Origin of the sequence: Paenibacillus sp. FSL R5-0810 (assembly GCF_038002285.1) — a bacterium.
GTDB lineage: Bacteria > Bacillota > Bacilli > Paenibacillales > Paenibacillaceae > Paenibacillus_AQ > Paenibacillus_AQ lactis.
Genome location: NZ_JBBOCF010000001.1, coordinates 806688 through 1268060, shown reverse-complemented (window position 1 = coordinate 1268060; position 461373 = coordinate 806688). Strand labels below are relative to the sequence as shown.

408 protein-coding genes, 1 tRNA gene, 2 pseudogenes and 3 riboswitches (2 of these 414 running past the window's edge) are annotated in these 461373 nt (G+C 51.4%); of the genes and pseudogenes, 106 read left to right on the top strand and 305 right to left on the bottom strand.

Annotated elements, in window-relative coordinates; all coding sequences use genetic code 11:
• The 3 genes from MKX76_RS05800 to MKX76_RS05790 all read right to left on the bottom strand — a co-directional run.
• A protein-coding gene (locus tag MKX76_RS05800; protein ID WP_007130180.1) for a glycoside hydrolase family 43 protein crosses the window boundary here: on the bottom strand, window positions 1-1193 show its 5' portion. It extends 331 nt beyond the left edge of the window; only the first 1193 of its 1524 coding nucleotides appear in the window; the start codon lies at window positions 1191-1193; its stop codon lies off the left edge, out of view.
• Between the two features lie 45 nt (window positions 1194-1238).
• Window positions 1239-2279 (bottom strand): endo-1,4-beta-xylanase, encoded by a 1041-nt coding sequence (locus tag MKX76_RS05795; protein ID WP_007130181.1) that lies wholly within the window; start codon window positions 2277-2279, stop codon window positions 1239-1241.
• A 99-nt stretch (window positions 2280-2378) separates the two neighbouring features.
• Window positions 2379-3683 (bottom strand): endo-1,4-beta-xylanase, encoded by a 1305-nt coding sequence (locus MKX76_RS05790; protein WP_007130182.1) that lies wholly within the window; start codon window positions 3681-3683, stop codon window positions 2379-2381.
• Window positions 3684-3991: 308 nt separating this feature from the next.
• On the opposite strand from MKX76_RS05790, the gene MKX76_RS05785 reads away from it, so the two are divergent.
• Window positions 3992-4765 (top strand): helix-turn-helix domain-containing protein, encoded by a 774-nt coding sequence (locus MKX76_RS05785; RefSeq protein ID WP_007130183.1) that lies wholly within the window; start codon window positions 3992-3994, stop codon window positions 4763-4765.
• Window positions 4766-4875: 110 nt separating this feature from the next.
• Here the strand turns inward: MKX76_RS05785 and MKX76_RS05780 are convergent, their stop codons facing one another.
• The 13 genes from MKX76_RS05780 to MKX76_RS05720 form a co-directional block, all read right to left on the bottom strand.
• Entirely contained in the window at window positions 4876-6540 is a 1665-nt protein-coding gene (locus MKX76_RS05780; protein WP_007130184.1) for a glycoside hydrolase family 43 protein, read from the bottom strand.
• Between the two features lie 171 nt (window positions 6541-6711).
• Window positions 6712-8334, bottom strand: coding sequence for a response regulator (locus tag MKX76_RS05775; protein ID WP_007130185.1), 1623 nt, complete (start codon window positions 8332-8334; stop codon window positions 6712-6714).
• The gene (locus MKX76_RS05770) at window positions 8327-10078 is read right to left on the bottom strand and encodes a sensor histidine kinase (RefSeq protein ID WP_210095194.1); all 1752 of its coding nucleotides are present in this window, start codon (window positions 10076-10078) and stop codon (window positions 8327-8329) included. The genes MKX76_RS05775 and MKX76_RS05770 overlap by 8 nt, the downstream gene beginning before the upstream one ends.
• A gap of 54 nt (window positions 10079-10132) precedes the next feature.
• The gene (locus tag MKX76_RS05765) at window positions 10133-11848 is read right to left on the bottom strand and encodes an extracellular solute-binding protein (protein WP_341033193.1); all 1716 of its coding nucleotides are present in this window, start codon (window positions 11846-11848) and stop codon (window positions 10133-10135) included.
• Window positions 11849-12012: 164 nt separating this feature from the next.
• A complete protein-coding gene (locus tag MKX76_RS05760; protein WP_210095195.1) occupies window positions 12013-12957 on the bottom strand; it encodes a carbohydrate ABC transporter permease in 945 nt (314 codons plus the stop codon).
• 15 nt (window positions 12958-12972) lie between these two features.
• The gene (locus tag MKX76_RS05755; protein WP_007130189.1) at window positions 12973-13890 is read right to left on the bottom strand and encodes a carbohydrate ABC transporter permease; all 918 of its coding nucleotides are present in this window, start codon (window positions 13888-13890) and stop codon (window positions 12973-12975) included.
• Window positions 13887-16445, bottom strand: coding sequence for a DUF5696 domain-containing protein (locus tag MKX76_RS05750; protein ID WP_007130190.1), 2559 nt, complete (start codon window positions 16443-16445; stop codon window positions 13887-13889). Before MKX76_RS05750 ends, MKX76_RS05755 begins: the two co-directional genes overlap by 4 nt.
• 12 nt (window positions 16446-16457) lie before the next feature.
• Complete coding sequence (locus MKX76_RS05745) at window positions 16458-17084, bottom strand: Yip1 family protein (protein ID WP_007130191.1); 627 nt, start codon at window positions 17082-17084, stop codon at window positions 16458-16460.
• Window positions 17081-18541, bottom strand: a complete 1461-nt coding sequence (locus MKX76_RS05740; protein ID WP_445669836.1) for a hypothetical protein — start codon at window positions 18539-18541, stop codon at window positions 17081-17083. Before MKX76_RS05740 ends, MKX76_RS05745 begins: the two co-directional genes overlap by 4 nt.
• A gap of 17 nt (window positions 18542-18558) precedes the next feature.
• A complete protein-coding gene (locus MKX76_RS05735) occupies window positions 18559-19422 on the bottom strand; it encodes a carbohydrate ABC transporter permease (RefSeq protein ID WP_181469880.1) in 864 nt (287 codons plus the stop codon).
• A 14-nt stretch (window positions 19423-19436) separates the two neighbouring features.
• Window positions 19437-20396: a carbohydrate ABC transporter permease gene (locus MKX76_RS05730; protein ID WP_007130194.1), complete on the bottom strand. Its 960-nt coding sequence runs from the start codon at window positions 20394-20396 to the stop codon at window positions 19437-19439.
• Window positions 20397-20416: 20 nt separating this feature from the next.
• A complete protein-coding gene (locus MKX76_RS05725; protein WP_007130195.1) occupies window positions 20417-23308 on the bottom strand; it encodes an extracellular solute-binding protein in 2892 nt (963 codons plus the stop codon).
• Between the two features lie 97 nt (window positions 23309-23405).
• The gene (locus MKX76_RS05720) at window positions 23406-24803 is read right to left on the bottom strand and encodes an extracellular solute-binding protein (protein ID WP_007130196.1); all 1398 of its coding nucleotides are present in this window, start codon (window positions 24801-24803) and stop codon (window positions 23406-23408) included.
• Window positions 24804-25098: 295 nt separating this feature from the next.
• Here MKX76_RS05720 and MKX76_RS05715 point away from each other — a divergent pair, with 295 nt between their 5' ends.
• A complete protein-coding gene (locus tag MKX76_RS05715) occupies window positions 25099-25794 on the top strand; it encodes a response regulator transcription factor (protein ID WP_007130197.1) in 696 nt (231 codons plus the stop codon).
• Between the two features lie 74 nt (window positions 25795-25868).
• Here the strand turns inward: MKX76_RS05715 and MKX76_RS05710 are convergent, their stop codons facing one another.
• The 16 genes from MKX76_RS05710 to MKX76_RS05635 form a co-directional block, all read right to left on the bottom strand.
• On the bottom strand, window positions 25869-27512 hold the full coding sequence (locus tag MKX76_RS05710) for a response regulator transcription factor (RefSeq protein WP_244152710.1): 1644 nt from the start codon (window positions 27510-27512) through the stop codon (window positions 25869-25871).
• Between the two features lies 1 nt (window position 27513).
• Window positions 27514-29265, bottom strand: a complete 1752-nt coding sequence (locus tag MKX76_RS05705) for a sensor histidine kinase (RefSeq protein WP_007130199.1) — start codon at window positions 29263-29265, stop codon at window positions 27514-27516.
• A 104-nt stretch (window positions 29266-29369) separates the two neighbouring features.
• The gene (locus tag MKX76_RS05700) at window positions 29370-30290 is read right to left on the bottom strand and encodes a carbohydrate ABC transporter permease (protein ID WP_341033192.1); all 921 of its coding nucleotides are present in this window, start codon (window positions 30288-30290) and stop codon (window positions 29370-29372) included.
• Window positions 30291-30302: 12 nt separating this feature from the next.
• On the bottom strand, window positions 30303-31202 hold the full coding sequence (locus MKX76_RS05695; protein WP_007130201.1) for an ABC transporter permease: 900 nt from the start codon (window positions 31200-31202) through the stop codon (window positions 30303-30305).
• A gap of 69 nt (window positions 31203-31271) precedes the next feature.
• Window positions 31272-32981, bottom strand: a complete 1710-nt coding sequence (locus MKX76_RS05690; RefSeq protein WP_007130202.1) for an extracellular solute-binding protein — start codon at window positions 32979-32981, stop codon at window positions 31272-31274.
• A 275-nt stretch (window positions 32982-33256) separates the two neighbouring features.
• Window positions 33257-34048 carry a sulfite exporter TauE/SafE family protein gene (locus MKX76_RS05685; protein ID WP_251534505.1) on the bottom strand — a complete coding sequence of 264 codons (792 nt, stop codon included), beginning with the start codon at window positions 34046-34048 and terminating at the stop codon, window positions 33257-33259.
• 17 nt (window positions 34049-34065) lie between these two features.
• Window positions 34066-34815: a spermidine synthase gene (locus tag MKX76_RS05680; RefSeq protein ID WP_213615347.1), complete on the bottom strand. Its 750-nt coding sequence runs from the start codon at window positions 34813-34815 to the stop codon at window positions 34066-34068.
• Between the two features lie 193 nt (window positions 34816-35008).
• Window positions 35009-35593, bottom strand: coding sequence for a GNAT family N-acetyltransferase (locus tag MKX76_RS05675; RefSeq protein ID WP_341033190.1), 585 nt, complete (start codon window positions 35591-35593; stop codon window positions 35009-35011).
• 220 nt (window positions 35594-35813) lie between these two features.
• Complete coding sequence (locus MKX76_RS05670) at window positions 35814-36281, bottom strand: hypothetical protein (protein WP_028404874.1); 468 nt, start codon at window positions 36279-36281, stop codon at window positions 35814-35816.
• A 16-nt stretch (window positions 36282-36297) separates the two neighbouring features.
• On the bottom strand, window positions 36298-36840 hold the full coding sequence (locus MKX76_RS05665; protein WP_244152704.1) for a TlpA disulfide reductase family protein: 543 nt from the start codon (window positions 36838-36840) through the stop codon (window positions 36298-36300).
• A gap of 8 nt (window positions 36841-36848) precedes the next feature.
• The gene (locus MKX76_RS05660) at window positions 36849-37376 is read right to left on the bottom strand and encodes a MauE/DoxX family redox-associated membrane protein (protein ID WP_007130208.1); all 528 of its coding nucleotides are present in this window, start codon (window positions 37374-37376) and stop codon (window positions 36849-36851) included.
• Between the two features lie 25 nt (window positions 37377-37401).
• Window positions 37402-38037, bottom strand: a complete 636-nt coding sequence (locus MKX76_RS05655) for a hypothetical protein (protein ID WP_341033189.1) — start codon at window positions 38035-38037, stop codon at window positions 37402-37404.
• A 356-nt stretch (window positions 38038-38393) separates the two neighbouring features.
• Entirely contained in the window at window positions 38394-39845 is a 1452-nt protein-coding gene (locus tag MKX76_RS05650) for a carbon starvation CstA family protein (RefSeq protein WP_007130210.1), read from the bottom strand.
• Window positions 39846-39992: 147 nt separating this feature from the next.
• The gene (locus tag MKX76_RS05645; protein WP_007130211.1) at window positions 39993-40730 is read right to left on the bottom strand and encodes a LytR/AlgR family response regulator transcription factor; all 738 of its coding nucleotides are present in this window, start codon (window positions 40728-40730) and stop codon (window positions 39993-39995) included.
• Window positions 40731-40750: 20 nt separating this feature from the next.
• Window positions 40751-42508: a LytS/YhcK type 5TM receptor domain-containing protein gene (locus MKX76_RS05640; protein ID WP_341033188.1), complete on the bottom strand. Its 1758-nt coding sequence runs from the start codon at window positions 42506-42508 to the stop codon at window positions 40751-40753.
• A 237-nt stretch (window positions 42509-42745) separates the two neighbouring features.
• Window positions 42746-43339, bottom strand: coding sequence for a GNAT family N-acetyltransferase (locus tag MKX76_RS05635; RefSeq protein WP_341033187.1), 594 nt, complete (start codon window positions 43337-43339; stop codon window positions 42746-42748).
• A 292-nt stretch (window positions 43340-43631) separates the two neighbouring features.
• Between MKX76_RS05635 and MKX76_RS05630 the strand changes: the two genes are divergently transcribed.
• Entirely contained in the window at window positions 43632-46031 is a 2400-nt protein-coding gene (locus tag MKX76_RS05630; RefSeq protein WP_341033186.1) for an Ig-like domain-containing protein, read from the top strand.
• Between the two features lie 223 nt (window positions 46032-46254).
• Here the strand turns inward: MKX76_RS05630 and MKX76_RS05625 are convergent, their stop codons facing one another.
• Window positions 46255-46965 carry a hypothetical protein gene (locus tag MKX76_RS05625; RefSeq protein ID WP_007130215.1) on the bottom strand — a complete coding sequence of 237 codons (711 nt, stop codon included), beginning with the start codon at window positions 46963-46965 and terminating at the stop codon, window positions 46255-46257.
• Between the two features lie 304 nt (window positions 46966-47269).
• Here MKX76_RS05625 and MKX76_RS05620 point away from each other — a divergent pair, with 304 nt between their 5' ends.
• A complete protein-coding gene (locus MKX76_RS05620; protein WP_341033185.1) occupies window positions 47270-47725 on the top strand; it encodes an AraC family transcriptional regulator in 456 nt (151 codons plus the stop codon).
• Window positions 47726-47803: 78 nt separating this feature from the next.
• On the opposite strand, the gene MKX76_RS05615 is transcribed toward MKX76_RS05620, so the two are convergent.
• From MKX76_RS05615 to MKX76_RS05585, 7 genes are all read right to left on the bottom strand, one after another.
• Window positions 47804-48457 carry an HD domain-containing protein gene (locus MKX76_RS05615; RefSeq protein ID WP_007130217.1) on the bottom strand — a complete coding sequence of 218 codons (654 nt, stop codon included), beginning with the start codon at window positions 48455-48457 and terminating at the stop codon, window positions 47804-47806.
• A gap of 427 nt (window positions 48458-48884) precedes the next feature.
• Window positions 48885-49532, bottom strand: coding sequence for a FusB/FusC family EF-G-binding protein (locus tag MKX76_RS05610; RefSeq protein WP_341033184.1), 648 nt, complete (start codon window positions 49530-49532; stop codon window positions 48885-48887).
• Between the two features lie 256 nt (window positions 49533-49788).
• Entirely contained in the window at window positions 49789-50706 is a 918-nt protein-coding gene (gene hprK, locus MKX76_RS05605; protein WP_144868740.1) for an HPr(Ser) kinase/phosphatase, read from the bottom strand.
• A 313-nt stretch (window positions 50707-51019) separates the two neighbouring features.
• Complete coding sequence (locus MKX76_RS05600) at window positions 51020-52504, bottom strand: S-layer homology domain-containing protein (protein WP_341033183.1); 1485 nt, start codon at window positions 52502-52504, stop codon at window positions 51020-51022.
• A 131-nt stretch (window positions 52505-52635) separates the two neighbouring features.
• A complete protein-coding gene (locus tag MKX76_RS05595) occupies window positions 52636-53331 on the bottom strand; it encodes a winged helix-turn-helix domain-containing protein (RefSeq protein WP_144868745.1) in 696 nt (231 codons plus the stop codon).
• Window positions 53300-54808 carry a sensor histidine kinase gene (locus MKX76_RS05590; protein ID WP_341033182.1) on the bottom strand — a complete coding sequence of 503 codons (1509 nt, stop codon included), beginning with the start codon at window positions 54806-54808 and terminating at the stop codon, window positions 53300-53302. Before MKX76_RS05590 ends, MKX76_RS05595 begins: the two co-directional genes overlap by 32 nt.
• Before the next feature lie 186 nt (window positions 54809-54994).
• Window positions 54995-55477 carry a nucleoside deaminase gene (locus MKX76_RS05585; RefSeq protein WP_341035025.1) on the bottom strand — a complete coding sequence of 161 codons (483 nt, stop codon included), beginning with the start codon at window positions 55475-55477 and terminating at the stop codon, window positions 54995-54997.
• Window positions 55478-55763: 286 nt separating this feature from the next.
• On the opposite strand from MKX76_RS05585, the gene MKX76_RS05580 reads away from it, so the two are divergent.
• From MKX76_RS05580 to MKX76_RS05565, 4 genes are all read left to right on the top strand, one after another.
• Window positions 55764-56645 carry a LysR family transcriptional regulator gene (locus MKX76_RS05580; protein WP_251537551.1) on the top strand — a complete coding sequence of 294 codons (882 nt, stop codon included), beginning with the start codon at window positions 55764-55766 and terminating at the stop codon, window positions 56643-56645.
• Window positions 56646-56884: 239 nt separating this feature from the next.
• Window positions 56885-57040: a hypothetical protein gene (locus tag MKX76_RS05575; RefSeq protein ID WP_007130226.1), complete on the top strand. Its 156-nt coding sequence runs from the start codon at window positions 56885-56887 to the stop codon at window positions 57038-57040.
• A 41-nt stretch (window positions 57041-57081) separates the two neighbouring features.
• Window positions 57082-58425, top strand: a complete 1344-nt coding sequence (locus tag MKX76_RS05570; RefSeq protein ID WP_341033181.1) for an arsenic transporter — start codon at window positions 57082-57084, stop codon at window positions 58423-58425.
• 239 nt (window positions 58426-58664) lie between these two features.
• Complete coding sequence (locus MKX76_RS05565) at window positions 58665-59957, top strand: saccharopine dehydrogenase NADP-binding domain-containing protein (RefSeq protein WP_007130228.1); 1293 nt, start codon at window positions 58665-58667, stop codon at window positions 59955-59957.
• 101 nt (window positions 59958-60058) lie between these two features.
• Here the strand turns inward: MKX76_RS05565 and MKX76_RS05560 are convergent, their stop codons facing one another.
• Window positions 60059-60724 carry a hypothetical protein gene (locus tag MKX76_RS05560; RefSeq protein WP_007130229.1) on the bottom strand — a complete coding sequence of 222 codons (666 nt, stop codon included), beginning with the start codon at window positions 60722-60724 and terminating at the stop codon, window positions 60059-60061.
• Between the two features lie 286 nt (window positions 60725-61010).
• Complete coding sequence (locus MKX76_RS05555) at window positions 61011-61880, bottom strand: hypothetical protein (protein ID WP_007130230.1); 870 nt, start codon at window positions 61878-61880, stop codon at window positions 61011-61013.
• Window positions 61881-62088: 208 nt separating this feature from the next.
• Here MKX76_RS05555 and MKX76_RS05550 point away from each other — a divergent pair, with 208 nt between their 5' ends.
• Window positions 62089-63135, top strand: coding sequence for a CotH kinase family protein (locus MKX76_RS05550; RefSeq protein WP_007130231.1), 1047 nt, complete (start codon window positions 62089-62091; stop codon window positions 63133-63135).
• A gap of 129 nt (window positions 63136-63264) precedes the next feature.
• Here MKX76_RS05550 and MKX76_RS05545 read toward each other — a convergent pair whose 3' ends face one another.
• From MKX76_RS05545 to MKX76_RS05525, 5 genes are all read right to left on the bottom strand, one after another.
• The gene (locus tag MKX76_RS05545) at window positions 63265-63561 is read right to left on the bottom strand and encodes a hypothetical protein (RefSeq protein ID WP_007130232.1); all 297 of its coding nucleotides are present in this window, start codon (window positions 63559-63561) and stop codon (window positions 63265-63267) included.
• Window positions 63562-63627: 66 nt separating this feature from the next.
• On the bottom strand, window positions 63628-63954 hold the full coding sequence (locus MKX76_RS05540; RefSeq protein WP_007130233.1) for a class I SAM-dependent methyltransferase: 327 nt from the start codon (window positions 63952-63954) through the stop codon (window positions 63628-63630).
• 49 nt (window positions 63955-64003) lie between these two features.
• A complete protein-coding gene (locus tag MKX76_RS05535) occupies window positions 64004-64615 on the bottom strand; it encodes a histidine phosphatase family protein (protein WP_341033180.1) in 612 nt (203 codons plus the stop codon).
• A gap of 93 nt (window positions 64616-64708) precedes the next feature.
• A complete protein-coding gene (locus tag MKX76_RS05530) occupies window positions 64709-65059 on the bottom strand; it encodes a hypothetical protein (protein ID WP_341033179.1) in 351 nt (116 codons plus the stop codon).
• Window positions 65060-65386: 327 nt separating this feature from the next.
• A complete protein-coding gene (locus tag MKX76_RS05525) occupies window positions 65387-66205 on the bottom strand; it encodes an SPL family radical SAM protein (protein WP_341033178.1) in 819 nt (272 codons plus the stop codon).
• Between the two features lie 311 nt (window positions 66206-66516).
• On the opposite strand from MKX76_RS05525, the gene MKX76_RS05520 reads away from it, so the two are divergent.
• The gene (locus MKX76_RS05520) at window positions 66517-67707 is read left to right on the top strand and encodes an oxalate decarboxylase family bicupin (RefSeq protein WP_341033177.1); all 1191 of its coding nucleotides are present in this window, start codon (window positions 66517-66519) and stop codon (window positions 67705-67707) included.
• A gap of 54 nt (window positions 67708-67761) precedes the next feature.
• Here the strand turns inward: MKX76_RS05520 and MKX76_RS05515 are convergent, their stop codons facing one another.
• From MKX76_RS05515 to MKX76_RS05505, 3 genes are read right to left on the bottom strand one after another with little or no spacing between them, the layout of a single operon-like run.
• Entirely contained in the window at window positions 67762-68475 is a 714-nt protein-coding gene (locus MKX76_RS05515; RefSeq protein ID WP_341033176.1) for a 2OG-Fe(II) oxygenase, read from the bottom strand.
• The gene (locus MKX76_RS05510; RefSeq protein WP_341033175.1) at window positions 68468-69022 is read right to left on the bottom strand and encodes a methylated-DNA--[protein]-cysteine S-methyltransferase; all 555 of its coding nucleotides are present in this window, start codon (window positions 69020-69022) and stop codon (window positions 68468-68470) included. Before MKX76_RS05510 ends, MKX76_RS05515 begins: the two co-directional genes overlap by 8 nt.
• Window positions 69003-69605 carry a bifunctional transcriptional activator/DNA repair enzyme AdaA gene (locus MKX76_RS05505; RefSeq protein WP_341033174.1) on the bottom strand — a complete coding sequence of 201 codons (603 nt, stop codon included), beginning with the start codon at window positions 69603-69605 and terminating at the stop codon, window positions 69003-69005. Before MKX76_RS05505 ends, MKX76_RS05510 begins: the two co-directional genes overlap by 20 nt.
• 149 nt (window positions 69606-69754) lie before the next feature.
• Between MKX76_RS05505 and MKX76_RS05500 the strand changes: the two genes are divergently transcribed.
• The gene (locus MKX76_RS05500) at window positions 69755-70828 is read left to right on the top strand and encodes a DNA-3-methyladenine glycosylase family protein (protein WP_084046633.1); all 1074 of its coding nucleotides are present in this window, start codon (window positions 69755-69757) and stop codon (window positions 70826-70828) included.
• 145 nt (window positions 70829-70973) lie between these two features.
• Here MKX76_RS05500 and MKX76_RS05495 read toward each other — a convergent pair whose 3' ends face one another.
• From MKX76_RS05495 to MKX76_RS05445, 11 genes are all read right to left on the bottom strand, one after another.
• Complete coding sequence (locus MKX76_RS05495; RefSeq protein ID WP_007130243.1) at window positions 70974-71447, bottom strand: DUF3574 domain-containing protein; 474 nt, start codon at window positions 71445-71447, stop codon at window positions 70974-70976.
• 230 nt (window positions 71448-71677) lie between these two features.
• Window positions 71678-72724: an ATP synthase beta subunit C-terminal domain-containing protein gene (locus MKX76_RS05490; protein ID WP_341033172.1), complete on the bottom strand. Its 1047-nt coding sequence runs from the start codon at window positions 72722-72724 to the stop codon at window positions 71678-71680.
• A 45-nt stretch (window positions 72725-72769) separates the two neighbouring features.
• A complete protein-coding gene (locus tag MKX76_RS05485; protein ID WP_028404848.1) occupies window positions 72770-73501 on the bottom strand; it encodes an alpha/beta fold hydrolase in 732 nt (243 codons plus the stop codon).
• Between the two features lie 114 nt (window positions 73502-73615).
• Entirely contained in the window at window positions 73616-74572 is a 957-nt protein-coding gene (locus tag MKX76_RS05480) for an acetamidase/formamidase family protein (RefSeq protein ID WP_007130246.1), read from the bottom strand.
• Window positions 74573-75447: 875 nt separating this feature from the next.
• Window positions 75448-76119, bottom strand: a complete 672-nt coding sequence (locus MKX76_RS05475) for a DUF6320 domain-containing protein (protein ID WP_341033171.1) — start codon at window positions 76117-76119, stop codon at window positions 75448-75450.
• Entirely contained in the window at window positions 76116-77393 is a 1278-nt protein-coding gene (locus tag MKX76_RS05470; protein WP_341033170.1) for an alcohol acetyltransferase, read from the bottom strand. Before MKX76_RS05470 ends, MKX76_RS05475 begins: the two co-directional genes overlap by 4 nt.
• A 122-nt stretch (window positions 77394-77515) precedes the next feature.
• On the bottom strand, window positions 77516-78169 hold the full coding sequence (locus tag MKX76_RS05465; protein ID WP_083832624.1) for a YkoP family protein: 654 nt from the start codon (window positions 78167-78169) through the stop codon (window positions 77516-77518).
• Window positions 78170-78536: 367 nt separating this feature from the next.
• Complete coding sequence (locus MKX76_RS05460; RefSeq protein WP_341033169.1) at window positions 78537-80216, bottom strand: ribulokinase; 1680 nt, start codon at window positions 80214-80216, stop codon at window positions 78537-78539.
• A gap of 24 nt (window positions 80217-80240) precedes the next feature.
• Window positions 80241-81248: a LacI family DNA-binding transcriptional regulator gene (locus MKX76_RS05455; RefSeq protein WP_341033168.1), complete on the bottom strand. Its 1008-nt coding sequence runs from the start codon at window positions 81246-81248 to the stop codon at window positions 80241-80243.
• 385 nt (window positions 81249-81633) lie between these two features.
• A complete protein-coding gene (locus MKX76_RS05450) occupies window positions 81634-82443 on the bottom strand; it encodes an aminoglycoside phosphotransferase family protein (RefSeq protein WP_341033167.1) in 810 nt (269 codons plus the stop codon).
• 298 nt (window positions 82444-82741) lie between these two features.
• On the bottom strand, window positions 82742-84622 hold the full coding sequence (locus MKX76_RS05445; protein WP_341033166.1) for a beta-L-arabinofuranosidase domain-containing protein: 1881 nt from the start codon (window positions 84620-84622) through the stop codon (window positions 82742-82744).
• 190 nt (window positions 84623-84812) lie between these two features.
• On the opposite strand from MKX76_RS05445, the gene MKX76_RS05440 reads away from it, so the two are divergent.
• Window positions 84813-85673, top strand: coding sequence for a helix-turn-helix transcriptional regulator (locus tag MKX76_RS05440; protein ID WP_007130254.1), 861 nt, complete (start codon window positions 84813-84815; stop codon window positions 85671-85673).
• A gap of 27 nt (window positions 85674-85700) precedes the next feature.
• On the opposite strand, the gene MKX76_RS05435 is transcribed toward MKX76_RS05440, so the two are convergent.
• The 3 genes from MKX76_RS05435 to MKX76_RS05425 form a co-directional block, all read right to left on the bottom strand.
• Complete coding sequence (locus MKX76_RS05435; RefSeq protein WP_028406991.1) at window positions 85701-86495, bottom strand: SDR family NAD(P)-dependent oxidoreductase; 795 nt, start codon at window positions 86493-86495, stop codon at window positions 85701-85703.
• Between the two features lie 121 nt (window positions 86496-86616).
• Window positions 86617-87462, bottom strand: coding sequence for an aldo/keto reductase (locus MKX76_RS05430; RefSeq protein WP_028406990.1), 846 nt, complete (start codon window positions 87460-87462; stop codon window positions 86617-86619).
• A 106-nt stretch (window positions 87463-87568) separates the two neighbouring features.
• Complete coding sequence (locus tag MKX76_RS05425; RefSeq protein ID WP_007130257.1) at window positions 87569-88783, bottom strand: MFS transporter; 1215 nt, start codon at window positions 88781-88783, stop codon at window positions 87569-87571.
• Window positions 88784-88972: 189 nt separating this feature from the next.
• Here MKX76_RS05425 and MKX76_RS05420 point away from each other — a divergent pair, with 189 nt between their 5' ends.
• Complete coding sequence (locus MKX76_RS05420) at window positions 88973-89383, top strand: winged helix-turn-helix transcriptional regulator (protein ID WP_007130258.1); 411 nt, start codon at window positions 88973-88975, stop codon at window positions 89381-89383.
• Between the two features lie 121 nt (window positions 89384-89504).
• Entirely contained in the window at window positions 89505-89864 is a 360-nt protein-coding gene (locus MKX76_RS05415; RefSeq protein ID WP_341033165.1) for a DUF3221 domain-containing protein, read from the top strand.
• A gap of 271 nt (window positions 89865-90135) precedes the next feature.
• Here MKX76_RS05415 and MKX76_RS05410 read toward each other — a convergent pair whose 3' ends face one another.
• The 4 genes from MKX76_RS05410 to MKX76_RS05395 form a co-directional block, all read right to left on the bottom strand.
• On the bottom strand, window positions 90136-91602 hold the full coding sequence (locus MKX76_RS05410; protein WP_341033164.1) for a chitinase: 1467 nt from the start codon (window positions 91600-91602) through the stop codon (window positions 90136-90138).
• Window positions 91603-92003: 401 nt separating this feature from the next.
• The gene (locus MKX76_RS05405; protein WP_341033163.1) at window positions 92004-93005 is read right to left on the bottom strand and encodes an ABC transporter substrate-binding protein; all 1002 of its coding nucleotides are present in this window, start codon (window positions 93003-93005) and stop codon (window positions 92004-92006) included.
• 155 nt (window positions 93006-93160) lie between these two features.
• On the bottom strand, window positions 93161-94195 hold the full coding sequence (locus tag MKX76_RS05400; protein WP_341033162.1) for a FecCD family ABC transporter permease: 1035 nt from the start codon (window positions 94193-94195) through the stop codon (window positions 93161-93163).
• The gene (locus tag MKX76_RS05395; RefSeq protein WP_341035024.1) at window positions 94196-95251 is read right to left on the bottom strand and encodes a FecCD family ABC transporter permease; all 1056 of its coding nucleotides are present in this window, start codon (window positions 95249-95251) and stop codon (window positions 94196-94198) included.
• A 227-nt stretch (window positions 95252-95478) separates the two neighbouring features.
• Window positions 95479-95540, top strand: a riboswitch (Fluoride riboswitch).
• Between the two features lie 76 nt (window positions 95541-95616).
• Here MKX76_RS05395 and MKX76_RS05390 point away from each other — a divergent pair.
• Complete coding sequence (locus MKX76_RS05390) at window positions 95617-96942, top strand: voltage-gated chloride channel family protein (RefSeq protein ID WP_007130264.1); 1326 nt, start codon at window positions 95617-95619, stop codon at window positions 96940-96942.
• A gap of 207 nt (window positions 96943-97149) precedes the next feature.
• Here the strand turns inward: MKX76_RS05390 and MKX76_RS05385 are convergent, their stop codons facing one another.
• The 3 genes from MKX76_RS05385 to MKX76_RS05375 are packed head-to-tail and all read right to left on the bottom strand — an operon-like array spanning window position 97150 to window position 99088.
• Window positions 97150-97833, bottom strand: coding sequence for a hypothetical protein (locus MKX76_RS05385; RefSeq protein ID WP_007130265.1), 684 nt, complete (start codon window positions 97831-97833; stop codon window positions 97150-97152).
• Entirely contained in the window at window positions 97833-98720 is an 888-nt protein-coding gene (locus MKX76_RS05380) for an ABC transporter ATP-binding protein (RefSeq protein WP_341033161.1), read from the bottom strand. Before MKX76_RS05380 ends, MKX76_RS05385 begins: the two co-directional genes overlap by 1 nt.
• The gene (locus tag MKX76_RS05375; protein ID WP_028407145.1) at window positions 98720-99088 is read right to left on the bottom strand and encodes a GntR family transcriptional regulator; all 369 of its coding nucleotides are present in this window, start codon (window positions 99086-99088) and stop codon (window positions 98720-98722) included. Before MKX76_RS05375 ends, MKX76_RS05380 begins: the two co-directional genes overlap by 1 nt.
• A 246-nt stretch (window positions 99089-99334) precedes the next feature.
• Here MKX76_RS05375 and MKX76_RS05370 point away from each other — a divergent pair, with 246 nt between their 5' ends.
• Both MKX76_RS05370 and MKX76_RS05365 read left to right on the top strand, forming a co-directional pair.
• A complete protein-coding gene (locus MKX76_RS05370) occupies window positions 99335-100474 on the top strand; it encodes a phosphodiester glycosidase family protein (protein ID WP_251537557.1) in 1140 nt (379 codons plus the stop codon).
• Window positions 100475-100734: 260 nt separating this feature from the next.
• Entirely contained in the window at window positions 100735-101136 is a 402-nt protein-coding gene (locus MKX76_RS05365) for an Imm7 family immunity protein (protein ID WP_007130269.1), read from the top strand.
• A gap of 197 nt (window positions 101137-101333) precedes the next feature.
• On the opposite strand, the gene MKX76_RS05360 is transcribed toward MKX76_RS05365, so the two are convergent.
• The 5 genes from MKX76_RS05360 to pxpB all read right to left on the bottom strand — a co-directional run bounded on the left by MKX76_RS05360 (window position 101334) and on the right by pxpB (window position 105021).
• The gene (locus tag MKX76_RS05360; protein WP_144868796.1) at window positions 101334-101696 is read right to left on the bottom strand and encodes an NIPSNAP family protein; all 363 of its coding nucleotides are present in this window, start codon (window positions 101694-101696) and stop codon (window positions 101334-101336) included.
• A gap of 106 nt (window positions 101697-101802) precedes the next feature.
• On the bottom strand, window positions 101803-102435 hold the full coding sequence (gene pcp, locus MKX76_RS05355) for a pyroglutamyl-peptidase I (protein ID WP_144868798.1): 633 nt from the start codon (window positions 102433-102435) through the stop codon (window positions 101803-101805).
• Window positions 102436-102542: 107 nt separating this feature from the next.
• Complete coding sequence (locus MKX76_RS05350; RefSeq protein ID WP_007130272.1) at window positions 102543-103301, bottom strand: LamB/YcsF family protein; 759 nt, start codon at window positions 103299-103301, stop codon at window positions 102543-102545.
• Window positions 103298-104302 (bottom strand): 5-oxoprolinase subunit C family protein, encoded by a 1005-nt coding sequence (locus MKX76_RS05345; RefSeq protein ID WP_251537558.1) that lies wholly within the window; start codon window positions 104300-104302, stop codon window positions 103298-103300. The genes MKX76_RS05350 and MKX76_RS05345 overlap by 4 nt, the downstream gene beginning before the upstream one ends.
• Entirely contained in the window at window positions 104293-105021 is a 729-nt protein-coding gene (gene pxpB, locus MKX76_RS05340) for a 5-oxoprolinase subunit PxpB (RefSeq protein WP_341033159.1), read from the bottom strand. Before pxpB ends, MKX76_RS05345 begins: the two co-directional genes overlap by 10 nt.
• A gap of 318 nt (window positions 105022-105339) precedes the next feature.
• Between pxpB and MKX76_RS05335 the strand changes: the two genes are divergently transcribed.
• On the top strand, window positions 105340-105519 hold the full coding sequence (locus tag MKX76_RS05335; RefSeq protein WP_007130275.1) for a hypothetical protein: 180 nt from the start codon (window positions 105340-105342) through the stop codon (window positions 105517-105519).
• Between the two features lie 89 nt (window positions 105520-105608).
• Here the strand turns inward: MKX76_RS05335 and MKX76_RS05330 are convergent, their stop codons facing one another.
• Window positions 105609-106340 carry a metallophosphoesterase family protein gene (locus MKX76_RS05330; RefSeq protein ID WP_007130276.1) on the bottom strand — a complete coding sequence of 244 codons (732 nt, stop codon included), beginning with the start codon at window positions 106338-106340 and terminating at the stop codon, window positions 105609-105611.
• Window positions 106341-106720: 380 nt separating this feature from the next.
• On the opposite strand from MKX76_RS05330, the gene MKX76_RS05325 reads away from it, so the two are divergent.
• The 3 genes from MKX76_RS05325 to MKX76_RS05315 all read left to right on the top strand — a co-directional run bounded on the left by MKX76_RS05325 (window position 106721) and on the right by MKX76_RS05315 (window position 109858).
• Window positions 106721-107977 (top strand): extracellular solute-binding protein, encoded by a 1257-nt coding sequence (locus MKX76_RS05325; RefSeq protein ID WP_028407151.1) that lies wholly within the window; start codon window positions 106721-106723, stop codon window positions 107975-107977.
• Window positions 107978-108056: 79 nt separating this feature from the next.
• Window positions 108057-109019 carry a carbohydrate ABC transporter permease gene (locus tag MKX76_RS05320; protein ID WP_341033157.1) on the top strand — a complete coding sequence of 321 codons (963 nt, stop codon included), beginning with the start codon at window positions 108057-108059 and terminating at the stop codon, window positions 109017-109019.
• Between the two features lie 17 nt (window positions 109020-109036).
• Window positions 109037-109858, top strand: a complete 822-nt coding sequence (locus MKX76_RS05315; protein WP_040738704.1) for a carbohydrate ABC transporter permease — start codon at window positions 109037-109039, stop codon at window positions 109856-109858.
• Between the two features lie 145 nt (window positions 109859-110003).
• On the opposite strand, the gene MKX76_RS05310 is transcribed toward MKX76_RS05315, so the two are convergent.
• Window positions 110004-111605 carry an MDR family MFS transporter gene (locus MKX76_RS05310; protein WP_341033156.1) on the bottom strand — a complete coding sequence of 534 codons (1602 nt, stop codon included), beginning with the start codon at window positions 111603-111605 and terminating at the stop codon, window positions 110004-110006.
• Window positions 111606-111785: 180 nt separating this feature from the next.
• On the opposite strand from MKX76_RS05310, the gene MKX76_RS05305 reads away from it, so the two are divergent.
• Window positions 111786-113015, top strand: coding sequence for an aminopeptidase (locus MKX76_RS05305; protein WP_144868812.1), 1230 nt, complete (start codon window positions 111786-111788; stop codon window positions 113013-113015).
• A gap of 191 nt (window positions 113016-113206) precedes the next feature.
• Here MKX76_RS05305 and MKX76_RS05300 read toward each other — a convergent pair whose 3' ends face one another.
• Window positions 113207-117106 (bottom strand): fibronectin type III domain-containing protein, encoded by a 3900-nt coding sequence (locus MKX76_RS05300; RefSeq protein WP_144868815.1) that lies wholly within the window; start codon window positions 117104-117106, stop codon window positions 113207-113209.
• Between the two features lie 577 nt (window positions 117107-117683).
• Between MKX76_RS05300 and MKX76_RS05295 the strand changes: the two genes are divergently transcribed.
• Window positions 117684-118850: a hypothetical protein gene (locus MKX76_RS05295; protein WP_144868818.1), complete on the top strand. Its 1167-nt coding sequence runs from the start codon at window positions 117684-117686 to the stop codon at window positions 118848-118850.
• 373 nt (window positions 118851-119223) lie between these two features.
• Here the strand turns inward: MKX76_RS05295 and MKX76_RS05290 are convergent, their stop codons facing one another.
• The 16 genes from MKX76_RS05290 to MKX76_RS05215 all read right to left on the bottom strand — a co-directional run bounded on the left by MKX76_RS05290 (window position 119224) and on the right by MKX76_RS05215 (window position 142646).
• Entirely contained in the window at window positions 119224-119796 is a 573-nt protein-coding gene (locus MKX76_RS05290) for a DUF1697 domain-containing protein (protein WP_341033155.1), read from the bottom strand.
• Window positions 119797-120140: 344 nt separating this feature from the next.
• Window positions 120141-121541, bottom strand: a complete 1401-nt coding sequence (locus tag MKX76_RS05285) for a protoporphyrinogen oxidase (protein ID WP_341033154.1) — start codon at window positions 121539-121541, stop codon at window positions 120141-120143.
• A 468-nt stretch (window positions 121542-122009) separates the two neighbouring features.
• On the bottom strand, window positions 122010-123449 hold the full coding sequence (locus tag MKX76_RS05280) for an extracellular solute-binding protein (protein WP_028407157.1): 1440 nt from the start codon (window positions 123447-123449) through the stop codon (window positions 122010-122012).
• Between the two features lie 90 nt (window positions 123450-123539).
• Complete coding sequence (locus tag MKX76_RS05275) at window positions 123540-124595, bottom strand: alpha/beta hydrolase family protein (RefSeq protein ID WP_007128381.1); 1056 nt, start codon at window positions 124593-124595, stop codon at window positions 123540-123542.
• Window positions 124596-124601: 6 nt separating this feature from the next.
• Window positions 124602-126503 carry a hypothetical protein gene (locus MKX76_RS05270; RefSeq protein WP_007128382.1) on the bottom strand — a complete coding sequence of 634 codons (1902 nt, stop codon included), beginning with the start codon at window positions 126501-126503 and terminating at the stop codon, window positions 124602-124604.
• A complete protein-coding gene (locus tag MKX76_RS05265) occupies window positions 126490-127752 on the bottom strand; it encodes a DegT/DnrJ/EryC1/StrS family aminotransferase (protein WP_007128383.1) in 1263 nt (420 codons plus the stop codon). The genes MKX76_RS05270 and MKX76_RS05265 overlap by 14 nt, the downstream gene beginning before the upstream one ends.
• A 17-nt stretch (window positions 127753-127769) precedes the next feature.
• Complete coding sequence (locus MKX76_RS05260) at window positions 127770-129488, bottom strand: hypothetical protein (protein ID WP_251537645.1); 1719 nt, start codon at window positions 129486-129488, stop codon at window positions 127770-127772.
• Between the two features lie 124 nt (window positions 129489-129612).
• The gene (locus MKX76_RS05255) at window positions 129613-131214 is read right to left on the bottom strand and encodes an extracellular solute-binding protein (protein ID WP_341033152.1); all 1602 of its coding nucleotides are present in this window, start codon (window positions 131212-131214) and stop codon (window positions 129613-129615) included.
• A gap of 94 nt (window positions 131215-131308) precedes the next feature.
• Window positions 131309-132184, bottom strand: a complete 876-nt coding sequence (locus MKX76_RS05250; protein WP_007128386.1) for a carbohydrate ABC transporter permease — start codon at window positions 132182-132184, stop codon at window positions 131309-131311.
• Between the two features lie 34 nt (window positions 132185-132218).
• Entirely contained in the window at window positions 132219-133190 is a 972-nt protein-coding gene (locus MKX76_RS05245; protein WP_445669835.1) for an ABC transporter permease, read from the bottom strand.
• Window positions 133138-135771 (bottom strand): heparinase II/III domain-containing protein, encoded by a 2634-nt coding sequence (locus MKX76_RS05240; RefSeq protein WP_341033150.1) that lies wholly within the window; start codon window positions 135769-135771, stop codon window positions 133138-133140. Before MKX76_RS05240 ends, MKX76_RS05245 begins: the two co-directional genes overlap by 53 nt.
• Window positions 135772-136166: 395 nt before the next feature.
• On the bottom strand, window positions 136167-137447 hold the full coding sequence (locus tag MKX76_RS05235) for an MFS transporter (protein WP_007128389.1): 1281 nt from the start codon (window positions 137445-137447) through the stop codon (window positions 136167-136169).
• A 123-nt stretch (window positions 137448-137570) separates the two neighbouring features.
• The gene (locus MKX76_RS05230) at window positions 137571-138704 is read right to left on the bottom strand and encodes an NAD(P)/FAD-dependent oxidoreductase (RefSeq protein ID WP_341033149.1); all 1134 of its coding nucleotides are present in this window, start codon (window positions 138702-138704) and stop codon (window positions 137571-137573) included.
• A gap of 97 nt (window positions 138705-138801) precedes the next feature.
• The gene (locus MKX76_RS05225; RefSeq protein WP_007128391.1) at window positions 138802-139551 is read right to left on the bottom strand and encodes a GTP pyrophosphokinase; all 750 of its coding nucleotides are present in this window, start codon (window positions 139549-139551) and stop codon (window positions 138802-138804) included.
• 268 nt (window positions 139552-139819) lie between these two features.
• A complete protein-coding gene (locus tag MKX76_RS05220; protein WP_341033148.1) occupies window positions 139820-140728 on the bottom strand; it encodes an EamA family transporter in 909 nt (302 codons plus the stop codon).
• Between the two features lie 172 nt (window positions 140729-140900).
• Window positions 140901-142646, bottom strand: a complete 1746-nt coding sequence (locus MKX76_RS05215; protein ID WP_341033147.1) for an RNA polymerase sigma factor — start codon at window positions 142644-142646, stop codon at window positions 140901-140903.
• 352 nt (window positions 142647-142998) lie between these two features.
• Between MKX76_RS05215 and MKX76_RS05210 the strand changes: the two genes are divergently transcribed.
• The 6 genes from MKX76_RS05210 to MKX76_RS05185 all read left to right on the top strand — a co-directional run bounded on the left by MKX76_RS05210 (window position 142999) and on the right by MKX76_RS05185 (window position 148638).
• Window positions 142999-145122 carry an MMPL family transporter gene (locus MKX76_RS05210; RefSeq protein WP_341033146.1) on the top strand — a complete coding sequence of 708 codons (2124 nt, stop codon included), beginning with the start codon at window positions 142999-143001 and terminating at the stop codon, window positions 145120-145122.
• A gap of 22 nt (window positions 145123-145144) precedes the next feature.
• Window positions 145145-145816, top strand: a complete 672-nt coding sequence (locus MKX76_RS05205) for a response regulator transcription factor (RefSeq protein ID WP_341033145.1) — start codon at window positions 145145-145147, stop codon at window positions 145814-145816.
• Window positions 145813-147201, top strand: coding sequence for a HAMP domain-containing sensor histidine kinase (locus MKX76_RS05200; protein WP_341033144.1), 1389 nt, complete (start codon window positions 145813-145815; stop codon window positions 147199-147201). Before MKX76_RS05205 ends, MKX76_RS05200 begins: the two co-directional genes overlap by 4 nt.
• 4 nt (window positions 147202-147205) lie before the next feature.
• Complete coding sequence (locus MKX76_RS05195; protein WP_341033143.1) at window positions 147206-147601, top strand: hypothetical protein; 396 nt, start codon at window positions 147206-147208, stop codon at window positions 147599-147601.
• A gap of 175 nt (window positions 147602-147776) precedes the next feature.
• Window positions 147777-148355 carry a thymidine kinase gene (locus MKX76_RS05190; protein ID WP_341033142.1) on the top strand — a complete coding sequence of 193 codons (579 nt, stop codon included), beginning with the start codon at window positions 147777-147779 and terminating at the stop codon, window positions 148353-148355.
• A gap of 70 nt (window positions 148356-148425) precedes the next feature.
• The gene (locus tag MKX76_RS05185) at window positions 148426-148638 is read left to right on the top strand and encodes a hypothetical protein (protein WP_028407171.1); all 213 of its coding nucleotides are present in this window, start codon (window positions 148426-148428) and stop codon (window positions 148636-148638) included.
• A gap of 67 nt (window positions 148639-148705) precedes the next feature.
• Here MKX76_RS05185 and MKX76_RS05180 read toward each other — a convergent pair whose 3' ends face one another.
• Window positions 148706-149572, bottom strand: coding sequence for a YitT family protein (locus MKX76_RS05180; RefSeq protein ID WP_341033141.1), 867 nt, complete (start codon window positions 149570-149572; stop codon window positions 148706-148708).
• Between the two features lie 356 nt (window positions 149573-149928).
• On the opposite strand from MKX76_RS05180, the gene MKX76_RS05175 reads away from it, so the two are divergent.
• Window positions 149929-150906, top strand: coding sequence for a CPBP family intramembrane glutamic endopeptidase (locus MKX76_RS05175; RefSeq protein WP_341033140.1), 978 nt, complete (start codon window positions 149929-149931; stop codon window positions 150904-150906).
• 335 nt (window positions 150907-151241) lie between these two features.
• The gene (locus tag MKX76_RS05170) at window positions 151242-151859 is read left to right on the top strand and encodes a TVP38/TMEM64 family protein (protein ID WP_007128402.1); all 618 of its coding nucleotides are present in this window, start codon (window positions 151242-151244) and stop codon (window positions 151857-151859) included.
• Window positions 151860-152062: 203 nt separating this feature from the next.
• Here the strand turns inward: MKX76_RS05170 and MKX76_RS05165 are convergent, their stop codons facing one another.
• The 8 genes from MKX76_RS05165 to MKX76_RS05130 form a co-directional block, all read right to left on the bottom strand.
• On the bottom strand, window positions 152063-152590 hold the full coding sequence (locus tag MKX76_RS05165; RefSeq protein ID WP_341033139.1) for a DUF402 domain-containing protein: 528 nt from the start codon (window positions 152588-152590) through the stop codon (window positions 152063-152065).
• A gap of 7 nt (window positions 152591-152597) precedes the next feature.
• Window positions 152598-153557, bottom strand: coding sequence for a GNAT family N-acetyltransferase (locus MKX76_RS05160; protein ID WP_341033138.1), 960 nt, complete (start codon window positions 153555-153557; stop codon window positions 152598-152600).
• Window positions 153558-153825: 268 nt separating this feature from the next.
• On the bottom strand, window positions 153826-154227 hold the full coding sequence (mnhG, locus tag MKX76_RS05155) for a monovalent cation/H(+) antiporter subunit G (RefSeq protein ID WP_341035023.1): 402 nt from the start codon (window positions 154225-154227) through the stop codon (window positions 153826-153828).
• Between the two features lie 4 nt (window positions 154228-154231).
• Complete coding sequence (locus MKX76_RS05150) at window positions 154232-154504, bottom strand: Na(+)/H(+) antiporter subunit F1 (protein ID WP_028407176.1); 273 nt, start codon at window positions 154502-154504, stop codon at window positions 154232-154234.
• Complete coding sequence (locus MKX76_RS05145; protein ID WP_341033137.1) at window positions 154501-154980, bottom strand: Na+/H+ antiporter subunit E; 480 nt, start codon at window positions 154978-154980, stop codon at window positions 154501-154503. The genes MKX76_RS05150 and MKX76_RS05145 overlap by 4 nt, the downstream gene beginning before the upstream one ends.
• Before the next feature lie 5 nt (window positions 154981-154985).
• Window positions 154986-156467 carry a Na+/H+ antiporter subunit D gene (locus tag MKX76_RS05140; protein WP_341033136.1) on the bottom strand — a complete coding sequence of 494 codons (1482 nt, stop codon included), beginning with the start codon at window positions 156465-156467 and terminating at the stop codon, window positions 154986-154988.
• Window positions 156460-156798 (bottom strand): Na(+)/H(+) antiporter subunit C, encoded by a 339-nt coding sequence (locus MKX76_RS05135; protein ID WP_341033135.1) that lies wholly within the window; start codon window positions 156796-156798, stop codon window positions 156460-156462. Before MKX76_RS05135 ends, MKX76_RS05140 begins: the two co-directional genes overlap by 8 nt.
• A gap of 2 nt (window positions 156799-156800) precedes the next feature.
• Window positions 156801-159662 (bottom strand): Na+/H+ antiporter subunit A, encoded by a 2862-nt coding sequence (locus tag MKX76_RS05130; protein ID WP_341033134.1) that lies wholly within the window; start codon window positions 159660-159662, stop codon window positions 156801-156803.
• Between the two features lie 245 nt (window positions 159663-159907).
• Between MKX76_RS05130 and MKX76_RS05125 the strand changes: the two genes are divergently transcribed.
• Entirely contained in the window at window positions 159908-160153 is a 246-nt protein-coding gene (locus tag MKX76_RS05125) for a hypothetical protein (RefSeq protein ID WP_007128411.1), read from the top strand.
• Window positions 160154-160184: 31 nt separating this feature from the next.
• On the opposite strand, the gene MKX76_RS05120 is transcribed toward MKX76_RS05125, so the two are convergent.
• The 3 genes from MKX76_RS05120 to MKX76_RS05110 all read right to left on the bottom strand — a co-directional run bounded on the left by MKX76_RS05120 (window position 160185) and on the right by MKX76_RS05110 (window position 161446).
• Window positions 160185-160811, bottom strand: coding sequence for a DedA family protein (locus MKX76_RS05120; RefSeq protein WP_341033133.1), 627 nt, complete (start codon window positions 160809-160811; stop codon window positions 160185-160187).
• Window positions 160812-160936: 125 nt separating this feature from the next.
• Entirely contained in the window at window positions 160937-161212 is a 276-nt protein-coding gene (locus MKX76_RS05115; RefSeq protein ID WP_007128413.1) for a hypothetical protein, read from the bottom strand.
• Between the two features lie 27 nt (window positions 161213-161239).
• Window positions 161240-161446, bottom strand: a complete 207-nt coding sequence (locus tag MKX76_RS05110; protein ID WP_007128414.1) for a hypothetical protein — start codon at window positions 161444-161446, stop codon at window positions 161240-161242.
• Between the two features lie 310 nt (window positions 161447-161756).
• Here MKX76_RS05110 and MKX76_RS05105 point away from each other — a divergent pair, with 310 nt between their 5' ends.
• The 4 genes from MKX76_RS05105 to MKX76_RS05090 all read left to right on the top strand — a co-directional run bounded on the left by MKX76_RS05105 (window position 161757) and on the right by MKX76_RS05090 (window position 165370).
• Window positions 161757-162167 (top strand): VOC family protein, encoded by a 411-nt coding sequence (locus tag MKX76_RS05105; protein WP_341033132.1) that lies wholly within the window; start codon window positions 161757-161759, stop codon window positions 162165-162167.
• Between the two features lie 284 nt (window positions 162168-162451).
• Complete coding sequence (locus MKX76_RS05100) at window positions 162452-163492, top strand: hypothetical protein (RefSeq protein WP_341033131.1); 1041 nt, start codon at window positions 162452-162454, stop codon at window positions 163490-163492.
• A 257-nt stretch (window positions 163493-163749) separates the two neighbouring features.
• Entirely contained in the window at window positions 163750-164325 is a 576-nt protein-coding gene (locus MKX76_RS05095) for a sigma-70 family RNA polymerase sigma factor (RefSeq protein WP_341033130.1), read from the top strand.
• Entirely contained in the window at window positions 164315-165370 is a 1056-nt protein-coding gene (locus MKX76_RS05090; RefSeq protein ID WP_341033129.1) for a hypothetical protein, read from the top strand. The genes MKX76_RS05095 and MKX76_RS05090 overlap by 11 nt, the downstream gene beginning before the upstream one ends.
• 120 nt (window positions 165371-165490) lie before the next feature.
• On the opposite strand, the gene MKX76_RS05085 is transcribed toward MKX76_RS05090, so the two are convergent.
• The 9 genes from MKX76_RS05085 to MKX76_RS05045 all read right to left on the bottom strand — a co-directional run bounded on the left by MKX76_RS05085 (window position 165491) and on the right by MKX76_RS05045 (window position 173474).
• A complete protein-coding gene (locus MKX76_RS05085; RefSeq protein ID WP_007128419.1) occupies window positions 165491-166147 on the bottom strand; it encodes a GAP family protein in 657 nt (218 codons plus the stop codon).
• Window positions 166144-166920 carry a MerR family transcriptional regulator gene (locus MKX76_RS05080; protein ID WP_341033128.1) on the bottom strand — a complete coding sequence of 259 codons (777 nt, stop codon included), beginning with the start codon at window positions 166918-166920 and terminating at the stop codon, window positions 166144-166146. Before MKX76_RS05080 ends, MKX76_RS05085 begins: the two co-directional genes overlap by 4 nt.
• A 374-nt stretch (window positions 166921-167294) precedes the next feature.
• Entirely contained in the window at window positions 167295-167771 is a 477-nt protein-coding gene (locus MKX76_RS05075) for a hypothetical protein (RefSeq protein WP_341033127.1), read from the bottom strand.
• A 247-nt stretch (window positions 167772-168018) separates the two neighbouring features.
• Window positions 168019-169041: a hypothetical protein gene (locus tag MKX76_RS05070; protein ID WP_341033126.1), complete on the bottom strand. Its 1023-nt coding sequence runs from the start codon at window positions 169039-169041 to the stop codon at window positions 168019-168021.
• Window positions 169038-169394 carry a PadR family transcriptional regulator gene (locus MKX76_RS05065; protein ID WP_341033125.1) on the bottom strand — a complete coding sequence of 119 codons (357 nt, stop codon included), beginning with the start codon at window positions 169392-169394 and terminating at the stop codon, window positions 169038-169040. The genes MKX76_RS05070 and MKX76_RS05065 overlap by 4 nt, the downstream gene beginning before the upstream one ends.
• Before the next feature lie 278 nt (window positions 169395-169672).
• Window positions 169673-170710: an NADH:flavin oxidoreductase/NADH oxidase gene (locus tag MKX76_RS05060; protein WP_007128425.1), complete on the bottom strand. Its 1038-nt coding sequence runs from the start codon at window positions 170708-170710 to the stop codon at window positions 169673-169675.
• A 105-nt stretch (window positions 170711-170815) separates the two neighbouring features.
• Complete coding sequence (locus MKX76_RS05055) at window positions 170816-171250, bottom strand: MarR family winged helix-turn-helix transcriptional regulator (RefSeq protein ID WP_007128426.1); 435 nt, start codon at window positions 171248-171250, stop codon at window positions 170816-170818.
• 302 nt (window positions 171251-171552) lie between these two features.
• Window positions 171553-172353: a Cof-type HAD-IIB family hydrolase gene (locus tag MKX76_RS05050; RefSeq protein ID WP_213616608.1), complete on the bottom strand. Its 801-nt coding sequence runs from the start codon at window positions 172351-172353 to the stop codon at window positions 171553-171555.
• A 272-nt stretch (window positions 172354-172625) separates the two neighbouring features.
• Window positions 172626-173474 carry a bifunctional 5,10-methylenetetrahydrofolate dehydrogenase/5,10-methenyltetrahydrofolate cyclohydrolase gene (locus tag MKX76_RS05045; protein WP_007128428.1) on the bottom strand — a complete coding sequence of 283 codons (849 nt, stop codon included), beginning with the start codon at window positions 173472-173474 and terminating at the stop codon, window positions 172626-172628.
• 71 nt (window positions 173475-173545) lie between these two features.
• A riboswitch (ZMP/ZTP riboswitch) is annotated at window positions 173546-173625 on the bottom strand.
• A gap of 149 nt (window positions 173626-173774) precedes the next feature.
• Here MKX76_RS05045 and MKX76_RS05040 point away from each other — a divergent pair.
• From MKX76_RS05040 to MKX76_RS05020, 5 genes are all read left to right on the top strand, one after another.
• Complete coding sequence (locus MKX76_RS05040) at window positions 173775-174785, top strand: permease (RefSeq protein ID WP_007128429.1); 1011 nt, start codon at window positions 173775-173777, stop codon at window positions 174783-174785.
• 31 nt (window positions 174786-174816) lie between these two features.
• The gene (locus MKX76_RS05035) at window positions 174817-175767 is read left to right on the top strand and encodes a TIGR03943 family putative permease subunit (protein WP_007128430.1); all 951 of its coding nucleotides are present in this window, start codon (window positions 174817-174819) and stop codon (window positions 175765-175767) included.
• Window positions 175768-175782: 15 nt separating this feature from the next.
• A complete protein-coding gene (locus tag MKX76_RS05030; protein WP_251537603.1) occupies window positions 175783-176976 on the top strand; it encodes a CobW family GTP-binding protein in 1194 nt (397 codons plus the stop codon).
• 397 nt (window positions 176977-177373) lie between these two features.
• The gene (locus MKX76_RS05025; RefSeq protein WP_251537604.1) at window positions 177374-177925 is read left to right on the top strand and encodes an AAA family ATPase; all 552 of its coding nucleotides are present in this window, start codon (window positions 177374-177376) and stop codon (window positions 177923-177925) included.
• A gap of 257 nt (window positions 177926-178182) precedes the next feature.
• A complete protein-coding gene (locus MKX76_RS05020; RefSeq protein ID WP_251537605.1) occupies window positions 178183-179310 on the top strand; it encodes a hypothetical protein in 1128 nt (375 codons plus the stop codon).
• A gap of 92 nt (window positions 179311-179402) precedes the next feature.
• On the opposite strand, the gene MKX76_RS05015 is transcribed toward MKX76_RS05020, so the two are convergent.
• From MKX76_RS05015 to MKX76_RS04960, 12 genes are all read right to left on the bottom strand, one after another.
• Window positions 179403-179852: a macro domain-containing protein gene (locus MKX76_RS05015; RefSeq protein WP_007128434.1), complete on the bottom strand. Its 450-nt coding sequence runs from the start codon at window positions 179850-179852 to the stop codon at window positions 179403-179405.
• Window positions 179853-180180: 328 nt separating this feature from the next.
• Window positions 180181-181197 (bottom strand): ABC transporter substrate-binding protein, encoded by a 1017-nt coding sequence (locus MKX76_RS05010; protein ID WP_007128435.1) that lies wholly within the window; start codon window positions 181195-181197, stop codon window positions 180181-180183.
• A gap of 145 nt (window positions 181198-181342) precedes the next feature.
• The gene (locus MKX76_RS05005; RefSeq protein WP_341033124.1) at window positions 181343-182311 is read right to left on the bottom strand and encodes an ABC transporter permease; all 969 of its coding nucleotides are present in this window, start codon (window positions 182309-182311) and stop codon (window positions 181343-181345) included.
• Between the two features lie 43 nt (window positions 182312-182354).
• On the bottom strand, window positions 182355-183854 hold the full coding sequence (locus MKX76_RS05000) for a sugar ABC transporter ATP-binding protein (protein WP_007128437.1): 1500 nt from the start codon (window positions 183852-183854) through the stop codon (window positions 182355-182357).
• Between the two features lie 144 nt (window positions 183855-183998).
• A complete protein-coding gene (locus MKX76_RS04995) occupies window positions 183999-184982 on the bottom strand; it encodes a substrate-binding domain-containing protein (RefSeq protein ID WP_007128438.1) in 984 nt (327 codons plus the stop codon).
• Window positions 184979-186775, bottom strand: coding sequence for a cache domain-containing sensor histidine kinase (locus MKX76_RS04990; protein ID WP_007128439.1), 1797 nt, complete (start codon window positions 186773-186775; stop codon window positions 184979-184981). The genes MKX76_RS04995 and MKX76_RS04990 overlap by 4 nt, the downstream gene beginning before the upstream one ends.
• Entirely contained in the window at window positions 186772-188391 is a 1620-nt protein-coding gene (locus MKX76_RS04985; RefSeq protein WP_251537607.1) for a response regulator, read from the bottom strand. Before MKX76_RS04985 ends, MKX76_RS04990 begins: the two co-directional genes overlap by 4 nt.
• A gap of 118 nt (window positions 188392-188509) precedes the next feature.
• On the bottom strand, window positions 188510-189052 hold the full coding sequence (locus MKX76_RS04980) for an NADPH-dependent FMN reductase (RefSeq protein ID WP_007128441.1): 543 nt from the start codon (window positions 189050-189052) through the stop codon (window positions 188510-188512).
• Window positions 189053-189155: 103 nt separating this feature from the next.
• Window positions 189156-190868 carry a VOC family protein gene (locus tag MKX76_RS04975; RefSeq protein ID WP_251537609.1) on the bottom strand — a complete coding sequence of 571 codons (1713 nt, stop codon included), beginning with the start codon at window positions 190866-190868 and terminating at the stop codon, window positions 189156-189158.
• Window positions 190865-191425, bottom strand: coding sequence for an NADPH-dependent FMN reductase (locus tag MKX76_RS04970; RefSeq protein ID WP_007128443.1), 561 nt, complete (start codon window positions 191423-191425; stop codon window positions 190865-190867). The genes MKX76_RS04975 and MKX76_RS04970 overlap by 4 nt, the downstream gene beginning before the upstream one ends.
• A 186-nt stretch (window positions 191426-191611) precedes the next feature.
• Window positions 191612-192280 carry a response regulator gene (locus tag MKX76_RS04965; RefSeq protein WP_251537611.1) on the bottom strand — a complete coding sequence of 223 codons (669 nt, stop codon included), beginning with the start codon at window positions 192278-192280 and terminating at the stop codon, window positions 191612-191614.
• On the bottom strand, window positions 192277-193974 hold the full coding sequence (locus MKX76_RS04960; protein ID WP_251537614.1) for a GAF domain-containing sensor histidine kinase: 1698 nt from the start codon (window positions 193972-193974) through the stop codon (window positions 192277-192279). Before MKX76_RS04960 ends, MKX76_RS04965 begins: the two co-directional genes overlap by 4 nt.
• 421 nt (window positions 193975-194395) lie before the next feature.
• Between MKX76_RS04960 and MKX76_RS04955 the strand changes: the two genes are divergently transcribed.
• Window positions 194396-194683: a CD3324 family protein gene (locus tag MKX76_RS04955; protein ID WP_007128446.1), complete on the top strand. Its 288-nt coding sequence runs from the start codon at window positions 194396-194398 to the stop codon at window positions 194681-194683.
• Window positions 194684-195095: 412 nt separating this feature from the next.
• On the opposite strand, the gene MKX76_RS04950 is transcribed toward MKX76_RS04955, so the two are convergent.
• The 8 genes from MKX76_RS04950 to MKX76_RS04915 form a co-directional block, all read right to left on the bottom strand.
• Window positions 195096-199328 (bottom strand): glycoside hydrolase family 2 protein, encoded by a 4233-nt coding sequence (locus tag MKX76_RS04950; protein WP_341033122.1) that lies wholly within the window; start codon window positions 199326-199328, stop codon window positions 195096-195098.
• A complete protein-coding gene (locus tag MKX76_RS04945; protein ID WP_341033121.1) occupies window positions 199321-200001 on the bottom strand; it encodes a hypothetical protein in 681 nt (226 codons plus the stop codon). Before MKX76_RS04945 ends, MKX76_RS04950 begins: the two co-directional genes overlap by 8 nt.
• A 127-nt stretch (window positions 200002-200128) precedes the next feature.
• Window positions 200129-203905, bottom strand: a complete 3777-nt coding sequence (locus MKX76_RS04940; protein ID WP_341033120.1) for an Ig-like domain-containing protein — start codon at window positions 203903-203905, stop codon at window positions 200129-200131.
• 126 nt (window positions 203906-204031) lie between these two features.
• On the bottom strand, window positions 204032-205558 hold the full coding sequence (locus MKX76_RS04935; RefSeq protein ID WP_213616622.1) for an ABC transporter substrate-binding protein: 1527 nt from the start codon (window positions 205556-205558) through the stop codon (window positions 204032-204034).
• A 36-nt stretch (window positions 205559-205594) separates the two neighbouring features.
• The gene (locus MKX76_RS04930) at window positions 205595-206479 is read right to left on the bottom strand and encodes a carbohydrate ABC transporter permease (protein ID WP_213616624.1); all 885 of its coding nucleotides are present in this window, start codon (window positions 206477-206479) and stop codon (window positions 205595-205597) included.
• Between the two features lie 18 nt (window positions 206480-206497).
• Entirely contained in the window at window positions 206498-207517 is a 1020-nt protein-coding gene (locus MKX76_RS04925; RefSeq protein ID WP_007128454.1) for an ABC transporter permease, read from the bottom strand.
• Between the two features lie 320 nt (window positions 207518-207837).
• Window positions 207838-210147 carry an AraC family transcriptional regulator gene (locus MKX76_RS04920; RefSeq protein ID WP_341033119.1) on the bottom strand — a complete coding sequence of 770 codons (2310 nt, stop codon included), beginning with the start codon at window positions 210145-210147 and terminating at the stop codon, window positions 207838-207840.
• Between the two features lie 35 nt (window positions 210148-210182).
• Window positions 210183-211115 (bottom strand): AraC family transcriptional regulator, encoded by a 933-nt coding sequence (locus MKX76_RS04915; protein ID WP_007128456.1) that lies wholly within the window; start codon window positions 211113-211115, stop codon window positions 210183-210185.
• 137 nt (window positions 211116-211252) lie between these two features.
• Here MKX76_RS04915 and MKX76_RS04910 point away from each other — a divergent pair, with 137 nt between their 5' ends.
• Window positions 211253-213238 carry an alpha-amylase family protein gene (locus MKX76_RS04910; protein ID WP_341033118.1) on the top strand — a complete coding sequence of 662 codons (1986 nt, stop codon included), beginning with the start codon at window positions 211253-211255 and terminating at the stop codon, window positions 213236-213238.
• A gap of 272 nt (window positions 213239-213510) precedes the next feature.
• Here MKX76_RS04910 and MKX76_RS04905 read toward each other — a convergent pair whose 3' ends face one another.
• The 8 genes from MKX76_RS04905 to MKX76_RS04870 form a co-directional block, all read right to left on the bottom strand.
• On the bottom strand, window positions 213511-216342 hold the full coding sequence (locus MKX76_RS04905; RefSeq protein ID WP_341033117.1) for a beta-galactosidase: 2832 nt from the start codon (window positions 216340-216342) through the stop codon (window positions 213511-213513).
• Between the two features lie 166 nt (window positions 216343-216508).
• Complete coding sequence (locus MKX76_RS04900) at window positions 216509-217405, bottom strand: carbohydrate ABC transporter permease (RefSeq protein WP_051425248.1); 897 nt, start codon at window positions 217403-217405, stop codon at window positions 216509-216511.
• Window positions 217392-218354 (bottom strand): carbohydrate ABC transporter permease, encoded by a 963-nt coding sequence (locus MKX76_RS04895; protein WP_213616633.1) that lies wholly within the window; start codon window positions 218352-218354, stop codon window positions 217392-217394. The genes MKX76_RS04900 and MKX76_RS04895 overlap by 14 nt, the downstream gene beginning before the upstream one ends.
• Before the next feature lie 25 nt (window positions 218355-218379).
• Window positions 218380-219669, bottom strand: coding sequence for an ABC transporter substrate-binding protein (locus MKX76_RS04890; RefSeq protein ID WP_341033116.1), 1290 nt, complete (start codon window positions 219667-219669; stop codon window positions 218380-218382).
• Between the two features lie 223 nt (window positions 219670-219892).
• Window positions 219893-220918, bottom strand: a complete 1026-nt coding sequence (locus tag MKX76_RS04885; RefSeq protein ID WP_007128462.1) for a LacI family DNA-binding transcriptional regulator — start codon at window positions 220916-220918, stop codon at window positions 219893-219895.
• Window positions 220919-221238: 320 nt separating this feature from the next.
• Window positions 221239-221772: a hypothetical protein gene (locus tag MKX76_RS04880; protein WP_007128463.1), complete on the bottom strand. Its 534-nt coding sequence runs from the start codon at window positions 221770-221772 to the stop codon at window positions 221239-221241.
• A 38-nt stretch (window positions 221773-221810) separates the two neighbouring features.
• Window positions 221811-223289, bottom strand: a complete 1479-nt coding sequence (locus MKX76_RS04875) for an amidase family protein (protein ID WP_341033115.1) — start codon at window positions 223287-223289, stop codon at window positions 221811-221813.
• 383 nt (window positions 223290-223672) lie between these two features.
• A complete protein-coding gene (locus MKX76_RS04870) occupies window positions 223673-224086 on the bottom strand; it encodes a DUF4183 domain-containing protein (RefSeq protein WP_007128465.1) in 414 nt (137 codons plus the stop codon).
• Window positions 224087-224732: 646 nt separating this feature from the next.
• On the opposite strand from MKX76_RS04870, the gene MKX76_RS04865 reads away from it, so the two are divergent.
• Window positions 224733-225098 carry a DUF4183 domain-containing protein gene (locus MKX76_RS04865; protein ID WP_251537636.1) on the top strand — a complete coding sequence of 122 codons (366 nt, stop codon included), beginning with the start codon at window positions 224733-224735 and terminating at the stop codon, window positions 225096-225098.
• Between the two features lie 93 nt (window positions 225099-225191).
• On the opposite strand, the gene fucU is transcribed toward MKX76_RS04865, so the two are convergent.
• The 4 genes from fucU to MKX76_RS04845 all read right to left on the bottom strand — a co-directional run bounded on the left by fucU (window position 225192) and on the right by MKX76_RS04845 (window position 229757).
• Window positions 225192-225623 (bottom strand): L-fucose mutarotase, encoded by a 432-nt coding sequence (fucU, locus tag MKX76_RS04860; protein ID WP_341033114.1) that lies wholly within the window; start codon window positions 225621-225623, stop codon window positions 225192-225194.
• A 74-nt stretch (window positions 225624-225697) separates the two neighbouring features.
• Window positions 225698-227212 (bottom strand): rhamnulokinase, encoded by a 1515-nt coding sequence (locus tag MKX76_RS04855; protein ID WP_341033113.1) that lies wholly within the window; start codon window positions 227210-227212, stop codon window positions 225698-225700.
• 62 nt (window positions 227213-227274) lie between these two features.
• Entirely contained in the window at window positions 227275-227934 is a 660-nt protein-coding gene (locus MKX76_RS04850; RefSeq protein ID WP_007128470.1) for a class II aldolase/adducin family protein, read from the bottom strand.
• A gap of 29 nt (window positions 227935-227963) precedes the next feature.
• Window positions 227964-229757 (bottom strand): L-fucose isomerase, encoded by a 1794-nt coding sequence (locus MKX76_RS04845; protein ID WP_144878402.1) that lies wholly within the window; start codon window positions 229755-229757, stop codon window positions 227964-227966.
• A gap of 201 nt (window positions 229758-229958) precedes the next feature.
• On the opposite strand from MKX76_RS04845, the gene MKX76_RS04840 reads away from it, so the two are divergent.
• Window positions 229959-230825: an AraC family transcriptional regulator gene (locus tag MKX76_RS04840; protein ID WP_007128472.1), complete on the top strand. Its 867-nt coding sequence runs from the start codon at window positions 229959-229961 to the stop codon at window positions 230823-230825.
• A 219-nt stretch (window positions 230826-231044) separates the two neighbouring features.
• Here MKX76_RS04840 and MKX76_RS04835 read toward each other — a convergent pair whose 3' ends face one another.
• Window positions 231045-231434 carry a 2Fe-2S iron-sulfur cluster-binding protein gene (locus MKX76_RS04835; RefSeq protein WP_007128473.1) on the bottom strand — a complete coding sequence of 130 codons (390 nt, stop codon included), beginning with the start codon at window positions 231432-231434 and terminating at the stop codon, window positions 231045-231047.
• Window positions 231435-231668: 234 nt separating this feature from the next.
• Between MKX76_RS04835 and MKX76_RS04830 the strand changes: the two genes are divergently transcribed.
• Window positions 231669-232928 (top strand): stalk domain-containing protein, encoded by a 1260-nt coding sequence (locus MKX76_RS04830; protein ID WP_251537639.1) that lies wholly within the window; start codon window positions 231669-231671, stop codon window positions 232926-232928.
• A gap of 342 nt (window positions 232929-233270) precedes the next feature.
• Here the strand turns inward: MKX76_RS04830 and MKX76_RS04825 are convergent, their stop codons facing one another.
• Window positions 233271-233747, bottom strand: coding sequence for a C40 family peptidase (locus MKX76_RS04825; RefSeq protein ID WP_007128475.1), 477 nt, complete (start codon window positions 233745-233747; stop codon window positions 233271-233273).
• Between the two features lie 3 nt (window positions 233748-233750).
• Window positions 233751-233884, bottom strand: a riboswitch (cyclic di-AMP (ydaO/yuaA leader).
• 289 nt (window positions 233885-234173) lie between these two features.
• On the opposite strand from MKX76_RS04825, the gene MKX76_RS04820 reads away from it, so the two are divergent.
• Together MKX76_RS04820 and MKX76_RS04815 are read left to right on the top strand one after the other, a co-directional pair.
• Window positions 234174-234518, top strand: a complete 345-nt coding sequence (locus MKX76_RS04820; RefSeq protein WP_007128026.1) for a transposase — start codon at window positions 234174-234176, stop codon at window positions 234516-234518.
• Window positions 234455-235348 carry an IS3 family transposase gene (locus tag MKX76_RS04815; protein ID WP_138919311.1) on the top strand — a complete coding sequence of 298 codons (894 nt, stop codon included), beginning with the start codon at window positions 234455-234457 and terminating at the stop codon, window positions 235346-235348. Before MKX76_RS04820 ends, MKX76_RS04815 begins: the two co-directional genes overlap by 64 nt.
• Window positions 235349-235547: 199 nt before the next feature.
• Here MKX76_RS04815 and MKX76_RS04810 read toward each other — a convergent pair whose 3' ends face one another.
• Entirely contained in the window at window positions 235548-237116 is a 1569-nt protein-coding gene (locus tag MKX76_RS04810; RefSeq protein ID WP_251537341.1) for a glycoside hydrolase family 28 protein, read from the bottom strand.
• 241 nt (window positions 237117-237357) lie between these two features.
• On the opposite strand from MKX76_RS04810, the gene MKX76_RS04805 reads away from it, so the two are divergent.
• Window positions 237358-238200, top strand: coding sequence for an AraC family transcriptional regulator (locus MKX76_RS04805; RefSeq protein ID WP_341033112.1), 843 nt, complete (start codon window positions 237358-237360; stop codon window positions 238198-238200).
• 63 nt (window positions 238201-238263) lie between these two features.
• On the opposite strand, the gene MKX76_RS04800 is transcribed toward MKX76_RS04805, so the two are convergent.
• Together MKX76_RS04800 and MKX76_RS04795 are read right to left on the bottom strand one after the other, a co-directional pair.
• Complete coding sequence (locus MKX76_RS04800) at window positions 238264-239850, bottom strand: glycoside hydrolase family 43 protein (RefSeq protein WP_251537334.1); 1587 nt, start codon at window positions 239848-239850, stop codon at window positions 238264-238266.
• Window positions 239851-239863: 13 nt separating this feature from the next.
• Window positions 239864-240976, bottom strand: a complete 1113-nt coding sequence (locus MKX76_RS04795) for a glycoside hydrolase family 88/105 protein (RefSeq protein ID WP_251537332.1) — start codon at window positions 240974-240976, stop codon at window positions 239864-239866.
• Between the two features lie 303 nt (window positions 240977-241279).
• Here MKX76_RS04795 and MKX76_RS04790 point away from each other — a divergent pair, with 303 nt between their 5' ends.
• Window positions 241280-242713: a serine hydrolase domain-containing protein gene (locus MKX76_RS04790; protein WP_341033111.1), complete on the top strand. Its 1434-nt coding sequence runs from the start codon at window positions 241280-241282 to the stop codon at window positions 242711-242713.
• Window positions 242714-242903: 190 nt separating this feature from the next.
• On the opposite strand, the gene MKX76_RS04785 is transcribed toward MKX76_RS04790, so the two are convergent.
• From MKX76_RS04785 to MKX76_RS04770, 4 genes are all read right to left on the bottom strand, one after another.
• Window positions 242904-243611 carry a hypothetical protein gene (locus MKX76_RS04785; RefSeq protein WP_244869275.1) on the bottom strand — a complete coding sequence of 236 codons (708 nt, stop codon included), beginning with the start codon at window positions 243609-243611 and terminating at the stop codon, window positions 242904-242906.
• Between the two features lie 135 nt (window positions 243612-243746).
• Window positions 243747-244763 carry a zinc-binding alcohol dehydrogenase family protein gene (locus MKX76_RS04780; RefSeq protein ID WP_251537328.1) on the bottom strand — a complete coding sequence of 339 codons (1017 nt, stop codon included), beginning with the start codon at window positions 244761-244763 and terminating at the stop codon, window positions 243747-243749.
• 14 nt (window positions 244764-244777) lie between these two features.
• A complete protein-coding gene (locus MKX76_RS04775) occupies window positions 244778-245722 on the bottom strand; it encodes an aldo/keto reductase (protein WP_210095453.1) in 945 nt (314 codons plus the stop codon).
• A gap of 111 nt (window positions 245723-245833) precedes the next feature.
• Entirely contained in the window at window positions 245834-246664 is an 831-nt protein-coding gene (locus tag MKX76_RS04770; RefSeq protein WP_007128485.1) for an amidohydrolase family protein, read from the bottom strand.
• A 139-nt stretch (window positions 246665-246803) separates the two neighbouring features.
• Between MKX76_RS04770 and MKX76_RS04765 the strand changes: the two genes are divergently transcribed.
• From MKX76_RS04765 to MKX76_RS04755, 3 genes are all read left to right on the top strand, one after another.
• A complete protein-coding gene (locus MKX76_RS04765; RefSeq protein ID WP_251537326.1) occupies window positions 246804-247679 on the top strand; it encodes an AraC family transcriptional regulator in 876 nt (291 codons plus the stop codon).
• 250 nt (window positions 247680-247929) lie between these two features.
• A complete protein-coding gene (locus MKX76_RS04760; protein WP_028407236.1) occupies window positions 247930-248457 on the top strand; it encodes a hypothetical protein in 528 nt (175 codons plus the stop codon).
• Entirely contained in the window at window positions 248435-248587 is a 153-nt protein-coding gene (locus tag MKX76_RS04755; RefSeq protein WP_167324088.1) for a hypothetical protein, read from the top strand. The genes MKX76_RS04760 and MKX76_RS04755 overlap by 23 nt, the downstream gene beginning before the upstream one ends.
• A gap of 300 nt (window positions 248588-248887) precedes the next feature.
• Here the strand turns inward: MKX76_RS04755 and MKX76_RS04750 are convergent, their stop codons facing one another.
• From MKX76_RS04750 to MKX76_RS04700, 11 genes are all read right to left on the bottom strand, one after another.
• A complete protein-coding gene (locus MKX76_RS04750) occupies window positions 248888-249841 on the bottom strand; it encodes an ROK family protein (RefSeq protein WP_213617162.1) in 954 nt (317 codons plus the stop codon).
• Window positions 249842-249877: 36 nt separating this feature from the next.
• Entirely contained in the window at window positions 249878-250564 is a 687-nt protein-coding gene (locus MKX76_RS04745) for a copper homeostasis protein CutC (protein WP_341033110.1), read from the bottom strand.
• Window positions 250565-250569: 5 nt separating this feature from the next.
• The gene (locus MKX76_RS04740; protein WP_341033109.1) at window positions 250570-252048 is read right to left on the bottom strand and encodes a M17 family metallopeptidase; all 1479 of its coding nucleotides are present in this window, start codon (window positions 252046-252048) and stop codon (window positions 250570-250572) included.
• A gap of 50 nt (window positions 252049-252098) precedes the next feature.
• Entirely contained in the window at window positions 252099-253088 is a 990-nt protein-coding gene (locus MKX76_RS04735; RefSeq protein WP_007128491.1) for an ABC transporter ATP-binding protein, read from the bottom strand.
• Window positions 253085-254089: an ABC transporter ATP-binding protein gene (locus tag MKX76_RS04730; protein WP_028407239.1), complete on the bottom strand. Its 1005-nt coding sequence runs from the start codon at window positions 254087-254089 to the stop codon at window positions 253085-253087. Before MKX76_RS04730 ends, MKX76_RS04735 begins: the two co-directional genes overlap by 4 nt.
• A gap of 12 nt (window positions 254090-254101) precedes the next feature.
• On the bottom strand, window positions 254102-255016 hold the full coding sequence (locus MKX76_RS04725) for an ABC transporter permease (protein ID WP_341033108.1): 915 nt from the start codon (window positions 255014-255016) through the stop codon (window positions 254102-254104).
• A gap of 12 nt (window positions 255017-255028) precedes the next feature.
• A complete protein-coding gene (locus MKX76_RS04720) occupies window positions 255029-255955 on the bottom strand; it encodes an ABC transporter permease subunit (protein ID WP_007128494.1) in 927 nt (308 codons plus the stop codon).
• Between the two features lie 113 nt (window positions 255956-256068).
• Window positions 256069-257661: a glutathione ABC transporter substrate-binding protein gene (locus MKX76_RS04715; RefSeq protein WP_251537319.1), complete on the bottom strand. Its 1593-nt coding sequence runs from the start codon at window positions 257659-257661 to the stop codon at window positions 256069-256071.
• Window positions 257662-257780: 119 nt separating this feature from the next.
• The gene (locus tag MKX76_RS04710; protein ID WP_341033107.1) at window positions 257781-258785 is read right to left on the bottom strand and encodes an asparaginase; all 1005 of its coding nucleotides are present in this window, start codon (window positions 258783-258785) and stop codon (window positions 257781-257783) included.
• 27 nt (window positions 258786-258812) lie between these two features.
• The gene (locus MKX76_RS04705) at window positions 258813-259970 is read right to left on the bottom strand and encodes an ROK family transcriptional regulator (protein WP_341033106.1); all 1158 of its coding nucleotides are present in this window, start codon (window positions 259968-259970) and stop codon (window positions 258813-258815) included.
• Window positions 259971-261545: 1575 nt separating this feature from the next.
• Window positions 261546-261782, bottom strand: coding sequence for an indolepyruvate ferredoxin oxidoreductase subunit alpha (locus MKX76_RS04700; RefSeq protein WP_007128499.1), 237 nt, complete (start codon window positions 261780-261782; stop codon window positions 261546-261548).
• Between the two features lie 285 nt (window positions 261783-262067).
• On the opposite strand from MKX76_RS04700, the gene MKX76_RS04695 reads away from it, so the two are divergent.
• The gene (locus MKX76_RS04695) at window positions 262068-262715 is read left to right on the top strand and encodes a helix-turn-helix transcriptional regulator (RefSeq protein ID WP_007128500.1); all 648 of its coding nucleotides are present in this window, start codon (window positions 262068-262070) and stop codon (window positions 262713-262715) included.
• 163 nt (window positions 262716-262878) lie between these two features.
• On the opposite strand, the gene MKX76_RS04690 is transcribed toward MKX76_RS04695, so the two are convergent.
• Window positions 262879-263979 carry a PQQ-dependent sugar dehydrogenase gene (locus tag MKX76_RS04690; protein ID WP_341033105.1) on the bottom strand — a complete coding sequence of 367 codons (1101 nt, stop codon included), beginning with the start codon at window positions 263977-263979 and terminating at the stop codon, window positions 262879-262881.
• Window positions 263980-263997: 18 nt separating this feature from the next.
• Window positions 263998-265509 (bottom strand): UDP-N-acetylmuramoyl-L-alanyl-D-glutamate--2,6-diaminopimelate ligase, encoded by a 1512-nt coding sequence (locus MKX76_RS04685; protein WP_213617171.1) that lies wholly within the window; start codon window positions 265507-265509, stop codon window positions 263998-264000.
• A gap of 240 nt (window positions 265510-265749) precedes the next feature.
• On the opposite strand from MKX76_RS04685, the gene MKX76_RS04680 reads away from it, so the two are divergent.
• Both MKX76_RS04680 and MKX76_RS04675 read left to right on the top strand, forming a co-directional pair.
• Window positions 265750-266604: an SDR family oxidoreductase gene (locus tag MKX76_RS04680; protein WP_213617192.1), complete on the top strand. Its 855-nt coding sequence runs from the start codon at window positions 265750-265752 to the stop codon at window positions 266602-266604.
• Between the two features lie 210 nt (window positions 266605-266814).
• The gene (locus MKX76_RS04675; RefSeq protein ID WP_213617173.1) at window positions 266815-267615 is read left to right on the top strand and encodes an N-acetylmuramoyl-L-alanine amidase; all 801 of its coding nucleotides are present in this window, start codon (window positions 266815-266817) and stop codon (window positions 267613-267615) included.
• A 168-nt stretch (window positions 267616-267783) separates the two neighbouring features.
• On the opposite strand, the gene MKX76_RS04670 is transcribed toward MKX76_RS04675, so the two are convergent.
• The 10 genes from MKX76_RS04670 to MKX76_RS04625 form a co-directional block, all read right to left on the bottom strand.
• The gene (locus MKX76_RS04670; RefSeq protein WP_341033104.1) at window positions 267784-268530 is read right to left on the bottom strand and encodes a LutC/YkgG family protein; all 747 of its coding nucleotides are present in this window, start codon (window positions 268528-268530) and stop codon (window positions 267784-267786) included.
• Entirely contained in the window at window positions 268527-270035 is a 1509-nt protein-coding gene (locus MKX76_RS04665; protein WP_213617177.1) for a LutB/LldF family L-lactate oxidation iron-sulfur protein, read from the bottom strand. The genes MKX76_RS04670 and MKX76_RS04665 overlap by 4 nt, the downstream gene beginning before the upstream one ends.
• Window positions 270022-270759 (bottom strand): (Fe-S)-binding protein, encoded by a 738-nt coding sequence (locus MKX76_RS04660; protein WP_007128507.1) that lies wholly within the window; start codon window positions 270757-270759, stop codon window positions 270022-270024. Before MKX76_RS04660 ends, MKX76_RS04665 begins: the two co-directional genes overlap by 14 nt.
• Before the next feature lie 125 nt (window positions 270760-270884).
• The gene (locus MKX76_RS04655) at window positions 270885-271661 is read right to left on the bottom strand and encodes a DeoR/GlpR family DNA-binding transcription regulator (RefSeq protein ID WP_007128508.1); all 777 of its coding nucleotides are present in this window, start codon (window positions 271659-271661) and stop codon (window positions 270885-270887) included.
• A gap of 19 nt (window positions 271662-271680) precedes the next feature.
• The gene (locus MKX76_RS04650) at window positions 271681-273162 is read right to left on the bottom strand and encodes a rhamnulokinase (protein ID WP_144878388.1); all 1482 of its coding nucleotides are present in this window, start codon (window positions 273160-273162) and stop codon (window positions 271681-271683) included.
• A gap of 113 nt (window positions 273163-273275) precedes the next feature.
• Window positions 273276-274532 carry an L-rhamnose isomerase gene (gene rhaA, locus MKX76_RS04645; protein WP_213617179.1) on the bottom strand — a complete coding sequence of 419 codons (1257 nt, stop codon included), beginning with the start codon at window positions 274530-274532 and terminating at the stop codon, window positions 273276-273278.
• Between the two features lie 125 nt (window positions 274533-274657).
• Window positions 274658-276727, bottom strand: a complete 2070-nt coding sequence (locus MKX76_RS04640; protein WP_341033103.1) for a bifunctional aldolase/short-chain dehydrogenase — start codon at window positions 276725-276727, stop codon at window positions 274658-274660.
• Window positions 276728-277075: 348 nt separating this feature from the next.
• Window positions 277076-277408, bottom strand: coding sequence for a DUF4176 domain-containing protein (locus MKX76_RS04635; RefSeq protein WP_028407249.1), 333 nt, complete (start codon window positions 277406-277408; stop codon window positions 277076-277078).
• Window positions 277409-277437: 29 nt separating this feature from the next.
• A complete protein-coding gene (locus tag MKX76_RS04630) occupies window positions 277438-277638 on the bottom strand; it encodes a hypothetical protein (RefSeq protein WP_007128513.1) in 201 nt (66 codons plus the stop codon).
• Window positions 277639-277655: 17 nt separating this feature from the next.
• Entirely contained in the window at window positions 277656-278540 is an 885-nt protein-coding gene (locus MKX76_RS04625; protein WP_341033101.1) for a WXG100 family type VII secretion target, read from the bottom strand.
• Between the two features lie 535 nt (window positions 278541-279075).
• Between MKX76_RS04625 and MKX76_RS04620 the strand changes: the two genes are divergently transcribed.
• Window positions 279076-279966, top strand: a complete 891-nt coding sequence (locus MKX76_RS04620; RefSeq protein WP_341033100.1) for a hypothetical protein — start codon at window positions 279076-279078, stop codon at window positions 279964-279966.
• 114 nt (window positions 279967-280080) lie between these two features.
• Here the strand turns inward: MKX76_RS04620 and MKX76_RS04615 are convergent, their stop codons facing one another.
• From MKX76_RS04615 to MKX76_RS04605, 3 genes are all read right to left on the bottom strand, one after another.
• Window positions 280081-280410 carry a hypothetical protein gene (locus MKX76_RS04615; RefSeq protein ID WP_007128516.1) on the bottom strand — a complete coding sequence of 110 codons (330 nt, stop codon included), beginning with the start codon at window positions 280408-280410 and terminating at the stop codon, window positions 280081-280083.
• A gap of 104 nt (window positions 280411-280514) precedes the next feature.
• Window positions 280515-281600 carry a peroxiredoxin family protein gene (locus tag MKX76_RS04610; protein ID WP_341033099.1) on the bottom strand — a complete coding sequence of 362 codons (1086 nt, stop codon included), beginning with the start codon at window positions 281598-281600 and terminating at the stop codon, window positions 280515-280517.
• Window positions 281601-282001: 401 nt separating this feature from the next.
• Window positions 282002-282520 (bottom strand): GNAT family N-acetyltransferase, encoded by a 519-nt coding sequence (locus tag MKX76_RS04605; RefSeq protein WP_028407252.1) that lies wholly within the window; start codon window positions 282518-282520, stop codon window positions 282002-282004.
• 298 nt (window positions 282521-282818) lie between these two features.
• On the opposite strand from MKX76_RS04605, the gene MKX76_RS04600 reads away from it, so the two are divergent.
• Window positions 282819-283613 carry a helix-turn-helix domain-containing protein gene (locus MKX76_RS04600; protein ID WP_341033098.1) on the top strand — a complete coding sequence of 265 codons (795 nt, stop codon included), beginning with the start codon at window positions 282819-282821 and terminating at the stop codon, window positions 283611-283613.
• A gap of 354 nt (window positions 283614-283967) precedes the next feature.
• Here the strand turns inward: MKX76_RS04600 and MKX76_RS04595 are convergent, their stop codons facing one another.
• The 3 genes from MKX76_RS04595 to MKX76_RS04585 form a co-directional block, all read right to left on the bottom strand.
• The gene (locus tag MKX76_RS04595; protein WP_341033097.1) at window positions 283968-285029 is read right to left on the bottom strand and encodes a hypothetical protein; all 1062 of its coding nucleotides are present in this window, start codon (window positions 285027-285029) and stop codon (window positions 283968-283970) included.
• A 241-nt stretch (window positions 285030-285270) separates the two neighbouring features.
• Entirely contained in the window at window positions 285271-285537 is a 267-nt protein-coding gene (locus MKX76_RS04590; protein WP_341033096.1) for a helix-turn-helix domain-containing protein, read from the bottom strand.
• Window positions 285504-285827: a sigma factor-like helix-turn-helix DNA-binding protein gene (locus MKX76_RS04585; protein ID WP_341033095.1), complete on the bottom strand. Its 324-nt coding sequence runs from the start codon at window positions 285825-285827 to the stop codon at window positions 285504-285506. The genes MKX76_RS04590 and MKX76_RS04585 overlap by 34 nt, the downstream gene beginning before the upstream one ends.
• Window positions 285828-286398: 571 nt before the next feature.
• Here MKX76_RS04585 and MKX76_RS04580 point away from each other — a divergent pair.
• Complete coding sequence (locus MKX76_RS04580) at window positions 286399-286764, top strand: hypothetical protein (protein ID WP_341033094.1); 366 nt, start codon at window positions 286399-286401, stop codon at window positions 286762-286764.
• A gap of 81 nt (window positions 286765-286845) precedes the next feature.
• Here MKX76_RS04580 and MKX76_RS04575 read toward each other — a convergent pair whose 3' ends face one another.
• The 4 genes and pseudogenes from MKX76_RS04575 to MKX76_RS04565 form a co-directional block, all read right to left on the bottom strand.
• A complete protein-coding gene (locus MKX76_RS04575; protein WP_341033092.1) occupies window positions 286846-287346 on the bottom strand; it encodes a phosphodiester glycosidase family protein in 501 nt (166 codons plus the stop codon).
• Window positions 287347-287718: 372 nt separating this feature from the next.
• On the bottom strand, window positions 287719-288330 hold the full coding sequence (locus MKX76_RS04570) for a DUF3885 domain-containing protein (protein WP_341033091.1): 612 nt from the start codon (window positions 288328-288330) through the stop codon (window positions 287719-287721).
• A gap of 276 nt (window positions 288331-288606) precedes the next feature.
• A pseudogene (locus MKX76_RS29735) lies at window positions 288607-288936 on the bottom strand (RHS repeat-associated core domain-containing protein); the annotation flags it as partial.
• Window positions 288937-288948: 12 nt separating this feature from the next.
• Entirely contained in the window at window positions 288949-289830 is an 882-nt protein-coding gene (locus tag MKX76_RS04565; RefSeq protein WP_341033090.1) for a hypothetical protein, read from the bottom strand.
• Between the two features lie 46 nt (window positions 289831-289876).
• Here MKX76_RS04565 and MKX76_RS04560 point away from each other — a divergent pair, with 46 nt between their 5' ends.
• Window positions 289877-291127 carry a hypothetical protein gene (locus MKX76_RS04560; RefSeq protein WP_341033088.1) on the top strand — a complete coding sequence of 417 codons (1251 nt, stop codon included), beginning with the start codon at window positions 289877-289879 and terminating at the stop codon, window positions 291125-291127.
• Here the strand turns inward: MKX76_RS04560 and MKX76_RS04555 are convergent.
• The 3 genes from MKX76_RS04555 to MKX76_RS04550 all read right to left on the bottom strand — a co-directional run bounded on the left by MKX76_RS04555 (window position 291082) and on the right by MKX76_RS04550 (window position 292924).
• Window positions 291082-292041, bottom strand: coding sequence for a DUF6531 domain-containing protein (locus MKX76_RS04555; RefSeq protein ID WP_341033086.1), 960 nt, complete (start codon window positions 292039-292041; stop codon window positions 291082-291084). The two genes, MKX76_RS04560 and MKX76_RS04555, sit on opposite strands and share 46 nt — an antisense overlap.
• Window positions 291954-292313 (bottom strand): DNRLRE domain-containing protein, encoded by a 360-nt coding sequence (locus tag MKX76_RS29730; protein ID WP_445669834.1) that lies wholly within the window; start codon window positions 292311-292313, stop codon window positions 291954-291956. Before MKX76_RS29730 ends, MKX76_RS04555 begins: the two co-directional genes overlap by 88 nt.
• Before the next feature lie 431 nt (window positions 292314-292744).
• A complete protein-coding gene (locus MKX76_RS04550; RefSeq protein ID WP_007128519.1) occupies window positions 292745-292924 on the bottom strand; it encodes a small acid-soluble spore protein H in 180 nt (59 codons plus the stop codon).
• 172 nt (window positions 292925-293096) lie between these two features.
• Between MKX76_RS04550 and MKX76_RS04545 the strand changes: the two genes are divergently transcribed.
• A complete protein-coding gene (locus MKX76_RS04545; protein WP_341033084.1) occupies window positions 293097-294974 on the top strand; it encodes a DUF2334 domain-containing protein in 1878 nt (625 codons plus the stop codon).
• Between the two features lie 100 nt (window positions 294975-295074).
• On the top strand, window positions 295075-295734 hold the full coding sequence (locus tag MKX76_RS04540) for a pentapeptide repeat-containing protein (RefSeq protein WP_341033083.1): 660 nt from the start codon (window positions 295075-295077) through the stop codon (window positions 295732-295734).
• A 173-nt stretch (window positions 295735-295907) separates the two neighbouring features.
• Here the strand turns inward: MKX76_RS04540 and MKX76_RS04535 are convergent, their stop codons facing one another.
• The 4 genes from MKX76_RS04535 to MKX76_RS04520 all read right to left on the bottom strand — a co-directional run bounded on the left by MKX76_RS04535 (window position 295908) and on the right by MKX76_RS04520 (window position 300196).
• Window positions 295908-297014, bottom strand: a complete 1107-nt coding sequence (locus MKX76_RS04535; RefSeq protein WP_341033082.1) for a Gfo/Idh/MocA family protein — start codon at window positions 297012-297014, stop codon at window positions 295908-295910.
• 23 nt (window positions 297015-297037) lie between these two features.
• Window positions 297038-297769: a ThuA domain-containing protein gene (locus MKX76_RS04530; protein WP_007128523.1), complete on the bottom strand. Its 732-nt coding sequence runs from the start codon at window positions 297767-297769 to the stop codon at window positions 297038-297040.
• 195 nt (window positions 297770-297964) lie between these two features.
• A complete protein-coding gene (locus MKX76_RS04525) occupies window positions 297965-299125 on the bottom strand; it encodes a Gfo/Idh/MocA family protein (RefSeq protein ID WP_007128524.1) in 1161 nt (386 codons plus the stop codon).
• Window positions 299126-299149: 24 nt separating this feature from the next.
• Entirely contained in the window at window positions 299150-300196 is a 1047-nt protein-coding gene (locus MKX76_RS04520; protein ID WP_040738151.1) for a LacI family DNA-binding transcriptional regulator, read from the bottom strand.
• Between the two features lie 315 nt (window positions 300197-300511).
• On the opposite strand from MKX76_RS04520, the gene MKX76_RS04515 reads away from it, so the two are divergent.
• The gene (locus MKX76_RS04515; RefSeq protein WP_028407261.1) at window positions 300512-301765 is read left to right on the top strand and encodes an MFS transporter; all 1254 of its coding nucleotides are present in this window, start codon (window positions 300512-300514) and stop codon (window positions 301763-301765) included.
• 139 nt (window positions 301766-301904) lie between these two features.
• On the opposite strand, the gene MKX76_RS04510 is transcribed toward MKX76_RS04515, so the two are convergent.
• Complete coding sequence (locus tag MKX76_RS04510) at window positions 301905-303668, bottom strand: glycoside hydrolase family 35 protein (protein ID WP_341033081.1); 1764 nt, start codon at window positions 303666-303668, stop codon at window positions 301905-301907.
• Between the two features lie 192 nt (window positions 303669-303860).
• Between MKX76_RS04510 and MKX76_RS04505 the strand changes: the two genes are divergently transcribed.
• Both MKX76_RS04505 and MKX76_RS04500 read left to right on the top strand, forming a co-directional pair.
• Window positions 303861-304775, top strand: coding sequence for an AraC family transcriptional regulator (locus MKX76_RS04505; RefSeq protein WP_144878758.1), 915 nt, complete (start codon window positions 303861-303863; stop codon window positions 304773-304775).
• Window positions 304776-305096: 321 nt separating this feature from the next.
• Window positions 305097-305483, top strand: coding sequence for a DoxX family protein (locus tag MKX76_RS04500; protein ID WP_341033080.1), 387 nt, complete (start codon window positions 305097-305099; stop codon window positions 305481-305483).
• Here the strand turns inward: MKX76_RS04500 and MKX76_RS04495 are convergent.
• From MKX76_RS04495 to MKX76_RS04465, 7 genes are all read right to left on the bottom strand, one after another.
• Complete coding sequence (locus tag MKX76_RS04495; RefSeq protein ID WP_341033079.1) at window positions 305480-305680, bottom strand: hypothetical protein; 201 nt, start codon at window positions 305678-305680, stop codon at window positions 305480-305482. The genes MKX76_RS04500 and MKX76_RS04495 overlap by 4 nt on opposite strands.
• A 20-nt stretch (window positions 305681-305700) precedes the next feature.
• Window positions 305701-306936, bottom strand: coding sequence for an MFS transporter (locus tag MKX76_RS04490; protein ID WP_341033078.1), 1236 nt, complete (start codon window positions 306934-306936; stop codon window positions 305701-305703).
• Window positions 306937-307103: 167 nt separating this feature from the next.
• Window positions 307104-307379 carry a DUF6171 family protein gene (locus MKX76_RS04485; RefSeq protein WP_007128531.1) on the bottom strand — a complete coding sequence of 92 codons (276 nt, stop codon included), beginning with the start codon at window positions 307377-307379 and terminating at the stop codon, window positions 307104-307106.
• Window positions 307380-307384: 5 nt separating this feature from the next.
• Entirely contained in the window at window positions 307385-308878 is a 1494-nt protein-coding gene (locus MKX76_RS04480; protein ID WP_341033077.1) for an alpha-N-arabinofuranosidase, read from the bottom strand.
• 204 nt (window positions 308879-309082) lie between these two features.
• The gene (locus MKX76_RS04475; RefSeq protein ID WP_341033076.1) at window positions 309083-309829 is read right to left on the bottom strand and encodes an amino acid ABC transporter ATP-binding protein; all 747 of its coding nucleotides are present in this window, start codon (window positions 309827-309829) and stop codon (window positions 309083-309085) included.
• A 14-nt stretch (window positions 309830-309843) separates the two neighbouring features.
• A complete protein-coding gene (locus tag MKX76_RS04470) occupies window positions 309844-310503 on the bottom strand; it encodes an ABC transporter permease subunit (RefSeq protein ID WP_028406256.1) in 660 nt (219 codons plus the stop codon).
• A gap of 143 nt (window positions 310504-310646) precedes the next feature.
• Window positions 310647-311414, bottom strand: a complete 768-nt coding sequence (locus MKX76_RS04465; RefSeq protein WP_028406257.1) for a transporter substrate-binding domain-containing protein — start codon at window positions 311412-311414, stop codon at window positions 310647-310649.
• Window positions 311415-311695: 281 nt separating this feature from the next.
• On the opposite strand from MKX76_RS04465, the gene MKX76_RS04460 reads away from it, so the two are divergent.
• A complete protein-coding gene (locus tag MKX76_RS04460; RefSeq protein WP_028406258.1) occupies window positions 311696-312445 on the top strand; it encodes a hypothetical protein in 750 nt (249 codons plus the stop codon).
• A 292-nt stretch (window positions 312446-312737) separates the two neighbouring features.
• The gene (locus MKX76_RS04455) at window positions 312738-313760 is read left to right on the top strand and encodes an LCP family protein (protein WP_341033073.1); all 1023 of its coding nucleotides are present in this window, start codon (window positions 312738-312740) and stop codon (window positions 313758-313760) included.
• A gap of 84 nt (window positions 313761-313844) precedes the next feature.
• Here the strand turns inward: MKX76_RS04455 and MKX76_RS04450 are convergent, their stop codons facing one another.
• The 10 genes and pseudogenes from MKX76_RS04450 to MKX76_RS04405 all read right to left on the bottom strand — a co-directional run bounded on the left by MKX76_RS04450 (window position 313845) and on the right by MKX76_RS04405 (window position 324028).
• The gene (locus MKX76_RS04450; protein ID WP_040738154.1) at window positions 313845-314360 is read right to left on the bottom strand and encodes a hypothetical protein; all 516 of its coding nucleotides are present in this window, start codon (window positions 314358-314360) and stop codon (window positions 313845-313847) included.
• 280 nt (window positions 314361-314640) lie between these two features.
• Entirely contained in the window at window positions 314641-315570 is a 930-nt protein-coding gene (locus MKX76_RS04445) for a manganese-dependent inorganic pyrophosphatase (RefSeq protein ID WP_028406260.1), read from the bottom strand.
• A gap of 125 nt (window positions 315571-315695) precedes the next feature.
• Window positions 315696-316718, bottom strand: a complete 1023-nt coding sequence (locus tag MKX76_RS04440; RefSeq protein ID WP_210095064.1) for a UDP-N-acetylmuramate dehydrogenase — start codon at window positions 316716-316718, stop codon at window positions 315696-315698.
• A 197-nt stretch (window positions 316719-316915) separates the two neighbouring features.
• A pseudogene (gene rpoD / locus MKX76_RS04435) lies at window positions 316916-317854 on the bottom strand (RNA polymerase sigma factor RpoD); the annotation flags it as partial.
• A 369-nt stretch (window positions 317855-318223) separates the two neighbouring features.
• Window positions 318224-319588 carry a beta-N-acetylhexosaminidase gene (gene nagZ, locus MKX76_RS04430; protein WP_341033072.1) on the bottom strand — a complete coding sequence of 455 codons (1365 nt, stop codon included), beginning with the start codon at window positions 319586-319588 and terminating at the stop codon, window positions 318224-318226.
• Between the two features lie 87 nt (window positions 319589-319675).
• Window positions 319676-319831: a hypothetical protein gene (locus MKX76_RS04425; protein WP_186311147.1), complete on the bottom strand. Its 156-nt coding sequence runs from the start codon at window positions 319829-319831 to the stop codon at window positions 319676-319678.
• A 320-nt stretch (window positions 319832-320151) separates the two neighbouring features.
• Window positions 320152-320994 (bottom strand): DegV family protein, encoded by an 843-nt coding sequence (locus MKX76_RS04420; protein ID WP_210095067.1) that lies wholly within the window; start codon window positions 320992-320994, stop codon window positions 320152-320154.
• A 182-nt stretch (window positions 320995-321176) separates the two neighbouring features.
• Window positions 321177-321539, bottom strand: a complete 363-nt coding sequence (locus MKX76_RS04415) for a GIY-YIG nuclease family protein (RefSeq protein ID WP_007128545.1) — start codon at window positions 321537-321539, stop codon at window positions 321177-321179.
• Between the two features lie 144 nt (window positions 321540-321683).
• Entirely contained in the window at window positions 321684-322439 is a 756-nt protein-coding gene (locus MKX76_RS04410) for a DUF2087 domain-containing protein (RefSeq protein ID WP_007128546.1), read from the bottom strand.
• Between the two features lie 269 nt (window positions 322440-322708).
• Window positions 322709-324028: a sulfatase-like hydrolase/transferase gene (locus tag MKX76_RS04405; RefSeq protein WP_210095069.1), complete on the bottom strand. Its 1320-nt coding sequence runs from the start codon at window positions 324026-324028 to the stop codon at window positions 322709-322711.
• 156 nt (window positions 324029-324184) lie between these two features.
• Between MKX76_RS04405 and MKX76_RS04400 the strand changes: the two genes are divergently transcribed.
• Window positions 324185-325066 (top strand): helix-turn-helix domain-containing protein, encoded by an 882-nt coding sequence (locus MKX76_RS04400; protein ID WP_144869259.1) that lies wholly within the window; start codon window positions 324185-324187, stop codon window positions 325064-325066.
• 272 nt (window positions 325067-325338) lie between these two features.
• Complete coding sequence (locus MKX76_RS04395; RefSeq protein ID WP_341033071.1) at window positions 325339-326676, top strand: MFS transporter; 1338 nt, start codon at window positions 325339-325341, stop codon at window positions 326674-326676.
• On the opposite strand, the gene MKX76_RS04390 is transcribed toward MKX76_RS04395, so the two are convergent.
• The 4 genes from MKX76_RS04390 to MKX76_RS04375 all read right to left on the bottom strand — a co-directional run bounded on the left by MKX76_RS04390 (window position 326666) and on the right by MKX76_RS04375 (window position 330504).
• Window positions 326666-327343, bottom strand: a complete 678-nt coding sequence (locus MKX76_RS04390; RefSeq protein WP_341033070.1) for a DUF4166 domain-containing protein — start codon at window positions 327341-327343, stop codon at window positions 326666-326668. The two genes, MKX76_RS04395 and MKX76_RS04390, sit on opposite strands and share 11 nt — an antisense overlap.
• The gene (locus tag MKX76_RS04385; protein WP_341033069.1) at window positions 327327-328289 is read right to left on the bottom strand and encodes a DoxX-like family protein; all 963 of its coding nucleotides are present in this window, start codon (window positions 328287-328289) and stop codon (window positions 327327-327329) included. Before MKX76_RS04385 ends, MKX76_RS04390 begins: the two co-directional genes overlap by 17 nt.
• Window positions 328290-328504: 215 nt before the next feature.
• Window positions 328505-329137, bottom strand: coding sequence for a response regulator transcription factor (locus MKX76_RS04380; RefSeq protein ID WP_007128552.1), 633 nt, complete (start codon window positions 329135-329137; stop codon window positions 328505-328507).
• On the bottom strand, window positions 329134-330504 hold the full coding sequence (locus MKX76_RS04375; RefSeq protein ID WP_340900228.1) for a sensor histidine kinase: 1371 nt from the start codon (window positions 330502-330504) through the stop codon (window positions 329134-329136). Before MKX76_RS04375 ends, MKX76_RS04380 begins: the two co-directional genes overlap by 4 nt.
• Before the next feature lie 161 nt (window positions 330505-330665).
• Between MKX76_RS04375 and MKX76_RS04370 the strand changes: the two genes are divergently transcribed.
• Genes MKX76_RS04370 through MKX76_RS04360 form a run of 3 tightly spaced genes read left to right on the top strand, consistent with a single transcriptional unit; the run spans window position 330666 to window position 334169 of the window.
• Window positions 330666-331379, top strand: a complete 714-nt coding sequence (locus MKX76_RS04370; RefSeq protein WP_007128554.1) for a polyphosphate polymerase domain-containing protein — start codon at window positions 330666-330668, stop codon at window positions 331377-331379.
• A gap of 3 nt (window positions 331380-331382) precedes the next feature.
• On the top strand, window positions 331383-332081 hold the full coding sequence (locus MKX76_RS04365; protein ID WP_007128555.1) for a DUF4956 domain-containing protein: 699 nt from the start codon (window positions 331383-331385) through the stop codon (window positions 332079-332081).
• An 18-nt stretch (window positions 332082-332099) separates the two neighbouring features.
• The gene (locus tag MKX76_RS04360; protein WP_341033067.1) at window positions 332100-334169 is read left to right on the top strand and encodes a CotH kinase family protein; all 2070 of its coding nucleotides are present in this window, start codon (window positions 332100-332102) and stop codon (window positions 334167-334169) included.
• Between the two features lie 81 nt (window positions 334170-334250).
• On the opposite strand, the gene MKX76_RS04355 is transcribed toward MKX76_RS04360, so the two are convergent.
• From MKX76_RS04355 to MKX76_RS04320, 8 genes are all read right to left on the bottom strand, one after another.
• Complete coding sequence (locus MKX76_RS04355) at window positions 334251-334574, bottom strand: hypothetical protein (protein ID WP_251537280.1); 324 nt, start codon at window positions 334572-334574, stop codon at window positions 334251-334253.
• A 175-nt stretch (window positions 334575-334749) separates the two neighbouring features.
• A complete protein-coding gene (locus tag MKX76_RS04350) occupies window positions 334750-335403 on the bottom strand; it encodes a TVP38/TMEM64 family protein (protein WP_007128558.1) in 654 nt (217 codons plus the stop codon).
• Window positions 335404-335522: 119 nt separating this feature from the next.
• The gene (locus MKX76_RS04345) at window positions 335523-335984 is read right to left on the bottom strand and encodes a DinB family protein (protein ID WP_210095077.1); all 462 of its coding nucleotides are present in this window, start codon (window positions 335982-335984) and stop codon (window positions 335523-335525) included.
• Window positions 335977-336573: a DUF4269 domain-containing protein gene (locus tag MKX76_RS04340; RefSeq protein ID WP_341033066.1), complete on the bottom strand. Its 597-nt coding sequence runs from the start codon at window positions 336571-336573 to the stop codon at window positions 335977-335979. Before MKX76_RS04340 ends, MKX76_RS04345 begins: the two co-directional genes overlap by 8 nt.
• Window positions 336574-336704: 131 nt before the next feature.
• Window positions 336705-337511: a GNAT family N-acetyltransferase gene (locus tag MKX76_RS04335; RefSeq protein WP_341033065.1), complete on the bottom strand. Its 807-nt coding sequence runs from the start codon at window positions 337509-337511 to the stop codon at window positions 336705-336707.
• 95 nt (window positions 337512-337606) lie between these two features.
• Window positions 337607-338320: a DsbA family protein gene (locus MKX76_RS04330; RefSeq protein WP_144869298.1), complete on the bottom strand. Its 714-nt coding sequence runs from the start codon at window positions 338318-338320 to the stop codon at window positions 337607-337609.
• 143 nt (window positions 338321-338463) lie between these two features.
• The gene (locus MKX76_RS04325) at window positions 338464-338724 is read right to left on the bottom strand and encodes a YqkE family protein (RefSeq protein WP_007128563.1); all 261 of its coding nucleotides are present in this window, start codon (window positions 338722-338724) and stop codon (window positions 338464-338466) included.
• 118 nt (window positions 338725-338842) lie between these two features.
• Window positions 338843-338915 (bottom strand) — tRNA-His (locus MKX76_RS04320).
• A gap of 291 nt (window positions 338916-339206) precedes the next feature.
• Here MKX76_RS04320 and MKX76_RS04315 point away from each other — a divergent pair.
• Window positions 339207-340055 carry an alpha/beta hydrolase family protein gene (locus MKX76_RS04315; RefSeq protein WP_341033063.1) on the top strand — a complete coding sequence of 283 codons (849 nt, stop codon included), beginning with the start codon at window positions 339207-339209 and terminating at the stop codon, window positions 340053-340055.
• A 52-nt stretch (window positions 340056-340107) separates the two neighbouring features.
• On the opposite strand, the gene MKX76_RS04310 is transcribed toward MKX76_RS04315, so the two are convergent.
• Window positions 340108-340563 (bottom strand): RidA family protein, encoded by a 456-nt coding sequence (locus MKX76_RS04310; RefSeq protein WP_028406282.1) that lies wholly within the window; start codon window positions 340561-340563, stop codon window positions 340108-340110.
• 247 nt (window positions 340564-340810) lie between these two features.
• Here MKX76_RS04310 and MKX76_RS04305 point away from each other — a divergent pair, with 247 nt between their 5' ends.
• Window positions 340811-341794, top strand: a complete 984-nt coding sequence (locus tag MKX76_RS04305; RefSeq protein WP_341033061.1) for an iron-hydroxamate ABC transporter substrate-binding protein — start codon at window positions 340811-340813, stop codon at window positions 341792-341794.
• Between the two features lie 225 nt (window positions 341795-342019).
• Window positions 342020-342256, top strand: coding sequence for a WGxxGxxG family protein (locus tag MKX76_RS04300; RefSeq protein ID WP_341033060.1), 237 nt, complete (start codon window positions 342020-342022; stop codon window positions 342254-342256).
• A gap of 237 nt (window positions 342257-342493) precedes the next feature.
• Here the strand turns inward: MKX76_RS04300 and MKX76_RS04295 are convergent, their stop codons facing one another.
• From MKX76_RS04295 to MKX76_RS04270, 6 genes are all read right to left on the bottom strand, one after another.
• A complete protein-coding gene (locus MKX76_RS04295; protein ID WP_341033059.1) occupies window positions 342494-344101 on the bottom strand; it encodes an S-layer homology domain-containing protein in 1608 nt (535 codons plus the stop codon).
• Between the two features lie 105 nt (window positions 344102-344206).
• Window positions 344207-346159, bottom strand: coding sequence for a type I pullulanase (pulA, locus tag MKX76_RS04290; protein ID WP_341033058.1), 1953 nt, complete (start codon window positions 346157-346159; stop codon window positions 344207-344209).
• Between the two features lie 12 nt (window positions 346160-346171).
• A complete protein-coding gene (locus tag MKX76_RS04285; RefSeq protein WP_341033057.1) occupies window positions 346172-347473 on the bottom strand; it encodes a DUF4129 domain-containing protein in 1302 nt (433 codons plus the stop codon).
• Window positions 347470-348579 (bottom strand): DUF58 domain-containing protein, encoded by a 1110-nt coding sequence (locus MKX76_RS04280; RefSeq protein WP_341033056.1) that lies wholly within the window; start codon window positions 348577-348579, stop codon window positions 347470-347472. The genes MKX76_RS04285 and MKX76_RS04280 overlap by 4 nt, the downstream gene beginning before the upstream one ends.
• Before the next feature lie 12 nt (window positions 348580-348591).
• Window positions 348592-349572, bottom strand: a complete 981-nt coding sequence (locus tag MKX76_RS04275) for an AAA family ATPase (RefSeq protein WP_341033055.1) — start codon at window positions 349570-349572, stop codon at window positions 348592-348594.
• A 113-nt stretch (window positions 349573-349685) separates the two neighbouring features.
• Window positions 349686-350054, bottom strand: coding sequence for an antibiotic biosynthesis monooxygenase family protein (locus tag MKX76_RS04270; RefSeq protein WP_007128573.1), 369 nt, complete (start codon window positions 350052-350054; stop codon window positions 349686-349688).
• A 150-nt stretch (window positions 350055-350204) separates the two neighbouring features.
• Between MKX76_RS04270 and MKX76_RS04265 the strand changes: the two genes are divergently transcribed.
• The gene (locus MKX76_RS04265) at window positions 350205-350507 is read left to right on the top strand and encodes a hypothetical protein (protein WP_028406288.1); all 303 of its coding nucleotides are present in this window, start codon (window positions 350205-350207) and stop codon (window positions 350505-350507) included.
• A gap of 100 nt (window positions 350508-350607) precedes the next feature.
• On the opposite strand, the gene MKX76_RS04260 is transcribed toward MKX76_RS04265, so the two are convergent.
• The 12 genes from MKX76_RS04260 to MKX76_RS04205 all read right to left on the bottom strand — a co-directional run bounded on the left by MKX76_RS04260 (window position 350608) and on the right by MKX76_RS04205 (window position 365384).
• Window positions 350608-351546: an NAD(P)/FAD-dependent oxidoreductase gene (locus tag MKX76_RS04260; RefSeq protein WP_210095080.1), complete on the bottom strand. Its 939-nt coding sequence runs from the start codon at window positions 351544-351546 to the stop codon at window positions 350608-350610.
• Window positions 351547-351821: 275 nt separating this feature from the next.
• Window positions 351822-353051 (bottom strand): chromate transporter, encoded by a 1230-nt coding sequence (locus MKX76_RS04255; protein WP_341033054.1) that lies wholly within the window; start codon window positions 353049-353051, stop codon window positions 351822-351824.
• A gap of 378 nt (window positions 353052-353429) precedes the next feature.
• Window positions 353430-354650: a CynX/NimT family MFS transporter gene (locus tag MKX76_RS04250; RefSeq protein WP_341033053.1), complete on the bottom strand. Its 1221-nt coding sequence runs from the start codon at window positions 354648-354650 to the stop codon at window positions 353430-353432.
• Window positions 354651-354814: 164 nt separating this feature from the next.
• Window positions 354815-356194 carry a helix-turn-helix transcriptional regulator gene (locus MKX76_RS04245; RefSeq protein WP_341033052.1) on the bottom strand — a complete coding sequence of 460 codons (1380 nt, stop codon included), beginning with the start codon at window positions 356192-356194 and terminating at the stop codon, window positions 354815-354817.
• A gap of 121 nt (window positions 356195-356315) precedes the next feature.
• A complete protein-coding gene (locus MKX76_RS04240; protein ID WP_341033051.1) occupies window positions 356316-356699 on the bottom strand; it encodes a hypothetical protein in 384 nt (127 codons plus the stop codon).
• A gap of 96 nt (window positions 356700-356795) precedes the next feature.
• Complete coding sequence (locus tag MKX76_RS04235; protein ID WP_341033050.1) at window positions 356796-358175, bottom strand: helix-turn-helix domain-containing protein; 1380 nt, start codon at window positions 358173-358175, stop codon at window positions 356796-356798.
• Between the two features lie 147 nt (window positions 358176-358322).
• Window positions 358323-359702, bottom strand: a complete 1380-nt coding sequence (locus tag MKX76_RS04230; protein ID WP_341033049.1) for a helix-turn-helix domain-containing protein — start codon at window positions 359700-359702, stop codon at window positions 358323-358325.
• Window positions 359703-359972: 270 nt separating this feature from the next.
• Window positions 359973-361364 carry a helix-turn-helix domain-containing protein gene (locus MKX76_RS04225; protein WP_341033048.1) on the bottom strand — a complete coding sequence of 464 codons (1392 nt, stop codon included), beginning with the start codon at window positions 361362-361364 and terminating at the stop codon, window positions 359973-359975.
• 272 nt (window positions 361365-361636) lie between these two features.
• Window positions 361637-362431, bottom strand: a complete 795-nt coding sequence (locus tag MKX76_RS04220) for an ABC transporter ATP-binding protein (RefSeq protein ID WP_007128585.1) — start codon at window positions 362429-362431, stop codon at window positions 361637-361639.
• Window positions 362431-363351: an ABC transporter permease gene (locus MKX76_RS04215; protein ID WP_007128586.1), complete on the bottom strand. Its 921-nt coding sequence runs from the start codon at window positions 363349-363351 to the stop codon at window positions 362431-362433. The genes MKX76_RS04220 and MKX76_RS04215 overlap by 1 nt, the downstream gene beginning before the upstream one ends.
• Before the next feature lie 57 nt (window positions 363352-363408).
• The gene (locus MKX76_RS04210) at window positions 363409-364446 is read right to left on the bottom strand and encodes an ABC transporter substrate-binding protein (RefSeq protein WP_007128587.1); all 1038 of its coding nucleotides are present in this window, start codon (window positions 364444-364446) and stop codon (window positions 363409-363411) included.
• A 299-nt stretch (window positions 364447-364745) separates the two neighbouring features.
• Window positions 364746-365384, bottom strand: coding sequence for an SGNH/GDSL hydrolase family protein (locus MKX76_RS04205; protein ID WP_007128588.1), 639 nt, complete (start codon window positions 365382-365384; stop codon window positions 364746-364748).
• A 200-nt stretch (window positions 365385-365584) separates the two neighbouring features.
• On the opposite strand from MKX76_RS04205, the gene trhO reads away from it, so the two are divergent.
• Entirely contained in the window at window positions 365585-366490 is a 906-nt protein-coding gene (gene trhO / locus MKX76_RS04200) for an oxygen-dependent tRNA uridine(34) hydroxylase TrhO (protein ID WP_007128589.1), read from the top strand.
• A gap of 94 nt (window positions 366491-366584) precedes the next feature.
• On the opposite strand, the gene MKX76_RS04195 is transcribed toward trhO, so the two are convergent.
• The 3 genes from MKX76_RS04195 to MKX76_RS04185 all read right to left on the bottom strand — a co-directional run bounded on the left by MKX76_RS04195 (window position 366585) and on the right by MKX76_RS04185 (window position 369175).
• Window positions 366585-366833 carry a DUF1450 domain-containing protein gene (locus MKX76_RS04195; protein WP_028406770.1) on the bottom strand — a complete coding sequence of 83 codons (249 nt, stop codon included), beginning with the start codon at window positions 366831-366833 and terminating at the stop codon, window positions 366585-366587.
• Window positions 366834-367057: 224 nt separating this feature from the next.
• Window positions 367058-367849, bottom strand: a complete 792-nt coding sequence (locus MKX76_RS04190) for an SDR family oxidoreductase (RefSeq protein WP_007128591.1) — start codon at window positions 367847-367849, stop codon at window positions 367058-367060.
• A 243-nt stretch (window positions 367850-368092) separates the two neighbouring features.
• Window positions 368093-369175: a lactonase family protein gene (locus tag MKX76_RS04185; protein WP_007128592.1), complete on the bottom strand. Its 1083-nt coding sequence runs from the start codon at window positions 369173-369175 to the stop codon at window positions 368093-368095.
• A 163-nt stretch (window positions 369176-369338) separates the two neighbouring features.
• Here MKX76_RS04185 and MKX76_RS04180 point away from each other — a divergent pair, with 163 nt between their 5' ends.
• On the top strand, window positions 369339-369515 hold the full coding sequence (locus MKX76_RS04180) for a hypothetical protein (protein ID WP_341033047.1): 177 nt from the start codon (window positions 369339-369341) through the stop codon (window positions 369513-369515).
• Window positions 369516-369719: 204 nt separating this feature from the next.
• On the opposite strand, the gene odhB is transcribed toward MKX76_RS04180, so the two are convergent.
• The 4 genes from odhB to MKX76_RS04160 form a co-directional block, all read right to left on the bottom strand.
• Complete coding sequence (odhB, locus tag MKX76_RS04175; protein ID WP_007128594.1) at window positions 369720-370988, bottom strand: 2-oxoglutarate dehydrogenase complex dihydrolipoyllysine-residue succinyltransferase; 1269 nt, start codon at window positions 370986-370988, stop codon at window positions 369720-369722.
• Between the two features lie 5 nt (window positions 370989-370993).
• Window positions 370994-373870: a 2-oxoglutarate dehydrogenase E1 component gene (locus MKX76_RS04170; RefSeq protein WP_007128595.1), complete on the bottom strand. Its 2877-nt coding sequence runs from the start codon at window positions 373868-373870 to the stop codon at window positions 370994-370996.
• Between the two features lie 221 nt (window positions 373871-374091).
• Window positions 374092-374994, bottom strand: coding sequence for a DUF72 domain-containing protein (locus MKX76_RS04165; RefSeq protein WP_341033046.1), 903 nt, complete (start codon window positions 374992-374994; stop codon window positions 374092-374094).
• Between the two features lie 120 nt (window positions 374995-375114).
• Complete coding sequence (locus tag MKX76_RS04160; RefSeq protein ID WP_007128598.1) at window positions 375115-375624, bottom strand: metallophosphoesterase family protein; 510 nt, start codon at window positions 375622-375624, stop codon at window positions 375115-375117.
• A gap of 264 nt (window positions 375625-375888) precedes the next feature.
• On the opposite strand from MKX76_RS04160, the gene MKX76_RS04155 reads away from it, so the two are divergent.
• A complete protein-coding gene (locus MKX76_RS04155) occupies window positions 375889-376524 on the top strand; it encodes a LysE family transporter (protein ID WP_341033045.1) in 636 nt (211 codons plus the stop codon).
• On the opposite strand, the gene MKX76_RS04150 is transcribed toward MKX76_RS04155, so the two are convergent.
• On the bottom strand, window positions 376521-377777 hold the full coding sequence (locus MKX76_RS04150) for an amino acid permease (RefSeq protein WP_341033044.1): 1257 nt from the start codon (window positions 377775-377777) through the stop codon (window positions 376521-376523). The genes MKX76_RS04155 and MKX76_RS04150 overlap by 4 nt on opposite strands.
• Window positions 377778-377986: 209 nt before the next feature.
• On the opposite strand from MKX76_RS04150, the gene MKX76_RS04145 reads away from it, so the two are divergent.
• The 6 genes from MKX76_RS04145 to MKX76_RS04120 all read left to right on the top strand — a co-directional run bounded on the left by MKX76_RS04145 (window position 377987) and on the right by MKX76_RS04120 (window position 385425).
• Window positions 377987-379084: a GerAB/ArcD/ProY family transporter gene (locus MKX76_RS04145; RefSeq protein WP_341033043.1), complete on the top strand. Its 1098-nt coding sequence runs from the start codon at window positions 377987-377989 to the stop codon at window positions 379082-379084.
• Window positions 379081-380487 carry a spore germination protein gene (locus MKX76_RS04140; protein ID WP_341033042.1) on the top strand — a complete coding sequence of 469 codons (1407 nt, stop codon included), beginning with the start codon at window positions 379081-379083 and terminating at the stop codon, window positions 380485-380487. Before MKX76_RS04145 ends, MKX76_RS04140 begins: the two co-directional genes overlap by 4 nt.
• A complete protein-coding gene (locus MKX76_RS04135) occupies window positions 380484-381623 on the top strand; it encodes a Ger(x)C family spore germination protein (RefSeq protein WP_007128603.1) in 1140 nt (379 codons plus the stop codon). Before MKX76_RS04140 ends, MKX76_RS04135 begins: the two co-directional genes overlap by 4 nt.
• Before the next feature lie 266 nt (window positions 381624-381889).
• Entirely contained in the window at window positions 381890-383224 is a 1335-nt protein-coding gene (locus MKX76_RS04130; protein ID WP_341033040.1) for a spore germination protein, read from the top strand.
• Entirely contained in the window at window positions 383217-384311 is a 1095-nt protein-coding gene (locus tag MKX76_RS04125; protein WP_007128605.1) for a GerAB/ArcD/ProY family transporter, read from the top strand. Before MKX76_RS04130 ends, MKX76_RS04125 begins: the two co-directional genes overlap by 8 nt.
• 1 nt (window position 384312) lies before the next feature.
• Complete coding sequence (locus MKX76_RS04120) at window positions 384313-385425, top strand: Ger(x)C family spore germination protein (protein ID WP_007128606.1); 1113 nt, start codon at window positions 384313-384315, stop codon at window positions 385423-385425.
• Between the two features lie 222 nt (window positions 385426-385647).
• Here the strand turns inward: MKX76_RS04120 and MKX76_RS04115 are convergent, their stop codons facing one another.
• The 4 genes from MKX76_RS04115 to MKX76_RS04100 all read right to left on the bottom strand — a co-directional run bounded on the left by MKX76_RS04115 (window position 385648) and on the right by MKX76_RS04100 (window position 391760).
• Window positions 385648-387105 (bottom strand): PTS transporter subunit EIIC, encoded by a 1458-nt coding sequence (locus MKX76_RS04115; protein ID WP_007128607.1) that lies wholly within the window; start codon window positions 387103-387105, stop codon window positions 385648-385650.
• A 330-nt stretch (window positions 387106-387435) separates the two neighbouring features.
• Window positions 387436-387933, bottom strand: coding sequence for a PTS sugar transporter subunit IIA (locus tag MKX76_RS04110; RefSeq protein ID WP_007128608.1), 498 nt, complete (start codon window positions 387931-387933; stop codon window positions 387436-387438).
• The gene (locus tag MKX76_RS04105) at window positions 387933-388820 is read right to left on the bottom strand and encodes a BglG family transcription antiterminator (RefSeq protein WP_007128609.1); all 888 of its coding nucleotides are present in this window, start codon (window positions 388818-388820) and stop codon (window positions 387933-387935) included. Before MKX76_RS04105 ends, MKX76_RS04110 begins: the two co-directional genes overlap by 1 nt.
• A gap of 246 nt (window positions 388821-389066) precedes the next feature.
• On the bottom strand, window positions 389067-391760 hold the full coding sequence (locus MKX76_RS04100) for a CHASE3 domain-containing protein (protein ID WP_341033039.1): 2694 nt from the start codon (window positions 391758-391760) through the stop codon (window positions 389067-389069).
• A 214-nt stretch (window positions 391761-391974) separates the two neighbouring features.
• Between MKX76_RS04100 and MKX76_RS04095 the strand changes: the two genes are divergently transcribed.
• Window positions 391975-392562 (top strand): cupin domain-containing protein, encoded by a 588-nt coding sequence (locus tag MKX76_RS04095; RefSeq protein ID WP_007128611.1) that lies wholly within the window; start codon window positions 391975-391977, stop codon window positions 392560-392562.
• Between the two features lie 116 nt (window positions 392563-392678).
• On the opposite strand, the gene MKX76_RS04090 is transcribed toward MKX76_RS04095, so the two are convergent.
• Window positions 392679-393056, bottom strand: a complete 378-nt coding sequence (locus tag MKX76_RS04090; RefSeq protein ID WP_007128612.1) for a DivIVA domain-containing protein — start codon at window positions 393054-393056, stop codon at window positions 392679-392681.
• A gap of 224 nt (window positions 393057-393280) precedes the next feature.
• On the opposite strand from MKX76_RS04090, the gene MKX76_RS04085 reads away from it, so the two are divergent.
• Window positions 393281-393835 carry a TraR/DksA C4-type zinc finger protein gene (locus MKX76_RS04085; RefSeq protein ID WP_007128613.1) on the top strand — a complete coding sequence of 185 codons (555 nt, stop codon included), beginning with the start codon at window positions 393281-393283 and terminating at the stop codon, window positions 393833-393835.
• An 81-nt stretch (window positions 393836-393916) separates the two neighbouring features.
• On the opposite strand, the gene MKX76_RS04080 is transcribed toward MKX76_RS04085, so the two are convergent.
• The 7 genes from MKX76_RS04080 to hrpB all read right to left on the bottom strand — a co-directional run bounded on the left by MKX76_RS04080 (window position 393917) and on the right by hrpB (window position 403334).
• Entirely contained in the window at window positions 393917-394456 is a 540-nt protein-coding gene (locus MKX76_RS04080) for a winged helix-turn-helix domain-containing protein (RefSeq protein WP_244152653.1), read from the bottom strand.
• Between the two features lie 106 nt (window positions 394457-394562).
• A complete protein-coding gene (locus MKX76_RS04075) occupies window positions 394563-395840 on the bottom strand; it encodes an MFS transporter (RefSeq protein ID WP_341033038.1) in 1278 nt (425 codons plus the stop codon).
• Window positions 395841-396148: 308 nt separating this feature from the next.
• A complete protein-coding gene (locus tag MKX76_RS04070) occupies window positions 396149-397180 on the bottom strand; it encodes a Gfo/Idh/MocA family protein (protein WP_213616994.1) in 1032 nt (343 codons plus the stop codon).
• Window positions 397181-397226: 46 nt separating this feature from the next.
• Window positions 397227-397589, bottom strand: a complete 363-nt coding sequence (locus MKX76_RS04065; protein ID WP_007128617.1) for a helix-turn-helix transcriptional regulator — start codon at window positions 397587-397589, stop codon at window positions 397227-397229.
• Window positions 397590-398701: 1112 nt separating this feature from the next.
• On the bottom strand, window positions 398702-399910 hold the full coding sequence (locus MKX76_RS04060; RefSeq protein ID WP_341033037.1) for an acyltransferase: 1209 nt from the start codon (window positions 399908-399910) through the stop codon (window positions 398702-398704).
• A gap of 267 nt (window positions 399911-400177) precedes the next feature.
• A complete protein-coding gene (locus tag MKX76_RS04055) occupies window positions 400178-400726 on the bottom strand; it encodes a general stress protein (RefSeq protein ID WP_341033036.1) in 549 nt (182 codons plus the stop codon).
• Window positions 400727-400820: 94 nt separating this feature from the next.
• Window positions 400821-403334 carry an ATP-dependent helicase HrpB gene (gene hrpB / locus MKX76_RS04050; protein WP_341033035.1) on the bottom strand — a complete coding sequence of 838 codons (2514 nt, stop codon included), beginning with the start codon at window positions 403332-403334 and terminating at the stop codon, window positions 400821-400823.
• Between the two features lie 200 nt (window positions 403335-403534).
• On the opposite strand from hrpB, the gene gluQRS reads away from it, so the two are divergent.
• On the top strand, window positions 403535-404527 hold the full coding sequence (gene gluQRS, locus MKX76_RS04045; protein ID WP_341033034.1) for a tRNA glutamyl-Q(34) synthetase GluQRS: 993 nt from the start codon (window positions 403535-403537) through the stop codon (window positions 404525-404527).
• A gap of 126 nt (window positions 404528-404653) precedes the next feature.
• Here gluQRS and MKX76_RS04040 read toward each other — a convergent pair whose 3' ends face one another.
• The 10 genes from MKX76_RS04040 to MKX76_RS03995 all read right to left on the bottom strand — a co-directional run bounded on the left by MKX76_RS04040 (window position 404654) and on the right by MKX76_RS03995 (window position 416429).
• The gene (locus MKX76_RS04040; RefSeq protein WP_341033033.1) at window positions 404654-405031 is read right to left on the bottom strand and encodes a DnaJ family domain-containing protein; all 378 of its coding nucleotides are present in this window, start codon (window positions 405029-405031) and stop codon (window positions 404654-404656) included.
• Between the two features lie 144 nt (window positions 405032-405175).
• On the bottom strand, window positions 405176-405979 hold the full coding sequence (locus MKX76_RS04035) for an SDR family oxidoreductase (RefSeq protein ID WP_210095105.1): 804 nt from the start codon (window positions 405977-405979) through the stop codon (window positions 405176-405178).
• A 377-nt stretch (window positions 405980-406356) separates the two neighbouring features.
• A complete protein-coding gene (locus MKX76_RS04030; protein ID WP_341035022.1) occupies window positions 406357-407085 on the bottom strand; it encodes a hypothetical protein in 729 nt (242 codons plus the stop codon).
• Between the two features lie 116 nt (window positions 407086-407201).
• A complete protein-coding gene (locus MKX76_RS04025; RefSeq protein ID WP_341033032.1) occupies window positions 407202-407954 on the bottom strand; it encodes a vWA domain-containing protein in 753 nt (250 codons plus the stop codon).
• A 41-nt stretch (window positions 407955-407995) separates the two neighbouring features.
• A complete protein-coding gene (locus tag MKX76_RS04020; protein ID WP_341033031.1) occupies window positions 407996-410089 on the bottom strand; it encodes a hypothetical protein in 2094 nt (697 codons plus the stop codon).
• A gap of 150 nt (window positions 410090-410239) precedes the next feature.
• Window positions 410240-410515 (bottom strand): WXG100 family type VII secretion target, encoded by a 276-nt coding sequence (locus MKX76_RS04015; RefSeq protein ID WP_007128627.1) that lies wholly within the window; start codon window positions 410513-410515, stop codon window positions 410240-410242.
• A 155-nt stretch (window positions 410516-410670) separates the two neighbouring features.
• A complete protein-coding gene (locus MKX76_RS04010) occupies window positions 410671-411177 on the bottom strand; it encodes a WXG100 family type VII secretion target (RefSeq protein WP_007128628.1) in 507 nt (168 codons plus the stop codon).
• Window positions 411178-411204: 27 nt separating this feature from the next.
• Window positions 411205-412011: a hypothetical protein gene (locus MKX76_RS04005; protein ID WP_007128629.1), complete on the bottom strand. Its 807-nt coding sequence runs from the start codon at window positions 412009-412011 to the stop codon at window positions 411205-411207.
• 16 nt (window positions 412012-412027) lie between these two features.
• Window positions 412028-416014 (bottom strand): type VII secretion protein EssC, encoded by a 3987-nt coding sequence (gene essC / locus MKX76_RS04000; RefSeq protein ID WP_341033030.1) that lies wholly within the window; start codon window positions 416012-416014, stop codon window positions 412028-412030.
• A 103-nt stretch (window positions 416015-416117) separates the two neighbouring features.
• The gene (locus MKX76_RS03995; RefSeq protein ID WP_007128631.1) at window positions 416118-416429 is read right to left on the bottom strand and encodes a hypothetical protein; all 312 of its coding nucleotides are present in this window, start codon (window positions 416427-416429) and stop codon (window positions 416118-416120) included.
• Between the two features lie 366 nt (window positions 416430-416795).
• On the opposite strand from MKX76_RS03995, the gene MKX76_RS03990 reads away from it, so the two are divergent.
• Entirely contained in the window at window positions 416796-417035 is a 240-nt protein-coding gene (locus MKX76_RS03990; protein ID WP_007128632.1) for a hypothetical protein, read from the top strand.
• Between the two features lie 26 nt (window positions 417036-417061).
• Here the strand turns inward: MKX76_RS03990 and MKX76_RS03985 are convergent, their stop codons facing one another.
• Window positions 417062-417196, bottom strand: coding sequence for a hypothetical protein (locus tag MKX76_RS03985; RefSeq protein WP_007128633.1), 135 nt, complete (start codon window positions 417194-417196; stop codon window positions 417062-417064).
• Between the two features lie 285 nt (window positions 417197-417481).
• Between MKX76_RS03985 and MKX76_RS03980 the strand changes: the two genes are divergently transcribed.
• The 4 genes from MKX76_RS03980 to MKX76_RS03965 all read left to right on the top strand — a co-directional run bounded on the left by MKX76_RS03980 (window position 417482) and on the right by MKX76_RS03965 (window position 419912).
• Complete coding sequence (locus MKX76_RS03980) at window positions 417482-417802, top strand: PadR family transcriptional regulator (RefSeq protein WP_007128634.1); 321 nt, start codon at window positions 417482-417484, stop codon at window positions 417800-417802.
• Between the two features lies 1 nt (window position 417803).
• Entirely contained in the window at window positions 417804-418364 is a 561-nt protein-coding gene (locus tag MKX76_RS03975) for an HAAS signaling domain-containing protein (RefSeq protein ID WP_210095107.1), read from the top strand.
• Window positions 418361-419209: a DUF4097 family beta strand repeat-containing protein gene (locus MKX76_RS03970; RefSeq protein WP_007128636.1), complete on the top strand. Its 849-nt coding sequence runs from the start codon at window positions 418361-418363 to the stop codon at window positions 419207-419209. The genes MKX76_RS03975 and MKX76_RS03970 overlap by 4 nt, the downstream gene beginning before the upstream one ends.
• A gap of 76 nt (window positions 419210-419285) precedes the next feature.
• Complete coding sequence (locus MKX76_RS03965; RefSeq protein WP_341033029.1) at window positions 419286-419912, top strand: FMN-dependent NADH-azoreductase; 627 nt, start codon at window positions 419286-419288, stop codon at window positions 419910-419912.
• Between the two features lie 178 nt (window positions 419913-420090).
• On the opposite strand, the gene MKX76_RS03960 is transcribed toward MKX76_RS03965, so the two are convergent.
• Window positions 420091-420396 (bottom strand): DUF2087 domain-containing protein, encoded by a 306-nt coding sequence (locus MKX76_RS03960; RefSeq protein WP_007128638.1) that lies wholly within the window; start codon window positions 420394-420396, stop codon window positions 420091-420093.
• Window positions 420397-420656: 260 nt separating this feature from the next.
• Here MKX76_RS03960 and MKX76_RS03955 point away from each other — a divergent pair, with 260 nt between their 5' ends.
• From MKX76_RS03955 to MKX76_RS03925, 7 genes are all read left to right on the top strand, one after another.
• Window positions 420657-421640 carry a YpdA family putative bacillithiol disulfide reductase gene (locus MKX76_RS03955; RefSeq protein WP_007128639.1) on the top strand — a complete coding sequence of 328 codons (984 nt, stop codon included), beginning with the start codon at window positions 420657-420659 and terminating at the stop codon, window positions 421638-421640.
• 21 nt (window positions 421641-421661) lie between these two features.
• Entirely contained in the window at window positions 421662-422105 is a 444-nt protein-coding gene (locus MKX76_RS03950; protein ID WP_007128640.1) for a DUF441 domain-containing protein, read from the top strand.
• Window positions 422106-422317: 212 nt separating this feature from the next.
• The gene (locus MKX76_RS03945; RefSeq protein WP_007128641.1) at window positions 422318-423223 is read left to right on the top strand and encodes a decaprenyl-phosphate phosphoribosyltransferase; all 906 of its coding nucleotides are present in this window, start codon (window positions 422318-422320) and stop codon (window positions 423221-423223) included.
• A gap of 33 nt (window positions 423224-423256) precedes the next feature.
• Complete coding sequence (locus MKX76_RS03940) at window positions 423257-423889, top strand: HAD family hydrolase (RefSeq protein ID WP_341033028.1); 633 nt, start codon at window positions 423257-423259, stop codon at window positions 423887-423889.
• Window positions 423877-424218 (top strand): EamA family transporter, encoded by a 342-nt coding sequence (locus MKX76_RS03935; RefSeq protein WP_144866416.1) that lies wholly within the window; start codon window positions 423877-423879, stop codon window positions 424216-424218. Before MKX76_RS03940 ends, MKX76_RS03935 begins: the two co-directional genes overlap by 13 nt.
• On the top strand, window positions 424208-424528 hold the full coding sequence (locus MKX76_RS03930) for an EamA family transporter (protein WP_341033027.1): 321 nt from the start codon (window positions 424208-424210) through the stop codon (window positions 424526-424528). Before MKX76_RS03935 ends, MKX76_RS03930 begins: the two co-directional genes overlap by 11 nt.
• Window positions 424529-424586: 58 nt before the next feature.
• Window positions 424587-425879, top strand: coding sequence for a DUF6080 domain-containing protein (locus tag MKX76_RS03925; protein ID WP_341033026.1), 1293 nt, complete (start codon window positions 424587-424589; stop codon window positions 425877-425879).
• A 115-nt stretch (window positions 425880-425994) separates the two neighbouring features.
• On the opposite strand, the gene MKX76_RS03920 is transcribed toward MKX76_RS03925, so the two are convergent.
• Window positions 425995-427740: an ABC transporter ATP-binding protein gene (locus MKX76_RS03920; RefSeq protein ID WP_341033025.1), complete on the bottom strand. Its 1746-nt coding sequence runs from the start codon at window positions 427738-427740 to the stop codon at window positions 425995-425997.
• A 132-nt stretch (window positions 427741-427872) separates the two neighbouring features.
• Here MKX76_RS03920 and MKX76_RS03915 point away from each other — a divergent pair, with 132 nt between their 5' ends.
• Complete coding sequence (locus MKX76_RS03915; protein WP_007128647.1) at window positions 427873-428376, top strand: hypothetical protein; 504 nt, start codon at window positions 427873-427875, stop codon at window positions 428374-428376.
• 333 nt (window positions 428377-428709) lie between these two features.
• Here MKX76_RS03915 and MKX76_RS03910 read toward each other — a convergent pair whose 3' ends face one another.
• Window positions 428710-429609 (bottom strand): LysR family transcriptional regulator, encoded by a 900-nt coding sequence (locus tag MKX76_RS03910; RefSeq protein WP_210095110.1) that lies wholly within the window; start codon window positions 429607-429609, stop codon window positions 428710-428712.
• Between the two features lie 147 nt (window positions 429610-429756).
• Here MKX76_RS03910 and MKX76_RS03905 point away from each other — a divergent pair, with 147 nt between their 5' ends.
• Together MKX76_RS03905 and MKX76_RS03900 are read left to right on the top strand one after the other, a co-directional pair.
• Window positions 429757-431226 (top strand): UbiD family decarboxylase, encoded by a 1470-nt coding sequence (locus MKX76_RS03905; RefSeq protein WP_341033024.1) that lies wholly within the window; start codon window positions 429757-429759, stop codon window positions 431224-431226.
• A 75-nt stretch (window positions 431227-431301) separates the two neighbouring features.
• Window positions 431302-431874: a UbiX family flavin prenyltransferase gene (locus tag MKX76_RS03900; protein ID WP_007128650.1), complete on the top strand. Its 573-nt coding sequence runs from the start codon at window positions 431302-431304 to the stop codon at window positions 431872-431874.
• A 241-nt stretch (window positions 431875-432115) separates the two neighbouring features.
• Here MKX76_RS03900 and MKX76_RS03895 read toward each other — a convergent pair whose 3' ends face one another.
• Both MKX76_RS03895 and MKX76_RS03890 read right to left on the bottom strand, forming a co-directional pair.
• Complete coding sequence (locus tag MKX76_RS03895) at window positions 432116-432574, bottom strand: NUDIX domain-containing protein (protein ID WP_007128651.1); 459 nt, start codon at window positions 432572-432574, stop codon at window positions 432116-432118.
• A 49-nt stretch (window positions 432575-432623) separates the two neighbouring features.
• Window positions 432624-432929, bottom strand: a complete 306-nt coding sequence (locus MKX76_RS03890; protein WP_341033023.1) for a HesB/YadR/YfhF family protein — start codon at window positions 432927-432929, stop codon at window positions 432624-432626.
• A gap of 587 nt (window positions 432930-433516) precedes the next feature.
• On the opposite strand from MKX76_RS03890, the gene MKX76_RS03885 reads away from it, so the two are divergent.
• Together MKX76_RS03885 and MKX76_RS03880 are read left to right on the top strand one after the other, a co-directional pair.
• Complete coding sequence (locus MKX76_RS03885) at window positions 433517-435274, top strand: ABC transporter ATP-binding protein (RefSeq protein ID WP_210095113.1); 1758 nt, start codon at window positions 433517-433519, stop codon at window positions 435272-435274.
• Window positions 435275-437380 (top strand): ABC transporter ATP-binding protein, encoded by a 2106-nt coding sequence (locus tag MKX76_RS03880; protein WP_341033022.1) that lies wholly within the window; start codon window positions 435275-435277, stop codon window positions 437378-437380.
• Between the two features lie 200 nt (window positions 437381-437580).
• Here MKX76_RS03880 and MKX76_RS03875 read toward each other — a convergent pair whose 3' ends face one another.
• The 9 genes from MKX76_RS03875 to MKX76_RS03835 form a co-directional block, all read right to left on the bottom strand.
• On the bottom strand, window positions 437581-438507 hold the full coding sequence (locus MKX76_RS03875) for an S-layer homology domain-containing protein (protein WP_007128655.1): 927 nt from the start codon (window positions 438505-438507) through the stop codon (window positions 437581-437583).
• 64 nt (window positions 438508-438571) lie between these two features.
• Entirely contained in the window at window positions 438572-439036 is a 465-nt protein-coding gene (locus MKX76_RS03870; RefSeq protein WP_028405569.1) for a hypothetical protein, read from the bottom strand.
• A gap of 80 nt (window positions 439037-439116) precedes the next feature.
• Window positions 439117-439851 carry a hypothetical protein gene (locus MKX76_RS03865; RefSeq protein WP_210095116.1) on the bottom strand — a complete coding sequence of 245 codons (735 nt, stop codon included), beginning with the start codon at window positions 439849-439851 and terminating at the stop codon, window positions 439117-439119.
• A gap of 1 nt (window position 439852) precedes the next feature.
• Window positions 439853-440740: an ABC transporter ATP-binding protein gene (locus MKX76_RS03860; RefSeq protein ID WP_341033021.1), complete on the bottom strand. Its 888-nt coding sequence runs from the start codon at window positions 440738-440740 to the stop codon at window positions 439853-439855.
• Between the two features lie 260 nt (window positions 440741-441000).
• Window positions 441001-441369, bottom strand: a complete 369-nt coding sequence (locus MKX76_RS03855; protein WP_007128659.1) for a PqqD family protein — start codon at window positions 441367-441369, stop codon at window positions 441001-441003.
• A 7-nt stretch (window positions 441370-441376) separates the two neighbouring features.
• Window positions 441377-443299 (bottom strand): OPT family oligopeptide transporter, encoded by a 1923-nt coding sequence (locus MKX76_RS03850; RefSeq protein WP_341033020.1) that lies wholly within the window; start codon window positions 443297-443299, stop codon window positions 441377-441379.
• A gap of 186 nt (window positions 443300-443485) precedes the next feature.
• Window positions 443486-444607 (bottom strand): hypothetical protein, encoded by a 1122-nt coding sequence (locus MKX76_RS03845; RefSeq protein WP_341033019.1) that lies wholly within the window; start codon window positions 444605-444607, stop codon window positions 443486-443488.
• Between the two features lie 225 nt (window positions 444608-444832).
• Entirely contained in the window at window positions 444833-445171 is a 339-nt protein-coding gene (locus MKX76_RS03840) for a four-helix bundle copper-binding protein (RefSeq protein WP_341033018.1), read from the bottom strand.
• Window positions 445172-445288: 117 nt separating this feature from the next.
• On the bottom strand, window positions 445289-446329 hold the full coding sequence (locus tag MKX76_RS03835) for a CobW family GTP-binding protein (protein ID WP_341033017.1): 1041 nt from the start codon (window positions 446327-446329) through the stop codon (window positions 445289-445291).
• A gap of 113 nt (window positions 446330-446442) precedes the next feature.
• On the opposite strand from MKX76_RS03835, the gene MKX76_RS03830 reads away from it, so the two are divergent.
• On the top strand, window positions 446443-446967 hold the full coding sequence (locus MKX76_RS03830; protein ID WP_007128664.1) for a MogA/MoaB family molybdenum cofactor biosynthesis protein: 525 nt from the start codon (window positions 446443-446445) through the stop codon (window positions 446965-446967).
• 163 nt (window positions 446968-447130) lie between these two features.
• On the opposite strand, the gene MKX76_RS03825 is transcribed toward MKX76_RS03830, so the two are convergent.
• From MKX76_RS03825 to recA, 14 genes are all read right to left on the bottom strand, one after another.
• Window positions 447131-447658, bottom strand: coding sequence for a hypothetical protein (locus MKX76_RS03825; protein ID WP_028405577.1), 528 nt, complete (start codon window positions 447656-447658; stop codon window positions 447131-447133).
• Window positions 447659-447740: 82 nt separating this feature from the next.
• Window positions 447741-448742 (bottom strand): acrylyl-CoA reductase family protein, encoded by a 1002-nt coding sequence (locus tag MKX76_RS03820; protein WP_341033016.1) that lies wholly within the window; start codon window positions 448740-448742, stop codon window positions 447741-447743.
• Window positions 448743-449181: 439 nt separating this feature from the next.
• Window positions 449182-450633, bottom strand: coding sequence for a nicotinate phosphoribosyltransferase (locus MKX76_RS03815; protein ID WP_213616437.1), 1452 nt, complete (start codon window positions 450631-450633; stop codon window positions 449182-449184).
• Window positions 450634-450691: 58 nt separating this feature from the next.
• Window positions 450692-451240, bottom strand: a complete 549-nt coding sequence (locus MKX76_RS03810) for a cysteine hydrolase family protein (RefSeq protein ID WP_007128668.1) — start codon at window positions 451238-451240, stop codon at window positions 450692-450694.
• Between the two features lie 64 nt (window positions 451241-451304).
• The gene (locus MKX76_RS03805) at window positions 451305-452090 is read right to left on the bottom strand and encodes an NUDIX domain-containing protein (RefSeq protein ID WP_007128669.1); all 786 of its coding nucleotides are present in this window, start codon (window positions 452088-452090) and stop codon (window positions 451305-451307) included.
• A 157-nt stretch (window positions 452091-452247) separates the two neighbouring features.
• Entirely contained in the window at window positions 452248-452697 is a 450-nt protein-coding gene (locus MKX76_RS03800) for a YlbF family regulator (RefSeq protein WP_144866406.1), read from the bottom strand.
• An 89-nt stretch (window positions 452698-452786) separates the two neighbouring features.
• Window positions 452787-454346: a tRNA (N6-isopentenyl adenosine(37)-C2)-methylthiotransferase MiaB gene (gene miaB, locus MKX76_RS03795; RefSeq protein WP_341033014.1), complete on the bottom strand. Its 1560-nt coding sequence runs from the start codon at window positions 454344-454346 to the stop codon at window positions 452787-452789.
• A gap of 279 nt (window positions 454347-454625) precedes the next feature.
• Window positions 454626-455198, bottom strand: coding sequence for a phosphate propanoyltransferase (gene pduL, locus MKX76_RS03790; RefSeq protein ID WP_007128672.1), 573 nt, complete (start codon window positions 455196-455198; stop codon window positions 454626-454628).
• Window positions 455199-455376: 178 nt separating this feature from the next.
• The gene (locus tag MKX76_RS03785; protein WP_341033013.1) at window positions 455377-456339 is read right to left on the bottom strand and encodes a dipeptidase; all 963 of its coding nucleotides are present in this window, start codon (window positions 456337-456339) and stop codon (window positions 455377-455379) included.
• Between the two features lie 92 nt (window positions 456340-456431).
• Window positions 456432-456692: a stage V sporulation protein S gene (locus MKX76_RS03780; protein WP_006211249.1), complete on the bottom strand. Its 261-nt coding sequence runs from the start codon at window positions 456690-456692 to the stop codon at window positions 456432-456434.
• A gap of 130 nt (window positions 456693-456822) precedes the next feature.
• On the bottom strand, window positions 456823-457677 hold the full coding sequence (locus tag MKX76_RS03775) for a TIGR00282 family metallophosphoesterase (protein WP_341033012.1): 855 nt from the start codon (window positions 457675-457677) through the stop codon (window positions 456823-456825).
• A gap of 66 nt (window positions 457678-457743) precedes the next feature.
• On the bottom strand, window positions 457744-459285 hold the full coding sequence (gene rny / locus MKX76_RS03770) for a ribonuclease Y (RefSeq protein WP_028405587.1): 1542 nt from the start codon (window positions 459283-459285) through the stop codon (window positions 457744-457746).
• A gap of 353 nt (window positions 459286-459638) precedes the next feature.
• Window positions 459639-460370 (bottom strand): regulatory protein RecX, encoded by a 732-nt coding sequence (locus MKX76_RS03765; protein WP_007128676.1) that lies wholly within the window; start codon window positions 460368-460370, stop codon window positions 459639-459641.
• 145 nt (window positions 460371-460515) lie between these two features.
• A protein-coding gene (gene recA / locus MKX76_RS03760; protein WP_341033011.1) for a recombinase RecA crosses the window boundary here: on the bottom strand, window positions 460516-461373 show its 3' portion. It continues 204 nt past the right edge of the window; only the last 858 of its 1062 coding nucleotides appear in the window; the start codon falls outside the window, past its right edge — the gene reads right to left on this strand; its stop codon occupies window positions 460516-460518.

The following is a 461373-nucleotide window of genomic DNA, read 5'->3' as shown; positions in this document are numbered from 1 at the left end:
ACGGTGCCGAAATGGCTTTGCAGGGCAACAAGCCCTGCATGATCGCCGGGCTTCATATGCTCCGTGTCCAATAAGACAGTCCCCGTGCATGCCGGCCCTTCCGTGCGCTGCGTCAGCGTATTCCGGGCCTGCAGCACGCCAGCCGGTGCCAGGCTTCCTGTTGTCAGCCTTAGGAAACCGGGACGTTCGGTCACGGACCATAACCGATGATCCGGGTTATGGTTCCATTGCCAATTCAGAGCCAGCTTATTCGATTCGTATTCGAATTCATCGCTGATCACGAGCGGCTTCACAACGGCTTGCGGCAAGTCGACCTCAAACCGTTCCGGCACCTTGCCTTCGATGCCGAACACGGGCCAATCCTCCTCCCAGGCTACCGGGACCAGGCAAGGGATTCTCCCGACGGCATCATGATCCTGGAACAGCATCGCGTACCACTTGCCATCCGGCGTATCGAACATCCCGCCTTGGGCGATTCCCTTGTTATGGTAGCCGAGATCATCATCCAATACGATTCTTCGTTCATAAGGGCCGAGTAGTTCCCGTGACCGGTAACAGATTTGTCTGCGCCGGCCGTTGCCGAAACCTGCCTTCGGCCATTCGATGAACAGCAAATAATAGTAACCGTTGATGCGGTAGGCATGGCAGCCTTCGCAGCGCAATCCGATGCCCTCCGCTTCCGTTTCAAAGAGCCGCTGATGAATTCCGTCCGACTTAAGGGCCGCTGCATCGGCAGTCAGCTCGGTAATGTAAATATCCCCGTTGCCGTAGATCACGAACACCCGGTCATCATCAAAAAGCAGGCCCGGATCATGCCGTAGTCCATCGATGACGGAACGCTGCCACGGCCCCTGAACGATATTATCTGTGCGGTACACGTAAAATTTCCTGGTATCGTTGCTGGAGAAGCAAACATAGAATGTCCCCCGGTGATGGCGCAGGCTTGCCGCCCAAGAGCCTTGCCCGTAGATATTCTTGCCGCCTTCCAAACGATGGGCCTCGTTGTCTTCGAACGTATCGTATACGTAACTAACGACTTCCCAATGCATCAGATCCTCGGACCTCATGATCGGGCAGCCCGGCATCGAATGCATGCTCGTACTGACCATATAATAGGCGTTCCCTACACGGATGGCATCCACATCCGGCACGTCCGCCCAAATGATCGGATTCGTGACCTGCGTCTTGTTCATCTGATGGATTCCCCTTTCAACCTATGGCGACAGCCGAAATACGACTTACGAACGTATCTCTTGGAATGTTCTTTCGGGATTGGCTTCCTTCAACAGGTTCCAATAGGATTCCTTCGGAAGATGGTTCTCGTCGAAGACGAACGGCCAATTTTTGCGGCCCCTTACCGGAAAATGATCCAGCCAGGTATAATCGTCCGCCGCTCCCCAGAAGGTCACGGAAGTGACGCTGCCGCTGTACTCTTTAAGCAGACGGAACAATTGACCGTAACGCTCCGCCTGGCGCTGAAGCATTTCTTCGGTCGGCGCCGCCAGATCGGTCCGCTTATCCTCATGCGCGAATACGGATACGTCAAGCTCCGTGATATGCAGCATCATCCCAAGGCTTGCATATCTTTCGATTGCCCTGCGGATATCGTCAAGCGCTGGAAACTCCAAATTCCAGTGGGCCTGAAGCCCGACGCCGTGAATCGGCACATCCTGCTCCTTTAACGATTTAAGGAGCGTGTAAATCTTCTCCCGCTTCTCGGGCACGGATTCGTTGTAATCGTTATAAAATAGCAGCGCTTGCGGATCAGCCTCGTGCGCGTATTCGAATGCCTTGGCGATAAAATCCTCCCCGATCGACGCAAGCCACGGGGAGGAACGAAGCAGATTGCTTCCACTGTCGGCAATGGCTTCGTTTACGACATCCCAAGCATAGATATCTCCGCGATAACGGCCAACGACCTCATCGATGTGCGATTTCATCCGAGCGAGCAGCAGCTCGCGGCCGGCTGTCCCACCGGAACTGTCTTGAAACACCCATTCCGGCGTCTGATTATGCCATACGAGGGTATGTCCTCTCACCGACATTCCGTTCGATTTGGCAAACGATACGATCTGGTCGGCTTGCTCGAATGTATACACCTCTTCCGATGGGTGCAATCGCTCGAATTTCATTTCATTTTCTGCCGTAACGCTGTTGAAGTGGTGTGACAACAATTCCTTTTGGGTCACCATCGTAATTGGATTCACGGCAGCGCCGATCTTGAAACTATTGCCGTAAGCTTCATGGAGCTTGGGCAGCCTTTCCATGCTTCTTCTCATCACTCGGTCTCTCCTTATCAACGTTATTTCGTAAGCGACATAAAGCTATGGGCATTAAATCCATAAATGTTAGCCCGGCTATACGGAGACGTCCGTTTATCACTCCGTCCTAGCCGCCTTAACAACGGCCCAAAACGCCGGTTTGGGCTGATGCTGTCGGTCGAACAGCAAAGGCGCATTGGTACGTGCGACCGGAAAACCATGAAGCCAGGTATGGTCGTCGGCGATGCCCCAAAAAACGACGCCGCTGAGGATGTCCTTGTTTTGACGGAATGCTTTGAATAGCTCGCCATACCGATCGGCTTGCAGGTTCAGGATTTCTTGCGGGAGATCTTGGCCGTAATCACTGCGGTCATTCCACGCATAAATGCTCATATCGAGCTCGGTGACGAGATTGTCGAGGCCCAGCTCCGCGAATTTTCGCATCGAGGCGATGATGGAATCCACCGATGGACCATAAATGTCAATATGCGTCTGATGTCCAACCCCGTCGATCGGAACACCTTGCTCCAGCAAATCTTTCACCAGCTGAAACAAAAGGTCCCTTTTCACAGGGTTATCCGTGCCGTAATCGTTAATATATAGCTTTGCTTCGGGTCCTCCGGCTTCCCGAGCAGCTCGAAATGCCGTTGCGATGTAATCGGTACCTGCTATTTTATACCATTCGCTCGCGCGCATTCCGTCCGGATCCCCCGGTTCAATGACTTCATTCACTACGTCCCAAGACGTAATGTCGTCCTTATATCGGCCGACGATCGTCCTTACGTGGGTATCCAGGCGTTCAAGCAGCAATTTTTTGTTCGCTTCCTGTCGCTTGGGATCTGTCTCATCCACCATCGGCTTGCCTTCCGCATCTTGGAAAAACCATGGCCCGACTTGGGTATGCCAGACCAGCGTATGGAAACGGACCTGCATGTTGTTCTCCTTGGCAAATTCCACGATCCGGTCGGCATTTGTCCATATAAATTGGCCTTCCGACGGCTGGATCGCATCCGGCTTCATGACGTTCTCCGCCACCAGCCAGCGGACATGCTTCTTCAGCAATTCCGATGAAGGACCGCTCGTCTGGTTCGGTTCGATCGCGGCGCCGATCGGAAAATCCTCCTCAAAGAGTTCATGCAGCGAGGGAATATCTTGCGCTAAGGACTGTTGTGTCTTCGACTCAGTTGACGCAGTTTGATTAGTGCCGGCAGGGGGTTCGGCATTCGGTTTTCCGTTCGACGCATCGGAATCCCCTGTTAGCTCCGCTGCTCCTTCCCCCGGTTTTCCTGGGGCCTGACTTTCGGCGGGGGGCTTGTCACGGCTGCCCATTTGGGGCAGGATTAACAGGACAACGACGGACGCTGCTACCGCAGCTGCCACTGCCGTGGCCGCCCATCGGCCGCGTTTAGGCATTCGAAGCAAAGCATGACCTCCTTTCCACTTCGAGCAAGTGATAGGGCCCCCGCTATGGGACCCGGCCCGAATAAATCATAACTCCATATTAGCGCTTACATTTTATTGAAACAACCTGCCAAATTTGGGATCGTTCACCCGTCCAATCTCGGGTTGCCAATGTTTCTTCCGCGTACACAGGCCCCTTATATTTCTGTAAGAAGTAAATATCGGTTAGAAATATAAAAATCGGCACATTGCGATTCGGGTTTCCGTTCCCCATAATGTTATCAAACCGTATGAAAGCGTTATTACAACGAAGTTGGGGGGAAGCTTTTGTGCACGATGTTCTGTTTGTTGATCTGGAATCCCATGATGAAGCAACACCGGGAATCCGGCCTGATTGGAATGAGTTGAGATGCTCGCGGTTCCGCTGCGTCAGGTCCTCCTCGTCCGCCATGCAATTCATTGCTTTGGAGCCTTACACCTTGGTGATTATCCATGCGCTCGGTTCAGATTCCGAAGGTATGGAGTTATGCGCAAACATCCGGTCCGTAAGCCAGGTTCCCATCATTGTTACCGGAGGCAGCACGGATTTTTATTGGACCCGGAAAGCCTTGCAGCTGCAAGTTCATGATTATCTGCCTGCACCGTTCACGGTCGAAGAGCTCAACACTTGCTTGCGGATGATCTCGCCGGCAACCCATTCCGGTGACGGGCATCCGGATAATAGATTGTCCCATGTCCATGCGGAAAAGGAGGATCAGGTCATTCAAGAGGTCAAGGAATACTTGAAGGATTCGATGTACCAAAACATCACCTTAAAAGAAATTGCCGAGCGGATGCATTTCAACTATTCCTACTTGGTGCAGAAGTTCAAGTTCCACGAGAAAATGACGTTTAACGAATATCTGCTGCAGCAGCGAATGGAGAAAGCGAAATTCTTGCTGACGCATACCGACATGAAGATATACGAAATCGCTGACGCGGTGGGTTACAACGATATGGACTGGTTCTATAAAAAATTCAAGACTTATGCTGGCGTAAGCGCTAACATGTATAGAAAATTGCATGGATCCCGTACGGTTCCCGTTGCCTCTGGCCAGCACTAACTTGTACGTACATTTTTACCTGATGCACCTAAAAAGGCGCTGCTTGATACGCGAGCGCCTTTTTAGCTTGCCATCGTCACATTATGAATGGACGGGCTGTATATATGCCGTCACAACTCGAATTGCCATGCTTCAAAATCAAATAACTTCTGATCCTGCTTTCCGGTAAATACGAAGTAAAGATGATGGATGCCGGATGCGCCTGAAACTTCAATGGATATTTCCTGACGCTGCTTCACACCGGATGCTGGCGGTACGTTCACTGTGCCGATCCGTTCTCCTTCCGGATGATCCAGCCGAAGCTCCAGGCTTCCTCCTCCTTCCACTCCCGAGACCCAAGCCGTGAACGCGGATGCTCCTTTTCCGAAATCAACATTGGCCACTGCGATCCAATCCCGGTCGTGGATGTCCGTGACCGTCAATATCGGGCTGTCCTGCGAGTCTTCAGCAGCAGTAGACGGATTGACTTGAATTCCGGCATTCCATGCCATCGTTACTGCCTCCGTTCGCTGGAAGGGATTGTGCGGCTGGACCCCCTTCACGCCTTCCATGTCAGCGTCTATCTCCCGGATGCTACCGTCCGTCTCGAAATAAACGCGGTTCAGATGGGTTGAGCGATAGCCTTTCGGAACTCCCATGGATTTTGACAACGTTTGGGCGTGATAGGCAATATACCAGTTCTGTTGGAACTGAAAGATGGCGTGATGATTATTCCCTCCGACCCCGAAGAAATGCCCGGGATTTTTCAAAATGGTCCCTTGATACGTCCATGGGCCCATCGGATGCTCACTGACCATATAGGCGATTTCGCCGGGAGGCGGACTGTTCTCCGGCCGCGTTCCTTCCGAGAAATTGGAGCAGTACGTATAGTAATACTTTCCGTCAAATTTGTTAATCCCTGAATCCTCGAACATATAAGGAGCCGGAATCGTGACGGCTTCGCCAAGCACGCTGATCATATCGTCGCCAAGCTGCATGACGCGAGCCGTATTCGGCATTTCGGCTTCGCCTTCCGGAATGCCGCCGCCAAAGTAGATATAAGCTTTCCCGTCGTCGTCAACGAGCACGGCGGGATCAAACAGCCACGTGACACCTTCCACGCCCGGCGTGTTTCTTGTGATCAGCGGCTTTCCGATCGGATCCGTCCACGGGCCAACAGGGCTGTCGCTCGTCAGCACTCCGATGCCGCTGGCATTGTTGGCAAAATACAAGAAGAAGCGGTCCTCGCCGTCAATCACCTTGTGCGCGGCTGCTGGCGCCCACGACTGCGTTGCCCATGTGGCAGCGCCGGTAGGTCCTGCGACCTGGATTGCTCCGTGATCGGTCCAGTTGACCAGGTCCGAGGAAGAGATGACGGACAGCTTGTTGATCGTGCTGTAGCTGTTGTCCTTGACATCCCCGTCACCGTCATACTCCAATGCGTCGTACGTGTTATATAAATAAACACGTCCGTCAACTGCCAGCGCATAGGGATCCGCGCCGAATTTATGGGAGACGACCGGATTCCCGTTCGGCGGAATCTTACCGATTGCGGCCGCAGCCTCCCCGCGGGTACTGTCCGCATCCCGGCTCGCAACATTGCCGCTGCTTACCTGGTCCCTCATTTCAATTCCTGTTTTGCCGGCTTTCATTTCATCACTCATCTTGTCACTCAGCTCCTGGTTAAACATTTTTGGATCGTCTTGGCCACGACTCGCTAGGTTTGCAAAAACAACGATTATGCAAACGAAAGCAAATACGGTAGATATGACCAGTAACGGCTTTCCGGGCTTCATCCCTGAACACGCCCTCCTTCATCGTTACTTGGTGACCTGTCATTCCGATCTGGTCAGTCCCAATGCGGGTCGACATGAACGGAATTGTTCGTAAAAAGTGTACCTTTGGGTAAGCAAGACAACAACCGGACATTCCATCTGAAAACACCGGGCAAATGATAGGTCGCCTGCTTATTTTACAAGATGGTCCCTGTACTCCTGCGGCGTTAAACCCGTCGCCTTTTTGAAGAAGCGGGTGAAGGAATGGGCGGCATCGTATCCGACTAGAGGCGCCACGTCCCTTACCTTCAAATCCCCTTCCTTAAGCAGCTCCTTTGCTCTCCGTATTCGGCACTTTTCGATATATTCCGAGAGATTGATTCCCCGTTCCTGCTTGAACAAACGCGAGAGATAGGAGGGATTAAAAAAATAGCGTTCGGCTAGATGCACAAGGGTGATGTCCTTATCCAGATGCTCCTCGATATACTGGCATACCCGATCAATGACATGCGCCGTTTTGCCTCGTTCATCCATGCGCTTGAAATCGAATATATCTTCGGCCGTTCGCCTCAAATAACGAAAAGCTTCCTTCATGGAATCATGACCTTCCAAGTCCAGCAGCTTCCCCCGTTCACCGGTGGGGTCTTGAAGCCCAAGCCGGGTCAGCTTCGCATACAGCACGAGAGCGATAGAATAATAGGCTTGTGCAGCATGCTGATGATGATCGTCTCCGTTCAGCACGAATTCCGACAATTGCTCCAATTCACTCATGAATTCGCTCTCCCTTCCGGCCTCCAAATGGGCTTCCAAGACGCCTGCCTTATGGCTCGTCTCCACTCCTTCCTTGCAGTGAGACGCCTGGGAAGAGTCGACTTGATCCTTCAGGATCATCGGAATGCCATCGCCCATCTTTAACTGCTGGAGTCTCCGCAGCCTTTCATATTGAGGGGTTACATCCTCCCACCGGCAGGGGAAGCCGCTTATGGTGAACGATACGGCAAGTCCCAGAGAATCCAGGCAGGCTTCCTGGATCAGTTCAAGCGTCCCTTCCAAATAAAGAACAAGACGATCACCGGATGGATTCTCGGACCGCGGCTGAAGCATCCATAATAAATCCCCATGTTTGTCCAGGACTCCGATGCTTCGGACATGCTCATCCATAAAAGAATTCCAAATCAGCCTTACCGAGCGATGGCTGTTTTTCTTTTCTGCATACGCTTTGCCTGCTGAATATGCTACGCGGCCAAGAGCCAGCAGCACAGGGAGTTTCGGATCCAATCCGATGTTCAAGGTCCGGAAATCGCTCAGCATGGCTTCCTTGTCCTGTCCAAGCAGGCTGCTGTCCGCGACGAATTGCCGGAAGTATTCTCCCTGCTCCATCCATTCCAGCGCTTCGATCTGCACGCGGGACTGCATGAGCCATTCATTCATGCGATTGCCGCTCTCGATTTCATGAATGACTTCCTTCACGACCTCCATGACCTTATCGAAGCCTTCCGTCTTCAACAAATAGCGGACATTGGGCATCTGAATCGCTTGATAGGCGTAATCGAAATCGCTGTAACCGGTCAGAAAGATAATTCTGCACCTTGGCCAGAGAGCCCGGATGCTCTCCGTCAATTCCAATCCGCTCATGCCCGGCATGCGTATGTCCGTCAGGACGATGTCGATTCTTGTTCGCGACATCCAATTCAGTGCTTCCTTGCCGGAGTATGCCCGGCAAACGTCAAGCTTCTCGGGCATCCACTGATGAAATACTTCGTACAAACTGTTCGTAATAATCTCTTCATCGTCGACGACCAGCAGTCTATACATGTTCATTCCCCTCCGTCAGCCTGATTCGAATTTGGACCCGCAGTCCATTCAATGGACTCCTTGAAAGGACCAATCCGCTGCTTTCCCCGTACGTCAGGGCAATTCGCCGATGGATGTTGATAAGCCCCGTCACTTCAGGGGATTCGGCGGATTCGGCTGTGCGTTCAAGCCGCTTATTTAGCATTTCAATATCGTTATCCGTCAGCCCGTTCCCGTTCTCTTCAATCACGATGGAAGCTTCTTGGTCATCCAGATGAAACGACACACGCAGCAAGCCCTCATCCTGCATCTTTTCGAGGCTGTGCTCATAGGCATTTTCGATAATGGGCTGAATGATCAATCGCGGCACCTTGATGGCCTCCATTTCCTTCGGCAGCTCGCCGAATTCTACGCGAATGCGCCTTGAAAATCTGAGCTTTTGAATCTCGGTATAAATGCGGGAATGCCTCGTTTCTTCCAGCAATGGAACGTTGTCCGCATCATTGCGGGTAATGAATCGAAAGTATTCTCCCAGCATGTTCGTGAACAACTCGATTTGCGTGACATCCCCCGTTTTGGCCAGGGAGCTCAGGATGAAGAAGCTATTATATAAAAAGTGGGGATTGATCTGGGATTGGAGCTGTTTCAGCTCTGCCCTTTGCATCATGAGCTTGTGCCTGAAATCCTGGTCAATCAGATGCTGCAGCTTGATGAGCATCTGATTAAATCGATCGTACAAATAGCCGAACTCGTCCCTTTGTCCGTGCTTGATCCGGATATTAAACATGCCATCCTCCATTTTTCTGAAGCTCTGGACAAGCAGAAGCAGCGGTTTATGAACCAATTTGTACGTCGAAACTGCGTAGATGGCAATCGCCAAGAGGGTCGTGCCTGCAAACAGCCATGCCCAGACATAAAATTTACTTAACGGCCGTTTCACCGCCTCAGTGGGCAAGTACGTGAACACGGATAGGTCCAGCTTGTCGGAATACGCCTTGTCGATCAAATACCTGCCTGTGCCGATGTTCAGAATTTGACGATTCGCATGTTGGATGGCCTGCACGGCCTCTTTCATGAATCGATCCGCCTCCTCATGGCTGGCCAGGGCAAAGCCGGACGGCTCGGAGACGATAAAAGCCCCGCTTTCCGGATATACGCTGATTTGCATCAGGGATTCCCTGAGTTTGCTCGCATCCAGTTCGATCTGAACGATCAGAAGCGGCTCTTCCCCTTTTCGAGCTCCGTATTTGGCCGCCACAAGATGGAAAGTATCGTCGATCTGCAAGAGTCTTTGATTGCCGTTCGCCTCTCCTGCAAACACATGGTTATACCGTCTCGAGTCGAATGCATTCATCGCGGTCATGGCCGAAATCGTTTTATCGATGCTGCGGATATGAATGAATACGTCTTTTATGTAGACACTGCTGTTTTTGATGGAGACCAGCCGCGGCAGCAAATAATGCAGGCTTGCTTTTCTTTCGACCGTGCTCATCATATCCCATGTCAGCACCATTTTGTTCAGTTCCTCATCCTGCAAAATATCGTATTGCTGGATTTCCAGCCATTCGATTTCCCGGTTCAACCCGTCCAGGTAAGCCGAAAGCTGCGCCTGCGAATTTTTGGATACTTCCTGGCTAGCGTATTGGTAACTCCAGTTATACAGATAAACACCGAGAATGATAAGCGGAAGAATGACGAAGAGATAGGTAGCGACCAGTCGAATAAAAATGGTATTACGAATGGAATTCACGGGTAACTTAAGCAATTAAACTCCTCCGATGTGTGTGAAAATGCGTGTAAATCGGCCGCCTGCCGGCCTTTAAAGCCAACCGTGCGGGTGCGGCACATTTTTATGGACGGCTTTTTTTCCCTCATGCCACTGATTCACTTCAGCCGTAATGTCAGCACCGCCAAGCCGATACCATTCCTCCACGAACCGGTCGAATTGTTCTATGGATTCGCCGAGTATGATGTTGGCAAAATAATCATGCTGAAGATTGTCCAGAATCGTTTGTTTTTCAATCATCGTTTCAGTCGGCGCGCCGGCAAAAGCATCGAACAACAACTGATGGTTATCCTCGTATTGGTCGAGAATACTCATCGCACCGGAAGGCCCGTAGATCTTCTCCCAACCCCAGCCGGATTCGCCGTCTTCTTTCTTATCCAAATATCGATCGATTCGCCCTTGTATGAATCCGGGCTCGCCCTGTAACTGAGACGTCGTGCCCTGACGACGCGCTTCGGTGATTTGCCGGTACGCCTTGAGGTTTTTATCCGCCGGGAAAGGAGTCACGGGAGACAGTCCCCACACGGGCATGACATTGTTGTAGTAAGTCTCGTACTCTGCCGTTTTGCCCCAGTTTTTTTCAAGATGCAGATTGAACATTTTGAGAATCGCTTCCGGGTAAGCAAAATCCTTTCTTACGGCGTAAAAAGAACTTGTGGTAAATTTAAGCGGAACCTTTGGCGCTATGCCCGAGTCAGTAACAATGGGAAAAGCTTGCCACTCAGCATCCGGATCGCCGCCTCGGCTGGACTGAAGCAAGAATGCTCCCCATTGCTCGCCATAGACCATGCCGATCTTCCCATCGGCAACAAGCTGTTTGGCTTTGCTTCCGTTTTTAAAAATGAATTCACTGTCGATTTCATGATGGCGATACATATCCTGAAGCACCTTGAGCGCCTGTTTCACTTCAGGCTGAATGCCTCCATATACGAGCTTGCCGCTCTCATCTTCAAGCCATATGTTCGGGTAAGCTCCATAACCGGCCATGAATCCGGTTAAGCCCATGACGGGGTCCCACAAATATTGGGTAGCCGCTATTCCATAGGTGTCTTGTAGGCCATTTCCGTCGGGGTCCCCTTCTGTAAACGCTTTCGAAATTGCCAGGACGTCATCCATCGTTTTCGGTGGCAACAGCTCCAATCGGTCCAGCCAATCCGTTCGAATCCACAGAAACATCGCCTTTTCAATGGAGGAATCGGTCTCCGGGATGCCCATCAGCTTGCCGTCGATCATGCCGGATTCCAAGGTACCGCTCCCTTCTTGGCGGTGAACTTGCTGTGTCAACGGTGAAGCATATTCCTTGTAAACCTGCGTCAGATCCTGAATCAGTCCGGCGTGGCTCAGCTGCCTGAGCTGCTGGGCATTGACCTTGACGATATCCGGAATGTCCCCTGAAGCCAGCATAATATCCAGCTTTTTGTGGTATTGTTCGCTTCTCACAGCCCATTTGTATTTGATTTGAATGCCCAGAACTTGTTCGTACAACTGACTCCAGCGATTGTCCTCCAGCGTTTCATCAGGCAATGCCTTCAGAATATCTTCCAAGCCGTCGCCGATTTCTCTCACAAAAGTGACTTCGATCGGCGGATGATAAGCGCGTAATGACTTATCGCTGTATACGCCCTCCCCGCGTGTTTCCGGCCCTCGATTGTGGTCGATACCGCTGCTTTGGTGACATGACGCCAGTGTTGAACCAAACAGTAAAGCGCTTAGCATGACTTTGGAGAAGTTCTTTACGATGATCAGCAACAGAAAACACCCTTTCCTATCGATTAATTGTATTATTATACTTTAAAGGCCCCGGCCCACAATAAACATTTTTTTACTTCCTATCCCGTTATTTACGTGTTGCTCGTATGCAAACAAAAACCGCCAACCCCTAGATTCGGGGTGGCGGTCTTCAACTTGAAATGTTAACCTACGATACCCGTACGCTCGATACTTTCCACGAAATATCGCTGAACGAACAAATAGATGACGATCAAGGGAAGGATCGCCAGCAAAATGCCGGTATCCTGCACCATGCTCAAATAAAATGGGTCCGCCTTCGACGGATCGCTGCCCAGCATAATGGACAGGTTGTACGGCAGCGATGACAGCTGGGTGGACATGACTTTGCTTGAAGTCAGATACGTCGTCGTGTAGAAGCTGTCGTTCCACTGCCAGACGAAGGAGAACAACGTCGTGGTAATGATGGCAGGAATCGCGTTCGGCATCATGATGCGGGTAAAGGTGGTTCCGACGCCCGCGCCGTCAATATAAGCCGCCTCCTCCACTTCCTTCGGAATGCCGCGGAAGAATTGCCGGAAAATAAAAATGTACAAACCGGCTTTAAGCGAATTGGCGGTCAGCGAAGTCAAAATGAACGGCCAATAACTGTTCAACAGATTGACGGACTTGCCGGTGAGGAGCGGAATCAGGCCCATCAGCGTAAAATCCTTCAGATTCAAATAAATCGGGATGAGAATCGTGGTAGGAGGCACGAGAATCGTCAGGACGACACAGGCGAACAAAAGCTGGCTGCCTTTGAACTTCAAACGGGCAAAGCCGTAACCCGCCAGCGCGCAAGAAGCGGCCGTCAAGACCGTCGTCGTCGCCGACAGCGCAAACGTGTTGAACAGCGTTTCCCAGTAATCCATGATGCGGATCGCATCAAGGAAATTGCTCATTGTGAAATTTTCCGGAATCCATACGACGACCGGTGAATAAAGATCGGCCTTGTCTTTGATGGCCGTCGAGATTTTTTGCAGAATCGGATACAGAATGACAAAGGACAGGCCAGCGATCAATGTTAAACGTATGAAAGACCAGAGCCATCGTTTCCAGCTTTCGAGCGATAGCCACCGAGAAACCGACATTGCATTCACCTTCTTCTATTCATGGTAAAAGACCTTCCTGGATACAAAGTACGTGCTGATCAACAGGATGATGGAGATAGCCAGGAAGTAAATCCAGGCCATTGCTGAGCTAAGGCCGAAATCGAATTGGACGAAGCCCGTGGTCTTGATTAAGTCTGTCAGCTCATTTCGGGAGAACGAGTCGATAATCGTATATATCATGTTGACCAGAATCAGCGGGCTGACCATCGGAAACGTGATTTTCCAGAAGGCTTCATAACCCGTAGCTCCTTCCATCTTGGACGCTTCGTACAGCTGGGGGGATATCGTCTGTATGCCTGCCAGGAAAATAAGGATCTGTACGCCGGATTGGCTTACGATCTCATAAATACGATCCACGGCTCCCGTTAAATAGTTTACGATCGTCTCGCTTACGCCGGCCTGAAGCATTAATCGCTCGAGTTCAAAACTTCCCAATGCGTTAATCAGCCCCCCGGAACCGGCATTCTGATCATTGATCGCCTGAACGAGACTGCTGCTTTCCAGGGTCAGAATGACCCCGGAAGCAAGAATGACGGGCAGGAAGAATATCGATCGGGCAAAGGAACGGCCAAGGAACTTCTGATTCAGGACGACGGCCAGAAACAGACTGAAGATAACGATCAGGGGCACGTTCACCGCCATGTTCACGATCGCCTCGGTCAGCATTCGGTTAAAGCTGGTGTTGACCGTAAAGGCAGTCACGTAATTTTTCATCCCCATAAACGTTATGCCGATTCCTTCGGAATTTGCCGTTACGGTGCTAAAACTGTAAATCAGGGAAGTCAGCAAAGGGATCAGGAAGAAAAAGATAAAACCGAGCAGCCAAGGCATCACATAAGCAATGCCCCATAATGCCTTCTGTTTCCCATAGCTTCGCTGCTTTCGCCCAAATCGCTGGGTTATGGATTTCATGGCGCTTCACCACCCGTCACATAGCTTTCGGCTTCAATGGTTACGCCGTCTATCGTCACCGGTGCACGATTGTAATTCACGATGACGTAAACGCCGCTCTCGTATGTCGTCTTGAACACGCCGTCAGCCAATTCGTCATGCCCGACGATCCGCTCATGGCGAACCTTTTTCAGAAATGCATTGACTTCCTCATAGATGCGGGCGGCCTCGTCGATCCATAACGCGTAATTGGCGGAGAACAGTTCGTTATGCTCTGTGTCCTTTATTTTGTGATTAGGTTCATAGAACCATTGAAAATACACGCCAGCACCGTACTCCAAACACTTCAAAATATAAGGTTTGGCGTCGGTATACGCGGACAGGTTGTAAGGCGCGCCCGTGTAATCGATATGCCCGCGGATAACCATTTGATAGAACGGAATTTCCGCGTCTTCGATTTTAAAGCTGCTGCTAGACATGGGCGCATGGGTGATATCGGTCAAGAAAGGCAGAGCATAAGCGTTTCCTCCGTCAGCCATGACCTGAAGATTGGCATCTGAAACCTTGTTCAGCGCATCCAGAGACAACTGCTCGGACTCCGTACGGTCAATTTGACGATGCTTGCGAAAATCGCTGTCCAGCTCGGCGGCAAGATCACTCAGCGAAACGCCAATTGCGCCGTATTTTCCATAATCCTTTAAGAAAGCTTCCGTGTAGCTACCTATCAACCGCGGCGATATGACATAGGCAGGCGAACCGGTCCGATCCCGCCGGTTCAGCGCCGGATTGAAGGAATAGATCTCTGCGGGGATGCCTCGCAGCGTTCTGGACGCCTCCTTCGCCTCGTTGAACCCGGAACCGGACAACGCGGTAAGGATAGCGACATCCGGATACAGCTTTACCCCATTCTCGTTCGCATAGGAGAGCAGACGCCGAAGTCCCTTCTCTCCCCCTACCTGTTGATCAACGGAGACGCTGCCTGGAACCTCATGATCCAGCCCTTTGTTGAACCAGCCGCTATATTTCAATTTGATGTCATGGATGCCTCGCTTGCCCATCTCTGTCAGAATACTTTGCGCTTGTTCGAACGTTGTGAGCGGCTCCAGCGCCCGATACGGAATTCCTGCAAAATGCTTTTTCTTATAAATGCTTCCTACGAGCTGAAGGTAGAACGGCATATTCTCCTCATTCCTCTCGGCAATTGCCGGGAGGCCTCCCTGTTGCTCCAAGTAATTCCTGTAATAGGCGGCGAGTCCCGGATAGGAAGCCGACTGCTTGCCCACGAACGCATACCGGACCGAAAAATCGCTTCGCATCGGATTCTCCTGGAACTTCGGGAGCGAGCGCTGCTGGCCGTTCGCATCCAGGCTTAAGTCGCCTTTGTTGATTACCGTGAACGTCGGGTAGACGTAATTATAGCTGTTAAGCCTGCCGCTGACGTCGGCATTGATCGTCGCGGCCGGAGCCCCTTCCTCGATGATGCCGATAAATGCCCCGCCTTCACGGATGATGCCGAACACCGGCAGCCTGACGTCCTGGCTGCTGTCCGCCGTTTCGATTCCGCTCATCGTTCGGTCCATTCCGTACACGCTCTGCTGGTAGGAAGGGTACCGCGTCTTGCCGTTATTAAAATGAATCAGCGCTCCAGATCCGTCCGGAACGAGGATTGAGCCTTTATCCTCCGCCCCCCCTGCACCGAAGAAGCTCAGGAACGAGATCGTGTTCACCGGATATTCAGCGGGGAAATCGATGCTGGAAACCGGAAGCTTGGCGATCAGACTGTCGCCGTCCAGCGTATATTCGATCGAGGCGTGAAATACCCGCGGTTCAGGCTTGGTCTGATCCAAATGGTTCTCCTCGATGTCCACCAGCAAATCGTCCTCGGTATATCCGGCATCCTCAAAGGCTTTAAGCGCACGCTCCAGCTGCAGACCTTTGAGAGCGCCGTCGGACCGGACATACACCCCTTGCTCGGCATCTTCCGTGTACGCGATTTTCAGCGTTCGCTGGCCGGCGCTGTCCAGCTTGCTTAACAGGTTCTGTTCAAAGCGGGACTTGCTGATCTTTTTGGGCATGTCGTCAATCGTTTTTTTGTCCGTGCCGAACCGGTAGTTAACGCGAACGCCGTTTGGGATTTCCTCCATGCCGATTTGCTTGTAAGCCGCGCTGTCGGCGTGCGAATTGACCGAATTTATCTGTCCGAAGCTGTTATAAAAGTCAAGCTTCAACTGAGAGGACAACAAGCTTTTGTTCACGCCCGCGGCCAGCGGATCCGACTGATGGCCGGGGGGATTGCTGTGCCAAATTTCGCCGCTTGCCTTATGCACGACGGCGATCGCCCCCGTCTGATCGTCCGCTAGCAGCTGGAGCTGATCGTTCTCGGCAATGCCTTTCATGCCTTTGACGCTCGGATTGACGAACGATGACTTAAGGGCTGCTCCCGGCGTGAAGCTGTTGGCGGGCCCGTTGCCTTCATCGCCAGCTGCCTTTTCCGGTCCTTTATCCGTACAACCGGCCATAATCAGAGCTGTCAGCACACTGGCAGCAAGCAGCATGTATTTAGCGAAATTGCCCATCCTTCCTCCTCCTTAAGTTCTCATGACCAATTCTTGATAGATGACGGAAATAAAGGCCACGATCTGTTGGACCAAGCTGAAAAACAGCAAACTGATAAAAGCCATAAACCCCATGGCGACCAGGGTGAGCATCATAATTCCGATTGTTTTGGACGGGGAAAACTGATGCACCGTCATATTGCCGACAAACAGCAGATAAACGAACCAGAGAACCGCAACGGAGTTGGAAAAATAATAGAAGGCGGTCTCTTGCAGCGACACGAGATTGCTGAGCCAGATCCATGGAAACTGTATGATCACGAGCGGCAGGAGCGCGAAGCAGGTCGACGTAAAAATTTCGACGAATTTGCCCTCGCCGTCCATCAAGGTCGTAAGCGACCAGTTAGCCACGCACCAGAACAAGATCGGCACGATCACATATACGATTTCCATGACGCTGTTCATGCTCTCGGGATTGTACACATGGACTAGAAAACCGCTGTACTGGCTCCCCAAAATGTTCGTAACGGCAACCAGAAACAATACGCAAAACGAGATGATCAACGTGAATTTTCGATTGCGATCGTATTTCAGGTCCCAATAGCCCTCAAAGGGATGAACCATGAGATTTAGGGGAAACCGAATCCATTCCCTGCTCATGCGGAAGCCCCCTTTCTTCGTTCCTTCACTTTCCGAAGCCTGGATGCGGCAAATATCCCGATTCCGGCCAAGAACAGCATGGTCATGATCAACGGAAAATGTTCCCTCATGACCGCTTTGCGGTATAGCAGGAATGCTTTCGAATAGTTTTTCTGATCCAAGCTGCGTTTGAAATGCATCATGGCACCCTTATAATCGCCTTGACGAAGCAAGGCTTTGCCGATCCCCGCATAGGCGAATTCCAGATTGGCATTCATGGCGATCGTTCGATTAAACAACGCAAAAGCGGTCTCTTCCTCGCCACGATAGTAGCTTTTGACGGCTTCATTCAGCGTTCGACCGTATTCGGTCGTTCGGAAGACGGTAATTTCGCCAAGCGCTTTATCCAATACAAGAAAATCCTCGCCGATTCGGTCGATGGCGGCCGGCGTATGAAATTGGCCCATTTGGTTCCCCAGCCCGCCGAATACGTACATCAGATGTCCGTCCCCGTTGTAAGTGAACACCCGTCCCCGCTTGCCATCGAGAATGGAGTATATCTCGCTGTCGGTAACATCGATGTCGATCAGCTTAGAAGGACCTTCGCTGCTGAGGTAAAGAATGTCGCCCTGCGGGTCGGAATACCCCGTTCTTCTTAAAATATCGCTGCCTTGCGCATTAAGCTTCTTAATGTTATTTCCCCACTGGTCCCCGTTCGTGGCATAGATGAACCCTTCCGAGTCAATATCCAGATTCGTAAACTCCGTAGGCGTAAACATGACCATCTGACTGCGCTGCGCCTTGGTCGAGATTTGCTTCCAGAAATATTCGATCGGATCGATATAAACGCGATTCGCGCCGATGAAGGTAGTAAACGCCCCTTCGGCATCGAATTCCATGAAACCGTCAAACACGCCGGCAGCCATGATGTAAGTTCGCTGCGCATGGTCCATGACGACCCGGACGGGTTCGAATTTAAACGAATCCTGCAGTAGCTCCGACTCCGGCGAATCGATGATCTTGATCAGTTGAAAATCCGAATCCAAGTGAACCACCCGTTTGTTTCCAGTGTCCGCTACGAGCACCTCGCCGTCATCAGTCACGAAGATTCCTTGCGGTTGTAGAAATGTATCCGGCTCGCCCTCTCTTGTGAAGGAATCCACGGTGGTTACCAGCTTTAGATCATGGTCCAGCACAACGATCCGATTGTTGCCGGAATCCAGCACGTATACGCGATTGTCGGCGGTGACGTGAAGATCGCTCGGCTCTTGGAAAGCACCCGTCCCCAGATCCGAGCCGCTTATCAATTCAGCCGCCACATAAGCGGCCGGCGCTGCTGCAGCATCGCCCCAATAAGAATAAATATAGGAGTCCGAGGCGCTCTCGGCGCTTACGTTCCCCGCTCCTGCCCCAACCCCCAATAAGCAGCAGATCATGATGAGGAGAGGCGTTTTCAGTTTGCGCAAGCTGTTCATCAATCTGACATGCCTCCTTTCTAGTCCTTCATCCCTGAAGTGGCCATCGTCTGCATGACACTGCTCTGGGAGATGATAAAGAGCGTAATGGGAACGATCATCAGGAGCAGTGCAACAGCCGCGCCGACGCCGGCTCTTGCGATTCCGCCTTCCGTGATCTGTCCGAGCGCGAAATGTAACGTCTTCAGATGCTCGCTGTAAATGAAGCTGCCCCCATCGCTGCCCCAAAGTGCCGGAAATTGTAAAATCATTAGCGTCAGCCAGGCAGGCTTCACGTTCGGCATCACAATGGACCAGTAAATCCGATATTCGCTGGCCCCGTCGATTTTGGCTGCCTCAAGCAGGGCATCGGGAATCTGCTCCATGAATTGCTTCATCAGAAACAGCCCAAGCGGAAATGCCAAGGAAGGCACGATGATGGAGGCATGCGTATTGATCCAACCCAGCCAAGACATGACCATATAGTTGGGGATCGCCGTAACATGGGGCGAAAACATCAAGGCGAGCACCACAATCGAAAACAGCGCCCTTGAGCCGGGAAACCGGTATTTGGCCAGCGGATAGGCTGCTGCAGACGCCAGCAGGATATGTCCAGCCGTGCCAATGATGGTGATCAACAGCGTGTTTGCGAAATAACGCGATAAGGGTACCCACGAATTCCCCATTAACACCATCAAATCCAGGAAATTATCCATCGTCGGATTGTTCACGAAGAACCGCGGAGGGAATATGAACAATTCGTCCAGCGGTTTGAATGCGTTGTTCACCGCGTAAATCAAGGGCAATGCCATGAAGGCTCCGAACAAGGCGAGCAGCGCAAACAGCAAAATGCTAACGGGCAAAGAACGGTTCAGCGTTCTCGGCAGCCGGAAATATCGAATCATTTTCGCAGCCAACGTTACTCACCTATCCTTCTCAACATTTTTTGCGTTAATTTGTTGGTTCCGACCATCAGCAAGAACAGGAACGTCGCAATGGCCGATGCGTAGCCGAGTTCGAAGCGGATCGTGCCGAAGTCCATCAGATGGGTGACAATGGTGTGCGCCGCATAGTTAACGCTCGGAAACCCGGCGAGCGCGATGGAGATATCCGCGACCGCGAATGCGGTTGTGATCTGCATCACGGCCCCGAACATCAGCTGCGGCCTCATGGACGGCAGCGTAATATACCAGAGCTCCTGCCAGCGATTCTTGATGCCGTCCATCGCCCCCGCTTCGATCAGCGACTTGTCGATCGTTTGCAGGCCGGCGATAAACGCCAAAAAGCTGGTGCCCAGGCTCAGCCAAAGCTGTACGATAATCACGATCCATAGAATATAGTTTTCATTCAGGAGCCATTGAATCGGTTCCAGGATAAAGCCGGCCTTCATCAGAAACCCGTTTAAATACCCATAGCTGTCACCTGAGAAGATGATGAGCCAAATGAAGTAAACGTTGCCCGATATCGATGGCGCATAAAAGACCAACGTCATGAACGCCCGCACTTTGGGCGACAATTCATTAATGATCCATGCGAATACAAAACAGGCGATATAACTGACGGGACCGGTAATGACGGCGAACATCAGCGTATTCTTCAAGGCGATCATAAAGATATCATCATTCAGAAACAGCCTCGAATAATTTTGCCAACCGACGAATCTCGGAAATTCCAGCATGTTGAAATAGAAGAAACTTAGGGCAAAGGAAAAGACCACCGGAATGACCGTAAACAGAAAGAAAATAATCATATACGGACTCATCAGCAAATAATAGTGCTTGCTTCGCTTCAACTCTTTTATGAAAGAGACCCAACGGCTGTTCTTCTGCACATTCGCTTTGGGGCTCTTTACGGTTTGAATTACTGGTTCTCCTTGCATTGACTACCGCACCTCCCCTGTTAATATGGCAAATTGAACTCCTTCCGCTTGATCTCGATTTCATCGTTAATGTACAAAATATAATCGGATAAGGCTTCGCGCGGATTTTCGCTGGCATTTACCACTTTCCTGAAAGCATTGTCCAAATGCCGGCCTGTGAAATATCCTCCGGGCACCTGCGGAATGCCTCGTACCCACCGCCATTGGTTATCCAAATTCCGATAATCCTTCACCGGCCATGGCAGCTCCTCCAGCGCTTCGATGTTGGCCGTCGGATAGCGGGCAGCCTCTCCCATCAAGCCTTCCATCTCTCGACCATACGCAATTTGCGTCTCCTTGTCGGTCCACCACTTCAGAAATTCCCAAGCGGCCGCTTTGCTCTTCGAATTTTGAAGCAGCATGACGGCTGTCGTATGGCTGGCAACCTCGTGGTTCACGGTACCGTCCTCGCGTTCAGTCCCCGGCACAATCGTGAAATCCCACAGCCCCTTAATCTCGGGGGCCATGACCGTCAGCATGTTGTACGTCGTGTAATCCGCAATCCCGATCGGCATTTCCCCGGTCCGGAAACGGTTCGGGAAATCCGCTTGCAGCGGGAACTTGTAGCTGGTATAGAACTGCGTCCACTTCTTGAATGCCTCCATGGAGATATCCGAGTCGAGTGCACTCTTCGTATCGTTATCGCGGTAAAACTGCCCGCCGTTCTGGTACAGCAGCATCGCGAACGTCGCATTCGGGACCAGGCTTGCGTTGGTGGCTTCCAGCGGCAAATAAAATTGCATGTTGTGCTTCTGAAGCACGGAAATCAAGTCATAGATTTCTTGCCAGGTCGCGGGCGGCTTCAAGCCAAGTTCCTCCAAAATATCCTTGCGATAAAACAACATCGGGAAGGTCTGCTGCTCAGGCAAGGCGTAAACCCCGCCGTTATATTTGTACGGCTCCAGCCCGCTGTCGCGGAATCGGGTGACCACCTCTTCGAAATCATCGAATTTCGTTAAATCGGCTGCAGCGCCCCTCATCGCGTAGTTGACCGGCACGTCCTCGCCGATTTGCATGGCGACATCCGGACCTTCACCGGCAAGCGTGGCTGGCAGAAGGATATTTCCCGGAACAAGCCGGAGATGCACCGGAATACCCGACTCAGGCGTAAACGTGTCGTCGATCAATGCTTTCAGTACTTGCGCCTGATCGCGTCCGGTCGTTATCCACACGGTAATGGCATCTTCTTCATCGCCGGCGTTCCCGATGGTGTCATAATCTTCCGTATACGAAGCTGCGTAAGCGCCTAACTCATGGCCCGCGACCTCGAAAAACGACGCGTCCGGTTTGGGCAGCTTGCGATCCGGCGAATGAACGATTAGATAATCAAGCGAGATAGGCTGCTCTTTAATCTGCAGCATCCAGGTTCCGAGACCGCCCACGTTCACCTTATACGTGTCCAAGCGCTTGGCGACGGTTTCGGGATTTTCGGCGAGCTCGTTCAGCTGGTGCACCATTGAGTGCAGAACGGCCACCTTGTCGCTTCGCTCGCCTGTCGCTTCTTCCAGGTAATCGGCCACGCTTTGAATGATTTCGGCCTGCTCGGTGAACACCTCCACCATATCCGGAATCCGCTTCTCCAATTGATAATCCCGGAACGGATCCGGCGTATTGGAGGTGATCATTAGTATTTTGCGGTACATTTCGTTCAGTTCCAGCACGCTGGATTCTATCGTCTGCAAGAGCGGCGCGATCTCGCCAAGAGACACCATCATTCGGATCTGATGCGTCCCTTTGGTGAAATGGAATAAATAAGGTTCTTCCTCGCCCAGCACGTTCATTTGCCAATCGCGGTCATAATGAAAGCGGATTCGTTTCATTTCCTCAAAGGGAAACTCCCCGTCGATCATAAGGCTTCGTGTGGCAAATACGCCCCGGAGCTGGTCCTGCTTTTGCTTCAAGGCGATTTGGTACAAACCGTCTTCTTCCACCTCGAACTCCCATTCGATCCATTGCCCCGGCAGCTTCCAGTTAACGCCTCCGATGGTGTTGATTCTGATTTTGGAAACGTCGTACGGCTCAACGGTCGGGCTGGATCTGTCGGATGTAGGATACAAGGTCGGCGACGATTTCCGCTTGGCATCCTCCGCCTGGATCAGAATGTACTGATCCCGGGTCGGCTCCAAGCCCTCGGACTCATATTCATTCGCCAGCTCCTCGTATGTTCTCAAGGCATGATCCTGGTACAGCTCGATATAATCAATGGCCATCGGCTCCCGCAAGGACGTTAGCGTAAGCTTCTGCTTGCCCTTGTCAAAATAAAAGGAATACGGCTCATCATAGTAGCCGTACCGATCGGAGAGCGGCGCAAGCTGCCAGGAAGGCTGCTCGATCTGCCTTGGCCGCAGATCGTTTCCGCGGTTATCCTGCCTGATTTCCTCGTCCCGGTTTCCCCATACTCTGTCGAATAGCACGATATCCGCTCCCTTGAAAGGCACCTTGTCATTGATAGAGAATTGCCTTTCGATCGCCGAGCTCTTCCCTTCAATCGGATAATATCGGATCCGGACATGGTATAAGCCCGGTTCTTCCACGTTCAAGTCCCATGAGATAGAGCCTGCCTCTGGCGTGATCACGGATTTCCCTTCGGAGCCGTGTAATTTCTCCGCGATCTCGAATCCCTCCCCGGAGGTTGATACAAAGGACTCGCCTTCGATGCGGACGATGCGGTCCGGGCGGCTCGCCGATGCATGGGCGTCTAAATACTGGCTGTACCCGTCCTGCCCTTCCGTTTCTATGACCGCTTCAAAGTCGGAGATCGCTTGAACGAAGCCTTGGTTTGTCGATTTCGAAGGGTAGAAGGCCCATAGAGACAAAAAAAATAGGACGATGACAAGTATGGCGCTACCGAAACGCTTCTTCCTGGTGTTCAATTTCTCTCCCTCCCATACGGTTAATCCATCCAATGACAGTCCCTGCCGCAGCAATGCGCTGCGCAGGGACGATCGGTTCTTCGGCTAATGTTCAAGGTTACTTGCCATATACTTCGTCGATAGCCGCTTGGAACGTTGACTTGTATTTCTCAACAACGGTGGAAACGGATATTCCTTCATTCAGCTCGCCGACGAACTCCCAATATGGAAGTTTCGGAAAGGAGCCATGTTCCAGCACGATCAGGTTAGGGGCAGCCAGTCGCGCGTTGTTAAGGTCGTCCTCTGTCGAAAACACGGTCTCATAATCGGCTTGGTCCGGGTACTCATAGATGGAATCGATGTCATTGATCTTCTCCCAAATATATAAGAGCTGCTCCGGATTCTCGACTGATTTCGGAATCGCCAACGCCTGATATGCACCTTCCAAGGTATGGTAGGTTGTCGCGTTCGGTCCTTTCGGGAATGGTACGAAGCCGATATCGAAATCCGGCATATCCGTCTTGATTCCGCCAAGCTCATATAGTGCCCCTGCATACATTAACGTGTTGCCTTGGCGGAAAAACTGGCTCGGCTCCCTCCAATCGCCGCCTTCCGTCGGTCTGGCGATCTTCTCCGTAGCCAACCGGGAAACAAAGTTCAGGGCTTCCAATGTCGCGGGATCTTCAAGTGTCTGTTTGTTCTCTTTTGTAAGCCCGGTGTTGTTGGAATAAAGTGCATGCTCGATCAGGGATGAATTCGCGAGGCCCCAGGTATCCAACTTTCCGTCATTGTTTGTATCCTTATTCGAATCCTTGGCCACTTGAATAAACGTGTCCCAGTTCCATTGATCCTCATTCACATAATCCTGAAGCGGCTTTAAGCCCAGTTGATTCATAAGCGTACGGTTATAGAAAATGCCTTGGACAGTGTTTCCACGGGTCTCGCTAAACCCATAGCCTCTGCCTTCGTAAGTGAAGATTTGATTCGATGCCAATTGATCGAAAGCCCGAACGTTTTTCGTATACTCATCGATCGGCCAAAGTAAGTCCTGTTTGACAAGCGCCGGAATCGTATAGTTTTTGCCCAATCGTACGATATCGCCGATCGGCTCGCCGGCTAACAGGGAAGCCGTAACTTTCTCTTGGTATTCGCCGAAGTCGATGGCGATATATTCGATTTTGAAATTATGCTTCTCCATGAGCGCATCCAAATTCTTCTTTTTTGCAATCTCGTCCGGATTCCTTTCCTGATTCGTCATATCCCACCAAGAGACGACTTTAATCGTCTTACCGCCTAAATCGAAATCCATTTCCGGCGTTCTGTAAACTTCCTCCTCCTCCCCTCCGCTGTTTTCCGTCTCGCCAGGTTCCTTCGACGTCTCGTTTTCAGTGCCGCTATTCGTCTCCGATTCCACGGTTTCTTGGGTGCCGCTGCTTGGGTTACCCGAGCCTCCGCTGCAGGCTGCAAGCAGCAGAACCAATCCTAATAACAGAACCAATAATTTGCGAACACGCATCTTTAATCCCCCTCAACGTTTGATGTTTGGTCCAGATTCATCCAAAGTTTAGCGCTTACATTTCCATGCAACAACCTGGGGAAATCGAGATATTCTACCCCTGAAACGCTAGAAGGCCGTCTCCTGCAACGGCTTGTCCGCCGAGCTTTTTCAACCCAAGCTTTGCAAGAAGTAAAGAACGGTTAGCAATGCAAAGAAAAGCACATTGTGGAAATGGGGCGCCGGACAACATAATGTAAGCGTAACCAATTTAATGGATATTCCGCTTATCGCAATATATGGGGAGGGAGTCATCATGTCTAAGTTACTGTATATCAATCTGGGCTGCTGCTCCGATGATGCGCTTCGCCTGCAGGATTGGGGCAAATGCGGGATGAACATGGAAATTTGCGATGATGATTCTGAGTCATCGCTGCATCGGATTGAGGAGAACGGCTATTCACTGGCGGTTATCAACATGAACGGCAGCCCCAAGAAAGGGCTGGAGCTGTGCGGCCGGATCCGGAGGGTAAGCCGTTTGCCCATCATTGTTGTCGAGGATACCATGGAATTTGCCTTCATCCGCAAAGCGCTGCAGCTGCAGGTAAGCGATTACGTACCCAGCACGTTGCCGGCTGAAGAACTGGTGAAAAGCGTAGCTGCTGTTAACGCGAACCAACGCCGCACTGAGGATGACGTCATTCACAGGGTCAAGGAATATGTGGGGAAAAAGCTGCACGAAAATATTACGCTCAAAGACATTTCAAGCAAATTCCATTTCAACCGCTCCTATCTTGGCCAAAAGTTCAAAAACCATGAAAATATGAGCTTTAACGAATATTTGTTCATTCAGCGCATGGAAAGAGCGAAAATGCTGCTGGAGCAAACGGATCTGAAGATTTACGAAATTGCGAATGAGGTGGGCTATACCGAAATCGACTGGTTTTATAAGCGATTTAAATCCTATACCGGCGTAAGCGCGAACGAATATCGGAAGATGGTCGCCTCCTAATCTGCCAGCCCAATGCAAATAAGTCCTTGGGTTATCCAAGGACTGCTGCCTGGCCATACGCCTGGTCGCTGCACTTATTGCGCTCCATCGCGGCTTAGCCTGACGGTTCGGTATTCCTGCGGCGTCAGGCCGGTCCATTTTTTAAAAAAACGGGTAAACGATTGCGGCATTTCGTATCCGATCAAACCACCGACCTCGGCTATCTTCAGTTCTTCCCTCTTCAGAAGCTCCTTCGCTTTGCGAATCCTGAGTTCGTCCATATAATCCGATAAATTGACGCCCCTTTCCTGCTTAAACAGCCTTGATAAGTAAGATGGATTGAAATGAAATTCATCCGCCAGCCTGACAAGGGACAGATCCTCGCTGAGGTTTTGTTCAATGAATGAACAAATTTTTTCAATGACGCCGGCAGCCCTCTTCTGTTCTCCGCTTTTCCGGAGTGAAAACAAAACGTCAGCAACGCCTTTCAAATAACCGAAGGCTTCCCTCCACGAACGATAGTCTTCCAGCTTCATCAGGCCGAACGAACCGATCTCACGGATTTCCCACCGATTGATGTAAGACAGAAGCACAAGCGCAACCGTATAGCAAAGCTCCGTCATATTGGGATCCCCCCGCTCGAGTTCGTAAGCTGCCGGTTCGGTCAAGTCATCGAACAGCCCCATGAACTCCTCTCTTCTGCCGGCTTCCAAATGGACGGCCAGCGTCTCGAACTTATCGCGCAAGGATCTGTTAAGAATCGTAGCGGACGGCGCGGCTTCCTCGCTCGGAAACACCTTCTGGACCATCCGCGTTCCGTCACCGGTCCGATCATGCTGGTACCGTCTCATTTTATCGTATATGGCAGGCAGTCCTTCCCAGGCGAATGCCTCACCGCATAGTGTCACGGCTACCGACGCCTCAAGCGATTCCAGGCAGGATTGCTGAATCAGCTCAAACGTTCCCTCCAGAAACATGACCGTCTGTGCGAAAGCGTCCGTCCATTCCGATCCGCTCCACCGCTTGGGCTGGATGAGCCAGATCAGATCCCCGTATCGATCGATGAAACCGATGCTGCTCGTCCGCTCTGCCAGGAAAGCCTCTGCCAGAAACTTAACCGCAAGCGCCGTCTCCCGACGGTCGACATACGTGGGGGATCTTCCCGCGGACCCGCCAGACGTTACGCTGCCCAGCCCGATCAGAATCGGCATGGACGCATCCAGCGGAATTTGCAGGCGCCTGAAGTCTTCCTCCAATTCCCGTTCGAAGAGCACGTCGTGGAATAACAAATTTCGAAAATAGTCCCCGTGGGCAAGCGTCTCCAGCGTATCCAGCTGCTCTTTCGACCGCCGGATCAGATCATTCGCCCGCAGCGTCTCTTCCAGTTCCTTGAGCGCTCGCTCGACGGCCGCGATCAATTTCGGGTAGCCTTCGTTTTTGAGCACGTATTGCACGTCCGGCGCTTGAATCGCTTGATAGACATAATTGAAGTCGTTATGCCCTGTCAGGAACACGATTTTGCACTGCGGCCAATTGAGACGTATCGTTTCCATCAGCTCCAGGCCGTCCATGCCTGGCATGCAGATATCGGATAGTACGACATCGACCCGCGTCCGGTTCAACAGTTCCAGCGCCTCTTGCCCCGAATAGGCTTTGTAGATGTCCAGGTCAAGGTTCAATTTTCCGAAAATATCCGCCAGCCCATCGGTGATAATTTCTTCGTCGTCAACGATCAACATTCTATACACTTGACGGTTCACCTCCATCGCCAAGAAGTATTGTTACGGCAAGCCCCCCAAGCTCGCTACGTTCTGTCCGTAATCCGGCATCCTCCCCGAATGTGATGCGGATCCGGCGATGAATGTTCACCATCCCTGTCGTTTCGGCCTGGTCCTGTTCCTCATACAAGGACTTCCGGATCTGCTCCAGCGCCTCGTCCGTCAACCGGTCTCCGTTATCCTCCACGATGACGCGAGCCTGGCCGTCCGCCCCTTCGAATCGCACCACAATCAAACCATTCTTCGTCTTTTTTTCTAGGCTGTGCTTGAATGCGTTTTCAATGATCGGTTGAACGATCAACCGCGGCACGGGAAGCGGCCGCAGCTCATCCGGCAGCGGATCAAAGCGTACCTGAATCCTTCTCGAAAACCGTAGCTCCTGAATTTCTGCATACATTCTCGCATGATGAACTTCCTGCTCCAATGCAACCAAATCCGATGCATTCCTCGTCACGAATTCGAAATACTCCCCGAGCAGCGTCGTAAATTGTTCGATCCGTTCCGTATCTCCCGTCTTGGCCATCGTATTCAGGATAAAAAAGCTGTTATATAAAAAGTGCGGGTTGATTTGCGATTGCAGCTGCTTCAGCTCCGCCCGCTGCGTCATGATTTTCTGCTTGTAGACTTGATCGATCAAAGAGCGCAAATTGTCCACCATCTGGTTAAACCTGCCGTATAAGTACCTGAACTCGTCCTTGGATTCATGGGCGATATGGATGCTCAGATCCCCGTGCTCGATCCTTCTGAAGCCTTTAACTAAAGCCAGCATAGGTTTGTGGATGAACTTATAGGTAGACAGCGCAAAAACGCCAAATATCCCCAGCGCCGCTGCGGCAAATCCCCATGCCCATTTGTAGAACTTGCTCAGCGGCTTCTGTACGACCTTCTCGGGAATGAAACGATAGATCGACAGCGCTAGCTCCGGCGAGTGGGCCTGCACGGCATAGTATCGGTTCCCGTTTACGGTCAGCCGCGAAGGAGTGTCCTCCAGGAGCGCCGGGATTTCCCGCAGGAAAAGGGGGAGGCTAACGTTAGCCAGCTCCCCTGTCCCGTTCGCGACGGCAACCTTGGCGCTGTCCGACAGGAGCAGCGTTCCGCTGCCGGGGTACGTATTGAATTGGGCGAGCGCTTCCTGCAGCCGCTGCTCGTCCAGCTCGATCTCGACCGTGAACAGCGGCTCTGCCCTTTTGATACCCCGCTGTTTCATGGCGCCAAGGAACAAGCCTCCGTTCCATTCAATGAGCTGAGAGCCGCTGCCAAAGACGGAACGGATTTCCCGGAAGCGTTCGGGCCTAAATTCACGCACCCCATCTCCGGCTGAAATCGTGCGGCCGATAGCCGCGATATGAACACTGACATCCTTGATATACATGCTGCTGTTCTGAACAGTATACAGCCGCTTGATCAACGAATTCATGTTCTCGGTACGGGCGATCGTCGCCATCGTCTCCCAGGTCAGGACCAGTTCATTCAGGTTTTCATCCTCCAGCAGGCTGTACTGCAGCATTTTCATGCGTTCGATTTCGTTTTCCAGATCGGTCAGGTAGAATTCGGATTGCGCCGCTGCCGTCTTGGTAATGTCGGAGCTGGCCGTTTGCACGTTCCAATGGTAAAGATACACGGCAAATAACAGAATCGGCACCATAATGAGCAGAAACGTCACGATCAACCGGAGAAATATCGTATTGCGCAGTGAAAAGTCCCGTCGGAACATCAATGGCATTGCCCCCAGCATTTTTTATTCGATTATAGCCTACATCTCGTCAGGGCAGCCAGACTTATGGCGGGCAACATCGACTTGCGCTGTGTCCTTAGCCCTTAGCCCTTCACGCTTCCGAGAACGATGCCCTTTACGAAATATTTCTGCAAGAACGGGTATGCCAAAATAATCGGAAGCGAGCCGAGAAAGATCTGCGACGATTTCAGCGTCCGATCGGAGATCAGCGCCAGGTTCAGCATATCGTCCCTCGACATATTCGACAGGTTTTGCTGGATTACGATCGTTTGAATATAGCTTTGCAGCGGATAATTGGACGGGTCTCCCATCAGCAGCAGTCCGTCGAACCAGCTGTTCCAGTGCTCAACCATGGAAAACAAAGCAAGCGTGGCAAGCGCAGGCTTGGATATCGGGACAAAAATCGACCACATGGTCCGCCAGTGGCTCGCTCCGTCGATGAGCGCCGCCTCTTCAAGCTCCTTCGGAATTTCCCTGAAAAAATTAAGCAGCAGAACGACGCTGAACACGGGAACCGCGCTCGGCAAAATCAATGCCCATATCGTATCCAGCATGCCGTATTCTTTTATCGTTGAATACCAAGGAATCAGGCCGCCATTAAACAGCATCGTGATGAAAAAGATCCACGCGTACGCGCTCCGAAGCCGAAAAGAACGTGTCTCTTTCGATAACGGGTAGGCAATCAACACGGTCAGCAGCAAATTAAGCGGAGTGCCCAAGCCGATCCTCGTGAGCGACACCAGCATCGAATCCCAAAACTCGTGGCGGCTTGCCGTATACATGTAGGAAGCCAGCGTCACGTCGACAGGCCACAGCTTCACATATCCCGCCGAAGCCGCCGCGCTGGAACTAAAGGAAACCGCAATGATGTGAATCAAAGGAAGAACGCAAATCAGCGAGATCAAAATCAAGAAAATGGCATTGATCAGGAAAAACCATTCAAACCGCCTTTTTTGCCGGATACGGCCCCCTTCAGCCGAAGATGGCACCAATCGTTGCTGCATCGTTTCCCCCCCTTAAAATATCCGGTATTTCGCAAACCGATAAGCCAAAAAGTAGGAGCCCGATATCAGCGTGAGCGATATGACCGATTTAAAAAATCCGACCGCCGTCGCCACCCCGTACTGGGCATCAAGCAAACCGATCCGATAAACGAACGTATCCAGAATGTCCCCGCTTTCGTACACTTGCGGGCTGTATAAATTAAACACCTGATCGAAGCCGGCATTCAGCAGCTGTCCCAGGCTTAACACCGACAACAGGACGATTACCATGCGCATGCCCGGAATCGTGATATGCCATATTTTCCGCCAGCGGTTCGCCCCGTCGATCGTTGCCGCTTCGTATAACCCCGGATCAATTCCGGTAATCGCAGCCAAGTACACGATCGTGCCGTACCCGAAGTTTTTCCACACGTCGGAAGCAATGAGCGTGAACGGAAACCATTCGTTATCGCCCAGGAAAAAGATCTTGGGGATGCCCAGCAGGCCGAGAAATCCGTTGACGATGCCTCCCGACGGGGAGAGGATATCGATCAGGATACCGCCAAGCACGACCCAGGACAGGAAATAAGGCAAGTAAATGGCCGTTTGGACCGATCGCTTGATCACATTGTTTTTGAGTTCGTTCAACAGGACGGCGAACACGATTGGAACAATGAGCCCCAAAATGAGCTTGAAGCTCGAAATAAACAGCGTATTCCACAAAACCTGCGTAAAATTCGGCAGGCTCATCACATACTCGAAATTGTTCCATCCGACCCATTGCTGATCGCCGAAGAGGCCTTTGGCAGGGATAAACCTCTGAAACGCGATCGTGATGCCGGCCATCGGAATGTACGAAAATAAAACGATTAGAATCAATCCCGGCAATATCATCACATGGAGCGGCAGCTCTCTTCGCCATTTCGCTTTCATTCGTGAACCTCCAATTCGTAGGTAACAGGTTCGGAGGGAGTAACGACAAGGTTCTCCCTCCGGCCCGGATTATCGCTTCGCCTGTTCGTACCACTCGTTGACTTCTTGCGTGATTTGATCCCCGCCGAGCTTTTTCCAATCCTCTACGAACTGGTCGAAGGTGTCGATGGATTCGCCTAAAATAATCTTGACGAAAACCTCGTTTTGCATTTTTTCGAGCGTCGTCTTGCGCTCGACCATCGTCGGCGTCGGAGCGCCGACGAATTTTTCCTGCAGGAATTGGTCGTTTTTATCGTATTGGTCGGCGATTCCCATGGAGCCCTGTTCCCCGTATATCCGTTCCCAGCCCCATAGCGCAAAGCCGTCGGATGAGCCCGATTCATAAGCTTCCAGTTTTTCCTGGATCGTCTTGGCCTCTCCGGTTAACTTCGAGAAATCGCCGGCCTTGCGCGCAGCATCGATTTCCCGGAATGCATCCACGTTCTTCATGACCGGATACGGCGTGACCGGAGACAGCTGCCACACGCTTTCGGCTTCCGGCGGCGCAAAGTATTTATCGAATTCGGCGGTTTTCCCCCAGTTTTTCTCGAGATGCAGATTGAACATTTTGATGACGGCTTCCGGATAGGCCGCATCCTTCTTGACGGCGAAGAATCGGGTGGTGCTGAATTTGAGCGGCACCTTCGGTGCTTCCCCCGATTCGGATACGATCGGGAACGCTTGCCACTGCGCATTCGGATCGTTATCGCGATTCAGCTGAAGCGGCCAAATGGAATTCCACTGCTCGCCGTACTCCATACCGATCTTGCCGGCCGAGATTTGCTCCGAAACCTTGCCTCCGTCTTTGATACCGAACTCTTGGTCGATCTGTCCGTTTTTGGACATCTCTTGCAAAACCTGAAGCGCCTTTTTCACTTCCGGCTGGATGCTCCCAAAGACGAGCTTGCCGGAGTCATCCTCGATCCAAATGTTAGGGTAGGCATTATATCCGGCCATAAACCCCTCAAGCCCCATCGCGCCCCCCCATAAATCCTTGGTAACGCCAAGTCCGTACGTATCCTGCACACCATTCCCGTCCGGATCGTTCTCCGTAAACGCTTTCGATATGGCGAGTACGTCAGCCATCGTTTTCGGCGGCGCAAGTCCCAGCTTCTCCAGCCAGTCCGTCCGGATCCAGATGTACATGGAACGCTCGATCGAGGATTCCAGTTGAGGAATCGCCATCAGCTTTCCGTCGAACGTAGCGGCGTCAAAAGCACTCGTCCCTTCTTGAAGCAGCACTTCCTTCGTCATTGGGGAAGCGTACGTTTCGTAAAGTTCCGTCATATCCATGATTTGGTCCGAATCCGCCAATTGCTTGAGCTGGGTGGCGTTGACCGGAATCACGTCCGGAAGGTCGCCCGAAGCCAGCGTCACGTTAATTTTCTGCAGGTATTGGTCGGAGGTTGGACTGCCTTTGACCACCCATTTGTACTTGACTTTGATGCCAAGCTCCTGCTCATACAATTGCGTCCATCGATTGTTGTCGATCGTTTCGTCTTTAAGCACGCCCAGCACGTTATTTTCCACGACGTCGCTAAGATCCCTTACGAACGATACCTCGACTGGCGGATCATATTTGCCGAAAGGGCCGTCATTCGCTATGGTGCTTGGATCGGTCTTGGACGTTTCGTTTGAACTGCCGCTGCCGGACCCGCTGACTCCGCAGGCCGAGAGCAGGAGTGACGCCATGAATAATACGGATATCGCTCTCCGCCATACTGAATTCCTTTTTTGCATTTGCATCCCCCGTTCCAATGGATTCAAGATCTGTACTTGGTTACGCTTTCATTATGGAATGGCGTGCATTCCGTTACAACGTTCATCTTTTTACTTTGCTTCTCCTTCATTTACCAACTCCACTCGGTACCTTGATAATGTCTAGACGTATAAAGGTTTTCGTGAAGATCCAGCTGACCCCTGATATGTACTTCGCTAAGCATAGAAAAAACCAACCAGATCACCCGGTTGGCTTAAACAAACGTAAATGGGCTCAACGCAAGAACCCGGACGCTCTATCCTTTAAACATCAGCCGGATCGCCACGATGAACAAGCATACCGACAATATCCGCACGATGACGAGCCCCGGTATTTTGGAGGCAAGCTTGGCACCGATTTGGCCCCCGGCCAGTGCTCCGATCGCAAGCCAAATGAACGTCCCCCATAACAAATGGTCAAGCACGACATGAGAGATGGTTCCCACCAGCGAGGAGAGCAGAATCGAAAACATGGACGTTGCGGTGGCGATATGCGGCGGAAAGGCCAGGAACAGGATCATCGTAGGCACCATTACCGAGCCGCCGCCGATGCCGAACAAGCTGGAGATGAACCCGACAAAAAGCGCAACCCCGGAGCCGAACCACAAATTGAACGCATAGCGATGCTCAGCGCCGGAGGCATCGATGAAGTTTCTTGTCACCGTCGGCCGGAGGAAGCCGCCCCGGCTCTGGGTCGGCTTGAAGTTGATCACAACCGCCATCAGCATCAGGAAGAGTCCAAGCGCTATAAAAAAGACGCGGCTGCCCACAATGCTGGTTGTCCAGGCACCCAGCACAGAGCCCGGTATCATGGCTACCGAGAACGCCAGGCCGCTCCGGTAATCAATTCGTTTTTGCCTCGCGTAGGCCCATGTGCTGGAGATCGCACTGACGAACAGAACGGCCATTGATGTGCCCGATATCTGGGACACCGGCATTGTATACATGAGGGCCAGTACCGGCACAATGATAAATCCGCCTCCAAGGCCGGCAATCGCCCCGCTCACCGCGGCCAGCATTCCGACAAGCACCAGCAAAACATATTCCATATGTATTCCATCCCTTCCTACGGACGATCCGTTATCACATAGCCCTGCTCAAGAGTTGCCTCCCGGAAGCCGGCCATATGACGCTCCTGATACAGAATAGGGCGCGCGGCTCCGATGAGAATGATATTTTGAATATCTGTGCGGCGATCGGACAGACGAAATGCCTTCGTATAGGAAAACACCGTATAGAGCGTCGTGTGGATCGCACGGATATAAGGGTCCCTTGTTCCTCGTCCAATCAGGTTCATAATCATAATACCCTGATCACGCAGCCTATCTGCCGCCATCATGAAAAATTCCGCAGAAGCCAGATGCCGCGGCGTTCCTTCCTTCGTAAAGGCATCCACAATAATAACGTCCAAAGTATCCTGAGCTTCCCTCTCCAGCAGCTCGCGCCCATCGCCAATTCTCACGGATTCAACTTCGCTGCCGAAAAAGGTGCGGGCCAGCTCCGCCACCCGCTTGTCCACCTCGGCTGCCGTTATCCGCCTATTCGCATAATGGCGGGCGATCGTCCCGATGCCGTGCCCGATCAGGAACATGTCCTCGAAATCCGAATGATTGGCATCGATCAGGTGAATGATCGCTCTTGGGTACTCAAAGACGATCCGCTCCGGATCGTTCAGATCCAGCACTCCCTGCACCGCATCATCGGAGAACTCCAGCACGCGGAAACGCCCCTTCACGCCGTATAGCTCCTCTGTATCGTACACCTTCAATTCATGAACTTCACTCGTATCATGGAGCAATAAGCGCACCTTCACCATCCCCTTCGCGCCATTGATTCTGACAGGATGATCCTGCTGCAGCTATCTTATTGTACACCCGATCGGGGACCCTCACACACAGGATTATGAAAAATATCGCTTTACGAGAAGAAGGCCCCCCAATCTCTGGGGCGGCCGCTATCATATCCACCTGTCCATGGCTGACCATTTGGGTCGTAACTGTGACACGCGCTTATGACTCAACTTTTTCGGAATCGACACTATTTCGAAATGTGATGGAAACGTCGCCGAGCGATTTTCTCCAGATCATATGATGAAGGCCTTCGCCCCAATAATCCTGCAGGAGAACATCGGGTTCTCCAAACTTTTTCTTCCAGATGCTTTGGGCCGCAGAGTATCCGCTGTCCAGGCAAAATTCCCGGTATCCCCGCTCCATCATCGACAACCAAATGACGTTTAAGAGCAAGCTTCCGATTCCCCTGCCTTGATAATCCGGATGCACGAAAACGGTCCCCACCTCCATGATGTCCTGTTTGTTCCATGGAGCGTGCTGCCGGATCATGGCGTTTGGCGGCCCATATTCAATCGTGCCTACGACATGGCCATCGATCAGGGCAATTAGAAAGTACCGCTGTTCGCCTCCTGATTCCAAATCACGATTCAAGTATTGAATTTTCGATTCGATTTCCTGTTCGATATCCTCATCCAATTCCGACAGGCCTTCCTTGGCGAACGTATCGGTTACAACGAGTCGAAAAAAATGCGCAAGCGCTTCGACATCAGCGTATGCGGGTCTCCGAGTCTCAATGTCCTGCATCAGTCCCTCTCCTTATTCCCTTCATCAGCTCACAACGAATCGTTGCGTTCATTAACCTCGCTGTTTCTCCAATTATATCCTTAAAACGAGGACAAAGCAGCCAAATATAAGGATTGACGCTCTTGTTGATTTGAGCGTCCCGCATCCCTTCACGACGCCATGCATTTCGACGAACCGGGTTTTTTATTCATGATTGGGAAATGGCAGCTGGCTGATGGCACTAATACGTAAATGTCGATCTGCACGCGCAAATGATATATCTGCCATAAATATGTGCCCCTTGGTAGCAGCCTTTCATCCCGAATTCGGGATGAACATATTGCGAGATGCAATCCTGGCATTTGGCCCGTTGTCCGGGCGGATCGCTTGTATACCACCAGCCGGACGGATAAGGACACAGCCCTTTGCAGTCCGTAATAACGGATTTCGGCGTGCAGATGATATAATCGGGCGGACAGGAAGCATCTGCTCCGCATCCGCTGCAATATTGACCGTGAGGCGGGCGGCATGGCCCGGCGGCAAAGGAAATACGAACCAGCTGCTCTTCGGGTCTCAGGAGGACTCTCGCCAGCAGCTCCGCTGTTTTTTGTGCGAAACGGTTCAAAATCGAGACTCGACTCGCTTTCCGGGTCAAGCGGCTGATCACCGTCTGGGCTTCTTCATCTTTATTTGCAGGCATGCGCCACATGCTTATCACCTCTTATTCAGGAAGCTATGGTTGCCTTCACGTAGGCTTCCAGCTGTTCGCGGCTGTTGACCAGTCCCTTGTGCCTGATTACGCCGCTGCCGTCAACCGCATAGGCATAAGGCGTGACTTGGACATCCAGCTGACGGGCAAGCTCGGAGGTAACCAGGACGGCTTCATCCTCGTAGCCAATCGTCGAGATGTACGATGCTGCATGCTCTGCGGATGAGAATAACAGAAGGACCGGCTTGACGTGGTGCTTCTTCGCGATGCGGGTAAAGTCCGGAATAATTTGTGCGCACTCTTTGCAGGTCGGCGATCCGAACAACAGGATGGCGGCGGTTCCGGCTAAGCCGCTCGTCGACCACGAGCTCCCTTGCAGATCGGTGGTGACGGCATCGGGAAGCTTGCGGCCGACCGGAATGCCGGATTGGTTGACGCCCCGGGCGGTCCCCATCACCATAATTCCCAGCTGTCTGAACAAGACGAGGTTAAGTAGAACCAACGGTACAACGAGGAGCCATAGAACAATATAGGAGATCCAAAAAAACGTGTTCATCATGCCCTCCTTTACCTCTGTTTGATGTACGGAGCATGCGGGGCGGCGAGCTCGCGGTATATCCGGATGGCATGAACGGCATCCGGTATGCCCACGATGACAAGCAGCGATACCAGGAGCAGCATGCCTTCCAGCAGAAATCCGTTCAGGGCGACTGCTTCTCGATAGTCAAACCATGCCGGATTGCTCCAGGCCATGCTGAGCAGTCCCATAAACCCGTTAATAGCAATGAGCGGCCACCCCAGCCGGGAATGAAATTGCGGACCGAGACAGCCGCAGTCTACCCTTCCTTTCTTCCGTATGTAATAGACAACTCCGATTCCCTGAACAAAGTATAGGACCGAAAGCAAGACAAAACTCATGGATGAGGGATATCCGTAAATCATGGTGACGGCAAGGAACTGCAGCAATACAAGCAGCGCGTGCAGACGGGGACTGCCAGGGAAACGGTCCGGGTCGCCGAAGAAGGCGCTCCAGATGTAGCTGGTAACCGATAACAGCATGGGGAAGGTGGCGGAAATGGCAGCAATTTCATACATCGGAACGGCAGCCTCCCTTCTTAAATTAGGACAGGAGAATCCATAAGATGGATCCTGTCAGCAGCACGTAAGATGCGACTAGCCGCACGGCGCTAAGCAAGGTGCGCTTCAGCCATCTTTTTTCCAGCAGCATGTGGACGACGGACCGGATCAGGGGGAGACTAAATACAGTGCCCCGTATGAATCCGAAGCATATTCCCGCCAGGAGACTCAACCACCAAACCGGCGCAAATATCGATAATAGCATGTATGCATGAAACAGGACGCCGGCTTGAAGCGTAATAAACCCCATGCCCAGAATATGGCCCCAGAGCGCTGCGGAACGGTATCCCGCCTGCCGAATCCATTCCGACGGCACAATGAAATTACCCGAGGGCAGAAGTCCGGATTTATTAAACAGGATGAACACGGCAAACAATATGACGATGATTGCGTTATACAATGGCCCCAACGGGGTTAGAGACAGCAAATAATTGACGCCGCCGATCGCAAGCCCGGTCACCGCTCCTCCCAGCGTGCAGGAGAGCACATAGACGAGTGCATAAGCGGCTTTGTTCACCTTCGTGTTATCCAGGCTTCCAAGCACGTTCAACCCGCAGGTGGTATCGACGCTGGCAACCGCAGCGCTTGCGGCAAACAGGAACAGCAGCATGGTTAGCATCTTGCACACGCCCCCTTCACCATTTACACGTTTCTTTCATCATTTTATGAGCCGGTCGGATTGATTATATGTATAATTTCGTCAGGATGTTTGCGGGAAGCTTCTTGCAAGAAGTCTAAGCTCCTTATCCAATGGAGCGGGCAGCGATGAAGGACGGTTCTGCGTTAAGCCGGATGACATCTCGGTCGAATGGAGCAGCCATGCGATCGGTATAATGGCACCAGGTAAGGGAATGAATGAGGGTTTGACCGATCACGGCAAAAAGGCACCGCAAACGCAGGCTGTAACTAACCTGCCGCGGTACCTTCAAACCATGGACTATAGATTAACTTGTGGATCCGTTTAAAATGTAGCTATCATGCAGCCTTGTTGAAGCCGGAGACATCCACATCCAGCGGAAGCTTGGCGGCTCGGGCTTTTTGTGCGGCTTTAAAGAAGATAATCACCAGAACCGCACTGATGACTGCGCCGACGATGTAGGAAGCGTTCATGGACAAACGGAAGCCGATTTGCGCGTTCAAAATATACACCGTCGTTGTGTACAGCATCATGGCGCCGGGAATCAGGGCCACCCAGAAGTTTTTGCGTGCGATGTATAAATACATCGCTCCGACAAACAGGGCAATCACGCCAGTCGCCTGGTTAGCCCAAGAGAAATAGCGCCATAGAATGTTGAAATCGATCTGCGTAAGCGCTATCGAAATGAAAAAGAGCGGAACGGCAATGAGAAGCCGGCTCTTCATGCTAAGCTGCGGCAGCTTGATATAATCGGCAATGATCATCCGCGCGCTGCGGAATGCCGTATCGCCGGACGTAATCGGCAGAACGATAACCCCAAGCACAGCGAATGTACCAACAACCGCCCCAAGCGTGACCTTCGCGACTTCGCTTACGACAAGCCCCGTGCCGCCTGTTGCGAGCAGCTCATTCAGACCGGTCGAGCCGTGGAACAAGCTCATTGCCGCAGCTGCCCAGACCATGGCGATAATCCCTTCGGCGATCATCATGCCGTAGAAGATTTTGCGGCCCTGCCCCTCGCGCTGGGTCGTGCGCGAGATGATCGGCGTCTGAGTCGCGTGGAACCCCGACAAAGCTCCGCACGTAATCGTCAGGAACAGCAGCGGGAAGATCGGCAGATTGTCAGGATGCATATTGGTAAATGTCAGCTCTGGAATCGGCGCCTTCTGGATGATCAGCATCGCACCGACGCCGACAGAGGCTATCAGCAGCAGCGCACCGAAGATCGGGTAGAAGCGGCCGATGATTTTATCGATGGGCAGCAGCGTTGCCAGGATATAATAGCCGAAGATGGCAACCGTAATCATCCACAAGCTGATAGAGCCATTCATCAGGTTGTGAAGCAGGCTAGCCGGCGAGGTGACGAATACCGTTCCTACCAGAATCAGCAGCAGAATGGCGAAAGCGTTGACTACATGCTTCATGACTTTGCCCAAGAATTTCCCGGCAAGCTCAGGCAGATGGGCACCGCGGTTGCGGATCGAAATCATTCCGGTCAGATAGTCATGCACGGCTCCGGCGAATATGCAGCCAAATACAATCCACAGAAAGGCAACCGGACCGTATAAGGCTCCCATGATCGGCCCGAAGATCGGTCCGACCCCCGCGATGTTAAGCAGCTGGATCAGCGAGTTTTTGCCCGTACTCATCGGCAAGTAATCAACGCCATCCTGATTGACGTAAGCCGGCGTGGACCGCTCCTCTTTGACGCCGAATAACTTCTCAATATATTTTCCATACGTAAAATAACCGAGTATTAACAGCAGAATCGATACGATGAAGGTAATCATATCTATCGCCTCCTCCTTTGGAATCGCTTACATCGATTATAAGGAAATTCCTGCGGGCAGGAGGCAATTTGCGATTAACATGTCGTTTATACGGATTAAGATGCACAAAGTGCATGCTAACATGCAAGGGAGTTTACGCAGGTCGTCCTATAGCTCCAATGCCTCACGAAAGGCCTTGGCGTAATTGCGGCTCACGGCCAGCAGCTCGCTGCTCCCCTTCAGCTCCAGCTGGTAGGCGCCATTAAACCATGGGACGAGCCTTTTAGCATATTTAAGATGAACGATGTAGCTTTTATGGATCCGAAAGAACGGGTACAACCGAAGCTTCGCCTCCAGCTCCTTGAGCGGCGTTTTCACATGAAACTCCCGATGGACGGTAACAATCTTGGAAAACGGATCTTCCCGCGATATATAAATAATGTCATCCGGATCGATAAAATGAATCTGCCCCTCCTCCTCCAACGACAGCTTGCCGCAGGATTTCAATGGCGCTGGCGATTGCTGCCTTGGCGATAGGATCGCTCTCTCCAGTCTTCGAACCGTCTCAGCCAGACGATCCTCATCGATGGGTTTCAGCAGATAGTCTATCGCCTCATACTGGAAGGCATCAGCGCCAAACTGCGGATACGCGGTGGCGAATACGATTTTCGGCGGCTTCTTCATTTCCTGCATGGCTTCGGCGGCCGCAAGTCCGTTCATGAGCGGCATTTCAACATCGAGAAATACCGCGTCGGGCTGCAGCTGCAGCGTCTTCAGCACCGCTTCTTCCCCTGATCCCGCTTCGCCCGTCACTTCAATGGAAGGGTACTGCATTAATAGAAATCCGAGCTCCTCCCGGCTGTATCGTTCATCATCCACAATGATGGTTCTGATTCGGTCTGTCATGATGCGCGTGATCCCTGCCTTTATCTAAACTTATCGTCAGCTGCCGAAGGCGCCGGCGGTATATGGAATACAACCTCGGTACCCTCTGACTCCTTGCTCTTAATCTTTAATGAAGCGGATCCCCCGTACATTAACGTCAAACGCCGGTTAACGTTGAACACGGCCATTCCGGTGCCGGATGTGGATTGCATCATCTGAAGACCGAGCTGCCGCAGACGTTCAGCAGGAATTCCTTCTCCGTTATCCTTGATCGTAACGGTCACGCCGGACGACGGCTTGCCGGTGATCCTGATGCGAATGATGCAATCATCCGTTTTGTTCCTGAAGCCGTGCCGAATGCAGTTTTCCACGAGCGGCTGCATCGTCAGCGGCGGAACAATAGCGTTCAGAGCCGACTCTTCAACCTCATATGAGATCGCAAGCTTATCCTCGAACCTGGTTTCTTCGATGCTCATATAGGAACGGATATGCTGCAGCTCCTCTTGAAGCGTCGCTTTCTCGGCAGCAGCTGCCGATAAGTTCTGACGGATATAATCCGACAAGCTCCGAAGCAGCTTGCGCGCTTTCACTGCATCAATCCTCGTTAGCGACAAAATCGTATTGAGCGCGTTAAACAGAAAATGCGGATGGATCTGTGCCTGAAGCGTCTTGATCTCGGCCTCCCTGGCCAGCTCCTTCGCTTCGGCAAGCTGAGCTGCTTCCAGCTGATAGCTTAGCAGCATACTGAGCCCGGACATCAGCTCCGTGGTAACATGCGTAATATCCTTCTTGCTGGGGAAATAAAATTTAAGCGTCCCGACCGTCTCCCCTCCCTGCTTCAGCGGACCGACGATCGCCGCGCCAAGCGGACAATCCCGCATCTGGCATTGGATCTGATGCCGGTCGACAATCAGCAGCTCCCCCTTCTCGATAACGTGCCGGGTTACCTCTGTCTGCAGCGGGCGTTCAGGCGCATGGTGATCGTCTCCTATGCCGATATGGGCCAGGATGACACGGTCATCGGTCATCGCGATTGCGCTTGCCTTCACTTCCTCGAACAGAATCCGGCAGACCGCTTCGGCCGATTCGGGCTTCATGCCCTGCCGCATGTAACCGAGCGTCTTCCGGGCAATCCGAAGCGAGGTTTGGGCCTGTTGGGCTGCAGCCTTCTGTTCTTCATTGACTACGGATCGGATGATCAGCAGGAACAAGGCGCAGCCGATCCCATTGGCCACGATCATGGGAACCCCGATAAAAGCGACCAGGTTCAACGCCTGGTCGAAAGGCCTCGAAAGCAGCAGAATAATCAGCATCTGCAGCGACTCTGCCAGCGCTCCGAGGACTAAAGCTGCGGAGACGCTGATCTGCTCGTTCTTTTTCCGAAACAGACTTGCCAGGATGCCTGCCAGCATCGTCGCCAATCCGCAGGCAAGGCTTGTAAAGCCGCCTAACGTGAAGCGGTGCAGGCCTGCAACAAGCCCTGCCCCCAGACCGATCTTCCATCCGCCGAACAGCCCCGCCATTGCAATACCAACCACCCGTGAGTTAGCTATGGCTTCTTCCTCGGACACCTGGAGCATCCATTTATTCACGGCAAGCGACTCTGTGCTGACTGTAATGCCGGTATACGTTCCGACAATGCCCAGCACCCCGAAGACCAGAACGGCCTGGAGCCGCTGAACGGAGGACAGCTTGTCCTGGCTCAGCATCGTACGGAAAAATCGCAGCCGGGTCACGATAAAAGCGATCGTAACAATAATGCCGATCCTTTCCGTCATCGTGATCAGCAATTCGAACATGGCGTCACCTCAGTTCATATCCCGTTAGTCATAACCATCGCCTATATGCAGTATACCGTCAAGACTGCGCTCCATACCAGCCTCAGCGGACTAAAGAATACGCGAAGCACACAAAAAGCCCCCTTTCGCATAGGTCCCTATGCGTCCGAGGGCAACTTGCAGAAGTGCTCGATTAACACGGTTTCTTAATTATCGATCAATTTCAATCAAAATTTATTTCGTGCAGAAGCTCGGCGTTTAATCCTCCGGTGTCCACTCCATATAAATGCGGTATTTAAACCCTACAACTTCGGCATTGCTTTCCGCTTTCCGCTCAATCTCTCGGAACCCTAATTTCGAGTAAATCCGATGTGCGGCTTCGTTGGCATCGGTAACCTCAAGAACATAGCGGCGATAGGGCAGCTTCTCCACTACAAAGTTCAACAAACCAGTGGAGATGCCCTTTCCGCGATTACGGGTCAATGTCGCCACACATTCGATATACCCCGTCTTGTCATCGTAAGGCAAAGCGGTATTAAACTCATTTTTCATGACATGGTAAGCCAGTTCCCCCGTTTGCACGCCGAAAGCGTTCCGAAGCGGCTCCAGTTCGACCGGCATTGCCCGCTGCCGATTGTTGGAGCAAGCCAGTATACCGGCAACCCTGCCGTTGAGTTCGGCCACATAGAAGACCTCGGAGCTAAACAGATCTTTGAAGGCGGAAATGAGGGTCGAGCGGTCCTTCGTGAAATAAGATAATTCCTCATAATACCCATCCACGAATACCTCAGCCACCTCATACCGTACGTCACGACCCGCTTCGGCCATATTATAAATCGCGATTGAATCCATCCATCATTCCTCCTGTCCAAGAAAATCCTTTCAACCAGCTGCACATCCTATTCATCCAACGTTCGTTTAAGAACAGAATACATAACATTCCGCCGGGTTTACACCGTCTTCAGAATAAAATGATGATCCGTCTAAAGACGGATAGGCGGCGGCAGTTCTAAACCTCTAATTTCGAAATAATTAAAAGTAAGCGCTTTAATGATGTTCATATCTGATTTCTTGCATCTAGCGTTTAAGGCTGCCGGGTTGGTCAAGTACGTTTATACATCTCAATGACAAGGGTGTGAAAAGAATGTTGAAAAGCTCAAGGTTTCGCAAATGTGGACTCTTGTTCCTGACGGCAATTCTGCTCGCTGTCTGTATTCCCCTCCCTTCTGCCAAAGCGGCAGCGCTTATCACAATTGATTCTCATCAGGATGGACAAACCATTCAGCCGGGTAAAGCCGAGTTGTCCGGCACCTACTCCGGCGTCTATGATCTCGAACTGATCGTGAATGGTAATATGGTGGAAGACGTCCACATGGATGATCCGGACGGTGATGACAGCGGGACTTGGTCTTATTCGCTTGATACGACTCAGCTGGACGGGGCCATAGAAATTGTCCTCAAATCCAAAGATGTTGTAACCCGGTACGGAGTTTGGTCTCCATGGATTTACTTGAACGTAGATAATCCCCCGGCGAACATACCTCAAGTTCAAATCGTAAGTCCTGCCGAAAACACACGGCTTCGAAATAAAGTCGACGTCCAGATTTCAGCCGTAGGCAAAAATCCGATTTCGCGCGTCGAGCTCCGAATCGACGGGGGCGGGTGGATCCCGGTTCTGCCGGCCAAGAAAGGATATTTATATACCTGGGATACCCGTCAATCAACGCAGCCGGTCCACAGCCTGGAAGCCAGAGCAACCGATACGCACGGCAATACAGGCTACAGCTTATCCGTCTATGCGCAAACCGGAATTACTGCATCCGGCAGTATTTCGGCTGCCAGTGCTGCCGTCACTAGCGACGTTTACGGGGATGAACCGAACTTTGGCCAGGATCGTGCTACGGTAATGGACAGCGTCTATTTGGAGTCCGTTCCCCCAGAAACCGTTACGGAACATGTATACGGTCCGGATCAACCCCTTCCCGATCAGGACCGAGCAATCTGGATATGGGAAAATGCCTCCTATCCTTTGGTGCTGAACCCGAATGCGCGTTATTCACTCGCTGCCATGGCGAAGGATACCGCTACCTTTGATCAGCGCCCCATCAAGACGCTGTATCTGGCAGTCGGACAGTTTCAAGGAGCCATGATGCTGGAGGATTATCGAAATGAAGTGCAGCGGTTTATTACGTGGGCGCATGAAGAAGGCTTTGATGTGCAGGCATTGATTGCCGGCGGTACCAAGCCTCCCTACTTCGGGGCTTACAGCCGTTATCATGCACAGGCGGTTAAGGAATTCGAGCAGGTATTGAATTATAATCTCGCCTCCGAAGCATCCGCCCGGTTTGACGGAATCAATCTGGACACGGAACCGTATATCCTGCCTGATTTCAAAACGGCAAAGCCCTCCGTACAAATTCAGTATCTGGATATGCTGAAGCTGCTCATGTCACGCAAAGACGCGTCCGGACTTTCGCTCTCGGTCGGGGCTGCGATTCCAAGATGGTATGATTCTTCGGCGGATGCCAGCAATATCACCTGGAATGGGGAGACGAAGTGGTTGTCCGAGCACATTCAGGACACGGCTGATTACATCTCCATCATGAATTATCGCGATCAGGCCGAAGGTTCTGCAGGCATTATTGCCCATGCCGTAAACGAGCTGGCTTATGCCTCCAAGATCGGGAAACCCAAATCCGTTGTGATCGGAGTAGAAACGAAAGACATCGCCGATGGCGGAGATCCGGAGACCATCAGCTTCCACGAGGAAGGTCGGCTCTATATGGAGCAGGAGTTAAATAAGGTTTACGCCGCTTTCGAAAGCGATCCTGCATTTGGCGGCATTGCTATCCACCACTACACTTCGCTGGTCGACTTCCCGAGTGAGTGGGGGCCTAACGGATTCAAATGGCAGCCTCCAGCAGACAATGAGCCTCCCGGCCAAGTCGGCCGGGTATCTACGGCCGCATTCGATTACCAGCGGATCGACATTCATTATGATATGGCCATGGACAACAGCGCCGTGAACGAATACCGGATCTATCGCGGCACCGATGCAGCATTCGAGATTGGACCGGATACGTATGCAGGTTCATCGAAGACCCTATCTTTCGAGGATACCGGGCTGCTGCCTGGCACGACGTACCACTACAAAATAACGGCCGTTGACATCAGCGGCAATGAAGGATCACCCAGCGCTGCGGCAGTGGCAACGACCGCTCCATCCGCAATGAAGCCCATGATCATTGACCATATGGCCATTCTCTATAATGAAGGCGTCGCTACGGTTACCATCCAGGTCGTTGACATGGAGACGAAGCAGCCGATACCCGCTGCTAAGATCAGCGGACGGTTCACCCATATGGCTGGAAAGTATGTGCTAGGAGTGACAAATACGGATGGCATGTTCACCTCCCGTTCTGAACTCATCTCTCTGCCGAGCGGCGAGATCGGTTTTCTCCCGCGGCGCATCATCGCAGACTCCTATTATTGGGCAAGCGCATATGATCAGCACCCCTACCCGACCGTCATTTGGGAGCCTTAAGAGCTTCTGGCAAAACAAATCGTTCTTCTGTACGAGTTAACGGCTTGATTGGCGCTTAATCGATCGGGATTTTAATCGAAGCAGTAAAAGGGACCGTTCCCTTCTCAGCAGAAGGGGGAACGGTCCCTTTTCATATAGGAGTTATTTCAACTCTTGGTTCATGAACACCAATCTGTCGATTCTTGATCTATCGTTCATATGTAAACCCTGTCCATTACAGGTTTTACGAAGATATATCCTCCAGCAATTCTTGAAGACGCTGCTTTTCTTCAATTAATCGCTCAAATGCGCTTCGATTCAAATTTATCGCATTGATTTCAGCAAGCGTTTCATTCAATTCCGCGGCTCGCTCTAAATTGAATTCGATCTCAAGCTTTAATATAAGTAACTTCGCATATAAAATCTGAGACATTTCTTCTTTTTTACCTGTAAGTCCTTCAATGATTTTATATGCGGTTCGATAGTCGTTTTTAGAATGCGCTAATGTATATGCGCTATAGAATCGTTTTTCAATGGTAGAGGTACCCGTTGAATGTGGATTTCCTCGACCTTCCCTTTCTTTTTTTTGCCCTATAATCAGATAATTCCCTGCAGGATCTACAAGATTAAAGCGAATATCTTCTTTATTGGTGCTTATTTTTGTAATTCTAGGCTCTCCGCTTCGGAACACTTTTCCGTATACCTTTTTTAAATTCGCTATAAATTCAGAGTATACACTTTCAACATCCTCAACAAGAATATAAGCGCCATTTATGGATTTTTCTTTTTCATAATTTTTCTGCCTCGTGAAACTCACCTCACCTATTCGATGCTTCACGGCTGCATATCCATAAGGAACGGATTGCATATAGGTTACGTCAAATCCAAGGGCTTCGTAAAACACAACAACCTCTTCTAGTGATTTGCAAGGAAAAATAGGAATCGTTTTATTCATTATCCCCCCACCTTTCTTACTGCATTTTTTAATGTACACTTCTATCGTACAACATTCGTGCAAATGATAATGTTTGGCTAAAAGTCATCAATTATATAAAGGGATCAACGTTGGAAAGCAGTCATCTGCTTTAACGATTCGTGGCAATGATTACGAACATGATGCGTTAGAAATCGGAGCAGCAAGGGGACCGATCGTTACCTCTGATAAATTATGAATGCATCGATAATTTCCTTTAGATATTTTTTATAACATGTTAGCATCAAATTGCAGCACCCAATTTACCAAAGAAAGGAAATTAAAAATGACGAATATGACCGTCGAGCATCTTCCAACCTACCGTATTGCCTATGTACGACAAGTTGGCCCGTACGGCCCTGCCAATGCCGAGGCGATGGAAAAGTTAAAAGAGTGGGCTATGGAGCGAGAGCTTCTCACAACTTCGGCCATCCTGTTTGGAATTCCGCAAGACAATCCCGCAACAACACCTCCCGAAAATTGCAGGTACGATGCCTGCATTGTCATCTCGGAGGATTACGAAATCGCCGGATCCATCAACGAAAGCGAGCTCGTCGGCGGAACCTATGCCATTTATAAAATCAAACACACCGCTGAAGAAGTACAAAGGGCATGGAGTGAAGTTCTCCCCTTTATTCAAAGCAAAGGCTATCAAATGGATAACAGACCGGTCATCGAAAGATATACGGGTGAAATGATAACCAATCATTCATGTGAAATTTGTATCCCCATCATAGCCTGACAGATTATCATGCCGCACCTAAATAAAAGAAGAACAAGGGGTTATCGGCAAGCGATCCCTTCTTGTTCTTCTTTCGATTTACGATTTAGCCAATATCCCTTGTTCAACGGAGCTTTCGATGATGGACTGCGCCACTTCCCATAATGTCCTTGATCCATTCTTGATCTCTTGATTCCGGTTTATGACCTGCTCACTTGTAATCTGATATTTCTGCCAGGTATCTCCCTGGTTTAAATGATTATGGATAAGCGGTTGTAATCGATCAAGTGAGGAAGCGAACTTGGCTTCGTCCGTCTCCTTCCTCTCAAATTCTAACCATAGATTCATAAATTCCTCTTCCTGCTCTGGCGGAAGCATGCCAAACAACCTCTGGGCTGCTTGCATTTCCCGTTCAAACTTATCACTGTGCCCGGCCGTATCATAAGCGAATGTGTCGCCGGCATCGATTTCGACCAAATCATGGATAAGCAGCATCTTGAGCACTTTGAGGAGGTCGATTGAACGGTTCGAATGCTGATGCAGCACAAGAGCCATCATTGCAAGATGCCACGTGTGTTCCGCATCGTTCTCAAGCCTTGGCCCGTGAATAATCTTAGTTCTTCGTTCAATGGTTTTAAGCTTGTCGATTTCAACAATGAAATTGATTTGTTCTTTAAGCAGGTTCTCCACCAGAATTTCCCCTTTATCAGTTCGTGTAGTATTGTTAGCGTGTTCGTAAAAATAAACTACCATGTGCCGTTCTTTATGTACTTTGATTTTGTGCCGTCAATATCATTCTTCAATTCTATGGATGATATGAAGGGGGTGAGCCTAATCTTAAAAGATAAGGCTCACCCGTTTTTACTTATGCGCGATGCTTTTTGTGTTTCTCACACTTTACAATCACTTTTTGTCCAGGCTTGAGGACAATCACTAGAACCTTATCATGGTGTTTTTTCATGAAAAATCCTCCCTTCGAGAAAGATAATATAATATATGTAAATTTAAGAGAATGACTTAGACGCTATGGCAATTAAATCTTCGATTAGACTCTTGCAACGTTGTATGACTCCATCTTCGCGGCTGATGACAAAAATGAAGTCAATCGGAGCTTTGTATCGCACCTGGCCAGATCTATAGTAAAAGGCTGCCTTTGGGGCAGCCCTAACCTTATTAACGTTTATTTGCTAACTGAAAGAATAAACTTCTCCAATGATCCCGTAGCCGTAATGCACTGATTACATGCTTGATTGTCCATACAGACGTAATGACCAACCGAAGAGAAATTATCCGGTGAAGCGAAAGCAGATTTGGTTCTGACCGAGAAGTATGCAAGCTCTTGATGTCGATTGCAGAACAGGCAGTACCCCTTCTTGTGTGTCGGCGTTATTCTGCCCTCGATCCCGATGAACTTCCCTTCGAACGGATAGACAATGAACAAACGGCTTGTTGCAATATCCACCCAGCTCAAATACGTCGTATACCGAAAATCGATGGATCCTAGATCAGGCACTTTCAGTTTTTTATTTTTAGGGAACAGCTTCTGAATCTGTTTGACCGTAATCGGCGGATAAGGCTCCATATACGGCTCCAATGCGTTAAGATATCTTTGGAAATCATTGGCCGTCTCGAGAGTCGTGATCTCCTCAAACAGCTTCTTCTGATCCTGTGTCAGATCAGGGAATGCTTCCGTGATGTTCACGACGGAACGATATCTAACGGTTTCCAAGACGCTCCGATCCGCGGCGGTTCGCAGGGTCTTCTGAATGAAATCGGCTTGCTTTTTAATGACGTTGAATTGATGGTTTCTAATAAATGGTGTACTCACAGCTCTTCAGCCCCTTATTTTTTATGAAAAATGAATAAGGTGCAAAGCCTATTATTAGAAACGATAACATCCAAGGCTGGGCGATGGAATTCCTTCGATCGCACCCATGCAAAGTATCGCCCTAGTTAGGCTTTGCATGAGCACTTCCTAGTAAATAAGCAATCTCGCATTGCCATCGGTACTACCCCCAATCTCATAACATGCGAAAAGTATATCAGGAAATACCATTGGGCGCAATTTAGAATGGCGACTGCGGTCAAGACTTCATCTCATTCTCAATCCGGCTCATAAAGTCTTCAGCCGCGCTGTAGCCGAGTTGTTTAAGATACCAATTGTTAGCCGCCGCTTCGATCAGGCCGGCAACATCACGTCCTGGTTGAAGCTGAACCTCGATATGCGGAATTTGGATGCCTAAGTACTCCGTGAACTGTGGGACCGCCTCCAATTCATTGTTTAGCGAGTCTCCTTGCCATGGCGACAGCTCGATATCAAGCACAATTCGCGTCTCGTCCTGAAACGCCGTGCGCCCGTATTGGCGTACCACATTGATCAGTCCGATGCTTCGCAGCGCCAGGAACTCGCGGCTGATCTCATTATGAGTACCAAGAAGTGTCGTCGGCCCCAGCTTCTTAAGCACCACGATATCATCTGCGACGAACCGGTGTCCTTTTCGGATTAGAGTGTGTGCTGTCTCGCTTTTGCCAATCCCGGATTTGCCCCTGAGCAGGATGCCTATGCCCGATACATTCACACAGACCCCATGGATGGACATCTCTGGTGCCAGCGTCTTCACTAAATAGCTGTTGAGCTTCGCGATAAATTCCGTTGTGGTCTCGGTCGTCCGCAGTAAAGGAATGCCTTCTTGATTGCAGAAAAGGGTCAGATAAGGGATCTCCTGCTGTCCCGACGTTACAATAAAGCACGGCGGATGATATTTAACGATGTTGCCGATATGTAACTTGCGTTCCTCTATACTAAGCGTAAGCAAGTAGTTAATTTCCTTGCGTCCAAGCACCTGCACTCGCTCCATAGGAAAAAAGTTAAAATACCCGACAAACTCAAGCCCCGGCCTGTGCGTCTGGGCACGGGTGATCAAACGATCCATACGGTCGGCTCCTGCAAGCACTTCTAATTGAAATTTTTCCGTAAGACTTTGAACGGTGATCGACTTCATGTTGTTCTCCTCCTGCGGCTAAAGGTGCCTGTAGTACACCTGAGATTTATTGTGGTCCTCCGATATATTCAACGGCCATCAGGGGCTTTCCTGCATATTTGTGGGATAAGGGCTGGCACAAGTGAAATCTGTTTCGTTCTCTTTACCTTCAGAAATGAAACGTTTGAAGATGATGCATGCAATTCATGATTGGGCAAAGCATAGCGAATCCTACAAAAAAAATGACCCTGCCGCCTCAAGCATGCAGGGTCAATTTATTTATTTCTCCACGTTCATGGCAGGGAATCGTTCATCTTGCGGCTTCATCCGAACATTACGGTGCAAAGGTCAGCTCAGCCTTGGATTCGCCGGCCCAATCACCGACTGGAGTCACGACATACGTTGCGCCTGCTGTCAGTTTGCTGCCCTGCGCAAGTTCGAATACGCCTGCTTCCCCTTTGCGGCTGGAATATTTATAGGCGGCTGTCCGTTTATTCCCCTCTGCATCCGTCAATTCCACGCTGCGGCCGGAGAACAATTCATCGCCCGGATCCTCCGCGAGCGTTACGACGATGGAGGTTTCACTAGCAGCCTCGGCTTTAACGATATGGAGCGGGTCCATCTCCTTGGCTACGAAGGTTGGGTTAGCAATTTGCGCCCAATCCGAAGTAACCGTGTACGTAACGCCAGGCTTCAGGACTTGACCCTCCGGCAAGCGAAATTTCGGTTCTTGTTTGCCGTCTGTGGACTGCGTGAACGGAACGTATTTGGCTGTGATCGGCTGTCCGCCTTCCGGCGTGATCGTCACCTCTCTGGCTTGGCCGGAGGAAATGATCTGGTACTCCACCCCATCCGCCCGGTTGTTCTCATCCAAGATGAACGCATTTTCCCCGCGACCGGCACTATAGGCGGAAATGACGTAGCCGTAATCGACAACCCCGTTCGCCTTGAGTGCCTCCAGCTCAAACGTATCGTTGGCCACCTGTCTAACCTCTGTCATGTCAAGCTTATCAGAGTTGCCCGCAAAGCTGCCCGCATCCTTGCCCTTATAAGCCAGCGTGTAGGTTGCCCCTGGCTGCTGTACGGAAGTAGGGACGATATACGTTGCAATCGAGCCGGTTTTTAGACGCGGCATATTCGTCAGGGTAAGTCCGTTCGTAAAGACAAAATCCTCTTTAGCTTGAGCAAATGCTTCATTTTCGGCCGTAAGCGGGGCGTCGAAGGTAACGATCAACGTTATAGCGTTTAAGGCACGGACGTTTGTAATTTTGGCATTTGCCGAAGGGATCGCCTGACGGGCTTTATCCAGCAAGAACGCTGCTTCGCCACGGGTGGTGCTGTCATTCTCTGAGAAGAACGGCTCCGCCCAGTAATGCACGGATTTTACATCCCGTTTCAACGCTTTGGCCACGATCTGCACCAGCTCGGCGTTTGTTACGGATCCGCTTGGGTCAAATCGTCCGTCTTCCGCCTGCATAATATCGAGCGATGCCAGCGCTGCTGCGTACGGGAAGGACCAATGACTCGGAAGTGTATCCGTTATGTGAGCTGGCAAAGCTGGCGGACCTTCGAGGCCAAACGTAAGAGCGACCAGCTTCGCCAATTCGGCGCGGGTAATGTCGTTCTGCATTCTCATCGAACCATCCTGGTAACCATGGATGATGCCAAGCCGGCTCAGTTCATTGATCGCTCCTTGAAGGTCCTGCGAGGTAATGGGTGCCAGAGCGGCGTTTGCCGGCTGTGCGGCCAATGGCAAGGATGCGGTGCCAAGGGCTGCTGCCAGCATAAGGACAGCCAGTTTAGTCGAATATTTATTCATCGTTAAGTCCTCCTTAAGCTTCATAGGTGCGATTCTGCTCGCCCTACCTATAGATTAAAGGAGAAGCCTAAACGCCTAAGAAACCGGGTATTAACCGTTTCGAAAATGTTTATTAACAATTTCTAAACTCGTTATACGGAAAAGCGGTAGCCCGCCCCCCACACGGTCTCGATATATTGCGGATTCGAAGGATCCACCTCTATCTTCTCACGCAATCTGCGGACGTGAACCGTCACGGTTGCGATATCCCCGTTCGAATCCATGCCCCATATCCGTTCAAACAGTTCATTCTTACTAAAGACGCGATTCGGATGACTTGCCAAAAACTCCAGCAGGCTAAACTCGCGGGTCGTAAATATCACTTCCTGGTTGCGGACGTGGACCCGGCGGGCTGCTTTGTCAATAACAAGACCACGGAGACGGATTTCCGACCGGGGATCAGTCCCCGTTTTACCTGTTAACCGCTCATATCTTGCCAGGTGCGCCTTGGCTCGCGCAACCAGCTCCCCGGGGCTGAACGGCTTGGTAATGTAATCGTCGGCACCGAGATGAAAGGCACGGATCTTATCAATTTCTTCTTTTTTGGCGGAAACGATTAAGATCGGCACCTCCTTCGCTTGCCTGATTTGTCTGCATACATCATATCCGCCGATCCCCGGAAGCTGCAGGTCGACGATGATGAGATTGTAATCGTTGTCCAGAGCAAGCCGAAGTCCTTCATTGCCGGTATGGCATAAATCGACGAGATACCCGTTCAACTCAAAATAGTCCCGCTCCAGCTGTGCGATCGTAATTTCATCCTCGATGATCAGAATCCGGGTTGTCATCTGTATGTGTCCCTCCTAGGTCCTTCGTTCTTCTTAGCTTGAAGTAAAAGCTCGTGCCGACGCCAAGCTCGCTGCTCACCCATATCGAGCCTCCGTGGCCCTCGATGATCTGACGAGCGATCGCTAGTCCGAGTCCGCTGCCGCCTGTTGAGGAATTGCGCGATCGTTCGGCGCGGTAGAAGCGCTCGAAAATATGCGGGAGGTCTTCGGATGAGATTCCCATCCCGTTATCCTGTATTTCAACAGTGACCCATTCCGGCGATGCTTGCACCGAAATGAGAATGAACTTGTCTTCTTTGTTCATGAAATTTTGGGCGTTTCCAATGATATTAAGCATGGCGCGCTTTAATTTTTCCAGATCGGCTACAACCTCAATATCCCTGCTCGGGCGCTCGCCCCACTTCAGCAAGATTCCCTTCTCTTCCATTTCGTAATGCAGCTCATCCATGCAGTCGTCCAGAAAGCTGACGATGCTCACATTCTCGAACAAGAACGGAATTTGCTTTAAGTCCAGCTTGGAGTACAGAAACAGCTCGTCCACCAGCTTATCCAGGTCGATCGTTTTGGAATAGATGATATTGACGTACTTGTCCATCTTCTCCGGGGTATCAGCGACCCCATCACGAATGCCTTCAATGTATCCTTTGATGTTCGTAATCGGGGTACGCAAATCGTGCGAAATATTGGATATCAGTTCCTTCCGATTCTCTTCGTCCTGCAAACGGAGCTGCACCGATTCATACAACCGCTTGCGCATATTCTCGAATGCCTCGTTCAGCAGACCGATCTCGTCTTTGGAACGCAAATCGAGTGCAAACAGCAAATTCCCTTCCATGATGTGCTCAGTCGAGCTTCGAAGCAGATTCAGCGGTTTGACCACACTGCGGGTAATCCAGCGATATAGCATCGCGTTCGCGATGACGATGATGCCGATAAGCAGCACCAGGATCATAGGGAGCAGCTTACGGGTCACTTCGCCGAAAGGGCTGCGTTCATGAATAACATAAACACTCCCTTTCGCCCCATCCGAGTACCGAAAGTCGAATTTGGCATAAGCGTAAAACCGTTCGCCGATGTTGAATGTATCGCGAATATGGTGGTTGTCCAGCTCATAGGGAGGCAGATGCTCCTCCAATTCGGGCTGGTTGAACGTATGCGATTCGAAGACTTGATTGCTCTCCCGGCGAACGTAAAGACCGGCCCGCACCGTTTTCAGCTTGAAATCGTAATCCTGCAGCAGCTCCTGGTTCATCAGCTCATCCGGTTCATTTTTGGCAAGGTACTTCAATTCAAGGAAGATGGATTCCTCCTCCTCCGTCAGCGGGTTGAGCTGATAATGCACTTTATAGAAATCCCGGAAGCTGTGAATATCCCCCGTCGCCGCGATGGTGAACAAACTGGCCGTCAGGGCGAATACGAGCAGGCTGACAAGAAGCATGCCTGTGTAGGACAGCAATAATTTGATTCGAATGGACATACGCTCACCTCGCTGCGAATTGCAATGCACGGTTAGTGCATAAGAGTCAATGCCATACCGCTTGATGCTATATAGAAACGAGAAGCCTCCTGATCCACCTTCAAAGTGGCTGAGGAGGCTTCGATTCATTGGATATTGGATATCCGTTATCCCCGATTCGAGCATGGTGAACAACGCATGGCGGACTTATTTTCGCTTGGAATGGAATTGACGATGGAGCTCCCGAACCTCTTGGGCCAGCTCGGGTACCGGACCGTCTATGGCCGTATCACGGATAACCTCTTGAATCGGAAGATTTCGTACACGGGGTGCCGCAACTCCCATTTCCTCAAGCCATTCTGCCAGCTGTTTCGAGGAGCATGCGTATACAATCCGACCTAGTCCAACCCAGCCGTGGGCCGCTGCGCACATTGGGCAATGTTCGCCCGAGGTATACACGGTCGCCTTCGCTCTCTCCTCAGGCGTCATGTGATTAGCCGCCCACCGCGCTAATGCAAATTCCGGATGCTGCGTATGGTCCCCGCCGGCAACATGGTTATGGTCTTCGGCAAGCACGTCTCCGTCTGCGGATACAAGCACGGAGCCGAATGGCTCGTCGCCTGCCTCAAGCGCCTCCTTCGCGAGCTCAACGCATCGCTTTAGATGCTTCAGATCGATATCGTTTATCATCAATGGAATCCTCCTCATCGAAACATTTAAATTAAGCAGCCCTTTGGCTGCGCATAATCTGAATAAAACGTTTTGTTCAGCGTCCTTTTCCTTATACACCGTAATGCTAACATGTATCAATCCAAACGAAAAATATATAAAAAATATGATGAGCTTAGGTTTTACATATGCATTGTCTTACGAGAATCCGCACCAATATGCTAACATGGGAATAACCAGATCAAAAACATAGCCAAAGTTCGTATTTGCTTAGGTTTTTCATATATGAGAAGGAGTGCTTTCAAAGATGGATATCCGACAGCTGCGATATTTTATCGCGATTGTAGAGGAAGGGAAAATCTCTGCTGCCGCCAAGAGGCTTCATCTTTCCCAACCCCCTTTAAGTCAACAATTGAAAGCCATGGAGGAGGAGCTTGGCTCCAAATTAATAGAGCGCAGCGGGAAACATTTAGAGGTAACCGAGGCCGGAAAAGCTTTATATAAATATGCTTTGCAGATGAATCAGTTGATGGAAGAGGCGAAAATGGAGGTTCAGGAAGTAGGAAAGGGAGTGAACGGGAGTTTATCCATCGGCGTAAATACGTTCTCTGTAGACGAGCTGCCCCATATTCTTCATCAGTTCCAACGCCACTTCCCTAAGGTAACCTATAAAATTCAGCAAAACGAGTCAGCGCATCTGTGCAAATTAGTGAGGGATCGGGAAGTCGATCTTGCGTTCATTCGCCTGCCGCTGGAATTGGACGATTTCGAGGTGCTTCACCTTTATACCGAGCCTTTTTACTTCATTTCGTCGGATAAACAGAAGCTGTTCGAAGATGAAGTGTCGCTGCAGGACATTCATAATCAACCGCTCATTCTGCCAAGCACCCAGGGATTAGGCGTGCACTATTTGATACTGGAGGCATTTTCCCGCTTCCATCTGCATCCCCATATTACAGGTGAATGCTCTGATATTTCGCTGTTGATGGATTTAGTTTCATCCGGCTTTTGCGGGTCGATCGTTCCGGAAACGGTGCTCAAACGGCATAAAGGGTACTCGATCCATGCTCATAAAATCTCCGGGTCAGCCGAGATGTCAGCTCCGGTCGGACTCATCTGGCTGAAGAGTCACTCCTTATCCAAAATTGCACAGAACTTCGTCGATGTATTGATAGGAAAAAACAATTAAGAGGATGAACAAGCCCGATTGCTCACACACGAGCAATCGGGCTTGTTTCGTATGTAATCTATTTTACCTATCGATGTGTAACTCCTTATACGAACACCAATCGCGGAATATCGCAATAACAAGGCATTTCCATTAGAGCAGTGCCAGTCCTTGATACATATAAATAGAGTATATCTATCTACTAATTATGATTGGTAGGTAACTTCGCAAAAAATAAAAACCGAAGAGGAGTGACCTTTATGATCGTACTCATCTTTATCGTACTGGCGGGTTGGGGGCTGTACGCTCTGCTAACGCCTCCTAAAGAGGTTCCCGTAGAGTCAACAAAGAGTGAGGCCGCCAAAGAACAAGTTGCTTTTATTAGCGTCGTGATTCCCGAAAAAGAGGATTCGTAAGCAACTCTTGCTATTAATGAAAGAAGGGAGTGAGATTTCCCATGCTCAGTCCAGCAGTAGTCACACTAACGATTGCAGCTTTTATTGTCGCAATGGTCCTTATCATATGGCGTCCAAATGGATTAAATGAAGCCATCCCAGCATCTGTAGGGGCCGCAATCGTGGTGCTTAGCGGGAGCGTATCATTGCCGGACCTCCTTACCATCGGCTCTACCATAAGCAGTGCTGCTATAACGATCATTGCAACCATCGTAATGGCCATTATATTAGAGAGTTTCGGTTTTTTTAACTGGGCTGCTGAATCTTTGGCAGCCAGAGCTCGTGGATCTGGAACCCGGTTGTTCTGGTACGTCAACTTATTATGTTTTCTGATGACCTTATTCTTTAACAACGATGGAAGCATTCTCATTACGACTCCCATTCTACTGATTCTGTTAAAGCAATATGGATTAAAAAACCATGAGAAAATCCCTTACCTCCTCTCAGGTGCGCTAATAGCAACTGCATCAAGCGCACCTATCGGTGTCAGCAATATCGTGAATTTGATAGCACTGGAAATCGTGGATATGGATCTGTACATGCATTCCATCATGATGTTTGTTCCCGCAACCCTCGGGCTTTTGCTGTTTGTATTTCTGTTATTCCTCTGTTTCAGAAAACAGCTGCCGCGTAAGCTTCATGTAAAAAGGCACGCGGGCGGCGGCATGCACCCTCTAAGCAGGACGCTGTTTTCACCTGCGGATATCCACAAACGCAATAAGGTCATGCGGAATGTTCTCTTGTTTGTATTTACGGTTCGAGTAGCGCTATTTGTCGCCTCCTATTTAGGGATTCCAATCGAAATTGTAGCGCTCCTCGGCTCAGTCATTCTGTTGTCCTGGCGATGGGCCGTATTGAAAATAAAACCGACTGATTTATTGAAGAAGACGCCCTGGCACATTCTCATATTTGCATTCGCGATGTACGTGCTCATCTATGGGCTGCATAATATCGGTTTAACGGAATTTCTCATCCAATTCTTTGAGCCGATCGTTTCCACAGACCTCTTAAATGCAAGCTTATTAATGGGCGGCCTGCTATCTTTACTCTCGATTCTATTCAATAATCATCCCGCGCTGATGGTTGGAACCATCACACTAACCAATATGAACCTGGATCCTTTAACGCTCAAGATTTCATACCTGGCCAGTGTAATCGGAAGTGATATTGGAGCATTGCTTTTGCCGATGGGTACGCTTGCTTCGTTAATATGGCTTCACATTCTTAAACAACATCATGTCAAGATCAAATGGAAGGAATACATCAAGATCACGATATTGACCATCCCGCCTACCCTCTTATTTACGCTGGTGATCCTTGCCTTCTGGGTTCAATGGGTATACTGACGATACTGAATATAGGAACAACATTTCATAGAGAGCATGAAATTCTTGTGGAGCATGGGTTCATTATTCGATTAATGAATCATCACCACGGCATTCATGACTCTCTTTTTTGTTCGGCATGCTTCGGGAGCGTACGTACATACATCATGATTTCGAATAAAAGCATGTTGTAGTTGTTTTAGCACAGACCTTTTCCCGACTCTATGAATAATCATATTACTAGAAAGGAGTTGGTAGATTTGAAACAATCACCGATCGTCATCAGCATTCTTGGCAGCTCCGGCGGCGTCGCTAAAGCAATCCTCTCGATATTAAATAAAAGCGCTGAAGATATCCATGACCCCATTCATTCCATTATGAAGCACAGCACCCTTCATTTGATCGACCAGAAACAGAAACATCCGGATTACTATCGCGCTTTCATGCCAAGCTTGCTTAAGAATGCTGCATTGCACCAATTCGATTTGAACCAGCTGGAATCGTTTCGCCAGCATCTGCGACAGACCGGCACCACGCATGTCATTGATGTCTCGTGGGCTGATACGGTTGAGATGCTCCAATGCTGCCAAGAATGCGGTGTGCATTATATCAATACCGCGCTTGAGAATCCCAAGGTGGATGAGAATGAAAGCCTTGCCCCATACTCGCTGTTGGAACGTTACCGAATCTTCCAGGAAGCCCGGCAATCATCGCCGCAGACCACTGCAATTATCGGTTCGGGTATGAATCCAGGAGTCGTCCAGTGGATGGCTATCAAGTTAATGAAGGAACTGCCAGACAAGCAACCGATCGCCTGTTACATTGTAGAACATGACAGCTCGCTATATAAAGACCCCGCCCTAGTAAAAGAACACACGATTTACTCCACCTGGTCTCCCGAATGCTTTTTGGACGAAGCGATTCTCAATTATCCCATGTTTATGAAGCATCAGTTCCCATTTACGATGCATCTTCCGGTGTATGAGCTGGAGTTCAAGGTGACCTTGGGGAGCAAGCAATTCAATGGTTCATTAATGCCTCATGAAGAAGTATTGTCCCTTGGAGAAAAATTCAATATGGAGACTGGTTTTATCTACCGCGTCAGCGATTATACGATCGATTTAATCCGTTCCCAGCTTGAAGATCTCGACGTTATTTGGGAATGGGATCATCAAATTTTGGATCCATCGATTGGCGAAGTCGGAGGAGAAGATTTGGTCGGAGTCTTGCTCGTATATCCAGACAAAGAGAGGTATATGTATAATGTTCTGAGTACCGATAATATCTACCCTGTCTTCCAAATCAATGCCACCTATTTTCAGGTTGCATGCGGCATATATGGCGCATTAAGCACACTTCTGAAAGACGATATTCCAAACGGTGTTTATTTTGTTGACGAATTGCTCCTTCAAACCGAAAGTCAATACGGTGCTTATTTATCCTACTATATGAAGGATTTTGTGGTTGGTGAGAACAAGGGTACGGATGGGTTATTGCTCGACCGAATGATAAAATACCCAGCCTCTTCTCATGAAGACAATTCCGCTGAATAAATACCCGACATCATTTCATCCTGCTTATGGATAAATAGCAGCCCCACTGCCAGACAAACTGTCAGTGGGAAGTCTGCGACGCTCATATGCTTTTAACTGATCTAAGGCAGCTGGATCGATTTAATATGATCCATGTGCAGGTAATTATCATTTCCGCCAGCAAGTACCAACTGAACGATATTCTCATCGACAGATTTCAGTAACCCTTTTTTGTTAGGATGCTCGCCAAGATCAAACACCACGAGCTGACCTTCAAGTTTTTTTAACAGCTGATCCATCGTTCTTGACAAAGCAACAACAGAAGGCTGAACCGGGAAATGTTTTTGATCAAGACTATAAGGCGTTGTGTTTGGAGGATAAGGTATCAAATATTTGACGTGGTTGACTGGAATATAAACCGTTTGATGCATCGGTGAGTGATATACAAAATAGTCATTCATAATACTTGTCACATACCCATGCAATGATTGAGAACCTCCCAGGTAGATCTCAGTAAAGACGCCCCTGGAATTCATCAATATTTTGCGATAGGAGATATTGGCGAGGTCTAATTTCGAATCGGGACTGCTGTCCATCGGGGGATTATCCAGCTCTTCATATAGCCTTAAATGCTGTAGATGATGAATCGGCGTATATATATATTTTGACTTTGAATATAGAACCAGGACATCGCTTCCCATATCAATAAATTCGCCATGAAGCAGTGTCTTACAGCCCGAGAGCTCCAGTTCAACACGTTTGCCGATCATTGAACGTAGTGACTCCATCCCTTCCCTCCTCCTATTATCTTAGTCTTACCGCTTTATGACTTCCATTCATGCTCAGGCTTGAATTCACCAACACCATTCGCCTGCATATATTGTTGGTATCGAACTTTAACGTGCAGATTGCACAACTTTTTAAGCAAAATATTTAAAAACCCCCTGAAGGGAGCATTGGATGACTGTGCAGCCAATGCCCATTCAGAAGTGCTTTATAGGGGGGAATGCTTAATTGTTTCACTTATGGGTGAGCAGAAGATGGCTGGCTAGGCGCTCCTATCCTATAGGATTATTACTCGCCTCCGCTTCTTTGTTTACCGCTACGATTGCGCTTACCGGAGCGATTGTACGATCGATTACCACTGCGGTTACGTTTGCCTGAACGATGCTTGGATTGATTGCCGCCTGTCCAATTCATCCAGTCTCCGGCCGTTTGGTTGCCGCCAGTACGGTTCCCTCTGGATTGATTGCCACCTGTGCGGTTGCCTGCGGTTTGGTTACCGCCTGTGCGATTGCCACGTGTTTGGTTGCCGCCTGTGCGATTGCCACGTGTTTGGTTGCCGCCTGTGCGATTGCCTCGTGTTTGGTTGCCGCCAGAACGGTTGCCTCCCGACTGGTTACCTTGCGCTTGGTTACCGCCTGAACGGTTGCCTCCCGATTGGTTACCTTGCGCTTGATTGCCTTGAGATTGATTACCTTTGGAGCTGCTGTTTTGATTCTGGTTACCGCCGGATTGGTTACTATTCCCGCCGCGGATTACGGTAATCGATTTAATATGACTTACCGGAACGTGAACGACCTCTTGTCCTTTCACCGTTAAGATCAAATAATTCTGGTTCACGTCGACGATGATACCCTCGATTTTTTCCGGTCCGCCGCGGTTTACTTTCACATAGCGATAACGAAGGGCTTGCATAACACCAACGAAGTCGTAGGCCCTGATCGGATTGACAATGCTCTCTCTTTCTCCACCAGATTTACCCGTATCCGTGATGCTTTTGACATGCTCGTCTTTAACATAAACGAAACCGCCGTCAGCAACTGCAACCAAGTAGTCGGATTGGGCATCCAGCAGAAGACCTTCGATGGAATCCGGTCCACCGCGATTGATCTTTACGTTTCTTCCTACCAAGTTCCCGAAGCCAAACCTGTTGTAAGCCATGTCCATGCTCCTTTCAAGGATTTATTTTCGACAGATCAAGAATGGTAAGATCTCGGGCATGATCACGAAAGCTGTAGATACCCCTCAACTGTCCATCAGGTCTGTCGGTAATATACTTATATGTTTCATGTAATAGAAAGGAACTGGTTTAATATAATCAAGCAGACAAATTCAAACGATAGTCTATCAGTTTGAAGGAGGTAGCTTCATGCCTTTGCCTGTGTATCGAGTAATGATCAAAGACAAGGATTATGAACAGTTAAACAGCAATATCTGGTCCAATCGTTTTGTGCCGGGACAGCTCGTTATCGGCGGAAAAAGAATACCGATACGTATTCGCTACCGGGGAGGGCATACCCGAGAATATCCGAAAAAATCCTATGAAATTAGAACCTCCAAATATACCTACCACTTTAATGCTGAATATGATGACCCTTCCTTGATTCGAAATGCGCTTTCCTTTCAATTTTTCAATTCGATTCATGTGCCAAGCCCTTCGACCCGGCACTGCGTGCTTACGCTGAACAATGAAAAGCTTGGGGTATATCTAAATATAGAGGCTGTAAAGACTCCCTTTTTTCGAAAAAGAGGGATTCCAGTTCGAAGCATCATTTATGCGGTTAACGACAACGCCGACTTTACAGATAAACGATCGTCGGGCAAATCTTTCTTCTCTGGCTATAATCTTATAAAAGGCTCAGAGCGGGATCGCTTAAAACTATCTAACTTTATTCAGGGGATTCACCAGAAAGAAGGTGCCGAGCTGCAGCAATATCTTCGCAGGCACCTGGACATCGAAAATTACTTGCGGTGGTTATGCGGCGCGGTATTAACGGGGAATTATGATGGCTTTAACCAAAACTATACCTTGTTTGAGCACGGAAAAAGCAGAACATATCGCATGATCCCATGGGACTACGAGGGGACTTGGGGAAGGAATTGTTATGGGAAAATAGTAGATTCAAACCTTGTGAAAATTCAAGGTTACAATAAACTAACGGAGAAGGTATTGTCCTTTCGTTCACACAGGCAAAGGTATAAGGCTCTCTTGTCAGGATTTCTTGAATCGGTATTTACGGTGAGACGTCAACTGCCCCTCGTATACAAGATGCATGATGCCATTGCTGCTGACGTTTATAAGGACCCCAATCATAAATGGAGCACGAAGGTGTTCGACGCAGAGCCGGATACCATAAGGAAATATATTGACCAAAGAAGGCAGGATATTTTAAGCCAGCTAGGCTCATTGGATTAAACGCAACAACAAGCCCAGTTGTAGGCTAATTTACCTTGTCAATGAAACAGACCAAAATCAAAAAAATCCTTGAAAATCGGCCTACACCCTGAGGTTTATCGGGTAAAGGCCTTTTCACATTGAATTTAACTATATATGCTTCCACCAAATTCCTGCACATTCCGGAACCGTTGACCACTGATTGTCGAGGATCTTCCGCCCAAGCTCTTCGCCAAAGAAAAACTCGGTGCATTGTCTGGCTTCTTCGACATGGCTAAAGGTATAGTCCATTCGGATCCACTTGTGCTGGAAGCCGTATTCCTCTTCAAGTGCTGTATAATACTTCGTCAGAAATCCGGGAGGATTCGGGGTTTCCGTCCCCGTGCCCATCGTCTCGAATATGATGATGGTGGCATGTGGCTTCAGCACACGGTGAAGTTCAGACATGACCCGTTCTAAATTTTCCGCCCAATCGTCATTGTCCGTATTGGCTAAATAACCGATACTCCAGCCCTAAACCGCCAAATCTATCGATTTATCGGCCAGGGGCAGCTCCCTATGGTCTGCAACAACCGCACTCCAATTACGCTCAAGCCCTTGCCCAATTAATTTTTGATCTAAGAGCTCCAGCATGGGAGCAGAAATGTCCGTACAGATTAATGAACCCGCATCCTTCGCAACAGCACTTGATAACCGGCCGGTTCCCGCTCCTAGATCCAGGACCGCTAAATCCTGAAAATTCCGGATCCCCCGGATCACTTCAGATAATTCAGGCTGCTTGCTAATCATCAACTCATAGATATCCGATTGATTTTGATAAATCTGTTCATGTGTAGCCATACGCGATCACTCTTTTCTGAATTATTTGATAGACCTAGCTAAAAGCCCCTTACAAATGCTTCATCGTATTCTTTTCGGTAATCTTCCATTGATTCAAGATCCTCTCAACCGTATGCACACTTGTGTTATCAATTGGAAAGAACGGACTTTTGTTGGTCCAATCCTGACCGTTTAAATGATAATACAAGACATTAATGACACCGCCATGGGTAACTAGCAGAACATTCGACTTCACTTCTTGACATTCAAGCTTCCTGCGTAAGCTCTCAAATGCTTTGGTAATTCGGTTATAAAAATGCTTCGGTGTTTCCCCTCCCGGAAAAGGAGCATCCATGTCCAGCGTATTGAAGTAAACACCCGGGTACCGTTTCTCGGCTTCTTGATTTGGCATACCTGCTAAGTACCCGTTATTCATTTCCCTCCAATCTTCGGAGTAAATGGTTTCTTTGTTAATAATTCGTTCAATCTCCCTAGCCGTTTCAACTGCGCGTGGTAGATCACTGCTCATTATTGTGCGAATCCCATATTCGTCTTGGTAACGATGCAGAAACTCCCCTAGCCTCCTCGATTGGAACACGCCTTGCTCGATTAACCCCCTGCTGCTCCATCCCCCTCGAAAGCCCTCTTCATCTGCGCCGTGTCTTACAAGAAATATCTTCATATGTAGTTTCTCCATCAAAGTAGTTTGTTTCGTGCTATTATGTCATTTACGCTTCACCCGTTACGGAACGACCCGATTCGGAATTGCTCTTACTTATAACTTTCTCTCGTAATAATATCCCTTCAATATGATCTGTTTGGTATCTTGGGTCACTTCGTCGTCAGCATCGAGATTAGCTATTTCACTCCTCGGAAATGGGTTTGGAGAAGAGGCGTAATAAAAATCCCCGTATTTCGTGACCACCCTTTCTGCAGGTTCGCTTCGAACTCTTCGATCGTAATCTTTTTGCCAATCCTGCAAGGCTTTTGGAGATGGGGCAGCATTATGAATAGTTGTGTTTAAACTTTGATAATAATCTATAAATCCTCTGACCATATAAACCAAACCCAGTAATACTAGACAACCTGATGCAATGACAATAGTTCTTATATGCTTCTTATTCATGCCCCTCCCTCCTTTGCAGTGGATAGCTCCATATCGTCATTCAGCGCAATCACCTCGCTTAAATTCAAATCCATGTGGGCTATAACAGTCACAGGCATTCAGTTTTTAAATATATACTCTATTGGGTAATTATAACATCCAATAACATCACTGGAATACAAAATACGAGCCTGAGCATGCTCAACGAGTTTGAAATGCTCTAACCGCTTAAGACAACAACTGCCTCGGTCGCCGCATCGCTATCCGATCTGCCTATAATAAAAGCCTTCCAAGGAACCATCCCTTAGAAGGCTTAACTTATATATGATGAATGTTGCTGCGATTCACTCATGGTTCGAATCCCTTTTGACTCACATACAACTGATCTTCCGGAAATACCGTGCGAAACCGATCATATACGACCCGATAGGCGGAAGGGTGGTACCATTCCTCAAGTCCGAGCACTCTATACAGCTCGTTCAAAGCGAGCTTCTTCGTGCGTTTCCCGCCGCTCCCGTCACCCATGAAATAATCGTCGATACATACGCGATGGACAAGCGGGCGCAGGATCTCAGGGAATTTCTCCGTGCTTGGCAGCACGGGAGAGATCGCGGCTTGCGTCCGGATTCCGGCATCTCTCAGCTGTTCAAGGGCCTTCAATCTGGCCTGGATCGGCGGAGCCGAAGGCGTAAATTGCTTTCGGATGTCCTCCCGGTCCGTCTCCACCGTCATGCTGACCCGGACCCGATCTCCTAATTGCTGCAGCAGATCAATATCCCGCCGAACCAACGGGCTGCGGGTCTGCACCAATAGAAAATCCGGCGGATCCGCGGCCATGACCTCCAGTATCATGCGAGTCACTTCCTCCTTCGCTTCTGCCGGTTGGTACGGGTCGGTGCTCGAGGACATGAAGATGGTAACCGGCCCCTTCTGCTTGGCTCGACTCAGCTCCTTGCGAAGAGATTCGGCCGCTCCTTGCTTCACATCGACCCAGGAGCCCCACTCCTGCTTGCGAAATAAAGAGACCGGCATTTGCCTCACATAACAATACGAACAGGCAAAGCTGCAGCCCGTATACGGATTCAAGGTATGGCTGTATCCGTTCAAAAACCCGGTTCCTTTATTAAGCAATGTCTTCGGCGTTTTATACTGAACCTCCGTTTTCATAAGGTCCCCCCTTGTCTGCTCAGGCCAATATTCCCTTTATCTTCATGAAGACAACGAGAAGCGAGTTCCTTCTATAGTATACTGAAACCTTCAGCTTCGCCAGCCAGAAGCCGAATCACAAGCTTGCCGCTCTCCCCTCCGACCTTGCCGTCTTCCGTGCGATGGGTATTCCCGCCAGGCTTGCGCTCCAAACATGCCGTGGATTGTGGCGATCGCGGGAGATGTTGCATTTCTAAATCCGAAATGCTGTTCATAACGTTTATTAAGTAACTTCGTTCATATTTTGATGAGGATGAGAGGTGTGAATACTATTGAGTAATGACAACAGGGATGGATATATACCCCAACCTGTACGGAATGATGGCGCCGGGTGGTGGGATTTGGGACCACGTGACATCATGCGTGACCTGGAGAACCCGGATATGCTGGTTCCGCCTGTGACGGATGCGGGTACGCTTCCCAACCTGAAATTTTCCTTTTCCGATACCTATATGCAGTTGAATCATGGCGGCTGGTCCCGGGAGGTTACCGTTCGACAGCTCCCGATTGCAACTACGCTTTCCGGGGTGAATATGGCGCTGACTCCGGGCGGTGTGCGGGAACTGCATTGGCATCAGTCGGCGGAATGGGCGATCGTCCTCGTTGGCAGCGCACGCATTACGGCAGTCGATCAGGATGGAAGGAACTTCATAGCCGATGTGGGCGTAGGTGATCTGTGGTATTTTCCACCGGGAATTCCCCACTCCATTCAAGGGCTGGAATGTGGCTGCGAGTTTCTGCTGGTCTTCGATGACGGCAGCTTCTCCGACCTCAATACATTATCGATCTCTGACTGGTTCGCACATACGCCGAAAGACGTGCTGTCGGCTAATTTTGGTGTGCCCGCCAGCTCTTTTACCCATATTCCCAAACAACAGCGATATATCTTTCAAGGAAACATTCCGGGTCCTCTTGAAAGTCAATACGTAGCGGACCCCTATGGTACGGTGCCAAAAAGCTTCACGCATCGTCTGCTCGCACAGGAGCCGATCGTTACTCCGGGCGGGACGGTGCGGATCGTGGACTCCACCAATTTTCCAATTTCGACGACCATTGCCGCCTCATTGCTGGAGATCAAACCGGGAGCAATGCGAGAAATGCACTGGCATCCAAACAATGATGAATGGCAGTATTATATATCGGGCACTGGCCGCATGACCGTTTTTGTACCCAATGGCACGGCTCGCACTTTCGATTATCGTGCCGGCGATGTCGGATATGTGCCGTTCGCATATGGGCATTATATTCAGAATACCGGCGACCGAAGTCTGTGGGTTTTGGAAATGTTTAAGAGCAGCCGCTTTGAAGATGTTTCCCTGAATCAATGGATGGCGCTCACCCCTCATCAGCTAATTCAGGAGAACCTTCATGTAGGGTCGGAATTTATACACGCCCTGCGAAAGGAAAAAGGGTATATTGTCAAATATCCCGGTTACTCCGATTATCCAAGAACGGGAAGATAGCAGCTGCTCGCTCTTTTTCAAAAATGTTAAAAGGATGAACAAGAAGAAACGGGCTCACTTGGCATCATGGAAAATGATCCCGAGGCTGTACCTGGTCCCCGAGGTGATTGTGCTCACACCATGCCGCAGCATCGTCCGGTAATACCCCCGGGTTCCCATGACTGGCCGGTGATGGGTCGGAAAGATCAAGCCAGAGCCCTGCTCCAAGGTGATGACATGCCCCCGGCTCTGCGCGCGGGGCCGCTGTTCCACCAGAAGAAATTCTCCGCCTGTATAATCGGCTTCTCTTTCGTTTAATACGAACACGACCTGTAATGGAAAAAACACATCCCCATACAAATCCTGATGCAGACAGTTATATCCGCCTTCTTCGTATTTTAGAATCAACGGCGTTGAGCGCCGCTGTTCCTGAGCATGGCATACCGCCAGAAAATCGTCCAGCCTTGCCGGGTACCTCTCCTCGCTTCCGAGCCATGCCAGCCAGCGGTTGGCCGTTAGCGCCAGCTCGGGATAGAAGCCCTCCCGTAGCTGCTGAAGCAGTTCCGGGAGGGGAGCCTGATAGTATTTGTACTCACCGATCCCGAACCGGTGCCTTGCCATGTTGATCGTACTGCGAAACCGCGATTCCTCCTGGTAAGTGCCTATGATTGCCGCGCACTCTTCCGGCAGCAGCAGCCTGGGTATCACGACATAGCCGCGTTCATCCAGCTCCGTTTGAATCCCTTCCCAGTACAGCCCTTCAATGCGTTCGGGCAGCGTACTAGACATACTCCGCGGTCTCCTTCTGAATGGCCTGCTCATGTTTACGCTCAAGCTCCAGCAGCTGGCTCTTCATCGCAAGGCCTCCGCGATAGCCCGTCAAGGCCCCATTTTTGCCGATAACCCGGTGACATGGTACGGTGACCAAGAGCGGATTCGCCCCGATGGCGGCCCCTACCGCTCGAACGGCAGCCGGCTTTCCGATGCTATGGGCGATGTCCGTATACGTCATGGTCTTCCCGTAGGGGATTTGGCACAGTGCACGCCACACTTCCCTTTGAAAAGGAGTCCCCTTATAATCCATGGCCATCTCGAACCGGTCACGCTTTCCCTGCAAATATTCCTCCAGCTCTCTTACATAGGGCTTCATAATGCGGTCATCCTGCACAAGCCCAGCACCGGGATATTTAGCAGCGACCCATTCCGCCATCTCGTCAAACGTCTTATCCTGTGAACCGACATAGCATAATCCTTGCTCCGTTGCCGCGATGTACATGCTCCAGCGAGCATGAGTCAGCCGCGTCCAGCGGATCACATCAGGATTGGATTCGATCATGATTCATTACCTCCATACTTGAATAATTTAAAGCTTGCCGGCGATAGCTTAAAGGAGTCGTCCCGGTCTTCTTCTTAAACAAAGTTACGAAGTAAGCCGCATTCTCTATCCCGACCAATTGACCGATATCAGCGATAGGTTTAGCCGTATCCGTCAGGAGCTGCTTGGCTTTATCGACACGCAGCTTCTGGATATATTCCGTCGGGGTCATTCCGGTGACCCGCTTGAATATGCGGTGAAGGTGATACGGACTGCCGTGACTCACATCGGCCAACAGATCCAGCGTTAGCTGCTCGTTGTAGTTTTTATCGATGTACTCCTTGACAAGCTCGATCCATTCGTGGTCCGGCAGGCGCTCTCCCGTTGGCTTACACCGTTTGCATGGACGGAATTGCTCGGATCTTGCTTCATCCGCCGATTGAAATACGCGCACATTTTCTTTTTTCGGGGGCCTGGACTTGCAGGAAGGTCTGCAGAAAATCCCGGTCGTTTCGACCGCATAAAAAAACTTGCCGTCACTCGCTTTATCATTTTCGATGATCGCCTTCCACTGTGCTTCGGTTGGCTCGATCCGGTTGGCCACGTTTCATTCACCTCCGCTAACATTATAACCACAGGTTCGGCTCGTTGTACGGTTTTTGGAATATAAGAGCAAGATTACAAAATGATTTGCTTCCGTAGTATGGTACAAATAGTATAAGAGATAATTAGAGTGAAAGGAAACGATGAATCATGTCCCAATCCAAGCCGACACCAAACGGCCGAACGCCCGCAAATTCCATAGAACCAAGCACTGAGCATGCATGGGGCCGTCTCGCTGATACGAATCACCTAGCTGCTTCGGTTTCCTCTCGGCACTCCCATCCGAATCCGGTCCCCCATAGCAGCTGGGAGGACCATCAGCATGAACTCAAGCTGTTCGTGCCGAAGGAATTCAGCTTCAAGGAGAACCTGAGTTACCTGCAGCGCTCGCCGAATGAATGTCTGTTTCACATCCGCAACGACCGGATTTATCGAGCTCTCCCCTTGGGCCTAGGACAGGATATCGTCGTTATTGAAGTTCGCGAAGCGCCTCACGAACAGGCCGTCATCGTTCGTTTCCTTGGGGATTTCATCCCTGTTGAGCCCAGTATGCGGGCTGAAGCAGCTGCGTACGTCCGCGATTGGTTCGACATGAACACCGATCTGGTTCCATTCTATGAGATGGCGGCTGTTGATCCCCTCCTCCGCGAAGCTGTCCAATCCTTCTACGGGCTTCGCAACATGGGAATCCCCGATCTGTTCGAAGCGCTGTGCTGGGGCATTCTAGGTCAACAGATCAATTTAACCTATGCCTATACGTTAAAGAGGCGTTTCGTGGAAGCCTTTGGCCGACGCCTCGAATGCGAGGGAGAGACATATTGGATATTCCCGCGGCCGGAGGAAATCGCGGGATTAAACGTCCGGGACCTCAGCGGTCTTCGGATGACGGTGAAGAAATGCGAGTACCTTCTGGACGTTGCCAAACTCATGGCAGATGGAGCATTGACCAAGGAGAAGCTGCTTGAGGCCGGGGGCCTGAAGCAAGCGGAGAACATGCTTATCGCGATCCGCGGCATTGGCCCCTGGACGGCGAATTATGTACTGATGCGCTGCCTTCGGATCCCCAGCGCCTTTCCGATTGATGACGTTGGACTGCACAATGCGATCAAGCATGTGCTGGGCATGGAGAAGAAGCCGACGAAGGAAGAGATTCGGAAGCTGTCGGCTTCCTGGGTCAATTGGGAATCCTACGCTACCTTCTATCTGTGGAGATTTCTGTACTAGGAGTGGCAAAAAAAGAGGCTTGCCCTCTCATCCCCTGCTGCAGGATGAGAAGCGTCAGCCCCTTCACTATAGATCATTATTGTTAAGTATGATGATGCATGAGTTAAGTAATAATACCTGTGGGTTCACGTCATGACGTTTCTTTTTATTCGATAAAGTACATTTTTCCATCCACTTCTAGGGAAATCGTATATTGAGCGAGATCCTCTTTCAGCTGCTTGGCATACGCCACCACATGATCCAATGATTTCTTATCCAGTTTCTCGGCATAGGCGTACACAATCGTAACATTCTCCTTGATCAGCTTCTGATCTTTGTCCACCCAAGCACCCTCACCGTCAATAGCTGTAGCGCCGCCGAACCATTGCGAAAACTTCGTTAATGCCTGATCTACGAACTTTTGCTGGGCTTCTTCGGTGATTTCAATGTTTCCCTTCACCGTGGATGGGATATAAATTTTTACGACATGACTGAGGTGAAACTGCCCCTCAAGAGCGCTTCCTGACACTTCAGCTGCCGAAGACCCCTCCGCACTGTAAGATTGCTGGACCGGGACGAACACGAGCAGCAATAACACTGCAATCGCTGCCGTAATCATCCAATTCTTTTTGTTCTTCATTACCCCATGTCTCCTTCTTTTGTTAAATAATCGAACGGCCGGTTCCCAAAACGGTAATCCTCTGACCCCGTCCAAGATGCCGGCCAGTCGATCAAGCTTGGATAATTATATTAAAGGAACATATGATATTCAATGGGAAATCCGAATTAATCCGGATTTAATAGAGAGCATGCGAAAAGCCGAATTCTGCTTTGCGAAGCAGAACCGGCTTGTTTGCACTTGTTGCGGCACTAATTTATTTTTCCGATCCAGGTTAAGCTCTCAACGTCCCGATGATCCATACTTCCATTCAGAATCGCCTGAACGTCATGCAGGGTGTCTTGGAGCGGAACCCGTTCCCCTTCTCTTCCGGAATAGGCCTTTGCAATGTAAAAAGGCTGTGTAAGGTAAGCCTCCAGTCTCTCCCCTCTCTGATACACTTCCGTTTCCGATGCAGGAATCGCCTGCAGACCCCTCACCTGTACTAATGAGCGAAGCTCGCGGTAACGGCGCAGCAGCTTCTGAGCCCGCTGCTGAACCGAGGCGTGATTCTGATCCAGATGGGCACCTTCCAGCACCGACGAGGTAGAGTAGATCGGATTGACGGCAGGAAACATATGTCTTGCCGCCAGATCCGCGTCGAAATACCAGAGCGTTTCGAGCGGACCGTAAGGAATATCCTCATCAACCACAGCTCCTTTCAGGTCGACGAGAAATGTGGTAACATGCTGATGGCCTTCCTGCTGCAGACGCTCCTGCAGCTCGTATATTTTTCCGGTCAGCACATGCTCCCGGTCCGCGGCGAACATCATCTCCTTACCCGGCGGCGTGCTTATCGCGACATCATAAACTTCTTCAATGGAATACGCCACCTGCTCCACATCATCCAGCATATCCTGCAGCTCGGGGTATTCCCCTTCTGGCTTCAGCAGAATCGTCATATAACCATCCCGTTTAAAATGATGGAACAATTCGCCGAGCAGCACCAGCTGCCCCATTCCCGGACGAGCCACTAAACCTACCGTCCCGCCTTTAGCGATCGGGGCAAATAAATCGAGCGGCTTAATACCCGTTTCGATCATATCGATCCGATCTCCGCGCAAAATCAGCTCATCCAAACTGCATTTCGCCAGCGCTGCCAATGCGGCAATCGTGCGGACTTCCGCGCGGCCGACCGGGATCTTCCCCGTACATAAATTGGAGACGGTGGCCGGCCGCAATCCAACCGACTTGGCAGCGCTCGTCAGGTTCGGAACTCTTTGTCGCAGCAGCGATACATTAAGCTTCAGATTGTCCAAATGCGTACACCCTTTTTAATAGTAGATTCATGTTTCTTCAGGATCTTACCTGATCGCGTTCATAAAGGAATCTGCGGTGCGGACAAACGCTTCCGCGTCCGGTTCGAAAATATTATGGTCATGCTGATCGAACTCCACAAGCTTGGCCTGTGGCAGCTTCAGCTTGTACTGCTCCGCTGCTTCTAATGATAACCCGGGATGCGGTTTTACGCCACGGATAATCAAGGCTGGACATGTCAAAGTGGTCAAGTCATCCCATAACTCCACCTTGCTTGATTCCCGCTGCAGTGCATGCAAGGCCCCGGCCTGCATCCGGTCATACAGCTTCTTCCCCCGCCACGGCGGTAAGGATGCGAAGAACTCCACCCATCCCGGCGGAAGCTGAGTATGAATGGCAGGATAGTCGCCGATGATCAACCCCCGAATGCGTTCAGGATGCTGAACGGCATAGCCTAGCTGATACGACACGCCCCTTGAATATCCCATGAGAATGAATGACTCAATTTCTAAATGACGAACAACCGCGTCGATATCACTGATATGATCCTCGAGCGTGAATCCCGATGCAGGGGAGTCGCTTTTGCCCCGGCCGCGGAGCGTGATCATAATGATATGTCGGGGAGTCAGCTTCTCTACAATGCTAATGTAATCTTCTGCTGATTCTGACAACCCGGGAATGATAACGAGCGGAACATCTCCCTTATTCAGTTCCCGATGGGCCTCCGTCACGTGAATATGCACCCCATTGTTATTCACCATCGTTTCACATAATTGCATTTACAGTTCCTCCTAGGTATAAGCAGCTATTATTAATAAAGTGCAAACCTTCATCCAACAGGTTTCAAAGCGTACGCTTCTAATGCCTGAAGTCGGTATTTCCCCCTCTCCTTCCTATCTCAACGCGTCGAATGGCAGAAAAGCATGCACGCCCTTAGCCGTATTCACGATTTGAGTGATTCTTAGATCCACTGTCAATGTGGCATAAGCATATGCTTCAGTCCTTGAAATCGCATAGAGCTCGGTCATAAGATCAAGCATCCCGTTCACAGCGATCCACATCGCTTCGTCAAGATCCTCGTGGAAGCCCATCGTCAGCCAGCCCGTGCCCGTCTTTGCCCGGGGCATTGTAATGGCCATGTCATCACGGACACGGAAGGTCAGACTCACCTTTTCCATGGGACATTCCAAGGCGGGCCCGCTAACTTCGCCGTCTCCTTGCGCAGCATGGCCATCCCCTGTCGAGAATAAGCCGCCGCTTACCGGGATCGGCAGATACAACGTACTGCCGGCGGTTAACTCTTTGCAGTCCAGGTTGCCTCCATATGGCCTGGGGACGAACGTGGTATGTCTGCCTTTTTCTTGTGGCGGCATGCCCATAATTCCCATAAACGGCTTCAGGCCGACGCCGTATTTGAAATTACCGAACTGGCTTCGTCCGATCATCGTCCGGGCATCCAGTTCGAAATCCAGCGCCACTTCCTCGGTATCCGACATGCCCAGCTTCTCGTTCCAATAGCTAGGAAAGCCACCGGCAGAGGTCCAGCCCCAGGAGCCGGGCACAATCTCATTGATTCGGATCTCCAATGTGCCCCCAGGCTCCGCCCCTTCGATATGTACGGGACCCAGCAGAGCATGCCCAAACTGCTTCTCCTGCCGCTCCGGCAGGCGCTCGGTAAACTTCAATCTCGGCTCTCCTGGCGAAGAACGCTTCGCAAGTCCCCAACCCGCATCCAGCGTTTGATACTCGACCGTATCCCCGGACTGAATATAGAGAGCCGGCTCAAGTTCCCTGCTGAAAAATCCATGAAGCGAATGAATATCCGGTTTCAACACATGCACCTTGGACATACAGCCTCTCCTCCCTAAATGACCAGGCAGTCACTGAATACCAGTTTAGCGAACTGCCATGATATTTACTTCAAAGAGTAATTCATGTTACTCTGTAAGTCAACAAATATTTACGTCTAAAAGTAATTTTTATTACTCTAAAACTTATTCGCACTCACCAAAAATTTAAATGCTTTGTATTCCTCCCCAATACAAAAACAGGCTCCCAGCCTCATCACCTAAGCGTGACGGCTGAAGCCTATCCTTGACATGTCAACCTGGGCTGCCGTCGGTGAGCTCTCTCACCATATCATCAAGTAGACGATTCACGTTCTCCCATGTGACGGCCGGGGTATGATCGCCGACAGATAACGCAAGGGTGTTGCGATATGTGCTGGCTCCCAAATTGAAGAATGGGGATAACATGATAGGTGCAGTCATATAACCCGCATCGGCCTCCCCGAAAACTGCCGGCTGGGAAAATGCAACACCATGCCAATTTACTGAACTGCCGAGTACAGTCCCAGCAAATAATTCATTCGATCCTGCGGTGTAACTGGATAAGTCCTCACTTCAGATATACCGGTCATGCGGTTCAACCTCCGAATATTCGTTATTGTTAAAGCATCGTTACTCCCACCTCTAAAAAATAAAACCAACTTTAAGTCATTTTTAACTAATGTCCTATCACAATAATAGATATTCTTTTACGTCTATATATTTTGACCGACAAAAAAAGACACACACCATGTGTATCTTCTTAGTACAGGACCCGTGCTCCGCATCATACATCGTGGTCCGTATTCTCTTTTCCACCCCTATCTTGTCCGTACGCTGATTCACATTCGGCTTTTTGGTGAATGATCCATTTGGTATCATTCCCCTCATGACTTTCGTCAATAGTGCAGCCTGCGCTTCACTTCTTTGCGGAAGCCCTTGTCCGCAAGCAGCCACATCCCGCCGAACGTCAACAGGGCATACATCGCTGCCGAAACCGACGGCCATAATACGTGCGAAAGACCGAGCAGAAAGAACAGTAAGGGGGTAAATCCCAGAAACACCATAAGCAGCAAATATCCTCCGAACTCGCGCCAGCCAAGCGGCTTTGCAATGCAGAGCAACGTCATCAGCAGGGTTGCAGCCATAACCAGGAACGGGATGACGTACCCGGTTGACCAGGCGGTCCCACCCGAAAGCGCGTTGATCCATAGCAGCATACCGGACAGACCGAGCCATTGAACGACGATTTTGGCCCCTAGATGTGAATTGGACATCCACGTGTGACGGATGAGCAGCCACGCGTACAGCACACAGGGTGCAACAAACAGACTCCACCAAACATCACGGCTTCCCAAAACGTTAATGACGAGGGTAATGCTGATAACCGCCATAATCATAAAAATCAGCGATCTGGCAAACGTGCCGCTCTCGCGCGGTTCCGGCATTGCGGAATAGGAAGGATACCAGCGATTGCCCGCCGTTTTGCTGCCTCCGGCCGTATTTCGCCGACAAAGCGGACAAACCGCATGGGCCGGATCCGCCGTAACGCCGCAGCTATCGCATCTCATGCTCCCATCCCCCAATCATTGCTGACAATCCTGACCTCAAGCCCGGTTAATCCGGACAGTTCGCGGAAGAAGTGCATGATAATGTCGCTCTCAACGATATTTCTTGCGAAGGTCACGGTCAGCTGATCGTTGATGGAGCATACCGCGCAGTTCATCGGGCTTTTGGCCGTAGGGTACATCGTTGTTTCCATCGCTTCAATATGCGCCGCCATCCCCTCCGGCACCTCGACCCTTCCCAGATTGGTTAACGTAAGGGTCTTGGCTTCTTCCCCATAATGGTCAAATCCGTAGCGGATTGCCAAATCCTTCAGCTTTAGCGGAGCGATTCGCGATAGGAAGGTGTTCTCGTATTTCATGCTCCCGGACATCGTGCGAGACAAATAAGACTTCGTTGTTTTCTCCTTCATTTGTTGTTGGACTTGCACGAGCACCTGCTCGAAATCCATGTTCTCTGCCGCAGCAATGCCTATATTGATGACCGCGAAAAAGTTGCGGAGGCTGCTGGATGGAAAGATATTTCGCAGATTCACCGGCATGCTGATTACGATCGGTCGACGCTCCGTATTTAGTGGCTCACCCGCATGATGGACCGCTATCACCAGAATGGCCGTCAAATACGCCGTCAACGTTACGCCCTTCTCTTTCGCACATGCATTCAGGCCGGAGGCCCGAAGCATGCCGTGAATGACGTTGTGGCCGTAGGGAACAAAGCGTGTCCCTCGTATTTGGAACGCCTCGGGAGCCTTGTCCAGATCAAGCGGCGGCTCTGATGTATAGTGTGCCTTGAAGCTGTCCTGGGCTTCCGCATATCTGGCAAACGACGCAGGCGGCAGAATCATCCCCTGCTTGTCATCCACATTTTCGCCAAGCAGACATAAATACTGGAACACTAGCGTTTTAAGAAACTCAAGGGCACCCCCGCCGTCGGTCAACGCATGAAAAATTTCGACGCTGATCTTGCTGCCGTGATACAGAATGCGAACCAGGCTAGCGTTCGAATCCGAGAGCGACACCGGCGCGCAAGGGTATGTGCCCTCCGGCTCCACCCGCAGCGGCGACTCCTTTTCCCGTAAAAATTTCCAGAACAACCCGTTTCCCATTTCCACATGAAGCAGTGGAAACCGCGTAATTACGCTATCCAGCGCCTTCTGCAAAATCGGTGGCTTTACGGGATGTTTCAGTAAGAACGACAACCGGTAGGTTGATGAGTTTTGTTGGCCCGCCACGGCTGGAAACAGCTTCCCGGCGTGATCCAGCTTGTACCAATCCTCCATATTACTCTGCTACCTCCAAACCATAGTACGTAATGCTGTCAGCATTCCTCTTTCTAACAGCCGAACGCTTTTTATAGCGGCGGCTTTGCGCGCCCCTAATCCCTAGATGGATTACAAGAAGGCTATCGCGCTTGTTCCATCACCGTCTCGTGGACTGGGCTCGGAAATCGTCTCGCAAGCGAAGCGCGGGTATGGATCAGCATCATCGGGATGAGCTGTTCTGTGCGGCGACCGATCCGGTTCTTGCCTTCGGGGTGCAGCACCGACAACAGCAGGCGAAGATACGACGTCGTCATTCTCCGGAACAAGCCTTGCTCCATGGCCTGCATCTCGAAACCGAGGCCGTGCGTCAACCCGCGGTGGAGCAGCGTAATGCCGACCAAAGCTCTTACCTCGTTGAACTCGGACTGATCGGCATAGGCCCGGCTGATAAGCTTCATCGATCGCCGGCCGAGCCTTGCGATCTTGAGGGCTGCAAGGTCGGGACCTTCGGTACGGATCAGATTTAAGATTTCAGCATTGTCCAGATGAAGCTCGCCGATCCAATCGCCTTGCGAAATGACGGTCGAATCGGCGCAGATGATCGGCGCCCCCCGATGCTTCTTGATCATAACGGTACAGATGCCGAAGTGAAACGTATGTGAACCGCGAAAACGCGAAGACCATTTAAAGATGCGTTCCCATGCCATCCACATGCTTTGCATGGCGTTTTTAATGATAAGCAGCTGATTCACCACCCTTATTCGGATGCGCCGCACGTTTCGGATTAGATCCATCCTTTATTCATCGCGCATACCGGATTCCTTAGAATAAGCATACATGATGGGATGCATCGGATTACACCGTCCCCGGCATTAAGTGAAGCTCCGTCTTGGGGCGGAGTGTTCTGCCAGACATTCATCTAGGGACGCCGGTTTATCCAGGTGAAGGCGATGGGGTAATGGATCGCCAAGACCGCACTTGGCAATATCCTTTGATCATGAAAAAAAACGACCGTCCGCATATCTGTACGGGAAAACGGTCGTTCCTATTTATAAGATTTATGAGTTACTTTAATTGCACTAGGTACTAGGGGGAAGTGTTCATAGAAGAGGGAGCTGCAGCTTCAGCGGGCATAAATTCATTTCGCTCTTCCCGATGTTTCTATCCCTCACTGCCGGCGCCGCTCTTTAATGACTTTAAGCGTTTCAGCACCCCGTTTTCGCCTCTTCCCAAATAATCATGAAGTCGTTTGTATTCCTTGTACAATTGATCATACACGCGCACATTAGCCTCAATCGGCTTAAAGGTTTCTTCCCGAACACGGGCCATGGCTTCTGCAGCTTCTACGATGCTCCCAAAGCCTCCCTGTTCCTTGCCTGCCGCCACGGCGCCGAACATAGCTGCCCCAAAAGCAGCGGTCTGAACGGTATCCGCAACTTTGATTTCCTTGCCGGTAACATCGGCATAGATTTGCATCAGCAGCCGGTTACGCTGAGGCAATCCGCCGCAAGCGTAAAGCTCCTGGACTTCTACGCCGCTTTCCGTAAAGGCTTCGATGATCGCCCGCGTTCCAAAGGCGGTAGCCTCTAACAGTGCCCGGTATATTTCCGCAGGCTTGGTCTGCAGGGTCAATCCAAGGATGACGCCGCTGAGATCAGCATCCATCAGCACGGAGCGGCTACCGTTCCACCAATCGATCGCCAGCAGGCCGGTTTGACCAGGGGCATATTGGGCCGCTTCCCTCTCAAGCCACTCATGAATGCCAAGGCGCTCCTCCGCAGCCTTGCGCCGGACATATTCTGGCACCGCCTCATCCACATACCAGGCGAAGATATCGCCAACCGCCGATTGTCCTGCTTCATACCCGTAATAACCTGGAATGATTCCATCCTCGACGACACCGCAAATGCCTTCCCCTGTCACTTCCTTGTCGCTTAATATCAAATGACAAGTCGAGGTTCCCATGGCGAGCACCAGCTTGCCCGGGGTGACGACACTGACCGCCGGCACCATGGCATGGGCATCGATGTTAGCTACGGCTACCGCGGTACCCGGCAGAAGCCCTGTCAGGGCTGCCATGGATTCGGTTAATCCGCCAGCTTTCGAACCCAGCGGCTTGATCGAACCTCTCAGCTTCGTCTCCACAAGGTCTCCAAACCTCGGATCAAGCGACTGCAGGAATTCCTTGGACGGATACCCCTCCCGTTTATGCCAATTGGCTTTATAGCCGGCGGTACAGCTGCTCCGTGCGAGCTGACCGGTCAATTGCATGACCACCCAATCGGCAGCCTCCATGAACAATACAGCTTGCTCGTACAACTCAGGAGCTTCATGCAAAATCTGTAAAGACTTTGCAAGCATCCACTCCGAGGACAGCTTCCCTCCGTAGCGTGACAGAAATTTCTCCCCTCGCCGCTTAGCGGCTTCATTGATCAGGTTCGCTTCGTCCTGCGCCGCATGATGCTTCCACAGCTTTACCCAGCTATGCGGATTGTCCCTCCACTCATCCAGCATGCACAGCGGAGTTCCCCCGGCATCCAGCGGCATCATCGTGCATGCCGTGAAGTCGATGCCAATCCCGATGACTTGATCCGGGGATACGTTTGCCTCCGACAGCACATGCGAGATAGATTGCCGAAGCACCTCCAGATAATCGCCCGGATGCTGCAGCGCCCAGTCCTGCTCCAGCTTCAGACCCGAGTGGACCAGCACCTCGTCCATGACTCCATGCTTGTATGGCGTCACATGGGTGGCAACCTCCTGCCGGGTCGTAATATCAACCAACAGAGCCCTGCCCGATTCCGTTCCGAAATCCACGCCGATCGTGTATAACTGCTTCATATCCATCTCCTCCAAAGTATAGGATCAATTCAACTGTTTCACTTCAGTGCCATATATCTCAAATGCCGGCTTCAACAGCGGCGCTTCTTCACGAATGCGGCGCAGAAGAATTTCTCCGGCTTTGATTCCCATGTCATAGGGACGCTGTTCCAGATAATAAATTCCCGATTCTTTAAGGAGTGGTCCGGCCTCTACTTCACCGAAAGAAGCTACAGCCATGTCGGACGGAATCCTTAGACCGCTGCGTACAATTTCAAGCAAAACACCAAGGCTCATACGGTTATTCAGGGATATGATCGCGGTTGGACGATGGTCCGCATCCAGAAAATGCCGTACGGCCTGGATTCCATCTTCCGTTGAAAAGTCGCCATTATACACGATAGGTTCTTCGTTCAGGCCGTATTCCTTCATCGCTTTCCGAACACCGTCCAGTCGTTCCCTGCCCGTGCTGGATCGCGTCGGACCGTTTACGACTCCAATTGCCTTATGACCATCCTCCAGCAGCTTCCGAGTCAGGCGGGAAGCGCCTTCCGTATTGTCCTCGGCTACCAGATCGAGCATCAACCCCGCTTCCGGCGAGTCCGGCTTGCGGTCTACGAGAATGATCGGCATCCGGGAATCTGCCAGCTGCTTGATCGCCGGATCATTTCCGCCTGAAGTCGCCAGTACAACGGCATCCACGCGCTTTTCCTGCATAAGCTTAAGAAGTCGCTTTTCCTTGTCCGGATTCTCATCCGAGCTGCAGAAAATAAGCTGAAAGCCTTCTTTCCCTACAACATCCTCAATACCTTTGGAGATTCCCATAAAATAAGGGTTGGAAATATCGGGAACGACGACCCCGATCATATAGGTCCGGTCCTGCTTCAGACTGCGGGCGATGGCGCTTGGACGATAATTCAACTTGTTCACCGCCGCCATCACTCGCTCTTTAATCTCATCGCTTACAAAATCCGTATTGTTCAGTACCCTTGAAACGGTCGCCGTGGATACCTCTGCTTCCTCCGCTACTTGTTTAATGGTCGCTCTTGCCAAGTATGGCTCACCTCAAACCCTAAGTGATTTTATGTAATCGATTACGTAAACGATTACATTCACAGGTTATAGTAAAAACTAGGCGCATGTCAACTCTATCTTTTAAAAAAGTTAGCTTGCTTTGTTACTCCGCTTTTTCGGGACTTGCTGTGCCGGGGAAGCTCCTTTTTGCCCGCACATGTCCCCTTTTGGGACTTGTCCAGGCAATAAACTGAATCAAGGTCCATCACTCCCAGTTCTAAACCGTCCCCCACACCATGCTGCCCATTAACCCAAAAAAGCCCTGTACCATCCATGTAAGATGTGGTACAAGGCTCAGTATACTGCTGCAAGATTCCTCAAATCGTCCACCAACTAGTGGAGGACCGGTTGTGCTACTTTAGGATCAAACTTCGATAAGCAAGGAATGCAAATACTTGTTGCTGTTCAATATTGACCTGACCCTGGCGATCGTGTCGTTTCTAACGGGGGGGTGGTCCACTCTGTTGAGCAAGGTCCAGCGCAGACAGGCTATCGCTTCAAACAGCTCAAGCTCATCCGCTTCGAATCGGTTCTCGGCACAAAATGCAGCACGGTAGAAGGAAGCTCGCTTTTCACTTACATATATCCACATTAAGATAATGGACCATCCGATATCATATCGAGGATCGCCCATTTGGACATTCGTCCAATCAATTACGGTCAGCTCGTTTTCATTCTCCAGAATATTGCCTAGGTGATAATCGCCATGGATGACATATTCTTGTTCCATGCTCGCGCGCAGAACAAGCTCCATCAGAGGTTGTTGAATATCAGGGAACTCCTCAATTCGTGGATAAAAATAAGAGATAAAGTCATACCTCGGCAGATTGAATCCGTTCAGCCTTTCCAAGGGCAGCTTATGTATATCCATTAATATCTTCGCTAGTTTCAATAGTTTAAGCTGATCGATATTTTGAACAGGCCTTCCGTCGTAACTGGTCAGCATTACTGGATTGCCTTCCCGGTCTGTCCCCCAGCCCAAAGGCTTCGATACTGCTCTTCCATGCGAATGCAATGCATTCAATATTTGATATTGCATTTGAACATCGGGCTTGGAAGCTCTATTCCATACCTTTAGCACGCAGTCTGCCGTTGACGTGACGATCTTCGCCACCTCTGCTTCCAGACCGGAGTCTAACGGGACAACTTGAAATGTAGTTTCATGCTGCAGCAATAATTCGAGCGCCTCGCTTTTCTCTACCCAATTGATTTCTCGCAAATTATGCCCCTCCGTCATTGTGCAACGACTCGATGGTCGTGAAATTACGTGAATAGACTGCTTCGGTATTGGTCTCATTCATTATATCGTTGGATAAACCGTAACCCCAAGGCACGCTATCATCTTTTCCAATAACTCCATATTATGTGTATTTCTGAGCTTCGTAAACACTTATCTTATAACTTGAACGCAAACTGTACAACAAAAAAACCGCGATCAACGCGGTTTTTTCGATGGTTCAATCCGGCTTGCTTTAATGCTTATCAGCCCTTCTCCGCTCCCCGATTAATGGAAATTCCCCGATCCGAAGCCTGGCGCTTCCATACGGAACCAGCTCCAATTCCGTAATGGGCTGTCCGTCCGTATCTGGATGCAGCGGAGGGTTGCCGGCGTTGTTGCCTTCCATTTTCCAATCCCGGATCAGCTGGCCCCTAACCTTCACCCTGACAGGCGCATCCTGTGCTTGGAACGGCTGGCGAACCATGTCCTGTTCGATTATCTCGAACGGCGTATCGGCTAGCAGGCCGTATTTCCATGGGGATGCAGGGTATATCTCCCAATCGTGAAACATGTCGCGCTGCCGGATCATCTGCCAATTTTCCTTGACGGGCAGCACATACACGAGCGGCCCTCGCTCGATGCTGGTGGCGTACATATTTCGGGATACCAACCTGACTTCCATGGGCAAGTGAAGTTCCAATCGGTCACCGTTCTGCCAATGTTGTACGATCCTTGCATAACCGGACTCTACTTGGAATGGCAATTCGCGCCCATTCAGCGTTATGACGGGATCGTCGCACCAGGCGGGGATCCGCAGCGATAAAGGGAACGATTCCGCCCGTTCCAACGACATGTGGATTCGAATGCGGTCCTTGAACGGATATTCGCCGGTTACCTCGATCACAGCCGGAACGTCATGGCGGCCGACTGTCGTCCTAACCGTGCACGGGGCATAGGACACGGCAACGAGCCCCTCCTCCTGATCCTTCATCCACAGATGCGCGGCCAGCTTAGGCCAGCCTTGATGCATGTTGGCCGTGCAGCATCCAAAGTTCGGCTCCAGACCGAACACGTTGGCGTCGGGTCCGTTGCTCCATGCCCGCGGAGCGACATTGCAGATGATCTGGTTGACTTGCTGATCATACTGATGCGAGGTCCAATCCGGAGAGATGGCGGCAGGCAGCGCATTAAAAGCAACCTTTTCCAAAATGTCCCCGAAGCGCCCTTCCCCGAATATTCTCGTCAACTGCTCCATCGAGAACATATACTCGACAACGGCACATAATTCTACACCTTGACTCGGATGAGTGCCGGATAACCATTCATCTCCGGAGAACATGCCATGCGCTTGACCGTGATACGTCATCAGGGAATCGATGCCCCGGTGCACGCTTTCCTGCTCCACCGGGTTGCCATTCAACTCAAATAATACGCCCGGCGTTTTAATGCCCATCGCTACATTCACGACATGGGTTGTCCAATCCCACTCTTCCACTTTACGCCAGAACGGAAATTCATGAAAAATATCGCTCCAGTCCGTGGTTTGTCCGGCAACGATATCGGCTAGCTCTAACAGAACAGGCTGCTTCGTACGTCTATATAACCACACGATGCACAGGAGCATCTCCGCTCCCCTTGCTTTGGCCCAGCCCCGCAGCGGCTGTTCCTCGATAACCGAATGGACATAAGTAAAGAACTTTGTCAGAAATGGGATGATCCGTTCATCGCCTGTTGCTTCTTCATGCTGCATCATCACTTTCAGCATGATCATGTAATGCCACCAGTCCTGCTCCTTATCGATATCCTGGTTCACGGAGGTAATACGCTCCGGACCGAACATGCCGTTCTCCCGCTGGCTTGCAAGCGACCACTCGATCCAGCGATTGGCCTTGCCAATCAAGGCTTCGTCCTCAAGCAAATAGGCGAGCGGTAGCAAGCCATCGACATAATACGGGCCTCGCTCCCAGCTCTCTCCATGGCCGCCCAGCCATCCATTGTCATCTCCCACGTCCTTCCAATGCTCTTCCAAGCATCCGGTAAACCCGCTGGCTTGGATCTCCAGCTGATCTTTCAGCCAGCCGCCCGGCTTAATCGCGCCCAGTGGCAAGCTGTTAAAAGCAGTCTCGTGCAGCATGAACGTCCACGCTCCTTGTTTCTGTCTTGTAAGTGCACTCTGGTAGAACTATACCATCTCACCCGAGCGGTGCCCTATACACAGAAACAACCTCTTTTTATCCGATTGCAACATGCTTGATTCTTGTATCCGGAAGGCGTTAACGATTATCCTAGAGAGAAGTTAGCAAGAGGAGGAGGCTTGGACGTACATGATGATTCAATTCACGGCACCGCCGCTGCCCCATTATATTAGTAGTGGTGAAGATACCTATCAGGAGGGAGACAAACACGCGGATCGGTTTAACATCGGAGTGTTTGATCTGATTCTGGTCACCCGAGGAGCGTTGTTTCTGGAGGATAATGGTGTATGTTACAGGGTAAAGGCCGGCAGCTACTTGATTTTAAGACCGGATGCGGCACACCGGACATTTCAGCCCTGCCAGGAGGAGACGCATTTTTATTGGCTTCATTTTCAGACGCTAGGATCTTGGACGGAAGCGGAGGAACGAACCCCGTTTGCCTTATCGCAATCGGATCAGACTTATGTCCAAATCGAAACATTCTCTTTTTATATCCCCAAATACGGAGAGCTGCCTTCCAAAGAACAAGCCGTCCTCATCCTGGAACAGCTGCAGACGCTCCAACAATCGCCTTCATCCACGGCACGCTGGAAGCAGCAGCAGCTTCTCCAAGAACTGCTCCTGCTGCTCCAAACTGAAGAGGAAGGGATCCAGCATCACCATCCTCATTATGCCATTGCGGAACGAACCGCAAACTATCTTAGACAGCATTACAAAGAGCCGGTGAGCTACCGTCGATTAGCCGAGGCCATGCATTTTCATCAGAACTACCTGTCCATTTGCATGAAAAAAACGTTCGGCTGCACGCCCTTGGAATATTTGACACGGCATCGGATCGAACAAGCCAAGCGATTGCTGATCCACACCAACGATCCGATCGGACGGATTGCCGAAGAATCCGGATTCGGCTCATTTCCGTATTTCATACGGTGTTTTATTCGCTATACAGGCATCAAACCCAAATCCTTCAGGCAGAAATTCCGATCCTAACGGAGCGCCTACGATGCATCCGGTTGCTTAGAATACGCTCCGTACCAAGCCCCCGTCGATGCGGAGCGCCGAACCGTTAATCGCGGAGGATTTAGGACTGCTGAGATACGTGACAAAATCGGCAATCTCCTCTGGACGAATCAGCCGCTGAATAATGGAAGTCGGCCGATTCTCCTTCATAAACCGCCGCTCCGCTTCTTCGATGGTGAGCTCTTCATTGGGATAGAGGGTTTTCAGCATCGTCTCCACGCCTTCCGTAAGCGTAGAGCCGGGCATGACGGTATTGACCGTAACGCGGGTTCCTGTCGTCAGCTCGGCCAAGCTCCGGGAAAGGGACAGCTGCATCGTCTTGGTTGCGCTGTAATGAGCCATCTCTTGGGAAGGCATGATGGCTGCTTCACTCGCGATAAAAATAATTCGACCTTCATTCCGATTGATCATGTTCTTCAAATAATGCCGGGTTAACCGGACGCCGCTCATGATATTCGTCTCGAAGAACCTGAACCACTCCGAATCGGGGATATCGAAAAATTCAGCGGGCTCAAAAATCCCCATATTGTTGATCAGTATGTCAACGACCGGAGCAGCTTCCCTGACCTGATGACAGCCCTCCTCCGTTCCGAGATCCGCCACGACATAACGCAGCTCGGCATCCGGATGGACGGCATGAATGTCATGGATCGTCTGTTTTACCTTATCCTCATGCCTACCATTAATAATGACGGATGCGCCCTCCGCTGCAAGCGACATGGCTATCGCTTTGCCAATGCCGGACGTTGAGCCTGTTACCAGAGCGACTTTTCCTTGTAGCTCCAAATTCATTAACGCTCTCTCCTTCCATTATGTAGGAATGGACCCTCCTGATTCCCCGTCGTTACCGCCCGAGGATTGAGGAGAGCCGCAATATTTATTACACTTCTATCCTTGCGTAAACACAAATTTCTCAGAAATCAAAATTGTCCGGATCCGGTCCCACTCTGTGATTTTGGTTCAGGCTGTCAATGCGCTGCATATCCTCGGCGGACAATTCAAAATCAAAGATGTCTGCGTTCTCGATAATCCGATGTTCCTTGGTCGATTTCGGAATCGTGACCACACCGTTTTGGATATCCCAACGAAGAATGATCTGCGCGATGGATTTATGATACTTTTCAGCAATGAGCTGAAGATCCTCCTGATCCAGGAGCTGTCCCTGCATTAATGGAGACCAAGCCTCGAGCTGAATTCCATTCTCCTGGCAGTACGCCTGCAGTTCCTTTTGCGTTAGTCGTGGATGATATTCCACCTGGTTCACCATCGGTTTGATTTCGGTTTCCTTCATTAACTGCTCGAGGTGATGGATCTGGAAGTTGCTGACGCCAATAGCTTTGACACGCCCTTGCTTGTACAGCGTTTCTAATGCCTTCCACGCCTCTGTATATTTCCCTTCAACCGGCCAGTGTATAAGGTATAAATCCAAGTATTCAAGACCCAGCTTCCGGAGACTTTCCTCGTAAGCCTTCAAGGTGGACTCATACCCCAGATCGGCATTCCATACTTTGGATGTGACAAACAGATCCTCCCGCTTGATCCCGGCAGCTTCCAAGCCCTCGCGGATGCCCTGTCCGACCCCTTCTTCATTTCCGTATATGGCGGCCGTATCTATGGAGCGATAGCCATGCCGAATTGCCGTGCGGACGGCGTTTACCAGCTCCGGTCCTTCCTCTACTTTAAATACGCCAAGTCCAAACCAAGGCATGTTGACGCCATTATATAAAGTGGTTGTATCTTGTAAGTGTTTTGCTGTCATGTTGATGAACCTCCAAAAGTTTTATGTTTGTGAAGAAATGGAGCCTAGTTGCAGTATTTCCGATGAAACGCTTAAACATCACCTCCCTTCATCCTAAATTTTCCATTCAAGCCGCTTTCGTATATGGACGATCCGGATTCTCCGAATCCTTTCTTGCCAGCTTCAAGCTCAATCCCGTAAGCGCGACCGCCGCGAATACCATCAACGCTCCAATCCAAGCCGTGTGAATCAAGCCCATCGATTTCGTAATCAAGCCGCCCAAAAAGGAGCCGATGGCGATGCCTGCATTGAATGCCGCAATGTTCAGTGCCGAGGCCATATTCACAGCGCTTGGCGCAAACCGCTCAGCCAGCTCAACAACATAAACCTGCAGCCCCGGAACATTCATGAAAGCCAGAAATCCCATGAGAATAATCGTAATGAATCCGGCAACTTTAAACGGCGCGGTAAACGTAAGCGAGAACAGCACCACCGCTTGAACGCTGAACATATAGAGCAGTGCTTTGAGCGGACTGCGATTTGCTGCTTTCCCGCCGATGATATTACCTAGCGCTATGGCAATCCCGTAAACGAGCAGAATGACGGCTACCGTATTTTCCTTGAAGCCTGTTATATCCTGAAGCAGTGGGGATAAATAAGTAAAGACAACAAAGGTGCCGCCGTAACCGAGCGCGGTAATCAGGAGCATCAGCAGCAAACGGCGATTGGTCAGCAGCTTAGCCTGATCGCGGAATGAGGTCCGCTCTCCTTTCGGCATGTCCGACGGGATCAGAATGCTGTTCGCGATGAAAGCAGCGACACCGACCAGAGCAATGGCGACAAAAGCCAGTCTCCAGCCCCACTGCTGACCGATAAACGTTCCGATCGGAACACCGGTCACCGTAGCGACGGTAAGTCCTGTAAACATAATGGAGATCGCGGAGGCTCTGCGGTTCTCTGGCACCACGCTGGCGGCGATGACCGAACCGATCGACATAAATACCCCATGGGAAAAGGCCGAAAGCACGCGAGCCGCAAGCAGAATGCCGATGGAAGCCGCGCCAGCCGCCAAGCTGTTTCCGATAATAAAAATGATCATGATCCATAGCAGCAGGGTCTTCCTGGACATCCTCGAGGTAAGCGACGTTAGGATGGGCGCACCGAAGGTGACGCCCAAGGCGTACATCGATACGGTTAATCCGGCGGTCGTAACGGATATATTCATATCCTCCGAGATCAACGGCAGCAGCCCTACGCTGATGAACTCCGTTGTTCCGATCGCAAAGGCACTGACGGCAAGCGCCAGCAGCGCAAAGAAACTTCTTTTTTTATCTATGATCATGGTGTTGAAATTCCCCCTATCCAATTCGCTTGCTTGTATATTGTAAAAAAATTGAGTATGGTGTAATCCAGCTGGCAAATGCTATTATGATCCATATCGAATTTTATGTGAAGAACGTACTTTTTTGTAATGTAGGCACTTCGCAGTACCCTAGTTACTTTTCAGTGCCTATCCAATAGGAGGATGAATATGCAAGCGAAGAAATACAATATTGCCGTCGAAGCGACATTGGAAGTGATCGGAGGCAAGTGGAAATGCGTAATCCTTTGCCACCTGACCCATGGCCGTAAACGAACCAGCGAGCTGAAGCGCCTCATGCCGAATATCACGCAAAAAATGCTGACACAGCAGCTGCGGGAGCTGGAGGACGATGGCGTAATCAATCGCATTATTCATAATCAAGTCCCGCCCAAAGTGGAGTATGAGCTGAGTGATTACGGCAAGAGCTTGACCGGCATTCTGGATATGCTCTGCGCGTGGGGAGAGAAGCATATAACGAAGGTATACGGGGATAAGTTCAGCGTGCTTGAGGACAGCATTCTGAACGATAAACTGAAAGCCGTGGACGAGCCTGCCACATCGGATGCACGTACGACCTGAATCTATTTGGGTAATCGCTGAAATCACTATAATCATCCCTTACAAAATATGGTATCATTTAAAATAACATGAAGCATACGAAGAGCCCATGGAATATTACATGAGGAGAAGAATAATTATAGTGAGAAAAATACATTCAGCTATTGCCCTATTGCTTCTTAGCAGTTTTATGGCTGGTTGCAATCAAGTAAAGATGGAGACCGGTGATTTTATTTTTGATAAGCAAATCAACCAAGATAAAACTCCCATGATCGTGGTGGTTCAGAATATCTCAAGGAATGATGCCTCCAACCATTCGTTATCAGACTATTTAAATAATGATGACCCAAATGATGTGATTTACTATCATATAACAGATGCCGATTTATACGAAGATTTAGAAATTGGTGAGAGAGTTACCGTCACAGCCCCCCATATTTTACTTAGCAGCCCACTGCAAGCAATGGCGATTGAAGTCGTAAGACATGACCTAGCAGAGTGACAGTCCCATTATATTTAGGTCTTTGAAAAAGATTTGTCCCCATTAGATTTCGGCCTGACCGAATCGGATACACCTTAACTAATCAAAGAGATAAAACCTAATAGAGTGCGGGATATGGTTCCAACATGGGTATCCAAGGACAGATCCTTTCGACCATCTAAAATAAAACAAAACCTCTCTATGATAATGATGGGTGGATTCACCACATATCAAAGAGAGGTTTCTCTATTTTATGATAACTATCTACTAAAGTTACACGATATCATGAACATTAAGGCAGTGTGTCTAAGAATGGTCTCACCGTTTTAGCAAGCGCGTAATTCGTAGTCGCATCCCAGTTAATGGACCACGTCATTGCTCCCCGTACATCAGGGTATTTAGCCACAGGCTTATAACTTCCACAGTTGTTTCCAGTTGCTAGACAATTCAGGGCATTATTCACGACCGTTGGAGAAACATATCCGCCTCCGGCTGCTGAAGAGGCAGCAGGTACTCCAAGTCCCAATTGGGAAGGTGATACCCACTGCAGCGTTAAGTCCGACAGCGCCGTAAGGAAATCAACCGTGCCCTGGGAGTAGCATTTACCGTCACGACCTAACATGCATCCAGAGTTATAGTACTGGACGTTCATTACGGTTGTGATATCCTTCAGATTGTTATAAAGCTGCATATAGGAGGTGTTTGGACTCTGCATGTCTATCGTTTGAGGAGCCATTGTCAGAATAAAATCATTTCCTGCTTTTTGCTTCAGTTGGCGAATCGCGGTGGTTAAGTTAGGCACATTCATGCCATGCTCCAGGTCAATGTCTATCCCATCAAGTCCAAATTGCGTGATGATCCCGTACATGCTGTTCACAAAGTTCGTTATATTCGGCGAGGCAGTATTCAAATCAATGTTCCCTAATTCCCCTCCAATGGATATGATGACCTTCTTGCCTTGAGCTCGTTTAGTTTGAATATCCGCGATCAGCTCGGCATTGGTATACCCGCCCAGAGCTGCGGATAGCGCAGAATCTACATTGAAAACGACACCGCCAGGGTTAACAGGGTCCATCTCAGCAAACGCTAACACAATGATGTCATATTGATCCGGTATATCTCTCACCTTCAATTTGCTGGCACCATTGACAAAATTCTGCCAGTACCCTGTCAATATATGCTTGGTCGGCTGGGGACCTCCGCCTGTCTCTTCTGCCGTTGTTGCAGTCACACTCGCACTGGCAGGTGAAAGATTCCCGGCAGCATCCTTAGCTATGACCTTAAATGAATAGGTCGTGTTCGGTGAAAGACCCGCTATGGTCGCGCTCGTACCGGTAACCGAAGCCGCAAGGGCTGTGCCCTGGTAGACATCATATCCTGTCACGCCAACATTGTCCGTAGAGGCTTGCCAGGATAAAGTAACGCTTGAAGAGGTGACTGATCTTACAGTTACATTCGCAGGTGCTGTCGGAGCTGCAGTATCATTTCCTCCGCCACCTTGAACATGCTGCCATAATGCAGGAACATTGGGCGGTTCCCATCCGGGTAGTGAAGTATGAGATTGAATAGCTTTATACGATTTCCCATCGTACGTCACGTTGTCGTTTACGGCATAAGACACATAGGCTGCCCAGGAACCCCGATCTGCTGCAGAAACCTCAAGGGGGAAAAAGCTCATGATCATAGACACGACGACCATTAAAGGCAATAGCATCACTCTCGATTTGTCCGGAATTCTGCATAAACCCGCTCTCATCATTAATCCCTCCTCAATAATGGATCGTTAAGCTTTACAGCCTGCCTTGCAAAACAGCATCACCTCCTTTGCAAAGATACGAAAATCTCATGAAATCTTCCACATCCAAACAAACCTTTTAATTGCTGTTTATTGTTTTATTTACATATATAGGAAGTTGATTCTATATTCAAAATTTACTTTATATGTTAATTATTATCAATAGCTCTGGAGGATCAATTTCATGGTGTAAGATGATCCCTAACGTTTTAAGCTCCCTATCATCATGAATCGATGTCTCTATGAAAACAAAAACATGGCAGACGCTGTTATACAGGGCCTGCCACATTGCGGCTGAAGCTTTATAGCACACAGGTCATGGCTAATTCGATACGAATCTGCTCTTGCCACTCGTGAACGATCGATTATTTCGCGTTCTCCTTCTCTTTTTGGCTGACGATCATATTCGTCACTTCTTCGGCCTGTGCCAAGACGGCCATCGGATCATACGGCCAGAATCGTTTGGCATCCAGATAAAACACGCGCCCATGGCTTACGGCTTCGATCGAAGTCCATACCCTATTGCTCTTATCCATCTCGGCACCATTGGACTCGTCAAAAAAGATATAATCTCCTGCATAATCTTTCAGAACCTCCATGGACACTTCTTTGTAGGTCTCACCAGTGGCAATCAGTTCTTGTTGGATTCGTTCCGGAGGGGTAAGCTTGAGCTCCTTGTAAATCGCCAATCCTCCGCGATAAATGCCGTCGCCATAAAGGTAGAAGGTCTTGCCGAAAGCGCCAAAGATCGAAAAGGTTTCTCCTTCCTCCACTACGCCGTTCACCTTCGCTCGCAGCGCTTCTATTTTCTCGTCAAACTCAGCCAGCCATTCCTTTGCCTCCTCTTCCTTGCCCAGGATTGCACCCAGCCCCTCCACTTCTTCGTGCACGCTTCGATAGGTTTCATAAGGAAGAATGATTGTGGGCGCAATTTTGGACAGCTTCTCGAACACCTCCGGATCGGAATTGGCGCTGATGATCAGGTCGGGGTTCAGTTCCAGGATTTTTTCCGTTGCGTTTTCGCCGGTACTCTCGATACCATCGATCATGTCTTGGATATGGACATTCTCCAGATCCTTGGCCGTCGCGCCTACCGGCTTCTCTCCGAGCAGCAGCAGGGTTGGCAGATAGGCATCGACAACAATTCGCTTCGGTTCTGCCGGATATTTGATTTCCCCGTGTATGGTATCCACCTTTCTAGTCGCAGGCTGCACTGAGACTTTCGTCTGGGGCTTGTCCCCGCTTGCGGCTATTTCACCCGTAGTACCCGCGTTGCCGGTCGGATTTCCCTTTCCGCCGCATGCGGAGATCAAGAACGAACATAAGATGAGCATTGTGAGTATGACCCGATACTTCGATGTGAGCATATTTGTCTCCTCCTGATTTAGTAGTGTATGGCTGGGGCATGCACCGAATTGAGCTCGATGCAATCGGCTGTATATTCCATGCGATGCGATCAGATCCTCGTGGCAAGACCCTCTCCCTTCACAAGAACTCCTAAAGATCCCTTGCATCCGGGCTGCTAAGCTCTCGTCCTGGATAACAGGTACAGGAAATATGGCGCACCGATCACCGCAACCACGATCCCTGTCGGGATCTCAGACGGTTGAAGGATCGAGCGGCTCAGCGTGTCGGCTGTGATGACCAGCAATGCACCGATCATCGCTGTTACCGGCAGCAGCATTTGATGCTTCGCACCGACCAAGCGTCTGCCCAGGTGGGGAGCAATAAGCCCGACGAACCCAATCCCTCCGCTCACCGCGACGCAGGAGGCCGCCAAGCCGACCGCCGCTGCCAGCAGCTTCAATTGCTCCTTCGTTACGGATGCACCCAGTCCGGCCGCCATCGATTCTCCAAGATTAAGAACGTTCATCACCTGCGCTTTGTACATCACGAAGGGCAGAAGCACAAGGATCCATGGGAGCAAGGCCAGCACGAACTTCCAGCTCGACCCCCAGATACTGCCCGCAAGCCAGACGGCAACAAACTGGTATTTCTCCGGACTCAATCGCAGTGTAAGCACGATCATTGCCGCACTTATGCCGGCTGCGACGGCAATTCCCGTCAATAGAAGGCCTGTCGGCTTAAAGCCCTGGTTTTTCTTATAAGCAAGCACGCAGATCAAGGCCGCGGTCAAGCCGGCTCCAATCAAAGCTAAAACCGGCAGCAGATAAATCGGAGCCGCTGTCGTGTTCGGAAAAAATGAGATGAACAGCATGACCATCAACCCGGCTCCCGCATTGATCCCCAGGATACCCGGATCGGCAAGCGCGTTGCGGGATATTCCCTGCATCACGCAGCCGGATACCGCTAAACCCGCGCCAATAAGCAGTGAAATGACGATGCGAGGCAACCGGAAATCAAACAGCACCAAATTCTGCTTATCGGTTCCGCCGCCAAACAATGTCGTTACGACCTCAACGGGGGATAGCCGAATCACGCCGGTGTTCATGCTGATTAGAAACACCAGGACAATCAATGCACCCAGAACAGACAAGGTGATGATGTTCCGTCTCCTGCTTTTTTGCGTTTGGATGGCATTTGTGACGGCTTCCATCTACAGCTCCCTCCTTTCTTTGCGTGCCAGATAGAGGAAGAAAGGGACCCCGATCAAGGCAATGATCGCGCCAACTGGCGTTTCATAAGGAGGGTTCACCATTCTGGCGGCGAGATCGGCAATGACGACCAGCAGGCTTCCCAGCACGGCCGAGCAGGGAATGATGAGCCGGTAATCCACGCCGACCAGCTTGCGCGTGACATGCGGAATCAAGAGACCGACAAAGCCCACCGCGCCGACAACCGAGACGGCGGCCCCTGCCAGCACTAACACGATCGCCGTCCCGCCCAGCTTGACGAGCCCCGTTCGCTGACCCAGTCCACGTGCTACATCATCCCCAAGGCTAAGCATCGTAATTGAGCGCGATAAGGCAATCGCACCCAATATAGCAGCGGCTATCCAAGGCAGCATGATCTTCAGATGATTCCACTGAATCCCTGCCGTACCGCCGGCATACCAAAACGCCATATCCTGCCCGACCCGAAAATACAATGCGATGCCTTCGCTAAGAGCACTTAAGAGCGCGCTAAGCGCAGCACCGGCCAGAACGAGCCGAACCGGTGTCAGCCCTCCTTTGGACATGGAACTGACTCCATACACGAGCATCGCACCCAAGGCAGCCCCAACGAATGAGAGCAGAATCAGATACATATACGGCAGCCCCGGAAAAAACGCAAAGCAAATCGCGATCACGAACCCCGCCCCCGCATTTAATCCAAGCAGGCCCGAATCGGCGAGCGGATTCCGGGTCATCCCTTGCATAATGGCTCCCGATACGGCGAAACAAGCGCCCACCATGGCCCCGCCGAGAACTCTCGGCATGCGCAGCTCCTGGATAATCTGATGCTCCGTCAAGCTGGGATCAAAGAAGAACACAGCTTCCCATACACTTCGCAGATCAATCTCGGCCGCTCCAAGCGATATGGATAACGCTATGCCAAGCATCAGTGCAGCCGCGCCTCCCGTGATAATCAGGGTCGCAGCCCATGGACGCCCTTTGACGTGGACATGAATCTCAGCATCTGAAAGTCTTGGCTTGGACGTGTTTGATGACATCATTCTCTCCTCGATCCTGTGATATTGATTCTCATTATCATTTACAATGATAAAATATGGCATATTCTTCGTCCATGGACATGTTGAATTTCTCCTCCTGAAAAAAATCCATGCCCCAATCCATCGATGCTCCAAACCATGCTGAGTAATCTCAAGTATCGTATACCTGCTTCATAGCGGGTTGTCCTATTGACACGCAAACCTCTGTTCCATTACAATGAATGCAAATTGAATGAGGCGATGGAGTTCGCCATAACCGCTTTTCGAGGCTAATGACTCCTACCAGAGGTCGCTTTCCTGGTAGGAGTCTGTTTTGTGTATCCAGGGGTTAGCGGCGAATAAACAGAAACGGGTGAACGGATTTGATGAAGAAATGGGTTGAACCTAACGAGAATTGGCCGCCATACGCCCTGCTGACAGGTTATTTGATCAAATGGATCGTGCTTGGCAGCATCGTCGGCATGATGACAGGCAGTGCCTCTGCCTTCTTTCTTTATAGCCTTGACTATGTAACGAACCTTCGAATAGGAAACCCTTGGCTGCTGTTCCTCCTTCCCCTGGGAGGCGTTGTGGTCAGCTTCCTCTACGAAAGGTTCGGCAAGAGCAGTGCGAAGGGAAATAATCTTATCCTGGAACAGATCCATGGCGGCACAGAATCCATCCCGCTGCGGATGGCGCCGCTGGTCCTCTTCGGGACGCTGGTTACGCATCTGTTCGGAGGCTCCGCCGGACGTGAAGGCACAGCCGTCCAAATGGGGGGAAGCTTATCGGAGTGGTTCGGCAAGCTCATTCGCGTGACATCGCTTGATCGAAAGATCCTGCTTATCTGCGGAATTAGCGGCGGCTTCGGCTCCATCTTCGGCACACCGCTCGCCGGAACGCTGTTTGGTCTCGAAGTCCTAGCCATTGGCCTCATCTCGCACCAGGCGTTAATTCCTGCCTTCATCGCCAGCCTGGTCGGCAACTTAACCGCCACTTCCCTCTGGGGTGTCGGCCATGCGCATTATCTGATCGGGGAGATTCCCCCTCTGAGCTTTATCGTCCTGATGAAAGTCGTTGCAGCTTCGATCCTCTTCGGACTCGTAAGCCGGCTATTCAGCGAGCTTACCCATGCTCTGAAAAAATGGTACAGCCACGTTTTCCGCAATCCTATGGTCAAAAGCGCAATGGGAGGCGTCATCCTCATTGGGCTGGTTTATCTGCTTGGCACACGCGATTACTTGGGACTTGGCCTCCCCCTGATCGAAGAATCCTTCGCTGGGGAAGTTTCGCCATTCGCCTTTCTTGGTAAAATCCTCTTTACCTCGCTGACGCTTGGAGCAGGGTTTCAGGGTGGCGAGGTAACGCCGCTGTTTGCCATTGGGGCAACGCTGGGCAATGCGTTATCGGGATGGCTCGGATTGTACGCCCCTTTCCTGGCCGCATTAGGTTTTATTGCTGTATTCTGCGGGGCAACCAACACCCCGATTGCTTGTTTTATCATGGGAATCGAGCTGTTTGGAGGAGAAGGCGCCGTGTATATGCTCTTGGCCTGCGTCATAAGCTACTTGTTCTCCGGGCACTCCGGCATCTACACCTCCCAGCACATCGGCGCGTCCAAGCACCCGCTCCTCTCGTTTCCACCGGGAACAACGCTTGCGGGAGCAAAAGAACTGCACAAAGCAAAGCGCAAGCAAAAGACGTCCGAGTGATCGGGCGTCTTTTCATTTGCCGCAGGCAGCCCTGCCTCACTCTGTGAGCGGCGTAATGATGGATGCTGTACGCTGCTATAACCCGAAGCCCGGACGACGAACCAAGGCAGGTCATTTGTACGAAGAACGCTTTTTCACACAAAAAAAAGAGAGGCACCCCCAAGATCCAATGATCTTGGTGCACCTCCCTGTTGCATCTTCTGGCAATTACACCGTTGATCTGCGCAGACACTGGCGAGAGCACAGTGCAAGGATAAGCACAATCGGAATCATCCATAGCGTCAAGTCGAGAGCAGAATGACTAGCAAACCATTTAAAGATCGGCCCCCACCATTCGTATCGCATCGCAATCAAGCTGAGACCCGAGATGATGATCGTAACGGCTGCAAGCATGATAAACGTTCGGATCCCTCTGAATCTTAAGAAAAACGCTCCGATGCCCAGCCCCAACATGGAAAACCATAACATTAAGATGACATTCACAACGAATTGGATAAGCCATGATCCATCATTCAGATACGGTAAATTGAAGAAGCGCATATGATCTCCCCATGCCCCGGTCCATACTTCAATATGGGATAGCACCACAAGAAGTGCCGAGTTGAAGATACTGATCAAGGTTATAAAGGTAAGGGTCCCTATGAAAAAGTCCGTTCTGCGTATGCTAAACCCCGTGGTGAAGGGGAACAACTGAATCGCTGTGGTCAATGAGGTAACGAACATGAATATATAGATGGTACCCAAACCGCCCGTATACAACGTCTCTCCATTAATCAATACACCGATCAGCAAATTGACCAAGAAACTGAAGGCCATGATCATCCAAGGCAAATAAAACCACGTAAGTTTATGTCTTAAATGAATGTTAATAACGCTGGATATCCCTCTCATTAGCGGCTCGCCACCTTTCCGTTTCTCGTTAAATGAACGATTAATTGCTGCAAGGATACGGGTACCGTTTCCAGTCCTGCTTGTGCTGCTTCTTGCTTCACCTCTGCTTCGGTCTTGCCCATCACCGTAGCCGAAACCGTTGATCCGAGCGATTCCGTATGAATGACTTTTCTGCCTTGAATAAAGGATTCAACCGTAGATTGATGCCCAATCACATTGCAGGTCCGTCCGCGGAGTTCATCGGTATCCGAATCCAGCAATATTTTTCCTTCATCGATAAGAATGATATGCTCCAGCAGCCTGCTGACTTCATCTATCAAATGTGTGGACAGAATAATGGTACGCGGATGGCTGGTGTAATCTTCGATCAGCTGATCATAGAAAAGCTCTCTTGCAACGGCGTCGAGGCCAAGATAAGGCTCGTCGAACACCGTAATGGGCGCTCGGCTGGCGAGTCCTACGATGATCCCGACCGCTGACAGCATGCCGCGCGACAATCTCTTCACAAGGCGCTTCATCGGCAGACGGAAAATTTCGATCAGCGCTTTGGCGTATTCCGCGTCCCAGTTCGGGTATACGTCGGAGGCAATCCCCATGACATCCCGGACGGTAACTAAATCCGGATATTTCTGACTCTCCCTGATAAAGCATATCTGCTGAATCACCTTGTTATTTTCATAAGGATGCTCGCCAAATACGCGGATCTCCCCTTTGGTTGAGAACTGCTGTGCCGTAATCATCTGCATGATGGTTGTTTTCCCGGCGCCGTTTCTCCCCAGCAATCCGTAGATCTTATTCGCCTCGATCCTAAAGCTGACATTATCGACGGCCGTAAAATCCTTGTATACCTTGCTCAAATTGTTGACTTCGATGACGGTTTGGCTCATCAGTCTTGCTCCCCTCTGCGGATCATTTCCGATAATTGATCTTTCGTAATCCCAAGCTTCTCGGCTTCCTTCACCATAGCCACAACGTACTGCTCATAAAACTCCGTCTTGCGCTTCTCGATGAGCTGTTCACGTGCTCCCGCTGCTACAAACATGCCAATCCCCCGTTTCTTATACAAAATCCCTTGATCGACCAGCAGATTGACGCCCTTGGCCGCTGTGGCCGGATTGATCTGGTAAAAGGCCGCAAACTGATTCGTAGATGGAACCTGCGTCTCCTCAGGCAATCGTTCCTCTATGATGTCATCTTCAATTTTGTCCGCAATTTGCATGAATATCGGTCTGCTGTCATCAATTTGAAACGCCATTACCTCACCGCTTTCGTGTTCAGACTTCATTACATCTTCGGTTAGTTACTCATGTAATTAACCATACAAGAGATGTGGTTCCGTGTCAACATTTTATTGGCCATTTTTTACAAATCGGGCGAAGGAACCCGTCTATGGTCCTAATGGTTTCATCCCGGTAAGCCGATATAGTATTGGCACAGATGCAGCCGAGTTGAGCTCAAGCCAACCGAAACAGACATAGAGAAAAGGAGTTTAGAAAGAACCATGAAAAGAATCCTCTTACTCGTCATCCTCGCCATGCTTATGGTGGTGACCCCATTGAACGCGGCTTCCACTCCGAAAATGCTTGCCTATGTTGACAAGAACAACCAGTCCTTTATCCCAGTGTCCCTCCTTAAGACCTTTGAGGGCATTCAAGTGTCCTACACAGCTGCCGAAAAGAAGCTTCGCATAACAAAAGACAATAAGCAGCTTACCCTTTACTTGGGGAGCAGGACCGCGTACATTGACGGCAAAAAAACGCAGATCAAGGCAGCCCCGTTCTCCGAGAACGGCATCACATATGTACCGCTTCAGTTTACCGCTCAGCAATTAGGCCTTGCGTTGAAGTGGGAGCCTAACCGTACAGCCTTGCAGATCAAAGACGGAGCAACATCCGCTTCGAATACACTGCCGGTGATGTCGGGCAAGCTCGTTTCGAATACATTGAAGCCGGTCACTTCGGCGAAGAAAACATTCAAGGTTGGTTCCCGAAGCTTCAGCGCCCAGGTGGTAACCGTCTCCCTTCTGCATCCGAAGGTGGAGCTTGGCGTAGCCCTTGCCGGCAATAAACCCGGCAAAGTCGAGGATTTGCGCAGCCTTGCGAAACGGAATCAAGCGGTTGCCGCCATCAACGGAACCTACTTCGATGCCTATACCGCCGGTGCTTATAAAGCGCCTTACGGCTATCTCGTACATAACGGCGCCATTCTGCACAAGGCCCCAGGCGATAACCGGACGATCTTTACCTACGACCGTAATAATCTGACCCAGATGATTCCGGGTCTGGACTTCAAATCGGAATATGAGCAAGGACAAATGAAAGGGGCTCTTCAAGCGGGCCCCCGGCTGGTGAAGGACGGCAAAGTTTCGCTGAACGTCAAGAAGGAAGGCTTCAAAGATCCGAAGATTCTAACGGGTGGAGGCGCACGAAGCGCACTTGGGATCACGAAGGATCATAAGCTTATTTTGCTGACAACAGGAGGGGCAACCATTCCCCAATTGGCGGAAATCATGAGGCAGGCCGGAGCCTACCAGGCGATGAATCTGGATGGCGGCGCATCCAGCGGGCTGTATTACAACGGCTCTTATCTTACCGCACCCGGTCGTCAGATCAGCAACGCCCTTATCGTAAAGTTGAAATAACGCCCCATAGGGCTATTACGCTTCATTAGGACAAGTGCTTGATCGGGCAATGCCCGCACCTAGAGCATTGAACAAGGCTCCTCGAATAACCGGATCACGTTACCGGACCTTCGAAGGAGCCTTTTCTATTCCTGTAGGATTTGTATCCTTCCTGCCTATTTGAGCCGATCTGCTTTCCCTCATGCGTACCGCAAGAAATATGTTTCGACATTAAGAAGGTGGGTGTAAATATATAGGAAAACGATGCGAGGTGAGAAGCAATGTATGAATTTCATGGCTGGATTACCATTCAAGTGACAGCTTCGAAAGCCGAGCAGGAACAACTGGAAGCGATCATTCCGAAAATACAATTAAAGATTACGGAATATGCTTGGGGAAGCGGCCTGCTGTCTCTCAATGCCGCATGCGGATGTTACTATCTGCATGTTGGAGGGTTTACGAAGGAGAAAGGTCCAGAAGCCGATGAAATCTTGTCATTATACCGTTATATCGGGGAGATTGCCCCTGGATCATACGGACTGCTGTATTCCAGGGATGACGAGAATCAGGAAGGTGAGGACAACGAATTTCGGGTGTTGGTGCTTGCGCGCGGGCAGCTGAAGGAGCAGCGCGATCCTTTCCTCTCTCCTTGCATCCCTGTTATTGAAGACGCATTAAGTTAACCGGCAGGGTAGTACGAGCGCAGCATCCCCTCCTTCCATCTTAACCAAACAAACTTTCATTCATTGTAAACTTCCTAAGCCGATGATCCGGTGAGCCTTCGAATTAAGTTTGAACGTAAAAAAGGACCATCAAAAAATGCCGATTAAAGGATGGTCCTTTATTGACTAATACAGTTTTTATGAGCTGAGCAATCTCTTTATTTTGCTGAAAGGATTGTATTTTCGACTGGAACCGTTGATTCGATAAAATCTTCGTCAATGAAATAAAACGCCTTTTTTAGATTCTCTCTGCCTCCCATTTTTTCAAACCACTTCTGTACACGTTCAACGTGCTCGTTATCACTTCTAACATTATTCTCTATTTCTTCGTAAGCTTCGAGACTGTCATATTGCCATATAGCAAAAATCTCCACATTTCCTTCCTTATTCGGGGCCATCCATCTTCCAACTAATCTTGCGCCATACTTTAATTGCGTCGGTAATAGAGTGCTGTTAAAATGCTCATTAAACGCCGCTGCGATACTTGCGTCAACCATGTACTTTTTTCTTCGGTAAATCATAAGTTTATAGCCTCCGCTTTAATTAAATTTACACACCAGGCAAATTTAATGCATCCATTTCCATCCCCCAGGACAACAACCCAAGCCGGTTCAGAAAAGCTTACGGTTATTCCGTCAGCTCATCGATCGTCGTTCGAACAATGACTTTAAGCGCTCGAAGCATCGTATCTTGGGACAGCGTTGGCAGCCCAGGCTTCTCCAAGGCCATCTCCGTCGATGCCGGAAAATGAACGAAGCCGGCGAGGATTTGCAGCTGCCGCTTCCGGATCTCGTTCAGCACCGCATACATGGTGTTATTACAAATATAAGTGCCTGCCGTATTGGATACGGTTGCCGGAATTCCAGCTTCCTTCATCCGATTCACCATCGCACGGATCGGAAGGGTCGCGAACAGACCGTCCGGGCCCTCCGGATCGATCGGCTCATCCTGCGGCCTCGCCCCCCGGTTGTCCGCGATCACGGATTCGGGCGGCACATCCTTGGTATTTATCGCGATCCGTTCAGGGGTAACCGCGGTTCTTCCTCCCGCCACCCCGCAAGCGATAACTGCGTCCGGTTCAAATGTATGGACCTCCTTCAGCAGGAGCTCGGCGCACTCGTCATAATGAACCGGCAGCAGGACCGTTCGGATTTCCGCATCCGCGAAACTTTCGTTTTTGATATCGTTAATCAGTCTTTCCGTAGGGTTAATGGCGCTTCCGCCAAAGGGCTCGAAGCCTGAAATCAGTATTTTTTTCATTGGTCATATACTCCTGTAATCCATAATGTATATTATCTCACGAGTTCTTCATGATTGAACGGCGTATGATCTACGGTATACCTGTATTGAGGTGTTGGAAGCCTTATTTAAAGGATCGACTGCACTCGCACCCCTTCCGATTCAAGCCGGGTACGCAGGGTACGTGCGAATACCGGCGCATGCGGACTGTCGCCGTGAATGCATATCGTATCGGCGACGATCGGAATGATCTTGCCGGACTGCGACATGACCACGCCCTCCTTGACCATCCGGAGGACTTGCCGGACCGATTGCTCCTCATCCGTAATGAGGGCGCCGGGAAGGCTCCGCGGCGTCAATGTTCCGTCATCCTGATAGGTGCGGTCGGCAAATACTTCGCTTGCCGTTCGAAGCCCCGTCCGCTTGCCGGCATCCACCAGCTCGCTGCCGGCGAGCCCGTATAGGATTAGCCCCGGATCGATTCGATGGACGGCGCAAGCTATAGCCTCGGCTAGGGGGCGTGAAACAGCCGCCATATTATACAAAGCACCATGGGGCTTCACATGATGAAGCTTTCCACCCTCTTGAAGCGTGATAGCCATCAAGGCCCCCATCTGATACGAAACCATATCGTATGCCTCATCCGGCGTAATGTCCATTCTTCTTCTTCCGAAGCCGACCAGATCTGGCAGGCCCGGATGCGCACCGATCGACGTTCCGTGCGCGATCGCTTGGCGTACGGTAAGACGCATGACCGAAGGATCGCCGGCATGAAATCCGCAGGCGATATTGGCCGAGGTGATGCATTTCAGCAGCTCGCTATCCGATCCAAGCCGGTAGGTGCCGAAGCTTTCTCCCATATCGCAGTTAAGATCCACTTGGATCATGGAACCACTCCCTCTATTTTTCGCTTGATCATCTCACGGACGATGGCTAGCTCGCGCTCCCGTTCGTCCCGGAGACGTTCTGCCTCACGGAGCGTAATCTCCCTGAAGCGCAAGGTTCCTCCTGGCTGGAGCTGCGCGACCAGCGGGATATCGACCGAAGCGATCTGCGCGATTTTCGGATAGCCTCCGAGCGTCTGCCGGTCCGCCATGAGGATAATCGGCTGGCCGTCTGCAGGCACCTGAATCGTGCCCAAAGCAACGGCTTCCGACACATATTCCTTAGCCTTAGTCAGCCGCAGATCGGGGCCTTTCAATCGGTACCCCATCCGGTCGGATTCGGGACGGATCCGGAACGGTTGATGGAAGAAGCCATGCCGGCTGACTTCGTCAAAATCCTCATATTGGCGCCCCGGCATGGCCCGGACAGTTACCTCCTGCCCGGTTGCCGGAATCTTCCCCGGCAGCGCAAACCATCGCGGCGCATAGAATGCGCCTGTTATTGTAGAACGGTCAACCGATCGGTTCGAAAGCCGTGACGGGTATGTGGACAAACGGTCGCCTGCATGAAGCGGTCGTCCCTCCCATCCGCCGATGCCGGCCCGCAAAAAGGTGCTGCGGCTGTCCATAACCTTCGGGACGTTAAGCCCTCCCGACACGGCGAGATATGCGCGGCATCCGAAACGGACTTGTTGAAACGTGAGGACACTATCCCTCCGGACATAAACCGGTCGCCACATCGGTACAGGCGTATCCCCGATCCGCGGCGACAAATCCCCGCCCGTAACGGCAATCCATCCGTCCTCCTCCATCCGCAGCGAGAATCCGGACCACGTGATTTCGAGCGCAGCCGCTTCGTCCGGATTGCCTACGAGCCAGTTGGCGACACGATGGGACTCCTTGTCCATAGCACCGGACGTAATGACTCCGTACTTGCCATAGCCAAACCTTCCAAGATCTTGAACGGTAACCAGCAGCCCCGGCTTCAAGACGGTTAATCGCATAGCATCACTTCCCTTAGTCGATCATATTCCGCCCGGTCAATCGGCCGAAAACGAATGTACTGCCCGCACTGCAGCAAAGTCGGAGGCTGCCGGTCTGGCCTAAACAGGGCGAGCGGGGTACGGCCGATAATTTGCCAGCCTCCCGGCGTTTCGATCGGGTAAATGCCTGTCTGCGTGCCCGCGATCCCAACAGAGCCAGCCGGGATACGCGGTCTGGGCGTCTGTTTTCGGGGAGCGGCAATACGCTCTGGAACACCGCCGATATAAGGAAAACCGGGCGCGAATCCGATCACATAAACCAAGTAATCCTGCCCCGAATGCAGACGGATGACCTCATCGGCCGTTATTCCGTTATGCTCCGCCACGATCTCCAGATCCGGTCCATAATCACCGCCATAACAGACTGGAATATCCACTACCTCCTGGATGGAACGTTGCTTCCCATTTTCTTCATCCGCTTTAAATCGTTCTTGCAGCAAGGAGCACACATAGTCGAATGTGGAACTCGAATCATCCGGTTTCTGAACCGTCAAGGGGTCGTAATAAATGCTTAAGGTGGTAAAGGAAGGCACGCACTCTATAAACCCCCGAAAAGGATTCCGTTCCACCCGCTGCGTAAAGTCAACGACCCGCTGATGGACCGCATCGGTGATCCCATCGCCTAACTGGACAAGAACGGCAGCATCCCCGAGCGGGTGCATCGAGTAGGACTTGCTCATCTTCTCATTACTCCATTCCATATGTACTGCCTTACGTACGCCTGCAAAAGCTAAGAATACTCCTATGATAGCAGATAAACCGCTGCCCGTTGAGCTTGAATTCTGCATCCAATATGAAATTACGAATGTTCTTCGCTACTTACGAAAAGAACAGCGCCTGAAATGATGATCAAAGCGGTTTCAACCTACCCCAAGTACATTTTTCGTTAATGTCCCCGGGTCGTGATTCGGTAAGGGTAAGAAACATGTGGTAATTTTGGTATAATTTCATCCCAGCATTGGAATCCTACATTTGTCCACGATAAAGGAGGTGCCACAATGAGCGAAACAAACCACAATGGCAATCAGCCGACTAAAGCCGAAGTACAGCGTACGGAGCTGAACAAAATGCCGGTTCCGGGTGATTTTGAAACCGGGATTTCCGAAGAGGAAGTTACCGAAGCATTCAATCAGCAGCAACAGCCAAGCGCCGGTCAGCAATCCGACAATCAATCATAATAGAAAAGCCTGAAACAGCCCTGCACCGGATTTTTGCATCATCGCGAAAATCGGTGCGGGGCTGCTTGTATTTTTTCGATTCGCTCGCCTTAAGATTTGCGGCCCTGATAACGACCGGTTCGAAGCTCAATAATATACCCTTCCGGGGAAGGCATGCCCGATTGCAGCGCATCCTGCACTGCCTGTTCTATATCATACGGAACACGTATGAACTGAATGTTTAACGGAGCACGGTCTTCGCTCCCAAGCTCTCCTTCCATAATACAATAGGAGGCTTCGCATAGCTCAAGTGGGTTGCCGACGCTGCCGGTATTAAACAGGATCTTCCCATCCAGGTGGTGAATAAACGCGTTGTGGATGTCACCATAACCGGCGACGTCGGACTCTTCCCGGGTTTCACACAAATCCGAGGCCTCAAACATCGATAACTGCTTCCCCTTATCGTCCCAGGGTTGTATCCGCTCATATACACTTCGAGGGGAGGCATGAAACAGCCGGATCCGTTTGCCGCTCATTTTGAATTCAATGGTGCACGCAAGTCTGCTTAAGTACTCGAGCCGCTCGGCCCCCAGCTTGTTCTGATGCCATTGCAGCACCGGATTGTCCGTTTCATTCCCGATAAAGTCGTCCCAGTTGCCCTTAATCACCCGATCGCAACGGCTCCGTATCAGATCGACCGCTATATCCCCGTCCGGGCCTTTGCCGACGAGGTCGCCGAGACAGAAGATCCGGTCCACTCCCCGCCGGTCCATATCGTTCAGAACGGCCCGAAGTGCAGGAATGTTGCCATGAATGTCGGATATAACCGCAATAGTCGCCATAGTTCTAGCCCCCTAGAAAAAGTAACTCGAAACACACAACCAGCAATCGCTCATGCGCTGTTGCTCTATGTAGAAGGAATATAACAAACTTGCCAAGCAGGAGCAATAGAAATGCAGTCTAATGAACCTTCGCCGCAGCAGCTCACCCTATAATCATACGTTTAAGGGTTGCTGCGTCTTGCGGATTAGCATAACGTTTCACCTGCTTCATGGACTCCTTTATCTTCTCTAAATCAATTCGATTTATGTCTCCATATGGAATGTTTCAAGGGTTCGTCTACTATTTATATAAGTAATAACCTTACTTTTGCTCACATGAGCGAGGTAGCTGAATACTATTTAATCATCAACGACTTCACCGCGTTAGGAGGCCGACGATCGTGAACATTCGCAGGACGGTATGCTTAGGACTACTCATGCTGATCATGGTGATCAGCGGTTGCGCCGGTACGACACCGACGGAGAAAACGAAAACGCTTACGCTCTGGTACTGGAACCGAAGCCTGGACGACGACCTGATCAAAGCAGCAGAGCAGCAATTTCCCGGCATCCGAATCGATGCCCAAAAAATCGGAGGCGATTTCAAATCCAAGCTCAAAACAACGCTCGCTGCCGGTTCGGGAGGACCGGATATTGTCGCCTTTAATGACTGGGTTGCCGAGCTGTTTACAAGCTCCGACCGCTTCTATGACTTGTATGATCTGGGAGCGCAGCAAATCGAGCAGGACTTCCTGGAATGGAAGTGGAGGCTCGGCGTAACTCCAGGAGGAGAAATGATAGCGCTTCCGATTGACACGGGGCCGACAGCGCTATTCTATCGTGCGGATCTGTTCGAGGAGGCAGGCCTTCCATCCGATCCGGATGAGGTCCATGAGCAGCTGGCGACCTGGGATCAGTATTTCGAGGCCGGGCAGAAGCTGCAGGAGCATTTTGATAATAAAGTAAAAATGCTGGATAACATCAATAACATCTATAACCAAGTAAACGCCCAGTCGGACCGGATCTATTTTAATCCTGATGATACGTTTATCGGGGATACAGCCGATTCCTCCATGAAAACGGCATGGGATTTGGCGGTGAAAGCGGCTGAGATGAAGCTGAGCGCCAATGCCAGCACCCAGTCCTCCGAATGGAATGCCGCGATGAATAACGGGCGGATCGCTTCCTTTGTCGGGGCGGTATGGATGAAAGAAATCCTGATGCAGGCTGCTCCGGATACGTCGGGCAAATGGAGAGTTGCCCGGGCGCCGGGCGGCGACGGCAACAACGGGGGCTCCTTCCTGGCGATCATGAAGACGAGCAAATATCCGCAGGAAGCGTTTGATGTCATCCGCTGGATTCAAAATCCGGAGAACCAGATTCAATCCTTCGATAAGATGAATCTGTTCCCTTCCGCTACGAAGGCGCTGGACGCCCCTGTGATGAGCAAGCCGGAGGCGTTTTTCGGGAACCAGGCGACGGGTGAAATCTTCTCCGCCTCGGCGATGAACGTCAAGCCAGCCTATTTCGGCGGTAAACACGGCAATCTGAACGGCATTGTCAGCCGGGAGCTTTCCTCCGTCGCCTTGGAAGGCAAGAACCCGGATAAAGCCTGGAACGACGCGCTCGCGCGGGTCAAGAAGGAGCTTCTGCGCTGATGGCTCCGATACGTAAAGAATCGCCACGGCTGCACTGCGGACACGCATATCCCATCGGATTACGGGAGGTAAACACAAGATGAAGAATTCCATGCTGAATCACCCTGCTCCTCCGGAACAAAAAGCTGTTCCTAGTCATCCCCGGCCCGAGCATCGGTTGACGTCTGAGATATGGAAGCATCGTAAGGAGTACTTGGCCATCTCGCCCTTTTTCATCGTATTTGCCATCTTCGGTCTGTTCCCGATCGCCTTCTCGATGTTCCTGTCGTTTCAGAAATGGGACGGCATCGGAGAGATGTCCTTTAACGGCCTGAATAACTATCAATTCATGCTGACCGATCCCGAGTTCTGGAAAGCAGTCGGAAACACCCTGCTGATCTGGGTCTACTCGACTATCCCGATGCTATTCTTCGCGCTGATCATCGCTTTCCTGCTGAACGCAGCGTTTGTGCGCTTTCGGACTTTTTTTCGAATCGGCTATTTTCTTCCCAATGTCACCTCGCTCGTTGCCGTCGCCATCGTCTTCGGAACGCTGTTCTCCAACAATTATGGTCTGCTTAACTACGTGCTATCCCTGTTTGGCATTCCTTCCGTCGAGTGGCTGAACAAAACATGGGGAATCCAGCTTGCCGTCTCCGTTATGGTGATCTGGAGATGGGTAGGCTACAACGCCATCATCTATTTGGCAGGGCTGCAGAGCATCCCGTCCGTGCTGTACGAAGCCGCAAAAATCGACGGCGCTTCGGGAATCCAGGCCTTCTTCAAAATTACCATCCCGAACCTCAGGCCGATCATTCTGTTTACGGTTATCACTTCGACGATCGGCGGCATGCAGGTCTTTACCGAACCGCAGGTGCTTGTAGGCAATGACGGCGGTGTCAGCGGCGGCGGGCTCACCATCGTCCTGTATTTGTACCGGGAGGCATTCGTGCACAACTACTTCGGGTATGGCGCTGCTGTCGGCTGGGGAATGTTCGTGCTGATTGCGCTCTTCTCGATACTGAACTGGCGAATGGTTCAAGGCAAGCCTTCCAATGACTGATGATAGGGGTGAATCTCATGCTGAAATGGAAATCCATATTGCTGCATCTCGGGTTAATCGCCGGTTTGATCATGTCAATCTTCCCCTTCTATTGGCTTCTCGTCATGGCGACACGCACCACTTCGGAAATCTACAGCTTTCCGCCGAAACTGTGGTTCGGCCCTCATCTTTACGATAATATCGCAAGAGTTCTGAGCAGCATCGACTTTTTCGGAGCCTTCTGGAATACCTTGTTCGTCGCTTCCGCTTGCACGCTGCTGGTGCTGTTCTTTGATTCACTCGCCGGCTTTACCTTCGCAAAATTTAATTTTCCCGGCAAAAAATGGCTGTTCGTCCTGCTCCTCGCAACCATGATGGTTCCGGCTCAGCTGTCGCTCGTGCCGTCCTTTGTCATCATGGCGGAATTCGGCTGGGTGGGAACTTATAAAGCGCTGATCATCCCGGGCATGGTCAATGCGTTCGGGATTTTCTGGATTCGGCAGTATGCCCAGGAGTCCGTGCCGTCCGAGCTGCTGGACGCCGGAAAAATCGATGGCTGCGGCTTTTTCCGCCTCTACTGGAATATTTCGCTCCCGATATTAAGGCCGGCATTGTCATTCTTGGCTGCCTTTACGTTCATCGGGGTTTGGAACGACTATCTGTGGCCGCTCATCATCCTGAACGATGAGAACAAGTTCACGCTTCAGGTGGCGCTCTCTTCCTTGAACGGCATCTATACCACCGACTATTCCATGGTGATCGCCGGTACGCTGCTCGCGGTCATTCCGCTCATCGTGATGTTTCTGTTCATCAGCAAGCAGTTTATTTCGGATATTGCCGCCGGGGCAATTAAGAGCTGACCCTATATTAAAAAAAGACTGCCCGGCAGGATCACAGATCCGGCGGGCAGTCTTCGTTATAACTGAAAGACGTTTACATTCAGCTGTATTCGTTAAATATATAAGTTGAACAAATGGATGGATGTCAACTCATATATTTATTCCGTTAATGTGTGGCTTCAGGCACGGGGCCTCCTAACATTCGATCGGAATCCTCGGCAGCCCCCTTCTCCTTTCCAGGGTAAACCTCCGTCTCATCTTTAACCTCGGCTGTTGCATCCAGCTTCTTCGGTCCCATCAGCATCGCTGCAGTCAGCGCCAGCACGGCAGGAATGATCGCCCAGGCGAATGTGGCGGCGATGGAGGAAGCGAGCTGTTCCGAAATGGGCTTCAGCAGATCCGTCGGGATGAGGGTGCGGGTATCCGGCGAAAGGAGGACATGCGGGTCCGAGAGCGATAACCCTTCCTTCAGCAGATCCTTGGTTCCTTCCCCGGTTGTCAGCGACTGCTGAAACGTCCTGCTCTGGATCAGGCCAAATACCGTAATGCCAATCGTCATTCCGACGGAGCGCGTAAAATTAAAGGTTGAGCTTGCCATCCCGCGCTTGGTATAAGACAAACCGTGCATCACGGCCGTACTAAGCACCGAGAATGAGCCGCCGATGCCAAGACCGATCAGGATCATATACAAGGTAACGATGAATCTGTCGGATTCCGCCGTCAACGTGGAAGCCAGCACCATCCCGCCCGCAAACAACACAAGGGTCGGAATCATAATGTTGCGATAGGGTACCTTGGTCATCAGAAAACCGCTAACGGTCGCGGTAATGACGGAGCCGAGCATCATCGGAAGCAGAACGAGTCCGGAGCTCGTGGCGCTTCCGCCGAGCACGCCTTGCACAAATATCGGGATATAAACCGATGCCACGATAAATGAGCCCCCACTGAACAATCCGCATAGTACGCTGGTCGAATACAGTTTATTTTTGAACAAGCCGAATGAAATGATCGGTTCCTTCGCCCTTCTCTCCGCCAATATGAAGAGGACGAGCATTACCGCCGCTGCCGCAAACAAGCCTAGCAGCATCCACGAATCCCACGCCAGCTGCTTGCCTCCCAGCTCCAGCGCAAGCATGAAACAGATGACACCCGTCAGAAGGGTAACAGCGCCAGCCCAATCAATCGGCTGCTTGGAACGGGCATGCGATTCCCGGTAGAACCCGGTGACCATGAGGAACGCAAGAACGCCCAGGGGCAGATTAATATAAAAGACCCACTGCCAAGCGATGTGATCCGTGATATAAGCGCCTGCAAGCGGTCCGAAAATGCTGGATAAACCAAACACCGTACCGAACAGCCCCATCAGCTTGCCCCGCTTCTCAAGCGGAACCGTATCATACATGATCGCGAACGTAATCGGCACTAGCGCACCGCCGCCAATGCCTTGAACGGCCCGGTAAATCGCCAGCTCCGTGATCGAACCCGCCGTGCCGCAAAGGACCGAGCCCAGCATGACCACGATCATCCCGAAGATAAAAAACCTTTTGCGTCCATACATATCCGACAGCTTGCCGAAGATCGGCATGCCGGCCAGTTCTGCCACCATGTAAGCCGAGGTGACCCATACAAAATGATCCAGCCCGCCCAGCTCACCGACGATATTGCCCATCGCTGTAGCCACGATCGTATTGTCCATCGACGCCATCAAAATACTGAGGAGAAGACCGGCAAGCACCACGGATAGCCGGCTGGTTTGTTCTTTTTTCACTTCTCATACACTCCTTCTCGAATAAGCTTCAACTTTTACTAAGGACAGTGTACAGGGGGATATATGACAGGTGAGTGTCACACTTTATCAAGATGATTATAAGTTGGGATGTGAACGGTGCTAGCGTTCGCCGCATCGTGGTAGAATAAGAGTGCACATCAGAAATGGAGGCTTCTACATATGGACAATTTCGAGAAAAATTTGGAGAAGTACGCGGAACTGGTCGTGAAGGTTGGCGTTAACATACAGCCCGGCCAGGTTCTGATCGTCAACGCACCGATTGAAACGGCAGACTTGACCCGGCTTATCGTTGCCAAGGCCTATGATGCCGGCGCCAAGTACGTGCAGGTCGACTGGGACGACGAGAGGGTCACCCGAATCCGGTACGAGCATGCACCGGCCGATTCCTTCGGGTACTATCCGCAGTGGCAGGCTGACGCGATGGAGCAGCTCGCAGCAGGCGGCGGCGCGATTCTTCGCATCAAGGTGCCGGATCCTGAGCTGTTCCGGGGCATCGACTCCGTCAAAGTATCCACTGCCGTCAAAGCCGCAGCGGTGGCGAACGAGAAATACCAGGCCTACGTCCGGAATAACAAAATCAGCTGGTCCCTGATTAAAGCGCCGACCCGCGCCTGGGCCGATAAGGTATACGCCGATCTGCCGGAGGAAGAGCGCATCCCGGCGATGTGGGATGCCGTATTCCGGATGAACCGGGTATACAGCGACAATCCGGTTGCCGCATGGCGCGAGCATATCGCGCAGCTGAAGGAGAAGCAGAACCACATGAATGCCAAGCGCTATAAGAGCTTCCACTACCGCGCTCCGGGCACGGATCTTCAGATCGATATGCCGGAAGGCTATCGCTGGCTCGGCGGCGGCGACGAGAATGAGTCCGGCGTCTATTTCGTTGCCAACATGCCGACCGAAGAGATCTATACGATGCCCCATCGCACCGGGGTCAATGGAACGGTCACCAGCACCATGCCGCTCAATCTGAACGGCCGTCTGGTAGAAGGCTTGAAGCTGACCTTCAAGGACGGCAAAGTGGTCGAGTATGATGCTGAAGCCGGCCGCGAACATCTGACCACCTTGCTCGAAACGGATGACGGGGCCTCCTATTTAGGCGAAATGGCGCTCGTCCCGCATGATTCTCCGATCTCTAAGCTGAACCGCGTGTTCTACAACACCGGAATCGATGAAAATGCTTCCTGCCACTTTGCACTGGGCAGCGCCTATCCGGTTAACATCGAAGGCGGAACCAAGCTGAGCAAGGAGGAGCTTGTTGCGCGCGGAGCCAATGTCAGCCTAACCCATGTGGACTTCATGGTCGGATCCGCGGAGCTCGATATTGACGGCGTGCTCGAAGACGGCACGATTGAGCCGGTCTTCCGCGGCGGCCGCTGGGTGTAAACTGCAATAACCAGAAATCGACAACATGTTTGAAACGAATCTCAGTACTTCGCACAGTTAGCATTATGTGTTATGAATTCGTTCGAATGCATGAACAAAAATAAGGCCCTGTAATTTTAATATTACAGGGCCTTGATTTATGCCACGTTTTACAATCCGCACCCGGATTATCGGATATTGGGGGTTCCGGCCTATACAGCTGCTCCCTCTTCCAAGTGAGTTTCAGTTCCCTCCTCAAGCCCGGTTTCTGCTTCCGCTTCCGTTCCCTCTTCAGCCTCGGCTCCTGCCCCCGCTTCAGCTCCCTTTTCAGCCTCGGCACCTGCTTCAGCTGCTGTCTTAACGGTTAACGGCTCACTCGGCTGTGATTCGATATCCTCGGCATTCACTGCCGTGACGGTAAACTTATACGCCGTTTCCGGAGCAAGTCCGGTTATCTCATATACGCTGTCGGTAACAGTAGCCTTTCGTTCGCCGTCCATGTATACATGATATCGGATGGTCTCATCTTCCGCGCCTTTTACCGGCTCCCATTCAAGCTGAACCGAGGAAGTGGTCACCTTCTGCGCTTTAAGCTTGGATGGAGCGGCAAGCTTGGACGACTCACCGGTAGTTGTAAACGTCCAGACGTCGGAAACGGCTCTGCCGCCAAACTCGTCTTCGGCCACGACATACCAAGAGTACGTTCCATTCGCTTCAAGCCCTTCCCAGCTCTGTGCGACTTCCGCACCGCTTGCAGCCTTTTGAGGCGTGCCGATCGCAGTCCCCTTCAAATGATTCACTTGAATGGAGTCCGTAGCTACACGCTTCAGTTTCGGCTCAAGATCCAGATCAATCGTGAATTCGTCAATGCCCGGCTTCGTATAGTAGTTATACTTATCCAGGTATGGCGAATACGTGTTCACGATGATTCGATCGCCTTCGGTATCAAAGTGCAGCAATCGCAAGTAACCCATTCCGCCCTCGGCGTGTCCTTGATAATCCGCAAGCATTTGATAGACTGTACGATCCGGCGTGCCGTCGCCATTATCGTCCAATTCGCTTTTGAGCATATTCGCGCCCGTGTAGTGTCCGCTCAAGACGGCAACGACATTCGGGTTTGGTACAACGACTTCTTCATACAGCTTGTTGCCGACGGCCGAGCGTGTACCGTTCGACAGCAGATAATCGTGGAAGTTGAGGAATGCGATGCGATCCGGATACTCGGCCAGCACCTCATTCATCCATGCAATATCCTCATCTTCGATGCCCCATCCCATATACATCATGATGAAGTCGTTGCCTTCAACGGAGATAAGATCATAATGACCGCGGTTGTCCTTATAGGAGCCGCCATAGTATGGCTGATCCTTATAGCGGTTCTCTCCGAAATATCGGCTGTATGTCGTATAATCCCAATCATAGCTGCCGACATCATGATTACCAGCCAGGACGCCGTGCGGCAGATCCGCCTGTTCCAGCATGCTCATGTATCCGTCGGCACGCTCCCATTGATACTGGGCAGCCGGATCATTCACGATATCGCCGGTGTGGAACAAATATTTCATATTCATCTCATCGATATTATTTACGATCCAATCGAACTGCTGCTGCTGAATATGCGGATACAGCTCGGTCAGGAATTGCGTGTCGGACACCCATACGAAGGTATAGTCATAATCGCCGCGGGATGGGATTTCGTCCTGAACGATGATGTCCGCCTTATTATCCCTAATGTATTCCGAGGCCGCCAGTTCCCCGCGAAGGGTAAAGTCATCCTCCGAAGCCGCGATATGCTTCGTAATTTCCGTCCACTTGCCGGCAGCATGGTTCCAGGCATACATCGTCACCTTCCGGCCGGCAACCGTATGCCCTTCCCACACCACCTCTACCTGATCGCCAGGTTCAACCGCATGCTCCAGCTCTACATTAAATCTTAAGTATGGAAACTTGGACGTCGAATCCAACGTGACATACTCGTCATTGGATTTCGAAATCCGCTCAAGCTCTTCCTGGCTTAGCGCTTCCTCGCCTTCCGGATGCCGAACCTTCGGCGGCTCCTCATCGCTGGCATGCTTGGATACGGTAACCCGTCCTTCACTGAGCGAGTCGTAACGGTAAGCCTGGTGGAAAGATACTTTGAGCTCATCATCTGTCGGGTCACTTACCTGAACCTTTAACTCCGGCTGTAATCCGTCAACAGTCTCCCCATCTGCAGGAGACACGGGAACAGGCGCGTTAGGGTGCTCCTGCGGCGTATGGAAGGTGACGGTCTGTTCCGAACGATTGCCGGCCTTATCGGCTGCAGCAACGACCAGCTGATGTGCTCCCGGTTGTAATGCTGCGGAAGAGGTAGCATAAGGAACATCAATCGGTTGACCGTCCAGCTTGGCCTGCAGCGTATCAATGCCGGATACACTGTCACTCGCGGTCACATCGATGGTGAAGCTTCCTTTGTACTCCTTGCCTTCTTCAACACTCGGAAGAATGCTTGGCCCTGCATTGTCCACCAGCACTGTTGCTGTTGCGGTTTTCTTTTTGGCTTTCAGCATGACGTTGTGGGGTCCGTCCGCTGCCTGTGTCGTATCCCAAGCATACGATACTGCGGTTAATCGGTCTGCCGGAATATCGAAGGTGAAATCGACATAAGGCAGAAACCGACCGTCATCACCCAGATCATGCACAAGAGCCGGGTCGCTGTAGTTCGGGTCACGAAGCTCCGTTCCATCGCTCAGCAGGAGCCGGACATTGCGGGCGTTAAAATCGTCCATGTTGCCTGTCGGCTTATCGTCCTCGAAATATGTCTTGTCATTATCCCCCGCTCTGAGGGTGATGGTTTGGAGGCCGCTGGACAGCCGCTCCGGCTCAATCGGTACAACGATCGTCTGGTAGCCATCCATATCGGGATCGGTCCGGTGCAGCACATCCTTGCCGATCGTTACCGTGTTGACGCCATCGTCGATACCGTCGCCCTCAAAGACAAAATATGCGGGGAACTCCATAGCCGGTGCGCCCTGCACCAGCTTCCCGTCGATATAGAGCTCGAGCTCTTGTGCCGGCACCCGATCCGACGATCCGCGGATATAGGCCGTTCCGCCAAGCAACTCATTATCTTTTACGTTCAGTCGCTCTTTTGCAGAGCTGCCTGTCAGATCAACCTTATACATCCTGCTGTTCTGTTCTTTATACGAGTCGGACACCGTAAAGAAATACTCCAGCTTGTGATGTCCCAGCAGCTCAAGGAACGGAATGGTATACCGGTAACCTTGTTCGCTTTCTTGAAGCTGCACGACCTTGACTTCCTCTTCCCCGTCTACCCGATACGAAAGCGCTAATGTAGTTATCGGGTAATCACTGCTAAGCTCCGCGGCAATGTCCACGTCTTCCCCCGGCGAAACGACGCTTGTCTCCGTACGATTCACGACGGAAGGAAGCTTGGAATTTTGAACATGCACCGGCTCCGAAGGAACGATGGAGTGCTGCAGACTGCCTGGCGTCGCTTTGTGCTCACGATAGGAGATGCGCTGCATCTTGATGCTGCCGTCCTCGGGGTATTTATAAAAGATGCCGAGGTCCTCTTCATTCTGAACTTCTCCGTCATTATAGAATGCAGACACCACCGGACGGCCGGTGTTCGTGACAACGACCAGCTCCCTCATACGGGAGTTGGACATGCCTCCGGAGAATATTTTAACGATATCGGTATTTTCCGTCAGATTTGTGCCGTAATTTCGATTAAAATCGTCGACCGTTGCTTGATTGTTCTGACCGTTGATGATCCAGAAGACGAGCGTGCCTCCAGGCTCAATCATTACCTCATCGGGAACATGGGCCCAAAGGGTATCACTCTCTAAGTAGCGGTACCGAAGCTTGTAATGACTGAAATCGATCACTTGATCCGTGTTGTTGTATACTTCGATAAACTCGTAGCCGTCCGCCGTTCCTACATTCGTCGAATCCGGCACGAGCTCCGTGATTAACAGCACCGGCATCCCGCTTGATGGTTGGCCCGGTCTGGCCGAAGCTTGTCCGTAGCCTGAAGCAAACCATCCTGACATCACCAAACTTACGATCAAGAGACATGACAACCAACGATTCCTAACGATCTTTGACATGGAAAACCTCCTAAAATGATGTAGTGAACAATCAATTCAGTTTCCCAATTCTCCAGGTCTCCATGGGATCTCCAAGTTTTTAAAGCGCTTACACAATGATTCCCTCGCTTATCACGTGGATTGGATTTGACCGGTTGTTCGCCCGCTTACCAAATCTTAGGCATATCTGAAATTCATCACCTCCCAGATTCATAATTGCATATTTCAGCATCTATTTAAACAACTTTATGTAAATTTTGATAAATGATCAGAAAGTCTCAGTAACCAACGAAAATACTAGTTCTTTTGAACAGGACATCTTCGGATATCTCCCGGTGATTCCGTGTATAAAAGTCTACTTGATGTGCGTAGCGTATTTGCTTTCGTATTATTACATTTATAGTTATTCCGACTACTGTTAAGGGAGTGTTAAAGTATTTTTCGCGTTATATCGAAATTGTCTCATGCTAAATTCATAAATTTCCCAACGCTGCCTAACTTTTGGTCTGGTTTAGGTGTTTATATTTATAACTTAATTCCAAAACTACTTATTTTTTTGGAATAAGCCCCGTTCAATAAATACTAGGAGGGTGAATCCATGAAAAAATCCATTCTGCTTTCCATAGGAATAGCAGCTGCTCTGGGAGCAAGCACTTCCATTTATGCTTATAGCGCCGTAGAGCAATCGCTTGAAACCAAGGTACAGGATAGCAGCATATCTGAGACGATACCGGCTGAAATGGAGAGTAACGTTATAGAAAATACTTCCACTGCAAACGAACTTCCTGCACCGCTTACGCCGATTACTGTGAATATTGAGCATAGCTCTTATGAAGACCTGCATATCCCTTTAGATTTGGCAGATCGAGCAATGTTTCACACCAATCGAATCACCTCGAGCAATCCTATTAAGGAATTGGTATTGGCTCATGCAACGGATTGGGGCACAAATAATGAAATTCAAGTAATCTATGCGCTTGAAAGTGGGTCGGAAGTTCAGTTATTTCAAGCAGATCTTTCTCCAAATGTATCTATTGACTATTTTAAAAATTTGAGCATTTACGATCCAGCCGAACTGTCCGTCATTGATATCCATGGTTTCCAAGCTGTCATTGAGGATGGAAGCCCAAGAAAAACAGTCCACCTTGTAACGAATGAACACGTATATATCGTAGTTTCCGTTTACGAGGATGTGTCTCTGGAGTACTTGATTGAAGTAGCGAAAGAAATTAAGGTCACAGAAGACGATACGATACATCAAAATAAAGAAATTACCGCGGCAAACGGCCAAGAAACAGTTGTTCCGCCAGATCCGGACGTGCAAGACAACAGGGTTGACCTTTCTCAGCTACCAGAAGGTGTTGAAGTGCGTATTCCTGAATCGATTAAAGACACTGCTCCTGCAGATATAAGTTCTGCACAGACCAGTGACACTCCTGATATGAAACAACTTACTCCTATCACTGCTCATGAAGTTGGTCCTGGCGAGTTTCATTTCTTCGCAAGATACCAATCGTTAAATGGTGCTGAGATTGTTGTAAATCAGGTGCCTATCAAGGGAAATACCATTGAAACCATACAGGGCTTCTATAAAGAACCGACAGAGGTTACCGATATCAATGGTCATACCGTTGTATATGTGGATGGTGAACATAGAAAAGCCGCACATTTATTGATGAACGATCATCTGTTCAATGTCTCAGCTACTATTGGAGATCTTGATGATCTAATGAATGTGCTCAAACAAATTCAAGAGTATCAATAGTGAACTACCGGCCATCCATTTCCCGCCTCGTATATACACAAAAAAAGATCCTGCGACAAATGTGCAGGATCTTTATGTGGGAAGCGGTCAATATTCCTTAATTACTATGCAGCTACTTTCCAACTGCTAGGGTGCCTTGCCTGAGAAGTAACGAAGAAATCTCGCTCTTCTTCTCCTTTTACGAGTGTTCATGGCGAATCAACTTCCTTTCGGAATGACATTTCTGTTCTTCCGTCCGTCGATTGACATTTCCACTTCCCACTTGTTATAAATGTACCCGCTCTACCAGGAATGAATCAGGTCTATTCAATTTTTTTGTCAATGCGACATGCGTAAATAAGAGATATTCAGTGCATCTGGTCACGCAAAGCGATCATCTCAAACTCCGGACATCCATTTCTGCCGCCAGCTGTGCCAGCTTGTTCGTTGTCTTCCAATTGCGCATCGTAACCGGCACGCTCAGCTTCTGCAGCTGATTGGTCAGCTTCGAATCTCTGGCGCTTTTCTTAAGCAGCAAATAAATATTGCTGCCTATACAACGGATCGTTTCTTCCTCGTTCGCAGCTGCAACGAGCTTGTCCACTTCTTCCTGCGAAGGGGCATCCGGCAGCATTCCTACATAAAAGCTGACGAAAGCCGAAACTTCATCCGCTTCCTGTATCATCGCTTCCGAGAAAGGACAGCTCCGAATGATGTCCTCCATTTCCTCCCCTGTTCGAAATATGACCGAAATGGAGTAACCGAAGGCCTCGCGGATTCCATTCTCAAATAATTCCTTCAGCTCGGTCTTAGATTTGGGCGATTCAAACAATACATTACCACTCTGTATATACGTCTGGACACGGGACAGACCGAGACCCTCGAGCAGCGTTTTTAAATCGGCCATTTTGATTTTATGGTGTCCGCCGACGTTAATACCCCTCAGCAGTGCAATATAGATGGTCACTTGAAGCACTTCCTTTCGTGCAAGGCTGCAAAACTAGTTCGTATCGATGCTATTTTCCAGACTTCAATTTGGTTTAACCATATTATAAATTTTATCCGCTCGATGTACACGCTTTTCGGGATCTGCTAATGTGATGTCCGACCGAGCCAATTCACTGATTATGGTGATAAACGTATCTAGCAGCCAAAAGGTTAGCTATGAGGGGAAAATTAGTCTGACGATAAATTTGAAGTTGATGCTCAAGCCTTCTTACTAACCAAGCTCAACCTGTACTTACATAAAAAAAGCCCCAGCGAACGATTTCTCACTGGGGTGTAAGAGCATGATGCTTGGGTCTAAAACGATTAACCTCGAAACGAATCCTCCACCCGTTCCATAATTAGACCAGCCGTGCGCTCCCCGTTCGCAATGCAATCCGGGATGCCGACGCCGTAGTACGAACATCCGGCCAGCAGCACGTTAGGGTAATGCCTTGCCATTGCTTCCTCCAGCGACTTAACCACATGGCGGTGCTTCAAGTGATAGTTCGGCATATTATCCTGCCATTTGGTGACCTCGCATGTAACCGGGCTCGCATCAATCTCTAAGCTCCGCTTGATATCGTCTAACGCGACCTGCTTCAACTCGTCCTCGGACATGCGGATCAGTTCGTCGTAATGGAGACTGGAGCTCTTGTAGAACAGCCGCATCATCAGGCGCTTTTGGCTTGAGGTATGCTCCCATTTCCGGCTCGTCCACGTGCAGGCATCGCATTTCAGATCCGTATCCTTAGCCGTAATAAAACCCGTCCCGTCATAAGGAAGCTCATTATCTTCAATATCAAATCCGAGATAAACGCTAATCAGCGACTTGGTAAGCAGCTGATCAAATTCTTCAGCCAGCTTCGGCTCCGGCAGCAGTTCTTTTGCCGACGAGCCCAGCGTGGCAAGTACAACGTAATCCGCCTCCAGACTCTGACCGTCCGCCAGCGAAACGGTATAGCCGCTCCCTTTCTTCTCCAGCTTCGATGCCTGAACGCCTTTAAGGATTTGCGCATCGGAAAGATGCGTTTCCAGTGCATCTATGATTTCGGAAGCTCCATTCTTAAAGGAAAGGAACTTCTTGCCGGAGCCTAAGTATTTGTGGCGATTTTCAGCCAGTCCTCCCATGATGCTTCCATAGGTATTTTTGTATTCCAGCAAATACGGGAAGGTTGAAGCGATCGTCAAGTCATGCAGCTCCCCGGAGTACACACCTGATATCACGGGAGCAATCTGGTTACGAACAAGCTCCTTGCCAAGAAACGCCTCCAAAAACTGTCCGAGCGAATCGTCCTTGCTGAAGGTCTCGTTCGGCATATAATAGTCCTTAAGAGCCTCTACCTTTCCCTCGGCGGACACGAGCTCGCTCTCGGCCAAGGACTTCAGGCTAAGCGGTATACCGAACACACTTTCATCCGGGATCTTCTTCAATCCCTTATTCGTATAAATAAACGACGTTCCCGTGGCATTGTATACCACTCGATCCGTCAAGCCGAGCTCTTCGAGGAGCGGAGCTACGTTGGTTTTGCGGGCTACGATGGAATCCGCGCCGGTCTCCATAATAAATTCACCGTCATGGACCGTACGGATTTTGCCCCCCAGCGTATCGCCGGCCTCGACCAGCACCAGCTTCATGTCACGGCCGGCATGCTGCAGCTTTTTCTTCAAATAATATAATGTGGACAGACCGGTAATACCTCCGCCTATAACTACGGTAGTTGTCACTGAAATACACCTCGAAATATGTAAAGTTGAAATCGTTACCCCTGTCTCGCTTTGCTTCCACTTTCCCATTGTATCCAATTCACTAGTATATCATAGGAAATACCGGACGGACCTCGCGTATTCCCTCAATTGTGTGAACAGTTTGCCGGTCCCCATGCCCCTTATATCCCAGAAAAATACAAAAACTCCGCGAGGTCTCTCGCAGAGCTTTGTAAAGCGGGAAGCGGTTTTCCATCTCACGCAATATTAAAATTGCTACTCAAGGTGTTCCTTGGGAACGATTCAGGCGTGGCCTTCCTCATTCCCTACTCTGTTGTCCATGGGTATCAACATCCTTTCGGTTAGCTGACAATACGTCATGTTATCCGTCTGGTGATGATCAATTCCACTCCCCACTTAGGATATATATACCCGCGCGATCTATAATGAAACATTCACAGCGAATTCATAGTATGCCCGTTTAGGTATTTATGGTTTAACGGCGGAGGCCTCAAGCCGCTCATTAAACAGGGACTCCATTCGGCTGCAGGTATCCGCAGGTGTCTCCATTCCCGCCCACAGAAGATTCAGCTCATCAAATAGCAATTCGATTTCGGACTGCGTCAAATTGAGCGTATGCAGCGGATAGGCATGTGGCAGCACATCCAGGTAGCAGTTGTAATGCTCGGGATGAATGGCCGGGTCAAGCAGTGCATCGTCCTCCGCAGCAGACCGAAGGACCGGAATCGTGCATCCGTATTGCTTGATCAGCCGCTGCCCCTCATCGCCTGTCATATAATCGACCAGCTTCTCGGCTACCTGCCGATGGCTGCTGCGCGCATTGATCGCAAGCCCCCCGCCGAGCAGAAGCGTAGCCGGTTGCTTGCCTCGCGGAAGCTCCATCACGTCCCAAGCGATGGAATGATCGCGGAACTCGTTCATGAAGTAATACGTCGACATGATCATGGCCACCCGTTCCTTCATGAAGAGTCCCTCCGCCAAATGACTGCTGCCATGCGCGTAGATCGGCGAAACATGCTCCTTATACATCAGGGACAGGCAATACTCCAATGCTTGAATGTTATTCTCATTCGCCATCGTGCTGCGGCTGCGGTCGCTCTTCATGATTTGTCCATTATTCTGGAGCAGGAAGACGGGCCAGCGGTTGGACGAGGCGGAGAAGCAGAAGCCGTAATGCTCCACCATCCCGTCCTCATCCGGTGCCTTCGTGCACAGCTTCGCCACGCGGAGCAGGTCGTCCCAGCTCTCGAGCGGCTGGTATTCCTTGATCCCGTATTTCTCGAAAATCGACCGGTTAAAGCAGATGACGACAGGCGAGAAGATGAATGGCGCCGCCAGCATCTGCTCCCCTTGCTGGAACAGCGGGAAAACTTCCGGATAGCTGACTCCTTCCTCAAGCAGATGAGGGGGAATATAGCCGGTCAGAAGGTCGGTACGGCGGCTCTCTACCCATTCTCTGGAGTGCATTTCGGACATGACGAATACGTCCGGTCCCTGCTCCTCATCCATCGAATGAATAAGCGTGCGGGTATAGTTCTCCTCCGAATACAGCATCAGCTCCACCTTAACGAACGGGTATTTCTTCTCGAAGGATGCAATGATTCGTTTCACGATTTCAATCTCATAGGAAGTGGAGAACCAGGCCAGCTTAATAACGACCGGCGTTCGGTCCTCGTCCGGAAGCTTGACGCGATTGCCCTTGCCGGCAATCTTCTCGATTAGCCCCTCATGGACAAGCTCATCAAGCGCCTTACGGATGGAGACCCTGCTCATTTCGTATTTCTGGCTCAATGTGTTCTCCGGTAAAATAAACTCTCCCGGCGCAAGTGTCCCGCTTACGATCTCATTCCTGAGATCCTGCAAGAAACGCTCATAGCGTTCATGAAATTCATTTCTTCTACGTAACAATATATACCGCTCCTATACATGTCTATGAATATCAGTATAACATGCATGACATAAGGATTCCAATCATTGTCATTTCCGACTTGCAGCTCCTTAAATCAGCAAATGAGCGTCAAGAAAACGGTATGCTCTTTCACGTAGATCCGGCGGGAAATCATGTCCTTCCGTCCCCAGCCAGCATTCGAAATCAGCCTCGCGGCCCAAACCGCGGTATAGCTTCATGAGCTCGGCAAGCCCGAGCGTGTTGTCCAGCCAATGCGGGAAAATGGCATCTCTCATGCCGCACCACATAAACATCGGCACAGGAGCAGCCAGTGCTGCGATCTCGTGCCATTCAAACGGCGGGTCCCCTTGCTTCATCACCTCGGTGAGGCCGGCAAAATGCGAGAACCAATCCCGCTGCCCCCATCGGTTCGGTTCCGGATCTCCTTGAAACATGGAGAAGCCGCAGCTGGAGGCAACCGCCCGGATCCGCGAATCCATGCCTGCCAGAAACCAGCCGTTATATCCGCCGAGGGAATGGCCAATAACACCGATCCGGTCGGGACGAACAAGCTTCATGGATGCGAGCACATCCACGCCCCGGATATGATCGGCCAGCATTTTGCCGACAACCGACCACGATGGAAACCGTTTATAGAACGGAGCCGTTTGAAAAGGTCCTTCGCCCTCGTAGATTCTCTCGCCGAATGTTATGGAATCGGGAGCTAGCACGATATAGCCTCGAGACGCAAGCTCCAATCCGTACCTGCGATTGTCCCTTCCCGACGCAAGGGCAACATCCGACTTCCCGACTTCGGTCGTCGGATGCAGCGCCAGCACAGCCGGCCGCGGGGCGGAAGCGGTCACGCTGCTGGGTAGCAGAAGGTACGCATGCACCAGATCCCGGTCCTTGGTTTCATACCGGATATACTGACAATAATGATCCTCTTCTTCCTTCTCGCTTAGTACCGTATATGCGCTCTCACCTAACACTTCGCTATCATACATATTCTCAAGCGGCGCATCGCCGAGCGTGCGCATCCAGACGGACTGAATTTGCTTCCGCTTAGCCTCCCAATCCGATTTTGTCGCCCCGCCGTCCAGCAGTGGAGCGACCTTGCTTACATCATGAAGCCCTTTATTTGATAATCGCTGAATCTCATTCATGGCAGCTTACACCTCCTCCTTCCAATGGAATCGCCACAGCTCGGCTCCGGCGCCGTAATAAATATCGTTTCCGATACGGGCAAGCCCACAGGTTGCCGGCTCGGGCAAAGCCGCAATGCGAACAGGCTCGTCGGACCCGGCAGTAATCATGAATAGGGTGCGGCTAAGCAGTCCTATAACAATCGGCATGCCGTTGCGGGAAGACTCCATCATGCCGTTTCGGACGACGGACCCCCACGGGGATAGATCATACAGGCTTACAACCTTACCTTGCTTAACATCGAAACGGAACAAGATACTGTCCGAGGTGATCCCGTACACATCTCCTCCCTGACCGGAGCACAATCCCGAAATTTCTCGGGCGCCGGCTATCGGCACCCAGGTTCCGGTAACGGAACGGGACGCCCAGTCCCAGGCATACAGGACCGCTTCCTTGGCCGAGGTCTGCCCCCCGCCCGGTGTCTCGATGCTGGTCCCCCCGATGACGCCCCCTCGAGGGAGTACCGTTAGCGACACCGTGCTCTGCTCGGGGATCACTTGCTCATGCCCCAGCATCGTGACGCTTTCTTCCTCCACGTTCACGATGCCCAGACCCCCGCCGACCGCTCCATAACCAGGAAACCCGCCGTACAAGACGTGAATGCCATCGTTCAAGGAAACCGCGCAGCGCGGACGATGAACTCGGTTGTCAGCATAGATCAGCCTGGGATTTCTCAAGCTTGGCGAAACCATATCGGTTCCTGGTGAAGCTGGCTGTCTAACCCCCTCCCAATCGCGGGACGTGTCTATTACATGGATCAGCCCGCCGGCATAAGCGGCTCCGATGATTTTGGAGCCTTGGGAAGCGTAAGCGGCAATATTGCCTCCGCCCCCCTTTTGAATCATGTCCGGGCCAAAGTTCATGATTCGGCGGCGGCCCGGTTCAAATCGATAGAAATGCAGCGGATGATTGGAGGTGCCGTACAGATTGCCATCCGGCCCGGCGAAGATCGGCGACAGCTCCGCGGCATTGCCTTGATGATGCAGCGGGATCTCCGATCGCGTGCCATCCGCGTGCTGAATGGAGATTCGCATCTCAGACAGCTCCCAGGACAGCAGGCTCCGGCCATTGCTCAGGTCCTGATGCACCTTTCGGTAACCTTCCCCGCGATACAGCGAAGGAGATACCGAAGCTTCAGGAATTGGACGTTCTTGGCCGTCCTCGATGATGTACCAATTCTCTGCGGCGGCAGCCGACGGATGTGAAGAATTCGGAATCCGGGCATACACCCTTCCGTCTTGCCCCCGGTGTACCTGTGCACTGCCCGGGGCCGCGTTCCCGTTCACCGTAATCGTCTTCACTTCGCCGCTGTCCGCATGAACGGCGGCAACCGCTGGAGAGGATGTGCCCTGTCCCGCATAGATCCATCCATCGCTTCCGGCAGCCAGCGTCATCGCATATGTCCGGTCGGAATCAAGCCGGGCAATGACTCGGCATTCTTGCATTGCAGCATCCATGCCCAGCAAATAGCTGCCCGGATACGTCGTGGCGTAGACCGTCCCGCGCTCATCTTCCGCGAATGCAAAACCCGCGTGTTCCTCACCTGACGGCGCTTCAAACCGGGCTATGTATTCAGATTTGAAGGGGTCAAGCACATACAAGCACATTCCGGCTCCCGTACAAAACAAGCCGCTCCTCGTGCTCATTGCCGCAAAAGGATACTCCCGGCACAAATCCGGAAACGGCAGCTGGCGGCAGCTGCCGTTATCCGGATCCACGATGAGCAAATAACCTCTTGCGGCAATGACGACGCGCTCTTCCCCGTTTTCGTTTCGGCATACCGCCGCCGACCGTGTCTCGTCGGCACGGACCGGATAGCCGAGGGACTCAAAGGGCTTCGTATCCGAATGCTCACTACTCTTCAACATGGCTGACCCGCCCCTTACTCTGCGTGCTGTATGCGCTCGCGACCTTTAAGACGGCCATCCCGATGTCGCGGATATCCTCATCCGAATAAAACTCGCTGATCGGAATTTGCACCGCTGTCTCCAGAATGCTCTCCGCAACGGGGCACAGGCCCTGTTCATAGGAAGTTTCCGTTAGATCAAACGGGAAGCTGCTCCCCAGATAAGCTTGCCGATTCTGAAAGAGCGGCTGCATATAGCACACCTGCGGAATATAGCCTGCCCGGTTCGGAATGCCTTCCGCTTCCAGCGCCATGCAAAATTGCTCTCTCGTGCAAGACAGCTCGTTCAGCTCCAGTCGAAACATATAAAACCAATACGTGCATTCGTCATCCGGCCGAACCTCGGGAATACGTATTCCCGGCGCGGTGGCCAGCATTTGATTCAAGCGGTCTCCAATCACCTTCCGCCTTTCGCAAATCCACGGAAGCTTGCGGACTTGGGCGATCCCGACAGCCCCTTGAAGCTCGGTCATCCGGTAATTCGGTGCAATGTACTTCGTTCCCCGGTCAAGCTGAGTGCCGAGTCGGCGATAGTTCTTGTCCGCAAAGGCATGCGTGGTCTCATAATCCGCTTCATTCCCTGAATTTACAACCACAATGCCTCCATCGCCGGTTGAAATATGCTTGAAGTCATTGGTGCTGAAACAGCCGTAATCGCCGATGGTTCCCGTTAGCCGTCCTTTATATTTTGTCAAATAGGCTTGGGCGCAGTCTTCAATCACCTTCAGACCGTATCGCTCGGCAATCTCGATGATCGGGTCCATATCGCACGGATTGCCCGCTAGATGAACGACAAGGATCGCCTTCGTCCTCGGCGTGATCCGCGACTCCACCGATTTCGGATCCAGATTGTAGGTGTGCGGCTCCAAATCGGCAAACACCGGGATCGCGTTCTGATACAGGATGCCGATCAAGCTGCCTTGATCCGTGATCGGGCTTGTGATCACTTCATCGCCTACCGAGATGCCGGCCGCTCCAAGCGCAACATGCAGTCCCGCCGTTCCGGATGAAGTCGCAACGCTGTACTTGACTCCATACAATTGATTGAAATCCGCCAGAAACTGTTTGACCTTTTGGCCGAAATGATAAAATAACGTATTTTGCTCAAGAGCCTCAAGCAGCTGCTCTGCTTCCTCCGCACCGAACCGCTTGCCCGAGGCAAACGGCGTGGATTTGGTTTTCGGCCCCCCGTCCAGCGCCAGTGGTTCCATGCTGTCCATCCCTCCTTTTACCGCGTCCGCTCGGCAGCGCCCTTGATCATTCCGCTCCATTCCGGGCAAGGGAGCCCATAGCGATCGCGCTTCGAATCTTCTTCTACATCCGAATATGAATGTCGGTAATATCGGATGACCGCTCCTTCCGGCAGATTGCCGGCCTCCAAGGCTCCGCTTGCATCCACGGAAAATCTCGCGTTCCGTCTGGCTTGCTCCCAGCTTGTTATTTCGGCACAGGTCCAGAACGTGTATCCCAGGCTCTTCGCTTGACCGACAACAGCCCGAAAGGCTTCCCGCACACCCTCGATGCGATGAATATGCTGCTGGTGAAACAGAAAGTGCGCAACGCCGCGCACGCCCTTGACAGCTTGAAGGAACGGCTCAATAACCGACATGTCCGGAAGCATTGGATGCTCCAGGTCCTGCGTCAAAAATCCGATTTGCAGCACATCATACAGCCGGTTGCGTTCATCCGCCCATGCGATCGGATAGTACGGCTGCACCGTGCCGAACGGAAAGCCGACATTTCCTTTTTTGCTGGGACCCCGGGTTTGATCGGCCTGAATCCCCTCGGCCTCGCACCAACGGAACAATTCCCCCCAGCCCTCAAAGCGGGTGTAATGGTTCTTATTCGATACGATATCCGCTCCGCTTGCCTGTCGCAAATGCTGAAGCTGACGGGAGAATTCCTCCTGGGACCATATGCCGCCCTCCGCTTCAAGGGCATTGAAGTGAAATGCAAGCTCATGCCCAGCAACGGCGATCATGTCGTACATTTCCCTGGAATATCCGGGTTCGATCATACACCAAGTGGAACGGACGCCGCATTCCCTCAAAAGCTCCAGCGTTGTTGTTGCAGCCTCTTCGGAATTGAAGTCGCTGTCATGGGAGATCATCGCAACCTGCTCGATCCCGCGCGGCCAATAATCTAGAAACGGCAGGGTGAGCCCGAGACCCGCTGCTTCCCTCATCAGCTCGTGAACGATCACCTCGCGCCATAGGTCTCCATAAGGAATCGGAAAGTAAGGAATATTCGAATCGGTCTTGACCCGATCCTCCTTCCAGTCGACTTCCATGCCGTCATCCGCCTTCAAGATTCCCTCGTCTATGCCCCCGGTTCCATCCTCGGCAGGAATGCCGTCTTGATACACAGGCCCTCTTCCTTGCTGAAGATAAACGATCGTGCTCGGGATATCCACATTCCAGCGAATGAGCTTGCCGATACCGACCCGAAAGGCCAAACAGGCTGCGCCCAGCTCGCTCCCGGCTTTCCCCAAGCGGAGTTTTCCTTGAGCTTCTGCAAGAGGCGATGCAGTCTGCGCATGCCCGGCTAACGGCTTCCAAGGCTGGCTGCATAGTGCCCGCAGGAGCTTTCCTTGAAGGACCGCTTCCATCCCTTCGACCTCCGCATACACCGCTTCGCGGCAGCTGACTTCGACGCACCCCATCCTCGAAGCCAAACGGTTCAAGCCCCCGTAGGCGATCACGACGGCTCCCTCTTCCGCCCACTTCAGCAGACGGTCCAAATCCTCTTCTTGCTCGCCAGCAAGCACGTTCACGATAATATCAGGGCGGTATGCGCTCAATTGCTCCGCTTGATCGAATAACCGATACGGTATGCCGGCATGTGACAGAATTTCTTCGATATAGAGCTGAAATATATTTTGACCATGCTTCCAATGATATTCTGCTGCATTACGATTACACCACAACCCGATTTTTACTGCCTGCATGCTCAATGCTGCCTACTCCCTTCTCAGCCGCCCTGGCGATTGAATACGTCTGCTCTCGCCAGCCTTCTTCGCGTGAGGACAGACGTATTCTGCAGGGACAAACTCTTAACGTTTCTCCTGGGCTTTATTTAAAAAGCGCCTTCGGGTCTTTCTCCGTAATGCCTGCATTATACTCGGCGATGATATCGGCTCCGCCTTTGCTCAGATATTCCTGAACAAGCTGATCCCATTCGGATACCGGACGCGTGCCCGCAATCATCTTCACCTGCTCATCCATGACGTATTTTTTAAGCTCTGCGCCTTTGGCATTGTCCGTAGCGGATTCCAGGCCGGTGATCGGGTTCGCATACAGCTTGATTTCCTTATACATCGCTTCGATGGACTCAACCAGATCGGACAATTGCTTCGTCTGATAGGTGATCGAGTAGTCGTTGTCGAAATCCTGCGGCGCCCATGCCGTATTGTCCACAAAATAAGTGGATGGCGCGAGTCCGTCGGATGCGAAGTTTTCCTTGTTTACCGGCACGCCGTCTTTCATCTCGTAGCCGACGCCGATTTTTCCGGACCACCAGTCGAAGTCTGCATTGCTCTCGTTCCGGCTGTCCTCCGGGTAGAAGGTGCGGCCGAAATCAATCATCGTAAGAATCCGCTTCAGCTTCTCCGGCTCGGACACCAGCTTGGCGCTTAGCAGAGTAATGCCGTTAAATCCTGCACCCGAGGTAAGTCCTTGATTACCGTATGCATCTTTGAACGGTCCAAGGCTTACAAACTGTGCGTCCGGATGGATGGCCAGCAGTCCGTCCATATACTCCTGGGACATGCCGCGCGGCGTTCCGATGAAGATGCCCGCCTTGCCGGAATAGAACTCTTTATTCGTATCCGCCCAGTTCAGAATGGCGTAATCTTTGGTCATCGCACCCGCTTTATACAGCTCGGACAGCATCGTGATAAATTCCTTCCGGCCGTTGCCGATCATTCCCGGAATATAATTGCCCGCTTCATCCTGATGATACCAGGCGTCCGGGTCCCAATACGGTCCTTGGTTGAAGTTCGGGTTAATATCCTGACCGATGGCCAAACCGTACGTATCCTTCTTGCCGTTGCCGTCCGGATCGTTATTCGTGAATGCGATCGCGACCTCCTTCAATTGCTCGTAGTTGGTTGGAACCTCAAGGCCCAGCTTATCGAGCCAATCCTTGCGGATGACCGTAACGACCTGGTATTTCGGGGCATATTGCGGGATCGCGTAGATTTTCCCGTCGACCCTCACCGCATCCCATATAAAATCCGGAACCAGCTTCAGCGTCGGATATTCCTGGATATACGGTTCGATGTCAAGAAATGCGCCCTGCTTGGCAAATTTGTTGTAGCGGTTCTTCACATCCGCCGTCATCAATCCGATCATATCCGGTATTTTGCCTGAGGCGAAGGTGGCGTTGATCTTCTCGTCAAACGCGGTATTCGGCACAAACGTCGGCTCATACTTGACATTGAATCTTTCGTTGATCATCGTCAGCCCCGGGCTGGATGACGGCGGCGGATCCCCATAGCGGTAATCGATTGCCGTAACGGTATAGATCTGTTTCGCTTCGCCCTCGGTTGGTGCCTTTCCTCCTTCCTGCGGCTGTTCTGCACTCTTCGGGCCCGGACTGCTCTGACCGCAGGCGGCCAGGCTGACCGAGAGAAGTGCAGCCATCATCATGGTAATCATGCGCTTTTTCGACATTTACGTTCCCCCATTTTGGTTATGATTTTGGAGCTTGCGCCCCAGTTATGATGATCTCAGCGACAGCCCAGCTTCTTGCAGCAGCCCTGAGTTCTCACCCTTTAACAGCACCAAGCATGACACCCTTGGCAAAATGCTTCTGCAAGAATGGATACACGATGAGAATAGGCAGCGTAGCCATTAGAATCGCCGCCATCTGGATCGTCTCCGGAGGCGGAGGCTGGGCGGCAAACATGTTATCTCCTCCAAGCGTGCCGGTTGTCTCTCCCACCACCACGATCTGCCGAAGCACGACCTGGATGGTCCACTTCGAGGAATCATTGATGTACAGAATCGGAGCAAAGTAGTTGTTCCAATGGGTCACCGCGTAGAACAAGCTGAAGGCGGCCAGCGCCGGCTTGGACAGCGGAAGGATGATTTTATAGAAAATCTGCAGATCATTGGCACCGTCTACAATCCCGGCCTCAATCATTTCGCCCGGTATGTTAAGGAAAAATTGCCGGATGACGATCAGATTGAACGGAGCGATCGCGACAGGCAGAATTAAGGACCAGATCGAATCCAGCAGTCCCGTTGCCTGCACAACCAAATAAGTAGGGATCATCCCCGCCGAGAACAAGAGCGAGAACACCACCATAAACATGACGCTCCGCTGGCCGATGATCGGTCTTGACAAGGCGTAGGCCATCGTGCTGGTAAAGAACAAATTGACCAGCGTGCCAAGCACGGTTACAAGCGAGGTGGTCCATAGCGCCTGACGAAACGTGCGGGAGCTCCAGATGTACTCATACGCATCGGTCGTCCAGTTCGACGGCCATAACAGCAGCCGGCTTCCTAGGAAATCCTCATAGGACGAGAAGGAAACCGAGAATAAATATAAAAACGGAAACAGCATCAGCGCTGAAATCAGCAGCAGCAAACCGATATTCACCGAGTTGAACAAGCGTTCGGCGATGGATTTTTGATTCAAGGGTGTTTCTCCTTTCTGTGGGCTTCACAACGGATCAATAGACGCCCTGCTCGCCAAAGCGCTTGGATAATTTGTTCGCGCTCATGACCAGGATCAGCCCGACCAGCCCTTTAAACACGCCGACGGCGGTTGAGAAGCTGTAATCGGATTGTTGAATTCCCTTAAAGTACACATAGGTATCCAGCGTATTTCCGATATGCATATTGAATGCGTTCAGCTGGAGGAAGACCTGCTCGAACCCTACTTCTAGGACGTCCCCGAGCCGGATAATCAGCATGATGATGATCGTGCTTCGGATCGCCGGCAGCGTAATATGCCAGATTTGGCGGAACCGGCTTGCGCCGTCCATTACGGCAGCTTCATACAACGCCGGATTTACGCCGCTTAGTGCGGCAAGGAAGATGATCGTTCCCCATCCCGCTTCCTTCCAGATCACCTCTAAAATCAGAAACGGACGGAAATACTGCGGCTCGGTCAGAAAGCCGATCGTCTGCTGGGAGCCGAATGCTTCCCGCAGCAGGTCGTTAACCAGGCCCTCATTTCGGAAAAAGATCGTCACGATCCCAACCACAACGACCCACGAGAGGAAATGAGGCATGTATACCACCGACTGCATCACCCGTTTCAACAGCGGGTTCGCCACCTCGTTCAGCATGATTGCCAGGATGATCGGCGCAGGGAAAGCGAATATAATTTGCAGAAATGAAATGATCAGCGTATTCCAGATCACCTGAACGACTTCCGAGCTTTCGAATATGCGGCGGAAGTTATCGAGGCCGGTCCAAGGACTGTCGACGATGCCCATGAAGGGGCTGTAATCTTTAAATGCAATGGTGATGCCCAGCATCGGAACATACCGATAGACGATAAAATACAACAATCCCGGGAGCAGAAGCAGGTAGAGATAGCGGTCCTTCCACATTCGCGCACGAATCCGCTTGCCTCGGCTTGCCTTAGTCGCGGTCGGTTTTTTTCCTGGTTCCGTGCCCTGTACGAGCGTTTCCATTGGTTTCACCCCTTTCCTCGGCTGGAATGATCCATCCCTGTTTCAAATCCAGATCATGCTTACCGGGAGGAACGATCAGGTTTAGCCGAATACCGGACCAATCCAGGCACAATTCGCAGGACGCATCTCGCGAATTCCCGTTATAAACAGCCCCTCTCAAACTTCCGGTATCCAAATATAGGCTTAAAGGTTCTTCGGAACGGTAGCGGATTCCCGGGCCTGCAAAGCGTGTCGCACAGGACAGATCAAGTCTGCCGGATTTGCCGGAATCTAGAGGATCCTGCCCCATCATGCTTGAATTCAATCGTACGGCAGAACCACTGAATGAATAGCCTTCGTAATCCATCGTTTCTGTTGTATCGCAAAACATCATGTAATCCCTTCGCTCCCCTTCTTCTAGTACGGTAAAGCCGATTCCGCTAATACCGCTTGTTGTCACATGGTCTACGGTGATGTTCCTTGCATCGCCGGACTGCGGGATCAGCAACGTAACGAAACGAATGCTGCTCCCTGATGATGCTTTAACGCTGATAAAAGGTCCGTAGCTTTCCGCCCCCGGATAGTCCCGGACGGAAACCTGATGATGATCCGGAGCCAGAAACAGCAGCCGAACCGAAGCTTCATCCCCACGAATCATCAGGCTGGACTTCTCTACTGATTCTCCCGGACTGATCAGGGAATGATCAGGCCCGTAAATGGATGAAGTTGTGTGGAATAACAGCTCCGCCTCATCCCCTTCCCGGTTCAGCTCAGCATCGTCGACGATGACATAATAAGACGCGTCGATATGATACAGCGTCCGGCGATACGATCTTAGGCTTTCCCCATAACTTGCCGAAGCGTCCCCGCTTACGACTTCGAAGCAAGGGAACAGCGAACTGTCGCAAATGTACCCGCCGCCGAGCGATTGCTGCCCCTGTCCATTGACAAGCAGCGAATTATGCCCGATCGTGCCTGTTGTATAATCCGCTCTCGGGCCCGGCACATAGTCCTGATAGCCCGGGCCCGTCAGAAGCCATTCGCCGCCGACATTCAGCATGATCTGGTTCTGATCCCTATGATTGTGATCCTTGGCCGACGGGCTTGAGGTAAAGCATAAGAGGTGATCGCCTCTCCCCCAACCCGATCGCAGCGCAGCCCAGCCGACCGGCTGGAACACGGCGGAGACGGCTCCTTGGTAATAAGCTTCCGGATTGATTGAAAGCGTTTCCTCTTTAAGATATAAAAGTGCAGCCGGATGCTCCGCCTCATACCTTCGCATATACCAGCCCGCTGCAGGATGGGCATGATGCGAGGCCGTCATAGCCATGACATATGCGATATCCAGCTTGTAGAACGAATCCGAGAAGTTTGGAAACGTATTCACAACCGGGGATAAAAAATGCAGCAAACGCTCCGGCAGCTCTTCCGCCAAATAAGGATGATTGACCAGATCGGCATTTCCCGTCATTCTTCGGTACAGATCAGCCGCCATCCATACGTGCCTTGCAGCTACTTGATCATATAAAAAGCCTTCCGTTTCCCCCGAATTCAGCTTGAAATCCAAGTAACCCGTCAAATAATCAAGTGAAGCCTGCAAATATTTGGCTGCATACGGAACTTCATCCGCGATCGCTGCCGCTCCGAACATCATGGCAACATGCTTGGCGGCCACGATGTTATGCCGATCCCGGTTTCCGATATCCATGGCTAACGGCTGCAATCCTTTACTTAGGATGGATCCCCTTATATGGAGCCTTTCCTCTTCCGTAAGCATGCCGCGGATGGCGTCATAAGCAGCGGATACGCCGATCAGAAAGTGAGCATTGCTGAGATTGCCCTCGGCGCCCCGATGATCGAACTCATACCATTTTCCGTAAGAAGCCAATGCGAGCAAATAACGTCTTGCCTTCTCGGCATATTCGGTCATGCCCGTGATGATATAAACGGTTGATAACACGACAAGCCGTTCCTCGATTGCCCGAGCGTACATCGTCCAGTAAGGAAAGTCGGTGTAGCCCTCCGGATCTGCTGTCGGCTCCGGTTCCTCCAGCGGCAGCGATACATGCCACTCTTGGGAGATCGAAGGATAATGGACCGTAAAACCCGTCTCGTTCAAATAATCGGCTGCCCGCTCTAAGTAGCTGTGCCACAGCTTCGGGTATTGGATGGCTGACGCCGAATCGGGCTTAGCACCATCCCCTGCTGTTTCCTCCTTACCTCTAATCTGCCGACGGAATGCTTCAGCCTCTTCCCGAAGGAATAAAATTCGCGGGCTCCGGATTGTTATTCTATGTATGGGCTCGGAAGGCGGTATAACCGTAACACGCCAGCAGACGGCAGGGAATCGTTTATCACCAAAGTCCACCTTAACCTCTGCATCGCCTGGCTCCATCGCGCTCAGCGTCAACCCGTCCGCCTGAAGCACCTGTGACGGCTCACAGGTAACGATGCCCGCCGGGGTGCAGCCTTGCATGACGCTGCCGGAAGGATCGATGAACCTGAACGCCAGCGTATGGGTCTCGCCGGTCTCGAGGAGCGGAACTCTAATCATCTCTACCCGGTACAAATCAATAACGCCCCTCTCTTGATTCTTCACCATGTTCATCGCTTTATTGATCGGTCTCGTTGATCAGGCTTCATGCTGTCTTGATCAAGCTTGATATGGCCATCGCTAAATATACATGTATTTTACTTGTATATATTAAATGCTGTCAATTTAAATTTTTCTTTTTCGTTAAACCTATTTGCTTAATCCTCGGCTAGCCACTTGGCCGTATGCTTTTTAAACTTATTGATTATCCACTTCCATTGAGCTATTGTTCTAATATCGTGCCTAAAAAATCTAACTAACTGGAAAATGAATCATGCTTTTTTGTATCTTAAGGAAAATGAACTAGCTAAAGTTACCCTTATAAAGATAAAAGCCGCCACGTAGGCGACTTCTCACTTGGGCTAGATTTTTGTCCTTCTTCAACCCCCTTCTAGAAATTTTAATTATTGAATTTCTGTACCCTCCCGCTTAGTTGATGATATTGTTTGTGATTTATTTAGATTAAAGGCGAATATTATAGTGAAAATAAGACCAAACAATAAATGGAAAGAACCTGTTATCTGATTCACGGCTTGAATCCCAAAAAAATCTATAATAAAACCTGTTATTAGCGCACCAGCTTGAATAGCTACTGCGGTTAAAGTTCCCCATAAACTAAACACTTTACCTCTTAGATAATCCGGTACTACATTTTGCATCGTAAATCGTTCGAATGGTACTATAAGTGCAGAAAACAAACCAAAGAGTATTAGAGATAATATTCCTTGAATTATATTTGTTGAGAAACTAAACAAGATCCATGCTAACCCCGTAGCAACATACATTACACCATACTTCCACTTCTTTTTAAAGATCAGATTTTTCTTAGCTACGATATAACCAATTAATACCGAAGTTATTCCTTCTGAAATGTATAACAAACTTAGATAGTATTCTTGTTCAGCGTAGACTACACTACTATACCTTTCTAACATTAGATTATAGCTGCCAATAATTGTCCCGATTGTAATGGAAGATATTAATATCATTTTCACATATAAATTATTCCTTGCAAACGCTAACCCTGATGAAAGCTCTTTCCAAAAGTTTTTTTTAATACTATCATTTTTGTTAATGCTGCCTTCATTCCAGTTATGCCTAGCTATTAAAAAAGAAGAGAACAAACAAGATAAGGCGGTTAATAAATATGCTATATTAATTCCGAAAAAAGAAACTATTACTCCACCTACTGCAGCTCCACTGAGACGAACCGTACTTGTGATCATATAGCTGTAAGAATTAGCTACTACTAGATCTTCTTTTTGAACAATTTGAGGAATAACCACTTGTTTTGCAGTTGAGTTAAAAGAGCCTAATAACCCTGTAAAAAATCTTGATATAAAGAAAATAAAAACCGAGATAAACCCTTCAGTAAAAGGTATAAATAAGAAAAGTAAAAATGCTAAAGACCTTAAAAAATCGGAATAAATGATACTCCGTTTCTTATTCCACCTGTCTAAATAGACTCCGAGAAACGCAGTAAATATTAACGGAGATAAACCACTAAGAGCCCATAAAACTCCTAATTCAATGCCTGAATTTGTGATTTCCCCTAATAAGAAAAGCATTGCTATGAAAGAACTCCAGTTAAAAAAGCTGGTTAGAATCGTGGAGATTTGTATGTCCCTATATATAGGATACTTACTCCATATTTCTAAAATAGACCCTTTGGACTTCTTCTCCATTTGTTTTCTCCTAATACTTCGGCATCCCCGATTGATGCTGACCATTGTGCAGCATTCTGGAAAATTAACGATTCAGAAACTTCAAGAAGCATAATTTTGTAGCAGCCTAAAATCTTGAATTTATCATCCTTCTACTTCATCCATCGCCTTCCGCACATCATAATCCTGAATATCGATATCGATCGGCAGCCCCAGCGCCAGCTTTGCCAATTGGCTCCCGATAAAAGGCCCCATCGTCAAACCGGATGCTCCAAGCCCATTGGCGGTTAATAGACCCTCCCAGCCGGGAACAGCTCCGATCACCGGAAGAAAGCCCGGCGTGAATGGGCGAAAACCGACTCTTACCTCTTGGAAGGTGCTGTCGGCCAAGCCAGGCGCCAGCTCCAGCCCTTTATTCAGAATTTCCTGCATTCCGGCGGCGGTCACCCTGGTATCGTATCCCTCTACATCATTCTCGTGAGTCGCTCCGATGACGATCTTCTGCTGATCGAAAGCGAGCAAATATTGGTCAGAAGGCGGCATGACTACTGGCCAATGGCTTGTATCTTGCTGATTATGAAGCTGCAGATGCATGATTTGCGCTTTTTGATAATGTACCTTAAAGCGAATGCCTAAAGGCTTCAGCAGCTGATCCGCCCATGCGCCTGCACATACCACGACTTTGTCGGCAAGGAAGCTTCGCCCATTGACAACAGCCCCGGTGACGCGTCCCGATTGATATTGCAGCCTCGCATCCCCGTTAATCAAAACCGCGCCGTTTCGCTGCGCCGATCGGAGCAGCGCATCTCGGAGTGCACGGCCATCTACCCGTGCGGCGCCGCTGATATGTACAGATTGATAGCCTTCTGCCAGCAGAGGAAATGAATCACGGGTTTGCCTTTCGTTTAGGCGGGTAATTTCGCCAATCTCCGGTGCATCCGCTTTACGGCGTTGTGCCCGCTCCTCCATCGCGGTAATTTTCTCTTGGCTATGATGGATGCTAATCGCACCAACTTGGGCATAGCCCGTCTCGGTCTCCCCCTCCCCGGTAAGCTCTTTGATCAAACCGGGGTAGAAGCGCGCGCCGGCCTTGGCCAGCCGGTACCATGCCTGATTGCGCCTTTGCGACAGCCAGGGGCAGATAATGCCTGCAGCTGCGTCGGTGGCTTGTCCTACATCTTTACGGTCAATGACAAGCACCTCTGCTCCTTGCTTGGCTAACGCGTAGGCTGTCGAGGCTCCGACGATTCCCGATCCAATGACGATGACTTTCTTCATGGTTACATCCTTTCAGAATCAGTCTATTAAAAAGCCGCGAACTTCGCGGCTTATCTTTGCATGTATTCGATTATACACGGTGAAGATTCACCTAGACTCAAGCTTCTTCACCCTCCGAGAAAATCTCCAGCAGCCCGGCCGGCAGCTGATATTTGTGGTTGTTGATCTGAATGCTCTTTAGCTCCTCCAGCAAGGAGTCTTCATCGTGCATATCCTTGATGGCTTGAACCTCACGGTTCAGCCGCTCCATCTGATGGTCCAGCGCATTAGCTGTATCCGCCGCGGCTTTCAGCTCCTCAAGCAGCCGCTGTGGGACCGACTTATTATATTTATAGAAGATTTTATGCTCCAGGCTTGCCCAGAAATCCATCGCGATGGTCCGGATTTGCACTTCCACGCATACCTTCTCCACCCGATCGGAGAAAAACACCGGCACCTCTACGAGCAGATGCAAGCTCTGATATCCGTTCGGCTTCGGATGCTTGATGTAATCCTTGACGTTCAAGACGGTCAGATCGCTTTGCTTCTGCAGCATCTCGCTGATTTTATAAATATCGGAAATGAAGGAGCACGTGATCCGCAGTCCCGCAATATCCTTGATGTTCTCCTCGATCGAGGCCAAGGAGATTTCTCCTCCCTTGCGGAGCAGCTTCTTCATCATGCTTTCCGGCGATTTCAGGCGGGATTTCGTATGCTCGATCGGGCTGTAGTCATGCAGAGCCTGAAACTCTTCCTTCAGAATCTCGATTTTGGTTTCGATTTCGTCCAGCGCGAATTTATATTTCAGCATAAACCTGGTGATTTCCGTACGGATCAGCTTCAATTGTTCCATTTGCATTACATTCATGAATAACTTCCTTTCGGCCGAATGGACATAAACGCTAGGCGCTCACGGCTTGCCGCCCCTTCCATTCTCGAGTGGTTAATATTTAGAAACAGGGATTCGTTTTCGCCCTCTCTAAATTTTAGTTGATCTTCGGGTACCACTGCAACTTCATCACGTTGACGTAAAAAAGAACCGATCGTTTGACTGCCGGATTCTCACGCGTCTATGCGCTCCCCTGCCGATATGTAAGTGCACCAAGCCGGGACATCAGCCCCGGCCAAAGAATCGCTTAATCCTTGGCCAATTGAATGCCCGGGCTTCGCTGCGCCGCCCATTGCGGATATGCGATGCCAAGCAGGATGAGAGATACGCCCATCCACTGAACGGCAGTTACCTGTTCGTTCAACACCATCACCGATGCGATGACGGCCACCGGAAGCTCCCCCGCTCCTAGAATCGTAGCCAGGCCGGTGCTGATTTTCGGTGCACCAAGCGCAAACAGGAGCACCGGAAGCACGACCCCGAACGTTCCCAGGATCAAGCCATAGATCCATAAGCCGTTACCGCTATCCATTTGGACATTCCCCGTAAATACGTTGGGCGCAAACAGAACCGTCAGCAGGACAAGACCGCCGGTCGATGTATAGAAGCTGCGGGTGATCGCCGGCATGCCGGTCTCAACCCGCCCGCTGAAGAAGACGAATAATGCCATCATGACGGCAGCCGCAAGAGCAAGCAGCGTTCCTTTCAGGTTAAGCTGAAGCTCGCCCGTACCGAGAATGCCTCCAGCCATCAGCGTCCCGAGAAACAGAATGGCGATCGAAAGGACGGTCGCTTTGTCCGGGAGCCTGCGGTATACGATCGATTCGATGATCACCCCGATCCAGGTAAATTGAAACAGCAGCACAACGGCGATGGAGGCCGGAATGCTCTGCAGCGAAAGATAATATGTAACGCCGGTCAGACAGGTGCATAAGCCGACGCCGGCAAGACGAACCGCCTGCTTCCAGGTCACCCTTCGTCTCGCGAACAGCAGCATGAGGACCAGCAAAATAAGCCACCCTGTTCCGAATTGACTCAGCATCACTTGTTCAAACTGGAATCCGTCCCGGTATGCCAGCTTTACGACCGTAGATAAAATCCCGAAGCAGCACGCCCCTAAAAAAACATACAACGAGTTCTTCAGCAATTGATACAATGTTTCGTTCCTCCTCCACACGTCAAAAAAACCCCATTTCTCATTGTTTTGGATCCAGAAAACAATAAAAAATGGGGTTCGTCTTATAAGATTCTATCTAATTATGTTTCCATTCTAAAATAGAATTCGTGGAATGTAAACAACCGGTTTGTCCGCTAGGATGCCTACGTTCTTAGTCTCCGATCAGCGCCAGAATCTCCTTCATGCACTCCAGTGCTTGGGATTCAAGCGGCTTAATCCCTTCAACCAAGCCTCTTGCCTCTCTAGCGGTGAGAGAATCGTTCGGCTGGCCCCCTTGCGGGAACGGGAACAGCCGGTGCAGCTCATCGAGCTTCTCATGCATCCCTTGGTATAAGGCCGACGCTTCATCAAAATGCCGGGTCAGCTCTTCCGACTTCTCCTCAAGCAGCCAAGCCTGCTTCAGCTCTTTAAAGAACTCCGCCCCATAATAACGCGCGTCCCTCAGCACTGCAATATTATAGGCATGGCCGTTCGGCTCAATCGCGCCGCCCTCCAGCGCTTCGAGCCACGCATCATAGGCCGCCAATCCTTTGACGCAGTTAGCCGGAATTGCGCTCTCCCTGCCTTCGTAATGCTCAATCGCCGATTCCAGCGACAGCCTGAGCTGCTGTTTCAGCGTCAGATCCACTTTGCCGTCAATGGCAAGAACAAAAATCTCCTCGAGCACGCTTCTGCCCAGATGATCGAATGGCAGCGTCTCCACCTTTCCGCATTCCTCGGCATATAATAGCCGGTTCTCATCGTCATAGCCATACACGGTGCCGAATTCCGGGAAGAACAGATCCCATGCCAGGACCGGGATCCCCTGATCCAGTGAGCGGTGGATCAAATCCAGCGCTCGCGGGAGCTCACGATGAATGCTGCGTTTGCCCATCGCATCCTTCCCCGTCAATGAAGGGTCAAGCAGATTGCTGTTTTCGCCGATATTCGGAGACATCCCGTCGATTACCTTCGCGTGAAAACCGATATTGTGCAGCCCCCTAGGAAGCACTTCGCTGAAATTATAGCCGGTCGGTCCCGCAATATGGACGCTCTTCGGTACGATATTGATGCGGAAGGCATGACCGGTCAGTCCCATCACCATCGGCAGCGAGAGCTTGCGATCCGTATATTGCAGCATTTTGTAAATCACATCCGCCGCTGTCGTCCATGTGCCTGTTTCGTGAAACTCCTTGCCGTAGTCCAAAATCCGTTTGCTCATAATTCCCATATCCCTTCTTGTTTTCATATAGGAGTCAACGGTAACGCGGATTTTTTCCTGGATCACCTTTTTGCGAGATCTGGAAATAATCTGGTATACATTGGCCGAAGAGAGCTGAAACAGCTTGGCGATTTCCTGCGGCGACAGCTGGTCGAAGAAATGGGACTCGAAGATCATCCGCTCTCGCGGCTTCAGGCAACGAATGATGTCGGTTAACGTATGCAGCGTTTCCTTCTGAAGCAGCTTCTCCTCGGGAGCATTGGCAGAAGCAGCCGCTTCATTCGCGGTCCGGTTCAGCCTGAACAGAATGCGGTCCAGATCGTTCCATTCGCCGTCCTCCTGGCCGCTCAAGCGACCTCCCCCTTCCAGCTCCGTGAACGTTTGCTCCTGAAGCGTGGGTCTCGCCTTGAGCCTGGTGTACGCCTGGTTCCGTACGATCCGCTGCATCCAGGGGAGGAACCGCTCCGCATCGACCAGCTTGCTGAGGTGCAGGAAAGCGCGCAACAGCGCATCCTGAACGATGTCCTCCGCCAGATAGGACTCCTGGGTAATGGCTCTGGCATAGCCGTATACCTTTGCTCGGTGTCTGCGTACCAGCTCGCCGAAAGCCTCCCGTTCCCCTGCCTGGGCGCGAATGACCAACTCGCTGTCTTCCATTTCATCCCAATCTGTCCGTTTGTCTGCTGTCGCTTCCAATGTCTATACCCTCTTTCATTTCGTTGACTGCTTATATGACTCGGGGATTGAGGCATTTCTGACAATTTTGCAAAAAAACTTTGCATCCTCTTTACCGCAATTTTGTTTCAGGCTCCGGTGATCTCTGCTTTTGACTATATTACCATAGGTTCTTGTCAGTCAGATCTACCGGCTCCTTAGCTCAGCATCTTCCGAAGATATTTGTCCACTTCGGTTGCCGGCATCCATCTGTCCCTCTTGCTTACAGCCATTCCGCGGATTTGCCCAAAGCCCATGGTGAGGGACGAGTTTATATTAAATTTATTGAGCTGTGCTAGAGTAAGTGCGACAAAACAAGGAGGGGGAATAACCTTTGAGAAGGGTATTAAGACCCATAACCGATTGGGTCTCAACCAAAAGAGGCATGTGGATATCGATCCTGATCTGGCTGATCGTAATGATCGGGTTAAGCGCCGGTCCGAGGCTTGGTGATTACAAAGCAACCAGCTTCCAATCACTCCCGGATGAAGCGCAATCCATCATTGCCGAGAACAAATTGGAGAAGACGTTTCCGAGCGACCAGGGAACGCCAGGGATTCTGGTTTTTCATAATGCATTAGGAGATATTAATCTGGATGAAGTCAAGCGCATCACTTATGGAATCATCTCAGCCGATATTCAGGGAGTTAAATCCATTGTAAATATCGGCACTTTGCCGCCTCAAGCCTTAAAGGCTTTCATTTCGGCGGATAACTCTACCATTATCGTTCCCATGAGCCTGGAACCGGGCCTTGGCAACCATGAGTATGCGGAAATCAATGATGAAGCCTTCAGGCTTGGCAATGATATTGCTAAGGGTCTGAACACTGACTTCTATATTACTGGCCCGGCGGGGATCGCCGGCGATACGATCAAACTCTTCGAGCAGGCGGACTTCGTTCTGCTTCTTGCCACCGTTATCATCATTCTCGTATTATTGATCGTTATTTACCGTTCGCCGCTGCTTGCCCTCATACCGCTGCTTGCCACGGTCATCGTATATCAGGTGGTCAATCAATCCGTTGCCTTGATGGGCGCAGCCGGACTTGAAATCAACAATTCGACCACCTCAATCATGAGCATCCTGCTGTTTGCCGCCGTGATCGATTATTCATTGTTCGTGTTCTCGCGATACCGCGAGGAATTGAATAAACACGAAAGCAAATATGCCGCGATGCAGCACGCTATGCGCGCTACTGGTGAGCCGGTGTTTTTTGCTGGCGGCACCGTGCTTGCTGCTATGCTTATTTTGTTCTTTACGGATTTCCGTGATTACCAAAACTTCGCTCCGGTCTTCGGCGTGGCCATGCTCATCATTATGCTGGCTTCCGTCACCCTTGTCCCTGCCCTGTTCACCCTGTTTGGACGGAGAGCATTCTGGCCTAAGGTTCCCAATTTCGGCCAGAAACAACAAATCAAACACGGTTTCTGGGGAACAGTCGCTAAAGTTGTGGTGAATCAGCCGCTATTGACCGGCGGAATCGTGGCCTTCTTCATGGTCGTTTCCGCCTTGAACGTCTTTAACCTGAAATACGAATTCGACGCCGTCAAGAAATTTCCGGAGGATCTGCCTTCCCGCGTTGGTTATGAAATCATAGAGTCCAAATATAACAAAGGCGAGCTTGCGCCTTCCACGATTCTTCTGGAATCCGAGAATGCGCTAACCGAGGAGCAGACCGATCAGTTTCTGATGAAGCTGGAAAGTTACGAAGAGATCGAGTCCGTCCGCCTGACTGGCATTACTGAAGATTCCAAAGCGGCAAAATTCAGTGCAGCCTTGACGCTGAATCCATATTCAACCGAGGCGATCGACTTTGTGGATGAGCTCCAAAAGGAGTCTGACGCCATCCTTCACGAGTTGTCTCTTCAGGGCGATGTTTACTATAGCGGCGTGACAGCCAAACTAGTCGATGAACGGACGACAAACAACAATGACATCGTCAAAGTAGTTGTCTTGGAAACGGTTCTGATTCTCATTCTTCTTATCTTCTTGACTCGTTCGTTAAAAATGCCGGTGTACATGATGGCCACGATCCTGATTTCTTATGTATCGGCTCTAGGTCTTGGATTATTCCTGGTAGATGTTCTGTTCGGTTATGAGTCCATCGGCACGCGGGTTCCTGTCTATGCGTTTATATTCCTGGTGGCTCTTGGAATTGATTATAATATTATTCTAATCTCCCGCTTTCTTGAGGAGAGAGCAGCATTAAAAGTAAAGGACGCGCTTGAAGTGGCTATCCTCAATACGGGTGGGATCATCTCCTCGGCAGGCGTTATTTTGGCTGCAACCTTTGCAGCGCTGACCACCATGCCGATTGCCGACCTCTTTGTGTTCGGCTTTATGGTTGCCATTGGCATATTGATCGATACATTCCTGGTGAGAGGCGTCCTGCTTCCTTCCTTAATTTTATTATTTGAAAAGGATACGGAGCAGAAAAAGCACACAGCCCAGGCTTAATGCAAGGTAGGAGGGGACTTTCATGAAGATTTTAGTTGTGGACGATGACTACGATATTCTGCAGCTTGTGACAATCCATTTATCGCGGGAAGGCTATGAGGTTTTACAGGCCAATAACGGACAGCATGCGCTTGAGCTTCTGGAGGAGACAGAGGTGAGTCTAGCCATAGTGGATGTCATGATGCCCGGAATGGACGGCTTCTCCCTGACTAGAATATTAACGAAAGAGCTGGACATCCCCGTCATTCTGTTGACAGCAAAGGGGCAAATATCCGACAAGGAGCAGGGATTCAAATCAGGCTCCGAGGATTATCTCGTGAAGCCCTTCGAGCCGAAGGAATTACTGTTTAGGGTTGCCGTAGTCCTTCGCCGCTATGGCCGCGCGATGGAAAGTGTCGTAAAGGTCGGCAATGTGAAAATTAACCGAAACGATTTTGAAGTGATCATCAATGATGAAACCATTCTCTTTCCTCTAAAAGAGTTTGAGCTGCTGACGTTGCTGGCTGCCAGAGCCAACAAGGTCACTCCCCGTTCCGTTCTTCTGGAGCAGGCATGGGGCGAGGATTACGATGGCAGCGAGCTAACGTTAAATACGCATATGAACCGGATTCGCGACCGTCTCAAACGTTACAACGCTTCAATCGAAATCCAAACCGTCCGGGGTATTGGTTACAAGCTAGAGGCTGCCGAATGAGAACTTTATACCGGGAGTTTATATCAGCTACACTGCTCATTCTGGGGATCAGCGTCCTGATCGGATTTGTTCTGGTCAACGTCGTCTATCTGGCGTTTACCAAAGACGAAATCACCCAGCAAAACGTGGAGGTCGCCAAGCAAATCGTCCATGTCCTAGAGGAAATGCACGTATCAAGCCATTCCCTGCAGCCCTTCCTGGAGTCAGTCGGACGATTAGGATATCAGATGTATTTGGCCAACGGTTCCGGGGATGAGTATTTCTTCGGCGAGCCCTTTGAGCACGGCCGGCTGCCGGCACGCACGTTGGACCAGGTATTAAACGGCACTCCGTATATGGGCAAAGACAACATATGGGATCAATTCTGGATGATGGGCCATTTCTCCAATGATTTAAGAAATACCGTCGGGATCCCCCTGCAAATCGGTCAAGAGCCATATGCACTGTTTGTTAAACCGGACAGCAAAACCCTATTTTCCGATATTCATATGATGCTCGCGGGATTTATTCTGGCAGTTGCCGTGGTGAGCCTGCTGGGCGTAATCAAAATGACCAAGCGGCTCATCTATCCCATTTCCGAGCTTTCTGAGGCAACCAAAGCGATTACCAATGATGATTTTACGTATTCGCTGGAAATCCGACGCAAGGATGAGCTGGGTCAGCTGGCCCAAAACTTCCTGCAGATGCAGCAGCAGCTGCGACACAACGACGTCGCGCGTAAGTCCTTCATCAGCAATGTATCCCACGACTTCCAGTCACCATTGATGAATATCCAGGGCTATGCAGACCTCCTCATCAACCCGGATCTGCCAGCGAAGGAGCGGATTCAGTATGCCGGCATCGTCAACGACGAGGCCAAGAGATTGTCCAATTTGACCAAGCAGCTGCTGCTGATTACATCTCTCGACCAATCCGGTTATCCGGTTAGAAAAAGCCTGGTCCGCCTGGATTTACAGATCAAGGAGTCCGTCAAAAAGCATCTCTGGAGCCTGCAGGATCGGAACCTGACCATCTCTTACAAAATGGATGAAGCCAAGCTATTCTCCGACCGCGAGCTGCTCGGGATCGTCTGGGATAACCTGATTACAAATGCCATTAAGTATAATCGGCCGAACGGCCACATCTATATATCATGCAGCAACAAAAAAGACAAAATCATCCTCGCATTCGAGGACACCGGGATCGGCCTATCGGAAGCTTCGGCTGAGCAAGTCTTCGATCGCTTCTACCGGGTAGACGCGACCCGCAAGAAAGATGGGACAGGGCTTGGCCTGTCCATTGTAAAGGAAATCGTCACTTTATTAAACGGAACCATAACGCTCGACAGCGAGCTCGGGAAAGGAACAACCTTTACCGTCACGTTTCCGAAGGAAGGAAAGGATTAAATTGATGGAACAAAAATGGAGTTTGCGATTAATAAGATATGCGGCGCTATTCGGCATCCTCGGAACTTACGTCGGATCCAAAATGTCAGGCGAAATCGATTATTCCCTGCGTCCGATCCATGCTCACATATTACTGGTTGGCTGGTTGTCGGTATTTGCTTGGGGCATTTTTTACAGAGCTTTTAAGGTAAAATATAAAAAGCTGGTAGCGGTCCATGGCTGGATGGCCATATTGGGCGCCTTCGGACTAACCTTCGGGATGTGGATGTACAATCTGAATCCGTTTGAGTTGAACGAAACTTTGGTCATGATTTTATTTATTGTTGGCGGTTCGGTGCTGCTGCTTGCTTTTCTGCTGTTTGTTTTCATTACATTTTTTACAGAAAAGGAACCAACGTAAGCCATAAAACCTTCTATATTGCAAAACAGAAACAGCCAAGCACTCCCGCGTGGAGACTTGGCTTTGTTCGTGAGAAGGTCATGGACAACGCGCCTCTATAATGCGACAATAGACACTGCGCGTCATACTTTAGGGATGAACGACATCAAGCGTAAACGGGGAAAGGAACGAAGGCATGGCTCAATTATTTTTCAAATACGGATCAATGAACAGCGGCAAATCCATCGAGATTTTGAAGGTCGCCCATAACTACGAGGAGCAGAACAAGCCTGTCCTCCTCTTTACATCAGCCATAGACGACCGGGATGCGATCGGATACGTATCCTCGCGGATCGGCCTGCGCCGGGAGGCGATTCCTATATTCGAGGACACCGATATTTACAGCATCGTGAAGGATCACGAACCAAAGCCTTATTGTGTTCTGGTGGATGAATGCCAGTTCCTGAGTAAAGGGAGCATTCTGCAGCTTGTCAAAATCGTAGATGAGCTGAACGTGCCGGTTATGGGCTTTGGGCTCAAGAACGATTTCCGGAACGAGCTGTTTGAAGGCAGCCGCTGGATGCTGATCTATGCGGATAAAATCGAGGAAATGAAGACGATCTGCTGGTTCTGCGAGCGCAAGGCAACGATGAATCTTAGGGTAATAGACGGTAAGCCGGTCTATACCGGCGAACAGATATTGATCGGGGGAAATGACACGTATTTTCCCGTCTGCCGGAAATGCCATGCAAATCCGCCGCTGCCTCAGCCGTAATGGATCCATTGCATTTAGCATTTAATCACCCGTCAGCTACTGAGTTCTAACCGAAAGGAGTAGAATGGTTATGCCGATTGTCAGGCCGTTGGTGACCGATGCGGATTTCAAGGAAGTATTGGAGAAGCAGATCCCCATTCGCATCTTCAAAGATAACCACCTCGTCGAATCGGGAGGCATCGTGATCCGGTTTACCGAAGACACAATCATCACGCAGTCCGGGGTGAGCTCACTCGGTTACCACGGGAGAGACAACTGCGAGTTTTTCGAAGTGAAGGGTTAGTGCGGCTGCCGCCAAAAACAGGGTGTTTCAAGGACCGATGGCATGAGTCCGTGAAACACCCTGTTTTTTAGTGAATATTGTTCTTCGCCATGCTTCCGCCGAGCACGTCGGCCACATTCTGGATCGATATGAAGGCATTCTTGTCGATCTCCTGAACCACGGTCTTCAGCTTGGCGATTTCCAATCGGGTGATCACGCAATAAATCATCTGCGTGTCCTCTTGGGAATACCCGCCCTTCGCATAAATCATGGTCGTGCTGCGGCCCAGCCGCTGCATAATGGCACTGGAAATTTCCTCATACTCGTTCGAGATTATCGTGACAGACTTGGATTCATCCAGTCCTTCTACGACGATATCCATGACCTTGGCAGCGATGTAGTAGGAGAAGATCGAATACATGGCCGAGTCCGCTCCAAACACAAAGCCCGCCGTGATAAAGATGAATACATTAATGATCATGATGATCTGCCCGACAGGGAGACGAAGCTTCTTCGATAGAAGAATCGCCACGATTTCGGTTCCGTCCAGGGCTCCGCCGTAACGGATCACGAGCCCGACCCCAAGACCCAGAATCAAGCCGCCGAAGAGCACGGCCAAAATTTTCTCGTTAGTGAACGGTTCGAAATGATGCAGAAATGTTGTCGCCACCGACAGCATCACGATTCCGTACAAGGTCGAAAAAGCGAATGTTTTGCCGATCTGCTTATACCCGATAAACAGGAACGGCAGGTTAATCACGAAGAGATACAAACCTAGCTTAATTGGCGTAATTTCGGATAATACGATGGAAATACCCGTAATGCCCCCGTCGATAATTTCATTCGGCACCAGGAATATCTCAAGCGCCACCGCCATCAGGATGGCACCGACCGTAATGAAGATAAACCTCTTGACGATCTCGCCCATCGTCAGCTTCTTATGATTTTTGACCATCTCCAACTCCTTTTGTCTCTTTTTTCACACGTAAAGCCTGTCGAAATAACATTTTATTAAAAGTTTTAAGGTCATGTCAATGCTGATGCTGCTAGAAACCCAAGCTGATCAAGCATTTATTAAGAGCTTAGGGTGGCCGAAAATATTCGTGGCCATCGAAATCTATCACGTAAATGCTCTATTTTTATCTATCCAATAGTGAACTCGTCCGCTTCGTTTTACAGCATACCGGCAGCCCCTCTGAGAAAAATAGGTTCTCTTGAAAGGAACACAATACTAGAGTCATCACTATACATATAAAGATCGGTTTGGAAGTTTTACAAACCGGCAATTCATAGATGAAAGGAGAATCCGCCATGTCATTAGCAGCGGAAAACAACGATCAGCAGCTCGGCAATCCTCCGTCCTCGCGTCGCGATGACGGACGGCTCCATTTGTTCTGGCGCATCCTGTTTGGCTGGCTCGCGTTCGTTGCCGGACTAGGGCTGGCCGTCGTGGCGGCTACCGTGGGCGGCTCCTATGGCCTGTCGACGCTCGGGCAGCAGATTCTGCTTGCCGTGGTTACGACATCCGTATCGGTTCCGCTGATCTACCTGCTCAGACGTTATGCCGACCGGCGGCCATGGCGCGGGATCGGACTCGCTTCCCCGCCGTCCGGATTCCGTTATTTCTTGCTCGGGATCGGCTTTATCGTGTTGGTCATGGCCGCCTCCCTGCTGCTCGGCAGCACGCTTGGCTGGCTGCGGGTCGTCGATGTTCATCTCCCTATACCTACGCTCCTCGTGATTCTGATCAATTCGATGATCGCCTTTTTCTATGAAGCCTTCCCCGAGGAGATAACCTTCAGGGGATATTTGTACCGCAATCTGAACACCCGGTTTCCCCGCTGGCTCGCGCTGCTCTTTCAAATTGTATTGTTCGTTATGGCCCCGATTGCGATAACCGCTTGGATGGTTGCCATCGGTATCGGCACTTGGGATCTCATCACCACAGAATATATCATCAGCTTGATAGTCTTCAGTGCAGCGCTTCAGCTGTCCCGCATCGTAACAAACCATCTATGGATGAGCATCGGCTTCCATCTTGCTTGGCTGGAAATGGTCCGTTATGTAATCGTACCCTCCAGCTCCGCCATCGTAGAGGTAGAATACCTGTCTCCACTCGGCAGCTACCTCATCTCCATCGGCTCGGTCATTATCGGGGTGATCTTCCTGCTGATCTGGTCGATTCGAAAAGGCATCGATTGGAGTGCCATTGATCCGGATCCGGACCCTGATCAAATAGCCGCCCTGCCTGTGGAAGCCTCGCAGGGAGGCAATGAACGGACGAGATAAAACTACAGCAAAGCTCCCATCCGACCAGCGGGTGGGAGCTTTACGTTTTAGTTCCTTAAGGATATCGGTCCACTGTCAGGACAGACGAACATGTCAAATTTTAATATATCCGAATCCGTATGATATAATATGGAACAACCGCCAGTGCTCACTGGTTACATAAGGAAACTGCCTTTATTACAATGCTGACAATTACATACTTCAGGGATGCCGCTTGGCCGGATGCTTCGTAAGACATTGCCGTTTGTGCGCTTATCAACGTATATCCGTCAGCTCCCTACGAACCGTATGTTAGTTTGTCTTAGTTTGGATGCAGGGAGAGGATTGTACTCAACATGGATTGGCTTCAACACATATGGACCTATTTAAAAGATTTGGACATGGAGCAGGTGCAGCGTTGGCTTAAGGAATACTCCGAGCTGGGACCGCTGCCCGGAATCCTGCTGCCCTTCTTCGAGGCGTTCCTTCCGTTTCTTCCTTTGATCGTGCTGGTTATGGGGAACGCCGCGGCGTATGGATTATGGTGGGGGTTCTTGTTATCATGGATCGGGGTTTGCCTCGGATCCATCACGGTGTTTTGGATTGCGCGCAAGCTTGGCGGTAAGCTGGGACTGCTTATTCAGAAGCGGATGCCGGGAACACAGCGTTTCTTTCATTGGATTGAGGAAAAGGGCTTTACCCCGATCTTCATTCTGTACTGCTTCCCGTTCACCCCGTCCTCGCTGATTAATATTGCCTCAGGGATCAGCACCGTATCGGCAAGCACCTTTACCATCGCCGTCATGGCCGGGAAGTCCGTCATGATCTTCATGGTCGCCTTTATCGGGCACGACTGGCAGGGATTCGTCCAGCAGCCTTGGCGGATTCTGGTCGCAGCTATTGTGCTGTGGCTGCTGTGGCTGGCAGGCAAGAAGATGGAGAACCGGTATCACCACTCGGACGAGCAGACTTAAGCCCGGTCCGAGATTCTAACCATGAGATCGATGCTCAAATGACCTATCAAGGCAGAAACTCCCGTCAGGGATGTTTAAAAGCCCGTCATGTCCCTGCATGGGATGACGGGCTTTTAAACATATCAAAGTACAACCAACGAGATACGGATCGTTTCCTGTACTCACCTATTCCTACAACGAGGCTGCCATCCACCTGCATGCTTCTAGCTTAGCCCCTTCATTTCCTGCCATAGCCGCTCGGTTTCCACGGCTGCTTCCCGAAGGATGTGCTCTTTACGGTCGAGCAGCATTTGCAGGGCTTTCTGTACGAACCCGTCCTCAAATTGATGCAGCGGTTCAGGCAGCTCGTCTTCATCCAAAATATAATAATCCCCGCCAGGAAGCACCAGCAGATCGATAATCAAATCCTCAAAGGATACCGCCTCTTCGGATACATGCGTATTTCTGACGATGTTGAAATACGCGCCAAGCTCGTTCCCGTTCGCATCCCTCCAATAATACAGGTTATAAGGCTGATCGATCCAATAGTAGGCAAAGGTGAGCACCCCCTTGGATATCGTAAGCTCCTTCGCGCCGGCCTTCATCGAGAACGATCGCTCATTTTGATGCACAAGAATGACGGTGCTGCCTTCAGCTTTCAAGAGCTTGCAGTGGTGATCAACAACGGTGGCATCATAGCGAATTTTTCGCTCAAGGATGCTGTTTCCTTTAGCCATTGGCCCTATCGGCATGATTTCTTCAACTCCTCTCGGACGGTGCACCAAACCGGCCCTGTTCCTGAACCAAGGATCTTCCTGCCGTCTTAAAGACAAATGCCGCAAGCTGATGCTCCGTTTCGAAGCCCATGCTTTCGTATAACCGGATGGCACCGATATTGTCCCGGCTTACGCACAGCGAAATCTCCTCCGCGCCTACGTTCTCGAACAAATAACGGAGCGCCTTCGCCAGCAGCTTTTTACCATACCCTCTTCGCTGGAAATCACCCGAAACGGCGATGTATTCAATACTGCCTTCCCTAAACTCAGGTTCCGCTTCCACATAGACGTATCCTGCAAGCTCCCCATGATCCACCGCTGCGAACAGCCTTCGGTCACCGTCCAACCGTTCCAAGATCTGCTTCGCTCCATAATAGGTGTTTGGAAAGGTCATCTCATGCAGTTTAAGGAAAGCAGCCTCATATTCCGGCGTGATGTCCTGCACCCCAGTTGATTCGGCTAAGGTCGAATCCGAAATCCAAATCTCGCGCGAATTACCTCTTGATTTCAGGATGGTGTGAATCCCTGAACGTTCAGCGCCCAATTCCGCCATAAACTGCGCACAATAAGTATTCTCCATATTATAAAAACCGTACATCGTATCCACGGCTGCATCCAGCTTGGATAATCCCTCGCTCCATAACTGATTCGCGAGTGGAGCCCATTCGGCCTCTCCAGCATCGATGAAGGGTCCCCATATCTCTGCAGACCGGCCCTCTTCATCCACTTGGAAACCGAGCGCTCCAATCATCCGACTTTCGCGCGCAATAACCGTAAATCTCCGTACGCGGTTGGCTTCCTCAGCAAAGTCCTCCATCAACGTACCGTAAATTTCCTCTTCTTGTTCGCCGCAATAGCCGACGTGATGCTGTTTGAGTCGATTCATCCGGGCAAGAAATTCCGATAACTGCCTCCAATCGATCTTTTCGTGAATGACATTCATCTTTCCAACTCCCTCCTTCGCGAGCGAATGTAACCCTGCTATCAATCGCTCCTGCAGGCGGCCTCCTAATCCGATTGCAGCACGCTGGATTAAACTTCGCACGCCTTTGGTTTATTCTACCATATCACGAAGCTTCAATAGAAAGTCGCAAATTCATGAAACAAGCCGCCAAGATCGGCGGCTTGCAGAACATGCTTATTTATATCGTTTGAAACATTCCGATTGTAGCGTTCTGTCTTTTCCTTCGACAAGCCAGATGTTACAGATGCTATACATCCTTGACCTTCTCACCGGATTCGGATTTCCCGGCTTGCAGCTGCTCCCGCTCGCGCCGGAGCACAGGCTTCAGATCGTCATGGACGCTCCCCTCCCACAGGGACACGCCTGAACGATAGGCTGCCCGTCCGTTCAGATGACCCGCCACCGGGCCGGTAATGAACACAAACACGATCCCAAGAAGAAGCTTAACGCTGATATGGTCCAGATAGAAAGCGAAATACAGGAAGGCTCCGGCCAAGATCATCAGAACGCCGAGCGTAGCGCTCTTGGTAGCGGCATGGGAACGCATATACACGTCCGGCAGCCGGACGAGGCCAAAGGCGCTTAAAGCGCCTAGTAGCGCACCGAGAAGCACGATAATAGCAATCAGAAACTCACCGATCCGGCTCATCATTTCAGCGGTCAATGACATCACCCCTCTCAATGTATCTGGCCAGCGCCGTCGTTCCGATAAACGTTAATATCCCGATCAGCAGGATAATATCGACATATACCGTGGTCCTGAACAGCATGCAGAGCACCGCGATGATCGAGAGCAGCAGAATGCCGATGGTGTCCAGCGACATGATCCGGTCATTCATGGACGGTCCCTTGATCAACCGGTACAGACAGGCGAGAATCGCCAGCGACAATATGATGAGCGAAGCAATCAGTATGCCGTTGATCATGTCCGGGTCACCTCCTTAATCGCGCGCTCGAATGTTCCCCGGATCTGTTCCGACAGCTCGTCGGTATCTTCGATATCCATCGCGTGTATATACAAGGTCTGCCCGTCCGGGGATACTTCCAGCGTAAGGGTTCCCGGCGTCAAGCATATGAGGCATGAGAGTACGGTAATTTCCCAATCCGACTTCAGCTCGGTCGTATACGCGAAGATGCCGGGCCGCACATTTAGCTTCGGCTGCAAAATCTGGCCAATCACGGTGACGCTAGACTTGAACAGCTCTTTGAAGAACAAAAGCAGCAGCAGCAATATCGACCACAGCCTCCGCATATAAAAACCGCTCGGCCAGAATCTCCGCAGCAAGAAGATCATCAGCATACCTATGATATAGCCGACAATGAACTGCTGCGGGGTCGGCTCGTCTTTCAAAAACATCCAAATCATCGCAATGACGATATTCAAAAGGATTTGTTGTCCCATAACCACTACTCCTTTAATACGGCGTTAATGTACAGGGACGGATCCGTCAGCACCGCTCCTGCCTGCGAGGTATACGAGTATACCCACTCGGAGCCGACACCCATCAGAATGACGATCAGCGTTAAGCCGATCGCCGCACCGTATGCCGTGCGAGGAATTTTGACCGGCTGCTGCTCCCGGCGGGCCGGTGAATCGCCCCAGAACGCGCCCATGAACACCTTGATGAGTGAATACAGCACGAGCAGACTGGATAGAAGCCCAATGCCGCTGAGCCAATAGTGTCCTTCCTGCAACCCGCCCTGGAGAATCAATACTTTCCCCAAAAATCCGCTGAGCGGCGGAATGCCGACGAGTGCAAGCAAGACGATGAAGAACATCCAGCCGATCCAAGGATATCGCTTCATTAAACCGCCCATCTCACCCAGCTTGGCCGTGCCGGCGCTCGTAATGATCATGCCTCCCAGGATGAACAGCAGCGCCTTGGCAGCCATGTCATGCAGCAGGTAGAATACCGCGCCGTTCAGCGATGCTTCGCTGGCCGAGGCGATACCAAATGCGATAAATCCGACGCTGATCACGATGTTATAGTTCAAGACGCGGCCGATGTCTTTGTACGCTACAGCCCCGAGTCCTCCAAGAATCATCGTCGCAGCCGCCATCCATCCGATGATCGTATGGATGCCGCCGGTTTCGTGATAGAAGATCAAGGTGAAGGTCCGGATAATGGCATATAGACCGACCTTCGTCAGAAGGGCACCGAACAGCGTCGTTACCGCGGCCGGAGGGGCATTATACGAGCCCGGCAGCCAGAAGAACAGAAACAATCCGGCTTTTAATGCGAACACGATCAGGAACAGAATGCCGATCACCGACAGAATGCCCTCCTGCTGCACCTCGGCTACGCGCAGGGAGAGATGGGCCATGTTCAACGTGCCGACCGTGCCGTACAAATACGCAACAGCGGCAACGAATAATGTGGATGAAATAATGTTAATCAGCATGTATTTGAGCGTTTCCCGAAGCTGTCGCTTGGTGCCCCCGAGAACGATCAGCGCGTAGGAGGAGATCAGCATCACCTCGAAGCAGACGAACAAGTTGAACAGATCCCCCGTCAGAAACGAACCGATAACACCGGCAAGCAAAAATTGAAAAAACGTATAAAAATAATGCTTTTCCCTTTCCTCCCCGATACTGCGAAAGGCGTAGAACAGACATGCTGCCGCTACGAGAAGCGTCATGAGCACCAGCAAAGCCGCGAGCATATCTGCCACGAACACAATGCCGTGCGGCGGAAGCCATCCACCCATATGAAGCGTCTGGATGCCTTCACTGTCCACTTGATATACGATAAACAGGGCAACAAGAGCATTCAGTGCAACGCTGATTGCACTCATCCAGCGCTGAAGCCTAATATTCTTCGCACAGAAGATAAGAAGAACGGCGGTAACCAGCGGGATCAGCAGCGGAAGGACAATTACATTATTCATCGTCCTTCCCCCTTAGCTCTTCCATATTGTCCGTGCCCAGGCGCTGATACGCCTTGTAGGCTAGAACGAAGAAGAATGAAGTGACCCCGAAGCTGATTACGATGGATGTCAGAATGAGCGCCTGCGGCACGGGATCCACATAAGAGGAAGCCTTTTCTCCCAGCAAGGGAGCTGCGCCGGTCTTCAAACGCGACATCGTCAACAGAAGCAGATGGACTCCATGGGTCAGCAGGTTCGTGCCGAGTATGATGCGCAGGAGGCTTTTGGACAAGATCTGATACACACCGACCGCAAAGAGAATGCCAATGGCCAGCGACATGTATAATTCCACGGTTATTGATCCCTCCCGATTGAATTGATGATGGTCATGGTGACGCCTACAACCGCAAGATAGACCCCGAGATCAAACAGAACGGCAGTCGCAAGCTCGGTATCTCCCAATAGAGGCAGTTCCCGATGTCCAAAGGTATGGCTCAGGAACGGCACACCGAGCACCAGCGAGCCGATGCCTGTTAGTAGCGCAATGAGAAGTCCCACGGCCGTCACCTTCCGGAATTGAACCGGAATGACGTTGCGCGTCACGTCCATGCCGAACGCCATGGACAGCAGGACAAGCGCCGCCGCTGTCATTAATCCGCCGATAAATCCGCCTCCCGGCTCGTTGTGCCCGGCACTGAAGAGATACCAGGAGAAGGCGACCACGATGAAAATAACGACCTTCGACACCGTGCGCAGGATGACGTCGTTTCTGCTAGGCAGGTATACCTCTTGGTAGGGATCACGCTGTCCAAGTAATTGCTCACCTAAATCCACCCTGATTAACGCATAGATGCCTAGCGAAGCGATGCCGAGCACCATGATTTCGAGCAGCGTATCGAAGCCGCGGAAGTCCACAAGAATGACGTTAACGATGTTCTTGCCGCCTGCGGATGGATAGCTTTCCTTAATGAAGAAATCGGCGATAGAATCGAACGAGCGTCCAGTGCTCGCCGCCAGCGCAATCAGTGTGACGACGACCCCGACGCCGGCTGATATCAGCAGATTCCTCCATTTCAATCCCATCGGAACCTTCTCCCGCTTCAGCTTCGGCAAATGATAGAAACAGAGCAGGAACAGCATGACCGATACCGTCTCGACAATCATCTGCGTAAGCGCCAGGTCCGGTGCCCGAAACAGCACGAAGAACAACGTAACCATATAACCGGCCGCCCCCGTCAGGATGATGGCCATCAGTCGCGTTCGAACGAAAGGCAGCACCAGCACAGGGATAACCAGCGCGATGATGGCCACGGCTTCATAGAAAGAGATCGGCGCGTACGAGCCGTTGCCTCCGAAATGGATATCTCCGATCAGCAGCAGTCCTCCCCCCAGAGCCAGGATGAAGAAAGCGAAAATATAAATCACATAATGACGAACCGATCCGGTCATATACGTCGACGTTATCGATTTTCCTCCTCCCTCCAGCGCGCGCAGCCCCCGGTCGTATAGACGATTCAAGGTAAAATTCTTGGTCAAGGCTTGGTTCAGCACGCCGACGGAACCATGCAGCTTATAGAGCAAGGAACCGATGACGATGATGCCGATCGTCATGAAAATTTCCGTCGTCCAGCCATGCCACATTTCGATCTTGACGTGGAAGGTGTCGCCGGGTTCGAGCAATGCGGGATGGATTGCCGTCATCGCCGGCTCGATCAACGAGTAGGACAGCAGATTCGGGAACAGCCCGAAGATAATCGCTAGCGAAGCCAGTACAACCGGCGGAATGAGCATGCCGATCGGGGCTTCGTGCGGCTTCTTCTCAAGCTTTTCAGGCTGATACTTCCCGGTGAAGGTTTTGAACACCAATATCATGCTGTACAAGAACGTGAATACGCTCGCTGTCCAAGCGACCACCGGAATAAGAATTCCCCAGGTTTCGGCATCCCAGAAGTTCATCTGTGACGCTTGAAGGACAGCTGTAAAGAACATCTCCTTACTAAGAAACCCGTTAAACGGCGGCAATCCCGCCATAGAAAATGCGCCAATCAACGCGACGGTGAACGTAATCGGCATGAGATTCAGCAGGCCGCCAAGCTTGCGCAGGTCGCGCGTTCCCGTCTCATGGTCCACAATGCCGACCACCATGAACAGCGCACCTTTAAAGATGGCATGGTTCATCAAGTGAAAGATCGCGGCCGTTGTCGCTTTGGCATAGATGACGGAATCCGGCCCTGCGCCGAAGTAGGCGGCAGCCGAGCCCAGTCCGAGCAAGCTCATGATCAGTCCAAGCTGGCTGACGGTCGAGAAGGCAAGCAGAGCCTTCAGATCCGTCTGCTTGATGGCTCTCAGTGACGCGTACATCAAAGTGGTCAAGCCGGTGATCGTGATGATCCAGAACCACCATGAATGGCCTGCAAATACCGGGCTGAAGCGGGCAACCAAATAAATGCCCGCCTTGACCATCGTTGCCGAATGAAGATAGGCGCTGACCGGGGTCGGCGCCTCCATGGCATCCGGAAGCCAGATATGGAACGGGAACTGGGCGGATTTCGTGAATGCACCCAGCAGGATCAAGATCATGGCCGGAAGGAACAGCGGTTCTCCCGTTATGGTTCCAATGGAAGCGACGATCTCCCGAATGTTGAAAGTTCCGGTCATCACGTAGAGCACGATGAAGCCTGCCAGCATGGCCAGCCCGCCGAACACCGTGATGAGCATGGATTTCAGCGCTCCATATCTTGAACGATCCCGGTGATGCCAGAAGGCGATCAGAAGAAACGACGAGATGCTCGTCAATTCCCAGAATCCGTACAAGACAAGCAGATTATCAGACAATACGACGCCGAGCATAGCTCCCATGAACAAGAGCAGATAAACATAGAAGCGCTGGACGGCCTCTTTGGTGCGATCCATATAAAAGATAGAATACAAGACCACAAGGGAACCGATCCCCGATATTAATAGTGCAAATATTAAGCTGAGACCATCCAGGTACAACGTTATGTCGATACCGAGCGATGGAATCCACGCTGCCCGTACATGCTGCGGTTCACCTCCCTGAATGGTCGGTATTCGCCCCAGAAAGTACGCGAATAAGATGACGGGCGCCGGCAGGACCGCCCAGCCGGCATGGATTCGACTCAAGGGCTTACGCAGCAGCATAACCCCAAGGGCGACGATAAAAGGTGCCAGAACGGCGATGTGCAGCAATGACAAAATCTACTCCTCCTATAGTCTGATTTTTTCCTGCATTTAGTATTTCCCCAAATATCCGGTTCAAAGACCAGAAAAACACAAAAAGAGCCCGCTGTTGGCAGGCTCCTCCGGGTAAAACATATCGTATTGTCTCGCGTCACACTGATGAAAAGTATATATGCAGATCGCTGCTTTGTCAAAGATTTCTTCGGGAATGAAAATCATGGAATGGGGACAACACTGTAGGGAAAGGAGTGAGATGTATCATGGTAAAAAAAGCCATTCTATGCGTCTTGGTTTTCATCGTGCTGCTCGCCGCGGCATATTTGGCCGATTCCGCCTCGCGCACCCGATACCGGCCTGGAAGCTCCCAGATGATGCAGCAGCCGGGAGGAACCTTGGAAATCTATCAATCCGAAGATATCCGGAATACATCATCCGGCTTCTCGCCGCGTGAGTATATTAAGATCCTCCGGGGCATGCCCGAACCCTCTTCAGACGACACACCGTAATGAACCCTATGAACCGTAGCATCACCATGGCTTAACCGTGGATCTGAACCTCCTTGTCGCACTTTAAGCGTTTGCTTCTTCGTCTCGACAAGATCAGGAGGAGGGCCACTGCGAGTACGGCCACCGCCCCTGCCAGATAATATCCGTATCGGTTAATGAGCGCACCGATATGGTCAACCACTTGATCGCCGACGTACATGCCCAAGGAAAAATAGCCGACGGTCCATAACAATGATGCCGAATAGGAAAAAAGCGCAAATTTCCGGTAAGGCATCCCTTTCATGCCAACCGCATAGGGAGTCACGTTACGAAGAATCGGCAGAAACGCGCTGATGCAGATCGCATAATTGCCGTATTGGCGGGTCAGCCGTTCGGAGACGTCAAGGAATTGCCGGATACTCTTTTTGTCCCCAAAACGATCCAACAGACGGCTAGCCGTAAAGCGGCTAAGCATAAAGCCTACGGTAGCTCCGGAGCATACCCCGAGATATAACATCACAAACGAAGGGAACGGCGCTAATATTTCGGATGCGGCCAGCGCCCCGCCCGTCATGGCAACGACCTCGTTGGGCACAGGCAGACCGATAACCCCAAGGCATAAGACGAGAAATAAAGCGTAATGCCCGATTTGTTCAATAAAATTAAGCAGCGTGTCCACGCGCCGGCCCCCTAATCCGTCCAAAAGTATATAACCAGCTTACTGAATGCTCGGCATTCGGAAAACGTGCTCAAGACGAGGTTCATAACTAGACCTGAGACTAGGAATTGTTGGGTGCGGGACGATTAAAGTTGTTTGAAAGCCTCGATGAATGTCCGGGGATCCTCTTTCACCGTATAGGAATATACGCCCTGCTGGGTATGCAAATACAAGAATCCCCCCTCCCCGCCAATCGTACGATACGAGAGATCAAACACCTGACCCAGCGGAAAAACCCGATACTTGGTAACGATTCTGTCTTCGTACAGGTACATCTTCCGCCTTTGCTCTTCGGTTCTTTGTTCGATGCCGTCCACGACGCGATTGATTTTGTAATACGGCTGTACTGCGATCCAATTCATGGTCTCCCTCCTATTGGGCTGGGCTCCTCATTTGGAAGAAGGTTTTCGGTTGTTCTTGCTCCTCCCTCGCCTCTTGATCCATTCCATGAGCTCAAGGCACCCGATAAATAACACAAACACTGCAAATAACGCGCCTGCCCGCATGGGTTCAATGAGTCCCGCTGAAGAAGCGGCAATCCCGGCGATGCCTACGATAACGATCCCGAGCACGGATAGCTTCCATCCTGTAAACATATGTATGCTCCTATTAATTACGTAATTAGTGCATCTTATGAATCTTCAATGTGCCAATATATCGCTCGCGCCAGATTCAATGCACTTTAAAATTGTTTTCCATTTCAGTTATAGGGCCTATAAGCAACCATGTCAAATCTGCATTTGAATCTGGCTGCTGCACGATGTTCAGCGTCGACGCTCGGACGACAAGCCCTGCAGGCATGATCCGTAGGCACGAATAGCAATTGAGAAGAAATGCGATGCCGTCATGTATGATAGATTAACATTGATCGATGCGATATCAAGTTGAAAGGATTGAGGAGAGCAAATGGGTACGCTGAAGCCATATCTTATTTCCGTAAATGCTAGGGAACAGGCGGATTTCTATTTAAAGTCGCTCGGCGGGAAGATCATGTCCATCATGACGCATGAGGAGGCAATGGGCACGCAATCCGAACTGAAAGACAAGGTTATGCATATGTGTCTGAATCTTGCCGGTGATAATTACATTTTCATGGCGGATGCCATCGAGCCCTCGTCCCCCGGTAACGATATCTATCTGTCTATCGATTATGATAATATAACCGAGGCCGAAGAAGCTTTTCAGAAGCTTGCCGAAGGGGGAAAGGTGAACTATCCGTTTGAGCTCCAGCCGTTCGGCATCTATTTGGGCGAGGTTCGGGATAAGTATGGCGTACAATGGATGATTACCGCCGAGACGAAGGCGGACGCGACATAGATCCTTGTACGAAGCATCGGCTTTGCCTCAGTGCTTTGACGGGATAATTTGTGGGAGCGTTAAAGCAGCATTTCCATCCGGGAGGAGGAGCTGTCTCGGGAGATTTTCGCGATGTCCTGAGGCAGCGCCTCCTTTTTTTATGCTGTATTCACCACGGCTCTTACGCTTAAGCTGCTCTGCCGGCAAACTTTGAATTGCCAATATCGTGCTTCATTTGCCATAATTAAGGAAGGAGAGAACCTTTCTGCCTCCGGACCAACAAACAGAAACAGGAGGAATATGCGATGAATACGACGGGCTGGATCATTCTCATTTTGTTTATCATTGCGGATGTTTTCATCATATCTTACCTTGTTAGGCGATCGTCGCGGAAAGAGCGGGCAATAAGCCCAGTACGTCGGAGAAATCCTTTCCGGAATGCACCCGAACCGCCACAAGTGGCCGAGCCCGGGAGTCCCGCTTACGCACTTTCCAAGCGTCTGGAAGCTTCCCTGCCCTCCGCCTTGCCGGATGCCGTTAAGCAGCGAGTGATGACCGAATATCCCGAATTAACGGAGCGGGAATATGAATGGCGGTGGGTTGAGCTCAAGCGATTTTTTATCATGTGTGCCGTCATGGACCGCGTACCGATGTTCAGCAAAGCGGTCGACGAAGTATGGCATGAGATGCTGATGTATACATACGAGTATCAACAATTTTCGGACCGTTTCCTCGGACGGATGCTGCATCATGCGCCCAATACCGGCAGCGAGCAGGTATCCATGAAGAACGAGCGGGCATGGTTCGATGTTATATACGTGCAATTATTCGGGTGGAATGAATACAGCGCTGTCTTGTGGGGACCCTTCTTCCGTGTTCCCCTGTCGCGCGAAGAGCTGGAGGAGTTTCGTCACACCCATTCTTTCATCGAAAATGAGCGTTTCAATTCGTGGACGTATGAGCGACTGCCCGAAGCCGCCGAGGCCATCGACCAGGTTGTCGGCGGACTCAAGGAGCGGCTGTCGGAAGCCGAGAACGGCTCCCCGCCGGCAAGCCGTAAGGTGGATTACGGAAATAATGAGGTACTCCTTGCCTCGGCAGTCTTCTTTGCCTGGCATTATTCCGATGATTTCATGCATCGGATGGAACCTGAAGAGAAGTATACGGAGAAGACTGCCGGAGCAACCGGCAGCAGCTGCACCTACGCCTCCGCCTGCGGTTCAGGGGGACATGATGACGCAGGTGACGGAGGCGGCAGCGGCAGCGATGCATCCTGCAGCAGCGGATCTTCCTGCAGCGGCGGCTCCTCTTGCAGCAGCTGCGGTGGAGGCGGCTGCAGCAGCTAATAACGCTTCGGTGAACAGAACAGCTGCCCCGATGTGGGGTCTGCGTGGGTTGATTGGAAATACGTGTGATTCACTAAACATGGAGACTGTTCATTTTTTTCAAAGCCGGATTTTCCTACTTCTAAGGAATCCGGCTTTTGTTTTTTCTGATCGAGGTCGTGACGAATGTTTTGTAATGATCTGTTTATCGGACCGAACCTTTTTTTCAAAGCGAGACAATATAGGGTGTAAGCTGCTTACTCAGGAGGGCCCTCTGAATGCAAAGTGATGATATGTACCAGTTACTCACAAAAATGAAAGATGGTGATCAACAGGCATTTCATTCGATCTATGATGCCACCTATCAGGACGTGTACCGTACAGTCTCGTTTCTGGTCGATCATCCGCAGGATCGGGAAGATGTCATGAACGAAATCTACATGCAAATGTGGACGTCCCTTGCTAATTACGATGCCAACCGACCATTCCGCTTCTGGCTTCACGGCTTGGTCATCCGTCAAGTGCAGAGATTTCGAGTCAAACGCTGGCGGAGATTCCGGATTGTTGAACGTATTCGAGCCTTCACTCGGGAAGAGTCTCATTGGGATCAACCTGCTGTGTTGATGGATGGGACGAACCAGATGATATCACAGGCCATTCAAAAACTGACTGACAAACAGCGAACTGTGATTATCCTCCGTTTTTTTCACGACTATACGCTTGAGGAAATCGCGACATTGCTCGATATTCCGCTCGGCACAGTCAAGTCCAGATATCATGCCGGCCTTCAGGCGCTTCGAAAACACCTAGGGAATCTCCCCCCGGAAAGGATGGTAAAGATCCATGACTATTGAGCACAAAGTCCGTGAACATCTGCGCCAAGAAGCAGAAATGATGGAATGCCCTCCGGCAATTTCCAAACGAATCGAACGATCCTATTCAAAATATTTACTGAGAAAAAGGAGCCAAAAACCTATGAAAAAACGTATGATTGCCGGCATCGTTGCCACTGCGATTTTGATTCCCACTGCAGCGTTTGCTGCCCCAACCCTGATTGACATGCTGACGAGGACACCGATGACTGCAGAACAAATCAAGACAGATAAGGTTGGCAAAGCTACGCTTGAGAAGCTGTATCGCGCATTTCCTGAAACAAAATCGTTTGAGATCATCGAGGCAAGCGCCGTACAAGGCCTCCAAACCAGCATCATTCTTCAGGAAAAGGGAGGGGCCGGCAAAAAGATTACCCTTCATACCAACAGTAAGACAGGTGAGATTGAGCATGTGATTCAAGAAAATTGGGAGCCTAAGGAGAAGCCACTTACGGATTTAACCGATCTTGAACTCAAGTCAAAGGTTGATCATCTCATCAGTACATTATATGGCAGCATCGAAGCGTATGAGTTTACTATGGAGCAAATGGAGAACCCGGATCAAAAAACGTTGATGTTGAATTACGCCCAAAAGGGATCAGAGAGACCGGTCTATCAGATTTTCGTACAAGATCATACAATCAGCCTTTCCGTCATTGGTGGCGATACTGCGTCTTCAAACCATAAAGCAGAAAGTTCCCTCTCTACAAATGGGACGTCTGATGATTTATTAGTCCCCTATTTGAATGATGAAAAACTCTTTTCTCTGCTAAACATGAGTCCGTCCGAATTAAAACAAGAATTAGCCAAAGGAAAATCTGTAGTGGAGATTGCGGCAGCTAAAAATGTCTCAAAGCAGCAAGTGATCGATGTTATTTCGAAAACTCAGGTTGATGTACAACTTGAAGCTGAACATAATGGCGAAATTCCTAATAACAATCTTTCATATGAACAACTGTTAAAAGAGATTGAGCCCAAAGTGCTGCAAGTTATTGAATACAAAGCTGAAGCACCTTCGAACAAATAAGAAGCACTAAAGACGCCAGTCGTATGGACCCAGTCCATTCATAATTCAAATCAAGAGCGCAAAAACCCTGCGGGTTAATGCGCTCTTGTCGTTCCATGGCCAAACGAGAGTATCGGTTCATTACAAGTAATCCAGGCTATTTAGTATCAGCAGCAATCCAACGATACACATGATCCAGGATAGTGCGGAACTCGAATTATTGGAGACCTGCTTCTGGATATAATTGAGCGGTCTTTGCATTGACCTGCCCAGAAGCTTATGCAAGGCGTACAGAATCAATGGCGGGAGCACCATCACCACATTATATGCGATCAATAGAGGAAGCCATTGATAGAACGCCAACCCGGCATTCGTCATTAAACCGATCGCCGCGAAATAAGGAAAAGCCGTGCCGACCTCGATCAGCGATGTCGTAACGCCAAGCGCCACCATAGCGGCAATGCTTTTTGACCGGGGATTCGTTAAACTGGGTTGTTTCCTCTTGGGAACATAAAAGCTCCATACAAACAAAATGACGCCGATGATAAACAGAAGCCAACTAACTGCGCGGCTTTGGAAAAAGCCTGAGAATATTTCAAACACAACGCCCAGTCCGAGCTTGAGCGCGATGCCAACGGCAAAATAGAATCCGGCGACCGTCAGAAGATAAACCACTAATCTTGACCCTAATCTTCGCTTCTCGGTAAGCAGCAAGTAGACTGTTACGCCGAGTGTAGCCGGACTAAGGGTATCCAATAAGGATAGTCCGCCGATCATTAAGATTAACTCGGTACTCATGCTTCCCCTCCCTGTCTGAAGTCTCCTTCGGCCGTGTTTGAGATGTAAATCTCATACGCTCGCTCCAAGTATTCGAGTACCTCAGGCTCGATTGGATACATCCCCAGCTGCTCCGATGCGGAGGGGGATTTCCTCAGCTCCCATAGTTTATCGATAAACTCATCTTCCAGCGGAAATTCTTCGGCTTGTTTTTCCAGCATGCGCCTGATCACATTTTGCACATTAGGCGAGGAAGGTACTTCACTTGCATGGTATTTGATAATAAGGCCAATAAGCGCAATCCATTCCATGGATTCGGGATGCTCGCCATTCATATTCGGCAATTTGGTCCATAGCTTTAGCTCGGTATCACTGAACATCTTTTCCCTAAAGTGCTTGGGTCTTTTCTTATCCTGCATGGATAGCTTGATCAGTTTTTGTACCGCCTGCTCTTGATTCCCCGCCTCAACCGCAATGCCGTTTAACAACGTGCGCAGGGACAGCTCCATTTCCTTTAATCTCGCCTGCTCCTCCTGAATATAGGTTAATTGATTCACGAGTCCGGTTGTCCAATTCCAATTCGGATCGGTAAGCATCTCCTGAATTTCTTGCAGTCGATACCCCATGCTTTTATAAAATTGGATCTGCTGAAGCTTCTGAAGATCCTCATCCGAATACAGACGATGGCCTCCCTCTGTTTTCGAAGAACATTCGAGCAAGCCGATTTGATCATAATATCGCAGCGTTCGGACGGTAATATGGGTCTGCTTCGCCACTTCGTTAATATGGATCATGCATTATTTCCTCCACGCCCTGATTTCTTTGATCATTCCTTATACAAAGCATACTTTAAGAGATAGCCCACTCCAAGGCCAACGCATACAGCCGGTAGAGGCTTATCGACCATCAGACCGATCCCCCCTCCTATAATGACGCATCCGTATATAATCATGTCGCCTTTTTTCAAACAATCGTCTCCTTTTCACATCATTTAGCATCCAGAGGATCCTCAGCAAGGCCATTATAATAAATGACGTAACGTCAGTTTCAAGCTTTTATTAAAATAAACTTGCTTACTGAGAGGAATTTTCCGTCCTCAACAAAAAAAGCACCTGCCCATCAATGATGGTTCAGATGCTTTCACATTAGTTATTGATAATCATGCGCATTACAAGTTTGACGAGAGGACCATATCGGACCGGGTTTGCGGGCCGATCTTGCGGACAGCGATACCATTGCGCTCCGCCCATTTTGTCAATTGGCGGATCCCTTCGCAGTTCTTATCTTCGAATTTAAAGCTGCAAAACAGCGGGGTTACGTTCTTGTCTTTCAGGCTCAGATGGAATGCTGCTTTGTGACATCCGGAAACCTTGATCTCCCGGATCTGCTCAGCCTTCACCAAAGCACCGTTAATGGTGATGGTATCGGAATTCTCTTGAATCCGGATTTCCCGTTTGATCAACCGCGCATATCCCTCAATCGCGAGGGCTACCAGCATAACCGCATTCACTGCCATCTGCATATAGAATAAAACAGGATAGGAGTACTCCGTCACGGTTGCGACTTGAAACATAATAATGCTGATGACCAGCGAAAAAATTAGAATGTCCTTCATTCTTGTGGAGTAATGGATGGCAAACTTCATTTTGATCAGCTCCGTTCCTTCTGTAAGGGTTTACATGTGCTTCTTATCTTATTATAACACCATTGTACATAATTTTGACACATTTAATTCATATTTTCGTCAAAAATATGCTGTGCACCACGCTCCATTCTATGCTTATCCCAATCAGTTTGGCGGAGAGGATCGGCAGTTCCCGCAAAAAAAGAAGATACCAGCCTACTCCTTAGGCGATATCTCCTCATGATTCTCTTGTATTCGGATGTGCTGTTTACTTGCTTAGTACTCTTGGCCCGTCTTTGTGACGGAACCATTTCATCCCAACGGAAACAGTATCCATTAGGTTGATGATTACGATGATGTAAATGAGCCCTTCCCTAGACTGATTCCAAATCCGGTTTACGGTATTATACGTTTCTTCGCCCGTGGTCAGCAGGTTGGCATCCACGAGCTGGTTCATAAACGTCGGGTTCATGATGGCCGGATCCGAAAGTATGACGATGGCAGCAATCGTAAATACGACATTGAAAATCAGATGTACAGCCACCAGCTGAGAAGTCCATTTTCGCAAGATGAGTTTCATTGTGTCCTTCAAAATACCGATCGCCGTCACGGCCCAGATGAAAGGTAAATAGATCGCAAACGCTTCTTTATCAAACACCGGTATGTTAAAGGATTGCTCGCCCGAAAAACGGATCACCCCGATCCAATCGATTGAGAACGTGAACACGACAAAGAACAGGATCGATGCCAAAAAACCGATCATTGGCTCAATGGGCTTAATGCGCGTAGCAGAATCGGGGACGGGCTCCAGGTGCGACGGCTCCCAATCCTTCGCCTTGTCGGTTCGTGCTCCAAGGTATTCGATAAAGGCAAAAATCCCCGTTACCCATGCGAACCCTTGAATGCTAACACTCAATATCGTCACAAAGTATTCAAGCAGCGTCTCCCCCGAGCTGTCTGTGCTCGAAAAATATTCAATAATATACGAAATGCTGAGGAAGATCACCAGAGAATATATCACAATCTTCAGCACTGACCAGTATCCGTCGATCAATCCCGGACCGATCAAATACCTTTCCTTGACCCTATATCGAGCCGCCATTTCGTTTGGCGGGCCGAGCTTCAGCAGCACCTGTTCTACATCCTCACGGCTGGCTGCGTCACCTGGAGCCCCGCGGTCCTCCAACATGTCCTCTATAAGTCCCCGCAATTCCATTTCGATATCAGCCCTTTGCGGCACGGGCAGCTTTTGGGTTACGGCATATACATACCTGTTTATCAGATCCGTCATGGGTCTCTCTTCTCCTCCTTGGCGTCGACGAGTCCCTCGAGGCTCGTCATCATATCCTTCCATTCCCTGTACAGCTGGCTGTAGATTTCCTTGCCCATCTTACTAATGATGTAGTACTTTCTAGGTCTTGCCTCGTTCGTATCCCACTGACTTTCAAGCAGGCCTTGCTTCTCCAATCTTCGCAACAGCGGGTATAGCGTGCCCGCCTCGACGACGATTCCCTTCTCCTGCAATATGGCAACGAGGGAGTAACCATACTGCGGCTCTGACAACTGGCTGAGCACGCCAATAATGATCGTGCCTCTTCGAAGCTCCTGTACCAGTCCATGCAATATCTCTTGATCTTCAGACATGTCATCAACTCCTGGAAATAATTATAGTGTACGTCACACACTATTGTAAAGCTGACAATAATGAATTCTTAAAATATTTTTTGCGATTACACGCCATTCCACCCAGACGACAAACAAAAAAAGGTTATCGAAGGGTCGTCGTGACCCATCGATAACCTTTCATATCCAATAAATGAATGGAATCGGAATGGAGCATTGCTCATTTTGATATTATTTCGAGATCTCGTGTTACTTCCCGCTAGTTAACGCAGGCAAACCGTTCCATGCATTCTTCATGATTATTGCGCCTGTTTAGGAAATCCGTTGAGGTATTGTCTTGGAATGGATGTATCCTTCTTGAGAACGGCTGCCGCTTCCAACGCCCAATACGGGTTGCGCAGCATCCCTCTGCCAACGGCAACAAGATCCGCCTCTTCATTGCCGATGACTGCATTCGCCAGAGTCGGCTCATCCAGCCGGCCGACAGCAATCACCGGTACGCCCAGGGCTTCTTTGATTTGTCGAGCCAGCGGAACCTGGTATGCCGCATGGGTACCCGGTCTTCCCTCTGCAGCGATTGGGCCTTCGCCGCCAGCGCTGATATGGAACATATCCACCCCTGCAGCATGATATGCCTTGGAGAACGCAATGCTTTCCTCGATACCGTAGCCGCCATCCACGTATTCCCTTGCAGAGATACGCATGATCAGCGGCATATCGTCAGGCATTTCGCTCTTGGCCGCTTGAATCACCTCGACGCCGAATCTCGTTAAATCCTGGCCATATGCATCGGTTCTTGTATTCGTTAATGGTGAATGGAACTGGTGAATTAAGTATCCGTGAGCTCCATGCAGCTCGATGGCATCAAAGCCGGCTTGCACGGCACGGCGTACGGCCAACCGGAACTTCTCCACCATCTCTTGTACTTCTTCGGTCGTCAGGGCTCTCGGCGTTTTGGAATTATTGTCAAAAGGAATGGCCGACGGCGCGACAGGCGTCTGCGCGTCCTCCGCCTTCCGGCCGGCATGGGCAATTTGGATCGCAGCCTTCGCGCCATGCTGGTGGATTCCGTCAACGATGCGCGCAAGCGGCGCAATTTGTTCATCGGACCATAAACCAAGGTCGTAGTCCGAGATTCGTCCGTCAGGCTCTACGTCCGTCATCTCAACAATGACGAGCCCGGTTCCGCCGACCGCGCGGCTCACATAATGCAGATAATGCCAATCCGTTGCGATACCGTCCTTGTTCGTAACGGAATATTGACACATCGGCGGCATCACGATCCGGTTTTTCAGTTTCAAAGCTTTCAACGTAAAGGGGCTGAATAAATGTTCCATATGGTTTCCTTCACTCTCCTGATGTCATGTAATCCTCTAAATTAAATGCATGCGCATGCATTTAAAATAACAGACGAAGGAGCATTCGTCAATATTTCGATACAATCAGGACTTCATAATCTCCATCATATTCTGGACGCCTTGGCGGAATTTCGGAGAAGAGAATTGCTGCTCCAGCACATTCAGCACGGTAGCTCTTGCCCGTTGAAGTTTGTCTTCACCAATGGAGGTGAGCGACGTATATATCCCCCTGCGGTCATTCTCGCAGATCGCCCGCTGCATTGCACCGCAGCCCTTGGCTTCAAAGCGGCTGACCAGCCTCGAGATCGCGCTTTGACTGAGGCCGACCATCGCTTGCAATTGCTGCAGCCGCAGCTTTTTTTCAGGAGCCTCGAACAAAAATAACAGCACGTAAAACTCGTTCAGCGACAAGTCGTGCTGCTGCTGAAGCGTCTGTTCCAGTTCATTTGTGATCATCGCCTGTGTTTGCGTCAAGGACAGCCAGCTTGTAATGAGATCTTGTTTGTGATTGGTTGACATCGTTCCCACCTGCTCTAGGTTAATGGCCCTCAGATGGCAGGTCTCTCCCACCCGAAAGGCAGCTGTTGTTAACTTATCATATCAAGCTCACATTTCAGCCGTCAAACGGCTTTTCCTGTTGCATCGCATGATATCTCGCAAAAAGGCCCGCTCCTTATCATTTAAGGAACGAGCCTTTCGTGTGTTGATCGGAACGATAAGAAATGATGCGACGCCAAGCACCGTCTAAGCACGTCGTGCATGCAGCAGGCAATATCATACTGCGAGCCGGTCGGGAGAGGCACGCGCTTATAAAAGCTTGCTTATGCCATCACCTGCGGTTTTGGATCCAGCAGGCCCAGCATTTGAAGCCCGTGCCGGATGCCGTCCTCGCCTACATCCTTGGTAACGTGTCGGGCTGCGCGCTTGACGACGTCGGGCGCGTTCCCCATGGCTACGCCATGGCCGACATACGACAGCATTTCCAGATCATTCAGATAATCGCCAAAGGCGATGGTATCGGCTACGTCCATGCCCAGCGCTTGGATAAACTGCCGGATGCCTTCGGCTTTGGAACCGCCGACCGGAAGCACATCGGTGCCGTACGGACCCCAGCGGACCAGATCAAGCCTTCCTCCAAAGCTGGACCGATATGCCTCCTCTTCCTCCTCGGTGCAAAACACAATGGCCTGGAAAATATCCCGTCCAAGATAGTACTCCGGATCATATTCCGGGATCGTCAGCTTCAGCTCGCCCCAGCTGGAATCGATGTGCTCGTGGTGAGTCACGTTCATTTTCATTGCATCGCTTCCTGCATAGATGATCGGATGGTCCATCCGCACCGCCAGCTCGGTCAGCTGCTGCAGCTGCTCGGGAGGCATCGGGTTCCCGTAGATCGGCTTGCCCTGGTGAACGACATATTGCCCGTTCAAGGACACATAGGAATCGATGCCGAGCTGCTCGCGGATTTCCTCGAAATGATAGGGAGCGCGACCGGTCGCAATCGCGACTTCATGCCCGTTGTCTTTTAATTGTTCAATGGACTCCAGCGTCGACTCCGGGATCCGCTTGTCGTGATCGAGCAGCGTTCCGTCGATGTCAAAGAAAATTAATTTTTTATTCAATAGCCCTCGCCCCTCTTTTCATAGCTGATGGGTGTATTGTAAATGATGAAAAGCATTTCAGAGCAAGCAACAATTTATACCTCATGATCTTCCAACAACACGAATCCATCATGCTTTTTAACTTATCCTAGGTGACCCAACCTTGGTGAAAGACAATCCGCACAAGGGCTCTCCGCATATAGCCGGAACGGGAAGTCTTCTCTCGGCATCCTATTCAAAAGAAAACCGAGCCTTCAAAAGGACCCGGTTCATTTGCATTGCATTATCCACGATTAGGACTTCAGTGTTCTTTCGGCCGCCTCAACCGTATGCTTCAGCAGCGTGGCAATCGTTACCGGCCCGACGCCTGCCGGAACCGGCGTGATGGCCGACGCGCGCTCCGCACACGCCTCATAATCGACATCTCCGACATTGCCTTTGTTGTAGCCGGCGTCAAGCACTACCGCCCCCGGCTTGATCCACTCGCCTTGAATGAACTTTGGCTTGCCGACCGCAGCAACGACAATATCCCCTTGCGCGACGATGTCGCCTAGATTGTTCGTTTTGGAGTGGCAGATCGTCACCGTAGCGTTGCGGTTTAGCAGCATCATCGAGACCGGCTTGCCGAGAATCGGGCTGCGGCCGATAACCACGGCATGCTTGCCTTCGATCGGAAGCTTGTAATAATCCATGATCGCGATAATCGCTGCCGGGGTGCAGGACGGATAGTCCGCGAAACCGAACGCATTTTGCGAGAAGCCGAGCGTGGTCACGCCGTCCACATCCTTTTCGATCGCGATCGCATCGAATGCCGCTCTTTCATCAATATGATGCGGAACCGGATGCTGGAGCAGAATGCCATGCACTGCCGAGTCCTCATTCAGCTGCCGAATGGCCGCGATGAGCTCCTCGGTGGTCGTCGACGCCTTCAGCTCGATTTTCCGGGATTCGATCCCCAGGCGCTGGCATGCATTCCCCTTCATTCGCACATAGGTTGCCGAAGCCGGATCATCCCCGACGAGGATCGTAGCCAAGCAAGGAGTGACTCCCTTGGCTTTAAGCTGCTCGACCTTGACGGCCAACTTAACCTTTAGATCATCCGATACCGCTTTCCCATCCAAAATCAACGTTTCTGTACTCATGTTCAACCCGCTCCTTCGCCATTGTTAGTCAATAAAAACATAAAGAGGCAAGGCGACATGATCGTCTCCTTACCTCTTGCCCAGGCGTACGGCATATGAAACTATGCGCTCCCTCTTGGTACCCCAAGCTACGCCAGTAACGCATAGTCTACGTACTACTACTATACCATGAGCTTGCGGGAATACGCCATAGCTTCGGTGGAAAGAGTTATTCGTAATTCTTTTGATTAAATTGGAAAGTTGTCTTTCGTCCAAGCATAGAATGTCCTCGTAGATGATTTTTTTCGTCAGGAGGCCTTCATGAAAATTCCGGCTTTTTTCAAATGGCTGCCGTTCTTCCTGCCGCTGCTCTTTCTGTTCCCGGCTCTCATGACGATGCCCCGGAGCGGGCTCGCCCTGCTTGGCAGCACCGAAGTGCAGCAGCTTAAAACTGTATTCATCGGCATTTTCCTTGAGGCCCTGCCGTTCGTGCTGCTCGGGGTGCTGATTTCTTCGCTGCTGCAAATCTTTGTCAAGGAAGAATGGGTTCGCCGCCTAACGCCGAAGCATCCAGTTCCCGGCGTCCTGTTCGCATCCCTGCTCGGGATGATCCTTCCCGTCTGCGAGTGCGGCATGATCCCTGTTGTGCGCCGGCTCATGTTAAAAGGCATGCCGGCTTATGTCGGGATCACCTTTCTTCTCAGCGGCCCGATTCTGAATCCGGTGGTGCTTGCCGCAACGATGATGGCATTCCGTTCGCATCCCGAGATCACGATCGGACGAATGGGACTGGCCTTCATGATTGCCGTTACGATCGGCTTGCTCGTATTTGCTTTCGTGAAGAATAACCCGCTAAAGCGCTCCTTCCATGATTTCACCGCCGAGGTCGAAGCCGCCGGAAGCCGGCCATCCCACGCACACAGCAAAACTTGGCGCAGCCTTTTTGTTCATGCTGGTGACGAAATGGTGGATATGGGCAAATATTTAGTGCTCGGTGCGTTTGTCACGGCCTGCATTCAAGCATTTATTCCGCGGGAGGAGCTGCTCTCTCTTGCGAGCGGTCCGATGTCCTCCTATCTGTTCATGATGGGTCTGGCGTTTGTCCTTTCGCTCTGCTCAACGTCGGATGCATTCGTCGCTTCGGCTTTTACGCATACCTTTACCGTGGGCCCTCTCGTGTCCTTTCTCGTGCTTGGCCCGATGCTCGATTTCAAAACGCTGCTCATGCTATCCGCCGCATTTAAGACGAGATTCGTCATTGCGCTAAGTGTCGTCATCGTCACGCTCGTGTTTGTCGGTTCCCTGATCGCGAACATACTGCTTGGCGGATAATCCGTGAACAAGAAGGAGGTGAGCTCTTTCCATGAACCATTCATCGGCAGGTGCGCGGTTTCATTATGTTGTTCGTGCGCTGCTGCTGGCTGCTCTTGCTATTTATGTCATGCACTTAAATGAATCGAATCTCCTTGAATACTACCTGGCTCCGCAGATGCAGACGCTTCTGCTGCTCTGTCCGGTACCGCTTTTGTTCATTGCCTTCGGCATGGTATATCATGCCGTAATGGGCGACGCCGGCGACGTATGCGATTGCGAGCACCCTCATCCCCGAGGCGTTGTCCGAAATTTAACGGTCTACGGATTGTTCGCCTTACCCCTGCTCTTCGGATTGCTGGTGCCCGATCAGCCTCTCGCGAGCAGCATGGCAGCCAAGAAGGGCATGGTGTACACCTATCCGAATCCGGATGTGCGGACCGGTTCTGAGAATGTACCCGGAGATTCCGATGCCGCTGGCAGCGCCCGCGCACCGAACCCAACCGGAAATGAAAGCAGCCCGGTCGATCCGTTCGCACCGAGGGATAAGTATAGCGTGGAGTTTGCGGAGCTGGCCAAGCGGCTGTACGCCATGCCCTCCGTCACGGTAAGGCCCGAAATATTTTCCGAGACCGTCGGCGCGATCGAGATGTATAAGCCTGTCTTTGCCGGCAAGCCCATCTCGGTCCAAGGCTTTGTGTTCAGGGATGACAGCATGGATAAGAACATGTTTGCCGTCAGCCGGTTCTTGCTGATGTGCTGCACGGCCGATGCCGTTCCGTTCGGCATTCTCGTGAGCGGAGAGCAAGCATCCCGTTTCGAGAATGATACCTGGGTATCGATTGAAGGCACGGTCCAGACCGTGAAAATCGAAGGCGAGGAGCGCCTGCTGATTCAAGCCGAATCGATCGAGGCGATTGAAGAGCCGGCTTCGCCGTACATTTTTACCAATCCGGACTCTGTAGCTGCGTTTGATGAGCTGTATCCGGCAGCTCAACCCTAACCGGAGGTGAAGAAGATGAACAAGACACCTGTCATCATCATCAGCGGCTTTCTTGGCAGCGGCAAAACAACCCTGCTCCTCAGACTGCTCGCCTACGCAAAGACTCAGCGGTGGAACACGGCCGTTATCATGAATGAAATGGGCGAAATGGACGTAGACGGAGCGGTTATTTCCGGTGACATGCCCGACGTTCCGGTGGAGAAGCTGCTCGATGGCTGCATCTGCTGCACGAAGCGCGGCGAGCTCGAACTGGCGATGGATGTGCAGCTCAAGCGGCGTCCCGATCTCATCCTGATCGAAACAACCGGCGTAGCGAACCCGCAGCTAATTCTTGAAGATTTGGCCGAACCATCATTGGCTGAACGCATATCTATAGCGCGCAAGGTGGCCGTCGTCGATGCCGGCAAAATGCTCGAATACAACAGCTTCTTCGCGTCGGATCGCAGTCTGGTGCGTACGCTCCGGGGGCAGATCGCTTTCGCCGATACCATTCTGCTGAACAAGGCAGGCGATTGCGATGCCAAGATGCTGAGAAAAGTGACGGCGGCGGTTCGGAACATCAACGGCACCGCCAAGCTACGTCTGACAGACTATGCCCACATTAACGAAGCCGAAGTTTTCGGAGTCATCTCGCTCCCCCCTCGAAACCAAGGCGGGATGGCGTCCGGCAGCGCCGCCGGAACAAGCTTCTCCCCTGTCCATATGGAAACCGCTGAGCCTGGAACTACTGCGGCTCCAAACAGTACGCATGCAGTTCCGCCCGGCTTGGCGGAAAATGCGGCTGGATTAGCGCCGGAGCCATCGGCTCCACAGGATCGGCTCCAAGGAAGACACTGGCATCATCATGAAGACGGCAGCAGCCAATCTCCTCCCCATACCTATCGGGATCCCAACGAGCCGACCTCGTACGCCGGCCTGGATTCGTTAACCTTGTCCTTGCCGGACTCGTTTTTGTCGCCGGACTCGTTAACCGCCGGAAAACAGGAGCTAGAGGCCTTCTTCCAGGGCGTAACGGGTCTCCTTCGGGCCAAAGGCTATGTCCGCCTGGATTCAGGCTCTATGCTGGTACAGTGGGCGGCGGGCAGGCTGGAGCACAAATCCAGCTCCCTGCCGCTGCAGCGGGGGTATCTCACGCTAATCGGAAGCGGGCTCGACAAGTCCCGCATCACCGAGGAATGGGACAGAAGGATGCGGAGCATCACCCGGTAAAGCATGCTCTAGAGTCACTTGAACAAAACACGGTACTGGGTGATTCCCCCAGTACCCGTGTTTAATATGCAGTTATGCCGGAACATGAAACGCCATATGCCCTGCTTCACAATCTCAATCCATATTCATATTTCAAGCACTTGTTTATCGTAATAACGACTAGTTTAGTTGTGAAGATTTAGCTCCCTTTTATCTATTAATAATCGTCGGTAAAAAATGTTTTGAACGATGCTCTCCCCTCCTCCGATGCGGTTTCTATGCTATCGTTGAAGACAGAAATGCATCAAGTCGACACGCGAGGGCACAAACAACCTTTTCTTTGGCTGACCAAAATGACCAAAAATTAGAATTGATGTATCGAATGCGAATCCAATGCATCAATAAGGAGGTTTTACGAATGTCTGATATACAAAATCCTGGCGTCATCATAGTGACGGGGGCCATGGCTTCCGGCAAATCCACCATCGCCCAGCTATTGGCGGAAAAATTTGATCGTGCCGTTCATTTACGGGGAGATACCTTTCGAAGGATGATTGTCAAAGGAAGGGAAGAACTGCTGCCTGACGCCTCAGAGGAAGCGTTAGCCCAGCTTGAGCTGCGGTATCGTCTTTCCGCTTCCGCTGCGGCCGCCTATGTCGCTGCCGGGTTCCAGGTCGTGCTTCAGGATATCATCATCGGGCCTCACTTGCAGACTATGGGCAACCACTTAAAGGGCGTCCCGGTATATATCGTCGTTTTGACGCCTAACCCCGAAGTCCTCCTTCAGAGGGAAGCGCAGCGGAATAAGAAAGGATACGGCATTTGGGAAGCCGAAGAGCTGGACCGGCGGCTGCGTGAGGAAACGCCAAAAATCGGTTTATGGCTCGATACGTCGGATTTGACCATTGAACAGACGGTAGATGCCATCTGGGAGCGGGTTTGGAGCGAGGGAAAGCTTGAATGGCTATAAGCTGTATGCGCGTGTGAAACTCCGAGCGAATCGCGTTGAATCAGTTCCTCGGCAGTTCTTCGTCCCAACGAATATGACGCATTCCATTGATCTATCATCCTTTGGTATATACGTATTGGTTGATGTACGCTCGATTCTGGCTAAAGACCGGGAAAGAATGGACAAGCGGTACTCACTTTACTTTTATTTCCTACTAACCGTTAACCATTTATGGTACTTTACTCATAGACCATAATGACTATAATCTTGGAGGCCGTATGAAAAAACTACTAAAAGCAAAAGTGCTTATCATTTTTTTGTTTACCTCATTCTTTTCCATATTCTTATCACCTGAATCAAACGCAACGTCAAACGTTGTACCTGGCAATGCTTATTTATCAGAAGAAAAGGCCATTTTCTTAGACGGCGAAATTCTTATAACGCGTGAAAAAGCCTATTCCATCGATAAAATAAAAAATCCGGGTACGTATGTTCCTGTGAAATTATTATCCAAACTTAAAAACATTTCAATCGACTACTCTAAACCAATCACAGTAAAGTCAAATAAGGGTACATACAAAATTAATGAAAGTAATTCCGTTTTATTAGACGGGACCACTTATATAAAATTAGACTACTTTTATAAGATATCAGGTCTGTCCGGTAAGGAGTTTTACGAATCTCATACTATTTTTCTGTGGAGCAACAAAGAAGGTAAAGCCAAATCAGAGAAATTAATGTCCCAGATCAAAAGGGTATCCGATGACTATCTTAAGACCTATATGGGGAAAAAGGTATACATCTATGAAGGAGAAAAGGTTGGGCGGGTCATTGAGATCGCAGTAATCAGCAAACAAACAACGAGTTTTAAAATATTGCTGAATAATGGAGTAGTCGTTGAAGAGCTGGTAATTGGTTCTACACCTGATACATTCTGTACCTATTTTTATTATGAAAATGTTAACGGCTTTTATTCCGGCAAGTATTACTGGGCAAATAAAAACCTATTACCTTCATCCAACCCTCTTTTAAATATTGAAAAGGTCTACTTTAAATCTGTGAAGATGAAGGGAAATAATCTCATTGTAACTGCAAAAAGATCAAACGGCGCTAATGTTACTTTTAAGCTTCCCTTTTATGATGACCCCAGCACGGTAATACAACAAGGTTTCTACACCGTTAATCCCAAGAGCGTATTCCCTAAGTGGGACTCTGCTACCTGGAATCGGATCGTTCAGCAAAAGATAGCTATAGGCATGAATCAGGAACAGGTGCTGCTATCCTGGGGGGCCCCCGATGATCATAGTTCGTACACGGGCAGCTATTTAACTATGGATCAATGGATTTATGGCGACACTTACTTGCACTTCTATAATGGTATACTTGATTCTTGGTCGGATTATTAAACTCGATCTCTAGGGCAGCAACGGACTGCCCTTTTTTTCGTCCATTCTTAAAAAACTTCTGACGTTCCGGCTGGCCCTAGCGAACAAATCATTCATTCTACCTTGTACAAAGTTACCTCGTAATCATGAAAAACATCCTCAATGATTCCATATACAACACTCCAATCCCCATTTGCCAGGCCGCAGCCAATGTTGAACGGTAAAGCTACGCTAAGACCGTCTTTTTGTGCTTCCGTCTTAAGTGCGGCTAGGGACTCCTTCAAAGCTTCATAATACGTGTACCTCACTTTTTGTCTTCCATAATTGAGCTGACCAAACAGATTGGCAACGGATTTGTTATCGGTTTTGACGATCAGGCACTTGCCTAATACATCATGTGGATCGTGGTTTTGGCAAAATTCTTTATAAGCAGGAAATAAGCTCGGATACTTGTTTCGCAGCAGCTTAGCGATTCCGGACCCCATAACCCCTTGACAATTTACTTGGTGCCCAATGATATCCTCAGCAGCTTCAAGCAAGCTCCCTTCAACCATTTTAATCATCCCGACTCCTCCATGCTTCATGCATTCATTCATGCTTGTATTCCCCAAGCATTAGTACCTTATTGTATCCCTCTTCCGGAAGTTGGTAAAGGGCCCCAAGACTAGGGTCGCTGGTAAAAAACAATTAAGCCTATTTATTCACTACAACCTGCTCCAGGGCTATGGTTTAATATAGATGTCCGGCCGGACGGAATTCACCGGAAAGGAGGCTGAACGAATTGATTCAGAATACGGAGGTGGCATTTGCGTAAAGCGGATGCTGCACGAACAAGGGGAGCCTCTAGGGCTCCCCTTTTGTATGATTGACACCCTGGTTTGCTTATGGTGCCTATTCGTAAATTACCGCCTTGATCTCCTCGCTGTCGATGTTGTTCTTGTCGTACCAGTAGAAGCCTGTGTCAATCTGCGGCTCCAGCTTCTCGCCTTTGATGGCAGCCAAGGCGGCTTTCACGGTTTCATAGCCGATGCCAACCGGATTTTGCGTAATGGCTCCAGCCATCGTACCATTCTTGATCGCATCGATCTGGGCTTTGCCCGAATCAAAGCCGATCACGACAATCTGGCCTTCCTTCTTCATTTCGGTCACGGCGTTAATGACGCCGACGGCCGAGCCTTCATTCGCACCGAATATGCCTTTCAGATCCGGATGCGCCTGCATCATCGCCTTGGCCAGGTCCGTCGATTTCAGATGGTCCCCGCCGCCGTACTGGATATCGACGATCTGGATATTCGGATACTTCTCCTCAATCTGCTTCTTGAAGCCGTCGCGGCGGCTGACGCCCGTGACACTCGTCTGATCATGAACAACCATGGCGATTTTGCCTTCGCCACCGATCAGCTCCGCCATTTTATCGGCTGCCAGTGCCGATGCTGCCATATTATCGGTCGACGCCGTCGTCACCGGAATATCGCTTTCCACCCCGGAGTCAAATGCGATGACCGGAATGTTGTTCTCCTGGGCTTTCTTCAGCAGCGGGATCGAAGCCTGGCTGTCCAGCGCGGCGAATCCGATCGCGCTTGGCTTTTTGTCCAGCGCAGCCTGCAGCATCTCAATCTGCTTATCCACTTGGGATTCCGTCTCCGGCCCTTCGAAGGTAATGCGCACGCCAAGCTCTTGGCCGGCTTGCTCAGCCCCTGACTTTACGGCTTGCCAGAACTGGTGCTGGAACCCTTTGGAAATGATCGGAATGTAGATTTCTCCTTCTGCGGCTGAACCTCCGCTGCCCGAGCCCCCTTCGCTTGGACTGTCACCGCCGGATGCTCCATTGCCTGCATTGCCGCAGGCGGACAGCAGACTCGCTGCGAGCATGAGCACGAGCGCAAATACCGATAGCTTTTTTCCCATCTTCAATCTCCCCTTGTTCTTTGAATGAAATGTCCATCTATAGAACTTCCTGAAGGAAGGTCTACAAACATGTGATTCGCTGCAATCCGCCCGTCGGATGAGGGCGCTGATCCCTCCGCATGAGTTTCCTCCCGAACGAAGCTTCCTACGCTTTCCTTCTGCGGAGCATATCCGCATACACGGCCAAAATAATGACGAATCCGACGACGACCGTCTGCCACTCCTGCGGTACGGACAAGATGCGCAATCCGTTCGTCAGCACGCTCATGATCAGCGCGCCGATAACCGTACCCATGATCGTGCCCTTTCCTCCGCTGAGCGAGGTGCCTCCAAGCACGACGGCCGCGATCGCCTCCAGCTCATATCCGGCGCCTAGGGCCGGGTTCGCCGAATTCAGCCGGGAAGCCATCATAACGCCGGCAAGTCCAGTGAACGCACCCGTCAGGGTGTATATGACAATTTTCCAGTAACCGACGTTGACCCCCGACAACCGCGTTGCTTCCTCGTTGCTGCCGAGCGCGACATTGTACCGACCGATAATGGTTTTTGACAAAATCAGAAAGCCGAGAATCGCGGCAATGAAGAATATAAGCACCGCATTCGGAATATCGAAGCCCGGAATCAGCGAGCCCAGCACGCTTCCCTGGGAAATGTTCGCAAAGCTTTCCGCTTCGGTAAAATAAATTGGCTTCGCGCCCGAGATGATCAATGCCAGCCCTTTCGCGATCATCATCATGGCCAAGGTGGCGATGAACGGCGGTATCTTCATCTTAGCAACCGCCGTTCCCGACAGCAGCCCGCACAGCGCGCCCGTCAGGATGCCGCCGAGAATGCCGACCGGGACGGGCAGCCCCCAGAACGTAATGAATACGCCGGTCATGACCGCACTTAAGGTCATGACCGTGCCAACAGACAGGTCGATGCCTCCCGTTATGATCACGAAGGTCGAGCCAAGAGCCAGTACGCCGATGACCGCCGTGGACAACAGAATGCCGATCAGATTGGAGAATTGAAAAAAGTTGCCTGACGAAATCGAAAAAGTGACAAGAAGCACAACCAAGCTTGCAAGAGCGAGCACCTGCTGCAGTGCGCCTGATTTCAGGTGTAGATTCATGGCTTGTATCTTTCCTTTCGTATGGTTAGATTCCGTAAATCGCTCACATCGCTGCCGTTGCCAATTGCATGATGTTCTCCTGCGTTGCTTCCTCATGCCCAAGCTCGCCGGTTATTCTGCCTTCGCACATCACGATGATCCGGTGGCTCATCCGAAGAATCTCCGGCAGCTCCGACGAGATCATGATGATCGATTTGCCTTGAGCAGCCAGCTCGTTCAGCAATTTGTAGATCTCGCTCTTCGCGCCTACGTCAATGCCGCGCGTCGGCTCGTCGAAGATGAGAATATCGCAGTCACGGGTCAGCCACTTTCCGATGACGACCTTCTGTTGATTCCCGCCGGAGAGAAACTTGACTTCCTGGTCAACATGCGGCGTTTTCACCCTTAGTCGATCTACGATCCGCTCCGCTTCTTGCCGGATTCGGCCGGTGTCCATCCATCCCGCCGGCTTCAGAAAGCGCCGGTAGGAAGCGATCGCAACGTTGCTCTTCACGTCCAGATCAACGATACAGCCGAAGCGCTTCCGGTCCTCGGATAAATAACCGATGCCGTGGCGCACCGCATCATGGGGTCCCTTCATTCGCACGGGCTGTCCGTGAACGCGGATCTCTCCCGCATCCGGCCGGTCTGCCCCGAAGATCACCCGGGCTAATTCCGTGCGCCCAGCGCCGACCAGCCCGGCAACGCCCAGAATTTCTCCTTTTTTCAAGGTGAAGCTGACGTCGCTCAGGACCCTTCCGCGGCTTACCCCCTGGACCTCAAGCACGGTCTCCCGATCACGTGAGACGCCCTCGGGCTTGGACGTATCGTAAATCTGGCGCCCGACCATCATGGAGATGATGTCCTGCGTGGAGACTTCCGCGGTCGGGACGGTGGCGATGTATTGACCGTCGCGCATCACGGTGATGCGATCCGTAATCCGTTTGATTTCATCCATCCGGTGCGAGATGTAAACGATTCCAACTCCTTCGGCGCGAAGCTGCCGGATGATGCGGAACAAATCCTCGATCTCCGCTTCGCTCAATGCTGCCGTCGGCTCATCCATCACCAGCACATCGGCGTTGTAAGACAACGCCTTCGCGATTTCGACCATCTGCTGCCTCGCAACCGTTAAATCCGCCACCAGCGCGGAAGGGTCCATAACGAGTCCCATGCGCTCGAACAGCGCCTCCACTTGGCGGTTGAGCGCCTTTTCGTCGAGGAACAGCCCGAGTTTCCGCCGCGGCTCCCGTCCGATGTAAATATTTTGAGCGACGGTCAGATCGGGCGCGAGGTTCAATTCTTGGTGAATCATGCTGATCCCCGCATCCTGAGCCGCTTTCGGGTGGTTGATTTCGACGGTCCTGCCTTTGTACGTGATGCTGCCCTCATCCTTCTGGTATACGCCCGTCAATATCTTCATCATCGTGGACTTGCCGGCCCCGTTTTCGCCCATAAGCGCATGAACCTCGCCTTTCCTCAGCTCGAAGCGGCATCCGTTCAGCGCCATCACGCCGGGAAATTTCTTGGTGATTCCTTCCATATGCACAAGTATTTCGCTCACAGTCATTCACCTCTCTAGCAGTGGAGCCTTTTACGATCATTCTACCTGTGGAGTGCAGCCCGCCGGAATGGAATATTCTCTTCGCGATGTTGAAAAATCTATGATTTTTCTCTCATTGAAAAACCCACTCGATAAAGGAAAAAGCTACTCCTCCACAAAGGGAAAGAGCAGCTTCTGATTTTCTTCGGTATACATATTGCTTTTGTGAATGACGACCGAGTCGGTATACACCTTGTCTGGAACCTTATCGCCTTCCAGTACGGAAAGGGCGGTTTTTACACCCAAATAGCCGATGTTAAACGGCTTTTGCACGATAATCGATTGAATGACCCCCTCCTCGAGCAGCTTGACCTCCTTGATTGAGCTGTCGAAGCCGACCAGCTTGACTTGTCCCGTGAGACCCAGCTCGCGAATGGCTCTTCCGGCGCCGACGGTGGACGGTTCGTTCAAGCCAACGATCCCATCCAGGTCCGGACGCTCCTGCAGCAGCTTCATCGTGATCTCGTAAGCGCGCTCTTCCATGCCTTCGCTGAAATAGGTGCCGACAATCTCCGTCCCGGCTCTCCCTTCAAGGATGCTGCGAACGCCCTGCTCCCTCTCAATTTGAGTCGAGGCGCCTTGTACAAAGCTTACAATCGCGACTTGCGCATTCCCAGGAAGCAGAGCGGCAAGTTCTTTGCCGGCTTTCTGCCCGGCACCGAAATTATCGGTTGCAATCAGGGTTTCCGCGTAGCTTCCCTGCACGGCCGAGTCGATCATGACTAAGGGAATCCCCGCCTGGTGAATTTTCTCTGCCACCGGAACAAGGCGATGATAGTCGCCTGCAGCCATGACGATAGCGTCCGGTTTCTCCGGTATCGCCGCCTCGATCAGCTCGATCTGCCGGTCGACGTCGACCTCCTTCGGCGGACCAATGACGGATACCTCCACATTGAACTCCCGCGAAGCCGTATGAACGCCGTCAATCAAGACGCGCCAAAATTCGATTTCGTCCATCGCTTTAACGGCTACGGTTATTTTAGGGGGGGCCTGACGTCCCCCGCCGATCAGCTGATACAAGGCAACTCCGAAGACCAAAGCCGCGACGGCGGCCAGCAGAACATATCGCAAACGAATCGTTGATCTCACGACAGCTTCTCCCCCCTTCCTGCAAGCTCCTCGACTCGGATGGCCGGAATGGTGACAGTAACGGTCGTTCCGGCACCTGGCTCGCTTTCATAGGACAAGCCGTATTCGGGACCAAAATACAGCTGGATCCGCTGATGCACATTCGCGATGCCTACGCTCGTCTTGGATCGCTCCTTCCCCGGAGCGGTCAACAGCTTGGAAAGCTTGTCCGGGGCCATCCCGATCCCGTCATCCGCCACCCGCAGCATAATGCGGTCGCCTTGCAGCTCGCCGCTGATGACGATGCTGCCGGGTCCCTGCTTGTTCTTGATGCCGTGGTAAATCGCGTTCTCCACGAGGGGCTGAAGGAGCACCTTCAGCGTCACGTACGGGTAAAGGCTCGGATCAACACTCTGCGTGAACCGGATTTTATCCTGATACCGCATCTGCTGGATGTTTAAATAACTCGTAATATGCTCGATCTCCGTAGCAATCGGGATCATTTCCCTGCCCTTGCTGAGCGACGCCCGGAACAGTCTGGCTAGCGCCGACGTCATTAGAATCACCTCGTCATGCTTTTTGCTCTCCGCCATCCAAATGATGGAATCCAGCGTGTTATACAGAAAATGCGGGTTAATCTGCGCTTGCAGCGCATTCAGCTCGCTTTTTCGTTTGACCTCCTGCTCGACGACGATCTGGTTCATGAGCTCCTTGATCTTGAGCACCATGACATTAAAGCTGCGGGCCAAGCTGGAAATTTCCTTGGAATGGCCGACCGGAACCCGGATATCGAAATTCCCCTTCTCAACCTCCGCCATCGTTTCCTGCAGGCGTTTGATCGGGCGCGTCAAGTTACGGGAAAGAAGGAATGATAACAGCACCCCGACGCCGAGGCAGAGCATCCCCGCAATGGCAAATGAGCGCTGCATCTGCCTTTTGTTGTCAACAAGCTCATTCTCGTAGAACACGCCGACGATTTTCCACCCGAAATCCGTGTCTTTGATGCTGTAAATCCGACTGCCTCCGTCTTCCTTCACTACAAATCCGCCCCGGGTATCTTGCAGCACTTGCTCCAACCGTTCAGTCTTCAAATTGCTGTAGAGCAGCTGCTGCTGCGGATGGTAGACGATACGGCCTTCCTTGTCGATTACAAATACGTACCCCCGGTTGCCAAGGTCCAGCTTGCTGAGCATGTCGTTGATGACTTTGAAGTTCAAGTCGATCAAAAGAATGCCGATCCCCTTGTCCGGATCCGATCCGCTCAGCTCCCGGCTAAGCGAGACGACCCATCGGTACTCGTCCTTAACGACAGGCTGCACATGCGAGGAGGAGATGACCGCCTGTCCTTTATGCTCTTGCGCCTGCCGGTACCAGTCCTGTTCCTGCAGCGAGATGTTCGGATTCAGCTCCGTATCCATGCGGTCCGAGATGAAGGTCCCGTTGTATCCGAAGATATGGATGGAGGCGATATCCTTACGGGAGACGAGGATGGAGTGGAAGTAGCCGGAGATCTTCCTCTTCAGCTTGGCCAGCTCTTCCGGCTCAAGCCCGCCGCCGGAAACGAGATATTCACGTACATTCGGATTGTTCATGGCCGCCAAAGACATGTCCTTCATGCCGGTGATATAGGTCTCAATATTCGCATTCACTTGGTTAATCAGCTCGGAGGTGTAATTTTCCGCTGTCTCCCGGACCGCCGATTCCGACAACGGGTAGGAGATAAAAATCAGCAGCAGCGCCGTGAACAGAACGAGCATGACGAAGGAGCCGGCGATGCGGGACTGAATGCTTTTGATGCGGGTGGACGGTCTCATCGCCGCTCTCCCCCAGCCGTGATCCGGTTTCGATATTCCGTCGGTGTATCGCCCGTATGCTTCTTGAACAGGACGCTAAAATACTGCGGATCCTGGTACCCCGTGCTCGCAGCAATCTCGTACGTCTTCATTCCCGATTGCTTGAGCAGCTCCTTCGCCTTATCCATCCGGATATCGGTCACGTATTCCACGAAGGTCCGGCCGGTATGCGCCTTAAAGAGCGCGCTGAAATAGCTGGTACTCATGAAAATGCGGCTGCTGACCGTCTTTACGGACAGATCCGGATCGCTATAGTGGGAATGTATGTAATCCACAGCCTCCATCATTTGACTGCGGGTTAGATCCTTACGGGTCTGCGCCACGCCTCGCAGCGCCTCCCCGCATACGCCTTTCAGCCACACCTCGATCTGCTCCAGCGATCGGAAGGAATACAAGTCGGACAGCAGCCTCTTCTCCATCCCGAACAGATCATGATCGTTGCTTCCCATCTCCATCAAGGTCTGCAGCACGGCCAGCATCACGCGCAGAATCCGCACATGGCATAATTCAATCGGCATTGAAGCGCTTCCAATTTCCTGGATCAGCCGCTGGATGCAATGGTCGACCTCGGAAGCGGTCCCCGCACGGATCGCCGACACAAGCGCCGCCTCAGCTTCGAAGCCGTCTTGAAGAGGCTTCCCCCCGCGCACCTCCAGGTCCGTAATGTTCACGACCTGATCAGGCCCCATCAGCAGCCGGTACTCCAGGGCGGCTTCGGAAGCGCGGCAGGAATGCCGGATCTCGGCTACATCGCTGCGTACGGTCCCAATACCGACCGTTACCGTAAACTTCATATATTCCTTCACGGAATTACGAATGTCTTCGGCCAGCTTATATGCCTGTGCATGCAGCTCTTCCGCATTTGATCCTGACAGCACTGCCATGACCTTATGTTCTTTGAAACGAAAAACCGCCGATTCTTGCGCGCTCCCTGCAATCTCTTGAACAATGTTGTAAAGGGCAAAGGCATACAGCTCCACATCAGCCGTCTCCCCATACAGCGACGGCTCGTCTATCTCAGCTGTCATGGCGATATATAACGGCCCGTTTAGCGGAATATTGAAGTACGCCAGCTTGGCCGTGATATCCGCTCTTCGCATCGGCGATGAAGCCAGGCGTTCCAGAAAGCGCTCCGAGAGCAGCGCCATGCTGTTCTTCAGCTCCTGCTTCATCCTTAGAAGATGCTCGTTGCGGCCGCTCTCCTCGTCCATTTCCAGTTTGATTTTGTCCAGCAGCTCGCGCAGTTCTGCGGATGTAATCGGTTTCAAAATAAAGTCTGTTACCTGCAGCTTCACCGCCTGCTGCGCGTAATCGAAATCATCAAAGCCGGTCAAAATAATAATCCGCGTCTTCGGATACTTCTCCACGATATGACGGGACAGCTCCAGCCCGTCCATGTATGGCATGCAGATGTCCGTCAGCACCACGTCCGGCCGTTCTTGGGCCATTACCTCCAGCGCTTCGCGTCCGTTCTCGCAGGCTCCGATGCATTCATATCCATGTTTGGCCCATTGAATCCGCTCTCTAATGCCTTCCCTTACGATCGGTTCATCATCCACGATCAGGATTTTGTACACGCAGCATCTCCCCCATCCGAAGCAATTCACATTTTTGTTGATTTTGTCGCGTTATGAGGTGAATATACAGGAAAAGCCCTTCGGCAGGCAACTGCCAAAGGGCTCCATGATCTGTTATCTACTTGCGGGTATTCATCCATGTGATGAAATTGTTGACCACGAGATCGAGGAAACGGATCGTCGGTTCATGAATCAGCTTACCGGATTCATCCATCTTCTCATGGACGGCGCCGATATAAACCTCATTGTTCGGCAGCAGCGGAGATGTGATGCCCACGGAAAAAAGGATATCCCGCAGATGCTCTTGTGCGCGAACCGTTCCCAGCTGACCCATCGATGCGCCCATGATCCATGACGGCTTTCCGTTCATAACCTTATCGACGCGCGATAACCAATCCAGCGCGTTCTTGAGCACGCCCGGTATGGAATAATTATACTCCGGCGTGATCCATAATACCGCGTCCGCGGCAGCAATCTGCTCTTTAAACTCCTTGACGGCCTTAGGCGGGTCCAGCTCAATGTCTTCATCGTAAAAAGGAAGCGGGCGAATATCCGCAATTTCAAATGTGATCTGATCCGCATACCGCTTTTTCAAATATTCCGCCAGCTTCCGGTTGTACGACTCTTTTCTAATGCTTCCTACAACGATTGCAACTTTCATGATTCCCTCCAGTTCCGTGCTTTTTTAGCACATAAATGTTCCATTGACGATACCCTGCTTGATATGATTACCATATCTTCCGACGTTTAAAATAACTTTTATCCTACTTCATTAACGACAGCAGCCTACACACACCGCGTTCCATATCTGATCTTCTCTCCGGCGGCACATATTGGAGCAGGGACAATGCAGCATAAGGCACTTTGATGGCATGTGGATCTTCATATTGTCTGTTCCAATAGCTTGCTTCCGTAATCGAGGCTTCCTCGGCGATGTTTACCCCCTGGTTCGATAGCGCTTCAGGCCTTAGGCGGTTAAGCTTCATTTGCAGCCGATGATTGCCTTGACCGAGCTTTGCCAGCTCGGCGTATCCGAGCCGTTCCAGTTCAATCAGCGCATGGGCATGGGTAACGCCATGCTCCAGTTCACCGGCAAAAAAGTAAAACTCGCCTTCAACATGTTGATCCGGCAGGACGAGTTCCAGCTCGGAAAGGGCACGAACTGCCAGATCCGATGCATCCCGGTAAGGCGGGATGTCCGAGAGCAAATTTTCCGATCGATTCAGCTGCGTATAATCATCGATTCCGTAATAGCGTGCAAGTTTATGTTCTCCGCCTGCATCTTCCATCAGCTTTAGGATGCCTCGAACGATGGACGGAGTCAGCAAGTCCGGACGGTCCCGCAGCGCCTTTAGCGCGAGTACGCCTAAGGTTACCCCATGTCCGGAGGTGCTCAAATTTGTCAGGTTAGGCAGCAAGCCTTCAATCAATCGTTCCATCAGCTCTGGCTGCGCAGTTTCGGGAGGATAGGGCTTAAACCAATCTTCATGCCGACTGCGCAAGTGGCGGCAATTGGCAGCCAGCCCCTGCAATACCTCCTGCGGAAGGTCATGCTCTTTTTGCATATAATAAGCTGCCAAATAAGCTCCGCCGACATGCCCTTCAAACCATCCGACCTCGCCGCCCCGGCTCAAAGCCGTCAGACCTTCCTCAAGAAATTCGTCGCCAATGACCGAATTCACCTCCTCCCCTTCGGCTGCGTGCGGCAAATTCAGCCTGACCGCAATATCCTTGGGGAAGCTAGTGACCTTCAATCGGATGCTGTACCCGTACATTCTGAAATGAAGACCCTCTTCGGTATCCGATATAATCATCCGGCGATCCAAGGATGACCGAACCCGATCCAGAAAGCGTTCGTCTGTCACGCCATATGTTATTTCCAGTGAAGGCGCCAGCGCATACATCGCGATTGGGATCCATTTGCGCATGGTTGATACAACAACGGCGTGGGCCGTTCCGCCAATAACAAAAGCAAATTGATCAGACTCCTTGGCAATCGTTAACCCGAGCGTCTGTTTCATCCATAATCTTGCAGCTACCGGGTCTTCCACGGGCAGCCCTACCTCCCGCAAATACAGGACACCGTAAGTGCCATACGGAACGAGCACATCTTCCTTCAAATACGGATGGGCAAGAAATTCGAGCAAATTCCCGTCTCCATCCCTGAAGTACACGTTCACACTGGAATCGATTGAAGCAACAATTTTTCCGTCCGGCCCTTTTAATAAGGGCATCTGCTCCCCAAGCTTCTGAACAATGAATTCAAACTGGGAATAAGCCACCTCAAACGCCATGTGGACAGGGGTTATCGGTTCACCAGCTTCCTCAAATTTCAGCGTAAAATCAGGCGTTGGCTGAAACTCGATCTCGTTCCCGCTTTCCCTTGTGACAGGGAAATGAAGCAGATCATGGTAGAATTGCTTCACCCCCTGGATCGAAACCGTCTTTAATTTCAAACAGGCGAAATGGGTAATCATAAGGCTTCGACCTCCTCTTTGCTGCTGATCTTCTTGACCAGCTCCATGAAGATAGCGAGGGCTTCCTTGGCTCGATAATCCAGGACGATCGTTCCTTCTGCCGCTTCCGATTCGTAAAGATTGCGCTGAGACCCCCCGATGGAAATCCACTCCGGACTGTTAATTCCGTGCAGATTGCGTACCGTAGCCTGCATCTGCTGCAACGAACTCACACCGACCGCGCCGCCCGCCGAGCTTACGGATAGAACCGGCTTACCCGAGAAATGCATCTGCCCCATATGATCCAAGGCGTTCTTCAGCACTCCGCTCATCCCTCCGTGATACTCCGGTGTAGTCAAAATAATGCCGTCGGCCTCCATTAACAGACGCTGCAGCTCACGAACGCCCTCATGACGGTTGAATATCTCGTCTGGGGAATAGAAGGGAAGCGGAGTTTCATACAAGTTAAACAGCTCCGTTTCCACGGACCCCAGGTTCATTTGTGCTTGAAGGGCTTTCGCCAAAATGGTGCTTGTTGCTTCCTTGCGGTTGCTGCCCGCGATGATCACGATCTTCATTTGTACTGCCTCCCCTGCTCGTATTTGAAAGCTTGTTATGTACATTGTAGAGGAGGCAAGCGATCGAAATCGTCAGCATATGGAGTGATTTTACAAGCAAAAGCTCTCATGCCTTCGGCTGAGAGCTTCTACAACTTTAGTCTTAGAAAAGTTGGCGTTCATCAGATCCAATTCATTCCCGACACCTTATACAATTCCATGCTTTAGCGCGTAAATGGCCGCCTGCGTCCGGTCGGCAACCCCCAGCTTATCGAGCAGATGACTGACATGGGTTTTGACCGTTTTCTCCGTAATGTGAAGGGCGTCACTGATTTCCCTATTATTCATGCCTGATGCTATCAGCTGCAGGACCTCTTGCTCGCGCCGGGTGAGCTTATCCAGCTCCTGTGCAGCCTTTCCCGAATGACCGGGTCCGCTGGCTTCTTCAGCTCCTGCCGGCGAAGTCACATGCGTCATAAGCAGACCTGCAGCATCCGGATGCAGCTCGACCTGCCCTTGGAACACCCGTCTGATCGCGGCTACCAGCTCCTCCGGCTCAATATCCTTCAAGAGATAGCCGCGGGCTCCCGCCCGAATGGCGGGCAGAACGTGGTCATAATCGACAAACGAGGTCAGCACAATGACTTTAATGTCGGGCTGTTCTTTTTTTAACCGGGCCGTCGTATCGATGCCATTGAGAACAGGCATATTCAAGTCCATTAACACGATATCGGGATTCACTTGTTTGGCCGCCTCCAGCGTCTCCTCGCCATTCGCGGCTTCACCGACCATTTCGATATCCGGCTGCGTTGCCAGAAAAACCTGAAGCCCCCGGCGAACCATGGCATGATCGTCAGCGATCATCAATCGAATCATCGGCCCCCCTCCTTCTCTGTTAATCTCTCCCTCAAGGGCAGCATAACCTCAATGATGGTTCCCTCCCTGTGTACACTGTATAACCGGAATCGTCCTCCTAGCGTTTCAGCGCGCTCGCGCATGCTGGACAGCCCGATGGAATGCTTTGTCAGCTCGTTCAATCGCTGCTTGGTAATCCCTCGCCCACGGTCCTCAATCCGAAGCTCGACTTCATCCTCCTGGAGGGATAAAGCTATCGTTACTTCCTTGGTATCCGCATGCTTGCTCACATTGTTCAGCGCCTCTTGGCCGATCCTCCACAAAGCTTCTTCCACGATACGAGGAAGCTCCTGTATTCCGCTGATATGCGAACGCACATGAAGCCTCAATCGTTCCCCGTATTGCTTAAGCCCTGTCATAAGCCCTTCCTCGAGTCCGGGCGGACGAAGCTGCATGATCAGCTCCCGCATTTCCTTCAGAGCGCTTTGCGATAACGACTGAATATCATGGATCGTGTCCTGCAGCAGACTGTTTGTTTCGTTCGGCTCCCCGGCAAGCATACCGCCTACCCCCTTGGACATCATCACCAGGGAGAAGAGGGTTTGACTTACCGAGTCGTGCAGGTCCCGGGCTAGACGATTTCGCTCATCCATCCTTGCGAGCTCCCGTCGGTTCTCCTCCAGACGGAACCGCTGAAGCGTCATCCCGATATGTTCAGCCAGAGCCTCAATCACCCCGAGGTCCGCCCGGTACGAATCACGGTAGGGGTTATACGCTACCAGAAGCAGTCCCTTCTCGGAATCACCTGCTGCCGCCAGCGGGACAGCAACCGCTCGGGTAACGGATGAGATCCATCCCTCTTTAGCCAAGTGATCCGCAACCCGCTGGGCGTCTTCGGCACTTATCGGATCCGTCGTGACTCTCCCCTTCCGGGAACGGGTTCGTGCGGTATCGGCAAGTGGAAATTTGGCATGGGGCAGCGTGGTTTGCCCTCCGCTGTATAGGGCTCTGAGCGTCACTTCGTTGCCGGCGGGTTCCAGCAATGCGGCCACAGGCCAATCAAAATAACGGCCGATTAAGCTCATGACCTGCTTCGTTAATTCGGCCCGATCCACCGCTTGGGAAGCATAAGCACCGAGTGCGCCGCTATACTCTCCGAGCCGGGCGAACAAATCCGCGCGACGCTGCTCGGCTGTGTATAGACGCATGCGTTCGATAGCGCTGCCGATTTGGTAAGCCACCGACTCCAAGAGCGCCAGCTCCTCTTTGGAGAAGTGCAGCTTCCCGGGGGCAGCTACATTCAACACGCCGAACCTGCGGCTGCCGGATCGCAAAGGAACGGTTGCATGGTGGGTAATGCCTTCCGTATCGCCCCACTGGTACCGGACGGCGTTATCCAGACGTTTGCAATTCAAAATGTTTACGGCATTCCTCAAACGGCCGTCGTCATAACGCTCCAGGCACCAACAGCTGCCGCAGCGCATGGGCTTGTCGTCCTCCCTGCGGAGGGCAGGCGGCAAATTCCGGCCGGCAATGAATTCATGCGTTCCCGGATCCTCCACTAAGAACAGCCAACCGGTCGTAAGTCCTGTCAGCTCCAGCAGCTTCCCAATCACCACATCCAGCATGGGGATTAACTCATTCGATTCGTTCAACGTTTCGGCAATGGTCTTCAGCGTGATTAACTCCTGAACATGCGTATCGTGTGTGGACATACGCGAAAGCTCCTTTTATTTTGCATTCTGAAGTAACTATATTATATAATCCAGTCACGCACCACCTTCCCTCGGCTCCCTTGACCAGAATCCAACGTTCACCTTACGAATGTCTGGTAAAAAACAATTATTATTGTTTTATCTATTGCAAATTTCCACCAATCTATGGCTTAATATAGAGGTCGGGCCGACGAAATGAGCGGAAAGGAGGCTGAAGCGCAATGATTCAGATCCACGAGGTGGTATTCGCTTAAAGCGAATACCCGTTCCCATGGGAGCCCCCGGGGCTCCCTATATCTGTTTTCCAATTCGTAAACACAACAAATTATAAATTCGAAAGGAGGAGGGCAAGCATGATCAATACAATTGTTTTGACACTCAGCGATAGCTTGAACATTCATACAGAAAGAGGAGGGCATCGATGGGCCATTACAAAAACGGTAGAGAAGTGCTTCCCCCCGAGCTGCTGCAGCAAATTCAACAGTATATAGACGGAGAACTTCTCTACATACCGAAACAAAGCGAGCAAAGAGCCGGCTGGGGTGAATTAAGCGGTTCCCGAGAACGCATCGAACGTCGCAATAAGGAAATGTACCGGGCCTACTGCAAGGGCCGGACCATTGAAGAATTAGAACGGACCTACTTCCTGTCCGGAGAAAGCGTCCGCAAAATCATCAGTAAACTTACCCGCGTTGGGACTGGAACCTAAATCTATGAGACTTCCAAATGGCTCACGCGGATTACGATAGGACTGTTCCCCAGAGGGAGCAGTCCCTTTCAATTTACATAGCTATGATCGGCAATGGCCAAGATCGAGAGGGTGCCAAAGGCAGCTCAATATGTCCTATCGCACCGTTGCTCATGTTGGCTCGTATCCGCCCTGTCGAACAGATCAACATCTTTTCAAAAAAAAACGAAAAACAATCAGCCCTTTCGCTTCCCTTAAGGAAGTCGGAAGGGCTGTGTTGTTCCTGTCCACGTTACCTAGTGCCTCTATTCGATTCACACGCAAGAAGCCGCTTGATTTTGAAGATGGGTATTCGGCACCATCACGGTCAGGATCCTAAGCGGCCGTCGTTCGCCGGGGCAACCTCAAACTTCAGCCCCCGTAAAGACCCCCGTCATTTCGGCTCAACCTCGTTCAGCGTCATTCGGTATTCCAAATCCTTCATGTACGTCCCATCCGCATGCCGGAAGATCATTCCGATCGCCAAATCTCCGCCCGTTCCGCGAACAATCGCGATCAGCCGGTTAAGTCCTCCCGCCAGGGTAATCTCGCGTTCCGGATTCGGGACCCGTTCGCCGTTCAAATAGATAACGTACGGCGCGCCGGTCTGAATCTGCAGTCGTCCCGCGCGAGGCGCTGCGGATTCACCCGGCACCCATACGAAGCAGCTCAAAAACCACGGATCCTTGCCCGCATCCCGGATGAGCAAAGCTCCATCCGCTCTCCTGCGCTCTTTTTTCTGCATCCAGCCGTAAAGGCCCTCTCCTAAATTGTTCAGCGAAAAATCAGGATCGGTATAATATGCCTTCATCGCTTCGTAGTCGGCATAGGTCGGGCAGGGCAGCGCCATGACCGCCTCCACGGACCATGCCCCGTCATCCTTCTCGCTCTCAAGGAAGCCGTCGTCAAAGTCCGCGCCAAGATTGGCCAACAAACGTGCGTACAGCCTTCGTGCCTTGTCGCTGTCAGCGTCAAGCGACAGCTGTGAGCACAGGATGGAGCCGCCGCCCGCCTTGACCTCGATCAGGAATGCCCCGGATCCGCGCGCCTTGCTGCGATTCAGCTCAACCAGCGCGAGGCGGCTGTACTCCGAAGTGTAGCCGTTCACGAAGTAATCCTTCCAGGCGGTCCCTTCGACGCTGGCCAACAATGTCGTTGCTTCCTGCACCTCCAGCCGGTGCGAGGCTAGCGGCCGGTTGGCGGCGTCCCGCGGCGACAGAAACACTTTGTCAAAGCCGAACAGATCAACCGGACTGAAGCCGCTCACCAGCTCCCCGGCGTCGCCCGCAGCCAGATGGAACGTTTCATGCGGCTCCACAAGCACCGGCCGGCCCAGCAGCCGGGCAAGCGCCTCCTGGTCGCAAGGCTCCGCCGGCAGGACAAGCACCCGTCCACCGGCTTCGGCATAATGCCTGATTGCCTCGGCGAGACCAGGGGCATCGAGCAGGCAAGCCTCTACAACCAGCATGCGGAGATCTTTTGCAGATTGGGCAAAGCCGTCACCTTCACCAGCCGGTGCAGATTCCATGAGCGCCTCGGCATCAAGCAAAGCGCAGCGCAGCTGCAGCTTGTCGAGAAATGCCGCAGCCTCTCCGCCAGGCCGAACCAACGCGCCTGAGGGCCCAGCGTCATCCCCGGTTAATCCATCTGCGCGGCCCGCGTAAGCAAGCAGGTTGCGAAGCAGCAAGCAGGCTTGCGGAGCACGAGCGATATTGGCCATCAGCTCCAGCTGGTTCGCCAGCAACAAGCCGCGGCCGTTTCGGTATTCCAAGATCGGGGTCCATAGATCCCCGCCGTCGCCGAAATCGCCTGCGCCGCATTCCAGAAGCATGGTGAAATCCCCGGCTGCCGGCTTCTCGAATGCTGCGCGAATGATCGGCAGCGGTCCTTCCTCGCATAGCTCCTCCTGCCAGAACATTAAGTCCTCGTCTCCGATTCCCGACAGAACCGGATGGCGGTAATCGCCAGCATGGGCACGAAGGAACGGTCTTCGCGACAGCGTTAGCCGTCCCAGCGACAGCCCGGTCTGCTCCAGCATCACCAGATGTCCGCCTCGAGCAACGAAGTCTTTCAGCAAATCCTCGAGCGAGCCGTCCGGGTCCACCGTCCTGCTGCCGATGATGAGCAAGCCAGCGGCCGGCAGCTGGGCGATCGCCTCCCGATCCACCCGTTCGCAGCCGGGAACGAGCCTGCGGAGGATGTCGTAATCCTCTTCCGATCCCCAGTAGGCGGCCGGACGTTCGACGTCGACGGGATCGCGGAGCAAACTGGCTGACACGAGCCGGAACTCTACGCGAAGCTCATGCATCCGCCGCCCGCCATGGAGCAGCACTGCCGAAAGCACGGCCACCCCTTCTCTCTTGACGGGTGCGGGAGTCCAGGTTATCCCGATTGTTCTAGATTCGGCAGGCTCTTGACGGAAGGCGAAGACCTGCTCATGAACGACCGCCTCTCCCTGTATGATCTTGCATTCAATCCGTACCTCTTGCTCCGAGAGCGTATCATTGAAGACGTCAAAATGTCGGGTGATGGGCGCATCATCATAGAAGCAGCGATTATATTCAGACGCGAACATCGTGACCGGCTTAAACGCCTCGGCCATGATGGCGAACGCCGGATTGGGCGCGTACATCGGATGATCAGGCAGCAGTCCGTTGTTGATCGTCAGCGAATAAGCCGGGATCCTTCGGGGCATTACACCGGGCAAGCCCGGTACCGATGGCGGAACCGCAGCATCGCGCTCCGGCATCGCCCTCATGAAGTAATGCGCGAAATTGAACGTCGATATGCCGGAGACGCCTTGCCGCCGCGCATACTCTACGAATAAGCGCTCCTTCTGAGCCAGTCCTGCCGCACTCTCGTCTGTATCCCGGTATGCCCTCAGCCCAACATACTGGCTGCTGTTCTGCGGACAGATGTACCACCATCCTCCGTGTTCGCCGTAGGTCAGCGGAACGGACCGGTCCCACTGAGCTATCGTGCCGTCGATGTTGTAATGTCGGCTTTCCACCTCCGTATGCGCTTTGGGCAGCAGCCGGTTGTCTCCTTCGGCGACGATCGGTCGCGTTGCGTCCAGTTCCCGGATCGCTTGGATGAAGCAGGGCATATGCAGCTTGTAACCGTCCCGTCCGTCCACCCAGCGCATTTCGTTCTGGAGGCTCCACATGATGACCGACGGGTGATTCTTGTCCCGGCGAACGAGCCGCAAAACATGCATGCGGCAGTTGACTATATAGTCGGAATGGTCGGCAAGCATCGATTTGGCCGATCCATATATTGCCGTTTCGTCGACGATCAGCATCCCTTCTTCGTCGGCGATCCGCACGTAATCCTCCGGATACGGCTCGGCATGCAGACGAACGCTGTTGATCCCGACGGAACGGCACATCCGGTACCAATTACGGATGTACGCTTCCGTCTGCTGCAGCCCGCCTTGAAAATGCCATGAATCGCCGCGAAGCCGGATCGGGATGCCATTCAGCATAAACCGCGGGCCTTCGCACCAAAACTCGCGGAAGCCAAACACTTCAACACGTTGATCGACAACCTGCCCGCCATCCAGCAATTCAACTTCGGCCGCATACAGAAACGGCGTATCCGGGTCCCACAGCTTGGCATCCCGCCAATCCAGGCTGAAAGCGGCACGGTAAACAGCTCCGCCGCGATCGTTTACGCACAGCCGGAGATGTGAAGCCGCTTCAAAAACGAAGTGCTCCGCCGGCCGCTCCGCTTGAAGGACCGGCGGTCCCCCTTGGGCGAGCCCTCTTCGAGCCGTGCCGCTCCCGTGCTCGAGCATCTCACCCTCCGTGCCCGTTCCTCCGAGCGTGCAAACCTGCAGCGGTTTGCCATCATCAGCCGCTTGCCGGCCGCTCCCGCTGCCAGGGAAATCTCGATGCTTCAGAAGCTGATCATCCCGCTGCGATATCACTCCGATTTCCCGGATATTCACTCTGACGCGGAGCGAGTCTGAGGCCGCCTCCGGATCGGTTGTTCCGGCCAACACATCCAGCTCAAACCGGCCTTTCCTGATTGATGTACGGATCGTAACATCCTCTATGGATAGGGGAGGATAGCTCTCCAAATATATATCCTGCCATATCCCCCGGGCGACATTGCCAAACCATGAGCCCGTCAGACCTGTCACCTTCTCCATGCCAGACGGGAGCGTCACTTTGTCGAAGCTTCCGCATACGACATGGAGATGATGCTCACGCCCCTGGCCGACCTTAGGCGTAATATCTAATCGCAGCGGCAGATAGCCGTCTTCCCATACGGCAACTTCTTCCCGATCGAGAAAGATGACGGCCTTTTGCATAATGCCGTCCAGGCGCAGCACGATTCGCTGCCCGGCCATGTCCTCGGGAATCCGAAAGCTTCGATGCAGCACGCCAGCCTCCGCTTCGTCCCATTCTTTCGGGTAGCCGTAAAGGTCCATCGGAGCATATCCGTGCTCGGGAATTTCACCGAACGTTCTGCCATTCGCCTGTCTGTAGGACCGCCGCCAGCTGGATGGGACTTGCACCCGCCGCGATTCGTATACAAGCTCATCCGGCAGCCGCCTCCACTGCGTCTGGCCATACAACGGCATAAAATCCCATTCCCCGTTCAGACACACCCGATTACGCATCGTTCATTCCCTTCCTTTCATCATAAACTCGCAAGTCAAGCACTAACTCCAGCTCCCGCCAAATCTCCTGTCCAGCTGGAACATCCCCCCATTTGATGAAATGCGGCTCCATCACCTCTGCCCAATTGTCCGGTCGAAGCTTCGTGTTCAGCTTTCCTTCGTACGGGGCGGGCTCGATCGTGGCCGGGAGCTCGGAATAGAAGAAGAGCACCGTCTCGTGCATGCCGATGATCCCATACTTGTCACCGTCGCCCGGCCGCTCTTCCTGGTATTGATAATGGTAATACACGTAGCTTGCAGCCTCTTCCGGCTTTAAACGAGCGATCCTTCCGTACGGCAAGCTGCTTTCGTTCCTGCGCTTCCAGTGCAGCTCCGAAACGGGGGATTGATAATGAAAAATATCGATCATCGGCGCCCACCTCCGTCCCGGTTCTGCGCCGGGCCATGCCGCCAGCCAGGCATCGGCTTCCGGCAGCAAGCTTTCCGGGCGTACCGGCCCGCGTAGGCATTCGTAATATAGGAACAATCCGCTTCCGTTCGCAAACAAGCTCATTCTGGATACATGCTGACGTTCCATGGCTTTCTCGGCCGCAAACCTAATCCGCTCCTCGCGTAAACCGGAAACGGCGTCCATGTTCCCGATTCCCTCGGCTCTATATAAGCAGCGCTTCATAACACACCTCCAAACGTGAATTTATGAGTTAGCCACTGTCACAGGAATTGTGTCTGCTACAAACTTCACTTGCCCGATTTCGGATATAAAAGGCGCTGCCCCCCGATCGCGAGAGGAAGCGCCGCATTTAAGACACCACGGTGAAGCGAATGTTGTCAAACAGCATATAATCGAAACCGCTCACGTAAAAGCCCACTTTCCCGGATGGCCTGTGATTCGGATCAGTGCCGGCCAGTCTTGATTCGCCGTCGACGTAAACCGCAACGTCTCCGTCCTTCACGATAATCTTGACTGCATATTCCGTGTCCGGCTGAAGGTCCCGATGCGGCAAGGCGGACTCGGCGATCTTCTGCCAAGCCGTATCATACAGGATCCAGGCGGATGTTCCATCCGGACGCGTACGATAGCCGATTCGAGTCGAGCCGTTGGCATCCTGCCGATCAAAGACATACATCGTGCCGTCGTCCGGCATGGAAGCCGGGGTCTTCAGGGTGAAATCAAGCTCATACGATTGGAAAGCCCTGTCCAGCAGCCCTGTTGCCCCGTTCAAAATTTTGTAGCGCCGATTGCCGTCCGGATCCGCAGCGATACTCCGGTTCGGGTCCACCGGCCAGCCATTGCCGCCCGTCTCGAAGTCGGTCTCGTGCATGATGCTCGAAACAGTTACCTTGATATCCGCTTTGACGAGCGGGTTGATGACGGATACGGCCGTGACGTTCGTAACGCCTTCATATACGGCGCTGACGACCCCCGTATCGCTCACCTCCGCTACGGCCGGATCGGCGGATTGCCAGATCACGCCGGTGTCCGGGGTGCCGGCGGGGTCGAACGTCAGCTCAAGCTGCCGCTGCTCCCCGGCGGCAAGCCGCACTTCGCGTTCCGAAGGAATAATGCCGGCCAGCTCCGTCGTCAGCGCTTTGAACCGGATGTCGTCAAACAGCATGTGGGTGACGTTGTTCACGTAGAATCCGACCTTGCCCGCCTCGTTATGGCCGGGATCAGCAGCCTTCAGGCGGAATTGGCCGTCCACGTACACGCTGATCTCGCCGCCATGCACAAGGATTTTGATCTCGTACTCCGTATTCGGCTTTAAATCGTGGCCGGGCAGCTTCACTTCGTGAAGAATCGTCCAAGCGGCGTTATACAGCAGCCAGGATGATGAGCCGTCTGGGCGGGTTTTGTAGCCGACGCGGGTAGAGCCGCTGCCGGCCTGGCGGTCGAACACGTACAGCGTCGCGTTTTCCCCGATCGACTCCGGCGTCTTCAGCTTGAAGCTCAGCTCATAATCGGAAAAGGTTTTGGCGCTTAGACCGGTAGCGCCATTAAGAATTTTGTACCAGCGGTTGTCCCCTTCCTTGACGATGCTGCGGTTCGCATCCTGCGGCCAGCCGTTAGCCCCTGACTCGAAATCGGTGAAATCCATGATGCCGTCTCCGGCCTCGACCGTAACGTCCACCGTTGCCGTGAGCTGCGGATTCTCCGCCGATGCCACCGTAATGACCGTCTGGCCGACCTCCTGACCTGTAACGATGCCGTTATCGTCGACCGCAGCGATGGCGGGATCCGCCGATGTGAAGACCAGCTTCGGATTATCGGCGTTCCATGGCAGAACCGCCGTCCGCAGCTTTACCGTTTTCCACCGGTCCACCGTAACCTCGTCGTCATAAACCACGACGCCTTCGACCGGGTATCCGTCCGGGCTGTTGGTCGTGCCCGCTTTCCCGTGGATGCCGATCTCATGGAACGGGATATCGGGAAAGCCGGGTATCGCCTCGAATACTTGAGCATCCGGTCGAAGCGACAGGTCGCCTCCCGCCAAGTTGACGAAGCCGGGATCCTCGTCGGTTACCCAGTTATCCGCATATTGGACAAGATTGAATTTGTCGTACGCGCCTTCCTCGTTCGTCGTCGAACTGCGTGGTACCGTCGGATTGTAGACGACGTTGCCGTGGAATGTATTCGTATCCGGATAATAGCGGTTTTCCGTGAAAAAGTTCGCGAGTTCCGGATACTTGGCCAGGTACGGCGTGCCGACAAAGTCGTTGTTGGCTTCGAACAGCGCCCTCCATTTCGGCATGTAATTCAGCGGCACCTGATCATCCGGCTCGTCGCCGAGGAACAAGTCGGCATAGTCGTACGGAACCTTGCTGTCTACGAATATATTGTTGCGGGTCAAGATATGGGCCCCGCCGTTATTTTTGATCGCCGAGTTGCCCATTTTGTAGAATATATTCTCGTCGATCTTCAGTCCCATCGTGAAGTTGTCGGGATAGACGCCTTCAACGCCAGGCTTGCTCTCCCCGATATGGTGGAAGTAATTGCGGCGGATGACGGTGCCGCGCTGCTGCGGCGTCTCGCCCGCGTTCATATAAATGGCGCCGAGATCGGAGAACGTTTTGCATACGTCGTAAATGTTGTTGTACTCCACCAGATGATCATTGCCGAATATCAGCACGCCGGGATGCGGTGCGTCATGCAGCTCGTTGTTCGACATGCGGTTGCCCACTCCGGACAAGAGCACGCCGGGGTTGTAAGCTTTATGATAATAAGCGAAGTCATGAATGTGCGAATTCTCCACCGCGTTGTTGCCCGGAGCGAGGGTAGTCTTGTCGCCACCGGTGAGCGTAACGGCAGTGCCCCCGATATGATGGATGTGGGTGTTCTCGATTTTATGATCTGTTCCCGGCACTCCGGCAAAGTCGTTATAATGGAATCGGCTCTGGGTGTTCACCAGCACGCCGCTGTTGGTGAAATTGCGGATTTCGCTTTGCAGAATGCGCATGTGGCTTCCGCCCATGAACACAACCGCCGAATCGCGCCCATTCTCCAGAATAAGCTCGGAGAAATCAATATAGGATGCATCGATCGCATTGATCATCGGTGTTTTCAGCATCGTTACTTCAATGGATGGATCGGCGGTCATAAATTCGGCGTTCGGCAGAAAATACAGCTTCCCGGTTTGGCGGTCGATATAATACTCGCCTGGCATATCGATCTCCTCGAGCAGGTTTTGCGCAAAATGGAAATCCGGGTACCAATTCTTGAAGATGCCGCTCATCTCGCCGTAACGGAGCGTTATGCTCTTGGCTTCCGTGTCGATGGCGGCGATTTGGTTGTAGGACCATTCCCAGCTATACCCGAAAATGCCGTCCAGCCAAATATCATCCGCCTGCGTCCAATATTGCGGCCTGTCATACGTGTAAGTGAAAGTGCCGCCCCGCTTATGAACCTCCCCGTCCGGACTTTTTCGAGTCGGTCCGGGATCGAGGATTTCGTCCATTTGCACCGTTCCCTCGTTCGGCCAGCGCGCCAATGTCATCCCTTCCCCACCGACGTACAGCTCCATCGGCGGAACCTTGCTCAAATCGTTGGCCAAATAATATCCGTGCCGGCTCATCTCTCCGTAATCCGTGATGCCGAGTGAAGCCAGGTCGGCGACCAGGACTTTGCTTCTGGCCTCCTCGCTAATGATGCGATTCAAAATGGCCGTGTCGGTAACCGGAACGAACGCGGATTTCTCAAGCCTCCTTGAGCCGGACAATATGACCGTCTCACCCGGATAAGCCGTGTACGTGATCGGCTTGCCGGCTTCCCCCGAATCCTGGGCGTTCAGCTCGAAGCTTGCCGTCCGCTCGTAATGCCCTTCGCGAAGATAGACCGTGACGCCTCCCCTCGGCAGCCCTTTCTTTGCTTTCAGCGCCCGGATGGTATCCCGCGCTTTTTCCAACGTTCGAAACGGTTTGTTCTTCGTCCCTTTGTTCGAATCACTTCCGTCCGGAGCGACGTAATAGGCCGTCCCGTGCGGATTGCCGTAGGCCGATGCCGTGTCGGTCATCAGTGCAAACGGATGCAGCGCGAATAGCAGGCTTGCAGCCAGCGCAGCAAGCAAAAGCTTTTTCATCATTTGCTCTCCTTCCTCCAAGTGGGGTACGGACAGCCATACCGCGAAGCACGGCATAGTCGTCCCAGGACAGCAGGTTTCTCTCGGGCGCTTAGGTGCCTATCCCTTAACGTTTGTCCGGGCCGACGATTATTTCAAGCCCTTCTCTTTCAGGAATTGCTCAAATTGTCGCGTCACCTCCTCCACATACCGATCTTCACCCGCTTCCTTCAGCTTGCCGTACAGCACGGGCCAAGTCTCCTCGAAATCAAGCGTGCCGGTCACGAGCCCCCGCTTGTATTCGCCCCATACGGCGTTCAGGTTGGCGATCTCCGTGCTGACCGGCTCCGAATTGAACTTGAAAGCACCCACCGGGTTAATTTCGGAGCTCGTGTTGATTTTTTTCGTTTCCTCCCAAATGTTTTCCGGCTGTCCTTCCTTCAGGTAGGAATTGAAGACGCTGCCGAACACCCAATCCATGTTCGGGCGGTATCTGGAATCCGCCATCGGCTTGATGTACTCGCCGCTCAGCTTCTCGTAATGTACGCCCTCCAAGCCGTTGCACAGCAGATTGTAAAGCTCCTTGTCGGTGTTGATCAGATTCAGCAGCATCATGGCCCGTTCCGGATTTGGCGAAGTGCGGCTGATCGACTGATTGGTCGTCGCCGAATAGCCGTTGGAGAACCAATCGCTAAGCGGGATGATGACGACGTCGTTGCCGCCGTTCTTCGCTTTCACTTCCGCCTCGACGCCCGGCTTTAACGTGACGTCGAACTCTACCGCAATCTGGCCTTTGGATTGATAGTCGGTCATTTTTTCCGTAGCGGCGTCCTTGTGGATGTAGCCAAACTTATACCACTTGCTGGCCAAACGGAAATTATCCAGCTCCTCCTCGGGGTAGCGGTAAAGCGTATAGGTCGGGTCATCTGTTTTGATGTAGAAGTGATCGTCCAGTCCCGGAACGACCCAATACTCATCATCATGCGCCTGAGGGTTGACGAATGAGCCGCCGAACAGGCCGATCGGAATGATGCCCGGCTCGTTTTGCTTGATTTGTTCGAGGAACGGCTCGATATCCGCTATGCTTTTAATTGTCGAAGGATCCAGGCCGTATTTATCGGCAAACCGCTTTTGTACGATGAACCCGTAACGCGAACCGTTGATCTGCTGATTCGGGACGCCGTAAATTTCCCCGTCAACCGAAAGGCCCTCCCACATGACCTGCGGAACGTCCGCTTTCAGCTCCGGCGCGTATTGGTCCAAGAGCCCGTTCAGCGGCTGAATGGCACCCTTGCGTACCAGCTCCTCCGGTTTCAGCATGTAGCCGGTCCACAGGATATCGAACTTCTCGCCCGCAGCCAGAACGGTGTTCATCTTCTGCACGTAATCCCCCAGGGCGACCGGCATCAGCTTGACGGTGGCGTTCAGCTTTTCTTTGACGATTTTGTTGATCTCCTCTTCGACCTTCTTCTGGTCCGGCTGAAGCTGAAGCAGCGGATAATACCATGTGAGCTCGACGGGCTCAAGCCCGCTTGTTCCGCCTGCCTCCGGCGTTGTTCCTTGCGCTTCCGGCGTTCCTCCGCCGTCCGTGCCGCTTCCGCCATTCCCGCCGCAGCCGGCGAGCGCGGTCATCGCGATCAAGGCGATCGCCAGCAGCCCTAACAGTCTTTTTTTCATGACATGACCTCCTACACGTTTATTGGTTGTTCTATGTTAACCCTTGAGGGAGCCAACCGTAAGCCCTTTCACGAAAAATCGCTGGAAAAACGGAAAGATGACCAGCATCGGCCCGCCGGCCAGCACCGCAATCGCCATTCTTGCCGAATTGTTCGGAAAGCTGGATAGATCGATCCCCAGCTGCTGCGTAAATTCCGAATTGGAGGTGATGAACTCGATGCTGGACAACGTCCGCACGAGCAGCAGCTGCAGCGGCACCTTGTTCGGATCGTCGATGTACAGCATGGCGTTAAACCACTCGTTCCAGTACGTAAACGATATCAGCAACCCGAGCGTGGCCAGGGCCGGTGTGGACAGAGGCAGAATAATCCCGAAAAAGATGCGGAGCTCCCGCGCGCCGTCGATTTTCGCGGATTCCACGATTTCCAGCGGAATTTTGGACATGAAGCCTTTCATGACCATAATGTTGAACGGGGACAGCAGCACCGGAAGAATCAGAGCAAGCAAGCTGTCTTTCAAATGCAGGTACTGCGTGATCAGAATGTAGGAAGGAACGAGGCCTCCGCTGAACAGCATCGTGAAAAAGACGTAAAACGTTGTCGCCCGGTTGTAGCGGTAATCCGGCCTGGAAATGACGTATGCGGTCATCGCGGTAAGCAGCAGACCCGCCAGCGCTCCGATCACGGTCACCGTGACCGTTACCCCGTATGACCGCAGCAGAATGTCGGGTGCATCCAGAAGGTAGCGGTACGCCTCCAAGCTGAAGGATTTGGGCAAAAACTGATACCCGTTTTCGGTGAGCGACGCTTCGTCGGTGAAAGACACGGCGATAACAAGCAGGAACGGAAGGACAACCGCCAAGGAAAGCAGGGCAAACAGCAAGTGAATGATCATTTTGGAAAGCTCGAACTTTTTAGGCACCGGGTGTCTCCTCCTTTCTTACCACAGGGAATGGTCGGGATTGATTTTGCGCACGATTCCGTTCGCGACAAGCACAAGCACGAAGCCGACCACCGACTGGTAAAAGCCCGTAGCCGCCGACATGCTGACATTGCCGATCTCGCGCAGCGCCCGGTACACGTACGTGTCGATAATATCCGTGGAGCCGTACAGGAACCCGGAGTTGTTCGGAATGAAGTAATGCAGACCGAAATCGCCGCGGAACATGCTGCCGATTGAGAGAATCAATAGGATGATGACCAGCGGGGCCAGCAGCGGGACGGTAATTTTGGCAGCCATCTGCCACTTCGTCGCCCCGTCGATGCGGGCCGCTTCGTAATACTCGCTGTTAATGCCGATAATGCCGGCGAAATAGATGAGCGTGTTGAACCCGACCGCTTTCCATAAATGGACAAGGATGAGGATTGCCGGCCACGCCTCGGCCGTCTGGTACCAGCTGACCGGATCGATGCCGAACATCTGCAGGGTCCGGTTGATGAAGCCGTCGGAATGGTTCAGGAAGGCGTAGGCCACGTATCCGACGAGCACCCATGACAAGAAGTGCGGCAGGAATAAAGCGGTCTGATAAAATTTGCTCCATTTCGCCCGGATCTCGTTCATAAAGATCGCCAGCAGCAGCGCGGCCACGGTCGTCACAACGATGTAAGCGGCATTGTACAGCACGGTGTTGCGTGTGATACGCCAAGCCGTATCGGTCGAGAACAGATAGCGGAAGTTCTCCAATCCTACCCATTCGCTGCCAAATATGCCGAGATCGTAGCGGTAATGCTTGAAGGCAATGATCAAGCCGACCATCGGAATATAAGCAAAAATCAACTTATACAAAATCCCCGGCAGGGAGAGCAGGAACAGCTCCCGATTGTTCCGAAAATGCTGCAGCTCCCTGCGTATCACCGACTTTCGCTTACGTGCCCCTGGGGGCGCGGGCGTCCGTTCGGGTTCCGGAACCGACCGGTGAGCCGTCCCGGTCTCGACCGATCGTGAAACATTGTTCAACATAGCCAAAGCCCCTCTCTTTCGTTATGCGCTTCTCGCCTGCATCCCAGGCTTTGCATGTTTAACGATAGCGCAAGCCTCGGCCTTGCGTTACTGTACATTTTTTGGATAGCTGTACGGGCGGACTGTAGGGATTCCCGATTGCTGTACAGCTGCCTGTAAGGATTCAGGTTTACTGTACAGATGTCCTCTCCCTTCGAAAGGGTGCAGGACGAACCGGGCTAAGGCACAGAAGACGGCCGAATTGAAGACAAGGGCATGCCAAAAACCCGCAAACGGTCATCTTCATTTGCGGGTCGTATGGAAAGCTGCCGATTCTCGGATTAAGTGCTGCGGTCGATGGCCGACTTCAGGCGGTACTCCTTCGGTGTCGTGCCATAACGGCGCTTGAACAGCCGATAGAAATAGCTTTCATTGCCGAAGCCCACCTTCTCCATAATTTCGGCTACGGTCAAATGCTGCTGTTCCAAATAATGCTGAGCCCGGGCCAGGCGGGTAGCGTTAATCTGGTCGACGACAGTCGTTCCCTCCTGGGCTTTGAACACCTGTCCCAAGTAGACGGCGCTCATCTTCAGCATGTCGGCAATCTTCTGAACGTTGAGGTCCGGGTCGGCGTAATGCTTGTCGATCATCTCTTTGACAGTGTCAGCCAGCAGACGGTTCTTATCTTCGCGGGCGCTGCGCCGCTGCTCGAACACATCCCGAACGACGTCAAGAAGAACGCCCTCGATCTCGTCCAGCGTCTCTTTCTCGAGAATGCGCCGATTGATGGCCTGCAGATCGACCGATACCGGGTTCAGATTATGGTTATTCATTTCGCTCAGCGTATGGCTCAGGGTCATCGTAAGATGGAGCAGCGCCGAGAACATGTTGTCAAAGCTGAGCTCGCCAAGCAGCTCCCGCAAGCTTCGGATGGCTTGCTCCGTCTCGTCGGGATTCCCGCCTTTCAGCCCTTCGGTCAACCGGCGCTCCAGCTCCTTCGGAATGCCGAACGACGGGTTCCGTTCGTTTCGGATGATCATCTCAGGCCGAATCACCGCTCCTTTGCCAAAAATCATACGGTAGCTGGCATGCTTCTGGGCTAGATGGTAATGCTTCGTCAGCTGACGGTAATCCTCGAACGTTTCGCTCAGCGTTACGGTAAACGTGATCCGATAATAGCGGAGGATCGTTTGCTGTAGCTCCCTGAACCGTTCATGCAGCGATTCGAGCGTCGCTTGTTCGCCGCCTGCGATAAAGACAAGATGGCCGCTCTTCATATCCGCAGCTTCACACGTTCCGCCGCGCGAGAGCAGCTCCTGGCCGATGTTCGCTATGGCGAAGTAATACAGCGACTCGGACTGCGAGCCCGGCTGCCGCGCCAAGCCCTGCAGATCGTCAATCTGCACGAGCGCTAACCGCAGCGGCGAAGGAAACGCGATATCCATTCCGTACTGATCCTTGATGCGCAGGAAGGCAGCTTCGTCCATGCTCTCGCTGTGACTGATCAAACTCCGCATATGATATGCCTTGGCGATATTCCACTGTGAGAGGCGCTCCTGCTCCAGCCCCTTGAGCTTGCCGATCATTTCCGTAACATTCTCCGTGATGAGCGACAGCTCATCCTTCGCTTTGGCGTGACCGCGTCCGTCGTGGGGAACGAGTGTGAGCAGCCGACCGACCGGCTTATACAGCCGCAGCGAAATGAATACCGACAGGAGTAATGCCAATAGGGACACGGAGAAGGTGACGGTTATTTCCGTCCACCTCATTTGCCGGACGCTCCCGAGCACGTCATCATAGTCCTGCAGGCTGATGATCTGCCAGTGGTTCAAGCCTTTGCTCAAATAGGTGACCTTGTATTTTTTCTCCCCCTGCTCATGAATAAAGGAGCCCGGCGTGTTTTCCGCTGCGCCCATGCGTCCGAGCAGATCGTTCTTGATGTCCAGTCCGTCCGGCAGTGTGCGATCCCCCGCCATCAGCACTTGCCCTTCGCCGTCGGTGACGAACAGAACGTCGTCTTCCCGTTCAGCCACACGATTAAGCGCTTTCACATTGTCAAGCATCCACCCCGGCTTCACCGTCAAGATGAGCGCGTTGCGATTGACCGAACCGAGACTCGGTCCGTCGTAGACAAAAAAAGCAAACACATCGACGCCTTCCTGCTCCCCATCAAGATCGAGCGGGATGAGCTGCAGCTTCGGCAAATCGGCACGGGAAGCCATATACGCTTCCAGTGCTCCGTACAGGACGCTCGTGTCCATGTCGTGGCTTAGCGACGAGAAGAACCGGCTCTGCTTGCCGTTGTAAAAAACGGCTGCATGCAAATACGGCGATGCGGCAACCGTCCGGTTGAGCCGCTCAAACTTTAAGATGCTTTGCTTATAGTCCGACCCGGATTTGAGCGCGATCAGCTCCTCGTCATTGTACAACGAGACCGCCAAATCCTTCACGATGCCGTTCATGTTCTCGATATTGTAATCGATTTGGGTGAGCAGCTTGCGATCGGCTTCATTCTGCAGGCTTAACACCTTATCGCGTGCAGATGCATTCAGGAGTAAGGAAGCCACGGCCAGCATCGCGACAACGAGCATAAAACTTAACAAGATCCGCTGCAAATATTTGCGAGAGCGGAGCGTCTGCAGCATGTTCATTGGACCACTCTCCATGCATAAGTTGGGTGGCTTTACTATAAGCCTGCGGGAAAATCGTTGTCAATCGGGATTTTCGGCCCCGCCTCCCCTTCATCCCGCTGCCGCTGCAGCATCCGCCGATACGCCCCCGGCGTCACACCATGCTTGGCGGTAAATAGGCGAGTCATGTAATTGGCATCTCGAATCCCCACCCTGTACGCGATCTCGGAAATGCCAAGCACCGTGCCGCCCAGCAGTTTCTTGGCCTCCTCCAGGCGCAAATGCAGCACGTATTGAAGCGGCGTTTTACCGATATGCTTTTTCATGCATCTCGCAATATAGCCTGCCTGGAAATGCAGCTCCTCCTCGAGCGACGCTCTGTCGAACGGCTCCTTCCAATGTTCATTCAAATATGCAACGGCAGCCCTGGCCAGCCGTTCGGAGGGCTCGGGTGCAGACGTCCGCGCGCATTCCGCCTGCAATGCGGCGAACAGTTTGGCGAGCAGAAGATGGAGCAGAATCGCGTTTTCCCCGTTCAGTCTGTTATGGGTATCGTTCAACCCGCGGAGGATCGGCTCGATCGCCTGCACGTCCACAGCGGCAAACTTCGGTAAATACATGCGCTGCTGCGCTGGGGGCTCGACGTCCTCGACCGTGCCTTTGGACAGCAGCACGGACCAGGGAATGTCTTCTTGCCGGATGCGCGTCGCAGCATGCCCATGGATGAAATGCACCCAGTAAATCTCCGTATCCTCTTCGCAGGATCGATGCCCGATATGAGGCAGGCCCGCCTCCAGCACAAGCAGCTTGCCCGGGCTGATCTCGTATTCGGTTCCCTCTTCGGTCATATAGAACGTTCCCCTCGTAACCAACAGCAGGTCATAGACGCCGAAGGTGCGGGCGAAGTGCCGATCTCCCGGCTTCCATACGGCATGTCCCGCCGTCACGAATTGCGGCAGCGGCGGAATCGCGAATTCAAGGCATAGCAAAACAGCAGGCTCCTCTCTCGCATAAGTTCATTTTGTGCTAGTCAAAGTCTATATTATCACTGGTTCGAAGGCTGGAAAAGAGTTACATTGGAGCACAAGAAACCGTTCTCATGAATATGCAAAGGGGCTGACCACGCATGCGATTCCGTCAGGTTCATCTCGATTTTCATACGTCGGAGGCCATTCCGGGCATCGGAAGCCGCTTCTCCAAATCCCAGTTCCAGAACATGCTTCGATTGGGGCACGTCGACTCCATCACGGTCTTTTCAAAATGCCATCATGGCTGGGCATATCACCCCAGCGAAGCCAACGAAATGCACCCTCATCTAGCCTTCGATTTGCTGGGCGAGATGATTGCTGCCGCGCATGAAATCGGCGTCAAAACGCCGGTATACCTATCGGCCGGCCTCGATGAAAAGCTGGCTCGCCGCCATCCCGAATGGCTGATTCGGGATGCGGAAGACCGGACGCGCTGGGTGAAGGATTTCATGACACCAGGCTATCACGAGTTCTGCTTCAATACACCTTACCTGGACATTCTGCTGGCGCAGATCCGAGAGGTTGTCACCCGCTATGATGCCGATGGCATATTCCTTGACATCGTCGGCATCCGTAAATGCAGATGCCAATACTGCGTCGCTTCGCTGCGGAATGCCGGTCAAGATCCGCGGGACGAAGCAGCCGTAGCTGCCTTGGGCGAGTCGATCTACCTGAATTATACCCGGCTTGTGCGGGAAACGGTGGACGCTGTGAAGCCCGGTCTTCCCGTCTTTCATAACAGCGGCCATCAACGCCGGGGCCGCCGCGACCTCGCCCATGTCAACAGCCATCTGGAGCTGGAATCGCTGCCGACCGGAGGCTGGGGGTACGACCACTTCCCCCTGTCGGCGCGTTATGCCCAGACGCTCGGCATGGAGTATCTCGGCATGACGGGAAAATTCCATACCTCCTGGGGCGAATTCGGCGGCTACAAGCATCCGAATGCGCTTCGGTTCGAAACGGCGCTAAGTCTCGCTCACGGCGCCAAATGCTCGATCGGCGACCAGCTCCATCCGTCAGGCTTCATGGATGAAGCAACGTATGCCCTGATCGGCGCCGCCTACTCGGAGGTGAAAGCCAGAGAACCGTGGTGCAGCGGCGTTGCATCCGTGGCGGACATCGCGGTCCTGTCGCTGGAAGCCGCTTGGGAAGCTTGCCCGGATGTCCGGAAGTCGGAGGACCGGACGAATCTGGCCGATGCCGGAGCTGTGCGCATGCTGAATGAGGGCCATTATTTATACGACATCGTGGATGCTGAAAGAGATTTCGGGCGCTACAAGGTGCTTATTTTGCCCGATGAAGTTCCGGTATGGCCGCAACTAGCAGAGGCCATCCGCTCATTTACCGATAACGGCGGCAAAATTCTGGCGACGGGACGTTCGGGCCTGAACCCGGCCGGCAACGCGTATATGCTGGATCTGGGGCTGGATTGGAAGGGAGCAAGTCTCTACCGTCCTTCCTATTTCCGTCCGGATTTTACGCCGGGTTCCCTGCTCCCCGCTTCGTATGTTATGTATGGCGAAGGACAGCAGGTCGAATTGAACGGCGGGCGGGCACTTGGCAGCCGGGAGCATCCATATTTCAACCGCGACGTTTTCACATTTTGCTCGCATATGCACACTCCAAGCGCTGGGGAGGACAACGGACCGGGTATGATCGAAAGTTCAAACGGGATCTACATGGCCTGGAATGTGTTCAGCGAGTATGCCGATAACGGTCACCTCATCCTGAAAGAGATGGTGCTCCATGCGCTCAGCCGCCTGCTCCCCCAGCCTTCCCTGCGATGTGATTTACCTGCCCGGGGCATTGCGACCCTCCAGTACCAAGGGACGGAGAACCGATATATCAACCACCTGTTGTATGCATCGCCGGTACTGAAAGGGCGGGTTGAGGTTATCGAGGACATCGTGCCGCTGCGGAACGTTTCGGTCGCCCTGCGTCTCCCCTCCTCCGCATTGGTCAAACGGGTGTATATCGCCCCTTCGATGGAGGAACTCCCTTTTGATACAAAAGCTAACGGTGAAATCAGTTACACCGTTCCGGTCTTGGAGAATCACCAGATGGTTATCTTGGCGTTAGCCTAACCACTTTCCTTCATTGTAAAAATCATATCAACACAATCCAGCCGCAGTCCCGAACACTGCGGCTGGATTCCGTATTGACTAATCCGGATATATTGAAAAAGAGTTAAGGTAAGCGGCTGTACACCATTTGCATTGGTACCTATGGCACATAGAAATAGCAAGCCGGTCCGACGTTAGGTACGGACCGGCAAATGAATATGCAGGATACAGCGGTTACCTCAACAGAATCAGGAAAGAGCTTACCCAGCCAGATGGATGCTAGCTCTGCCCTCCTATGATTGAACCGGGAAGAATTCCAGCAGCCGGAGGATCCCGTCGCTCTCCCTTTCCACGGCTTCCGCATATATAGCAAGCCGATTCTCCGCTCCCTCGGCAAACCAGCTTCCCGGAAGCAAAAACGATGTCTGGTCCCCGCCGGAAAATACGGGCCGTTCCGAGGAATCCGGGGTCCACAGCCGTCCGGCCACCCGGCCGTTAAAGAACACCGTCAGCTTCAGGTTTTTTCCGTCTACACGCACACGCCATCCGCGGCCATGATTGGAATCCGGCACCACTGCATGCAGCCATGACGTCCCGCCGGACCGCAAAGGATACGGGAGCAGGATGCTGGAAGCTTTCTTCATGGAGGCCATAGCATGCTCCCAGAAAGCTTGCTCTTCCCCCCCTGTCAACGTCCACTCCTCCGCACGGGTTCCTTCATACAGCAGAATCTCGCCCGCTGAGGAAGCATAGTGGCGATTCACTTCGCAGGCGATGGTGAGCGATCGTTCTCCGGTATCCAACCAGAGGAAGGGATTGCGTGGATTGATCACCCCGTGCTCGCGCCCATTGATATATACCTTGACCGTGCACTGGAGATCGCGGAAATGCAGGATGGCTGCATCGGCATCCTCGGATATTGCAATCGTTTTGCGGTACCAGCCTCGTGCATGAACCGCAGTATCCATCCATGCGCCCCAGCCGATGACCGTCCACGAAGCATCGTCGGTCCCTTCTGCAAATGCCCGATCTCCCTTCTCCGCTTCTGACAATAGAGCATCCGTGCTTTCCGCCTTGAACCTCCAGTTGTCGGTTAGCCTGCGAATTCGGCGGACAGCCGTCACTCCCTTGATCCCTTTCGTGCTATGAAGTCGGATGGAAGGAAGGCGGTTGTCGTCGAAATTGGTATGCCCCCAAATTTCCGCGCGAACGGTCAGCGCAAGCGGATCCTGACCGGTCCATTTTCCCGGCAAATAGCATATGCCTCCCGCCGGCACATGCGTTCCTTCATAACGTCCGTTTACATAAACCGACACAATGTCGCTCGCTTCCTCTAGCATCAAACCGCAGTACCCGTCTCCCGTCGGAGCCGCCAACACGGCTTCATACCAGCCAAATCCCCTGTAGATCCCGTAATACTCCAGATGGTCCGGCGCTTTCCCGAGAACGGTGGTCTGATCGAACAAAGGTGCATCGGGCGGCAGCTCCGAGGCAGTCCAAGCGATGTCGACAGGAGCTGCAGCAGGCTGCAGCCAAGCGATCCTATCCTCCAGCAACAGCTGGCCTTGCCTGATTCCGGTGAGTCGAAGCGCTTCATCTCTGGTACACACCGCTACGTATAAACGACGGCCATCCTCATAGGTCAGGCAAGCAATGCGGCTGCCGTCCTGATGCATGAATCGCAAGCGGCAGCCGTCGTTCATCATGTCGACTTCAGAGCCATCGCTAGTGACCTCCGCTTTCGACCCTCGCTCAAACCGGAAACAAACTTCCGTTTGATGATCGCTTTGGAAGATCATGTATCGTTCCGATGTCGTTTGGTCCAAGGTCACCCATACCAGCTCGGCATTGGCATATTCGAGCACGCCGCTGTATCCCCATGTTTCCATTGGGACGCCCAGCGGGAAGAACGGGCATTCGCGGGCACCGATCCGAAACGGCAAAGTGTGCCGGAGGGAACCGGTGTCGAAGGATACCGTTGCTTCCGCTTCCACACCGGTCAAGTTGGCCAAAGCAAACACGATGCCGCCTTGGGGAAAACGAATAACGTGCGGCCCGGCAAGTACGCCGGGTTGAATCCCGGAGGTGCGTATCTCTTGCGCAGTTGCTTCATCCGGTGTTCCTGACGCCAATCCGGTGCCGTAGGTCGATATGAGGCGTCCCAGCATCCGCCCTTCATGGATTTCGGGGCGGATATGCCCCTCGGGGGATATCATGCCGCCGAAATCATAATCCGAGGTCAGCATTGCCAGCGGATCGCCCCAGTTATTGGCCGCATTGGTGAATCCAAAGTCGGTGCCCGATACCTGCAGATACGGTCCCAACAGCTTCGCGCCGCTGACGAGCAGCCGGCGGAGCAAATAATGAGATCGATTCGTTTCGGTCACGAGCAGCGGATAGTCCAACTTGCTTAGCCGCTGCTGGTACACCCTCACCTTCTCTTCGAAATCCGGCTGCGTATCGTCAGGATAGAAATTACAGGTGGGGACGACGCCATCCGCATAGCCGGAAGCACGATATAGATCGCCCTGACCGGCGCAGGCGATCAGCGGCACGCCGATGCCTTCTGCCCGAGCCAGATCCCGCAATGCCGACATATACCCTTTCGGATCTTCGCAAGCATAGAAATCCAGCTCGTTATCCAGCTGTACGCAGATCACCGTTCCCTCCCGGCCATACTCATACCGCCTCAGGATGGGCATGATCCGGCCGTACCATTTCGCCGTTTCGGCCAAGAACTGCGGGTCGTTGTCGCGCAGCTTCATCCCGCTTCGCGTGAACAGGTAAGCGGGCAATGCCCCTCCGTCCCATTCCGAGCAGATGTACGGACCCGGCCGGGCGATTACGTACAGCCCTTCTTCCGCTGCCATTCGCAGGAAAGCCCCGGCATCCTTGTCCTCTTCAAACTCCCATTGACCCGGTTCGGGCTCGTGAAAATTCCAGGGGAAATACACATCGATCGCATGGTAGCCCGCCTCTCTTACCTTCCTCATCCGATCGCGCCATTCCGCCCGCGGCAGCCGGAAATAAAACAAGGATGCGCTTAGGAGGACAACCGCTTGGCCGTCAATATAGATTCCCTCTTTGCTTAATTGGATCCGTGGTATCGTCTCCGTGTGTTTCATAATGCCTCCATTTCTGCATGAAGCCTCTGCGGCATCTTCGGTACCCGCCATTGCCTGATCCGATTCGCCGCATAGGGCTGATAATCCTCGCTGATATTCTTCGATCTTCGTTCTTGGTTCTTCGATCTTGGTTCTTCGTACTACGTTTCACATCAACACACCGTTCTCAACCCTTAAGCGCTCCGCCGATCTTAATGCCGCTCATGAAATATTTCTGGCCGAAGGCGAAGAGCAGAAGGCTCGGAAGCAGCGTAACCAGCGACGCGGCGAACATCAGCCCGTAATCGGTCAGCCCCTGCCGGCCTGCATTCAGATTGTAAATGCCCATCTGAAGCGTATATTTCTCCGGGGTACTCAAGTAAATCAAAGGCCCCATAAAATCGTTCCAGTTGCTGTTGATCGTCCAAATGCCGATGGTGACGAGAATCGGCAGGCACATCGGCATAATGATCCGGACCAGGATTCCGAAGGAATTCGCGCCGTCGATCTTCGCCGACTCATCCAGCTCTTTCGGGATGGTCAGCATGAATTGGCGCAGCAGAAAGATGTTAATCGCCGCCGCAAAATAGTTCGGAACGATGAGCGGCAGGTATGTGTCGATCCAGCTGAGCTCTTTGTAGATCAAATATTGCGGTATCATCGTCACCTGGCCAGGAATCATCATCGTCGACAGGACGAGGATGAACAACGGGCCGTTCAGCCGGTGCCGGAATCGGGCGAAACCGTAAGCCACCAGCACGGAGGATGCCAATTGGCCGATCAAGGCAAATGCTACGATAATCAGCGTATTTTTGACGTAAATCCAGAACGGGAACACGCTGAACAGCCGTACATAAGTATCCCATTGAAAATCCGAAGGGATCCAGCGAATCGGAACCGTGAATATTTCCCCGGGAGGCTTCAGCGAACCTGAGATGGTCCATATCAAAGGCAGCAGGAATAATATCGCTCCCATCGTGAGGACCGCATATCGCAGCATCAGCCGTACATCACGCATGAGCTTCGTGCTCTGCCGGCGGACCGGAGTGCCTTTTTCCGTTGCGGCCGCGTTATTTCGACTCATAATAGACCCACCTTCTTGAAAAATACAGGTTCACCAAGGTCACGAGCATAATCATGATGAATATGACCCAGGCGATCGCCGAAGCGTACCCCATCTTATAGAACCGGAATGCGTTGTCGAACAGAACGACCATCAGGCTGTCTGTCCATGTCTTGGAAGATCCCGGCATGATGACGGGCTCCATGAAAATTTGGAATGAACCGATAATGCCCATGGTAAGCTGGAAAAAGATCGCCGGCGTGATCAGCGGAACCGTAATGCGCCAAAACCGCTGGAACCGGTTGGCTCCGTCGATTTCGCCCGCCTCGAGCAAATCTTTCGGAACCGAGGCAAGCGCCGGCAGCCAGATCATCATGCTGCCCCCGACGCCCCATAAACCGACCAGCAATACGGCCGGCTTGGCCCAGTGCGGATCCTGGGACCAGCCGGGACCCTGTATGCCGAACCAGCCGAGCATCGCATTGATCAGCCCGGGATTCATGCCGTCGCCCGTTCCCGGCGAGAGCAGGTAAGTCCAGAGCTTCAAAACCGCGACTCCGCCGAATACGGCAGGCAAATAAAAGACGATGCGATAGAAGTTAATGCCGCGGATCGGTTTGGACAACAGCACGGACACCGCTAGTCCCAGAATGATCGTCAGCGGAACACCGATCAGCGCATAATACAGCGTATTGTTGAGGTCTTTCCAGAAGTATGTTTTGTCTTGCGAGAGCTGCACATAGTTATCGATCCCGACGAACTTCGGCGGCGAGAGGACGTCCCATTGCATGAAGCTGAGAATGAACGAGGAAAGGAACGGAAACGCCGTAAACGCCACAAACCCGATGATCCAGGGAGATGTATACAACCAGAAATTTCTCGATTCCCGTTTAGCTAGCGAGCGTGCCCGCCGCGTCTTGCCCATGATGCTTCCCTCCAAATCATTGGTTTTATGAAGGAAGCGGGGCATCCCCCGCCCTCCTTCGGCACGTTCGCTACTGTTCAAGCTGCTTGGCTTCTTCAAGCAATCGGTCAACTTCGATTTTCATCTCGGCCAAAGCATCGTCCACGCTTCGTTGTTCATTAAAGATCTGCCCAAGGTACGTATCGGCGGCCCGGTTGATCTCATCCCATTTGACGGTTGCCTGTGGAGCGAAGGCCCGCTGGGCGGAGGTCAGCTGGGATTTGAAGTTTGCCGGGGGGTTGTCGCCGATATTCAGGTAAGCATCGGATTCCGCCACCGATTTCAGCGGCGGAATTTCGCCGTGCTCCGCAGCCAGGATCTTCTGTCCAGTCTCACCGGTCCAGAATTTAACGACTTCCCATGCCGCCTCCTTGTTCTTGGACAGCTTAGGAATAGCGAATGCGTTGGAGAACAGTGGGGATGCTTCCTTTGCTCCCTTCGGCACAGGTGCGATATCCCAGTCGAAGTCTTTGATGTTCGCCTGGCTGCTGAGAATATGCCACGGTCCGTCAATGATCATGCCGACCTTTCCGCTGGTCCACATATCAACGCCCTGCAGCAGCTGACTCGCCTGGGGTGCTATGTTGTCCTTCCATATCATGTCTTGAATCGTTTGGATCGCTTTCTTCGCTTCCGGCAAATCGAGCGTAAATTGCGTGCGGTCTTCGCTGAGCAGACTGCCTCCGTAAGAATAAACCCAGGTTTGGTAGCTTGCCCACCACGATCCGACGCCACCGAGGCCAAAGATGCTGTTTTTAGGATCGGTGATCGTTTTCGCAGCGGCATAAAAATCGTCCCAAGTCCACTCGTCCGACGGGTATTGCAGTCCATGCTGATCGAACAGGTTTTTGTTGTAAAGCAATATCATGGTTCCCATCCGCATCGGCATTGCCATTACTTTGTCTTGGTAGCTGTATGCACGGATGGCGGCATCGTAATAATCGGAGGTATCGATGCCGTCTCGTTCAAGATAAGGGGTAAGATCTTCCAATGTCCCCTTTGAAGCATAGCTGTAGAAGGATTCGGCAAGCTGAACGACATCATAAGGATTGCCCGCAGCCATCGTTGCCAGCTGCTTCTGTTCATATCCGTCGCTCGGGATTTGGATCAGGTTTACCTTGATTTCGGGATGCACCTTCTTGAATTCTTCGTAGATTTTCTCCATTCGCGCTTTATCGAAGTCCCCTCCCCAATAGGAAAAGCTGACTTCCGCCGCCTTGCCCGGCTCCCCGCCGGAATCTGCCCCTCCTCCGGTGTCTGCGCTTCCCCCGCAGCCTGCTGAAAACATCATTGCGGTCACCAACAACATTGCCAACAACATACGCCAAGACTTCTTCATCACCCAATAACCCCTCCGATCGCAATTTAGCATTCACCCGAGTAATGAAACCCATTTCATGAAACGGGTTTCATTACAGTCCAAAAAAGAAAGCGGTCAGCATCCGCCGTGTCCTCACTTGATTGTAAGGGCTTTCTTTTTCCACATTTTATTCGATGCCTTATCGGGTGTCAACTCATTTTTGCGAATGGAAGGACGGATTCGGTCAACGCAAACTCCGAGTGCTGTTCCGTACGATCAGCTCAGGCTCGATGACGGTTAGCATCCTAACCTTTTCCTTGAGAATCATTTTGTGCAGCACTTGCACGCCGGTACCGCCGAGCAGATCCATGCGCTGGGAAACGGTTGTCAATTCAGGATAGATTGCCGACGCGAGCGGAATGTCATCGAATCCGACGATCGATACCTCGTCAGGGACCGAAACGCCTGCCTTCATGGCTGCCTTCAACGCCCCGACGGCCGTGAGATCGTTCACGCAGAATACGGCTGTCGGCCGTTCCCGCCGCGCAAGAATCTTCTCCATCGAGCTCTCTCCCGATGCCATTGAATAATCCCCGTAAAGAACGTTCTCCTTCGCGGTCTCCAAACCGTTCTTCTTCATCACGCGTCGAAAAGCCCGTACCTTCTGTGCCGTTGTCGTCATTTCTTCGTTCCCTGCAATGAAAGCTATGCTTCGATGTCCGGCATCAATAAGAAATTGGGTCGCCAGCTCCGCGCCCTTGGCTTCATTCAGAATGACACGATGAAGCGAGGTGCCCGGAAGATTGCCGTTAATGAGCACCGTAGGAATGCGCGATGCCGTCTCAACGACCTCTTCGGCCAGCTCCGGATCGCACTTGGACAAATTAATGCGTCCACCCAGAAATAAAATTCCGTCTACCTGTTTCTCCCGCAGCATATGCAAATACTGCGACTCTTTCCGAGTGTCGCCCAGCGTATCGCACAGAAAAAACGTGTAGCCCATCTCACTGGCCGCCCGATCGATGCCGCTGAATACTTCCGGAAAGAAAGGGTTCGTGATATCGGGCATGATGACGCCGATCGTCCCTGTTTCTTTCTTCAGTAAGCTTCGGGCCAGGGCGTTCGGCTGGAACTGATATTTATGGATGATCTGCATGATCTTGGAACGCGTGCTTTCTTTGACAGGCGCCGTGTTATTCAGCACTCTCGAGACCGTGGCGGCAGAGACCTTGGCCTCCTTGGCTATATCGTAGATCGTCACTTGCTTCATGCACACGCACCCTACCTTTACGATGTCGTTTCATTTAAATGTATCAAATAAAGCACGAAATGGAAATGCTTTTACGCTAACACGTGCTTTACCATTGACCTGCAATTGTCGATTCAGGAAGGTATTTCCGTTTTTTTGAGACCACTTAAGCAAACGTCTGCAGACTAGAGGGCATATTTTTATAGACATGATGATGCTCTTTGGCCCTTGAAGCTCTATTTCTGAAAAAGATTCCGGATCAATCACCGAACAAGCCTTTTCCATAGCGGAAAAGGCTTGTTCTAAGCGTATACCTTTTGTTTCTAATCCGTCTTTCGGGATTAAGACTCGCTGTCCGTCTCCAGGACCTCCCACCGGTGGCGGAACTTCTCCAGCCTCGGATGCGGATGTCTCGGTTCAGACACAAGTAACAGTCTCAGCCGGACGATCCATTCCTCAAATGAAGAATAGGATGCGAACGCATTGGCAATCTCGGGGGTCATCAGCACGAAATGAGGACCGCCGTACTTTTCGACCAGATGCCGCAGAGCCGTATCTATCGGGGTATATTTTTTTCGTTTCGCTTCGAATGACTCTACGACGACGGAGGAAGCGCCGCTCTCATCCAGCCATTCCTGCAGCCCCTGCTCCCTCTTGTAAAATGGGCTGACCTGGACCTTGAACATCCGCTTCATCGTCTCCTCATGCAGCGGATACAGAACCAGCTTCGAAAATGCTCTCTTCTGTTTCGTCTGAACCGCCCGCTCCACAAGCTCCTGCACCTGCTCGAAGGGATCATAGAAGATCAACGTTCCCTTTGTCGCCGGAGTGGGCGGTTCATAACCAAACGGGACATATTCCGTTTTTCGCGGCATTGCATTGCACCTCTTTTCCACCTTTGTATGACGGATTCCTAAAGCGCGGGAGGCACCCTGTGGCGTGTGGCCTGCTCAAAGGCATAGGCAAGCTTGATTAATTGGGGTTCGCTAAATGCCGTGCCAACAAACGTGATTCCCTGCGGCCCTTTTGTAATGTATCCTCCCGGAGCAATGATGCCTCGCTGCGCATAACCGCCGGGAACGGTTATCGACGGATAGCCTGCGCGGGCAGCCAGATCCGCCCCAAACTCATTACCCAGAAACAACAAGGCATCCAGCTTGTGCTCCTTCAAGGCATGGTCAATCCCATTGGTCCCGGCCATTTCCTTGTTCTTCCTTAGGCTCTTCAGGTAGTCCGTTTCTGTCAGCGTACCGCTTGTTTCATTTGCCCAGATCAGCGTATCCTGTCCATACTTCAGTGCTGTTTCGGCATGCGTTTCATTAAATGCGATCACTTCCGCCAGTGAATGCACCGGCTGCTCTGGGCCCAGTGTGGCCAAATAATCATTCACATATTTCTTGAACTCGTATCGCAGCACATTCGCATCCCAGTGAGTCCCTTGGCAAGGAAGATTCACGGGATCGACGATTTCCGCACCCAGTTCGCGCAGCACCCGGATCGCCGACTCGACTATGTCTATTCTGTCCGAATCGAGATGCTTATAGTAGTATCTTGGTATACCGATCCTCGCATGTCTCGCTCCGTCAATGACAAGCGCATCCGTATAATCCGGTCGGTGCTGCCGTGGATCGATCTTCGTGGCGCCGTCGCGCTCATCCCTTCCGACAATGGCGCCAAGGAGGATGGCCGCATCCGTGACGGTTCTAGCCATAGGTCCGGCCGTGTCTTGGGTGTTGGTTATCGGAATGATGCCGCTCCGGCTTACAAGTCCAATCGTCGGCTTGATTCCCACGAGGCTGTTCTGGCTGGACGGGCTGATAATCGAACCTGATGTTTCCGTTCCGATCGCTGCAGCAGCTAAATTGGCTGCGACGGCAGCAGCGGAGCCCGAGCTCGATCCGCCAACAAACAGCTCGCCGGGACCGTATGGATTTAGCGTCAGCCCGTTCCTTGCGCTATACCCCGCCCACATCGTCGGCGACATAAAATTTGCCCATTCGGTCATATTCGCTTTTCCCAACAGAACGGCGCCGGCCTCCCGCAGCCTCGCCGCAATGAAGGCATCGTCTTTCGCAAAAGATTCCGCCAGTGCGAGCGAACCGGCACTTGTATGCATCCGGTCCCCTGTATCGATATTGTCCTTCAGAATAATCGGAATCCCGTGAAGAGGCCCTCTAGCCCCCTTCTCACGCCGCTCTTGGTCCAGCTTCCGTGCAATTGCCAGCGCATCGGGATTCACCTCGATTATGGAGCGGAGCCGACCGTCATGCCGGCCGATCCGGTCCAAATACAGTTCAACGAGCTCGAATGAAGTGATCAAGCCTTCATCCATCGCCCGCTGCATATCGGATATGGTTGCTTCCACAACCCAGTTTTCTTTGTCCAAAGACATCCAAAGTCCCCCTCGTTCTGTACTCCACTTACCGCAGCCGGGGATTAACGCTTCATGCTATGGCCTCCAATCGGTTCATATCCATAGAGAATTCGCTGTATTTGGTGAAATACCTTTTTATTTCTTGCGCAGCCGCTGCTCGATAACCTTCTGGATGGAGGCAACCAGTACCGTTTGTTCGTAATAACAAGAGTCAGTCGAAAAAATCATATCTTGATAGCTGGGTGTTGAACAACGCTTGAGCGCAGGCGAGGTGCATTGCTTCCTGGCGTTATTCATCCCTGTGGTTCCGCGCAAAGAAATTAGGCGATATGTATCTGAATCCACAAACAACGGGGGAGCTCCCGACCGATCCGCTAGGAGCTCCCCATCCGCTGTCTTCGTTACATGATGATCGTTATCGTTGGCGCAGAAATCGTTGGCTGCGTCGTAATCGCGGATGCCGTATTAGTAAAGCTCGCGATCTCAAGCAGTACCGGAATCCCTTCGGGGACATCCGTGGCATCGAGCACCAAATCCGCTGTCGACAGCGTAAAGAGGGAGCTTTGCTGCAGCATGCCGTTGATATACACATTGACATATTCCGTCCCCGTCAGAGCTGGAAAAGCCGTGATCGCAGCCCCTGCATCATCAACAAAGCTCGTCGCCGGCATCGTGGTCGCAGCCGCTCCGATCATGGCTGCCGTTACTACCGCGAAATAGCGCGAGACAACGGGCGTGACCGTCGTCGTAACGACGCCTCCCGTTGCCACCGGGGGCGTAGCGATCGCCGTAATGACCGGTTTAATAACAGGCATAACATCTTCCTCCTCTCAGGTCTATGAAATTCGTCATAGACTAGCAGCACTAGCTGCTATCTTATTAGATGCTATTTTCATAGATTTTGATTCCGGCATCCCACCATTTTCTGTCGAAGCGTCTCTAACGATCATTCAGATTTGCAAGCGTCTACCCATTACTAGACAATCGTCCATTCCTAAAATGACATTCGCACATATACTGCATCAATGAAAGGGTGGAGGTGATATTCTGAAGAGGTCCCTTCAACTGTATAAAAAGCGCTGCCGCGATAAAGGACACCCTTACAGGGGCAAGAGACGCCGCCACCGAAGAACTAGCGTCCGGAAATGCAGAAGGAAATGTCCCGCGGGGAGGGTCTGCCCGCCTCAGAATATCGTTATCCCTCCTGTACAACAAGGATCTCGAGGGCCTCAGGGAGTCCAAGGCGGGCACGGGTTAGCGGGAGCTGAAGGACCGGGAGGCGCACCCGGACTGCAGGGACCCGAGGTACCTGCCGGAGTACCGGGTCCAGCCGGACCTCCTGGCGAACAAGGGCATGCGGGCAATCCGGGACCCTTAGGGCCTCAGGGGCCGCCTGGTCCACCAGCCCCCGCTGGTCTTCCTGGTCCGCCAGGCATTCAAGGGCCTCCGGGGCCGCAAGGCTTGCAAGGAGCTCCCGGACCTCAGGGCCCGCGAGGCGAACCGGGTGAGGTCATCCTCCCGGGTGTCGTGGTGACGCCTGACGTCATGCGCTATTTTTATACAACCGACGCCTTGGTCGCACTCGACCCGCCGCTGATCATCCCGGCGAACCAGTTTACGGACGATAACGGTAATGCCGTTTCCGAAATCATGGAGATAACGCCAAGCGGTTATTCAAACCTGTACATTAACGGCATGATGCAGGAGGGCCGAATCTTTAGCGTCACTCCCGAAGCGCTGACACTCTATTCCCCGGGCGACGTTCTCCTCGAGGGGACGCCGGTTATCCTTCAGGTCTTTCAATTTAATGCCCAAGTGGTCGTATAATGCTAAATTGATGGTTCAAGTGACCGCTGTTTATAAAAAGTCCGCCCAAGCAAACCTCGGGCGGACTTAACATTGCATTGTGTCACCAAGGGTTTACTCCCCGATGACGCCTTTTTTTAGAATAATATTGGCGTACAGCGCCTTCTCTCCTGTCGAGACGATGGCGTACGCTTGCTTCGCCCGCTCGTAGAAAGCCGAGCGCTCCATTTCTTCAACTTCTACCTTAGCGTGATGAAACTTGGAGATGATGCTCCGGCATTCATCCCAAATCGGGGTCTGGACGGGATCGCCGGGAGTAACCGCCATGAGTGCCGCCGGGGATGCTACATACGTATCCAGCGGGAACAGCGGCAGGATCGCCTGCAGCAGCTCCGGAATCCCATGGCCGTCCGCCCGGACCAATCGCCGGGCATGGCTGGCTGCCGGGAAATTGCCATCGCCGAATACGATTTCATCGCCATGACCCATCTCCATCAAGATTTTCAACAGCTCGGGTGATATCAGATTGGATATTCCTTTTAACATAGACAACCCCCTGATCTATTCGGATTTCCCCAAGATTCGGTACAGCACGGCAGTTTGCGGCTCGATCCCGCGAATTAACCGCTGACCTGGCGTTCCCGGGTAGCCGCTTGGTATTTGGAGAACATCGCATTCCATTCGGAATCCGCTTCCGGATCGTACACCGCAAGCGGGAACGAACGTTTGACGAGCTCGATTCCTTCCTCCCGGCTTGCCAAGGCTCCGTTCGCGATGAATTGCACGAGCATATTGCCTATCGCGCTTGCTTCGACCGGACCGGCCCATACGGTTCTTCCCAGCGCATTTGCCGTGAACCGGCAGAGCAGCTCGTTCTGAATCCCACCGCCGACCATATGCAAGCCTTCATATCGAGTCCCGGTCAAACGCTCCATGCTCTCCAGCACTTCGCGGTACCGGAAGGCAAGGCTTTCAAGAATGCAGCGAACCATCGCTCCCGTGCTCTCCGGCACAGGCTGCCCCGTTTCCCTGCAATACGTCTGGATTTCCGAAATCATATCCGCCGGATTCATAAAGCGAAGATCGTCCGGCTGGATAAAGCTGCGAAACGCCTCCTCCTCCTCCGCCAACCGGACCAAATCGCCGTACCCATAGTCCAGGCCTTGATGATCCCACAGCCGCTTGCATTCCTGGAGGATCCACAATCCCATAATGTTCTTCAGCAGCTGAAAGGTATTGAAGGCTCCGCCTTCATTGGAGAAGTCCTCCTTCAATACGTCCGGGTGGAGCAGCGGTTCCTTCATCTCGGTTCCCAGAAGCGACCATGTGCCGCATACGAGATAGGCAAAAGACGATGAGCTTGCCGGAACGGCTACGACGGCGGATTCCGTATCATGCGATGCCACCGCGATCGCCCGGATCGGCGGAACGCCGAGCTCCTTCGCGGTTGAACCGGACAGATTGCCGATCCACGTGCCCGGCTCCACCGGTTCGATGAACATGGAAGGATTGAGCCCGAGCTCTTCAATGAGCGGTTCGTTCCACTTCCGCTGCCGTACATGATACAGCTGCGTCGTGGTGGCCATCGTAAATTCACATGCCTTCACGCCTGTCAAAAAATAATTGATCAGATCCGGCGTCAGCAGCAGGGCATCCGCGATATCCAGCATCGGAGAGCTTGCCTTCCGCATGGCGTTCAATTGGAAGATCGTGTTAAACGGCATAAACTGAAGACCGCTCTCCTGAAACAACCGCTCCCGGCCGACTTGGCTGCAGGTTTCCTCCACCATGCCTTCCGTCCTCGGATCCCGGTAATGATAGGGAATCCCGATTAGCTCCCCGTTACGGTCAATCAGCCCATAATCGACGCCCCACGAATCAATCCCGTAGCTGACCGGGGCATAGCCGGCTTGAAAGGCTTTGCGAATGCCGTTCTTTACCTCCTGCAGCAGCATGGGGGTGTTCCAGTGCATATGCTCTCCGAACTGCACGGGGACATTGGCGAAACGGTGGATCTCCGTAATTTTTAGAATCCCCTGCGAGCCGCCGTCCGGGGAGGCGGCGATCTCCCCTAGCAGCGCCCGGCCGCTGCTAGCCCCCATATCGAACGCCAGCACGGCAGATGAATGGCTCATATGATTTCACCTCTTCCCACAAAAATGCTCAAGCACGAAACAGGCTGCCATGAATGTTTAGATTATTTCATTTTCTGAAGCAGCTGAATCCGGTAGTCCTCGCTCTCCAGCGCCGCGATGTCATCGACCTCCTGGTCCGTCAGCGGCACCGGTTGACCGGCAGCCTTGGCGCTCAAGTAAATTTTGGCGCTTTCCTCGACCACCTGTGTCCGGTAGTAAGCCTCGCGCAAATTTCTCCCTGTAGTTACTAGGCCATGGTTGCCGAGCAGGATCGAGCTCGCCTCCGTCACCTTGGCCGCAACCGCTTCGGCGAGTAAATCCGTTGTCGGAATAATATAGGGCACATAAGCGGTCCGGCCCACAAGAGCGGCCTGATCCGGAAACATGACCGGCAGCTCCTTCTCGATTAACGTAAAGGCGATGCAGTGGGACGGATGGGTATGCACCATCGCTCCGATATCCGGGTTGCTGCGGTAGCCATACAAGTGCATTAGCACCTCGGAGGACGGTCTCAACCCGATATCCGTGATCTCACCTGTCGGTATATGAACCTCGATCCATTGCTCCGGCTCGATTTCCTCCAGTGCGAAGCCGCTCGGGGACAGGTACATCATCTCTCCCGACTTAGCGCTGATATTCCCGCCGGGTCCGACGACTAGGCCGTTGTCCACGATTTTTGTCGCATATTTACACAGCTCCTGCCGTGTCTCCATATTTTGCATGGTCTCGTCTCCTCTCCCTGGAATGCTTTTTACTTATACAGCGGACCGAAGTTCTGACAAGCGCGGAAGTCGGCGCTTTCCGGATCGGCTGTGCCGAATAAGCCCCAAGCACGCGGGCGGAATACCTGCTCAGCCGGTACATTATGCATGTTTACCGGTATGCGGAGCACCGAAGCCAGCGTGATCAGGTCGGCTCCGATATGTCCGTAGCTGATGACCCCGTGATTGGCTCCCCACTGATTCATGACTTCGTACACGCTTGTGAACGCGCCTTCGCCCGTAATATTCGGAACGAACCAGGTGGTCGGCCATGTCGGATCCGTACGCTTATCGAGCGTATCATGAACCTCGGCCGGCAAGTCCACCGAATATCCCTCCGCGATCTGCAGCACCGGCCCTATGCCCTTGACCAAATTCAGACGGAACATCGTCATCGGCATTCCGCCGCGTGTCAGATAGTCCGTGGAGAAGCCGCCGCCGCGAAAATACTCAAGGGAAGCAGGTCTGAACTGCGTTGCCTTCAGGGTCCGTTCCACTTCTTCGTCGGTAATCTCCCAGAACGGCTTCATGACCGGCTTTCCGTCCCGCTGCTGTTCACCTGTGCCGTCAAGCGCCGCGGAGCCGGAGTTGATCAAATGCAGAATGCCGCCCGCTGCTTTCCCTTCAAGCTTGTAGCCGGTCACCCGTTCAACCGAAGCCGGGCTCCAGTATGTCCGTACGTCCGCGAAAATCTGAGCCGTATTGGTAAGAAGATAACCGAACAGCATGCCGACCCCGTTCAAGCTGTCATTTTCCGTCGCCACAATATACGGCGAACGCTTGCCGTTCCAGTCGAAGGAGGAGTTCAGAATGGTTTCAAGGAAGTCCCCGTTCGGGAAGTGATCGGTCCATTGACGCTGCCCCTGGAAGCCTGATGCGATCGCATGATGTCCTTGTGCTTCCTCCTCGAAGCCCAGCTCCGCAAGGCGTGGATTACCGATCATTAGATCGCGCGTAATCAGCGTCATTTTTACGACCGTTTCCCACTCGTAGTCCTTGCGTTCACGGGACGTCTGAAGCTTCTGTGGGTTGTTGTCCGGTCCTTCGACGCAATTCTCCTTCACCCACGCAAGCGCCAGCTTGTACTCCTCAGGGTCGTAGATTTCCTCTTCCAACCGGCGGGTAAATTCACTCATATCGACATATTCATTCCGCATGCCGAGGTATTCCTGGAAGAAGCTGTCGTCCACAATCGAGCCGGCGATCCCCATCGACACCGAGCCCATGGACAGATACGCTTGGCCGCGCATGATGGCAGCAGCCAGCCCGCTACGTGCAAAACGCAGCAGCTTCTCCTGCACGTCATCCGGAATCCGGGTGTCTCCTTCATCCTGCACATCCTCGCCGTAAATACCGAATGCAGGCAATCCTTTTTGCGCATGAGCGGACAGCACCGCAGCCAGATAGACCGCACCTGGACGGCCCGTGCCGTTAAAGCCCCAGACCGCCTTCGGTCTGGAAGGATCCGTATCCATCGTTTCCGTTCCGTAGCACCAGCAAGGCGTCACCGTGATCGTAAGACCGACATCGGCATGCTTGAATTTTTTCTCGGCCGCCGCCGCCTCGGCCACTCCGCCGATACAGGTATCGGCAATGACGCATTCCACCGGCTCGCCGTTCGGATAATGGAGCTGCTCCGACAGCAGCGCCGCAACCGCCTTGGCCAGGTTCATCGTTTGTTCCTCGAGGGATTCCCGCACGCCTCTTCGCCGCCCGTCGATCGTCGGCCGGATTCCGATCTTCGGAAATCCGTCTCTCCATCTGTAATCGTTTTCAATCGTCATAATGCCACGCCTCCCAAATCATTGATTATATCCACATTGTAAATAGATTCGATATGCGGGATAACCCACTATATTGCTTTGTTGCCATGGATATTCAGCAAAACAGTGAACCGCCGGCCTTGAACTGAAAACGATTTCGAGATAACGCAATTATGCAGTATAATAATGACAGGAAGTTTCGCTTTGGGGAGGGACAACGACGTGCCGAAGATTGAAATATCACACAGCAGAAGCGATCAATTCCGATTCAAGAAAAATCCACAGCTGCTCTTTGCCGGACAGGTCGTGGATGAAGACTTCTTTTACGGTCCGCCGCAGATCCATGATTTTTGCGAAATTTTGTATGTCGTGGAAGGCCGCGGCGAATTCAGGATCGCGGGCAAGGTGTACGAACTCCGGAAAGGAGATGTGGCCATCTACAATCCGGGTGTGCCGCATGAGGAGAAGTCGGCAGGAAGCAGTCCCTTTAAAGTCATCTATTGCGGAGTCGATTCCCTGCATATCGAGGGCGTTCCTCAGGGAATGCTGCTGCCTCCGTACGTGGAGCCGGTTATTTCATGCGAGAAGTACGCATACAAGGTAGAGAGCTATCTTTCGGACATCATTCGAGAATGCGATTCTCAAATTCTTGGCTATGAAACGCTGAGCACGAATTTGCTTATGTCGCTGATTACGGTCATTTACCGGATTATCGACGTAAAGCACCAATTCCAGGCGTTGAAAGGAAAGCATGAAATTGCGCTGAGAACCAAGCAATTCATTGATGCCAACTACACCCAGAGCATCAGTCTGAAGGACATCGCCGACACGCTGTATGTCAGTCAGCACTATTTATCCCATCTATTCAAAAAGGAGCTCGGCGATTCGCCCTTCAACTACTTAATCTCCAAGCGGATTGAAGAAGCGAAGCGTCTGCTGTCGGATTCCGATGCCCCCGTGCACGAGATTGCGTCGCAGGTCGGATATGGGAATGATAAGTATTTCTCCATGCTGTTCAAAAAAATAACCGGGCAGACGCCATCCTCCTATCGGGAAAGTCAGCGGCGGCAAGCCCAGTTGACGGAATAACGCCGGCAGGCAGCCGCTAAGATGCGGCTGCCTGCTTGACGTTTATGCGGCGAATGCGGCCGCCAAGCGCAATCCCGTGACGAGGATTGCCGGCTTCCCCCGCCGACAACGGACTCGTGCCGAGGCACGAATGGTCCTTGTAAGCGAGTCTCGAGCAATCATTAAAATTTATTAGACGAGGGACGGTCACTTTTGAACCCAAAAGGTACAAATATTCTACTAAAAATAAGGGGCATGCTTAATCTTGATCGGGCCGACCGATTCGATCCGGCTTTGGCAGCCAAGCCGGTACCCTTCCTCGAGCTCTTCGGGGTCCAGCCTCTGTTCCTCCGCCTGATTCGGTGACGACAAATGCTGGACACCAACGCTTACATGGCATCGGCAGCGTGCGCACGTGCCTCTTTTGCAAAAAGAGTTCCAATCCACATCGTTCCGCTCGGCCAGATCCAGCACCGTCATCCCAAGCACGGGAGCAACGCTCTTGTGAACCTCCCGACCGGAAAGCTCGATGAGCTTGTCGGGAACAGCCTCCTCCAGCTCCTGTCCACCGGATGCAGACGGATGACCGGCCGAATGGCTATTCTTTTTACTCCTCCAGAATTTAAACACGATATATCCTCCTAAAATGCCTGGAACTATTCACTCCATTTACGCTTACCATTATACTCGAAAGCCGGGCTATTCTCACACCGTCTATACGCAGACATCATTTGAAAACCGCTCTATTTATTTATTTTGTATTCTACCAATATTTTGCTATACTATCATTGCTGTAAACCGTTTCATAGATTCATTTATCTTTCATAGAATGTGGGGGAGATTATTATCGGATACTCAAAACGATTGGGAAAGCTGGCCGCCGCCTCCCTGCTCTCTTTGTCGCTGCTCGGAACCGCGGCTGATCATCATCCAGCCCATGCGGCACCAACCATTTCCGTTCTGTTGGATGATGTTCCGCTTGCGTTCGATGCGGCTCCGCGAATTGAGAAAGGCGTAACCTACGTGCCTTTCCGGGCTGTGGGCGAGGCACTGGGCATCGACATCAAATGGAACAGCAAGACCCAAACCGTGCAGGCGGTAAAGACCGGCAACGATAACACAACCGAGGTTCAGCTCAGAGTCGGCAGCACCACCGCCGTGGTGAATAAGAAGAACGTCAAGCTGCCCGCAGCGCCGATCATGCGCGAAGGACGCGTGCTGATTCCGCTCAGCTCGTTCAGCAGCCAATTCGGGGCTTCCGTAAGGTGGAATCAGGCAACGCGCACCGTATCGCTCAAATCACCAAAAAGCAAAATGCATCTGCGGGCCTTCTATGCCATTGAATCCTTCAAGGAGCGGGATATTATTCAATGGATGAATTCCGTCGCCTTTGGCTGGAGCCGAATTGACCGTAACGGCGAATTCACCCTTCAAGGGGTTGAATACCGCATGCCGGAAGCCGCCGGAGACATTACGCCCCAGACACTTGTGGCCGATGCGGAAGGACAGGGCATTAAGCCCTATTTGATGGTATATGCACTGGACGGTAACGGCGAACTGACAAAAATGATGAGCGACGCCTCACTGCGGATGAAATCGATCGACGGGATTACCGCCGCCGTTACGGACAATGGGTTCGGCGGGGTCGTGCTGGATTTCGAAGGATTGGGCTTCAAGCTGGATGCCGCCTCCCAGCAGAAGCTGCTGAACCAATACGTGAAGGACCTTAGAGCTGCCTTGCCGAAAGGGACTGCCCTGTCCTTGGCCGTACCTCCGTTAAACAGCGCCTATAAAGGCTATGATTACAAAACGCTTGCATCGATTGCCGACGATCTAATTATCATGGCATACCAGTATCACCCGGTTGGCACCAAAGACCGGAAGCCGGAACCGAACACGCAAGTGCAGCAGGCTATTCAGCTTGCACTTGATGCCGGAGCCCCTAAGGACAAGCTTCTGCTTGGAATTAGCCTGGGCAGCGAAACGGAGAACTCCATCGACGACAAGCTTGGTCTGGCCAAGCGCTATCAGCTGAAAGGTGCGGCATTGTGGCGGCTCGGTATATTCAGAGTCTACGGTGATGATATCGAAGGCGCCATGAACGAAGCGGTGATCAAAGAGTGATCCGTAATAAAGGTTGAAGCGTGGATGAGTCCATCCTTCCGATCATCACTACACAGGCTGCCGGTCGTTATGGACCTGCAGCCTGTTCGCTTGTTCAATGCTTCCGTGATAACCGAGCATCTCTGACAGCCATTGAAACGACACAGGCTATGAATTAGCCGATGCCAATCTTCCACATGACCGGCACAAAAAAAAGATGACCTCTGTCGTATACAGAGGTCATCATCAAGACTTATGTATGTATTCGGTGCAATCACTGAAAATCGATCATAGAATTCCTTACCAGGACTTACAAGACGATCATTGTGCAGAGAGCTGGATCAAGATCAAAGATGAGCTGATCTAGCTAACACTTCCTACCAGCTTCGCATATTCCTCTTGGCTTAACACCCGGCGTGCGGTAACATAACGTGGCTTATAGTAAGAGTCGCTAAGCTTGCTGATTCGAACACCCTTGCTGCTTGAAGCATGTGCGAATTGCCCGTCTCCAATATAAACGCCAGCATGTGAAATTCCCTTGCCGTTCGTGTTGAAGAATACCAGATCACCGACACGCAGCTCTTCCTGGTCTACATGCACGCCTACTTGGGCTTGTCCTTGGGAAGTGCGCGGAAGGTCAAGATCAAAGTTACGGAACATATACAGAATAAATCCGGAGCAATCAAATCCGCTTGTGGTTGTTCCGCCCCACTTGTACGGTGTTCCTACTAACTGCTTCACTTGCTGCTGAAAGTTAGGCTGCTGATCGGCAAACGCTGTCACGGCACCGGAAGAAAAAATGATTGCGGATCCTAGCAAAGAAATGACCAATTTCTTCAAAATATATTCTCTCCTTCGATGCCTACGGAGTTAGCTAAGGGTTCGGCTGAAGGTCACCTATATTCCCTCTACTACAAGAATAATTCACCCAGGACGGTTCCCCCGTTTTCTCTAGCGAAATTCGGCAAAATTCATTAACATTTTGTAACCCTTTCTTAATATAGTATACAAGCTAGCAAACTGTCAATAATATCCGATAAATCTATCGTTTTTTAGATATCGCCGTCGAATCGAAAGAGTTTTAACAGTGTTTTTACTATATGAAAGGTCACATAGTCATGACATTTATGTTAAAATTGTTTCCGTTTTCTAAGTGCGGCGAAAAAACCTCCATGCAAGAAGCCGACACCTAGGGTGATATTATCCCCTTTAAGTAGACAGTGTGTAAAAAGCGCATTAAAGTCTACTTTGGAGGGGATTTTTTCCATGGGCGAAATAAGAAAGACATATGACATCGAATTTAAGCGCAAGGCTGTTGCGATGTTCCTGGAGGAAGGTCTTGGCTACAAGACGGTAGCCAAGACCTTGGGCATCGATGATAGGATGGTTCGAAGATGGGTGGCTCACTACGAGCGAGAAGGAATTGAGGGTCTCAAGGAAAAAAGAGGCACCTCGACGGGTTCGAAGAACGGGAGACCGAAGAAGGCCAAAACCTTGGAGGAAGAAGTCCTGCGGCTGCGAGCGGAGAATGCCTTGCTAAAAAAGCTATGGGAACTGCAAAGGGGGCAAGAGCAAAGCGACGTCAAACCTACCAAGCCATCGAAGCGCTAACCAGCAACTACCCCGTGGCCTTGCTGTGTGAACTGGCAGGTATCGCTCGAAGTAGTTACTACAAATGGGCAGCCAGAAAGAATAATCCAACGCCCAAACAGATCGATGAGCAGGCTCTGAAAGAGAAGATTCTAGAGTGCCATACTCAGCTAAAGGGCATTTACGGATACCCACGGATTCGTGTCTGGCTAAAGAAAACCTTTGGCTTGAACGTCAACCATAAGCGTGTGTACCGGCTGATGAAAGAACTGGGGATTCGTGCGCGTATTAGGCGAAGGAAGCCATACTTTGGCCGTCGGGAGGCAGGGATTACCTCAACCAATGTACTGAATCGGGATTTTAACGCCACGGCACCCAATACGAAATGGGTCACCGATGTGACCTATCTGCCAATCGGCTCTCGCTTTCTGTACCTGTCGGTTATTTTTGACCTGTATAACAACGAGGTGGTTGCCTTTCGGATCGGACGCCACAACAATTTAAAGCTTGTGCTGGAGACCGTACAAGCAGCTGTACATAAACGCAAAGTAGCCAACCTGCTGCTCCACAGCGACCAGGGCTTCCAGTATACTCACAAGGAGTACCATGCTTTTTTGAAGCGTAAGAAAATTAAAGTGAGTATGTCGCGTAAGGGAAACTGCTGGGATAACGCTTGTATCGAGAGCTTCTTTGGACACCTGAAGTCAGAATGTCTTCGACTCGACACTTTCTCGACCGAGGAAGAGCTCGTAAAGGCAATTGAACGATATATCCATTTTTACAACCATGAACGTTTTCAACAAAAACTAAACAACCTTAGTCCGGTTGAGTACCGAACTAGGGTTGCTTAAGGCTGCTTTTTTAGGCTGTCTACTTGACAGGGTTAAGTTCAGGGGGCCGGCTTCTTGTTCTAGCAAATTCATCGATAGAACAAGCATTTGCTTCAGCCATTTTGCAGCTTTCAATGGCGTACCTCCTTATCATATTGAGATTGCAACGGTTATAATTCGATCACCTCCCTTCTAAACCTTAATGCATCCAACAGCAAAGCTACTTGATCACGACCTCCTCCGGTTCCACTTCAGAAGAAATCATAATCTGTCCTGCCCTATCAGCATGCAGCCCCGAGCATTCGATTTGCCCGGACCGTTCCCCGGTAACCACAAGCAAGCGGTCATCCAGCGAGTCGCTTTCCCCCTTGACGTTCACCACCTGTACATTTCGGCTCTGGTGAAAAAGAAGCAGCGGATTTTCCTGATTGCGAAGGACCATGTCCTGAATCGTCAGGTTCTTTCCATTGCGGCATACAATGCCTTCCCGACTTGTGATGGCCGACCGCATCACCGTCACGTTCTCCACCGGCATCTCCGGCAGGCCGTTGATGAGGAGCGCAGTATGCGCGCCGCTGCAGACGATATCCTTAATAACAATATTGCGGAACACGGGGGTTTCCTCGGTAACGGGGAGCATCGCTTCCGCTTGGTATTCGCCGGAGCCGGCTTTCCCTTCGTAATATAAATTGAAGGAGATGGCATCCCCGTCGATCTCCCGCATCCGGATCCGTTCGATGAAGATATTTTCGACCACGCCGCCGCGTCCGCGGCAGCTTTTAAACCGGATGCCGATATCGGTGCCGATGAAGGTGCAATCGGATACGTGCACATCCTTGATGCCTCCGGACATTTCACTGCCGACAACGATCCCGCCGTGGCCGTGATAAACGGTGCAGTTCCGGATGCTGATGCGCTCACTCGGCTTTCCCAGCAGGCGCCCGGCTTCATTTTTTCCGGACTTCAGACAGATCGCGTCATCTCCTACATCAAACGAGCTGTTTTCCACGGTCACGTATTTGCACGAATCGATGTCCAGTCCGTCCCCGTTCTGGGCATACCATGGATTGCGGACGGTAATGTTCTGAATGGTAATTTGCTCCGATGCCCAAGGATGCAGGCACCAGGCTGCGGAGTTTTGAAAGGTAGGGCCGCTGAGCAGAATCCGCTTGCAGTTTCTCAAGCTGAGCAGATTGGGTCTCAGATAGTCTCTGACAGGCTCATAATCCTGGGGATTCCGGCTGCCTGTTTGTTCGATCCGGGCCAGGTTCTCCATCCCGTCCCGGGCAGCCGGCGTTGGCCACCACAGTCCCCCGTCATCCACGACGCCGCCGGTATGAATTAATCGATCCCACTGGCTTTCCGTCAGCTTCCCTTGCTTAACGGGCCTCCAGGCTTCGCCGCCTCCGTCAAAGATGCCGCTGCCGGTGATTGCGATATCCTCCAGCCCTTCTCCATCGAGCGGAGACTGGCAGCGGAACATCTGCCGGCCCTCATAAGCAGACATCCGGATCGGATAAGCTTCGAATTGCTTGCTGAACATGACAAGCGCGCCGGCAGAAGCGTGAAGCTCAATCCGGCTCTGCAGGGTTAACGGACCGGTGTGCCAGATCCCCGGAGGGATGACCACCTTCCCCCCTCCTGCCTTTGCGCAAGCTTCGATTGCTTGATGAAATGCCAGGGTATTGTCGTAAACGCCGTCTCCTACTGCGCCATAGTCAGTGATCATTACTGTGTATTCCGGGATTACAGGCAAGTCGGGACATATTGCTTCTTCTGTTTGTTTCATGCTTACCTCCGCTTTAGTAAGTTTCAAGTTTGCTTATTCGATTGATACCGCATGAAGATGTAAGCGCTTATAAAAAATGCTGCCGATTGCAGCCAAAGCCCTTGAAGATCGGCTGCAGCCATGATATATAAATTTCTACGAACCCAACTAGCCGTATCCGTTGTCTCCGACCTGTTCAGGTATATCAGGCTTCACAAATGACAATAGAATCGGATCCGCGTGTGCAAAGGAGTTAGAGAGAATGAATGACCGGCTGCAGCCCAAGTACCACATAGGAGAAGATGATTTCTCCATCCAATACATGTCACGAAACGGTTCCAGCAGCATGCCCCGTCCGCATGAGCATCCCTACTTCGAGCTGTATTACTTGCTTCATGGAGAGCGGGTCTACTTCATGGACGATAATGTGTTTACCGTCAAAAAAGGGGATATGATGATCGTGAACCCGCATGATCTGCATTCGACGGCAAGCTCCGATAAGCTGATCTTCGAGCGGGTGCTGATCGGCTTCTCCCGAAGCTTCATCGAAGAGGGCGATGCCGGCGTCGCCAAGCTGCTCGATCACGGGACATCCAGGCTGGTTCGCATTCCGTTGAAGCATCAGCCCGACATCGAACGGCTGCTCCTCTCGATGCTCGCAGAATGTCAATCCGGGCAGGCACATTACGGCTCGTTGGTTCGCGCGTGGATGAACGAGCTGCTCATCCGCCTGCACCGGATCGAGACCTCGCTCCAATCGCTGCCCCCAGAATATGAGCATCCGATGCACCAGAAAATTTCGGAGATTGCCCAGTATATCAAATCCAACTATCATGAAAGGCTTACGCTCGATCAGATCGCCAAGCAGTTTTACATCAGCCCTTCCTATCTCAGCAGAGTGTTCACCAAGCTGACAGGCTTTCACTTTCGCGAGTACCTGCAGGTGGTACGGATTCGTGAAGCCCAGAAGATGCTTGTGAACAGCCGGGATTCCGTACAATTCATCTCCGAGCAAACCGGATTTGAGCATATTGCCCACTTTAATAAAACCTTTAAAAAAATCGCAGGCACGACGCCCCTTCAATACCGTAAGCGCCATGGATAGCCTCAGGGCCGTTCGGGCTGATCCAATGCCGGGTTCCCCGTCTAGGAGCAGCCCTTCCAGCTTCTATTTCTCTCCTCTTCCAACCCGGAACCAGTCGATATCCGCATACCCTCTGTCTAAGTGATCCTCTCGGCTCGCCGCAAACAATCCTACCTTAGCTCCGACCCAGTGCCCCTTTTCCGCTTCGAACTCCTTATCTCCGCACGGCACGAAAGGACCGTCAGCGCCGGCGTACTCGAAGCGGCATATAGCTCCAGGAAGAACCGTCACCCGTAGCGTTACTTTCCCTTCGCTCAATCCACCGGACCACACAATATGTTCCGCCTGGTCGTTTCCTTCGGCACGGAGGAGTTCCATGCCGGATCCGTCCTCCTTCATCCGAACGGCTACATAAGCAAAGGTTCGCCCGAATATGATCAGGCCCGCATATTCACCGGGCTTGAGTGCCGTTCCGTCCACCCTCGCTTCAGCTTGAAATACTTCTGCCGGGAATTTCTGCATCAGCAAGTGAGGGGCAGCGTAGATCGTGCGGGTGGACTGGTTATCCGGCACCGGGAAGGCAAATAATCGCAAATGGCTCTCCCTCTCGAATGCGTACCAGGCCGGATTGGGATTGGCCTGCCATTGCCACTGGAGGCCAAGCTCAGCTCCTTCGAAATCGTCCGAGTCATCCGGCGCCTGAATCGCATGCTCCCCGCCGACGTTTGGCTTCGGATAACGAAGAACCGGTTCGCCGATCCCGTCCCCATTCGCATCGATACCGATCTGCGGCCAATCATCGACCCAGCGCATCGGCTGCAGATGAGTGATTCGCCCGTATGCCCCTTTGTCTTGAAAATGCATGAACCAGCATTCGCCCGAAGCGAGCTCTACCCAGCCGCCCTGATGCGGGCCGTTAATAGGGCTATCGCCTTGATGCAGTACGATTTTATCCTCGTAGGGGCCAAAGACCGCAGTCGATCGAAGCACGGTCTGCCAGCCCGTAGATACACCCCCGGCGGGAGCAAATATATAATAATAGCCATTCCGTTTATACATCTTCGGACCTTCCATCGTTGGATGGCGCTCGGTACCGTCGAAAACGATCTGACCTTCATCCAAGAGACGCATTCCGTCCGGGGACATCCGGCACATTCTTAATAGGTGCTTGATGCCGCATCTGCTTTTGGCGAACGCGTGAACCAGGTAGGCCTGGCCGTCATCGTCCCAGAACGGACACGGGTCGATCAGGCCTTTCCCCTCTTGAACCAGATGCAGAGGCGTCCAGCTGCCTGCCGGGTCCCTTGCTGTGCTCATCATAATGCCGACATCCGGATCTCCATAGAACACCCAGTACTTGCCGTCATGGAACCGAAGGGCCGGAGCCCACACGCCGTTCCCGTGCTGAGGGACGTCATAGCCCGGCAGCTCCATCCGAGGCAGCACATGATTAATAATCCTCCAGTTAATCAGATCCTTCGAGTGCAGAATCGGCAGTCCCGGCAGATGGCCGAAGCTGGAAGCCGTCATATAGAAATCTTCCCCGACCCGGATCACATCCGGATCCGAATAATCCGCATGAAGCACCGGGTTCACGAACGTCCCGTCCCCCTGATCCGACAGCCAAGGCTTGCTCTGTAGTACTTGCAGTGTTGACGATGAGTGCATCATCGAGTTCCTCCTCCTATAACGAATCTAGTAACCGCTCCATTTCCAGACTGGCAAGGATGAAAGGCGCCACGCCAATCTGGGCATCGGACACCACTTGTTCACTGATGTAATATTCATACGAGCCGTTGCGGTCATCGCTCAGCCCTGCTCCATGGCATATGGAATGAAGATGCACGCCGGTTGCGCCGGCCTCAACAAACCGCTGAATCAAACCGGCGTACGCCCGCTCCGCAACAGGCATTGAAGGCTGCTCCAGGTACTGGAGCCGAACGCCCTTGGCCAAAGCGTAAATAAACATGGAGGAGCCGGAGGTTTCAAGATAATTGCCTTCCCGGAAGCCCTGATCGAGCACCTGGAACCACAGCCCGCTCTCTTTCTCCTGCCATCGTGCCAGCGCTCGGCTTAGGCGCTCGAATATGCCAATGATCGTACCGCGCTGCGGATGATCTATCGGGAAAAACTCCAGACTGTCCACAAGCGCCATCGCATACCAGCCCAAAGCCCGGCTCCAAAAGTGCGGGGACCGCCCGCTTTCCGGATCGGCCCAAACCTGTTCCTTCGCTTCATCCCATCCGTGATACAGAAGACCCGTCTTGGGATCCCGGGTTCTGCGCTCCACCAGCAGAAGCTGATGTGCCACCTCGTCAAACAATTCGGGGCGGTTGTAGGTTTTGGCATACTGAGCCAGGAACGGCGAAGACATATAGAGCCCATCCAGCCACATCTGAAATGGATATACTTTTTTGTGCCAAAAACCGCCGTCCGTCGTCCTGGGCTGGCTGATGAGCTGGGCGGCCAGCGTATGGGAAGCCTTTTCATATCGGGAGTCTGGAAATTTGGCCCTCAGGGCAAACAAATTTTTCCCCTGGTTGATTTGGTCCAGATTGTACTCCTCGATGCGGTACCCCCGAATGCTTCCATCCTCTTGAACAAACAGATCCATATGCCGTTTCATGAAGTCGAAATAAGCTTCCTTGTTATAAAAATCCCCTGTACGGGCGATCGCCATGAGCATCATCCCGGGTACATACGCCCACCGGCGGGCAATTTCCGGGTGAACTCCCCCGCCGTCCGCTTGACGGAGGATCGTATCCACCGTCCGGACGGACCATGGGTTCCCTTCCATCCATATCCCCCCTCAATCTTCTTGGAAGTATAATTTTCAAGCTTCATTATAATGAAACATAAACGATAAAAATTCCGGGTTTAATGCCGAATCCCCCGCATATTTTGCATTTTATGCTCTCTTTCCCCGCTCTCGCTTCCTTCATGAAGCTAAAAATGCCGCTAGGATTCAAATCCGGCAAAAAAGGCAAAGAATGACCCGAATTAAACATCGGAGACCGTTTTAATAGGAGTATGCCATTCGGTAACATAGATGGAAACGAAGAATAACAAGCCGCAAAAATAAGAAACAGCTGAAAGGTTGATGATGATGACTGCACTGCCTCGAGTCCGTCCGGAGGAGGTCGGCATTCCTCCATCCGCCATCCTCCGCTTTATGGAGGACATGACGGACAAAAATATGAACCTGCACAGCTTTATGCTCCTTCGGCATGGCAAAGTGGCAGCCGAAGGCTATTACTTCCCGTTCCACAAAGATTTAAGGCATCCGATATTCTCGGTCAGCAAGAGCCTGACATCGGCCGCTGTCGGCATTGCCATCGGAGAAGGGCGGATCTCCCTGGATGACAAGGTCATTCATTTTTTCCCGGATAAACAGCCGGAGACCGTACATCCGTACACAGCCAGTATGACCATCCGGCATCTCTTGAGCATGCAAACCGTCCACAGAAAATCAACCAATAAGGAGGCCCGTGATATCGTATTCGAATACCTTCATACGCCGCCGAGCCATCCCCCGGGAACCGTCTTTGCCTACGATACGACAGGTACGCATACGCTGTGCGCCATTCTCCAACGGGTCACGGGGACTACCGTACATGACTATCTCGATGCCCGCTTGTTCCAGCCTCTCGGGATGCAGGATATCGAGTGGGAGACCTGTCCGCTCGGAATTAACCTGGGCGGCAGCGGGGCCTATTGCACCACGGAGGATCTGGCCAAATTCGGTCAGCTCTATCTGCAGGACGGGGTGTGGAATGGGACGAGGATCCTCCCTGAGGGCTGGGTAGAGCAAAGCACGTCCAAGGTCGTTGATAATTCCAGTGCCGGAATTTTGCTGGAAGGGCGAAGCGGTTACGGGTACCAGTTCTGGCGGGCCAGGCGTCAAGCCTACTGCGCATTCGGAGCCGGAGGGCAATTCGTTCTCGTCAGCCCGCACCATGACGCCGTATTCGTGTCGACGGCCAACACCATGCTGAACCGGGATGAGCACCAAGGGATTCTTGACAGCGTCTGGACCCATCTGATTTCTTCCATGCAGGAGCCCTGCCCCTTCGATGTTGCCGGTTATGACCGGATGAAGCAGCGTCTGAGCGCCTTGAAGCTCCATCTGCCGAAAGGAAGCTCCTTCTCCCATGCAGCCGCACAAGTCTCGGGACACCCTTATCGCCTATCAGCTAACGAGCCGGGATGGACAGACTGCCAATTTACGTTCAGTGATCAAGCCTGCGAGCTCATCTTCATTCATGAAACCGGTAGTTCCCGTGTTGTATGCTCCATGAATGATTGGCATATCGGTCCCGATCCTTTTTTCGGCCTTCCCTCCGCTTGCGGTGCAGTATGGGCAGATTCGTCGACTTGCTTGATTCACATTCAGCTGCTGGAACAGCAGCAGATGTTTATTCTTACCTGCCGCTTTGACCGCGATGGTCTAGTGCTGCAAATCAAGCCGGCCGGCGCGCATAAAACGAATCATCTTGATCTCGTGCTAATCGGAACGCCAATCAACAAGCCTTGAACCATATGTTCATCACTTGCCTCTCCAGATAACTTGCATTGATTAAATTTGCATGTTAACCAGCCGCAATGACTCAGCCTTCCAGCCGGCCTCGTCAATCTACCCCATAATAAACTTGGTTTGCGCATCGGTGATGATCTGCGTATACCGAAACGATCGATGCGGATAAGGATGCTCAGGAGGTTAAGCCTTACCGTGACACGCTGCCGCAGCGGGGCGATTTGTACAACATGGAGAAGAAGCCGAAAGGAACGGAGCTGTTTAACAAGAACAAACAAATCGTGTTCGAGAACGAGAAATACATTGTGCCGAATCCGGCACTGACCCACGCGTTCTTCAACAGCAGCGGTATTTTATGCACCAGCCGAAGGGTTGTTGCCGTTCGTTCCGCGCTGTTCCAATGATCCGTCTCCACCGGATTCGCGGTTTGCGAGATTTCCCCCGATCCCGCTGCCCAGAATATGCTTTCATTGGTATCCAGATACCGCTCGAACTCGGCCTTGTTCAAGCCCTCCAGCGGCTTGAGGGAATTTAAATCCACGACCCATTCATGCTTCAGATTAACGACGTACACCTGGTTTAATATGGTCTGCGTCTGCAGATTAAACATTTCCTTCATCAGTTCCCGGACCTTAATAAAGTCCTGTCCGCTTAACTTGCTGTCCATCACAGACTTGAGCAGCGAAGAGTTCTCAAACTGCAGGGCAGTTCTTTGCATGGAATCGAGCACCTGCTCCACCCTCATCCGGGTCTGGTTCAACAGATGCATATTCCCCTCGTTCACCTTCTCCTCCACGTCTTTGGCGGCAATGAAATAAGAGAAGAATCCGATAAGAATTGTCGGAAAGGATCCCAACAGCAAACTATATATGAGTATTTTGGATTTGAATGTTCCCAATATCATTTGCTCCCTTGTTATGATAACGCTTACAGACATTATCCTAAGATCATAACATAGAAGCACATGATTTCTATCATGATCGATGCTCATTTGCCAATATTTTTAATGTTTTTTGTCCGTGTGTTCGATCGTTCAGAGCTCCACAACGGCTTTAATCACCTTGGAAGAAGGGTTCAACCACTGCTTAAATTCGCCGATCATTTCATCAAATCCGCATCGATGCGTGACATAACGCTCCAAATCAAGGCCGCTTTCCGTCATCGCCTTGATAACATGATTGAAGTCGGCTTTGGTCGCATTCCGGCTGCCCATCAAGGTCAGCTCCCGTTTATGGAAATCGGAATCCTCGAAAGAAATGTCTCCGTTGATTAACCCGACGTACACCAGGGTTCCTCCGTGCCCAACCAACTTGAACGCATGGGTCATGGAACGCTGATTTCCGGTTGCATCAAAAACAATGGCGGGAAGCTCTCCACCCGTTAACGCAGCAAGCTCATTTGACGATTCTTGCCCGGCCCGGATGATATGATCAGCCTTGGCCCACGACTTGCTGAAGGCTAGCCGCTCAGCGTTCATGTCCATTGCGATAACGGTTGCTCCCTTCTCCTTAGCAAACACCATGACGCCAAGTCCGATAGGACCGGCACCGATCACCAAAACCGTATCCTCGCGGGTGACATTCGCCCTTTGGACACTATGGGCCCCTATCGCTAACGGTTCTACCAGGGCCGCCTGATCCATTGATAATCCGTCTGCTCGAACCAAATGGGTGATCGGAACCGAAATGCGCTCCCGCATGCCTCCGTCTGTATGCACGCCGATGACATTCATTGATCTACAGCAATTGGTCTTGCCTCTGAGACAAGCCATGCATTGTCCACAGTGCATGTAAGGAATGACACAGACGATGTCGCCTGCCTTCAACCCCGCTTCATTGTCCCCGATCTGTTCAATCATCCCGGATAGCTCATGACCGAGAATTCGCGGGTAGGTAAAGAACGGCTGATTGCCGTTAAAGGCATGAAGATCCGTACCGCAAATCCCGATTCGTTTAACGCTGATGATAGCCTCGCCATCAAGCAATTGCGGCTCCGGCAAATCCTCGCGGAATTGAAACTCCCCAATCCGACTGCACACGATTCCCTTCATTATGCCCGCCCCCTTTATGGTCTGATCCCTTCATTGTATTCCGGGCGTCCGCTTATCCAAGTCCGGCCTTGAATCGGCTCCAGGATCCTTAAAACCTCGGCCGCCAACCTTTGATCCAGAGGTTCTTCGGTCCATTCGGCATTGCGCACGATGTTATCCGGGTTGGCCGTACTGACCAGCGTCGTCGGAATCTGCTCATGCGAGGTCGAGAACTGCACGGCCAGCTTGGCAATATCGATTCCTTCCTTCGCGCAATATTCAGCCGCTTGTCTGCACGCTTCCTTGATTTCCGCCGAAGCCGGATGCCATGACGGCGCTCCTCGACGGCTAAGAAGCCCCATTGACAATGGAGATGCGTTAATGAGACCGATTCCTTCTTGATGAAGCAACGGCAGCAAATCTGTCAAGGTATGATCATTTAAAGAATAGTGGCAATACGAGATGATTGCATCCACCTTCGTCTGAGGCAGCAGCTGTTCAAACAGCTGTAACGGCAAACCGCAAATTCCGCTAAAGCGGATTTTACCTTGTTCTTTTAAATGCTGGAGTGCAGGGATACCCTCCTCCAAAATGATCTGTGCGGGCACGAACTCAATATCATGCAGGAAGAGGAAATCCACATAGTCGGTATTCAACCGTTTCAAGCTCTCATCTGCACTTGCAATGATCCGCTTGAATGTGAAATCAAAATCCTGCTCGCCATAGCGGCCGGCTTTGGTGGACAGGTAAAATTTGTCCCGGGGGATCTGCCGGATGGCTTGACCAAGCACCGTTTCCGCCTTCGTCAGTCCATAATAGGGCGAAACATCAATCAGATTAATTCCTGCATCAATGGCTGCGTGAACGGTTCGGATTCCCTCGCTATCGTCCGTCTCCCGAAAGACGGAGCCCAGCGAGGATGCGCCGAAGCTTAATACGGAAACCTCCAGTCCGGTACGACCCAGCTTGCGGTATTTCATAGTCTTAACCCACCTTATTTATTGAGATTACGTTTTATAGCAATGAGGATTACTAGCATCTTAGCGAAAAGGAGTAAAGGAATTTCCTCAACCCCGTCGTTGTTGGGATATTCAGAGCCTGTAGAACTCCACGGCATTCAACCCGAACAATCGGGCCCGCTCCTGCTCTCCCCATGCCTTGGGCAGCGCTGCTTCTAACACGTGCACGACTTGGCTATATTCAGCGGACAGCAGACATACCGGCCAGTCGCTTCCGAACATGACCCGCTCGGAACCGAACAGGGCAATGGCTTTATGTACATAATCTGTGAAGTCCTCCTGGTTCCACCGCCGATGCTCGGCCTCGGTGACCATGCCGGACAGCTTGCAGTAAATTCCCGGAAAGCGTGCGATTCCTTTCATGAAGCTCTCCCAGGGCTCAATTTCCCCGCTTCTTATCGGTGGTTTGCCCAGATGGTCCACCACGCCCCGCATGTCCGGGACTTGCTGGATGAGCTTCAGTAAGTGCTCCAGCTGATGGCTTCGAACAAGAAGATCGATCGGAACTTCTTCCTGGATATACATACTCAAGGCTTCGATAAACGCCGGCTCCAGAATGGCACTGGAATCAGGCATATCCTGTATCATAATCCGGAAACCGATAAACTTTGGATGCTTTGAAAATCGTTCATATTGGCGGCGATGCTCCGGATCGAAGAGATCGATCCACCCCACCACGCCGAGAATGGAAGGATCGCGATCGGCCAGAGATAAGAGATAGTCCGTTTCTTCAAGGGTCGGGGCCGCCTGAACCGCAATCGTGCCGTCAAGCTGATGCGCATCCAAATGCGGTTTTAAATCGGATGGCAGGAAGTCCCGGTAAAGCACGGGAAGCTCAGGTGTGATCCATCCGTAATCCCCCCGTTCAATCCGCCAATAATGCTGGTGGGCATCTACTTTCATGTACTTCCCCCGCCTTTCTGCATCGCTTTTCATATCCCCATTGTATGTTCAATATCCGTGTATAAAAATAGCGTATTCTTGCAGATTCATAACGTATTTTGATATTGTGAACGTATCAGAGTGAAGGAGGACGATCATCATGACTCCCTTGCGCAAAGCCTTTAACGGAGACCCCTTGTTTCCTATGGAGCTGGTTTATCGGACGCAAAAAAGCCCCCGCATGGAGCTGCCCCACCATCTGCACGATCTTTACGAATTGGTATACATACATCAGGGGAAAGGCACTTTTTTTATTGAAAACAAATTAGTGGAGAAAAAAGAAGGCGACCTGTTTATCATTCCCGGGAACACGATCCACAGCTCTTTCCCTGACCCGGAAGATCCGATTATTTCAAGCGCTTTATTCTTTGCGCCATCGCTCGTCCAAGGTGATCCTATCAGCGATTTACAATACGCTGCCCTTCATTGCTTCGAAATTTCCCGGAAATCGGGAGCTTATCGTTATGAACTGTCAGCGACCGATCAAACGTATATCGAGGACAGACTGAAAGCGATGTCGGACGAGATTGGGCAGACCCGGTTAGGATCCCGGGAGGCGCTTGTGCTTCAGCTGCGCTCCATCCTGCTGTATATCAATCGTTATATCAGCGTCTCATCTGCAGAGAAGCCGGCCCCTGCGGCGCTTGGACCCGCTTGGCTGATCGAATCCATTCAATGGATTCACGAGCATCTGGATCAACCTATTGGACTAGCCGCACTGTCGGCGCATGCGTCGGTAGATCCCGCCCATTACTCCAGAATGTTCAAGAAGTACACCGGCCTAACGGTTACCGATTATATCAATGCGAAACGGATCGCGCATGCCAAAGAGCTTATGCTCACGAACGAGATGCCCATAGGCCGCATCGCGGAAATTTGCGGGTACGACACCCTGACGCATTTTCATCGAAAATTCAAAAGCTTGACTGGAATGACGCCTGGAGCTTACAGGAGGCAGGCGCTGTCAAACGGCTAGGATTATCGGGAAGATAACCATGAGATATAGGATCTCCCCAACATGGCGTCGACCGATGTTTAGATCCCGCGAATCCCATCAAATGATAATTTTATTGCAAAAATCATGAACGCGTAAGCAACCTTTTCCATTTGGAAGCGTCTATTCCTATATATAGGAACTTTGCGTTCGCAGGAGCGTGCTCCACGCATGCCCACATTCATTTTTTAATCCATACGAATGTATCAAATCGAGAGGTGATTGCGTACATATGAGTCATATTACAATGGCGGAAGCTTTGGCTGTCCGGGCAGCCATGAATCGACTGATTAATCAATTGATGCAGGAGCGATTGAACAACAGCAGCACTATTATTGAAAAAGGGGAGACCGCCGAGGTGCCTGCGCGCAGTGTCGATGTCATCACGGAAGAAATCGATGCCGTCTCCGCCGATTTCAGAAAGCTGGACCTGTTAATGGCGATTTCAAATACCACCGAGACGATCCCGTGGAACGGCAGCAACATAACCGTCATGGAAGCGATCGAGCTGGCCAAGCAGATGCGCAATGAAATCGGACAGCTCGCGCATCTCGGCACCCGCAAGAAGCTGGAGCGCCAGAGCAGCCGGGGGCTCGAGGGCGGCGCCGTAACGCTCTTCAATGTGGCGTTATATGATCCGGAAGCCTATCATGCAGCCGCCCGCAAGAAGGAACGCGAGGTAACAAAGCTTTCCTCCCTGATCGAGCATGCGAACCATCATTCGAAGATTCCCTTCGATGCTACGAAGTACATGGAGTAACGGAAGCCGCCGGCTTCAAGCCTACAACGTTATGCCGCGTGCAGGTTTGGAGCCGGCGGTTACCGCCGGCTGGCGGGAAAGTGCGGGCAGCCGCTTGTTGTTTGTCGGATACAAACAAATGAATAAGTAAACCTACAATCGACTCCAATTGTGAAAACGGATGACGGTTGACGGATTACGCACTTCACTCGATTACGTTTAACGGACTTTCGAACGCGAATATGAATCGCCCCGTTTCCCGCCGTCCCACATAACAACCATCGGAACAGCCTCAACCTATGACGCCGATGGAGCCTATGCCAAATCTGGAATCTGCAACGAACAAAAAGCCTCCAGCCCGCTTTGAAACGGGTTGGAGGCTTTTATTATGCACGGGAGTCACAACAGAATAATTTATTTCAATTCATCACATGCCTGTGATTCTTGCATTCTATTGAAACAAGGCGGCCGCTCCGACGAGACCGACATCATCCCGCAGACCGGCGGGAACGATCTCATAGGTTCCTAGATAAGCCGGCATAACCAGCTTGTCCGTCATTTCGCGGAGCGCCGGGAACAGCAGCTCACCGGCCCTGCTGACTCCCCCTCCGATGACGATCCGGTCCGGATTAAAGCTATGAATGACGTTGACCAGACCAAGAGCCATATAGTAGACCGCGCGATCAATGACCTCAATCGCGACAGCATCGCCCAGCCGCTTCGCTTCAAAGACATGCCGGGCATTGACGCTGCCGTCGGCTGCTGCCAGCTCGGAGATCATACTTGTCCGCTCCTGAATCTTCAGGGCAGCTTCCTGGCCGATCGCCGTACCGGAAGCAAATACCTCCCAGCAGCCGCGACTTCCGCAGTTGCACTGCGGGCCGCTCGGATCGATGATGTGATGTCCCAGCTCGCCCGCATAGGAATTGCTACCAAGGAACAGCTTGCCGTCCAAGACGATGCCTGAGCCGATTCCCGTGCTGAACGTGACGTACACCATGTTCGTAGAGCCTGCGCCGGCTCCGCGTACATATTCCCCCCATGCTGCCGCATTGGCATCGTTCAACACCTGAACTTCGGTACTCAGCTCCCGTTCCATCCATGCTTTCAAGGGGACATTCGTCCATTCCGGCAAGTTCGTGCCGTAAATGACGATGCCCTCCCTGCTGTTCACCGCTCCCGGCGAAGCCATCCCGACACCCCGCAGCGGGTGGCCGCCCGAAACGCTTCGGATCATCGCCGTAATTCTCCCGACAACCTCCTCAGCCGTTCGTGCGCCTGCCGTCTCCACTTGCTCGCGGTTCAGCAGCCGACCTTCGGAATCAAAGAGCGCAGCCGCGATCTTCGTACCCCCGAGATCAACGCCAACTACAAATTCTTGTTGTTTATTAAGAATGGTTTGCAATTTGTGTTCACCTGTTTTCCGATATGTTTGCTACATCTATTGATGAATGCTGTCTGCCAGCGACCGAAGCTCAACCGGATCAATCGGCTTCAGTCCGGAACGGCCGTAGCGGACCGCCGAGCCGAAATGCACTTCTGTTACACCGGTCTGATCGATGAAGTCCCGAATGATCTCCCACGTTAAGCCATTGCCCGCCAAAATCTTAAGATGACTGCCGCGCGCCTCTTCGACCAGCCGTCGAATTTGCGGAATGGCTTGCGGTGCCGGCTGGGGTCCGCCCGATGTCAATACACGGGTAACCGCCGGATATTTCATTAACGTGCGCAAACCTTCGAACTGATCATCCAACTCGTCAAAGGCGCGGTGATACGTCACCTGCATGTCCCCGGTCCACGCCAGCAGAGCACCCAGCGTTTCTTCGTCGATCTTCCCGTCCGGAGTCAGCGCGCCGAGGACGACCCCGGCTGCTCCGGCGCTGCGAATCGCCTGAATCTCCGCGATCATGGTGACCACGTCGGTCTCGCTGTACACGAAGGAACGGCTGTGAGGCCGGACCATCACATGGACCGGAATGTTTACCGCCTTGATGACCTGCTGGACAAGTCCAATTCCCGGTGTCAGTCCGCCTTCCGTGATCGCCGTGATCAGCTCCAGCCGGTCTGCGCCGTTATTCTCAGCTGTAATGGCGTCATCGACGGTCGTGGCTATAATTTCTAGGAGCATAGAAGTCACACCTTCCCGGAAGCCGGTTTCTTATGAAACTGCTTCTCTACATAATCCGCCAGCAGCCTGGCGCCGTAGCCGGTTGCTCCCGCAGCAGCATGCGGAAACTCCCGCTTGTACTGAACCGTTCCCGCCATGTCGATGTGGACCCACTTCATCGATTCCGGAACAAAATGCCGGATAAACAGGGCGGCCGTAATTGCGCCGGCCAAGGTCGACGTGCCGACATTGCGCAAATCCGCGTAGTCGCTCCGCAGCTCGGACTCGTATTCGTCAACAAGCGGCATTGGCCAGAGCCGTTCGCCGTTGCGTTCGCCGATTTCGACCAGGTCACGGGTCATCGCTTCATCGCCCCAGATCCCTGCCAGCTCGAGCCCGAGCGCAGCGCCGACATTGCCTGTCAGCGTCGCGATGTCGATCACTTGATCCGCCTGAAGGGTCGCCGCATGAAGCAGCGCATCCGCGATGATCAGTCTGCCTTCACCGTCCGTATTCGCGACCTGGACGCTGATGCCGTTCGGATAATGGATGACGGAGGACGGCAGCATCGCATGCTGGTCCGGGAGATTATCGGCAACCGCGATAAGAGCTGTTACCTTCACCGGCGCTTTTCGGGAGATCAGAATCTCCATAGCGCCGGCTACGGCAGCCGCGCCGCCCATATCCATGCGCGCATCGCTTATATCCCTGCCGGTCTTGACGTTCATGCCGCCCATGTCAAAGGTAATGCCTTTGCCGATTAGCACGACATGAGGGCCCTTCTGTCCGGCCGGCAAGCCGTCATACGAAATTTCAACCAGGGATGGCTCGAATCGGCTGCCCTTCCCGACCGCAAGCAATCCATTCATCTGGCGCTCATGGAGCTCGTGGCCGCGGTATACATGAAGCTTGGCCTTCGTGTTCTTGAAGTGTTCCTCCAATACAGCAGCGAACGCTTCCGGATTCAGCGTCTCCGGCGACTCATTGACCAAGTCCCTGGCAAGCCTCGTTCCCCGTTCGCGGATCGCGGCGATGGACAGCAGGGTATCCAGCTCTTCCCGCGGGATTCCTTCCCAATCCTTCGATCGGATATGAAGCTTAATCGTGGCTTCCGTTGCCGTAATGCCTCGATGCTTATTGAACCGATACAATCCGTATAACCAGCCTTCCATCCAGGCTTGGAATTCCTCTGCCTCCGTCAGCTTGGGTTTCTCCGAACCCGTATCAAGCGGTTTACGGATGAGAACAGCGCTTGTTTTATGTTCCTTCAGCAGAGCCCGCGCAACTGAAGCCGCTGCTTTACGCACTTTCTCTACGGTTAGCTGCTCTCTTGAACCCATGCCTGCGATTAAATAATCCGCCTCATCCCGGGAACGTGCATACAGCCATGTTAAGCTTCCGCTTCGTTTTCGGGAATCAGGGAGGCGAAACGGCGGCTCGTCTCCCTCATATATCGCATAGACCCGGCTATCGGCAACATGCGATTCATCAAATATGATATTCATCGGCGTATTTCCCTCCTCTGGCTCTATTACAACCGAGCGTTTCGATCCGGTTAAGCTTGCTTCATGATCTCCTCATCATACAAATGGCAGGCCACCTGATGGCCCGGTTCCACTTCCCGGAAGACCGGCGCCTTCTGCTTGCACACCTCCATGCAAGCAGGGCAGCGGGTATGGAAACGGCATCCCGTCGGCGGATTAACCGGGCTTGGCAGATCCCCCTTCAGAATAATCCGTTCTTTCTTCAGCTTAGGATCCGGTACCGGCACCGAGGACAGCAGCGCCTGGGTATAAGGATGCAGCGGACGGTCATAGAGCGTATCCTTATCGGCTGATTCGACCAGCGTTCCCAAATACATAACGCCGATCCGATCGCTGATATGCTCGACGACGCTTAAATCGTGAGAGATGAACAGATACGTCAGGCCGTACTCTTCCTGCAAATCCTGGAGCAAATTCAGCACCTGCGACTGGATCGATACGTCAAGAGCCGAAACGGGCTCATCCGCTACGATCAGGCTCGGCCGTACCGACAGCGCACGTGCAATGCCGATCCGCTGGCGCTGCCCGCCGCTGAACTCATGGGCGTAGCGCTCGGCATGAAAGCTGTTCAGACCCACCGTTTCAAGCAGCTCTCCGGCCAGCTTGTCACGTTCCTTGGCGCTTAGCTTCGTGTGGATCAGCAGCGGCTCCGCTACGAGCTCCTTCACCTTCATCCGCGGATTCAACGAGGCGTAAGGATCCTGAAACACCATCTGCATGTCTTTTCGCAGCGGGCGCATCTGGTTCTCGTTGAAACGGCTGATATCGGTTCCGTTGAAAATAACCTCGCCGTCGTTTGGCGTTAACAGGCGCGTAACAAGCCGGCCGGTGGTCGACTTGCCGCAGCCGCTCTCTCCGACGAGACTGAAGGTTTCGCCCTTCCGAATCGCGAAGGAGATTCCGTCAACGGCGCGAAGCTGCTTGGAGCTGCCGAAGAAGCCTTTTTTGACCGTAAATGATTTCTGCAGGTTCCGTACTTCTAATAGCGGTGATTCATTCATGCCGTTTCTCCCCCTTTCGCATGCCCATCCTGCGTCAGCCAGCACCGGCTCTTGCGATCCGCTTCGTTCGCGACCGGGAGCAGCTGCGGCTCCTGCGACAAGCAGCGCTCCATCACATAAGGACACCGGGGAGCAAATTTGCAGCCCGGAGGCATGTTGCGCAGATCGGGAACGTTGCCCGGAATGGATTCCAGCCGACGAACCTTCTGTCTAAGCTTCGGCACCGAGGCAATGAGTCCCTTGGTATACGGATGCTGCGGATTCTCGAACAGCTCGGTCACGCTCGCCTCTTCCACGACCCGGCCAGCATACATGACGACCACCCGGTCGCACATCTCCGCCACAACGCCGAGGTCATGCGTAATAAGCAGCATGCCCATGTTCTGTTCCTTCTTCAGGCGGTTCATCAGTTCGAGAATTTGCGCCTGGATCGTCACGTCAAGCGCCGTCGTCGGCTCGTCCGCGATCAAGAGCTTCGGATTGCAGGCCATCGCCATCGCGATCATGACCCGCTGCCGCATGCCCCCGGACAATTGGTGCGGATAATCGTCAACCACTTCATCGGCCCTAGGAATTCCAACAAGCTTCAGCGATTCGATCGCATGCTCGCGCGCTTTCTTCCGGCCGTATCCAAGATGGAGCATGATCGACTCCTCAAGCTGCTTTCCGATGCGGAGCACGGGATTAAGCGAGGTCATCGGCTCTTGGAAGATCATCGCAAGCTCATTGCCGCGGTAGCGGCGCATGTCCTTTTCCGGCAGCTGCACGAGGTCCTTGCCCTCAAACAAGACCGATCCGCCGGCGATTCGGCCGGGCGTATCCTTGAGCAGTCTCATGATAGACAGGGAGGTTACGCTTTTTCCACAGCCGGATTCGCCCACGAGCCCAAGCACTTCGCCTTTGTTAATGTGAAAGTCCACGCCCGCCACGGCGAGCACCGAGGAACCGTCCCGCTTGAATTCGGTTTTGAGTCCTTTGACTTCTAGCAATGTTTGCGTCACGTTCAATCCCCCCTATTCGTTCTTCGACTTCGGATCCAGCGCATCGTTGAGTCCATCGCCAATCAGGTTGAACGCGAGAACCGTCAAGAAGATGAGCAGACCCGGAAAATATACGATGTGCGGTGCGATGCTTAAATAATCGCGTCCCATACTGAGCATCGCGCCCCAGTCCGGCTCCGTCGGCTTGGCGCCAAGCCCGAGGAAGCTGAGGGAGGATGCCGCGAGAATGGCTCCGCCGATCTTCATCGAAACGTTGACGATGATGCTCGGCACCGTTTCAGGGAAGATATGCTTCCAGATGATCCGGTTGTTTTTCGCGCCCATCGAGCGGGCAGCTTCGACGTACAACGATTCTTTCGCGGACAGCGTCACGCTTCGGATAATTCGGGCGAAGGAAGGCGTTCCGAATACCGCTACCGCAATGACCACATTGGACAAGCCCGGACCGAGAATCGCCACGATGCCGATTGCCAGAAGCAGATCCGGGAAGGAGAACATAACGTCGCTTCCGCGCATGATCAGGCGGTCAATCCAGCCGCCGTAATAGCCGCTGATAAGCCCCAAAATCGTACCGGCAATAGCCGAAATAAATACGGCGCTCAGGCTGACCGACATCGTCAGCCGGGTTCCGTCGATCAGACGGCTGAGAATATCCCGTCCGTATTCATCGGTCCCTGCCCAGTGCGCAGCCGAAGGGCCTTGCATCATTGCATCGTAGTTCGGCTCGTTCGGAGGATATGGAACAATATGCGGGCCGATGACGGCCAGCACCAGCAATATCAAGATGAACACGCCGGATATGACGGCAAGCTTTTGCTTCATAAACTTGGATACAAACGTGCTGAACTTCCCTTTGACCGGGCTGTTCACCACAGCCTCCCCCGGTACGGAGGATGAATGGACCGTTACTGAAGAATTGTCGCTCATGAGCTCCCCCTCCTATTTCGATGCATACCGGATTTTTGGATTCAGTACACCGTATAATAAATCGACAATCAGGTTAATCAGAATAAATTCGGTCGCAAACATCAGGAGCAGCGCCTGAATGACCGTATAATCCCGGAACGCGATCGAATCGACCAGCAGCCGGCCCATCCCCGGAATACTGAATACGGTTTCGACCATGACCGAGCCCCCGAGCAAAAAGCCGAATTGAAGCCCGGCTACCGTAACGACCTGGATCAAGGAATTGCGCAGCGCGTGTCTTCCGACAACGACGAATTCCCGCAGACCCTTCGCCCGTCCGGTCCGGACATAATCCTCACGCATCGATTCAAGCATCGACGTGCGGGAGTACCGTGCGAGCATGGACATAATTCCCGCACCGAGCGTGAACGAAGGAAGAATATACGATTGCCAGCTGTCAACGCCGCCGGTTGGGAACCAGCCCAGCTCGACGGAGAAGATTTGAATCAGAACGAGACCCAGCCAGAAGCCCGGCAGGGAGATTCCCGAAATGGCAGTGAGCATCCCGAGGTAATCCGGCCATTTGCCGCGATTGACGGCGGACACGATCCCGATCAAGAGTCCGATGACCAGCGCCCAGCCAAGACTCGTAAACGTTAGCACGATCGTCGGAAAAAACCGGCTTTCCAGCATATCCACGACCGGCAGTCCGGAGGTAATGGAAACACCCAGGTCACCCTTCAACAGATCACCCATATAGTTAACATATTGCTGCCACAGCGGCAGATTTAGTCCCAGCTGCTCCCGTATCCCGTTGATCTCCTCAAGGGTGGCTTCCTTACCTGCGACAAGCCGTGCCGGGTCTCCGGGAATCAGGTGAATAAACATGAACACAAGTATCGACACAATGAATAACAGAGGGATGACACCCAGCAGCCTCTGAATTGCATATCTTCCCAAAGGATAAGCCTCCTTTCAACATGCCAGCCTTAAAAATAAATGGGCCGCTTCCTTATCATCAAAAGAGGCGGCCCACCCTAGTTCAACATTTCAGCAAACCCGTGCTGCCAGAATTACTTCACTTCGGCATTCAATACATTGATCGAGCCGTCAGGGAATACTTTCACGCCGTCCAGATAAGCGCGTTTACCTGTAATGACTTGGTCAACGCCCAGGAACACCCATGGAGCGTCTTCCCAGATTTGCTTCTGGATATTGGCATAGATTTCTTTAGCTTCGTCCGGATTAACCGATGCATTTGCATCCTTGATCCATTGATCGACATTATCATTTTTGTAATATGCGGTGTTGGAGCCTGCAGGCGGGAAGAACTCGCTGCTGAACAGACCTTTCGTCGCACCGTCCGCATCGCCGGAAGAAGGAGACCAGCTCACGTACCACATTTGGATTTTCGCATTTTCCGGCGTAGCCGAGTTGATCTGATCGGACAAGGTCGCGCCTTCCATCGATTTCACTTCAACCTTAATGCCGACAAGCGCAAGCTGCTGCTGAATAAACTGCATGCCCTTCATCGTCTCGGAATCGTTCTCGCCCCAGATCTCGGCTTCGAATCCGTCCGGATATCCCGCTTCCGCGAGCAGCGCCTTTGCTTTCTCCGGATCATAGTCATAACCGGATTGCTCCGAATAGTACTGGGTCATGGAGGACATGGAAGACTTCAGCTTAGATCCAAGACCGGATTTAACAACCTTGATATAGGCATCCTTATCGATTGCATAGTTGATCGCTTGACGAACCTTCAGATCGTCATACGGCTTCTTCATCGTGTTCAGCGTGATATAGCGAACGATCGTCGAATCGATTTTATCCACCACAATGTTGGAATCGCCTTCGACCTCGGATACTTGCTCCGTCGGCATCGGGTAGATGAAGTCAGCTTCGCCGGTCTTCAGCATGGCAATTCGGGAACCGTTCTCCGGTACAGGCTTGAACGTGATGCTGTCCACCTTCGGAAGCCCTTCCTGCCAGTATTCTTCATTCTTCACGACAACCAAACGATCGCCTTGAACCCATTCCTTGAACTTGTATGCGCCTGTTCCTACCGCATTCTTCGTTACATCCACGCCGTCTTTAAGCGCTTTAGGGCTAATCATGAGCGCCATAGCGGTTTTGTTCAGGAATGCGCTGTACGGCTGGCTAAGCGTAATGACAACCGTATTCTCATCCGGTGTTTGCACGTCGGATACCGTCGAGAAGCTGCGGCGCATTCTGAGATTGTTCTTTTCGTCCAGGATGCGGTCCAGGTTAGCTTTTACAGCTTCGGCATTGAAGTCTGTGCCGTCATGGAATTTCACGTTTTTACGAAGATTAAACGTATAAGTCAGACCGTCTTCGCTGACTTTGTAATCTTCAGCCAAGACCGGAACGAGTTCCATCTTTTCATTGAAACCCATCAAGCCTTCGTACATCGTGCGCGCACCGGAGATCGAGTGCGTATCGCCGGCATTATGCGGATCCATCGTGAGGAAATTCGCGTTGATCGCGATGGTGATATCCTTGTTGTTTTTCGTCACCGGTTTGCTTTCCCCGCCGGCATTGGTCGCCCCTTCGCTGCCTCCGCCGCCGTTTCCGCCGCAAGCTGATGCTACGATTGTAAATGCAAGCAACAGCATGAGCAGTGACCATGTTCTACTCTTGAATCTCATTGTTTACTCCCCCTTTGATGTAGTAAAGAATCTATAGATTCACTCGGCATGCCCTGGAATGGATCGAGGAGCACCCGAATTCCTCACCCTTTATTTGTTGCGTTCAAAATACGCTCCCTTTATTTGTTCCATTCAAATACGGCGCGACGCTCACCTACAAGCGTTCCACCGTCGTTGAGAATTTCGTTCGGCACGAGCTCGTACAGCCGGTCGATCGTGGCTTGGTTGCTATAACCCAGCCGCTCCAAAATGGTCGCGATGATGCATGGCCATACCTGCTCGGAACCGTCGGATACCTTAAGGGAAATCGCCAACCGTTCCTTCCGAAGCCCGATGCCGTATACTCCTTTAGCACCGCCCTTGGCAGTCAGGTTGTCATCCTTCAAAAGTGCAGAGCATACGAATTTCGTGTCTGCGATGATATCGGGGTATTCGTTCATCACCTTCGCGATCCTTGCTGCAGCTTCTGCCGTCTCCGGGTCCTGGATCAAGTCCGGACAAGCGAGCTTCAAGAATGAATAGGCGATCCGGTCCAGCGGAATCGCGAAGATCGGCAGGCCGCAGCCGTCAATCCCTTGCGGGATGGAGGATACCGGAACTTCCGCGATATCGGCGAGCGTTTCAAGGATTTCCTTTTGTAGCGGATGCTCGGGTTGGTAATACGTCGCTTCATCCCAGCCCATATGCTTGCACAATGCAATCATTCCGCTATGCTTGCCGGAGCAGTTGTGGAAGATCCGGCGCTTCGCCTCATGGTTCTGATGGCGCTCGGCCTTCGCATCCTCGTTCAAGGGGTATGTAGCGCAGCAGTGGAGCGCGTCCTCCTGGATGCCAATTTTGCCCATGAGCGATTCAAGGGCATCAATGTGGAAGCTCTCTCCCCGGTGGGAAGCCGCAAACAGAGCCGTCTCCTCGCCGGTCAGTCCGTATACTTCGTCAATGCGGCGCTTCATAGCCGGCAGTGCTTGAAAAGGCTTTGCAGCAGAGCGCAAAAACGTCAAATGATGGGGATCGCCTGCCGCATAGAGAACCTTCCCGCTTTCATCGACAACGCTCACCGCGCCGTAATGGACATTTTCCAGCACATTGCCGCGGTATTCCTCTACCAATGGAACAAATCTCATGATTATTTCCCCCGATTTCCTGATGAATTAATTCAATTGAAAATAACGATCCTGCGCCACCATACCCGAGCCGATCATGACGCCTTCCTCATGCAGCTTCGAACGGACGATGGAAAAGCTGCCCTGAAGCGGCTCCCACACATACCTTGAGCAAAGGTTGACGATCTCTTCATGCACCTCCGGGAACTTGTCCAGGATTTCGCCGCTCAGGATGACGCTGTCCGGGTTGTACATGCTGACCACGTTATTGACCGTGATGGCCATATACGCAAGGGCGCGATCGATTAAGTAGCAGGCCCAGTGAGTACCCGCACGCCGCTCGGCAAACAGCTCCTCGATCGTGCGGACCGGCTTGATTTTACTCGCTTCAGATAATAGGGACGGGATGTTGATATACGTCTGCAAACAGCCGGCCTTACCGCAATCGCACATCATGCCCTCCGGGTCCACCGTCGTATGTCCGATTTCACCCGCGCTGTTCGTCACCCCGCGATAGATTTCGCCTTCCAGTATCAAGGCAGAGCCGACGCCATTACCAAAGCCGAGGAGAACCGTCCGATTCGAACCATAGGCGGAGCCCTTCAACTGTTCGGCTAGGGCCTTTACCTTCAACTCATTGTCCACGACAGCCTGAAACCCGGTCACGTCCTGAAGCAGGTCGGCGAGACGGATATTCTTCCAGCCCAGCTGAACGGAGAATTTAACAATTCCCTCCTGGACCTCGATGATGCCGGGAAGCCCGACGCCGATGCCCACGATGCGCTTGCGGTCGATGCCGCCAGTCGCAATCAGATCTTCGATCGTGCTTCCAATCCGCGCTACGGTCGTGCTCGCCTCCTCGTTCGGCGGTCTGCTGAAACTCTCGCTGCACAGAACATTTCCTTGGATATCGACGAATCCGATATTCGCCCGATCACGGTCCAGCTCCACGCCAATCGAAATAACCGCGGTATCCAGCAGTCGGATGAGCGAGGATTTTCTTCCGCGCCCGGCGGAAACCTGCTCCTCCGTTTCATGCACATATCCCTCATCCGTCAGTTCGGCTACAATCCGGCTGACGGTCGTCGGGCTCATGCCCGTCTGCTTCGCAATGGCTGCTCTTGAAATCGGCTGTTCATTCTTGATGATCTGGAACACCGTAAGTCTGTTCTGCCGCTTCATAAAATCCTGGTCATGCTTTTTCATGAAGACATCCCCTATTTAATTTCATCAATAGATTAATTAGCGCATTCTTCCAACTTATTAGGTGGTTAATCATCAAAAATCTGTGTTAAATATCATATTTTTCATTTTTATTCTCCAGTGATGATATTAATAATAAAATGTCATTTGTGAATGTGTCAATATATATGACACATTTAATTTTCCTCAAATTTTTATTACCAATGTAAGCATTTCAATTTTACTCTGAAAAAACACAGCTCTCCTGTACGGATACATTTGGTTTTTACAGGCGTACAATATGACATGTACCTAACATAACGATTTTCAAAAAAGCGAAGGTCACTATCGGAAATATCAAAATTAATCCACTGAAGAAATGAATTCTAAGAACAGCGGTCTGATCCAGCGGCGGGGAACTCCAACTGCTTTCCGTTGAGCCTTGTCCATTAAGTGTTATGGTGTGAGTTGGCTTGCGTGTCTAATTGCGGTGGCGTCGGGGAAGTGAGTGGGTCGTTTTTTGGGTTGGCGCATATTGGGCTTGTTGTTTGGGTTGTTGTTTTAGTTATTGAATATGGGGCTGGTGTTTTGATACTGCTGTTTAGGGAGCGGTTATACGGGGCATTAGATGGGTATTGAAGGGGAATTCTGAAATAACACGTTGGAACACACAAAGCAGGGACGCAGTAGATGTCCAATACCGTGCGATTAGGACGATCTATTGGTGATCTATGTCTTTCTTCATCAACCTCGCTCCTCCTTGAACGATTATGATTCATACCGTTCCTTCTGAACCGTATCAACCAGTGTTGGCTATAAGTCAAACAAACCCTGAGCTGAGCATGAAATCCATAGATTTCGCAATTTCGTTTGCTTATGTATATAGAAACACCAGATAGCGTTCCCTTATGCGAAACGTTAATCGTTTATCAAAAAAACCTATTTAAGCGAAAAAAAAGGCATAGAAGACTCTTTTCCATGTTTTTTTCTATGAAGGGACCACCTCATACTAATGGGCGGCCTTCGCTTTTCAACAAGCAAGCCCAACCGAAGGTCAGGGCGAGCCCCAAACCCCCAGCGAAGGTTTGAGGATAGCCGATCCTTTGGGAGTCCGTTTCTACCACTTAATATTCCATTCCGGAAACGGACGAACTCCAGAGCGGATAGCCTCAAACCGGAGCGCAAAAAATGGCCACCTCATTCAAGGTGGCCTGTCTTGCACTTGCCTTTGGTTTGTGCGCCCTACCGAAGGTCAGGACGCGGTCCCGAACCCTCCAGCGGAGGTTTGAGAATAGCCGATCCTTTGGGAGTCCGTTTCTACTGCTTACTATTCCATTCCGGAAACGGACGAACAACAGAGCGGATATCTCCAAGCCTCAGCGCAAAAAATGGCCACCTCATTCAAGGTGGCCTGTCTCGCACTTGCCTTTGGTTTGCTCGCCCTACCGAAGGTCAGGGCGCGGTCCCAACCCCCCAGCGAAGGTTTGAGGATAGCCGATCCTTTGGGAGTCCGTTTCTACTGCTTACTATTCCATTCCGGAAACGGACGAACAACAGAGCGGATAGCCTCAAACCGGAGCACTGCAAACCGGAGCGAAACTACTTGCTCCTATAATACTCAACCGCTTTATCAAAATAATGCTTCTGATCCTCGGGCAAATCCTCGAAATAATAGATCGCCGCCACCGGGCAGGCAGCCTCGCAGGCGCCGCAGGAGATGCAAATGTCCGTATCGATATAGAATTGGTCGTCGCCTTCCTCGATACAGTCTACAGGGCACACATCAACGCATTCTCCCGCCTTCTCTTCAATACAAGCCGATCCAATGACATACATCGGTTATTCCACCTTCCCATGTGTGATCATTCATCCATGATTCGTCCGGTCGAAATCTGCTGCAAAATCATAAATCTACAATTTCCATACTTTGTATACTAAAATATATCATAATTATGTAGGGAGCATAGCCGAATGTCAATCGGCCCGCACCCGACGGATGCCGAAAATCCAGGCGAATCGGTTGACTTCTATCCACCAAAGACATAAGATGAGACATATTGCTTTCATCTCAATCAACACAGCTGTGGAAGCTACTCATCGAGAATCAAGGCGGTGATTATTATGGAACAAGAAGTCGCTTACAGCACACGCGAATATATCATGCAATTATTAAAAATAAACGGCGAGCTGAGCACAAAGTCCATTACCGAGGCGCTCGGAATTACCGGAATGGCGGTTCGGCGCCATCTGGAGAGCTTAAAGAATGAAGGCTATATTACATTTCGAACGGTGAAGCAGCCCATGGGCAGACCCGTTTCCCTATACAGTCTTACCGAATCTGCGGAGGATTTCTTCCCTAGAAACTATCATTCCCTCGCCCTGGACCTGCTCCAAGAGCTGCAGGATGAGGCAGGAGATGAGATGATCTCTCTGCTGTTCGATAAGCGGAAAGAGACGCTGCGAAGCAAATATTCGCCTACCGTCGCTGCGGACGCATTAGAGGAACGGGTCGCGGCGCTTGCGCAAATTCAGAATGACAACGGGTACATGGTTGAATATAAAAAGGTCGCCGAAGAAGAGTTCATTCTCGAGGAATTAAACTGCCCCATCTCTCAGGTCGCAAGCCGCTATCAGCATGCCTGCCGCTGCGAGCTGGACTTATTCCGGTCACTGCTCGGGGCAGATGTGGAGCGTACCGAATGCCTGGCCAAAGGCGGCAAAAAATGCGTGTACCACATACGCAACAAGCAGCATGAAGCGCAAACGTAATATCCATTCTTGCCACGAGGCGACCCGTCCATACAGGATGGGTCGTTCTTTTTTTATATCGCCCTGTACGCGAATCCTCTCACCCCGATAGAGCCCTTAACCCAAGGCTCGTACATCTTCTTGCTTTATTTTATTCCCGAAATAACCGATTATGAATCAGCATCTACAATTCCAGTACAAGCAGCCGGTCATCCCGTTCACCAGGCACGCCCCGTCCATCCGTATTATTGGTAATCACATAGATTCGGCCGTCCTGCACCTTCACATCCCGAAGTCTTCCCTCGCCCGCCAGCACCGTTTCAAGCTCGGCCTTATCCGGATCAAACCGGTACAGCTTGCTGCCTGGCAGAGTAGCGACATACAGTAAATCCTGCTTGTCGAACGCCACACCTGAAGGGGCTAATGCAGTTTCGCCAGTGTGGTATACCGGCTGTTCCATGCCGCTCTCCCTCGCGTCGCCTATCATCGCAGGCCATCCGTAATTGGCGCCGGCGGCGATTTTATTGATTTCATCGTGCCCACCAGGGGTCCCAGAAGGTCCGTGCTCGGAACTATACAGCTCTCCGTCGGAATTCCAGTCAAGGCCCTGTGCATTACGATGCCCGAACGAGTATACATAGGAATCCGGCATAGGATTATCGGCTGGAACCGAGCCGTCCGGCGAGATTCGGAGGATTTTCCCCGCCAGGCTCTCCGGATCCTGCGCCAGCTCGCCATTACCTGCATCTCCGGTCGTGATGTAGAGGAAGCCGTCCGGACCGATCGCGATTCTTCCGCCATTATGCACATTGGATCCCGGGATGTCCTCGATGAGAGCATCCGTCTCCTTCCACGCCGCTGCATTCTCTTGAAGAAGCACCAACCGATTCTTGACCGCCCCATCCTGTTCATACGTATGATAGGCATAGGCCGCGTTGGATTCCTCGTAATCGGGTGCAAGGACGAAACCAAGCAGACCGCCTTCGCCAATGGAGGCAATCGGCTTGCTCGTGACTACAGGCAGTCTCGATAAATCGCCATCCCGGATTTGAACGATATTCCCTTCCCGTTCGCTAAGAAAGACGACCTCCCCATGAAAATCGATGGCCCACGGCGTTTCCAAATGCTCGGCAAGCACTTTGTAAGAACCGCCAGTCCCACGCTCAACATTTTCCCTACGTTCTTCCCCTCCCGAAGACGGGGGAGCGGAACCGCCCGAGCATGCCGTCATCAGCAGCATAATCGCCGTAATCAAGACATACGGTATGAAAACATATCGTTTCATCGCACCACTCCTCTGCTCTTATAAGTCTGGGACGATCGCAGTCTGAATGCCTCCTTCAGATTCAGCAATCGAGTGGAGCACAATCTCCTCATCGCTGAACAACTCGGTTGTTCCGCCCGCGACGTAACGTCGTTCATGACCGCGGCCGGTAATGATGATGCGGTCCTCATCCCCTGCCATCTCCACCGCTCGCTGGATCGCTTCTTTACGGTTCAGAACGACTTCCCAATTGATCGATTCCCGGGCATTCAGACCGTCCAGCATCTCCGCCAGGATGACCTCCGGATCCTCTGAAAACGGATTATCTGTCGTAAAAAACACATAGTCACTATGCGAGGCGGCGATATCGGCCATGATGGGCCGCTTCAGCCGGTCTCGCTCCCCTCTGCACCCGAGGACACAGATCATTTTGCCCGAGGTAATGGATCTTGCCGACTGCAGAGCGGCCTTGAGCCCGTCGGGATTATGAGCATAGTCGACCACGACCCGAAAGCTCTTATTGGTTTGTATTTCTTGAAAACGGCCCTGAACTCCTGCAAATTGCTCAAGACTGTGCCGAATGTCCTCCAAATGAATCCCTTCCACTAAACCGACGGCGATCGCTGCCAGCGCGTTATAGACATTGTACATTCCTTGGACCTTCAGAGAAAAACGCCCGTCTCCCCAAGGAGAACGGACCATAAAGCTGCATCCCTCCGAAGCGTGGCGGATATCCTCGGCGCGTATATGTGCAGGCTGCTTTATGCCGTAGGTCACGACCTGCGCCGATGTTCGCTTCGCATAATACGCAGATGCCTCGTCGTCGGCGTTCAGCACGGCTTTCTTCTGCATATCCCGGCTGCTGTTGCCCAATTGGGAGAAGAGGAGCTCCTTCGTGTTGCGGTAGCTGTCCATATTCAAATGATAGTCCAGATGATCATGGGACAAATTCGTAAACACGACGGTTTGAAAATCAGATCCCCGCACCCGCCCCATATCCAAACCGTGCGAGGACACTTCCAGGACGGCATATTCCGCTCCACGCGAAGCCATGGCATGGAAATACCGCTGGAGCTGGATCGTATCCGGCGTCGTATTGAGAGTGGGCTCAGCATGCTCGCCTATCCGCATATACAACGTGCCGATAATGCCTGTTTTTCGCCCACAGTCATTCAATACCTTTTCCACCATATGGGTGGTCGTCGTCTTGCCGTTTGTCCCTGTAATGCCGATTAGTTTAAGTCTTCCGGTAGGATTGCCAAAAAAAGCGTTCGCGAGAATCGGCAGCGCACGGCGCACATCCGGGACCTTGATAAAAGTTACATCCGCAGGGAGATCCGGCAGGTCCTGCTCCGCAACGACAGCAACCGCCCCATTCGTAACGGCATCGCGAGCATAGTCATGTCCGTCGACACGAAATCCGGGCACGCAAATGAACAGACCTCCCGGCTTTATATTGCGGGAGTCGGTATCCAGATTCGTTATCTCTAGCGAAGTACTGCCGGTAATCGTCTTCAGGATCAGCCCGTCCGTCAATGATTTCAGATTCATGCAAGGCTCCTCGTCTCGTGATGGTTTCGTGTCCTATAGGATGTAGAATTAGCGACGAGATATGCGTTTAGTCTAACATTTCTAAATAACCTAACCTTCCGCATAGAAATTGAAACATTTGCCGTAAGCGTTTCCAATGGTTAAGAGGGTTATCGCGCATTCGTACAGAATTTTTAGGTATGAACGAATACATCAACAAACACGGTCATGTCCAGAATTCAATACGAAAGGAAGATGAGCATGGGATTGTTCGCAGGTGATTTGCTTAAGGAAAAGGTTGTTTTGATTACAGGCGGAGCTACCGGACTGGGCCGGTCTATGGGAGAGACCTTCGCGAAGCTCGGGGCCCGGCTCGCCATATGCGGACGCCGCGAAGAACGGTTAAAGCAGACTGCCGAGGAATTCAGAAGCCAAGGGCTCGAGGTATGGTATAAGACCTGTGACGTGAGGGATCCCGCCCAAATCGCCGAGCTTGTGGACGCTGCCGAAGCGCATTACGGGAGGATCGACGTGCTCGTCAACAATGCGGCCGGCAATTTCATCAGTCCGACCGAACGCTTGTCGCCGCGGGCCGTCGATGCCGTGCTTAATATCGTCCTGCACGGCACCTTCTATGCTACGCTCGAAGTTGGCAAACGCTGGATCGATCAAGGCCATCCGGGAACAATGCTTAACATTGTAACCACCTACGCATCGACCGGATCAGGCTATGTCGTTCCTTCCGCCGCCGCGAAGGCAGGCGTCCTTGCGCTCACCCGTTCACTGGCAGTGGAATGGGCCCCATACGGAATACGACAGGTCGCAGTCGCACCGGGACCTTTTCCGACGGAGGGGGCTTGGTCCAGGCTTTCCCCCACGCCCGAGCTTGAGCAGAAGCTGGTGGATCGCGTTCCTCTCCGCAGGGTCGGCCGTCCGGAGGAGCTCGCCGATCTGGCCGCTTATCTGATCTCGGACCATGCGTCCTATATCAACGGTGAGGTCATAACCATCGATGGCGGTGAGTGGCTGCAGGGTGCCGGGCAGTTCAACGCGTTGTCCGAGGTTACGAGCGAGCAATGGGATAAGCTGGCCGAGCTGACGCGGAAAGGAAAGTAATCCACTTCTTTTTCTGCCTCGGATGGACAGGAGCAAACACAAAATGTACCGAATCGGCGTACCCTAATATATGATCCTTGTCCTTGCGGCGGGTAAATCGTATCGGCCAGCACACAACCGTCCCGCGGCCAGAAATCCTTGGCCCTCCCGCTCGCCGCATCGGCTGATCGGTTATCAGGACCTCACAATCCTTAAAGGCGGTGAAACATCTTGAAGAAGGTTTGGATCGATGCCGGACACGGAGGTAAGGATCCGGGCGCCACTGCCAACGGGTTGCAGGAGAAGGATATTGTGCTTGCATTATCTCTTGCCGTCAAAAAAAGACTGGAATCCGAATATGACGGCGTGAAGGTATTCCTCTCCCGCTCTACCGATGTTTTTGTTGTACTGCCGGACCGGACCGCTGCAGCCAATCGGGAGAAAGCGGATATTCTCGTGTCCATTCACTGCAATGCCGGCGGCGGCTCCGGAGGATTTGAAAGCTATCGGTACCCTCATGCTTCCGCAGCTTCAACCGCATTTCATAATGTGCTTCATTCAGAAATCATGTCGGCATTGAAGCCGCTGGGGATAACGGATCGCGGGCAAAAGACCAAAAACCTCCACATGCTTCGCGAAAGCGCTATGCCTGCAGTCCTCACGGAGAATCTGTTTGTAGACGTTGCAGCGGATGCTGCCCTATTGAAACGGCAGGAGGTTATGAGCGCTTTGGCGGCCGGCCATACGGCTGGGATTGCTAAGGCTTTGGGACTTCAGCGAAAAGGAGGGAATCAGGTGGATCAACCGGGACGCGATATTCATGTGGTAAGTCCCTGGGCAGCCGCGGCTTGGGATGAGATGACCAAGAACGGTTATTTTGACGGGAGCCGGCCGGGCGCACCGATTACGCGGGAGGAATGCGCCATTGTTTTCAACCGATTACGCAAAGATATCCTGTCCATGATGTCTGGAAGTCAGGAGCAGCTTAAGGCGCTGGAGAAACGTCTGCAAGACCTGGAGGACGAAAAATAAACGATTGAACTGCAAAGAGGCTGTCCCGGGTTCATTCTTCCGGGAACAGCCTCTTGTCAATGAGTCGATTTGAATCGATTGCTTGCGTTGGTTGAACCACGCACAACCTAAGACCATGTGTCATCCATCTAGAAGCTGGCCAACGGCATGGGCGCCTCAACCGGCAGCCTATGCATCGGAATCATCATCCACCAATGTCGCAAACACGATTCCAGGGCCGTGAACGCCGATCGTGAGATCATTCTCGATGTCGGCGGATCGGCTCGGTCCGGATATAAAATGAATGCCTGCAGGCAGCTGCTCCCGCCCCGCTTCATCGAAACGCACCAGAATCTCGCCTAACCGGGTAACCATCCGGTCAACCGGTACGATCGCCATCAGGACGGTAGGCAGCAAACTGACGGATCTCCCCTTGGCCGGCGAAGACGTAACGACGAGCGAACCGGTATAAGCGGCCGCATAATCCGCCATGACGATTCCGATATCGGAGCGGGATGCAACGGCCCGCCAATTCTCATCTTGATCCTCGTTCCAGCTGCGTACGATAGCTTCCGGAAGCGACGACGCAAGGTTTAATGTGGAGAGCTCCACTTCGTCGTTGATCAGGATCGATCCCGCGCTCATCTCGGAAGCTTTATCCACGATAAACGCTGACGCCTCCGCCCGGTTTTTCACCCTCACTACATGACCGCCAGCGGCTTCAAAATTCGCCGTAAACTGGCGAATGCGGTCCTCAATCGGCAATTGGAATTCCTTCCAGAAATCCGGCGCGCCCCGGAACGGATGCTTCGGCCTTGTCCGAACCCGCTCCCGGCCCAATTTAGCGGCGATGCCGTCCATAAAAGTCTCCTGCTTCGCCCGCGACCGGGCTTCCAGCCGCTTCAGCCACTCGTCAGGCTGTACTGGATTCGTCATTGACCATGCCCTCCGTTCTTTCGCTGATCCATCAGCTTACTGAGCCTGTCGGCCACTTCAGGGTTCATCGGCATGGAGTCGCTGTGCAGCTCCTGTTCAACCTTCGACCAGCGGTCCCGGAATGAATCCTTCGGCAGCTCCGGGGTCACCCGGTACGTATTCCATCCCTTCAACGGCCCGATTCGGACACGAATCTCACCGTTGCGAACGACGAGCTTCTGACCGAGCTTACCCAGCCGGACGACATTTCGGTACCGCTTCGCATTCCCCATCACGACCGAGAAGCCTTTCATGCCCAGCGTCTCCGCCTTGTTCCCGCGCCCGGCCTCGACCTTCCTTCTGCGCAGGTAGACAAGCATATCATGCAGCGGAATCTTGACCGGACACGCCTCATAGCAGGCTCCGCACAGACTTGAAGCATTGGCGATATCGTCCCATTCCGCGACGTTCTTCTTCAATGCCGGCGTCAGCACGGCGCCGATCGGCCCGCTGTAGGTACCGCCATAAGCATGACCGCCAATATGCCGGTATACCGGACAAGCATTCAGGCAGGCGCCGCACCGGATGCAATTCAGCAGCTCCTGAAATTCCGGATCGCCCAGCTGAAGGGATCGGCCGTTATCGATAATGATGATGTGCATCTGATCCGGTCCGTCCGCATCCTGCTCCCTCCGCGGTCCCGTAATCCCCGACATGTAGACGGTCAGCTTCTGGCCCGTCGCCGATCTTGGCAGCAATGTCGCCATCACTTCAAGGTCTGACCAGGAAGGAATGATCCGCTCCATCCCCATCAGGGTGATCTGCGTTTTCGGAACGGTCGTGACCATCCTTGCATTCCCTTCATTCTCGAACAGCACCATCGAACCGGTCTCCGCGATCGCGAAATTGCAGCCGGTCATACCGATATCCGCCGCCAGAAACTTCTCGCGGAGCTTCGTTCTGACAAAGCCGGCCAATACCGCCGTGTCCGCAGGCAAATCCTCTCCCGCTTCCCGGGAAAGCAGTCCTGCGATTTGATGCCGATTTTTATGAATGGCCGGGATAATGATATGGGAAGGCGTTTCATTCGCCAGCTGGATAATGTACTCTCCGAGGTCTGTTTCAATCGCCTCCACGCCGATGGAATCGAGCGCCTGATTGAGATGCAGCTCCTCCGAAACCATTGACTTCGATTTCACTACCGACTTCGCGGATGCATGCTTAGCGATTTCAAGAGAGATCGCAACGGCTTCCTCGGCCGTATCGGCAAAATGGACATGAGCGCCGTTCGCCCGGGCGTTCTCGGCAAACTCATTCAAGTAGTAATCCAGATGAGCGATCGTATGCAGTCGGATCTGCCGCCCACGCTCACGCCAATCGTCCCAGTTGCCATGCTCCTCCGCTGCCAGCTTCTTGCCTAGCCGGAGCCGCTCGGTCGTAAACCGGACCGCGCTGCGCAGAAAATCGTTTCCTAAAGCATCGCGGGCACGCTCCTTTACCGTCTGACCTTTCTCAGCCGCGCTCATGGACGCTCACCCCCTCATACAGCAGCTCCGCCAGATGCATCACCCGAACCTTTTCTCCCCGATGCCGCAGATTGCCTGCAATATTCAGCAGGCAGGCCATATCCAGGCCGACAAGCACTTCGGCTTCCGTTTCCAGCACGTGGTCGCTCTTCTCGGTTACCATCGCACCGGAAATGTCGGCCATCTTCACGGCAAAGGTGCCTCCGAAGCCGCAGCAATCCTCAGCATAGGGCAGCGGAACCAGCTCTAAGCCCTTAACGCCGTTTAAGAGGCGAATCGGCTCATCCTTGATGCCTAACAAGCGGCTGCCGTGACAGGAAGGATGATACGTAACTTTATACGGAAAATAAGCGCCTACATCCGAGATGCCCATGACGTCGACCAGGAACTGCGAAAATTCATAGACTTTGGATTGAAGCGCTTTCGCTTTCTCCAGGTATTCGGCATCTCCCTTGAACAACTCCGAATAATGGTGGATCATATACGTGCACGAGCCCGAAGGGGCAACGACAAAATCGCTGTCTTCAAAAGCATCGAGTATGGTGCGCGCAGAAGTTCGCGCATCGTCCCAATACCCGCTGTTAAAGGCCGGTTGACCGCAGCAGGTCTGAATATCCGGAAATTCCAGCTTAACGCCGTATTTCGCCAGCAGCCGGGTCATGGACTCAGCCGCCCGCGGGAACAAAGCGTCGCTGAGGCATGTGACAAATAATGATATTTTCAACTTCCTCCACCCCGCTTAGCACACATTATGATGTATAAAAAATGACTCTGCCGAGTCGAATGATCGAGAAGCCCCCCTTGCGGGGGACTGTATGACATGGGCCGTACGGAACAAGCCGATCAAGACTAAACCGATCGAAACGAGATGCCCAGCGCTTGATAGGGCTCTGCCTCGTGATCCGGCAGCCGGCGGTCCGTGATGATCATGTGCACCTGCGACAGATCGGCAACCTGGGTAAAAGCCTGAACGCCGAATTTGCTGGCATCGGCCAAGACAATGGCCTGATCGGTCATGCCCATCATTTTATGCTTGATTCTGGCCTGAAGCTCGTTGGATTCGCTGAGCCCCCGTTCCAAATGAACGCCTTTGCAGGAGAGAAACGCTTTATCCACGTAATACGCATCGAGCGACCGTTCCGCAAGCGGCCCTACAAATGACAGCGAACGATGGGCCAAAATGCCGCCAGTCGAGATGACCTGCACCTTCTCCTTGGCGCTAAGCTCAGCCGCCACCTTGATGGAGTTGGTCAGCACGGTCAGCGGGATATCCGGAATAATCCGGGCCATATACCACGCGGTCGAGCTCGCATCCAGCAGGATCCGGTCGTTCGGCGAAATCAAGGTTACCGCTTCCTCCGCGATCCGCTGCTTCTCCGCCGCATTCATAATTTCCCGTTCCGCGTACGGCACCTCCGGTTGCGACCGATGAATTTCCGGTTGATCCTTCACGCTGACCGCGCCCCCGTGCGAACGGCGCAGGCGTCCCGATTCCTCCAGCCGGTCCAAATCCCGGCGAATCGTCTCCTCCGTCACGCCGCATATCCGGCTAAGTTCCGCAACACGGATGCTTCCTCTCTCGTTGACCAACTGTACAATTTTCTCATATCGTTCAGCAACCAGCATGATACCGCCCTCATCCTTACTATTGTTGTATTGTGTTCCCTCCGGTTCTTTGCTTGAACAAACCGTAGGCTTCTTCCCATAACGGGACATCCGCAGGCTCATATACGCGAACCTCGAAGGAGTCTCTAATTACGGCACGAGCCTCCCAAATATCCGAAAGCTCGCCAAGCGAAATCCATTGCACCGCCATATTGCCGGCGGCGCTCCCTTCCGCAGGACCGGCCCATACCGGCTTGCCGATCGCATTCGCAGTCCACTGGCACAACGATTCGTTGTGAATGCCGCCGCCGACCATATGCAGCCCCTTGAACGTTTGACCGGACAGCGCCTCGGTCAATTCCAGCACCTGCCGGTAACGCAGCGCCAAACTCTCCATAATGCATCGTACGATTGCGCCTGGGGTTTGCGGCGGCTTCTGGTTGGTTCGAGCCGCATATTCCCTGATCCGCTTCGGCATGTCTCCGGCCGGCAGAAATACCGGATCGTCCGGATCGATAAAGCAGGCGAATGCAGGCTCCGCTTCTGCCATCATAACCAATTCGGAATACGAGTACAATACGCCCTCGAGCTCCCAGGAACGCTTCGCTTCCTGCAAAATCCACAGCCCCATGATATTTTTGAGCAGGCGGAATGTGCCGTAGACGCCCCCTTCGTTCGTAAAGTTCAGCTCCCTTGCCCTTTCGGTCAGTACCGGTCTCTCAACCTCCGTCCCCATCAGGGACCAGGTTCCGCAGCTCAGATACGCGAAGGAACGTTCCAGCGCCGGAACGGCTGCGACGGCAGAGGCGGTATCATGCTCCGCAACCGCGTAGACCGGTATCGGAGGAAGCCCGAGCTCGCCTGTTACGGATTCGCGCAGCTTGCCGGCCATCGTCCCCGGCTGAAGCACGGATTGAAAGATGTTTGAAGGCAGGTGCAGCTTCCTGAGTAATTCGTCGTCCCATCCGCGGGCTACGGGATTATACAGCTGGGTCGTCGTGGCGTTCGTAAACTCGCTGACCATCTCCCCGGTAAGGAAATACCGGAGGAGATCGGGAATCATCAGGAAGCTGCCGGCTTCCTGAAGCAGAAATGGCCTTAACTGCTGAATGGAAACGAGCTGGTAAATCGAATTGAACGGAAGAAATTGAATCCCTGTCCGGCTGAAAATTTCAGCAGCCGGGATCTCACGGAACACTCGCTCCATAACACCTTCCGTGGCCGGATCCCGATAGTGGTAAGGGTTCATGAGCAGCTCACCTCGGGCATCAAGGAGGCCGAAGTCGACCGCCCATGAATCGATGCCGATGCTGGCAGGCAGTTCTTGTTCCCCTTTTGCCCGGAGCAGTCCCTGCTTAATCTCGTGGTAAAGCCTTAGAATATCCCATTGAAACCGGTCACCGACGCGAACCGGATCATTCGGAAACCGGTGGATCTCCTTCATTTCGATGGTCCGGCTGTTCAGCCGCCCGAGCATCGCTCTGCCGCTGCTTGCTCCTAAGTCAAACGCAAGAACGCTCACCTATCCCAAGCCTCCTTCTGGTCCCGTTGTAGACTTTTTCTTGAGAACGCTATCACTATTTCGGTCCATAGCTGTTTAATTATACTGATTTCACTGCAGCATGCCGCATCCCTTTATCGCTTCAGCAGCACATCCTGCTCATAACGCTTGACTTCGGCAAGCCATTCTTCCCGAACAGGTACGCCCATCTTCTCGCAGTAATAATCCCAGACGGCTCCGAACGGATACGATTTGAACTCTTCCATTAAAGCCAGGCGTGTGGTGTAATCGCCATCCAGCTCCGCCTGCTTCAGCTTCTCGGTCGGCTCCAGCTTTGCTCTCAGCAGCGCTTTGATCGTATTGCGCGTTCCGATCACCCAGGCAGCAATTCGATTGATGCTTCCATCGAAGAAATCCAAGCCGATATGCGTCGTTGGCAGCAAATGATTCCGCACGAGCTCTCTTCCAATCTCCAGCAGCTCGTCGTCCATAATGACGACATGATCGCTGTCCCAGCGCATCGGGCGGCTAACATGAAGCAGAATGCCGTCCGTGAACAGCGCTAAAGATGACAGCTTCCCGGCGATTCCTTCCGTCGGGTGGAAATGGCCTGCATCCAGGCAGATCAGCTTGTTATTGCGCATTCCGTACCCCATGTAAAACTCATGGGATCCGACGACATACGCCTCTGAGCCGATACCAAACAGCTTGCTCTCCACCGCATCCAGATTCCAGGCCGGATTCAGCTCTTCGGCGAAAATCTCGTCCAGCGCATCCTTGAGCCGCTGTCTTGGAGCCAGCCGGTCTACCGGCACATCCTTGTAGCCGTCAGGCACCCATATGTTCGTGACGCAGGTCTGCCCCAGCTGCTCGCCGAAATAGGCGCCGATCCGCCGGGAGGCCTTGCAATGGTCAATCCAGAATTGACGGATTTCCGGATCCGGGTGACTTAGCGTAAAGCCGTCCTTGGACTTGTCGTGGGAGAAGCACGTTGGGTTAAAGTCAAGACCGATGCCCTGCTCCTTCGCCCAATCCACCCATTTTTGAAAATGTCTGGGCTCCAATTGATCCAAGTCAACGCTTTCATCCGTGTCCGCATAAATGGCGTGCAAATTGACCTTGTGCGTCCCCGGTATCATGGACATCGCCTTGGTCAGATCGGCCCGCAGCTCTTCCGGCGTGCTTGCGGCGCCCGGATACTCGCCCGTAACGGAGATGCCGCCCGACAATTCCTGGTCGCGGAACAAAAAGCCGCGCACATCGTCACCCTGCCAGCAGTGAATGGATATTTTGATGTCCGAGAGCTCGGCAAGCGCCTGGTCCACATCGATGCCGTGGGATGCGTACTGCTTCTTCGCCTCTTCATAATTCCGTGCAATATCCTGCCTCATCTTGGTACCTCCCGCCTCATAAAAAGATAAGGTCAGCAGGGGACAAGCCCCTGCTTCCTTTCATGGCCGTGCCTGAACGGCCTGGATGCTTCACCAAGGAGTCCAGCTTGTTGCCTTCTGTCTGATCAGCGAGTAAATGCGGCAGGAACCCCGCCATCGATCGTCAGCATGCATCCGGTAGTCTTTAAGGATTTCGACGAAGCGAAGAAGGCGATGCCTTCAGCGATGTCCTGCGGATAAATATTAACCAGCAGCGTGGTGCGCTTGCGGTAATGCTCCTCGAGCTGATCCGGCTCGATGCCGTAAGCGGCCGCCCGCTCGTTTCTCCAGTTCGAGTTCCAGATCGCCGAGCCCTGCAGGATGGCATCCGGCAAAATGGTATTTACCCGGATGCCGTACTCTCCGCCCTCGGCCGCGATGCAGCGTGCCAAGTGCGCCTCCAGCGCTTTCGCGGAGCTGTAGGCAGTCACGTTCTTGCCGGCATAGATGGAGTTCTTGGAGCCGATGAACACCATGCTGCCTCCGATGCCTTGTACCTTCATAAGCTTGAAGGCCTCTCTGGCTACGAGGAAATATCCGGTCCCAAGTACATTCATATTCAGGTTCCATTCCTTCAACGACGTCTCATCGAGCGGACTTGATGTCGCAAGACCTGCATTGTTCACGATGATATCCACACCGCCGTACGTCAAGGAAGTTTCATGATAGGCCTGCTGCACCGCGGATTCGTCGGTTACGTCCATTTTTACGGCAATGGCACGGCCATCGCCGTATGCCGCATTAATCTCTTCCGCAACCTTCTGCGCGCCTTCCAGATTCAAATCGGCCAGCACGACATGCGCCCCCTCGGCGACGAGCCTGCGAGCCGCTGCGCTGCCGATGCCGCCGGCACCGCCGGTAATGAATGCCACTTGCCGGGAGAATTCCGCCTCGGCCGGAGCAAGGGTCAGCTTGTAAAGCTCCAGCGGCCAATATTCCACGTTGTAGGATTCATTTTCGCTCAGGGAGACGAATTCACCCAGCGCTGTCGCCCCGCGCATCACCGCAATGGCACGGTGGTAAAGCGCGCCGCTGACCTGGGACATCGCCCAGCTCTTGCCGGTATTAATCATGCCGAGCCCCGGGATGAGGATAACGCGTGGGGCGGCTTCGAACATGACGTCCCCTTCGTGCCGGTTCCGTTCAAAATAAGCCTGATACTGCTCCTTGTACGCCGCAATTCCAGCTACAAGCTTCTCTTGCAGCCCTTGGGCGTCATCCGCATCCGGCGTCCAATCGATAAAGAGCGGAACCACCTTCGTATGAACCAGATGATCGGGACAAGCTGCACCGACCTGAGACAGCTTCGGCGAATCGCTGCCGCATACGAAATCCAGCACATCATCCTGGTCGTCGAAGGTCAGGATCATCTTCTTGCTGTCGCTCACCGCGCCGCGAATAGCTGGCATGATCTCGCCGGCAATGCGTCTGCGGACGTCCTGAGGCAGAGGAGCAAACTTCCGTCCGCCGAACAGCTTGCTGTCATCGATCCGCGCCTCGATATACGCCTCCGCCTCGCTTATAATCCGTATTGTTTGGGCGTAGCATGCTTCGGATGTATCTCCCCAGGTAACGAGGCCGTGCTTCTCCATCAATACGAGCTCGGCTTTCGGATTGGCGAGCACGCCCTCGGCAATCATCTTGGAGAGGGTGAAGCCAGGACGTACATACGGCACCCACACAAACTGGTCTCCGAAAATTTCCTGCGCGATTTCTTTGCCGTTATGTGCGCAGCACAAGCTGATAATGGCGTCCGGATGGGTATGATCCACATGCGGAAACGGAAGGAAAGCATGCAGCAGCGTTTCGATGGAAGGCCGAGGGTCCTTGGCATCGACCATGCAGTGACCAAGATATGCGACCATTTCTTCATCCGTCATCGACTCGCGTTCAAACAGCGGCCGGATGTCTTCCATTCGCAGACCTGTGAAATTGCCCGCTTTCATCGTGGCAAGGTCGGAACCGCTTCCCTTGACATACATAACTTCAACGTCTTTGCCGCGGAAATCCTTAATCGTTGTTTTGCTTGACGTGTTACCACCGCCCCAATTGCAGACACGGCGGTCCGCGCCGATCAGATTCGAACGGTAAACAAGCTCCTCACGCGTATTCTGCGCCTGCTGCGCCTTCGAATGTTCCCATAAGCTCTGTACCATGAAAACTTCCCCTCCGATTCATGTCTTCGATTGCTTTGTATTTGCCCTCATCTTATCATGTTTGTTTGTTTTTGAATAGTTTGTTTTCAAAAATAAACAAAGATTTTTGTTTTGTTTTTTTGTGAAATTTTCTGAAAAAGCAATAAACCCAAATCCACACCTGCCTAATCCACCTGCCCCCTAAGTCAACATTCAGCACCCATTCAAAAATCAATCCGAATATGCGGAACAGCCGCTTTATAAAAGACGCAACTTATAAAAACGGAGCTTTAAAAAAATACAAAAAGCTGCCCGCACGCATCCTTTATGCGCACAGACAGCTCTTCGTCGGGCCGATTCGTTCGATTCTTATTTATCCTGCCCCGCCGCCGCAGCTGCAGCAGCTTGGTCCGCCTTCTCGATCCCCTCCAGCAAAGCGTCCCGGAAGGCAATTTCCTCATCATTGATATAGCCCGTAAAGACGACTTCGGAAATATCCTTATGGTTAAAAAAGATATTGGAATCCTTCGTCAGATTGCCATGCGGGTAGAAGCAGGCAACATAATCCCAACGCTTCAGCGTCTTCGAGTCGTTCTGCATTCTTCCGTAAATCATCAGCGTCTGATCCCAATCTTTGAATTTGACAACCGATCCGATCGGAAGCAAATGTTTCTCTCCTTGCCCCTGATGCTCTTGATTCATTCGCTGATCCATTTGCGTTTCCATGATCATCAACCCTTCATTAATCTACTGCCTATTTTATATACGACAAATACGACAAGAGGAACTCCTAGGAGATAGGAAATACAGATTACGGCTTTCTCTGCTGCCGCATAATCGGTCTCGAGCAGGTTCGGAATCACCGTGCCCAATATGCCGACAATGGCAATGACGATCATTATGTATTTAAAACGCTGCTGTTTACCGCTCATTGTACGGCACTCCTCCCTTACTTGACGGATATGGAACCCCCGACTCCGACGAGGCTGGCTCCCGGACCCAGCGGTATATGGAATTTCAAGCCGCTTTTCCCGACCTCTGCCGACGCTCCGACCGTACCGAGCGAAGCGGACCCGCCGATATGGAGCTCTCTGTCCGTGAAAGGCAGCGGAATTTTGAACCCGCCTTCGTATTTGTTCAGCGTTGCTTCGGCACCTAGACTCAGCGTGCCGTCCTTCACCGATGCCTCCAGCTCGCCCTTCACCAGGCTGACGGAGCCTTGCACGTAATCGTTCTCATAACCGGCTTCCACCACGGCGCCGCTGGCACTTGCGCCTTCGGTTAAATTCGCGCTTGCGCTGCCGGTAATCGCTTTGGTATACAGACCATTCTCTTCATTTTTAACGACGCTGCCTTCCGCCTCTACGCCTTTGAGCGCCTTATCCAGTAAGTCCTCTGCACTGGCAGTCTGGACGCCTGCCGGTTTGCCGTTCGCAGCTGCCGTCATGCCGAGAGCTCCAGATCCTGCCGATCCCGCTAACGCTGCTGCCCCGGCTGCTCCTGCAGTGCCTGCCAGGATTCCTGCTCCAACTCCTCCGGCAGGAACAGCTCCCGCTCCGTTGATCATTTCGTCCGTTGTCCGGAACTTCACCGAGATTTGCTTCAGATCCGTCGAGATCGTCTGAAGGCATTCGAGATATTTGTTCATGGTAGCTCTAGCCTGTTGATAATCCCCGTAGAACCGTTCCCGGGTCATTCCTTCCCACTGGCTCTCCATCTCAAGAATGCTTCGCGATAGACGATCGACAATCTCCCGACTCTGTTGTCCGGACTGCGCGAACTGGGTTGAGACCTGTTCCAGCTGTTCGGGTGTAATCAAAATTCGATTGGACATAAACGATATAACGCCCCTTCTGTCTGTCATTTCATTCAAGTTTGGTGTTCCTATTCTACCGGCATGATTGGAACCCGCGGGATACCCCCATCAACCATTAACCGATTCCCCAAACGATTAACCACATTTTTCAATTTTAGTCTGAAATCAGGGGATGGGCAATAAAACAAAGGGGCCAATTATACCATTTTCAAATCTAGGAAACTCGGTCCTAGCCGCTAGGGCCTCCTTCTGCTCATCCCCTACGCATGTCCTTAATCCTATGCGAAAAATCGTGCCCTAGGAAAGGTTCTCTGCTAACTGCCTATGACGTTACAGCCTCAAGTCCTAGGATGTGATGTGGCCCGGCCCGGGTACATGCTGCTATTGCTTGTGAGTTAGAGCCTGCCGGTTTAGTTGATCAAGGAGCTCCCCATCCAAAGTCGGGGATGAAATCCGCCCTGCGAACGGCAGAACATCCCTCTCCGGACGGTTAAAGAACAGGTCTCTTCTCTTGTAAATTTGAGAAAGTCTAATGGAGAGGGTGTTGTTGAACATGAATCACAGGATTCAAGAAGGGCCGACGCATATTGCAGATATTTTTAAACAGGAAAAATCGTTGATCGTCGCAGGACTGCTCGGATTTCTGCTGGCGGGGATATGCGGGATCTGGGTACTGATATACGGGGGACCGGTCGCACCGGAAGGGAATATTGGAAAAGCATTCTCGTTTAATGCCGCGCTCGGGATATTTCTGCTTTCGACCGCAGCGATCCTCCCTTTCTCGGGTATGGGAACCAGGTCCAAGGCTTGGTTTCGCTGGAGTTATATTCTGCTCGCGCTTTATTCCTATTTCGCGGAAACCGTTCAAAACTTCAGGGGCGTCGATCCCCGGTTCGTTCGGAACGGGACGGTCTTCGATGAGGCCGTTTCCAATATATTCGTACTGGTTGCGCTGCTGCTTGTCCTCTTTTATGTCATCATCGCCGTTCAATATTTTCGCAGACGGGTGCTCAACGCCAATCCGGAAATCGTGCTCGGCGTACGCTATGCCATGATCGCCGTCATCATCTCGTTTGCTGCAGGAATCTGGATCTCCGTCAACACCGGACGCTTCACCGGAGCAGGCGGCAATATTATCTGGCTCCACGGATTCGGGTTTCACGCCCTGCAGGTCGTTCCGTTTGCAGCATGGCTGTCCATGATTACACTCAATCCGGCATCAAGGTTCATCGTTATCCATCTGACCGGAATTTCCTACCTGCTCGGCCTCATGGCAATCGGATGGCAAACGCTTCTCGGTTACACGCTGTTCGAGTGGTCGGCCATTCCCATTGGGGCAGCATTCTTCTTCCTGGTAGCATTCATTCTTTCGGCCTGGATGGTAGGCCAAGCTTATGTACAGCACGCCAATCAACGAATCAACCGTTCATCGCATGGCCGGTGATCTTTCGCCGGGATACGAAAGAAGACAGGGCAAGCCGCGCTTACGCCCCGTCTTCTTCCATCTCCTTTGTTTAGGAGATCATTCTTTTTCCAACCGAACTCCTGCTGCAGCCTGCTAAATGAATAAAAACGGGATCAGGAACAACAGGGCGATTGCTTCCCATGCAAGAACGTTGCCGAAGCCATAGCCGTAGCCGCCGTAACCCCACGGCCCAAACGCAGACGTTTGTGCGCCAGCCTTTTTGGATTTCGCAGCTTTCTTTCCTTTTTTCCCTTTTACAGACAAAATCGAAGCTGAAGGATTCGAGGCATACTCAAGCTCAAGTCCGTGATCATGAACGCCTCGGATCGTGCCTACAACTTCAGTTCCGTCATACAGGACCGCGCATACTTGTTTACCAATGTATCCCCGGCATACATCAGCCGAAACCGGTATTTGCTGCACTCGACTTTCCCCCTCCCCAGCGTTTGTGTATTATATTCTTCCTGGAGAGTGTGCGGCAGTGATAGGTGTCCTGGACGTTAAAAATCCGCGATTTGCCCCTCGGTTCAAGACCCGCTTGCACGCCGGTAAGCCTTGACCATGAGCTCCTCGTTTATGGCTCCTTGGTACCTCCCCGAAACAACGCCGTTCGGCGTCAGCACATAGGTTGTCGGATAAGCAGTGATCTCGTACGTTCCGGTTACCGTTCCGTCTCGATCATACAACACGGGAAATGTGAGACCATTCGAGTCCACGAAGGATGCAGCGTCCTCCATGCTGCCTTCAAGATGCGTCATATTTACGGCTAGAATAACGACGTCTTCTGCTTTATGCCCATTATAAAAATCCTCCATGTAGGGCATTTCCGCTTTACACGGCGGGCACCAGGAAGCCCAGAAATTAAGGAGGACCGTACGGCCGCGGTAATCCGACAGCCGGACCTCCTGTCCGTCTACTGTCCGCAACGCAAAATCAGGCGCACGTTTCCCCGGCTTGAGGCCTTCGGCGATTCCATCGGCATCGTCCGTTAGTGCAGGACGGTCACCCGTCGAGCCGTTGACGGAGTCGTTCAGGTGATTATATACCGCCCACACAAGCAAAGAGCCGATCACAAGCATAACCGCTCCGTTCCTGCCTAGACCGAATGTCAACCATTGCGGTAAGGGAGAATCAAATGTTAACCAGGCGGAGCTCAACAGAACGATAAGCAGAAGCATCACCAGTAGCTGCCCGGCCCCGATCGGACGGTCCGTGATCAGCCCATCGAGCAGTATATAAACAAAGCCGCCAGCCAGTGCGGCCATGAGGAAGGACTTGATTAACAGCGACCCCAGTGATCTCATCTTATTCCACCGAACGAGGACGTAGATGCCAGCTGCAAGGCTCCCAAGCCCTATTCCGCGCACTCCGCCGGTCATATAAATTAGAGACAAGGGGTGGCGGAGCGTACGCACCGGGTCCCAAATGAGCATACCGAATTTCCATACGGCGAAGCCGATCAGCAGCGAATAAACGTAAGTATCAAGCAGCCAATCCCTATGCTCAAGACGATGTAACCGGACGCGGAGCGTCATATACCCTGCCATGGCAACGATCAGGAATACGGCAATATCCGCCCGGATCATAAACGGGCCAATCGGAATGACAGTCACTGGGGAACCTCCTTGCAATGTTCTGAGATGATAGCTGTTGCGTAGGGCAAATCATTTATGTAGAGGAACTTTTTATATACAGCAACCATTTATGAAGGGCAGTAATTGATCAAAGTGACCCATTTTAGAGTAACCAATTAAGAGTAATCATGAAAAGAGTGACCGTGAAAATGACCGTGCAATGACCGTGAAGAGTGTATCCGTGAAAATGAAAAGAGTGGCCGTGAATAGAGAATCGTTAGTTGACAGTTCCATGGATGAAGCGCTCACTCGGCGCTAGATGACTCGATCCAAGGAGCATATTGACGTATCTTTCAACTCATTACCCCGTGGGGTATATCATCTATCTTATTGCATTCATGCTTAGATGTAAACACTCCGATTTCGGCTCAGACCTTCCGTTACGGTAGCTGCTCGATAGAATCCCATTTTAAAGCAAATTCCGTATACGTCTTTCCGCCAATTTCGATCTCCTTCCGCTTGATTTCACGCCCGCCCATACGCTGGTAGAATGCCAAAGCAGAATTTCCCTCAAGAACCCATACCATCAAGGTAGTAAATCCTTTGGAGCGCAAAAATTCCTTCATTCTTGCGAACAGTCGTCTCCCCCATCCCTGACCTTGAATCTCCTTCAGTAAATAGACTGCATAGACCTCGCCTTCATGCGGCAGCTTGTCCTCACGCTCCCTCCCGTACGTCAGGAAGCCGTAGATGGTTCCCTGATCATCGGCAACAACCAAGAGCTCCTCGTCATCCCGAAGGTTGCCGATTTTCCAGCGCCATCTCTCCTCCCGGTCCGAGACCGACAGCGAATTCAAGTACGCGTCATCAACAATCCCCCGGTATGTCGTCTTCCAGCTGTTCACATGCACGCTTGCGATGCCTTCTGCATCGGCTTCAACTGCAGTTCTGATATACATTGAATTACCTCCCCATTCTTTACATAAGTCCCTTTTCGGGACTTGCTCCGCTTTTGGAGCTCCTTTTGGCCAGGACAAGTCCCTTTTCGGGACTTGCGCCGCGCTTGGAGCTCCTTTTGGCTCGTACAAGTCCCTAAAGGAACATTCTCGAATGACTGCCATCATTCCTGTTCTTTCATTTCAGAACATTCTATAGTAAACATAAAAAAAGCTAGAGAAGATTTACATACCTGAAGAAGAAATAAAGCGATTTACACTCGATAAACATGGGCAGCCTATCCCCTATGTGGATGGTCACATGACTATCATTAGTAATTATATTTGGGATTACTGGGGTCATTTTTTTTCTGCCGAAGGAGTCGCGCTGTATGGCCATCTTAAGCGCTATTGCTATGGAGACAAAGACTATTGCTGGCCCGATATAAACCTCATCTCACAAAAGATGAATAAGAGCCGAAACACAGTGAAAAAAATTCTTGCTAACCTTGAGAAATATGGTTTTGTACTTGTTTTTAATGTTCTAAATGCGGATAAGAACAACATGGAAGAAAGTCCATTATTTAAAATTCGAAAGAAAGTCCCTTTCCTTCCTATGGAACTTTATGAGCAGCTCCCAACTGAGCTTAAGATTGACCACGATCGTTATATGCAGGGCATCGTCGAACAATTTGATCAGATTCTAAATTTGGATCCATCAATAGATTATAGCGAGGTTTATGAGGATGTCATCAGTAAAGGGACTGTTGTCCGTAAAACTAAGACTCCACTCGAGCTGGATAAAGAGCTTCGAAACAAGATTAAGGTTTTGGATAGAGAGATCACAGAGCAGGACCGAACCGTTTGGGATATGGCACTGACTAAATTCAAAAAGAAAGTATCGGCACCTTCTTTTAATACGTGGTTTAAAGGTACATTTTGTATTAAACGTGAGCAGACATTTACCATATATACACCGAGTAATTTTGTATCAGAATGGCTTGAAACTAGATATGATAAGATGATTAGAGAAGTTTTAACACAAATTGGATCGCAATTTGATCATATTAAATATGACTATCTAAGTTATCAAAGAGAAATCGAGAGAGGAACTTAAATAGGAATTCAATATATAAAAAGGCAGCCGATCACAACGACCGGCTGCCTTTTTAATTTTTATTTATCTATCGTTTTCAGTTTGAACAAAGACCCATCGTCCTAACTATAAAAAGAGTTAGGGGTTTGCTAACAATTATCTTTTGCTATTAAGTTTATCAACTATTATATTCGAGAATATTAGTGATACAAGAATAGAGAGAACAATATAAATGACATCGAACAAGTTTTGATAAAGTCGATTGCCAAAATTAAAGAGATCAGAAATAAAGTACTTACCAGCAATATACAAAATTAAAAAAAGAGGAATAAAGATAAGCACTTTGGCAAATAATTTCATGCTGCACACCACACCTTATTTTACTAAGTAGTCTGTAATCTCTGGAGCTCTAGTGTTAGATGTTGCCTCTTGAATGAAATCTAAAGATTCAAACTCTGAAGCCTCTGTTACAACAGTTAGTTTTAGTTTGAGAACGTCACCTTCTGCGTATTCCTTTGTCAAATCACCATTGAACGCCCATCTTACCAAAGTATCATCTTTACCTTTGAATCCAATTATCGTGCTGTTGGTTTGGGTGTCATATTCGATGGATTGAATCGAGTCATCCAGAGTGAGTTTGTCCCCAACATTATAGTTTTTAAACTGATTGACATCTTTCTGTAGTACATTATCATATAACTGATTTTGAATGTCTATCATACTTAGGGACTTATTTTCATCAAACTTTTGACTGCTCTTATGATCAGTCGAAGGGATGAAGTAATAAGAACCGTTAATTTTTTTGGCCTTAATCTGGTCTCCTGCTGCATTTTCTAGTGTATGAATCTGTGTAGCACTTGAAGTTCCGATTCCTCCATACGCTTTATCCCATACATTTAACCAAAGATCCCACTTCATTTTATCTTCATCGACCCACCGAACAGTGTAATAACCGTGATGATTGGCTGTGTACATGATGTGCTGCTGATGTGTTGCTGTTTTGCTAACAACATCTGTTCCTTTTTGTTCGTCAGTAATTATAATTGACAGTTTTTCTAGGTAGTTCAAAATGTTTGTTTCTGGCCAAGCATCTATTAATTGTCCAATTTCGTTGACGTAGACTTGGAATTTTGTCGATGCACCATATCCAGATCCCCCGTTATTGTTAAAGCCTATATCTCCAGTGCTTAAAGTTATTGCTTCAGCGGTAACCGATTTAGTGGCTTCACGATGAAATAGCCAAGTATTAGAAGCATATTTAATTATTTTGAAACCAGCACTGGCCCATGTACCTGGTTTAATTGCAGCTGGTTCAATAACTTGTGTTGAATTAGACGAATCAGGTTCCATAGACTCTGCATGCCCGTAATTCGCAAAGCCTCCGACAGATAATAAGCCTGCTAGTGCTGCTGTGACCATAATCTTGCTGTTCTTCATAATTATGTCCTCCTATTATGTAGTTGCCAATTTATCTTATTACTCCCAATGGGATAATGTAAATGTTTTCATATATAAAAGGTAAATTAGTATCAGATTCGACAATTTTTTACAAGTTCAAAGTACCTAAAGATATATCTGTTTAAATTTATAGAAAAATAGTTTTGTATTTGATATAAAAACAAAGAAAAAGAGATGAAGATGACCAAAGTAACGATGTATGAAAATGTATTTAGTCAGATTACAGAGAATACATATCCGTTCCCAAATGATCAAACGCTGATGCTACTAAGTGATTTTCGGATAGAATGTATTCCAACAACTCCGTAATAATATGCGACAACGCATCCTCTCTTGGTATACGGATCGTCCTGCTGATATTCTCGATATCCCCCTGAAATAACTCAATGATTCGTAGCATTGCCTCTGAGTCTTTTTGTTTAGCTGCTTGAAATAGCATCAAAAATTCATGGTCTATGATAATTGTTGAATCATTTTTTTCTTCCATTTACTCACCGCCTGCTGACTTATATGTAACTGCGCCGCCACCTCGGCTTCTGTTAATTCTTCGATGTAAAGTCTATGAATAATGTTTCTCCCTTTTTCGGGCAGTGTTAAAAGAAGATCCTGCACAAAAATTCGGTTATCGATTGTATCGGAAGTATGATGTTGTACAGAGACGTTATCGAACAAAGAAAATTCATGTTGACGTATTCTTCTGTTTCGATATTGCAATTGCCATCCTATCCGATATACCTCCTTGCGGAAACGCTCAATCATTATTGATTGGCTGTCCATAAATCCCCCTCCCTCTTGTTCTGCTTCTATTAATATAGGAGTTTTTTGGACATATTTTACAACCGGAATAAGAACATCTGTTCCGAAGTGGATATGCAAGCTACAGATATCATTTCGCTGGTCACAAATGTCGGTTTTCCGGTTACACTTTGCTTTATTTTGATACGTTATGTTTTGCAGACTATTGGTGAGAAGTTGGATTGCTTAGATCAATCGTTGTCACGGCTTGCACAAGCAATTCAATCTGTATAGGAGAAGAACGGAGAATAGAAGTTATTTTATTGGATGAGCTCCTTCAAGTGCTCAAATCCGGGAAAGCTCCTTCGCTCAAAAAGCAGCCACGATTCGTGGCTGCTTTTTGATGGTATGTAACCCTTTAGATGCCTAAAAACGTCATATTAATAAGGGGAGGATGTGGAAACTACAAAGTAGGCAAGGTATACTTTTTATGATTGGAGGTTCATCATGAAAAAAGTCTTTATTATATTTAATAGCAGTCGCCCTAATCGTTGTTGGTTGTAGTTCCAATAAAAATACAAATCCATCCATAAAAGACGATGCTCAAAATGACGTGACAAATACAACGACTTATCTGAATGAAGAAGACTATATGGGTGAGGAGCAGGAAATTGTTCAAGTGTTAAATCGCTACTTAACCATTTTTGCTGAAAATAATGTAACAGCATATGGCGAGTTATATGTAGACCCTAAGTCTATGGAGAATCATGATGATCTAGGCAAAGAGGTTATCGAAATAACTAACCTTGATTTCAATCCGGATGTTAGTGATCTGGACGTGGGAGCAAATGATAAAGTTGTTGAAGTAAGTAAAAAGCAAAAAGTCCCGCGTGGCGACTCTAATATTGTTGAAGACAAACAAATGTTCTGCTTCACCGAGACGAATGAAGGATGGAAAATCAATTGGATCAGCGACTGAAGCATTAAGCTGCAACCAAAAAAAGCAAGCTTTAAGGCGTATGCCCTAAAGCTTGCTTTTCAATTTTAATGATCACTTGGATTAAAATCCTTTACCTGTGAGCCAAGTTGTTGGGTTTACGGTGACCATGGAATATACGGATCGGTTAGGGTCTGGTTTAGGTTCCCACTGTCCCACGGTACTGGAATCTACACGGTATCTGATTTGTGAAGAACCACCACCATCGAGCGCAACCCCTGTTGTAGCTCCGTATGAGCGTAAAAATTCACGTACATCCCACAGAGTTGCATCTTTCATCGTTAGAAGGATAATGGTCGAACGACCGTTTAGTGCAGCAAACGCGATTGCCGTTCGTCCAGTCTGACTACTCGAACCGATGTTGGCGGCGAACTCTGGAGAAGCATTAATGGCATTATAATACTGAGTACTCGAGTAGTTTTGAGTAAGATGTAGGCTAATACCACCAATAGCCCATTTTACACTTTTCGCATTACTGGTACCAACGCCAGGATAATCGGTGAAACTTTTGACAACTCTATTATCCAGTGCCAGTCCACCTTCACGAGGATTAAAGTGATACATTACGCCCCGTCTTGTAGGCTGTGATACGCCAATCTACCAGAGCATCGGCCGTTTGAGTTCCCCCGCTTTTTACAGCCACACCATTGTTGACAGCTACACCAAGAAGATTCCCAGTAGTAGAGTTAAAGAATGTTCCGTTAATACCAAACTTACCAGAATCAAGGACGCTACCGTTGATCTTCTCTACAGCAACACTGATAGGGGTAAGTTCAGAATAGCGACTTCTTTTATACTCTTGATTCTAGAAGAACTGCCGCCTATGTTTCGTTTTTTATCTATCTATCGGTTTAGTTGATATTAGTTTCTAACGCGCTACAAGTAGCAACCCATTTAAAATACGTTAATGTGGCTTTCGCCATCATGAAAATTCATTTACGATAGCTTCTCATCAATTTCGATTCTATCATATTGCAAAATCCAGTTATTAAAATCCTTGTAAACCCCTTGTAACCCTTGCTTTGTTGTGGAGATAACATCACAACCTCTATCATCATAAATTTGTAATATTACTTCACGATTGATATTAACAAAAAATATATCATGTTTTATGATGGGTTTGATCCCCATATCCCTATTGCATATCGCTTTGATTAGATTGAGGTATTTTACATCAGAAACCTTACATTTTAAGCAAAAAGTTTTATATTTCAGATCATATTCACTATCATAATCATCAGTGAAAGACAACTTTTTTAGTAATTCTTTCGTTTTAACGTACTTTTTAAAAAAATTTACTTTTTGTATTTTTATGCTATCTTCATTGAGTACATATGCACATAAATAAATCTCATCATTCAACGGGAATAAATGCTTGAAAACGCTCACTGCTCGTAAATAAACTTGATTCATATAAAGGTCATGATCAATATCATTCATTGTTGGGTCACCTAATTCAAAACGAATTCCGTACGACCAAGAGTTAAATATACCTGTACGGAGGCTTAGTCCAGGAAACCTTTCATTTAAATAGTTCTGAATAGACATATGTTCCTCCTCGTAGTTAATTCTTTTTTATATCCAGGCATGGTAAGTTTTGTTTATACCAACCATGCCTTTCTTATATAAGTTATTTGCTTATTATTTTCCCATTCCCATCTAGAGATCTTTGTCGTTTATCCTTCGCATCTTTCAATTTCCATTTTTTACCTGCTTGTCCGGCCGTATCTTTTTCAATGGACCAACCCGTTTTCTTGTTTGTATACTTTTTCTTTCCTTTTGCAGGCTCAGTAAACTGGCCTAGATCTACATGATCTTTATCTTTTAATAGTTTTTTGGGATACCATCACTTAAAGATGCTCTGGGTTTAGTGGCCCACTGGAATCCCTTATATATCCCATATCCAAGTAGAATTCCACCAGCTACTATATTTCCAATTGGTAAAGGTCCGTCTGCGGCCGCAGCAACACCAGCTGTCCCAAATACACCACTTACAGAAGATCCACTTGGATCAGTATACATTACAGGATTGTTATTTGAATAAGTAAATTGATTTAAACTTAAAGGAACATAATTAATTCCAAAATATTTATCTTTTATAATAAATCTTCCGAGGCTGGCATTATAATATCTGGAAGTTAAATAATATAATCCTGTAGACTCATCCTATCTATACCCAGCATAACGATAAGGATTCTTATCAGCTAAGACTCCATCTTTCGCCAAAATGTTACCCCATGCATCATATTCATATGATGCAACAACCAAACCGTTATGATCTGTCATGCTAACGACATCGCCATGGCCATTCAGATGGTAATAATATGTCTGGCCATCTACCGTCATTGCAACCGGATTACCTGCATTGTCCCAAGTATATTCAACTGTGAAATTATTGTTACCGTCGGTTTCGTATAATACGTGATCGCCGTCGTAAAAATAGTTGGTTATCCCGTCTGCAGTCTGGGTCTGAATCCGTCTTCCTTGCTCATCGTAGCTTGCTTTAAATAGGAATTGCTCCTCCGCTTGCTTGACTTCAATTAGTTGATCAAATACATCATAGATGTACTTGTGTTGCCCGTCATTAACCAGATTGCCATTGAAGTCATAACTGTATGTCTGTTCATCGACAGATTCTAAATGATTCCCTTCGTTATACGAGTAGTTGGTTGTATTCGTTTGAGTCCCTTTTGTAACGGACTTTTGTATTCGATTTCCTACTTTATCATAATCGTAAGTGACTTCAGTGCCATCAGTCAGCACTTCCTTAGTCAGTTGGTCTCGTTCATCGTAGGTGTAAGAAACGGCCCCTTTACCTGTTTGGATCCTAGAGATATTACCATTGCCATCATACGTAAAGCTTTGCTGGCTAATTAGTTGATCACTAGCCGTATAGTTTCCGAATGACTGTAATCGATTCCCGGTGTCATACAAAGCTCTCGTAAAGAGGCCATTTCCGCGAATAGTTTTTGTTAAGGCACCGACTGCGTTATATTCATAAGACACAAGGGTTTGATTGTTTTTCTTAACGCTAACAACTTGATCCAACTCATTATAGACATACTGGAGATTAGAGCTTAATGATGTTCCAGCAGTGAAAGTTAATGTCTCGAGCAGATTATTTGGAACTTATGTTTCACCTGCAGGGAAATATCTAACTTTAACCAAAGTAAAAAACTCTTACGGAGCCACTATTGGTTATGATTTGACTGATAAACATGGTTATAAATTGCATTTTAAAACAGTTTCAAATGATGAACATGTCAGCATAATTAAAGCTAGAGTTAGTTATGAAATGGATCTTCATGAGAATAAAATCACATATCAGTACGATTCGAATGGAAACCTGACGAGCATTACAGATCCATCAGGACGTATAATCACTTTTAATTATGATGCTAGTGGTTTAGTGGATTATTCTGTCTTGGAAGGTCGTAAAACAGATTATACCTATCAGAATGGGAAACTGATTGCAGTAGATCAATATAGCAGTGATGGCACTTACAGTCGCACACAGTTTCAATATAGCAGCAATTATATAAAAACTGTTATTGATCCAAATAGTCGTACAACAACGTACACGTACAATGCAGAGCTGCTGGAAAAAATACAAGAACCAGTTACGGATGGATCGGGACAAGATTTAGAAACAAGACCCGGTACAACATACAGCTATAATCTAACTGCTCATACAGCATCCGTTACAGATCCAAACGGAAATACGACGAATTACATGCTCGACTCTAATTATGCGGCGAAAGCCATTACGGATGCTCAAGGATATAATTCGCAATACACTTTTGACAGCAATTATAATCTCACCGAGATAATTGATCCGAAAACAAAGAGTGTAAGACGAACATTTGACGCAAACGGAAATATGCTCTCTGAAACTGATGAAGAAGGAAACGTTTCAAGTTATACGTATAATCAGTTTAATCATGTTTTAACGGCTAAGGATCCAAAAAATAACGTAACAACATATTCTTATACAGCATACGGCGATGTTGAAACCATAACTGATGCCAAACAACAAGTTACATCTTACGCCTATGATAACTACGGAAATCTGATGAAAGTGACCTATCCTGACAATTCAGTTGTATTGTATAGCTATGATGAAAAAGGTAACTATGTTCAGATGATAACAGACGCTGCAAACAATACGACCACAACAATTACGGATAGCGTTGGTAATGTCATAAGTAGAACGGACAGTAATGGAAGTACGACGTCATATCAATATGATAAGCTGAATCATTTGGAACAAGTTTCAGAAGCAGATGGAATTATAACAAGTTATAAATATGATCTTGCAGGGAATTTAGTCGAATCATATTCATAATTTTTTATGTTTCCACGGTCTGTTTCACTTTCAACTTGATCGTCATCCGTATAAGTAAATTGATGATCATTATTAATGGAAATCAGGTTGCCATTTGGATCATAAATATATGTCCATTGAACCCCGTCTGCAATAATCGATTTTACCTGGTTTAGTTTGTTATAGGAAGTTGAAATAGTGTTACCATTAGGTGTTTTTGTCTGGATCAGATTTCCATTATTATCGTACGTATACTTTGATATTTTTCCAAGAGCGTTGGTTTCTTTAATTAATTGATTTAGACCATTATAAACATAGCTATCGACCGCATTATTTGCATTTTTTGAAACAGAATTATATTGAAACTCATGTGTAGTACCATCACTATCTGTAAACAATACCTTACCAGTCTTATAGGCATCGATTATTGTCTCAGACCCGGTGTATGACCAACCATAACCAAATGGTGATGCCTCTACAGATTTTGAGTTATATGTTCGGATGAAATCAAGAGATACATTCCCTCTGCCGGTAAGTGAGTAATCTGTAAATTGAATCACATTATTACCGGTACCAAGATTTGTATAGCTATTCCCATTAGCTAAAGAGTGGCTATCAAATGTCCAATAATCTTCTAATCCAAGTCTACTAGCCGAGTAATAGGTTACACTGAGCAACGGCGTGTAAGTTGCGTTTGTTGTATCGTCACCAGAAATAAACTTTTTATAGCTGTTTGTTGTTTCTGCTGAGCTCTTGATCAAAAAACCTTTATTTGAACTAGGATCTTTAGCCCAGCTTTCAATTAAATTTGGAGATAAAGACCATTTGTAGTTTGCAAATAGTGAAGTCATTGGTCCAACAGGTGTTGTGGACATCTGCGAAGTAATGTAGTCTCCTCCCTGTTTTGTCCAAAGATTTGTAGCATCAACATCCAAGAGGCCGAGTATTCTGTCCATGGTTTGGTTATAGCGTGTAAAGTCACATTTATATCTGTATCATTCGATACTGATGCTAGCCAGAGATTTAAGTCAGCAGTCAACACATTTGCCCCTTGCGGGATAGAAGAGGTGTCAAACTGGATAAGTGACCGAATAATATTCGAACTTATTGCATCTTTGTAAAGACCAACCCCCAGTGTGGTATCAGTAGCGCCAGTCTGTTTTGGAAAAGAACTGCGGATATTGGTATCGGCCGTTACTTCTCTCAATTCTCTTTTGCCGGCCCCCCCAAAAGTTCTTAGATCTGACGGAATCCCCAATTTATTTTACGAAGTGATGCTTTCATGTACGCGATTATAGTCAGTCACAAACTACTTAAGTTACAAGAATCTATTGGAAATACGGTTTTTTGAGTTATGGGTACATTTTGAGTTATAGCAACTATAAAAGTTACGAGTTTTTAAATCGAATCACAGATATCGTGTAAACCATAGCTGCCTGCGTATATCAACTGCTATCTGCGTTACAGTCAGCATTCGACGATAACAAAAAGATGTCGGCGCACGGTTTTCATCCCGGGCACCGCCATCTTGTAGTTGCTAGTTTTTTTTAACTAGGCTGCTCCTCCGTCAAGTACACTGTCCTGATGATTTACAGTCTTAAACGGAAGCGCAACGCTTCGGGTTGTAAAGCTTTACAGCTATTGTTCGATCAACAGATCCAGTGGAACCTCCTGCTCGTTCTCCGGCTGGTCAAGTGGGAACACACGGGCGGTCTCACGATCCTCGTCCACATGCTGGATATAGATCGGGGTTCCGTTGAGGAGCACATTCGCCATAACCGGCGAAGCGGCAATTTCCTGGGCACGGTGTATATTCATGCTTGCACCTCCATATCAAGATTGGCAATGCTTAGTATTCTTTAATCTTCCCTGATTATTCCGTTCATTTTCTACAGCGTTCTCATTTACGCTGGACAGTCGTAGCGCCCGCCCATGCGCCGCATACATATACTTAAGGTGAACTCACTTTAATGTCGAAGGAGTTTTATTCATGTCAAAAGCATTAGTCCGGCTTGAGGACATCAGCCCCGGCGGATGGTACGAAGCGGAAGAAAAGCAAGCCAAGCTGCTCGTGATTGCAAACGAGCTTCACACCCAATCCATACCGTTCCATCTTGCCGTCATTCCTCGGTATATCGACCCGGCCCGAGGGATCGACAGGTCGTTGACCGATCCTGACGACCCCGTATCCGTCCGTTTCCTCCGTCTCCTTCATAAAATGGTTCATTTTGGCGCATCATTCGGAGTACATGGATATACCCACCAATATGCGAATGCCACCACCGGGGACGGGTTCGAATTCGCCTATGACGGCTGCTTGCACGACTGCCCTCCGGACGATGCCCCGTTGGCCGCCAGCTCACGCCGTGAACTGACCCGATCCTATGCTTACCGGCGTTTGAAGCTCGCTCGGAGCTTAATGGAGCAGGCCGGGCTTACTGCCGTCTGGTTCGAAACGCCGCATTATACAGCTTCTCGGGCGCAGCGGCGAATTCTTGAAAGCTGCTGTGGACTGATGTACGAAACTCCACCTCATGCACCAAGCCTAAATGCCGCAGCCCTTTTCAGCCCATCTGGACATAGCTTGAGTAACGGAACCTATTACGTGCCCACGCCGCTGTACTATGTAGCGGGTGACAACATTGAGGGGGATGTCCGGCGCATTCAGCAAGCGGTGCAAGAGAAGCTTCCGCCGACAGAGCTGGCGTCATTCTTTTACCATCCTTATTTAGAGTTTCCTTATATAAAGCTTCAAGCCGATGGCACCGCTCAATATGATCCGTCCTCTCCGTTAAAAAGAATCATTAGCGCCATCAAGCGCTCGGGCCGTACATTTGTCTCTGTAACCTCCTTCATGCCCTTTATCCCGGACTTCAGGGAGAGCAGTCTTCCTTGGAGTAACGGCGACCGGGTCCATGCGATTGCAGGCCGTCCCGGCTCACAAGCCCGCCAAGAAGCGGCATTGCTTATCCGCAAGCTTGATTCCGACACTTGGTACCGTGCTTCGCTAAACGCCAACAGCTTGATTAAAATCGATAATGGCCTCTGCAGCATGCGGCCCATTCTGGCTGGCTGGCCCGATCGTATCGGCGGCAAGGAAGTTGTGGGGGATTACAACGGTGACGGAATCGACGATATCGCGGTATGGTATCCTCAGCTCGGGCAGTGTCATATAGCACTCGGTACAGCCGAAGGCAGCATGCATCCATCAGGGGTCTGGCTTCATGCGCCGGATTTTGCGGATTGGGATGCATACACCGGCGACTTTAACGGGGATGGACGGGATGACTTGCTGTTATGGAACAGGGCTTCAGGCCAAGTCGCTCTTGCCTTCGGTGACCTGCACGGTTTTAAACAACCTTTGCTTCTACCTGAGCGGATCGTATATGATCCCGAACCACGTCTAGTTCTAGGCATCGGCGACGTAAACGGCGATGGGCAGGACGATCTCGTCCTGTGGAATCCGTCCAAGGAGATCTGCGAGGTTTGGGTTAACCAAGGCGGTCACTTCAACTATGAGGGAGTTTGGTATAGAACGGATGCATCCCAGCTCGGCAGCATCACGTCGTTTCGCCTTACGGATGTGGATGGGGACGGGTGTGATGACCTGTTGCTCATGGATCGGGTCCAGGGGTATTGGTACATTGTGTACAGCAGCGGAACAACATTCGGACCGGAAGCTCGACGGTTTGGGCCATGGCTTCCGGGGAAGGAAATCATCCCGCTGGCTCTGGATCTTGCCGGCTCCGGCCGGGCGAGTTTGCTGGCCTGGTCTCCGGATTCAAAAGGCGGAATCCTTGATGCAGCGATCAACACCCTGGACCGGACAAGAAATGAAGGACATGGTATACTGCATTTGCCAAAATAATTTTAACTTCATCGGATTCCATGAATCGAGACTTTCATAGAAGTCGTCATGGATTTTGCATGAACCTTTGGCCCCTAATACCTAATGTGGAGGAAGTACCATGTCCTATGCAGAAGCACCACCCTTAAAGATCATCAAGCCCAAGCTCCCGAAACAGCTTGAGCCAATCCGTCTATCCGAAGCAGGGATTGATGACGAATCGTCATTCCAGCAGTTCTCCTGCAAAGACGAGACGCTCTCCGATATTACGGCACATAAAGTGCTATTCGATCAAATGACGTTTGATAACGTGGCCTTCGAACGGGTTTCGCTTCGGCACGCCGAACTCACCGATATCGTATTTCGGCAATGCGATCTATCCAACGTCGATTTCAGCGAAGCCATCCTGCATCGCGTAGAGTTCCATCATTGTAAGCTGGTAGGCATCGATCTGGCGGCAGCCACTATTCGAAACGTCCGGTTCGAGCAGTGCGCAGGCGATTATGCCACCTTTCGGTTTGCCAATATGAAGGGCGTATCCTTTCAGTCGACGACGCTGATCCAATCGGATTTTTATCATTCGGAGCTTTCGAAGGTGGAATTTGCCGAATGCCAGATCGATAAGGCGCAGTTCTCCGGCACGAAGCTTGCCGGTATCGATCTAAGCCGGACGGATTTTCATAATTTAGGCGTTACGCTGGAGGACCTTCAGGGCTGCATTATATCCCCCGTACAGGCTATTTTGTTTACCAGAATCTTCGGCCTTGTCGTCAAGGAATAGGAGCGTAGAGTCCTGCTTAAGCGTGAACAACATGCTTAACCTGGAAACACTTGAGTTCCTTTAGCGCGAAAAAGGGCCCTCGCGAAGTGTCATAAGACCTTCGTCAGAGCCCCTTGTTTATTCACTATTCATCATGATTCAAAATACTAAATGTACGCTTATAAAATTCGCTTCTATTGATCCAGCGTGTATAACGGCAGATCGAGCGGAAGCGGCGCCGGCATCTCGCAAGTGCTCTTCATCTCGTACTGCTTGCCCGAATCGGAGGAATCATGGAATGCCCACATGGCTTCCAGCACGTGATAAGCCAATTCACCGCTTGCGCGGTGGGATCGTCCGCTTCGGATAGCGTACGCCATGTCCGCAGGTCCGATGCCTCTCGTGTTCTGATCGTAACCCGGCAGAAGCGGCTCCTCGGTCCATTCGCTTTCTCCGGTCAAGCGGTATTTCACGGAACCGCCGAACGTATTCGGGTCCGGTACAAGCATTGTTCCTTGGGTGCCGTAAATTTCGATATTCGGAAGCGTGCTGCCGCCGAACACGTCAAAGCTGGTAATGAGCGTCCCGATGGCGCCGTTATCGAACCGGAGCAGTCCGGCCACATGCGTCGGAATGTCCACCTGAATCTTCTGCCCATACTTCTTCTCGCTCGTAATGGTCCGCTCGGTCAACGCTTTGCCAGTCATGCCGCTGACGCTGCGAATCGGGCCGAGGAGCTGAACAAGCGCCGTCAAATAGTATGGTCCCATATCAAACATCGGTCCTCCGCCTGCGGCATAATAAAATTCAGGGTCCGGATGCCAAAATTCGTGTCCCCGGCTCATCATAAATGCCGTAGCCGCGATCGGCGTGCCGATCTTGCCGTCCCTGACGAGCTTTAATGCCGTCTGGATCCCCGCTCCGAGGAAGGTCTCCGGGGCACAGCCGACCAGCAGCCCCTTCTCTCTCGCAGTCTCCAGCACGACCAGCCCTTCCTCCCGGGTGACGGCCAAGGGCTTTTCCACGTATACATGCTTCCCGGCTTGCAGCGCATCGAGCGTTATCTTGGCATGCAGCGCCGGAATGGTGAGATTGATGACAATTTCGATTTCGGGGTCGGCCAACAGCTCTTCCGTCGTGTATACGTGGGGGATGCCGTAATGGGCAGCCTGCTCCTCTGCGCGGGAACGGTCAATATCCGAGCATGCCTTCAGCTCCAGAATATCGAATTTTTGACAGTTTTCCATATAGATGCCGCTGATTTTTCCGCAGCCAATGATCCCTGCTTTAACCTTGTTCATGACTTCGTCTCCTTTTGTGCAGCCTACTGGCTGTCTCCCATCCCGGTATACCCTTGCTCGCCGTTGAACAGCTTGAGATCGCCGCCGCCGTACAAGGTCTTGCCTTCAGCCGCCCATAGCAGGCCCCTGCGCATCAATTCCTTGACCTGCGGCATATCCACGATATCCGCATGATGTCCCAAGGAGTTGTAGTACACGCGACCGTATCCCCATCGCTTGGTCCAGACAACCGGCATGTCAACAGCCTTGTTCAGCACATGCGGTCCGGATACGACCGGAAAACGGGTCGTCGCCAGCACTTCAACCGCCGGATCGACATGCAGATAGTATTGTTCGGATACCACCGTGAAGTCCTGAATGCCTTCAACCAGCGGGCTGGAGCTTTGCTTGATTTCTACCAGATATTCAACGCCGTCGTTGCCGGGGTGCGCGACCCACTGGCCGCCGGTCATAAACTGCCAATCGACATTGTTACGGAACGAGTCGCACATTCCGCCGTGGCATCCGGCGATGCCGGTTCCTCCTTGCACCGCTTCGGATACATTCGCAACCTGCTCCTTGGATATGTCGCCCATCGTCCATACCGGGACGATCAGATCCAATTCTTTCAGCTTCTCTCCGTCGTTGAACGCATCCAAGGTATCTGAAACCTCAACGTCAAACTTCGCCTCGCGCAGCAGTCCGGCGAAGATGCCTGCCACCTGCTCCGGCTCATGGCCATCCCATCCGCCCCATACGATTAATGCCTTTTTCATACTCCGCACTTCCTTTATATGATCTGTATAATAAAAGCTCGATAACGTCCGGTTCAAAGTCTTCGTTCGGCTAACGCTCTCACGCTCTCGCGCATCCGCTTCCACCGGCTGCCGTCACAATGATACCTCTAACATCGCAATCTCAATTACACCACACGCTTTCGCGAGTCACCGAATTCTTCTGTATGGTCTTGCTTACATCTCCGACAGTGACACCCACCGGCGTTCTTCAATGGACTTATCCACGGCTTCCAGAACAGCTTGGCACTTCACGCCGTCCTCAAAGCTAGGGACAGGCTGTCTGCCTTCCGCAATCGCTTGGGACAGCTCCAGGACTTCATGGATGAAGGTATGCTCGAAACCGATCGTATGCCCCGGCGGCCACCAAGCCTCCATATAATCATGGACAGGGTCCGTTGCAAGCACCCGCCGGAAGCCCTGTACATCCTCCTCGTCGGATGTGAAATAAACCTCCAGCTCGTTCATCCGTTCAAAATCGAATTTGACGCTGCCCAGGCTTCCGTTGATTTCGAAGGCGTTCGTACTGCGATGGCCTGCAGCAAAACGCGTGGCCTCGAAGCTGCCAAGGGCGCCGTTCTCAAACCGGGTCAGGAACAACGTAGCGTCGTCCACCGTCACCTTGCCTTTAGGCCCATCCCCGCTGCCTTTGGCGCTCAGCCCCGTCATCTCGCTGGCAATCGGACGCTCCTTGATGAAGGTCTCGCTCATCCCAATAACCTCCTGCATGTCGCCGACCAGATAATGAGCCAGGTCGATCAGATGGGCGCCGAGATCGCCATGGGAGCCTGAGCCGGCCACTTCCTTCTGCAGCCGCCATACGAGCGGGAACTGCGGATCCATGATCCAGTCCTGCAGAAACCATGCGCGGAAATGATAGATTTGTCCGAGTCTGCCGCTGTCAACCAGCTTCTTCGCAAGCCGGACCGCCGGCGAGAACCGGTAGTTGAACCCGACCATGTGCCGGACGCCTGCGTCCTCGGCTGCCTGAAGCATTTCTCTTGCGTCGGCGAGCGTTAACGCCAGGGGCTTTTCGCAGAAAATATGCTTGCCGGCCTTCGCAGCCGCAATCGCAATTTCTTTATGGGCATCGCTAGGAGCATTGATATCAATCAGATCGATGTCCTCCCGCTGGATCAGCTCGCGCCAATCGGTAATGCTTTCATTCCATCCAAGCTGATCCGCCGCCTCCTGAACCGCCGAAGCATTGCGGCCGCAGATCGCCTTCATTTCCGGCTTCAGGGCATTCGGGAAAAACATCGGAAGGCTCCGGTACGCGTTGCTGTGCGCCTTGCCCATAAATTTGTAGCCAATCATTCCGACTCGCAGTTGATTCATTGTTCATTCCTCCTTTGTTATTCATTACTTTCGTTTCAACGATGAAGCACGGATAACCAGACGGGTAGGCAGTTTCCGGTGAAGCGGGATACGGCTCACAGCGGAAGACGGCGTTTGCTCCAGCATGCCGAGAACATGCTCAGCGGCCAAGCAGCCCAGTTCATAGAAGGGAACCCTTACACTCGTTAACGGCGGGGCTCCGAGCTCGGCGGCATCCGAATCATCATAGCCGACGAAGGCTGGCATCTCCTCCTCCGGGACACCCATCGAGCGCAGGCCCTGCTGAAGCCCGATCGCCATCCGGTCATTCGCCGCAAATACGGCGTCGATGCCCTTCAAACGGGCAGCAACCTTCTCCGCTGCTGCAAATCCGCTTTTCCGGCTGAAGTTACCTTCGAACAGCAGCGATTCATCAAGCTCGATTCCCGCCTCTTCCAATGCCCGGCAGTACCCGGACATACGATCCCGGCTGTTGGAATATTCCGGAGGGCCGTTGAGAAAGGCGATCCTCCGAAAGCCCTGCTCAATAAGATGTTTCACGGCTTCGTAGCTGCCCTCCACATGATCGGCGTCCATCACGTGAAAGCTCTCCCCTTCAAAGTGCTGATTAATCAAGCAATAGGGGTGTCTTCCTTCGCTCAGCTGCCGGATAGCCGCTCGTTCGCCCTCCTCGTCCTTGGCTCCAAGGATGATGCAGGCGTCGACCTTCTGAGTCCGGAACAAATTCAAATAGTCCATGGTGCCGCCCGGTTCGCGAAACAGCATCAATAAATCATATTTGCCCTCCAGCGCTTTACTGCCAATGCCGCTTAAAATTTCCGAGAAATAATACGCGGAGAAGATCCGTGCTTTCGGCAGATACGGCATGACAACGCCGAGGTTGCCGCTCCGGCGGCGCGCAAAGCTTTGGGCCAGCGCGTTCGGGGTATATCCGAGCCGTTCTGCGGCTTCCATCACCCGCTGCCGGGTCTCCTCCCGGATCGGACCAACCCCGTTTAATACCCGGGATACGGTGGCTTCCGATACACCGGCAAGCTGTGCGACTTCCTTACGACTAGCGATAATCACCATGCCTCCTGCAATTTTATGTACGCGCGTACATTTTCTCATGGAGTCCAGCCGATGTCAACAGATACATGGCCTATTGTTCCTGATTTCTTCTTGTTTCAGTTGTATATCCGGCATTGACGTTATAAACTTTATGAGTTCTTTCTTTTTAAGCTCGGCCGGATGTTTGTCCAAATGTTGTATAATGGACGGGCTGGACGCAGAACCCCAACTCAATATGAAAGAGAAAGCTGCACGATTATTACTTGGGAAGATGTCGGGGTGACGCCAATCATGCTATTTAGCTAACATATGAACATAAAGGATAGGGGATTACGAATGAACACTCAACTGCAAACAACCGTAAGCAACCCGCAGAAAAAAAGCTACATTCTCCATTTGGCAACGATCTTCCTTGGCTTTATCATTTTTGGAATTTCGGAAAATATTAAAGGACCGGCCATTCCCCGGATTCAGCTGGATTTTCGGCTGGATGAAATGCAGATCGGCACCTTGCTGTCGCTCAATGCGCTCGGTTATTTGATCGCCTGCTCATTTACGGCCATCCTGACCCGCAAGATCGGCATCAAATGGGTGAGCATGCTTGCCTTTGGTTCGATGGCGGTCTCAGGCATTTTCATCTTCCTGTCCCACAGCTACCCGATGTTCACTGCTTCGTACTTCCTGATGTACATCGGGAACGGGATGCTGGAGATTGGCCTCGCCATTCTGGCTGCAAGAATATTCGTCCGGAATACGGGAACGATGATGAACCTGTCGCATTTTTTCTATGGCATCAGCTCTACCGTCGCTCCGATGCTCGCCTCGGGATTGATGACCGTCACCGTTCTCGGCTACACCATTGATTGGCGGGGCATGTATTTGGCGATGCTGATGCTCTCCGTACTGCCGATGATCCCTGCGCTGATGAGCAAATTTCCGGGCGACGATCATCCTGAATCCGAGCGGACGCCTCTGAAGCAGTTAATCAAGGATCGGGCGCTGTGGCTGATCGTCATCATCCTGTCCTTCGGCGTCGTATCGGAAATGGCAGTCGGCGGCTGGCTCGTTAATTTTCTTGAAAAATCGTACAACTGGGATCCGGCTGCGGCAGCCGGCATGCTATCCGCATTTTTCCTGTGCTTCTCCGCGGCGCGCCTGCTGCTAGGGCCGATTACGGACCGGATCGGATTCACCTTGTCGATTATCATCCTCTCGGGATTCACGGGCATCTGCACCTTTATCGCCATTTTCGGCGGGGAATCCTATGCCTTTCTATTCGCAGCGGCAGGAATCGGCATCGCTCCGATTTATCCGACGGTTATGGCCCTGATTGCCAAGCGATACCCGAAGGAGAGCGATACGGCGATTACCTTCACGGTCACGATGATGGGCATCGGCAGCGTAATCGGCAACTACGCCATCGGAGCCATCACGAGCGGCTTCAAACAATTGTACGGCAGCGGAACCGAACTGGGGCTGCTGCGGGGTCTTCAGGCCGGTTACGGTTTTATCGGCTTATGCGCCCTGATATGCTCGCTGTTCGGCATTGTGCTGTACCGATACTTGAAGAACCGTAAGCAGCTGGTTTAAACAGGCTTTCACCGCCGAGTTATCGCCCCATGCCGGGCGCACACAAGAAAGAGGACGTCCACCAGGGGACATCCTCTTTTTTTTCGATTGACCGTTTCATGGCATTACGCGTAAGCTCCTGCTGCCATTTCCGCTCGTATTAGCCCAAATCCGGCTTGTCGACCAGTTCGATGCTTGCCTTATCCGTGTGATGCAGCTCGAATACGATGACTTCATTGCTTCCCTTCTTCAGCAGCGGACCGGGCAGATAAAGCGTCGCTTGAGGTCCCTGCTCCCAGTATCGCCCAAGATTGAACCCGTTGATCCAGACGACGCCCTTCACCCAGCCGTCCAGTCGAACGAACGTGTCCATCCGATCTTCCACATGGAATTCTCCCTTATAAAATGCCGGACGGTCCTTCCGCCCTGCATTAGGCGCCGGCAACGGCCCGAATGGCACTGCCTCCAGATGATCCATCGGCAGGCAGGAAATGCTCCAATCGTACAGAAACTGGTTATTCATCCGCACGCCTTCGGTAATCCCTTTGTAATCCTTCAAGCGGGGACCATAATTGACGCGTCCCATGTTCTCCACAACGATGTCCAGCTTGGCGCCTGCTGCTGGAATGTCCAAAGGAATAGGCGCATTATTCCAGCGTTCCACGGTCCCCTGGTATACGCCATCGAGAAACACCTGGGCTCGGTCATGCACTTCTTGCAGATGCAGGGATTCGCCTTGCCGCGGACCGGAAATTTTTGTGGAGTATACGATAAAACCGTAGTTTTGACCAAGCAGCTCCATCGGCACCGGTGTTCGGTGCTTCTCGCTGGAGGCCAATACCGGCAAATTCTCGAGCAGATCGGCATAGGAAGTCATGCTGACCGTCCCGTATGCCTTCTTCCGCACCGGATCAGGCAGCGCCGGCAAGTCCCCGAGCTCCACACCTTGGTGCTTTGCAATCACCTGCCGGACCGCCTCATACTTCGTTGTAACATCGCCGCACTCCGATAGAGGCGCATCATAATCATAGCTTGTAATGGTCGGCTCGTATTTGTCATGATAATTCGCGCCATTGTAAAATCCGAAATTCGTCCCGCCATGGAACATGTAAAAATTAACGGATGCGCCAAGGGCCAGCATTTCGGCAAACACGGACGCTGCGTCCTCCGAATCCCGCGTATGGTGCGGCTTCATCCAATGATCAAACCAGCCGTTCCAATACTCCATGCACATCAGCGGATCTTCGGACCGGTACTCCCGCAGCTTGGCGAACGCTTCGGAGGGCCTGGATCCGAAATTGACGGTGGCCGTTACACCCGGAACGGTTCCTCCCTGCAGCATGCCGTCAGTTGGACCGTCCGAAGTGAACAGCAGCACATCCACGCCCCTTGCGATCAATGCCTCCTGAAGATACTGCAAGTATGCCGTATCATTGCCATAGCTGCCGTATTCATTCTCGATTTGGACGGCAATGATCGGCCCGCCGTTCGTGGACAAGAGCGGCACCAGACGCGGGATTAACTCGTCATAATAGGCATCGACCTTCTTCAGGAACTTCGGATCCAGGCAGCGAAGCTGCATATGCGGATCCTGCAGCAGCCATGCCGGCAGCCCGCCGAATTCCCACTCTGCGCAGATGTAGGGGCTCGGTCTGACGATAACGTGCAGCCCCAGCTTCCCCGCAAGCGTGATGAAGGCTTCGATATCCGCCATGCCGGAGAAATTGAACCTTCCTTCATCCGGCTCATGCCAATTCCATGGTATATAAGTCTCGACCGTATTCAAGCCGCATGCTTTCAGCTTCAGCAGCCGATCCTCCCAATATTCAGGCACAACACGGAAGTAATGAATCGCGCCCGATAAGATTTGAATCGCCTCCTCGCCAAGAACAAACTGCTGGTTAACCGCTTTCAATTGTGTCATGGAAACATCCCCTCCGTTTTCCGATACATGATTCTACATACGTATCATCTATGAAAAGAACGGCTCACTCAATCTCCAAATGGAGCATCTTCTATACCATTTGTGCCATTTTCTCGCATGGATCCGCCTATCCATATGATATGATAGATTACACGATACGCTGATTCATTCGATAAAGGAGTCCCGGTTCCCATGGATATTAAATTCCGATTCCCCAATATGATCAATACCTTGCAGGTAACAGGCTGCCATTTCGATCATCAACCGCCGGGGTGGCACTATCCGAGACATCATCACCATCTGTTCGAGCTTCTCTATTGCATGGAGGGCGAGGTTGAACAGGAAATCCACCGGGACCGCTTCACGCTGCGGGAAGGCGAATGGCTGCTGATCAAATCGGGGGTGCGTCATCAATCTTCGAACCGTTCGAGCAGGCCGTACGGTTATTTCAATGTACATTTTGATCTGGACGATACCGACATTCGGAGCAGATTGTCCGCTGCGCCGTTCCGCCATTTTCCGAGATCCGTGGGAGAACGGACCAAGCTCGGCGAATATGTAAAAAAGCTGGAGGGAATTATCCCGCGGAGTCTGAACATCAAGGAAGGGATCTCCGACCAGACCGGTCAGCTCCAGCACGAGCTTTCGTTCGAAGAGCGGCTGCTTCTGCAATCCTACACCCTGCTGATCATACATGAGGTGCTTATGCTTCTAAATTCCCCCGTGCTGGGTCCTGCGCTTCCTTCCCAAGCCCCTTCATCGGCGGCTCCTCGCCCAGCATCAGCGATGACGGCCGATGTAGCACATGCCATCGAAGAGAAGCTGCTGTCGGGATTATCCGGGGATGCTTCGGTCAGCCGCGTTGCTCGGGAGCTTAATCTAAGCCGCAGCCAGTGCAGCAAGCAGTTCACCAAGATTTATGGCATGTCCCCAAGGCAGTATGTCAGCAGGCAGAAGCTCAACCTGGCTAAGGAACTCCTGGTAACGACTAACCTGCCGGTCTATGCCATCGCCGACAAGCTCGGTTTCCGTTCAGCAAGCCATTTCTCGAGACAGTTTCGCCGCTGGACCGGACAATCGCCGACCGATTATAAGCCCCGTACCTAACATTGACACTGCCCCCGCATTACCCGGGAGATCGGCAGCGCGGTACCGTCCCTTCATGACGCTTCCCGGGCAGAGCGGCTATTCGTTATTAGGATGTGTCTTCCAAATCAAGCAAGCCAAAAACTCCGGATTTGAGCCGCTTCAAGCTGAACATTTCTCCTTTAAGTGATTTTTAGTTAGTTACTTGACAATGAATAGATGAGTCTGTATGATACAACGTATTGTTATTCCTATACGAAAAGTTAGCTAATAACATTACTAGGGTTTGACGCCGTCATAGTCACGGTTAAAACATCTAAAAAAAGGAGTGAACGACTCAAAATGAAAAGCTATGCTTCTGCAGGCACTTTGATCATAAGGGTTGTCCTAGGGATTATCTTCTTGGCCCATGGGCTGGATAAATTCGGGAGTGGCATCAGCAATATCGAGGGCTTCTTCGAGAGCCTTGGCATTCCGGCATTCATGGCTTCGGTTGTCGCCATAATCGAAATCGTCGGCGGAACCGCTCTCATTCTGGGCTTCGCCACCCGCATCGCTTCCGTTGTTCTAGGAATCGTGCTGATTGTTGCCATCGTGCAGGCCAAGCTCGGGATGGGATTCCTGAACGGCTACGAGCTCGACGTTGCGCTTCTTTCCATGGCGGCCCATCTTGCGCTGAGCGGCAGCAGCCTGCTATCCGTCGATTCATTATTTACCAAGAAGCGCTAGGTGTAAGCCTGCGTTACAACCGAGCAGCCAACGGCCGATTGCCCGAAGATCGGCAGCGGCAGCATTCCAAGCATACTCCGGCCATCGTGCCCCTCATAATAGGAAATCAACATTAAGAAAGCTGCACCGATATCCCGGTTTGTCCGGATATCAGGTGCAGCTTTCTTGTTCTTGATAATGGATTTCCACAGCGCCAAAATAAACTTCAATCTTCTTGCTAAGCCGTTCTCCCGCTTGAGTCCACCGCTTGGGTCTGCTTCTTTTGCATACTTACGATGACGAAAGACAACCCGGCTGAAACCGCAATACAAACGGCACCGATGATGTAGACCATCCGAATGCCGAGCGTATCCGCAATCAGACCGATGACGGCGATTGAAATGCTCGTAATCGTTGAAAGCAGAATGCCGCGCGATGCGTATACCTTCGGCAGCATGGATGGCTCGATGCTCGTCTGGAAAGCCGTTTGCTGTGCAACGTCCCTCAGCTGATACGCCGGTCCCATTCCGATACACAGCACGAGTGCAACCATCGGAATGCTGTTCAGCCCGTACCACAGCGTCAGCAGGCTGAACACGGCGGAGCCTGCAGCCATACAAGCGATCAAATGCTTCTGGATAAACGATGAGAACAGAACCGTCAGCAGACCGCCCAGAATCGCGCCCGCATAATAGCTTGCATTAATAAAGCCCCACCATGCTTCTCCTTGATGCAGCACTTCCTTCACGTAAACCAAGGTAATGGCACCGACCCAGATCGTTCCGGCAACGCCTTCAATCATATCCATAAGCGTTACGATACGAAGCGTCGGGATACGCCATAAATACGACCACCCCTCAAGAATCGCCTTACGATTCGGCTTTGCACGCCGCGGGCCCGAATCGTCACCTGGCATTACCCGTGTGACAAGCAGCAGGCTGATCACCGATACCCAGATCAGGATGGCCGTAATGATTAACGTCGGTTGATGCCCGATCTGGGTCACCAGGAAGCCTGTGAAGGTGTAGCCCGCAATTTGCAGCGATTGCTCCGTCACCGACAGGGAGCTGTTCGCCTTTACAAGCCGGTCCGACGGCACGATTCGCGGCACGATCGACTGCAGGAGCGGAGTCCCCCAGCCGTGAGCGCAGGCGATCAGCAGGATCAAGATGCACAGCAGATAAACGTGCGGAGCGATGTATGGAAAAAACACCACAAGCGCGGTAACGAGCAACGCTTTTACAAGCTGCAGCCTAGTGAGAAGCTTGGCAAACGGGTACCTTTCCATAAGAAGCGGCACCGTGAATCCCGCCACGAATTTGGCTGCTGCATTGAGCAGCGGAAACAGCGCCGCGATAAACGCGGAGCCCGATTCCTGGTACATATAGGTAGTGATCACCATGATATATACCACATCAGCCAGCGAAGTGCCGGAATGAGCGGTCCAGTAACAGGCGAAGATTCCTCTATTCATTGCAGCCTCCATTCCTAAGCCCTAAGTCTCAATATGTATCTTAAAATCATATCATCGGCCGTCAGAATTTGTAAACCTCGGGTCCCTTGTGACGAGGAAATCCTCCATTAAAAAAACCTGCTTCCCGTGTTTAATACACGGGAAGCAGGTTAGTGTACCGGGAAGCGTCAAGATACGGCCTCAGCCGACCATCGGTCTTCTCCGGGATATGGACAACGCTTCTCCTTCAGCTTTGCCGTGATCTGCACGATACAGCCGCATACCAGGCATGTGGTGCCGCCTTGCAGCTTCGGGCATGACATGCAGGCATGCAGGCGAGTTTCATACTCGCTGTCGGAGACGCAGCGGTCCGAGCGGAACATCGGGGACGCCAGCACACGCTCAATCTGTTTGCTGTCGACGACATAATCGTCGCGGCAGCCCTTGCATCGGTTATCCGCCATGCGGATTACCCCGCCGTAATTTCGAAGACGGTCACGGACATCGGAGCGAGCTTCGCGTGAAGGATGCCTTCCTCCACTTCATAGGCACTGAAGGTCGACGGCGTAAGCGCGTCCGGTTCCTCAAAGGTGTTATGGGCGTCCAGCGAATCTGCGGCCAGCTGCTCAGCCTTGATTTTGAAGATCGGTCCGGCAAGACCGCGGAGTGCAACAGACACATCCGCCTGCGAATCATGGCTTACATTACACAGGCTGACATGGATTTTCCCTTCGGCATCCTTGGATGCAGAGACGGAGACTTGCGGAATCTTTTCGCCGTCCATTTCATATTCGGAGCCGCTGATGTGGGCATCCAGACGTTCCGCGTCTTGATGCACCTTATACATATTGAACACATGGTAAGTCGGCGTCAGCAGCATTTTCTCTCCTTCCGTCAAGATGACGGACTGAAGCACGTTGACGATCTGGGCGATATTCGCCATGACGACACGGTCATTATGCTCATGGAAGATGTTCAGCGTCAAGCCGGCAACGAGAGCGTCCCGAATCGTGTTTTGCTGATACAGGAAGCCGGGATTCGTTCCAGGCTCCACATCATACCAGGTTCCCCATTCATCTACGATCAAACCAATCCGCTTGTTCGGATCATATTGATCCATAATCGCGGAATGTCTCGTAATCAACTCATCCATATGGAGCGCCTTTTTCATGGTCGTAAACCATTCCTGCTCTGTAAATCCGGTCGCAGGGCCCTTGCCTGTCCAGAATTCGCCCGGAATCGTGTAATAATGGAGGCTGATCGCATCCATAAACGGATGGGCTTCCCTCATGACCGTCTCCATCCAGCGGTAATCGTCCACGTTCGGGCCGCAGGCGATCTTGTACACCTTATTCTCACCGTAATTCCGGACATAGGTCTGGTACTGGCGATACAGGTCCGCATAATATTCCGGACGCATATTGCCGCCGCATCCCCAGTTCTCGTTGCCCACGCCGAAATATTTCAGCTTCCAAGGCTTCTCCCGGCCATTCTCCTTACGCCATTCAGCCATCGGAGACACCCCGTCGAACGTCATATACTCGACCCATTCCGACATTTCCTGAACCGTGCCGCTTCCGACGTTGCCCGATATGTATGGTTCGCATTCCAGCAGCTCGCACAGCCGCATAAACTCATGGGTACCGAAATGATTATTCTCGACCACGCCGCCCCAGTGCGTATTGATCATCCGCTTGCGGTTCTCCCGCGGTCCGATGCCGTCCTTCCAATGATATTCATCCGCGAAGCAGCCGCCCGGCCAACGCAGTACCGGAATCTTGAGCTTCTTCAGAGCTTCCAATACATCATTTCGGATTCCTTCCGTGTTAGGAATCTTCGAATCTTCGCCGACCCAGATCCCTTCATAAATGCAGCGTCCCAAGTGCTCGGAGAAATGCCCGTAAATATTGCGGTTAATCGTTCCATGCGACACATCGGCGTTAATCGTAATAACATGACTCATTGGTTACTCGCTCCTCGCTGTACTTTTATAAATATTTATATGAATCAATTCATATTTCTTTAAAACAATGATATCGGGCATTTCTCCATTCGTCAACCCGGAAATTAAACGCTTTCACTAAAAATACATATTTTTCGCCCAAAAAATAAACCTGCTTCACCTGCAGGACGATGTGGTCCTGTAAGTGCAGCAGGTCTATATTGGTTAACGCATCGCCCGGTTAAGAAACTCCCGGGTTCGATCGACTTTCGGATGATGAAAGATTTGCTCTGGCGTTCCCGACTCGATCACTTGTCCGTGATCCATGAAGAGGATCCGGTCCGCTACATCCCGTGCAAATCCCATCTCATGGGTAACGATAATCATCGTCATATTCTCCCTGGCCAATTGCCGGATCACCTCAAGCACTTCCCCCGTCAGTTCGGGATCGAGCGCCGACGTCGGCTCGTCGAACAGCAGGATGTCGGGGCTCATCATGAGCGCCCTCGCAATGGCGACACGCTGTTTCTGCCCCCCGGACAGGTTCGCCGGGTAGACTCCCGCTTTATCCGAAAGGCCGACCTTCTGCAGCAGCGCTGTACTCCTTCTACTCACTTCATCCTTCGATTCCTTCTTCACGTATTTCGGTGCAAGCGCCAAATTATCCTGAACTGTGAGATGCGGAAACAGATTAAAGTGCTGGAACACCATCCCCATGCGGGAAGTGATCGTCTTGATTTGCTTTGGAGCGGAATATGCGCCGTCCTTCACCAGATATTGGTCCTGGACCTTGATCGATCCGCCGTTGATCTCTTCCAGATGGACAAGGCTCCGAAGCATTGTACTCTTTCCCGAGCCGGAGGGGCCGATAACGGCCACGACTTCGTTCCGTTGTATATCGAAGCTGACGTCTTTCAGCACGTCCAGCTGTCCGAATGATTTCTTCATGTGGGATACTTCAATAATCGCCATAGCAGCCATTCCTTCTATTGAAATTTAAATCGTCGTTCGAGGTATTTGAACAGCAGCGTAAGTACGAGCGTCATCAGCAAATAAATGATGCCTGCAATCACAAACGGCATGATGGTAACATCGCGGTTGACGGCTGTATGCGCGAAATGAAGCAGCTCCGGGACCGCCACCGCATACAGCAGCGCGGTGTCTTTAATCAGCGTAATGGATTCGTTCGAAACGGCCGGCAGAGCCACGCGGAACATTTGCGGCAGGATGACTCTGACCATCGTCTGCCATCTGCTAAGGCCGAGCACCTGTGCGGCTTCATACTGTCCCTTATCTATGGACAGCAGGCCGCCTCTGAAAATTTCGGCAAAATAGGCGGCATAGTTCAGCACGAAGGCCAAGCATGCCGCAACAAAACGATCAAAAACGAGATACTCCCCGATGACCGGCAGCACAGGCAGGCCGAAGCAGATGAACAGCATCTGCAGCAGCAGCGGCGTGCCCCGCATGACGTAGATATAAACTCCCGCAAACCAGGCGAGCGGCTTCACCGAACTTCTCGCCATTAACGTTAAGGCAAAGCCGAGCGGGATGGATGCAATGATGGCAATGAAGAACAGCAGTATCGTTGTCTGTGCGCCCTCCAGCATCGGCTTGCCGATCTGAATGATATAATCCAAATTCATGTTGATCACTATACTCCCGTTATGAAAACTCAAATTCAGAGTTTTTCATTAATGTCGTCAACAAAACCGGAGCCTTGGGTCAAAGTCCGGTTTCTTGATCATTTGCTATGAAAAGACTGCGTACATCATCTTGGTTCTGCGAATTATTTCAGTACCTTTTCTTCGCCAAACCATTTTTTAGATATCGAGGCGGCGGTACCATCGGCATTCAGCTCATCCAAAGCCTTCTGCAACTTGTTCAGCAGCTCCTCGTTGCCCTTCTTCACACCGATGCCATATTGTTCAGGCGCCAGAGTTTCTTCCAAAATCTTATAGGTGCCTTCTTCCTTGGACATATAATATTTCATAACGACCTCGTCAATCACGACGGCATCCACCCGGCCATTCTTCAAATCGCTTAAGGCAAGCACGTTGTCCGGAAATTCGGAAATGTCCTTCACTTGGCTATGGATAGCATTCGCACTGAGCGCATCGGCTGCGGACGAAAGCGACTGCAGGCCGATATTCTTGCCGGCCAGGTCACTAATGGTACTGATTTCCGAACCTTCAAGCACTGCTACGACTTGGCTGTTCTCAAGGTAAGGCTTCGTAAACAGCACCTTCTCCTTGCGCTCATCCGTGATTGTGTAACCATTCCAGATCAGATCGATTCGTCCGCTCATCAGCTCCGATTCCTTCGCTTTCCAGTCGATCGGCTGGAACTTTACCTCCATCCCCATCTTCTCTGCAGCGGCACGCGCATAATCAATATCGAAACCGACGATTTCGTTGTTCTCATCCCGGAAGCCCATCGGAGCAAATTTGTCGTCGATGCCGATCACCAGCTCATTCGAGCTGCCGCCTGAGCTTGAACACCCGATCACAGTCATTAGGATAACCAATCCTGCCAATAATGACGCCAATTTTTTCATGTATAAATCCCCCTTGTGACAATTCATGCAGCCATATTCAGGATATCGGTGATCCGTGCAATATGAAAATTTCTGCGTTTTGCTTTAGTGCGTTATCAGGACACCATAATACCATATTAGCAGAAAAGAGTCGATAGGTTCACAGAAGCTTCATCAACATTGTCGAAATAATGAAATTTATGTATTTTCATCCTATATTAAGGTTATTTTAATGATGAACTCAGCAAAACGGGAAACAATGACGAACGTTACACCAAACATCCAGAAAGGCGGTAACCCATATGAACCGTAAATATTTGAATTTCACCAGAAGACTTGTCTTGATGACGATCGCCATCGTCATGGGACTCGCCTATCTGCCCGGCACGACATGGGCGCAGGAGCCTGCAGGTAATGAGAATCAGGCCTCTTCTCCTTCTCGCCCTGCCGCACAAGACGGCCACGGTCAGCATAAACCCGGCCGCATGTTCAAAGCCATCTCCGATTATCTCAAGCTAGAGCCAGAGGTTCTGCGGGACAAGCTCAAGACCTCCTCGCTCGCTGAAATTGCCAAAGAGCAAGGGGTTTCCAGAGAGGATATGAAAGCGAAGCTCGTCGAGATGTTGAAGGAGAAAGTAGCGGCACACCCGAAGCAGCTTGGTAAATCCATTGATTACTCCGCGGCTGCCGACAGACTTCTCGATGCCAAAGGCGGGTGGAAGAAGCAGCGGGTGCATCATCGCCAAGGAAGAATGATTGCCGCCGAGCATGAACTTGCCCAAATGCTGAAGCTGTCGGATGACCAATTGAAGGAATCCCTCCGGTCCGGTAAAACCCTTGCCCAGCTGGCGAAGGAGCAAGGAGTAGCCGTGCAGTCCGTGATCGATCAGCAGGTTCAGGCATTTACAAAGCGTCTTGACCGAAAACTGTCGGAAGGGAAAATTTCCAAGGAAGAATATTCGGAGCATAAGGCGAAGCTTCCGCAGTTCGTAAGCGATGTCGTTAATGGAAAGCTGGCGCCGCCCGCACATCCAGGCCGCAAGGACTCTTAGTCCATGCCGGCGATCCGAGTCAAAAACAAATAATATAACAAAGAAGTGTCGCTATGCATGCAGCAGCACTTCTTGTCATTGAGGGACAGCATTGCAAATCTACCAAGAAGTTTGTTGATTTTTCTGGAAATTAAACTAGAATAGGGATATAATGCCGAGATTTACTTCTCTCAAATCGATCGAATGATATATTGGCAAACCCTTCGACCCCTTCTTCACGGGATCTGCTTCTACTCGGCATCCGTTAACCATTTTCATTTTCAAAACTATTTATTGAGGAGTTGTACGTTGTATGGAACCTAGAACGGTGTCAAGGAGGAGGCTTAAGGGCCGCAGCAGAATCAATATCAAGAAACGGATTGGTATATCGCTCATCATACTCATCCTGCTTGTCGGCGCTGGATATCTGTTCAGAAAAGAATTATCGTTGCTTGCCTTTAATACACTGCTCAAAAAAGATATCAAAGAAACGTTAGACAATTCCTACAAACCGTTTGGGTACGAGATTAGAAATACTCACGCCTATGAAGGTAAACCCTTTTCCTTGCTCCTTATGGGGATTGATCAGCGTGATCAAGAGCCCAGCAGATCCGATACGATCATATATTCCGTAATTCGACCTAAAGATAACAAAATCCTATTAGTCTCGATCCCCCGGGATTCATATACTGAAATAATAGGCAGGGATGTAAGATCAAAAATCAACTCTGCGTATGCTCATGGCGGAGAAAAAATGAGTATGGACACAGTTGCGTCCTTACTCAAGAACCGAGTCGATTATTACGCTACAGTGAATTTTAAAGGAGTTATAGACATTGTGGACGCAATTGGAGGTGTAAAGCTTCCGATAACCAAAGTAATTGAAAATAAGAACCCGAAGCATGAAAAATTAAGGATAGAGCCTAACAAACCGATGTATGACGGTCTTGATGCTTTAAGTTACGTTCGTTACCGAGAGGACTCCGATTTTAAACGTACCGAGCGGCAGCGAATATTTATTAGAGCCGTAACGAACAAAATTTTAGATTTCAAGAACGTCGCTAAAGTTCCTGAATTAATCGATATTGCGGGGTCCAATTTCACCACTAACATGGACCCTGATCTGATCCTGAAATTGGCTGAAACTGTTTATTTAAATGATACGCCGCCTGATTTTGAGAACCACATGTTACAAGGCCGGGGAAAAACGAGAGGAACCACTTGGTACTATGACCTTGATGCAGAAGATTTAGAATACACTCAAAAGCTTATCTCGAATTGGTTAAATAGCGATATTCATAAACAAGACCTTATTCACCCTCAAGATATGGACTAGGCAAAAGGTTCAGTGCAGCGCTGATCTGATCCCAGGACGAGCCGGATGTACTCATAAAGCCTTCTTGGGCCTTCAAGGCCCAAGTTACGGCACATATTGCTGGATGATCTTCACGACCTCGCCGTCTTCCACCGTGATGTGGAACGGGAACCATTTCATATCCACAATATCGTCTTTTCGATAGATATCGGTGAACTTGTCGAGGCTGACCTGCTGATTCCACACGACCTGGGCATCCTCATACCGTCCGGTATGATCATACAGCTGCAGGCGAACCTCAGCGTTTCCCGCTACGGGCAATGTAATCCGCTCTTCCGTATCATTAACAATATAATAGCCGTCCGGGGCTTCGGTCATTTCCGGGTCTTGCTCCCGCTCTCGGAAGATCGCGTTTGCTTCCTCGCCTTCGTACCATTCAATCGGATCGATTTCCAGATAGACCTGTCCGTCTTTCACCTCAAGCGCATTGATATAGGCAGCCTCCTGATTCGAAGCTTTCGGAACCGGCTCATAATTGTTGCTCGAGGCTACGCCAACCGAATGGATCATGAACAAACCAAGCAGCATCAACGCTCCCAATCTCCAAGCCGTCTTCTTCATACTTCTCATCGCTCCCTCAACATTACTAAGTGTGAAAGATCGTTTTCTCACCGTATATTACCCGAATTCCGTGAGATTGAAACAATCCTCTATGTATGATTCATACTACGATTATACGGAGCATCGCGCCAAAAAGGATGTCAAAGCGGTGTAAATTCATTACAATATCTCAACCTTCGCATTTCAATGACGGTGAATGCACATCCGCCGCGCTGTCCGCAACAAAAAAAGCCTGTCTGCCGAACCAATGGTTCAGCAGGGACAGGCCTTAACATAAGTATTATTGATTGAAAGCTTCGGTAAGCACGGGAACAATTTGCGATTTACGGGATACAACGCCCTTGAGCAGCGCTTTATTATCCGAAAGCGACACATTGTAGGCTCTTTCAACCGCCTTGGCATCCTTGCCAAGCGCGAGCGCAATCGAGTCGTTATTCAGAATGTCTGTAACAACGAACACGAACAGATCCAGGTTTTTCTTAGCGATAATCCCTTGAATGGCCTCTTCAAGCTCTGCTTGACGGGACAGAACGTCGTTTGTGTCAACCGCATTCACTTGGGCGATTTCAACCTTCGCTGCGCCCATGCTGAATTCCTTCGCGTCAAGGGAAATAAGCTGCTCGATCGTTTTGTCGCTCAGATCGGCACCGGCCTTCAGCATGTCGAGTCCGTAGCTTTCCGCATCGACGCCTGCAATCTCCGCGAGCTCGCGGGCAGCAGCAACATCTTCCTCTGTGCAGGTTGGAGATTTGAACAGCAGCGAATCGGATATAATGGCGGACAGCATCAGCCCTGCGATTTCCTTACGGACTGCAATGCCCTTCTCTTTGTAGATCTTGTTCAGGATCGTAGCGGTGCAGCCGACAGGCTCAGCGCGGTAGTACAGCGGCTGGCTTGTCTCAAAATTGGCGATCCGATGATGGTCGATAACTTCAACCACCCGAACTTGTTCGATGTCGCTAGCGCTTTGCTGGCGTTCATTATGATCGACAAGAATGACGTCCTGAGCCTCATTCGCAACGGTCTCTACCAGACGCGGTGCTTCGACGTTGAAGTATTTCAACGCATAAGCGGTCTCTCCGTTCACTTCGCCGAGACGTACCGGTTCAGCGTCGAGTCCGAGCTGTTTCTTCAAATCGGCATAAGCGATTGCCGAGCAAATCGTATCCGTATCCGGATTTTTGTGTCCAAAGATCAATGTTTTAGCCATAGGTTATTCCCCTTTCACATCCTAGATTAACCGTTTAAATCCATAAACAGATGTCACCTATCTGATTATAGCGTTAAATGCTCCTTATTCCAATGACTTTACAGAGAATTTTTGAATGGTCCCTTTTACACCAAGACAATCTCAGGCTCTGGAATAAAACCGAACCGTTGATGAATCGCCTCTGTAATGACATTCATCAGATATAATATATCCGTCGCTTTGGCATGATTCTGATTCAGGATCATATTGCCGTGATGCGGGGAAATGATCGCCCCGCCGTATTCCGTCCCCTTCAAATTCAGCTGATCCACCAAGGAGCCGATGGCAACTCCATAATCATAGTTATTTTTAAATACGGAGCCGCAGGAAGGGTAATCGAAATGCCGTTTACTTGTCCGGTACTTGATAATGTCGAGCATCGACTGCGGGGTCGGTATGCCTCTTCCCGCGAGCGCATGAACCTCGCCAAGGAAGAAGGAGAAGAACGACGGCAACGAGGATGGGTGACTTCCTCTCGTCTTCCACTCCTGCAACAGCAGCGCGGTAGAGCTGATCTGCTCCTCGGAGCTGACCGGCGTGTTCAGATCTGCCCCGATAATAATCCATGGATGGTGCTGGAATATCGACTGTTTGTAAGCGAATTGGCATTCTGAAGCCGGGATTGAACGGACGCTGAGCCCCGGATCCATCGTGTCGATATAATAAACCGTATCAAGAATGTCGCATACTTGGCTGGCATTATACTTAGCGTTCATATAGATGCCTGCCCCGACGCAGCCCGGCAGCAGGAACGTAAAGTCCAGCGAATCGCCCCCGCCAATCAAGCCCATAAGCGACAAGAGCGACATCGGCGTTCCAGACGCCACATACCATTTGTCATCCCTGACCGCCAGCTCGACAAGCCGCTTCAAGGAAATATACACCATGTCCTTATTCGGTTCGTCCGGAAACAGGATGTTGGAGCCCATGCCGAATATATACCACGGCATTCCGAGCCGCTTGCAATCCTGCAGCAGCTCCGCAAGATCTGCTGAAGTCTCCGGCATAGCCAAATAATTCGCCAAGCCGCCGACCCCGTAAGTCGAATAATCGGATAACGGAACATGGCGCTTGCACAATCGATCAATTGCAGATTTATGTAAAGTCATCTTAGACACTCCCTATCATTTCACTTTCACACAGCGGATAATCGCCTGCCTGTGGGGATGCTACATAATTATGATGCAACTCGTCGGTTGGTGTCAATCGGAGGGGTCACAAGCATGAGTCCATAAAAAAACCCTTGACTGCAGCGCGCGCACTGCAATCAAGGGGTGTTGATCCACTTCGTGAACGAAACGATCGATTACTCCAGGAAATCCTTGAGACGCTTGCTGCGGCTCGGATGACGAAGCTTACGGAGCGCCTTCGCTTCAATCTGTCGAATCCGCTCGCGCGTAACGCCGAATACCTGACCGACCTCTTCAAGCGTTCGGGTCCGCCCGTCCTCAAGTCCGAAGCGAAGCCGAAGCACGTTCTCTTCACGATCCGTCAAGGTATCGAGCACTTCCTCAAGCTGCTCCTTAAGCAGCTCGAAGGCGGCAGCGTCAGCTGGCGCCAGCGCATCCTGATCCTCGATGAAATCCCCCAGGTTCGAATCGCTCTCCTCACCAACCGGCGTCTCGAGCGATACAGGCTCCTGTGAAACTTTGAGGATCTCCCGGACCTTCTCCGGCGTAATATCCATCTCCTTGGCAATTTCCTCCGGTGACGGCTCCCGCCCAAGCTCTTGCAGAAGCTGTCTGGATACACGGACGAGCTTATTGATCGTCTCTACCATGTGAACCGGAATTCGAATCGTTCTCGCTTGGTCGGCAATCGAGCGGGTAATCGCCTGCCGAATCCACCATGTCGCATAGGTGCTGAACTTGAAGCCTTTGGAGTAGTCAAACTTCTCCACCGCTTTGATCAATCCCATATTGCCTTCCTGTATCAGATCAAGGAACTGCATGCCCCGACCTGCATAACGTCTGGCAATGCTGACGACTAGACGAAGATTGGCTTCCGCCAGACGTCGCTTCGCATCCTCATCGCCTTCCTCGATACGCTTGGACAGCTCCACTTCCTCATCGGCTGAGAGAAGGGGAACACGGCCGATTTCCTTCAGGTACATGCGAACCGGATCGCTAATCTTGATGCCTGGCGGAAGGGAGAGGTCATCATGAACTGCAAAATCCTCCGCGGGAGAATTAGCCGCTTTTTCCGCATCCACTACCTCACGATCCAATGCAAAATCCGCACTCTGACGGTTCTCCATTCTATGCCCCCCTGTTGACAATCCTATAATTTTGTGCTAATCTATCATTAGGTCATTATGACATCTACCTAATAATTATTTATCCTTCATTCTATCATATTACGCCTATTTTTTCAACTTCTAATATATTCTAGTTCCAGCACGGCAATCTCTTTTGAAGAGGTTGCCTTTTTTGATTGAAATACGTACCGGGAGATCCAAAGGGGCATTCGTTGCTCAATCCCGGGAATGCCTGTTGTAGTATATGTTCACGGATGTTCTTCAAGTACATAAGGATGGCGAGAACGGGCCAAGACCGGATCATGACGAAATCAGTCCCCCTGTCCTGCCTTGGCTTGACGCTGAAGGAGAAAAGGCTTACTTTATCTCCTTCAGCACTGCCCTCGTATCCTCATTTAACCGTTCGATGTCCGGCATGTCCGCCGGCTCGTCGTTCAATTGGTACCGCTGCTTGAGCGCCAGGGTTGCCAGCACGCGTTCATCCAGCACCTCCCCGGAAATCACGCCCGATTCCACGGCCTCCGTGATGGCTTGAATGACAGCCTCCTCCTGTGCATAATCGTGTCCGATCATGACGATATTGGTTCCGGCCAAGATCGACTTTACCGCGGCCTCGCCGGCATCGATATTCTTCGTAATGGCACCCATTGTCATGTCGTCCGTGATGACGACACCATCAAAGCCCAGCTCCTGCCTTAACAGATCCGTGATGACCGCCTTGGAATAGGAGGACGGCGTTATCTCATCAATCGCCGTCATAAGCAGATGCCCGACCATCACAACGTCTGCGCCTTGCTCGATCGCTTTACGGAATGGCGCAATCTCCAGCTCATGCAGCCGCTTTATATCATGAGTTACGACAGGAAGCCCAAGATGGGAATCGACTGAGGTATCGCCATGGCCCGGGAAGTGCTTCACGACCGGCACGACGCCCGCTTCCTGAATCCCTTTCATGGAAGCAATGCCCTGCCTGCCCACCTCTTCTGCCGTCTCACCGAAGGAACGGTCCCCGATCACCGGGTTGTCCGGATTGCTGTTCACATCAAGCACCGGCGCATAGACCATGTTTATACCGATCGAGCCTACTTTCCGTCCAATAAGCTCGCCGACCTGACGGGTGACGTCGGGGTCATTCCCGCTCCCCACCTTTCCGCTTGACGGCAGCTTGACATATTCCTCCGGGAAGCGGGTGACCCGCCCTCCTTCCTCATCAATGCTCAGCCATAGCGGCACCGGATTAGACGCATTCGCCTTTTTCAGCTCGTTAAGCAGCGTTACGGCTTGGCTGGTGCTAGCGATATTATCCTTAAAGAAAATAAACCCGCCGACGTGGTAGGAATCCAGCATCTTGCGGGCGACGTCGTCCATGCGCGTACCCTCGATCCCGACCATGACAAGCTGGCCAATCTTCTCTTTGTCTGTCATTTTGGAGAGCTGTGCGGCTGCGGCAGCCATTGCAGGGTCTGAAGCTGCCCCGTTTCCCTTGGACGGATCCCCTTCCTCTTCAGAATCCGAAGCCCCCGTGTTACTTGCGGGCCCACCCTGCTCCTCGTGTTCAGCAGGCGGCTTGGCGGCGTCGCCTTCCTGCTGCTGTCCATTCCCGGATGCCGAATCCGCAGATCCGCTTCCCGGCATATTGGTTCCTGCTCCGCCTTGACAAGCCGGCAGCATCAAGATCATGACCAGAATGATCGCCCATATCCCTGCTTGCTTATGTTTCATTAACTGCTTCATCTTCTTAGAGCCACCACCCTTTTTATTAACCTTGCTACGTATTTATTCGGCCCCGAAACTTCAATTTCCTTTTTCCTAACCGATCAGGTTCAGCTGCCTGGCCTGTTCCTCCGTCAAGATGAATTGTTCCGTGTCGGCGATTTTGTCGTCCTCATTTAGACCGAACATCAGCATAACGTCATCCCATATTTTCCGTTCCATCGCTTCGGCTTGCGTAATGATAATCTTCACAATGGGTCACTCCTTCCTGTTTCGCTCATTGATCTTCTTCTTCACATCCGGCTCAAACTTGGCCTATTACCTATACAACCTGTTCCACGGATTCGAATCTCTCGGCCCTCCAAAGCCATTACCCACCCTAGTATGGATGCATGCTCGGCGTACGGATTCGAACCGCTGACAGCTTCCTGCAGGCGGTATCGCTCTTTCCATGTCAGAGGAAATCCGCCATATGCGCACTTTCGCATGAACAGCAGCAACAAACTGCGGCCGTGAAGCAGGAAAGAGCCTGCAGTTAACTTCTGCAGGCTCTACCAATAATATGTCAATGATTATGCAGGATAATGCCGAATCCAGGACATCGCGATCGTTCCTTCGCCGGCATGAACGCCGACGACCGGGATGAACGTCATGACTTCCGTCTTCACGCTCGGATGCGCGCCGCTGATTTCCTTCCGAAGCTCCTCCGCTTCCTCCTCGTTGTTCGCATGCATAATGCAGACCTTTTTAATCATTTGAATCTCATGCTTCAACGTCTCCAGCATTCGCTGTCTGGCCTTCTTGAACGTGCGGATCTTATCCTCCACAATCACTTTGCCCTCTTCGAACCGAAGCAACAGATGGATCCGGAGCAGATTGCTCAGAAGCAGCTGCGTCCCGGATACTCTGCCGCTGCTGTGCAGCCGGTGAAGACTGGCGGGGATCAGATAGAAGGACATATTATGGACCAAGGCCTGGATTTTCTCCTTGATCGTCTGTACGGTATCGCCCTGCTTGTGCCACTCAATGCCGGATCGTATCATCTCGCGGAGCGGAAAGGCTCCTGCTCTCGAATCTATTCCTACCACGGGTACCTCAGCTATTTCGGCAGCCTGGATCGACGAATGCAATGTCCCGCTCAGCTCGGACGAGCAATGGATCGCAATGACATCATCATATTTTCCCTTCAGGGATTCGTATAACTCGATGAATTCCCCGATCGGAGGCTGTGAGCTGCTGACTTTGGGTTCATCCTTCATTTTCTCGTAAAAGGCTTCAGCCGTCACATCAATGCCTTCCCGATACGTTTCTTGTCCAAGAATCAATCGCAAGGGCACAATATAGATATGATGGTCCCGGGCGAACGCGGGATCGATCGTGCTTGTGCTGTCGGTAACCCATGCTATGGATCTCATTATGTTGTTCACGTCTCGCTTTCGTATTTATGAAATAGTTATGGAAGCGATTTAAGCCGCTGAACCCATCATATCTCACCATAGCTGCGCATGCAAATGGAAGGAATATCTCCACTGTATTCGTATTTTTGCAAAATCGACATTCGCGGTTTTGCAGGATTGTCGTGGAATGGTCCCTATTCTTATCCGTTATTTTTAGGCGGCGGGTTGTATCCTTTTTCGCCAAACGGCTCAAGCTTCCGAATCCAATGCTCTTCCCGCTTATTCACCGCGTCCTTCATATCGAAGAAGACGCCCGGCTTAGGCTCGATCTGCTCCAAAATTTCAAATTCAAACGCATCCTCGCCAAATTCGTTCCACTCCTGCTGCAGCGTTTTGTTATAGCTGGTTCCCATCTGCAGTTCAAAGCGCTTGCCGTTCATCGTTTTCAAGTTCGGCGTGCCCGCGACAAACACCTTTCCATTCACCTTGTTCCGGATTTGGTAGACACCGGCGATGATCTTGATTTCCTTGTACATCTGCGTCAATTCCGCTCTACGGTTCATTGTTACCTTGCCTCCTCTTGTATTACTGCACTGCCTCTAACAACCCGGGCTCTAAGCTTCCCGATGCTACAGCCTTAGACCATAAGTACAAGCTGGCTGTTCGGCTCTTGATTGTTCCTGTTAACTGCCCACCAACGTGACCAGCTATGTCGTCAGCCAATATTCACTGCCATCATCCTTCCGGTCGATAAAGCCGTATTCGACCAAATAACGACGAATCGTAACGTAATCGGGATTATCGCGGCCGATCAAATCATTAACCTCCGTCTCAGTGTATACCCTGCCGGGCTCAAAGCGAGTCGCGATTTCCCGAAGCACGACATACTTCTGCTTCTCCCTAAGCTTGAAGGTCTTCAGCGGGCCTTGAGTTCCGTGCGGAAACACCTTTGCCAAAATCGCCTGCCGCTCCTCCTCCGTTACGTTATAGCGTTCATCGACCATTCGGGCTTGCTTCGGAATTTCCACGATCGCCGGCGCATGATTATCCTTCTCTTTAAGCAGCTCCATCATGGTCAACAGCACCTTCGACTGGCGTTCCTTCTCCTTCAGCGCAAACCGGTGATTTCGGATCGTGGACGCGCTGCCGATCCCCATCTCCTGCTGGACTTCCTTATCGCTCTTCCCTTGATAAAACAGCTGCAGCAGCCGGTTTTGATGCTCAGTCAGCCCTGTCAATTTTTTATCCAAGCCCGACAAATATTGAAATACCGAGCCATGCTCACGCTGAATGTGAACCTTCATGTATCGTTCAGCTTCATACAGCTTGTCATGATCGGGGTAAATGATCCCCTTCTCGACGGATTTACCGCATAACAGGCACATGAAGCCTGCCTCGTCCTCAACATAGCCCCGCTTCAATTCATCGACCGACGCATTCCAAAATCGTTCCGTATGATCCAATTCAACCACCACTTTTCATATATTGAGCATCATGTTAATCATATATTGATTATATAGACATTTTGTTATTATGTCTATTATTTCAACGAAATACAATGGATCAGCCTATATTGCCAGATCGGAGGATTTATACTTACCTTTGCCCCATTTCGCTCTATTAAAAAATATTCGGAAAATAAAACCTGCTGTCGTCAAAATTGAAAAAGCCCCGTTACCGGGGCTTCATTGCACGACCACTAGGACTTCATTGATACACTTTACAGCCAAGCTTATGATCTACTTGCTTCTACTTCCTCATACCAAGCTTGAACGTCCCGGCTTAGCCGCTCCACGATCTCAGGGTGAAGATCCGCCAGATTGGAGCGCTCCCCGGGATCCTTCGACAGATCGGACAGATGAACCTTATCCGGCACCAGGCGCTCGAAATCAAGCTTCCCGTTCAGCACCAGCTTCCAATCGCCTTCCCGAACGGCCAGTTGGCCTTGGTACTCCCAGAACAATTGCTTATGCGGCGACGGCTCGCCCATTAGCAGCATTTCCTTCAGGCTGCTTCCATCCAGCTCTGCGCCTTCAAGCGGTCCTGTCGCTGGATCGACGCCAGCCAGATCCAGAAAGGTCGGTACGATGTCCATCATAACTCCAACCTCATCGCGTACTTGTCCGCCTTCCAATCCGTTCGGCCAGCTCAGTATGGCAGGTTCACGGATTCCGCCCTCGAACAGGCTTGCTTTATGTCCCCGAAAGATTCCCGCGGTCCCGCCGTAATACACGTCTTCCGTTCCGTCGAGCCAGTTCCGGCTCTCGGAGGACGGTCCGTTATCGCTGGAGAAGAAGATGACCGTATTCTCGTAACAACCGGCAGCCTTCAGGGCCTTCACGATCTCCCCCACGCCGTCATCCACCGCGGCAATCATGGCAGCCATGACCTGCCGATCCCAAGGCAAATGAGCAAACCGGTCCATGTATTCCTTCGGGGCATGCATCGGATAGTGCGGCGCATTGTACGATACGAACAAAAAGAACGGATCCTCCTGCTCTCGAGATCGCTTGATGAAATCAACCGAACGTTCCGTGATCAATTCTGTCATATACCGGCCGTTCTCCCAAACCTCCGTTTCGTTTTCCCATAGATCATGCAGAGGATTGACGCCATGGCCTTGGCCCCAGTAAAAAATATGCGAGTAAAAATCGATGCAGCCCGCCTTAAATCCGAAAAACTCATCAAACCCATGCGCGTTCGGACTGGTTTCCTCGGATACGCCAAGATGCCATTTTCCATACAATGCCGTTCGATACCCCGCGGGCTTGAGCGCCTTCGCCAGTGTCACTTCGGTGGAGGGAAGTCCATCCAATCCGCGCTTTGCCCCCAGGATTTCGCCTACTCCCGCTCGGGCCGGATATTTGCCTGTCAATAAAGAGGCTCTTGACGGAGAGCAGACCGGAGAGTTGGAATACCAATTCGTAAAACGAATGCCTTCACCCGCCAAACTATCCAGATTTGGGGTTGTCACAGTATCGGATCCATAACATCCAAGGTCCCCATAACCTAGATCATCACAATAAATAACGATAAAATTCGGTTGTTTCATGTCTCCATTCACCTCTACCATGCATGACTTGTACCTCATCATCGTAACCTTTGGCAGGACTGCGCGGAATGCTCAATTCTTGCAATCGTTATACAATATGTTGCATAGTTTGAAATAACAAAAGAAATGGCTGAGGCATAGCCGGCAGGAGGAACCATGACATTTAATAACCTTCACTCATCCAGAGAAGAATACTTTAACAACCCGGCTTCATTTGAAACTCAATTGGGTTTATGGATATACAAATCCGGTTCTCAACCCTTTTTCACTGAAAAAGTCGGTCCCCGGTCCGTCGAGTTCTATAGTATACATTTCGTTGCCAGCGGCAAGGTAAGATTCGGTTGGGACGGCAGCAGCGTCTCCCTCTCGGAAGGGGATCTGTTCTGCCTCTTCCCCGGTTCGGTCTATACGTACGTCAAGGATTGCGACCAGCCGTCTACCACGATCACCTGGACGGCTTTTATGGGCGAGCAAATGCCATCCATATTGAAGCATGTCGAGTTATGTGCGGAGCGGCCCTATCGTCAACATGCATTCGGGGACAACGCCTTGGCTGTCATCAAGGAGATTCAACGATTGCTCCGGCAGCCCCAGCTGGACCATAGCCTTCAGCTGATGTCGCTGGGCTTCCAATTGATCCACAGCATCGATCCGAACCGGCACCGGAACCCAGCCTCTTCTTCGGCTGCGTCCGACTGGCTTGAATCCATCCCCGGGTATATGCAGCTTCATTGCACGGAGAATTTGTCCGTGGAACAGCTCGCAGCTTGGGCCGGCGTTCATCGCAGTCATTTCACCCGAGCGTTTACCCGCAGGTACGGCATCTCCCCGTCCCGCTACATGCAGCAGTTGATCATGGAAAAAGCAACCCGCCTGTTATCCGCCGAGGGCACCAGCATTACGCATACCGCCTTATCCCTGGGGTATTCGGATTTGTTTACCTTCTCCCGTGCCTTCACACGGTATTTCGGAATAACCCCGAGTGCTTTCATGAAGACACAACGCCTTTTAACTCCAGCACGAGAAGAGCATCCTTGATTTACGGCGATCCACTTGGATACTATCGAGATCTGCCTGGATACTATGCGATCCATCTGGATGCTATCGGGATTCATCTGATGTTGTTTTGGCCTCCAGGCAGCCCGGATGGATTTTCGACTCTGCCTTCCGTCAGCAGCGCCCTAAGCGGCTTCGCCTTTTCCATAATATGGGCACTGTTTTTCTGGCTCTCCTACAATCTCTTCTTCCTCCTATGAAGCGAACCTGCTAAAATATAGAGGTTGCTGCTGTCAAAATTAGGGGGTATCATCATGGGAATTATACAACGGTCAGCAAATGAGCTGCGAACCTGGCCGCGTAATATTAAGCTTTTTTTCCTTGCCAATGTGCTGTACCAGTTCGGTACAGGCATGTTCAGCGTGCTCTACAATCTGTACATACAAAGCCTCGGCTATAATGATTCCATGAACGGTACCGTAGTCAGCGTTCAATCCCTGGCTACCGCGCTGATGTTTATCCCGATCGGCTTGATCGGAGACCGCACCAGCCGCAAACGGATCCTGGTGCTCGGCGCTTTGCTCAGCGGTGCAGGATTGATCGCCCGCTCCCTCTTTGAAAGCGAATTCAGCTTAATGGGGCTGGCAATATACACCGGATTGTTCGCTTCGTTCTTCCAGGTGCTCGCCATTCCTTTTCTGGCGGAAAACACGCCGAAGCAGGCGCGCATGCGCATCTTCAGCATTCACGCCTCCCTTGTGCTTGCTTCCCAGGTGCTTGGCAGCATGGGAGGGGGATTCCTGGCCGATGCCCTGCAGGCGCTGGGCATGAACAAAGTCGGCAGCTTGAAGTTCGCACTGCTCATCGGGGGCGTTGCCACCTTCGCTGCCTTCGTTCCGCTGCTATTTACAACCGACAAGCGGGAATCACTCGAACCGCAGCCTGTCCATCCCGACCAGGAAACGGTACCGAAGCAGCAGCCGTCCTTCACGAAAGACAAGCCTTCACTGCAGCCTGCAGCGGCCGGTCCCGGTAAGACATCACACCGCGAAGATTATAGAATCATCGGCCAATTCGCCTTGGCCCAGCTGCTGATCGGGCTGGGCTCGGGCCTCGTCGTGCCGTATCTGAATCTGTATTTCACGAACCGGTTCTCGGTATCGCTCTCGGCGGTCGGCATTCTGATCTCCCTGGGACAAGTGATGACGATCGTATCCATGCTGATCGGACCTACGCTGGTTAACCGGGTCGGCGCCGTTCGGGCCGTCGTCTATTTTCAGGTCATGTCCCTGCCTTTCCTGGTGCTGACCGGCTTTACCAACATCCTGATCGTGGCGTCCATCGGATTCCTGTTCCGTCAAGCACTGATGAACGCGGCCAACCCGATCCAATCCTCCATTCTGATCGACCGGGTACCGGACGACAAACGCGGAATCGCAAATTCCGTGACCCAGACGGCGTTCATGATGGGCTGGGCGACGATGGGCCCGGTGCAGTCCGCTTTGGTTACCACCTACGGCAGCTATTGGGGTTATGCGATCACCTTTTGCATCACCGGCACGCTTTACGTCTTCTCGTCGTTTCTGTATTACCGCATGTTCCGGGAGCCTAAGCGTAAGAAGGTGCCTGAATCCGCCGCGTCTACGCTCTAGCTTCTTCGCGCAGCGGCTTGACATGCGAAGGAACGCCGCTGCCCCGAGTCGAAATGAATCGGGCCTGAAAGCTTCCGCGATAGCGGAAAACAGGCCCGAACAGCGGGTTAAACACATCCACCCGAATCCGGTAGGTTTGATGCCGGTCATCATACCATTCGCACACGTCGGCCGTTCCCGTGAGTCCCGCCGGAAAGCGAAACCCAAGCCACCCCTCGTAGAACCGCTGCTCGCCTGAGCGAATACATATTCCGCCATTACCGCTGACCGACACTTCAAGGTCTACCGCTAAATGCTGCTTGCTTCCCAGATAATCCACGATGCCGTTTCGCTCTTGGCTGTAAATCATCGTCGCGTCAAACCTTCTAATGCCCGATGGAAATTGAAAGCTTCTGCACCAAGTCACCGTCTCTCGTCCGTAACGATCCAAATAGGCGTAGTTCTCAATCCGAAACGGGATATGGAGTCCCCGTTCAGGGAACATAATGTGGCGCACCGTTCCGATGTAGAGCGGGAGCTTTGCCCAGCGGGCATACCAAATCTCATCCATAGTCCCTTCGCCGATCGAGGCCACCATATCCTTGCTGCCGAATTCGAACCTCTCCTGGATTTTGGGATGAAGCTTCCGAAATTCCCGGCCTAGCGCCTGCTCATAAATGGATATCATGGGCTCTCTCCTCCTTCTGCCGCACCTTGCTTGTCCTTGGAGTGCCCGGCTCCCGCAAGCATCGGGAAGCACTTGGCAAATCTGTCGAAGACCAGGAGGCAAGCAGACATAGAACGAGCATCGTGCCGCTCAGAAGCAGCGGATTGAACGGTGCTTTAAGCCAGGCAGGCTCCGGGATGAGCGCTCCCAGCATCAGTCCCGCCAGCAGGACGGACTCAAGCCTGTACCACCACCGGCTCTTATGAAATGTAAGGCTGATCAAGCCAATACATATCTCAAAAACGCCCAGCATTCCAAGGATTGCGCGTTCCTGACCGCTCCACCAGCCGATGTGCTGCAGCATCTCCAGCTCCCCGCCCTCCGGGAACAGCAGCTTCGGCACCAATCCTTCGTAGATCCACAGCAGTGCCAGCGTCAATACGCTGCAAGCATGGATCCATGTTTGCCGGATCGACACGGCAGGCGGAATGCTCCTCTCCAGCCACAGCCGCAGCACGTCAAAGCTCCAGGCTGTAGCCTTCCCGAACATCGGACGAAACACCAGCCGGTCAAACCAAGCGCCGATCAGGCCAAATCGTGTCTTGTAATCGTATTGGGTCGCGAAGGTTGTGACCCCTCTCCCTCCATCCCGGTATCGCCAGTATCCGCTGCCTTCGCGGATCAAAGAGATGTTCTGATCAGAGCCAAAACGCAGCACTGACATCCGCTCCCCGTCTTCCCGTCGCGAAAACGCATGGGTCACCCCAATTCCGGTGATCGTAAGACCGAATCCGATTCGGGTCTTATATAGAAACCGCTGATGCTTGGAATCGCCTTTAGGCAAGTAATGGATGCTCGAGAACCGCACGTCCCACTGCTGATGCAGCTCCGGACGCTGCGTATGCTTCCACAGCGTATCGAGATCCGACTCGATATCAATCTCCACATAGATCGGCTTTCTCTTCATGCTCAGACTCCTCCATACCAGCTTCATTACCGGCGTAACTGCATTTTCGTTCACCGGGTATTCATGCATTCAGCATACAGCCGAATCCACTTTCCCGTTAGTTCCGACTTTCATAGAACCACAACCAAAAAAGGTACTACGTTTCGTAGTACCCCCCACAATAAATACGCTATGTTTTTGGCTCAAAACCTTGCACCGGGCGTTCGCCCTAACCGCTAACGATCCTTTATGATCCCTTTTCGCCGCACCTTTTCAACGGCTTCTTTGCCGCTCTTTACGCCGAGCTTTTTCAGGATTTTATTAATTTGATTCTTTAACGTGCTTTCCGATTTGAACAGCTTATGCTCGATCTGCGCATGGGTGTATCCTTTCTCCATCAGCTCGAATACCTCCCGTTCCGCATGTGTTAAGCCCCGCAGCTGCTCCTCCCGCTTCAACCGGGAAAATTCCTTCAGCAGCGCCTCCATCGGACCGGCATGCAGCAAGGCACCGCGGATCGCCCCCGGCAGCTCCTTGAACCTCGCCTTTTCGATATATTGCACGGCTCCTGCCGTAAAGGCCTGTGTGATCGTCTGCTCGTCATCCATGGAGGTTAACATGATCACCTTGGCCTGCGGCCTGATTTCCAAAATGTCGGCGGCCGTGTAAATGCCGTCCAGCTGTCCCGGGGTGAGCTGTATGTCCATCAACACAACATCAAACGAAAGGACGCGTGCCATGGCGGCTGCCTGCTCCGGCGTCTGGGCGGCCCCCGCTACCAGCATGTCCTCCTGTCCGTTCAGAAAAACAGTCATCGCCTTGATCCAATCGGGATCGTCTTCAACCAGAAAAATTTGTATCGGGCTCATTCCTCTCCCCTTCCTGCCAGTCGTACCAACACCCGGCGGGGGAAATACAGGGACACTTCGGTTCCTTCCCCCTGGCGGCTCTCCATGCCTATCGATCCCCCGCTTTTTTTCATCACATGGTATGCGTAGGAAAGACCTAATCCGTAATTGTTTCGTCGATCCTTCTTGGTGCTGTAAAAAGGTTCAAATACCCGCGCCTGGAGCCCATCCGGAATACCGTTGCCATAATCCTTGACCGAGACCACCGCGCCCCGTCGTCCGGCATCGACCGTCAATTCGATCACCCCGGCCCCGGGCGTAGCCTCGACTGCATTTTGCAGCAGGTTGCCCGCCGCCTCGGTAACATGAACCGGATCGATCAGCAGCCACGGGCGCTGCCGGATGTGGAGCTTGACCTCAACCCCATGACTGCGCAGCATTTCGTGCTCGCGCTGCAAGAGCTCCTTGACCAGATGATCCAGCCGAACCGGCTGCGCCTTCAGGACGAGCTCCTTCGTTTGCTGCTGAATCCTCTCCGTCATGGCAAGGAGATGCTCCGACGCCTGTGTGATGATCCCGAGCTGCTCAAGCGCAGCCCCTTGGTTCGGCTGCAACATTTGCTTCACATTTTCCGTGCTCAGAGCGATTTTTCCGATTTCATTCTTGAGGGTGTGGTTCAGCAGGGAGGTTCCCGTCGAAACCGCCTGCATCGTACGGTCTATCGGATCCCGTTCAACCTTCAGCCGCATGCCGAGCACACCATAAACGAACAGGCAGATCAACCCGACGACGAACGAATATACGATCAGCAGCGATACATATTGAAAGAAATCGTAACCGGGGTACAAGAGGCTCCCGACATTAATCAGTAGCATCACACCCAGCAGCGTAGGGACCATAATCATGGCCGTGATCAGCAGACTTCTGCGTCTGTTCGGATTCATTTCTTGTACATAGGCCCGAATTAATAAATAGCACGATATGAAATAGTACGGAGCTGTCCAGACAAGCAGCAGCCCGAAATCGATCCGATGCTCAGGAGAAACGATGACTTGGAGTACCGTTACAAGCGGGGGCAACAGCAGCCCGAGCTTGAAGTACCTCAGCTTGACCGGATCGATCTGCTGCCGGGTGTACACGATGCAAAATACGAGCACCCCGTAAGGCGACATCGCATGATTGAAGCTTTGAATGATCGGCTCAAATGAAGCCGGTATAAAGCCGTCCGGCTCAAGGAGTGCGGTTAAGCCGCCTACGCCTGAGCTGAATAAGAAGAAAGCCGCCCAGCGATTCACCTCTTGCCGCGGCTGGTTCGCCAGCAGCACGATTGCCGCGATCCATAAGGCCGCCACATAGTATAGCATTTCACATCGCCCTATCTCTTTCATTTTCTAGTTTCATCCTACCATACCTGTTCGACAAATGGAGCACGCTTTACATCACGAAAACACTCAGTTTACATTCAGCTGGATTTAAGCCAGAAATCAGAAACGATTGATAGCATGGTTTCAGAAGCAAATAAGCGAACTGACAGAAATGAGGTGGAAGCATGAACAAAGGATTGAAATACCGGAATGAACTGAAGTTTTTTGTCAACATGCATCAATACCGGATCATCCGGCAGCGGTTGAACCATTTGATCCGTCACGATAACCATGCGGGACCGTCCGGAGAATACCATATTCGAAGCCTGTATTTCGACGATATCAATAATAAGGCGCTGCACGAGAAGCTGGCCGGCGTCCGGGACCGCGTAAAATACCGGATTCGCATCTATAACGTGAAGGACGACGTGATCCATTTTGAGAAAAAGATAAAGTTCCGCGACTACATCGCGAAGCTGAAAGAGCCCCTTACCCGGGAGATGACGGACCGGATTATGGCGGGGGATTACGAATGTCTGTACCAGCCGGACAAGCCTCTGATGATGGAGCTCTATCACGAGATGAAGCATAACCTGCTGCGCCCGAAGGTCATCGTCGATTATGTCCGTGAACCGTACGTATGCGCAAACGGCAATGTCCGGATCACGTTCGACAAGGAGCTGCGCACAGGGCTCCACTCGGTGGATCTGTTCAACCGGGAGCTGCTGCCGATCCAGGCTATTGATGAGAATCTGATCATTCTTGAAGTCAAGTATGACGAGTATATACCGGATTACATCAAGATTGCCCTGCAGCTGGAGGGACTTCAGCGACAGTCCGCATCGAAATACGTTATTTGCCGAAAATTTTTAAAATATAACGCTTGGGAGGATCAATAATTCATGAATGCAACGTCTAACGAAACGACCAACTTTTCTAATATTATCAAAAAATCCGTCCTCGAGAACTTCGCATCCGATATCAGCATCGCCAAAATATTGATTACGCTTGCCATCGCTTTTGTCATCGGATTGTTTATATATCTGCTGTATAAACGGGTTTTCAGCGGGGTGCTCTATTCGAAGAGCTTCAACGTGTCCCTGATCGGAATGACCATGATTACGGCGGTTGTGATCATCGCCATCAACTCCAATCTCGTGCTCTCGCTCGGTATGGTCGGCGCGCTGTCCATCGTTCGTTTCCGGACCCCGATCAAAGACCCGACCGATTTGATCTTTCTGTTCTGGGCAGCTGTTGCAGGCATCGTAACCGGCGCAGGTTTCTATACGCTGGCGGCAATCGGTTCCGTGGTCGTAGGCCTCATTCTGTTCTTCTTCATAAAAAAAGCGTCAGTCGACACCCCCTATCTTCTTGTCGTCCATTGCCAAGACGAGCAGAGTGAGCAGGCGGTTCGCACTCGCATCGCCGAAGCGGTAAAACGTTACAATCTGAAGCAAAAAACCGTTTCAAACGGGAACATCGAGCTGACGGTGGAAGTCAGACTGAAGGATGCCGAGGGCGAATTCGTCAACAAGCTGTCCGGACTCCCCGGCGTCCATAACGCGGTCCTGATCAGTTACAGCGGCGATTATGTATCCTAAGACAGGTGGTGTCTCGATATGAAAACAAAATATGCCGCAGCTCCCCTGTCCCTTCTGCTGGCCTTGATGCTCATCTTATCCGGCTGTCAGGATTGGCTGGCACCCCGTGCAAGCCAAGCAAATGAGGCGGAGGATGGGAGCGCAACCGCGCAGGAGAGCGTGTCCACGGTGTTCCCGAAGGAGCAGGTCATCGATGTGAAGATTACGATCGATGAAGCGGATTTTGCGGATATGATCGACAATGCCGAAGCGGAGGAGTATAAAGAGGCGTCGGTTGATTATAACGGGCAGAAGTTCGAACATGTCGGCATCCGGACCAAAGGCAACTTGAGCTTGCGGAGCGTGGTCAACTCCGACTCCGATCGTTATAGCTTCAAGCTGTCCTTCAATGAATATGTGAATCAAACGCTGGACGGGATCAGCAAAATCAATCTCAACAACAACTACAGCGACGCAACGTACATGAGAGAATTTCTCGCCTACGAGCTGGCGGCATCCGCTGGCCTGCCAACGCCTGGCTTCTCGTACGTAAATGTCTATATTAACGGCGAGCTTTGGGGATTCTACCTTGCCGTCGAGCAGATCGGTGATTCTTATCTGGAGCGCCACTTCGGGAATGCATACGGCGCCTTGTATAAGGGCGTCATGACCGGCGCCGGCAGCGATCTGACCTGGCTCGGTCAGGATCCGGATTCGTACACGGGCCTAGAAATGAAGTCCAAATCCTCCAATGACGACGTTCTGATCGACATGCTGGATGAGCTGAATAACGGTTCCGATTACGAGCAGGTTCTTGATGTGGACCAGGCACTGAGGTATATCGCCCTAAATGTGGCCGCATCGAATATGGACAGCTATCTCGGCATGAACAAACAGAATTATTATTTATATGAGAATAAGGGCGTCTTCTCCATTCTCCCTTGGGACTATAACATGGCCTTTGGAGGGTTCGGCGGTTCCGGCATCCTGATCGACGAACCGACCCAAGGGGCCGTAGCCGAGCGGCCGCTCGTTGCGAAGCTCCTGGAGGTGGATGAATACAAGGAGGGCTATCACGCCATCCTTCAGGACATGCTGGATGGATACCTCAAGCAGGAAACGTTCGCGAAGCGCGTGGAACAGCTCAAGGCGCTGATATCCGAGCACGTGCAGCAGGATCCGCGGCCTTTCTATACGTACGAGCAGTACGAGGAAGCCGTGCCTGCCCTGCTCACATTCGTCCAGCAATCAACGGAGAATATCCAGCAGCAGCTGGACGGCACGCTCCCTTCTTCCGGAGACGGCAGCGGCAGCGGTGGCGGCATGGGTCCCGGAGGCTTGGGCGGCATGCGCCAGGGCGGTGCGGGCGGCATGCGGCCGGGCGATGCAGATCCTGCAGGCAGCATGCCGCAGGGTGAAGCAGGTCCTGCTGGCGGTATCGGCGGTATGCCCGAGGATGCCGCTGGCACTGCAAACAGAGCCAGCGGTAATATGGAGCAGGATAATGCGGGGGCTGCTAAGAGCGATACTGGCCTGGGCGCTGCTGACGATACCAACGGCGGTATACCGCAGAATGGCCCGGGCGCTGCTGAAGGTGCCAACGGCGGACAGGACGTGACACCGCAAGCGGATCGCGGGATAACCGCTAACAGCTCCGGCAACACGGCGACAAACACGGTGGCCGATAGCGCAGCCGCAGCAAATCGCACGGCCGATAACAAGAACACCGTTCCCGCATCGCAGGCGCAGGCTGGTGAACAAACACCGGAGCTGTCGCAGCAGCAATCACAGCAAGAAGCCCAGCAACCATTCCAACAGGACGCAGCTGCCCAAGGAGCGGTGCCCGGGAATGCGTCAGCCCCGGACACCAACGCTCAAACCGGGCAGCCGAATGCCAATCAGGAGCAGCAAACGAATCGCTTTGGCGAATTCGGCGGCGGGATGGGCGGCGGAATGCCGGGCGGCCGGGGCATGGGACTGCAGGATTGGAACAACAGTCAAGACCAGGAGCAAGGGAATATGCAAGAGCTGGTCTATACCGGGATCTCCATCCTCCTTCTCATTGCGGCCTGTCTTATCGTTACGCTGTATAAACGCAAAAAGCTGTAACTCACATCTCATCAACACATAACAAGCTCCATTCATTCCAAAGCGAATGAATGGAGCTTGTTGGTTACATACCATATTCCTTTATGCTAAACGCCCAAGTAAATCCAGAATGACAGGCAGCGCAATCATAACGGCTGCGGCGGTAATCGTCACAGCTGTCATCTGGCGGGACATTCTCCGCTGCGTGGCCTTGGAGCGGTACCATCCGCCAAACTGCAGACGATTACGGTACAGAACCATAAACCCAAGCACATTCCCTAAGAACAGGAACAGGATATAATAGTCTTTCCATAACACCCATGACTGCAAAACAGCCAGTTCGATATTCGTTACGATCGCAGTACCGAGCATGAATAAGACCATCATTCGGACGATTTCCAGCATGGCGCTTCCCAGCTTGGCCATCACGCACCCCTCCCCTCATACTATGATCAGCGTGGACAGTTCCGGACCAGCCGGAAGCCTTCTAACACTTCTATGATATCCCGTAATCGCACACCATCGGCGTAGGTTATCTCATCTCTAGGCCGTGCATGCACCGATCACGATGGTTCAATCCCCTGCTAACCGCATGACAACATCAAGGTGCTTCGCTGTTCAGGTCGGTAACGGGAGAATGCTCCGCCTTCTTCGCATGGCTGTTTACATAATAGCTTTCCAGCCGCCGGCTCCCCCATAAGGAAAGAGCGATAAAGGCCAGAACGCCGACAAGCTTATACGGCTCGGCTGCAATGTCGGACAGGTTCGCACCTATATAGGATACGCAGAATACCATAATGCCTTTTCCTAATGTTACGGCCAGCAGGTAGGATAGGATATGCATTCTCGCCAGACCGGCGGCAATATTAACGGCAACAAACGGACCGACCGGTAAAATGCCGAGCAAGAACACGTAACTGAACCCGTTCTTCTGAATCCATCGCATTCCCCGCTGTACCTTGGGCTTGGCTGCCCAGCGCGCGAGAAAGCGGCTGTCGGATATTTTCCTCACCAGGAGAAAGGTTGTCAGGCAGCCTGCGATCATGCCGATCCAAGAATACAGGAACCCTTCCCATAACCCGTATACGGCGGCATTCACCCCTACGATCACAATCGTCGGCATTGGCGGAACGAAGGATTTCATGAAGGTCAGCAGGATCCCCGGCAAAGGGCCAAGCGCTCTGAACTGCTCCAGAAACCATTCCAGGTTGCTCTCCGTAAAATAAGACGTGATATCCAAATAACCCGTCGGCATTGCGTTCACTCATTTCTATCGTCAGTTGCCTATAGTATAAATCAATACCGACCCTGAATCTATATAAGGATTAGCTTGCTTTTCAGGGAGCCGGTGTCAGTCCAGCACTCAGCTTACACTTACCCGATCAGCTCCAGCTGTCTTAGGTGATGTTTGTCATGCCAAATAAAATCCTTCATAAACTGCGCGACCTTAAACGGATGACCGTCTTTATCCGTGTAATCCCCGTCGTACACATCCTCCGGCATGGACCGGATCGCTTCGATCAGCTGCTCCCGCGCTGCAATCGTCTGGCGGACCAAATCCTCGGTTGTGCTTGCTTTCGCATAATCTCTGGCATTTTCATTAAACTCGTCATAGTTCAAGTGTTCAGAGGTCGGAGCTTCCCCGCGCGCAATCTTCTCAATCGCCTCTGCGAAAAAGTACTCGTCCCATCTGAAAATATGACAGACAACCTCGCGAACCGTCCACTTGCCTTCGGCCAGCGGGGTGCTCCACAACGTTTCATCCCGATCTGCAAGCTCCTTTACCCGATCGATCCATTCCCCATATTCGCTGAGCAGCTGTTCTTTCTCACTCATCTTCGTTCCTCTCCCTCGCTAATAATTTATGATAAAATCCGCTTAGTCTATCATCCGACCAGTTATACATGTCCAGCAGAGCTGCATAAGGATCGCCTGGAATTCCCAGCAGCTCCGCAAAAGCCGGCTCCGTCTTGATTCCCGCTTGCTTCAGTTCGATAATCCGTTCTCTTCCGGCTTCGCCTATCAGCTGAAGCAGCCGATACTCTACGACCATATGCCGGTATCCGTTCTGCTGTTTCGTCGGCACAGGCTGGCCGAATATTTCGAACATCCAGCCTTTGTACCGGAAGCGGACCACGATGCGATCCATGCCATTAACGTTTCGGCTAACGACCGACAGATCCGGCAGATGTCCGAAAACCTCGTGGATGGTCTGTTCAAATGCAGCGAAGTCCGTAACGCGGCAGGCGATATCGAGGTCACTTCCCGGGATGTCGATGCCAATAGGGATCGTGCCAACGAGAATCGGATCATACGGTGCCAGATGGGCAAACAGCCTCAGGTCATCCATGACGAGAGCGGCCTGCCTCTGCTTCTCGGTACCCTGATACAAATAATCGATATTCAGAAACTTTATGTCCTGCATGCTCAATCTTTTTCCTTTCCCGGCCTGCTGCACGCCATCGAACCAACCAACAAACTAACAAACAAAACCTCCCCGCAAATTAGGCCGCCGGTCTGGAAGAAGGATCGTATCCTGTAGCTATCCCCCAGGTCCTACCTTTCCGTCCACGTCGTCCGGACATATCCGAGCCGCATACCGACCGCTTCCATATTGCGGTGGCTTTGTGACAAGAACCCGCACTGGCCGACGACTAAGCTGCAGCCCGCTTGCTGGGCGATCCGAATCCGATGGCGAAGGAGCAGCCGATGCAGTCCGTGCCTGCGATATTCGGGCAGCGTCGCCCCGAAAGTTAGAGAGGCTATGCCTTCATTTATGTACATCACACCAGCCGCGGCAGGCTCATCCTGCACATAGGCAAGATAAAATCTCCAGCCTTTCCGCGCTGCGAGCACCCGGTTATTTGCGGCCACGGACGGAATCCCCTGATCAGGAAGTCCGGTTCCCCGGCAATGGATCGTCGCATACCGCTCGAACTCATGCTCGGTGACATGCCGGATCTCGATAGCCGGATCCGCCTCTTCCTCCATGTTGACCGGATGCATATACATCGAATTATGAAACCCTGACTGGTACAGCCCTCGTTCCGCAAGCGCCTTCAAAAGTTCCTCATTTGCCGTGGAGGGCACGATCTCGATCTGAAATCTCCGATCCCTCGACCGGTAGAAATCAACTATGGCATCCAGATGGCCGATGTCCTCCGATTGAATGCCTTTTACGGTGTTAAAGGAAAGCCACGGCATGGTCTTGCTGTACAGGCACAACGCATGGCCGAACCGTTCGATCAGGACGCCCTCCGGGTTGCCCGGCCGCTTCGCAATGGCATCCATCCGATCGTGCATGTACTCCGTTTCGGAGCGCTGAATATGTAAGATTACCTCTTTCGTTGGGAGCTCGTCCATGATAACCTCCATCGATCTGTGATAGGACGGCGATAAGAGAACAGCCTGAAGATCATACGAGCTATGCATCCTCAGGCTGTTTGTCTATCACCTATTTATTTCGTGCTGCCGGGCAGATCGCAGGATCCGTCGGCACATATCCCCGCATCCTTCTCGTTCACCATCACAAGCGGATGGGCTTCACGGTAGGCTTTCTCCAAAGCGTCCGTAAATACCTCAAGCGGCTGTGCGCCGGATACGCCGTACTTGCCTCCGAGCACGAAGAAAGGCACCCCGCGAATACCCAGCTGGTGGGCAGCCGCTTCATCAGCGCGTACTTCCGCGCTATATGCGTCACCATCAAGCACCGAATCTGCCTCTTCCCGCGACAAACCAACCTCGGCGGCCAGATCGGCCAGCAAGGAGCGGTCCTGCAGATTGCCGCCCTCTGTAAAGTGAGCGTAGAACAACCGCTCTGTCATCTCTTTCATTTTTCCATGCTGACTTGCAAAATGAACCAGTCGATGGGCATCGAAGGAATTCGCTGGAATGATGCGGTCCATGTGATACGTGAGGCCGACGCTTGCCGCCTGCTGCGTAACGTTGGCGTTCGCCGCCCGGGCTTGCTCAATGCTCATCCCGTATTTTGAAGCCAGCAATTCATCCATCGACACGCCCGGCTCATACGAAGCGTCCGGATCAAGCTCGAAGCTCCGGTAAACCACCTCGACCTGATCCTTATTCGGAAATAAGGCCAGTGCATTCTCGAAACGACGCTTTCCTATATAACAGAACGGACACATAAAATCCGACCAAATCTCAACCTTCATCGTCTTACCCCCTGCAAGCATGTATTTTACTTACTTATTGTAACTTTCTTTCTGGATTACTGCAAGGAAAGTCCTGTATCACCACATAAGGGAAAGGCAAATTCGGTCTTCTGATCGTAAAAAAGATGGCTATCGTCCACCTGTCATTTATATCGTTTCCAGTCCATATCACTGTTCTCCAGCAAATACTCAAAATCGTTATCACGGCGCTTCTGCTCCGCTGCGCGGGCGGCCTCGCGCTCCTGTCTTTCTTTCTCCAAACGCTCAGCCTCCGAGGCCTTTAATGTTTCGGAGGTTTCCTTCAATTTCTGAAGCAGCTCTGGGTTCAGAAGATCCTTTAACGTTGCCGGCTTGTCGGCCTGCGAAGCACTTGGAGCGGGCATGTTCCGTTTCTTTTTAGCCATATTCACTCACCTCGGTTTCCCCATCATTATACCATCTTCCATGCGGACTGACAGCACTGGAGGATGCAAAAAAAGAGGACCTGGCGGCCCTCTCTTCTCGTTTATGTATAATATAAAGGGCGATCGATGGGACTTGAACCCACGAATGCCGGAGCCACAATCCGGTGCGTTAACCCCTTCGCCACGACCGCCATCTTATAAATGGACTAGCTGTCCGGATAATTAATATAGCATAGGATTCAAGATTGTGCAAATTGTAAAAGTTGCCATCCAGATCCATGCATCTTCATCAAAACCCTGCTCTCGCGGATTGCCGGCCACTGCCGGATTGGATCGAAACATATTGATTTCTTTCTGCGGTAAATACTATACTAACGAGAATGTTGAAGAAACGGTTATTCGAAAAAAAAAACGAAAGCACGGGTGTACGAAAAATTACTAAAAACCGTTTGCATTGTGTTGCAGCTGGAGGTCGATTCATCATGATTTATCATATTGATTATCTTTCCGAAGCGCTTCATGTTAAGGGTTACCTGGGTCTTCCGCCTCAGCTTCCCCATGCGATTAGCCAGTCTATGGCTGACATAGCCGGTACTCAGCCCGGCGTTTCGGTCAAAGGCACACTGGCTTGCTCATGGCGCCCGGATAAACAATTTCAACATCCTGGCGAATCAACCCGCAAGCTTCCCCTCCTGATCTATTGCAGGGGCGGAATCGGCCGCGTCGGAGCGGTGCGCCTAAAGTGGATCGAAGAGTTCGCGATGCACGGCTTCGCGGTCTTCGCCCCTGCATATCGCGGAAACGAAGGCAGCGAGGGGCGGGATGAGTTCGGCGGAGCCGATACGATGGACGTCGTAAACGCAATCGATTGGCTCAGGAACATACCTTGGATCGACCCGGCCCGGATTTATCTGCTCGGCTTCTCCCGCGGTGCGATCAATGCCGCCAAGGCAGCGGTTATCTCGCCAGTAGTTGCGAAGCTCATTCTATGGAGCGGGGTATCGGACCTGGCCCAAACATATGAGGAACGGATCGACCTCAGACGGATGATGAAACGGGTTATCGGCGGCTCTCCGAACAAAGTGCCGGAGCGATATCTCGCTAGGTCTCCGCTGCATTACGCGGAGCAGCTTGAAATCCCGGTGCTAATCGTCCACGGGACCCTCGACGAGCAGGTCCTTATCGGGCACAGCTATCGAATGGCGGACAGGCTCGCGGAGCTTGGCCGGCAGGTGGAGACCCATTTCTACCGGGATCTGAAGCATCATTTTCCCCCGCCGCAGCATGAAGCGGCGGTTCATCGCATGTGCGATTGGCTGATGAAAGTTTAACGGCTCCCGGGTTTAGGCTCTCGGGATGCCTTCAGTTTGACCGCTGTCCCAATCAGACCTCCACCTGAAACATGGAATCAACAATCACCGGTAGTTGGTCCCTAAGGGATATCGCACCAAAGACGGACCGTGCATGACTTCCGTTATCCCCGAACACTTCAACCATTAGATCAGAGAAGCCGTTCAGCACCTTGTGATGCTCCTCATAATCCGGAGAAGCATGGATAAACCCTTGGACCTTGACTACGCGCTTCACATGATCGAGAGAGCCCAAAGCTTCCTTCAATACGGCCAGCACTTCGATGCCGGCGGAACGGGCGAAGGCATATCCCTGCTCGGTCGTATAATCTACCCCCAGCTTGCCTCTCGGATGACCCGCAGGACCTTTCCCGGACACATACATTATTCCGTCTACGATTACGTAATTGGCGTATTTCGCTGCAGGTACGCTAGCCGCAGGCAAAACGATCCCCATCTCCGCCAACCGCTGCTCCACATTCCGTCCCATGTCCGTCTACTCCCCTTTATCATATTTTCCATCGAATTTCGATTATTGTATCATGGAAATTTCCCTTTGCAAGCAAAATGCTGTTCCCCCTGCCTAAAGATTTCTTACTCGCTTAATTGTTGTTACCCTGATTTGAAAATTATGGATTGACAGTCGGCAAACGATCATTTACAGTATCTCATATATGAAAATGATAATCATTATCGTTTAGTTGGCTGTTATTATTCTACATACAAGGAGAATCGAAATGAAGAACAAGCTGTTCATTCCCTTTATCGTTTTGCTTTTAGTGATCCTCAGCGCTTGCGGCTCTGATTCAGGAACGCCAGCCTCATCGACTCAAAATAATCAGGACACTCATAACACTCAGAATGCGGACACGACGACGGTCGCCAATCCATCCGAGGAGACGATCACGTACCAATCTGAGAAAGGTCCCGTGAAGGTTCCTGCCCATCCCAAACGGATCGTAGCGTTGACGTATGCGCCGAACGTGCTCTCGCTCGACGTACCGCTGGTTGGCGTCGATCAGTGGACGAATGCGAATCCGATGTTCAAGGACAAGTTGGAGGGCGTAACCGTCGTTTCGGAGGAGGACCTCGAGACGATTATCGAACAGGATCCGGATCTGATCATTGCCGGCACCGAAATGAAGAATCTCGATAAGCTGGGCCAAATCGCTCCTACCGTTGCTTTTACCTGGGGAAAGCTGGACTATTTATCCCAGCAGCTTGAGATCGGAAAGCTCCTCAACAAGGAGCAGGAAGCTCAGGCATGGATCGATGATTTCAAGCAGCGTGCGGAAGCAATCGGCAGCGAAATCAAAGCGACGGAAGGCGATGATGTCTCCGTTTCCGTGTTTGAAACCGATTCGGCCAAGAACTTCTACGTATTCGGCAATAACTGGGCGCGAGGCACCGAAATCCTGTATCAGGCCATGGGATTGAAAATGCCTGAAAAGGTCGAGAAGGATGCCCTCGGCCCCGGATATTTTGCGTTGTCGCAAGAGGTGCTCTCCGATTATGCGGGAGATTATATTGTGCTTAGCCGAAACTCGCAAGCCGATACCGCGTTCATGAAGACCGATATTTGGAAGGGCATCCCGGCCGTCAAAAACGGACATGTCATTGAAATCGATACGGAGGCTGCCACTTATAGCGATCCGATTACCCTTGAATATTTGCTGAATATTTTCAAGACCGGATTCCTTGGCGACGGCTCGACCGATTAATGAATTACAATGATCGAAACCAGACTACCCCGAATCAAGTTCTTTCCCGAGCTTGGTTCGGTTTTTTTTTACGTTATTCCTGATTATTTCGGGCTTGCTCTGATATTTGAAAATATTTTTTCTTGTTTCTGCGCAAAGAATAATCCCCTTTGTAAAGGGCAACATAATTCTGGTACCTGTCCTCCACTAAATAAATCAACTTTAACGGAAAGGAGTTGCACCTCAATGAAGAAAATCCTCGCTTCATTCTTAGCCGGATTAAGCTTGCTTCTCGTTCTTGCGGTTCCAGCTTTTGCGAATAATAACAACATGAACACAAACGATGTGAATGCCAACAACGTGAACACCAACAGTTATAACGCAAATGCTACACGTGACAACGATACAGACTGGGGTTGGCTGGGATTAATCGGTCTTGCTGGCCTCGCCGGTCTGAGACGCCGCAATCCTGAACGTCAGTAGTCAAAAAGTTCAAAAGCACATGTAATTTGGTTCTTTTTGACCGCCTTTTTGCCGGCAGTTTGGTAAGATTATGAATACGTTTGTGTAGTGAGCCGCATCTCGTTAAACATCAAAAAGGCTGTATCTTAGCAGGCATTGGCTTGCCAAGATACAGCCTTTTCTCGCAAAGTGAATCTTAACCGGCTTACCCCGACGACTATTCATTTAACTTCCAGCCATTGCTTAAGAAGTGCACACCTATTGAATATAGAAAGAATAGGAAGCATAGTGCTGGGCGTTCGGGATCGCCTTCCAGACGTCAACGGTCTCCGCTCCCGGATACCAGTAGGCGAAGCCGGCAACTTGATACGCCGAAGCCATCAGGTGCTTCACGGACAAGGAACGGGCGTCCTCTGTCCAGATCCGATGCTGAACGCCGCCAGAGCGGTATCCCGCTTCATATTGTCCCGCTTCCGCATTCCACGATATCGGAGCCTGAAAGCTTCGAATCCGCCGGCCCTGCTCCACCAAGGTGATATCCTCGGAGGAGACGCTGGAGGCCAGCTTCCAGTCCCTCGTATACAACGGAAAGGCGACAATCGCTTGATTCGCCCTAATCTGGGTCAGGAGCCGCTGTAATGCAGATTCCGACCAAGAAATGGACGATACGGAGCCTGCTTTGGGCGAGCCGCCCCAATGCTCGTCGTAGCTCATCAGCACGAGATAATCCAGCTGCCTGCCGAGTGCCGCATAATCGAACGCCGCCGTCCAATCCGTGTTTAGATCCGGGGATACGTCAATCGACAGCTTGGCACCCAGGCGCTTCATCTCAGCAGATAATAACGTAACGAACAGCGTCAGATTCTCACGATCCTGGGGCATCACATTCTCAAAATCAATGTTGATTCCATCCAGTTCATACTTCACGGTATTGGCAGCGATGCTGCTGATCACCGATTGCCGGAGCGTGGCGCTGCTAAGGATTTGATGCGTCATCTCGGCGTTGCTCCGGTTTCCTATCATCGCCCACACTTCACGGCCGTTCTTATGCGCCCAATTCAGCAGCGCCGTATCCGTATTATCCGACAGCTTACCAGAGGCGTTCAGGTAATACCATCGCGGCACGAGAACGTTCAGTCCAGCCCTCTTAGCATAGCTTATATACTGGCTGGTCGTTCCGTTATACAGCCATCCCATGCGTACGCTTGCTCCTTCTTGGCGGTCCAGCACGGATTGGACGTTGCCCGTACGAAGGACGCGGTCCAGCAGCATGGCGGTCTCTTCGCGGGTAATCGGATCCAGCGGTCTGAACCGGCCCTCGCCTCCCTGCAGCCATCCCGTTTCCGTTGCTCGTCCTACGGCGCTCCGGGCCCAACCGGCAATGGAGCCCGAGTCCGAGTATCTCCAGGCACTGCTCCCGCTGCCTTTACCGCTCTCCTTCATCGCCCGGACCATCATGACGGCAGCCTCCTGCCGGGTAATCTGCGCATTCGGATAGAAATATGCACCGCTCCCCTGCACGATCGATACGTTCAGTCCAGCATGCACATAGCCGTAATACCAGGCAGCAGGCCGTACATCCCGGAACGCGGACAGGTCATTGTTCACGGGTGACAGCTTCAGCAGCCTTGTCAGCATCGCCGTGAATTCGGCTCGGGAGATGTGGTTTTTCGGCAAAAAAGCTCCATTGCCGTCCCCGTTAATGATCCCCCGCTTCGCCAATCGCAAGATCGCTTCCTTTGCGTAGCTTCCGGAGATATCATGAAACGCGGGCTGGCTTGGAGCCCCAAGTCCCGATACCTGAACAGGATGAATCACGCCTGCCAGTAACAGCAAAACACATAACGTCAGGAAATACTTCTTCAAGTGGTACGCCTCGATTCTATCATCTGATTATCTCAGCATATCAGATGATCGTAGAATCGGGCATTGCTCATTTATTGGTAATATCGCTTAAGCTCTTTCCGTACTTCAGCAGGAAAGAATAACGGCCCCGATCCCATCCACAGTCAATGTTGTCGGGGACAGCTGCTTGATCGTCTCTTCCCCTAAGAGGACGGTCCATTCTCCAAGCTCCGGCAGACTTAAGGTAGCCTCGTTTCGGCCGGCATAATAGAGAACATAGAGATGCCGGGCCTGATCGCCGCCGGCGTGATCTCGCAGCGTGAAGGCGATCGCCTGCTCCGGACAAGCCTCGAAACGCAGATGCTTACGAATCGTTTCCGCATCCCGCAGCCGGAATGCCGGATGCTCCTTGCGCAGCTGGATGAGCCGCTGAATATACTTGACGCCGTCCTGATGCTCCGCTGCTTGCCGCCAATCCAGGCGGTTCACCTCATCCGGCTCATTATAGCTGTTCTCGACCCCGCCTTTAGACCGGTAATATTCCTGACCGGCATGAATGAACGGAATCCCTTGGCTGGTGAGCGTGATGGCCGATGCCAGCCGGTGCATGTCCCGGCGAATATCATCGCTCTCGCCAGCCGTGGAGAGCTGGATTTTGTCCCAGAGCGTATGGTTATCGTGACACTCTACATAATTCACATTCTGGTCAGGCTCGGATGCAAATGACCGTATATCCGCCGAATACGAAATACCACCGGCAACACCCTGCTTCACCCGGTCTCTGAGCCCAGTTCCTCCGCTAATAAAGCCTTTGTATTGATACTTGAAAATATCGCCCTTAACCGCATCGCGGAACCCATCGTTAAAATGTCCGATTCTCGGCATCCGGTCAGCCTGCTGCTGATTTGCGCGCAGCTGCGGCGCAAGCTCGGTGTCCATGACCCAGCCTTCCCCGATCATGATGATCGACGGATCGATCTCATCAAGCGCTCCGCGGATTGCATTCATCGACTCCACATCCATTAGGCCCATCAGATCGAAGCGGAAGCCGTCAATGCGGTATTCCTTGACCCAGTGCAGGACGGATTCCACAATGAATTTGCGCATCATCGGCCGCTCGGTTGCCGTATCGTTGCCGCAGCCCGAGCCGTTCGAAAACTTGCCGTCCTTCTTATAACGTAGATAATAACCTGGCACAAGCTTCGTGAAGTTGATTAAGTAACCATCGTACACATGGTTATACACCACATCCATGATGACCCGGAGTCCGCGATCATGCAGCGCTTGGACCAATTGCTTGAACTCGCGAATCCGAACTTCCGGCACATAAGGATCCGTGGCATAAGAACCTTCGGGCACATTGTAATTTTTCGGATCGTAGCCCCAATTATATTGCGGCTCATCAAGCCGAGTCTCGTCCACGCTTTCCGTTGCGTAATCGAATACGGGAAGCAGCTGCACATGGGTAACCCCGAGCTCCACAATGTGATCAAGTCCCGTCCGGATTCCTTCGGGTCCTTTGGTGCCCGCTTCGGTCAGCCCTGCGAACTTGCCCTTAAGATGAACTCCGCTGTCTGGATGGATCGTGTAATCCCGAACATGCAGTTCATAAATGACGGCATCCACAGCGCTTTCAAGCTTAGGCTTCGCTTCGGTCCAGCGCTCCGGATTGGTTGTCGACATGTCTAGAATATAAGCGCGGTCGCCGTTAACGCCTACGGCCTTGGCATAAGGGTCAATGGCTTCATTCCATTGCTCACCAATGCGAACCTGATAGGTATAGAATCGGCCCTTCAGGTCCTCTTTCACCCGCAGAAGCCATGTTCCCGATACATCGCGGGTCATCGCATAACGGTCCGCCTCCGTTGTCTTCCAATCGGAATAGACTAACACATAGGCCTCGCTTGCCGTCGGCGCCCAGAGGCGGAATAGGCTCTCCTGCGGACGATAGGTCAGGCCGAGATCGTCACCGTCATAATAAAATAATTGATCAAATTCCTTGGAGAACACCGATACGCCGCCGGTTACTGACAGATCTCCATAATCGATAACAGCATTGTTCTCTTTCTGTACGGACAAGCTCTTCACTCCTCATCTCTTCCTGCTGTGCTGCAGCCGCTGCACCTCTTTTTCCGTTAAGGACCGATTACCATAGCGGGCCTTCTCATAGAGCTCGACCAAGGTCTCGGGCATCCGCTCCCGCGAATGTTCCTGCCAATCCTTAAGATCGTTCTCCGTTTCCCGGGGCGTTAAGGCTGCCTTCCAATTATACCCTTCCCGGATGCTTTGCAAAAGTATCCTGCGGTACATTTGGCGGATGATCTGATTCGGATCATGTCGCTCTTCGCCGCGATCCTTCTTGGACAAACGCATGCTGCCGAGAGCCCGCCGCAGCCGCTGCCCGGCTCGTTCATGCTCGATATCCTCGACCTCATCCTCATACCCCAGCGACGTTTGGGCTTCTTGCCGGGACATCATCCGATTCATCCACTTGGAGAGGATCCCGAGGAGCTTTGGCAGATGCTTCCCAAATCTCAAAAGAAGCAGCATAAGGCCGATGCCAATCGCGATAAATACGCCGTAAACCAGCGCCGATTCCAACCATTTCATGAACCGGCTCGGTCCCTTCTGCTCGCTGTCGGGCAGCTGGAGTTCAGGCGGCGGTTGAGGCGTCGCCTGCGATTCCGGAGGTGTCTCCGGACCTGCACTAAACAGTCCCGATAACCAAGAGGTCAGCCCCCGGGCCATCTCCTCGAACCAATGACGGAGCTGGGGAAGAAAAGCGATCGCTGCGATGATCAGAAGCAGCACCACGACGAATGAGCGGTTATATCGAAGCACGCGTCGTTCCAGCACAGGCTGGTCCTTGCCCGGAAGCGTTTCGTCCAGCACCAGCTGCTGATTTACGATAAGCAGCGTAAGTGCCAGTGCTCCTGCTCCGAACCAAGTAAGAACCGGTATTCCCGTCCGGAATGAATCCATGAAGGCCAGCACGAAGCTGCTGGCGCCGTATAGGATCAGGCCGACCAGGTAATAGGTTCCGGGAAACATGCTGCTCCAATCGATCTGCTCCATCCGGCTTCCGCGATAGCTGGCTGTAAATAGTACCGGAATCGCATAAGCCAGAAGGATGTCTATGCCTAATATCCAGCCCCCCAAGGCGATGGATACTACAGCGGCCCACATCACTGCTTTGAACTGCCGGTTCAAGCGAAGATAGGCACTGCCGGCATAGCCGATCAGATATGCTCCCCATGCTGCAGCCGGCCAAAGCCATGTCAAGGAATCGGGGAACAGGTAATAGGCGGGAATGAAAAGCACAGGGAAATAAAGGATGCACTCTACCAGGCTGTTAAAGAAAGCCCGCAGCAACCCGAATCCGCGGATCCTCATGCGGACACCTCCTTGCCTGCCACGATCATCCCGTCCTCGAGGAGCGTAACCTCGACGGTGTGGCCTTTCATCTTGAAGCGCTCAAGCAATGCTTCCAGCCGGGGACTTACATACGTCGTGAGCAAAATCATATCCACCGATTCCTCCTGGCGATCCAGCATGGACAGGAGATAATCATGGAACGACAGCTTACGGGTGAGCTCAAGCTTCGCAAGAAGTTCAAGGATCAAATCCTGCTGGGCTTCGCCGCCGGCTGCAGGGAGAAGCATGTCCTGCTCCTCTCCATCCACCACGGCCCCGTTCGTACCGAATCCAACCTCGATTCCTTGCGAGAGCAAGTGTGCGCTAATACCGGCCGCCAGACGAATTCCGTATTCAATCGGCTCCGGCCGCGTTACCTTGGTCCACATCCCCTCATGGTCTTCAATATTCAAGTAGATCATAAGGCGGCAATCCGCGGTCGTGTCCCGCCGGTATACCTGAAGGCTGCCCGTCCTGGCGGTGGCTTTCCATTGAATGTCCTTCATCGGATCGCCGCTGCGGTACTCGCGCACGCCGGAGATATGGAACGGATCCTCCATAATCCAACGCCGGACCAGCAGCTCGCCGATCCATGTTCGTACCGGGAGCTCCATCTCTGAGACGTCGAGCGGCCTTGGATACACCGTAATCCCGCCGGGAAGCGTCATGCTCTGCACGACGGACTGGATCCCCAGCAGATCGCCCGTCGTCATGGAGACGGTTCCAAGCCGGTACACGCCGCGCTGCTTTGCCGTGATGCGGTGCCTGCGCACGATTTTGGTCCAGGGAAGAAGGCTGAAGAAGCTCTTATGATTCTGGTTGTACTGTCCTTCGCTAATATTCAGATTCAGCTGGCTCTCAAAGGCAAGGCCTGTCCGAAATTGCGATTCAACCCGCAGCCAGGGAACCGGCAGCGCTTTCCGGTTTTCAATCGTCTCAATCAGCTCGATCGAATCTCCCTCATAGCAGGATGACGCCTTAAATGATCGGCTGTAGGTCAATTTTTTCAGCGCCGTTCGCTTGAAGAGCATGCCCTGCAAAAAAATGATCACAGCGGCGATCAGCAAAATCCAGTAAGCTCCCATCCGCGAGCCCCCTTAAGGCGCGATGCCGGCTTCCGTCGGTACCGGTACCTGTGTCAGCAAGCGCTTGATGACATCCTCCGCCGCCTCCGTCAAGCTCCGGCCTCTGACGCCGCCGCGCAGCTGCAAACGATGGGCCCACGCCGGCACAGCGAGCGTCTTCACATCGTCCGGCGTTACGAACGCTCTGCCCTCAAGAACGGCCTGAACCTGGACGGCCTTAAGCAGTGCCTGGCAGCCCCTTGGGCTTACGCCTGCGACTACGGCTTCGTCGGCTCTGGATTGCTCGGCCAGCTTTACGATATAAGATAACAGCTCGTCGCTCACATGCACCTTGTTGACGACTTGCCGTGCTTGAATCAGGCTGCTTGAAGCGGCAACCGCCGTCAGCGATTCCAGCGGCTGCTGTTCCTTGAACCGTTTTAGAATATCGACGCTCTCCTCGGCGGAGGGATATCCCATGCTCAGCTTAAACAGGAAACGGTCCAGCTGCGCTTCCGGCAGCGGGAAGGTTCCCTGCTGCTCCAGCGGATTTTGGGTCGCGATAACCAGAAACGGCTCCTGCAGCGCATGCGTCACGCCGTCAATGCTGATCTGGCGCTCCTCCATGCATTCCAGCAGACTGGCCTGCGTGCGGGGCGTAGCCCGGTTGATCTCATCCGCAAGCAGGATATTGGTAAACAGCGGGCCTGGTCGAAATTCAAATTCAGATATTTTTTGATTATAGAAGTAGATGCCGCTCAAATCCGAAGGGAGCAGGTCCGGCGTAAATTGTACTCGCTTGAACGTGGAGTCGACAGATCTTGATAAGGATTTGGCCAGCAGTGTTTTCCCCGTGCCCGGAACATCCTCGAGAAGCACATGGCCTGCGGTCACCATCGCGATGAACAGCCTGTCAATGAGCTGCTCCTTGCCTACAATAACCTTGGTTACGTTGGCACGGATCTCGTCTCTTAAGCGTCGAACGGAATCAAAATCGGTAATGATGGTAATCACTCCTTATGTTATAAGCATATCCATCAAAGTTCGTCATCAGCTGCCTGGATTCCTGTTCGAGCCGTAAAATTAGCCGAAGTTCCTAAACTCGTATTAGCTGGACTTCGTGAACCTTATGAACCATATACCGTCTGATCATCGCCGGTTTCCGCGAGCTCGGCCAATTCCTGCTCCGCCTGCTCCCTGCCGTCCACGCGGATATCGATATAGTGCTTAATCTGCGGCGGATCCGCATAATAAGGCTCTAAAGCCTGAACCCACGTCTTGTAATCCGGATGGCCCCGGAAGCCGATCAGATGGTCCTTGATCCCCGTCCAACGGATCAGGAGTATATATTCGTCCCGATTCTCCACGCATTTGTGAAGCTCATGATCGACATATCCCTTTTTGGTCAACAGAACGGCTGAAGCCGTCCGGAAGGTACTCTCGAATTCACTAGCCAACCCCGGCTTGATATGCAGAACAGCGGTTTCCAGAATCATGGCGCTTCCCCCTCTTCACATCCGTCATTTTCGCGGCTTGCTCGCGTTTTGACGGATCATGTTCGATACAGCCATAGAATGCATTAGGTGCAGTGAAGTATATGCTGGTATAATGGGAAGCATGAATACTCTTACAAGGATGAGACCATCATGGCATTCGGCATTACCAAACAAGAATTGCAGCAATGGAAGCAAAAGGTGTCTCGGGGAGAAATCGCATTTTTGACGCATTTCTGGTATGATCAGCGCTTCCCTGAGTTTCATACCGTGACGAAGGTGGGATGTTCGGACCTCCGCCGTCTTGAAGACTGGTGCTTGACCAACGGTCTGAACCCGCAATATATTCATGATCGGCAGCCTTACCCGCATTTCGACTTAATCGGTCCGAAGCAGACGGAGCTGCTGCGAAAATATGAGCTGGAGGACCATATCACCCGTTTCGGCTTGACCTAATAAACCCGCCTCTTGGCGGGAGTTCGTCGGAGATTCCCATTTCAAGAGGCGGGTTTATGGGCAAATTACTTGAACAAGCAAGGTAATTCACCGAATTCGTTTAATGTTCATTTCCACTCGGGTCGGCTATTTTTCGAAGCTCCTTATTGATCCAAATCGCCGCCGTAGCGCCCTCTCCCATTGCTACGGTGGACAATTCGGAATGAACCCCGATATCCCCTGCGGCCCACAGATGGTTGACATTGGTCATCTTGGACCTCGGATCCGTCTTGACATGCTGATTGTGCTCCAGCTCGGCCCCTAGCTGCCTTGCCAGATCGGAATGGATCCGGTTTCCGCCAAAGGCGATAAAGCCGCGTTCGGCCGGGATGGATTGCCCGTTCGCCAGCTCAATGGACGAGATTACTCCATCCGCTTTGCACTTCACCTCCGTTACACGCTCCTCGATATAAGAGATCCCTCGTTTCGATAGCCGCTCCATAAGTTCTGCGGAAGCTGGCTTACCTTCATGATTGACGTACGTCATATCGCCGGTTCTCTCGGACAGCAAAAGCGCCATGTTAGCTCCCGGTTCGCCCGTTCCCAGTACGACGGTCTTCCGGTCCTGAATTTCATATCCGTCACAGTCCGGACATACATAGACGGTACTGCCCAGCGTCTCCAGCAGTCCGGGAACGTCGGGGAAGCGGTCCGACAGGCCGGTTGCTAGCAGGAGCGTCTTCGCCCTGTATACAGTCCCGTCTTTTCCGGTTAACTCGAAATAATCGCCAAGCCTGTTCGCCTGCCGAATATCATCTTCAATAAAATTCACGCCGTACGATTCGGCCTGCGCTCGGCCAAGCTCCCTAAGCTTCCGGCCGGATACGCCTTTTGGCCAGCCAAGAATATTATGATAGCTCCTGCAGATGACCGACCGTCCTGTTCCGCGGTCAATGACCGCAACCGAATAGACGGAATACCGCCCAAGCTGGATCGCAGCCTGTAATCCTGCAATGCCGCCTCCAACAATGATGCAATCCTTCACGTCCGTGCTGTTCATCGTATCCATCCACTCTTTTCTATACCGGATTCAGATTTGCTTCGTTTCTTCCATCAAGCTGCGGGGGAAGTTGTTGGCCCTTAATTCTTACTGATACACCCTACATATTTAACCAATCCGGCAAGAAATACTCCTGCAACGGCAAATAGGCTCCCGACTTAGGTCCAGAGCCTACAATGTAACAGCAAATAGGCTCCGGACTTACGTCCAGAGCTTGCGATGATATTCCGCTGAATGAAGCCGTGAGGATATTTACCGGAGCGAACCGATTGGGGTTACAGCAGCAGCTGCCCGGCTGCCGCGCCGGCAAGCACGACCACCCAAGGCGGGCACTTCCAAAACATCAGCATGGCGAACAAACCTGCACCGATGACAAATTCAATCGATCCGTCAATCGAGGATGTCCAGATCGGGTGGTATAGTGCAGCCAATAAGATGCCTACAACCGCCGCATTCATCCCCGTCAGCATCCCCTGGAGCTTCGCATGGGTTCGGATCGCGTTCCAGAAAGGCATGACGCCGACGATGAGCAGAAATCCCGGCAAAAAGATAGCGAGCGTAGCCAGTATGCCTCCAGGCACGCCTTGAATCAGCATCCCCAGGTAACCCGCAAATGTAAACAGGGGTCCTGGAACCGCCTGCGTTGCCCCATACCCGGTCAGAAATTCCTCTTTGGTCATCCATCCGCTCGCTACCGTCTCGCTCTCAAGAAGCGGCAGCACGACATGCCCGCCGCCAAATACCAGCGATCCGGCGCGGTAGAAGCTGTCCACGACGGCAATCCCTGTGCTACCGGACAAGCTGGCCAGGACCGGCAAGCCGAGCAGCAGGATTTGAAACAGACCAAGGCATACCAGCCCTGTCGTCCGGCTGATCGGAATTCCCGCCTGTTTCGGTGCCGCCTCTTCCTCCCCTTGCTTCTTCCTGAAAATCCACCAGCCTAGGACTCCCGCAGCGGCGATCACTGATACCTGGGCGACGGGAGAGGTCCAGAGCAGCACAACGGACATGGCGGCAAAAGCAACCGCAGCGCGGATCGGACCGGAGGCCAGCTTTCCGGCCATTCCGAGCACGGCCTGTGCAACAATCGCAACCGCCACGATTTTGAGACCTTGGATCCAGCCTGCCGCGCCGGGATCGAAAGCCTCCATTAAATAAGCAAAGAGCATCAGCATGACAACCGATGGGAGCGTGAATCCAAGCCAGGCAATGATTCCCCCCCATATTCCGGCACGCATGACGCCTACCCCGATGCCTACCTGGCTGCTGGCAGGGCCGGGCAGAAATTGCGCCAGCGCGACCAGGTCTGCATAGGATTTCTCGTCCAGCCATTGCTTCCGTCTTACATAGGTTGTATGAAAATAGCCAAGATGGGCAATCGGACCTCCGAATGAGGTTAATCCAAGCTGCAGCGCGGTCCACCAGGTTTCGCGAATTGCGCGCCATCGGCCCTGCTGCGTGTCATAGGCAAGCCGGTTCTCCGTCTGCTGCTTCTCCATGTTCATCGCACTTCTCTCCCCTTGGTCAACGGTCATATAACAGATCCTTGGCCGTCCCATCCCAGGACGTTCCAAGCTCTTTCAATGCCTCTTTTTTGTTGGTCAACCTTTAAGATATATCAGATGCGGCGTTACCATCTACAGATTTATGTAAACGCTGTGTAAAATGTATTTTTCATGGGGGGTTATATCCGTGAGGTTGGATGCTCCAACGATCATACGAAAATAGGTCAGCCAGACATATCTGGCTGACCTATTCTTTGCGAGGGATCATAATGGAGCAGATGAACATGCTTTGTCGTGAAGCTTTTTACTCCTGAAGTCTCGTTTTACATGTGCACAGAAAAATCTAACTTTTTCGCACCAAACCCAATCGATTCCGATCTATTCCTGATCTCCCCGCACCTTCAGGTATCCCGGCTTGGCGGCGCCCATTCCAAACAAGAACAGAAGAACAACAACGGCGGATAAAATCATAAGCGGCACCTTCCAGCCGGTGGTCATATCATGCAGGAAGCCGATGAGCATCGGCCCGACCGCTGCGAGCAAATAACCAAGGGACTGGGCCACGCCCGACAGGGCAGCCGCCTCCTGAGCGGTTCGGGTGCGGAGGGTGAAGAACATGAGCGACAGGCTGAAGTTCGCACCGCCCGAAATACCGACCAGTATCACCCACAGCACATTCAACGACGTTAATCCGAACAATAAGCCGAGATACCCCGCCAGCATGCAAATCGCCGAAATCGAGACCAGCAAGCGCTGATTCGGGTTGCGGCCGGCCAGTACCGGAATAATGAATGAGAACGGTATGCTGACGAACTGAAGAATCGAGAGCATCCACCCGGCACCGCTGTAATCCATGCCTTGGCTTCGCAAAATTTCCGGCATCCAGGAGACGTTAACATAAAACGTAAACGACTGCAATCCCATGAAAAAGGTGACATACCAAGTCAGCGAAGAACGCAGCACATTCGGTGCTTTCCCCTGTTCGGAACGAATCTCTGCCTTCCGGTCACTGCTTCGCCATTCGATGACCCACACCGCTGTAGCGATCACCGCCAGGATTCCCCATACCAGCAAGGCGCCTTGCCATCCGAGTCCGGCCTGGGTAGCAAGCGGGATGCTGACACCGGATGCTACGGCGGCCAGCAGGTTCATGGATGCCGAATAGGTACCGGTCATCAATCCGATCTGACGCGGGAAATCGCGTTTGACCAGGCTAGGCAGCAGCACATTCCCCACCGCTATGGCCATACCGAGAAAGGCAGTGCCGAGCAGCAATGTAACCGGTGAGGATAAAGAGCGGATTCCGATGCCGAACATGAGCAGCACCATGCTCAGGAGCAGGGTTCTCTCCAATCCCCATTTTCTAGCCATAGCCGGCGCCATCGGAGACAGCAGCGCAAACGCCAGCAGCGGCAGCGTGGTCAGCATGCCGGCCAATGTATTCGAAATCCCGGTATCATCCCGGATGATGCCGATTAACGGCCCTACGGACGTGATCGCTGCACGGAGGTTAATTGCAATCAGAATAATGCCTGCAAAAATCAACCAGCGGCGTCCTGAGGACACGGAGTTCTTTTCGACCAATGATGTAGTAGACATGATAAGACTCCTCACTCCAACGATATGTAAAAATAAACTTATCCGATTTTATCACAAACCCTTCCTTTCGGCTACCGATCATAACAAACTTCTGCATCCATCGGATGGGCAGCCCGTCTGTCACAATGAATGAAGAGCAAGGTTCCAAGTCATTTTTACACGGGTTACACGACCGGCATCCAGGCATAAACCGATAATTTCTGAACCTCATTTATCAGCTCCTGATAGCGCTGCTGGATCTCAGGCGATGCAAATGAACGGAACTGCTCAAATAGCCCCATGCATCTTAGCATCCCCTTATCGCTTCTAATCCGAATCGAATACTCGAAACTGTCCACGATGTAGGCTAACCCGCGATCGTACTGCTCGGCATTCAGGTAATAGATGCCTAGTTCGGCTAATAGGCGGGTGTATCTATTAAGAGTCACCTGTTCATTAATTGTAGAGATATTATTTCTCTGTGATCTATAAACAAGGAAATCCTTAAATCGCTCCAGAACATGATTAATTGGTATCTTATGACGGTTGGCAGCCAGTACAATATTGCAAATCGACGTGAAGATTTCATCTTCTCTTTTTGAGATATACTCAACGTATTCAGGCAGCACTTCTCGATCCCCGCTCAATAGCCTGTTCAAGTAACGATTAGCAACCGCCCACTCATGGAATTGATTAATAATTTTTCGTTCTTCTTCAGACGGATTAACGATCCAGTCTGGGAGGTCATAATGCGACACATGTTGTAAGGCGCGTTCATAATCACCTGATTGAGTATAATAATTTTCTAAAACCAAGTAGGAGTACAGCACATAAAAAATGATTGGCTGATTGGGTTTACCCGAATCTGTATCCAGATAGTTACCGTTATCGTATTGAATTCGAGCCTTTTTCCCCATCCTCTCCGCGAGATTTCGTATACTATCCCATCGATCGAGAGGAAGACTTACATTGATGACTTGTACATACGCATCCAACTGATCCGCTTCATTTAAACGTTCTAAGTAAGATCCAAAGAGTACGATTGCTCGCCCATTTGATTCGTGATTGTTCTCAATGCGATGTTTAAATAGTCTGTAATGACATAAGGCTAAACGTTCGGAATGCTGATATTTTTCGCTCTCAGCAACGCATTCATACAGCAACAGTGCTGCTTTATATTTTGCTTCCTGCACAAACGTTTCCGCCAGCTCATATAGCATGGGCAAATAGGTGGTGTTATCCAGCGTCATTCGGACAGCCGTATCAAGACAGTCTAATTTATCAAGCTCCATGCAACGGTACAGAAACGGGCCTAAGCGGCGCCAATCTGGCGTAGAGTGGAAGATGCATTCTTCGATGTATCTTTCAAAAAAATGCCCCTCTTCCAACCCCATGACTGAAGTAATTTGGTCTAACTGCTTCACGGATAGTGGACGACGACCATTTATAATGCTGCTTAATGTTCCGCTGTTTATTCCTGTTGCCCTGGCAAACTGGTTGATCGTTAATCCGCGCTCCTTAATAAAATGTTCAATCTCTCCACGAATCGTAGTCGTCGCTTTCAAGCAAAAACACCCCCAGAACCTGACCAACTCACTGTTATCCGACGCTGCTAGTATATTTGAAATCAATAGTAATGCAAATGAGAAAGCTTGATTGGCAAGATTTTCGTAGCGTCAATAAAGATTAAGGACGGATGTGAGCATTCGTTGCATACCATTCCCCCGAAGTTAGCTTTAGATCCAAACGGACGGGTTCCTTGAAACCAAAATGAGCATTTTCATATTGCTGAGTTACAAAGACTTTCGAAATGAAAAAGAAATGCAGCGGTAAAATTACCCCCACTTCATGTAATTCTTTATCGAATTCAAAATGACTTGCCGTCAATCCACGTTCGATTGGATTTATCGTTTGGAAGGCCGTTTGGTTCATATAATGCGAATAAGCAAGGTCACCGCTCATTGCCTTTTCCAGAATAATTTTCGTATCATGAGCAATCCATACTCCGAATAATACGTAGGCAGTAACAAATAGAACTTCTAGAGTTAGCATCAGCTTTTTGCCCTTCATAATCATCCCCCCCTTTATCCCATATCTATAAAAAAATCCAGCACAATTGGTGAATTGCGCCTGCTGTCTATGCTCTATATAAAATCTTCATACCAACTATACGACCGGCATCCAGGCATAAACCGATAACTTTTGTACTTCGGTGATTAACTCCTGGTAGCGCTGCTGGATCTCGGACGATGCAAATGAACGGAACTGCTCAAATAGCCCCATGCATCTTAGCATGCCCTTATCGCTTCGAATCCGAATCGCATACTCGAAACTGTCCACGATGTAGGCTAACCCACGATCGTACTGCTTGGCATTCAGGTAATAGATGCCTAGTTCGGCGAGGAGACGCGTGTAGTTATTTAGAGTCACCTGCTCATTTACAGGAGCAATGACGTTCCGCTGCGATTTATAAACGAGGTAATCCTTAAATCGCTCTATTACATGATCGATATTTAATTTATGGCGGTTGGCAGCCAATACAATATTGCAAATCGCCGTGAAGATTTCGTCCTCTCTTGTCGAGACATACTCAATGTATTCAGGCAGCACTTCCCGGTCACCGCTTAATAGCCTGTACAAATAACGATTAGCAATGGCCCACTCGTGGAATTGATTTAAAATTTTGCGTTCTGCTTCGGAAGGATTAACAATCCAGTCTGGGAAGTCATATAGCGATACATAATCTAGAGCGCGTTCATAATCTTCTAATTGGGCATAATAGTTTTCTAAGACCAAATAATAGTACAGAACATAAAAAATGATTGGCTGATTGGGTTTACCCGAATCCGTATCCAAATAGTTGCCATTATCATACTGAATACGAGCCTTTTTCCCCATCCTCTCCGCGAGATTTCGTATACTATCCCATCGATCGAGAGGAAGACTTACATTGATGACATGTAAATACGCATCCAACTGATCCACTTCATTTAAACGTTCTATGTAAGGTTCAAAGAGAACAACTGCTCGCCCATTTGACTCCTGATTGTTCTCAATGCGATGTTTAAATAGTCTATAATGACATAGTGCTAAACGTTCAGAATGCTGATATTTTTCACTCTCGGCCACGCATTCATACAACAACAGAGCTGCTTTATATTTTGCTTCCTGCACAAACGTTTCGGCTAATTCATATAGCATCGGCAAATAGGTGGTATTATCCAAAGTCATTCGGACGGCCGTATCAAGACAATCCAATCTATCAAGCTCCGCGCAACGGTACAGAAACGGTCCTAACCGACGCCAATCCGGCGTAGAATGGAAGATGCATTCTTCGATGTACATTTCATAGAAATAGCCCTCTTCCAATCCCATGACTGAGGTAATCTGGTCTAACTGCTTCATTGATAATGGCCGACGACCATTTATAATGCTGCTCAACGTTCCACTATTTATACCTGCAGCTTTGGCAAACTGGTTGATCGTCATTCTGTGCTTCTCAATAAAACGTTCAATCTCTCCGCGAATCGTGGCTGTCGTTTTCACGCAACAACACCCCCAAGCTCCACCCAAAATATACATTACATTCTATTATTTAATATACCCCAGGCTAATAGTAAGGTATAGACACGGATAGATTGAGTTACATTTTAATTGATTTATTCCCCTTCCCTTAGCTTTTAAACAGGTTGACTATAATACGGGTATCCAGGCATACACCGATAATTTCTGTACTTCGTTGATTAACTCCTGATATCGTTGCTGGTTCTCGGGCGAGGCAAATGGGCGGAACTGCTCGAACAGCCCCATACATCTCAGCATTCCTTTTTCGCTGCGTATCCGAATAGAATACTCCAGACTGTCCACGATGTATGCTAAGCCTGTCTCGTACCGCTTAGCATTTAAATAATAGATACCGAGCTCTGCCAACAAACGGGTATAGTTATTAATGTTTACTTGCTCATCAACGGTGCCGATCCTGCTTTTTCGCGGTTGGTAAGCAATATACTCTTTAAAACGCTCCAAAATATGATCCACTTGAAGATGATGGCGATTAGCAGCTATCATAATATGAGTAAGAGCAGGAAATATCTCGTCTTCATTTGAGCTTATAAACTCTACGTACACGTTCAGACTGTCAGCCTGCCCACTTAGTAATCGATACAAGTATCTATTCGCTTTAGCCCACTCGGAAAACTGATCCGTAATAATAAGCTCTTCTTGACTTAGATTATCCAACCAATCTGGTTTTTCATAATACGATATCAATTCCAATGCTTTATCAAATTTTCCTCGCTCTTTGTAAGTATGGGATTCCATAAGATAAGAATATAAAATATAAAAAATGACCGGCTTATTGGGATAATCTTGCACCTGATGTGCATTCCTGTTCTCAGAATAAAGCATTTTAGCTGCTTGTCTCATTCTCCTGCTTAAACGCTCAACTTCTCCCCATCGATGCAATGCCGAATAGGTATTTAATAGATTCTTGTATGCATCAAGTTGATAGCGTTCGTCCAATTTATCTATATAGGGTTCAAATTGCACTGCAGCCTGTAAATTTTTCTCCTGGTCATCACTTAATTTGAGTGTGAATATTCGGTATTGGCAAAGAGCCAAGCGTTCAGAATGTTGGGACTTCTCACTCTCGGCCACACATTCATATAGCAGCATTGATGCTTCGTTTCTTCCTGAATGATAAAACGATTCTGCCAACTCAAATAGCATGGGTGCATAAGAGACATTATCCATTACCATTCGGGCGGCTTTATCCAGGGAATCAAGCTTACCTAACTGAGCGCAGCGTTGCAGAAACGGGCCCAACCGACGCCAGTCAGGTGTTAAATGAAATATAACCTCATCGATATACATGTCGTAAAAATCCCCATCTTCCAACCCCATACAATGCGTAATCTTGTCCAACTGCTGCATAGACATAGGGCGATGGCCATTAAGAATACTGCTTAATGTCCCGCTATTCACGCCTGAAAGCCTTGCAAATTGATTAATAGTTAAACGATGATGATGTAGAAATTTATCGATTTCACTGCGAATCGTGGCTGTCGTTTTCAAGCAACAACACCCCCAGTGGTTAAACAAATAAAAGTAAATTGATAGTACTAAGAAGTATTATTCATAGATTATCCTCAATGTGTCCATATATAAACATACTTTTCCAGTGAATATTTCACAGAAAAAAAACACTTTCATAAATCGAAAGTGTTTCTTTTTGCTTCTTACGTCTCCGCCCCACTTCCATGTCCTGCTTGAAGAGTCATTATCTCACTGTTATCGGCATAAGCATACGTTGTACTAGAAGGGGTCATTGTAATAACCAAGGCGCTACAAATAGCTAATAGACAAACCAATTTTTTTATCATTTAGTTTTTGCACCTCACTTACAAGATTTTTATATTGTCGCTGGGCTTCATCTGTTGCTAAATGACGAAATTGCTCAAATATTCCCATACATCTAAGCATACCATTACTGCTATTTATTGCAATACAACTTTTTAGACTCTCTAGGATATATTCAATCCCTTTCTCAAACCTGCTTGAGTTTAAATAATATATGCCCAACTCTGATAACAATTTTGTGAAACGGCTTAAAGTCACTTGATTACTAGCCTTAGCAATGTGATATTTTTGCTCCTTATACGTCAAGTAATTACCAAATCTATCCAGAATGTGATCAACATCTAATTTATGTAGATTGGCAACAATCATAATATTGCAAACTGCTGTAAAAATTTCACTTTCTCTCTCAGCAACATAATCCACATACTCTGGTAAAACGTCAACATCTCCAGCCATTAATCGATATAAGTAACGATTAGCTACCGCCCACTCCTTAAATTGTTCCAAGATTTCCCGTTCTTCTTCATTTTTCTCAATAATCCAGTCAGGTTCATGATACAAAGATACGTAGTGTAATGCTTTTTCAAAATCCATTTCTTCACTATAATAATTTTCAATAGAAAGATAAGCGTACAGAATATAAAAGACAAGAGGTTTCTTATGTTCTTTTGTTTTTGTTGGACTTGAGGACTTATTATACTTATACAGAACCATTGCCTGTTGCAACATTTTCTCCGCTAAGTTTTTAACTTTATTCCAACGATTCAATGATAAGTTCACATTTATTAACTTCACATAAGCATCCAACTGATAACCTTCATCCAACCGATCAATATACGGCTCAAAAGACACGGCCGCTTGCAGATTCGCCTCCTGGTCCTCCGACAAGCTGAGCATAAAAAGCCGGTACTGGCAAAGAGCCAGCCGTTCGGAATGCTGGAACTTCTCGCTCTCGGCAACGCATTGATATAAAATGGCGGCTGCCTCATTCTTCCCTTCTTGAAACAATGTCTCCGCCATGTCGAACAGCATCGGGGCATACGCGACGTTATCCATCGTCATCCGGATCGCACGGTCCAGACAATCCAGCTTGTCCAGCTCGGCACAGCGAAGAAGGAAGGGGCCCAGCCGCCGCCAATCGGGCGTGGCATGAAAAATACATTCATCTATGTACAGATCGTAGAAATAACCATCGGGAAGTCCCATCCCGGACGTGATCCGGTCCAGCTGCTGCATCGAAATTGGTCGGTTCCCGTTCAGGATGTTGCTGAGCGTGCCGCTGTTCACCCCCGATAAATCTGCAAACCGGTTTATTGTCATCCCATGCTTGCGCAAATGCTCTTCTAACTGTTCGCGAATCGTGGTTAATTTCTCCAAGCTAACACCACCTCCGGGGTTGCAACCAAATATTAGGATATTGCTGTATATAGCTATCATATTGATTAATATTACACCGGTCAATACTTATTTACGTCATTATTTGACATTTGGTTTCGAAAATAAGAGAAAATATTTAAAGATTCAAGTATTTCCTGGAGGTTCCCCTATCAAAAAAGAGAACAGGCGTTTCCCGGCATGACCGAAAAACGCCTGCATTCTATATTGAAATATCCGGGGACAAGCCCGAACTCTGTAAAACTTGCTTACAATTAACCCAGCACAAGCCGGTCATCCGCCAGCTTGTGGCCGCTGATCTGCTCGAATTCGCCGAGCAACTGCTCAACGGTCAGCGATTGCTTGCGCTGCTCGTCCACATCGAGAATAATTCGGCCCTTATCCATCATAATGAGGCGATTACCGAGGCGGATCGCTTGCTCCATATTATGCGTCACCATGAGTGTCGTCAGGTTCATATCCCGAACGATTTCGTCGGTAATGCGCGTGATCAGCTCCGCGCGGGCCGGGTCCAGCGCCGCCGTATGCTCGTCAAGCAGCAGAATTTGCGGCTCCGTGAACGTCGCCATCAGAAGGCTGAGCGCTTGGCGTTCACCGCCCGAGAGCATGCCTACCTTCGCGCGAAGTCGATTTTCCAGGCCGATGCCCAGCCGCTCCAAATGCTGACGGAACGCCGTTCGCTTCGATGCAGATACCCCGATGCCAAGTCCGCGGGATTTCCCTCGCTTTAATGCCATCGCCAGGTTCTCTTCAATCGTCATATGCGGTGCCGTGCCTGCCATCGGATCCTGGAACACGCGGCCGATCCAGCGGCTGCGGCGGAATTCGGGCAGGTGGCCGATGTCGTTGCCGTCAATCCGGACCTCGCCCGCGTCCGGCCTCAGCACACCGGAAATGATGTTCATTAATGTGGATTTGCCTGCACCGTTGCTTCCAATGACCGTAACGAAATCGCCGGGCTTTAGATGAAGGTTCACATCCATGAGAGCGACCTTCTCATCCACCGTTCCGGGGTTAAAAAGCTTGGATACATGATTCATCTGCAGCATTAGAAGGCACCTCCTTCCGACTTGCCTTGAGCGGTCAGCAGCTCGGTCGAACGCTTCTTCGCCTGCGTGCGCTGCCTCATCGACCGCTGCACGGTCGGCAGCACAAGCGCGACAATTACGATAACCGCGGTAATCAGCTTCAGGTCAGAAGCTTCAAGCCAAGGGATTTCGTAGGCAGCCGCAACGACGATCCGGTAAATAATCGAACCGCATACCACCGCAAGTGTCGTACGGAATACGGAGCCCTTCCCGAGGATCGCTTCACCAATAATTACTGATGCCAGACCGATTACAATCATCCCGATCCCCGAGCTGATATCCGCAAAGCTGGACTGCTGGGCAACGACGGCTCCCGAAAAGGCAACCAGGCCGTTGGAAATGCTGAGCCCAAGAATCGTGGTTGTATCGGTGTTCGCGCCGAAGCTGCGGATCATGCGTTTGTTGTCCCCCGTTGCCCGCAGGGCAAGACCGAGATCCGTGCGGAAGAACGCATCCAGCAATAGCTTCACGATAATCACAATAACAAGCATGACATAAATCGGATCGATGGAGCCGAACACGATATCCTCCTGGCTGAGCGAGATGTTCGGCTTACCCATAATCCGCATATTAATGGAATAAAGAGCAATCATCATAATAATCCCGGACAGCAATCCGTTAATCTTGCCCTTCGTATGAAGGAGGCCTGTACATACCCCCGCGGCCATCCCGCCGGCAATCGCAACCAACGTTGCGAGCCAAGGGTTGGTGCCGTTTGTAATCAGTACGGCTGCGATCGCGCCCCCCATGGTAAAGCTTCCATCCACCGTAAGATCCGGAAAATCCAAAATGCGGAACGTAATATAAACGCCAAGTGCCATCAGCGCATACAACAGACCTAATTCAATCGGACCATCCAATCTCATCAGGAATTCCAACATGTCTTGACCTCCTTTATGATTAAGGAAGGCGCGGGCTCAAGACTCCGCGCCTTACAATTACTCAATGATGTTGTTGTCAGGGTCTTTGACTTCCTGCTTCATGGCGTCCGTAACCTCGATGCCGTAGTCCGCCGCAGCCTTCACGTTCAGAATCAGATCCAGCTTGTCGGGCTTCGTGATTTCCATGTCAGCCGGCTTCTTGCCGTTCTTCAAAATCTCTACCGCCATCTGACCAACCTGATATCCATGGTCATAATACTTGAAGCCAACGGTAGCAAAAGCCCCCTTCTCCACCGTGTCGCGGTCACTGGAGAAGAACGGAATTTTATTCTGTTGGGCGGTTTGGATAATCGTGTCCACACCGCTTACAACCCGGTTATCGAGCGTAATATAGAATGCATCCACCTTACCGACGAGAGATTCGGCAGCCTGCTTCACTTCCGATGTATTGGTGACCGAAGCCTTCACCAATTCGATTCCATGCTCGGCAAGCACCTCTTCCGCTGTTTTCGCCATTACAACGGCATTCGCTTCCCCTTCATCGATGATCAAACCAATCTTCTTCACATTAGGGAAATGCGTGCTAACAAAATTCATCAGCTGCTTTGTCGCCTCAGGATTCGTGTCCGAAGCTCCGGTAATGTTGCCTCCCGGCTTCTGCAGGTCGCTGACCAGCTTCGCATCCAGCGGGTCGGTAACCGCTGCAAACAGGACCGGCTTCTCCTTCACTTCGTTTGCCACGGCTTGCGCGGATGGCGTAGCAATCGCCACAACCAAATCCGCTTTCGAATCCTTCAGCTTCTGAGCGATGGTATGGTTGTTCGTTGAATCGTTCTGAGCATTGTTATAGTCAAGCTTCAGCGTGTTATCCTCTTCCGAAATTCCGGCATCCTTAAGCGCTGCCAGAATTCCTTCCCGAGTTGCGTCTAAGGACGGATGCTCCACATATTGCGAGATCGCGATGCTGTAAGATTTTTTCTCGGCATCGCCGCCGCTTCCTGTCGCCGTACTTCCGCCTTCCTGCTTGTCCCCGCAGCCGACTGCCGTCACGAGCAGCGCCGACAATGCAAGTGATACCCACATTTTTCTCTTCATCTAATGAATCCCCTCTCTCATGAATGACCCGTTCGTTTTCGTCATCTAAGCTTCGACACAAAGCGACAACGCATCGCCGCTTTTATTGACGAAAGCATTAAAGTAAAAAAATAGGACGCACCAATTGAACAACGGTCTATTATGAACCATTGTAAAGGTATCCAAACACATTCGTCAATCAGGATTTTCTTTACTCTCGGGGCATCTGCTGTCGAAAGAATGAAACGTCCCCGGAGCGCTATTCTCCGGGGACGTTGTATCATAAACAATGCCTTTATATTCGAAGTGGGTAAACAGCCTTATAACATCGAACGTCCCTGAATCGCAGCGAGCCAGGACTGAGCAATCAGCGCATGACCTGCGGGAGTTGGATGCACGCCGTCTTCGGCCCAATAGGTCATCTCGATTGTGGAGCTTGCTGCAGCGAAAATACCGTCTAACGGCACATACAGCGTCTCAAACTCACGCGACAGCTCACGCACCGCCGCAATCTTCGGATCCAGATCCTCGCGCCACTCCTTCTTATCCTCCGTGACGGGCAGCAGAAACGGTTCCATAAGAATCAATCTGGCGCCGGTATGCTCGCGGGTCTGAAACAGCAGCTCCCTATAGCCTTCATAATAAGCTTCGAGCGAAGTAGGCTCTCCCTGCCTGTATCTCCTGCCCGTCTCGTTGATGCCGACAAGAATCGAAACCCAAGTCGGATCGAGCCGTATACAATCTTCCTCCCATCGTCCCCGAAGATCAACAACCCGGTTTCCGCTGATGCCGCGATTTACAAACCGCAATCGCTTCTGAGGCTGCTCCATGCTCAACCGGGCCGCAGCCATCAGTGCATATCCTTGCCCCAAACTGCTAGGCTCCTCATAATTCCGACCACAATCGGTAATATTGTCGCCTTGAAACAATACGAGCGCATTTTGTTCGATATGTACCATGCTGTTCACGCCTCCAATTAATGAAAGTGTTCGCATTCCTGCTCCTTCATCATAACCGCTTTGCAGCGTTCATGAAACCCTAAAATTCACATTTCATGGCAAACTTTCTATACATTTAAGTTGACTAAGTGGTCAGAAATCAACTACAATTCTATAAGTATGCTTTTGGCTAACACTATCAACAGAACAGGTGATAAAACATGACTGATTCACAGCAATATCAAATTTTGCTTTATTATAAATTCGTGCCGATCCCGGATCCGGAAGCCTTCAAGGATGAGCATCTGCAGTACTGCAAAGAGCTGGGCCTCAAGGGCCGTATCCTGGTAGCAGCCGAAGGCATCAACGGTACCGTGTCCGGTACGATTGAACAGACCGAGCAGTATATGCGTGATATGCACGCCAACCCGCTGTTCGCCGATATGGTGTTTAAGGTCGACCCTTCCGAAGGGCACGCGTTCAAAAAAATGTTCGTTCGTCATCGTAAGGAACTCGTGACCTTCCGTGTCGAGGATGAGCTGGATCCGAACGTCATCAGCGGCAAGCGCCTGTCGCCGAAGGAATTCTTCGAGTACCTTCAACGAGAGGATGTCATCGTCATCGACGGCCGCAATGATTACGAGTATGATATCGGTCACTTCCGCAACGCCATTCGTCCGGATGTGCAGTCTTTCCGGGAGTTTCCGGAATGGATTCGGGAGAATCTGTCCGAGCATAAGGATAAAACCATCCTGACGTACTGCACTGGCGGCATCCGCTGTGAGAAGCTGACAGGCTTCATGCTGAAGGAAGGATTCCAAGACGTTGCCCAGCTGGACGGCGGAATCGTAACGTATGGGAAGGATCCTGAAGTTCAAGGCCGGCTGTTCGATGGAAAATGCTACGTCTTTGATGAGCGCATTTCAGTTCCGATCAACCGCACCGATGAAGATATCGTCGTCGGGAAATGCCATCACTGCGGCAAGCCTGAGGACCGTTACATCAACTGCGACAACGATGCATGCCATTTGCAGCATATTTGCTGCGAGGAGTGCGAAGAGCTTCATAATAGCTGCTGCTCCGCAGAATGCGAAGAGATTGTTGCTGCAAGCCATCACGCTTCCTAAAGTTCCCGTATTTATAAGAAAAGGGCATGTCGCTTGGAATGAGCGACATGCCCTTTTTGAATATATCATATAACGAAGCATCGCTTAGGATGCTTTAAATCTCATTGTAGATGGCCAACTCAGCTTCGATGGCTGCCTTAATCTTCTCGATGCACTCCTCCGTCGTGGCTGCAAATACACGCTTGCCATTGACCAGCGCGTAAGGGCGCAGCTTGCATAGCCCGCACAGATTCATGCAATCTGCACGCAGCACGGCGATCTCGGGATACAGCTCCTCCAGGTGCTCGAGCTCCAAAGCGCTCATCAAGTTGCTGTCGCACACTTCCACGATGACGATTCCCATCGATATCACCACTATTCTATTTGACAATATATCTATTTATTATGCGACAATTGGGGCCATATTGTCAAATTAGCCCGTAGTTCCATCGACGAAGCTCATCCTCAACAGTTGATGCCGTTTCGAAATGTCAGACATCTATCCCACAAACTTTATGCTCACTCTCCATCCAAAGGACACAGAAGCTCAATCACCAATGCCCTGCTTAAGAAAAGTTGGTCAGTCAATCAGTGGATCAGAGACTCGGCTCCATCAATATAAATTTCGGTTCCGGTAATATGCGAGGCGTCGTCGGATGCCAGAAATGCGACCAGACGTGCGACCTGCTCCGGCTGGCCGGGGCCGTTCGCCAAAGGCTGATCCCCTTCCGGGTATTCGATCGGAATGGTCACTTCCTCAAGCTCCGGCTTGGCAATAGTGCTGGAATCGATATTGGTTGCAATGGCTCCCGGACAAATCGCGTTCACGCGAATTTTATAACGGGCCAGCTCCAGCGCTGCCATCTTCATGAAGGCTACCTGCCCGGCCTTGGTCGTGCTGTAAGCGGAAAATCCGAAGCCTGTAAAGACCCGGTTGCCGTTAATCGAGCTCGTAATGATGATGCTTCCGCCCTTCTCCTTCAAATAAGGAATCGAGTATTTCACCGTCGCAAACGTTCCCCTCAGGTTCGTATTGATCGTTGTATCCCACTCGTCCAGCTCCATGGTCTCAATCGGAGCTTTCGTACCGTTAATGCCCGCATTGGCAAAAACGATATCGATGCCGCCCCATTTCTCCGCCGCTTGCTGGAAGCAGTCCTTAAGCGTCTCCGCTTTTGAAATATCGCAATTGCCGGTTATCGCCTCTCCCCCGGCAGTCTCAATCTGCTTACGAACCTTCTCCACCCGTTCATGATCAATATCGATCAGCAGCACGTTCGCTCCCTGCTCCGCCATCAGAAGGGCTGCAGCACGGCCGATTCCAGAGCCTGCACCTGTAACGATTGCCGTTTTCCCTTTTAATTGTTGATTCGTAGACATTGCCACACCCTCCTTAATTACGTGTTCATGTTATTACATAACCAATCGGGGCGAGCTCTGAATCCCGTCAAACGACAACCGAGGAGCCGGTTAAGGCCAGCGTAGCGTTTTGCCTGTACGAAAAAAGCGCCCCTGCAAAGACAATGAACCTTTAAGGTCCTTGCCCTGCAAGAGCGCTTATCTAACAAAATCCCAGGTATTATCCCCCAAGTATTTGAGGTGCAATTCGATCAATTTCTGCTGTTATCGGTTAAAGACGGCCGGTTTCACGCAGACCGGCTTGGATTGGGATACGGTATAACCGGTGAAGGCAAGCTTCCCGTCCTCCGGATCTACCGTAAAGAGCACGAGGTTATTGCCGTCCCGGTTGGCCGCCACCAGATGCTTCCCGCCCGGCAGCAGGCTGAAATGCCGCGGGTGGCCGCCCTCGGTTGGAATATACTGAACCGGACTCAGGAGCCCGCTGTCCTGGTGAACGGAGAACACCACGATGCTGTCATGCCCGCGATTCGATCCATACACCGTTCGGCCATCGCTGGATATCGCAATTTCGGCACAGGCGCTTTCCCCTTTGAAATCGGATGGCAGCGTCGAGACCGTCTCAAGCGGCGTCAGACGGCCATCTTCACTCGAATAACGGAGTGTCGTTACGCTGGAGTTCAATTCATTAATGACATATGCGTAGCCTCCGCCCGGATGGAAGGCCAAATGGCGCGGTCCGACGCCGTCCTCAAGCTGGGTTTCGCCATGGAAACGAAGCTGGCCGTGCTCGCTGTCTAAAGTGTAAGACATAATCTTGTCCAATCCTAAATCCTGCACGAATATGTAGCGACCATCCGGACTGTAAAAGGCCGAATGCGCTCTCGGCTGCTGATCCTCCCGGACTTGGACGAGCTCGGCGTGCTTCTTCTCATCCAGCAGCTCCCCGGCCGTGCCATCCTCGTTAATCCGATGAACGCCGACCAGCCCGCCGTGATAGCTGGATATGATCAGATACGAACTCCCTTCATCCCGTTGAATATGGCAAGTAGAGCTGCTGACACTGCGGACTCGGTTCAATTCGTTCAGCTTGCCGGTATCGGGCTGAATCTCGAATGTGACGATCTCGGCTGCTTTGTTGCCCTGGTCCGATATTTCCCCGATGGCATACAGCCGCTTGGCCGCCGGATCAACATTTAGAAATGTCGGATTCTTAATCCCGGAGACTTCATCAAGCAGCCGAAGCTCACCGGATGTTTCGTCAACGGCATATACGCATATACCGGTCTGATTTGGTTCAGCATAGGCGCCTGTAAAAAGTAATGTATGCTGTGATTGTTGTTGCATAGAAGACATCTCCTCTCGATATCGGTTAGTCATGCGATTCGTCTCTGTAACATGTTAACGTCAAGTATGCGGAAAATCAAATCCCTCCGCCAGCGACTCTTCCCTGTTTGTCTTTTGCTATACAGGGTATGTAATACTATATTCGTTTAAAGGAGGTATTCCCATGAAATCATCAACCGGCGACGAAGTGCGTAATCACCAGCACACGGAGAACGATTCCAAGGAGCAGCGAGACAAGGTGAAGAAGCATCAGGATATCGAGCCTCAGGCTGAGAACTGGAATCCTCGCGACACCACGGACTCGAAGGGTCAAGATCAGAGGGATGGTTCCTCAGCTTAGAGGGCAAATTTTCACATCGATCCGCATAACGATAAGCATCATCTGTATTCAAGGACAATGGGCAATGTGTTGAAATGGGTTCGCCATCCATAGTAGTACAACACCATCTGCATTAAAGAACAAACCACCGGATAAGCGTAAAATAGGGCCGCATGGACTTTCCCATGCGGCCCTTTATTTCTCGATGATTTCGCTGTCTTGGCATTAACCTTCCAACAGCAGAGATTCCGGATCTTCCAACAGCTCTTTTACGGTTACCAAGAAGCGAACCGCTTCTGCGCCGTCGACAATTCGATGGTCATACGATAAGGCGATGTACATCATCGGACGATTCTCCATACGCTCTTCATCGATGGCAACCGGACGGATCTGGATCTTATGCATACCCAGAATGCCGACCTGAGGTGTATTCAGGATTGGCGTGGACAGCAGCGATCCGAAGACGCCTCCATTCGTAATCGTAAAGGTTCCGCCTTGCAGCTCGGACAGCGACAAGGTGTTGCTGCGGGCCTTGTTCGCAAGGTTCACGATTTCCTTCTCGATCTCGGCAAAGCCGAGACGGTCAGCGTCGCGAACGACCGGAACGACAAGTCCTTCCTTCGCGGATACGGCAATCCCGATATCATAGAACTTCTTCACGACGATATCGTCACCGTCAATTTCAGCATTGAGAAGCGGGAACTTCTTCAGCGCCCCGACAACTGCCTTCGTGAAGAAGGACATGAAGCCCAGACCGACGTCATGCTTTTCCTTGAAAGCATCCTTGCGGCGCTTACGAACATCCAGGATAGCAGTCATATCGACTTCGTTGAAGGTGGTCAGCATCGCTGCCGTGTGCTGCGCTTCGACCAGACGATTGGCGATCGTCTGACGGCGGCGAGACATCCGCGTACGTTCAACAGGCTTGCCGTATTCCGCAGCCGGCGCTTGCACCGCAGGAGCTGCAGGCGTGGACGGCTTGCTTGCAGGCGCAGCAGGCTTGCTGCCTTCCGTATGGTTCTTCACATCATCGTGATAAATGCGACCGATCGGGTCGCGGCCCTGTACCTGTTCCAGGTCAATCCCGCGCTCACGAGCCAGCTTGCGTGCGGACGGCGATGCAGTCAAATTCGAGCCTTCTCCACCGGCTTCCGGTGCAGGCGCTGGTGCCTTAGGTGCCTCTTGCGCAGGCTGTGCCGCTGCCGGAGCGGCAGCCGGAGCTTCCGCTTGCGGCGCAGGAGCGCCTGGCTTAACGCCTTCCTGTGGAGAGATTTGGCCGATGACTTCACCGATCGTCACATTTTCTCCTTCTTGGCGAAGGATTTTTTCCACAACGCCTTCAGACTCCGCGCTAATTTCCAGATTAACCTTATCCGTTTCTAACTCGAGCAGAACGTCACCGATGTTGACGCTGTCCCCTTCTTTCACGTGCCATTTAAAAATGGTTCCTTCGGTGATGGATTCGCCCATAGCTGGTACAGTAATTTCGCTCACAGCCGCTACCTCCCCAATGAGATCTGTTGATTTATAGTTTTACGATTAAGGGCAAACGTAATGATCGTCTGTTGTTCGTATGCGTGTACATCCTGATATCCGGTGGCCGGGCTGGACCGTTCAGGGCGTCCGTTGTAACGAACCTCTACGCCGCTTGGCGCGATTTCACGGATTCTTGGTTCCATGAAGCTCCAGGAGCCCATGTTCTGCGGCTCTTCCTGAACCCACAGAATTTCCTTGAGATTCGGGAACTTTTGCATAATGCGCGAAATTTCTTCTTTCGGGAACGGATACAGCTGTTCCACCCGCGCAATATGAATCCAGGAATGATCTTCGCCCTTCTGCTTGTCAAGAGCTTCGTCCAGATCGATCGCCACTTTCCCCGAGCACAGCACGAGGCGTTCGACCTTCTTCGGCGATTGTCCGAGACCTGGCTGCTCCAGCACCTTCTGGAAGCCGCCTTCGCTAAATGCGCTAACCGGCGATGCGACGCGCGGATTGCGAATCAAGCTCTTCGGAGCCATCAGCACGAGCGGACGGGCATCGTCCGTTTCCGTCTGCGACGCTTGCCTGCGCAGCAGGTGGAAGTATTGCGCTGCCGATGTCAGGTTAGCAACCGTCCAGTTATCTTCCCCGCTCAGCTGCAAGAAGCGCTCAAGTCTTGCGCTGGAATGCTCTGGACCATTTCCTTCATATCCATGCGGCAACAGCATGACGAGGCTGGATTTCTGTCTCCACTTCGAACGGCCGGCCGAGATGAACTGGTCAATGATAACCTGGGCGCAGTTCGTGAAGTCCCCGTATTGCGCTTCCCAGATCACCAGCGTCTCCGGCGAATACACGTTATACCCATATTCGAAGCCGACTACCGCTGCTTCGGTAAGCGGACTGTTGTGAATCGCAAACGATGCTTTTGCCTGCGGCAAACGGTGCAGCGGGCAGAAGGTATCTCCGTTCGCGGCATCATGCAGAACCAGGTTCCGGTGCGCAAACGTTGCGCGCTCGGCGTCCTGTCCGGTAATCCGGATTGGCTTGCCGTCCGACAGAATCGTCGCGAAGGCCAGCGTCTCTGCATGACCCCAATCTACCTTCCCGCCTTCGTCAAGCGCGCTGCTGCGGCGCTCCAAAATGCGTTGAAGCTTCGGATATACCGTGAATCCTTCCGGCCATTGCAGAAGCTCGCGGTTAATCGCACGCAGCTGTTCAGCGGATACATTCGTAGCCGTTGTCTTCTTGGAATTCTCATCGGCCGGGTTGATGCCGAGCAGAACCGAATCCACCGTGTCCTTCGATTTCACGGCTTCATAAGCAGCCTTAAGCACCTCGACCACTGCGTTCTTCAGTTCGTCAGCTTGCGCTTGGGACAGCACCTGACTTTCAACCAGTTTCTTCATATATAATGTGCTGACCGTAGGGTGATTCTTCACCTTCTGGTAGATCAGCGGCTGAGTCGTTTCCGGATCGTCGGTCTCGTTATGGCCGTACTTGCGGTAGCCAACCAGATCGATCAGAATGCTCTTCTTGAACTTGTTGCGATAATCGCTCGCGAGACGGGCAGCAGCGATACATGCTTCCGGATCGTCGGCATTAACGTGGATGATCGGGATTTCATATCCTTTCGCCAGGTCGCTGGCGTAATGCGTAGATCTCGAATCCTTCCCTTCTGTTGTAAAACCGATCCGGTTATTGACGATAATATGAATCGTTCCACCGGTACGGAAGCCCGGCAGCTTGTTGAAGTTGAGCGTCTCCGGCACGATTCCCTCGCCCGGGAACGCAGAGTCGCCGTGAATTTGAATGCTGACCGCCTTGTTGACGTCCTGCATTGGATAGCCTGCTTCGCCGCGGCTTTCTTGGGCCGCGCGCGTGAACCCTTCAACGACCGGATTGACGTATTCCAGGTGGCTCGGGTTGTTGGCCAACGTAATACGAACCTCGCGCGCCTCGTTATTCTTCAGATAACGGTCGGCACCCAGGTGATATTTCACGTCGCCCGTCCAGCCGTAATTCATGCCCATGGAGCCTTCTGAAGGCACCAGATGCTTATTCGGCGAATGCATGAACTCGGAGAAGATCTTGGTGTAGTCCTTTCCGAGGATATGCGCAAGCACGTTCAGACGTCCGCGGTGCGCCATACCGACAAGGATCGAGTTGACATCCACTTCCGCTAATTGCTGAACAATCTCGTCAAGAAGCGGTACCAGCGCTTCGTTGCCTTCGACCGAGAAACGCTTTGCTCCAACGAAGGTACGGTGCAGGAATTCCTCGAACTGTTCGGCCTCCAGCAGCTTCTTCAGCAGCTCCTTCCGCTCTTCAACGCTCAAGGATATCGGGAATCGTCCGGACTCCGCCTGTTGATTCAGCCAATTCCGTTCTTCTTCATCATGAATGTGGCTGAATTCATATGCAATGGTTCCAGTATATAGTTTCAGCAGCCGCTGGATGGCATCCCAACCGTTCGCGACATCGCCGGGAGCATCCTCCCAGACGATTTCGGCAGGCAAGGCCGCCAAATCCGCTTGGCTTAGCTGATAGCTTTCAGGCTGAAGCAGTCGTGTATCCGTTTCTCCACCGATGCCGATCGGATCGATATCGGCGGCCAAATGGCCGTATGTTCTAATGTTCCAAACCAGTTTACCAGCGGCTATGCTTTTCTTTAGTAATTGCGGGTCAAGCCCTACGCCTTGTCCCTGCGAATCCGCTTTCTTTTCATTGTTTTCCAAAGCAGGGGGCGGTCCCCAGCTGGCGAACAGTTCACGGTATCCTGGTTCCACAGACTGCGGGTCTTGCAAAAATTTCTCGTACTGATCTTGAATGTACCCCAGGTTCGGACCGTGATATTTTTGCCATGGTCCCACTGCCTTACTGTCAAGGGTCTTCATCGCTGACTCCCTCCGTCAGATTATTTTGATAGTTCATGGACGGAATTTCATTTTTTACATTCGCAAAACACTTTGTTACGATTACATTATAATACACTTGACCTCAGAACCGAAAATACCCTTTATATATAATAATGATCTCATAAACAGATGGATTTTCGTCAATTTTATGACGATTTCGGACAGCCGCTTCCAGTTCCCTGTTTCGTTTACATTTAAAGTCATTTATCTGTAAAAATATCCTCTGCCAGCCAATCCATCTGTCTGATCGGCTCCGGTCCGCTGTCCATTCCAAACATGCGAAGGAGCTGCTTCGCATTATCGGATGCATCGCCTCCCGAATTGTTATTGAAGATAATCCAGCATTGGCTCGTCTCTTCAAGCAGCTTCAACACGGAGTCCCTCCACTGCGCAAGCTCATCCTCATTGTACCTGTACAAATAACGGACTTCCCGCCAATTCGGCTGCCCGCCCGTTTGCCACCCTTTCTCGTTGCGGCCATGCATCCGAATCATGACGGCATCCTCACGGGTTGCGGCAAGAACGGCCGGTACCGATCCGACTCCCGCCTGGGGCTCATCGGCAATGCTGTGAATCCACCCCTCGCTTCGCATGAAATCCAGCGTCTTCTCCCGATATTCAGGAGCGAACCAGGTCTGGTGGCGAAACTCCAAGGCGACCGGCAGATCCTCCATCCACTCCCGCGTCCGTTTCAAAATGTCTACATGCTTCCGCTCGCAACCAAACCACGGCGGATATTGAAACAGCACCGCTCTCAGCTTGCCGGCTGCTTGAAGGACCCGGACCGAAGCCAGAAACTCGTCGAACATGCTTCTCGTGCTGGAATACTTCGACAAGGTGCCGCCCCTGGCATGGCCGGTCATGCCTTGATAGGCTTTGACAATAAACCCGAAATGGCCGGGCACCGTCTGAGCCCACTTGTCCATCTGGTCCGGGGAGGGTATCGCGTAGAACGAGTTGTCCATCTCCACGATCGGAAAATGCCGTGCATACATGCCCAGCCGATCGGAAGCCTTCGCTCCATCATCGTACAGCTTGTCGTGATCCCCCCAGCCGGACAGGCCGATTTGAATTCTTCGCTCGAATTGTTCTTCCTTTACCATAGCCATCCTCTCACTTGCATCATCTGCATCCACCAAGGACTCATATTTATTAACCCGATACGTCCGGAATTAAAAGCCTGCAACCGAATCACTCACCATCAGTATATGTCTGAATCTGCTTTATGTACGGTCATAGAACACATGTCTCGCATCCAAGCGGCCTTCGGCAACCTGAATGAGGCCGTGGGAATATTGAGCCAGTCTTCGCTTATCGGTCGGAGAGCCCGGATTAAAAAGCACCGTCCCCTGAACCGATTCCATATACGGAATATGGGAGTGACCGAATACGATCATATCCACCGGGCTGGATTCGAATGCCTTCAACGCTCGCCCGGGCGTCGTCCCGCCTGTCCCGTGTCCATGCACAATCCCGATCCGATGCCCAAGAACCTCGACGATCTTCTGGTATCCCAGCTTTGAAATGATCTCTTCAGGATCTGTATTGCCTGCTACGCCTTCAACCGGAGCATAGCGGCTGAACTGTTCATACACGTCCCAGCTCGACCAGTCGCCCGCATGCAAAATTAGCTGCGCTTCCTTTAGGTCCTCCACCAGCCGAGGCGGTAGCTCCTTGCTCCGCTTGGGTATATGGGTATCCGATACCACAACTACTTGATAAGAACTGCTCATGAAATCCCTCCTATTCTCTGCCGGTTCGATCGACTTACGGTATCGAAGGCATCACTATCTACTATCCTAGCAAAAACCGCTGCTGAATCAAAATAAGCGGCAAAAGTTAAACGGCCCCCACGTTTTCAGGTCAGCCGTTTGATTCGTGTTTTTTCCAAATGAGTGTTCTTAGATGGACATTCCCGTGAATAGAATGGTACGAGCCATCTTCCGTACAAGCCGTACGAAATTTAAGGTACCGTTATAGGGGAGGAATTCGTTGTCATGAGCATGATTTTCAGCTATATCCTATTGGGACTCTCGCTCTCTGCGCCGCTTGGTCCTATTAATGCAGCCCAGCTCGATCAAAGGATCAAAAAAGGGTTCTGGCATGCCTGGATGTTTGGAATCGGCGCCGTGCTGGCTGATATTCTGTACATGGTTCTCGTCTATTTGGGCGTCGTTCATTTCCTGAGCACCCCCTTCATGCAGACATTCCTGTGGCTGTTCGGAGCATTCGTGCTCATCTATACAGGCGTAGAAAGCATCATCAATGCAAGGAAGGTAACCATCAGTTCAACGAGCGGAGAAGAATCGGTTATGAAAACGCTGGTCTCCGGCTTCCTGATGTCCGTTTCCAATCCGATGACCATTCTGTTCTGGCTCGGCATTTACGGCTCCATACTGGCCAAGACGGCGGCCGATAATGGTACAGGCCAGCTGTTCGTCTACAGTATTGCCGTCATTTCCGGAGTGGTCCTGTGGGATTTCTTCATGGCCATGGTGAGCAGCATGTTCCGAAAATATTTAAGCCAAAGAGCAATATCGATCATTTCCGTGCTCTCTGGCCTCTCATTGGTTGTATTCGGATTGTATTTCGGGATTCGTGCATTGTCGCTGCTGTATCCGATGCTGTTCTAACGGGCAGGCTTCGGACGCAGCTTGGGCTTGCCCGCCTTCTTGGATGCTTGGGCGGATTTCTTCCAAACCCTCTGCATGAACAATACGACGATGCCGATCACGACAATAAAGCCGAAGCTGATCCACAGCCCCGGACGGCTCGTCGGATGAAATGCTGTGCCGCTTACCCCTGCCGCAATCATCAGCATGCCGGCGAAGCGTTTGATATGTCCCCAAACGGTAAGCCGGATGATTTTCCCGGCCGTAACCAGAATGAAGAACCAGTTGTATAGCAGCATTAAACCGGCTGCAGTCGTAAGATATTCGTAAATCTTGCCCGGTATCAGTAGCGACAGTATGATCGACAAGGCAAGCCCGGCTGCGGTAAGCGCCAGCGCAAACACCGGTGTTTTCCGCTTGGTTTTCTTTTTGGCAAATACCTTGGGAGCATCTTGGTCCTCCGATAACGTGACCAGCATGGTGGTTACGGCATAGAGCGATGCCACCATCATGACGGCAAGACCGATTGATAGGATATAGACGATCGACAACAGCAAAATCATAATTTTTCCTGACTTGGGAGCTTCCTTCGGGTTCTTTAACCGGATGGCCATCACTCCCATCACTTCGATTCCGCCAAACGCGTAAAAGGCAAAGATCAGGGACGCCCATAGCCCCCTTCCTCCTGCAGCGAAAAAATCTCCCCAGCTCGCCGGAAGCTGCGGCCTTGCACCCCCGCGAAGCCATCCGAAGCATGCCGCCGCCGCAATCACCAGGAACATGACAATCGCGGCAATTTTCAAAACGGCCAGCACGTTCTCCAGCCGGTCAAACCCCTTGTTGCCAATCCATATGACAAATAGTCCGAGAACCGCATAGCCGCAAGCGAATATCCACATCGGGATGTCCGGAAACCAGAAGCGCGAGAAGATGGATAGCGCCGTCATCTGACTCCCCATAATCAGCACCTCCGCGCACCAGTACATCCACCCGGTCGAGAATCCCGCCCATCTGCCGTAAGCCTGCTTCGCGTATGTTCGGAATGAGCCCGGCTGCGGGTCATCCGCGGTCATTCGCGCCAGCATATCGAATACGAGATAGGTGGCGAAGGCGGCTATGACGATCGAGATGAGAAACGCCGGCCCGCCAACCCGGATACCAAGCGCCGATCCAAGGAAATAACCTGTCCCGATCGTCGATGCTACACCTAAGAGGGATAGCTGCCACCATTTCAACGTGCCTTTTCGGTTTCTTGACTTCCTTCCTCTGCTCACACAAGCATCCCCCAATCTTGTAATCCTACAAAAGCTTACCTTATTATGCAGGGTTGCGAATGGCTTTATGTATCGAATGCTCGCCCTATTTATGGCTTCCTAGGGGGTCAGCCAATTGACGTTTTCACCCTCCTGATTGGATGAGATCGCATATTTTGGGTATTTCCCGAGAACTCTAAGCCGTATAAAAGCCGGTAAGGAGGATGAGCATGTCAGGGGGACACGGAATTCCAACGAATCAGGCATTTATGATGATGATGCTGACAGCCGGCTTGACGAACCACGTCATGATCATTCCGGTGCTCATTGAAACATCGGGGCGGGACGCCTGGATCACGATTCTTGTTTCCGCCGTTTTGTTTCTTCCATGGGTGCTTCTGATTTACGGCATTATACGTAAGCTCGGAAACCGCACCATCCGGCAGGCCATCGATGAAAGCAGCGGCAAGGGTGCACGAATGCTCATCATGGGCATGTCCGCTTTGTACTTCATCTCGTTTGCCTTTTACACGCTCAAGGAAGTGATCGACTGGACGAAATCCACTTATTTGATTCAGACACCTGTCATCGCAACGTCATTGCTTCTGATCTTGTTATGTCTCGTAACCGCGAACCAGGGATTGCGGACGGTCGGCATCTCGGCGGGTATTCTCCTTCCGATGGTAGTTTTGCTCGGCATATTTGTATCCTTGGCGAATTTTAAAGCGAAGAACTACCACTATCTGATGCCGGTCCTTGAGCATGGCTTTAACCCGGTACTCAAGGGTCTGCCCGTTATGTTCGGAGGGCTTTCGCAGTTTATATTGATCCTGTTTCTCCGGCCGCATCTGCAGAAAAAACCTCGGTTCTTGACAGTCCTGGCCATTCATATCGTTCTGGTGTTTCTGACTTTTGGTCCTACGATCGGAGGCCTTGCGGAGTTCGGTCCGGAAGAGATGAAGCTGCAGCGTTATCCGGCCTATGAGCAGTGGCGCCTCGTAAAGCTCGGCAAATTCGTTGAGCATGTCGACTTTCTGTCCATCTTCCAGTGGCTGAGCGGAGCCTATATTTCCATCTCGCTATCGATTTATTTGCTGTGCGAGACGCTGCTGCCGCCTTCGAAGCGAAGCGTCGGTATACTGGCAGTCTCCTTGCTAATGATCATTCTCTGCGCATCGCCCATCAGTAATCTGAAGATGTACTATGTCATGGCCGACTATTTCTTGCCGATCTCCAGCATCTACCTCACCGTACTGAGCGTACTCATGTTCCTCCTGATTCGAAGACAACCGCATCACAGCTCAGCGAAAGGAGAGAATTCTTCATGATAACCTTGGAAAGTCTACAAGAACGATTTGCCGATTGCGACGATATCCTTATTTCAACGTTCCCTGGTATCGACGATGCCAAGCAGCCTTGGGCCATATTGATCTATAACGTCTATATGAGCGACACGGCGTTGATCTCCAAAATCATTCTGCCCGTCATCAACGATAAATGGAAAGCTTGCAGCGATCAGAACAAAGCCTTCGATCCCTCCGAGCTGAAAATGCAGCTTAGCCTGGAACAAGTAACGGATGAGGATGCACTTGTAGATCATATTTTTTCAGGGGATGTAGCGCTGTATTTCCCGAGCAGCGATAAGCTGTATTCATTTAGCGCGGCGAATAATATTTCAAGATCCCCGGAGGAAAGCTCCTCCGAAACCTCGATCAAAGGCCCAAAGGACGGATTCGTCGAGGAATTGGACACCAATGTAGCCCTCATACGCAAGCGCATGAAAACGACAGATCTCGTCTTTACCGTGTTTGAGCTGGGTGACCGGAGTAAAACCTCTATTGGAATCATGTATCTCAAAGATAAAGTCATCCCTGAGACGGTGGATGAAGTTACCAAGAAGCTTCAATCGTTCAATGGGGAATCGCCTACCGGCATCGCAGAGCTGGCTGAGCATATATCTCCGTACCGGTACAGCGTGCTGCCGATGTTCGATTATACCGGCCGGCCGGATCGGGCCTATGATTCCTTGACGCGCGGCAGGTTGATCATCATCATGCAGGGAAGTCCGGTCGTTCTGGTCGCGCCGGCCAGCCTCATGCAGCTTCTATTCGCGACCGAGGATCCCCAAATGCCATACTACTACGTCTTTCCATGGAGACTGCTACGGCTGCTGGGTTTTCTGATTTCCATCATGCTGCCGGGATTCTATATCACGGTTGTGTCCTTTCATCAAGACCAGATCCCGTTCCCGCTCCTAGCTACGATCGCCAATACCCGGCTCGGCCTTCCGATTCCAACCGGATTCGAAATGCTGATCATTCTGTTTCTGCTGACGCTGCTTCGGGAAGCCGGCATACGGATGCCTTCTCCGATCGCTTCAACGATTACGGTCGTTTCCGGCATCATTATCGGGGACGCAGCGATACGGGGCGGATTCTTCTCCCCGACCATGACGGTGATCGGTGCGCTGTCCTTTGTGGCCGGCTCAACCCATACCAACGAGGATTTCGTCGTCACACAGACGATTATGCGGTACTTCATCCTTGGTTTATCTGCCATTCTCGGCCTATTCGGCTTCTTCGTATCGGTATTCTTTATCGTCCAATATATGGCTCACCATCGCCCGTTCGGACAGCCTTTTCTGGCTCCCTTCTCCCCGTTCTCTTTGTCCAAGGTCGTGCGAAACCTGATGAGACTCCCTGATAAACGGAAGAAAGGCGGGGCGATATGAAGAAGCTTCTCTGCCTCTTCATCATCATGTCCGTGCTGCTTGCCGGCTGCTGGGACAACAAAGAGGTCCAGGACATCAATTATATTACCGCGCTCGGAATCGATTACAAGGAAGATCAGTATATCATCTATGTTCAGATGCTTGATTTTGCGACGATTGCCAGACAGGAAGGAACAAAACAGACCGAAACGGCACCGATTTGGGTCGGCAGGGGAACCGGAAGCACGCTCTCGGATGCGCTGATCGATCTTTACACGGCAAACCAGCAGCGGATTTCTTGGGGGCATGTGACGGCGTTGGTGCTTGGCGAGTCTGTACTGGTGCCCGAACGGTTGTCCCAAGTATTCGATATGACGAACCGGTCGCAAGAGATCCGCTATACCAAATGGATCTACGGAACCAAGGACTCGATGGAGGATCTGTTTACCGTGTCGCCTTTTTTCCAATTGTCTCCGCTGCATTCGCTGCTCCATGAGCCGCAGGAGAGCTATCGGCAATTCTCGTTCATCCGCCCGATCCAATTCGTGAACTTTATCCGTCTCTATCGTGAAGATGCGGCTACCGTCGTTCTTCCTTCCCTCCAGATTACCACGGCAAACTGGACGGAAAATTTAAAGCAGCATCCGCTGCTTGAAGTTAACGGCGCATTTTTGATACAGCATCAGACCCTGAAGGGATGGATGCAACGTTCCGATCTCGCCGGTATCCGCTGGCTCTCCACGCCCGAGACACGCGCTTCCCTGGTCGTATTTTCCGGAATCAAAGCGGCTGGCAGCATCTACCTGGAGAATCCGAAATCCGCCATTGAGATCATACGCGAAGGAGAGGAGGTCTATTACCGGATCAAATTGAACGTTGATGGAATGGTCCAAAATATTTATCAGAAGACTCGCATTGGCGAAATGAAGAAGCTAACTGAGGCTTCGCTCCGCGAGGAGATTCGGAATACCTTCCTGAAAACCGCAGCCATTCATGCCGACCCCTATCAATTAGGCCTTCAGCTTCGCCGAGCCGATCCCAAGCTATGGGACGAGCTGAGGAAAGAGAAGCGGGAAATGCATCAGGCATCGCTGCGTGAGATTGACGTTCAAGTAAGCCTTCGCTATTGGGGTCAGCGCAAAAATATAAACCGGTAAAACGGATATATATTATAGAAGCAAAAATTTAAATCTTGTAGCTTTTAACCGCTATAGAAACCCTGCACTTTTTACAAGCACAGGGTTTCTCGCATTTCATATCGGCTCTTCGCTTGAATTTCTCGCGCTTTCCCTCGCTTTCGGGATCAGCCTCAGCTTCTTACCCCAAGACTGTAGAGTGCATCAACACGCGGATTATGCATAAACTGGTGGCTGCAATGGAAATGATATCTATTAATCGTTTTGACGGGGGGAGTGATCTCGGTATGGAACTTAAAGAAAGCCTGGCTGCCTATTTTAAAGAAAACGCCGATTATTTCCATGTTGAAATTCGATTGCTGCAATATGAAGTTCAGATCATCGGTCTGGATTCTTTGGTTGATCTGCCCCAGAGCATCGCGTCCCTTCAAACCCAAACCTCAAACCTGGTCCATGCTTCACTCCAGCCCGCTGCTCTTCTGAAAATATTGGGCAAGCTTATTGAGCCTAAGCTGGAAGCGATTGTACCTGAAATCATAAAGGGCAATCTGATCCTATTCGAACCCAAGTCCGGGACTTGCAGCGCCGTCCTTCCGATATCCAAAAATGTCACCCGTTCCGTTACTTCACCCGAGACCGAAAATACGCTTTACGGAGCAAGCAGCGCTTTTCAGGAGGATATCAATACGAACATCGGCATTTTGCGAAAGCATTGCTCCGGAGGCTCCATGCAAGTGGAGACCTATAAAGTCGGGAAGAATTGCCCTAAGTCATTATTGTTAATTTATCATGAGAATCGGGTCGCCCCCCGGTTACTGCATTCCGTTCAAGCGAAAATCAAGGCGGGACGGGACCAGGAGGTTGATCATATTCAGCAGCTCGGGAACATTCTGGGCGTGAACCCATGGTCGTTCGTCCCCAACTTCAACATGACGGAAATGCCGCAAAATGCGGCCCATTCCCTTCAACAGGGCAAAATCGTACTCATGATAGACCGTTATCCTTTCGCGATTATTTTGCCTAGTCTCATTATGGATATGTTCTGTTTGAAGGATGATTATAATTACGCCCTCCCCTTCATGTACCTGATCCGGTTCTTAAGAATCGTTGGCGCCTTGATCGCTACGATCATTCCCGGATTATATGTTGCCCTGGTATCCGTCAATCCCGAGGTTCTAAGACTTCAGCTGGCCTTATCGATTGCAAACAGCAGACAGGATGTCCCTTATCCTGCCTTTGTCGAGACACTCTTGCTTCTCATTGTTCTCGAGCTCATTCTGGAAGCGAGTGTGCGTCTTCCCAAAAGCGTCGGCCCCACCATTACGATGGTTGGCGGTATTATCTTGGGCCAGGCCGCCGTATCCGCCAAACTTGTCAGCAATCTGCTGATTATCGTTCTGGCAGGCACAACCATTGCTTCTTCTACGGTTGTCGGATTTCAGAACTCGGTGACTTTACGCGTGTTCAAATATGTGCTGATTATCCTATCCGCCATCTACGGCATGCTGGGTCTTCTCGCCGGGATCGTTGTCGTATGTGCTTACTTAGGTCAACAAACAAGCATGGGCATTCCTTACTTATCGTTCCCTGCATTCAATAAGAAGGATGAGCGAAATGGATAAGAGCGGTTATCAGGCAACCATTTTATACGTCGTTTGTCATATGGGGCTTATCTTTTTTCTCTATCCGTCCGATCTGTTTACAGCCATGGACATGGGACACTGGATCGGAATAGGGATAAGCTATGCGCTCCATACCGCTGCACTTTACGTTTATCTGAAGGGGCTCACCTGGACTGCCCAGAAGAACGTCGTGGATATGTTCCGCAGCACCGGAACCTTTTTCACTTGGCTGTTGTTGATTCCCGTCTTCTTTTATTTTGGCATAGCGATCATCATAACGCTGAGAGCGTATTCGGAGATGCTGACCTTGGTCTTTTTATCGAGCACGCCGTTATGGGCGATCCAGCTGCTATTGATCGGCATTGCTTTTCTTATGGCCTGGCAAGGAATGGCCAGCATGGCACGCACCGGGGTCCTCTTGGTTATCCTGTTTTCGTTCCCCATTTTGTTTGTTCTCTGCCTCAGCTTTCAAAATGTGGACTGGTATTATTTGCTGCCGATCATAGATCGCGAGCAGACCTTCCATTTCTTAATCAAGCCCGATTTTCTGGTCAGTTTATTCGTGTATGCAGGCGGCTTCTTTTTTCTGGGGCTGTTACCTCCGTCCATACATATCAGTCTAAAAAAAATGATGCTGGGCTGCCTCCTCCTGCTTCCCATGTTCCTGTTATCGGTATATTTGCCGCTCCTGACCTTTGGGCAAGCAACCGCCGAATTGTACGAGTTCCCCATGCTCATGACCATCGACACCGTGAATATTACATGGCTCTTGTTCGATCGGATCACGATTTTTTTCCTGTTGAGCCTGATGGCGTTTGCCATGCTGTACTTGGGAGTCACGCTATGGATTCTCTTGACGCTTACGAAGCGTGCAATTCCGGTTATCCCGAATCTCTACCTGTTGATTGTACTGACTGCCGGATTGTTTGCCATTTCCATGGCTATTCCCAACTGGGATTTCCTGAAGAAGCTGCAAGGGTGGATCATACCTCTCAGGATGTATATTTTTCTGATCGTTCCACTGATCACGTTCATCATCGGATGGCGGCACAAGCATAAAGCAAGCCGCACAACGGAGGTTACTTAATATGAATAAGTCGGATATAAACAACTCGCATATGGACAACCCGGCTAAGCCCCGCACGGCGATCAAGCTCATTCTATTACTGGTAGGAGCGGTCCCCCTGCTTGCCGGCTGCTGGGATACCAAGGACATCAACCATCGGTCGCTTCCGGTCATCATGGGCATTTCGTTAACTGAAGAGAATCAATATAAGGTGTTCCTGGACATTCCGGCAACGAATGAAACGAGCTCGGTCAACATCGTTTCGGAAACCGGCGACACGATCAATGACATCATCGATGATATAAGCATGAATATGGAGACCCAGGTGGATCTTCTGCATTTGAAGATCGTTATTGCAGATAAAAACGTTGCCCGCAGAGGGATGGAGGATATTATATCCGCCTTTAACCGCTCCAGGGATATCTCCTCCAAAACGCTGTTAGCCATCAGCGATCAACCCCTGGATCAATTCTTCTCAGACATGGAAGCGAAATCGGAGCAAAACGGCAGTATCATCTATGATTATTTCGAGAAAAATGCCGGCTGGAACCCCCAATTGGCCGACACGCGCGTATGGCAAATGTTTCGAAGCATTCATTCCTATACGCATGATGTGATCGTCCCGATCATTCGTTCCGGCCAATCCACAAGCATCGAATGCCTGGGCGCTGCCATCATCAAAAATGGACGGATGACAGGCCAAATCGGAACCGATGAAACGCTTGTGGCCAACGCCTTTTATGGAAAAAGCGCATTCGGCAAAATCGAGGTCATGGATAGCGCCACCGTTCAAATCACCAGCAACCGGCTATCCCATCATAGCTGGCTTCAGGATGGCAAGCCTTACCTTCGAAGCCATCTCAGGCTGAAGGTTACCATTCTGGACTCCAGGGGACATCCGACAGAAACGCAGATCAAAGAAAAACTCGAAGAGCTCCTCACCCTCAGGCTGAATAAGATGTTTCGGAAAACGCAAAAAGAACAAGCCGATATATTGGCCTTGGGACAATACTTCAGAAAGCACTTGACTCGGGAACAGCTTCAGGATTGGAGATCAGGATACTATCCCAACCTGGATTTCAAGCTGCGCATAACGACCGTGGTCGAAAATCGGGGCAATCTTAAGCATTTGTGAGTTTTAACATCGATGGGGTTAGCACATCCGAGATGAGCTTTTGGAGGACAAGCGGGAAATGAATCGGGCATCCCTACATAAGATTGATGTTTACGTAAGATTGATGTTAATGAAAGTCTTCTCTCTTGGTGGGAGCGCAGAGAAGTGAATACCGTGGAGCTTTGAATATATAAAAAGAAGCGGGTTAACTCCCCCCGCTTCTTTGGTGCTTCATTCATCAAGTTACTTCCCTGTCATGTTTTTGATCTCATCCTTCAGTTGTTCCGATTTCGGTCCGAACACAACCTGAACCGCACCTTGGCCGAGTCGCATGACTCCGGCTGCGCCGAGCGTTTTCAAAGCGGAGTCGTTCACGGCCTTGTCGTCTTTAACCACAAGACGAAGCCGGGTGATGCAAGCATCGACGCTAACGATATTGTCCTCGCCGCCGATGTTAGCCAGCACCTTGGCAGCCTGGCTGTCATTACCGGCAACCGCACCTCCTGCGCCTTCAGCGCTTTCGGTCTCCTCGCCATCATCCTCGCGTCCAGGCGTTTTCAAGTTCAGCTTGACGATCAGGATTCTGAACAGCAGATAGTATACCACGCCGAAAGCCAAGCCTACCGGCAGGAGCAGCCATGCGTTGGTAGACAGCTTCAGATTCACCAGGTAGTCGATCAAGCCCGCCGAGAATGAGAAGCCCAGATGGACATCAAGGACGTACATGATCAATCCGGAAAGACCTGTCAAAATCGCATGCACCACATATAATACCGGAGCAACGAACATGAACGCAAATTCAAGCGGTTCGGTGATCCCCGTCAGGAACGATGCTACTGCCGAACCGATAAAGATCGAGCCGACGAGCTTGCGTTTGGACGGCTTGGCTGTATGAATAAAGGCCAGTGCCGCAGCAGGCATCGCAAACATCATGATCGGGAAGAAACCGGACATGAACATCCCGGCCGTCGGATCTCCCGCAAAGAAACGCCACAGGTCGCCGTGAACGACTTCGCCCGCGGCATTGGTGTAATCCCCAATCTGGAACCAGGCGATGGAGTTTAATACGTGGTGCAGACCCAGAGGGATCAGCAAGCGGTTGGCTGTACCGAAAATGAACGATCCAATGCCTTCAAGACCGACAACCCAGTTGCCGAAGGCGGAAATGGCATCCTGGATTGGGCTCCAAATCATGCCGATCAGCACCGCAAGCACCATCGTGGAGGCTGCCGTGATAATCGGAACAAAGCGTTTACCTGCAAAGAAGCCTAGCCAGTCCGGCATTTTAATCTTGTGGAATTTGCCATACAGGTAGGCAGACCACAGACCGACAAAGAATCCGCCAAGCACGCCCATATTCAGCTTCACGTCATCCGGTATAAACGGCATTTGCAGCGGAACTTTTTCCAGCACTCTCGTTAGCACCATGTACCCGATAAGGGCGGAAAGAGCCGCAACAGCGTCCCCGGCGAATCCGATCGCAACCCCGATCGCAAAGATAATCGGCAGATTATCCAAAATCGCAAGGGCCCCGGAAGTCATGAACGGAGTTACATATTGATTCAGAAAAGCTCCGAGAGCTCCCAAAGGTATATCCTTTTGATAGTCGATCAATCCAAGCCCCTGCAAAATCCCTGCTGCAGGCAATGTGGCCACCGGCAGCATAAGAGACTTACCCAGCTTTTGCAATTTAGCCAGCATGTCAATCATCCTTTCAACTTCAATAATTTAGCATTGTTCTGAAAACGTTTACATAATGCGTCGAATGAACAATTATTTTTCCCCTTCCATCCTGGAAAGAAAAAACTTCGGGTAAATCCTCCTCCTCGCAAGCCTCATGTATTCATCATTTTAAGGCAGCATGAAATTCAATTCCGACAAAAAAAGCCAAGAAGATTGACGAATATACAATATCGTCCACATCTTCTTGGCTCATGCCCATGTCCATGGTAACACGCCTTAAAACGTATTCATTTGATGTTGTAATCTTAATTCAGGCTTCCCATATTGTCAATAACAAAAATATTCTTTTTAGGAATTAAGGGTGATGCTGAGTACGGGATCCGTGCCTGCAGTCACATTTCCTGTATGTCCTTCCACGGAAGCCGACAATTCATCAGCATTCGTAACAATGATCGGAGTCACGGTTGGATAACCCGCCGCCTTGATGGCCTCGATATCGAATTCAATCAGCGTTTGGCCGGCTTTCACCGAATCCCCGACATTCACATGGCTGGTATAGCCCTCTCCCTTCAAACCGACGGTGTTAATGCCGATATGAAAGAGATACTGCAAGCCGGTTGCTGGATCTTCCAGCATTACCGCATGCTTCGTTTTAATGACATGCGCCACCGTTCCGTCAAATGGAGCGATCAAACGCCCCTCCGATGGCTCGATTGCAATGCCCTTACCCATATGTCCAGCTGCAAACGCCTCATCCGGCACCTCCGACAACGGAACGGCCTTTCCGGATAATGGAGCTTTCACCTGAATAGCAGTAGCGGTCTTCTTCTTCTTCCAACCAAACATTATGATTCCTCCTTGAGTTGATTCTTCTGCTGCAATCGGCCCGTAAACAGGCGATAAAGATGCATGGCCAAAAAGCAGACCTCCGCTTCCGGCACTTCCTTGCCAAGCTCCCGCTCCATCATGGCAGCAAGCTCTTTGGCCAATTCATATTCATCCGCAAATTTTGCGCGGATCTGCTCCGCAAACGGGTTATCGACATTTACATCCTGATTCAATATACGGTCGACCGAAAAGCGAAGGTGCATAAGCAGCCGCACGTAATCCATGCTTCCCCGGTCGAATCGGATCCGTCGCTTTGTCTCGATTTGCTTCACAAGTGCACCCACCACATTGGAAGCCTTCACGAGATGGCCTACAGGCACATGGCTGACCGCCGAATAAACGTGATAGGTCAAGAAACCAATCTCATCCTCCGGTACGGTGATATGAAAGGCCTGTCCGATAAGCTCTGCCGCTTTGACAGCAATTTCGTATTCCTTAGGGAAGCTGATTCGGGTCTCTTCGAGGAAAGGGTTGATGATATCCATCCCTTTTCGGATCCGATAGACGGTAAATTGGATATGGCTTGGCAAAGCCAAGTAGACCTTGTCGTTTAAAGTACCCGGGAATTCCTGCACAATCATATTCAGAATCTGATCGGTAATGTCCATCACCAACGGATCAAATTCCTCGAGCAAATGATGGGCCTGGCTCCATTGCTCGCGGTCTTCCAGCTTAAAAAGCTTCTCGATCCGGGAATCGCTTGCAGAAATTTCCGCTCCAGCTTTGATCCCGAAACCGATTCCTTTGCCAAGGATCACATATTCGGATTCTTTCTTGCCGCCGGTTGCCATGACGACATTGTTACCGATGACGCGAATAACCGTAAACGATTCGAGCCCGCTCATAGACTTCCCCCTTTCCTTAAAGTTTAACAAAAGAGCCTCGAAAGGATGCATGGGCAGCATATTAAATAAGCCAAGAAAAGACGTCCCCGAAGGATGTCTCTTCTTGGCTCATGCCCTGTTAAGGTAACACGCCGTCTACCGTCTAGTTATGACTCCATCATAAATCAAGCGCAATGCATTCGTCAACATGCGACAAGAACGCACATGTTTTCTGAAGGCCCCGGACACGATTAGAGCCCGGCGCCTTCAGGCTCCTTGGTCCCCGGTTAATTCTTTGATTGCGGCAACGACCTTCTCCATACGTACCGGCTTCATAATATAACCGTTCGCCCCGTATCCCAGATACTGATCCCGGTCCATCGCCCTTGCGGTCATAATAATGATCGGCAGGTCCGCCCAATCGGGATTGCTTCGAATTCGTTTCAATGCCTCCACTCCGTCCATCTCCGGCATGACGATATCGAGCAGAACGAAATCGATCTCCGGATGCTTTTCCAGAAGCTCCAGACATTCATATCCGTTCTGAGCCGTGTATACGGTCATGTGAAGATTCTCAAGCGCATTGGTCAATCCGTACACATTGCGGATATCGTCATCCACGATCAGCACGGTTTTGTGCTCTAGTTCCTTTAGACATTCCGGCTCCTTAACTCCGGTCGTCTGATAGTCCTGCAGAATCTCCTCACTCCGGGCTGCAGCAGCCTCAGGCATAATAAAGAGGCTTTCGACCGTCTCGGAATCCGTTACGAGCGGAAGGTATAAAATAAATGTGCTCCCCTTGCCCTCCTCGCTCTCGACGGTGATATAACCGCCCAGCAGCTTGGCCAGGTGAAGGGAAATCGAGAGTCCGAGACCCGTCCCTCCGAATTTGCGCGCCGTCATCTCTTCCCCTTGGTGAAACGCCTCAAAGATCGAATGAAGCTGATTCGAGGCAATACCGATTCCCGTATCCTCCACCGAGAAGGCAATCGCTTCTCCGGTGATCATGAAATCGGAAGTCACGATGGAGTTCATCTTCGACACGTGCAGTCGTACACGGCCGCTCTCGGTAAACTTGATTGCATTGGACAACAGATTACGAAGAATTTGATGCAGTCTCAGCCCGTCGCTGTAGATGATATCCGGTAAGTCGTCGTCCATTTCGATCACGAAGTCCAAATTTTTCGACTCCGCGCTTTTGGCGAAATATCCCCTCATTTGCTCTGGAAGCTCCGTGAGATTGACCAAATCCATATCAATCTGCATCTTGCCTGCCTCAACCTTAGATAGATCGAGGATATCATTGATCAAGTTCAATAATTCACTGCCTGAGTTATGAATGACTGAAGCATAGTGCTGCTCTTCTTCCGTTAAGTTTCCGTTTTTGTTCTCGGATAAAATCTGCAAGAGGATGAGCATGCTGTTCAGCGGTGTTCGAAGCTCATGCGACATATTCGCCAAAAATTGCGATTTATATTTCGAGCTCTGCTCGAGCTCCTTGGCGTAATTCTCCAGCTCTTGCGCGGCAATGAGCGCCGCTTCCTTCTGGGTTGCGAGCTTCTCGTTTAGCAGCTGCATTTCAACCGTATGGGTTTGCAGTTCTTCCGTTTGGGTCTGCAGCTCTTCGGTCTGGCTCTGCAGCTCCTCATTCAATGTCTGCGATTCATGGTACAGCTGCTGGATTTCCATTTTGCTGCGAATCGAGTTCAGCGAGATGCCCAGCTGATGGGTTAACTGCTCCAGCAGCTGCATCTCCAGCGCATCAAGCGGCCGGAACATGGCCAGCTCAATCACGCCGAGCACCTTATCCTCGAAGAGAACGGGAGCCAGGAGCAGCGTGGAGGGCTCCGCATCGCCAAGCCCGGATTCGATCCGCACATAGTTTGGAGGAATATCATCGAGGATGATCATCCGCTTCTCCAGCATGCACTGCCCTACCAAGCCTTCGCCAGGGAGGAAGCGGTCTCGCACCTTATCCCACGGTTCACCGTCAGGATCAGCGAATGCGGCTGCCTTGACCAGCTCCGGACCTTTGCGAACGATAAATACCGCACCATACGGCAGATTTAGAATAGAAGCCAGCTTATGAATATAAAAACGGGAGGCCGTCTCCACCTTATCCGCAGATTGCAGCAGTGTGGACATGACGTTGACATGGTCCTTCGCCCAATTTTGCCTGCTGACCAACGCCAGCAGCTCATTGGTCGTATCCGCCAGCTTGCGAACCTCATCATGGGAATGAACTTGAACTCGCTGCGCGAGACTGCCTCCCTTGACGATATCCGAAATCATATGCGTCACCTGCAAAATTGGCCTTACAATGCTCTTGGAGACGAACCAGGCGGCCCCGATCGTAATGAAAGCAGCCCCTGCCCATAATGCATACATCGTATACAGCAGATTGGTATTGCTATGTCTCATGTCATCGATGCGGGCGGCGGTCAGCTCACGCTCCGTTTTACGGAAGGATAAGAACATGTCATGGATCGAATCCATCGCTTGCTGTCCGGGATCATTGATGAAGAAGTGGAGGGCTTCCTCATCGTGCCCAAGCTGCTTCAATTGAACGGCCGGTTGGCCTGCTACTTGTATCCATTCCTTGATGTTTTCCTTGATATTCTCGAGATGATTCGCCTGCTCGGCATTGTCGCTAATTAGCTGGTACAGCTTATTGTAGTTGATCTGCCATGCGGTTAACGCATTATTGAACGGTTCGAGATAATCCTCGTCCCCTGTAATGACATACCCCCGCTGGCCGGTTTCCATCTCCAGCATATTCTTCTCGATCTCATGCGTTAGATTGTGGACCTCGATGTCATGCTGCTCGATAAAATCCGCTTCTTGCTGCAAGGAGGAGATGCGATCCGAGACGATCCATAAAAAGGCTCCCAGACACAGTAAGATCAGCAAGTATCCTAAAACGATCTTGATGCGTATGTTGATTTTCAGGTTGTTCGACAAACAGCCAATCTCCCCCATCTTCATCAGAATAAGTCTGTCCCTATCATCATAGTAATTGTTATGAAAATGGTTTACAAGGCAAAACCTGCTTGGAAAACGGCAATGTTACTTTAGTCGTAGGCAGTCAGATTTAGATCGTTCGCAGCCACTGTAAACCATGCTGGCCGTGTTCCAGCCGCTCTTTCGGCTGTTGCGCATAAGGAGGCTTATTCGTGTGACCAACCATCATTCGCCTGAAAGCGACATGATTCCAACCAGGCATGTTTACCATCCGAGACGTATTGCCGAAAGCCCTTCGGGAAGGGGGCGTGCGGACGTATCTTCGGCGCAGCTTCCGCTGCTGCGGGGAATGGCCATGTCCGAAATTCATCTGGATCGCGGCGGCGGCCTTCCTCCCCACTGGCATCCGGATACCGATGAGCTATGCTACGTGATTCAAGGAGAAATCAGCTACCATCTCCACGATCCGGACAGAATGCAGGAGCGTTCATATTTGTTGACGTCCGGACAAGTGGCTCACGCTCCGATCGGATGGCTTCACTGGATTACGGGCTTTGCTTCAGGTACCATTCTTCTGCTTGTTTACCGGACGAGCAACCCGCATCAGGTGGAAGCGGCAAGGATATGGAGCTTGTCTTCACACGACGGGTTGTCCGCCGAGAAGCATCCCGTCAAGGAACACCCGCTGCCATCACCGGTCCCGCTTATGAGCCCGCCTGAAGTCCGGGAGTCGCAAGCCTCATCAGCGCCGGCGCCCCCCGCACTCTTCATCCCGAGATCCAACAAGAAGAACCACAAATAGCCGTTCATCGGCTGTTTGTGGTTCTTTTCATGAAAAGTATTCGTATTATGTAAGGAAAATCTAGACCATGGGCGTCACAGCAGGATCAAGCTGATGCTGACCGCCGGGGGTGGCCCTTAGTCAATATAAAAGCGTTGCTCCGGCCGGATTTGCTTCTTCAGGATGCGTAAGTCCGCCTCCAGTCTGGCCACCGTCTCTTCCAGTTCCACAGGATCCAGCAAGGGCCGCTCGGGCTCGGGCTTTACTCCCGCCTTCAAATCCCTAATAATAATTTGCTGCTCCTGCCATTTATCCATAAGATCCGAGATCGTAGCATAAAAACGTTCGTAATCCTTGATCACTTCGTCCAGGAAGGTATCCACCTCCTGCTGGTCGTATCCACGCAGCTTGGTTGAGAATTCTTTCTCATGGATAGACAAAGCGTCCAGTTGAATGCCAAGCTGCCGGAATAACTTTTTCTGTTTATCCAATCGGCGTTTCATGTGTTCATCCATTGTGATTTACCTCCAAATATTGGTACGGCTACTTAAGCAATCGGTATCTCCCTATCTTTTTTTATATCATATTCGCCGTCGTGATTAAAACTGTCCGGGGCTTTTTTGGAGAAAGTTCCAAAAACGAATGGACATGCCGTGAATCATCCCAAATGATTGTTCAGGCCCGATTTCGGGTATTGTCATACAAGAAGCATTTCATCAGATCGAGAGGAGCGACTATCATGAATGCCAAGACGAAACAACAATATGAGCAATTGAAGCAGCGCATGCTTCAGGACAAAGCGCGTCTGGAGCAACAGCTCTCCGATCCGGATTCCGTATCCGGGGAATCCCTTCGGGATTCTACCGGCGAGCTCAGTGCCGCCGACAATCACCCGGCCGACACCGGAACCGAAGTGTTCGAACGCGGACGCGATCTGGCCATCGAGGAATCGCAGCACATGGAGCTGGAACAAATCAATGCAGCCTTGGCTCGTATGGAACGCGGCGAGTATGGGCATTGCACCGTATGCGGCCAAGAGATCCCGCTTCAACGGCTGGAAGCAGTGCCTTACACGGCCTACTGCATCGACCATGCACCGAATCGGGCATTATCGGATGACCGCCCGGTTGAAGAGGATGTCATGACAGCTCCGCCATCAGGCGCAGGCATCAACCGGCAGCGTATGAGCGGCAGGTTTGATGACGCCGATGCTTGGGACGCCGTGAACGATTACGGCACGTCCACTTCGCCGGCCATGTCCGTAAAACCCGGACAAGACGATTACAAGAACTAGGTTATGCCGATCTTTCCCGCATTAGAAGACAAAGCTGACACCTGCACGGTCTACAGGTGCCAGCTTTTGTGCTGTGGTATATTACTCAATGGAACGGATATTCGTGGCAAAAAACTCGTATTCTTGATCCGCTTCGCTGCGTTTATTTTTATAAGGCTCCAGCAGCTTATCCAGCTCCTTGAACAGATTTCTGGCCTCATCTTCGGTCATATACAGCGTCGTATTCGTCAGCATCGAAGTTGACTCTTCATCGTTGTTGAGGTATTTAAAGAACCGCTCCCTGTTCTGATTGAACAGCTCCGACAGCAGCTTATTGGTCTCGGAGCGGATCAGCTCCTTGATGACCGGCTCTTCCGTATCGTTGCCGCGCTTGATCCGGATCGCACCAGCAAATGGCTCGTAGTATTTTGCAATGATACCATTAATCTCTTTGGTCGAGACAATCTTGACCAGCTCGATTTTCTCCAGCTTTTTCATATGATAATGAACTTTGGCGGGCACATCCCCCATCCGGTCCGCTACTTCCTTAACGGTGGCCGGACGGCCCATTTTGTTAAGTACGTTCAAAATTTGGAGTCGATATGGATCCGAATATATTTTTATTTCTTCCAGTGTCGTCAAATCCTTACTCTCCACACCGAACACCTCAGCTTTGCAAATTTCGTTCCTCTCATTATAGGCCTAGAAGCTCGAAATTACAAAGCGTGTCATTCATTTAGATCGTCACCTAGATCGCACGGAAGCTCTTCTTGCGGAGCAGAAACATGACGGGCAGCATCATGACGATCCCCATAATCATAAACAAGATTGGGGGCGGTTGGTGCTCCGCTATGACCCCTGTGATAAAGCTGCCGACAGGAATGGCTGCCGTACACAGTACCGACATCAGCGCACCGACTCTCCCAAGGAGGGCTTTCGGCGTCACTTCCATGATGTAAGTCGAGATGGGAGTATTTAAGATGGTTACGGCAACGCCCGCCAGGAACATACATCCAGCAGCCGCTTCGAGCCGAAATGCCGGCAGATTGCCCGGGATGCCTAATGCGAAGTAGCTAAGGCCAAGCAGAATGGAGCCTGCTATGATCAATGTGCTCTTTTTGAAAGACTTGCCGTAGCGTCCCATCCAGATGCCGCAGCAGACCATCCCGATCAGAAGAGAACTCCCCAATACGCTCATTCCCCCTGCGCCTACCCCCAGCGTTTCTTTGACGTACACGGGCTGCAGCACGTTCAAGGGTGCAAGACAGAAATTGTTGATCATTGCAAGCACCGTTGTGATGAGAAGCAAAGCGTGCTGTTTGACGAAGGCAAGCGCTTCCCGGATATCACCGATCACTGACCTCTTCGCCGGTTCAGTAACCGCAGGACTTCCGCTTTTCTCTGCTGCTGCCTCAGCGGCTTCCGGATTCGGCATGAATGCGATGATCAACGCCGCGAAGATAAAGGTACAAGCATCGATCAAGATGGTTCCCGAAATTCCGATCAGGGCGATGAGGGCCCCCGCTGCGGATAATCCGATTAACTCGGCGCTGCGGCTGATCGATGTGGAGAAGGAGTTGCCGGTCATCAGCTTATCATGAGGAAGCAGTCTCGGCACGATCGACATTTCCGCGGGTCTTGAAAAGCATTCCAGCGTGGAGTTGATAAACGTAATGAAGAACAAATGCCACACTTCAAGGAGTCCGAAGGCAAATAGAACCGCTGTAATGGACACCATGATACCACGTCCCAGATAAATCACGATGAGTACACGCTTCTTCACCCATCGATCGACGAATGTTCCGGTAAACAGACTGAACAGCAGCCCGGGCACAAAATTAAAAGCAAACAACGACCCCATTAAGAGCTCCGATCCTGTCAGCATATAGACCATCCAGCTGTATGCGATGGAATCCAACGAATCACCAAATCGCGTAACCGCTTGGGCGGTCAAATACAACAGATACGGCCTATGGCTCAGAAGCTGGCTGAATCCTCTCTTTTCTAACACGGCGGCATTTTGCATACTTTTTCTCCTCTTCGATTTCGAATTGATAACTTCCCTTTTAAATCAGGCATCGTAAAAATCTTTTACAGGGACAAGAAATTCCTTTTAAAGGCACCAGAAAATCCTTTTAAAACACAAGAAATCTTTTTAAAAGCACAAGAAAATCCTTTTAAAAGCAAAATAATCGCTTTAATGGCAACGTTAAAAATTTTGGATCCGTTAAAATATTTTTATCGTTAAGTTTATTTTATCGATTGTGGAGAAGAATGCAATAGGCAAAAAAAATAAACCGCCAATGCAGCGGTTTAAGAATGTAAATCTATTGATTATGCATGGAATGGCTTGTCTTCTACCGGCGGGATTTCGATACGCGACGACGTTCGCGCGGAACGAAGGCAGGCCTCAATCGCCCGGATGTTCCTTATTGAATCGTCAGGTCCATAAGGCAATGGCCTACCGTCCATAACCGCGGCAGCCATGGCATCCGCCTGCAGCGCAAAATGGTTGTATATGCCGACCTTCTCTTCCCGGCTCCCCTTCGGGGTATGAATGCAGATTTGGGACATATGCTCCATGCGTTCCCATCCGAATGCGCAAGGAAGCTCAATTCTTCCTTCGGTTCCCGAGATCTCAAGCGAACATCTGGAATACGTCCACATCCCGCATTCGAAGGTTAGCCCAAGCCCGCTTCCAAACTCCATCATGCCATGCACCATCATATCCACGCCGTCATGCTCTTCGGAGAAAAATGCGTGGGCCGTCACGGCCCGAGGCTCCTGGCCATAGATCATTCGGGCAGCCGAAATCGGATAGCACCCCACATCGTAAATCGAGCCTCCGCCCATTTCTTGGCTGTAGCGGACATTTCCTTTATCACTCGCATTATTGAAAGTAAACGAGCCGTGGATGCCTCTAAGCTCACCGATTTCACCGCTCTCAATTATTTCGCGTACACGTGCATGCTTCGGGTGATAGCGGTACATGAACGCTTCAGCAAACAGAACATCATGGGCTTTGGCCACCTCCGCCATTTCCCTGACATCCGCTTCAGTCAATGCAGCCGGCTTCTCGCAGAGCACATGCTTTCCTGCCTCAGCAGCTTTAATGCTCCATATCTTATGAAGGTGATTGGGCAGCGGAATGTAAACCGCGTCAATATCGGGGTCATGCAGAAGCTCGTCGTAGGAACCGTAATGTCGATCAATATGATAGCGCTTGGCGAGCTCGGCCGCCTTCTCTTTATTGCGGCTTGCGACGGCTTTCACCTCACAGCGTTCCGATTTCAGGATGCCAGGTATCATGGCATTTCGTGCAATTCGAGCGGTGCTCATAATTCCGAATCGCAATTTCCTGCTCATATGGCCATTCCTCCTTCGGATCATCGTTGATGTTCGTGACTATTGACTATCCAAAATTATCGCTGACCGCTTTATGAAGAATTCCCAGGCATCGATCCAGATCTTGTTTGACCTGCTTTTTATACAGCTTGGCCTTCTCGACTCCTTCGTCGGTGAAATGGTAGAGCACGATTTCTTGAAAATCGACACGCGGATCATTGCCCTTCAGCTGCTTTGTGCGATACAGCACGCCTTCTTGTACAAGCTCATGCAGTGCACGGTAGATTTCGCTCTGCGGCGGCGAATAGCCATGATCTTTAAATTGCTGGCGCAGCTCCTCCAGCATCTGATATCCGTATCCCCGCTGCTGCTCTACCATCGTAATAAGATAAACCTTGATAAAAGCACGCTGCGCGATCATAAAAGCCATTCGAATGCCTCCTTACTGTCCGGTTCTCTTCCCGTTTGTTAAGATATCAGAAAGTATAAGCTTCGAAGGATCTGCTGCCTGATATCTCAAGAAAAACCACCGCTAAACGCGGTCTGTCTACATTGAGAGTACCTCGATAGACGTTTTTCTTATTTTCCATTATAACCCACAGTTTCCCAGTCTGCACAATAGGAGGCATCCCCTTCTTTTAACCAAAATAAGGTGGATTGAAACGTGTTGAGTAGGGATTGGGGAGGGCTGATGCGAGGATGTAATTTGTGCATCTCACTATTGTGAATTTTTCATATGTTGAAATTATTATGGTTTGCATCTAGGTCGGTAGTTCGGATCACGTTGGTTCTCGCGTCACAGACATCGCCTGCTTGCTTGGTTGCATGTTAACTTGGTAGCTGGTTAGGTCATGGTTTGTCTTCAATTTACTTGCTCGGTTGCTTATTATCTTGCTTGGTTGCTTAATTACTGGTTGGTCGAGCAAGCAGGTAGTTCGGTACTTGGTTGGTTGGTGCGCTGGGGGCCGTTGGCCGAGGTAAGCAAGGCCTGGTTTGAGACTTGTGGGAACCGTAGGGGCGTTGGCGCCCTGGGCGCGCCGGAACGGCAAACAAGTCCCCAAAAGGGACTTGTAGGGGCCGTTGGCGCCACGAAACGGCAAACAAGTCCCCAAAAGGGACTTGTGGGCGCCGTGGGCGCCCCGGAACGGCAAACAAGTCCCTAAAAGGAACTTGTGAGCGACGTGGGCGCGCCGGAACGGCAAACAAGCCCCCAAAAGGGACTTGTAGGGGCCGTTTGCGCCACGAAACGGCAAACAAGTCCCTAAAAGGGACTTGTGAGCGCCCTGGGCGCGCAGAAACGGCAAACAAGTCCCCAAAAGGAACTTGTGAGCGCCCTGGGCGCGCCGGAACGGCAAACAAGTCCCTTAAAAGGACTTGTAGGAGCCGTGGGCGCGCCGGAACGGCAAACAAGTCCCTTAAAAGGAACTTGTGAGCGACGTTGGGTTGGGGCAGAGCGCTGGTGGCGCCCCGCAGATGCGCTGCCCCCAGGCAGTTATTTCTCGTTTTATACGTGTGAGGAACTATATACCACGGGATGCGTAACTAAACGCCGGGGGCTTGCCCAGCCTGAGCATTCGGCTTGAGCCGGCGCGGCATATCCGGGGGATGCGGCTGCGAGCGTCCCTTTCTTCCCGACAATCCGACCAGCCATTTTCCAAAAGGCAGCTTCGACAGCACATAGGTAGCCCCATATGCGGCCGCCGCACTTATGAACCATGAAGCGGCGATTCGAACAGAAGGTGGCGCGAGCAGCAGCAGGCTTTCATCCACGCTGTAGCTGAGACGCAGTGTCAGAAGGTGCATCAGGTACGCCCCGTATGAGTATAAGCCGATGGAGGTCAGCGACTTGTTGAGCATCTCCCCGCCATATTTACAGATCCATCCAGCCGCATCATACATGACGATGATCGAGCTGATCAAAAACAACGCCATTGACGGCCGAAGCAAAGACAGCGAATAGAAGGTAATACCGCCTTGTGCCCCCCGGATTTCAGACACCGCTTGGATGAGCATCCATCCGAACAAAAAGGCAAAAACGAGCCAGTTCAGCTTCCGGTATCGGCGAATCCATCCCTTCCACTCCTGCTGATACAACCCGGCGGCGGCTCCTAGCGTAAAGTAAAAAAAGTAGTATAGCGCATTCCGGTCCGCATAAGTCGTAAACAGTTCACTCCAAACGGGAATCTGAAGGCTTCCCATCCACTGGCCGATCTCGCTAATCCCGCTGATGAGCCATAAATACAGCCCTCCCGACAGGAGCAGAAGCAAGAAACCGATGGGGCGGCTCTCCTGTGCTTTCACGCGAAGGAAGGCAGGACGAAATAGTGGATACAGCAGATACATCTGAAACAGCATGATGATGTACCAAAAATGCGAGCTGGACTTCCCGGTGATCAGAACATAGCCCAGATGCTTCCAATCCTCCAAAACAAACGGGTTAAATCCCGAATTCATCAAAATTGTAACGACAGTCCACACAGCAAATGGAATATAGATATCGCCAAAGCGTTTTTTAATGAAGCGACCATAATGAAGATGTCCACGATCGTTGTAAAATAGCACTAAACCCGTAATAAACACAAACACAGGGACTGCAAATTTGGTGGCCATGAGCAGAATCGCCATCAAGATGCCGTCATTAGCCGTCATTCCGGGTGCAATCGAATAATGGGCAATCGAGTGTTGAAGCACGACAGCCAAAAAGGCGATGCCCCGCAATCGTTCAACCTCGGGTATTCGTTCTCTAGCCATAGCTGCTCCCCCCAATCCGAATTCTTTGCTGACCTCATTTATTCTAAGGGAGCGGGTTCGTCCGAAGCCAATCCAATAAGTTCCAGATGACTGCCCATCGCATGCCCGCTGCTCGCAGCCTCCCTTGCATATCCCGAATATCCGCAAACAGCAGCCAATTAAGATGAGCTTCAACCCTTAATTAACATAAAAAACTGTCCACCAGCAGAATAATCCACATAGGGGACAGTTCCTTTAACTCACTTCAAGAGATCCTTTCAGTTCACTTCATAGATTCGTTCCGCGCGGGGGTAAGGAAGCATCCACCTCGGGACCGGCCTGTCCATATCGATCCGCATTCATCGCATCCGAATCACGGAAGATATCGTAAATGCCTGTATTCTCTTGATCGGCATCAACAAGCACCAGAATACGCCCCTCCTCAACATAGGACTCGTACTCCCTTGCCTCCTCCTCGGGTATGCCAAGGCCGATAAAGCCGCCGACCAGGCCCCCGGTTCCGGCTCCTACCGCCGCGCCGGTTAACACTGCGGCAATGGGGCCCGCAGCGAGGATCGGTCCGATGCCCGGGATCGCCAAGGCGCCAAGGCCAGCGAGCAAGCCGGCGGTGCCGCCAAGAATTCCTCCGGTTGCCGCACCTGCAGCCACACCTTCAGGTGCCATCGTGCCCGTCTGCTCAGCTAATTGGTCCGCGTCCCGTTGGTCCTTCGTAATGATCGAAATCGCTTCGCTCGGAATCCCGTTTCGCTGAAGCCGTTCAATGGCCTGCGCCGCTTCCTGCTCTGACCGAAACACGCCCGCTACTTTTCTCTCCATGCCATTGCCTCCTTCATCAGGTTATTTTCTTATCATTACCCGATGAACCCGGTAGCCAAACGTCTGACATTTCCGGCTGATGCCTTATGATGCATTATGATGGCTTGGGACGGGTCCGATTCGTCGCGGTAGCTTCAAGCGGATCATCCGGCCAGTAGTGCTTAGGATATCTTCCCTTTAAGTCCTTCTTCACCTCGAAATACCCGCTGGACCAAAAGCTCGCCAAATCCGAGGTCACTTGAACGGGGCGATGAGCCGGCGACAAGAGATGCAGCGTCAGCGCAACCCTGCCTCCGGCAATGCGCGGCGTCTCCTTCATCCCGAACAGCTCCTGCAGCCGGACTGCCAAATAGGGCTTGTCCGGATCGCTGTAATCCACCGGTATTCTGGATCCGCTGGGAACCTGAATATGTGTCGGTGCCTCGCGCTCCAGCTCCTGCTTCATGTCCCAGCTCAGCAAATGGGACAGAAGTCCCGCTAGGCCAAGGCGGCTTAAATCATGGCGGTTCCGGACACCGCCCAGGTACGGCAGCAGCCAGGTATCCGCATTGGCAAGCAAGGCTTCGTCCGATACGTCCGGCCACGCTCCGGCAGGGTCATGCCTCTTCATGAAGGCCATCCGCTCGCGCAGCTGGACAGCCGCTTTGGTCCACGTAAGAAGTCCCAGCCCTTCCCGGCGGATCGCATTTAGAACGGCGGCCGACCGGTCTTCTTCGGTTACACCATCATACGGCTGCTCTCGAATCAGAATTGCGCCCAGCATCAGACGCTGCCTCGCCCTGACGCTGCCGGACGCCGGATCCCAGCTTACTTCCCGGATCAGCTTTATCTCGTCGCGGAAGTGCTCCTCGAGCCACTCTTCCTCTAGCGGAGCCGCAAGTTGAATTAAGCCGTCCGGTCCCTGATCATCAATGACGGCGGCGACGATATAGGACGCCCGGCTTAGCTGCTGGACCGAGGCCAGTCTGATCCCCCGGCCGGTCCGAAGCACATAGCTGCCCGTTCCCCTGCTCTTGGCAATTCGGTCCGGGTAGGCAAATGAGAGCAGCAATCCGCATCGATCGGTCCGCAGGACGCCAGCGTCGGGAATGCCCAGCTCCGAATGGAGCTTCGTAATTTCCTGAAGCATCCGTTTCAGAGCAGCATCATCAACCCCTTCGGGACCGGCATTACCAGAGCCCCTGCGTTCATATTGATCCAGCCGCTCGAGGCGGGACCTAATGTCCTGATCCGCGGCTGATGCTTGCGGACGGAATATGTCCCGCTCCTGAAGCAGCACCGCAAGACGCACAGCCAAAGCAGCTTCGCCGAGCTCCTTTCCCCGAAGGAGCATGTGGGCCAGCCGCGGGTGAATACCCAGGCGAGCCATGCTACGCCCATGATCCGTGATTTGTCCCGACTCGTCCAACGCGCCAAGCTGGCGAAGCAGTTCTTGGCCCTGTGCGAACGCCGCCTTGGGCGGAGGGTCAAGCCATGCAAGCTGCAGCGGGTCCCGAGTCCCCCAGGCTGCCAGCTCCAGCGCGAGCGGCGCCAAATCCGATTCTCGAATCGCCGGCTCGGTATGCTCAGGAAGATGTCGGTGCTCCTCCTCGCTCCACATCCGGTAACAAACGCCGGCGGATATTCGCCCGGCCCGTCCTCTTCGCTGGTCGGCGGAAGCTTTGGAAAGCCGTCTCGTGATCAGCTGCGGAAGACCGGTGCGCGGTGAGAAGACCTCGGTACGGGCATATCCGGAATCGACGACCACCTTGATCCCCTGGATCGTTATACTGCTCTCAGCAATGCTGGTGGACAGCACCACTTTGCGGCTCCCAGCCGGATCCGGCCTTATCGCTTCATCCTGCATCTCTGGCGAAAGCGTACCGTGTAACTGGCGAATGACGATGTCGCCTCCTAGATTGGCCTGCTGCAGCTCGTTTGCTGTACGCCTAATTTCCCTAGCACCCGGAAGAAAGACTAAGATATCGCCCTCCTGCTCCGAAAGCGCCAGCTGAATGGCCCGAGCTGCTCCTTTATGTAATTCCTCCAGGCGTGAAGCGTGCAAATATTTGGTTGCAACCGGATAAGAGCGGCCCTCGCTCACAATAACAGGTGCTCCCCCCAGCAGCTTGGCTACAGGCTCTGCCTCGAGCGTAGCCGACATGATGAGCAGGCGCAGGTCATCGCGCAGAACGGACTGCGATTCCAGCGCAAACGCAAGGCCGGTATCCGCCTGCAGGCTTCGTTCATGATATTCATCGAATATAATCATGCCGGTACCGGACAACTCGGGATCCTCCTGCAGCATTCGGGTCAGGATCCCTTCCGTAACGACCTCGATCACGGTCCGGTCGCTTACCCGGCTATCCATCCGCACCCGGTATCCGACGGTCTCGCCTACCCGCTCCCCGAGCGCTGAAGCCATGTATCGGGCTGCGGACCGGGCGGCAAGTCTTCGCGGCTCAAGCATGATGATCCGCCGGCCCTGCAGCCACGGCGCCTTCAGGAAGGCCAGCGGAACTTGTGTGGTCTTGCCCGCCCCCGGTTCCGCGATCAGAACGGCAGCATTCCGCTCACCGAGAACAGCGGTTAATTGCGGTAATACTTGATGTATGGGAAGTTGGTTCATTTTTAACTCGTCTCCATCATTCGCATAAAATTTGCTCTTTCTATAATTTGCTCTCCCTGTTCTTGTTTCGCAATAGGACGCGAGTCTATCGGTTAGCATGCCTCCTCTGGAAACACAACGCCCATTTGCGCTACAATACATTATATTAAAACATCTCCCTCGGATATTTTAAAGAAGATGCAGTCAAGAAGGTGAAAATGATGCAGCAAGAAACTATATGCCGCGGACGCTTTGCCCCGACGCCGTCGGGAAAGATGCATATCGGCAACGCACTCACCGCGTTATTAGGATGGCTGCAGATGAGAAGTTTGAACGGACGCTATATTCTTCGGATCGAGGATATCGATGAACAGCGCTCGCGCGAAGAGCTCGTTGATGAACTGATGCGGGATTTGATGTGGCTCGGTCTCGACTGGGACGAAGGGCCCGATGTCGGGGGCAGCTTTGGGCCGTATATCCAGACCGAACGAAAGACGCTGTACGAAAGCGCGCTCTCGAAGCTGAAGGAGGCGGGACTGCTCTATCCGTGCTATTGCAGCCGCGCTGACATTATGGCCGCTGCTAGCGCCCCGCATGGCTTGGCCTCCGAAGGCCGCCGCTATCCAGGCACCTGCAGGCATTTAACGAAGGCAGAAGCGCTGCGCAAAGAGCAGCACAAGAAGCCTTCCCTGCGTATGAAGGTTCCCGAGCAGGCGATTGTCTTCACCGACGATATCGTCGGCCCCCAAGTCTATCCGCTCGAGAAGAGCGGCGATTTTGTTGTCCGCAGAGCGGATGAGATGATCTCTTACCAGCTTGCCGTCGTTGTTGATGACGCATTGATGGGGATCACCCACGTGTTGCGGGGCGCTGATCTGCTTGATTCTACCCCCAGGCAGCTGCTTTTGTACGAAGCTCTCGGTTACAAGCCTCCGCGCTTTGCCCACGTTCCCTTGATCGTAGATGCCGAGGGCAAGCGGCTGGCCAAACGGAACCGTGGACTGAGCCTGTCCTTTTTGCGGGGACAAGGGATCCAGCCTCAGCGAATCGTCGGATGGCTCGCCTGGGCTGCCGGGTTGATTCCCTCTCCAGAGCCGGTTTCACCATCCGAGCTGGTCCAAAGCTTTGATATGGCTCAAATTACGCCGGAGCCGATCAAACTGACCCATGATGCTCTGAAGATGCTGTTTGCTCCGATGCCCAACCTGCAATAAAGCAGGCACAACAAGAAGCGCCAGTCGTCATTCGAGGCCGAATGGCAGCTGGCGCATGCTTTATATAAACCGTCTATTGGCTTTTATTGGCTTTTATTGGCTTTTACATCCATCTCTTCGCTGTTTCTATTCATCTACCAGTCGTTCCCTGATACGGGATTCGTACTGCATGAACGCACCGCTCGATCCAAGCCCACGCTGCTCCAGCAGCATCTGCAGCCTCAGCTGCTTCTCGTTCAGCTTACGTCTCAGCTGCTCCTGCTCTCCATCATGCTGTGCAGCATTGAGCAAATCATACAGGCGGATGCATTCCTTCCTCAAGCTGACTTCCTCCGGAACATACCCCGCATTCTTCATAATTCGGTAGGACATTCTAAGATCCTCCGGGATATGGGATAAATCATCAACCGGGATCTTTTTGCCGGCCATCGGCAAATTGTCCAGCTCTCCGTTGCGAACCGCTTCCTCGATCTTCTGTTCCGCCAACCTGGAAAAGATCCCCATAATAGCCCCCTCTGTTTTCCATACTCGCTCAAAAACGCCTTAAAAGCATTTAACTCCCATGCTCGCAGCCACATGTTTCAGATATATATTCTATCATAATCCAGCAGGTTTAGGATTCCAAGCCGAAATCATGATTATTCGTTGTCAGAGGAGGGATTCCGCTCCATCGATAAAGATTTGGGCGCCGGTAATATGTCTGGATTGGTCGGAGGCAAGGAAGGCGACCAGATCCGCAACCTCCTCGGGTTGTCCGGGACCGTCCGCCAACGGCTGGCTTCCTTCCGGATACTCGACCGGAATCGTAATCTCGTCCAGGTTGTCCTTCTTCTTCGTGCTTTGGTCGATATTCGTGGCGATCGCTCCCGGACAGATCACATTGACCCTGATTTTGAACTTCGCCAGCTCTAGCGCAGCCATTTTGGCAAACGCCACCTGTCCTGCCTTGGTGGTGCTGTATGCGCTCATCCCGAAATTCGAGAACGTCCGCGTGCCGTTAACCGAACTAGTGATAATAATACTGCCTTGACCGCGTTTTTTCAGATGGGGAAGGGCGTATTTAACCGTCAAAAAAGTACCGTTCAGATTCACTTTCAACGTTTTCTCCCATTCCTCCAGCTTCATTTCGTCAATCGGAGCGAGCACGCCGTTAATCCCTGCATTTGCAAATACGATATCCACTCCTCCGAAAATTTCCACCGTCTCAAGCACAGCCTTCTCGACCCGGTCCGGATCGGTAATATCCACATCGAACGCTCTTGCGGATCCCTCGCGCAGGGCGTTGATTTCCGCCTCCGCCTTGTTCGTCCGCTCATCCAGCAGATCGAACAGGGCAACATTCGCCCCCATGAGCGCAAGCTTGACGGCTGCTGCCTTCCCGATCCCCGATCCTGCTCCCGTAATGATCGCTGTTCTCCCATGCATGCTTCCCTGAACTTCATTCATCTTCATCCACGCTCCTTTATCTCATAACCTCGTAGGTTCGTCTGTCACAAGATTACCCAAAAGAGCGTGTTTTATAATCCGCATTTCGATAATTTTGCCAATACCATGAAATACACGGCTCCGACCAAAATGAAATGAACAGAAAGAACCATTTAGAGCGAAGAAGATTTGACACGGTTGTAAGTCGCTGGATCAAGTGCTGGCGATTTTTGTTACGCATGTGGCATGTGGTTAGCTAACGCACCGTTCTGTAAAGCCGAGAACCAAGCGCGGTGGGCTTTCCCGGCGAAAAAAGGAGCTGTTCCAAAGTCTGCTTAAATCGACGACTTCGGAAACACCTCCTGCTCTCCAGCTATCATGCTATTATGTTATCCTGCTGATCCCTACCACATAATCTCCAGAAACGAAGCGTCATCCTCCAGCCCGCCTGTATGCAATGCGTTCATAAGCACTTGGACCTGGTCATCCGGTATCGGCTCCTTCATCGGGTCCAGGTCGTTCAGACCATCACTGTACATTTGCAGTCGATAGCCCAAGTCATGCTCCAATCGGCATTGGTATACATGGGGCTTCCCGCCCACCGGTCCGCTTTTGGATGACCAGCGCTCGGCCGTACGAAACCGGTCGCCGAATATAGGCGAAATTTCATGCTGTCCTTGCCACAGCCGCAAGCGGGAATCCCCCTGCCATGCCAGCCATAGCCTGCCTTTTCGCCTGAACCGGGTCGGCAGCTCGATCCGTCCGCACACATACATCGCCTCGCTGCCCATTCGCTGCTTCTCCTCCAGCACCTCACGCAGCAGCTTGGGCGCCTTGGCATCGACGGACAGGCTGCGCATCTCCCGCTCCGCCTCCTGCGTCAGCTCAAACAGCTTGCGTTCCAAGGCTGGCTGCGACAGCTCATCCTGCGAATGAAGCCACCCCATTAGCCCCCGTCCGAGGAGCTGGGAAGCGACATCGCCACGGTAGCTTAAGCCGACTCCGTCGCACAGCACGAACCGGCAGACGTCCCGATCGATCGCGAAAGCCATGAAATCCTGGCCTCTCTCCGACATCATGACCGATTCCGCAGCTCTGCCGTAAGCGTACCGGCAAATGAACTGTTCTTCCACCCGGGTCAAGGGCTCCTCCCCGGTCTGTTTGCTCTCATAATAATAGGAGGTTGACCGCGCCCTTTTCCTTCGTCCGCTCCAAACTTCTGCGTTTGCAAATGACCGCTTCATAGCCGTTACCTTACCGGTGTCGCTGCCGACATCTGGAATCCAATGGACACGAGCTCCGAGCAGGTGCCGGGAAGCATCATTAATGCACCCGGACTAAGCTGATAGTCCGCCTCCACCAGCATTTCCCGATAGCTCTCGGGGAGTGCCGAAGACATCATCTTCAGCTTGCGGGCGTGCTCGTCCTCAAGCGGCGTGTCCGGCAATATCCCCTTCCAGCGGCGCGGTTCCGTGATCGGCTGGCTCATCAGATGATCGGAAATAAAGATATTCTCCACAAGCACATTGCCGTCCGGAACACTCATGCTCATGATCCGGCGTGCGATCGGCTCCGGATCCTCGCCTGTTGAAACACCGTCGGTCATATGGCACACGAGCGGTGCTGGGCAATCCTGCATATTCGGAATTTCCATCTGCAATATTTTCTCTGCTTGTGAAAAAGCCTTTGCCGAATCGGAGAACCGCTTCGGCGTCAAATCCGGCAGGGAGCCGATGGCCGCAATTTCATCGATGCCTTTGATGCCGCCCAGCAAATCGTATACATCATCGCTGTATGCCAGGATCGCAATCCGGTAACGCGGCGTAAGCCGGTTCCCCTTCGTTGAACGGAATACCATCTGCCGGATGGCTAGAGACAAAGCTTCATAAACGACGTCGATCCGCCTCTTGTCCTCCATGACCATATTCATCGATGCGCTGATATCGATCAGGTATATAATGAGCGCGGGCGTGCGCTGTGATGCTTGTATGGTATAGTTCATCGCGAAACCTTCACCCCTGCTAATTCTTCAGTTAATGTTTCCTACAGCTTAGGTATCCAGAAGCTGTCGTCCTCTAAGAACTTGTTCAAATTGTTGCGGCGGCTGATCATACTGCCAACCGTCCGGTTATAAGCAGCATCCTTGTTGTACAGGGTCATGAACTGACGGGCGAAGTTTTTGGCGCGGTCCTTATTACCCGCGACCTGCGCATTATACGCTTTGTTGTATAACGCCACCAGCTCCACAATATTTTGGGAGCGCTGCTTCTGCAGCTGTTCCGCCCGAGCAGCTTGCTCTCTTGCTTTTCGTTCCGCCTCAGCCTGGGCAGCCGCTTTGGCAGCGGCCTCCTCCTGCGCGGCTTTTCTCTTCTTCTCTTCCAGCTGAGCAAGATAGGCTTCGTATTTCGCCTGTTTATCGTACTTTTCCTGAAGCTCCTGCTTCTTTTTCTTCTCCTCCAGCGATGCGAGGTAGGCCTCATACTTTGCCTGCCTCTCGTATTTGGCCTGAAGCTCCGCTTTTTCTTTGGCTTTGCGGGCTTCTTCCGCCTTCTTCGCGGCTTCTTCCGCCCTCTTGGCTTCTTCTGCCTTCTTCGCTTCTTCCGCGGCCTTTTTCGCTTCTTCGGCCTTCCGAGCTTCCTCGGCTTTCTTCGCCGCTTCCTCTTCCTGCTGCTTGCGTGCAGCTTCCGCCTGTTCCTTGGCCTGCTGCTCGGCCAGACGCTGAGCCTCAAGCTGCTTGCTCTCCGCCTTCTCCGCCAGGATCTGGTTAACCGTCAAGGCCGACCCGGCCAGGATAACAATCGCCGCAGCCGCGGAGATCATGAACTTGCGGGAGGTCAGCAGCGCCTTTAGCCCTTTTTTGCCAGGGTCCTCCGGAGGAAACAGCTCCTTCTCCAGACCTGCGATCGCTGCAGCAAGCTCCACCTCAAGCGGACTGTCCTTCTTAACAAAATGATAGGCCGAACGAAATATTTCGAGCGCCCCGGACAAATTGCCCGCAGCCTCCAAGTCCCGGGCCTGATGAAACAGGCGGGAAACCACATTATCGTTAACTTCCCGGGTTCCAGGCTGGATGCCCAGCGATTCCATCAATTCAGCAGGCACTTCTGCAGGACTTCCGGAAGGCGATTCGGCTGGCTTTTCTTGCGTATTCGTATCTGCAACCTCAACGGCCGCAGCAGCCGGCGGGGCTTCCTGCACCTCCTCCTCGCTTACGGAGGACAAGGCGATCAGCCACTCGCCGAACGTCGGGCAGCTGCTCAGGTCCTGGCTGTCCCAAGCTCTGCCGAACAGGTCGGCGATCCGGGAGCCCCAGCGTTGACCGAGCGATTTTTTCAACAGGAAATATCGCTCGCACGGCGTCTGCATTTCATGCTGGTCGAAGTAACTTTCGCCCCAGGCACGGTTGACGATCGCCGGATCGCTCCATCCCAGCATCTCCGCGATAATGACAGCGCCTGCGAACCGGTCCGCATACGCGCTCCACAAACCGCTGTGCACCGTCCGGTGAGCGGCATAACCCGGGGACCCTGCAAGCAGGACGTCCGGGCGGTCCATCTTGGGGCTGTACATTTGCTCCACGTCCACAAGCTCTACGGCGGCTGCTCCTTCCGGCAGCTTCACTTCCGAAAAAAACGGAAGCATGACATTAGGCGCAGACAGATCACAATGCGCCAATCCGCGCTGCTCCATGCTTGAGCCGATAGCGGCCAGCGCCTTGGCAAGCATAAGACTTTCAGAACGCCCGATATTCCGCTGATCACTGATCACATCGAACCAGGTGCATCCATGGACCCAGGGCATAATGACCGCATACAGCAAATCAGGGTATTCTGCTATCAAATCTCCGTTTCTTTCGGGAGTGAGCACCTCACGGTTGCATACCCGCAAACCCGGCATTTCTTGATAGCTGCCCAGATGCTCGGATTGATATACCATCGCGGGAATTCTGAATTTAGGAAAAAAGACTTTGAGCGCTTTGGCTTGATAAATCTCACCGTCAACAGGAATCAGCTGGTATACAATTCCCTGCCTTCCTGCTTGGGCATAGGCTACGCCGGGAGCGGCAGGATGCTGTCCTACCGTATAGGCCGTACCATTGATTACGATTCCGTCGCCAGGGTTAGGCTGAAAAGTCACGAACAATCACCCTCTCTTAAACACCATCACCCGCCTTCTGAAGGCGGGTTTCACTATATAAAGATCCTGGATTGCAAGAAAACCGGGCTGTCTGGCACCCGGTTTATCTGCCCTATGAATCTATTATAAAACAAAAGATCCTTGTATGGATTAACGAGATTCGTCAGCCATACGGAATTTCTGAGCGATCGCTCTCAGCTCGTTGCTGATGCTGTCAAGAGTCTGAACAAAGGATTGCATCAGACGGCTTGCTTCCTGGAATTCTTGGAAGAAGCGCTGCTTTGTCATACCGTCCCATTGTCCTTCCATTCCGTTGATGGATTGGGTCAGACTGTTAACGATCTGCTGACTTTGCTCACCGCTCTGCTTAAATTGATTTGCTACTTGTTCTACCTGTTCTGGCGTAATTAAAATACGACCTGCCATGTATGTAACCTCCTTGAAATTCAATTTCTGGTGACACTTGACATCTTAGCCTACAGGCCTAGGTTTATCAAAATGTCCTCAGACCTAATTTCCAGTTACCCTATACGTCCCAAGTTGAAACCTAATCTTTATCCGTTCGTCCTAAGTTTTGGAAATCAATTGGCTATGCTGAGGGAAGAAGGATCGGTAAAAGTCCAGCTTTGACCTGCCAGTGCGGCCTGCTTCACCGAATTCCCCTTCTCTTCGCTCGTCATCCCGACAGCGGCTGCCACCGAGCTCGGATTCGAAATGACCGAGACCGAGCTATGCTCGGGCAGTATGGAGACACGGTCTTCCATACCGGAAGCAGAGAACAGCGCCGTAGGGGATACCGTGATGATCGCATGCTCCAAAATGCTGTGGTACTGGTGATCCGTTTCTTGAAATTGATCCGCTTTGTTTTGAAGATGCTTGCCCAGCTGAACTAGAAGGGCTCCCAGATGCTCCCCCAGCTTCTGGGCAGACTGCCACTCATCGATAACCGCCGCTTTGAGAGAAGTTTCCCATATCAGCGAATTCATCGCCTGACCCAATCTTCTCGTCATCGCAAAGTATTCTTCGCCACTGAGTTGCAGCTGACGGCTTAACGTCCGGAGTGATTCCGGCTCGACAGAAATACGCATTGGTCCTCACCTTTCATACGGGCTCTGTTACTGTTTCAGCCACATGAGAAGCATATGACGAAACTGCTCTTTGGTTGCTGGCGCTGCGGTAAGCCAGTCCTGGTCTCCCTCCAGGCTCATTCGCAGAAGCCAATTCATGGACTCATTCACAATAAACGCTGCATTTTGACTCTCCCAGCTGGTTCCGTTCCAAATCGACAGCTGGAGCTCCCCCGAGGAAATTTTGTTCTTCATGCATTTGGCCAGTGCGATCGATCCTTCCGCATCATCGGTTAACCGGGCCAGCCGATCACCGATTTCTTCCCCGCTGTGCAGGGGTGCCGAGGTATAGATGTCGCCGAACTCCTTCCGGCTTAACAGGAGTGCGGGGATATCTCCCCAGTTGTGATCGCTGAGCGCAAGATCCTCGACCAACTGATCACAAGCCTGTTCAATCGTACCGAGCTCGCTAAGCATATAACACCGGTTGTCTTCGCTGCTTCTGCACACTTGTATTACTCGTTCGTCGGTAACATGCAGATATCCTTCAAATGACTTAACCTGAGTTTCGTATTTCAACCAGCATGCACGCTCCGCAAGTCCCGCAATAGCAACTCTCGAAAACACTTCAGGAGGAATTGACAATTCCCCGCCCTCTTCTTGTATCAAGTATTGCTTGCTTAACAAAGATTGTTTGGCATTTTCCCATTCCTCTGCAATTTCTTCGGTTAAGTACCCGACAAAGGGATCCTCAACGCCAAGCAATCTGTCCGATCCGATAATTCCAGCCAAGAAGAAAAATTCCTTATCGTTCAGAGTGATTGTTTCTTGTTTGGAAGCATGAATTGTCAACATTATGAGCCACCTCCCCTCAAACTACAACATGCCATCGGTCGCGAATTTCTGAGACCCATCTCTGGGCATTCCACTCTTCATGAAACGGAATTGCGCCTTTTATTCTGGAAAATTTGCGTTTTACATAGTACCCTTGTCCCGGAGGAAGAATCTTTAGTCCTCCAGGACTATTCGCAGATTCGGAAAAAGGAATTCTAAAGAAGGATAAATCGTTCGAATCCAGGGTTCCGAATAAAAACCCATTTTGCGCCGCTTTTATATCGGTAAACCAGTCGACGCCGTATGTCGGAAAGTCAGCAGGCACGCCGGCCACGATAACATGGACATTCCGGTCCCGCCCTTGCCTTACAATGGCTGACAACTGATCCTTCAAAGTAAAATCGTTAAGCTGCTTGCTCAGCACGTCGGCATCGTCAATAAGAAGCACGATGGCTGGATCTTCGCTGTCCTTGGACCTGCCCTGAATCCGCTCATGCAGGCCGGAGATCACGGAAGCAAGCTCCTCTTCATTCTCGGCATGACCGCGGACATGCGGCAGATGATTCAACCGGCTCAGGCCGCTGCTCCCGTACCGTGTATCCACGGTATATATTTCGAGAGCCTCCGGCGGCGTATAGTAGGCAAGCGCCAGCATCCAGCTGAGCAGGAATGAAGTTTTGCCGCCCTCCATCGGACTTGCGACGATGAAATGAGGTCCGTCCGATAGGTTGATCGTAAATGGCGACAAGTCGTCCGTTGCAACGCCGACCGGAACCTCATATGGATCCATCCTGCCGCGTTCGAACGGCTCGTCCACCTTCAGCAGCTGATGGAGCGGGATCTGTTCCGGCAGGGATTCAATCGGAGGTGCTTCCTCGCCTTGCCAGGACTTCGCGATGTCACGGATGAGCTGGCGAAGCGCCGAAGAGCGGTCTCCCTCCTCCTGTCCCGGAGCCGGCAGAGCCGTCTGGAATTCCAGCGGCGGAACCTGGCCTTTCACAAGCCCCCTGCCTGGCGGAAGCTGGCTTGGCGCTTTCGCCGGCCGGCCTACGGCATAGTAATAATCAGCCGGATCGGCCAGTTCGTAAGAAACCGCATGGGCAATATTGCTCCGCACCTTTTCGAACATATCCGACACCCGGTTTGCCGTCATAACAAACGTAATGCCAAGACTGCCGCCTTCACGCAGCAAATACTCGAGCATATCGTTCTCTTCCGTGTACGTATTGCGGAAATTCAAATACCCGTCGATGACAACGATCAGCTGAGGCACGGGCTCGGACGACGCTCTGCGGTATGCAGCGACCGTCTTCACCCCGGCTTCCGCGATCATATCCTTGCGCTGACCCGCGATTTTGGCAAGATAACGGAACAGGCGTTTAATCCGGTCCTCTTCCTCCGCCGTCATAACCGCACCGACATGAGGCAGCACGGTGAAGTCCCGCATCATACGGCCCATGTCGACAACGTAGCCATGCCAATCGTCAGGCGTATAGCGCCGAGCCAGCGACATCAGCATCGTCTGAATAAAGGTGGTCTTCCCAAGTCCAGGCATGCCGTATACGGCCCAATGCCCCTGCTCCAAATTGAGGACCAGCGGACGCTGGCATTGATTAGGTAAATCGTCCACCGTTCCTACATAAGACTCAAGCGGTCTGCGGCCAATCGCTGCGCCCAGCATCGGCTCCTCCACGTCAGCCATGACCGTGTCGAGGTCCAGAGTCTCAGGCAGCGGGGGCAGCCATGGGCCCTGCAGCCGTTCAATTCCTTGCCGCTCGGCCACTTGGGCCAAATGGTCGATAAATACTTGGAGCTGCTTCGGCTGCTCCTGTTGAGCTCCCGCGCTGTGTTCGGAAGCAAGCAGCGGTTCGGTTTTTCCGTTCAGGCGCACCTCGCGGATCACGATCGCGCCATCGGAGTCCATCTCCTCTACATAAGGAGCACCGCTCCAAGCGAATTGCATCTCCTCGAATACCTCGTCGCTTCCGACCTGAAAATACCCCCGACCCGGCTTGTTGATCCAGGCTGCGTTCGGTATTTTCAGCATATCCCGGCTGTCCCCCTCGCTTTGAACACGGAGACAGATACGGAAACGGGAGTTGCTCCAGATTTTGTCATCCACGACACCTGCCGGCTTCTGGGTCGCAAGAATCAGATGGACGCCGAGCGTCCGCCCGATCGCAGCGATACTGATAAGCTCGTCCATGAATTCAGGCTGATCCTTCTTTAATTGCGCGAATTCGTCAATAATGATGACCAGATGCGGCAGCGGTTCGCCCGGACGGTTGCGGAGATGCTTATAATATTCGTCGATATGCTGGAGATTGCCCGCATCATTTAATATTTTCTGACGCCGCACCAGCTCGGCCTTAAGAGATACCTTTGCGCGCTCGATCAGATTGTTGTCCAGATTCGTAATGGTACCCACGACATGCGGCAGGTTCACGAACGTATTGGACATGCCCCCGCCCTTGTAGTCGATCAGCATGAACGCAAGATCATGCGGGTGGAATTCAGCGGCCAGCGAAGCCACGATCGATTGAATGACCTCACTCTTCCCCGACCCTGTCGTTCCGGCAATCAATCCGTGGGGCCCATGTCCCTGACGCTCTATTTTATCATGAAGATTCAAATTAATCTTCTTGCCTCCGGCGCGGACGCCCATTGGAACCGGCAGCGTGTCCGGGTAGCGGTTTTGCTGCCAGCGACGGTAAACATCGAAATCCCCGATGCATTGAATGTCCATCATTTCAAACAGAGGCAGGATGCTCGGAATATCCGATGCAGAGGAGCGCTTCAGCCGGATAGGTGCCATATAACGCGCCAAGGCCTCCATCTGTTCACGGCTGATATGATGGGGCTGGAAGGCTTGACGGGACACCGTGCCGTCCGGTTTCTTCACCGTATATTCCGCTTGGTCGCGTCCCACCTCCACGATCAGCTGGCAGTGCATCGGCAGGCTTTCCTTGCGGTCGGACAGGACAATCGTTACCGCATCGATGGCTTCGCCATCCTCCATAAGCAACGGCAAAAGCGGCTCTTCCTCGATAAGGTGAGTGCCGGACAAAATGACGACATAGGCCGGAGTCACGATCGACTTGTTACCGTATTCAGACCGATTGTTCTTGCGGCGATGAAGCTGCGTGAAGATTTCGTCGGCCAGCTGGTGGGCGCTGCTCCGGCGGTCCGCCAAATAGCGGCTTGACCGGTCATCGTCCCATGTATGCGGAAGCCACCGCAGCCATTGCCACTCGGTGGACTCCTTTTCTTCATAAAAGGCTGCAATTTTCACTTCATCAGGTGAGTGCCTTACAGCTGACTGTGCCATAAGAACCCTCAGCATGTTCAAGACCTGGTCTCTTCCTCCTACGATTCCGATCACCTTCGACTCGAATAACGGAAGCGCGATCGAAGCATCCTCGACGGTTTGAAACTCGGAGGCCAAGCCTTCTGCAGCTTCAATCAGCGGGTCTTTGTCATACCCGTCGGCACGGGGCGTCTTGACCCGGATGCGGAACGGCACTTGCCCTTTGCCGGCGCACACTTCAAGAAAATCCGAATCCTCCGGGGAACGCTCCCACAGATTGCTGCTGCGGTTCTTCACAACGTGAAAGCACACGTCGGGATCGCCGTGAATATCGAACAGCGTCTCAACCTGTTCTTTCTGCCGCTCCTTAAGCTCCTCGCGATGGAGCTCGAGCTGGGCCCGATACTTCTGATTGCGCTCCTCAAGCTTCTTCTGATACGACTTCTTGTTGCTCAGGTACATAAAGAACGGAAGGGTATATGAGGTCAGCATCATCATAATGGACAGCACGATATAAGGACTCCCAGCCCCCATTTTCCCACTCATGCTGATATATACATAGAATCCGATCGTCGCAGCCGTCATTATGATCGGAATTATGATCGAGATCAAGGAGAAGGAAGGCTTGCTGGGCTCGGACGGCGGCCTCAAAATCTCCATGTCTTCATCGGGTAAAGCCGGTTTAATACGCGGCGAACGTTGATATAACACGTTCATATGTCACTTTCCTCCTAATCGAGAGCATCTGGTAGGTTCATTAATTATGTATGTTGTTGATCTAGCATGTTTCAACCAAAACCAAGGGGTTATTTACCCAAATTCAGCCTTCTTGAAACAACGATCTTCTGCCATAGACGGGCGCCTCCTCCGTGGTGGTGGAATATGCCCGCTGCAGGCGGATGTAAGAACCTTCTCTCAACCCTGCCTCGACAAGGCTTGAACGGCCTTCAACCTTGAACCACAAGCCTTCAGGAAACTTCGCTTCCAATATATATTGAATTCCGTCCCCCGACGGTCCATGAAACAAACGCAAGCCCAGCAGCTCGACCAGCCGTTCGATGGAGCATTCGTCTGGAACATCGATATCAAACCATTCTTCTTCGTTACGCCCGCTGATTACGGTAAGAATCATCCGGTCAACCCTGCCTTTCGAATTCAACATCATTCCTTGAATATTCCATGCGTAAAGCCGAAACACCTATATCATAAGATATAAAAAATAGTTACATTATTGTAACTATATCATTCTGGGGTTCGCTCTGTCAATTTGTGACATAATCCCCATTTCCTATTTTTGGGTGGTTATGCATGCTCCCTATGAACTAATTGTGTATCAATTATAATGGATTTCCGCCTCCAATGGGGCCAGATCGGACTGTTCACAAAACTGTCAATCTCATAAAATTGATGCTGATTAATTCTATGAATTTAAGGTTATTTTAAGATTGGCAAATTATAATGCAAATATCATGAAATAAGTTTTCGTGAGGTGATTGATATGAGAACACTGATTATGTTCCAAAACAGACCGGTTCCCGTCTATTTTACGACAGATAGCAAGCAGCCGGTACAGAAGGTGCTTAAACTGCTGACTAGCGCCCTTGACAATAAAATCCGCAATGGAAAAAAAGCGCTGAAAAAATGCCTCAACTCCCTCATCAGCATTGAGATCGAAGGATCCGAGGCAATTCTTCACAGCAAAAGTGAAAACGACTCTCTTGCGCTATCCCTCTTTTAAGAGGGGTAGCCCCTTTTTTTCTTCTATTATAACCTCAAATGGCGCTCCTCCGCCATCTGTGCTCTCTGAATTCGAATTTGAAACAGTTTGACAAGGTTCATTCTCGTTGTCTTCTCTTTGCAGCTCGCCAGCTTCATGAGGATAAAACGATCGATTGACATACAACCCATCCCTCCATGATTGATTTGGAACAACGAACGTTTGCAATTATGCCCTGTTAACTTCTATTAACCCCGCATTTTCAAGCTCAAACGGCTTTTTCCGCTTAAAACAAAGCTTCCCAGGGTTCGACCGTTTTTGACTTTGATCATATTCAGCCTATTTTTTGATCAGTATCTTGCATTATTCAGTACCTAATGATATCTTATTGTTGTCAGCTACTGAACAATAATCACTACCGATGGGCATCACAGACATTCATTCAATAGAAAGGAGGCTCTATTCGCATGGATGTGAGCGTCCAATTCAAAAAAGGAGTTCTCGAGCTCTGCGTCCTTGTGCTCATCAACCGCAAGGATCAATACGGCTATGAGCTGGCGCAGGCCGTTTCGCGGCACATCGAGGTGGCCGAAGGCGCCCTCTACCCGCTGCTTCGCCGCCTTGTGAATGAAGGCTATTGCACGACCTATCTTCAGGAATCCAGCGAGGGGCCGCCCCGTAAATATTACAGGCTTACCGACAGCGGAGTGAATTATATGGAGGCTATGGTGAAGGAATGGAAGGCTTTTGTGAGTAATGTGACCAATCTGATCGAGGAAGGAAATTAGTATGACAAGACAACAGTTCATTTCGATTTTGGAATCTCGGCTAGCCGCACTCCCTCCCGATGAACGGCGGGAGCTGATTCAAGACGTGGAATCCCACTTTATATTCGGCTTGCAGAACGGCCGCACCGAAGAGGAGATTGCCCGCGAGCTTGGCGATCCGTTTGAAATTGCGCGGGATGCGCTTAGCGGCGGATATATTGAAGATATCGGGCTGCCTTCGGCAGCAAGGAAGAAACCAACGTCCATTGGAAAAATAGCCGCTTGCACCGGCCTCGTTTTCTGCGGCATGATTGCGTATCCGCTCATTGCCGCCCTGTGGTCGTTTGGGATAGCCGTTGCAACCTTGGTGCTTGCATGCTTGGTCAGCCCGGCGCTTGTGCTTGTGGAATATATCATCAACGGCAGCTTTTATCCGGCTAAATTGTTTCTGTCGGTATCCCTGGTCGGTGTCGGCATCCTGCTTGTGTATGGCGCTCGTTCAATCTTTCGGTGGCTCTCCTGTCTTACCCGGGGCTACTCAAGCTGGAATGTCCGGGTGATGAAAGGAAGTGACATGCGATGATCAAGAAATTACTATTTGCCTTCGCGGCGGTACTGATCCTCATTGGCATCGCCGGGATGGCCGTAAACAAATTCAAATTCGGCGAGGATCTGGTTGCCTACGAGAAACGATGGGAGCTTGAAGACACTGAAGCACTCAAGCAGTTCAGGCTTTCCAGCGGGTTCGCGACGGAGATCGCATTTGAAACAAGCAGCGATAATACCAGTTCCATTTCATTTGAAGGAACGATTAAGCAAGAGCATGCGGATATCCTTAATGCTTTCGATCCGGCAGGCTCCGAAATCGATCTCGATTTGACTACGCCTCAGGCCATCGAGTTTCTGGGCGTCAACTTCCGGTTCCCCAAAGGGAAGCTGACGGTCTCTCTCCCCGCTGACAAGGAGCTTGAAGAACTGATGGTATCCTCATTATCGAACAACATCCGCTTGAATGGCGCCTCATCCAAGCGAATCGACATCTCACTGACTTCAGGCGATATCGTTCTGAATCAGGTGAACGCCGAGCAGCTTATGATCGAGAACATATCCGGAGACATCAAGGGCACTGGAATACAGGCAGCAACCTCCATCACGAATCGAACGGGCAACATCCGGTTGAAAGATCTGGAAGGTCCCGCCGACGTCAGCCTGACTTCAGGCGATATCCATTTGGGACTGATTGGAAGCTCTCCCGTCAGCATTATATGCAGATCAGGCGATGTAAACGTTCGGCCGGATGCATCATTCAGGGGCGTCTATGAACTGACGACTCGCTCCGGGTCTGTGGATGCCCCGGATTCTCCAGGGGAAACGAACGATACGATTCATGTGGAAACTCATTCCGGAGACATTCGAATTCTCCAGTAGGCGTCATTGACAAACAATATAAAGGTAATATACTATACTTTATAAAGTCAAACTACAACAAGGAGAGTTTTCATACATGTCAAACGTACTATTCATCAAAGCCAACAACAGAGCTATCGATCAATCGGTAAGCGTGAAGATGTACCGCGAGTTTTTGGACGCCTACAAGGCGAATCATCCGGAGGACCAAATTACGGAGCTTGACCTTTTCGCCGAGAATCTTCCATACTATGACAGCACCGCCATCAACGGGATGTTCAAGGCTTCCCGCGGAATCGAGGCAACGCCGGAAGAACAAGCTGCTGCTGCCAATGTTACGAAATATATCGATCAATTTCTCGCCGCTGACAAAATCGTGTTTGCCTTCCCGCTGTGGAATATGACCGTGCCTGCCGTGCTGCATACTTATATCGACTACTTGAACCAGGCTGGCAAAACATTTAAATATACGCCGGAAGGTGTCGTAGGACTTGTGACAGGCAAGAAAGTAGTCCTGCTTAACGCACGCGGCGGCAACTATTCCGAAGGGCCGATGGCCGCTGCCGAAATGGCTGTGAACTTCGTGATCCGCAACCTTCGCCAATGGGGCGTGCAGGATATCGAAACCCTCATCATCGAGGGCCATAACCAATTCCCTCAAGAAGCGGAAGCTATCGTTCAATCCGGCTTGGAGCTCGTGAAAAAAGCGGCTGCCGGCTTCTAAACGAACTTATACCTTTATAACATTCCCTTACTTTATAACGGAAACCACCTTCATTAGGCGCGTCTTGCCATGAAGGTGGTTTTTTTCGCAGCATCCCGCCATGCCCAGCCGCTTCACATGAACGGGAAATGCTGTGCTGTGCATGACCCAGATGCTGTTTGTTATGCTGTTTAGCACCCTACACCTCTTCCCACTTGGTCCAGCGCTCCCGCGGATTTCGCACATACATTTCCCTGTCCCTGCTCATGTACTCATGAATGATGAATTCGCGGCGGATCGTGGCAAAATCCTCATGATACGTTTGAATATAAGCATTGATTTCCTTCTCGGGATAGACTCTCCCTTCTTCCAGCTGCTCGACAAGATGCTCCAAAATAACCAGCTTCTTCTTGTATTGCGCCGGGATGTGCCGGAGCCTCCCTTCGCGGGTCATGAAGTTGTTGATGACGGAAGCCTTATATGCTTCGTTCGTTGATGATTTCATTTCCTTCCCCTCCTCATTCATTGATAATGAATTTAACAAATATTAAATTTAATATTCATCTAATTTAATATTAATCTAATTTGTTTTGTTTTTCAACCCTCCATCCGCCCTCGCCACACCTTTCCAACCGGGCTTGCCCATCCGTCTAAAGCCTTTCTGCCGGGTTCGTTCCCGGCGTCAAATCTGGATTTATCCCTGCATTTGCTGTAGGATTATAATGCTGATGAAAAGCGTAAGGTATATACATAAGGAGGATCACCATGCTAGATGTTCTTGTAATCGGTGCAGGTCCCTGCGGTCTGGCAGCAGCTATCGAATGCGGCCGCCAGGGACTGGACTGCGAAATTATTGATAAGCATAATGTCGTTCATTCCATCTATCTCTACCCCACGCATATGCAATTTTTCAGTACGGCTGAAATGCTCGAAATCGGAGATATTCCGTTTGCCATATCGAATGACAAACCATACCGGCACGAGGCGCTCGCCTATTACCGTCGCGTCGCCAAACATTTTGGTCTGAAAATATCTCCATACGAAGAGGCCCTTACAATTACTAAGCAGCAAGACGGCAGTTTCACTGTCCGCACCCGCCGGCGAAACGGCGAAGAGAACGTGCGGCTGGCCCGTCACGTCGTCATTGCAACCGGATATTTCGATCATCCGAATTATATTGGCATCCCCGGAGAAGACTTGGAGAAAGTCACCCATTATTTCCGCGAGGCCCATCCTTATGCCGGTATGAAGACCGTCATCATCGGCGGCAGCAACTCGGCCGTGGATGCGGCTATGGAGTTGATCCGCGTCGGTGCGGAGGTCACGATGGTTTACCGGGGCGATGCCGTATCCGAAAACATCAAGCCTTGGGTTCGTCCGCTGTTCGACAGCATGGTGCAGAAAGGGCATATCCAGCTCTATCTGCAGTCCCGTGTCGTTGAAATCACGGAGAATTCGGTCCGAATCGAATCCACCAAAGGCGAAGAGCTGCAGCTCGATAACGACTTTGTCCTCGCCTTGACGGGATTCCGACCGGACCGCAAGCTCCTCTCCTCCTCCGGCGTTCAACTGGACCAGGACATGGAGAAGCCGCTGTATAACCCGGAGACGATGGAAACGAACGTGCCCGGATTGTATGTCGCAGGGGTAATCGCTTCCGGACGCAACGCGAACGAGGTCTTTATCGAGACCGGCCGTTATCATGGGCGGTTAATCGCACAGCACTTGAATGCTACAGCACAAAGCTAAGCTAATAAGGAGTGATTCCGTATGGATGTAACCTCCCTCATCCTGCTTGCCATGGCTGCGCTCGGGATTATCAGCAGCAACTCGGCCGTAACCATCGCGATGCTCGCCCTTTTGCTGATCCGGGTGACCGGCTTTCACCAAGCCTTCCCATGGCTTGAGAAATACGGCCTCACCATCGGGATCATCATATTGACCGTTGGCGTCATGTCCCCGCTGGCTAGCGGGAAGATGAGTCTTGCGTCGATCGGCCAATCGTTCCTGAACTGGAAGTCGCTTCTCGCCATCGCCGTAGGCATGCTTGTCGCTTACCTTGGGGGCAGGGGAGCTACCCTGATGGGGAGCAACCCGACCGTCGTCGCAGGTTTGCTGATCGGGACCGTGCTCGGTGTCGCGTTATTCCGCGGGGTCCCGGTCGGTCCGCTAATTGCAGCCGGACTATTGTCCCTGTTGATCGGCAAGTCCTGAATGGCATTACCGTTTGATTACAGATCCTTTCATGAAACAAGTTCTGCCTCCTGAACGTCTTACTATACGTAGGGAGGCTTTTTCGATTTTGTATTTATGCAAACCTATCATTTCCATTCAAAGTCAAATTTATGGTATGATAGCTATCGTATTTTATGAAGTCTCTTCTTCTTTGAGCTTATGTACAACGTTAGATCCAGGAGGTAATCCCATTGTCGTCAACTAATACGGAATCGTCCGCCGCTCCTATGAGAAGGCTTCCCCTGCTGCTCTTCAGGCAGCTCCGACCGAAGCAATGGACTAAGAATTTACTCATTTTTGCAGCTCCTTTATTCTCCTTTGAAACGGTACATGCCCGCACGCTGCTCGATACCGTGATCGGCTTTTTTCTGCTATCCTTTGTATCCGGCTGCGTTTATATTGTCAACGACTATGCGGACCGCGAGGCGGATCGGAACCACCCGGTCAAGAAATTCCGCCCTATGGCTTCCGGCGAACTTCCGCCAAATTTGGCGCTTGTTTTTGGCGCCCTGCTGCTCATCGCTTCCCTAGCGGTATCTTACCTTTTGAACCCGTTGTTCACAGGTCTGCTGCTGCTCTATTTTGCGATGAATGTCGCCTACTCTTTCCGGCTGAAACACGTCGTTATCATTGATATTATGATCATTGCGGCCGGGTTCGTGCTTCGGGCGATTGCGGGCGGCCTTGTCATCCACGTGCCGTTTACGCCGTGGTTTCTCTTGTGCACGATGCTTCTCTCCCTGTTCCTTGCAATCGGGAAACGGCGCCACGAGCTTTATTTGCTGCAAAGCGACGTAGGCTCCCATCGTAAAGTGCTGGATCATTATTCGTTTGACCTGCTGGACCAGATGAGCAGTATCGTGACAACGGCGACGATCATCAGCTACTCGCTGTTCACCTTTACTTCGGGCCGAACCGTCCACCTCATGTGGACGATTCCGTTCGTCATATACGGCATGTTCCGTTATCTGTACCTGATCCACATCGAGAAGAAAGGCGGCGCCCCGGACAAGGTTCTCTTGGAGGATCGCCACATCTTGATCACCGTGATCTTATACGTGGTCAGCGTCGTCGTAATTTTAGTGAACTTTGAATAGCATCTAAACGTCTTATTATAGAAGGAATGACCTATGAAGCAAAAATTCGCGATTTTTGATGTTGATAAAACGGTGATCCGCACGGACTCCATGTTCCAGTTTCTAATCTACGGGTGGAAGAAGCGACCGTCCTCGGCTCCGCACCTATTTAAGGTTGTGCTGCATTCCGCCCTGTATAAAGCGGGGGTGATGCCGGCAGAGCAGGCCAAGAGCGCATATTTTCATGCCATTCGCCATATGGACGATTCGGACCTTGAGCATTTCTATCGGACTAAAATTTTGCCTGCTATGTATCCGGAAGCGGTCAACGTCATGAAGGACAAGAAAAATCAAGGCTTCCATGTCCTGCTCGTGACCGCATCCCCTGATGCTTATATGAGATTTTTTACCGAATTGCCGTATGTCGACCATGTGATCGCCACAAAGCTAACGTCCCGAAACGGACGCTTCACCTCGATGATTGAGGGGAAAAATTGCAAAGGGGAAGAGAAGGTCCTTCGAATCCGGCAATATTTAGAGGATACCGGCCTCGTCATTGATTACGAGCAGTCCTGCGCGTATTCCGATTCGCTGTCCGATTTGCCCATGCTGGGCTTGGCCAAGCATAAATACTTGATCAATCACAATTCCGCCCATGGATGCGAGGGATTAATATGGAACAAATAAAAGCGAAGGGAGCGCCGCGTCATCTCGGCAAGGGGCTGATGATCCTGTCGGCCTTTCTGACAGCGACTGGTCAATTGTTCTGGAAGTGGGGGCATACGAATCTGTGGTACATGGCCATCGGATTTATTTGTTACGGGCTTGGCGCCTTGCTCATGATCAAGTCCTTTTCCTTGGAAAAGCTGTCGGTTGCCTACCCGCTGATGTCCATCAGCTACATCGTGGCGCTGTTTTACGGCGAGTTTTTCCTGGATGAGCCCTTAAGCATCAAAAAATTGGCAGCTGTTGCTTTGCTCGGAATCGGGGTGACCTTAACCTCCTATGAAAAATGAATGGATCCTGTATGCGCTGCTGCTTGTTATGACTCTCTTCGGCTCCTTGGGGAGCGTGCTGTTCAAAGCCTTCACGGCGAACAAGCAGCTCAAGCTGCTCCTGGCCGGGTTTATCAGCTATGGCTTGGGTGCGCTGCTTAACATCTATTTGCTTGGTCAGCTGCCTTACACGCTTGTCATGCCGGCCAACGCTCTGACCTTTCTGTGGGCGCTGATCTTTGCCAGGCTTGTGTTCAAAGAGACCGTCGGCATCGGAAAAATAGCGGGCGTAGCTTTTATCATCTCCGGATTATTGCTCCTCGTATGGTGACGGTGAGTACGCTTGTGAGAACAAATCTTAACTATTGATGGATTGGTGGAATGTGAACATGTCTTTTCTAAGCTATTTGTTTCGAAACAAACGCGACAATTACACGGCCATCGGACTGGCTGTCTGCCTTGCGGTGCTGTATTTCTATATGAACATCCCGTTTGTTTCATACATAAGGGACAACGCGGCCTTGCTTGCCCCTCATAACCCTTTTTACGGAGCGCCGTTTCAGTTGAATTTGTTCAACTTTGACCCTTCCATGCAATACGGGCCCGAAAATGTCACGATTATTCACCCGCTTATCAATTTCTTAACCAGTACGCTGACCCTTCTGTTCGGCAAATCGAATTTGCCCTTTCTGATCATTCAATCGATCTTGAATGCATGCAGTTCGGCGATTCTGTATTATCTCATCCGCCGGATCGGTGCCGGCTGGCTGCTAGCCTTCATTATGGCAATCTTCTTTGGCATCAGCTCGTATACGATTTTCACCGCACTGATTCCTGACTCCTATGCTTATGCACAGTTTGTCATCATCCTTTCAGCTGGTTATCTGCACTATTGCCGGGCCCAGGATCGCTTCAGCGTGCCGGCTAACGCTGCCTTTGGACTGCTTAATTTCGGAATTACCTCGACGAATGTGGCAACCTTCTTCGGCGCATTCTTCTTCAGCTTGTTTGACCGGCGACGCCATTCGATTTGGGGCCGGCTCCTGTACACCTTGCTCGTATTTGCCGCGTTGGTCGCAGGTGCGACGCTGATTCAGTATTTCGTCTTCTCGGGAAAGACATGGATTGGAAATGTATTCTCGAGCATGCAAAGCGGCGCTTTCAGCTACGTGGCGCCCTTCTCGTTTGCGCACCATTCCCGTGTTTTTCATATGCTGCTGGTGAGCCCGATCCTTTCCCCTGAGATGGCCATGATCGATCCCGGCATCGCCGCTTTCGCGACGGATTTAACCAAGCCTTACCCGGTCTATGTCAACATCATCGGATTCGGGCTGCTTGCGCTCGCCATCCTGGCTTTTGTAAGCGGCTTGAGAACGCGGAATGCCTGGGCCTTCATCGTTTACATTATGTTCGGGATTCTGCTGCATGTCGTTGTCGGCTTCGGGCTCGCAACCTATTCCTATGATTTGTATCTGTACGCAGGCCATTACCTGTTTGCTATATTCGTCCTGGCGGCCATGCTGATCTCGAAGCTGCACCAAGGCCTGGTCAAACAGCTGCTGACCGGTGTCATGATCGTATTTATGCTTGTCACCCTCGTCCATAACATCGTCTTGCATCATCAAACGCTGGACTACATCCAGACCACGTATGAGACGGTGCTCCAGACGCCTGAGCCCTGAGGAATTCAAACAGTAAGCACACCGGCAATAAAGCCAATAGAGTCAACCATAAACATCAAAGACCCGCTTCCAGGCCGCGCAGGCCATGGAAACGGGTCTTATTCAAGTTCTGCTTCTAAGCTTCAAGATGCTGCACATTGTACAGCCGGGCATAGCTGCCGTCCAGGTTCATCAGCTCGGCATGCGTGCCCTGCTCGGTAATCCGGCCGTTCTCCAACACGACGATCTGATCGGCGTGCGTAATCGTTGACAAACGGTGCGCGACAATGAGCGTGGTCCGATTATGGGTCAGCGATTGCAGCGCCTGCTGAATAAGATGCTCGGATTCCAGATCCAGCGCAGAGGTCGCCTCGTCGAGCACAAGAATGTCCGGATCCTTAAGAAAGACGCGGGCAATGGCAAGCCGCTGCTTCTGTCCGCCGGACAGCTTGACGCCCCTCTCGCCAACCTCCGTCTCATATCCCTGCGGCAGCTGGGTGATAAAATCATGGGCGTTGGCAGCCTTCGCCGCGGCGATGATCTCCTCTTCGCCTGCCTCCGGGTTGCCGAACAGGATATTCTCCCGGACCGTGCCGCTGAACAGGAAATTATCCTGAAGCACCATACCGATCGATCCGCGCAGGCTGTCCAGCGTTAAGCTGCGAACATCATGTCCGTTGATTTTGACCGCGCCCTGCTGAACGTCGTAGAATCTTGGAATCAAACCGATTAGCGAGGATTTCCCCCCGCCGCTCATCCCGACGAAGGCGATCGTCTGCCCCTGCTTAATCGTCAAATTGATGTCTTTCAGCACCCAACCCGCATCGTCGTTATACTGAAACCACACCCGGTCGAATTCGATCTGCCCCGCCTGCTTCAGCTCCTTGGCATCCGGCCGGTCCACGATATCATAGGGCTCGTCCATTAATTCCTTGACGCGCTCCAGCGATGCAGAGGCTTGTGTCAACACCGTCGACGAGTTAATCAGACGCCGCAGCGGCGCATACAGCCTGTCCAGGTAACCAAAGAAGGCAACAAATGTCCCCAGCGTTAGATCCCCCTGGATAACCCGGTACCCCCCGTAGCCGATCACCAGGATCGGCGCGATGTCGGTCAGCGTGTTGATCACCGAGAAGGTGAGCGCGTTCCAGCGCGTCTGGGCCATCGCCTTTTTCAGGAAATTTCCGTTGATGCCTTCGAATTTCTTCTGATCGTAACGCTCCAGCGTAAAGCTTCGAATAACGGAGATCCCCTGAATGCGCTCATGCAGGTACGCTTGAATGCCGGCCAGCGCCTGGGACCGATCCTTCGTGAGCTTCTTCAGCCGCTTGTACAGCAGGTTGACCGCCAATCCGTACAGTGGAAGCACCGCAATGGATACCAGGGTCAGCACCGGATTCATGACAAACATGATGACCAGAACGAAGAGCAGTGTGAAAATGTCCAGCCAAATGTTCATCATGCCGACTTCCACCAGGTTCTTGGACTGCTCCACATCATTAATAAAGCGGGAGATTGCCTCCCCCACCTTCGTGTTCTGATAATAGCGCAGCGACAGGCGCTGAAGATGAGCGTACAGCCGGTTTCGCATATCGAAGAGAATCCGGCTTGTAATGAACTGCGCGAAATACTGCCGGAAATACTCGACCGGTCCCCGGATGATGACAAACACCACCAGAGTACCGCCGAGAATCCACATGAGCTGCTCAATCTTCTGTGCGACGGACAGCTGTTGGTTGATCAGAAGGTCATCCACAACATACTTCATGATCATCGGGAGCAGCAGCGGGATCCCGAATTTAATCATCCCGATCGCGAGGGTCAGAATGATCCACTTCATATAAGGCTTAACGAATGGATAGTAAATTTTCCATGATTTCAAGTGAGATAACAGCCCCTTTCCTATGCAATCCACCCGGTTGTTCTATAAAGAGCGGTTGACAATTAAACCCTTCAATGATTTATTAGTTCTAAACTCAATTATTGTATCATATCACGCAGGAGGATTTCTTTCATGACCAGGATTTTCGTGACGGAAGCGGTTATGCTGGCCATATATGGCCAATTGTTGGTACCGCCGACGCCCGTCGAATACATTGTTCCGTATACAACCATATTGGAATTGTACGAGCTCCATGCCAGCGAGGAGCAGCTCATGAACAATACCGCAGATGATCAGCACGTCAAGATGAAGATCCGTGAGCTCATCTCCTATTTCGAGGAGCCGCTCAATAAGAAGAAGATCGATCGCGCCCTTCAGGTCCCTTGGGCCAAGAGCCCGATGATTCCTGTGGGGGAATCCACAACCGTAACGGTGATGAATACCTTGGATACCGCAACCTACGGAGAGGCCTTCGATCCGATCGAAACCGAGCTTCTGCTCGCTTCCCAAAAGGCCGAAGCACCGATCCTGACCGACCAATACGAGCTGATTCAGCGTATCGTGGAAAGCGCTCTCCCCGTTCAAGTGTATGATATCGACGACTTCGATTTCGCCCTCGAAATACCGATGTCTTAAACGATCGCTGCGGACGGCGCTTCGCCAACAGATCGTATTCATGATATTCGAGGCGTTAAACGCGGTTTAATCCAATAAATACGCACAGGCAGCCGTTCACCAGCATGAAGCGCCGCCTTATTGGGAGACACGTATTTATAAAACAACCTGTTGGGCATAATTCCGGTAGTGGACCGGACTCATGCCCTTTTTATTTTTTATACGTTTGTGAATATGTATATAATACTGCACTTCCATTGTTCGTTGGTTCTAACAATTGGGATGCGCCTTCAAACCCGGCTGCTTATTTATGCTATCGGCAGGTTCATAAGAAGGACATTAGGACAAAGCATATTATTTTAAATGATGGATTAGAATGTCTTTAAAATTTTGTGCAGCTTTTGACAAATATCCATGCTCTATCCATATGAGGGCAGTTTCAGAGTTTATGCTTGGTATGATCTCGGCATAAGACAAGGTGTTGCACATTTTTATCTGTAAAGCGATTTTAGGAACAATTGCAATTCCTAGTCCTGAATCGGCTAAAGTCATTAATGTTGTCACATCAGGGCTTTCGCATGTAATGTTTGGATTAAATCCAAAACTGTTACATGTTTCAATAAACTTGTGAAAAACATTGTAATCGCCCTGGCCATGTAATACTAAAAGCGGCTGATCCTTCAATTCTTGTATCGGAATCGTTGTTCCCTTAAAAAGAGTGCCATTAGAAGGTTGTAGAGCTACGAGTGGTTCAGATTGTATATGGTGGATTGAAAGATTTCTCATTTCGGTCATTTCTTTAGATTGGAATGGTAACCTTACAATGCCTAATTCAATGTCTTTATTTAGAAGAAGCTCTTCAATTCTTTGTGAATCTTCCTCCCAAAGTTGAAACGAAATAAGTGGATATTTCTCTTTAAATAATTTTAAAAGTGGAGGAAGGTAGGGTACGCATGACATTACTGTCCCTAATGAAAGTTTCCCTCTTATTCCTTCCTGCTGTTCCTTAACTTCTGCAATCATCCCATCAATTGAATTTATAACTTCTTTCGCTCTTTTATAAAATGTCTCTCCGGCAGGAGTTAATTCAAATATCTTATTATTACGTTTAATAAGCATTACTCCCAGTTCATCTTCTAATGCCTTTAGTTGCATACTTAACGGGGGCTGGCCAATATGTAACCGGTTAGCTGCACGTGTTATCTGCCCTTCTTCTGCAATCGTTATAAAGTAAACCAGTTTCTTTAAATCCATGATCTCCAAAGCGCCCTTTCCATCATATATTTTATATATACTTACTTACTATTATATATATTTTACATATGTATTTACTACATCCTAAAATAAAACAGTAGCCGAAAGACAGCAAGGAATAGTTTATTTGAGGAGAGGACCAAGGATATGAAACCACTAAAAAGCTTCCGTGAATATGTGGAAATCTTAAAAGAATATAACGAAATCGTTCCGATCCATCAGGAGATCGATTGGAACTTAGAGATGAGTGCCATCATTCGTCGTGCTTATGAACTGCCGTCACCGGCACCACTTTTTAAAAATATTAAAGACAGTAGTCCAGGATTTGAGGTATTAGGTGCACCTGTAGGTATTAGCCCCAATAAGGAGCATCCATTTATTCGAGTAGCGCTTTCCCTTGGGCTTCCGATTAACACGCCTGCCCCTGAGCTGGTTAAAGAGTGGTCTAAACTTCCCGACGTTCATCCCATTCCCCCTCGCTTGGTTACGAATGGTGAATGTAAAGAAAACAAATTATTTAATGACGACATTGATCTGACTAAACTTCCTGTACCGTATATTCATGTTGGCGATGGAGGACGTTACATTAATACTTACGGAATTTTGATTGTCCGCACACCTGATGGATCTTGGGTTAACTGGTCCATATCCCGTGTAATGCTGGAGGGTCCCCGTTCAATGGCCGGTGTTGTTATAGCCTCTCAGCACCTCGGAAAAATATATGGAGAATGGAAAAAGGAAGGGAAAGAAATGCCGTTTGCCTTATGCTTGGGTGTCGATCCCGGTATCTCCATGATTGCAGGGTATCCTCTTCCCGACCATGTTAACGAAGGAGAGTTGATTGGAGGGTGGTATGGTGAGGCCATTGATGTTGTTAAATGCGAGACCAACGATTTGGAAGTCCCGGCTACAAGTGAAATTGTGATCGAAGGTACCGCATCCTTTGAAGAGATGATTCCAGAAGGCCCAATGGGTGAATATGCCGGTTATACATGGGTCGGGCATGAAGAACAAGCTCCACGCTTTCATGTGACCGCTATGACTTATAGAAATCATCCAATAATGCCGGTAACTGCAGCAGGTATCCCACCTGAAGAAAATCACACCAACTGGGGCATCGCTATTGCTGCAAGCATTCAACATGCGCTGAGAAAACAAGGACTGCCTGTAAAGGAATGCTTTATTCCATTAGAGTCTGCGGTGCATTGGCTTGTTGTCACCGTAGATCGCAGCCGTCAAAGAGAAGATCATGAAGGGCTGGCTTATAGAATCGGCGAAGCCGTTTTTGCAACCAGAGCCGGTTCTTATGTGCCAAAAGTTATTGTCACAGATGACGATATCGATCCAAGTGATATCAACCAAGTGGTGTGGGCTTTGGCAACTCGACATCGTCCAGATCAAAGAATAACCATGACCGACCAAAACGTACTTCCCCTTGTTGCTTACCTGGATGAAAAAGAAAAAAGCACAGGAGTTACTACAAAGGTCATTTACAATTGCTTGATGCCATGGAATGATACCTCGGCAGATAAGCAACCCATCGAAGCATCGTTTAGAAGTTATCCTGAGAAATTACGAAATCATATCGTTAAGAATTGGGAAAACTACGGATTTTAAATGATTTTCATCGAAATTATGAATGACTTCACAGTAATTACAGCAAGCAATTTAATACAAAGGAAGTTACACAAGATGAAGTTAATTGTAGCAATAACGGGAGCAACAGGAGCCATGTTTGGTGTCCGCCTTCTGCAATTTCTTAAATCTACTGACGTTGAAACACATTTGGTATTATCCTCATGGGCGGCTGCAACCATACAAAGTGAAACGCCGTTTACAGCGAAGGAAGTTTCAAAGATGGCAGACTATTCGTATTCCAACAAAGATCTGGGATCCAGGATTTCAAGCGGCTCCTTTCAGGTCGACGGGATGATCGTTATTCCCTGTACAATGAAAACACTGGCTTCCATTCGAATAGGCTTAGGGGATAATCTGATTGCTCGAGCAGCGGATGTCATATTAAAAGAACGTAAAAAGTTGGTATTGGTCACACGTGAAACCCCACTCAATGATATTCATCTTGAAAATATGCTGTTTTTATCTCGTATGGGAACGGTTATTCTCCCTCCAATGCCGGCGTTCTATAACCATCCACAATCATTGGATGATGTAGTGAATCACATTGTATTTCGAACGTTGGATCAATTCGGGATTCATATGCCAGAAGCAGAAGAAAAACGCTGGGGAGGGATGTTGCCTAATTAACATTTGACCTGAATTTATAAGAGCAGCTCTAATTTTACTAAAAGAGGATGTAGCAGTTTATCCTGACTGAAAAAAATTCCCCGTAAGGGGAATTTTTGAATTCGAGCTATCCAAATGTTCGCCTGGTCAATTGCCGCTGACACAGCGGCAATCTTCATATAAACAGACAAGAGGCACGGTCCCCTGCGGGGCCGTCCCCTCTTGCTTTTGCAGAACAACCCGCTTTTTCTTGCTGCAGCCGCTATGGAGCTTCCTTCGCCTTTTGGGCTTTCTCAAGTAAATGGACGGTGATCTTATCCATCTTGGGCAAATCCTCAGGGTTAAAAAACTTCAACGAGATTTCCGCATCCATCGACAGTTGAATCGCGCTGCGCAGACCCGTTGCCTCATAAAGGCCGATGACATAGTATTCCTCGTCTCCGCCAAGATGCTTCTTCATGTACTCCGGACCGGATACCAGCTCCAGCAGCCGCATCTCATCCGCGGTAAGCCCGGTTTCTTCCCACAGCTCTCTGGAAGCGGTATCTTCAAGGGCTTCGCCAGGCTTCAGGTTCCCCATTGGAAGTCCCCATACGTCCCTGTTCTGCCGCTTCAGAAGCAGGAGCTCTCCATGCTCGTTCAGTACGAGCACAGCCGCCTTTACGCGGACCACCGAACGCTTGCCGATATATTGGCGAATATCGCGGTGATATACGTTCATCCCGGGAACCTCCTTTCCCTAGACAGCGCTGAAGTATATTCCTATGCGATCAATTCACTGCGCCCTCTTCTTCATAAATATACGAAATGTCATCCAGTGATTCCTCATAAGTGACGTGCAGCGTAAAGCCCTTCAAATACCAGAGGTCCTGCTCCTCCATATAGAACGTGACTTCTTCCGACCGCTCGGTCAGTCCCGGGGATCTTGGCTCCTCGACGGAAATGCCAAGCGAAAATCCGGGATGCAGCCCGCCGCCTGAGCTATACCGTGGGAAGAAGCGCACATACGTGCCTGGTTGAAGGTCCAGTTCCTTTCTGTACCAACGCGCCGCCTCATCGCTGACTTGAATCTGCATTTGTTGTGCCCCCTTCTCAAGAAGTCAATTTCCGACAGCCTCCGGCTAAAGCATCTCTCAATAGAAAGGCCGAAGTTTCTGGTCTTTTGATGTAAATTCCATGTACGTATTAACATAATAACGCAAACATACATTAGGTTACAAATCCATTTTGATAACATATTCATGACGGATTGAGCTTGATCCCTTGAGCGGATTCCTCAAAATTTAGGTTTGACACACTTCAGAATCTGGTGTTACAATTCACTCCATACGAGATCGATTTGAATTTATTGTAAAATTACGAAGAAAGGGTGAGCCTCATGTTGAATCCAATTGGCATGGATGTCTTGTTTGATCTGAAGATCCTACAATTGAATATGATTCGGCTCCCCGTTCGTGCTGCATCGTCATCATGAAGCCATGTTCATACGGATTCCAAGTCCGCTGGGTGAACTGGCATAACCGCGCGCGAAAGGCCTCGATCACCGTGCGTATGATAGGTTAAAGATTGAATAAGCATATCGTCCGTCGCCGGATGATGTGCTTTTTTTGGTTTTCAGAGATGATCGGCTGCAGAAAACCTGCATACGAAAGGAAGGGATACCATGTTTGCCGTACTTCGAAATTTAGGATGGTTTTTCAAGCGAGAACGAAAACGATACTTAATCGGATTATTTTTCCTCATTTTTTGCGGGCTCATCGAGCTCCTGCCGCCGCTGCTGCTCGGAGACGCGATTGACGATATCGTCAGCAGCTCCATTACCTGGGCCTCCCTGGCCAGATATATCCTGATGATTCTCGGGATCGTTGCAATCGTTTACGGCGCGACCTACATATGGATGCACCGCCTGTTTGGAGGCGCAAATCTCGTGGAGCGCCTGCTTCGGACCCGCTATATGAATCACTTGCTGCGAATGCTGCCGCCGTTCTTCGAACGGAACCGGACCGGGGACTTGATGGCCAAGGCAACGAACGATCTGCGATCCGTTGCGGCCACGGCCGGATTCGGCATGCTCGTCATGACCGACTCCACGATCTATTTGATCGTTGTTCTGTTTGCAATGGGCTTTATCGTCAGCTGGAAGCTGACGCTCGCGGCGATTCTCCCGCTTCCCATCATCGCCATCGGCATGGTGATCTATGGAAGAGCGATCCATAAGCGCTATACGCTAGCGCAGGACGCATTCGGAGATATGAACGACCAGGTGCTGGAATCCGTTGCCGGCGTGCGGGTCGTCCGGGCTTATGTACAGGAACGTGCCGACCAGAAGCGGTTTCAAGATATCACGGACGATGTCTACCGCAAAAACCTGGCCGTAGCCAAAGTCGACGCTCTATTCGAGCCGACGATTAATTTTTCCATTGGACTGAGCTATGTGATCAGCTTGGCCTACGGCGTATATCTGGTCTTTCATAACCAAATCACCCTTGGGGATCTCGTATCGTTCAATATGTACCTGGGGATGATGATTTGGCCGATGTTCGCGATCGGCGAGCTGATCAATATCATGCAGCGGGGCAATGCGTCCTTGGACCGTGTCAATGATACACTCCATACGCCGCCGGACGTCGCAGACCCGGAACAGCCCGTCGACCTGGATCAACCGGATTCGATCCATTTTCGGGACGTCACGTTCCGCTATCCGACCTCATCCGTCGATAATCTGAAAAATGTCAGCTTTACGCTGCAAAAAGGCCAGACGCTCGGCGTTGTCGGACGAACGGGAAGCGGTAAATCCACGCTGCTGAAGCAGCTTCTGCATGAATATCCGACCGGAACCGGAGATATTCTGATCGGAGGCGTTCCGATCGAGAGGCTGGCTGCCGACAAACTGCACAGCTGGATCGGGTATGTTCCCCAAGAGCAAATTCTGTTCTCCAAAACCGTGAGGCAGAACATCCAATTCGGCAAAAAGGACGCCAGTGACGAGCTCATTATGGAAGCGATCACCACTGCTGCATTCGATAAGGACTTGGTCACGCTGTCCGATGGACTTGACACGCTCGTCGGCGAGAAGGGCGTTGCCCTCTCCGGCGGCCAGAAACAGCGCGTCTCCCTTGCCCGTGCCTTTATCGGCGACCCTGAAATTCTGATTCTGGATGACTCCCTCTCGGCAGTCGATGCCAGAACCGAGGCGAGAATTATCGAGAATATCCGAAGCAAGCGAGCGGGCAAAACAACACTGATCTCGACCCATCGCTTGTCGGCGGTACAGCACGCGGATTTCATCGTTGTGCTTGAGGACGGCCGGATCATCGAGCAGGGGACCCATGACGAACTGCTGGCGCTTGGCGGTTGGTACCGCGAGCAATATGAACGCCAGCAGGTCGAAAACAATCTGACCTCCGAGGAGGTGTCGTAATTGACTCCAAATGAAACAACGATATCCAATGATTCCGGAATCGCCAAGAGGCTGTTCCGATATGCATTAACGGCCAAAGGCACCTTCATTGCGGCGCTGCTCCTGCTTGCGCTCGGGGTAGCTGCCGAGCTCGCCGGCCCGTTCATCGCCAAAACGATGATTGACGACCATATCCTTGCCATTGAGAAGCCGTATTATGAGAGCAAGGAAGCGGATGGCGCCGCACAATATAAAGGGACCTATTACAAGCGTGAGGACCGATTTACCTCGGGTGAAACACGCGGACAGGAGGTACGGATCCTCCAGGTTGGACGCAGCTTCTATTTTATCCATGAACCGGTGACGCGGGTTGACGGTACGCGCTCTTATGAGAACGGAATGCTGACGATCACCGCTGGGCAGGAGCAGCTCCGGTATCCGGCAGTCCCCTTGTCCACAAGTGAATTATTCGAGTTTTACAAGCCGGAGCTCCCCAGCATCTACAAGCTGGTCGGCCTGTTCCTGATCTGCTTGCTGGTGTCCATGGTTACGGTGTTCGGCAGAACCTACTGGCTGCAATCGGCAGCCAACCGGGTCATCCAGAAGCTGAGAACCGATGTGTACGCGCACATTCAGCGGCTGCCGGTGCACTTCTTCGATAATCTTCCGGCGGGCAAGGTCGTATCCCGGGTTACCAACGATACCGAGGCGGTCAAAGACCTGTTCGTAGCCGTGTTATCCAACTTTAGCTCTGGCGCAGTCTACATTACCGGGATCTATGTCGCCTTGTTCCTTCTGGATGTTCGTCTCGGATTAATCAGCCTGTTTGTTATTCCGATGCTGATCGTATGGACGATTCTATACCGCAAATTCGCGACGAAATACAATACGGTCATCCGGTCACGCCTCAGTGAAATTAACGCCATTATCAACGAATCCATTCAGGGGATGGCCATTATTCGCGTATTCCGCCGCCAGAAAGCGACCCAGGAGGAATTTGAAGCACTGAACGCCGATTACATGGCGCATCAGAACAAGATGCTGAATCTAAACTCCTTCACCACGCATAACCTTGTTAACGTACTGCGTAACGTAAGCTTCGTTGTCGTGCTGTGGTACTTCGGCTCTGCTTCGCTGAATGGGGCCGGCATCGTATCGATCGGGGTTCTCTACGCCTTCGTTGACCTGCTCGGCCGGATGTTCCAGCCGATTACCGGCATGGTGAATCAGCTGGCAGCGCTGGATACCTCCATCGTATCCGCGAAGCGCGTGTTCGAGCTGATGGACGAAACCGGCGAGAACGTAACGGACGGCTCAATGCCTCGATATTTGGGGAATGTGGAATTTAAGGGCGTTTCCTTTGCGTACAAGAAGGACTGGGTACTCAAAAATATCTCCTTCGAAGCTAAGCAGGGCCAGACGGTAGCCCTTGTCGGCCACACCGGCTCAGGAAAAAGCTCCATCATCAACCTGTTGTTCCGCTTCTACGACCCGCAGCAAGGCACCATTACGATCGACGGGAAGCCGGTGACCGACATTCCGAAGCAGTGGCTGCGGAAGCATATGGGCATCGTGCTTCAGGATCCGTATTTATTCACCGGAACGATTGCCTCGAACGTAAGCCTTGGCGATCCCGAAATTACGCGGGAGCAGGTCGAACAGGCGCTTCGCGATGTAGGCGCAGACCGGCTGCTGGCCCATCTCCCTCAAGGATTCGATGAGCCCGTGATCGAGAAAGGCAGCACGCTCTCCGCGGGTCAGCGTCAATTGATCTCGTTCGCGCGCGCACTCGCATTCAATCCGGCTATCCTCATTCTCGATGAGGCTACAGCCAACATCGATACGGAGACCGAAGCGCTGATCCAGGATGCGCTTGAGGTTCTGAAGCGCGGGCGCACGACCTTCATCATCGCGCACCGGCTGTCGACCATTCGCAGCGCAGACCAGATTCTTGTTCTGCACCGGGGCGAAATCGTTGAGCGAGGCTCGCATGATGAATTGATGGCCCTTGAAGGAAGGTACTATAAGATGTATCAGCTGCAGCAAGGAGGCAATTCCGGCCAAACCGAGCATAAAGAGCCGGTAGGAGCTCAGCTAGCTGCCAAACCTGCAGGCAGTCATCTATAAATTATAGGGCCAAAAGCTGTGTCCCTGGACCCTAGCGGCAGTGGCGGCGCTTAACGCATTATCCCATTTGCCGCCCGGGTACATCCATTGATTAAAGACAACCATGCAAGAAGGCTGCCCTTTCGCGTATTCAAACGCGTGAGGCAGCCTTCTTGTTTATGCTTGTTTGTACAGCCGAATATGCCGGCCCAGCTGAAGCATTACTTCGACAATTCAAGCTTATCATCGATTTTGACTGTAATTTTCGAATACTTGGCCGGAATGAGCACATCATCCGAAGATGAAGAAATCACTTGCGGATAAAATTTGTCCGGGTCAGGTTGTACGATTCGGTAGTAGATCACCGCTTCCGTGCTGCTTGCATAATCCACCGAGGTAATCTTGATGGAATACCCCGGATGCGGCAGATCATCCTTCGTTACCGTGACTTTGTTCTGCTTCTCGTCCGCTTTTTCGATACGGGTCGTTACGCTTGGGTCGGATTCGCCTGGCTCGGCAGGAAGGGCATTCTTCTGATGCTCTTCAATAAATTGAACAGCGTTGTACACCAGCTCGGCCGCTTCGATCCGTTTCAGCTTTTGATCCGGATGGAATTTGTCGTTAGCGTCCAGCTTCGCGATTTTCGTCAGCAGCAGAAATTGAACCGCGCTTTTGCTTTCCTGCTTGATTTGGTCCTCATCCGCCACATTCACGTACATCATCACGACCGGGTAATCGCCGGTTTTCCCGATCGCTTCAACCAGCAATGTCGCAAAGTCCTCACGGGTGATCGGCTTATTCCACTCCATATCCGCCGTTACGGACAGTCCGTTCTGGGCCGCAATATTGACCGCATCCGCGAACCAGGCATCTTTCGGAACGCTCTCGAAGGAACGGCCCGTAAAGTTCGGCATCACCTTCAAATCGACCGCATTGACGATCAACTGCACAGCCTGTGCATACGTTAGAGGCTTGCCAGGAGCGAACCGGTCAGCACTCACGCCTTGAATAACTCCTTTCGCTTGCAGCTCCTTCACCATTTGCAGCTGCTTCTCTCCCTGGATATCGGTAAAAGCCGAAGCAGCGCCAGCGCCTAGGAGTGAGGATGCCACCAGAATCGCAGATAACCATTTTGTTGTTTTCTTCATCATAACACCTCCTATCATTTCTGACGCAGGGGCGTTGGAATATGTTTCATATCTGCGTATTTTTCTATACGCTTTTTTCGCCGTCCAGGCCAAGCTTCACATACATTTCCTTCGAGTAGCCTTGCAGCTTCTGTTCGAGGGCCTGTGCCTGGTCTTTAAAGGCGGTCAGCTCGCGGATCATGCGGGAACGTCCGGCCGGGCTGAAGGTTTCATGAATCCGTTCTTTAAAATAGTCATGAACAATATAATTGCGCTGCTTCCACACTTTCTTCAATTGAACCGTCTCTTCTTCGGAGAAAGGAAAGTAATGCTGGATTTCATGCACCAGCTGACCGAGCGAGCTGCTTAGTTTCCGTTGATACAGCTCTGCAAAATCCTCCTCCGACGGCACATTTCCTTGGGACAGCTTAATCAGCATCAACAAATTCGCCAGCTGCTGCTCAAGCGCCTGTGAATAATATACGGCTAATCCGAAATAGGCAAACAGCTCTTTGGAGTGGTCACTGTCCAGCAGTCGAGTTTGTTTCATCGTTACCTCCTCTGATATAGGCTGTCTTTACCGTTTCGTTAAAAACGATATCCCTATGGTAATGGAAGACCTCACCCACTTCAACCTGATTTTCGCGACAAGCTTGCGGCATCCTTGTTACATGCAATCCGCAAATAGATAGCAAACATGACAAGCGTATAAACAAGCAGGTAGAGCACGGTTCCGGAAATCCGCAGCGTTGACAGCTCCCTGGCATTCATCAGTACATCGACCATCACGGAAACCGGCGGCAGGACATAGGGGATGAAGCTGTAAAAGGCAGGAAGCGAATGAACGAGCGATTTACCCGCCAAAGACAGGATGATCAGAATGATCAAACAGCCGGCCGCCCTCCCCTGGTTCTCGATCCAGCCGGGCTGAAAGAATAACGACAGCGATATTCCGATCAGCGACAAACCGAAATGTCCGGCAAAGCCGAGCGCGAGGATAGGCGCTGACATCGGTTCTCCGAACATCCCGAAGGCAACCGGATAGACCACGGCGAAAATGCACAGCATGAATCCGATGATCGCGGCTGCTCCGTATTGGGCGGCATAATACCGTCTCGCGCTGCCGGCATGAATGATCAGCAGCATGGATTGACGCCCCTGGTCATGGTTCAAAAAATTCATCCCGAGCCAGGTGGAGCCGATAAACAGCAGCGCCGCCGTCACAGCATAGCTGTCCATGATGGGATTCGGTCGATAGGAATAGATTAGCATCACCGAGATGATTGTGAAAGCCAGCGGAGCAAAATACCGGTAGGATCTCGTATAGCTGGCCAGCATGTATGTCATTAAAGCAGCAGATCTCATGCTATGCTCCCCTCTCCGAAACGTCATTATATTCGGATAAATCCGATTCGGACGTATCTTTCCCATGGGGCTCCAATCTGCTGATCGTCCCTCCGCTGCGCAGAATCTCGACCAGCATCTCGTCCGTAAACGGCTGGGCTACGACCATGACAGCAGGGCTGCCTCTTGATATCCAATATAAAAAGCCCTGTCTGCTCTCCAATTGCTGCATGACGTCCGGCCGTACGCGGGAAAATTCCAGCCGCATTCTCGCCGCTTCTTCCCACTGCGCAAGGATGCCGTCTCGCGTAATGGTTCCACCTTCAACAGACGTCACCCGATCGGCCAGAGAGGCGATCAGAAGCGGCTCATGGACGGACATGGCGATCGATGTCCCCTGCCTCTTAATCTCGCTTAGCATTCCGATCATCTCCAGCTGCGAGGGCTCATCCAATCCGGAGAGAGGCTCGTCCAGGACGAGCAAATCGGGCTGCCGAAGCAGAGCCTGCATCACATTCACCTTCTGGAGCATTCCCTTAGAGCATAAGTTCATCATGGTATCAGGCAGCTGAAATATATTCATCATGGCATCAATTCGTTTGATCGCGCTCTCCTTGTCTATACCCTGTATGCGGGCGATATATCGCAAGTATTCCGAAGGTCGGAACCGAAGCGGCGGGAAACGATCGTGTACGTAACCAATGATTAACGGCTTAATATGTTCCCTTCTGGCACCGCTTGAAGGGTTGGCCAGTCCGGCGACAAGACAGAGCAAGGTGCTCTTTCCGGCACCATTTCCTCCCGTAATTGCGACGCATTCCCCGCGTGCGATGCTCCAGGATACGTCGGACAGCACGATTGCCTTTCCAAACCGTTTGCCGACCTCCTGCAAAGAAAGCAGCTTCTGCAAATCTCTCAGCTCCCGTTCCATAAAATGGCTTCTAGTATGTATTGTAGTACCTTTTACATGCCAAAAACAACCTCCGCCTGTACGGTTTAGGCGGAGGTGGGTGCGAACGTTGCCCTATTCGCTTTTTTGCCATTTTTCTGAAATTGGGACTGTATTGCCTTCAGGCACGGCATGCGGCATGCGGCATTGGGAAAGGCCCCCGTCCGAGCGTCGAGCCTTACCTCGTGTAAAGGCCATTATACATTCTGCGCCCAGACGGATCATTCATCTGCGGCGAGCTCCCAGTCCAGCCAGCCATTCGCCTCCACCATTTTAATGAAAGCGGCCAGCCGGGGAATCAGCGGTTCGGCCTGCTCCCCAAATTCGGCATGGATCATTTGCGCGATTTCGGATAAGGTATGCTCGCCGTCACATTTTCGGATGACGGCTGCGCCAAGACGATCCAGACGGACCCGGATGACTTCGGGCTGGTTTAGGAAACGGACAGCCTGCCGCTCCAGCCAAGAGGTCCTTGGCACATGCACCCGCGCCCCTTCGTCTCCCGGCTCGAATCGGAGCCCCGGCTTAAGCAGCGGCTTCATCTCTAACAGATTGAGCCGAGTGTGCCGCTTCTTATGACGAAGCTTCATACCGGTATCACCCCTCCTGATCCTCGGTTAACCGTTCCTGCTTCCCACTCAACGAGCCGCCTATCAAAATAAGGGTTACGACCAAAAATACAAGGAGCGGCACCACATTATTCGCAATCAGCACATCGCCCGGTATGTCGACATTCATCCAGATCAATACGGCGATAATGACGCCGATCAGAGATTCACCAGCGATCAAGCCGGAGGCGAGCAGCGTTCCTTTCTCGACCCTGGCGGCCTTTAATTGCTCATTTTTGCGCGAAGCAAACTCGATAAGCCAGCGAACCACGCCTCCGATCATAATCGGCACGCTGACATGAATGGGAAGATAGATCCCGACGGCAACCGTGAGCGAGTTCAAGCCGAGAAGCTCGATGACGACAGCAGCAGCCACGCCGATAAACACGAGATCCCACGGCAAACTGCCGGCCATAATCCCTTCAACAATGATCCGCATCAGAACGGCTTTCGGGGCAGGAAGCTGTTCGGAACCAAGTCCGTAGCTCTCATTCAACACGGAGAGAATGAATCCGATCACAAGTCCCGAAACAAGGACGCCGATCATCATCGCTACCTGCTGCTTCCAAGGGGTTCCCCCTACCAGATATCCGGTTTTCAGATCCTGGGAAATATCGCTGGATACGGCAAGCGCTACGCATACGATTGCTCCGACGGTCAGCGAGGCGATCATGCCGGTCATCCCCGTTAAACCCGTCATTTTGAATATAAACGTGACGATCAATAACGTCGCAATGGTCATGCCCGATACCGGCGAGGAGGAGCTCCCGACGAGCCCGACGATTCGGGAGGCGACGGTCACGAACAAGAAACCGAACACGGCGATCGCTATGGCCCCGATGATGCCCACATCGGTTAACGGGGCGAATGCGATGATGACGATCAAGATTGCGATCATCACAAAGACCCAGAACGCAGGAATGTCCTTGTTGGTACGATCCAGCGTTACCTTCCCATGTTCCCGGCTCCGAAGGCCGCCAAGGGTGGCAAAGAGTGATCCGAACAGCATCGGCAAGGTTTTAACCAGCGTAATTAATCCGCCTGCCGCCACCGCGCCTGCACCGATGTAACGGATATAATCCTCCCACAATCCCCAGGCCGTCAGCTCCCCGATCGGGGCTGCGGACGGGGCAATGACACTTTGTCCACCCGCACCGATATAACCGATGGTCGGAATGAGGACCAACCAGGCGAGTGCCCCTCCGGCGAGCATCTGGCCGGATATCCTCGGTCCGATAATGTATCCGACGCCGAGCAAAGCCGGATAAATATCCATGCCGATCAGGGCATTTTTAAACCGGTAGATATAGGTCTCAATCTCGGTTCTAAACCATTTAAAGCCGTCACCCATCGCCTTGACGACACCGCCAATCAAAAAGCCGTACACGACGAAAAGGGCGCTGCGGCCCCCCCGGTCGCCGGATTTAAGCACTTCCGCACAAGCCATTCCCTCCGGATAAGGGAGCGTGGCATGTTCATTGACGATCAGAAGCCGCCGCAGCGGTACCATCATCGCCACGCCAAGAAAGCCGCCGACAAGCACAATGAAGCTTACGGTCGCCATGGAAGGAATATGATTCCACATATACAGCGCAGGCAGTGTAAAGATGGTGCCGGCGGCAACAGCTTCGCCGGCTGTGGTCATCGTCTGTACAATGTTGTTCTCCAGTATGGATTGCCTTCGGAATATTCCCCTTAATACCCCTAACGATATAACCGCAGCGGGAATGGAGGCGCTGACCGTCAAGCCGATTTTCAGCCCCAAATATGCATTGGCGGCAGCAAATACAACGGCCAGCACGATGCCCAGGATGATGGCAAATACCGTCAGCTCAGCCATCGACTTGGAAGCGGGTATGTAAGGAACGAATCCGGTCCCCTTGCTCGCTTGCGCTTGTTTTCCATCTTGCATGCGCATGTCTCCTTTCTAAGCTGTATGAAGGTATGGGGTCGAGTCGTAAAGCATCCCTTATATTGCCCTCTTCTGCCAATCCTAAACGTGTGGGCATGTTTCTTCGGAAAGAACAAAAAAGCCCGGAGCATCAAAACAAGTTTGATACTCCGGGCTTCCTGAATGATCAATATGATAACTGCTGCTTTATTTCCCGGAAGTGTCTTGCTTTCCGTTGACCTTGACTTTGACTTCAACATACTTTACATTGCCGGAGTCGCCAACCTCCGACTTCACATGCTTGCCTTTCAATTTCTCGCCATGCTCGCCGTAAGCCTCTTTGACCGTCGGCCACATATCCTCGTCCGGCTTGACCCGGATCATCATATAGAACTCGCCGACATTTTTCGGCTTTGCGATCTGCAGCAAGAAACGGCCATCGGGGCCGACCTGGCTGCGATCGAAATAACCGGTATGTATTTTGCCCGGAATATCGATATCGAGCTGTACCTCCGTGCCTTCCAGTAGATTGCTCTCCCCGCTGACATAATAATTTCTGTCATCCAGGGTAATCAAAGGCTTGATCCATACCTCGGGATTGCCTTGATCGTCCGGCTTTTCTCCGGCTGGCTCCTCCAGCTGTGCCTGTTCAGCTCCGGGCTTGATACGTGCCGCCGCACGGATTTCATAATATATTTCATCGTCGCCGGAAACATATTGGTGCACATACGGACCGGTCAGAAGCTCGCCCTTCGTGCCGAGAATCTTCTGAATCGGCTCGGACAGATCCTCCGGCTGAATATTCACCGTGAGATCCAGCGGGTCCTTCGTAATATCCGGCCGCTTGATTTCAAGCCGGTAGCTGCCGTCATTCTCAGTAAGGGCATCATCCTTATAACCGAACATCGTATATCCTCTAGCCGTAATTTCCCCATTAATTTCAATGCCCGCCGGAAGATTGCTGGTTCCTTCAACAATCACCTGACTGTCCTCTACCTGAACATCCCCTTTGATCCATATATTCGGATCCAGTGTAACATCGCCATCTGCGCTTACGCCCTCTACAATTTCTGCGTCAGCGACAACCTCCGCATCCGCTGTCTCTGAACCGCCTGCTACCTCGGCATCAGACGGCTCTCCCCCTTCATTTTCTTGGCCGGAAGCCGTCTCTGCCTGTTCGCCCGTTCCAGGCGATACCGCGTCCTCCTGCTTGGTTTCTTCCTTGGGAGCATCGGTTTGCTCCCCTGTCGGCGTTTTGCCACCTCCGCTGCAGCCTGCCAGCACGAGCAGGACAGACAGCAGCAAAGCCAGCCATCCCTTGCGATTCATCTTCCTAACCTCTTCCCTTCGACCTAAATTGTTAACGTCTGCCTGTACCTCCTAAATATTTGAAAATTGGCAGACCTTCATCTTTTATACACTATATTTCGATCCGATGAAAGAAAAAAATCAGCGGGATCAGACAATATTGCTGTCTTATCATTCCATGAAATCAAAAAGCCCGATCTTCGATATCAGAAGATTGGCTTTCGGGAAATTAACATGGTCTTTGACTTAAAGCTGGCCGACCATCTCGCGGCATACGTCCGCACAGCGGCGGCATGCCTCGGCACATTGCCGGCAGTGGTCATGATCATGCTTCTCGCATTCTTCCGCGCATGCCAGACATGCTTTGATGCACAGCTCGCATATTTCCTTAACGAAAGGGCTGTTGCGTGACATTGCCTGTGCGGCAAAGGCGCAAATATCGGCACATTCGCGATCCAGCGCGATACAATCCCGCAGCATCGCGAGCTCGTATTCTTTCAGGCAGGATACATAACAGACGTTGCAAGCGTTCATACATTGGAGACATGCTTCGATGCATTCTTTATACTTGAGTTCATTGATCATGGATATATCCTCCTTGTAATTATAACGCTATGCCCTTGTATTAAACTCCCGAACACCGGTTGAATCACGCGCTGCGTCACGCGAGGCAGGGGCACGATTGATCTGCGCCTGCCGTTCCTAGACGGATGTACGCTTTCCTTCGAGCGCTTCAAGCTCCGCTTGCAGCACGGACTTGTTGAAATGCTCTCCGATAAACACCACGACATCCGGAACACGACCTTGAGGCGTGATCTTCATGAAATCCGATTCGCGAAATGCATACTGGAACAGGAATCGGCTGTTCGTATCGCTGAAGGTCAGTACCCCCTTGGCACGGTACACATCCCGTGGAAGCCCCGCTATGAAGTTCTCGAATTCCTCACTGTTGACAGGGCGGCTGAAGTAATATGTATAAGACATCACATGATCATGGGAATGATGGGAATGCTCGGCGTGACTCGATTCCGGCTGAATTTGATCCTCGACCCCTTCAGGTACGGCCCTGCCCTGCGGTTCATCCGCTTCTTGCTCGGCTGAATGCCGCGGCATCACCGGATGATTCTCGTGGTCCGGAAGGCTGCCTAGGAGCTCATCCAGATTCACGTCGCAGCGTTCGGTCGGCAAAATCGGCGCGTACGGGTTCCAGCGGTGCACGAATCGCTCCATCGCATCCCTCTCCGCCGCGCTCACCCGATCCGTTTTATTTAACAAGAGCACGGAGGCCGAGCGAATCTGCTCCTGCATCAAGCGGTACGTCTTCCCTTTTTGTTCGACGCTGAGGTGGAGCAGATGAGCGGTATCCACAACGGTTATCAGCTTTTTTACGTCCATTCGCATGTAGAGGGAAGCCTCGGCTACCGCATCCAAAATTTCCATCGGATTGGCGATGCCCGTCGCCTCGATCACGATGACATCCGGCTTCTCGTTCTGGACAAGCATGGCGATCTCCGATGTCAGATCAGCACGGATGGAGCAGCAAATGCAGCCGCTCAGCATTTCGGCTGTCGGTACATTTTCCCCGGCGATCAGACCATCGATATTCACTTCCCCGATCTCATTCATCACGATCGCAGGCCGCAAGCCCTGAGCCTTCCAGTAGGCGATCATACGTGATAGCAAGGTTGTTTTCCCGCTGCCAAGAAAACCTGATAAAATATATATGGGTGTCACATGTTCCACGAATATGTACTCCTTCTTGATCAACTTATCATTATGCTAGCGAGTGTACTACATTTCGGTGATCGATCGCAAGCTTCGCCGCCGCTTACATCTTTAAGAGGAGTAGTGATGACATGAACTCAGTTCAAGAGCATAAAGAGCAAGCCCCTGCCATCGTGCAGTGCATGGTTGTCACCGTCTCGGATACCCGGACCACAGACAATGACAAGAGCGGACAGCTGATGATCCGCCTCCTGGAAGAGGCGGGACATCGGATCGCTGCATACACGATCGTCAAGGACGATTATGAGCAGATCCGGGAGACCGTACGTACGGGCGTTAGCCGGCCGGATATCGATATCGTACTCCTAACGGGAGGGACGGGCATTTCCAGCCGGGATACGACCTATGAGGCCGTCTCCTCTATGCTGGAGAAGGAGCTTCCCGGCTTCGGGGAAATTTTCCGTTACCTCAGCTTTGCCGAGGACATCGGAACCGCTGCCATCTTGAGCCGTGCGATTGGCGGGACGATCCAAAATACGGCCGTATTCTCGATGCCTGGTTCCACCGGCGCCGTAAAGCTGGCGATGAATCGCTTGCTGCTGCCGGAGCTGACGCATATTAAGCAGGAATTAATCAAGCACGAGCCCAAACGCTGATACGAGCGGTTTATAGCCCTTAACGCAATGAAAGCTTCCGTCATGCTTTCCTCTAAGATTCTGGGCTAAAGAACAAGCGAAGCACGCGTTAAGGACATAGCAAGGGGCATCCCAGCGTCCAATTTCGGACCTTAAGGATGCCCCTCGCGGTTCAGGACATTTATTAACTGCCTGCACGACCGTCATGCTCATTAAGCAATTGAGGCGCTATTTTTTTGAACAGGCTGTAGTAGTTATCGGTCTTATCTCCTGTGGACGTGTAAACAATCGATGTCTCCTTGTCGCTGTAGATCAGGTTATGGCCCCCTCCTACGTTGACATCCCCCTCTTGTGCACCGTAGATTTCGTCCATCCCTTTTCGTCTGGCTTCCGGGCTCTGATAAATATATACCGTAATAAACTGACTGGCATCATTGTTGATTCGATATTGATACGTCAGGTTGCCGATGTCATCTTCAGTAAACGTTTCGTTGGTCAGCCGGATATGCTCTTGGCTGAAAGCGGCTTGAAGATCTTCAAGCAATCTGCCGTTTCGGCCGCGCCCCGCATTCCTTGCTTCCCTCGACCCTTCTTCATAGGCCTGCATGCTGTACAAGCGTGCTTCTTCCTTCGCGACCTGCTTGGAGCAGCCAAGTGTCATCGATAAAATCATACAGATGATAAGCGCGGCAACATATCGTTGGACCATCATGTTCACTCACCCTTTCATTAGGTCAAAGGCTTCCTTCCCATAGGATGCCTGCGGATGAGCAACATTATGCGGCCGGCCGCCATTATAATCGAACGACGCTCCTTCCGACCGCTTCTCCTGCCAGTATGGTCTGCAGCAGCCCCGGCAAATCGGTCAAGCCGTATTCCGTAATGCCTTCGGCAAGGACGGTTTCGGGCTTCCACTCGTCCGCAAGCTTTTCCCAAATCGAGGTTCGTACTTCCAGCGGACAAAATACCGAATCGATCCCTAGCAGGTTGATCCCGCGCAGGATGAACGGAAAGACGGTCGTTTCAAATGCCCCGCCGCCCGTCATGCCGGACACGGCAATGCTGCCGCCGTACCGGACGCTCTTGAGCAGCGAGCCGAGCTGGCTTCCTCCGACCGGATCCACGACAGCCGCCCATTTTTGGCTCGACAACGCTTTTCGGGAATCGGCTGCCGTCTCTTCCCGCGACAGGACGTCCTCTGCGCCAAGCCGCTTTAACCACTCGGCATGGCTGGTCTTACCCGTTGATGCTGTCACGCTGTAGCCAAGCCGGCTAAGGATGGATACGGCGAAGCTTCCTACCCCGCCAGTGGCACCGGTCACCAGCACAGGACCTTGATCATTCGACAAGCCGTTCCGGATCAAGGCAGCAATCGACAACGCCGCGGTAAAGCCGGCCGTCCCGATCGCCATGGCATCCCTCGGAGACAGTCCGTCCGGTAGATGAAGCAGCCAGTCCCCTTTGACCCTGGCATACTGGCTGAAGCCGCCCTCATGCGAAACGCCGAGCTCATACCCCGTGCACAGCACCCCATCCCCCGGCTTGAAGCCGGGATGCGTAGATTCAACGACCGTTCCGGCCAGGTCGATTCCCGGAATAAAGGGATACCTGCGGACGATCGAGCTGTTCGGGATGCTGGCCAGCCCATCCTTATAATTCACGCCGCTGTGGCTCACCTGCACGAGCACATCTCCCTCCGGCAGTTGATCCAGCCTTAAGCTTTCTACAGCACTTTGTACCCCTCCTTGATCGTCCTGACGGAGGACAAAGGCCTGAAACTGCAGAATCGTGTTCATCAGTATATCGCTCCTTCTCCTGATTCTTGCCCGAGAACATGGTACATCCGCTTCCGAGGGTGGACCCGGGCTCTTCCTCTTGCTCCCTAAACATTTAAACGCGTATACCTTTTTTCCCTTCTGCATCGTAATCGAAAAACCTGTCATCGCACCATGATTTATTTCATTCATATCATTAACGTATCCCGGTTTCTTGCCTGCCGCAAGTGAATCCAAATTGTCGAGAACATGTATAAATTCACGGACGATGGCGATTCCTGCGCTTTCCCGAGAAATAGCCTGATAACCGCTTTATCCTGGATGAAAAAAGCCGGTTAACAAATAACCTTTAGTGGATTACCTTTGAAGTTTTTAGAGCGAATGAGCGCTGGGGGCATGAAAAAGACGCTCCCTCAGAAGCAGTGCTTCGAAGGGAGCGTCATTATCATATCCGCAAATGTTATTCATCATGCTCCATAAACTCAGCCATCATCCGCTGCTTGACATCCCAGACCTCTTCACTCAGATTCACCCGATAAATCTCCGGGTTCAGCTTCCGCAAATACTCAGGCCAGAACTGATCAAGCTGTGCATTATGATAGCTGCGGATCTCCTCCAGCTTCGGCAGCTCGTAGACGAGCTCGCCGTCCTTAAAGATCTGCGTAAGCATCGGGATCGCATCAAAATTCCGCACATTTTTGCGCATGTAAGGATGAAGCGGATTGAACAGTTTCAGCTTGCCGCTCTCCGGCGGCATCGGCTCATCCGGAAAGCAAATATAATCGGCGATTGCTTTCCCGCTTCCCCGGGAAATAATCCGGTACACGTCCTTCTTGCCAGGGGTCGAAACCTTCTCGGGATTGCCGGAGATTTTGATGGTCGGCACCATCTTGCCGTCAACCTCCCGCTCGACAAGCTTATATACGCCCCCGAGCGCGGGCTGGTCCGCTGCAGTGATAAGCTGGGTTCCTACCCCCCAAGTATCCACCTTGGCTCCCTGCGCTTTCAAATCCATAATCGTCCCTTCATCCAAATCGTTGGATGCGACGATCCCTACATACGACAGCCCGGCTTCATCCAGCATTTTACGGGCCTGAATCGACAGATATGCCAGGTCGCCGCTATCTAGGCGGATCGCATTCATCCGTTTCCCTTGGGCTTCCAGTTTCTTGGCCGTGGCGATCGCATGCGGGATTCCGCTCTTGAGCGTATCGAACGTATCGACCAGCAGCGTGACTTGATCGGGCATCACTTGGGCGAAGATGTCGAAGGCCTCCTGCTCGCTCCGGAAGGTCTGTACCCAGGAATGGGCATGGGTGCCTTTCGTCGGAATGCCGAATTTCTCCCCGGCAAGCATGTTGGACGTTGCATGGAATCCTGCCAAATACGCTGCGCGTGCGCCCCAAACGGCCGCGTCCAGCTCTTGGGCACGACGTGTGCCGAACTCCAGCAGGATGTCGTTGCCGGCAACCTGACGAATCCGTGAAGCCTTTGTTGCGATCAAGGTCTGGAAGTTCATGAAGTTCAAGATTGCCGTTTCCACAAGCTGCGTTTCGAAGATGGTGCCCTCCACCCGGATCAGCGGCTCATTCGGGAACACAAGCGCACCTTCGGGCATGGAATGAATGCTTCCGCGAAACCGGAAGCTGCGCAGCTCATCCAGAAATTCCGGCTTATAGTTCTCCTCTTGTTTAGCCAGATAAGCGATATCTTCTTCCGAAAAACGCAAGGACTCGATGTAGTTCACGATACGTTCCAATCCGGCAAATACCGCATAGCCGTTCCCGAACGGCAGCTTGCGGAAATACGCTTCAAAGACCGCACGGGTTCGGTGGGAACCGTTGATCCAATGGGCATACATCATGTTAATCTGATATTTGTCCGTGTGAAGAGCCAATCCTGCTGTCTGCATAACCATCATCCTCCAAGTAATACCCGGCTATCCCGTGACGGGAAAATGTCGCCGTCCATTATTTAGCGTCGCTTCGTACGACTGCCGCTCCGAGACTGCCTTTAAAATGACCTAACGCCCACTCATGCCCCTGCGGATTAAAGCTTGCCACCGCATCCTCATAAACGGTAATCGCGTATCCGAAATTATAAGCATCCACTGCCGTATGCAGTACGCAAATATCAGTGCAAACCCCGATCAAATGCACCTCGGTAATGCCACGCTCCCGCAGCTTCTGATTCAGATTCGTACCGCAAAAGGCGCTGTACCGCGTTTTATCCATCCAATAAATGCGATCCTTATAACCCTCATAAACCTCCTGCAGCTCCCCATACAGGTCACGCCCGCGGGTGCCGCGGATGTTATGGGGCGGGAACAGCTTTGTCTCCGGATGGTATGGATCCTTCTCTTCATGAAGATCAACAGCCATCACTACAAAGTCTCCCCGTTCGCAGTACTGCTTCGTCAGCTTGGCAATCGTTCCTTGAATGTCTACGGCGGGAGCTCCTACCGGCAAGCTGCCGTCCACGAAATCATTCGTGAAATCTATCACGATCAAAGCCTTCATCATGACACACTCCTCTACAGAATGATGACATTGAATAAACACACCTGCACCTGATTCTTTAATCCTACGTATAAATCGACAACAACGGTACATGATCCGTGAAGCGATACAACTGCGCCGGCCGCTGGGAATACTGGTTGGAGCTTAGCGGTTTGCCGCTATCGTCCCGTACCTCTTCCAAAATCCCCTGCCGGCTGCGGGTCGACGTAATTTTGCGGATGAAATTCGGCTCCTTAAACTCAGGCACAACCGTCTGAATCACCTGGTACAGCTCGCTCAGCGTAAAAAATTCGGGCAGAAACTGCCGGGCGATCGTCGTCTGCAGCATCTGCTGCTGAATCTTCCGGTAAGCATCCATGATGATATCCCGGTGATCAAAGGCAAGCTCGAGCTCCTCCAACGCCTCGTTGATCGTAAACAGTCCGACTTCTTCCGCATCATCGGCTGCTTGCCGGTGCTCCAGCATCCATTCCTCCACCAGCGCATAGAACGCATGGCTGATAATCCAGCCGCGGGGATCGCGCCCCGGTGCGCTGTAGACGCCCAAATACTCCAGATGGCCGCCGTCCACGCCTGTTTCCTCTTTCAGTTCTCTCTTGGCAGCATCGTAAATGGACTCGCTCTCCCGGCAAAAACCTCCGGGCAGTGCCCACATCCCGGCGCACGGCCAGGATCTGCGGCGAATGAGCATGACCTTCAGCTCCCGAATCGGGAGGGTCTTGGTGAAGGTCTTGCGCTCCCGCTTCGTCAACGTAAACATCACGATGTCGGCAGGCACACCGTCCGGCGTTCTGTACTTCTTGGCACTGCTGCTTGGCGCCTGTTCATGATCCGTCATATCCATCACCATAATATTAATTTGATAATTTCATTATGACATATATAAAAATGATGTCAAGGATTTCCTTGCCAGGAATTGCAGATATGGATTACTATGCCCCAATTGCTGCATTTTCGATTCTTTAACGTATAAAAGGTGCGGAGTTCATATCCGCACCCTCAATGGTTTATCCGCAGCTGCTTGGCGGCGTGTCTTTCCCGGTTTCCACATTTACCTTTTCCGATACGGTGTCATGAATGACCGACACGACCAGCTGAAGCAGGTAGTTGATATCGCTTTGGCTTTGCTGGAATTCCGCGACCAGCGGAATGCTGTCTATCTCCTCCTGCAGCTCCTCGATCTCGCGTTCGATTTTCGCAACCATTTCCTTGTTCTGGAAGGTTTCAAATGCTACAATTTCCTTCTGCTTCTTCTTGATTGTCTTGATCAAGCTTTGAACGCGCTCGTGATTGCGGATTTTCTCCTCCGCTTTCTTGAACACCTGCACTTCCTCGCTGGTGGAGATCAGCTCGGCCAATTCTCCGGCTTTAGCCAAAATATCGTCTCGAATAATTAGCTCTCTTGTATTATAGGTCTTCATACCATAAGTGTTCGTACGACCATGTTCGTGTGCCAAGGTTCATCGCTCCAATTCTTAGTCATCTATATAAACCCAATTTTGTCTTTCCTGTAAGAAAACCGGGCGATCGACAGTAACATGATTACTTATACAGCATCAGAGGCCGGCACCGGATCAGCGATTAGATCGCCTTTAATATACCAGGTCTTCGTATCGGTCACTTTCACTTGAACGAAGCTCCCAATCAGGTCAGGGGAGCCTTCGAAATGGACCAGCTTGTTGCTCCGCGTCCGTCCGGACAGCACGGAATCGTTATTTTTGCTGATTCCTTCCACGAGCACCTCCACGGTGGCTCCAAGCAGCTGGTCATTGCTCTTGCGGCTGAACTCATTAATAACCTCATTTAAGCGCTGCAGCCTTTGGCTCTTAACCTCCATCGGAACGTTATCTTCCATGACGGCTGCCGGCGTGCCTTCACGCGGCGAGTAAATGAAGGTAAATGCCGAGTCATACCCCACCTCGCGTACGAGCGATAAGGTTTCCTCGAACTGCTCATCCGTCTCCCCAGGGAAGCCTACGATGATATCCGTCGTTAGAACGACATCAGGGATAGCCTGTTTAATCTTCCGAACGAGCTCCAGGTAGCTCTCGCGTGTATATTTACGGCTCATCCGCTTCAGCACCTGCGAGCTGCCCGACTGCACAGGCAGATGGATATGCTCCACCAGGTTGCCTCCCTTGGCGAGCACCTCGATCAGATGATCGTCGAAGTCTCTCGGGTGTGACGTCGTAAACCGCACGCGGGGGATATCGATCTTGCGGATATCGTCCATCAAATCGCCGAAGCGGTATTTGATATCGGTGAAATCCTTGCCGTAGGCATTCACGTTCTGACCAAGCAGCGTAATCTCCTTATAGCCTTGGCGGGCGAGCTCCCGCACCTCGGCGATCACGTCCTCCGGACGGCGGCTGCGCTCCTTACCGCGCGTATATGGGACAATACAGTATGTACAGAATTTGTCACAGCCGTACATAATGTTAACCCAGCCGCGCAGTCCTTCCCGTTTCTTCGGAAGGTTCTCAACGATATCGCCTTCCTTCGACCATACCTCAACGACCATTTCCTTGCTGAACAGCGCTTCTTGAATCAAATGCGGCAGACGGTGAATATTGTGCGTGCCGAAGATGAGATCCACGAAGCCATGCTTCTGAAGAATTCGGTTCACCACCGCCTCTTCCTGCGACATGCATCCGCACACGCCCAGCAGCATATCCGGTTTCTCGGTCTTCAGATGCTTCAAATGGCCGAGCTCGCCGAATACTTTATCCTCCGCGTTCTCCCGGATTGCGCAGGTGTTGAGCAGAATGATGTCCGCCTCTTTACGGTCTTCCGTTGGCTGATAACCCATTTGCTCGAGCAAGCCTTTAATCGTCTCCGAATCGTGCTCGTTCATCTGGCAGCCGTAAGTATAGACGATGTAGTGCTTGCCCGCACCAAGCTGCTTGAACTCTTCCGGCAGCGCCGTATCGTACAATACCTGCACGCTCTCTTTGCCGCGCTGTTTTTCCTGTCTATGATTAGGCTCCGACAGAATATTGATTTCCCGGCCGTTAATCCGGATTCTCTTGCCATGCTCGTCTTCCGAGAGAATCTTCGCACCTGAAAAATCAAAATACTTGGAGTAGTCCTTACTTTCCTTGGACATGCTAGGTCACTCCTTAGATCCGCTATATCTCTGGTTTCAAAATTCATCCTGCAGTATCACAGCCTGTTCGCGCTAGCAGCCTTGGCTGCCCGATCTTTCGAAATAGCAAAGCAAGTAGCCGCAGATGCGGAACAAGACTTCAATAGGCACTGTTTTAAATTATATCATGATCTTTATAGCGAAGCTACCACCGGAATATCCGTAAATGTGGACGGCGAACGTTAAAAAAGCCCGAATCGACTCCCATCGATTCAGGCTTATTCTTTATCACAGTATGATTTAGTCTATAATCTCGGCCGTATCGCCTGTTTTAGCACCGGCTGCGTTCGCTTCATCCGTGTCGATGTGCATATCCAGCGCATAGTTGTCGGATACGCGGGCGATGACATTTTCCAGAACCAATCCGCGCTCTCCGCCAAGGCGCACCTTCAGCATATCTTTATCCTTGATTCCCCATTTTTCCGCATCGGAGGTATGGAAGTGAATATGACGGGCTGCAACGATAACCCCTTCGTCCACGGTGACTTCTCCGGCAGGGCCCTTAATCGTAATACCCGGCGTGCCGGCGATGTTGCCGGATTCTCGGACTGGAGCCTTAACGCCGATCGCAAAGGAATCAGTGCGCGAAATTTCAAGCTGGGTCGCAGGACGGGCAGGTCCCAAAATTCTCACTTTATCGAATTGTCCCTTCGTACCAATCACAGCAACCGTTTCATTCGCTGCGAATTGTCCTGGCTGGGACAACGGCTTCATTTCGGTCAATTGATATCCAGGGCCGAACAATGCCTCGATATGCTCCTGGGTTAAATGAATATGGCGGGCGGATACACCCACAGGTACAGTTTTACTCATCTGACTCACTCCTTGTTTTCTCTATATGCTGTACATGCCATTGTCTATTATACTCTCTATTACCCAAAAATAAAAAGGGAGCCGCTCATTTACGGCCCCCGCTTCGCATGGATTTGCATGGTTGCTACAAGATTGTCAAAGTTTTTTCAAATGGACCAGCAATGACGCTGCTTCTTAATCACAACTTAGATTCCGCTTTCGATGGCAGGTTGCCCTCCAGGAAACGGAGCGCATGGCCCGACATCCATCCCCGCACCTCATCTTCCGGGTAATATTTCAGCAGGAGCTCCTGCAGGGCTGGATAGTGCCCGGGATGCGCCAGTCCTTCAACCCACCGGTCAATCCCATCGAAATCCGATCCGAACATCAAATGCTTTGCTCCGCCAAGCTCGCAAATCTTCTCAATATGCGGAAGCAGATCCTCCGGCCTCACCTGCTGGCCATCACTGCGTATAAACCAAGGCACGAATGTAATTCCAATTCGACCGTCCAAGGTAATAAGCGCTCGTATTTGGTCGTCCCGCAAATTGCGTGGATGCGGACAGATGGTGTAGGCGTTCGAATGGGAAGCGATGACGGGACGGCTCGTCAGCTCCATTAGCTCCCAGAAGCCGGCCTCGGACAAATGGGACACGTCCAGCACCATGCCGATCTCATTGCACAGCCTCACCAGCTCGCGCCCCCGCTCCGTAAAACCGCCGTTTCGGGACTCCATCGCTCCATCCGCCGCCCAATTGGCATAATTCCAGGTTATCCCCATGCAGCGCACGCCCAGTTCATAACACAGCCTCACATAGTGGAGATTCCCTTCCAGCCCGTCAACTCCCTCTAGCGACAGCAGGCCATAGCGGTGCTTCCCGCTCCCTTCTCTAATCGCCTGAACCTGCTCCTTCCAGAGCAGCGGCTTCACAAGTTCTGGTTCCGCAAGGCGTCTTCGAAACACTTCAATCTGCGCAAGCACCCGTTCAAACGACGGCCGGCCGTACTGTTCCGATACGAACACGGCAAACACCTGCAGATCAACATGACCCTGAATCATTCGCTCCAGGCTGACATCCAGCCTCGGATCGTCCTTAAAGGAGGCGCTCGAATCCTCCCATAATTTGCTTAAGGCGTCACAGTGAAAATCAACCGTCTTCATAACAGCTCAGGCCTCTCCCTTCAGGGCTTGGTCACAGCAAAAAGCCTGTTTACTCGAAAAAAGGGTAAACAGGCTATACCTCACTTCAAACTCTATCTAGGCTCCACAATTAATTTAATTGCCGTTCGGTCTTCGCCATCAATCACAATATCCGTAAAAGCAGGGATACAGATCAAATCCACCCCGCTCGGTGCTACAAATCCCCGGGCTATCGCAACAGCTTTAATGGCCTGGTTCAGTGCTCCCGCCCCTATCGCCTGCAGCTCTGCTCCCCCACGTTCCCGAAGAACTCCAGCTAGCGCCCCTGCAACCGAATTGGGATTGGATTTTGCTGAAACTTTTAATACTTCCATGGTAAGTACCTCCCCTGGGAATGTTGAGTGATGGTTTGCTTCCGCTTACTAGATGTTATTCGTGAGAGGGGAAAAAATTCCTGCTTTTTGCCATTCGTTCCTATTTTTCATTAAACGGATTTCACCGCTTTTAATCCATTCGCCATTCATCTTCGTACATGCGGATTTTTTCAATCCGGCGCGCTTTGCCACTCGCTTCGTCCAGCTCGGCAAAAACGGCATGGAACTGCCATTTCCCTTCATCGACCTGGAAACGGGCAGGAAGCTGGGTTTTGAATTTGTACAACACCGCTTCTCGCTGCATGCCGAGGATTCCTTCTTTGGAGCCGACCATACCGGTATCAGTGATATAAGCCGTTCCGCCAGGCAAAATGGTGTCGTCATTGCTCTGTACATGTGTGTGGGTACCGACGACCATGGAAGCACGTCCGTCCATATGCCAGCCCATCGCGATTTTCTCCGATGTCGCTTCCGCGTGAAAATCGACAAGAATGCACTTCACCTTCTGACGGAGCTCGTCCACGATGTCATCTGCCGCCCGGAAGGGGCAGTCGATCGCCGGCAGAAACGTCCTGCCTTGAAGGTTCACGATCGCCAGCTGCTTGCCGTTGGCTTTGATTACCGTATACCCTTGCCCCGGGGTTCCCGGCGGAAAATTCGCCGGCCGAACCATTCGCGGCTCATCGTCAATGAATTCAAAAATGTCCTTGTTGTCCCACGTATGGTTGCCCATCGTAATGCCGTGAATGCCCCAATTGAAAAACTCGTTGGCGATGGCCGAGGTGATCCCCCGCCCTGATGCCGCATTCTCGCCATTAGCAATGATGATATGCGGATTGTACTTCGACTTCAGTTCCGGCAGGGATGCTTTCAACGCTTTTCGCCCCGTGCTGCCAACGATATCTCCGATAAATAAGACGTTGATGTCAATCACTCCTCTAACAGGAAGCTTCTGCAAAACTTGAATATAGGCTTCCGATTCCATTGCGTTCTTTTCTTCTGTAAAGATAAAAAGTGGCCGTTATAGCGGCCACTTTCTAAATTCGATGCATTATTTCGCGTAATCCACCGCTCGGGTTTCCCGGATCACGGTGACCTTGATATGCCCTGGGTAATCCAGTTCATTCTCAATCGTCTTGGTGATGTCGCGTGCCAAGCGGAATGCTTCGGCATCGTCGATCTTGTCAGGTTGAACCATGACGCGAACTTCACGGCCCGCTTGAATCGCATAGGATTTCTCCACGCCTTCAAACGATTCGGAAATTTCTTCGAGCTTCTCAAGGCGTCTAATATACGTCTCCAGCGTCTCTCTGCGTGCTCCCGGTCTAGCCGCGGACAATGCGTCAGCAGCACCTACCAGCATCGCAATCACGGAAGTTGCTTCGCAATCCCCGTGGTGAGAGGCAATACTGTTGATAACCACCGGATGTTCCTTATACTTCTTCGCCAGCTCCACGCCAATTTCAACGTGTGAACCTTCCACTTCATGATCCAGCGCTTTACCGATGTCATGCAACAGTCCTGCTCGCTTCGCAAGAACGATGTCTTCGCCCAATTCGCCAGCCATCAGACCAGCCAAATAGGCGACTTCCATGGAATGCTTCAGCACGTTTTGCCCATAGCTTGTACGGAATTTCAGTCGTCCCAAAATTTTGATCAAATCCGGGTGCAGACCATGTACGCCAACCTCAAAGGTTGCTTGTTCTCCGTATTCGCGGATGCGTTCGTCAACTTCCTTACGGGATTTCTCCACCATTTCCTCGATACGTGCCGGATGAATCCGTCCGTCCGCCACCAGCTTCTCGAGCGCTGTTCGCGCAATCTCGCGGCGAATTGGATCAAATCCGGACAATATAACAGCTTCCGGCGTATCATCGATAATAAGGTCAATCCCTGTGAGGGTCTCAAGCGCACGGATGTTCCGGCCTTCACGTCCGATGATCCGGCCCTTCATCTCTTCGTTCGGCAGCGTAACTACAGATACCGTCGTTTCAGCCACATGATCAGCCGCACAGCGCTGAATCGCCAGCGTAATGATCTCGCGTGACTTCTTGTCGGCCTCTTCCTTCGCCTGCTGCTCGATCTCTTTGATCATCTGAGCGGTTTCGTGACGAACTTCCTGCTCGACATTGCTGAGAATAATGCTGCGAGCATCCTCCATCGTCAGGTTGGAGATGCGCTCCAGTTCCGTTGTTTGCTTCTTGTAAATCGCATCGATTTGCTGCTGGGTCTCTTCAATTCGTTTCTCTTTGTTCGCCACCTGTTCTTCTTTACGTTCCAAAGATTCTATTTTTTTATCCAGCGACTCTTCCTTTTGCAACAATCTACGCTCCTGCCGTTGTATTTCATTACGGCGCTCACGAGTGTCTTTTTCAGCTTCGGCTCTGATTCTATGGACTTCGTCTTTAGCCTCAAGAACCGTTTCTTTCTTCAATGCCTCTGCTTCCTTCTTTGCACTTTCAATAATCTGCAAAGCGGCGTGCTCGGCACTGGAAATTTTAGCTTCTGCAAGGGATTTGCGAATAAAATAACCGAACCCAAAGAATATAGCGGCTACAACGAGAACGATTATGATCCACCAAATTGGATGCATCTGATCACCTCCTCGTTGGTTCCTCCAAGGCATTCCTTGGGAAATGTGCAATTGTCAGTTACTCATTCATACATAAAATACCGGCAGCTGCCTGCCGTCCATGCTGCGTGCATCTCTTTGCCCGCATATTCCGCTTGAATCCAGCGGAATTCATTTCACTATGAATTAGCGATAAAATGAATCTTTCACAAAGTAGTCACTTTTTTGGAAGGAAAAAGGATGCTAATTTAAAAAAAGATTCATGTTTATTTTATTATTTATAAAAAGATATTGTCAAGGGAAAGCAATGGGTAAACGTCAGTTTCAGTCACAAGTGCCAATATCTATGCAGAGGTTGGCACCTTTCGTTCATTTCATTCAAACTCTTCCAGTTCCTGGTCGTCCGCTCCATACTCCTGCTCCTCTTCGATTAGACGCCTTAGCGCCTGCCTCGCCTGTTCCCCGCTAAAGCCGCGCCGCATCAAATACGCTCCCGTCTTCCGCTTGCGATCCAGCAGCTCGCCCTTCGTCTGCTGCCATTTCTTTCTTGCAACCACAAGCGCGCTTTCCAGCTCCTCCTCGGCACTTACCTCGCTCAGCGCCTCCGATATCAGCTCGGTCCGGATCCCTTTCTGCCTCAGCTCCTGCTTTACCCACAGGCGGCCCTTCTTATGCCCTGTCATCCGCTGCTCCGCCCACATTCTCGCATATAATGCGTCGTCGATCAGCTTCTCCGCCTCAAGCCGCCGGAGCGTCACCTCTATGCTATCCGGATCCGCTCCCTTCTGCTGCAGGCGCTGCACGATTTCCTGCGATGTACGGGGCTTCCTTGACAGATAATTCAGTGCCTCCACATAGGCCCTCTGCCTTTCATCCACGACTACGATATCCTGAAGCTCCTCCTTGCGGAAAATGCTCCCCTTCAGCATACGGTATTTCAGCATCACGTCTTCATGAACCGTCATCTCATAAGGACCGAACGATATCTTATAACGTCCTCTAGGCTTGCGCAGCTTCTCCACGGACGTGATCACCAGATCCTCCTGATCCGGAAAATGCTCGATCCCCGAAGAAGCTTCTTCGGTTATTTCACGATTATCACTCATAGCTTCTCCTTATCGCTCTGCAGCTTTTACATACTCCATACCATGGATGACTATTATGATCCCGCATTACGATAATGCAAAGAAGACCGTCCAGGCGTTCTTCTCAACACCGGACGGTCCTAGCACTATCAGAAATAGCTGGGCATTATTCCACTTTAAATAGATCTTGCTCTTCCAGCTCCTCTTGCTCCTTCTCGCTTGCGCTCGGTTCAGGAACAACCGTGGTCAAGTTGCTTGCTTCCCGGATTTTGTTCTCGATCACATTCGCCACTTCCGGATGCTCCTTCAGGAATTGCTTCGCATTCTCACGTCCCTGGCCAAGACGATCGCCGCCAAAGGAATACCAAGCACCGCTCTTATCCACAATATCAAGCTCAGTACCGATATCGATCAGGCTTCCCTCTCTGGAGATGCCTTCACCGTACATAATGTCAAGCTCGGCTTGTTTAAACGGAGGCGCAACTTTGTTCTTAACCACTTTAATCCGTGTGCGGTTACCTACGACGTCATTCCCCATCTTAATGCTCTCTACACGGCGTACATCCAAACGGACGGTGGAGTAGAACTTCAAGGCACGGCCACCCGGTGTCGTCTCAGGGTTACCGAACATAACGCCGACCTTCTCACGAAGCTGGTTAATAAAGATGGCAATCGTTTTGGACTTGTTGATCGCGCCGGACAGTTTACGCAGAGCCTGGGACATCAGACGAGCCTGCAGACCCACATGGGAGTCACCCATGTCGCCTTCAATCTCGGCCTTCGGCACAAGCGCTGCGACCGAGTCGATAACAATGATATCGACTGCACCGCTGCGCACCAAAGCTTCAGCAATTTCAAGCGCTTGCTCACCCGTATCCGGCTGGGAAAGCAGGAGTTCATCGATGTTAACGCCCAATTTGCTCGCATAGGATGGATCCAGCGCGTGCTCGGCATCGATAAACGCAGCTTGTCCGCCAGCCTTCTGAACCTCAGCAATCGCATGGAGCGCTACAGTCGTTTTACC

Coding starts and splice junctions, on each gene's coding strand:
- MKX76_RS05795 (WP_007130181.1), bottom strand. CDS start 2,279: ATGAGAAGAAGCATGGAAAGGCTGCCCAAGCTCCATGAAGCTTACGGC.
- MKX76_RS05780 (WP_007130184.1), bottom strand. CDS start 6,540: ATGAAGCCCGGAAAGCCGTTACTGGTCATATCTACCGTATTTGCTTTC.
- MKX76_RS05775 (WP_007130185.1), bottom strand. CDS start 8,334: ATGTATAGACTGCTGGTCGTCGACGATGAAGAGATTATTACGAACAGT.
- MKX76_RS05760 (WP_210095195.1), bottom strand. CDS start 12,957: ATGTCGGTTTCTCGGTGGCTATCGCTCGAAAGCTGGAAACGATGGCTC.
- MKX76_RS05755 (WP_007130189.1), bottom strand. CDS start 13,890: ATGAAATCCATAACCCAGCGATTTGGGCGAAAGCAGCGAAGCTATGGG.
- MKX76_RS05750 (WP_007130190.1), bottom strand. CDS start 16,445: ATGGGCAATTTCGCTAAATACATGCTGCTTGCTGCCAGTGTGCTGACA.
- MKX76_RS05745 (WP_007130191.1), bottom strand. CDS start 17,084: ATGAGCAGGGAATGGATTCGGTTTCCCCTAAATCTCATGGTTCATCCC.
- MKX76_RS05735 (WP_181469880.1), bottom strand. CDS start 19,422: ATGATTCGATATTTCCGGCTGCCGAGAACGCTGAACCGTTCTTTGCCC.
- MKX76_RS05730 (WP_007130194.1), bottom strand. CDS start 20,396: ATGCAAGGAGAACCAGTAATTCAAACCGTAAAGAGCCCCAAAGCGAAT.
- MKX76_RS05720 (WP_007130196.1), bottom strand. CDS start 24,803: ATGCGTGTTCGCAAATTATTGGTTCTGTTATTAGGATTGGTTCTGCTG.
- MKX76_RS05715 (WP_007130197.1), top strand. CDS start 25,099: ATGTCTAAGTTACTGTATATCAATCTGGGCTGCTGCTCCGATGATGCG.
- MKX76_RS05710 (WP_244152710.1), bottom strand. CDS start 27,512: ATGTTGATCGTTGACGACGAAGAAATTATCACCGATGGGCTGGCGGAT.
- MKX76_RS05705 (WP_007130199.1), bottom strand. CDS start 29,265: ATGTTCCGACGGGACTTTTCACTGCGCAATACGATATTTCTCCGGTTG.
- MKX76_RS05700 (WP_341033192.1), bottom strand. CDS start 30,290: ATGCAGCAACGATTGGTGCCATCTTCGGCTGAAGGGGGCCGTATCCGG.
- MKX76_RS05695 (WP_007130201.1), bottom strand. CDS start 31,202: ATGAAAGCGAAATGGCGAAGAGAGCTGCCGCTCCATGTGATGATATTG.
- MKX76_RS05690 (WP_007130202.1), bottom strand. CDS start 32,981: ATGCAAAAAAGGAATTCAGTATGGCGGAGAGCGATATCCGTATTATTC.
- MKX76_RS05685 (WP_251534505.1), bottom strand. CDS start 34,048: ATGGAATATGTTTTGCTGGTGCTTGTCGGAATGCTGGCCGCGGTGAGC.
- MKX76_RS05680 (WP_213615347.1), bottom strand. CDS start 34,815: ATGGTGAAGGTGCGCTTATTGCTCCATGATACGAGTGAAGTTCATGAA.
- MKX76_RS05675 (WP_341033190.1), bottom strand. CDS start 35,593: ATGCAGGACATTGAGACTCGGAGACCCGCATACGCTGATGTCGAAGCG.
- MKX76_RS05670 (WP_028404874.1), bottom strand. CDS start 36,281: ATGTGGCGCATGCCTGCAAATAAAGATGAAGAAGCCCAGACGGTGATC.
- MKX76_RS05665 (WP_244152704.1), bottom strand. CDS start 36,840: ATGATGAACACGTTTTTTTGGATCTCCTATATTGTTCTATGGCTCCTC.
- MKX76_RS05660 (WP_007130208.1), bottom strand. CDS start 37,376: ATGTATGAAATTGCTGCCATTTCCGCCACCTTCCCCATGCTGTTATCG.
- MKX76_RS05655 (WP_341033189.1), bottom strand. CDS start 38,037: ATGCTAACCATGCTGCTGTTCCTGTTTGCCGCAAGCGCTGCGGTTGCC.
- MKX76_RS05650 (WP_007130210.1), bottom strand. CDS start 39,845: ATGATTACCTTCATCGTATCGATTCTGCTGTTAATACTCGGTTATTTT.
- MKX76_RS05645 (WP_007130211.1), bottom strand. CDS start 40,730: ATGACAGACCGAATCAGAACCATCATTGTGGATGATGAACGATACAGC.
- MKX76_RS05640 (WP_341033188.1), bottom strand. CDS start 42,508: ATGTTCGAATTGCTGATCACGATGACGGAAAGGATCGGCATTATTGTT.
- MKX76_RS05635 (WP_341033187.1), bottom strand. CDS start 43,339: ATGGATTCAATCGCGATTTATAATATGGCCGAAGCGGGTCGTGACGTA.
- MKX76_RS05630 (WP_341033186.1), top strand. CDS start 43,632: ATGTTGAAAAGCTCAAGGTTTCGCAAATGTGGACTCTTGTTCCTGACG.
- MKX76_RS05625 (WP_007130215.1), bottom strand. CDS start 46,965: ATGAATAAAACGATTCCTATTTTTCCTTGCAAATCACTAGAAGAGGTT.
- MKX76_RS05620 (WP_341033185.1), top strand. CDS start 47,270: ATGACGAATATGACCGTCGAGCATCTTCCAACCTACCGTATTGCCTAT.
- MKX76_RS05615 (WP_007130217.1), bottom strand. CDS start 48,457: ATGGTAGTTTATTTTTACGAACACGCTAACAATACTACACGAACTGAT.
- hprK (WP_144868740.1), bottom strand. CDS start 50,706: ATGAAGTCGATCACCGTTCAAAGTCTTACGGAAAAATTTCAATTAGAA.
- MKX76_RS05600 (WP_341033183.1), bottom strand. CDS start 52,504: ATGAATAAATATTCGACTAAACTGGCTGTCCTTATGCTGGCAGCAGCC.
- MKX76_RS05595 (WP_144868745.1), bottom strand. CDS start 53,331: ATGACAACCCGGATTCTGATCATCGAGGATGAAATTACGATCGCACAG.
- MKX76_RS05590 (WP_341033182.1), bottom strand. CDS start 54,808: ATGTCCATTCGAATCAAATTATTGCTGTCCTACACAGGCATGCTTCTT.
- MKX76_RS05585 (WP_341035025.1), bottom strand. CDS start 55,477: ATGATAAACGATATCGATCTGAAGCATCTAAAGCGATGCGTTGAGCTC.
- MKX76_RS05580 (WP_251537551.1), top strand. CDS start 55,764: ATGGATATCCGACAGCTGCGATATTTTATCGCGATTGTAGAGGAAGGG.
- MKX76_RS05575 (WP_007130226.1), top strand. CDS start 56,885: ATGATCGTACTCATCTTTATCGTACTGGCGGGTTGGGGGCTGTACGCT.
- MKX76_RS05570 (WP_341033181.1), top strand. CDS start 57,082: ATGCTCAGTCCAGCAGTAGTCACACTAACGATTGCAGCTTTTATTGTC.
- MKX76_RS05560 (WP_007130229.1), bottom strand. CDS start 60,724: ATGGAGTCACTACGTTCAATGATCGGCAAACGTGTTGAACTGGAGCTC.
- MKX76_RS05555 (WP_007130230.1), bottom strand. CDS start 61,880: ATGGCTTACAACAGGTTTGGCTTCGGGAACTTGGTAGGAAGAAACGTA.
- MKX76_RS05550 (WP_007130231.1), top strand. CDS start 62,089: ATGCCTTTGCCTGTGTATCGAGTAATGATCAAAGACAAGGATTATGAA.
- MKX76_RS05545 (WP_007130232.1), bottom strand. CDS start 63,561: ATGTCTGAACTTCACCGTGTGCTGAAGCCACATGCCACCATCATCATA.
- MKX76_RS05540 (WP_007130233.1), bottom strand. CDS start 63,954: ATGGCTACACATGAACAGATTTATCAAAATCAATCGGATATCTATGAG.
- MKX76_RS05535 (WP_341033180.1), bottom strand. CDS start 64,615: ATGAAGATATTTCTTGTAAGACACGGCGCAGATGAAGAGGGCTTTCGA.
- MKX76_RS05530 (WP_341033179.1), bottom strand. CDS start 65,059: ATGAATAAGAAGCATATAAGAACTATTGTCATTGCATCAGGTTGTCTA.
- MKX76_RS05525 (WP_341033178.1), bottom strand. CDS start 66,205: ATGAAAACGGAGGTTCAGTATAAAACGCCGAAGACATTGCTTAATAAA.
- MKX76_RS05515 (WP_341033176.1), bottom strand. CDS start 68,475: ATGTCTAGTACGCTGCCCGAACGCATTGAAGGGCTGTACTGGGAAGGG.
- MKX76_RS05510 (WP_341033175.1), bottom strand. CDS start 69,022: ATGATCGAATCCAATCCTGATGTGATCCGCTGGACGCGGCTGACTCAT.
- MKX76_RS05500 (WP_084046633.1), top strand. CDS start 69,755: ATGTCCCAATCCAAGCCGACACCAAACGGCCGAACGCCCGCAAATTCC.
- MKX76_RS05495 (WP_007130243.1), bottom strand. CDS start 71,447: ATGAAGAACAAAAAGAATTGGATGATTACGGCAGCGATTGCAGTGTTA.
- MKX76_RS05485 (WP_028404848.1), bottom strand. CDS start 73,501: ATGCAATTATGTGAAACGATGGTGAATAACAATGGGGTGCATATTCAC.
- MKX76_RS05480 (WP_007130246.1), bottom strand. CDS start 74,572: ATGTCCAAGGTGCATGTGTTGAAACCGGATATTCATTCGCTTCATGGA.
- MKX76_RS05475 (WP_341033171.1), bottom strand. CDS start 76,119: ATGAGATGCGATAGCTGCGGCGTTACGGCGGATCCGGCCCATGCGGTT.
- MKX76_RS05470 (WP_341033170.1), bottom strand. CDS start 77,393: ATGGAGGATTGGTACAAGCTGGATCACGCCGGGAAGCTGTTTCCAGCC.
- MKX76_RS05465 (WP_083832624.1), bottom strand. CDS start 78,169: ATGGATCTAATCCGAAACGTGCGGCGCATCCGAATAAGGGTGGTGAAT.
- MKX76_RS05460 (WP_341033169.1), bottom strand. CDS start 80,216: ATGAAGCAGTTATACACGATCGGCGTGGATTTCGGAACGGAATCGGGC.
- MKX76_RS05445 (WP_341033166.1), bottom strand. CDS start 84,622: ATGCTGCACGAGACTGCTTTTAACAGCTTGCCACTGGGCGCGATTAAG.
- MKX76_RS05440 (WP_007130254.1), top strand. CDS start 84,813: ATGATGATTCAATTCACGGCACCGCCGCTGCCCCATTATATTAGTAGT.
- MKX76_RS05435 (WP_028406991.1), bottom strand. CDS start 86,495: ATGAATTTGGAGCTACAAGGAAAAGTCGCTCTGGTAACAGGCTCAACG.
- MKX76_RS05430 (WP_028406990.1), bottom strand. CDS start 87,462: ATGACAGCAAAACACTTACAAGATACAACCACTTTATATAATGGCGTC.
- MKX76_RS05425 (WP_007130257.1), bottom strand. CDS start 88,783: ATGATCATAGATAAAAAAAGAAGTTTCTTTGCGCTGCTGGCGCTTGCC.
- MKX76_RS05420 (WP_007130258.1), top strand. CDS start 88,973: ATGCAAGCGAAGAAATACAATATTGCCGTCGAAGCGACATTGGAAGTG.
- MKX76_RS05410 (WP_341033164.1), bottom strand. CDS start 91,602: ATGATGAGAGCGGGTTTATGCAGAATTCCGGACAAATCGAGAGTGATG.
- MKX76_RS05405 (WP_341033163.1), bottom strand. CDS start 93,005: ATGCTCACATCGAAGTATCGGGTCATACTCACAATGCTCATCTTATGT.
- MKX76_RS05400 (WP_341033162.1), bottom strand. CDS start 94,195: ATGGAAGCCGTCACAAATGCCATCCAAACGCAAAAAAGCAGGAGACGG.
- MKX76_RS05395 (WP_341035024.1), bottom strand. CDS start 95,251: ATGTCATCAAACACGTCCAAGCCAAGACTTTCAGATGCTGAGATTCAT.
- MKX76_RS05390 (WP_007130264.1), top strand. CDS start 95,617: ATGAAGAAATGGGTTGAACCTAACGAGAATTGGCCGCCATACGCCCTG.
- MKX76_RS05385 (WP_007130265.1), bottom strand. CDS start 97,833: ATGAGAGGGATATCCAGCGTTATTAACATTCATTTAAGACATAAACTT.
- MKX76_RS05380 (WP_341033161.1), bottom strand. CDS start 98,720: ATGAGCCAAACCGTCATCGAAGTCAACAATTTGAGCAAGGTATACAAG.
- MKX76_RS05375 (WP_028407145.1), bottom strand. CDS start 99,088: ATGGCGTTTCAAATTGATGACAGCAGACCGATATTCATGCAAATTGCG.
- MKX76_RS05370 (WP_251537557.1), top strand. CDS start 99,335: ATGAAAAGAATCCTCTTACTCGTCATCCTCGCCATGCTTATGGTGGTG.
- MKX76_RS05365 (WP_007130269.1), top strand. CDS start 100,735: ATGTATGAATTTCATGGCTGGATTACCATTCAAGTGACAGCTTCGAAA.
- MKX76_RS05360 (WP_144868796.1), bottom strand. CDS start 101,696: ATGATTTACCGAAGAAAAAAGTACATGGTTGACGCAAGTATCGCAGCG.
- pcp (WP_144868798.1), bottom strand. CDS start 102,435: ATGAAAAAAATACTGATTTCAGGCTTCGAGCCCTTTGGCGGAAGCGCC.
- MKX76_RS05350 (WP_007130272.1), bottom strand. CDS start 103,301: ATGATCCAAGTGGATCTTAACTGCGATATGGGAGAAAGCTTCGGCACC.
- MKX76_RS05345 (WP_251537558.1), bottom strand. CDS start 104,302: ATGCGATTAACCGTCTTGAAGCCGGGGCTGCTGGTTACCGTTCAAGAT.
- pxpB (WP_341033159.1), bottom strand. CDS start 105,021: ATGAGCAAGTCCTACTCGATGCACCCGCTCGGGGATGCTGCCGTTCTT.
- MKX76_RS05335 (WP_007130275.1), top strand. CDS start 105,340: ATGAGCGAAACAAACCACAATGGCAATCAGCCGACTAAAGCCGAAGTA.
- MKX76_RS05330 (WP_007130276.1), bottom strand. CDS start 106,340: ATGGCGACTATTGCGGTTATATCCGACATTCATGGCAACATTCCTGCA.
- MKX76_RS05320 (WP_341033157.1), top strand. CDS start 108,057: ATGAAGAATTCCATGCTGAATCACCCTGCTCCTCCGGAACAAAAAGCT.
- MKX76_RS05315 (WP_040738704.1), top strand. CDS start 109,037: ATGCTGAAATGGAAATCCATATTGCTGCATCTCGGGTTAATCGCCGGT.
- MKX76_RS05305 (WP_144868812.1), top strand. CDS start 111,786: ATGGACAATTTCGAGAAAAATTTGGAGAAGTACGCGGAACTGGTCGTG.
- MKX76_RS05300 (WP_144868815.1), bottom strand. CDS start 117,106: ATGTCAAAGATCGTTAGGAATCGTTGGTTGTCATGTCTCTTGATCGTA.
- MKX76_RS05295 (WP_144868818.1), top strand. CDS start 117,684: ATGAAAAAATCCATTCTGCTTTCCATAGGAATAGCAGCTGCTCTGGGA.
- MKX76_RS05275 (WP_007128381.1), bottom strand. CDS start 124,595: ATGAATGAGATTCAGCGATTATCAAATAAAGGGCTTCATGATGTAAGC.
- MKX76_RS05270 (WP_007128382.1), bottom strand. CDS start 126,503: ATGTTGAAGAGTAGTGAGCATTCGGATACGAAGCCCTTTGAGTCCCTC.
- MKX76_RS05265 (WP_007128383.1), bottom strand. CDS start 127,752: ATGGAACCACTGGCGCTGGACGGGGGGCCGAAAACCAAATCCACGCCG.
- MKX76_RS05260 (WP_251537645.1), bottom strand. CDS start 129,488: ATGCAGGCAGTAAAAATCGGGTTGTGGTGTAATCGTAATGCAGCAGAA.
- MKX76_RS05255 (WP_341033152.1), bottom strand. CDS start 131,214: ATGTCGAAAAAGCGCATGATTACCATGATGATGGCTGCACTTCTCTCG.
- MKX76_RS05245 (WP_445669835.1), bottom strand. CDS start 133,190: ATGGAAACGCTCGTACAGGGCACGGAACCAGGAAAAAAACCGACCGCG.
- MKX76_RS05240 (WP_341033150.1), bottom strand. CDS start 135,771: ATGGTGAAGAATCAAGAGAGGGGCGTTATTGATTTGTACCGGGTAGAG.
- MKX76_RS05235 (WP_007128389.1), bottom strand. CDS start 137,447: ATGGAGAAGAAGTCCAAAGGGTCTATTTTAGAAATATGGAGTAAGTAT.
- MKX76_RS05230 (WP_341033149.1), bottom strand. CDS start 138,704: ATGAAGAAAGTCATCGTCATTGGATCGGGAATCGTCGGAGCCTCGACA.
- MKX76_RS05225 (WP_007128391.1), bottom strand. CDS start 139,551: ATGAATGTAATGCAAATGGAACAATTGAAGCTGATCCGTACGGAAATC.
- MKX76_RS05205 (WP_341033145.1), top strand. CDS start 145,145: ATGAAGATTTTAGTTGTGGACGATGACTACGATATTCTGCAGCTTGTG.
- MKX76_RS05200 (WP_341033144.1), top strand. CDS start 145,813: ATGAGAACTTTATACCGGGAGTTTATATCAGCTACACTGCTCATTCTG.
- MKX76_RS05195 (WP_341033143.1), top strand. CDS start 147,206: ATGGAACAAAAATGGAGTTTGCGATTAATAAGATATGCGGCGCTATTC.
- MKX76_RS05190 (WP_341033142.1), top strand. CDS start 147,777: ATGGCTCAATTATTTTTCAAATACGGATCAATGAACAGCGGCAAATCC.
- MKX76_RS05185 (WP_028407171.1), top strand. CDS start 148,426: ATGCCGATTGTCAGGCCGTTGGTGACCGATGCGGATTTCAAGGAAGTA.
- MKX76_RS05180 (WP_341033141.1), bottom strand. CDS start 149,572: ATGGTCAAAAATCATAAGAAGCTGACGATGGGCGAGATCGTCAAGAGG.
- MKX76_RS05175 (WP_341033140.1), top strand. CDS start 149,929: ATGTCATTAGCAGCGGAAAACAACGATCAGCAGCTCGGCAATCCTCCG.
- MKX76_RS05170 (WP_007128402.1), top strand. CDS start 151,242: ATGGATTGGCTTCAACACATATGGACCTATTTAAAAGATTTGGACATG.
- MKX76_RS05165 (WP_341033139.1), bottom strand. CDS start 152,590: ATGCCGATAGGGCCAATGGCTAAAGGAAACAGCATCCTTGAGCGAAAA.
- MKX76_RS05160 (WP_341033138.1), bottom strand. CDS start 153,557: ATGAATGTCATTCACGAAAAGATCGATTGGAGGCAGTTATCGGAATTT.
- mnhG (WP_341035023.1), bottom strand. CDS start 154,227: ATGAGCCGGATCGGTGAGTTTCTGATTGCTATTATCGTGCTTCTCGGT.
- MKX76_RS05150 (WP_028407176.1), bottom strand. CDS start 154,504: ATGATCAACGGCATACTGATTGCTTCGCTCATCATATTGTCGCTGGCG.
- MKX76_RS05145 (WP_341033137.1), bottom strand. CDS start 154,980: ATGGGACAACAAATCCTTTTGAATATCGTCATTGCGATGATTTGGATG.
- MKX76_RS05140 (WP_341033136.1), bottom strand. CDS start 156,467: ATGAATAATGTAATTGTCCTTCCGCTGCTGATCCCGCTGGTTACCGCC.
- MKX76_RS05125 (WP_007128411.1), top strand. CDS start 159,908: ATGGTAAAAAAAGCCATTCTATGCGTCTTGGTTTTCATCGTGCTGCTC.
- MKX76_RS05115 (WP_007128413.1), bottom strand. CDS start 161,212: ATGAATTGGATCGCAGTACAGCCGTATTACAAAATCAATCGCGTCGTG.
- MKX76_RS05110 (WP_007128414.1), bottom strand. CDS start 161,446: ATGTTTACAGGATGGAAGCTATCCGTGCTCGGGATCGTTATCGTAGGC.
- MKX76_RS05105 (WP_341033132.1), top strand. CDS start 161,757: ATGGGTACGCTGAAGCCATATCTTATTTCCGTAAATGCTAGGGAACAG.
- MKX76_RS05100 (WP_341033131.1), top strand. CDS start 162,452: ATGAATACGACGGGCTGGATCATTCTCATTTTGTTTATCATTGCGGAT.
- MKX76_RS05095 (WP_341033130.1), top strand. CDS start 163,750: ATGCAAAGTGATGATATGTACCAGTTACTCACAAAAATGAAAGATGGT.
- MKX76_RS05090 (WP_341033129.1), top strand. CDS start 164,315: ATGACTATTGAGCACAAAGTCCGTGAACATCTGCGCCAAGAAGCAGAA.
- MKX76_RS05085 (WP_007128419.1), bottom strand. CDS start 166,147: ATGAGTACCGAGTTAATCTTAATGATCGGCGGACTATCCTTATTGGAT.
- MKX76_RS05080 (WP_341033128.1), bottom strand. CDS start 166,920: ATGATCCATATTAACGAAGTGGCGAAGCAGACCCATATTACCGTCCGA.
- MKX76_RS05075 (WP_341033127.1), bottom strand. CDS start 167,771: ATGAAGTTTGCCATCCATTACTCCACAAGAATGAAGGACATTCTAATT.
- MKX76_RS05070 (WP_341033126.1), bottom strand. CDS start 169,041: ATGACGGATCTGATAAACAGGTATGTATATGCCGTAACCCAAAAGCTG.
- MKX76_RS05065 (WP_341033125.1), bottom strand. CDS start 169,394: ATGTCTGAAGATCAAGAGATATTGCATGGACTGGTACAGGAGCTTCGA.
- MKX76_RS05060 (WP_007128425.1), bottom strand. CDS start 170,710: ATGGAACATTTATTCAGCCCCTTTACGTTGAAAGCTTTGAAACTGAAA.
- MKX76_RS05055 (WP_007128426.1), bottom strand. CDS start 171,250: ATGTCAACCAATCACAAACAAGATCTCATTACAAGCTGGCTGTCCTTG.
- MKX76_RS05045 (WP_007128428.1), bottom strand. CDS start 173,474: ATGAGTACAGAAACGTTGATTTTGGATGGGAAAGCGGTATCGGATGAT.
- MKX76_RS05040 (WP_007128429.1), top strand. CDS start 173,775: ATGAAAATTCCGGCTTTTTTCAAATGGCTGCCGTTCTTCCTGCCGCTG.
- MKX76_RS05035 (WP_007128430.1), top strand. CDS start 174,817: ATGAACCATTCATCGGCAGGTGCGCGGTTTCATTATGTTGTTCGTGCG.
- MKX76_RS05030 (WP_251537603.1), top strand. CDS start 175,783: ATGAACAAGACACCTGTCATCATCATCAGCGGCTTTCTTGGCAGCGGC.
- MKX76_RS05025 (WP_251537604.1), top strand. CDS start 177,374: ATGTCTGATATACAAAATCCTGGCGTCATCATAGTGACGGGGGCCATG.
- MKX76_RS05020 (WP_251537605.1), top strand. CDS start 178,183: ATGAAAAAACTACTAAAAGCAAAAGTGCTTATCATTTTTTTGTTTACC.
- MKX76_RS05015 (WP_007128434.1), bottom strand. CDS start 179,852: ATGATTAAAATGGTTGAAGGGAGCTTGCTTGAAGCTGCTGAGGATATC.
- MKX76_RS05010 (WP_007128435.1), bottom strand. CDS start 181,197: ATGGGAAAAAAGCTATCGGTATTTGCGCTCGTGCTCATGCTCGCAGCG.
- MKX76_RS05005 (WP_341033124.1), bottom strand. CDS start 182,311: ATGAATCTACACCTGAAATCAGGCGCACTGCAGCAGGTGCTCGCTCTT.
- MKX76_RS04990 (WP_007128439.1), bottom strand. CDS start 186,775: ATGAGACCGTCCACCCGCATCAAAAGCATTCAGTCCCGCATCGCCGGC.
- MKX76_RS04980 (WP_007128441.1), bottom strand. CDS start 189,052: ATGAAAGTTGCAATCGTTGTAGGAAGCATTAGAAAAGAGTCGTACAAC.
- MKX76_RS04975 (WP_251537609.1), bottom strand. CDS start 190,868: ATGATTACCCATTTCGCCTGTTTGAAATTAAAGACGGTTTCGATCCAG.
- MKX76_RS04970 (WP_007128443.1), bottom strand. CDS start 191,425: ATGAAGATCGTGATCATCGCGGGCAGCAACCGCAAGGAAGCAACAAGC.
- MKX76_RS04965 (WP_251537611.1), bottom strand. CDS start 192,280: ATGATTCGATTGATGATCGCTGACGATCATGCCATGGTTCGCCGGGGG.
- MKX76_RS04960 (WP_251537614.1), bottom strand. CDS start 193,974: ATGTCCACACACGATACGCATGTTCAGGAGTTAATCACGCTGAAGACC.
- MKX76_RS04955 (WP_007128446.1), top strand. CDS start 194,396: ATGGGCCATTACAAAAACGGTAGAGAAGTGCTTCCCCCCGAGCTGCTG.
- MKX76_RS04950 (WP_341033122.1), bottom strand. CDS start 199,328: ATGCGTAATCGGGTGTGTCTGAACGGGGAATGGGATTTTATGCCGTTG.
- MKX76_RS04945 (WP_341033121.1), bottom strand. CDS start 200,001: ATGAAGCGCTGCTTATATAGAGCCGAGGGAATCGGGAACATGGACGCC.
- MKX76_RS04940 (WP_341033120.1), bottom strand. CDS start 203,905: ATGATGAAAAAGCTTTTGCTTGCTGCGCTGGCTGCAAGCCTGCTATTC.
- MKX76_RS04935 (WP_213616622.1), bottom strand. CDS start 205,558: ATGAAAAAAAGACTGTTAGGGCTGCTGGCGATCGCCTTGATCGCGATG.
- MKX76_RS04925 (WP_007128454.1), bottom strand. CDS start 207,517: ATGTTGAACAATGTTTCACGATCGGTCGAGACCGGGACGGCTCACCGG.
- MKX76_RS04920 (WP_341033119.1), bottom strand. CDS start 210,147: ATGAACATGCTGCAGACGCTCCGCTCTCGCAAATATTTGCAGCGGATC.
- MKX76_RS04910 (WP_341033118.1), top strand. CDS start 211,253: ATGCGATTCCGTCAGGTTCATCTCGATTTTCATACGTCGGAGGCCATT.
- MKX76_RS04905 (WP_341033117.1), bottom strand. CDS start 216,342: ATGAAACACACGGAGACGATACCACGGATCCAATTAAGCAAAGAGGGA.
- MKX76_RS04900 (WP_051425248.1), bottom strand. CDS start 217,405: ATGAGTCGAAATAACGCGGCCGCAACGGAAAAAGGCACTCCGGTCCGC.
- MKX76_RS04895 (WP_213616633.1), bottom strand. CDS start 218,354: ATGCCCCGCTTCCTTCATAAAACCAATGATTTGGAGGGAAGCATCATG.
- MKX76_RS04890 (WP_341033116.1), bottom strand. CDS start 219,669: ATGTTGTTGGCAATGTTGTTGGTGACCGCAATGATGTTTTCAGCAGGC.
- MKX76_RS04885 (WP_007128462.1), bottom strand. CDS start 220,918: ATGAAGCAAGTGACGATCTACGATATAGCCAAGGAGGCCAAGGTCTCT.
- MKX76_RS04880 (WP_007128463.1), bottom strand. CDS start 221,772: ATGCCGCGAAAAACGGAATATGTCCCGTTTGGTTATGAACCGCCCACT.
- MKX76_RS04875 (WP_341033115.1), bottom strand. CDS start 223,289: ATGTCTTTGGACAAAGAAAACTGGGTTGTGGAAGCAACCATATCCGAT.
- MKX76_RS04870 (WP_007128465.1), bottom strand. CDS start 224,086: ATGCCTGTTATTAAACCGGTCATTACGGCGATCGCTACGCCCCCGGTG.
- fucU (WP_341033114.1), bottom strand. CDS start 225,623: ATGTTAAAAGGAATATCCAATCTGATATCACCCGAGCTGTTGAAAATC.
- MKX76_RS04855 (WP_341033113.1), bottom strand. CDS start 227,212: ATGAGCCATTCATCTGCCGTGCTGGCGTTCGATATGGGGGCTAGCAGC.
- MKX76_RS04850 (WP_007128470.1), bottom strand. CDS start 227,934: ATGCAAAATATGGAGACACGGCAGGAGCTGTGTAAATATGCGACAAAA.
- MKX76_RS04845 (WP_144878402.1), bottom strand. CDS start 229,757: ATGACGATTGAAAACGATTACAGATGGAGAGACGGATTTCCGAAGATC.
- MKX76_RS04820 (WP_007128026.1), top strand. CDS start 234,174: ATGGGCGAAATAAGAAAGACATATGACATCGAATTTAAGCGCAAGGCT.
- MKX76_RS04815 (WP_138919311.1), top strand. CDS start 234,455: ATGGGAACTGCAAAGGGGGCAAGAGCAAAGCGACGTCAAACCTACCAA.
- MKX76_RS04810 (WP_251537341.1), bottom strand. CDS start 237,116: ATGAAACAAACAGAAGAAGCAATATGTCCCGACTTGCCTGTAATCCCG.
- MKX76_RS04805 (WP_341033112.1), top strand. CDS start 237,358: ATGAATGACCGGCTGCAGCCCAAGTACCACATAGGAGAAGATGATTTC.
- MKX76_RS04800 (WP_251537334.1), bottom strand. CDS start 239,850: ATGATGCACTCATCGTCAACACTGCAAGTACTACAGAGCAAGCCTTGG.
- MKX76_RS04795 (WP_251537332.1), bottom strand. CDS start 240,976: ATGGAAGGGAACCCATGGTCCGTCCGGACGGTGGATACGATCCTCCGT.
- MKX76_RS04790 (WP_341033111.1), top strand. CDS start 241,280: ATGATGATGACTGCACTGCCTCGAGTCCGTCCGGAGGAGGTCGGCATT.
- MKX76_RS04780 (WP_251537328.1), bottom strand. CDS start 244,763: ATGAAGGGAATCGTGTGCAGTCGGATTGGGGAGTTTCAATTCCGCGAG.
- MKX76_RS04775 (WP_210095453.1), bottom strand. CDS start 245,722: ATGAAATACCGCAAGCTGGGTCGTACCGGACTGGAGGTTTCCGTATTA.
- MKX76_RS04770 (WP_007128485.1), bottom strand. CDS start 246,664: ATGAAAGTAGATGCCCACCAGCATTATTGGCGGATTGAACGGGGGGAT.
- MKX76_RS04765 (WP_251537326.1), top strand. CDS start 246,804: ATGACTCCCTTGCGCAAAGCCTTTAACGGAGACCCCTTGTTTCCTATG.
- MKX76_RS04760 (WP_028407236.1), top strand. CDS start 247,930: ATGAGTCATATTACAATGGCGGAAGCTTTGGCTGTCCGGGCAGCCATG.
- MKX76_RS04755 (WP_167324088.1), top strand. CDS start 248,435: ATGCTACGAAGTACATGGAGTAACGGAAGCCGCCGGCTTCAAGCCTAC.
- MKX76_RS04745 (WP_341033110.1), bottom strand. CDS start 250,564: ATGCTCCTAGAAATTATAGCCACGACCGTCGATGACGCCATTACAGCT.
- MKX76_RS04740 (WP_341033109.1), bottom strand. CDS start 252,048: ATGAATATCATATTTGATGAATCGCATGTTGCCGATAGCCGGGTCTAT.
- MKX76_RS04735 (WP_007128491.1), bottom strand. CDS start 253,088: ATGAATGAATCACCGCTATTAGAAGTACGGAACCTGCAGAAATCATTT.
- MKX76_RS04725 (WP_341033108.1), bottom strand. CDS start 255,016: ATGAGCGACAATTCTTCAGTAACGGTCCATTCATCCTCCGTACCGGGG.
- MKX76_RS04715 (WP_251537319.1), bottom strand. CDS start 257,661: ATGAGATTCAAGAGTAGAACATGGTCACTGCTCATGCTGTTGCTTGCA.
- MKX76_RS04710 (WP_341033107.1), bottom strand. CDS start 258,785: ATGAGATTTGTTCCATTGGTAGAGGAATACCGCGGCAATGTGCTGGAA.
- MKX76_RS04705 (WP_341033106.1), bottom strand. CDS start 259,970: ATGAAAAAGCATGACCAGGATTTTATGAAGCGGCAGAACAGACTTACG.
- MKX76_RS04700 (WP_007128499.1), bottom strand. CDS start 261,782: ATGTATGTCATTGGATCGGCTTGTATTGAAGAGAAGGCGGGAGAATGC.
- MKX76_RS04695 (WP_007128500.1), top strand. CDS start 262,068: ATGGAACAAGAAGTCGCTTACAGCACACGCGAATATATCATGCAATTA.
- MKX76_RS04690 (WP_341033105.1), bottom strand. CDS start 263,979: ATGAAACGATATGTTTTCATACCGTATGTCTTGATTACGGCGATTATG.
- MKX76_RS04685 (WP_213617171.1), bottom strand. CDS start 265,509: ATGAATCTGAAATCATTGACGGACGGGCTGATCCTGAAGACGATTACC.
- MKX76_RS04680 (WP_213617192.1), top strand. CDS start 265,750: ATGGGATTGTTCGCAGGTGATTTGCTTAAGGAAAAGGTTGTTTTGATT.
- MKX76_RS04670 (WP_341033104.1), bottom strand. CDS start 268,530: ATGACGAATCCAGTACAGCCTGACGAGTGGCTGAAGCGGCTGGAAGCC.
- MKX76_RS04665 (WP_213617177.1), bottom strand. CDS start 270,035: ATGAGCGCGGCTGAGAAAGGTCAGACGGTAAAGGAGCGTGCCCGCGAT.
- MKX76_RS04655 (WP_007128508.1), bottom strand. CDS start 271,661: ATGCTGGTTGCTGAACGATATGAGAAAATTGTACAGTTGGTCAACGAG.
- rhaA (WP_213617179.1), bottom strand. CDS start 274,532: ATGAGGCAGGATATTGCACGGAATTATGAAGAGGCGAAGAAGCAGTAC.
- MKX76_RS04640 (WP_341033103.1), bottom strand. CDS start 276,727: ATGGTACAGAGCTTATGGGAACATTCGAAGGCGCAGCAGGCGCAGAAT.
- MKX76_RS04635 (WP_028407249.1), bottom strand. CDS start 277,408: ATGAATCAAGAGCATCAGGGGCAAGGAGAGAAACATTTGCTTCCGATC.
- MKX76_RS04630 (WP_007128513.1), bottom strand. CDS start 277,638: ATGAGCGGTAAACAGCAGCGTTTTAAATACATAATGATCGTCATTGCC.
- MKX76_RS04625 (WP_341033101.1), bottom strand. CDS start 278,540: ATGTCCAATCGAATTTTGATTACACCCGAACAGCTGGAACAGGTCTCA.
- MKX76_RS04620 (WP_341033100.1), top strand. CDS start 279,076: ATGAATCACAGGATTCAAGAAGGGCCGACGCATATTGCAGATATTTTT.
- MKX76_RS04605 (WP_028407252.1), bottom strand. CDS start 282,520: ATGTATATCAGAACTGCAGTTGAAGCCGATGCAGAAGGCATCGCAAGC.
- MKX76_RS04600 (WP_341033098.1), top strand. CDS start 282,819: ATGACTATCATTAGTAATTATATTTGGGATTACTGGGGTCATTTTTTT.
- MKX76_RS04595 (WP_341033097.1), bottom strand. CDS start 285,029: ATGAAGAACAGCAAGATTATGGTCACAGCAGCACTAGCAGGCTTATTA.
- MKX76_RS04590 (WP_341033096.1), bottom strand. CDS start 285,537: ATGGAAGAAAAAAATGATTCAACAATTATCATAGACCATGAATTTTTG.
- MKX76_RS04585 (WP_341033095.1), bottom strand. CDS start 285,827: ATGGACAGCCAATCAATAATGATTGAGCGTTTCCGCAAGGAGGTATAT.
- MKX76_RS04575 (WP_341033092.1), bottom strand. CDS start 287,346: ATGTATCACTTTAATCCTCGTGAAGGTGGACTGGCACTGGATAATAGA.
- MKX76_RS04570 (WP_341033091.1), bottom strand. CDS start 288,330: ATGTCTATTCAGAACTATTTAAATGAAAGGTTTCCTGGACTAAGCCTC.
- MKX76_RS04550 (WP_007128519.1), bottom strand. CDS start 292,924: ATGAATATACACCGTGCCCAGGAAATTGCCGCTTCGCCGGTTATGGCG.
- MKX76_RS04545 (WP_341033084.1), top strand. CDS start 293,097: ATGTCAAAAGCATTAGTCCGGCTTGAGGACATCAGCCCCGGCGGATGG.
- MKX76_RS04540 (WP_341033083.1), top strand. CDS start 295,075: ATGTCCTATGCAGAAGCACCACCCTTAAAGATCATCAAGCCCAAGCTC.
- MKX76_RS04535 (WP_341033082.1), bottom strand. CDS start 297,014: ATGAACAAGGTTAAAGCAGGGATCATTGGCTGCGGAAAAATCAGCGGC.
- MKX76_RS04530 (WP_007128523.1), bottom strand. CDS start 297,769: ATGAAAAAGGCATTAATCGTATGGGGCGGATGGGATGGCCATGAGCCG.
- MKX76_RS04525 (WP_007128524.1), bottom strand. CDS start 299,125: ATGAATCAACTGCGAGTCGGAATGATTGGCTACAAATTTATGGGCAAG.
- MKX76_RS04520 (WP_040738151.1), bottom strand. CDS start 300,196: ATGGTGATTATCGCTAGTCGTAAGGAAGTCGCACAGCTTGCCGGTGTA.
- MKX76_RS04515 (WP_028407261.1), top strand. CDS start 300,512: ATGAACACTCAACTGCAAACAACCGTAAGCAACCCGCAGAAAAAAAGC.
- MKX76_RS04510 (WP_341033081.1), bottom strand. CDS start 303,668: ATGACACAATTGAAAGCGGTTAACCAGCAGTTTGTTCTTGGCGAGGAG.
- MKX76_RS04505 (WP_144878758.1), top strand. CDS start 303,861: ATGGATATTAAATTCCGATTCCCCAATATGATCAATACCTTGCAGGTA.
- MKX76_RS04500 (WP_341033080.1), top strand. CDS start 305,097: ATGAAAAGCTATGCTTCTGCAGGCACTTTGATCATAAGGGTTGTCCTA.
- MKX76_RS04490 (WP_341033078.1), bottom strand. CDS start 306,936: ATGAATAGAGGAATCTTCGCCTGTTACTGGACCGCTCATTCCGGCACT.
- MKX76_RS04485 (WP_007128531.1), bottom strand. CDS start 307,379: ATGGCGGATAACCGATGCAAGGGCTGCCGCGACGATTATGTCGTCGAC.
- MKX76_RS04480 (WP_341033077.1), bottom strand. CDS start 308,878: ATGAGTCATGTTATTACGATTAACGCCGATGTGTCGCATGGAACGATT.
- MKX76_RS04475 (WP_341033076.1), bottom strand. CDS start 309,829: ATGGCGATTATTGAAGTATCCCACATGAAGAAATCATTCGGACAGCTG.
- MKX76_RS04470 (WP_028406256.1), bottom strand. CDS start 310,503: ATGAATTTGGATTATATCATTCAGATCGGCAAGCCGATGCTGGAGGGC.
- MKX76_RS04465 (WP_028406257.1), bottom strand. CDS start 311,414: ATGAAAAAATTGGCGTCATTATTGGCAGGATTGGTTATCCTAATGACT.
- MKX76_RS04460 (WP_028406258.1), top strand. CDS start 311,696: ATGAACCGTAAATATTTGAATTTCACCAGAAGACTTGTCTTGATGACG.
- MKX76_RS04455 (WP_341033073.1), top strand. CDS start 312,738: ATGGAACCTAGAACGGTGTCAAGGAGGAGGCTTAAGGGCCGCAGCAGA.
- MKX76_RS04450 (WP_040738154.1), bottom strand. CDS start 314,360: ATGAAGAAGACGGCTTGGAGATTGGGAGCGTTGATGCTGCTTGGTTTG.
- MKX76_RS04445 (WP_028406260.1), bottom strand. CDS start 315,570: ATGGCTAAAACATTGATCTTTGGACACAAAAATCCGGATACGGATACG.
- MKX76_RS04440 (WP_210095064.1), bottom strand. CDS start 316,718: ATGACTTTACATAAATCTGCAATTGATCGATTGTGCAAGCGCCATGTT.
- nagZ (WP_341033072.1), bottom strand. CDS start 319,588: ATGAAACATAAGCAAGCAGGGATATGGGCGATCATTCTGGTCATGATC.
- MKX76_RS04420 (WP_210095067.1), bottom strand. CDS start 320,994: ATGAGATCCATAGCATGGGTTACCGACAGCACAAGCACGATCGATCCC.
- MKX76_RS04415 (WP_007128545.1), bottom strand. CDS start 321,539: ATGAACCGTAGAGCGGAATTGACGCAGATGTACAAGGAAATCAAGATC.
- MKX76_RS04405 (WP_210095069.1), bottom strand. CDS start 324,028: ATGAAACAACCGAATTTTATCGTTATTTATTGTGATGATCTAGGTTAT.
- MKX76_RS04400 (WP_144869259.1), top strand. CDS start 324,185: ATGACATTTAATAACCTTCACTCATCCAGAGAAGAATACTTTAACAAC.
- MKX76_RS04395 (WP_341033071.1), top strand. CDS start 325,339: ATGGGAATTATACAACGGTCAGCAAATGAGCTGCGAACCTGGCCGCGT.
- MKX76_RS04390 (WP_341033070.1), bottom strand. CDS start 327,343: ATGATATCCATTTATGAGCAGGCGCTAGGCCGGGAATTTCGGAAGCTT.
- MKX76_RS04385 (WP_341033069.1), bottom strand. CDS start 328,289: ATGAAGAGAAAGCCGATCTATGTGGAGATTGATATCGAGTCGGATCTC.
- MKX76_RS04380 (WP_007128552.1), bottom strand. CDS start 329,137: ATGAGCCCGATACAAATTTTTCTGGTTGAAGACGATCCCGATTGGATC.
- MKX76_RS04375 (WP_340900228.1), bottom strand. CDS start 330,504: ATGAAAGAGATAGGGCGATGTGAAATGCTATACTATGTGGCGGCCTTA.
- MKX76_RS04370 (WP_007128554.1), top strand. CDS start 330,666: ATGAACAAAGGATTGAAATACCGGAATGAACTGAAGTTTTTTGTCAAC.
- MKX76_RS04365 (WP_007128555.1), top strand. CDS start 331,383: ATGAATGCAACGTCTAACGAAACGACCAACTTTTCTAATATTATCAAA.
- MKX76_RS04360 (WP_341033067.1), top strand. CDS start 332,100: ATGAAAACAAAATATGCCGCAGCTCCCCTGTCCCTTCTGCTGGCCTTG.
- MKX76_RS04355 (WP_251537280.1), bottom strand. CDS start 334,574: ATGGCCAAGCTGGGAAGCGCCATGCTGGAAATCGTCCGAATGATGGTC.
- MKX76_RS04350 (WP_007128558.1), bottom strand. CDS start 335,403: ATGCCGACGGGTTATTTGGATATCACGTCTTATTTTACGGAGAGCAAC.
- MKX76_RS04345 (WP_210095077.1), bottom strand. CDS start 335,984: ATGAGTGAGAAAGAACAGCTGCTCAGCGAATATGGGGAATGGATCGAT.
- MKX76_RS04340 (WP_341033066.1), bottom strand. CDS start 336,573: ATGCAGGACATAAAGTTTCTGAATATCGATTATTTGTATCAGGGTACC.
- MKX76_RS04335 (WP_341033065.1), bottom strand. CDS start 337,511: ATGGACGAGCTCCCAACGAAAGAGGTAATCTTACATATTCAGCGCTCC.
- MKX76_RS04330 (WP_144869298.1), bottom strand. CDS start 338,320: ATGAAGGTTGAGATTTGGTCGGATTTTATGTGTCCGTTCTGTTATATA.
- MKX76_RS04325 (WP_007128563.1), bottom strand. CDS start 338,724: ATGGCTAAAAAGAAACGGAACATGCCCGCTCCAAGTGCTTCGCAGGCC.
- MKX76_RS04315 (WP_341033063.1), top strand. CDS start 339,207: ATGATTTATCATATTGATTATCTTTCCGAAGCGCTTCATGTTAAGGGT.
- MKX76_RS04310 (WP_028406282.1), bottom strand. CDS start 340,563: ATGGGACGGAATGTGGAGCAGCGGTTGGCGGAGATGGGGATCGTTTTG.
- MKX76_RS04305 (WP_341033061.1), top strand. CDS start 340,811: ATGAAGAACAAGCTGTTCATTCCCTTTATCGTTTTGCTTTTAGTGATC.
- MKX76_RS04300 (WP_341033060.1), top strand. CDS start 342,020: ATGAAGAAAATCCTCGCTTCATTCTTAGCCGGATTAAGCTTGCTTCTC.
- MKX76_RS04285 (WP_341033057.1), bottom strand. CDS start 347,473: ATGAGGATCCGCGGATTCGGGTTGCTGCGGGCTTTCTTTAACAGCCTG.
- MKX76_RS04280 (WP_341033056.1), bottom strand. CDS start 348,579: ATGGGAGCTTACTGGATTTTGCTGATCGCCGCTGTGATCATTTTTTTG.
- MKX76_RS04270 (WP_007128573.1), bottom strand. CDS start 350,054: ATGATTCTGGAAACCGCTGTTCTGCATATCAAGCCGGGGTTGGCTAGT.
- MKX76_RS04265 (WP_028406288.1), top strand. CDS start 350,205: ATGGCATTCGGCATTACCAAACAAGAATTGCAGCAATGGAAGCAAAAG.
- MKX76_RS04260 (WP_210095080.1), bottom strand. CDS start 351,546: ATGAACAGCACGGACGTGAAGGATTGCATCATTGTTGGAGGCGGCATT.
- MKX76_RS04255 (WP_341033054.1), bottom strand. CDS start 353,051: ATGAACATGGAGAAGCAGCAGACGGAGAACCGGCTTGCCTATGACACG.
- MKX76_RS04250 (WP_341033053.1), bottom strand. CDS start 354,650: ATGTCTACTACATCATTGGTCGAAAAGAACTCCGTGTCCTCAGGACGC.
- MKX76_RS04240 (WP_341033051.1), bottom strand. CDS start 356,699: ATGAAGGGCAAAAAGCTGATGCTAACTCTAGAAGTTCTATTTGTTACT.
- MKX76_RS04220 (WP_007128585.1), bottom strand. CDS start 362,431: ATGCTGCAGATGAATCATGTATCCAAGCTTTTTAACCCCGGAACGGTG.
- MKX76_RS04215 (WP_007128586.1), bottom strand. CDS start 363,351: ATGTTGGAATTCCTGATGAGATTGGATGGTCCGATTGAATTAGGTCTG.
- MKX76_RS04210 (WP_007128587.1), bottom strand. CDS start 364,446: ATGAAGAGAAAAATGTGGGTATCACTTGCATTGTCGGCGCTGCTCGTG.
- MKX76_RS04205 (WP_007128588.1), bottom strand. CDS start 365,384: ATGGTACATATCGAACAAAATGCGCTCGTATTGTTTCAAGGCGACAAT.
- trhO (WP_007128589.1), top strand. CDS start 365,585: ATGACTGATTCACAGCAATATCAAATTTTGCTTTATTATAAATTCGTG.
- MKX76_RS04195 (WP_028406770.1), bottom strand. CDS start 366,833: ATGGGAATCGTCATCGTGGAAGTGTGCGACAGCAACTTGATGAGCGCT.
- MKX76_RS04190 (WP_007128591.1), bottom strand. CDS start 367,849: ATGTCTACGAATCAACAATTAAAAGGGAAAACGGCAATCGTTACAGGT.
- MKX76_RS04185 (WP_007128592.1), bottom strand. CDS start 369,175: ATGCAACAACAATCACAGCATACATTACTTTTTACAGGCGCCTATGCT.
- MKX76_RS04180 (WP_341033047.1), top strand. CDS start 369,339: ATGAAATCATCAACCGGCGACGAAGTGCGTAATCACCAGCACACGGAG.
- MKX76_RS04170 (WP_007128595.1), bottom strand. CDS start 373,870: ATGAAGACCCTTGACAGTAAGGCAGTGGGACCATGGCAAAAATATCAC.
- MKX76_RS04165 (WP_341033046.1), bottom strand. CDS start 374,994: ATGGTAAAGGAAGAACAATTCGAGCGAAGAATTCAAATCGGCCTGTCC.
- MKX76_RS04160 (WP_007128598.1), bottom strand. CDS start 375,624: ATGAGCAGTTCTTATCAAGTAGTTGTGGTATCGGATACCCATATACCC.
- MKX76_RS04155 (WP_341033045.1), top strand. CDS start 375,889: ATGAGCATGATTTTCAGCTATATCCTATTGGGACTCTCGCTCTCTGCG.
- MKX76_RS04145 (WP_341033043.1), top strand. CDS start 377,987: ATGTCAGGGGGACACGGAATTCCAACGAATCAGGCATTTATGATGATG.
- MKX76_RS04140 (WP_341033042.1), top strand. CDS start 379,081: ATGATAACCTTGGAAAGTCTACAAGAACGATTTGCCGATTGCGACGAT.
- MKX76_RS04135 (WP_007128603.1), top strand. CDS start 380,484: ATGAAGAAGCTTCTCTGCCTCTTCATCATCATGTCCGTGCTGCTTGCC.
- MKX76_RS04130 (WP_341033040.1), top strand. CDS start 381,890: ATGGAACTTAAAGAAAGCCTGGCTGCCTATTTTAAAGAAAACGCCGAT.
- MKX76_RS04125 (WP_007128605.1), top strand. CDS start 383,217: ATGGATAAGAGCGGTTATCAGGCAACCATTTTATACGTCGTTTGTCAT.
- MKX76_RS04120 (WP_007128606.1), top strand. CDS start 384,313: ATGAATAAGTCGGATATAAACAACTCGCATATGGACAACCCGGCTAAG.
- MKX76_RS04115 (WP_007128607.1), bottom strand. CDS start 387,105: ATGCTGGCTAAATTGCAAAAGCTGGGTAAGTCTCTTATGCTGCCGGTG.
- MKX76_RS04110 (WP_007128608.1), bottom strand. CDS start 387,933: ATGTTTGGTTGGAAGAAGAAGAAGACCGCTACTGCTATTCAGGTGAAA.
- MKX76_RS04105 (WP_007128609.1), bottom strand. CDS start 388,820: ATGAGCGGGCTCGAATCGTTTACGGTTATTCGCGTCATCGGTAACAAT.
- MKX76_RS04090 (WP_007128612.1), bottom strand. CDS start 393,056: ATGGATGAACACATGAAACGCCGATTGGATAAACAGAAAAAGTTATTC.
- MKX76_RS04085 (WP_007128613.1), top strand. CDS start 393,281: ATGAATGCCAAGACGAAACAACAATATGAGCAATTGAAGCAGCGCATG.
- MKX76_RS04075 (WP_341033038.1), bottom strand. CDS start 395,840: ATGCAAAATGCCGCCGTGTTAGAAAAGAGAGGATTCAGCCAGCTTCTG.
- MKX76_RS04070 (WP_213616994.1), bottom strand. CDS start 397,180: ATGAGCAGGAAATTGCGATTCGGAATTATGAGCACCGCTCGAATTGCA.
- MKX76_RS04065 (WP_007128617.1), bottom strand. CDS start 397,589: ATGGCTTTTATGATCGCGCAGCGTGCTTTTATCAAGGTTTATCTTATT.
- MKX76_RS04060 (WP_341033037.1), bottom strand. CDS start 399,910: ATGGCTAGAGAACGAATACCCGAGGTTGAACGATTGCGGGGCATCGCC.
- MKX76_RS04055 (WP_341033036.1), bottom strand. CDS start 400,726: ATGGAGAGAAAAGTAGCGGGCGTGTTTCGGTCAGAGCAGGAAGCGGCG.
- hrpB (WP_341033035.1), bottom strand. CDS start 403,334: ATGAACCAACTTCCCATACATCAAGTATTACCGCAATTAACCGCTGTT.
- gluQRS (WP_341033034.1), top strand. CDS start 403,535: ATGCAGCAAGAAACTATATGCCGCGGACGCTTTGCCCCGACGCCGTCG.
- MKX76_RS04040 (WP_341033033.1), bottom strand. CDS start 405,031: ATGGGGATCTTTTCCAGGTTGGCGGAACAGAAGATCGAGGAAGCGGTT.
- MKX76_RS04035 (WP_210095105.1), bottom strand. CDS start 405,979: ATGAAGATGAATGAAGTTCAGGGAAGCATGCATGGGAGAACAGCGATC.
- MKX76_RS04025 (WP_341033032.1), bottom strand. CDS start 407,954: ATGAACTATACCATACAAGCATCACAGCGCACGCCCGCGCTCATTATA.
- MKX76_RS04015 (WP_007128627.1), bottom strand. CDS start 410,515: ATGGCAGGTCGTATTTTAATTACGCCAGAACAGGTAGAACAAGTAGCA.
- MKX76_RS04010 (WP_007128628.1), bottom strand. CDS start 411,177: ATGCGTATTTCTGTCGAGCCGGAATCACTCCGGACGTTAAGCCGTCAG.
- MKX76_RS04005 (WP_007128629.1), bottom strand. CDS start 412,011: ATGTTGACAATTCATGCTTCCAAACAAGAAACAATCACTCTGAACGAT.
- essC (WP_341033030.1), bottom strand. CDS start 416,014: ATGAACGTGTTATATCAACGTTCGCCGCGTATTAAACCGGCTTTACCC.
- MKX76_RS03995 (WP_007128631.1), bottom strand. CDS start 416,429: ATGATTCTTACCGTAATCAGCGGGCGTAACGAAGAAGAATGGTTTGAT.
- MKX76_RS03990 (WP_007128632.1), top strand. CDS start 416,796: ATGAGAACACTGATTATGTTCCAAAACAGACCGGTTCCCGTCTATTTT.
- MKX76_RS03985 (WP_007128633.1), bottom strand. CDS start 417,196: ATGTCAATCGATCGTTTTATCCTCATGAAGCTGGCGAGCTGCAAAGAG.
- MKX76_RS03980 (WP_007128634.1), top strand. CDS start 417,482: ATGGATGTGAGCGTCCAATTCAAAAAAGGAGTTCTCGAGCTCTGCGTC.
- MKX76_RS03975 (WP_210095107.1), top strand. CDS start 417,804: ATGACAAGACAACAGTTCATTTCGATTTTGGAATCTCGGCTAGCCGCA.
- MKX76_RS03970 (WP_007128636.1), top strand. CDS start 418,361: ATGATCAAGAAATTACTATTTGCCTTCGCGGCGGTACTGATCCTCATT.
- MKX76_RS03965 (WP_341033029.1), top strand. CDS start 419,286: ATGTCAAACGTACTATTCATCAAAGCCAACAACAGAGCTATCGATCAA.
- MKX76_RS03960 (WP_007128638.1), bottom strand. CDS start 420,396: ATGAAATCATCAACGAACGAAGCATATAAGGCTTCCGTCATCAACAAC.
- MKX76_RS03955 (WP_007128639.1), top strand. CDS start 420,657: ATGCTAGATGTTCTTGTAATCGGTGCAGGTCCCTGCGGTCTGGCAGCA.
- MKX76_RS03950 (WP_007128640.1), top strand. CDS start 421,662: ATGGATGTAACCTCCCTCATCCTGCTTGCCATGGCTGCGCTCGGGATT.
- MKX76_RS03940 (WP_341033028.1), top strand. CDS start 423,257: ATGAAGCAAAAATTCGCGATTTTTGATGTTGATAAAACGGTGATCCGC.
- MKX76_RS03935 (WP_144866416.1), top strand. CDS start 423,877: ATGGAACAAATAAAAGCGAAGGGAGCGCCGCGTCATCTCGGCAAGGGG.
- MKX76_RS03930 (WP_341033027.1), top strand. CDS start 424,208: ATGAAAAATGAATGGATCCTGTATGCGCTGCTGCTTGTTATGACTCTC.
- MKX76_RS03925 (WP_341033026.1), top strand. CDS start 424,587: ATGTCTTTTCTAAGCTATTTGTTTCGAAACAAACGCGACAATTACACG.
- MKX76_RS03915 (WP_007128647.1), top strand. CDS start 427,873: ATGACCAGGATTTTCGTGACGGAAGCGGTTATGCTGGCCATATATGGC.
- MKX76_RS03910 (WP_210095110.1), bottom strand. CDS start 429,609: ATGGATTTAAAGAAACTGGTTTACTTTATAACGATTGCAGAAGAAGGG.
- MKX76_RS03905 (WP_341033024.1), top strand. CDS start 429,757: ATGAAACCACTAAAAAGCTTCCGTGAATATGTGGAAATCTTAAAAGAA.
- MKX76_RS03900 (WP_007128650.1), top strand. CDS start 431,302: ATGAAGTTAATTGTAGCAATAACGGGAGCAACAGGAGCCATGTTTGGT.
- MKX76_RS03895 (WP_007128651.1), bottom strand. CDS start 432,574: ATGAACGTATATCACCGCGATATTCGCCAATATATCGGCAAGCGTTCG.
- MKX76_RS03890 (WP_341033023.1), bottom strand. CDS start 432,929: ATGCAGATTCAAGTCAGCGATGAGGCGGCGCGTTGGTACAGAAAGGAA.
- MKX76_RS03885 (WP_210095113.1), top strand. CDS start 433,517: ATGTTTGCCGTACTTCGAAATTTAGGATGGTTTTTCAAGCGAGAACGA.
- MKX76_RS03875 (WP_007128655.1), bottom strand. CDS start 438,507: ATGAAGAAAACAACAAAATGGTTATCTGCGATTCTGGTGGCATCCTCA.
- MKX76_RS03870 (WP_028405569.1), bottom strand. CDS start 439,036: ATGAAACAAACTCGACTGCTGGACAGTGACCACTCCAAAGAGCTGTTT.
- MKX76_RS03865 (WP_210095116.1), bottom strand. CDS start 439,851: ATGAGATCTGCTGCTTTAATGACATACATGCTGGCCAGCTATACGAGA.
- MKX76_RS03855 (WP_007128659.1), bottom strand. CDS start 441,369: ATGAAGCTTCGTCATAAGAAGCGGCACACTCGGCTCAATCTGTTAGAG.
- MKX76_RS03850 (WP_341033020.1), bottom strand. CDS start 443,299: ATGCAAGATGGAAAACAAGCGCAAGCGAGCAAGGGGACCGGATTCGTT.
- MKX76_RS03845 (WP_341033019.1), bottom strand. CDS start 444,607: ATGAATCGCAAGGGATGGCTGGCTTTGCTGCTGTCTGTCCTGCTCGTG.
- MKX76_RS03840 (WP_341033018.1), bottom strand. CDS start 445,171: ATGATCAATGAACTCAAGTATAAAGAATGCATCGAAGCATGTCTCCAA.
- MKX76_RS03830 (WP_007128664.1), top strand. CDS start 446,443: ATGAACTCAGTTCAAGAGCATAAAGAGCAAGCCCCTGCCATCGTGCAG.
- MKX76_RS03825 (WP_028405577.1), bottom strand. CDS start 447,658: ATGATGGTCCAACGATATGTTGCCGCGCTTATCATCTGTATGATTTTA.
- MKX76_RS03820 (WP_341033016.1), bottom strand. CDS start 448,742: ATGAACACGATTCTGCAGTTTCAGGCCTTTGTCCTCCGTCAGGACGAT.
- MKX76_RS03815 (WP_213616437.1), bottom strand. CDS start 450,633: ATGCAGACAGCAGGATTGGCTCTTCACACGGACAAATATCAGATTAAC.
- MKX76_RS03810 (WP_007128668.1), bottom strand. CDS start 451,240: ATGAAGGCTTTGATCGTGATAGATTTCACGAATGATTTCGTGGACGGC.
- MKX76_RS03805 (WP_007128669.1), bottom strand. CDS start 452,090: ATGGTGATGGATATGACGGATCATGAACAGGCGCCAAGCAGCAGTGCC.
- miaB (WP_341033014.1), bottom strand. CDS start 454,346: ATGTCCAAGGAAAGTAAGGACTACTCCAAGTATTTTGATTTTTCAGGT.
- pduL (WP_007128672.1), bottom strand. CDS start 455,198: ATGAGTAAAACTGTACCTGTGGGTGTATCCGCCCGCCATATTCATTTA.
- MKX76_RS03785 (WP_341033013.1), bottom strand. CDS start 456,339: ATGAAGACGGTTGATTTTCACTGTGACGCCTTAAGCAAATTATGGGAG.
- MKX76_RS03780 (WP_006211249.1), bottom strand. CDS start 456,692: ATGGAAGTATTAAAAGTTTCAGCAAAATCCAATCCCAATTCGGTTGCA.
- MKX76_RS03775 (WP_341033012.1), bottom strand. CDS start 457,677: ATGGAATCGGAAGCCTATATTCAAGTTTTGCAGAAGCTTCCTGTTAGA.
- rny (WP_028405587.1), bottom strand. CDS start 459,285: ATGCATCCAATTTGGTGGATCATAATCGTTCTCGTTGTAGCCGCTATA.
- MKX76_RS03765 (WP_007128676.1), bottom strand. CDS start 460,370: ATGAGTGATAATCGTGAAATAACCGAAGAAGCTTCTTCGGGGATCGAG.